This window comes from Paenibacillus sp. J22R3, assembly GCF_056269305.1.
Genome location: NZ_JBWDNS010000004.1, coordinates 57,672 through 519,044 on the forward strand (window position 1 = coordinate 57,672; position 461,373 = coordinate 519,044).

The following is a 461,373-nucleotide window of genomic DNA, read 5'->3' on the forward strand; positions in this document are numbered from 1 at the left end:
TGGACGATTTTATGGAAAGTATATGTACCGCTGTCGATGCCGGCAATCGCCACGCTGATCTTGTTCTCCATGGTGGGGCACTGGAACTCATGGTTTGACGGTCTCATCTTGATGAATTCACCGGACAAATATCCACTGCAAAGCTATTTGCAAACCGTCGTCATTAATCGCGATCTCAGCCTCGTCTCGATGGTGGATGCGGAGGCGCTGGCGGACATCTCGGATCGCACGTTGAAAGGCGCGCAGATTTTCCTGGCTGCCTTGCCGATCATTTGCGTGTATCCGTTTCTGCAGCGATTCTTCATTAAAGGCGTTATCGTAGGCAGCGTGAAAGAGTAGAAGAGTTGAAGGTGAGAGGAGCTCCGGAGCGTATGGCAGGTTTAGCGAAAGGTGAATTTGAGCATCTGCGCACCCCGTATAAACGGGAAGTGCCGGTGCTTCAAGGTTCAGGCGAGGCAGGCACCTATAATGCGATGTCGGTGGATTGTCCGTTTGTTTTCTACCACAACGACAAGTTTTATATGATGCATATCGGCTTTGATGGATTAGGGTATCGGACGGCGCTTGCTGTGAGCGACAACTTAGTGGAGTGGAATCACGAAGGCGTGATTCTGGACCGGGGGGAAGATGCCTCGCGCTGGGATTATGTAGGTGCGGCGTACTCTTGGGTACTGCTGGAGAATAATGATTTATACGAGCTGCCTCGCTTGAAGCAGGTCGACGGCAAGTACTGGATGATCTATCATGCCTATCCCGAGTTTGGTTATGAGGCCGGGGGAGCGAAGATGGGGCTGGCCTGGTGCGAGAGCGAGAGCCTGCTGGAGTGGCACCGTCTCGAAGAGCCGATCTTCTCGTATGAGAACGGCGGCAGCTGGGAGCGGGCAGGATTGTATAAGTGCTGCTTCGTCGAATTCGAGGGACGGTATTGGATGTTCTACAATGCCAAGGATCAACCGAATTGGCCATGGACGGAGGAGACGGGGTTGGCAGTGTCAGATGATCTGCTGCACTGGACGAGACTCGCCGGTGGAGAACCTGTTATGGGTGCGAAGCCGGGTTCGTTCTACAGCCAATACGTGAGCGACCCCCATATCCGGTTCGACAGCCGGACGGGCAATTGGCTGAACTTTGGTTTCGGGTTCGACGGCAAGCATGCGCAAGGGCTGCTTGCGGCATCGAAGGATTTAACGGACTGGGCCATCGTGAATGAGCCGTGGATTCCGCATGGCGAGCCGGGTGAGGTGGATGAGACTCATGCGCATAAGTCCTCGGTGATCTATTGGAATCATCGCTTCTATCACTTCTACTGCGCATGCCGCCCCGCTAAGCCCGGGGACGCGTCCATTGTAGCGGAGGGTGAAGGCGAATTCCGATGCATCATGCTTCGGACGAGTCTGCCCATAGCGTAAACTAGAAGCGCAGCCCGCTCAGGGCTGCGCTTTCAGCTGCCTGGAAAACCGCGAAAGCCTAGAAAGTCTGGAAAGTCTGGAAAGTCTGGAAAGTCTGGAAAGTCTGGAAAACCGCGAAAGCCTCGAGTCCTTCCCTGTTTGTAGAGTACCCCACGTTTCATTACGCAGGATTTCTTCATTTTCGGTTTATCTGAGAAGGGCAATATTTGTAACGGTTGTCAGCGTGGCTATTTCATGAAATGAACGACTTTTATTAATCTAACGGTTGTGAGGATCGTTATTCACTGCATAATGGTTGATTTCTATTGGAAAATGTCCAAATAAGCTCGCTTACAACCGTAATAAAATAATAGCGGGCATTTGAGGTCAAATAACCACTGTCACAACCGTTACAGGTTGGAAGATGAGTAAGCGCAGTCCGCCAAGGGCTGCGCTTTATTTGAGCTTGACCGGCCCGACCCCAAACAAGTAGAAAACGGTAGAGCGAAAGTAGCGAACGGCTGATGGCAGCGGCGCGCGGCTTCGCTATAATACACTTGCAGCCCAATTTAGCGAAAAGGTAGTGATGATTAATGACAAAGAAGAGATTAAGGCCCAAGCGAGCGTTCTTATCGCTCATAATTGTAAGCGTTCTCTTGTCTACGCTGTTCTCCGGCATGCAGGTTTTTGCGTATGACACCGGGGCCACTGTCACGGCGTCTTACACGTTCTTCATGGACGCGACGAGCGAGGTGAACGACGGAATCGTGTCTTACGATGATACGCCGAGCAACCGTTGGACAGCGTACGAATCACCGAACGCCGCGGACTGGGTACAGACGGACTTCGGTTCGGCCGTAACGAGAAGCAGCGCCGAGGTCTATTTGTATGACGACGGAGGCGGCGTGAAGGTACCGGGTTCCTACAAGGTACAATACTTAAACGGCAGCACGTGGACGGACGCTGCCAGCCAAGTGAAATCCCCGGCTTCTCCGACCGCCAACCAAGTCAACACGGTAACCTTCACGTCCGTGTCGGCAAGTAAATTCAGAATCGTCTTCACGCACCAATCGGGCTCCAAGTCCGGTGTAACCGAAATCGCTTATGGCACGGGTTCTTCCACGCCTCCGACTGATCCACCAACTAACCCGCCATCATCGCTGCTGGCCGGAACATCCACGGCCTCCTATACGTTCCACATGGATGAGGTGGACGATGTCGATGACGGAACGATCTCGTATGTAAATTCACCGCATAATCGCTGGACCAGCTACCAGTCACCGAACGCAACCGACTGGGTGCAGAAGGATTTGAGCGCAAGCAGCGCCGTATCCCAAGCTGAAATTTATATTTATGATGACGGAGGCGGCGTGAAAGCTCCGGCTTCCTATAACGTGCAATACTGGAACGGGACAGCATGGACGAATGCGGCAAGCCAATCCAAGTCGCCGGCTGCACCGACAGGCGGTCAGGTGAATACGGTCACCTTCACAGCGGTTACGACCTCCAAGATGAGAATTGTCTTCACGCCGCAATCAGGTTCGGCATCCGGTGCGACGGAAATCAAGTATTTCGGCACCGGAGGTGGAACGACGCCTCCAACGGACCCGCCAACCAACCCGGGGACTTATCCGAATTACCAAGTGAGCGTCGTTTCGCCTTCCTACGGCGCTTCGATTAACGGCACAATTACGATTAAATTCTACGCTCCGGGCATGCAGAACGTATGGGCCAGGTCCTGGCACCAGCCGGACACCGCGCATCCGAACGCGAACGGCTACGATGCCTGGTTCCAGCGGGTAACACCTGATGCGAACGGTTATGGCGAAGTAACATTCCCGGCCGCTGACTTCCCGCATGGACCGATCTCGGTCATCTTGAGCGCATGGGATTCGCCTGAAGGCAATCCGAACTATGCGCACTCGGACAACTGTTATGTCCAGCTGTATAACGAAGGCGGTGTCACATGGAAACAAGGCATACCGTCCGCGCCTTCCCAAGCTTCAGGCATGAGCGTGCTTTTCCAAGACGATTTCACGAGTACATTGTCGGCATCCCGCACAGGCGCCGGAGCCACCTATGCAACCTCTAAACCGGACGCGCCGAACGGCACCGAATTCGGTGAAGCGATATTCGCCGATTACGGCAGTGCGAATGATCCGTTTGCGATCCTCGGAAGCAACTACTTGCGCATTCGAGCTAAGAAAGCGCCGGCCGGTACGGTTGATCCGATGGGCTGGAACCGCACCTACACCGGCGGCTTGCTGTCTTCCGTACGTACCAACGGTACGGGCGTCGCTGCAACTTACGGTTACTTTGAGGCTCGCATTCTGATGCCGGCAGGCAAAGGGACATGGCCGGCGTTCTGGCTCATGTCGCAGAACAGCATTTCGCAAAGCGTGCCATCGACGGCGGAGATCGATACGGTCGAAGCCTACGGACAAGATCCGAACGGCGCTTGCCAGGCGAAGCACTGGTGGGCCGGTAATCCGGAAATGCACGACACGCATTGTTCTTCCTCTAATTTCGCGTTCGGTGACAACGCGTCGACCTGGCATATATACGGAACCAAGATTACGCCGACCGACACGATCTACTACATCGACAACGTAGAGGTATGGCGCCATACGACGTTCGACCAAGCCAAAACGCCGATGTACTTCATGCTCAACCTGGCGCTCGGCGGCGGTTGGCCGATCGATCTCGCCAGATATAACAATCAAGTCGACATGTTTGTCGATTATGTCAGGGTGTTTCAATAAGTTCCAATAACTAAGAAAGCCGTCGGTGATCGATCACCGGCGGCTTTCTTCTATGATGCGGATGCGCTCTCCCGATATTCATGAGGCGTCGCGTTCATTTCTCTCTTAAAGAACCTGCCGAAGGATGTCGCAGAATCGAATCCGACCTTCAAAGCGATATCCTGTATCTTCAGATTCGAGAACTTGAGCAGATCGCAGGACTTGGTCAGCCGAAGCTCGGCGATATATTCGGAAATCCCTTGACCGGTTTGCTGCTTGAACAGGCGAGACAAGTAGGTCGGATTCAAGTAGACGGTTTCCGCAAGCCGGACGAGCGACAGGTCTTCGTTCAAGTGGCTGTCGATAAAGGATTTCAGCTTGGCAATCAGCAGATGAGCACCGGCCTCACTCTCTTGATTGCGAATGTCGAGCAAGCGTCGGATGATGTCCCGCAAATAATCGAGCGCCTCTTCCCAAGAGGAGTGGGCATCCAGCGAAACGAGCTTGGTCAGCCAATCGGATGGAAACTCTTCCGTCCGTGGCTGGTGATTAATGGCGGATAACAGCATATAGGCGATGCCGTTGTACATTTCGTACAGAAAAGGATGATTGCCTGTCAGCTTGCGGGAGAGCGCGGCGAGCTCATCGAAATCGGCGAGCAGCCGATTCTCAAGCGCCATCTCGGAGGATAAGAGCTGCTTTAACCGACTTTGGGCTTTGATGATCGTCTCGTTGGTTTGCGGGCTTCCCGAGGAGAAGTTGCGATTGACGCCATCCGTCAGTAACATCTCGGTACGCTGGCCGAAGCCGTAGAACAAGATTTGCTTAAGCTCGGCGTATTTCAAGTGAATGTCGTCCCAGAGGACGGTCTCCGAGCTGGCTACGAACGAGACAGGAAGCTTCAAATATTGTTTGCAGGCGGCTTGTATGGTTTCCAGCTGGCCATGCACGAACCGAATCCATCGCGGACTGAGCGTCTCCCACTGACTGCTTGAAACAGGCTGGATAAACGTCACCATCGCGGACGAATCCAGCATGACGCTGAAAGCCCGGCAGCCTGCCCAGAACTCGCCGGCAATATTTTGCAGCGCGTAATACATGAGCGTTTTATCCGAATCGGAATGAGACGAGGCAAAACGATCGACGCGCGAGATTAGAAGAAGCGGCGATACGGATGCGTCCATCGCCATCTTCAGCTCATCCATTCGCTCTTGCTTGGCAGGCGCTAAGCCGTGAATCAGCTGGCTCACGTAATCTCGCTGCAAGGGGGTAAGCGACTGCTGCAGCTTATGTTTGGCTTGGTCAATCCATTGGTTCATGGAGCTTGCACGCGACAGCTCGTCAATCGCCTTCTGAATGGCAGCTATGATCGCTTCATCGCCGTCCATCTTGAGCACATAATCGACGCCTCCGTTGCGGAAAGCGGTCTGGATATAAGAAAAGTCGTCGTAACCGGAGAGGAAGACGATTCTGCAGTCCGGCCACTGCTCCACAATCCTGGCTTGCAGCTCAAGGCCGTTCATCCCGGGCATGCGGATATCGAGCAAAGCGATATCGATCTTCATCATACCGAGCAGCCGCAATGCTTCTTCGGCCGAATGTACGCCATAGACGTCGAGCTCGAACGGTGCCTCTTCTCCCAATAGCTGCTGAAGCCCTCTTACGATAATCGGTTCGTTATCCACGATCAACAATCGGTACATCTCCTTATGCCGCCTCCTTAAATGGAATGATGATGGTCATTCGCAAGCCTCCGAGCGCACCCCGAGCCGCGAGCAGTTCGGCATTCTCGCCGAAATTCAGCCGAATGCGCAGCTGAACGTTACGCAAACCTTCGCTCTCGGACTTATATTCCGCGTCGGTCAATAGAGCAACAATATGCGCCAGTTCTTCTTCGTCCAGCGCCCCGTTATCCTCCACCGCGATTTCGGCATGGTCCCCGCAATCCTCGAAAGCGACAATAACGAGCCCTTCTTTCACTTGATCCTCTAATCCATGCTGGTAGGCGTTCTCGACAAGCGGCTGAAGCAGCAGCTTGGGCACGGCCAGCGAGCTGACGCGTTCCGGGACTTCGCCGAATTCGACGCGGACATGATCGTCGAACCGAATGCCTTGAATAGCCGCATAGGATCGGCAGAACTTGATCTCTTGTTCGAGCGGCACGAAGTCGGCGTTCTTGGTAACGTATTTGAAGTATTCGCCCAGATGCTTGGAGAAGGCGACGACTTTGTCATTCTCTTGAAGTTTCGCCAGCCGGTGCAGGTTAAAGAAGCTATTGTACAAGAAGTGCGGATTGATCTGCGACTGCAGCTGCTTGAGCTCGGCAACCTTGATTTGGTATTGATGGACGTACGCTTCGTTGATCAGATCCTGGAGCCTGGACACGGTGCGGTTGTATTGCAAATACAAGTAATTGAATTCGTCTCTTGAACGGTAATTCAGCTGGGCGGAGAGATCGCCTTTCTCCAGTCCTTTGAATGCGCTGACAAGCCTCTTCAGCGGCGTATGGATAAGCTGGTAGAGCCGATAGGAAAACAGCAGGATAAGAATCGGAGCGGCAATCGAGATGGCCCATAGCCATATCGCGTATTGTTTAAGCGGACCGATGAAGCTGCTTTCTTCCACGAAAATCGCGAGCGTAAGCCCCAGCTTCGATGACTTCTCGAAGAACCCGTAATACGTGGAGTCTCCATCCTCGATGATTTCGTAGCCGCTCTTCTGCCCGGCTTGTAGTTGTGCGTGAATAAGGGCTTGCAGCTTCTTGCGGTCGGAAGGCACGTTGCCGCTCGTCTCGCTCCAGGATAAACCCTCATCCATAAGCATAGCGCCGCCATTGCCGTCGATGAGGAAACCGGACAGCGAATCCTTGATGGCAAGGCTCGATATTTCGAGCGCAATGGTGAACCCGCGGCCGATGGCTTGGCTGTTCGGGTAGGGCAGACTCATCCATAGCCGGTTCTGGTAGAGAAGGAAGGGCGATTCGAACGTATCGGCCATTTGATTCAAAGCGGCTGCTTCCTCGTGGTTCAATTCATTGAAGGATAATGCTGATATTTTACGATCGAGCACGGGGAAGTTGACGAAGGCGTCCTCTACGTAAGGGCTCATATTCTTTAAAATCTGCAGTTTCTTCTGGACATTCCTGACCGCATTCGTATACTGCTCGCTGGTCATGATGATCGATGAGTAGGCGAGGTTAAAGATGTCATCGTCGAGCGTATATTGCTGCTCCAATGTGACAAGAGGTCCGAAATCATCCTCAAGCGCGTTGATATAATAATTAACCTTGGCTTGCATCGAGCTGGTTATTTCGTTACGTACGAGACGCTCGCTGCGGATATTCATGAGAAGGCTGATGGTAACGAGCGGAATGATGATGACCAGAAAGGTCAGAACGAGCTTGGGGTAGAGGGTAAGCCGGCGCAGAAAGCTCATTCGGAACCTTCTCCTTTGGTGGATTTTCTCTTAAGTATAGCGTGTAAACGCTATCTTACAACGAACATTCCGAAAGAAGTTGAGGATGGTAGAGCGAAAGTAGAGAACGGATGATGACTTGGGACTTCGGCTCCAATCCGGCCGTCAGGATTCCTTTATTTTGCCGTATGTTTCGTAAGATATTGGGATTGTACCGCTATTCGCGCTGCATTAAATTGATAGATGTATCCAAATAAAAGGTTGGAAGGAGTTCATTATGAAAACGCTAACAACTTGTTTAGCACTCTTCATGCTTGTATGCAGTTTGTCCTTCGGCACGTCTACGCGCTCCAATGCAGACGCCACAGCAAGCTCCGCGAACGAAGTGGTTTACAGCTACGAAGCGGAAGCAGCGGGGAACACGATGACGGGGAATGCATCCATTGCCGACTGCAGCGTCTGCTCAGGCAGCAAGAAGGTGGGGGGCTTGTACCAAGGAAGCAGCATGCGGTTTACCAATATTGAGGTGCCGGAGGCCGGCTCGTATAACGTTGTATTCTCCTACATCTCCGGAGATCCGAGAAGCGCGGACATTAGCGCAAATGGCGGCACCTCCCGTCATATCGACTTCGACAAGACGGCAGACTGGAATACGTTAGGCACGTTAACCATTCCGATGACGCTTGTGCAAGGCAGCAACTACATCGACATTTCGGATGGCAGCGGGTACTCGCCTGATTTTGATAAAATCGAGGTTTATCCGATCGCACAAGGCTATGAGGCGGAAGCTTCCGGCAACACCTTGACGGGGAATGCGCAAGTATCGAATTGCGGTGCTTGCTCCGGCGGGCAAAAGGTAGGAAATCTCTATCAAGGTGCATCCTTGCAATTTAATGCTGTTAATGTCCCGGCGGCGGGCAGCTACAACGTTACCGTATTTTATATTTCCGGAGATCCGCGTGCTGCCGATGTGAGCACGAACGGCGGTCCGGCGCAAAATATTCTCTTCCAGAGCACGAAGGATTGGAATACCGTAGGCTCACAGACCATCAGCGTCAATCTGGCGGCCGGAAGCAACACCATTCTGTTCTCGGATGGAGGCGGGTATTCACCGGATATGGACAAAATCGTCGTAACGCCTGTAGAAGGCGGGCAAGTGCAGCCTTGTGAGCAGGTAACCACAGAAGCAGCGGCGCTTGGCGAACAGGTAGCCAAGAAGAAGTTCGGGTCGATCAAACTCTCTGAATATGCAGACGCGGTTGTCATCCAAAATGGCGACTATGCCGTTACTTACCGCACGGATAGCGGGATGGCGGATTATGCTTGGAAGGATAAGACGATCGCCAAAGGGGTATACAGCAAATTCGCAGAAAAGGCGAGCAGCTGCTACGACAGCCACAGCTTCTCCATGGCGGATGTGACCCCCGTGAAAGACGGCTTCGGCAAAGGCATAAAGGTGAAATTCGTCAACAGCCAAGAAGGCAGTCCGACTTTGAACCAATGGTACAGCTTCTATGAGGATAAGCCTTATTTCTTCACCAGAACAGAAGCGGTATCCGCTGCAGAATTGCAAACGAACTATATGGCTCCGCTCGTAACGAATTCAACCGGCGGCATCGATATCGGCAGCTATACGGACGGGCGGGTATTATCCGTTCCTTATGACAACGATATGTGGATTCGTCATCAAGCTGTGCCGATCAATTCAGCAGATACAAGTTATGAAGTGTCCGCGATCTATGATAATGCCAGCAGGAGCGGTCTTATTGTAGGTTCGGTAACTCACGATACTTGGAAAACGGGAATTCGCTTCACCGGCGAAAACAATCGCTTGAATCAGTTGGAAGTATTCGGCGGCGTGTCGACCGCGAAAACGCATGATTCGGTTGCTCACGGTAGCATTAAGGGAACCGTACTGTCATCGCCTACGGCATTCGTCGGCTTCTATGGCGATTATCGGAAAGGCATGGAAGAGTACGGTAAGGCAAACGCAGTGATTGCTCCGCCGCTTGCATTCGGCAAAAAAGTTCCCGAAGGCGTGCCTGTCGGCTGGAACAGCTGGGGTGCTTTTGGCAGCAATCTGACCTATCAGGATGTGCTGGATACGTCCGATTACGTGAAGCAGCATCTGCAGAAGGAAGGCTTCAATAATAAGAAGGTTACCTATATCAATTTGGATTCGTACTGGGATAATCTAACGGAAGCGCAGTTAGCGGACGTTGTGGCCAAGGTCCGCAAGAACGGGCAGAAAGCCGGCATCTACTGGGGACCGTTCGTCTATTGGGGCGACAATATGGAGCAGCAGGTGGAGGGATCCAGTTATAAATACGGAGATATCATCCTGCGTGATGAATCAGGCAACCCGCTGCCTAAATTGGACGGCGCTTATGCGGTAGATCCGTCTCACCCGGGGGCTAAGGAGCGGATCGCGTATTTCCTTAACCGCTTTAAGAATCTGGGCTTCGAATATATCAAGCTGGATTTCCTCACCCATGGTGCCTTGGAAGGCAACCACTACGATCCTGCGGTCCAAACCGGAACGCAAGCCTATAACCAAGGTATGGCTTATGTAGATAGCCTCATCGCGGATAAAATGTTTATCAGCGCCTCCATTGCGCCGCTGTTCCCAAGCCAATACGCGCATAGCAGACGGATCGCTACCGACACGTTCGGCAGCATCTCCGATACGGAGTTCCAACTGAACGCATTGACGTATGGCTGGTGGCAGAACGGAACGATCTATCATTACACGGATCCCGATCATATGGCATTGTCCAGAGCGGGGTCGTTAATCGAGGCTAGAAGCAGAGTCAACTCCGCTGTTATTTCGGGTACGGTGTTTATGGATTCGGATAACGTTCACGATGCAAAAGCGCAGGAATACATGACGGCCCTGCTGACGAATAAGGCCGTGCTGGAAGTCGCTCAAATCGGAAAAGCATTCCGCCCGATCGAGGGGAATACCGGTGCTAAAGCTGCGGATGCCTTCGTGCTGAAAGATAAAGGCGATTATTACATCGCGCTCTTTAACTACGGCAGCACGCCTGTCGAGAGAACCGTAGATTTAGCAAGGGCCGGTTTGGACAGCGGTGCGGCTTATAAGCTGAAGGATCTCTGGACGGGCGCAGCTACCGGCGACGTTCAAGGCTCCCTGCAAGTGACGCTTGAGCCGATGGAATCGAAGCTATTCCGATTGACGCCTAAGAACTAAACGGAATTGGTGAACGATAGCGGATATGCCGCTCTCACGATCGTTGAAGCTCCAAATTTGCTCTATTCTCGCACGGGAGGGTCTTGGGTTTGATGATGCTGAGAGTCGGGTTTCGCGACTCTCAGTTTCTTTTTGCGGCGTTTTTGCCGCTGAGAGTCGCTTTTTGCGGCTCTCAGCCCTCGGCGGGATCAGAGTCATGGTTTTCTTAATGCCTTTTTATAAAGCTCCTCTTAACGGAATCAGAATTTGAACTGCAGTGCCGATGCCCAGCCGGCTATAGATATGGACGCCATAGCTGTCTCCGAACGTCAGCTTAATGCGGCGGTCCACGTTGCGTATGCCGTAGCCGGAAGCTCCGTCACCTTCCTCATCACCGAGTATCCGTTGGAGCTTCTCCGGCCGCATGCCCATGCCGTCGTCGATGACATGGAGCACGAGCGTGTCCTCATGGATGCAAGCTTTTATGATCACGTTGATGCCGGCCTCGTCGTCCCATATCCCGTGATTGATGGCATTCTCGATAAAAGGCTGCAGCATCAGCTTGATCACCGGATAAGGCAGTGCGGCTTCTTCAATGTCATAGTGCACATGAAGGAGTCCTTCGAAGCGCAGCTGCTGGATGGCAATGTAGGACTTCGTCAGCCGCAGCTCCTCAGCGAAGCCGACAATGGTTTTTCCTTTGTTCAGCGAGATCCGATAGAACTTCGCCAGATGGGTAACCATGTCCTGAATGCGATTGTCATCGCTGCGCATCGCAAGCGAGGAGATGGAGGCCAGCGTGTTGTAGAGGAAATGCGGATTAATTTGCGCCTGCAGCATGCTCATTTCCGCTTCTTTCTTCGCAATCTCCTTCTTGTACACCTCATTTATCAGTTCCTTCATGCGCCTGGCCATCTTCGTCATGGCGAAGGATAACAGCCCGACCTCATCATGCCATGTCGATACGGCTTGGACATCAAAGTCTTCCGACTCAATTCGGCGTGTGAGCTGCAGCAGCTTCTCGATTCGAATCGTGAACCACCTGGCCGTTATGTAAATGAGGATAATGGATAGGATTAAGCTGGCGATGGCAATCGTAAACAACCGAGAGAACGCAATCTTCACATTCATTAGCAGGCTGTTATAGGACACGATAGAGACGGTTTTCCAGCCGTTATCAATGGAGTTATAAACGACAAAAACACGCTCGCCCTTATACATCCCAATAAAGCTGCCTGCCTTGCTGTTCCCCCAATCGCCCCGCACAAACTCCTTTAGATTGTGGTTAATCTTGCTTTTGTCCTTGCCGGAAATGATGGCTCCATCCTCAGAAACGATGAATAGCTCTTTGTTATTGTTTTCTTTTGCCATCAGGGCGTAAATGTCGACTTCAGGAATATCCATGGTCAGGATTCCGTAGGGATAGTTCAGGCTGTTGTTGTCCAGCAGACGAGCGAGCACGATGCGGGACGGTTTGCGCTCCTCGATGCCTTGTGTCACTTGATCGCTGGACGGATTGGTGGCCGGCATAACGGTGAACGTAACGCTGCCGTAAGACTTACTCGCCAAGCTGAACCAGGGGTAACGCATGAGGTCATTATCGGCGCGTTTAATAAACACCTGATCGGTGGGCAAAGTCAGATTGGTCGTGTAGACGGTCACACTGCTCAGATCCGTGTTGGTGACGAGCAGATTTCGAAACGAGCTGTTGATATATTCATAAGCATCGACGTATTGGTTATTGTTGGAATAATCCATGGTCAGGAAGTCGCGAAGACGGCTGTCCAGATACAAGGAGGAGGAGACTTTGGAATAGGAATCGAGCTTCATCTTCAGGTTGGAGCCAATCTGATCGGTCGTGGAGAGCATGTTGGAATACATCTGTCTGGTCAATTCGCTCTTCATCGTTTCGTAGGAATAGATGGCAAAGAAAATCAGGGGAATAACGGATACGAGCCCGAAGACGACGAACAGCTTGTTGCGCAAGTGCATGTTGAGAAAAGGTCTTATCAGCAGGCGATGAATGAGGCCGGGCACGAGCGTCCCTCCGAATCAGTAAATTTGTTTGCGATAGTGGTTGGGAGTCATGCCCGTTGTCTTATGAAAAATAGAACAGAAATAAGAGACGTTCTCATAGCCGACCAAGCCGGCGATTTCATGGATTTTGAGCGACTTATCGGCGAGCAGCGCGGTTGCTCGTTCCATTCGTGTCCCCGTAATCACCTCAAGAATGGTGCGTCCGGTCTTCTCTTTATAGATGGTGCGGATATAATTCGGCGATAAGTAGACTTCCTTCGCGATATCCTCGACAGTTAGCGGCTTGTGATAGGAACGTTCAATAATATCTTGAATATGCCGGGCGATATGCTGATGGCGGTCTTTGTCCTTCTCCGACAGGGCCATGATTAAGCTGTGGCAGACATGCAGGACATGCTCCCCGATCTCGTCCAGCGTTTGGCAATGGCTCATAATCTCCCATTCGCTGCTGAACGGGCCGACCTGAAGCTCATTAATCGCGCCGCTGAAATGCTGCTCCACAGCCGTGATGAGACGAACAGCCGCGGAACGGGCAAGATGAGGGTGTACATGTTTCTCTCGCAGCTTATGGATGAACAGGGCAACCTCCTGCTCCGTTTCCTCCGAGCGCTGATGCACGATGGTCCGGCAAAGTGCGGCTCGGTGCTCTTCGACCTCGACCTCTTCCGTAGACGGCATTTGGACGTCTTCCGCAGCTAACAATGCCCCGTTGCCGAAATAGAAAGCCTGCTCCGCAGCGCTGCGCGCCTCCTTGAAGAGGTGATAGGCATCCTCCAAACGATCGCTTGTTCGGGATAGTCCGATTGTCAGCGACACGGGGAAATCCGCCTCGATCAGCTTCTGTAATTGCTGCCAGTTCTCCCGTTCCCCGTCAAACAGAGAGTCCGGGAACACCCCGGCGAATGTGCGATACTCCCAATCGATCAGCTCACCAATATAACCGAGCGCCATTAAACGGTTATGCACCGCTTCGCCAATACTACGCTCAAGCGGGTCCGGCATGCTCGAATCCACGGCAGCCCCGTCGTTGCGGCTCGGGCGGTCAATCACCAAGTAAGCGACTTTGAAGGGACCGCGCAATGGAGGCGTGGCAATGGAGTCCAGCTGCAGCAGCCTTTGCACCAATTCGGCGCGCCGATCCGGCGTTTCCTCCATGAGGAGCATGCGCAGCAGCTTCTCTTTGGCCATCTCTTCCGAGCGCTCCGTTAGTTTGGCTTCCTCGCATTTCTGTTTGACCTTCTCCATGAGATGCCGCAGCTCTTCCATGTCGATGGGCTTGAGCAGATAGCCGGATGCCTCGACGGCGAGTGCGGCTTTAATATATTGAAACTCATCGTGACCGCTGAGAAATACGATCTTGACCCGCTTGCGAACCTGCTTCGCGCGTTTTACAAACTCGAGTCCATCCATGATGGGCATGCGAACATCGGTCAGAATGATATCGGGATTAAGCTGCTGGGTTAACTCCAGTGCTTCTCGGCCGTTGCGGGCGGTCCCAATAACCCGTATCCCCATCGCTTCCCAAGGCACATAACTAGTAAGCGTTTCCAATTCTATCTTCTCATCATCTACGAGCAGTATCGAATGCATAGGTGAGCCACGTCCTTCCTATGTAAGAGCGGGGTGATCATTACTTGTTTTATTGTAGTCGGCCTACGGTATTTCAACAATGGCACAATATGAAATCCGGTGTTTTGGCGTATGAATTGGCGGATGTTTGCATGGAATGGCTGCGGAAAGCTCCCCTATAATGAGGATATTCCAGACGATAAGGCAGGGGGAGAGCGTAATTGAAAGCGCATATCGAACAACCGTTGCAGCGTGCGCCGCTGCTCGGAAAGACTAACGGAAAGTGGAAGCGTTTCCGTCAGCAGAAGTATTTATGGCTTATGATCATGCCCGCGTTTATTTGTACGCTGCTGTTTTCATATACCCCGATGTTCGGACTCTATATGGCGTTCATTAATTACCAGCCAGGCGGATCTTTCTTCGGATCTTTCTTTCACAGCGAGTTTGTCGGACTGCGGTGGTTCCAATACTTCTTCGACAACGGCGACTTCTGGCTGATTATGCGCAACACGCTGGCCCAAAGCTCATTAAGCTTGCTGTTCGGATTCCCGGCACCGATCATTCTTGCCATCGCGATCAATGAAATCAACAGCGGGGCGTTCAAACGGATCGTGCAGACGATTTCGTACTTACCGCACTTCATCTCCTGGGTTATTGCAGCGAACATCATTGTCACGCTGTTGTCGTCGCAGGGGCTTGTGAATAAAGTGCTGATGCTGCTGCACCTCACCGATAAACCGGTCGGATTCTTCCAGAACGGGCATTATTTCTGGTGGATCATCGCTTCCTCTAATATGTGGAAAGACATGGGCTTCAACGCCATCATGTACCTTGCGGCCATTGCTTCCATTAATCCCGAGCTGTTCGAGGCGGCCAAGGTGGACGGCGCATCCCGTATGAAGCAGATGCTGTACGTGACGTTGCCCGCGCTTCGCCCGACAATCGTCATCCTGCTCATTCTGGCGGTTGGCGGCATTCTGAATGCCGGGTTCGACCAGCAGTACTTGCTGCAGAACAACCTGGTCTTGAAGTATTCCGATGTTATCGACACTTATACGTATAGGTACGGTTTGCAAAATGGGATGTTCTCCTATGGCGCGGCAGTAGGATTATTCAAGTCGGTGGTCGCTTTTATATTAGTGCTGCTGGTGAATAGGCTGGCGAAGAAAGTCAATGATCAATCGCTGTTCTAACATAGGGGTTTAGGGAGGAAAAGAGAGCATGAAAAGCAGGGAAATGGGAGACATGCTTTACTCCGGCGCGGTATACGCCTTTCTACTGGCAGTCGTATTCGCAACGTTCTACCCGTTCTGGAATGTGCTGGTTCTATCGGTCAACAGTGCGTCGGATACCATCAAGGGAGGCATCTACTTCTGGCCGAGGGAGCTTTCATTTACGAGCTATAAAGAGATTTTAACCGATGGTCAAATCATTCACGCCGTGTGGGTAACGGTAGCACGAACGTTGATCGGGACGCCGCTTACGATTCTGGTCATCAGCTTGCTGTCCTATCCGCTGAGCAATCGTGATTTGGTGCTTAGAAGGCCGATAACGTTGTATTTCATCTTCACGATGTATTTCGGCGGCGGATTGATTCCGTACTATATGGTGCTCAAGAATGTACACTTGATCGACTCGTTCTGGGTGTTTATCTTCCCGGGGCTGATGAATGTGTTCTATATGATTCTTGTGCGGACGTATATCGAACAGCTTCCGCAGGAGCTGACGGAGTCGGCTAAGATTGACGGCGCTAACGATTTGCAAGTGTTCATCCGTATCATTCTTCCTTTGACGACGCCGGTGCTGGCGACGATCGCCCTGTTTACGGCTATCGGTCATTGGAACGCTTGGTTCGATTCGTATGTGTTCACCTATAAGCCCAGCTTGAAAACCCTTCAAGCAGTGCTAGTTAAGATACTTAATCAGTACCAGACAGGCAGCATGGTGTCCGAAGCCCAGCAGCTGGCAGATTCCTCGAAGAGGCTGGCGGTATCGTCGGATACGATCCGTATGGCAGCGACTATGGTCGCAACACTTCCGATTGTGCTGGTTTATCCGTTCCTGCAGCGATATTTCGTTAAGGGCATGACGCTTGGCGCAGTCAAAAGCTGATTTCTCTCAAGTTATGAAAGGAGTGTGAGTGGAAGGCGGCTATTATGACGCACGGGCAGTAAATTATCGTTTTACCACGGAATGTCTATGGAAACGCTCATGAATCAACTATCATGTATTTGGGGGGAGCAACACGCTATGAACAAGAAACGTATATTGACAGTCATGCTCACAATCATGGTCTTTACGACGCTGCTTATCGGCTGCAGCAGTAAAGATAACAACACCGCAACGAACGAGTCCAATGATACCGCGGCTACTGCTGATTCTACTAATTCCACGGATGCGAACAATGCGGCGGCGGAAACGAACAGTAAACCTTCGGAGCCGATTACGCTTACCTTCTTCGATAAAAATACGGGCGATGCCTTCACGAACCCTGTAGCGCAAGAGGTTACCAAACGCACAGGCGTCTCTGTCGAAATTCAACAGCCGAGCGGCAATCCGTCGGAGAAGCTGAATCTGATGCTTGCCAGCGGCGACTTGCCGGATATTATCCTCATGGACCGCGGCAGCGATATCGTGAACAAATATATTGCAGCAGGCGCCATCATTCCATTGGATGATCTGATCGAGAACTTCGGAGCTGACGTCAAATCCCAATACGGCGAAGTCTTGCAAAAGACGCGTTATACGGACGGCAAAAACTACTATTTGTCCAATTGGTATGGCATGGATAACAGCCCGGTATTCGGCATTCAGATGCGCAAGGATCTATTGAAGGAGCTCGCGCCGGACAAAGCGGAAGGCGGCCAGCCGTTCACGACGGATGAATTCGAGCAGCTGCTGAAGGATTTTAAAGCGAAATATCCGAACATTGACGGCAAAGCTTCGATACCGCTTACTTTGAATGCGGAGAATATGGGCGCAGTCCTTGGCACTTTCAAAGGCATGTGGGGGATGAAAGCCTACTACGAAGACGGGGGAAGCCTCAAGTTTGACGTCAAGGACCCGAAATACCGTGAAATGATTCTCTACATGAACAAATTGTACCGCGAAGAGCTGATCGATCCGGAATGGGCGGTCAATAAATCGCAAACCTGGGAACAGAAGCTATCTAACGGTTATGTCTTCGCAACGGCTTCGGCCTATTGGGATCCGGGTAACGCGAACAACGCTTTGCTGAAATCCGGCGGCGCGGATAAACAGCTATTCTCCTATAAAGTAATTGCACCGGGCGTTGATCCGGGAGCGACAACGTTCGGTCCGCGGAGTCCGCTCGGCTGGGATGCGATTGCCATCTCCAAGAACAACAAGCATCCGGAAGAAACGATGAAATTCATCAACTTCCTTGCCAGTGAAGAAGGGCAGTATCTCCTCATGTGGGGGATTGAAGGCCAAACTTGGGATATGAAGGACGGCAAACATACGCCGAAGCCGGAAGTTCTTCAAGGCTTGAAGGAGGACTGGGCTGCTGAACAGAAGAAGACCGGTCTTCAGAAATGGACGTGGTTCGTCAAGAACGGACTGGGCAGCGACGGCACGCCTTATCACATCGGTGACAACAATCGCGGCGAAATCGACCTGATGGCGTTCAAGAATCTATCCGATACGGTATGGGATACTTCTCCATACGATAACCTCGGACCAGGGGGCGGTACTCCGGAATCGCTCAGCTACCAGAAGGTTCAGGATATCATGAAGCAATCGATCACGAAGATCATCATTGCGAAGAGCGAGCAAGAGGCAAACACCGGATTCGACAGCATGCTTGCGGAGATGAAGTCAGCCGGCGACGAGAATGTGGAAGCGATTATTACGGATAACTACAACAAGCGCCAAGAGCTTTGGAAGTAAACCGATTCGTGCGGGGGCTGAGTAGCCCCCCGCTCAGGCTAGCTGAGAGTACGATAATCGTACTCTCAGTGATCCAAATTAAAATGCTGTTAAGAATTCGAAGGGCTGCCGTTTTCGGCGGCCTTTTGGCGTGCGCGGAACCGACGGACTTTCATCAGATTGCCGCAAGCTCTCTCATCGCAGAACCGTTTGGACCGGTTTCGAGTTTCGTCATAGTAAACCGCTCGGCAATCCGGATTATCGCAAATGCGCAAGCGGAAGGGTTCGCAATCTGTGAGTAGGTGGCCGAAGGAAGCGGCAACCTCCGCTTCGATGCGGGGCCAGCCTTTGTGCAACGGAGTACTCTCCAAACGAAATTGGGAGTTCGATTCCGTGATGTGCAGAATCATGGGGCCGCTCGATAATGCACGGTTCAGCCCTTCGAGATTCACGGGGTCCACGGCTTCGCGCGCCGTCAGCTTCTGGACGATACGGAGGATATGCCCTCGTAATTTCTTCAACTCATTTACTTCTTTGGCAGTCGGTGCTCCCGGATAAGGAAGGTTGTGAATCGTCAGCCATTGCTCTAACCATTCCGGCTTATCGAGCAGTTCCTCGGTATGATCGCTGCCTCTCCAGTCACGATAGTCGCTCCTCAGAAAGTCCTCCCATAATTGAAACATTCGCGTATACCCCCTCTTCATGTGAATTTTTCTTTATTGTAACACTCAAGTTTGCACTTAGCTAGTTACTAAATGTTCATCACCTATATTTGGATCCGATATTCATAGTTATTCTAAACCATGTAAAGTATAAATAACGGCTATGTTACGAATAGGCATTGTTATGGAGTAATAGGTGTGATATAAAGTGAGTTCCGGAGGTGTATCATGCAGAAGGCGATCGTCGTTTATTATTTTACCGATAAAAAGAATAACTTAAGCGAGTTGAATCAACTTCTTCAAGAAGGATGGAAGGTTGTATCTCAGAGTGCAATGTCAGGCGGGACAATGCCGACTGTTTATTCACTTGTTATAGTGGAGAGAAATTAGAACGAGAGTGAGTGATTCAACATGTACCCCATGCGCAATCAGAACCGCAGCTGTACGGATACAGACCAAATTCAGGCTTTTCTCCAGCAGGCTCAGACTGGATATCTTGGCTTATCCTCAGGCGATATTCCCTATGTCATTCCGCTCAATTATGTTTGGTTAAACAACGCCATTTATTTTCACGGGGCAGAAGAAGGCAGGAAGATCGATTATATCACACAGAACCCGCGAGCCTGTTTCACTGTCAGCGAGAGTTATGGGACGATCACGAACCCGGTACCGGCCGATACAGATACGGCCTATATGAGTGTCATTATCGAAGGAGCGCTGCTTCCGGTTCCGGATGTGAACGAGGCGATGGAGGCGATGCAGCTAATGCTGGATAAATATGTGCCCGGTTATTACGATCGACCGCTTGGGCGGGTTCATCTGGAACGGTATGTATCCAGCTTAGGCAGTAAAACCGCGATCTATAAGCTGCCTGCAGACTCGTTGTCGGCCAAAGAACAAGCAGCACCTTTGGAGCGTATGTTCTATGAAGGTAAAACCGTTCATCATGACCGGGCATAAGGAAGCGGGGGGTTAACGGTTGTCAGCGTGGCTATTTTATGAAAAGAAGCCCTTTTCAAATTTTAACGGTTGTGAGCGTCGTTATTCATGGTATAATGGCTGATTTCTATCGGAAAATGACATCATAAGCTCGCTGGCAACCGTTAGAAAATAAAGCGGGGCTTTATCGGCCAAATAGCCCCTGTCACAACCGTTACAGGTTGGAAGATGGCTCGGTCGGCTCTTGATGGGTGTCGCGAGCGTTTGCGGGGCAGATAGAAATATCTGCCCCGTTTGAGTTACTTCGAGAGGGGGAGCTTGACCTCGAATGAGGTTCTCCCCTCGTCGCTGGCTGCGGAGATCGTACCCTGATGAAGCTCGACGATGTTTTTGGCGATGGCAAGGCCAAGTCCCGAGCCGCCCGTATTCCGCGAGCGGGATTGTTCGCTGCGATAGAAACGTTGGAACAGCAGCGGAATGATGGAAGCCGGCAAAGTCTCGCCATAGTTTGCGATTTCGACGACAGCTTGTCCGTTGCCGCTCCAAGTCGTGATCTCGATACGCCGGCCGCTCTTGCCGTATTGGATGGCATTGACGATTAAATTCTCGAATACCCGAACAAGCTTGTCCCCGTCCGCATGGATGACAAGGGGATGGTCGGGAAGCATCAATTGGCACTCCATCCCCGCCTGTTCGAATTGCAAACGAAATTGACCTGCCAATTGTCCCATCAGCTCAACGAGATTGATCGGTGACGGTCGAAGCTTCATCCCGCCGCTTGTCCGCGTAAATTCGAACAGATCATCGATCATCGACTTCAGGTGCATCGATTTATGATGTGCGATTTGGACGTATTGCCGCAGCTCCACTTCATCCTGATAACGATCATCATTAATCAGACCTAAATACCCGACGATGGACGTCAGCGGCGTGCGTAGATCGTGGGAAACGTTCGTGACCAGCTCGGCCTTCGTTCGCTCGGCGCGCCGTTCTTCCTCGATGGACAGCTTCAGCTGTGCCGTCATTCGATTGATATTGTCGGCCAATGCGCCGAGCTCGTCCTCTCTGCGAATCGGAAGGCGGAAATCGAAATTCCCGCCGGCGATCCGTTCGATGCCTTGCGAGATTTCCATCAGATAGTGAATGGTGGAGCGGCTGAAGACGAAGAAATAGATAATCGTAAACAATAGGCCGGCTAAAGTAAATGAGATCGGAATGCCGAGCTGAGATCTCACCAAGTCCACGAGATTGGCGATGAAAGGGATATTGGTTTGGTAGGCGGCGATGGCGATCAAGCTTAGAAAAACGACCGTCAGGCTGGACGCAAGCGCGCTTAAGGCGAACAAATACAACATTTTGAAACGAAGGCTCTCCCACGGACTACGGTTATGGATCAATTTTGTACCCCACTCCCCAGACGGTCTGGATGAGCTTAAAGCCGCCCAGCTCGCTCTCCAATTTATCGCGAAGCTTGCTTATATGAACCATAACCGTGTTGTTGGACTCCATGAACTTGTCCTTCCACACCGCTTCGAATATCGCCTCCGCACTGAACACCTGCCTGGGATGACTCGCCAGCAAATACAAGATATCGAACTCCGTCGACGTCAAACTCACATTCCGATCCTCCACGGTCACGGCATGCAGCTTCTTGCTGATTTTCACCGATTGGATGAGAATTTCATCTTGCTCCTGTATCGGTTGTGTTTGCGTATTCAAATGCATGGACCTGCGCAGCAGCGACTTTACTCTGGCCAGCAGCTCAAGGGCGTTGAATGGCTTGACCATATAATCGTCAGCCCCCGTAGTCAGCCCCATGATCTTGTCCATATCCTCAGCTTTGGCACTCAGCATCAGTATCGGAATATTATCGTACTCCGCTCGAACCGTACGAACGACCTCCAGCCCATCCATCTCCGGCATCATGACATCGAGGACGAGCAATTGGACCGATTCCTTGGCGATCAAGTCGAGTGCTTCGCGACCGTTGCTTGCCGTCAGCACCTGGTAGCCTTCGTTAGTCAGGAAGATTTTGATCAGCTTGGCGATTTCCGGGTCATCGTCTGCGATCAGAATTTGAATCGATTTCATAGAAGAATCTCTCCGTTTAAATGAAGTTAACTACCGTGTTTGTACCATTAGCTTATCAGATATCGTTTCCGCAACCTACCGCATGAATCCACAAATAAGAAAAACTTAAGGTTTCTTTTAAGGCGTTTTATGAACCTCTCCGGCTCGGGACGTTATCGTAGAGTGGCAAGACCATTTAACGATAACGAGGAGGTTCGTGCGAGATGGAACGACTACAACAAGCCGAACAACATATAGACGGTTATACGAAAATCAATGCCGTACGAGCCGCTAATGATGAGATCCACCAGGGGCATCTGGTCTTAATTAACCGTGAGCACCCAATCCGGGAGGAAGTTTCTACAGACCGTTTGCTGCCGCTGCGTTCGTTCCCGGCCATCCATACGCTTAGCGAGGATATGCTGCTGGATCGGACCTGCTTGCACCATTTGGCTGATTTGATTGAGGCTTGTGAAGGGATAAACGATATTATCGCGGTCAGCGGATATCGGACCCGAATGGAACAGGAGCAGATTTATCAATCCTCGCTAGTCGAGAATGGCGCGGAATACACGGCCTGTTATGTGGCATGGCCCAATCAGAGCGAGCATCAGACGGGACTGGCTATCGACGTCGGCAAGCGGAACAAGGACGACAAAGACGTGGATTTCATTGCACCGTCTTTCCCGGACAGCGACGTTTATTTGACCTTCAAGCAGCTTGCTGCCCGGTATGGGTTTATCCAACGCTATAAGGAAGGCAAGGAAACCATTACGCATATTTCTTGCGAGCCGTGGCATTTCCGTTATGTCGGTTATCCCCACGCTGCCATCATGGATCGCAACGATTGGTGCCTGGAGGAATACATCGATCAGCTCCGAAGCTACCCCTATGATGAGGGCCATCTTGTATTCGAGGATGAGCGTACTTACATTGAGATTTATTATGTACCGGAGGAAAGAGAGGGGCCGACGACGAGCATTCCCCTCATACCTTGCGAGCGTTACACGGTTTCGGGAAATAACAGCGATGGATTTATTGTGACGGCATTCCGGGATAAAGGAAGCCAAGCTTATGTCTAAACCAAATTTCGGCGGACTCGATTGGCTAAAATTTATCGTCGCTCTAATGGTCGTGGCTAATCATACAGGTCCGTTTCTCTCCTACAGCGCCACGGCTGATTTTGTTCTAAGCAATTTGCTTACGCGCATCGCTGTTCCGGTCTTTTTCATGACAGCCGGATATTTATTTTATCGCAAACTAACCGGGGATCCGGCGAAGGACCGTAAAACGCTGTACGGTTATATGCGAAGAACCGGGAAGTTATATCTGATCGCGATCGTGCTGTACATTCCGCTGAATGCGTATAAGGGTTATTTTTCGGATTCCTTCACCGTTTATTCGCTGATCAAGGACATTGTGTTTGATGGCACGTTCTATCACCTGTGGTATTTGCCGGCCTTAATGCTGGGTTTGTTGATTACTTACGTGATCTATCGGATGAAGTCCATGAACGCTATGCTGGCTGTCGCGGGCGGCTTGTACATCGTGGGACTGCTGGGGGATAGCTATTATGGAATCCTGCCAAGCGGCAGTGGAATCACTCAAGTGTACGCGGGCATGTTCACCGTGTTCGATTACACGCGTAACGGGTTCTTCTATGCCCCGATCTTCTTGGCGCTCGGCGCTTGGGCTGCCAAGCATCCGGCTCCGGCCAGATCGCCGATGGCCAATGCGACCTTGTTTGCCTGTTCGCTCGCCATGATGGTTCTCGAAGGCTCGATACTGCGCGCATATGATATTCCGAGGCATGACAGCATGTATATATTTGCGCTGCCCGCGACGTATTTCTTGTTCCATTGGGCGATGCAGTGGAAGGTACAGTCGAGCAAAACATTCCGAGAGTGGCGAGTATGGGTCTACATTCTGCATCCTATTGCGATCGTGCTCGTTCGCGGCGGGGCCGAGGCAGCGCATCTGGAACGGCTGTTTATTTCGAACAGTTTGCTCCATTTTGCCGCTGTGTGCCTGGTGTCGGTCGGGATGTCCGCCGCTGCGGTATGGGCAGTGGAGTACCGGCGGAAACGGAAGCACAGGCCAAGACGCTTTGTGCTGGAGCAATCCTAATGGGCTTGACTACAAATAAGAAATATTTAAGGAATCCTTTATGGCATGTTATAAACCTCCCTGGCCCGGGGCGTTATCTTAGAGATAGAGCAACGGACAAGAAACTTAGGAGGCATTACACATGAAAACAAAGCTGTACCTACTATACGGCGGTAAATCCGTCGAGCATGACGTGTCATTGAAAACGGCAGTTACCGTACTTCTTTCCATAGATGAAAGCCGCTTTGAGGTGTATCCGATTTACATTACGCGCGATGGCTTATGGTGCTCGCCCGGACATCTTTCCAAGGAAGGTTTAACGGTCGAGCAGTTGATCGCGCGGCCCTCGTCTACAGACACAGCCCGTTCAATCGGCGAAATATTGACGGGCGTGCTGGCACTTCCCGGACCTAAAGTCGTCATGCCGCTTCTGCATGGCCCGAACGGGGAGGACGGCACGGTGCAAGGTTTGATGGAGCTGCTGAACATTCCCTACGTGGGGAACGGCGTACTGTCGGCTGCCCTTACGCTGGACAAGGCGATGTCGAAGCAAGTATTGGCCCAAGCCGACATTCACCAAACCGAATATGTCGTATGCCGCTTCGAGGAGTGGAGAAGTGATGAGAAGGCGATCCTCTCCGGCGTCGAGGAGAGCATTGGTTATCCCTGCTATGTGAAGCCGGCTTCTCTCGGATCAAGTATCGGCATCAGCAGATGCTTAAACCGTCAAGAGCTGCTGGCCGGCATTCGGGAGGCGTTCTCTTATGATAAGAAGCTCGTGTTCGAACGCGAGGTGGCCGGCAGAGAAATTCAAGTGGCGGTCATCGGCAATGAAAGGCCGCTTGCATCGCTGCCAGGGGAATTCATTCATGACCATAGGTTCTTCGATTACGAATCCAAGTACTTCGATAAGCAGCTCCGAATGTCCATTCCCGCTGAGCTGCCGAACGGCTTGACCGAGCGAATCCGCGAGCTGGCGATCCGAGCCTATCAAGCTCACGGCTGCGAGGGTCTTGCTCGTGTCGACTTCTTCCTGGACAGAGAAGGCGATTTGTTCCTGAACGAGATTAATGCTTTGCCCGGATTCACGAATTTCAGCATGTATCCGGTGATGTGGGAACGTACCGACGGAACGACGTATGCGCAGCTGGTCGAGAAATTGATCGACCACGCGATTGACCGTCATGAGAACAAACAAACGATTCGATATTCGAAATAAGCGAGGTGGAAGGGATGCTAAGAGACACATGGGCTGAAATTAGTTTGAGCCGCATTCGCGAGAATATGCAGACCATTCGCCGTACCTTACATCCCTCCGTCAAGCTGATGGCCGTCGTGAAGGCGAACGGCTACGGACATGGCGACCTTGAGTCAGCCGCGGCGGCGGAATCGGCAGGGGTGGATTATCTGGCCGTCGCATACCTTGAGGAAGCCCTTCATTTGCGTGCCAGCGGCATTAAATTGCCGCTGCTCATATTGACTCCTATTAAACCTGAGTTGGTGCAAATGGCGCTCGAGCATGATTTAACGTTAACCGTAACCAGTGCCAAATGGTTTGCGGAGCTGCGGAAGCTGATCCCGTACGCCGCTTCGGCAAAGCTTCGTATTCATGTGAAAATGGACACGGGCCTTGGGCGGATCGGAATTCGAACGCAACAAGAATGGGACGAGCTCGTTCCGTGGCTGCGCGCGGAAGATGTCGAGATGGACGGCTTCTATACGCATTTTGCAACGGCAGGGCAAGCGGACACCGACTTTCTGGAGCAGCAAGTCGCGCGCTTTATAGAGATGAAGGAATGGGGCCGCTCGTCAGGCTTGGCGATCCGGCATTATCATTGTGCTGGCAGCGCCGCGGCATTGCGGTTTCCGCAGCTGGCGATGGATATGGTGCGGATCGGGGCGGCCATGTACGGCTTCTATCCGGAGAAGCTTGTGCGCTCCGTGAAGCTGGAGCCGGCACTAAGCCTGCATAGCCGCCTGATTCAAGTGAAGCAGCTGGCCAAAGGCGAATATCTCGGCTACGACAATTCGTACCAAGCCGAGGAAGACGAATGGATCGGAACGGTGCCGATCGGATATGCGGATGGCTGGAATCAGCGGATGCAAGGTTCGGATGTGCTCGTTGAAGGCCGGCGTGCCAAGATCGTCGGCAAGATCTGCATGGACCAGCTGATGATCAAGCTTCCGCGGCCTTGCCCGGAAGGTACACTGGTGACGTTGATCGGACGGCAAGGAGCGGAGCGCATTACCATCGCAGAGCTGGCGGAACCGCTTGGCTGCGCGCAGCAGGAGATATCCACGTCACTGTCTTCGCGCGTCACAAGAACGTATACCGAATACGAAGAAACGCGGACATTAGTGGACAACATGACGCTCGGACTATGGAATGAGCACATGGTCATCGGTCATGCTGAACATCAAATATGTAACCTATAAAAATATTATAGATAGTTACTTGCATTCACTCTCGGCACATGATATAGTACTCCACGTAACCAATTAAGTTTAATTAAGTGGTTACATCGTGGTGTGGTAATCGTGTAAACCGAGTGTGAATGTTTTGCTATGAAGATTCGCTCTAACGCTTGACGACAATTTAATGCAGTTGATATTTCGTTCCCTCAAGAACTTTACTCTCCTGAGATTCAGGCCTGCGAAGCTGGGCTGCGCGTAGTTATCACAAGCAAATTTACATCAAGTCACTGCGCTAGTTTGCTCGGCCACCCACAAACTCAAATCAAAAGGAGATTATCAAATGACTATTCCACAAAGCATTCGTCCGTTTCACGTGAACATTCCGGAAGCGGAACTAACTGAATTGCGCAATCGCATCAACGCAACAAGATGGCCGGAGAAAGAAACGGTCTCCGATCAATCGCAAGGCACGCAGCTTGAAACGATGCAAGAGCTTGCTCGTTATTGGGCAAACGAATACGACTGGCGCAAAATCGAGGCGAAAATCAACGCCGTTCCTCATTTCCTTACGGAAATCGACGGTCTGGATATTCACTTCATCCACGTTCGCTCGAAGCATGAGAACGCAATGCCGATTCTCATTGCGCATGGATGGCCGGGCTCGATCATCGAGCAGATGAAGCTGATCGAACCGCTGATCAATCCTACGGAGCATGGCGCAAGCGCATCGGATGCTTTCCATGTCGTGATTCCATCGATGCCCGGATACGGGTTCTCAGGTAAGCCGGCAGCAACCGGCTGGGATCCGGAACGCATCGCGCGCGCTTATGGTGAATTGATGACGCGTCTTGGCTACGAGAAATATGTTGCACAGGGAGGCGACTGGGGTGCAATTGTTGTTGATGCTATGGGCGTTCAAGAGCCTAAGGGCTTGCTCGGCATTCACACCAATATGGCTAAGGTAATTCCGGCTGATGTTGATGCGGCGATCTGGTCCGGCAACCCGCTGCCGGAAGGTCTGTCCGATGAAGAGAAGAAAGCATGCGAGCAAGTTCGCGAGAATAAGTTCTATTATGCCTTCATCATGGTAACGCGTCCGCAGACACTGACCGGTCTGGTGGATTCGCCTATCGGTTTGGCAGCGTTCATGCTGGATCACGACTGGAAGAGCCTTGCCCTCATCACAAGAACGTTTGCCGGTATCCAAGAAGGGTTAACGCGCGACGATGTTCTCGACAACATCACGCTCTTCTGGCTGACGAACTCCGCGATTTCCGCGGCTCGTATTTACTGGGAGAACAAGACGTCCTTCTTCGCCGTACAAGGCGTCAAACTTCCGGTTGCCGTTAGCGTCTTTCCGGACGAGCTATTCGAAGCGCCGAAGAGCTGGACAGAGAAGGCTTACCCGAATCTGATTCATTACAACAGACTTCCTAAGGGCGGGCACTTCGCTGCTTGGGAGCAGCCGGAATACATGACGGAAGAAATCCGCGCAGGACTGCGGTCGTTGCGATAAACGAAGCTATATATGGAAGTAAAGGAGCTTGCCGCAAGGCAGCTCCTTTTTATTTTAACCCTGTATAAATAGGACATCACGTTATGGTTAAGACTAATTTTCAAGGTTCGGTTAAGACAAGGAGTGCGGGATAGGGAGTTACAGACGATGCTAAAAGTAACAAACCGCTTGTGGATGAAATCTGTTTCGTTAAGATGGCTCTTCGGGCTAAAGCTCGTTTACGATCTCGTCCTGACCGGGATGTTTTATTTCGAGAACTCCATTACGGTCGTTTGGAAGCTAAGCTTCATCGTATTTTCTGTACTGGTTTTTTTATTCGTCAATTTCTTCTATTCCAGTTTGAAAAAGCATTGGCTATTATACCTTTTGGTCATCGATTTCTTGGTGTCTGCTTCATACGGCTATATCTACATCGGGGGCAAAATCCCCAACCATCTGTTTAATGGCATTACGGCACTAGCCATATTCATGTTCGTGAAGAATACGCGGCTGCTCATCGCATCCGGCGTGCTGCTGCTGTTTCTCTACTTGGCTGCAATGTGCACCATTGATTGGACGTTGTATCAGCATCTGAATGTATCGGGTTATTTCATATCCTCTTCGTTTATTGTGTTTGCGTGTATTGTGAGCTTTATGATTCATTTCTATAAAAGAGCAAGCGCAGATACGATGCAGCTGTATGATCAACTGAAGCAGTCCCACGAGCAGTTGAAGGAATATGCCCTCCAAACCGAGGAATGGGCGGCCGCCAGGGAGAGAGTAAGAATTACTCGGGAAATCCATGATACGGTCGGCCATAAGCTGACGGCATTGCTGGTTCAAATTCAAGTGGCTCATAAGCTCAGCAAGCTTGATGCCGTACGCAGTGAGCAAGCCTACCTGGAATGCGAGGGGTTAATCCGATCTGCTTTACAAGAGGTACGTCTATCCGTAAGGGTGATCAGAGATGAGTCTCATAGCTTGACTTCCTTCAATGAAAAGCTAACCAGCTTAGCGGAAGAGTTTACTAAATTCGCCAAGGTTCACACGGTCCTGGAGGTTAAGGGGACGCCGGTTGCGCCACTTCCGGGAAATCTTCAGTTAACCGTTTATCGCATCATTCAAGAATCCCTTACCAACGCTCAGAAGCATGGCCACGCGACGAATGCCGTCATTGTGTTAACCTATGCCGAAACCGGATTTTCATTGACGATACGTAATAACGGAGAGCGGCCTGTTGAACTCAAGCCGGGGTTTGGGTTAATGAACCTGCAAGAACGAGTGATGGAATGGAATGGAGAAGTCCATTTTAGGATGGATCCGGGCACGGACTTTGCTGTAGAAGTAACGTTTCCTTATTCCAAAACAGAAACGGAGCAACGAAGTTGAAAATCCTCATTGTCGACGACCAGCGCCTGATGAGAGAGGGGCTTGCGACCATCATTGGTCTGGAGCCGGGAATGGAAGTGATCGGGACAGCCGAGGATGGCAGGGATGCTTTTGCCCAAGTGGTGGAAAAGCAGCCCGACGTTGTGTTGATGGATATTCGTATGCCGGGCATGGATGGCGTGGAAGGATCGGAACTGATTCTCAAGCACTTTCCGGAGACGAAGGTGTTGATTCTGACGACGTTCGATGACGCGGAACTCATTTTGCAGGTTCTGGAGAAAGGCGTTCATGGTTACTTATTGAAGGACATGCCGTCGGAGGCAATCATCTGTGCGATCCAATCGGTATATAACGGCGGAACGGTGCTTCAACACGATATCACGGCTATGCTGCTCAAGGAATTAAAGAAAGTGTCGGATATGAGCCCTGATCCGGCGCATCCGCTAAGTAAATCGGAGCCTCATGAGCTGAGTCAGTTGACCGAGAGAGAGAAAGAGGTGATCGCATTATTGGGGAAAGGTATGAATAACCGAGAAATTGCCGGGTTGCTGCATCTTTCGGAAGGTACCGTGAAGAATCATGTATCCAATATAATCGCGAAGCTGGGACTGCGCGATCGGACACAGGCAGCGATCTATGCAGTACGTCATCTTTTATAAGGAAGGGGCATGACTTTTGGCAGGTAAGCATGAAATTGTTCATGCGCCGCTCCTATGGGAGGGCTCTTGTCAGTTGCATTTCATGACTTTTCACAGCATTGCTTAATCCCCTTTCTTGATATAATACCTGGATGTTAGCAGAGAGGAAGGGACGTAATGAAAAAAGGTTGGTTTGAACTCGGCAAGGACAAGTGTGAAAAAGGTTATCTCCACGATGGCTCGGGCAGCTCGAAGACGTGGAAAATCCATATTTATTCGTATGAAGACGAAGACGATTCAACACCGGATGCCACTTTGATCTTGAATAAGACCGAAGGAAACGGCAATGGATATTTCTTAGTTGAGCTTTCCGTTACATATATAGGCCGAGCCACCATGTTTGATGAGGTCGTTGCGTTGGTCAATAAGCTGGATGCGCTCAGCAGCGATAACGATTCCCTTAGTTTGACGGAACATTTGATGGTTTGTCATGAGTTCTTTGATTGCGGGCGAAGAATGGAGCAATCCCATAATTGGAGTATTAGTATGCAGTCCCACTAAGCGGGGGCTGCATTTCTCGTTATCCAACATTAACCATACTATTTAATATGGATAGTTACTTGCTTTTCGTGTGTGCCCATGATATATTGTAACCAGCAAAACTAATATAGATAGTTACTTTATGAGGAGGATGTTGAATATGTACAGAAAAATTATCACTTGGACTCTTCTCGTTGCTCTTGTCGGCGGATCTATTTATGAAATAAATTGCTTCTTGAACTATTAAGATCCAGGCAGAGGTGAACGAACATTGTCATTCCAAAAGAGCATGTTGATTGTATTGGCGATGACCCTGGTATTGTTTATTGGTTATTCCGTCTATATGTCCCATCACAATAAAGAACTGGCGAAGGAGCAAGAGCTGTTAACGACGTATATTAAAAACTCGAATACGCCTTACGAAATCGCTGTTTTTGCCGGTGGATGCTTCTGGCCGATGGAAGAGGTTTTCGAGAAGGTGAATGGCGTCTTGCGTGTCGAGTCGGGATACACAGGAGGACATACGAAGAATCCCACCTATAATGAAGTGGGCTCTCAAACTACAGGTCATCTCGAGTCGGTAGAGGTACTCTATAATCCGCATCAACTGACTTATGAAGACCTTCTGCAGGTTTATTGGCGCAGCATTGACCCTACGGATGCGGAAGGCCAATTCGCCGATCGCGGCAGTGAATATCGAACCGTTGTGTTTTACAGCAGCAAGGAGCAGAAGGAACTGGCTGAAGCATCACGAGATGAATTAGCGGCATCCAAGAGGTTCAAGCAGCCGATTGTTACGAAGATAGCAGCTGCATCTACCTTTTACAAAGCTGAAACCGAACATCAGGATTATTACAAGAAAAATCCACTCCAGCATGGGCTGACCGAGCTTGCTTCCGGCCGCGACGCTTTCCTGAATAGCGCTTGGGGCAAGGATCGGGAAGTGAAATTGCATGCCAAGATCGGATTCAATCAAGCGTTCGATAAAGAGCAGAAGCTGAAAACGTTGACTAAGCATCAATTTAACGTCACTCAGAGGGATTTCGAGGATCCGCCATTCGAGAACGAGTATTGGGCCAATGAAGCGGAAGGGATTTACGTCGATATCGTTTCGGGCGAGCCTTTATTCAGCTCTCAGGACCAATTTGATGCCGGTACGGGCTGGCCTAGTTTTACTAAGCCGTTAGAGTCGAACAATATTGTCCTGAAACCGGATCCCGGGTTATTCTCGACTTCGACCCAAGTTAGAAGCCGGTACGCGGATTCCTTTCTGGGGCATATATTCGATGACGGGCCCAAACCAACGGGACTGCGATACTGCATAAACTCATCGTCGATGATCTTTATTCCGGCAGCTGAGCTTGATAAAAGCGGGTATGGCGATTATGCCGCACTCTTTGGAGAGGAGAAGCTGCCCAGTGAGACCTGAATTCGCTCTTCGCCAATTGAACAAACACATCAAGAAATTCATTCGTGTACTTCATCAATGTCCGCCGGAGAAACGAACCGTGATACCGGCAGGCTACAGCAACAATATCCACTGGCATTTGGGCCATGTTCTGGTCATCACGCATTTTGATGTTCTTGTTCTTTCGGGGGCGTCGGGCTTCTTCTCCTTGCCTGACCGCTATCAAGCTTTATTCGCCTATGGCACGAAGCCCGCGGATTGGCAGGGACAACCGCCAGAGTGGGACGAATTGATCGCCAAGCTCAAAGAATTGAACAAGCATATTCACGAGACATTGAAGGACAAACTGGACGAACCAGTGAGGGAGAACGTCCTGCACGCCGAGAATATCGGCGAGCTCCTCTACTTGTCCGCGATGCATATGCACTATCACCAAGGTGTTGTGTACGGCATGCTGAATTCGTTGAATGTTGATAAATAACGTACGGGGAGATGGCGAAATGAAAACGAACGCTAAGCAAGGCGAAGCTGTGAATTTTAATAAAGAAGAGAAGTTAAAGCAGCTAACCAAACAACAATATGACGTAACGCAGCGCGGTATAGACGAGAGACCGTTTGCTAACGAATACTGGAACAACGAAGAAGATGGCATTTACGTAGATGTCGTTTCCGGCGAGCCTTTGTTCAGCTCCAAGGACAAATATGATGCGTGTACAGGCTGGCCCAGCTTCTCCAAGCCGTTGGAGTCCGATAATGTCGTGCTGAAACGCAAAGGTTTCTTCTCCGGAACGGAGGTTAGAAGCCGGAATGCGGATTCCTTCTTGGGCGACGTGTTTAACGATGGGCCCGCGTCGACCGGAATGCGGTTCTGCATGAACTCCGCAGCCATGGAATTTATTCCGAAAGCCGATCTGGAGAAAAGAGGCTACGGCGCGTATGCTGCGCTGTTTAGTGAAGAATCCTAATTGTGATGCAGCCCCTAGCCCCTATTCTATAGAGGCTGCTTATAGATAAAAGGCGACCGAAGTTCCTGACAAGGAATGAGGTCGCCTTATTGTCTTTCAACTAACATCCCCGCGGGGGCGAAGAGCGGGCCTCTAGGTTATCGTGCGAGTCGCAAAGCGGCGAGCACCTGATAACCATCCCATCTCTTCCGCGCGCCAAATGTAAAGCGTGTCCCGAACGGGACGAAAGCGAGCACAAGCACGCACCTGATCACACGCGCCTCTGAAGCGGACTACGTTTTCATGGTCCCGCGAGGGACACCAGGTCGATAAAATCCGCCTAAAGTTAAGCGTGTCCCGAATGGGACGAAAGCGATCCTACGCGCCAAACAAACTCGCGAGCGCTTCTCTGTAGCACCTACGTTAGTCAAATTCCGGGTGTCCAGAGGGACGGGTCCCTCGGGGTCCCCCTTTTAGGGGATTTAGGGGGTCATTTAAGTATTGACATCACCCAAAAAATAAGATATCTTTAATTCAAGATAATTAAATCAAAGACATCTGAGGGAGGTGAACGCTAATGTCATTCCAACTCGATGACGACCAAGCGGTCTCGCTTAAAACTTTCGTCGTGCTTTCCAAAGCCTACAGAACGGTGATGGATAAAGCCGTTAAAGATATGAAGCAATACGAGCTGTCATCTTCCGAATTTACGATACTTGAGGTGCTCTACACAAAGGGAAGAATTCCGCTCCAGCAGATTGGGGAGAAGATTCTGGTTACAAGTGGAAGCATCACGTACAACATCGATAAATTGGAGAAGAAAGGGCTACTTAAGCGAGTTCCATGTGAAGACGATCGCAGAGTCATCTTTGCGGAAATCACGCAAGCCGGGAACGACTTGTTTGATGACATTTTTCCCAAGCATGCTGCTTCCATCCACATGATGTCACAAAGTTTATCCCATGAAGAAAAGCTGACCCTTATTGAGCTTCTGAAGAAATTAGGGAAAGGCGTAGATAGTTAGAAGCTCTGTGCACCACTTTTTTTTTGCCTAATATCTTTAATTAAAGATTATTAAAACCAAAACATAATGGAGGTTGAACTTTAACATGTTAGCATTAGGATTGTTAATTATTCGCGTAGTAATTGGTTTGTTGTTTATCGGACATGGCGCACAGAAGTTGTTTGGTTGGTTTGGCGGTTACGGTCCGAAGGGAACGGGCGGTTGGATGGAATCGATAGGCATGAAACCCGGCGTTCTGATGGCTGTGGCAGCAGGGCTGATGGAATTAGTCGGCGGGGCACTCTTCGCAGCAGGGTTGTTCACACCGCTGGCAGCCGCGCTTATCGCATTAACCATGCTTGGCGCAATTGTAAAAGTACACGGGAAGAATGGTCTATGGGTAACGGCGAACGGTTATGAATACCCGCTTGTCGCACTCGCAGTTGTAGTCGGTGTTGCTTTTGCAGGAGCAGGTTCGTATTCGCTGGACGCCCTGTTGTTCAACTAATGCGCAGGTCAAATATCTTTAATCAAAGACTATTAAAATAAAACTATATGGAGGTATTAAGAAATGTTAGCATTAGGATTATTGATTATTCGCGTAGTAATTGGTTTGTTGTTTATCGGGCATGGTGCACAGAAGTTGTTTGGTTGGTTTGGCGGTTACGGTCCGAAGGGAACTGGCGGTTGGATGGAATCCATCGGGATGAAACCCGGCGTTCTCATGGCTGTCGCAGCAGGGCTGATGGAATTAGTTGGCGGTGCGCTCTTCGCAGCCGGATTGTTCACTCCGCTGGCAGCCGCGCTTATTGCACTTACCATGCTTGGCGCAATCGTTAAAGTCCATGGGAAGAACGGGCTCTGGGTAACGGCTAACGGATATGAATACCCGCTTATGGTTCTTGCGGTGGTGATCGGCGTAGCTTTCGCCGGAGCAGGTTCATATTCGCTGGATGCACTTTTTAACTAATCGCATACACCTCATTATTTTCGAGAAATTGGCGGTATACTAACTGCAATAGCTACGGATTGTGCACGTCATTACAAATTAATCCAATGGGAGTGATTGTTCATGTCATTACAAACTGCCGGTATTCACCATATTACAGCCTTTGCAAGAGATCCGCAGGCGAACGTCGATTTCTACGCAGGTATTCTTGGCCTTCGACTTGTGAAACAGACGATTAACTTTGATGCTCCGGATGTGTACCATCTGTACTTCGGCGACAAAGCCGGAACTCCGGGCACAATCATCACCTTCTTCCCATGGCCGAATTCCCGTAAAGGCAAAGTTGGCGGCGGGCAAGTGGGGATTACCACCTATGTAGTTCCTGTAGGAGCGTTAAGCTTCTGGGAAGATCGTCTGAAAAGCTTCGGTATAACGACGACAACCGTTACGCGATTCAACGAGAACTATCTGCAATTCTCGGATAACGAAGGGCTGCAGCTTGAGATCGTGGAGCGTGAAGCGGGAGCAAACAACGAATGGTCCTTTGGCGGCGTTACTACGGATAAAGCGATCAAAGGTTTTGGCGGAGCCGTACTGTTTAGTACGAAATCAGCGCAAACGATACATGCTCTTGAGCATATTATGGGCATGACCAAAATCGGCGAGGATCAAGGGTATGCACGCTTCCAAGCCTCTGCAGATCTCGGCAACCTAATCGACGTACCTGTAGCGGATATGGAGTGGGGCGCAAGCGGCGCAGGTACAGTGCACCATATTGCATGGAGAGCGAAGGATTTCGAAGAGCATGCGCAGTGGCAAACGGAAGTGCTCAATTCCGGCTATCAGCCGACTCAGATTATCGACCGTCAGTACTTTAACGCGATTTACTTCCGGGAAGCCGGCGGCATACTGTTCGAGATCGCTACGGATCCACCGGGCTTCGCGAATGATGAGTCAGCGGATGCGCTGGGCGAGAAGCTGCAGCTGCCATCTTGGTTCGAACCGAAACGCGAGCAAATTCAAGCCAATCTGCATCCGATCAAGGTTCGTGAGTTGGAGGCGAATAAATAATGAAGCATATTTTTGAACAAGGAACATCAGAGGGTGCACCGACCTTAGTGCTGCTGCACGGAACAGGCGGAACGGAGAGAGACCTGATTTCACTGGGGCAGAGAATTTCTCCGGGTTCATCCTTGCTAAGTATTCGCGGCAATATTCTGGAGAACGGCATGCCACGCTTCTTCCGGCGATTGGCCGAAGGCATCTTCGATGAAGAGGATCTTGTTTTCCGAACGAAAGAGCTTTACGACTTCCTGGATGAAGCCGCAGCTAAATATGGCATTGACCGCAGCAGCTTCGTAGCAGTCGGATACTCGAATGGCGCTAACATCGCCGGAAGCCTTCTGTTCCATTATTCGGATGCTTTCAAAGGCGCGATCCTGCATCATCCGATGGTTCCGCTGCGTGGACTGGAGCTGCCTGACTTGTCAGGCACTCCGATCTTCATCGGTGCCGGAACGAATGACCCGATCTGCTCGGCAAGGGAAACAGAGGAATTGCAGCAGCTGCTCGGAGGAGCAGGAGCCGATGTTGCCGTCCATTGGGAGAACTACGGTCACCAGTTGACCGCCTCCGAAGTTAATGCGGCTACGAAATGGTTTCAAGTACATTTTCCGGCATGAGGAACGATATGATCTCCATAGATCCGGCAGCTCAAGGTGATCGAGATAATTATAAGCTCCTGATCGGCAGTGTCGTTCCGCGTCCCATCGCGTTTGTGACCACGCTATCGGAGCAAGGGGTATTGAACGGCGCACCATTCAGCTATTTCTCCATCGTTTCCAGCAATCCACCGCTGTTATCCATAGCTGTTCAGCGTAAGAACGGCGTAATGAAAGATACAGCACGAAATGCTGTTGCAACGGGAGAGCTTTTGATTCATATCGTGGATGAGACCAATGTGGCTGCCATTAATGAAACTGCAGCGAATTTGCCTCCGGATGAAAGTGAGATTTCATTAGCAGGGCTCACGGCGATTGAGAGTGAAACGGTTAAAGTACCGGGGATTGCAGAGTCCCAAATCAGAATGGAATGTGTGCTGGAACAGGCTTTGGAGCTAGGTGGAACGGGCGGAACACCTGGATGTGACCTGTTGATTGCGCGAGTGGTTCGTTTTCAGATCTCGGAGGAGATTCTGGAGAACGGAAGAATTGATGCGCAGAAGCTGGCACCTGTGAGCCGGATGGCAGGCAACTTCTACTCGTCGCTCGGCAGCCTGTTTGAGATTGAACGTCCGCAATAAAGGAGTGAGCCATCATACTGAATATCCTTAATCGAATTAATGAGCTGTCCAGGAAGCAAAAAGTTTCCGGCTTAACGGAAGCCGAGAAAGCAGAACAAGCCGATCTGCGCCAAGAATATCTTCGCATCTTTCGCGGCTCTGTAGGCAGTCTGCTGTTGCATTCCACGATCATCGATCCGGACGGCAATGATGTTACGCCGGAGAAATTAAAGCAAGAACAGGCAAGAAGAGCAGCGCACTAATTTATAATAAGGGGAGCAGCGAATCGCTGCTTCCCTTATTTATTTGGAATGCTTGTGTATGATTGTTGTGACTATTCTGTATGTTTATTATATGTTATAGGAAGAAACTCATGGAGGTGGAGGAATGGAAGCTCTGCAACGTAGCTAGGTATGAGCGGGGCTATCGAACGTACAAGCAGCTTTATGAGCGTAATCGGGACTTATTTCTTCCACCTATAGAATCGGAATAGAACGGAGTGTATCATTCATGAGCCAGCCCGTAGAGATACCATGCGATTTGTTTCTAAACAGCCGTGAGAGCGTCCAATTCAATTGGGGTCATGTTCAGCGTTTGTCGTTGCAAGTTGCGATCGCGCAAGTGCCTGACGAAGAAGACTACGTGTCCATTGTTCAGCAGGATCAAGATCAAGATCATCATGAGCAGGGGCATAAGGAAATTATTCGCGTTTATTCCGGAACTTCGGCTGCCGTACAGCAGTCTTCAATTATCGTGGAATTTCGTACAGACGCACGTCCGAATCCGTTAACCTTATCTGTTCCGTGGGATGCAGTCGGTCGCGAGGGACATTCATTATTCCTCAGCTATAACGGTCACTCGGTTCGCTTCTATGTCGATGGCGTTCTGGTGGACGAAGATTGGCCAATGGGTACACTGCCGCTCGCGAATGTGGAGATCAGGACCGGTCAGGCCAGCGATAAACTCTATGTATGGAAGAATGCAATCACCCCTGAGAAACCTGCGGCGCAGCTCGAGGATCAATATCTTGGCGTGGAGCCAACGTCGATCCAGTATTGGAGGCCGCGTGGATACAATACCGGAGTCGGGGATTGCATGCCGTTCTTTGATGGTGAACGATTCCGTTTGTTTTACTTGTACGACCGTAGAGGTCATGCGAGCAAATGGAGTCTTGGCGCGCATCAATGGGCTCAGATAAGTACGCGTGATTTCAAAACCTGGGAGCATCATCCCATGGCCGTGGCCATTACAGCGGACTGGGAAGGTTCGATCTGCACGGGTTCGGTCATCGTGAAGGATGATAGGTATTATGCTTATTATGCCGTTAGGGCTACGGATGGTTCCCCGGCCAAGTTAACGTATGCAATCAGCACCGATGGATCGAAGTTCCACAAAACAGAGCAGTACATAGGACTGTCCAATAAGTATTCGTTGGCATCTGTCCGGGATCCGCATGTGTTTCAGGATGAGGATGGCGTGTACCATATGCTGATTACAACGAGTCTGCTCGCGCCTTCTCGCAATCAGGGCTGCTTAGCCCATCTGACGTCAGAGGATCTCGTGAGCTGGACGGAGCAGGAACCGTTTATCGTGCCGGGGTATCATGATGAGCCGGAATGCTCGGATTATTTTCAGTGGAATGGCTGGTATTATCTGATTTACAGTAATGACGGCGTTGCGCGGTATCGTTATTCCCGAGAGCCGATGGGGCCGTGGCTGCGTCCGGCGATGGATGTATTCGATTGCGTGCAATGGCGCGTGCCGAAGACAGCCGCCTATCATGATGGGAGACGAGTTGTGGCGGGATTCCTGTCCACACCGGATAGGTACGCAGGAGAACTCGTTATTCGTGAGCTTGTGCAGCATGCTGATGGTACATTAGGGTTCAAGCCCATGCCGGAACTAGCGACGGAGCCGGTTGCTACGCATGAGATTGACCAGGTAGCATTAAACGATTTCAACGGATTTATCGATCGCGATATTGATCTCGATGGGTTCGAAGGGGATCTGATCTTTTCTTGTCAGGCTACCCCTGGAAACCGCAACTTATATTACGGCTTATCCATTGCCGGACCAAACGGATTCGAGGACGGTTATGATATTCGATTCGATCCTTCCCGCAGCAAAGTCGGCATTCACCGTGCCCATTGTTCCTCTTTGCTCGAGAATGAAGCTGCTTCGATCTATGGCGTCCAAGCCTTGCATGAAACCACCTCGATTGAGGTCGTGATCAAACAGAATTGGATCGACCTCTGTGTGAACGGCAATCGGACCCTAATTTCGAGATTTCAAAGACAGGCTCAAGCACCACTGAAACTGCGGTTATTCGTTCAATTCGGCAGCGCCACATTCGATGATATTCGGATTGGGGAACTCGCTTAGACCGTTGAACGTAAAGGAACAGGCGAAGTTTAAGAAATCCTTTAGATTTTCCCCCACTTCTTCTTAACAAGTTTTCTTTATCCTTAGATACATAGAGGGGTAAGGGGGCTTGGGAAATGAAGAAGTGGGTTTTTTGTTTTGTAATACTCGTATCGCTGTTGTTCGGCTACGGTGTCCGGGAGACCAAATTGAGCGCCGATAACGAAGTTCAACTGAATGAAAGCAAGCAAGCTCAAGAGGCATCGTCTCCAATGAGTGAGCTTCATATAGACGTAGATCAAATTTATAAAGGCGACTTATTGCTTGTGAATAAGGATCATCCGGTGCATCCGGAAAGTGAGGAGACCGGGGCGGTTAATTTGTCTCAGCATCTGGAGCTGGTGAATGGATTCCGTTTATTGGATAATGAGATTGAGCTGTCGCCAAGTTTGGCACGTAAATTTGCGGATATGGTCAAGGCTGCAAAGAACGATGGCGTGAGCCATTTTATGATCAACAGCGGTTATCGGAATCATGAGGAGCAGAATCTGCTTTATAATCAGAAGGGTGCTGATTACGCCCTGCCGGCAGGCTACAGTGAACATAATTTGGGGCTATCGCTGGATATCGGTTCGACCCAAGCGGAGATGAGTCAAGCGCTTGAGGGCAAGTGGCTGAAGAAGAATGCATGGCGATATGGGTTTATCCTGCGGTATCCTGAAGACAAAACGGAGATCACGGGCATTGAGTTCGAGCCGTGGCACTTCCGTTATGTTGGTTTGCCGCACAGTGCTGTGATGGAGAAGAAGAACTTTGTCTTGGAAGAGTACTTGGACTACTTGAAGGACAAGAAGCGAATTACGATTAAGATTGATAATGAAATCTATGAGATCTCTTATTATCCGATCACCGGGGATACCACCATTCCCGTACCGGCGAATGGCAAGTATGAGCTGTCAGGCAACAATAAGGACGGGGTCATTGTGACCACACAAATCAAGTAATGGAAGTATGAAACTTACGAGCATGCCTCATGCTAATGGAATCCAGGGAGGAACGAATGAAGTCGATCACAATTCTGATAGCAGATGATGAGGCGGAAATTGCCGATCTAATCGAGCTGCATTTACACAAAGAGGGTTACAACTGCATAAAAGTGACGGACGGGCATGAGGCGATCGCTGCGATCCAGAAGCATCCCATTGACTTGGCGATTATGGATATTATGATGCCGAAGCTGGATGGCTACGAAGCAACAAGGCAAATTCGCGCTCATTATAACCTGCCGATCATCTTCTTAAGCGCCAAAACGACCGATCTCGATAAGATTACCGGACTCGTCAGCGGGGCGGATGATTATGTCACCAAACCGTTCAACCCCATGGAGCTTGTGGCTCGCGTGAACGCGCAGCTGAGACGATCCATGCTGCTGAATCAGCCTGCAGCAGCGAATCCACTGGCAGTGGAAGCAGGTGGTTTGCTGATCAATCCAGAGCAACGCAAAGTTGTTCTTTATGGGGAAACGATCGAGATTACGCCAAAAGAGTTCGATATCCTGTACCTGCTGGCCAGTCATCCGAAGAAGGTGTTCAGCGCCGAGCAACTTTTTCTCCAGGTGTGGGGTGAAGCTTATTTTGAAGGAAACAATACGGTCATGGTTCATATTCGTACCCTCCGGAAGAAGCTTGGTGAAGATGTTCGCAAGAACAAGCTGATCAAGACGGTATGGGGAGTGGGGTATTCCTTCCATGGCTGAGATGGTCCGCAGCTTCCGATTTAAGATGCTTCAGTACTTTGGACTGAGCATGGTTTTGTCAGGCGGCATTACTTATCTGCTCTATAAAGTGCTGCAGCTTTATTATTCGACTACCAAGCGGGAAAGTCCGCTCTTTAGGGTACGGACTTTTATCGGCGAAATCGGCGATATCAACTTTTTCATGATCGTTTTTATCCCGCTCTCCATTTTGTTTTTCTACCTCTTCACCAGCCGTTATGCGTCTTATTTTCGTGAAATATCCAGCGGAATCAATCAGCTTGCCAAGGGAGACTTCAACAATCGTGTACAGCTCTCATCCAATGACGAATTCGAGGATATCGCGCGGGATATTAATCTAGCCAGTGAGAAGTTGCAGCAAGCGCTGGAGAGAGGCGATTTTGCAGAGAACAGCAAGGAGCAGTTGGTCTTAAACTTGGCGCATGATTTGCGCACGCCGCTGACTTCGGTGCTTGGTTATCTGGATTTCATTCTTCGGGGCGATCAGCTGACAGCGGAGCAAATCAACCACTATACGAGCATCGCGTACACGAAGTCGCAGCGACTTGAGAAGCTGATTGACGAGCTGTTCGAAATCACGCGAGTGAATTATGGCAAGCTGCAGGTGGAGAAGAAGCCGCTTGATCTGAGCGAGCTGCTCATTCAGCTGAACGAGGAGCTCTATCCGGCGTTGGAGAAAAACAATCTAACTACGCGCCTGAATGTGGCTCCGCATTTGACTGTCATGGGGGACGGCGAGCTGCTGGCGCGCGTGTTTGAGAATCTGCTGACCAATGCCATTCGCTATGGCAGAGAGGGACGTTTTATCGATCTCAACGGCCACATGGAAGCGGAGGAAGCCATCATTCAGGTGGTTAACTACGGCACCAGCATTCCTCCGGAGGAGCTGCCGTACATCTTCGATATGTTCTATACCGGCGATAAAGCGCGTACCCATCGCAGCGAAGGAAGCACAGGCCTTGGCTTGTCCATCGCGAAGAACATCGTGACGCAGCATCAAGGGACCATCACGGCACAGAGCGATGTCATTCGCACGCTGTTCGAGGTTCGTTTGCCGCGAAATATGGGAGCCGACGCGGGCGGGGAAGCTGAGTCTGTGTAGGAGGCGGTGGTTGCTGGGCCTTGGGAAAATCGCTTGATGAGCTCATTTCTACCCGAGAACCGACTCGATAAGCGGTATATTCGCTATCGGTGCCTCCAACTAGCTGGTTTTGATACTTTAAGCGGCATATCCGCATAACGGCTTCGGGAGAGACAATTACCCGGAATCCGTAAGCTGAGAGTTCGATTTGCGAACCCTCAGCCTTCATCGCGAGGGAGCTTGCTCCTGCAGAATTACGAAGGCGAAGGTTAATAGCATAGACACGCTCGCTCGCTTATGGGTGGGCTTTTTTTTATTTCGGAGAAGGACCATAAATTGACAACGCTTACATATAAATATGGTACAATCTAGTTGCTTGCCGCTCATTGATGAAATGGGTTTCATTGCTGTAGCGGGCTAGTTTATTGCTCTATTCCTGCTTATCGATTTGATTTGATCGTAAAGGGGGTGAGGCGAAGCGAAGGGACGGACGGAGAGCGGTCCACCTGAGTTACGTGATCAGTTACCTGATGAACATTCGAATGATGAGAGGAGCAATGGCGTAATGTTGAAACGAATTGGTTTGTCCATTTTCAGCTGGGTGGTGATGGTGACGATGATGGGATCGGGCTTGGGAGGCATGCATGTTCCCAAGGTAAGTGCAGCTGCTTATACAGCTGTCGTTAATCCAAGTGTTCAATATCAGACATGGGAAGGCTGGGGCACGACGCTCGCTTGGTGGGCGCACCGTGTCGGAGGTGCATCGGATTCGGTACGCAACGACTATGCGGATCGGCTGTTCAACACGAGCGGGCTGAATTTGAACATCGTGCGCTACAATATCGGTGGAGGTGAGAATCCCGCCTATCCGAACCATATGGACTTGCGGGCGCGGATACCCGGCTTTAAGGCTTCGGCTACCGCTAGCTACGATTGGACGCAAGATGCCAATCAACGCTGGGTATTGAACGCCGCTAAGTCACGAATCAGCCCGAGCGAGTTCATTGCTGAGGCGTTCGCCAATTCACCTCCGTGGTGGATGACGAAGAGCGGCAGTGTTACCGGGAATAACAACGCCGACGAGAACCTGAAGGTGGATATGTATGATGATTTCGCGGACTATCTGACGACGGTTACGCAGCATTTTCAGACCAGCTGGGGCATTAATTTCCGCACACTCTCTGCCTTTAACGAGCCAAGCTCCAATTATTGGACGTTCGGCAATCGCCAAGAGGGCAACCGCATGTACCCCGCTAATCAGCAGATCATGATCGGTGAGCTGTACAACTCGCTGACTGCCAAAGGATTAACGACGGGCATCAGCGCGCCGGAAGAAACGAGTATCGACCTTGCGAGGGATACGATTAACAGTTACTCGGCGGCGACTAAGGCGAAGCTTGTGCAGTACAATTCGCATACGTACGGGGGCAGTGACCGTGTAGGCTTGAACACCGCAGCCGGCGGCAAACGGATCTGGAACTCCGAGCACGGTGACGGGGAAGCGAATGGAATCACGATGTCTCGGAATATTTTGTGGGATATCAAGTATATGAAAAATTCAGCATGGGTCTATTGGCAAGCGGTAGAGACACCGGGCGGCTGGGGGATGATCGAAACCGATCTGAATAATGCCAGCGCGAACCTTGGCACCTTCACCGTGAAGAAGAAGTACTATTCTATGGCTCAGTGGAGCAAGTACATCCGCCCAGGCTACAAAATTCTCGATATCGCCGATGGGGATTCCATCGCAGCGTATGACAGTACGGGAAGCAAGCTCGTCATCGTTACGGTCAACGACTCCTCTGCTTCCAACACGGTGACGTATGACCTGTCGCAGTTTACGAACGTGACGGGTTCGGTGACAGGGACTCGGACCAGCGGCACGGAGAATTTGGCTGCGGTTTCCGGTCTTACGCTCTCGAACAAGAAATTTACGGCGACGGTTCCGGCCGGTTCTGTCAGTACCTTCGTCATCACCGGCGTTTCCGGTGTCACTACGCCGACAATCGATACGTCAGCCTACTACAAGCTGGTGAACCGCAACAGCAGCAAGTTGATGGATGTTAGCCAAGCATCGCAAGCGGACGGAGCAGATGTTATCCAGTGGACAGACAACGGCGGCACGAACCAAATGTGGCAATTCGTTTCCGTCGGCAGCGGTTACTACAAGCTGGTAAATCGCAATAGCGGTAAGGCGCTCGATGTGTCGGGGCAATCGACTGCGGATGGCGGCAATATCATCCAGAATACAAGCGGCACCGGTCTTAGTCAGCAATGGCAGCCGGTGCTCGTCGGAAGCTATTACAAGCTGATCAACCGAAATAGCGGCAAACTCGCGGATGTCAGCGGCGCATCAACCGCGGATGGCGGCGACGTCATCCAGTACTTCGACAACGGCGGAACGAATCAGCAGTGGCAGCTCGTGAAAGTGAATTGATAGCGGAATGCCTTAGTATGGCTTCATCGTAACCATGCAGCCAGCAGCCGGACCTGATAAGGGTCCGGCTCAGCTAGGTGAGAAGCTAGTGTTTAGTATCTTATCGTTCTTCTACTAGATTCGGCCCACGTTTAATGCGCCTCCTACAAATAGAGCAAAAGCGAGCAACTCACACTCCGCATCTCGCGCTTCTGCAACTCATACTCCGCAACTCGCAATCCACATCTCACACTCCTGCATTTCACACTCAGCATCTCGTCTACCACATCCATAATTACGCATCTAGCCAACCGCTTCTGACACCCCTCATCTGATTCGCGAACATCTAACGAACCGTGGAGGCCTTATTTGGCCGAAAACCGGAGCTTCAAGAATCTAACGAACTGTACAGGCCTTATTCTGGGAAAATCGGCTTCCAATTGCCTCGATACCATCAAATAGAACCTGTACGGTTCGTTAGAATTTTTTGGGAGCTATTTTCGGACAAATAAGCCCCGTACGGTTCGTTAAAATATTTCGCACTTCCCAAAATAGCAAAAACAGGCTGAGCATCTCAAAGCTCATGCTCAGTCAGTCACAGCTTGCGGAGAAACTCACGAATGTTCGTAAGACAGCAGCCTCGAGCTGCAAGGGGAGTCCCCTAACCAACACATGATGGTTGGATGGTTGTGACAGCCGGCCCCCAATTAAGCCGGAAGGGTTACTTTTTGGCTGCAGTGATGTTGCTGATTGCCTACCAATCAGAGCGGTAGTCTACCTTGAGAGAGATAGAGTCTCAGACTAGCGAATGATCATCTAAGCGGAGTATGATGGGAATATTGTGTGGAACGATCATAGGTTTTCAATAGGGGGAAGAATGCGTGTATATCGGTGTTGACGGCTCCAAAAATCAATGGGTAGCAGCTCTATTGGATGGTACAGAGGAAGAGACGACAATCCGCTATGTTCAGGTAGAACGTTTGGAAGAGCTCTGGGCCGAATTCGGCACGACCTGCCGGAAGCTGCTGATCGATATGCCGCTCGGGCTTAGCAGCAGCGGCAAACGTCGGTGTGATGAATTAGTTATGGATATATTGGGTCCTGCCAATAAGAAGAGATGCTTCCATGCGCCAAGTTACAATGCGTTAGAGGAGTGGCGGCGCCTTACACGTGCAGAATCGGATGGCGAACCAGCACGATCGCCAAGAGAGAGGTACAACGCGATTAATGGCATTAATGTTACAGATACGCAAATTAATCTGACCCCTCCCGGCTATGCATTGGTCCCCAGAATTGCGAATGTACGTGACTTCGTATTAAGCATCGCGGACCGTCCCGTGGTTTCGGAAGCACATCCTGAAGTTTGTTTCCTGGCTTTATCGAATCGTGGAAGCTTCTCGAGCAAGCATCATCTCCCAGGCTTATTCGAACGGCTCGCGGTTATTCAGGCCCATATCCCGAATTATATCAACGATGTCGCTAGTGGCGGAGACCCGGTCTGGAACAATGTTTCAGCTAAAATGGACGATGTCCTGGATGCGACAGTCCTTGCGCTGACCGCTCGATTGATGATGGAGAACCCGGCAAGTACAAGGCGTATCACGAACGAGCCGCCACTAAACGATCTGTCGGGCATTCCGATTGAAATCGTTTATGCGCAGCAGTAACAACAATCATAATTCCAATAGAACAGAGGTAAAGATCTTCAATTGACGCCTATTTGGCTGTAAAGTACGATATGCGCAAAGCACAATAGAGACATTGTGCTAATCCACTCACAAAGGGGGAAGATTGGTTACCTGTCGTGCAACGCAACGCAACGCAAGAAAGCTTCTATCCACCACGGGTCGACATGATTAAAACTCGATTGGGAGGTTCTATCATGAAAAGAAGCAGCAGGATCTCGGTTGTACTGATTATCGCCATGCTGGCTATGTTGATCTCGACGTTAGCCATGCCATCAAGTGTTAGCGCTTACAGTACGCCGAATACAAGAGGCGGAATAATGGGGCAATGGTATTTTGGGACGCAAGCAGAACTCAATACGGCCGCAGATAATGTCGTAGCCGCAGGCTTGAAGTGGGTGCGGTTGGATTTGAAATGGGACATTGTGCAAGCAGGCGGAGCTACCTCCTATGACTGGAGCTGGCCTGACAAAATGGTCAACACAGCGCTTAGCAGAGGGCTGAAGGTAATGCTCGTAGCCGGCTACACGCCGAGCTGGGCGAATGGCGGAAATTCGGATACCCGCTACTATCCGAATGCGGCGAACATCAACGCGTGGAAGAACTTCCTCGATCTTGCCGTAAGACGCTACTTGCCGCTTGGCGTAACGACTTATGAGTTATGGAATGAGCCGAATTACTCGGTGCAATCCAGTCCTTCTTTATTCGTCAGCAATATTCTCATTCCGGGATCGACTGCCATCCGTGCAGCTTCTACGGACTTGCAAGTACCGGTTACGATCGTTAACGGCGCACCGGCAAACCTCATCAATACATCGGGAATCGTGGATCCGTATGATTGGGTGACTGGGATTTATGCGAACGGAGGAAAGAACTATTTTGATGCGCTCGCGATTCATCCTTATTGCTGGCCTGCGGCTCCGACAACGCCGAGCGTATGGAACGCCCTTCTGCGGGCGAATGAAATTCATACGATTATGGCCAACAACGGAGACGGAAGCAAGCAAATATGGGCAACGGAATTCGGATACCCCACATCCGGTCCGAATACGGTAACGGAGCAGCAGCAAAGCGACTATATCGTGTCTGCCTTCCAAGTGTGGACGCAGTCTGCGTGGGCAGCTTGGACGGGGCCGATGTTTCTGTATACGTACAAAGATGGCAGCACCAATCTGAATGATCCGGAATCCAACTTCGGATTGCTGCGCAACAATAATACGTTTAAGCCTGTCATGAGCCAGCTTCTCTCGATTATGACGAACTCGCCTCCGCCACCTGCTCCGGCCACCTCAGGTTATGGCGGTACGACGCCGCCGCCTACGGGAGGAACGACGGTCTACGAAGCGGAGAACGGAACCTATGCCGGCGGCGGGCAGCAGCAGAATGCAACTAATGCGTCTAATGGCAAGGTTGTCGGTAATTTGAACAGTGTAGGCGCGTCTTCCCAAGTCAACAGTGTAAATGGCGGCGCAGGAGGGAATGCGACTCTAGTTGTCCGCTTCTCCAACGCGAATACGAATGCGAGAACGTTAAGCTTGTACGTGAACAATGTGAAAATCCAGCAAACCAGCTTCGCGCCAACGGGCAGCTGGAACACGTTCTCCAATACGGGCTCCATAACGATACCGTTGAATGCGGGTACATCGAATACAATTAAGATTCAGCGAGACTCCGCCGATAATCCGGCAGCGGATATCGACAGCTACACAGTTACAACGACGTCTTCCTCTTCGGGCCTCTTAATTAGCGGCTTTGAGAATACGGCGCAATGGGCAGGAGAGGCTACGCGAACAGCAGATACTACGAAGAAAACCGAAGGCGCTCAATCCATCAAGTTCCATTACACGGTGCCTTCGAGCGGCTGGGCTAACGGCTACTACACCATTAGCAGTCCTTATGTAGATATTGCTAACGCTACCAGCTTGAAGATCGATGTGTATCCGACAACCCAATCACCATCGGGGCAAACCGAACCCATTGTGTTGAAGCTCCAGGATCAAACAGGCGGCGTCATCTATGAGAACCGGCTGCCTAATTTGACGGCCAACCAGTGGAACACCGTGACCATCAGCTTGACCGGAATCGCCCAGGCCAATCGCCATCAAATCAACAATGTGAATTTATATGTGTGGTCCGGCTTTACCGCTCAACTTAACGGCAGAACGACGCTGGATTACTACTTCGATAATTTGAGAGTGCAGTAAGCAGGCAGGGTACAAAGTGTCACGAGTGGTGAGGGGCAATCTTCTTAATGTTCTGTCCTTTCGTGAGCAATGAGCGCATGCATTGTTGCATTCCAACTTTAACGGTTGTGACAGTGGTTAAACGGTATAAATTTAACCTTTTTATTTTCTAACGGTTGCGAGCGAACTTATTTGAACGTTTTTCACTAGAAATCGATCATTTTGCTACAGATAACGTCTGTCACAACCGTTAGCGTTTCCAAAGGGCTCATTTTCATGAAATAGCCACGCTGACAACCGTTAAAGTTTTATTCAAGTTGTATCGACAAAAAAGTGGCTGTCGAGACGTTCTCGACAGCCTGAGAAGGTACAGTCCCTCAATAACGCTGAGGGACTGTACCTTTTATTCGATGCCCATTCTTTTCGCTTCGGCATTAACTTCATTAATCATCCGATTCAGCCCTTTGGCCTTGTAGCCGTCGATGATGGATTTCCATATCACCTCTACGGGCAGCTTGCTGATCATGACGCGAATCATATCATCGTTGTCGAAGATGGTGAACGTATCCTTCGCCCTCGTGGATAGGTTCGTCAGCCGCGGCTCGTATGCCTGCTTGCTCGTCATGCGCAAGGAGTAATCAATCAGTTCCTGCTGCGCATCGTAGGCTTCGGGCGAAATGCCGGAGAAATTGGGATCCAGCCCGAACATGCCATCCCAGTTGACCAAATTCGCGAAGGCTGTGAACGATGGATATTTTAATAGAATGTTGGTATTCGGATCGCTCTTCTGTATGGCATCTCCACTCTTGGTGTAATCGACATCGATCAGGCCGTAATGCCGCATCTCCAGAAATTCCGGAGAGTTCATGTAGTCGAACAGCTGCAGGATGCGGTCCATCTTAGCCTCGCTCACCTTCGACGAGATGTAGCTCTCGGACCAGAAGGTTTTGAACACCGCACCGTATCTGTTGCCGTCCGTGCTCGGAAGAGGCTTGAGGAACCGGACACTATCGTAGAAGTCCTCATCCTTCGGGTGCAGCTTCTGCCAGCGATTCTTGTTTATATTGGAGTCCACGGAGCGGAACATCCCGGATGTGATGAGTGCCGCCACCTTGCCTTCGGCAAACTTATCAAAGCCCATATTGCCCCTGGTAATCGGCAGATCCGGATCAATCAATCCGTCCGTATAGAAATCTCGAAGCAGCTGCAAGGACTCGACAGCGTGTTTCGAGAATACGGCTGGAATAAAGCGCCCATCCTCCTTGATCCATTTAAAATCACTGCCGCTGCCGTCGCTTGTTGCAGCAGGCGAGCTGTACAGCCAGAACAATCCGCCCAGCAGCAGCTTGGAGACGGAGGTGAGACCTGTAATACGCTTGTTCTCCGGATCTTTATCCACAATCGCTCTTAGCATGGCCCGGAACTCATCCCATGTCTCAGGTTCTTTGGTAATGCCTGCTTGCTGAGCCAGATCCCAACGATAGGCAACCAATCGGTCCAGAACGTTATAGTCGGTGCTGTCGTAGGTTTTGCGCGGGATAAAGTACAGCTTGCCGTTGTCCTTCAGATCTTGAAATTCAGGCGTTGCCAAATACTTGGCCAAATACGGATAGGCGGATAAATCGCGGGGCAGCGGCTTAATGACGCCTTGATCTCTCCAATTGCGGTAGTACTGGGAATTCACGGCATCCACTGCGAAGATATCAGGCAACTGGCCCGTGGAAGCCCACATCTGAAACTGCTGCACGTAATTTGCGGTAGTAATGGCAATCGGTTTTATCGTGATGTTGAGCTTCTTCTCTAAGCGTTGGATAAGCGGGTCCTCTGCAAGCGAGTTATCCGTCAGCTCCCAGATCGCAACGGAAATATCCATATGCTCAGGCGGAGCAGAGGAAGCGGGCTGCGCCGGCAGTCTCTGCTGGCTGGTGTCGCGGCAGCCTACAGCAGTGGCAACCAGCAATACGATTGCCAGCAGAAGGGACAGCCGTCTTGTCACAATGTTCATCTTCATGACTCGCTGCCCCCGTTGCTCAGCATTCGATATTGCTTCGGAGTTTGCTGGGTGTTCTTCTTGAAGATGCGCGTGAAATAGAAGTAATCTCGGAACCCGATCGTTTCCGCAACCTCGCCAATCGGCAGATTCGTCGTACGCAGCAGGTTCTTCGCTTCTTTTAATCGCACATTCGTTAAGTACTCCGTAAACGTCACTTTGATCTCACGCTTGAACAGCTGGCTTAAGTAGTTCGGATGCAGGTAGAAGATGCGCGAGATGCTCTGGATGGAGATATGATTGCGATAGTTTTCATTCATATATTTAATGATTTCCTTCAAGTTCGCGTGTTCGGTTTCGCCCTTCACAGGGCGGGATGCGCTTACAACAGATTCAGAGGCCCACTCAAGCTCGTCGTTTAGGCTCTCCTTCAAGCTTTCGATCATCTGATCGAAGCTCGGATAGAGATGATGCAGCTGCTCCTTACTGAAGATGTAATCGTCCTCGGACGAATGAGAAGCAGAATGAAAATAAACGATATTATAGATTCGGAGCGTATGGTAGATCGTGAGGCATAGCTTATTCGAAGGCAGACACATCTCATCCAGCAAGTCGTTGGCAAGGGTGAATTCACGCTTCGCTACCGCTCGCTCAAGCCTTCGGATCAGAAGCGCTGCTGTATCCTCCTTCGACTGCTGTTCCTCCCAATACAGATCCCGGCGATTATGAATAAAGAAATCCCAGGCACGCACCGTGCATTGTTCGATTCGCTGCATCATGCCCTCTAGATTCCGGTCTGACTGCTGGATGCCTATGCCAAGAATGCCGCCCTGCAAAGGCAATTGGATCGCTGCTAATAACGCATCCCGATCAGCCGCCTGCACCCAATAGACACTGCGGGAATTACCAAGATTAAGGCCGACATAATTCGTCTCCGCAAGGAACGTTAACCGGCCTTTGCCGCCGACGGTAACGAGAAGATAAATGGCATCTGAAGTGACGCCGGCATCCGTTAAGATTTCATGAAAAGAGGATTGTGCCCTTGCCGTAGCCGGATCATCGAGCAATTCCAGCAGCTTGCCTTCGCGCTTGTGTTTGATCTCATCCAGATTACCGGCTGCCGTTTGAAGCAAGGTATGGATTTCATGATCGTCGAAGGGTTTGAGGCAGTAGCCCAGCACGCCGTAATTCAAGGACTTCTGAACATAGGCAAATTCAGCGTAGCCGCTAATGACGATAATTTGAATATCCTTGTCCAGTTCTTTAATCTGCTTAATTAACTCAAGGCCCGATAACCCCGGCATGCGGATATCGGTAAACACGACATGCGGCTCGAGCTCTTGAATCAATTGAAGCGCTTTGGTGGCATTATTCGCTTTGCCCGCAACAGAGAAGCCGGACTTCTTCCAATCCACGCCTGCCGCCAAACTCTTCAGAACAAGATTCTCATCGTCCACGAGAAGTACTTTATACACGGATATCCCCTCCCTGTTGTACGTAGTGACTTGGCATCGTAAGGGTTATGCATGTTCCATGACCGGCTTCACTTTCGAAGGTGAGCCCATATTGAAAGCCATAAGCTAAACGAAGTCTATTATTCACGTTAAGCAAACCTATGCTGTCGCTGTCCGATGAATCCTGACCGTCACGGCTCAATGAGGAAGGTTTCTCCAACAATTTGCTTTGAATACGGTGCAAGGTTTCCTCATCGACGCCCATTCCATCGTCGGTGATGCGGAGCACGAGCGTCCTGCCATTCTCGACTTCACCGACGATCGTGAGGTTTCCTTTGGAGGTTTTCGGTTCAAGTCCGTGGAAAATCGCATTCTCCACGAGCGGCTGCAGAATCATTTTGAGCACCGATACTTGCAGGGCTTCGTCCGTGAAATGATAGGTAACGTCGAAACGATCCTCGAAACGAATCAATTGCAGATATACGTAAGACTTGACCGCATTCAGCTCCTGATCGAGCGTGACGTAACCGGAGCCTTTGATGCTGTAATGAAACAACTTGCCGAGTGCCTTAGTCATTTCGACGATTTGAGGAGCCTCTGCTTCCAGCGCAACACCTTTAATCGATTCTAACGTGTTATACAGAAAATGCGGATTGATCTGGCTGCGCAGATAAGCCGTGGCGGCTTTCTCCTTCTCGATCTCCGCCTCCAGCAGATGGGTGTTTGTCTCGACGAGGCGATGCGTAAGATTGTCGATCTCACTTAACATCCCGTTCAAATTCTCGGCGACCACGTTCATTTCCACATTGCCTTCCAGGTGAATGGTTGTTTTCAGATCTTTGATGCTGCCGGATTTGATGCCGTTAATGAATCGCACGAGCCGCTGAATGGGCTGCACGATATTATTCGTAATCACCGCGAAAGGCACGGCCATGAGTAGAATCGATAGGATAACGATGAGAATGCTGCGGTTACGCACGGAGTCGAGCTCCGCTAACAGCGCTTCTTGCGGAACGAAGCTGAGCACGGAAGCATTGATCTGGTCGAGCCGCTGGATCTGGATGGCACCCTTGACGCCACCGATAGAATCGGTCAGCTTCTGCTCACTATTATGCTGGCTGCTTAACGTACTAATTGTTCTGGTGATATCGGGCGAATTCGTCTCCGGATAGACACTGCCGAAGTGGTCGATGAGATAGAATCCGACGCCGGGCTCCGCCTTGCTCCTGTCGACATCGAAGAACATCGCCTCCACGTCGATAATGACGGCTATGTAGCCGATTCTGTTGCCATCCGTGCCGTTGCCGAGGTCGCTGGAATAGATATTCTGAGCGAACAGCATGCTGTTCTTTGAAGCGGAGCTGTAGTCATAGGCCTCCAAGCCGCTGACATACACGGTCTTGCTGGATTCGATTGCTTGGTTGGAGCGCTGCACGAAATCGATGCTGCCGTTAAGACTGTAGCGCATCCCGCTGGTACCGATTAAGACGATATCCCGGAAGCCTGTTCGGCCTGCCTTTAATGAGATGATCTTGCGGTCCAGTTCATTACTCATCTCGTACAGTAAGCTGGGGTCGTTCTGCGTCATGAATTTCTGCACGAAGGGATCGAACCCTAGGCTGAGAATAATCTGACTGATTTCATCGGTCTTCTGCGAGAGATTAAGCTTGAATTTACGAATGGTATCTTCGGTATATTGATTGTTGTTCTTAATTACAATTTGAGAGGTTTGGGTGTACAAGGAGTAAATAATCATCAGCATGATGATCACAATGAGTGCAACAGCTAACTGAAGCTGCGTCTTGATGCGCAATCTCGTTAAAATTCCCATGATAGCACCTGTCCGTATCGAGAGTGAAATGGAGTTTATGTAAATGAGTATACCATCATCGATTTCGAAAGAGTCGGTTTCAAGCAAAGCTCTTAGATTAATCCATATTCTTATAATTGGTTTACATACTTTTTGCTCTTCAAGTTGCCTATAGGAGGGGGACGGTGTCTCCTCTCTGTTTGTTTGCGTTCCAAAGCAGGCTTAGTTTAATCCAGTTTTATCTAATCCGCGGTCATACTTACTTCGGAATAATGCGCCTATAATCACATTTGTAAGCCATTACATGCCGGGGGGAATTCACTTTGATCAGAAAGAAACCATTAGCCGCATTAACGTTAACGACGATGCTGGCGCTGTCCGTATTGTCGGGCTGCGGGAAATCAAACAACGATAACGCGACAACGAATGCTTCTGTGAATGAGAAGGAATCTACGAACACCGCTGCAACTGCAAATACGAGCACGAATGCGAATGCTGCCAATGCGACTACAGACGAAAGCACCGCAGCAGGCCTGGAGGGGAAAGTCGTCTTCTGGTCGATGTGGAGCAATGCGGAGCCGCAGGCGAAAGTCATTGATGAGGCTGTCAAAGAATTTGAGGCTGCAAACCCGAATGTGGATGTCGAAGTGAAGTATAACGGTCGTGACATTAATAAACTGATCAAGCCGGCTCTCGAAAGCGGAGAGCAAATTGATATCTTCGAGCAAGACCCGGGCTCGGCGCTCGGCAATCTGAAGGATCATGTATTGAAGCTTGACGAGCTCTTAGAGCAGCCGTCGATCGGTATCGATGGCAAGTCCGTGAAGGATTCCCTGCTTCCATCGCTGATGGACTGGGTCAAATCACTGGCTGCGCCGGCAGGTCTTGAAGAAGGCTACTATGCCATTCCTCAGCAGCCTTACGCGGTTCTGTTCTTCTACAATAAAGCCCTGTTTGCGCAAGCAGGCATCACTGCGGTTCCTACTTCATGGGAAGAGTTCCTGGCGGATTGCGAGCTGCTCAAGAAAGCAGGCGTAGAGCCGTTAACATTCGATGATGCTTACCGCGATCTCTTCATCGGCGGTTACCTCGGAAGCGCGATGGGCAGCGATTGGACCGACAGTCTGGTCAAAGACAAAACAGGCGAGATGTGGAAAGATCCGATCGTCCTCCAGTTTGCGAAAGACATGCAAATCCTGAATGACAAAGGATACTTCTCCAAGAAAATCGCAGGTAATAAGTATCCGGCAGGACAGCAAGATCTGGCACTGGGCAAAGTGGCCATGTACTTGAACGGCACTTGGCTGCCGAATGAAGTAGCGGCAACAGCAGGTCCTGACTTCCAATGGGGCTCCTTCCAATTCCCTGTCGTGGCGAACGGCAATGACAAGGGCGGCCAACAAGGACTTTCCTTCGGCGCACAAGGCTTGTTGATGAATAAGAACAGCAAGAACGTTCCTGCTGCATTCGAGCTAGTGAAGTACCTTGTCGGCAAGAAAGCGCAAGAGGGCATGTCGGCGCAAGCACTTGCGATTCCGGCTACGATTGACTCGACATGGCCTGCTCCGCTTGCGGAAGCTGCAGTTGCTTTCGGCAACGCGAAGGTTAACATGCCTTGGGGCTTCGGTATCGACAACGGCGGCGATTTCTCGAGCGGCACGGTTCTCCCGACATTCATGGAGCTGGCAACAGGCAAGATCAAGCCGGAAGCGTACGTGAGCAAAATGGCAGACCAAGCGAAAAAGTTCTATGAAGGCAAGTAAGGCTAAGTAACGCTATTGCAATCGGAACGCGGCGTTCGTGGGAGCGCCGCGTTTTACGAATTTGAGGGCTGACATGTTGCGGGGGTGCTGTCATGAGAATGAAAAAATCGATTATCGCGCTGTTCTTAGCGCCGGCCGTCATTATATATTTGGCTATTTTTCTCTATCCGACTTTGCGTACATTCGCTATGAGCTTCTATAATATCCCGACTCTCTCCAGCCGTATTGCGGAGTGGAAGTTTGTTGGCCTCCTGAATTACAAGGATGTAACGAGCAGCACTTATTTTATCGGGTCCGTCAAAAATGTTCTTGGCATATGGGCGCTTGGTGGCGTGCTGATCTTCACCTTTGCATTCCTCTATGCGGCCATCCTTACATCCGGGGTAAAAGGGAAAAACTTCTGGCGGTCGCTTATTTTCCTGCCGAATACGGTCTCCGCGGTGGTCATGTCCGTCGTATGGCTGCAGTATATCTACAATTCGAGTTTCGGATTGCTAACCTCCGTATTTAATCGCCTGGGCTTAACGGCGCTTGCCAATATACAGTGGACGGATAACGAGCATATTTACTATGCCATGATTATGGCGTTCAGTTTTGGTTCGATCGGTTATTTCATGCTTATCCTGAATGCCGGTATCAACCGCATTCCCGGCGATTTCTACGAAGTGGCTACGTTAGAGGGGGCGAGTCCGTGGACGAAGTTCTTCAAAATCACCTTGCCGCTGCTGCGGGATGTGTTTCGTACGACGCTGGTCTTATGGACCATCACGGCGTTCAATTTCTTCGTGTGGTCGGCGACGTTCGGGCTCGATGATCCGCATACCGTTACACCGGGGTATTACATGTACCAGAAGGTGTTCGGCATGGCCAAAGGTAACTCCGTGCTGACCGATGGCGGGGCATTCAACGTCGGATCAGGAGCTAGTGTAGGCATCTTGATTACGTTAGCGACTCTGGTTGCATCTGCACTCATCAGCCGACTTTTCCCGAGGGACCGTTTGGAATATTAAGAGGAGGAGGAATCTTCATGCGTAGCGTAGCAATGCGAAAGAAAATGAATCTATTACCGGCTTACATTCCGCTCTATGGCTGGCTGATCTTCTCCGTCATTCTGTTCGGTTGGGTCATCCTGGCATCGCTGAGTTCAACGAGAGATATTTTCACGAATTCCTTACTGAAAAGCGGCATCCATTTCTCTAACTATACGGACTTGTTCAAGCAGCAGGACATTGGGCGATATTTTGCGAATAGTGTTATTTATACGGTTACGGCCTGCATCGGCATCGTCGTCGTTGCGGCTCCGGCTGCGTACATGCTGGGCCGAGCTCATTTCAAGGGACGCGGGCTGCTGAACATGATGTTCATGTCCGCGCTTGCGATTCCGAGTATTCTCATCTCGATTCCGCTGTTCTCGATCTTCGTGGAATTGAAGCTGACCGGCTCGATCATTACGCTGATTCTCGTTTATATTTGCACGAACGTACCGTTTGCCGTGTTTTTTCTCACCAGCTTCTTCTCCTCGGTTCCCAAAGAGCTTGAGGAATCTGCCGCAATGGATGGCTGTGGTCCGATTCGAGCGTTCATCCAAATCATTCTGCCGGTGGCACAGCCGGGCATCATTACGCTATCGATCTTCAACTTTCTAGGGGTGTGGAACGAATACTTCTTCGCGCTGATCTTCTCCAATGATGCCAATTCGCGCACACTCGCGTTATCGCTGCAATCCATCGTGTACGGGTATGCCAATACGGGCAATTACGGCGGTATCTTCGCGGCCTGTATGGTCGTGTTTCTGCCTAGCTTTATCGTGTATTTGTTCGTATCCAAGCGAATTATCTCGGGTTTGACTGTAGGTGCTGTAAAAGGATAAAAGCTGGGGAGATGATGGACCGCCATGTTGGTGACGACCGCAAGTCTGACGATTGAGGGAGCACGGCCGGAAGGGGAGAACCCCCTGCCGATGTTCAGAAATAAGAACGCGCATCGCGAAGTAACGGATAATGGCAGTCTGACGCCGGAACATAAGCTATATATGGGGGACAATACCGGCGAGCGGTATTTGCCGTATCGGATGCAGGATCGGTATTCGAGGAAGCGCGATACGATTGAACTGAAGACGATTGTGCTGGAAAATGACATGCTGAAAGCTGTGTTTCTGCCGGAATACGGCGGGAGGCTGTATTCGCTGCAAGAGAAGGCAACGGGGCGGGAGATCCTGTACCGGAATCCGGTGTTCCAGCCGGCTAATTTAGCCATTCTGAACGCGTGGTTCTCGGGCGGGATCGAGTGGAATATCGGTCATGTAGGACATACGTTCACGACCAGTTCGCCGATGCACGCTGCCAAGCTCACCGATGATGCAGGAAACGAGTTTCTTCGCATCTACGAGTATGAGCGATGCAAGAATCTGTTCTGGCATATCGATTTTCATCTGCCGCGGGGTGCCAGGCAGTTAGGGGTCTATGTCCGTATCGTGAATGATCAAGCGGCGGCCGTGCCTATGTATTGGTGGACGAATATCGCGGTAGAAGAGACCGAGCGATCACGGGTGTTCTCGGGGACAGGCGATGTTATCTATATCGACCCTGCGCAGAAGGGCTATGGCGCTGACTGCATGCCGATTCTTCCATCTGTTCCGGGTGTGGACGTGTCCTATCCGATGGGATTCCCGTATGCGAGCGAGTATTTCTTCCAGACGCCTGCAGTCGAGAAGTCACCGTGGGAAGCTGTCGCCTATGAGGATGGCCGCATGTTCTTCGAGCGATCGACTTCAAGGCTTCGGTATCGGAAAATGTTCTGCTGGGGCAATCACGCAGGAGGCAGACGGTGGTGCGACTTCTTGGCGAAACCGGGCGAAGGCAACTACATCGAGGTGCAGGGCGGGTTCGCGCCAACGCAGCTGCATGACATCGAGATGCCTGCGCATTCCGTCTGGGATTTTACGCAAATGATTGGCATGCTGAGCGGTATCGATACGGAAGCGGCTTATCGGGAGAATTGGGATCAGGCACGTGAATATATAGAAGAGCAAGTCAGTCAGGAGCTCAGCGAGGAAGAGGTGTATGCCGCGCATGCGAAATATCAGGCGCTGGCGGGCAAAACGCCGGAATTGTCGCTGCATACGGGCTCAGGCTGGGGCGCGTTAGAGCGATTGCGGAGGGAGAGCGAGGGCGGTGTTGGCGTCCCGCAAGGCTTCCTCTTCGCGGATGAGACGCTCGGGGCGGAGCAGGAGCCTTGGCTTGTCCTACTGCGGGAAGATTATCTTCCGGAGCAGGATGTTGAAGAGGTTCCGCCGTCTTGGATGATTCAAGACGCATGGATGGACAGGCTGAAGCGCAGCCTGGAGCACGCTGATCATCGCACGTGGACGGCGCTCTTGCATGACGGAGTCATGCGTTATGAGAAAGGGCTGGACGCGGAGGCGATTGAAGCTTGGGAAGCATCGCTTCGTATGAAGCCTTCGGCATGGGTATACCGGAATTTAGCCGTGGTGATGAAGCAGCGTGGCGAGACGGATCGTGCGCTGGCTTATTATGAGCAGGCGTATGGTGTTTCCGGTCATTTCCCGGACCGGGCATTCGTGGAAGAGTACCTTAATCTCGTGATTCAGAACAAGGATTACGAGGGGGCGTGGCGCGTATACAAATCGCTGCCGCCGGCATTCGCGAGCAGCGACCGCATTCAGATTATTGTAGGCGCTGTCGCGCTGGAGCTTGGGCATGATGCATTTATGGAGAAGCTGTTCGCCACCGAATTTGCCGTCATCCGCGAGGGCGAAACCTTGATCATCGAGCTGTGGTTTAAGTACAACGCCAAGAAGCTCGCTGCACAAAGGAACGTCGAGCTGACACCGGAGCTGATTGAAGAAGCGATGCAGCTTTGTCCGCCGCCGACCCATATTGATTTCCGGATGATCGGTTAAGGCTGGTGGGGGAGCAAGTGAGAAATGTTGCCGGAAAGGCAACATTTTATCCCCTCCTGGGGGCAAATACCGTGAAATGCTGCGTAAACTGCAACATTTCAGCGTGAATTTGATCCTAGGCCGCTGCGGAGACGAAAATGCTGCCTAACGGGCAACATTTTCGTCAACACAGGACCTTATCCTCGGAAATGCTGCACATTCTGCAACATTTGTGCAAACAAGGTGGGGCTAGGAACTGTAACGGTTGTGACAGCGGCTAAATGGCCCGTGCCAGCGAGCTTATTCGGCCATTTTCCGATAAAAATCAACCATTATGCAGCATATAACGATGCTCACAACCGTTACAATTTATAAAGGTGTTAATTTCATGAAATAAGCGCGCTGACAACCGTTAGAGATTCAGTAGGTGTTCTCACGTTCTCACACAAAACAAAAAGCAAATAGAAACCCGGCGTTATGGCTAACGTTGGGTTTTTCTAATCCGAGAACCCCGCGGCATGCACGCATTGGGGTTCTTTTCGCTATCTGCGCGTAATCTTATAAACCGCCTTAATAAACCCGCCAAACACCTCGTGGCTGTAGGTGAACCCGCGACTGAGGTAGAAGTTCAGCGCTGCATCATTACCATTGGATATATAGATGAAGATGATGTCCACATTCGGGGAGCTTTCCAGCCAGGCGATCGACATGTCGAACAGCCTGGAGCCAAGCTTCATCTCTCGGTAGCCGTCACGGATATACAAATTGTTCAAGCAGCCGACCTTAGTGGGCAGATCATCCCAATCCGGATAGAAGCCCTTGCCTCCGCGAGGAGCCCAGTCGGGGTAAGCATTCCTGCTGCTTTCGTCGAGCTGACCAATGGTCGAGAATACATAGCCAATCGGTTCACCGTCATCCTTCGCGACGATAACCTGACTTTCCGGCGCACGGTCATAGCTTCGCTTCATGCGGGTATCGAAATTCATCGCATCAAAAACTTCCGGCAGCATCGTTGCTTGGGTCTGCTGAAACGCCATCAGTTCATCGCAAAGCGCCCGGCATGGCTCAATATTGCCATCTTCTATCACTTCAATCGTTATGTTGCCCATCATTTCACCTCATTAATAACTTGACGGTTGTAGCCCAAATCCCTAGCCTTAGAGTATCACAGAACAGGTAATAGAACGCAATCGGCACCATTTCTTTAGAATACAAAGTAAAATCTATACTTCTTTACGTTTACGAAAACAACATGTCTTAGTAAAATGGATTAACTTTGAAAATACTACAGGAACAGAAACTTTCTGGTGACACGACTTGTAAGCGATTACAGTGATAGATAAACCAAAATCGGAGGCATTCCTATGAGAAAAGCGATTCTGGTTGACGATGAAATGTTTGCGCGCAAAGGGCTTGTAGGACTTATCCCTTGGGAGAAATGTGGCTTTCAGATCGTTGGCGAGGCTGAAGATGGGGAAGAAGCGCTCGCATTAATTGAGCGGCTGATGCCGGATCTCGTCATTACCGACATTCGTATGCCGGTGCTGGATGGGCTTGAGCTTATTCAGACGGTTCAGGAGCGAATCAGCAAGGAGATCAAATTTATTATTATCAGCGGATATGGCGATTTCAAATATGCACAACAAGCTGTTCGTTACGGCGTTCATGACTATTTGCTCAAGCCAATTGACGAGAACGAGCTTATGGAAACCTTAGGGCGGATTAATGAGATGCTTAATGAGCGACCGACGTGGCAAGAAGGCGGCAAGCTGCTTTTTCAAATTTCGCTGTTTGAACAGCTTCTCTCGGGAAAATCAGATGAGAAGCTGCTTACGGATGCATCGCAATTCTTGGGGCTGCCAATCGATAAACCGCTGCGATACATTGCGCTTGAGCTCAATAACGTCCCTTCCCGCTTGAGTGAGGATGAGAAGATCGAACAGATTGGCGAGTTAAAGGAAGCCGTCATCAAAGTAGTGAAGCGGCATGCGCCGGATCAAGAACCATTCATCTACATTCCGAGTCCCTATGGGCTTGGATTTCTGATTCCATCATCGGATCCAAAGCCGGATGGGGTAAAGCGGCTTGCAGATGATCTGATCAGGGGGACGGCAGGAAGAGGCGAAGGCGTCACCAGTGTGTATGTTGGCGAGAGGACTGCCGGACTGGATCAGGTGAAAGCTTCTTATATGTCCGCGATGGAAACGATGAAATATAAATTCGCGCAGGCGCCTAAAGCGGCGATCCTCTATGACGACATCAAAGGCACGGCTTTGCAGTACAAGGAGATTGAGCAGACGCAATACACCGAGCTGATGGAGCGCTTGGAAGAGCATGACAGCGAGGCCATTACGAAGCTTGTGGATGCGATGTTTGCAGCCTTTCGCGAGCAAGGCTTCGCCTTGGAATCGATGCGCGCTTCGATCTCCAGATGCGTGCACGGCGCAACTCGGATTATCCAGACGATGCAAGGCGACGTGAATAAACTGGTGGCCTTCAATCCCATTATGCATTGGGATAACGAGCCTCGAACCCTAGAGAGTGTTAAGGGGCTGCTGATGGAATTCCTAACGGAATGTACGGCTTATATGGCGTCGCTGCGCAGCAAGATCGGGAAAGGCGAGATTGGCAAAATCAAAAGCTACATCGAGAGCCACTATGCCAGCAATATCAGCCTGAAGAGCATTGCCAAGCTCTTCTATATGAATCCGGTTTACTTAGGTCAACTATTCAAGAAGTCATATGGCATGTACTTCAATGAGTTTCTGCTGCAGATTCGGATTCAAGAAGCGAAGAGTCAGCTTCGTCAGACGGATAAGAAAATTTACGAGATCGCGGCTAATGTCGGATTCGGGAATGCGGATTATTTCGTCTGCCAATTCGAGAAAGTGGAAGGGAAAACCCCGACCGAATACAAAAATGCGATGATCGCAAAAACATAGAAGGCGCAGGAGGATTCACGTTCATGAGAATAAGCAGCGCCTTCCACAACATCAGGCTTCGAAGCAAGATGCTGATGATCTATTTTCTATCCGTGTTAATTCCGGTCGTGCTCACGAACGTCATCTTCTACAACATTACGACGAATAACGTGAAGAATCAGAAGATGAAGGATTTGTCGCTGGCCATTGAGCAGATGCGCAACGAGTTCATGTATCAGATCGATGCCGTAGTGGGCATCTCGTCCGTCCTTTATAACGATTCCATCATGAATGACTACTTGGATCAACGCTATGTCTATTCATCGGATTACGTCATGAACTACCACTCTTATATTACGGACATGCTGGAGAAATACGCACCTGTATACAGAGCGATTCAGAACATTACCATCTACACGAATAACGATACGATTATTTATGGCGGCTATGTTTCGCCAATCTCACAAATTAGTCCTGATGCAGAGTGGTATAAGCGGTTGGTAAGCTCAGGTACGGCCAATCCGATCCTCGTTCGCAATAACTTGTCGATCACTGATCCCGGGATCAGCATTGTCAGACGAATGAGCAGCTCTGCGGGGCAGAATAATTTTGATAAAATCATCAAGATTGACCTGGATCCCGGTCTTATCAAGCAAGTATTAAGCAATGTAACGCTGGAGGGCAGCGTGTATCTGCTCGAAGGGGATAACGTTCAGTATTCGTCAGGCAAGAAGTACAGCGGAGAGGACTCGGAGAATGATGGCATTATTTTCGATGAAGGCTTTGCGAACAAGGAATATCTAATGAATTGGCATGTTGTGGGGAAATTCCAGGAGCGTGAGGTCTTAGTAGAGGTTCGGAAGTCACGGGAATTCGTTATTTATATGGCGCTCCCGAACATACTTGTTCCTACGCTCATTATCGTCTGGTTTACGCGCTCGCTCAATCAGCGGCTATTTCGCATCTTGAGGCAGATGAAGCGGGTGAAGAACCACAGCTTCGAGCTGATCGACAACGAAGAGACGAATGACGAAATCGGCCAGCTGACAACGGAATTCAACCGGATGACGATGCAGATCAAGAGTCTGATTCATGATGTTTATATGGCCGACATTCAGAAGAAGGAGCTGGAGCTTAGCCGCAATCAGTCGCAGCTGCATGCGCTCCAAAGCCAGATCAATCCGCATTTCCTGTTTAACTCGCTGGAGACGATTCGGATGCGGAGCTTGATGAAGTCCGAGGAAGAGACGGCCAAAATCATTCATCATATGGCGAAGATCTTCCGTAAATCTCTGTCCTGGGGCAGAGATATGGTAACGGTTAAGGACGAGCTCGATTTGGTCGAGAGTTTCCTGCAGATTCAGAAATACCGATTCGGGGACAAGCTGGATTACAGCATTGAGGTAGATCCGGACGCAGCCACAGAGAAAATTCCGAAGATGACGCTGCAGCCTCTTGTCGAGAACTCGAGCATCCACGGTATCGAGCCCTTGAAGAACGCCGGTTTCATCACGATCAGCGTGCGCAAATCTCCGGAGGGACTTCTCTGCGTGGTCAGTGATAACGGGGTGGGGATGACGGAAGAGAAACGAAAAGAGCTGCTGCAAAACCTGTATTCGACCGAGGAAGAGAGCGGGGAAAGCATCGGCATTCGCAATGTGTATTTGCGGCTGAAGATGTTTTATGGCGACCAGGCGACCTTCGACTTGGAGAGCAGCAAAGGGGCGGGGACGTCGATTCGGATCGAAATACGATCTCTTTAATTTACTAAGCGCGATATATAGTTTACCTGGTAAACAAAGATTGATCTGCTTTGTATACTGAAGATGTTCAATTGAAGCGCTTACAAATTATAGAGCAGGAAGGGGACTTTTCTTTGAAAACGAGAAAGAAATGGCAACTAGGCATCATGTCGCTCACGCTGATGATGAGTATTGTCGGCTGTTCCAGCGGCAATAACAATGCAAATGAAAACGCTCCAAAGGAAACAGGCAATGCTGCTACGACTAACACAGACACAACTACGAACACAACTGAGGCAGCTGAGCCGGAGAAAGCGGAGCCGGTAACCTTCACTTATTTCAATGCTACGGCAAACAAAGACACAGATACGAATATGACGGAAATCGGTAAAATCCTGGAGGATCAAACGGGCGTCAACTTCAAGATGGAGCATCTTGTAGGCGACTTGAATACGAAGATCGGAACGATGATCGCAAGCAACGAATATCCGGATATCCTGGCTCCTGATTCAGGCATCGATAAAGTGTTGGAAGCAGGCGCATTCATTCCGCTTAACGATCTTATCGATCAATACGGTCCAAACATTAAACGCGTTTACGGCCCTTACATGAACCTGATGAAAGCGGAAGACGGCAACGTTTACTTCCTGCCATTCAGTGCCATCGTAGGCGAATATAAACCAAACCCAACGATTGACCAAGGCGCATTCTGGGTGCAAAACCGCGTTTTGAAGGATGCCGGCTATCCGAAAATCAAAACATTCGACGAGTATTTTAACCTGATTAAAGATTATGCAGGCAAACATAAAGACGACAAATTGACGGGCTTCATGTCCCTGACGCACGACTGGCGCTTCTTTGCAACAACGAACCCGCCGAACCATCTTGCGGGCTTCCCGAATGACGGCGAAGTTCAAGTCGATATGACTTCGATGGATTCCAAAATCTACGCAGCTAACGATGATACCAAACGTTGGTTGAAGAAGTTGAATGAGTTTAATGCTGAAGGTTTGTTCGACAAGTCCTCCTTCGTAGACAACTACGATCAATACTTGGCGAAGCTGACTTCCGGTAAAGTACTTGGCTTCTTTGATTACGGCTGGCAGGTGAACCAAGCGCTGCAAACGTTGAAAACCGAGACGGTGAAAAACGGCGGTAACGACGATCTGGAGTATTTCCCGCTGCCAATCGTATTCGATGCAGGCGTGAAAGACCAATACATCGATCCGGCTTCCTTTGTTAACAACCGCGGAGTGGGAATCACGACAAGCGCGAAAGACCCAGTTCGTATTATTAAATTCTTCAATAACCTGCTTACGGACGAGAACCAGAAGATGGTACAGTGGGGCATTCAAGGCAAGAACTATGAAGTGGACGACAAAGGCAGATTGTACAGAACACAAGAAGAAATAGACAAGCTTAAAGATAACGACTACAAACGTCAAGTCGGTATCGGCTACTTCGAGTACTACTGGCCAATGTACGGTCAAGGCTCCACCTTCCCGGATGGCAATGCTGTAAACCCAGGCAGACAACCGGAAGTTGCACAAGCATCCTTTACGCCTGCTGAGAAAGATCGTCTTGCGAAATACGGCGTTCAAACGTACGCAGAAATGTTCGCCGCTCCGGATGAGCGTCCTTGGTACCCAGCATGGAGTATCGCACTTGAGCAAGGTTCGGATGCACAAATCTACACGGCTAAGAAACCAGACGTACAACGTAAATATTTTGCGAAAATCGTCCTTGCATCGCCGGATAAATTCGACGGTCTGTGGAACGAGTATGTAGGCGAAATTAACAAGCTTCCTGTAGGTGAGTACGAGAAAACGATGACTGAAAAAGTCAAAGAAAAAGTGGCAAAGATTAAAGGCTAATCAAGTGTAAGGGGGAAGGCCGGAGCTCGCATGCAGTACGGGGCCGGCCTTTCCTAATTTAGACGTATAGAACCGGGTAGGTATGGAGAGGAGTGATCGCAATGATAGAAACCAAGCAGCAGGAGATGACTGCCGATCGGATCCTTCTCGGTCAGAAATCCGGGATCGGATTATTTCTGCAGAAGCTTGTGAAGCAGCGGGCGCTGGTCCTGATGTCCGTTCCGTTCCTTATTTGGCTTGTGATCTTTAAATATATTCCGCTATGGGGCTGGTCGATCGCGTTTCAGAATTATAAGCCGGCGAAAGCCTTCAGCGATCAGAAATGGGTAGGTTTGAAGCAGTTTAAGTTTATGTTCTCCGATGACCGGTTCCTGGTGGTGCTTCGCAATACGCTTGCTATGAGCTTAATCAATTTCGTTCTCGGATTTGTAACAGCCATTATACTAGCCATTCTATTAAACGAATTAAGAAAAGTAGCGTTCAAACGGGTCGTACAAACGATCAGCTACTTACCGCATTTTATATCTTGGGTTGTCGCAGCTACGATTATTCAGACCATTCTCTCTGCTGATGGAGGGGTCCTCAATGAAATTTTGATGGGTCTTGGGTTCATCAAGGAACCGATTCTATGGCTTGGAGAAGGCAAGTATTTCTGGGGTATTCTAGGCGTTTCGGAAGTATGGAAGAACGTAGGCTGGAACACGATTATTTATTTAGCCGCTATGACCTCAATCGATCCTGCGCAGTATGAAGCTGCCGAGATTGATGGCGCTGGACGCTTCCAGCGTATCTTCCATGTTACGCTTCCCGGAATCAAACCTGTTATTATCATTCTTATTATTCTTAACCTTGGACAAATTCTAGAGACTGGCTTCGAGCCGCAATACTTGCTTGGCAATGGACCGAACCTCGATTATTCCGAGAATCTTGAAATCTTCATCCTGAAGTATGGTATGAACCTGGGCAACTATTCATTGTCCGTCGCAGCAGGGATATTCAAGACGGTTATCAGTGTCGTGCTATTGTTCTCGGCGAATTACCTTTCAAAACGGCTAGGCCAAGAACGATTGTTTTAAGGAGGAGAACAGCATGGCTAAATCGCAAGGAACTATGGCCCATCATTCGTCGACAGGAGATCGGCTGTTCGATATCGCCAATTACACGTTCATGGTGATCCTCATGATCGTGACACTATATCCATTCATCAACATGCTGGCTGTTTCGCTCAACGATGCCGGAGACTCCATTAAGGGCGGCGTCTACTTATGGCCCAGAGTATTAACCTGGGAAAATTATGATTATGTGTTCAAGCAGGGAGAGATTTTGCACGCGACTATGGTTTCTGCTTCGCGGACAATTCTCGGGACGCTCATCTCTACCTTCTGTTCGGCGATGGTAGCTTATACGATCAGCCGTCCGGAATTTGTATTACGCAAATTCGTTACGCTGGCCTTCGTGCTGACGATGTATTTTAACGGTGGATTGATTCCGAACTTCTTGCTGATTCGCGAGCTTGGCCTTATGGGCAACTACTGGGTCTACATCATTCCGGGTATTGTCGGCGTATTTAACATCATCGTGATTCGTTCCTTTATTGAGACGCTGCCGGAAGGTATCCTGGAATCGGCAAGAATTGACGGGGCAGGCGAGTTTACGACGTTCCTCAAGATCGTCATGCCTTTGTCGATGCCGGTGCTTGCGACAACATCCTTGTTCACAGCAGTGTACCACTGGAATTCCTGGTTTGATGTGTTCCTGTACAACTCGTCGCATATTAACCTGAGTACGCTGCAATACGAATTGATGAAGATGCTCCAAAACTCGAATGCTTCGATCAGCTCTTCCGGCGGCAATATGGATGGCTCGGGCGGAACGGCAGCAAACTTCGTCACGCCGACATCCATTCGAGCTACGATGACGATTGTCGCGAGCTTGCCGATTGTAATGGTTTATCCATTCCTGCAGAAGTACTTTGTTAAAGGGATGACGCTGGGAGGCGTAAAAGGCTAATGGCGGCACATCACAATCTACTGCTTGCTTATGGTTATGACGCGAAGGATATCGAGGCAAAGGTTGAGCAAACGTGGGAGCTGCTGTTCGGCGATCATGAAGCGACGAGAATGTATTACCCGTCCGGTGACGATATGGGTTATATGCTCGATACCGGGAACCTCGATGTTCGGACGGAAGGCATGTCCTACGGCATGATGATGGCTGTACAGCTGGATAAGAAGGATGTATTCGATCGGCTTTGGAGATGGAGCTATCAATACATGTATATGACTTCCGGCGAGAACAAAGGTTATTTCGCCTGGTCCTGCAACACGGATGGAACGAAGCGCTCGAACGGACCGGCGCCGGATGGCGAGGAATACTTCGCGCTTGCTTTATTGTTCGCCTCCCATCGGTGGGGCGACGGCGCAGCGCCTCTGGATTACGGCGTAAAGGCGCGTGCATTGCTGCATGATTGCATACACAACGGAGAAGACGGCATCGGCTATCCGATGTGGAACCCGGACAATAAATTAATCAAATTCGTGCCTAACTGCGAATACTCCGATCCGTCGTATCATCTGCCGCATTTCTATGAGCTGTTTGCTCTTTGGGCTAATGAAGCGGATCGCCCATTCTGGAGAGAAGCGGCGGAAGCCAGCAGGGCGTTTCTGTTGCTGGCTTGCCATCCGGAAACCGGCTTAGCACCGGAATATGCCCATTATGACGGAACGCCTAACGATGATCGCGGGTATGGGCATTTCTTCAGTGATTCCTACCGGGTCGCAGCCAATATCGGACTAGAGGCGCTGTGGTTTGGCGCAAGCAAATGGATGACTCGGGAGGCAGAGCTTATTCAAGCCTTCTTCGCGGATAAGCATCCCGATGACTACCGGCGGTATACGATTGCCGGTGAGCCGTTCGAGGAGAAATCGCTTCATCCGGTTGGGCTGATTGCTACGAATGCAGCTGCATCGTTAGCGGCACCGAACGGCCTACATGCGAGAGAGAGTGTAGCGCTGTTCTGGAAGACGCCTGTTCGCGAGGGTGACAGGCGTTATTATGATAATTGCCTCTACTTATTCGCCTTGCTGGCGTTAAGCGGGAATTACCGAATATGGTCGGCAGAAGCAGCAGAATAAATGGATATGTAGTAGGTAGGGTCTCCTGTTACAGGAGGCTCTTTTCATTTCAGCGAATGAGAGGCAGGTTGTCGCAGCCATGAATAGAAGAAGAATAGAGAGCGGCTATGCATGTTGGCTTGATTATCAGCTTATCCGGAATGAAGCATTACGCAGTGAATATAAGAAGCGCTGCTCGCAGCTTGTGGTGATCGGTGATTCACCGCTGCTGCAAGCGGCGCGCAGAGAGTTGAAGCTTGCACTGGGCGTGATGCTTGGGGAAACGCCTGTTGAGGTCGAGGATGATGCCGTTGCTGAGGAGCTGAGCCTGCCGGTAATTGTGGTCGGTACAATCGGCAGCTGCGAGCTGCTGAACCCGCTTGCAAGTATCTATAATTTCAATGAACTAGGCGAGGAAGGTTATGTCATTCATGCTTCCGGTTCGGATGAGAATCGGATCTATCTGTCAGCTGATGCGGATAAAGGCTTGCTGTATGCGGTGTTCCATTTGATGCGGCTGTTGCAAACCGGGGAGAGTATCGAGAGGCTTGCCATTTGCGAGCTGCCGAGCAATGGTCTGCGTATGATCAACCATTGGGACAATATGGACGGATCGATTGAGCGCGGCTATGCCGGGAGAAGTATTTTCTTCCATGAGGGTCGATTTATCGGGGATCAGGAGCGTGTGCAGGACTATGCTCGGCTGCTGGCATCCGGTGGCATTAATGCCCTAACGATTAATAACGTTAATGTGCACAGCCAGGAATCGAAGCTCATTACCGACGAGTTTCTGCCGGATGTGGCGAAGACGGCGGCTATTTTCCGCGAGTATGGTATTCGTCTGTATTTGAGCGTGAATTATGCGAGTCCGATGGAGCTTGGCGGACTGAACACGGCGGATCCGCTTGCGCCGGAGGTAGCGGAATGGTGGCATGGCGCTGCGAAGAATATTTACCGCTACATCCCGGATTTCGGCGGATTTCTGGTCAAGGCTGATTCCGAATTCAGACCGGGGCCGTTTACGTACGGACGGAATCATGCGGACGGCGCGAATATGCTGGCAGATGCGCTGGCGCCTTTTGGCGGCGAAGTGATTTGGCGTTGTTTTGTGTACAACTGCCTGCAGAATTGGCGAGATCGCAGCACGGATCGTGCTCGTGCTGCCTATGACCATTTCATGCCTTTGGATGGAACATTCCGTGACAATGTCATGCTTCAGATTAAGAACGGACCGATGGATTTTCAAGTACGAGAGCCGGTTTCACCGTTGTTCGGCGGGTTGCAGGACACGAACCAACTGCTTGAGCTGCAGATTACGCAGGAGTACACCGGTCAGCAGCGGCATGTATGTTTCTTGGTGCCGCAGTGGAAGGAAGTAATGGACTTTGATACGCATGCCCGTGGGGAAGGTTCTACGGTTGCGGAAGTAGCTGGCGGGCGGCTGTTTGGGAGAGCGCGCGGCGGCGTTGCGGCAGTCGCAAATATCGGGGATGATGCGAGCTGGACCGGACATATTTTGGCACAGGCGAATTGGTACGGCTATGCACGGTTGGCATGGAATCCGAAGTTAAGCGCAGAGCAGATTGCACGGGAATGGATTGCGATGACCTTCGGATTGAATTCAGAGGTGGAGCGTGTCTTGTTAGGCATGCTGCTAAGCTCTTACGGCATTTACGAGGACTATACGGCCCCGCTTGGCGTGGGCTGGATGGTCAATCCGAATCATCATTATGGCCCTAACGTTGACGGCTATGAATATTCCAAGTGGGGCACGTATCACTATGCGGATTGCCATGGCATGGGCGTTGATCGTACCGTGCGCAGCGGCACTGGTTACGCGGGACAGTATCATTCTCCGGTGGCGGAGCGGTACGAATCAGTGGCGTTATGCCCGGATGAGCTTCTGTTGTTCTTCCATCATGTTCCGTATTCGCACCGGCTTAAGAGCGGCAAGACGGTGATCCAGCATATTTACGACACGCATTTCGAAGGTGCAGCGCGTGCGGCTCAGCTGGTAGAGCAGTGGAATTTGCTAGCCTCGCTGGTTGGAAGCGAACGGCACGAGCAGGTACTTGATCGACTCACTCACCAAGCGGAGCATGCGGAAGAATGGCGCGATTGTATTAATACGTATTTTTATCGCAAGTCGGGGATTGCCGATGAACGTGGGAGGTTGATTTACTAGCTGTGATGCGAAAAGCTAATGCTGCAGGGATCAGGGATGTGCCTTCGGCCGCTGTTGATTGTGTGTTCTCTAGGATTAGAATTGGAGGTAACAACACACTATCAAAGGCGGCACGTAAACTCTACGGCACAATCCCTTTCACCCTTCCGCGGCTTTATAAATAAAGCCTAGAAATAAACCTTGGAGGAGAAGGGTGAGGAAGAAATGAAAATGGTGTTCCGCTGGTATGGGACCGGCAATGATACGGTTACGTTGAAGCAGATCAAGCAAATTCCAGGTGTGGAAGGTATTGTCTGGGCACTGCATGATGTGCCTGCAGGTGAAGAGTGGCCGATGGACAAAATCCTCGCCTATAAGGAACAAGCCGATGCTTATGGCCTGCATCTGGAGGTAGTTGAAAGTGTAAATGTCCACGAGGATATTAAGCTAGGGCTGCCAACTAGGGACCACTACATTAACAATTATAAGGTGACAATCGAGAAGCTGGCAGCGGTTGGCGTCAAAACGATCTGCTACAACTTTATGCCGGTATTCGATTGGGTGCGGACGGAGTTGTTCAAGGAGCTGGAGGATGGCTCGACGGCGCTTTTCTATGAGAAGGCTAAGGTCGATAGTATGGATCCCGGCGAGCTTGTGAGTCGTATCGCTAATGAGGTGGATTTTACAATGCCGGGCTGGGAGCCGGAACGATTAAAGCTGCTTGCGCCGTTATTTGAGCAATACAAGCAGGTGTCGGCAGAAGATCTGTGGAGCAATCTGCAGTATTTTCTGGAGCAGATTATCCCAACCGCGGAGCGTCATGGCATCCAAATGGCCATTCATCCCGATGATCCGCCTTGGCCGATCTTTGGCTTGCCGCGCATCATTAATAGCCGAGAAAGCATCCGCAGGTTACTGCAGCTTGTCGACAGCCCTTGCAATGGCGTGACGCTGTGCAGCGGATCGCTTGGCGCTAATCCGGCCAACGATATTGTGGCAATGGTGCATGAGTTTAAGGGCCGTATCCCATTCGCGCATATTCGGAATGTGCGCGTCTATGACAATGGGGATTTCATTGAAACCTCGCACAGGACCTCTGATGGAACGGTAGATATTGCAGGCATCGTGCGAGCCTATTTCGAGACAGGATTTACAGGTTATGCCCGTCCGGATCATGGCAGGCATATCTGGGACGAAAAATGTCGTCCGGGTTATGGGCTGTATGATCGGGCCTTAGGCATTATGTATTTGTGGGGCGTTTGGGATTCCATGCGTGCAGGCGAGGTGACGAAATGATAGGCATGAGTATACCGAAGCACGAGCATTTGCAGGGGAAGGTAGCTGTAGTGACCGGCGGTAGCGGCGTCCTGTGTTCCGCGATGGCGAAGGAGTTAGCGCGGCAGGGAATGAAGGTGGCTATCCTCAACCGTACGGAAGAATCGGGCCTGAAAGTGGTGGAAGAGATTCGCCGTGAAGGTAATGAAGCGATAGCTGTTGTCTGCGACGTGCTCGATGCTGCAAGTGTGGACGCGGCGGCTGTTGTCGTTAAGGAACAGTTGGGCTCGTGCCACCTGCTCATTAATGGAGCAGGCGGCAACCATCCGGAGGGTAGCACGACGAATGAGATTTTTAAAGCAGATGATGTAGGAGTCGAGGGCATTCGTACCTTTTTCGATTTAACGGAGAAGGGCTTCGGGTATGTGTTTGATTTGAATTTTAAAGGCACGCTGCTGCCTACGCAGGCTTTTGCGAAACAAATGCTTCAAGTCGAAGGAGCATCGATTATCAATATTTCGTCGATGAGCGCACCAAGCCCGATGACCAAAGTGCCTGCTTACAGCGCGGCAAAGGCAGCGATCGATAACTTCACGCAGTGGCTCGCGGTTCATATGGCAGAAGCGGGCATTCGGGTCAATGCGATTGCGCCGGGTTTCTTCCTGACGGAACAGAATCGGAAGCTGTTAACCCATGAGGATGGTTCGCTGACCGAACGTTCTCATAAGATCATCACTCATACGCCAATGCGTAGATTCGGAAAGCCGGAGGACCTGCTTGGTGCACTTGTTTGGCTGGCGGACGATACCGTATCCGGATTCGTCACCGGGGTCACGGTCCCGGTGGATGGCGGATTTATGGCGTATTCAGGCGTATAGGAGGAGGCGGCTGGGATGACGCTCATTGTTCAGGATGTGCTTGATGTTTTGGAGGCGACGGGAGTCGGTGAAGCTATTGGTTGTGGTGCGGATCAACTGCTCTTCGGTGATGCCGGGCAGGCTGTCAGTGGAATCGTCGTCACCTTTATCGCATCGCAGCAGGTGTTGGAGCAGGCGGTTTCGTTAGGTGCGAACTTGGTGATTTCGCATGAAGGGATCTTTTACAGTCATCATCATGACGGAGATAAGGTCGCGTCTATGGAGGGCACGGTGTACGCTGCTAAGAAACAGTTGATTGCCGAGCACGGCCTTGCTGTCTACCGCTTGCATGACGGATTACATCGGCAGCAACCCGATGGCATTATGGAAGGATTGCTTCAAGAGCTGGGCTGGGAGGCGTTCGTCGCGGAGCATCTCCCTGCTGCCTCGATTGTTGAGCTTCCTCCGCATACCGGCCTCGAAATTGCGGCACATGTGAAGAAGCGGCTCGGGATAGAGTCGCTCCGTGCCGTAGGTGATCTGTCTGATTCGTGTAGACGCGTCGGCTTGCTCGCTGGTTACAGGGGAGGCGGAGAGCTGGCGATTCCGCTCTATGAGCAGTACCAGCTGGATCTGATCCTGTACGGCGAAGGACCCGAGTGGGAAACGCCGGAGTACGTGAGGGACGCCGTTCACATGGGAGCGGCGAAGTCTCTCCTCGTTCTCGGCCATCTGGAGAGCGAGCAACCCGGTATGCGGCTGCTGGCAGATCGGCTCGGTAAATTGTTTGCGGCCGTACCGATTCACTATGTGAATGTGGATCGAGTGTTTGATGTGGTTTAGATGTGGGGCTGTCTCAAAAGTGCGCAGGTGACTTTTGGGGCGGCTTTGTTTTTGTTGTGTTTGGTAGGTTAGCAAGGAAAAGAGTTGCTCCCTACCTGAGCAATGCGTTGTTCAAACGGTGGGCTTGGCGGAAGTATCGCGAATTTGGTGAAAGAGTGGCACCTATGACAACACAATGGTGGAAAGGAGGGGTACCGGCTACCGCACATGTGCGGTAAAAGCTGGTACTTAGCTAAAGAGAGGTACCGTCTACCGCACATGTGCGCCAAAAGCTGGTTTTCAGTGTAGGAAAGTTTCATCTAACCCTCCCATTTGGAAAAAAATGCAACACAGACGCTTGGAAGTTTGTTACTGTGTGAATAGGACACATCAAGGACTGATTGGGAGGGAAATGAATTGAAATTGCATTATCCGGGACCTGCACGAGTTTGGACGGAAGCGCTGCCAATTGGGAATGGCCGTTTGGGAGCTATGATTTATGGCAGTGTGGAACACGAACAGCTGCAGCTTAATGAAGACACGCTTTGGTCGGGGCCGAACCCGAGCTGGAACAATCCGGAGGCGCTTGCTGCCCTGCCGGAGGTTCGCCAATTACTGGCGCAAGAGAAGTATGTAGAAGCAGATCAGCTGTGTAAACGAATGATGGGGGCATACACGCAAGCGTATTTGCCGCTTGGCCATCTGCACCTTCTGTTCGAGCACGGTAATAATACGAGCGATTATCGCCGGGAGCTCCGCATCGATGAAGCGATTTCGGCGGTGAGCTATCGGATTGGTAATGTGTCGTATACGCGTGAATATTTTGCCTCACATCCGGATCAAGTGATCGTGATGAAGCTGACAGCCAGCCAGCCAGGCAAGATCTCCTTCCATGCCAAGCTGAGCAGTCCGCTTCGTCACCGTATGGAACAAGACGGAGCGTCCGATCTCATTCTGAGCGGCATCGCTCCCGAGCATGTTGCGCCGAGCTATCAATCTTCCGATAACCCGATTCGGTATGGCGATGAGTCGACGTCACAAGCCATCCGGTTTAACGGAAGGCTTGCAGCATCCGCGGAAGGCGGTACGGTGGAGGCAAGCACCGATGGACTTCGTGTAAGCGGCGCAACCTCGGTTGTCTTAGTCTTCGATGCGGCGACGGACTACGCGAAAGACGAGCAGCCTGCGCTACTCACCTCGCAGCGCGTTCATGCGGCACTGAGCCGTTCCTATGAGGAGCTTCGCGCTCGGCATATCTCGGACTACCAAGCATTGTTCAATCGTGTAGAACTGGATCTGGGCCCAGCATCGGAGTCGGACGAGCTGCTTCCGACGGATAAGCGGATTAAGCAAAACGGGGCAAATGACCCCGGACTAGTAAAGCTGCTATTCGACTACGGTCGTTACCTCATGATTGCTTCATCACGGCCGGGAACGCAAGCGACGAATCTGCAGGGCATATGGAATCAGGAAACAAGACCACCATGGAGCAGCAATTATACGATTAATATTAATACGCAGATGAACTATTGGCCGGCAGAAACCTGTGCGCTCGCGGAGTGCCACGAGCCTATGATCGATTTAATCGAGAAGATATCGAAGAGCGGCCGGGAAACGGCACAAATTCATTACGGTGCTCGCGGCTGGACGGCTCATCATAACACGGATATTTGGGGACACACTGCGCCGGTTGGTGATTTTGGAGAAGGTGACGCGGCATGGGCATTGTGGCCAATGGGCGGACCTTGGATGGCCCAGCATTTGTGGGAGCATTACGCGTTCAGCAGAGATAAAGCCTACCTGAGAGACAAGGCGTATCCAATCCTGAAAGAATCGGCTATGTTCTGCCTGGATTGGCTCATTGACGACGGTCAAGGAAGACTTATTACGTCACCATCCACATCGCCGGAGCATAAATTTGTGACACAAGACGGGCTATCCGGTGTTAGCGTGGCTTCCACGATGGATCTATCGATTATATGGGACTTGTTTACGAACTGCATCGAAGCATCCGAGGAGCTGGAGATCGATGCGGAGTGGAGAGTGGAGCTGGAAACAGCCCAGGAGCGCTTATTCCCCTTGCAGATTGGCAAGTATGGCCAGCTTCAGGAATGGTATAAGGACTTCGAGGATGAAGATCAATTCCATCGTCATGTCTCGCATTTATTCGGCGTCTACCCCGGCCGTCAACTGACCGAAGCAGGCACACCGGAGCTGTTTGCAGCAGCCCGCCGCTCACTGGAGCGTCGCGGAGATGAAGGAACCGGTTGGAGCTTGGGGTGGAAAACAGGACTATGGGCACGTTTTGGAGATGGCAACCGAGCGCTCAATTTAGTGAACAACCTGCTACAACTTGTCGATGAGTATGCCCAAGAAAACTATCACCGGGGCGGCGTATACGCCAACTTATTCGACGCGCATCCGCCATTCCAGATCGATGGCAATTTTGCCGCAACGGCAGGCATTGCGGAATTGCTGCTGCAATCCCATCAGGATTATGTATGGCTGCTTCCGTCGCTGCCGGATGCATGGCGAAACGGGTCTGTTAAGGGCTTGCGGGCTCGCGGGGGATTCGAAGTCGGCATGATCTGGAAGGAAGGCAAAATGCATTCGGCCAGTGTGAAATCGCTTGTCGGTGGCAGCTGCACCCTGCGTTCTGAGTCGCCAATTACGATCACGGATGCAGAAGGAAACCTTGTCGCTGCCGAACAGGTAGACGGAGGTTTGTATCGATTCACAACTCATATAGACGGAAGCTACTCCATTACCGGGTAAGTTTCGAAGCCGCCGCGGGAGGAGGAAATGCCTCTTCGCCGGCGGCTTTTTTTAGCTGCGTCGCTGCCGATAGACCGCAGGCGTCATGCCGACAATCTGCTTAAACACCCGGTGAAAATAAGGCATACTCTCGAAGCCGCATGCTTCAGCGATGACTGCGATGGTATCATCCTTGCCTTGCAGCAGCTCCTTGGCTCTCACAATTCGTTTAACCGTAATAAACCCGGTGACGTTCATCCCTGTGCTCTGCTTAAATACACGGCTGAAATGCGCAGGGCTGACGGAGGCCATCTGACTTAGCTTGCTGAGGCTGACAGCATCCGTAAAATGCCGGTCGATATACAGTAAACTATCCTTCATCCAGCTTGGACCGATAAAGGCGGAGCTGGCTCTATGCTTCCTCTCGCCATCTATCTCCCGATTAACCGCCAGCAGCAGCTGCTCTAAACACAGAACAATAGCATGGCGATAGCCTGCTTGCGCTGTCCGCAGCTCAGCTTCAACCCCATCCAGTGCTCGCTCAACATGTTGTTGAAGCGCCGGAGTACATTCCATTTTGAAACTATGATGGGTACGGCTTTGCTCGAAACACGCCATATATGAAAATGATTCGCCCAGCGATATCCGGTCCATCAGAATGGGATGAAAGAACATAGCAGTGGACGTAACGGGATCCTCTTTGTCCGGGAATGCACGGTGAATGGTGTTGCCCGGAATGATGAAGAGATCACCTTGATTCATGTCATAAATCGTTCGGTCGATGAAGAAAGCACCCTTACCGCTGTACACGTAGACAAGCTCAAACCAATCATGCAAATGATCAGGCAGTTCGCGCTGCAGCGTCTTCCGATCCTTGAACGTGAAGGCGAAAGGGAATGAAGGCTGGGCATCGAACTGTTTGCGTATAGGCTTCATGTGCGAGCGCTCCTTTGTTGTCCGTATCTTTTCTAAGGATATATCAAATGAGGGTATAAATCTGCAATAATATGCACTTTTATGATCTCATCAGGGTGTTACATTTAGGTTAAGACCAAACAAGCAAAGGGGTTTGAATCGATGGGAACAAAGTTGGGGAGCGAGACTTTACCTGCTAAGCAGCGGCAAGCATACGAGGTTATGGAGCAAAGCCCGGTCACGGTGCTGCAAATTGGCGAAGGTAACTTTCTGCGCGGCTTCTTCGATTGGATGATTCATAGGTGCCAAGAGCAAGGCTTATTCCATGGAAGTGTGGCGCTGACGCAGCCAAGGCCGGGAGGTCGAGCGAAAATCAATACCCTGCAAAGCCAAGACGGTCTCTATACCTTAGTGACGCGGGGGCTGGAGAATGGGGAGCGAGTGGAGAATAAGGAGATTGTATCCGTATTCTCTACGGTATTCGACCCTTACAGCGACTGGCAGCAGCTCATCTCACTGGCGGAGAGTCCTGCCTTACGTTTTGTCGTATCCAACACTACGGAAGCCGGACTCGTCTACAATCCGGAGCCGCTTGTGGAAGGCGAACCGATTCAGTCATTTCCGGGCAAAATCGCATGGCTGCTCTATCGCAGATATTTGGCGCTAGGCGGCAACGGAGCCGAGGACAATGGACTTATATTCCTGCCATGTGAGCTGCTTGAACGCAATGGCGATGAGCTGAAGCGCTGCGTGCTGCAATATTGCGAGGATTGGTCGCTGCCGGAGCCGTTCCGGGAATGGGTATCGACGCATAATCGCTTCCTCAATTCACTAGTGGATCGCATTGTAACGGGCTATCCAGCAGGTGAGCAAGCGGATGAATGGTTCTCGGAATGGGGATATGAAGATGCGATGCTGACTACTGCAGAGCCGTATCACTTCTGGGCGATCGAAGCGGAATCGAAGCTTGACGAAGAACTGCCGCTGCGGCAGGCAGGGCTGAATGTACGTTGGGTTGATGATTTGCGTCCGTATCAGCTAAGGAAGGTACGCATTCTTAATGGCGCTCATACGCTCATGACCCCGCTTGCCTTGCTGCATGGCGAGCAATATGTCAGAGATGTCATGGAGAATCCGCAATTCGGAGTCTTCGTAAGGGAAGCCGTTGCCGCTGAAATCGTGCCGACGGTTGCCATGCCGGAAGAGGAATTAATGGCTTATGCGGAGGCCGTGTATGAACGGTTTCTGAATCCATTCATTAACCATCGTCTCGCGGATATTGCCATGAACAGCCTTAGCAAGTTCAGAACGCGGCTGCTGCCTACGCTGCTTTATTATACGGATCGCGGAGAGTCGCTTCCGCCGCGAATCGTGAAGTCGTTAGCCGCACTGCTGCGATATTACCAAGTCGTTCGAGAAGGTGAAGGTTTCACAGGTCGCACGCTTAATGGCGCTCCATATACGGTCAGGGACGATGCGGCATCATTGGAGCTTCTAGCCGGGAGCTGGTCTAGTAAACGCCCGCTTGAAGAGATTGTCGCTCTTCTGCTCAGCCACAAGGAGATTTGGGGCAGCGATTTATCTGCCATCAAAGGGCTGGCGGATGGAGTTACGGTATTCATTCGAGAGATGGAAGCGAGTCACGCAGCAAATAACGCGAAGTTAGGCAGGGGGCAGTTATGAAGGGAATCATCTGTGCGGAAGTAGACCGTTTCGAATGGACGGAGAGTTTGCCTGAGCCGGTACTGGAAGCGGGACATGCCATTGTCAGCATCAAACGAATCGGCATCTGTGGGACGGATCTCCACGCCTTCAAAGGCAATCAACCTTTCTTCTCTTACCCGCGTATTCTCGGGCATGAGCTTGCGGGCATTATTGAAGAGGTTGGCTATAATGAGCAGGGACTTACGGTCGGTGATCAAGTCAGCATTATCCCGTATTTGCATTGTGGCAGTTGCATCGCCTGTCGCAGCGGCAAAACGAATTGCTGCACGGATATGTCGGTGCTCGGCGTGCATCGCGATGGCGGCATGCGAGAGCGGATCTCGGTTCCGGTCGCTTGTTTGATCCCGGCGAATGAACTCACGCTGGACCAGACTGCTGTGCTGGAGCCGATTGCGATCGGGGCGCATGCTGTGCGCAGGTCAGGTCTTGCTGCGGGCGAGACGGCGCTGGTCATCGGGGGCGGACCGATCGGCCTCGGCGTGATGGCTATTGCCAAGCACATTGGGGCGAAGGTCATCGCGATGGATATCAACGATGATCGGCTTAGCTTCTGCGAGCAAGGGGCTGGGGCCGACGCGCTTGTAAACGCGCTGCAGGAGGAGCCGGTTCAGCGAATCATGGATGCTTGCGGCGGCGAGCTGCCCGCCGTCGTCTTCGATGCAACAGGCAATGCCAGATCGATGGGCGACTCGTTCCGTTATGTGGCCCACGGCGGCAGACTTGTCTTTGTCGGGCTGGTCAAAGCAGATATCACCTTCAGCGATCCCGAGTTTCACAAACGCGAGCTTACGCTGATGGCAAGCCGCAATGCAACGAGAGAAGACTTCGACAATGTCTTGGACGCGTTGTCCGCAGGTGCCGTTGATGTCAACCGCTACATCACGCACCGTGCACCGCTGGCCGAGATGATCGAGCAATTCCAAGGCTGGCTGAAGCCGGAATCGAAAGTGATCAAAGCGATGGTGGAGCTTTAGGTTATACAAAGCATGAACATGGGTTTTCCTTATATGACCTCCCCTAAATCAATTAGAAAAGGGGAGGTCATCTTGCATAATCACTCTATTTGCGGAGGCGATTGTTCTATGAAGAGAAAAGGGGCTAACGGTTCACGGGTTTTCCGTAAATTACTGATTTCTTATCTTATTGTGCTGATTCTCCCGCTAATTGCTGCCTACGCCTCTTATCGCACCTCAATTGATGTGGCCAAATTCGATTCCATCGAGAATAGCAGAGTAACCTTGAATATGAGCAAAGAGATACTAGAGCGGCGGTTGGCAGAGGTTGCCGGCTTTACGAAGCAATTAGCGGTGAATGCCGAATTAAATCAGCTCATCGTCGACCCGAAGCCGTATGATCCCAACAATGTGTATGGACTGGGACGCATGCAGCGCAGCTTAGTCAATTACAGCAGCACCAACGATTATTTGTCTAACTTCTTCATCTATCTGCGCAATTATAATGCCATTCTGACACCGAATTCCGTCTTCTTCCGGCCCGAGCACTATTATGAACTGAACCAGTTCGACGACATGAGCTTCGATGAATGGGAGAAGTCGTTCCTTATGCAGCCCCATTTTAATGAAATTGTGCCTCTACACACCTATGTCCGCAATGACGGAAACACAGCGCTGCGCAAAACTTCGGCCATTACCTTCCTCCAAACGCTTCCGATCAACAGCTTCAAAGAATCGATGGCTACCGTTGCCATTATTATTGATGAGACGAAGCTAGGGGAAACGCTCGATCATATTGTGCAGCAGTATGGCGGTTGGGCGGTCATTACGGACAATAAAGGGAAAACCATTATCGCCAAAGGAATTGATGAGGCCGACTACAAGAAGGTTTCGGTTATCCCATCCGGAGTGGAGGCGGATACCAGCCGATTCGATAATGGCAGGCTGCTTATTTCCATCCGATCGAATACGAATGGCTGGCTCTATACGGCAGGTATTCCGGAGCAAGCGTTAATGGGCAAAGCGAATACCATTAAGAAAGTAACGGGAATTTACACGTTGGCCGCCTCCATTATTGCCCTCGTCAGCGGACTGTTGCTCGCTTATCGTAACAGTGCTCCGATTCATCGGCTGCTGAGTACGTTTCGTGATCAGAATGGCCATTTCAGCGGCAGCTCCAAGAACGAATATGATTTCCTCGCAGGTAACATCTCCAATCTCATCAATGATAATCAAACCCTCAAGGCGGATTTGCATAACCAGCTGCCTTTGCTTCGCGATGCGTTCATTAAGCGGCTGCTAAACGGAGAATTCAGCTCCGTGCGAGAAATCGAAGCGATTTCGCTGCAAACCGGCATCAAAATTGAAAGTGATCAAGGGTATGTCGGACTACTGCGAATCAACGGCTATGGCGGGATGGAAAATGCAGATATCGTTCAAGAGCTAAGCGTGGCACGTTTAATTCTGAAGCAGTCTCTTCTGGAAGCCAGTCCGGAATTGCTTGTGACCGATATGGGCTTCGATAAGATTGCGATCATCTTCCCGCGAATGAACTATGATTTCGAACAGTTGCTGCTTCTCATGGATACGGTTTATACCCAATATCGCCTTTCGATTAAGGTCGGCCTTGGCTCTCTCTATTACAGCATGCTGCATGAGATGAGCCGATCCTTCAATGAAGCCCAGCAAGCGCTGGAGTTTGCTATCTATACCGGTGCGGAAGATATCACCCACTACAAGGACACGATCCGTGAGACGGAAATGTACGATTACTCCATCGAGGCCGAGCAGCGTTTGATGAATACGGTAAAAGCCGGTGATTCCGAGAAGGGGCTTGCTGTGCTGACCCAGCTGTTCACGAGCAATTTTGAGAAACGGGATCTCTCGTATGAGATGATGCAGCAGTTCACCATGGAGCTAAAGAGCACGTTACTGAAGCTGGTGGAGCAGAAAGTGGTGCAGGATGAGGTTGCAGCCGAAGAAATTAGGCATCGGATCATGCATGTCCAGGCAACAGGTGGAGCCAAACAGCTCAAAGGGCAATTAGAAGCCTTAATTACGGATATGTGCCACGATGTCGTTCGGAAAAAGTCGGTCATGGATCAAGAGACAATCGATGAGGTTATTCAATACATTAACAATCGGTACCCGGAATCGAATTTAACCTTGTATCAGGTTGCCGAAGCCATCGGTCGACCGGAGAAATATATCTCGCAGCTGTTCAGGGAATACACCGGCGAGAACCTATCGGACTACGTGGAGCTTATACGGATTGGCAAAGCGACCGAACTGCTTAATGAGCGGACAATGACGATCGATGAGATCGCCGTACATGTCGGTTACAACAGTACACATTCGTTTCGAAGAGCGTTCAAGCGGGTGAGAGGAATCTCGCCAAGTGCGTACAGACAAACCGCCGAAGCCCCGATATGACTGGGTTTCGGCGTGAAAACGCAAGTGTACGGTGCATGAAAGAAGTGAACCTTTACGTCGTTCGCCGCTAAGGGATATGATCAATCCCATAAAGTAAGCGGTTACAATTTAGCTTGAGAGGAAAGCGAGAGGAGAGGACAATTTGAGCATCGCGGCTCGAAGTTTTAGAAGACACTGGCAATTGTATCTGCTCGTGATTCCGCCGGTCGTTTATTTTATTCTATTTAAATATTTACCCATGGCGAACGCAGTGCTGGCTTTCAAGAACTATAACGTGATGAAAGGCATCTGGGGAAGTCCGTGGGTCGGTACCAAATACTTTGACCTGTTCTTCGGTAACCCGGCCTTCAAGACGCTGATCAAGAACACGCTCTACATATCGTTCTATCAGCTTGCTGTAGGATTTCCGATTCCGATCCTGCTCGCGCTTGCTCTGAACGAAGTGAAGAGCATGAGGTTCAAAAAGATCGTTCAGATGGTCACGTATGCGCCTTACTTTATCTCAACGGTGGTCATGGTATCGATGGTGATGCTGTTTCTGGCCCCGCGTCTTGGCATTATTAACATGCTTGCCAACCGTATGGGATTCGAATCCATCAATTACTTAGGTGTTCCGCAGCTGTTTCGCTCGGTGTTTGTCTTCTCTGATGTGTGGCAGTCCATGGGCTATGCGGCGGTCATCTTCCTAGCTGCCTTAGCGGGGGTAGATCCCTCCCTCTATGAAGCGGCGAAGGTGGATGGTGCATCTAGGCTGCAGAAGATCATCCATGTCGATATTCCCGGCATCATGCCCACGATGGTCATTATCTTAATCTTAAATGTTGGCAGCATTATGGCCCTGGGCTTCGAGAAAATGTATCTGCTGCAAAATCCGCTTAATCTCTCCGCCTCCGAGATCATCTCAACGTATGTTTACAAAATCGGTCTGCTCAACGCCAATTACAGCTTCGCCACAGCTGTCGGGTTGTTCAACTCTGTCGTGAATATGATTCTTCTGGTCTTCGTTAACACGATCGCAAGACGAATCTCCAGCACCAGCCTGTGGTAAACAACTGACACGGAAGGAGGGACATGGGTGATTACCGAGAGCCAGAACGCATCTCGCCGCATCGCAGCCGTATCCCGCAGCAATAAAATTATGGAATCCCTGGGTGACCGCATATTCCTGTCTCTGACCTACCTATTCCTGCTTGTTATTCTGATTGTGGTGCTCTATCCGCTGTTGTTCATTATAAGCTCTTCCTTCAGCAGCCCTGCCGCCGTATCTTCAGGGGAAGTGTGGTTATGGCCGGTTCACCCGACGCTTGACGGCTATATCACTGTATTAAAGAACAGCCAAGTCATAAGCGGATATGGGAACTCGATCTTCTATACCTTCTTTGGAACGCTGATCAGCGTGTCGTTAACGATTATGATTGCGTATCCATTGTCGAAGAAGACGTTCTTTGGCCGCAGCGGACTCATGATTTTCATTACATTCACGATGCTGTTCTCCGGCGGACTGATTCCTAGTTATCTGGTCGTCAAAGCACTCGGACTTATCGATACACGCTGGGCGCTGCTCATTCCTAATGCGATCTGGGTATGGCAGGTCATTATAACTCGGACGTTCTTTCAGTCCTCCATTCCCGAGGAGCTCTCGGAAGCGGCAGAGATTGATGGCTGCAGCGATATCCGATTTATTCGCAGCATTGTCATTCCACTCTCGAAGCCGATTATCGCCGTTCTTGCGCTCATGTATGCGGTTGGGCAATGGAACGCCTACTTCGATGCGCTGATTTATTTGAAGACGCAGGCACTCTATCCACTGCAGCTTGTTCTTCGCAGTATTCTGATTCTTAACAACGGTACAGGCAATGTAGACGCCGGTGAAATGGTGCTTCGTCAGCAGATGACCAACCTGATGAAATACTCGCTTATCGTGGTGGCAAGCTTGCCGGTGCTGGTGATTTATCCGTTTGTTCAGCGTTATTTTGTCCAGGGTATACTGATTGGCTCAGTCAAAGGTTAAGTACGGTACGTGTATTTCAATTAGGGGGGATGACGATGTAACGAGGCAGGCTTATCACATGTATAGGGGCATGGCAAAGAGATGAAGAAGAAAGGGAGAGGTTATTCATGAGAAAGAAGAAATCATGGTCGCTCTTAGTTGCTTGTGTCGTTATTCTTAGCTTGGTTGTGACTGCTTGCTCATCTTCCAATAACGGGAACGGAAATGGAAATGGAAATGGGAGTGGGAATACCTCAGATTCGGGAAGCGGGAATACCAATACAGAAGCAAATCAAGACACCACTACTGCCGGCCCGCCCGTGAAGATTAACGTATTTGCTCAACAAGGCACGGACATGGATCTTAAAACCAACAAGTTTACGAAGGAAATCGAAAGTAAATTCAATATCTCGTTCAACTGGACGACGGTACCGTTCGATGGGGCGGCGGAGAAGAGACAAATCTCGCTTGCATCCGGCGATTATCCGGACTTATACTTGCTCATTCCTTGGGTAGACCGGTTCTCGCAATCCGATCTGCTCAAGTTTGGCCAGCAAGGTGTTATTCTTCCTTTGAATGATCTCATCGATAAATATGCACCGAACATTAAGAATACACTCGACAACAATGCCTATTACAAAGCGATGAATACAGCGCCGGATGGCAACATATATGGATTAACCGGATTAAATGAATGCTACCACTGCTCATTCCCGAACAAAATGTGGCTCAATACCAAGTGGCTTGATAAGCTAGGACTGACGATGCCCAAAACAACGGACGACTTCAAGAAAGTGCTGGAAGCGTTCAAAACGAAGGACCCGAACGGTAACGGTAAAGCGGATGAGCTTCCGCTTAGCGGCTCGATTGAGGCTTATGGGGTGCACATTATCCCTTACTTTATGAATGGTTTTATTTACGACGATGACCGGACTTATCTGCAAATGAATGACGGTAAAGTTGAGACAGTAGCGAATAAGCCGGAGTGGAAAGAAGGGCTTGCTTTCCTCAAGTCGATGTATGGAGAAGGTCTTATCGATCCGGGCGCGTTTACGCAAAATGCGGAAGCCTTCAAGAAAATCGGCGATAATGCGGATGTGCAAATTTTAGGTGCCGGAGCGGGGATGCATCCTTGGATCTTCGTGGAATCCGCGCCTACTGCGCCTTATGTGAAGGACTACAATCCGGTGCCGCCGCTCCAAGGTCCTCATGCCAACTATGCGACGTACAACTATCCAATTGATCCGGGCGGAACCTTCGTCCTGACGAGCAAAGCAAGCGAAGAAGTACAAGTTGCGGCTGTCAAAATGCTGGATTATCTCTATACGCAAGAAGGAGCGCTACACGGCATCTTCGGCGAAGAAGGGAAAAGCTGGCGTCAACCGAAAGAGGGCGATGTTGCGCTGAACTCGGACGTGCAGCCGCTTTATGCGACAATTCCACTTGCAAAAGGGGAAGCACCGCGTAATGATCTATGGGGAGCAATGGCGCAGTACAACCAATTCAAAGCTTTCCGCGACTCCGAGGTGCAAGGTGTCGATATTTATGGCGAGAATGGCTACGAACGCCGCCTGTTCGAAGCAACGAAATTATATGACGGCAAGCAGCCGACGAATACTTTCCCGCACTGGGCGCTATGGGTGGATCCGGCCAGCGCTGACGAAGCCGGCATGATCCAAACGAACATTAAGAACTACATCGATCAAAATGCGCTGCAGTTTGTGACAGGTGCTAAGAGTCTCGATAAGGATTGGGACGATTATGTAAAAGGGTTGGATGACCTGAACCTGAAGCGTTACCTGGAGCTGATGCAAGCGTCTTACGATTCATCTACGATTGATAAGTAGTAGACGCGCCTACGTTTGGCGCATGGTGAAGCCGTCTCAAAAGTGCGCGGAAACGCGCCTTTTGAGGCGGTTTTTTTGACGATGATTACAATCGAAGTCTCTCGAAAGAAGATTTCTCCAAAACGGTTATTATGGAGATCGGGCAGGAGCGATTTTTTATAAGTGGCAATGAAGCCAGCGGCGATAAACCATTTGTTGGGCAGGGCCGTACGATGGTGCCGCTGCGCACAGTCGCTCAAGCTTTTGGTGCTAGCGTAGATTGTGAGAAACGGACACAATAAATATTAAGAACATCCTCTGCATAGGTATGTAACAGAGGAGCGTGAATCAGGTGGACAAGAAGGTTAAACGCTATTTCCAATTGAAGCAGAAGCAGAAAGAAATCGAGCAGGAGCTGACCGAGCTGCGCGGAGAGATTTTGGTACACTGCGAGGATCAGGGTGTTTCGGAGCTGGAGACGGGGAAATACCGGGTGAAAGTCGTTCATCAGGAGCGCAAGGAATACGACGACATCAAGCTGTATGAATCGCTCGGTGATCCAGAAGTATGGCGGTTGCTGTCTAGGCCGGATTCTTCTAAGATAGCGGGCTTAATCAAATTAAACGTACTAAACGAAGAGAAGCTGAAGGATACGTATGCGGTGAAGAACGTCTCGCTGCTTCAAGTGGATAAGAAGTGAGCCTCGCCATCACCTATCAGGATAAGAGCCGGAGCCTCCAAGAACCACTTTAACTAGTGGAGCTGGAGGTTTTTTAACGCACCGCCAATGATTCGATTTCTCCCCCAATGTGGTAAATTAATAGGATATCTACAAACCAACCGATAGATTGGAGCAAGCAAAATGAATGTCACGACGTATTGGCTGCAAAACGTGCGGCTTGAGACGGGGTTCCAGCGTGAGAATGGAATTGTCTCCGGAACAGAGACGGCTATTGGCCATGTGCTGGTTGTGGATGGCCGAATCGAATCGATCTTGTTCGAGGCGATTCCTGCAGAGGATCAGCGTCCGAAGCGAGATGCGAAAGGAATGCTGCTGCTTCCTGCATTCAGAGATGCGCACATCCATCTGGATAAAACCTATTTCGGCGGACCTTGGCAGGCGGTGAAGCCGGCTCGGAGTATTTTTGACCGGATCGAAGAGGAGAAAATCTTACTGCCGAAGCTGCTTCCGGTTGCGGTAGATCGGGCGAAGCAAATCATTGAGCTGCTGCTCGGATTCGGGTCGACAAATATGAGAGGTCACGTCAACATCGAGCCGACCAGCGAGCTTAGAGGACTGGAAGTTGCTCAGCGAGCACTTGCCGCCTACGAAGGCAAACTGGGCTACGAGCTGGTCGCATTCCCGCAGCACGGTTTGCTGCGTTCGAATTCGCGCGGCTTGGTGAAGCAGGCGATTGAGCAGGGAGCCACACATGTCGGCGGACTCGACCCTACCTCTGTGGATGGCGACATGGAACAATCGCTGCATGCGATGATGGATCTTGCCGTTGAAACCGGTGCCGGCGTGGACATGCACCTTCATGAGCAAGGGGCAGCAGGTTATGAGACGATGCACCGACTTGCGGAGATGACGATTGATGCAGGCTGGCAGGGGCGGGTTACAGTCAGCCATGCGTTTGGTTTTGCGAGCGGGACACCGGCGCAAGCCGAGCAGCTGGCGGAACGTTTTGCGGAAGCGGGGATTTCGGTGGCATCCACGGTGCCGATTGGGGGATTGGTCATGCCGATTCCGATGCTGCATCGCAAAGGAGTGAAGGTGGATCTGGGAACGGACAGCCTTACGGATCACTGGTCACCTTTCGGCAATGGCGATAATTTGGAGAAAGCGGGCCGTCTGGCTGAGGTGTACCATATGTCGGACGAGTATTCGCTGACCCGTGCGCTTGGATTTATTACCGGCGGCGTGCTGCCGCTCAATGAACAAGGACAGCGCGTATGGCCGGCTGTTGGCGACGATGCTTCGGCCGTACTCGTTCAGGCGAGTTGTTCCGCGGAAGCAGTGGCCAGAAGAGCGCCGCGAATCGCTTCGCTGTATCGTGGCAACGTGGTTTCGGGAACACTGTAAGTAGAGCGCTAACCGAACGCCTATTTACTGTCAAAGGATTTTCTGTTATCATCTTTCCAATAATTAAACGCGATGACGAGAAGAGTAGGGAAACATCGTTCTTATACAGAGAGCTCCGGCAGCTGAGAAGGAGCAAGGGACATTTTCGCGAAACAAGCCTCTGAGCAGCATGTCGGAACCGCCGTAAGCGGGGATGGCAGGACGGGAGCTCCCGTTACAGAGCTAGAGTATAACCACCTGCATGGATACAGGCAGGCGGCGTACTTGAAGAGGTTAATATGGCGACATATTAATGAAGCTGGGGTGGCACCGCGATCGATAAACTTCGTCCCCAAGACTAAATGTCTTGGGGGTGGAGTTTTTTTAGTTTTTGCAAATCGGAGTGTCAGTGTCACGTCATGACTTCATTAGGAGGCGTCAACCTTGGAAAACGAGAAGGAACATCATAACGAGAATTTTCTATATAAGCTGATTAGCGGAGAATTGGAGCGGGAGCCTTTCGGAAGAGCCATGTGCACGAGGTTCCCGCCAGAGCCTAATGGCTATCTTCACATAGGGAGCGCCTATGCGATTCATACGAACTATACGATGGCGCAAAGGTTCGGCGGCAGCTTCAATCTGCGCTTCGACGACACGAATCCGCTGAAGGAGGATATCGAGTACGTGAATGCAATTGTAGAGGATATCCGCTGGCTAGGTTACGATCCGGGCGAGCACATCTATTACGGCTCCGATTACTCGGAACAAATTTATCAAGCTGCGGTCACCTTAATTGAGCGGGGGAGAGCGTATGTATGTGAGCTAACCCCGGACGAGACGAGGGAGTATCGCGGAACGTTAACGGAGCCTGGGAAGAACAGTCCGTATCGGGGGCGGTCTATCGAGGAGAATTTGGCCCTCTTTGCAAACATGCGCAATGGCGACTATCCGGCCTCATCCATGGTGCTTCGTGCCAAAATCGACATGGCATCACCTAACCTCAATTTGCGCGACCCCGTCATCTACCGAATTATCCATGCAGAGCACTACCGGACGGGGAACGAGTGGTGCATTTATCCGATGTATGATTTTGCTCATCCGATTCAAGATGCCATCGAGGGAATCACCTACTCTCTGTGCTCGATCGAATTCAAGGACCACCGGCCGTTGTATGAGTGGGTTTTGGAGGGACTGGGAATCCAAGAGCCTCCGCGGCAAAGGGAATTCGGGCGGCTTAGCCTAACAGGCGTTGTGACGAGCAAAAGATTCCTGAGGCAGCTTGTTACCGGCGGCTACGTAGACGGCTGGGATGACCCAAGGCTGCCTACGCTGCGCGGCCTTAGAAGAAGGGGCTTTACGCCGGAGAGCATTCGCCGTTTTATCGAGGAGATTGGCAGTATTCGCACGACTAGCACGGTAGATATTTCCTTGCTGGACCATTGTCTCAGACAGGAACTGAAGGAGAAGACGGTGAGTGTGATGGCGGTTTTGCAGCCGCTTAAGGTAGTCATTACGAATTATCCTGAAGGTGAAACAGAGCTGTTGACTTTGGAGAATAATAGCGAGAATGAAGCTATGGGGCGGCGTGAGGTTCTGTTCTCGCGGACGATCTATATCGAGCGAGATGATTTCGTGGAGGTGCCGCCGAAAGGGTATCACCGACTGAGCCCGGGAAGTGAAGTGCGGCTGAAAGGCGCGTACTTCATCCGCTGCGAGGAAGTGGTCGTAGATCCGGCGAGCGGCGAAGTTACAGAGCTTCGCTGCACGTATGATCCGCTTACGAAGAGCGGATCGGGTTTCACCGGACGCAAGGTGAAGGGGACGATTCACTGGGTTTCGGCAGCGCATGCGGTGAAGGCGGATGTTCATTTGTACGACAAGCTGCTGCTTGACGAGAGTGCGCCAACACGCGAGGATGGCAGTTGGGCCGATGCGATTAATCCGGCTTCGCTCGTACTCGTCAAGGACGCGCTGATCGAACCGTCGGTGCAAGATGCCGGTTCGGAGGAGAAGTTCCAATTTTTCCGCCATGGGTTCTTCTGCGTGGATCGGAAACATAGCGGCGGCCTTGAGGGGGCGCTTGTGTTTAATCGGATCGTGCCGCTGAAGGATACTTGGAATAAGAGGTAAGTGAAGAGATGCTCCTCCGTCATGGTGATGGTCATGGCAGGAGGAACATCTCTTTTATTGAGATCTATCGAAGAACTGTAAATGGGACATCTGAAGGCAGTTTTGCGCTAACGAATCCTGAGGGTCTTATTCCTACAGTAATAGCCATTTTTCAAATCTAACAAATCGTTGGGGCCTTGTAGTGAGGAAATCGAGCTAGAAAGGCTCTTTCCTATCCCTACAATCCGCGAACCAACCCGCCGTCGACCATTAACGCTTGGCCGGTCATGTAGCTGTTCGCTGGCGATGCGAGGAACGCGACGTAGCGGGCGAATTCAGCCGGATCGCCATAACGGCCTACGCCGACCTCATCCTCGTTCCGTGTACGCTGCTCCTCATACGTAACGCCGGCAGCCAACGCGCGCGACTCGTCCAGCGAACGGACACGGTCCGTTGCGAACCTGCCGGGCGCCGCCGCGTTAATGAGAATATTCCGCGGCGCGAGCTCGTCCGCAAGCGTCTTGATCAGCCCTTGCACGCCGAGGCGCAGCGAGTTGCTGAGCACGAGGCCGGGGATCGGCTGCTTGATCGACGTGGAGGATACGTACACGATCCGTCCGCCTTCAGCCGGGAAATGCGGCAGCGTATGCCGAACCAATCGGACCACGCTCATCACGTTCTGCTGGAAGGCGGACTCCCACTGCTCGTCCGTAATGCTGGCGAACGTTCCGGCCGGTGGGCCGCCTGCATTGCATACGAGCCCATCGATGCTGCCGAACCGCTCCACAGCTGCGGCCACAAGCGCTTCAATATCTGCGGGCGAGGAAACATCGGCTCGCACCGCAAGCACTTCCCCTCCGGTAGTCGAGCGGATATCAGCCGCAGCTGCCTCAATGGTTTCTGCGTTTCTGCCGCAGATGACCACGTTCGCTCCCTCCTCAGAGAGCCGAAGCGCGGATGCTTTTCCAAGTCCCTTGCTGGATGCCGTCACGATTACAGTACGATTGCGAAATCCTAAATCCATCTAACCATTCCTCCATTCTACTCGTTCACTTTAGTAACTAGCATGCAATATTTCCTTCTGCTTGTCGAGTGTGTCTGGTAATGTCCCGATTCACGGAGATACCTATCTTATGATTAAAGGGATTAAATATTCATGAGCTAAGCGATCGCGTAGAGCAGGAGAACGCCTTCAAATTGCAGAAGTATAGGGATACACAAAACATTTACATCGTAGAGGCACCGCACAAGGAGTTGAACGGGATATGAACCCTTATGAGTTTCATTTGCAAATCGGTCGGATGCTGGATGATATCGCAGACGGTGTCTTTATTATGAAAGCAGAGGACATGGAACTGACCTACTATTACGTGAATAAAGCGGCTACCCGTATGACGGGGATTACGATGGCAGATGTAGGGCAGACATTCTTCGAACGCAATAAGCCTGCAATGGCTGAATATTTATATAAGAAATACGTTAGAGTCGTGACGGAGCGGACGGATATTCGCTATGAGGATGGCGTCGTGATGCCGAATGGGACGATGAGCGGGGAATCGATGCTGTCGCCAATTTTCGGTGAGAGCGGCGAGGTCGAATATGTGATCTGCTTGACGCGCGATATTACCGAACGCAAGAATTACGAGAACCTGCTCTTCCACTATGCTTACCACGATGACCGAACGAAACTGTACAACCGCAGATATCTCATGGAAAAAATGGTGAGTGCCGAAGCGCTCTTTCTGCTCGACCTCGACTATTTTAAAAATATTAACGATACATTCGGCCACGATGCAGGAGATGCGGTGCTTGTGGAGGTTGCAACTCGTTTAAGTATCGTATTTAAGACGGACTATACGCTGGTTCGACTTGGCGGTGATGAATTTATCGTAGCTGCCGGGGTACCTGTAGAGCAGCCGGAGACGATGGCTTTTCTGATTATGGAGTTGTTTCGCGCACCTTTCCGAATTTACGACCAGCAAATTAAGCTGAACTGCAGCATCGGAATTGCGCTGAAGCAGGAGCAGGAAGACATTCAGACACTGCTCAAACAGGCGGACATTGCGCTCTATAAGGCCAAAGGAGCCGGTCGCAAAAGCTTCCACGTGTACGAGGCAACCTCCCGGTACGATCATGTCGAGAATTTCATCCATGAGCTTGCGTTGTCGAGCGCGCTTGAGCTGAAGGAATTCGAGCTGCATTATCAGCTGATTTACAGCCCGCAGCAAGGATGCGTGGTCGGCGCTGAGGCGCTGCTTCGCTGGAACCGGGCCCTTGTAGGGATGGTGCAGCCCGCAGAGTTTATTCCCATTACGGAACAAACCGGCCTCATTGTACCGATCGGCTATTGGGTGATCCGCCAGGCATGCAAGGATTGGCATCAGCTGGTGGAGGGTTACGGGGAAGAGATTCGCGTTTCCGTGAACATTTCGAGGGTGCAGCTTAGTGAGCCGGATTTTGTAGATCGGATCATTGAAATCGTCGAGCAGGAGAATGTCCCTCCGCAAGCGATCGAGCTTGAGCTGACGGAGAGTACGGTAATCAGCGATTCCGAGGGCATAAGACAGACGCTCGGTCGGCTGCGGTCCGTCGGTTTCAGCATCGCGCTGGATGACTTCGGCACCGGATACTCCTCGCTGAGTATGCTGACACTGCTGCCCATCGATACGTTGAAGATTGATCGCTCTTTTATCCAAGAGATGAATGAGTCTGTTCTGTCCGCCATGCTTGTTATGGCCGGTGCTTTGCGTTTGAAGGTAATTGCGGAAGGTGTAGAGGACGCGGGTCAGTATGAGATGCTGAAGGCGATGAGCTGCTGGGGCATTCAAGGGTATTACATCAACAAACCGGTTGCACTGGTCGCGCTGCAGCAGGTTCCGGTTTAATGGGCTGATTCCGGCAGCGAAATAGAGTGGCTGAACGAGGGGAGACCTTGTTCAGCTGCTTTTTGTTTGCTCTAAGTTCACGCTAACGAACCTTAGCAAGAGAGGTACCAGGAGCCGCGCATTAGCCGAAAACCGGCTTTTGGCGCATATGTGCGGTACCGGTTACCTCTCTTCGACGAAAATACACCTCGCCATAAAAAAAGCTGCCTCGAAACGCGCATGGCGCACGCTCGAGATAGCTTATGATTTGAGTCACGGCTTCAATAGCCTCAGGAGGCTTCTCAGTTTGTTAGCTCACAGCTTCGCTCGCACGTTGAAGCAACGCTGCAACGCGATGATTGCCTTGCTCGGTTGCTATCGAGGATGCTGTTTTTCCGTCCCCGGTTAAGGCATGAATGTCGGCCCCATGTGCAAGAAGCAAGGAAATGATCTCTTCGTTATCGTCATGAAAAGCTGCCGTATGGAGCGCGGTATGCCCATTGCTGTCCAGAATAGTAGCTTGAGCTTGATTGGAGAGCAGCAGCGAAATCACGTCCACGTTACGTTCCCCCGCGATAGCAGCATGCAGAGCCGTATTCGATGGAATGTAGGATACTTTGGAATGCGAGATGGCATTTACCGATGCCCCATGATCGAGCAGCGCTTGCACCGCATCTTTGTTTCCGAAATGCGCTGCGAATCCAAGAGGCGTTAAACCATCGTCATTCTCGGTGTTGGCGAGCTCCGGATGAGCTGTCAGTGTGGCAAGAAGCTGAGAAACTTCACCCAAACGAGCGGCTTGAAAAATATCCTCAATAAGTAATTTGTTTTCCATGATCAATCCTCCGTTTACGCGAATACATACCTAACCTCGATTATACTTTTTCTGGAAGCGAACCCTATATTCCTGCCCTGTTCCAGCTCAATAAAAAAACATTATTTTATTGTATACATTATGTATTTATTACGTAGACAATGATTTTTGCCTCATGGTATAGTGCAGAGGAAAGCATGACATGGACTCGAAAAGAGGGGAACTATGAGACAAGTTACGGTAGCGGATAACAAGGAGATCCTCCTTAACCGAGGACAGCCTTTCTTCTATTTGGCAGATACAGTGTGGGGGGTATTCTCGGCCGCGAAGCTGGAGGAGTGGGAGGTCTATCTCGAATACCGCCGCTTGCAGGGATTTAATGCCTTGCAGATCAGCGTGCTGCCGCTCGTGCATGAGACGGTCGCTGATGAATTGCCTTTTCGAGTTGGCGCAGATGGCAAATGGGACTTTATGAGCTGCAATGAGGCTTACTTCGATAAAGCGGAGAAGATGCTGCAGATGGCCTGCGAACGCGACTTCCTTCCCGTGCTTGTCGTGCTGTGGCACAACTATGTTCCCGGCACAGGCGTGAATAACATGCATCCGGAGTATACGATTCCGTGGGAGGCTGTTCAGCCCTACACAGAGTACATAGCGAAGCGGTTCGCGCGCTACAATCCCCTTTATTACATCAGCGGCGACACGCAGTTTGAGAACGAGCAAGTGACCTCCTATTACGAGAAAGCACTGCAAACCTTGAAGCGCTGCGCTCCCGAGGCCGTAACGGCGATGCACATGGGATCGCATCAGCACGACATTCCGGATCGGATTGTGCAATCAGAGGACTTGGACCTGTATATCTATCAATCCGGCCACTTGACGGAGACGCAGTCCGATTGTTACGAGCTCCCGGAGCAATTCATGGAGAAGACCATTCGTAGACCTATTCTGAATTCAGAGCCCTGCTATGAGGGGCATGGATATGGCAATCGATATGGCCGGTATGGTGCTTTTGATATTCGTCGCGCCTTCTGGTGGAGTGTTCTTGGCGGGGCCAAAGCAGGCTTTACCTATGGCGCGCACGGTATCTGGTCCTGGCATAGGAAAGGGACACCTTTTCATAATGAGCATTTTGCCAAAACACCGTTCGACTGGCGAGTGGCGCTGCGATTCTCAGGTGCGTGGGATATCGGCTATGCCAAAGAATTGTTCGAGCAGCATGCCATGTTCGAGCTTGTTCCGCGTAACGATTTGCTCGTCACCTCTTATCCGGAAATCCGCGTTGCCGGCAGCAGAGATTTAAGCATAGTGGTGATTTATGTTCCTTACAGCATTGATGTGGAGCTGTCATTAGATTTGACTGCGGAAGGCTACGCGGTGAAAATGATTGATTTGGATAGGCGGAATGTCCTGCAGTCAGCGGTTTCAACCACATCCGCCGCGGATGGTGTGAGCAACAGCAGGATTCCGATGTCAGATACGAATACGGACGTACTCATTATTGCGATCAAGGAGGCGACAACCAAGTGAAGGTGCTCATCATTGGCGGAACGGGAACGATCAGCACGGCGATTACGGAACAGCTGCTAAGGCGCGGGGATACGGAAGTTTGGCATTTCAATCGGGGCCGGGGGGAAGCACCTGCAGGTGTTCAGACGATTATTGGGAATAGGCGGGATTTTGCAGCGTTTGGAGAGCAGATGGCGGAAGCAGGGCGGTTCGACTGCGTTATTGACATGATTGGGTTTCAAGCGGATGAGGCGGAGAGCGCGATCCGTGCTTTCAAGGGTAAAGTCGGTCAGTATATCTATTGCAGCACGGTTGATGTGTATACGAAGCAGGCGGAGCGTTACCCGATTACGGAAGACGGCGAACGTGAGGCGCTGCCTTCTTTCCCGTATGCTTTCAATAAGGTGCTGAGTGAGAATTTGTTGATTGACGCTCATGATCCCGGCACGTTTCCCGTTACGATATTGAGGCCGGCTCAAACGTACGGCGGCAGCGGGACGGCCGTCCCCTCCATCGCGGATGGCAACTACAATATGAAACGGCTGCGCGAAGGGCGTCCGATCATTATTCATGGCGACGGCACTTCACTGTGGGTCGCTTGTCATCGGGATGATGTGGCGAGAGCTTTCGTGCAAGCTGTGGGCAACGAGGCAACTCTCGGCAAGGCGTACAATGTAACAGGTGAGGAATGGATGACGTACGACCGTTATTGGAGAACGGTTGCTGATGCGCTAGGTGCGCCTGAGCCGCGATTTGTTCATATCCCGACTGATCTTCTTGGCTTGGTGCTGCCGAAGAAGGCAGAGTGGTGCGTGGAGAACTTCCGGTACAATAACCTGTTCGACAATAGTGCGGCACGGCATGATCTGGATTTTCGCTATACCGTGAAGTGGGAGCAGGGGATTCGAGGCGTTATTGATGAGCTGGATAAGACGGGTGCAATCGAGGCAGCGGGCGAACGGCCTTGGTACGATGCGCTGGTAGAGGCGTGGTCATCGGCGGAAAAGCTGATGGCGGAGCGGATGGAAGGCTTGGACGGATAACGGATGTGATAGCGTGGGTGTATGAAGGCGCGGGGAATTGAGGGCGTGAAGGCTCAGAGGTGTGAAGGCCAGGTAGCTCCGCGGTCGTGCCGCAAAAAATCGGCGCAGGGAGGTCCCCTAACGCCGCCACTTCCTATTCGTTGTCGTCCTCATCCGCGTAATACGTACACTTAAACCGCTCCGTACCCGGGTATTTCTCGCCGAGGCTCTCCACCGTGAATCGGCTGCTCCTGTAGAAGTCGACAGCTTCTTCATCTGTCTCAGCCAGAAGCACAGTGGGCTTCTCCAGCTCCAGCAGCTCCAGTATAATTCCTCTGCCGTAGCCTTTATACCGCTCCGATGGATCAACGGCGATATGGTCGATTACGATCGTATCGCTTCCCGCGCTGTGATACCCGATCAACCCGATAATATCATTCTCCGATACATAGCCGAGCAACTTAGCCGACGCATCGTCATTATAGTGCTGAACCGCTCTTTCCAAATGCTCCGGGTCCGGAAATACTGACCAGCCGAGCAGCTCCTGAATCGCTTCCTCATCCAGTTTTGCTTTAATATCAATCAACATATGAGAATACTCCCTTTGCGTGGATTACTTTGTGACCAAGATTATACCACAACCGCAGGTGACATCGCTCCTCCTCTGATTCGGCGGTGAGAGTTCCATATTAGAACTCTCGCATCCACGCACAGGGCCTGATAGGTTAGTGTGGATGCTGAGAGTCGAATTTTCCGACTCTCACTGGTACATGCGGAGGCAGGATGGTTAGTTGCGGTGGCGACGTTGCAATCACTTGCCGCTGCACAAAACAAGCCCATCTCCAAAGCTGCGCATCGCTTCGCGCTTGGCGAGATGGGCTCCCGTTACTTAATAGAGGCAATCTTTAATGCCTCTAAACGAATCCCTGCCGAGGCGCCGCCATAGATTGTAACGGTGCGGACTTCGCCGGGCAGCAGGTCGAAGTAATGATCGCTTAGCCGCACATCATCCGCCAAGTCAAAATGCACCGCATGCGCATAGGTGCGCGACTTCACCGTAACATGAAGGTCATTGCCTTCCGCACGGGAAGAGACGATGCAAATTTCCGCCTCGGGTAGACCAAGAGCGCGAATGTCCCCAGGCCGAAGCGTAGCCGGTTGAACTCTCTGCGAGGAGTCGCCAACGGGAATAACAGCCGCAAACATTCCGGCAGCGCCGGCAGACCTGCCAATCTCGCCAACTCCAGCACTCCCAGCAGTCCCGGCAGTCCCATCACCAGTCCCATCCCCAACCCCAGCCGCAGCCCCGGCAGATAAAGCCCCGCCGGAGAAACGATGCAACACACCGCGATAGCGCGCCGGGATGACCACGTCAATCTGCTCCGTCCGACGTATCTGGCCATCGAAGGAGAGGAAGCCACATTCAAGCATCTCCGTCAGCGGCTCGTCGGTTTCGTTCACTGCTGTTACTTCCACGATGCCGGAGGGCCCCTCCCGCAATATTAGCTTCTCCGGGGCAAAAGCACGCCGAACGCCATAGTAGCTCAACTTCCGCCTCAGATAATAGTCCACGATCGTCCAGCCGACCTCGCCCCAGCAGTCATTGTACATCCAGAATAATGCACCGGAACAGAATGGTTTGCTGCGTATGGACTCCAGCGAATATTGGTACATCAGGCTTTGGCATAACCCGGCATAGAGTAAATATTCATCCAGCGACAGATCATCGCGTTCGGTATAATGCTTGCGAATACCGGCGTGGACGGTGTCTTTCTCGAATGTATTCGTATGCAGTCCCCAGATGCGGCTGCTCGTATCAATAGGCATTCCGTCGAAGTAAGCACTTATCGTAGATAAACGGCACGGCCCGATATAGCCATACTCTGAAACGAATTTCGCTTGCACTTCGTCATAAATCTCGGGTGTAATCCGCCGCTCCATATCCGGGTTCATCGTACCGTCATGCCAATGGTGGCGGTCTCCCATAGCGTTGCCGTTCGGATGCTCGCCGCCATAGGGAGAGCTGTTCCAATAAGGAATATGCGGGCAGTTGCTGCGAATCAGCGCCGGCGCAATCTCATTATAGATAACGGCTCCACCATAAAAATCAGGGTGCCGAGTACCGTTCCACCATTCATCGAAGCCCCAGTGGTTCTCATTGTTGCCGCACCAGAGCGCAAGGGAAGCGTGATTGCGCAGCCGCCGGGTCTGGTAATCGATTTCCTTCGTTACCTCTTGCTTATACCAATCGAGATGGTCCGGATACTTCCCGCAGGAGAACATGAAGTCTTGCCAGACGAGAATACCGTACGCATCGCAACGCTCATAGAAAATATCCCGCTCATAGAGTCCGCCTCCCCAGATGCGAAGCATGTTGAAGTTAGCTTCCCGCGCCTCAGCAATCAGCGTGTCATACTTCTCATCGCTCACTCTGGCAATGATAGAATCGGCCGGAATCCAGTTGCCTCCCTTGCAGAAGACAGGCACGCCATTCACTTCAAGGGTAAACTGCCGCTCCGGTTCGTCTTCGTTCGACCAGGAGGATGGGGTCATCAGCTCCGTGTTAATCCGAAGCGTTCGGATGCCGAGCTTAAAATCCGGATAAACAAACCGCTCATCACCATCGCTTACGAGTGAAGCTTGAACGACATAGAGCGGCTGGCCTCCCATGCCGTTCGGCCACCACAGCTCGGCATCATGCACATCAACTTCATAAGTAAGGAAGTTAATACCCGAACGAAGACAGACCTGCTCGCTCACCTCAGCACTAATACTGCCGTTCGGGTGCAGCAGCCGCAAGGAAAGCATCGCTTCCCGCGTCTTAAAGGGATGAAGCTGTTCCGCCTCTATTTCAAAGCGAAGCCTCGCACTTGCCCCTACCACCGCACTTGCCCCCACCGCCGAACTTTCCCCCGCCCCCAGACTCGTCCCCACTCTCGCCTCCGATGCAGCCAGTGTCACCGCGCAGACGCTGCGAATGCTGACGATGCTATCCGCTTCGAGCCAAGCGCTGCCGGTGATGCCCGTCGTGGCAACGCGCGGCCCCCAGTCCCAGCCATAGACGAATTGCGGCTTACGTACGTTGGCGCGCCTGTCGTCGCCGCGTTTGCCAATGGCCTCGTTCTCCATTTCCGCGAGTGTCCCGGCAGTCATGACCATATCTTGAGCAGATACATGCTCAAGTCCCGATGTGACACGCACGAGCAGCGAGTTCTCGCCAACGTGCAGCAGAGAGTGTACAGCTGCTCGAAACGGGTAGAAGGCGCTGCGATGATGGCCGAGATGGATGCCATTTATCCAAATATCCGCCTCCGAATCCAGCGATTCCAGATGCAGCATAATGCGCTGTCGAGCAAGTGTCCTCTCGTCAAGGGAGAAATGCTTCATAAACCACCACGACTTGCTCTCCGTCCATTCCGCAGCAAAGCAATAATCGGCGAGCAGCGGGTCTTTCACGAGGCCTTGCTCGATGAGCGGCATATGAATATCGCAGGGCAGCGAACCAACAGGCATCCAATCCTGCTGCTTGCCCAATATTCGGTAAGCTTCACCGGGACCACACGATAAATCCTCAAACGTTAATTGCCAATCTTCATGTAAAGGAATTCGCAGCAAAGGCGGTTCATCTCCCTTTATACAATCATATTTGTAAAAACTTCAATCTATTGCTAGCGTACCATTCGATAAATCAAAGAATCTTCATTCTCATTGATTCAAAATTGCGTTCTGTTGATATAATGAACATGACATGACAAGGGAGGTATGACCATGCTGCGTTTGACCGCCAGTGGCTTAATCGATGCGGAGCTTGAAACAGAGTTCTATTATCACCGTAAGCTGCAGTACTGGACGACCGTGCATGATCACGAAGACTTCTACGAATGTTTCCTGATTACGGAGGGAAGCGTCTACCACCTTGTTAATGACGTGAAACAGCTTATGACAGAAGGTATGTTTACTTTCATCCGTCCAACCGATATTCATAGTTATGAGCGATATGGCGATGAAGAAGTAGAACTGCTTAATATTAATTTTCGCAGCTCGATGGTAGAGGAGGCATTTGCCTATCTGGGTGAAGGTTTCAGCAGAGAACGGCTGACCGAGCCGCTGTTGCCGGCCCAATGTACGCTTTCGCCGGAACAAGCTGCATGGTTGATCGGGCAATACGAACGAATCCACGCCGTGAGCGCGGATAACAAATCCGCCATTCGCTCTATGGCACGAGGTTTGCTGATCGAGCTGCTGGTGCAGCATTTTTCGCCTCCGCCCGCAGATGTCCATCCCGGTGCACCGAAGTGGTTAAAGGATCTGCTTAGCCAGGTCGGCACAAGAGCACACTTGGTGGAAGGAACAGGCGCGCTTTATCGGTTGGCTCCTTATTCACAAGAGCATGTTTGCAGGGAAATGAGAAAGTATCTAGGTCTTACCCCAACGGCGTGGATGAATGAACAAAGGCTTCAGCACGCTGCTGTATGGTTGAAACAGGAGGAAGCGTCAATACTCGACATCGGGCTGGATTGCGGCTACAGTAGTCTAAGTTATTTCTACAAAATGTTTGCAGCCAGATTCGCCATGACGCCCGCAAAGTACAGGAAGCTTAATCGCAAGACGGCAATTCCGGTTCGTGGCGCGTCCAACCAGCTTTTTCAAACGAAATCATAACAGCGCTTACACGTGGATTACGCGCATAAACCTTCCTAAATCTCTAACTGAATTGGAATCTACTAGGATGAATATAGGGATAGTATGAATTAAAATTGATTTTACATAGAATAGAAGGTCTATCGATACTATAATGGGTTATACAGCAAACATAAACTTGGGGGAAGCAGATGAAAACTACAGCGGTGAGTTTATTTCTGTGTGCATCAATCGTGTTAAGCTTGACAGCTTGCGATCGGAATGGTGCAGGTGAGGGCAATCAGTTTAGTGCTACTTATCATGAGGGCGACTCGAATGAAGAGAACAACTCAAATACATATGCAGATAGCAATGATGATGGGCCATTTACGAAGTATGAGAAGCCGATTACGATTACACTCGGGAGGCAAGGCATTGCCGGCAATAATTTGCCTAATGGAGATACGTTGGAAGACAACGAGTTTCTCAGCTACGTCGAAGACCGCCTCAATGTGAAGGTCAATTATGAGTTCTCCATTGAAGATGTGGATGATTATAATCAGAAGGTCAGTTTGGCGATCGCCAATAATAACATGCCGGATATGATGGTCGTCAATGAGCAGCAATTCAAGGAGATGGCAGGAGCAGACATGCTTGCCGATCTGACCTCAATTTACGAGACATATAGCTCACCGCTTATTAAAGACTACTATAAGTCGTTCTCGGGCGACCGTGTGCTGAACACAGGTCGTGTCAATGGCAAGCTGTACGGGATGCCGAATACGAACATAGATGGTACTTACCAGCTGCTGTGGGTTCGTAAGGATTGGCTGGGTAAATTGAAGCTTGCGCTTCCTTCTTCCTTGGAGGATATTCAAACGATTGCCCAAGCCTTCAAGGAGCAGGATCCCGATCAGAACGGCAAGCCCGATACGGTAGGCCTGCTTGGGGACAAACAGATCGTCGGGGATGCGGAGTTCTTCACTTTCGACCCGGTGTTTAACCAGTATCATTCGTATCCGAAGAGCTGGTTTAAGGATGCCGACGGCAATGTTGTGTATGGGTCAACAACTCCTGAGACGAAAGAAGCGCTCATGAAGCTGAGGGATATGTACAAGGCAGGTCTCATTGATAAAGAGTTTCTTACGCGCAAATGGCAGGACAATGCCGCGCTTGTATCCGGTGGTCGAGCGGGGATTCTGTTTGCGCCATGGTTTGCCGGCTGGATGCTGGCGGACAGCGTGAAGACCGATCCGAAAGCGGAGTGGGTACCGCTTGCTGCACCGCTTGATGGGGACGGCAAACGGAATGTAGTGCCTTCGGCACCATCGGGCACTTTCCTTGTGGTGAAGAAGAATGCGAAGCATCCGGAGGCGGCATTGAAAATGCTGAGCGTCCAATACGAAGGCATCCGTCTGATTGATCCCAAGTCGCATGAGCTATACAAGGATGAGATCGTCAGCTGGCTCAACTATCCACTGAATGTACAGCTGGACTTTCAAGATTCGTTAGCCCGCGATATTCCGATCTACGACAAGGTAGTGAAGGATAACGATCTGCAGGATATGCCGGCGAGGTTGATTAAACGTGTAAATTCAATCTTGAAGAACAAGAAGGAACCGAAGCAAGACATCACGGCTTTCGCGGATTCGCTCGCCTACTACACAGGCGGGGCTGTTACGGGGACCAAAGAAATAACGAAGGTGAATCCGATTTTCTATGGTACGACGGAAACGATGGTGAAGAAAGGGACAAGCCTTGATAATTTGGAAAATGAAACGTTCCTGCGCATCATAACCGGTGCGGCGCCAATCGAGGATTTCGATAAGTTCGTGACGACATGGAAGCTTTCCGGAGGCGACGAGGTCACGAAAGAAGTGGAAGAATCACTGGAATAGCCATTGAGGTAGAAGGTATCCATGCTTGCTTACGTACTTGTAAGCGTGGATACCTTTTTGCAAATAACTAAAACTTTCCATTTACTGGAAACTATTAAATCGCCATACTAGAAAACAGGGCAGCTGCACAGCATGTCCAATCACCCACATCATAGGAGGTTATAGGATGAAGAAGTTTTCTACTCTATTACCGAAAGCATGCTCCAAGATCGTGATTGTACAGTTGATTATGGCAATCGTACTCATGATGGCTCCGCCCGGAGCTGTTAAAGCCAGTTCCGGTTCTACGTATTGGACGCTTGCACAGGAAACGCATAATTTCACGGCAGGCAATTTGTTGACGACATCCAATAGCTACCGAACCGAAATCGGGGACAATGCAACGACGCAGTGGTACAACGTAAGTCAAATCTATGCGGATGCTGCGATGCTTAAGCAAGGTGATTCACGGTACTTATCCTACATGAACAATACATACAGCTTTATGGGCTATATGTGGGATGTGACAAGCCCGATTGGCGGCTACTTCGCGCTGAGCAATCTGGACGGCACGGGTGCAGGCGGAGATAAATATGTCGATGACGCTTCCCTTGCCGGTGCAGCTTATTTGGACGCTTACGAGGTGACGACGGGGGTAACGCAGCAGAACTATCTCAACTCGGCTAAGGCTGTGGCGAATTGGCTCATGTACAGCGGACTCTGGGATTCCACCGCAGGCGGCGGGTTCTGGTGGACGACGAACAAGACGACCCCTTACATGCAGATCAAGGGCTCGGAGGTCAACGGGCTCGCGTGTCAGCTGTTCCTCCGTCTCTATATAATTACAGGGCAGACCTATTACAAGTCATGGGCAGATTCCATCAAGCTGTGGCTCGACACCTACATGTTCGACACCACTGCCGGCTTGTACAATTGGCAATATGAGCTCACGAACAATAGCGTGACCCCGGTTAAATTTACGTATGACAATGCCATTATGATCGAGGTAAATCTGCTCTATAGATCCATTACCGGGAACAATGCGTATTTGACGAGTGCGCAGAATATTGCCACCAAGATGAAGAATCAGCTCTGGAACACGCAGAATAGTACAGGTGCCTTCATCATCAACACTGCCGATCCCGTATTTAACCCATGCTACAGCGGCTGGGCTTCGCAATCCTTTATTAAGCTGTACCAAGCAGACGGCAACGTCAACTGGCTCAATACCGCGCAGCAAAATATCGACACCTTGAATGCCAAGCTGAGGGATACGACCAATTACGGCTACCATTACAGCTGGGATCCGGCAACGAACAATATCAAGGACAGCTCTTATCACACGGTCAGTCAGGCATGGATGCAGAGAATACAAATCATGTTGTCGCAATACCGTTAATGAGCTGGCGAATATAGATACACGAAGCCCCCTTGAGAACATTCTCAAGGGGGCTTCGCATGGGGTTTAAAAAATAGGAAGAGGTTCTGAACCAGGTTCAGGAATTCGAATTGATTTATATGTGAAGGGTATGCAGCTCCAGCACCTGTGCCAGAGGCGTATAGGCATAACCAAGATCGTCGGCTACGGCTTTGTACGTTACTTTGCCATTAATAATATTCGTGCCGCTTTGCAAAGCAGGGCTGCCTTGAATCGCTTGATAGGCACCTTTGCGAGCGATTTGCAGGGCATACGGTATGGTTGCATTGGTCAAACCAATGGTGGATGTCTGCGGAACAGCGCCAGGCATGTTGGCTACGGCATAATGAATGACGCCATGCTTCACATAGGTTGGATTGTCATGCGTTGTAATATGATCAATCGTCTCTACGCTTCCGCCTTGGTCAATGGCCACATCAACGATGACGGCGCCTTTTTTCATCGTTTTCACCATATCTTCGGAAACGAGGACAGGCGCTTTCGCTCCCGGAATCAGTACGGCGCAGATAAGCAAATCCGCTTCGGCAACGCTCCGCGCGATGTTATAGCGGCTGGATACAAGCGTTTGTACTTGATTGCCAAACAGGTCATCGAGCTGCCGCAGGCGGTTCGCATTCAGATCGAGAATCGTCACTTCCGCGCCTAAGCCGATGGCGATCTTCGCTGCATTCGTACCGACAACGCCGCCTCCGATTACGGTGACTTTGCCTCTGGCTACTCCCGGAATACCGGAGAGTAGAATGCCGCGTCCGCCTTTGGAGCGCTCAAGCAGTTGGCTTCCGATCTGTGCGGCCATCCGGCCGGCTACTTCGCTCATTGGCGTCAAGAGCGGAAGAGCTCCGCCTTCTTTGACCGTTTCATAAGCGATAGCGGTTACCTTCGACTGTACAAGTGCTTCAGCCAAGCTTGGCTCTGCGGAGAGATGCAGGTAAGTGAAGAGAATAAGATCTTCTCTGAAGTAAGGGTATTCGCTTGGCAGCGGCTCTTTCACCTTTATAACCATATCTGCTTGCTGCCAAACAGCGGCGGCATCCGTCAGGATAACAGCTCCCGATTGCTGGTACTCAGCATCCGAAAAGCCGCTTTCGTAACCGGCATTCGTTTCCACATAGACGGTATGTCCGTCTTGCACGAATTCCTTCACACCGGATGGTGTTACCCCTACGCGGCATTCATTATTTTTAATTTCCTTCGGCACGCCAATGATCATGATTGATCTCTCCCCATTCTTGAATGCGAACCTCTGAAATCTCACGTTGTTTGTTGTTCTTAGTTGCATTATAAAATGGATCGGAAGCATAAACATCATACAAAACATAAAGTGAATTGACAGATGAATAGACATTTATGTATATTGAGCCTACTAGTTATAGACAAAATGTCTAATATAAAGGTGATAAAATGGACACGATGACGTTTGGCATCAAACAGCTGCTCGAGAGGCCGATTTTTCGCGCTGCGCGGCTGGTTGCAGGACGGGAAGGGATTCATCATCCCGTCGGCTGGGTGCATGTACTTGAAATTACGAATGTGGCTCCGTATGTGAGTCCGAATGATTTGATTCTGACGACGGGTCTGTGGCTGAAGCAGAACGAGCAGGAACGGTTTGCCTATATGAAACAGCTGATCGACCAACAAGCAGCCGGACTGTGCATTGAGATGGGCACTACCGTTGATAACATTCCGAAGGAAATTGTGGAGCTGGCGGACCTGCATCATTTTCCGCTCATTGTGTTCGAGCAGCCGGTGCGGTTTGTGGAGATTACGCAGGACATTCATGCTCTGATTATTAACCGGCAGCATCAGTTTCTGAAGGAGCTGGAGGTCTACTCGCGAAAGCTGCAGCGTCTAACCCTGGAGAGTACGGGAATCGCGCAGATCTTGAAAGCCTTCCATGAGCAATCGTCTAGGCAGGTGCTGTATTTCTCGTCGCTCGATCACAGCATTTTCTACCCTGCATTAACGACTAAAGCATCGGGGCCGATTTCGAGCTTCCTGCAGCGGCAAATGGATACCAAGGCGCTCTCTGCCAAAGACGTCTCCATTCTGTCGATGAATGCACAGCAATTGCTCGTCGTGGAGCCTGTTATTTGCTTTGGTCAGACCTTCTCCTATGTCGGTGTGCTCCTGCACAATCGCGCCGAGATTACTGAGTCGTTGACGCTGCTGCTGGATTACACCACGAAGGCCGTTGCCGCGATTACGCTGCGCACCGAGTTTCTGGAAGAGAAGATGTCCCGCGACCATAATGAATTCATCCTGGATATTATGAACAACCGCATCGAGAACGAGGACCAGGCGCAATCCCGAATGGGGCTTCGTCAGTTGAGCAAAGGCGAGTATTTGTTCGCCAGCGGCATTATCGAAATTCAGCATACGGCTGACATTGAACCGATTACCATTGAGGCAGATAAGCAGGATATGCTCATCTTGGTTCGACAGCTGCTGAAGAAGCACGGGCTGTACAATCTGGTGATGATCCAGAATAATCGCATCTATATGCTCTGCGCCAAAGACGCGCTGCATAAGGAATCGCATGTCAATTTCCAAGCGACGCTCATGCGCCTTGCGGAGGAATTACGAGCCTCTGCACATGAACCGACCAAATCCTTGAAGCTCCATGCCGGCTTCGGCAAGCTGCGCACGCAAATCGTGGAATCATCCAGAAGCTTCGAAGAAGCGCAGCAGGTTATTGATGTGGCTCGAAATGTAGCGACGCAAGAGGGCTGCATGTTCTATGACCGTCTTGGTGTGTACCAGCTGCTGAAGGCCGTTCCGAAGTTATCCTTCCTCGCTTCTTATGTGGATGACCATCTTGGCGAGCTTATCGCCTATGATAGGGAGCATCATCTGCAGCTTATCGAGACACTGGATGTTTATTTGGCTTGCATGGGCTCGAAGCAAGAGACGGCGGCGAAGCTTCACATCCACCGACAGACGCTCTATAATCGGTTAGAAAAGCTCAGCTTGCTGCTGGGAGAAGACTTCCTGGAAGCCGATAAACGGCGCTGTCTGGAGATGGCGCTTGTTGCCTATAAGCTGAAGTAAGGGGATGCGGGGAATGAAATCATCTAGGTTGTACTATGGCTGGGTAGTGGTCGGCATTGTGTTTCTGACGCTGCTCGTTTCGGCGGCGATTAATTCCGTACCCAGCGTTCTCATGCTGCCGCTCGAGAAAGAATTCGGCTGGGATCGCAGTGCGGTATCCGGCGCGATCTCCATTCGTATTCTGCTGTATGGTTTAATGGGGCCGTTCGCAGCGGCTTTCATGGCAAGATATGGGGTACGCAAAATTATGGTGATCTCCATGCTGCTGCTTATCGTCAGCTTATCGCTTACCCCGATCATGACGTCGATTTGGCAAATGACTTTGCTGTGGGGCATCATGGTCGGGATCGGCACCGGATCTCTGGCCAATGTGCTGGGGGTTACGATTGCGGGTCGTTGGTTCGTCACTCACAAAGGGCTTGTAATCGGCATGCTCACGGCGAGTGCCGCCACCGGTCAACTGCTCTTCCTGCCGCTGCTGGCTAAGCTGACGGAGGATATCGGTTGGCGGACTGCTGTATATACGGTTGTAGGTGTGCTGGCGGTACTGACACCGATCGTGGGAATCTGGATGCGCAACCATCCTTACGATGTTGGCGTATCCGCGCTCGGTACAACCGAAGTAGTGAAGCCTGTACCGTTTACCGGTAATCTGTTCTTCACCCCGATTCAAACCTTGCTCGGCGCTGCGCGGAACGGGACCTTCTGGCTGCTCGCCGGAACGTTCTTCTTCTGCGGCTTCTCCACAAACGGACTCATCGGGGCGCATCTGATTCCGGCTTGCGGCGATTATGGCATTCCGCTTGTAACTGCTGCGGGCCTGCTGTCGCTGATGGGGCTGTTCGATCTGGTCGGCACGACGTTGTCGGGCTGGCTGTCCGATCGTTTCGACAGCCGCTGGCTCCTATTCTGGTATTATGGCCTGCGCGGACTGTCGCTTATCTTCTTGCCCTATGCGCTCGGCATGGGCTATATGCAGCTGACCGTATTCGCAGTCTTCTACGGACTCGACTGGATCGCGACTGTTCCGCCGACCGCGAAGCTGGCTTCCGATACCTTCGGCAAAGAGAAGGCCGGCATGATCTTCGGCTGGGTTGTCGTGGCGCATCAAGCGGGCGCATCACTTGCGGCCTATGAAGCGGGACTGCTGCGCGTTTGGCTCGGCAGCTATACAGTGCCTTTCGTGATGTCCGGCTTTCTCTGTTTGCTGGCGTCGCTCATGGCGCTGCGTATTCGTCGTAACAGAGCTGCTTCGATTCAAGCAGCATCCTAACCTAAACGGATAAATCAAAGAAGCCTTCTTCCCGGCAGGGGAAGAAGGCTTCTTTGATTTATGTTGTCGATAATCCACCGGTCAGATCATTCCGATTCGCAGGTGATTCTACAGCGTTGCAGAGCCGCACTACTTCCTTCAGATGTGCGCCGGAAACAGGCGCGCTGGGTGAATCACTATTAACCGGTTGCTTAACAAAGTATAACCGATGCTGAATTTCATCGAAGAACTCCACTTGATCCATCTGAACGACGTAACATCGATCGACTTTCTTAAAACCTTCGCCTACTAAGAAGCGCTCATGCTCTTCAAACGTGGAAATTTGACTGTAAATACCTTCTCTTGTTTGATAATAGACCTCGCCGCGGTAGCTGCGCATGAGAAGAACGTCCTCAAGATCAATAGAAACGATATCGAACTCTTTTTTATTGTATCTTTTTACGACTGGAATCTTCATCGTGCACACCCTTTTTCTTCATTCATTTGGACACATATCTTCATATTACCATGTCTCAAAGAAATGGATATGACATTTTCTTGGAATTACCGATAGTTGGACAGTAAAAAAGAGACGCGGCTCGCAGGATGCGCGAAGCCGTGTCTCTCGTTAATGAATAGGTGCTGCTATTGGTGCATGTTTGTGTAAAGCTGCCAAGTAACGCCGAATTTATCCGTGACAACCGCATAGCCTGGGCTGAAATGCGTTTCAATTAGCGGCACGCTGACTTGACCGCCCTGTTCGAGCGAGGCAAATACTTGCTTGGATGTATCTACATCGTCCGTGCACAGGCAGATTGTAACTTGGTTGCCGAGCTGATGAGGCGTACCCGGGAATGCATCGGAGAACATAAGGTCTGTCTGGCCGACCTTTATTGTTGCATGGCCGATTAGATTCTTAGCTTCTTCCGGGAGCGGCATCTCCGGGTTCTGCGGCATCTCTCCAAAGGTTTGCATCATGACTACTTCTGCATGTAGAGCTTCTTGATAAAATGTAATCGCTTCCGTTGCATTGCCGTTCATAACCAGATAAGGGACCAACATTGTAATCATCTTATAATCGCTCCTTTGTAATTGAGGTGGCCGTATCAGTATGGCCAGTAACGTCATCATACAATACCGAACATATGTTTGCAATGTTGGTTTTTTTGGTAAGGGAAAAGGGATTCGATTATCTGGAAATTCATTATAAAATACCAATTAGTGGTTAGAATTATGATAAAATAAAGTACATGCTGCTCTGGCATAAATCAGCGGATAAGGAAGAATGAGATGACACCTAGACGCACAATTCATAAGAGTTGGTTGATCATGGTCTTGCTTATAAGTACATTATTCTGCTGTTCCGCATTCACATTTGCAGATGGACAAAGCTTGGCAGTACCGAGTAGTCACGGCTCAGTCCAGATGTTGGACAAGAACTGGTCGTTCTATTGGAACCGTTTACTAACACCGGATGAAATCCGCCATGCGAGAGCGGATCGGATGGTGAACCTTCCGTCCATGTGGGAGGATTATACAATTAATAATCAGAGGCTTGGCTCAGTCGGATACGCTACTTATGCCAAGACCATTCGCATAGAAGAACAGACGGGTAGCTGGGCGCTGGAGATTCCGCCTATCTACAGCGCATATCGAGTATGGATTAATGGCGAGGTTTATGAAGGTGTTGGTGTTCCGGAACGTCTGCACAAGCTTCTGCAGCCGGTAAAGCGGTGAAGCTCATCTACTTTCATAAATCGGCAGCGGACATTCAGATCGTGCTGCAGGTCTCTAATTATGATAATGCTCAAGGCGGTATCTCGCAGCCACTCCGAGTTGGTGAAGCTTCGGCGGTTACGGGAAAGGATCAATTAAAGCTGGCTATTGAGCTATTTGTGGCCGGTGCTTTGTTTATTATGGCTATGTACCACTTCGGCTTATATGTTCGGAGGTTGAAGGAGCGATCGACGCTTTATTTTGGCCTCGTCTGTCTGTTTGTAGCGGTTCGGAGTCTGTTCGGCGGACGGATTGTGATTGCCAGGCTGATGCCCTCCATGAGCTGGGAAACCATGCTTACCATGGAGTATTGCTTAATCTATCTGACCATGCTTGCCTTCGCATTGTTTATCAGCCGCTTGTATTCAGCAGAATTCATCAAGCTTGCGATCCCGATCATTGCTTGCGGCTGCACCTTATTCTTCATCTTGACTGTAACTAATTCCGCCTTTTACTTTACATCGCTGCTGCCCTATATTCAGGTGTTTCTGCTCGTGTATGTCCTTTATTTAAATGTAGTGTTCCTCTTGGCGATGGTTCGAGGGAGGGAAGGCGCGCGCATCGTATTCATCTGTCAGCTTATCATGGTTGCGGCTATTGTTGTAGATATCTTCGCGCAGTATGACTGGCTGCCGAATTACAATTTAACTCCGCTTGGCATCTTTTGTTTTGTATTTGCGCAATCGTTCATTCTATCCGTACGGTTCTCCACAGCGTTTGCATCCAGCGAGAAGCTGCTGAGCAATTTCAGAATGCTCAACTTCACCTTGGAGCAGAAAGTCCGTGAGCGAACGCTTGAGCTTGAAGAGGCGAACCGCGAGCTGGAGAAGCTGATATGGCTTGATGCCATGACAGGTATTGCGAATCGGCGCAAGTTCGATGATGTCGCGAAGAAGCTGTGGTCGAGTGCAGAAGGGACTCCTGTTAGTATGATGCTGATAGATCTCGACCACTTCAAAGGATACAATGACGCCTACGGGCACTTGGCCGGTGATGCATGTTTGAAGCAGGTTGCAATTGCGCTTCAAGAGCAAGCGAGACTTATGGGCGGAATGGCGGCAAGGTTTGGCGGCGAGGAGTTTGCCGTTATCGTGCAAGCGGATAGGGAAGCTGCAATCTATATGGCGCTTGAGCTGAGAGAGATAGTTCGGAAGCTGCAAATTCCCCATGCCGCATCAAAGACGGCTTCCTATGTGACAGTCAGCTGCGGCTGCGCAACAGGTAATACGGAGCAGTATGGATCTCTGCAGGCACTGATTCAGCAGGCAGACAATGCGCTTTATGCAGCGAAGAAGCTGGGGCGGGATTGTGTGCAGTTTGCGGCGGCGGAGTAAGTTTGGCTAATGAGAGATGACTTCTGAGGTAGATTTACTCGGTCATCTTTTTTTTGCATTGGCTGCGGCTTGGTGACAGACTTCATGTCACCAATAGGGTGATATAATGAGGTTGAAATGAGGGATGACAGTGAGGCGAATGGACCGACTGATGGCGATCCTCATCGCGCTGCAGCAAGAGCCGGCAACTGCCAAACGATTGGCGGACAAATTCGAGGTGACGAAACGAACGATTCTGCGGGACATGCAGTCGCTCGCCGAGATGGGGGTTCCCTTGTATGCGGTATCGGGTCCATCAGGAGGCTTTCGGTTGATGGAGAGCTTCCGGCTGCCGCCGCTGCAGCTGGATTCCAGCGAAGCCTTATCCGTCCTCTTCGCACTTCGCAGTTTGACGCGCATGGCGGATACACCGTTTCAGCAGGCGAGATGGACGGTGATGGATAAGCTGAAGGCCATTATGCCGGAGCAGACTTTGGCGCATATCGAGTCCATGCTTCATTATGTGGAGGTCGAAGTACCGCAGCGCAGCGTCAAATCCCCGTATTTGTCCGATTTATTGGCATACACCGCCGAATCGAGATGGCTTCGCGTGCGGTATCGTTCGGAGAAGCATACCCGCTCGTTAGAAGTGCTGCCTCGTAAAATGTATGCTGCGCACGGGTATTGGTATTGCGAGGCGTATTCGATTTCCCATAACGAGCAGCGGACATTTCGGGTGGATCGCTTCGAAGCGATGGAGCTCATGGAGGTGCCTGGCGAAGAGGTGGAGCAATTGGCTCGGGAAGCCGAGAGTCCGGTCGGCAGCGATGAGGGTACTACCCGCATTATTGCGGAGTTAACGTACCGGGGAGCGCTATTGGCCGAGCAAGACTTCCATATTGGCGACAACGTGAAACAAGTCGCGGATGAGCGTTGGGAGCTGGATTTTATGTGCCCGGCTTCGGAGTGGCAATGGGCGGTCAAGTTGTTCTATTCGCTTGGCATGGATGCTGAAGTGAAGGAGCCCCGGCATTTGCGGGAGGAGCTGCTTCGGATGGCAAGGCAAGTATGCGACAGATACAGCCAAGGAATAACAGTGGAGTAGGGATACCTATTATTGAGGAGGTTGTTCAGGATGGGAAATCATGAAATTCTCGAACGGGCACAATCATTTCTATACAAAAACGGCAGATTGATTGATCGGAGACGGTTCGAATATTTCTTCGAGAATGGTACGAAAGAGGCGGTCTTCAGCGCACTGCGCGCTTACCGGAATAAGGACGGCGGTTTCGGACATGCGCTGGAGGCGGATATTCGCTGCCCAAACAGTCAGCCTGTGCCGACAGAGGTCGCGCTGGCGATGATGGATGAGATGGACGACGGGTATGATTCGGATATGCTTGACGGTATTATCCGCTATGTGCAGAGCATTACGTTACCGGATGGCGGGGTTCCGTTCGTCTTTCGCAGTGCCGCGGCTTACCCGCATGCGCCTTGGTGGAATGCAGAGCGGGATGATATCGCTTCGATTAATCCAACCAGCCTGCTTATAGGCACGTTATATAAGCAGCAAGTACGGACGGATATTTGGAAGGAAGAATGGTTCCAGCGAAATACAGCTTATATCTGGCGTACGCTCGAGCAGGAGCAACCGCATGGTTTTCATGATGGCATTCAGTGGATTACGTTTCTTCAGCATACACCTGAACAAGAGAAAGCGGCTCCGTACCTAGCTTGGATAGAGGATTGGCTGCAGCAGCCCGGGATTATCGAACGAGATCCGGAGGCCGATGGTTATGTGCAGAAGGTGCTGGATTGGGCTCCGCAGCGCGGCAGTTATGCAGGCAAAGTGATTTCGGATGGTGAGCTCGATCGTCATCTTCATGCTTTGATTAAGCAGCAGCGAGAGGATGGGGGCTGGGGCATCAGCTGGGAGCCGGTAGGTCCGGGAGCGGAAGCCGAATGGCGTGGTTTCGTTACGGTGGAACGCTTAAAGACGTTAAAATCTTATGGCATGTTGTAAATCGCAAGCAGACATCCGAGTGGGAAGAGATAGCCTCCTGCTCGGATTTTCCTGTATGTATCTATGGTTTCATTATGGAAACAAGGGCACTTTCATGTGCCTACTTCTTGATAATCACCCTTTGTCGTATGATAAACCTATATAACTGACAAGGGGAGAATACAGATAATGAATATTGCATTATGGGTCGCTCAAATTCTATTAGGGCTTATGTTCTTGATGGCAGGGATCATGAAGACATTCCAATACGAGAAGGTTAGAGCGACCATGCCATGGGCAAAAGATTCTTCTCGGGGGCTAGTTCTTCTCGTCGGCTTATCCGAGCTGCTTGCGGCAATCGGGTTTATCGTGCCAACTGCAACGGACATTCTGCCATGGTTGGCCGGCGTTGCTGCTATTGGTATAGCGGTAATCATGGTACTGGCAATTGGGGTTCATGCCAGAAGAGGCGAGAACCAAGCGATTGTCATGAACGTCGTTCTACTGGCAATTGCTGTGTTTATTGCAATTGGAAGATTGGGTTCATAGGAGTATGGAAAGGCCGCTAATCTCCGGAGAAGGAGACTGGCGGCCTTTTGTTCGCTCATCTATTCGAGCAGTTCAGCTTGGTATTGCGCGAACAAGGCTTGCATCGCTTCCGGATCTCGCTGCTCCATCGCGTGAATCGCATCAATTAACGATTGAATGCGCTTGTTCATGATAATCAGATAACGTGCAGGCTCCGGCGCCGGATTCCAGAAAGTATGCTTCACGCCGCGAGGGGCAATGACGGCACTGCCGCCGGCTGCCTCCACAACGGAGTCGCCGATCTGAATAGCCAGCTTGCCTTCAAGCACATACCACGCTTCATCATCTTCATGATGAACATGCAGCGGCGCAATGCGCATCGGTTCGGTGTCCGGCAGACAGCCTTCAGCGGTCCATTCGGCAATCACCAGATCAGCGCCGATGGCGGAGAGGGTTTGTCCTAACATAGGTAAAGCGGTGATAGGGGCGTTCTTTAATTCGGACATGATGGGCGGCCTCCTCCAGCATAAATTAGTCGTGCCAAAAGGTTATTCACATAGTTATCCCCAGTGTCAACAGCCTTCAACAGCAATACGTGTATAAGTATTGGGGACGTATAAACATATCCACAATTGAAGTTATCCACATCGGGATACAATATCGTAACCGTTTCCTTCTAATAAAGACGCTGTGCATACCCTTCTTCCAATCGTCGTGCAATGACCTCCGCATCCGAGCCGGGAAGCTTCGCATGGTCCGCGATCATTCGCGGAGCAGATGGCAGTGACTCCTTATCCGCCCACGAATCGGGGTTCCATAAACCCGCTCGAATAAAAGCTTTGGCGCAATGGATGAAACATTCTTCAACGTCTACAGCAATGCCAAGCAGCGGTTTACGGCCGTTATAGGCCATCTGCTCCAGAAGCTCATCGTCCCTTACGAGGAATGCTCGTCCATTAATTCGAAGCGTTTCCCCAAGTCCCGGAATCATGAAGAGCAAACCAATCTGTGGATTGGATAAAATATTCCGCAGCGAGTCCATGCGTTTATTCCCCGGTCGCTCCGGAATCACTAAGCGCCGCTCATTCTGGATCAGCACGAATCCCGGATAATCGCCGCGCGGCGAAACGTCGCAAGAGCCGTTGCTGTCCGCAGTCGAGATGACCATGAATGGAGAGCGGCTTATGAAATCGGTGCAATGATGATCCAGATGAGTAATCGTCTTACGACTCACGAGTTCGCTAGGGAATCCTATAAGCGCGCGCAGCTCCTCCTCGGTTTCAATTACGTCGTTATAAGCTTCATTGGCTTTCATAATTAGGTTCACACCCCTAGTAGTTGAACGGTATAATGAGTTAACATATATGCCGGACCAGAATGAATAGGCAACACCTCGAAGGAGTTGAGCCCGTTTGCACATTGCCATAGATTTGGATAATACCGTTCTGGACGCGACGGCAGCGCATGTAACCTATTATAATATGGCATCCGGAAAGGCGCTAACCGCCGCGGATATTCAAGATTTCTATATCTATCGCTCCTATGGTTGGAACCGGGAAGAACGAGATATCGCTTATGCGAAGCACGGCCACGATATTCATTGGCATTCGGCACCATATCCGAACGCAGCCGATATGCTGCAGCAACTCTCACTTGAGCATGAGCTGTCTATTATAACGGCAAGGCCAATGCTGTTCCGGGATGTTACAATAGATTGGTTGAACCGTCATAAGTTCACTTACAACAATATCTCATTCGCCGAAAATAAACTTGAAGCCTGCATAGCGGCTAATGTGGATATATTGATTGATGATGCGCCTCATTATGCGGAGGAGTTTGCTCGCATGCGTAAACCGATTATTTTGTATGATCAGCCTTATAATCGAGCGGTTACGAGTGAGTTTGTCCTGCGTGCCGCCGATTGGGCGGAAGTGAACCGGCATATTCAGCGTTTAGCCACGGGCTCAGGTAAATAGACAACTAGAATTGGAGAGAGAATACGAACATGCTTGCTGCAATGATTCATGGGTTTATATTGGCATTGGGATTGATTTTGCCGCTTGGGGTTCAGAACGTGTTTGTGTTTAATCAAGGTGCGGTTCAGAGTCGATTCCGCAAGGCGCTGCCTGTCGTAATAACGGCGTCGATCTGCGATACATTGTTGATCTTGCTGGCTGTACTCGGCGTATCGGTGCTTGTCCTGCAGTTTGTTTGGCTGAAGACCATCCTGTTCGCGGTGGGAATCCTGTTCCTTCTCTATATGGGATGGCTGACTTGGAGGAGCAAGCCGGCAAATCGGGACTCATCATCCGCCGAGGCTCTCGGAGCGAAGAAGCAAATCGCTTTTGCAGCGTCGGTATCGCTCCTCAATCCGCATGCGATTCTGGATACAATCGGCGTCATTGGGACAGGCTCCCTGCAGTATAGCGGTGCCGAGAAAGTGCTCTTCACGGTGGCCTGCGTAGTCGTTTCGTGGCTCTGGTTTACCAGTCTGGCCGCGGCCGGCCGACTAACGGGCAGCCTGGACAAATCAGGGCGAATCATGATTGCGCTGAACAAAGTTTCCGCTGTTGTCATGTGGGGGACGGCTGTTTATTTGTTTGTTACTTTGGTGAGTAAGTAAAGAGTGAGAGAAGAGGAAAGAACCGTCAGGGCAAAGGGCCTTGGCGGTTCTTCTTGTTCTGACTTTGAAAGGTAGTTAGGCGCGTAAATGTTGCAGCAAATGCAACATCCTACCCATCACACAGGTCAAAACCAGCCCTAATGTTGCATGAATTGCAACATTTTAATGAAATTAGGCAGCTAAGAAGCCATAGGAGGTGAAAATGTTGTATGACATGCAACATCTCCCCGATGATCCACTTTTGCGAAGGAAATGTTGCACAAAAGGCAGCATTTGAACAAACGGGGCCCCCACATTCGGTTAGGAGTTGCATAAAAGGGAACCACAAACGGATACGCCATACTTGCGAGGTGATCCAGCATTAGCTGCAGCTGCAGCTAAAGCTACAGCTGAGCCCGGCTATTCAATAGAGCCGCTTCTTCCTCCTCAATGCGTTTGGGATCAATGCGTTCGAATAACAGCGATAAGCTCTGAATCTGCTGATTAGCCGGAACGGTAATAAGGTTCCAAGCAGGCTGCCCGAGGGAGAGGAAGGTTCGGATACGCTCACAGGAGAAGGGGATGAACGGCTGCAGCAGATTGGCTAAATTCGCTATGATCCCTACGCAGGTATGAAGTGTAAAGCCGCAATCCTCCCGATTCTCCTTGATCTGTACCCATGGCTTCTGCTCATCGAAATATTTGTTGGCCTGCCGGATTTGAGCGAAGATCAGCTCCAGCGCTTCTTTCAAGCGGCCTTCTTCAATTAGAGCCCCGGACTCCAGGTACAGCTCCGTAAGAATCTGCTTCCACTCTTCGCTAAGCTCGCCTGCGGGAACGCGTCCATCGAATGATTTGGCGATAAAAGCGAGCGTGCGGTTCACGAAATTACCGAATGCGCCGAGCAGCTCCCCATTATGACTGTGGATAAACTCCCGCCAAGAGAAATCCGCATCCCGTCTCTCAGGGCCATTGGCGATGAGAAAATAACGGATGGAGTCCGGCTGATACCGGCTCATGATGTCAGGCACCCAGACCGCCCAATTGCGGCTGGTCGAGAACTTCTTCCCTTCCAGCGTCATGTATTCGCAGGAAATAATCCGATCCGGCACATGCAGTCCGCCTCCACCCAGAAGTACGGCAGGCCAAATTAACGTATGGAAGGGGATATTGTCTTTGCCATGCACATAATAAGCCGTTATAGTCGCTCCTCCATCCTTCCAGAAGGACTCCCAGCTTCCGCCGGTCTCAGCAGCCCACTGCTTACTGGCTGAGAGATAACCGCTGACCGCTTCGATCCAGACATAGATTTTCTTATCCTTGAAGCCTTCAATCGGTACATCGACCCCCCAGTCTAGATCTCTCGTTGCCGCTCGATCAAGAAGGACTTCTTCTAAGTAACGCCTAGTCAGTTGAACGGCGTTCTCTCGCCATCCATGCGACTTGTCAGCATAGGCCGCCAACTCATCTTGGAAACGGGAGAGCGCGAGATAGTAGTGCTCCGTAGGTCGTACGGTAGGGGGATTGCCGCAAATTTTGCATGACTTATCCAATAGATCCGCTGGGTCGAGTATGGTGGAGCAAGCATCGCATTGATCACCTCTGGCGCGGCTCCCGCACACGGGACATATGCCTTCTACGTAGCGGTCCGGCAGAAACCGTCTATCCGTCTCGCAGTAGGTCTGCTGAATCGTTTTCTTATATAAATGGCCATTCTCGAGCAGCTTTAGGAAGATCTCCTGCACGACCTGATGATGGAAGGGCTGATCCGTCCGCGTATAGAGGTCATAGGTGAAGCCAAGCTGTGCGAAGCAATCGGCAAATTCCTGATGATAGCGGTCCGCAATATCACTCGGCTTGACGCCTTCTTGAATCGCTTGAACCGCGACAGGAGTGCCGTGACAATCGCTTCCTGATACGTACAAAACTTGCTCGCCCTTGGAACGGTAATAGCGTGCCAGAACATCTCCGGGTAATAAGCTCGCCAATCGCCCCAAATGCAAGGAACCATTCGCATACGGCCAAGCGCCGCCAATAAATACAGGTGCCATCCACATTCCCTCCTTTTATAGAAAACAGAAAACAGAAAAAGCCCTCGTCCCGAAGGGACGAGAGCTGTGCTCACGTGGTACCACCCAATTGTATGAACGCCTCGCAGCATTCACCTCTTCGGGTACGTCGCGGTTTGCGAGTATACCCTAGCACGGTAACGGGTGCAGGATCCGGCGCAGCCTACGCCCATTGAGGGTTCGGTGCTCAGCTCAGAGACCATATTCTCGCGGTTATTCTTTACCCCTTCGCACCGGCCGGGGCTCTCTGTTAAAGACATCAACGCGATACTCTTTCTCTTCACAGCTTTTATTTGAATATTCAGCTTATTCGAGATTATAGTACACAATATTTTCCAAGTCAAGAACTCTTATGAGGGTACAATATGCCGCTCCGAATCGAATTGTGCGAATTAGCTCTTGCGCCTATTTTCCATATAATGCTAGCATTTAGGATAGTAGACTTCCAAACAAAGCGGAGGGATCATAGCATGCTGCAGCAGCACAAGGATATGATTCAAGTGAATAAAGAAGGCTGGAATAAAGTAGCGAATCAGTTTTTTGAAGGCTCATTCGAACGTCTATCCTATGGTGCCTACGCCCCCACGGAGGAAGAATTAAACTTGCTGGGGACGATAGCAGACTGCGCGATCGTCGAAGTAGGTTGTGGAAGCGGGCATACGTTGGAATACCTGGCCAACCGGGGAGCGCGCGAGCTCTGGGGCGTTGATTTGTCGGGTGCCCAGATTGAGACGGCAAAGCAGGTTGTCTCTAAATTGGACAAGCCGGTCGTCCTCATTGAAGCGCCTATGGAAGAGATGTCGGAGCTGCCGGAGAACTATTTTGACAAAGCGGTATCGATCTATGCACTCGGCTGGACCGTGGATTTGCCGCGGACGTTAAGTCATATTCACAGAAGCTTGAAGCCGGGCGGCATCTTCGTGTTTAGCTGGGAGCATCCCGTACATAGTGTGGTGGAATACAGCGATGAAGTGTTGAAATTCAGACGCTCCTATGTGTCAGAGAGCTTCGAACGGCATGAGGCTTGGCGAGGTACACCGATTGTGATGCACAATCGGAAGGTGAGTACGTTCATCAACGCCTTGATCCGCGCCGGATTCGTCATCGATGCTGTTATTGAAGAGTCTGAGGTGGATGAAGGAGACACGGTCAATTCGGCAAAATGGTACTCCGGAACAAAGGCACGCATCATCCCATCAACGCTCATTATTAAATGTCATAAATCCCGGGTCGAAGGAGAACCGAGCTAATGGATATTTTTATACTAGGCGCGTCAGGGATATCGTTCCTTCTTGTTGCGCTGCTAACTCCGCTGCTCATCTGGGGATTGCGCACGCTGAAGCTAACGCAGCCGATACGTGCAGAATTGCCGCCGGATCATCAAGCGAAACGCGGTACGCCGCTGATGTCGGGATTAATCCTGTTAATTGGCATTATGGTATCGGTCTACGTGCATCCCCAGCCGATGGTGCTGTTTATTGGCACAACGTTTGTTTTATTCGGCATCGTGGGGTTCCTGGATGATTTTCGCAAGGCTGCATTTCAAGATCCACAAGGCATTTCCGGCAAAATGAAGCTGGTCCTTCAGTTCACCTTTGCCTGTATGCTGCTGCTTGTATTGCTTCAGCAATTCGAGTTAAGCACAGATATTATAATATTTCGGGGATTCTCGCTGGACTTACCGCCGTGGCTATATCTGGTGATCATGCTGCTGTTCATTGTGGGCTCGGCTAATGCCATTAACTTTACCGATGGGTTGGACGGGCTGTTGATTAACGTTGCGATCCCGACCTTTTTCTTCTTCTTCGTTATCTCCGAGAGAGTCGAAGTGCAGACGTTCTCTCTGGTCATGATCGGTTGTCTGTTGGGACTGTTTATCTATAATATTTACCCTGCAAAAGCATTTATGGGCGATACGGGCTCACTTGCGATAGGCGGTTCACTCACCTTCCTAGCAGTCATCGAGAAGGTAGAGATTCTGATTCCGATTCTGTTCATTATCTATCTGGCCGAGCAGCTGTCTGTGATTCTGCAGGTGTGGTATTACAAGAAGACGAAGCTGCGAATCTTCCGCATGGCTCCGATTCATTATCATTTTAGCTTGAAATATGGGTGGAGCGAGAACAAAATCGTCATGATCTTCGGGTTTGTGTCGTGGCTGGCAGCGTTTGTTTCGTGGTTGCTGTGGAAATATGTGATGTGAGGATGCGAGTGGCTGCCGAGGGGCAGCCTTTCGTATTGTCACGTGGCGCGGATAGCTGGGATGGGAAGCAAGTATAATGCGTTTGCGGTTGAATGTTGCACAATGTGCAACATAATGGAGTAAAACTAGTCCAATTCTTGAAGATGTTGCACAATATGCAACATTCCCAACAAGAGAGGGCCTCTGGGAGCTCATCTGCTGAGAAATGTTGCATTCCATGCAACAATTGCAGCATTTCGTGCTTGGATCGTCTGATTTGTTGCATATTGTGCGGGCTCTTCCCGCCCGGAGCAAGCATGCAGCCAGCCGGGAAGAGCCCGCACAGAGCCGGCACGAAGAAGGACTGTCCCAAAAGTCGCGGCTGCGTACTTCTGAGTCAGTCCTTCTTGGCGTCATCTATTCCACGTAGCGGATAAACGACAGCAGCAGATCCTGCCGGTGGTCGCCGAAGTCGGCGCCGAAGAGGTTAAGGCCGCGGCAGTTGACCGCGTCCTCGGATACTTCCAGCCTGACGCGGATCGGCTTGTTGTATTGGAGACCAAGTGACGCAAGCGTCGTGCCTTGCGCCGTCACTTCGCCGTTCACTTGGCTGCCGGATGCGGTAACGCGCCACTCGGTCAGCTTGCCGTATTCGGTGCCGCTCTTCCATTTGTCCGGGGTCAGCTTGCCTTTGCGGTCGCCGAGATCGCCGGGGCTTGTCCATGTGCCGACAAGCTGATCGTTAATGAGCAGGGAAATATCGGAAGCCCAATCCATCTGGAAACCCGCTGTTTCAGAACACAGCTCCGCGCTGAACCACAGCTCATTAATCGCAACGCCGGGCGGCATCGGATTGGCAAAATAATACTCCACATAACCAGCCCCGGCGAACCAGATCAAGGAAGCCTCTACGCGTTCAGGCAAGTAGAAGGCACGAGGATCATCAACGGAGCCCAGCTGCGTGCAATCGCGAGTGACGATACCGCATGTAGGTTGAACGGAGCAGTGCGCGTACATGCCGATCGGCATGCGAAGTTCCTCCGTGCGAAGCAATCCTTCGCCGAGCTTGACGGGCAAATCCAATTGAATGGAGCGGCAGGTGACGGAGCAGATTTTCTCCCTGCTCGCACCGAGCGTGGAAGTAATGAGCTCGACGTTCTCCAGGATCTGCACGTTTACGGAAATGGTCGGCTGCGCGACGCCGAGCGCTTCGGCGAGTTGGCTGACGCTCATTGATTTCTCGCCCAGCGCTTCCAGGATGCGGACGCGAACGTCACCGGACAACGCTTTGGCCACATCGATCAGGCGGGTGGAGGGATATCGAATGGTATCTTGTTTGAGTTCACTCATGAGCAGTTTCAACCCTTCATCGTTCAGTTCTTTCTTTATCACCAGTGTACTCTATAATTGGTGTATTGTAAAAACATAATACGTATTGATTAAATCATATACGAATGCTAAAATGATGGCAATTCCAAATCCATCATCTGAAAGGTTGTGCTTCCCTAATGGCTGCTCAAGCTTTGAAATCTGCACAAACAGAAATGCCGCGTCCCGAGTACCCGCGTCCGGATTGGCAGCGTCAAGATTGGCTGAATCTGAACGGCGTATGGGATTTCCGCCTAGATACTGAAGAGAATGTAAGCGATTACGCGTCCCTGCAGCCTACAGCTCAATTTGATTCCGAAATTACGGTACCTTTCTCATGGTCCAGTCCGTTGTCGGGTATTGGCCGTAATGATACCGGTACAGGCTGGTATAAGAAGACTGTAGCGTGGGCGCCGGCAGAGAGCGAATCGCTCGTATTCGTGCGTTTCGGCGCCGTTGATTATCGCTCCGATGTATGGGTGAACGGCGTTCATGTCGGCTCTCATGCCGGCGGCTATGGCAGCTTCGAGTTCGAAGTCAGCACGGTGTGGAGAAACGATGCGGAGAACACGATCGTCGTACGCGCAGAAGACTTCGACCGCAGCTCGCAAGCACGGGGCAAGCAGGGATATGGCGAAATACGCGGAATCTGGCAGCCGGTATGGCTGGAAGCAAGACCGAAGGCATATATCCAATCGGCTAAGTTCATTACCAAAATAGACGGCACCGTTGAAGTGAATGCTGCGATTACTGCGCAGGAAGCCGGAGAAGCGACTCTGCTATTCAGCTTTGCTGATCAGTCGGTGCAGCATACAGCAGTTGTTCAGCTCGAGGCAGGCAGCAATGCGATCACTGTTTCCTTCACAGTAAGCGACCCACAGCTGTGGAGCCCGGAATCACCGTATCTGTATGAAGGTGAACTTACCCTCAGCAGCGGCACAAGCACCGATACCGTTTCCACGTACTTCGGTATTCGTGAATTCGGAACGGCATTGTTCGGTGACCGCTCCTACCGCTGGATTACGCTGAACGGCAAGCCGGTTTACTTGAACGGCACACTGGATCAGTCGTTCCACAAAACCGGTTATTTTACCTATCCAAGCGACGAAGAGATGCACGATGAAATTTACTTGCTGAAACGCCTTGGCCTAAATATGGTCCGTATTCATATCAAACCGGAAGAGCCGCGCAAGCTGTACTGGGCGGATAAGCTCGGTATGCTGGTTATGGAAGATATGCCATGCTTCTGGGGCAACCCTGATGAGACGGCGCGCGCTTCTTATGAGAGTGAAGCCAAGGAAATTATCGACCGTGACTACAACCATCCATCCATCTTCTGCTGGGTCATGTTCAACGAAACTTGGGGACTGAAGACCAACCCGCAAGGGGGCGGGTTAACGGGGGAGCCGGGCCAGCCGAGCTCGTATTTGCCGCAAACGCAGGAGTGGGTACGCGAAATCTACCACTGGGCCAAGCAGACCGATCCATCCCGGATCATCGAAGATAACTCCCCATGCAACTATGACCATGTCGAGTCGGATTTGAATTCATGGCATTTCTATATCAACGGCTATGAACAGGTGCGCGAGCATGTAACCGAGATCGTGGAGAAAACCTTTCCGGGCTCAGATTTCAACTATATCGGCGGCAACCTGCAAGGCGATGCTCCGCTCATCAACAGTGAGTGCGGGAATGTTTGGGGCTTTACCAGCGGCGCAGGCGACAGCGACCTTGCTTGGCATTATCGGTATATGCTCAACGAGTTCCGCCGCCATGACAAGATGTGCGGATTCGTATTCACGGAATTCCGCGATGTGACGAATGAGTTTAACGGCTACTACCGCCTGGATGGAACGGACAAATATTTCGGCTACGAGGAGTTTGTACCGGGTATGTCGATTGCCGATCTGCATACGGCAGACTTTATCGTCATTGACGCACCGCCATGTCAGACACTTCAAGCAGGCACGCAGGTTGCTGTTCCGCTGCTGCGCTCCAGCTATTCGGATCACTATCACGGACAACAGCTGCAGCTGAGCTATGAGCTGTGGTATGACAATCTCGGTATCCGCACAGTTGCTGATCAAGGTACAGTCGAGCTTAACTGGGATGGCTTCGGCGTAACAGCAATTGACGCGCCGCTTACCGTTACGATGCCGAAACAGGATGCAGTTGCCGTGTTGGCGGTATCCCTGAAAGACGCCTCCGGTAAAGTTGTAACGCGCAACTTCATTACGTTCGATGTGCGCAGCGGAAGCGAAGATGGCGTTTACGATGCAGAAGGCCGTTTCGTCAATGTACCGGTTACGTCATTCGTTGAGCAAAGCTTTACCTATCAGTGGAACGCAATTCAAGGCTTCAAAACAAACGGCGGCGGAGAAGGCCATTTCGTTTATGACATTAATCTGCCAAGCCAAGCCGAGCAGAACGTGATCCACCATATGGATATCCGTTTCGAAGCAAGCGCGAAACGACTGCTTGCCCGCAATGTGGAAGGGGCCACGGATCGCGCGCATACCATTAGCTTCATGCATGGAGCTAACGCAGACGTGGAGCGCAACAGCAACACGTACTACATGACAGATGAAGAGCGTCATGAATCCCGCATTCATGTTCTCATTGACGGAGAGCGTATCGGTTCGTTCCTGCTTCCGGATAACCCTGCGGATAGCCGGGGCGTTCTGTCCTGGCAGTATCAAGAGGTGCATAACAAGCTGGACGAAGCCGGATCCTTCGGTTACCTGTGCAACGTAACCGTGCCAAGCCGAATTACAGCGAAGCTTGATCGCAGCCGCAGCTTCAAGCTGACGTTCGAGGCCGAGCAAGGCGGTCTTGCCCTCTACGGACGAAATGCCGGTCGTTATCCTTTTGATGTCCTGCTACAATTGAGATAGTAGACGATTCACGACATTAAATGTGAAGAAAGCAATATGAACCAGACGAACAAGTCGTCCCACAACGGGACGGCTTGTTTTGTTAGGGAAAGCAACAATATTCCTACGTTCACCCAACAGGGTTCGCCCCTCTCTTTATTGAACACTTTACTAGATCCATATATATTTAGGGGGAACTTGGCATCCAGACCATCAGGCGCTCGCAAAAGTGAAGTCTGAAGCGGTGGCATAGCAGTCGGAGATCAGACACAGCCACGCATTAACTTGGAGGAGAGATCGTATGATGAAGGCGATCATCGTGGACGACGAATATTTTGTGCGCAAAGGGTTCAGGCATATCATTCCTTGGGAAGAGCTCGGGATCGAGATCATCGGCGAAGCGGCTAATGGCGAAATTGCCTTAGAGCTCATGAAACAATGCCATGTGGATTTGGTGCTCACGGATTTAACGATGCCGGTGATGAACGGGTTCGAGCTGATCAAGCAGGTTCGCGAACATTATCTCGGTACTTGGATTGCCGTCTTAACCTGTCATCAGGATTTTCATCATATTCAAGAGGCTGTGCGGCTTGGTGCAATCGACTATGTGGTCAAAACAGAGCTGGAGAACGATACCTTAAACAAATCCATAGCGCGTATCATCGAACGCATTCGATTGGAGGAGAAACGCAAGCTGGAGCTGCAAGAGCAGCACCAGGAGGAGGAAGAGCCGTGGGCGTTGTTCTTGACGCCTGTAATGAATGAGGTAAATTGGGAGCTGCCCTTGGAGTTAATGATGCCTAGCCGCAGGAGCCGGGCAATTACGATACAGAAGAAGGGGATTTACGTAAGGCGGGAAGACCTTCTGCAGAAATATACGAATATCGCAATGGTGTATGCCGCGATGGACTGGACGCAGTGGATTCCGGTCATGATCCGCGGCGTGCGGAATTTGCCCGAGAAGGTCATGGTGCAGCTGCTGACCCGGTATCGGGATGAGAAGCTGTTCTTCGATTTCCAGTCGCAGAAGACAGGCTACGAAATCGATTGGATCGAGCTGGAGACTAGGCCCGTCGCCACCGATGATGCCGTTATGCAGGTGCTGAAGCAGCAGTGGCGCTCCTATTACTGGGTGTACCATGACGGAGCTTTTCACGATTTGATGGACAAGGTGCGGGAACGCAAACCGGCGGTTTCCGTTTGGATCGAGCATCTGAGGAACACGGTCCTGCTCTGGCGGCATTTCGAATCGATCTCGGAGTCGACGGACTGGGCGGCTGCTTCCGAAGAGCTGCTGTTCTGGGAGCAATGGGCAGACTGGCTGGGGCTTGTCCGCTTACGGCTGCGCCATCATGAGCTATCCGAGGATGTATGCATCGGCATTCTGAGGGCGATGCAGATGATTTCAATCGATTTGCAAAGCAGCATGAACCAGACTGAGGTGGCGAAACGGATCAATTTGAACCGCAGCTATCTGAGCCGCTGCTTTAAGCAATATGTCGGCAAGCAGTTTCAAGATGTGCTGAACGACCTGCGCGTCGAGAAAGCTACCGAGCTGCTGGCTACGACGAATGAGCCCGTCTATCAAATTGCCGAGAAGACGGGCTTTCAGGACGAGAAATATTTTAGCAAATTTTATAAACAGCAGACCGGCAGGCTGCCCAAGCATGTACGCAAAGAATAAGTTTCGTACAGGGTGCAGACGAGTTTCGCACACGCTTCACGATGGACGTTCGCTACAATAGGATGATCAGCTCAATAGGAGAGTGAAACTATGCAGCAATCCACGATTCAGTGTCAGGCTCCGGCAGCGCAAATTGCAGCTTCCGAGCGTTATAAAGTACGTATCAACGGACAGTCGGTATTCGTTTACAGCAGTCAAGGTGCAGGTTATGCGATGCTGTCCGCTGAAGGCAAGGTCACGGTAGAAATCGAAGACAGCCAAGCGGCTGAGCAAGTTGTCGTTCGTCCGCTCCGCCATGCGATTCAGCCGGTTCAAGACGGCGGCGTGCTTCGTTTCGAGGCAGAGGCGCCGCTAAAACTGTCTGTAGAGTTCGATGATAACATCCGAGAGCCGCTGTTTATTTGGATCAACCCGCTTGAACGCGAGGCACGTCCGGACCCGGCCGATCCATTAGTGCGTTATTTCAAAGGCGGAGAAGTCCATCAAGCCGGGGAAATCGTATTGTCGGACGGAGAGACGGTCTATATAGAGGAAGGTGCCGTCGTTCATGGACGAATTAAGGCTGAGAACGCATCGAACATTGCGATTCGCGGCAGAGGGATCTTGGACGGTTCGTTATGGAGAGAGGCCGAAGAGGGAAGCAAACGGCATCTGATGATGCTTCTTGCAGGCTGCAAGCAAGTGGCCATTGAGGGGATTTCGATTATTGATGGTCCAACCTGGCATGTGGTGCCGGCAGGCAGCACGCAAGTAGCGATCACCAATATTAATATCCTGACGTACGCGGGAACCGGTGACGGAATTGATATCGTTGGCTGCGAGGATGTGACGGTGGATCATGTGTTTGTCCGCTCTAAGGACGATTGCATCGCCATTAAAGCGGTCGATTATTTCCATAAGGCAGGCCTGCATGATGTGAGAAATGTACGTGTTACGCGATCGGTCTTCTGGAACGCGGAATGGGGCAATGCGCTCGAAATCGGTTATGAGACGCGCTGCGCTTCCATCTCCGAGGTTGAATTTAGCGATTGCGACATCATTCGCTGTGAATTCGAAGGCTACGAGTCCGGAGGAACCTTTACGATTCATAACGGTGACCGTGCGGATGTGCATAACGTGCTGTACAAGAATATCCGTGTAGAGGATTCACGCGAGAAGCTCATTGATATTAAAGTGCAGTTCTCTCAATACTCGAAGGACGCTGAGCGCGGTCATGTCCGCGACATTCGTTTCGAGGATGTTGCGATTGTAGGCGGCTTGCTTCCGGTATCCATTATTCGCGGCTATGATGCCGGACATATGATTGAGCAGGTTACAATTCGTAACCTGACCTATCAAGGAGAACCGCTTCGCGGCGCGAATGAAGCGAAGATGGTCGTGGAGCTCAGCAAGAAGATTGAATTCGTTTCGTAACTCTTATCGTTGATTAGGACCGTCTACCTATGCGTAGCGGTCCTTTTTGATTGGAAGGTAGATTTGCGTACGATTTCCAGCGAAGGAGGAGACAGATTTCACTGTTCTACCTACTATTTTCCATATTGGGACCTTCCGCGCCAAAATTATAATTAGAATTGCGGTCCCAGCATGTCATTCGAAAAATGAAGGGAAATGGTGAACATGGTCAGCATTAAGAAGTGGGTCTCGATAATAGCAGCCGTAATGATGGTTTTCTCGTTGGCTAGCCAAGTCGTGCCCGTTCTCGCAAACGCTTCCAATGAGCAATTTGCCAGTGATTTTAGCAGTGCCGAAGGTTGGACACTGGATCCTACGCTTTCGATCGCCAATGGTAAGCTGCATTCGGAGTCATGGAGTGCCTATCTGCAATCGGCGATTACCGATCAGAGCTTTACTGGTACCTACTCGATGCAAGTCGACGTCGAGGCCCCTTTGTCGAGCGGACATTGGAATGCCACGCGGCTGCTCTGGGGGTATCAAGATGCAAGCAACTATTACGAATTGCTCCTGGGTAATGCAAGCGTAGCGAACAATGCGACCAACGTTTCTTTGAAGAAAATCGTGAACAATGCAGAAACCAGCTTAGCGCCGGATATTGTGTTTGGAATAGGCGGCAAAACAACCACGTTGCAAGTTGTCCAAGAGGATGACGGACATATCTCCGTGAGCGCTCTTCAAGCGAATACGGTCACCAAGCTGTATGACCGGATCGAAGATCACACGTATAATGCAGGCAAAATTGCAATCGGTGTCCGAAGCAGCCCGATTGATTTCGATAACTTCCGTGTCGTTGCGGGTGTAGAACAATTGACGGCGCCGGAGCAGCCGGAAGTTCCGGTCGTAGAGACGCCGACTATGGCAGAGGGCAACTTCGAAGTGCAAGGGAGTGAAATTAAGGATCCGACTGGAAACGAGTTTATCGCCAAAGGCGTTAACGTGAACGGACCGCGCTGGCCTTGGTCTCGCCCGACATTGCCAGACGTCAGTACGATTGTAGACACATGGAAATTCAATACGGTTCGAGTGAACATGTTCCCGCGCATGGAGCATTGGAACATTACCAATAACATGGACTTGGACGGCATCGTGAATGCGTTCACCTCGAGACATGTCGTAACGATGCTCGAAAATCATGATTTTACAGGCTCATATCCGGGTGAAACCGGTGTTACGGAATCAGATGGCAGTTATTCCATGTCGGTAGACGAGCTCAAAGCGTATTGGGTCGATCTGGCTACGAAGTACAAAGACAACCCCTACGTATGGTTCAACATCATGAACGAGCCGGGCCAAGCCGGTAAAGGGTATTCAACAAGCGAATCCATTGCGCGCTGGAAAGAAGTACATGAAGAAATTATTGCCGCGATTCGAGCGATCGGAGCGGAGAATATCATCGTACTGGATGGTCATTTCTACGGCCAAGAAGGTGGATTCAGAAACGGAACGGCTGACAGCGCGATATTGTCTACGGGCGAGCAGCTGGCAGCAACATACGATAATCTGGTGTTCTCGCTCCACATGTATGGCGAATGGTTTAATGGCCAGCAGCGGCTCGCGAACTATCTGGATGAAGCTGCAAGCAAAGGCCTGGCACTCATCATTGGGGAATATGGCGGAGGCGACAGCCAAACTACGAACGTAACGGCCGCGATGTTCAACGAAGCCGTTCAGCGTAATGTCGGTCGGCTTGTATGGGCATGGGAAGGCGAAGACCAATTCGATCTTACGGCCGGTACGACCAAAGGCGGCGGCTGGGAAGTCGATAAGCTGGACGGTTCGCGTCCGACAAATCTCAGCTGGTTAGGCGCACAGGTGTGGGATGACAATCATAATTCGTTGACGCTGCCGGTAACACTAAATCTACCTGTTATGGTTAATGGTAACTTCGAAGACGGCTTGACCGGCTGGCTGAACTGGTCGCGTGCCGAGCTTGCAGCAGGCGTTGGCATCGACAGCTCGAAAGCGTTCAAAGTGCCTGCCGGTGGAGCGGGTGGCGGCGGTCAATATGTTACGGTTAAGCCAAATACAACGTATACGCTGACGGTGTGGGGTAAAGTGAGCGGAGCAATTGAGGCGGATAGTGCGGATGCCGGCTTCCAGTACAAACCGACGGAGCAATCCCCGGATTCCGATCAAATCAAATTCATCTTGTCGTTTGATTCGACAGCTTGGACGAAGAAAGAAGTGACGTTCACGACGGGGCCAAGCGTTGCGGGAGCTAACGTATTCGTGTGGAAATCAGCCGCAGGCGTGGATCTGCTGGTCGACAACGTGTCTCTTGCCGAACAGCCGCCAATCATTGTGAATGGCGATTTCGAGAAGGATTTGGACGCTTGGATGAACTGGGGACGTCTTGAAGCAGCGGCAGGTGCAGGAGTTGGCGGCTCGAAGGCACTGAAAGTGACAGCCGGAGGCGCCGGAGGCGGCGGACAGTTCGTAACGGTGAAACCGAACACGAACTATAAGCTGACGATTTGGGGCAAGGTGAGCGGAGCAACCGAAGCGGATGGCGCCGCGGCAGGTTTCCAATACAAGCCGACGGATCAGTCACCGGATTCTGACCAAATCAAGCATGTGCTGTCGTTCGACTCGACCGAATGGACGAAGAAAGAGGTCGTGTTTAAGACGGGAGCAAGCGTAGCGGCTTCGAACGTGTTTATTTGGAAAAACACAGCGGGCGTCGATTTGCTGATCGACAACGTTCAATTGGTGGAAACAGCGGAAGACCCGGGAGATGTGACGCCTGAACCGCAAGGCTTGACGCTGGATGCCGCTGTATTCAAGAATGAGGCGGGCGCAGTAGTAACAAGCGTGCCTGCAGAAGGCATGCTGCTCGCCGAAGTGACGGCAACGAATCATGGTGCGGCTCAGCCCGTGACCCTCGTTGTGGCGCTGTATAACAAGAAGGGTGTCATGAAGGCGATGTCCTCCGTATCGAGAACGTTGAAGGACGGCGAGACAACTACGTTCACCAGCGGCTTCGATCTGCCGAAACGCGCAGAGAAGTTTACGGTCAAGGTGATGATTTGGAATAACCTTCAGGACAAGGTGCAATTGGCGGAACCAATCGTCATGCTGCCAGTGACGAAGGATGACAAGAAAGAAGAGAAGAAGCAAGAGAAAGAAGACAAGAAGCAAGAGAAGGAAGACAAGAAAGACGAGAAGAATGATAAGGACGAGAAGAAGGACGATAAAAAGGGAAAATAATAAGCGAAGTGTCCCGGATTCCGCATGAGGGAGCGAGGCTGTCCCGGGAGTGGCATTATGCCACTCCCGGGACAGCTATTTTGATTGGGGGAATGGTTGGGATTATGCTGCAAGGCGTGGAAGGTGGCTTTCTCTGCACCATGGCGTTCTGACGGGGCATAAGAAGGTTTACACCGTCAAAGCGGAAGACCATACGACGAAATTAACGCTCGAATTGCCAGCTGGCATATACACGGCTGAGTGGGTGGAGCCGAAGTCCGGTGAGGTTATAGGCAAACATAGGCTTCAATCTATCGGTGACAGCTTAACCGTTGAAGCTCCGCTGTATGTCGTCGACATCGCACTTCGGATCATGCGCATTCACCAGTCCGATTAGCACAAATGTAACGGTTGTCAGAGAGCTTATTTCGTGGGAAAATCGCGTATTAAACCGTTAACGGTTGTGACAGAGGCTATATGCATGAAAATGGTGGATTCCGACTGGAAAATGGCCAAATAAGCTCACTGGCAACCGTTAGAGCAGAAAAGTGGGCCAATTATGCAAAATAAGCGCTGTCACAACCGTTACGGTTTTGAACGTGGCGGTCGGGGATCCGCAGCCACTGCTGTGGGTGTGGATCTTTCGCATGCCCGCATAATTAAGCATATTAATCACAAAAACGTTAACATGGTTACATTACAACATAGATGCAGAACAGGCGGGAATCTAGCATAGGAGGTAAGGAATGGGACGGCATGTTCACCTTTGGAGATGAGCATTAAGCAGGCAATAACTGTACGCACATACAAAAAGGCGGCGCCGGGGAATCTCCCTAGCGCCGCCTTTTCGGTTAAAGAAGTGTCATCAAGGGTGGGCGGCAACCCAATCGACGATGGCGCGATATTTTGGCGCGCTTGCGTTGGACTGGCCCGTGAACGCTTTGGCTCCCCACGCGCCGCCGGAAGACCAAGAACCGGCATGTGCATAATGGTTATAGAGCACGAAATACGGAGCAAACTTATTCAGCATGTACGTGTATTCGGTGTAGATGTTCTGGTTGCCGCTCCATTGATCGGCATTGGTCAGCACATGCTGTCCGCCTTCGTAGCAGCCGAGCTTCACGTTATATTTCTGCGCGATGGCGACTGCAGTGAGTACGCGATCTGTAAAGGTAGCATCAATATCGGCGTGGAACTGACTTTGAATGCTGGCACTTGCACCGTCCAAGCCGCTGCCGACATAAGGGGCGATGGCGATCATATCGGCTTTCTGATTCGTTGGATTCCAAGTGGTACTATTCACGACATTCGCATATCCTTGATCAAAGATGTCATAGTTGCCGCTGAAGGAAGCAACGCGCACGACGCGTGCAGCCATTTCGGAGCCGTAAACAGTCGCGAATTGGTTCCAGATCTGAACCGATCTGTAGAGGCTGAATGCGCCGCCTTGGTACCATTGATTGGAACCGGGCAATCCCTGTGCTACGCCTTGATCGAGCGTATATTGGAATTGTGCGAAGCCGCCGTTCCATGTCTCATTGGAGTATTCGACGTACACCTTCAGCGACGGATTGAGCTTCGACTTGATCAACGTTGCAAGCTGGTTGGCATAGTTGTTATCTGCCATATGCGGCAGGGTGACCCACATATCCTTGTTGGTTCGGTTACTGAGATCGATCATCCATTCGTAGGCAAGGCCAGCTCTGATCGGATCCGTTGGCCCGATGTAGCCGATGTCGCTGTTGACGGAATCATTCGGCAAGCGGCGCTGCGACCACGTTTGAACCTTGGAGTTATTGGTGCCGCCCCAATCCATGAAACGAAGCGTCGAATAAGGTGCGAGCTCGCTTATAAACGTCGGGTTCCACACATCATCGCCGTTTGCGTAGGCAGTGGCCCAGTTTACGGTCGTTTTGAACGGCGTTTCTCCGCTCCACGTGCCCATGAACCAGAAGTTCGTTCCGATCTTCATCGTTCCCGTACCGCCGCCCGGAGGGTTTGTGCCGCCTCCGCCGGTGCCGGTCGTAATAATCAGCTCCGGTTTCGTGCTGCTCTCCCGTGACTGGTACACTTCCCAGCCGCCAATGTTGGAGCTGAAGCCGAAGGTCACCGAGGAGCTGGCTGCGCTCAGCTTGCTCTGCACGGCCGCTGTAACGTCGAGTTCCACGTATCCGTTGGCCGTAACCGACTTGGTAGCGATTTGCGTGCCTAATGTTGGCTTCGCACCGCCTTCACTCCAGCTCTCGGTCGAGGCACCGCTTACGATCAGCGTATGGTTAGTGGCATGGCTGTTATGGTAAATACGAACCTTCGCGCTTGAAATGGTAGAAGAGATGCCGCTAAGCGAGAACTTGGTGAAGAGGTTGTTCCACTGGCTGACATTCAAGGTCGCATTCGTACCGGCAGCGACATCGCTCTGCGTATCCGTGTCAGCGACAGGATTAAGCGTAGAAGTTGAGCTCGTCGTATTCGGCGTAATGACGAGCACCGGTTTGTTGCTGCTTTCCCGCGATTGATAGACTTCCCACGAGCCGATATTCGTGCTGAAGCCGAAGGTGACAGAGGAGCTTGCGGTGCTTAATTTGCTCTGCACGGCTGCAGTTACATCAAGCTCGACGTACCCGACAGCGGACACGGCTTTCGTATTAATTTGGGAGCCTAATGCTGGTTTGGCAGAGCCTTCGCTCCAGCTTTCGGTCGAGGCACCGTTTACGATCAGGTTATGATTCGTGGTGTGGGTGGAATGATAGATTCTGACTTTCGCGCTGGCGATGGAACTTGGCACGCCTGACAGGCTGAATTTGGTGAACAAGTTATTCCATTGACTGATGTTCAATGTCGCATTCGTGCCGGCAGCAACATCGCTTTGCGTGTCTGTATCCGCTACCGGGTTTAACGTAATATCTGTCGCGGCCATTACCGTGGATTCGTCACGATACGCTGTGAATGACCAAATCAGGGCAATTGCCAGTACAATCGAAAGCCATTTCCGCATTACATATGCCTCCTTGAATAGTGGTGTAAGACTGCTTGGTTTCCCATGGATTTAAGCGCTTTCAACCTCCTTCAGTAAGAGGTTACCAAAGTGGATTTTTATGGTAAAGGCAAAGTTGTGTACTGGTGAGGGGGGAATTGTGTGCAGCATCGAAGCAGCAGTCGGGCTAATACCAGGTACTAGAACAAGATGGTACTTATGGGAGTCGAAGGTCCGCAGTATGATTAAGCCATAACAAATAACCGTTCAGGTTATACAGGAGGGCTATAAGCCATGATGGAAACGACGACAACGAATCGCAAAAACTTTTACCGTCGCCGCAATACACCGACGTACACATTTATGGCATGGGCAGCATTCGTGCTGGCATGCGGCTTCGAATTTGTGGGTATTTATACGCTGGAGCAGCCGCTGTCGGTCCAAGGCTATTATGCGGTAACCGGCGTTCTGCTCATCATTACCTCCTTCCTGCTGCAGAAGGTTGCGCGGGACAATGACGAAGATAATTTTCTCAAAGAGTTTAATCCGAGCTACCGCAGAAGAAACACATCGGCCTTCACCTTCCTCTCCTGGGCCGGCTTCGTGCTCGCGATTCTTGCTGAATATATCGGTCTCTACACCTTGGAAGAGCCCTTCTATGTAAAAGGCTACTACGCCATCGGCGGTGCATTCCTCATCGTGGCTTGTCTCGTCTTGCAGAAAACAATCCGCGATAACGAAGAGGATCAGCTGCATCTTAAAGAGACAGCGGAAGATCATACAGCTAATTTGTAGGCAACAGTCTAAGAAGACTTCCTTCACGAAATGTGAGGGAAGTCTTTTTATTAATAGCCGCATAATTCCGCATAAATCGAGGTGTAGGTTGGTGTTAAATAGCGATTCGTGAATGGTGGTAGGAGATCGTGTAAGTGAGGTGCATGAATTCCTATTTAATACAATCGCTCAGTATGTATTTTCGCATTTGTTACAGTTTACGGGACATCGGCGGCATGGCAGGATGGAGTTTGAGAGGAGGGGGCGCTGAACTTCGGAAGAGGCGGTATGTGAAGCAGGATTGGGCTAAGCAGACAAACGAGATTAAATTCATGAAATGAGGGATTGTTGAGGATGAGAAGTAAGAATGGCAAGAAGAATGGAACGTTGAAGGTGCGGGTCATGACGATTCTTTCTGCGTTATCGCTTATGCTTCCGATTATTCCGGCTACGTCAGCTTTTGCGGCGACACTAAATGTAACCGCTTACGGGGCAAACGGAAGCGACACGGCTGATGACTTGGCGGCTATTCAGAATGCTGTCAATGCTGCAGCAAGCGGCGATACGGTGCTGCTTCCAGCCGGTACCTATTATCTGTCTGCGAACGTTAACGGTAAATCCGGCGTCAAGATTGCGGGTGCCGGACGTGATGTAACGACGGTGAGAATGACATCCGGCTCAGCGTCCACGATGTTCTTCTACCTTCATAACGTGACGAACGCGGAAGTGGCCGATATGACGCTGGACGGCAACAGCAGCACGGTGTTGTTGTCCGCCGTTACATCCGAGTCAGGCGACAGCAACAAAATGCGCAACCTGCGAGTCAAGGATTTGGCCGCATCGGCCGGCTTCGGCCCTTTCGCACTCTATGCGATCGGATCCACTAATCTTGTAGTCTCCAATAACATCGTGACCAATACGGGCGTAAATTCGGATTGGGGTGGGGGCGTTCGTGCGGGCTGGGGCTCGAGCCATGCGCTGATCGAGAATAATACGATCTCCAATACCGGTCGCGGAGGGATTTTCGTCAATGATGACAGCCCTTATGCGACGGTGCGCGGCAATACGATTACAGGAACGGGCAAGAAGATGGAAGGGCTCGGCATCGAGCTGCATACCAACGTGGACTATTCCATCATCGAGAACAACAATGTCGACCATTGGATCAGCGCCGTGCGTTCCAAATATATTGCGGTTCGCAATAACATCGTGAAAGCAAATGACGGCTCGGTGGGCAACATGGGCCTTGAGGTCATGGTTGATCATGGCGTGACATCCGGCAACCTCGTGGATGGTGGTCAGCAAGTAGGGATGCAGCAGTCGCCTGGAACAGGCTATCAGCTGTGGAACTACAACACCGTTCAGAACATCGTCATGTGGGGCATGCAGCTTCAAGGCGCAGGCACCGGATTCACGGAGCAATATCAGTACTTCTACAAAAATACGTGGAAAACCGGTCCAACCGGCAATCCTGCCGCGGCCTATCCGGGCTATGACGGCAACGCGGTTCGGATTCATGGCGATACGAAGAATATCGTATTCGACAGCAACCAAATCCTCAGTAACGGCCGCAAAGCCATTGAGATTACGACAGCCAGCGGAACAGATCGTATCAGCTTCATTAACAATACGATTACCGGCAATGGCGGTCCGTCCATTGACCAATATCCTTCCTCTGCAGCGGATCTGGAGTGGAGCAATAATACGGTAAGCGGCAATGGGACGAATACGCAGCTCACGAGCAGAGGCTTCAGCGATGCGAAGCCGGTGGCGAACTTCACGGCTCCGCTGACCGTACAGCTGGGACAGCCGATTACGTTTACGAATACATCCACGGACAATGGAACGATCGTTGAGAATCTGTGGGATTTGGGCGAAGGAATCCCGGTTACGACGGCAAGCCCGACTTATACGTATCAGAATGCCGGCACCTACAAAGTTATACTTGGCGTGTGGGATAACGGGGGAAGAGCAAGCGTGAAAGAACAGACGGTTACGGTCTTTACCGGACCGCCGGATACGACGGCTCCTACCGCTCCGGGCAGCTTGTCCGCACCTACGAAATCGAATGTAACGGTAGATCTATCGTGGACGGCATCCACGGATAATGTGGGTGTCATCGGCTACGACGTGTACAGAAGCAGTACATTGATCGGCTCTACAACGGGTGCAAGTGCAACGACGTTCAATGTTACGGGTTTAACGCCAAGCACCGCGTACAGCTTCACGGTCAAGGCGAAAGATGCTTCAGGCAACGTTTCCGCAGCAAGTAATACGCTGAATGTAACGACGGATGCCGGCGATACGCAAGCACCAACGGCGCCATCGAGCCTCGCTTCGCCAACGAAGAACGATACGAGTGTCAGCTTGTCGTGGTCGGCATCTTCGGACAATGTCGGCGTAACGGGTTACAACATTTATAACGGTTCGACATTGGCGGGTACGACTACCGGGGTGAGCGCGACTTCTTTCACGGTAACGGGCCTTGCATCAAACACTTCGTTTACGTTTACAGTCAAAGCGAAGGACGCATCGAACAATATCTCGGCGGCCAGCAACGCGCTAACGGTGACAACGGATCCTGCGGCAAACTGGGTGAATTGTGCCGGCGAGAACAATCCATGTAACTTCACAGGCACGAAGCAAGTTCGCTATGGGGTACCGGGCAGCTACGCATACGGAACGTTTACGAACACGGTCATGTGTTCCAACAACGGCTTCGGAACGGATCCGGCGGTGGGGCAATACAAGACATGTGACGTTAATCAAGCCGGCGGCACAGGCGGCGATACGCAAGCGCCAACGGCGCCGACAGGTTTGAGTTCGCCGTCGAAGACGTCGACAAGTGTTAGTTTGTCCTGGACGGCATCGACCGACAATGTAGGTGTCACAGGTTACAATATCTATAACGGAAGCACGTTAGCTGGTTCTACTACAGGTGCGACAACCTTTACCGTGAGCGGCCTCACTGCAAGTACGGCCTATACCTTCACGGTTAAGGCCAAAGATGCAGCAAACAACTTGTCGGCAGCGAGCAGCGGGCTGAATGTAACGACGAATGCGGCCTCGGATACGACGGCACCGTCGGCACCGACTGGTCTGAGTTCGCCATCCAAGACCTCGACAAGCGTTAGTTTGTCATGGACGGCATCGACCGACAATGTCGCCGTCACAGGCTACGACGTGTACAACGGAAGCACGCTGGCAGGCTCCACAACAGGTGCGACAACCTTCACCGTGAGCGGCCTCACTGCAAGTACGGCCTACACGTTTACCGTTAAGGCCAAAGATGCAGCAGGCAACGTATCGGCTGCGAGCAGCGGGCTGAATGTAACGACGAACGCATCTTCGGACACGACGGCACCAACGGCGCCGACTGGTTTGACTTCGCCATCCAAGACGGATACGAGCGTCAATCTGTCCTGGACGGCTTCGACGGACAACGTCGGCGTCACCGGCTATAACATCTATAACGGAGCTGCTCTTGCAGGTTCGACGACAGGTGCAACGACGTTCACGGTAACCGGCCTGACCGGCAGCACTGCGTACAGCTTCACGGTCAAAGCGAAGGATGCGGCGAATAATTTATCCGCTGCCAGCTCCACGCTGAACGTGACGACGAACGCGCCGTCATCAGGAACGAACGGCTTGCTGGGCCAATATTATTCCGGCGAGTTTGGTACGCTGGCGCTGAGCAGAACGGATGCCACCATCGACTTCGATTGGGGCGGCGGACGGCCGACAGACGATGTGCCGGGTGAATGGTTCACCGCGAGATGGACCGGTAAAGTTCAACCGCAATACTCGGAGACCTATACCTTCTACACCCACACGGATGATGGCGTGCGTCTGTGGGTGAACGGCGTACAAATCATTAACAACTGGGTCGCCATGAACGGGGAACTCAGCGCAACCGTTACGCTGACCGCCGGTGTGAAATACGACATCAAGATGGAGTATATCGAGAACGGCGGCAATGCGCATGCTCAGCTCTCTTGGTCGAGTGCTTCGCAAGCGAAGCAAATCATTCCTACGGGCCGCTTGTTTACAAGCTAGCCGGCACTGGAACTGCAGTTTTGCTAGTGAAAAAGGGCGTTCCTTCAGCTTTTGTTGAGGGAACGTCTATTTTTGTGCAGAAATTGGGAACGGTAAGGATGTAACCTTTTATCCACGGCTGCCGTCAATAGACACATACCTCATACGATAGCTCGTCCAATCTCACACCAAGGAGACTATACCAAATGAAAAAAATTACGATACTCATGTTGACCATTGTCATCGCAATTGTGCTGGGCGCTTGTGGAAACAGCAAGGACCAGAACGAGGGGCAGAATCAAGGGCAAAACCAGGGGCAAAACCAAGATCAGAATCAGAATCAGGAGCAGGAGCAGGTCGTCGGTTCGAAGCTGTCTGCGAAAGAGATGATTACCGAAATGACGAAACAAGCGGGGCAGCCGATGTTTATGGAGCTCGACAAGCTGACGTTAAAGCGGTTTTATCAGATAGATGCAGCACTCTTGGAGGATTTCAATGTGCGCATGCCGATGGCGAACCTGTCCGCGAATGAAGTCGCGATCTTCAAAGTGAAGGATGCCAAGGATATTCCTACCGTGGAAGCGGGAATTAAGAAACGGGCTGAGGAAGTGCAGAAGGAGTTCGAATCCAAGAATGCCGATCAATATGAGAATGCCAAGAACTACAAGCTGCTGACGAAAGGCAACTACGTGTTGTTTATCATCTCCAGCAAACAAGCCGACATGACGAAGGTTTACGAGAGCTTCTTCGAGAAGAATGGCGGCGTCTAAAATAAATCCGTCTATACGCAGCGGCGACTGGATTCCTCGCCAAGCATGCGTTACACTAGCGATATCGAATGGAAATGGCCTGACTTTGCCTGCCTAGGGCAAGTCGGGCCTAATCTGTGTCTACATACAGGAGGATTACGATGCCAGAACTAAATAGAGTATATACCGGAGATTGCAAGGTACTTCGATTCTTTGAAGAGCTGTCTACGATTCCAAGGGGATCGGGGAACGAGAAAGCGGTCAGCGATTTCATGAAGCAGTTTGCGGAAGCGCGCAACTGCACCGTGTTTCAGGATGAACGTCACAGCCTGATCATTAAGAAGCCAGCCTCGCCAGGGTATGAGCAGGCACCGGCAGTCATTTTCCAAGGCCACTTGGACATGGTTTGCGAGAAAAACAAATCGACCGAGCATGACTTCACCAAGGATCCGATTCGCTTCAAGCTGGACGGCGATATGATCTATGCGCAGGATACCACGCTCGGGGCGGATAACGGCATCGGGGTATCGTTTGCGATGGCGTTAATCGACTCAACGGATCTGGCGCATCCCGCGCTGGAAATTCTGCTGACGACGGAGGAAGAAACGAGCATGGCGGGCGCGGAGCATATCGACGCTTCGAAGCTGAGCGGGAAGATGCTCATCAACTTCGACTCTGACCGGGAAGGCGTGCTGTTCGTGAGCAGCGCCGGAGGCGCATCGGCGTTCCATACAGTGCCGATTGCTTGGCAGGATGGAGGCAGTGCCGGAAACAAGTCGTACACCATTGCCGTACAAGGGCTGAAGGGCGGTCACTCCGGTGACGATATCATTCACGAGCGCGGCAACGCGAACAAGCTGCTTGGTCGCGTGTTGGATGATTTGCGCCGGCATACGGCATTCGACTTGGCTGGCATTAGCGGCGGGATGAAGGTGAATGCCATACCTCGTGAGGCGGAAGCGGTTGTGGGCTTAAGCGAAGACGGGCTGCGCGTTACGGAAGAGCGGATTGCAGAGTGGAATCGTATTCTGCAGGACGAATATGAAGTATCGGACCCGGGCGTGAAGGTGACGATGGACGCAGGGAGCGGCGGCGGAGCGGCTGTCCGTTGGTTCTCGGAAGAGACGAAGCTGACGGTTATCCGTCTGCTCGCGTTGATCCCAAGCGGCGTGCTGAGCATGAACAAGGCGATTGAGAACCTCGTTCGGACGTCGACGAACATCGGTACATTGTCGACGCGCGAGAATGAGGTCGTCTTCGAGAGCCTCGTTCGCAGCTCGCATCGTTCCCAGCTGGATGCGGTGCTGCAGCAGATGGAAACGCTCGGCGAGGCAGTCGGCGTGACGTACCGGCACGATCATTATTTCCCGGGCTGGCCGTATCGCTCGGATTCGAAGGTGCGTGAGGTGTTCCAAACGGTCTACGAGCGCAAATACAGCAAGCCGCTGGAAGTGAAGGCGATCCACGCCGGCCTGGAATGCGGCATCTTTATCGAGAAAATGCCGTATCTCGATGCGGTGTCCTACGGACCGAACATGTATAACTTCCATACGCCGGAGGAGCATGTGTCGATCTCGTCCGTGGAACGGACTTGGGATTTCCTGCAGGATATTATGCGTGAATTGAAATAGTTGTTAAGGCGCGGGGAGAGCGTTCCCTTGCGCTTTTTTTTGTCCCAAGGTCGATCCGCCTCGGAATGTTGCGGCGGCTTGTCAAATGTTGCAGGATATGCAGCATTTTGCTGGAATTAGGTTTCAAAACTAATAAATGTTGACGGAAATGCAACATCTTGCAGTGCAGGTGGCTTGTACGAAGCTCATTGGGCTAATATGTTGCATATTGCGCATCATTTGCTCCTAATACCACTTAGATATGCTCCAAATGTTGCCTATTAGGCAGGATTTTCTTGCCACAATGTTAGATAGTATGAGATATTCGCTAGTAGAATAGGGGGCTGCACGAATGGAAGGTTTGGCCTTGGCTCAGAAGGAGCCGATCATGAAGAGCGAGCATTGCCCTGCATGCCAGGCGGAAATTCCGGCTTTTCCGGATTTTATGTCTTGGTGCGAGTGTGGGTGGAATCTGCTACCTTATCAAGGAGATACCGCACCGACCAGGTTTCGCACAACCTACGAGCGACTTGGCAGAAATGTGGGGAAGCGGATTTTAAAGGACATGGAGCAGTTGGAGCAGCTGCAGCCCAAACAGAGCTCTTCTCGCATTGCACTGATTCTGGTTGCTACATTAATTCACGGCCTGTCGTTTAGCTACTTTCTTCTATGCTTATATTTGTTGTGGGTAAGTTTTCACCATTACTTTACATTCATTCTTACGGTTCCCATGTTAATACTGCTGTGGTTACAGCGCCCTCGCATCCCGAAACTAAGCAAATTTGAGAAAGAGGACATCGTGCCGAGAGAACAGTTTCCCACGTTGTATTCGCTGGTCGATAACGTTGCTGATTATCTAAAGTTACCTCGAGTGGGCGGTATTATTTTGGATGAACAATTCAATGCTTCCTATAGGCAAGCAGGCTGGAAGCTGCGAAGCTATGTCACACTCGGACTTCCCTTCTTTAGCATCTTAAATCCGGTTGAGAAAACAGCACTTATCGGACATGAACTGGGGCATGGGGTAAATGGTGATTTTAACAGATACTTGTATATCAGAACGGCCTATGACACGCTGGTGCGGTGGTATCACTTCCTAAATCCGATGGGAGATTATACGTACCAATTTTCCTTTGTCGAAATCATCACCCAAATCACAAACCTGCTCATGAAGCTGGTTTCTTATATCCCCAGAGCACTTATTGAAGTCTTTATTCATGTCATTTACTATGAAGATCAGAAGGCGGAATATAGAGCGGATTACCTCGGGGCGAAGGTAGGCGGAACCGAAGGAGCGGTAGGGTTGGAGCGTATTCAATTCTGCCGAACAACCTTTGAGCTGTCGCTGCAACGCTTTGCGAGCAGAGGCCATAAAGGGAATTATTTTAATGAGTTAAAAGGGGCTGTCCGCAGCATTCCACAACGAGAATTTGAACGGATTAGGCGAGTGGGCATGCTGGAGGGCTCCACCTTGAATAGTACGCATCCTCCGACTGCCTACCGGATGGCGGCGCTTTTGCAGCATACGCAGTTGGCTCCGGAGGCACTTCAGTTAACGGCAGAGCAGTGTAATCAACTTGATCGCGAGCTGAGCAAGGTAGAGGCGAAGCTGCAAGAGCGGCTTATTAGGGAATATAATAATCGGATATATTAAAAACGAAAAGCCTATCCAGTACCACGGTCGAACATAGTCCGTGGACAGCCGGATAGGCTTTCTTTATATGCAGTAGCAAGCTTACTTCGCCAGCTCCCCAAATCGGGAATAGACCGCGAGTGCCGGGTCAATCGGGACATCTGCGCGTTGTACATTGGCCGGGATGTTGATCGTTGGCGTCGGACGCGGCAGTCGGCCTTCGAACTGAGGCAGATATTGCTGCTGCGCAATCATCATCTCGGTCACCATCTCGCGGATTTGCTTCAGCGTGAGGACAGAGGAGGTGAGGGGATCGAGCGCAACGGCTTGCACGACTGTTTCCGGGTCGCCGGTCTTCGCGGCAAGCACGGTCAGGCGCTGCACGTTGATGTTGGTCATGTTCAGCGCGGCGCATTGTGGAGGCAGATCACCATTGACCGTGCGATGCAGGCCGTTGCGGTCTGCGAAAACAAGGCCTTCGGCGCAGCAATCTTCCGGTAGGTTGGAGATCATGCCGTTATTGCGCAGATTGCCGCTGAACTTGAAGGTGTTCCCTGTTTCAAGTGCTTCGATGATATAAGCGCAGTATTCCACGCTGCGCGGCGGGAGGTCCACCGGCTCATCGGCAAGGACATCTTTCTCGCGGTATTTGTCCGCAACATACGTGCACCATGTGTAGTAGGCGCCGCTTTCACCGCCGAAGGACGGCTCGTCGCAGTAGAGATCAAGCGCCTCTTGGCTGGAGCGGAACCATGGCACGTACTCGGAGAGATGGCCGGTCGATTCGGTCATGAAATAACCGAAGTGACGGAATACCTCGCCGCGCACCTTCTCATTGACGTAGAATTCCGGCTCCTCGAATTTCTCACGCAGACGAGGGTACAGATCTTCTCCTTTGTGCGACAGCTTCGTAAACCAGCCCATATGATTGATACCTGCAGACACGTAGTCGATTTCCTGCTTTGGCACACCGACATAGCCGGAGATCAGATCCAGCGTAGTCTGCACGCCGTGGCAAAGCCCGACATAGTTAATCTTCGTCTCGCCAAGCGCCCAGCAAATCATCGCCATCGGATTGACGTAGTTCAGCAGCGTCGCATTCGGACACAGCTCTTCCATGTCACGGGCGACGTCGAGAATGATCGGAATGCTGCGCAGCGCGCGGAACACGCCGCCCGGTCCGAGCGTATCGCCGATGCACTGGTCAACGCCGTAGGAGAGCGGAATCTTGTAATCCTTCTCGAACAGATCGACGCCGCCGACCTGGAAGGAAGTAATGACGTAGTCGGCACCGCGCAAGGCTTCCCGGCGATCCGTCGTAATCGTAACCTTGGACTTCAACCCATTATGGGCAATCACCTTATCGGCAAAAGCCTTCACCTGCGTCGTCTTGCTCGTAGACGGTGCCATCAGCACAAACTCCGTCTCTTCAAGCACCTTCGTCGCCATAATGTCCAGCATCAGCGTCTTGCAGAACACAATACTGCCTGCACCAATGATCGCGATTCTTCTCATGGTCTCAGCTCCTCATTTTTTATCGGATTCAACCTGCAAACCTGCAAACCAAACACCACGCAAATTCTAACGAACCCTACAGGTCTTATTTCGGCAATAATAGCTGCGAAAATAATCTAACGAACCGTAGGGGTCTTATTTAGTCAAATTTCGAGCAAAAAACAAACTTTTGGAGGAGATTGCACCTGTACGGTTCGTTAGAAATTTTCAGGTGCCCATTTGGCCCAAATAAGGCCTGTGGAGTTCATTAGAATTTCCCAAAGGGGAAATGGGAGCTCTGTGCCGCCGCGCGCTCCGCATCACCGCGCGCCTAGCGCCCCCCTCAATCTCCGCCCTACAAATTCGCGGGCTGCTGCCCGTATGTGCGCGTCATAAAATCAATATAGGAGCGGGCGAGGATGAGATCCTCGAGCGCTTCCTTGGAGGTACATGGCGCAGGGCGATCGCCGCGTACGGCAGCGAGGAAGTTCAGCGCCTGATTGCGCATGGCCGAGACGTTCGGCATGATCGGCTGCACGATTTCCGGCGAGCCGAGTTGCGGATTGTCCTTGTAAATGGTCACTTTGCCGGCCTGCTGACGAACGAGCGGGGCAGGCAGATCAACGCGGACGAAGCCTTGCTCGAACGTCGCGATTACTTGCTCATGCCATTCGATCGACGTTTGGTAGGCAGCCATCTCAAGAGAGACGGTTACACCGCTCTCGCTCTCGCCGACCAGCAGCACGCCGGCGCGATCGCCGAAGGTCAGCTTATAGTTCTCGCCCAGGAAGAAGCGGATCGCATTGACTTGGTGAATGTAGTAATTCACGAATGCATCGAGATCACGCGTCTGCTGATCCGTATAATCCGCCGGACCTTGCTCCAGCACGAGCGATGGGTACGGCTCGCCGGCACTCAGCGGCATGTCGGCCCCGGCAATCCAGTCGCCCGGCGGCATCGCAACGCGAATGCTGCGCAGCTTGCCGTAGTCGCCGCTTGCGCGCCAAGCATCGACTTCCTTCTTGGCGCGTTCCATCGCCGGATCGGACCGCTTATGGTAGCCCACCATATGAAGCGTACCGGTTTCTTCGCTGATCCGCACCAGCTCCCGGCCGGCTTCCACCGTTAAACAAAGCGGCTTCTCGGTGAAGACAGGAATGCCGGCTCTTAGTATATCGGGAATAAGAGCAGGGTGATGCCGATACTGCTGCGGCGCCACGATTGCGTCCACTTTGGCCTGAGCGAGCAGCTCTTGATGACTCGCATATACTTCCGGAATCCCATAACGATCTGCTACTAATTTGGCGGATTGGGGCCGTACTTCAGCGAGCGCGACAACCTCGCACTGATCTCGCAATACCGCGTAGTTGCTGAGATGTGCCATCTGTCCCATGCCGCCGCCGCCGACGAATCCGATTCGTAATTTGCTCATTTGACTATCCCTCTCTTTTACCGTGATTTTCGAATAGATATAAGCCGTCCTTGCCCGGAGCGACGATGTCGGGATACCCGTTGCCGGTCAGATCCTGCACCCAGAAGTAGATGCCGGCGCCCGATGCCTCGCCTGCAGGGCCAAAGTCGATGACATGCTTCTTAAACTTTCCGCCTGTCAGCTTGTAATAGTAGATGCCGATCGGGTCATGCGCCCCCGGATCGCCGTCATTATGAGCACGATACCGCTTGCCCGAGATGAGTTCCAGCTCGCCGTCGAGGTCCAGATCAACGAGCCACAGGTCATGGAACTGGGAGCCCGACATATCGATTTCATGCTTCGTCCATGTTCGTGAACCATCCGCAGCCCGGCCTTGCTCATACCAATGCAACCCGTAATCGTGCGCTTGGCCGACGATCAGATCGATTAGTCCGTCGCCATTTACATCATGGCCGAGAACCGGCACGCTTGCGCTGCCGAGCGAGAACTCAGGATGGAAAGTCCATAGTCCGGCAAAAGGATCCTCCGGCTGCTCCAGCCAGCCGCCGGACAGCACAATATCCATGCGTCCGTCACCGTTAATATCGACAAATCCCATTCCATGGCCGCTTGCGCCTTCACTGATATCAACCTTCAGAAACTGTCCGGTTCCATGGCCTTCTGCATCGCGAACCAACTTGTAGAACGCCTGCGGCATCCCCGGCGTATTCGGGAAGATCTCCGGCACTCCGCAGCCGTCAATATCGTAATAACGAATCGTCTCAATGCTGCCGCATTTGTCGATATCGAATGTTTCCCAGTCTGTGCCGGTTTCGCCCGGATTGCGGCGCCAGCGAAGCGTCTCGCCCCACCATGCGCCGGTTATGATATCAAGACGCCCGTCGCCGTCGACATCCATCGGATAATCGGAGAAATCATCGTGATACTCCGAAATTTCCAGCACATCGCAAATAAAATGCTTCTTCGCATAGTCCGGTCCCTCGTACCAATAGGCACCGCTGACGATATCGGGAATGCCATCTCCGTTCACGTCAAACACAGCGCAAGCCTCGTATTTCTCTTCGGACAGCTGTCTCTTCTTGAATTGAAGCAAAGCACGCACGCTCCTTAGCAAACTATTTAATGTTGTACGACATCGGCTTTCTGGATTATGCTAAAAATAAATATGCAAACGCTATCTATATTAAGGTTATGTCATTCGGGCCAGAGAGACAATAAGTGAACTTGGGCGAAAAGATATTCATTCTTGCGTGAGGTAAGGAGGAGTCCACAATGGGGGATTCGACAATATTTCGTAGACCGCCGCTGTTCCTGGCAGGCGGCTCATTTGACTTAAGCGGCGATCCGGATCGATTCCTGCTGGAGCTGCACAAGCATGATGCCAACAGCGAAATCTTGCTGATCGAAGAAGGCGAAGGGGAGTTTGAGATTGACGGGAAGAGCTACACAGCCGGCGCGGGAACGATGCTAGTCTACCATCGGGGCGTGTGGCATAAGGAGCAGTCGACGAAGCATCCTTTTCGCGCTATCTATATTGGGTTTAGAGAGCTGCAGGTGGAGGAGCTTCCTGCTGATTTCTTCCTCTCGCCTACCGCGGCACCTATCATACATCTGCAAGATCAACTGCCGGCCATCCGCAATTTGATGCGCGATTGTATCTTAGAGTTTCGCAAGGGAGAGCCGGAATCGCAGACGATTGCGAATCATTATCTGGGTATTCTTTTCGCTAAATTAGCAAGGATCGCTCATTATAGCGATGCGGCAGACCGGGCACGGGTACCCTCGAAGGAAGCGGTTTGGAAAGCGAAGCGGATCATGGAGGAAAACTACAGCGCCCCGGTCACGCTGGAATCACTTGCCGAGGAAACCTATATGAACAAATACCATCTGGCGCACCTATTCAAAAACGAGATGGGCGTCAGTCCGATCCAGTTTCTGATCTATTGCCGGATGGAAGCAGCCAAGCGGTATTTGCGCACGACAAACTTACAGGTCAAAGAAATTGCCGAGATCGTCGGCTATCAGAGCGAGCCGTCCTTCTATAATGTGTTTATGAAAGTGAACGGCGTCACGCCGCGAAAGTATCGGGAGAAGGGGTAGGGGTATTGTGTTCCTTGCCCTTTTATTGAAATAATGGAGCTAGAAGTGCACCCGGGGATAAGGACGTGAATGCGTTGTTCAGATTATTCATCGTGGATGACAACAAATACGAACGGAACACCATCAAAGAATTGATCGATTGGACGTCGCTTGGCATAGAAGTAGTAGGACTTTTCGCGAACGGATTGGAAGCGCTTTCTCGTATGGATGACCTCAGACCTCATATCGTGATCACAGATATCGCAATGCCTCTAATGAACGGAATAGAACTGTCCGTCCGAATCAGGCAATCGCATCCGAACGTCAAAATCATCTTCGTCAGCTCCCACACCGATTTCGAGTTTGCCAAATCAGCCGTCGAGCTTGGAATCTACGGTTACGTACTTAAGCCAATTATGCCTGATGAACTGGAGCAGGCGATTCACAAGCTTCTGGCTGAGTTTACGGAGCAGCATCGCGAGCAAATCGAGAAAGAACGCATGCTGAAACAGCTGGAAGGGATGCTTCCGCTTGTGCAGGAACAATTTCTGAAGGAAGTGCTTCTGGGTAACTTCCGCAATAAAGAAGAAATCCTGGACAAGATTGAATTCCTCGCGCTCCCGATCGTCGATCATGCGAATATGAGCGTCATCTCCATGAATTTCCTACCCTCAGATAGTAAGCGGGAACACCGAAGCGCCAGAGATGCCTACTTTCTCTCCTACTCCATGAAGAACCTAATCTCCAAAGCCGGCAACGCCTCCAGATCGATGTATCCGGTCCAAATTTCGGCGGACGAGTATGCCGTTATTGTTTTCGATCTTGAAACCGACAGGCGAGACGTCATAGACGCGGCCGTTCAGATTCATACAGCGATCAACGGAGAGCTGGGCATCAATACGACGATGGGAATAAGCAAGAGCTCCCGTGAGCTGACAGAGCTTGAGCGCTTGTATCAGCAATCGCAGCAAGCGGTCAATACGCGGTTTTACAGTGGCAGCAATCCGATCATTCGTTTCGAGGAAATCGACGATCGTTCGGACATTCCTATGGAGGACATGCCGAGCTTGGTGGAAGTCTACCAGGATATGAAAGCACTCATGACGTTTGGAAACAGCCAAGACGTCGAGGAATTTATCGATAAGTACTTGAACGCCGCGAACGTGAGGCAAGGCGAGAATTACGTGAAAGGCTTCGCGCTGCTCTGTTCCCATCTGTCCGGTATCCTGTTCATGGAAGCGAACCAATCGATGAAGGATATTTTCGGCGACAACATGGCAGTGTGGGATAAATTGAACCGGATGAGCACCAAAGAAGAGGTCGTGCAGTGGATCAGACAATCATTCGAGGTCATTAAGGAGCGGGTAACCGATCGGAACAGCTCCAAGAATGTGAAGATCATCGCCGCCATCAAACAGATGATCCATGATCATTACCGCGAGCAAATCTCCATCGAGGAAATATCGAAATCCGTCTATTTGAGCGGGCGTCACGCCAATGGATTGTTCAAGAAGGAAACCGGACAGACCATCTTCGATTATCTGGTCCAATTCCGAACGGATAAGGCGAAGCAGCTGCTTAAGGAAGAGGGCAGCAAAGTGGCCGCAGTAGCGGAAGCTGTCGGTTATGTGAGTACATCCTACTTCATTCTGGCGTTTAAGAAAAACGTAGGCATGACACCGGCCGAATTCAAAAGCAAAGCCGCGCTTTAATGCTCATGTCCGTGAGATCGGGGGCGAAACCATGTTCAAACTGAATCGGTTGAGGTACCGGCACAAAGTCGCGGCGATTATATTCGTCTTTGCATTGCTGCCGATGCTCGTGCTGGGTTCTTTCCTGACGAGCCGGATCTACAGCAGCAAGGTAAAGGATATTTTGGCCGAGAAAAGCTCCCAGCTTGAAAGCAGCGTTAACAGTGTGAATGCACTGCTGGACTCCAACATCAATAAAGTCGAATTTATCAACAGCAACTACTTCATCGTCAATTATTTAGAGACGAATATTGATCATAACCTTGTTCGCATCATGGATTTTAGCGAGTATCTGCAGAGTGTGATGAAGGCGGCCAAAACGGAGAATATCCAGTCGGAGCTGGTTATTTATGCGCTGAAAGACACGAATTACGACGGGGAATACATGCGGAGCATCGTGAATTTGGAGAATGAACAAGTCAATGCCACAACAACGCTCAAGGACAAAATCTTAAACGCTAACGATGGCGATCTCTTGTGGGAGATTAAAAAAGCGAAGCTAAACGTCCACTCTACCATTGAAGCCGATTACATCTATGCCTATAAGAAGTTGATTTCACTCAACAAGCCGCTCGCCATTATTGAAATGCGCATCCAGCTGAATCAGCTTATCGGATTCTTCTCCTATGACATCCCGAAAGGGAGTTATATTAATTTCGAAGGGACCGGGTCGTATGGCGATTATCGGCTGAAGGCTGATGCCGGCATCAATCCGGGGTCCTCATTCTATGTGCTAAGCCTGCCATTACACACGCCGGTTGGCCATATTTCCTGGTATATTCCGAAGAGCCTCGTTTTCCAAGAGTTGAAGTGGTACTGGGTCTCCGTCGGCGTCATATTTCTCATCATCATCGCGATTCTCATCTTTACAGTCGAGGTCGTCTCTCATTACTTGACTAAGAGGCTCGAAACGCTGCTTCGCAAAATGAACAAAAACGTGGAAAGCCTCATAAGCGACGACGATACGGTACTGACCTATACCACCAACGATGAGTTTGAGCGAATGGGCAATTCTTACTTTGAACTGATCCAGAGAGTCAAAGAATATTATAAACGCATCACGGATTACGAGCTTGAGCGGAAGATGCTGGAGACGCAACTGCTCCAGGAGCGTTTTAATCCTCATTTCCTCTACAACACGCTATCCACGATTCGGTCGATTAGCGGGGACAAGCAGGTGAAGGACGTCATCAACTCGATGGTCAAATATTACCGGATCGCCTTGAATAAAGGCAGCAGTATCGTGACGATTGTGCAGGAGCTGGAGATGATTGAACAGTATCTGCGGCTTCAGAAGTTCGCATTCGGTACTGAATTCCACTATGACATCGAATATGATGAGGGAATTGGTTACCGTCCTGTTCTCAAGCATCTGCTGCAGCCCGTCGTGGAGAATGCCGTACTTCATGGGTTAATTGGACGGGAGACGGGCGGCATCATTCGAATATTGGCTAAGCAAGAGGGCGACACTGTCGTATTCGCCATATCTGATAACGGAGCAGGTATGGAGCCTGCCCAGATCGAGCAGCTGCTCGAAGGCGAAGCTAACGAGTTGTACGGAGGTTATGGCATGAAGAACGTGAGGAAGCGGCTGGAGATTTTCTATCCGAAGCAGCACAAGCTGCAAATCCGCAGCGAGCCGGGCAATGGAACAACTGTAATCATTCAAATTCCTGTTCCTGTCGGCATCGACGAGGAAGTCCCGCTAGACATTGCCCGTTAAACCTGTGCGTCATGCGCAGGTTTTTTTTTCATCACATTCTCCTGATTCTTATATCACATCTCCATATATTAGCTTTAATTAAGCGCTTTCAATCGGTATGCTAAATCCAAGTCAACCAATCGCATGTAGGAGGGTGAGTTCAAGTGAAGGCGGTTACAACCAGGGAAGGAAACATCGCTGCACCACCTGTTATGACGTCTAAGAAACCAAACTGGAAGCGAAAAATGAAGAAGAGCTATTTTGCTTACTTATTAATGCTTCCTTCCGTTGTTCTGACATTCATCTTCAGTTACCTGCCAATGCCCGGTATCCTGGTTGCTTTTCAGGATCACAATATTTTCGCCGGATTGTGGAATAGTCCTTGGGTCGGATTGAAGCACATTAAAGAGGTGTTTCACGTCCCGATGCTAAGGCAGGCGATACTCAACACGTTAATCCTCAGCCTGCTCACGATTCTCGTCAGTTTCCCGGCTCCGATCATTCTCGCGCTCCTGATGAACGAGCTGCGCAACGGGCTCTTCAAACGAACGGTGCAAACGCTGAGTTACCTGCCGCACTTTCTGTCTTGGATCGCGGTCGTCGGCTTGACGTATTCGCTTCTTGATATCGATGGACCGATTAACGATTTGAAAATGATGCTCATCGGCGACGGTGGTGAGCGATCAATGTTCTTGTCTCATCAGGTGTTATTCGTTCCGATGCTGCTTCTGCTCAGCGTGTGGAAAGAAGTTGGCTGGGGGACGATCGTTTTTCTGGCCGCCATTACCTCCATCGATCCGAGCTTGTACGAGGCAGCCAAGATCGACGGAGCCAACCGGTTTCAACAGCATCGTTACATTACGTTACCGGGCCTCAAAACGACGGCGATCATCATGCTGATTTTCACGCTGGGATCGTTGTTCGGAAGCAACTTCGAGCTTGTGTACGGGATGCAAAATGCCTTCATTGACTTCCCCGTCATCTCTACAGTCGTCTATTCATCGGGGATCCAGCAAGGCAACTATTCGACGGCCGCTGCGGTTGGCTTTATTGAAGGCGTAGTTGCATTCTCCCTTATTATCGCCACCAACAAGATCGCCAAGAAGGTGTCCCAGATCTCGATTTTCTAAAGGAGCAGGCTCTTATGAATCATGAAACCACGTCATACAAAATATTCAAGGTCGCGAATATCGTTTTTCTATCGGTTCTCGTATTCGCGATGGTGTTCCCCTACTTGAACGTCCTGGCATTGGCATTCAATGATCCCATGGATTCTCAATTCGGCGGTATTACGATATTCCCGCGCGTGTTCACGTTAGATAACTTCAAGCTCCTGTTCGAGAATGACGAGGTTATCCATGCGCTTGGGGTTTCACTTGCGAGGGTAGCGGCGGGCACGGCAATCGCGGTTATCGTTCAATACGCCTGTGCTTACGCTTTTACGTTAAAAGATGTCTTCGGCAGAGGTGTCCTTCTCGTCTTCTTGATTATTCCAATGTACTTCAACGGCGGCTTGATTCCGACTTACCTGATCTACTCGGAGCTTCACGTGTCCAATACATTCTGGGTGTATATCCTTCCGGTAGGCTTCAGCCTATACAACATGGTCATCATCCGATCTTATCTGTACACCATTCCCGACAGCTTAGGAGAGTCAGCCCGGATCGACGGAGCGAACGATTGGACGATTATGACACGCGTCTATATGCCGCTGTCGATGCCGATCATTGCCGTCATGACGCTGTGGACAGCGGTCTACCACTGGAATGACTGGACTACGACACTCTATTACGTCACCGATCGCAAGCTGTTCACGATGCAATATATCCTCATGCAAATCTTGAAAGAAGGAGAACGTGTGGCCAAGCTGCTGGAAGAAGCCATCATCAAGGGGATCAACATCAATTCTACCGGTCAAGCACATACGACGCCGCAAGCGATAAGGGCGGCCAATATTATTATCACCACGATTCCGATCGTCATCATATATCCGTTTCTTCAGCGGTTTTTCGTAAAAGGAGTCACGCTCGGGGCCGTTAAAGAGTAGAACGAACCTTACTAACTTCCGGAGGTGGGGCAGGAACGTCAAGGACGTTGGCGACAGGAAATCCGATTCTAGTTAAGGGGTACAGCGAAGGAAAGGAGGATCTCAGAAAACGCTTTGTAGGCGAGTTGCGGGCTGATTCTCAACTTTCATGCAGGATGCCAAACCGATACCGATAAAATCAGGAGGCTAAACGATGAAGAATAGAACGAGAAAAACGCTTTCCGTGCTTCTCTCGGTGATCATGGTCGTCACCATAATCGCAGGATGCTCCAATAATGGCAATAACAATAATACGAACACCAAAAATGAACCGGCTGCCGCGAATACCAGCACCGATACAAACACGAGTACGGAGACATCGACTGAAACCGACACGACGAACACACCTGCAGAGCCAGCCGCATACTACGATATGCTCGACACTGTATCTGACAGCTCTGAGCTGCCGGACTGGACGGGCAAACAATTGAATTTGAAAGTTTGGTATACGCATGGTCCCGGTGACGCCAAACGTCCGGTCGCAGACAAAGACGTCGTTTCTCCGGAAATCAAACGTGTAACCGGCGTTTCCTTCGATAAAGACGGCTCGTTCGATAACGGCGGCCAAGATGCGAAAGTCAAAATGGGCTTGCTTAACGCTTCCAATGACTGGCCGGATATTGCCTTTGTCGACGGCGACATGGCGACTTTCCAAGACTTGATCAAAGCGGGTAAAGTGTATGATTTGACCGACGCGATCGCTAAGTACGCGCCGCACGTAGCGAAGCGGATGCCGTTTGATACCTTCCCTCTGATTGAAGAACAAATTACGAGCAAACATTTGGATGGCAATAAAATCTGGGGATTCCCGACGATGGTGGGTAATCCGGACGGGTCCATTAAGCAGCTCAATGCCGACTTTGTTCCTCCGAGTCCGCTAAACGGAGCGGGAGGCAACAGCTTTGTCTGGGTGCGTGATGACCTTCTGAAGATGCTTTATCCAAATGCCAAAACGCAGGATGAATTAGACGCGCTGTACCTCAAAAACGGCAAGTTCAGTCATGACGATATTTTCGATGTGCCAATTAAGTCGACCGATGATTTGGTCAAATTTATGTACGATATGCAGAAGCTGATCAAAGACAAGAACATCAAGGAAAACGGCAAAACGGTTCAAGTCAGTTACGCCTTCGGCGGCGGAGACAACTGGGCTTTGATGACTCAATTCTTCAGTTACCTATACCGCATGCCTGCAGGCAATACCTACTTTACTTACTACGACAAAGCAACGAATAGCATTCAGTACGAATTCCAACAAGACTGGTTCAAAGCCGGTATTGCGCAATTCAACAAACTTGTCCGTGACAAAGTCATGGATCCGAACTCGCTCCTCGAGAATAACGCTACCCATCTAGAGAAGCTGAACAATGGGCAATATGCAATGCCGTATCCGTACGAATCGCCGGATGCTGCTGTATTGAAGGCTGCGGGCAAACCGTACCGTTACAGAAAATTGTGGATTGATCAACCCATTGACCTCTCCAAAACGTTCATTCCGAGCGGGCAAAACGGTATCAACTTCTCGATCATGATCTTCAAAGACAAAGTGTCCGAAGAGGATTTGCCGCAAGTCATTCGATTCTTGGACTACATGATTTCCGAAACGGGCGAGAAAATGTACGAGTGGGGTCCTAAGAGCGCAGGCTTGTTCGAAGAGAAGGACGGCAAACGCGTCTTCACGAACAAAGATTTAGAGAACGCCATGGTGTACACCGATCAAACGAGCGGCGCTCAGATGTCCTATAATTTATTTAATACGCGCATTGCCTCGACGGATGGCTACGGTTTCGCATGGCCATATTATCCTAGCTACATGTGGGGAGCGGGTCCTTTGGCTCCGTACAACAGCTATGACAGAGTTCCAAACGCCGGTGACGCGCTCGGTTTCTTCGACCCGGGTAATCTTGAAGGGCAAGCACAATCGAATTTTGAGACGAAGATCAACAAAGACTATGAAATTTGGAGCTTCTTCGGCAGCGTTCCTGAAGCGGATGCCTTCTGGAAAAACCGCGACGCCTTCGAGAAAGCATTGACGAAGACGATGGCGGCCAAGGACGACGCGCAATTCGAGTCGATGTGGAAGGATTTCCAAGCGCTTGCCGTTCAACAAGGCGCGGATCAGAAATCACTGGATGCCATGACCAAATACTTCAACGAGCAGAACAAAGATCTCTTGGATACGATTAAGTAATAGGTTGGCGTAGAAGGTGGGAGACCGGCGGGAGAGCGCCGGTCTTTTGCTTTTTATGGGAGGAGAAGGAACCTTTGACCGGCGTTACTCGTCTGGTGGTTAAGAAGACGGACCCGTAGGAGGACGTTATATGAAAGCGATGATCGTGATCATGCTAATGTTTGTGTTTACAGCTTGCGGAAGCTCTGGGGGTAAGAAAGCCGAGAAAGCTGCCATCGACCCCGCTCTACAGAAGAAGATGTCCGCACCGCGTCTGCAGTATAAGGACGATCAGTTTGAAATGAAGCTGAATATTGCCAAAACAACTTTCGCCAAAGATGAGCCGATCGTTTATTCAGCCAGTTTGACCTATATCGGTGAAGGTGATTCCATCACCATTTGGGGCGGCCATACCTATATTGGATTTACGATTACGGATGGGAAGAAGTTCAACATGGAAGGCGCCAACACGAGTGAATTAGTAGGAACTAAGCTTGCGAAAGGCAAGACGACCGATTATCCATTCTTCAAAAGCGGCGGTTATAGTGCGGATGATCCCGATGCCGACTACTGGCACACGTTCTATGCGGAGAAGGAGCTGCGGCTTCCGCCCGGCACTTACTATATCTCGGCGGTATGTGTTTTCTCGCTTACCGAGGAAGTCGTGGACAGCCATTACAATGGCGAGGTTTATACGACGATAACAGTGGAGTAGATTGAAGATTTAGTGGAAGTTATGACAAAATCGCGGAAAGGAAAATAAATACATCTGCAGGCTGCAATGATACATTTAACATGTAAGCACTACAGGTTACGGGGGTATCGGAATGGCCATTCATCGTGCAACACGCGGAAGTTTATCCAACTTGCAGCTGGAGCAGTACAATCGGGACGGTTATCTAATTTTGGAGGATCTACTCAGCGATGAGGATATGGCAGCGCCACGGCAGGCTATGTCTGATAAGGTATCCATTATTGCCGATGATTTGGTTGCGAATGGGCTGATCACGGACAAATTGGAGGACGAACCGTTTCAATATCGGCTCGCGAAGCTATTTGCCGGACTAACGGATAAGGACTTTCTCAAATTCGGACGCGGGTGGAGAGATCGGCTTGAGGGATACTACCATCTCTTGAGCAATCCCAAGATCATCGATGCCGTAGAGTCGCTGATCGGCGATGAAATCTTCGCAAGCCCAGTCTATAATGTGCGACCTAAAGTGCCACGCGTGGCGGCCGGTGCGGTGCCTTGGCATCAAGATAAATCCTACTGGCCGGATTCCAATGCGAATCCCGTCATCACCGTATGGATTTCATTCGTAGATGCCACGCTCGAGAACGGTTGTCTCCATATTAAGCCGCGCACCCAGAACGCGAAGCTGCTGGAATGGCACTCGGAAACGTACAGCGGCACAGGCTATACCGCGCTGCACGAGAACCAGCTTGGTTCTCGCAAAACGATCTCGCTGCCGGTTAAGGCTGGCACCGCCATTTTGTTCAACGATCGGCTGCTCCATATGTCGACGCCGAACAATTCCGATCATGTCCGCTGGAGCGTGGACCTGCGCTATCAGCCGACGGATCAAGACCCGATGCCGCAGCACGGCGCAGGGTTCCTGGCCAGAAGCAGCAAGTTCCCGGAGCGCGTTGCGACACTGGAAGACTGGATGGCCGAGCGGCCGGAGCATGAAGGCTAGACTAGACTCGAAATTCGCTTAAATACTTGAAAGGCAAGCCAGATGTGGCTTGCCTTTTTTTGGTTGAGTTACGGGGTTTAGTAGAAAGGTGGTGGAAGAGAAGTACTGGTTAGTTTTGAATACAAAAAAGGAAAATGCTGCCGGTTTGCGAAATAGGTAACAAGTAGAAAGCAGGTGTAACATGAACCGTTTTGCTGAGGCTAGGGAACAGGAAACGAAGTATCATGAAGAATTCTATAAGGAAACGGAGCTGTTTGCGCCCGGAACCTGGCTCGCGAAGCCGGTCCAAACCGTCATGAATTTGCTGCAGGAGCTCAGTCTAGCCGGTCCGAGAGCACTCCATGTTCTTGATCTGGGCTGCGGAGTTGGGCGAAACAGTATCCCGATTGCTCAGGCCGTCCAACCGACGGGCGGATCGGTCGATTGCGTCGATTTGCTCCCCATAGCAATTGAGAAACTAGAGGAATATGCGGCTCAATATGAGGTATATGATCATGCTATTCGAACAGTGGTAGCGGATGTGGAGCACTATGAGATTGCACAGCATGCTTACGACTATATCGTCGCTTGCTCTTGCCTGGAGCATGTTTCGAATCTCGACGCCTTTCAAACTGTCGTGCAGCGGATGATCCGTGGAACGAGAGATCAGGGGTTCAACTGTATCCTCATTAACACGGAAGTAGTGGAACACGATATCGAGCTAGGCGTGCAGCACCCCGGAGTAATAGAGCTGCCGATGAAGACGGAAGAAACGATCCATCTCTTGAAAGAGCTCTACCGGGATTGGGATATACGCAACGTGAGCGTTATCCCCCAGAACATCGCCGAGAGAAAGAATGGACGCGAAATCGAGTTTAGAAGTAATTGGCTGACTTTTGCCGCGCAGCAGCTTAAGCCCCGACAACATCCGGAGGAAGATTCCCGATGAACATAAGAGGTATCATTCTAGAAGGGTACTCCAATGCTGGCAAAACCTCACTGCTGCAGGCGATCAAGAAACTTCAGGCGCAGGATGAATCGGCTGAGAATAGTGTCATTGTCCTCGGCGAGCATTATTCGCAGGTGCTGAATTACGTCCAAGGATCTTACGAGAGTCTGTCGCAAGAGGCACATCTTCAGCTATTACGTAGCAGAGTCGACATGTTAAAGCAGTTAAATGATTGGGCGGTCTACCTGGGGCCGCATGCTCGGAAGTCGAGAGGGCTATTTTATGTGCTGGAGCGGTTTCACTTGAATCATCGGGTTGCATTTGCAGAGGAAGAGTGCACCGAGATTAATAGACTTGAAGAGGATTTGGCGGCGCTCGGCGCGAAGTGCGTGTTGCTCACGATTTCTCCGGAGGTGACGGAAGAACGGATCAAGAGCCGAGTTCCTTCACAATGGGTCGATAAGTCCGAGGCTGAAGTCAGACAAGCTTGCCAAGAGCTGCTGGAAACGCAGGAACAGTGCCGCATCCATGCGCAGCGCTCCAAAGTGCCTACAATGGAATTGAACACGGATAAGAAGAATTGGGATGAGCTTGCTAGACTCATTGTGGGTCAAATCTAATACGAAGACTTTCAACCCTGTTTAAGGAAGGTGCATAATGGAAAATAAAACCTACATGAAACTCGGCGCGATCTTTATGATCACAGGTGCCGCTATCTATACCCTTGAACGCTGCGTGAAGATGATTGCGTACGCAGTGGCGACCTCTAACAGCGCAAATATGGATTTGTATGCGAATCATCTCGGGGGCTTCGCTATGTTTTTCGGCAATTTCTTCGTTTGGTTCTTCTTGTTTATCGGGTTTGTGCTGCTGGCGTTCGGATTTCCTTCAAGAAAATAAGAGGAGGTGTTTGTACGTCATGAGCAGACCTCAATTGGTGCTGGACGTTGGAGGCGTATTGCTTACGAATTTCACGCCGGAATTCTGGGAAGAGGTGGCGGATCGTGCAACTGTCTCCTTCGACACACTGCGAACCGCATTCAAACGAGACATTCGTGAAGACTTATGGACAGGGCGGGTCGATGAGAATGCCTTCTGGCAATGGCTGTATCAGCAAGATGCGGGGCTCGATGTGGAGCTTGCACGAGCAGGAATGGCCAACCATCTGAAGCAGCTTCCTGCCTTCCATCGCATTCCGGCGTGGAGTGAATACGCAGATATTCATCTACTGAGTAACCATCGTCATGAGTGGATTACCCCGTTGCTTGAGCCCATTCACAGCCATATAGCGAGTGTGACCATATCGAGTGAGGCCGGATGCTGCAAGCCGGATCTCTCTATTTATCGGATGGTGAGCTCTCGCATACAGCAAGCGGCGACCAATATCTTGTTCGTTGACGATGCGGAGCGAAACTTAAAGGCTGCAAGGGAGCTGGAGTGGGAGACACTATTGGCGGATCGAGATGGCATTTGGGTGGAGCAGGTTGAAGCGAGATTGCGAGCTGTCGTTTAATAGGTTCAGTATGAAGCTGAGAGACGAATTTCGTGCTCTCGGCTTTTTTATTGGCAGCTTTTCCTAATAGATTCTCCCAGATTATCCAGAGATGCTGCCTGTAAAGCAACATTCTATAGGGGACAGACACCTTACCTCTTGAATATCCTATCGTTTATAGCATAATAGAGGCAAACCCCACTAGCAGCTTACTAACCGAATAGGAGACTCCTCTATGAAATGGCTGACCTCGCATCTGCTAGATCCCATTCGCTCCAGGTTGTTTTACAAGATGCTCATCATCTATTCGCTGCTCACCTTAATTCCGTTAATTATTGTCAGCTCCACCTTCTACATTCGCTCCAGTCATCTCATCGAGAAGAAAGCTACCGAAGAAGCGCAGCAAGGACTGTCCGGCTCCGCCGAGAAGTTTGACGAAGTGCTTTATGCCGTTAAGAGCCAAATGCTGCCCATCAGCGAAAATGTACTCCTCCAAGCCATGTTCCGTAACGTCAAGAAAGGCCAAGTCAACGCGAGTTTAAACGCATCCGTCTCGGAGCTGCTGCAATCCGAGCTGGCTACAGCGAAGCTTAAGATCGGCGATTTTGTCGGCGACTTGTATGTGCTTGGCATCAACAATAAGGTGCTGTACAGCACCGATGCGAAGAAGCGGCTGCTCTACGCGGAAGCGTTCTGGGAAATGCCGTTCGAATTTGACCGAATGCCGGAATGGGCATTCTTTAATGACGATAAACGCATGGCCTGCGTGGTCAAAATCTTCGATGAAGGCCAGCGCCCCTCAGCCGATTCCGAGATCGGCCGTCTGATCATTACGCTCGATGCCGCCAAGGTGCGTTCGCTGTTCGTGGATTACGCCCCCGGAACCTTTTATATTACGAATGCAGATAATCAGATCATGACCGCCTCCCTGCAAAATCAAATCGGACATTTGCTCGACAGCCGCAAGCTGCAGAGCGAGCTGGTTATTCAGCAGAAGTCGCGTTACTCCGAATTTCAATATGTCCTGCTTGCGAACCCCGGAACCGGCGGGCTTGTGCAGAAGCAGGCTCTGTTCTCCATTGGCGTAACAGTTGCGGCATGGCTCGCGATTACGATTGTGACCTATGTCATCCTGCGTAGAATTACAATCCCCATCCAGCGTTTAACGCGGTTAATGCGCGCGGCGGAGCGGGAGGAATATCAGCTCATCAGCGGCATCACCACGACGGACGAAATCGCGATGCTCTGTAATGGCTTTAACAGCTTGGTGCAGCGGACAAGCCATCTGATTGAGACCAACTATAAGAATGAGCTACTGGTTCGCGAAGCTGAACTGAAGGCCATTCGCATGTACATTAATCCTCATTTCCTCTACAACACGATGGAATACATCAGCATCATGTCCCACTCACAGGAGAAAGCCAAGCATATCCCGCAGATGGTACAGCATTTATCCGGTATTTTCCGATTCTCGATTACGCCCGGCAATCAGTTTGTCGAGCTGGGTACCGAGATGGAGTTTGTGCGCAAATATCTCGAAATCCACCGTTACCGCTATGGAGAACGCCTGTCTTACACGATCGACCTGCCTGATATGTATCGCAAAATCGCCGTCCCTAAGCTTCTTCTCCAGCCACTGGTAGAGAATGCCGTCGTTCACGGTATCGACCGGCTGCCCGAAGGAGGCTCGATTTCCATTACCGTGAAGGAAGAGCAATATGAGCTGGTCATCGAGATTGAGAACAGCTCGCTTGGTAGCGTAGTACTGCTGGAGACCGCCGCCGGCAGCAGTGATTCCTTGCTGAAACATCCGAAGGGGCTTGGGACCGGCCTGGATAATGTGAATGCCAGGCTGCGGCTTCATTACGGGAACACCTACGGAATCACCTTGCTCCACCTTGAAGGAACAACAATGGCGAGGGTGCTAATGCCCATACAGATTTTGCAGGATAACGAGGAGGGCTGAGCACATGCGGATTATGATCGTGGATGATGAACGCGAGATTCGCGAATTTCTGGCGGGGATGGAAGGCTGGTCCTCGATTGGCTGCGAGGTGGCTTGGACGGCGGCTAATGGGGAAGAAGCGCTTGGCATGCTGAGCGCGTGCACGACGCTTCCGGATGTCATTATTACGGATATTCGGATGCCTGTTATGGACGGCATTACGTTTGCGGAGCATGTGCGCAGGAGGTATGCCGACATGCCGATTATTTTTCTCACAGCCTATCATGAGTTCGACTATGCGAGGCAAGCGGTAAAGCTGGGCGTATCGGATTTCATGACGAAACCCTTCCTGCCGGAGGAACTGATCCGCACGGTCGGATCGCTGCGTGAGCATGAGCCGATGCTGGCCGGCTGGCGTGAGCATGATCAGTTCTTTGAGCTGCTGGCAGACGAGCAGCAATCAGCGGCATATAAGCAGCAGTGGCTGCAACTAAGCGGTCTGCAGGATGGCGAGTTCATTCTGCTGTATGCCGAGCTTGATGCGCCGCGCGACTCGGATAACGAGCATTTCCCGTTTGCGGCGGCACATCTGCGCGGGCAAATTGAGACAGCCGCCGGGGGCATCGGCCTGCAGGGCTGGACTGCTTCATCCGCGAGCGGGATTTACCTGTTCGTGCCGCTAAGGCAGCAATCCGGCTTGAGCGCCGGCCGCGAGCCGTTAATGGCCTTCGCCAAGGAGATCACATCGATAAGCGGATCTCGCGCGATGTCATTGTCGGTTGGCATCAGCCAGACCTTCGTCACCTTCTGCCGGCTCCCGGAGGCGCTGCGCCAAGTGAAGAAATGCATGGAATACCGCATGCTGCTCGGCAAAAACTCCGTCATTGCTTACGATGCGATGGAGTCATTCCTGACGGAGAAAGAGAAGGAAACCGACGCATCGCTCAGTCGGATTGCGGATGCACTGCGCAGCAACGATCCCGAGGGAATCCGTGCACTCTTGAAGGACTCTTACCGCAGCATGCTCTCTGTCGGCGCAAGCAAGAAGGACATGCAGCATTATGCGCTTCATCTGATAGAGAAAGCAGAAGCGGCGCTGGCGGATCTCGGCATTCGTCCTTCCCACGGCATGTCTGTCGACATCCGCGAGAAGCTGATTAAAGCCGTGCTGCTGACTGACATTATGAAGGAGCTGGAGCGTCAGCTCATTGCCTATCAAGTCTTCATGCAGCAGGAGCTGCAGGATTCCCCGCTGAAGGTGATCTCGGATGTGAAGCAAATTATTCGTGAACGGTTCGCGGAGGAGCTGACGCTGCAGGCAGTGGCCAATAAGCTGAATGTCAATTATTCTTACCTGAGCCGGCTGATCAAGAAGGAGACCGGACACAATTTTACCGATATGCTGTGGGATTACCGGATCGAGGCGGCCAAGACGAAGCTGCTGCGCGAGGATCTCAAAACCTATGAGGTTGCCTATGCGGTAGGTTTTAAGGATACGGCCCATTTTAGCTTCATGTTCAAGAAGAAAGTCGGTCTCTCTCCGAGTGCCTATCGCGCGCATGTTAGGGGCGGACAAGGTCTCGTGGAGGAATAAGAAAGCAAATCCAGCATAGAAACGGTAAAATGCAGCTATCCTCTGGGCATCATGAAAGCGCTACACTTAACTTGTGAGATCACAGTAGACGAAAAGAGGGTGTTGGTGCAATGAAGCTCAAAGGACTATCAGCGCTGGCGGGTGTACTGCTTCTGACAACGGTCATGTCAGCTTGCGGAAATTCAAACAACAACGAGGGCAATAAGGCGAACAACAGCAGTACAACGACGGATACGAGTACAAATACAGCTGCCACCAATGATACCAGCACGAACGAAGCGGCTGCCGACGATGCAGCTGCACCGGCTGCCAATGACAAGGAGTTCACGATCCGCGTTGGCGCCTGGTTCCTCGATGATCGCCCGCATATGGTGGCTTTTAAGCAAGCTGTTGAAGAGGGCTACGCGAAGCTGTATCCGAAAGCGAAGATTCAATGGGATGTCGTGCTCGGCGCTACTTACTTCGACAAGCTGAAAGCACAATTCGCATCGGGCTCCGCGCCGGATGTCGTGTTCTACCAAGGGGTAGATTTTGCAAAATCCGGCAACCTGCTTGACCTCTCCGCAGAGCCATGGGTTCCGCGTCTGAACGACGGCGGTCAGAAGGATTTCCAAACCCACGCAGACGGCAAAACATTCGGCGTACCAATGGGTCTATCCATCGGCGGCGGCGTTTGGTATAACAAGAAGATTTTCTCCGACCTTAGCATCAATCCTCCAAAATCAACGCAAGAGCTGTTCGACGCAGCCGAGAAAATCAAAGGCGCCGGCAAAACGCCGATCACGCTCGGCTTCAAGGATCAATGGACGGCACAGCTCTTCTTCACGAACTGGATGAGCTCTTACCAGCTGGCCGATCCTACGCTTGGCAAGAAAATTTACGACGGCGAAGTGAAGCTCAACGAAGATCCGCTCATTCAGAAGGTCTACACCAACTTTGAAACGATGAAATCCAAAGGCTACTTCAACAAAAACGCGATTAGCATCGACTGGCCGCAATCTGGGCAAATGTTCGCTTCAGGCGAAGCGGCCATGATCGTTCAAGGTCCGTGGATGCCTGGCGCCAATGCGGATAACATCTCCAAAGGCGGCTTCGAACCGTTCGATATCGGCTATTTCCCGCTTGCTAACGATGAAGGTAAAGTGGCAATGGGCCTCGGCAGCAACGAAGCGCTCGGTATTAATGCGAAGACCGAGCTGATGCAGGAATCCAAAGACTTGATCAACCTCATGACGACGCAAGACATTATCAGCCCGTTCATGAAAGGTGACGGCGCACTGACTTCCTTCACTGATGTAACGGTGAAATACGATGACCCGGCTATGGATGCCGTTCAAGAAGCGGTTGCCAACAGCACGGTTGTGACATCCAACATTACTAGCTACATTCCGGCAAGCGCGACAACAAACATGCTTGATTTGCTCACGAAGGTCGTATCCGGTATCAAATTCAACCCGGATGATCTGAAAGCCGCGCAAAGCAGCTTCGAGAAAGACAAAGCGACGGTATCACCGCCGGCAGAATAAGCAGTAAGTACTCCTAAGTAGGCATTAGCATCCACAGTATGATGAACACGTTCAGCCGCAAGGCTGAACGTGTTTTACAAAGTCCAACCTGAGTAGGTGAAGTCAAATGAGTTTGAATCGCAAGCAATACTGGATCGCCTGTTTGTTCCTCGTGCCGGCGCTTGCTATCTTCGGCATGTTCTTCTACTATCCGTTCCTGCAGAGCATCTACTATTCCTTTACCGAGTGGAACGGGATTAAGGCGCCGCGTTATATCGGACTCGACAACTACAAGTATTTGTTTCAGGATGTGCAAATGCTTGATGGCATGAAGAATACGCTCAAAATGGTGCTGTTTGGCCTCGTCGTACAGAACCCGCTGGCCCTTCTGCTGGCACTATTGCTCAATCGAAAATTTCGGACGCGCGGCTTTCTGCGTACCTCTTTCTATTTGCCGGTCATCATCAGTCTCGTCGTAACCTCGGTTGTATGGGGCGAGCTGCTGAAGTATGACGGCTTTATCAACGGCATTCTGCAGCCTATCATCGGCGAGGTTAATGTGCAGGATTGGCTGGGCACGGTGTACACGTCGTTCCCGACGATTATTTTGCTGACGCAGTGGCAGGCAATTGGGTATTGTGCTTTGATTTATCTCGCTGGACTTCAGGCGATTCCGACCGATATTTACGAGGCTGCGGATATCGAAGGCGCGAAGGGGTTTGCCCTGTTTCGCATGGTGACCTTGCCGATGCTGATGCCGTCCGTGACGATCGTGCTGTTTTTGACCATTGTAGGTGCGCTTCGACTGTTCGATCTGCCTTTCTTGCTGACGAATGGCGGGCCGGGTTCGTCCTCGTACACGCTGTTTCTCGCCGTCTATAATGCGGCCTTCAAGAACCAGACCTATGGGTATGCGACAGCTGCGGGTATCGTGCTGGCGGTCTTCATTATCATCGTGACCATTATTCAGCTCAGCATCACGCGGCGCAGGGAGGTTGAGCTATAGCATGGGACTGAATCGGAGACCCTCGATTGTGCTTGAGGTGCTGCTGTTTGCAGCGGCACTATGCTTCTTGTTCCCGGTTTTCTTCCTGGTGGAGATGAGCTTCAAGGAGCCGCGTTATTTCTTCAAACCTTACGAGCTGCCGCACAGCTTCTATCTGGACTATTACAAATCGGCTTTCACCGATATGGCGTTCTTCCGCGGGTTGTCCAATACGTTGCTGATTACAGCAGGAGCGCTTGGGCTCACCATTCTGGTAGCCTCGATGGCGGGTTATGTGCTCTCGCGCAGGCAGGAGAAGCTGTTTCGCTTCGCCTATATATTCTTCCTTTCCGGCATGGTTATTCCGGCGGTAGGCTCGCTCATTCCGCTCTTTACGATGGCGGTCGATATTCATCTGATGAATACGCGGACACTGCTCGTGCTGATCTATACGGCGGGATTCATCCCGTTCGCGTCGTTTCTGTATGCAGCGTTCACGAAGTCGATTCCGCGGGAGCTGGAGGAGTCGGCGAGTCTGGACGGCTGCGGACCGTTGCGGCTGTACTGGCGGATTATTTTCCCGCTGCTGCTGCCGGCAACCGGTACGTTTATCGTGACGAATGTGTACGGGGTATGGAATGATTTTCTGACCCCGCTCATCTTCCTTAACCAGCCGGAGAAAATGACTCTCATGCCGCAAATCGTCCAATTCATGTTCAACAAACAATCCGTCAACTACGGCCCCGTGTTCGCCGTCAGCGTGCTGGCCGTGCTGCCGCTCGTCGTGCTGTTCGCGTTTACGCAGAAGTACATGCTCCGCGGCTTAACCGCGGGAGCGGTGAAGGGGTAGGGGCGGCTCTGCGGTGGATGCAGCTGCGCTAACCGCGTGAAAGAGTAGCTCAGGGAGCCACACATGGGTGGAAAAGTAGCAGATTCGGCGAAAAAGTGGTTCTAGGGGCGACACATCGAAGGGAAAGTAGCAGATTCGGTGAAAGTGGTTCTAGGAGTAACACATCGGAGGAAAAGTCGCAGAAAAGAGATCAAGAGAGAGGTACCAGTTACCGCTCATTGGTGGGAAAGCGACGAAAAGAGATCAAGAGCGAGAGAGGTACCAGTTACCTCTCACTGGTGGGAAAGCGACGAAAAGAGATCAAGAGAGGTACCGGTTACCGCTCATTGGCAAGCAATGAGCAAGAAGCATACCAGGAGGTCTACATTAGCGAGAATGAGCTCAATTCGGAATAAGAAGCGTACCAGGAGGTCTACATTAGCGAGAGCGTCTAGTATATTCGCAGGAGGCGATGATTAGTTATGGCAGAGCATAACCAAGCGTACGAAGTAGCGGTGTACTATTTTCCACAGTGGCATCCGGATCCGAAGAATGAGGCGGCCAAGGGCGAAGGTTGGACGGAGTGGCCGTCGCTTCGGGTGGCGAAGCCGGTTTTCGAGGGGCATGAGCAGCCGAAGGTGCCGCTCTGGGGCGAGCTTGACGAGTCCGACCCTGCCGTGTCGGAGAAGCAGATTGATGCAGCCGCGGATCATGGCATCACTTCGTTTATCTATGACTGGTACTGGGATATGGGCGGCGGCGAAGGGCCGTTCCTGCATCGTGCGCTGGAGGATGGATTCCTGCAGGCGCCTAATCGCGACCGGCTGCGTTTTGGCATCATGTGGGCGAATCACAATGAGGTAACGCGTGAGCGATTCGATGCGATGACGGATTATTTAATTATCCGATATTTTAACGAGCCTAATTTTCTGAAGATCGAAGGTAAACTCTATTTCTCCATCTACGAGTGCCATACCCTGATCAAAGGGCTCGGCGGCATCGCGGAAACAAGAGATGCCCTGCAGTCCTTCCGGGAGAAGACGCGTGAAGCCGGCTGCGGCGAGCTCCATCTCAATCTGGTGGAGTGGGGGCTGAACGAGCTCAATCGCGAAATCATCGGACCCGACACGAATGAGCTGATTCGAACGCTAAACATTGATAGTGTTACTTCCTACGTTTGGATTCACCATGTGGAGCCGGCCTCGTTCCCGGGTTCTCCCTACGCAGATTGTGCGGCAGAAGCAGTCGCCAAATGGCCGGAGTTCCGCGATGCATTCGAGGTTCCATACTACCCCAATTCGACGATGGGCTGGGATCCCTCGCCGCGCTGCAGACAAGATATTCCGCTCGTGCGCGGGGAATATCCGTATACGCCGATCCTGACCGGCAATACCCCCGATGCCTTCGAGGCGAATCTGCAAGAGGTGAAAGACTATCTCGATCAGTCCAACCTTGCCACGCGCATGTTCACCATCTATGCATGGAACGAGTGGACGGAGGGCGGCTACCTGGAGCCGGATACGATTCATGGCATGAAATACTTAGAAGCGATTCACAACGTGTTTGGCACATAACGCTTACAAACCTCTGATGGTTTCCATCGGAGGTTTTATCATTTGAGCTTCATAATTTGACCGCCAAGTAAAAACGTGTTATTTTAGTTCAAAGACTATTAATCAAAAAAAGTTGATCTATTGGCCTGTCCCTTATTCCAACAAGAAGGTGATTCCATTGAAGAAAGAGTTACCTGTAAATCAGTTCATTTTACCGTCCATTTCGTTTAGCGACTACGAGCGGAAATTTAAAGCGCTGGCCGATCAGAAGCGGCTGCAAATCTTATTCGAACTCTGTCAGCGCGGCAATACATGTGTGTGTGATTTGACCGAAATCGTTGATATGCCGCAATCCAAGCTTTCTTATCACCTTAAGATCTTGTTGGATGCTAACTTAATTACAAAAGAAACAAAAGGCACATGGAGCTATTACGAGCTTAATCCGACTGAAATCGGAGCCCTTCTTTCCGAGCAGCTGTGCTGCATTTTCAGACCCAAAGATCAGAATTCAGACTGTTGTTAAATTTTTTACGGACAATTAATCAAAAATAATTGATTTAACGAAGTTCGGAGGAAATCATGCTTGTCATTGCAACCCTTATCTTTCTTATCACGCTTACCTTTGTCATCTGGCAGCCTAGGGGACTAAACATAGGTTGGTCAGCAAGCGGCGGTGCGATTCTTGCGCTGATTTGCGGCGTGGTCGATTGGGCCGACGTCATTAACGTCACGAGCATCGTGTGGAATGCCACGCTTGCTTTTGTCGCGATCATCTTGATTTCACTTATTCTCGACGAGCTTGGCTTCTTTGAGTGGGCAGCGCTTCATATGGCGCGTCTGGCTAAAGGCAATGGCAAGCTAATGTTTGTCTACGTCGTTCTCCTTGGTGCAGCCGTAGCGGCATTCTTTGCTAATGACGGCGCCGCGCTCATTCTGACGCCGATTGTTCTTGCCATGGTGCGAGCGCTCAACTTCGATCAGAAGATGATCTTGCCGTTCATCATGGCGAGTGGATTTATCGCGGATACGACCTCGCTTCCGCTTGTGGTGAGTAACCTTGTTAATATTGTATCTGCCGATTATTTTGGCATCGGCTTCGTAGAGTACGCCGGCCGAATGATCATTCCGAATTTGTTCGCACTGCTGGCGAGCTTGGCGGTATTAATTCTGTTCTTCCGCAAGAGCATCCCCGGCAGCTACGATGTAAAGCAGCTCAGAAAACCAGCCGATGCGATCAAAGACAGAAATCTATTTAAACTTTCGTGGGTTATCTTAGCAGGGTTACTGATTGCATACTTCGTAAGTCCGTTCATCCACGTTCCGGTTTCGGTCATTGCGGGAGTCGTCGCTGTTTTGTTTATGTTTGCCGCACGCCGCAGCCCAGTCATCCCTACATGGCAGCTTGTCAAAGGTGCTCCGTGGACGGTCGTGATTTTCTCCATTGGGATGTATGTTGTCGTCTACGGACTTCGCAACGTTGGATTAATTGATGAGCTCGGCAGTGTCATTCAAGCGATCGCGGCAAAAGGATTATATATCTCCACAATCGGCATGGGTTTCCTTGCAGCGATATTGTCGTCCATGATGAACAACATGCCGACCGTGATGATTAACGCGCTTGCCATAGATGGAACCGCCACGCAAGGCGTAATCCGCGAGTCTCTGGTGTATGCCAACGTCATCGGCAGTGATCTGGGTCCGAAGATTACGCCGATCGGATCACTCGCGACCTTGTTGTGGCTGCACGTGCTATCTCGCAAAGGTATTAAGATCACATGGGGCAACTATTTTAAAACAGGTATCGTGCTTACGGTTCCAACGCTCTTCATCACGCTGACAGGATTGTATCTCTGGCTACGTTTACTAACAGGATAAGGGAGACTATAAACGATGAATAACAAACCGCTCGTATATTTCTTGTGTACAGGGAACTCATGCAGAAGCCAAATAGCACACGGCTATTTAGAGGCGCTTGGCGGCGATAAATACGAGGTGAAAAGCGCAGGCCTTGAGGCGCATGGCTTGAACCCGCGTGCCGTTCAAATCATGAAGGAAGCGGGAATCGATATTTCGCATCATACTTCGGATGTCATTGATCCCGACATCTTAGCAGCTGCGGATTACATCATTACCCTTTGCGGTCACGCTAACGATAACTGCCCGGTTGTGCACAATGATAAAGCTGAAAGATGGCATTGGGGTTTCGAAGATCCGGCGAAAGCGACAGGTACGGACGAGGAAGTCATAGAGAAATTCAGAGAAGTACGCGGTTCGATAAGAGAGCGAATGGAGCAATTTGTGAGAGATGGCAAGTAGTCGATATGAAATCGGAGTTCCATTCGTCCCCACGGTGGAGTATACTCTTTTTTAACATTTGTGATGGGGGGGCAGGGCCATGTCTACGCAAAATAAATCCGATCGAGGCGAGCTCAAGCGAATTCTCCGCGAACTGGGGCAGGAGGATCTCGTGGAAGTGTTGTCCGAGCGTATGTCCGGCTCGGACCTGAGCACGCTGCTGCTGGAAGTGTTCAGGCAGCGCACCGCCAAGCGGCAACCGAGCGAGCTGCTGCGAAGCTACAAGGAGAACCGCTTCGTGAAGCCGGCGGTCGTCGATCCGCTTGCGCTGAAGCAGCTGGAGCTCGATCTGCTGCGGATTGCGCAGCAGCATGCTTACGCGCCGGTACAGCTGTCGCCCGTTGCGCCGCTAGGATCCTGTTCCATCGTGGCGCCGGCCGATCAGAACAAAATCATCTCCTCCCTCAGAGGCACTGAGGTCGTCGCGGATGTGACCAACCTGCTCGCGCTCCATATCGCGGACGGCCTCAAGTCCGGGGACCTGAGCAACGCACAGGAGATGCTGCGTTATTGCACGACCCATCGCCATGTTCGGGCACAGAAATTCCCGAATGTCCCGGGGTTTCTGCCGCATTTTGGCCTCTATGCCATGGTAACGTCGGGGAAGGACAACGGCTCATACTCCTTCGAGAAACAGGCTGTCTGGGAGCATATTGCCGTTTACCGCGAGATGTTCCGAGCACAATTCGGAGGAGCGGAGATCGAAATTATCATGAACGCTCGCCCGGGCTATACGGATCCGGAAGGGCTGAACAGCCGCCTCATTCAACATATCCGAGAGCAAGCGCCGGAGCTGACAGTCACTGTTAATAGGGAGCCATCGGACAATGCCTACTACAAAGGGCTTCAATTTACGATTAAAACAACGATAGACGATAAAGTGCATTACATTGGCGACGGCGGTTTCGTCGATTGGACGCAGCAGCTAATGGGCAGCAAGAAAGAACGCATGCTAATCAGCGCCATCGGACTCGACCGACTGCTGCTTCCATAAACAACGCAAAAAGACCCTGAGCACATAGTGCCTCAGGGTCTTTCAATTCCATTATGCTTTAGCGGCAAGCGGTGCAAAAGCGCCGCGGTACGCTGCAATGATTTCATCTTCCCAAGTCTCGTTGTCGGAGTTCGGAATGCGATTCTCTTGCTTCATCACTTCGAACACTTGGCGCATCCCTTCTTCAAGGGAAACGGTCGGAATAAACTCAGGCACATCGCGCATCAGCTTCTCGCAGCTGTAGTAATCGTTGTGCATGAAAATCTCTTCGCAAATGCCGAAACGGCCGGCATCGAAGGATTTGAGTGTTTGCAGCGGTACGCCTACCAGCTCAACTTCCTTGCCAAGGACCTTCATAGCAAGCTTATGCTGCTGCTCCCAAGTCGTAAAGCCGCGCGGTACCACGTTATATGTTTGGCCCAGACAGTGCTTCTTGCCGAGTACGCCTGCGAATGCTTTGGCAGCATCGTCGACATGCAGGAAGGAGTGAGGTGCTTTGCCGTCGCCGCAAATGAGAATCGGTTTGCCTTTGAGAATACGATCAATCCAAGAGAAGTCCCATGCCACTTGGCGAAGAACGCCGCTTTGCGGACCATAAGTAGTCGACGGCTTCAGAATCGTAACCGGGAAACCTTCGCGGTGGTACGCTTCCATCAGCGCCGTATCGGCATCCACTTTACCTTGGCCGTAGCCGCTGATCGGACGCAGCTGGTGATCCTCGGTAACAGGCATCCACTCATACTCCACGCCATACGTACATACCGTCGAGCATTGAACAAATTGCTGTACGCCGCGGAAGGCACGAATGCTGCTCTCCGCGTCTTCACGATTAAAGCTGATCATATCGATTGCGGCATCGAACTTCTCCTGCTGCATCGTTTGCTCGAATTTCTCGCGCTCTTGACGATCTCCGTTGATGACGCGCACGCCGGCAGGCAGGTCGACGCTGCTTTGGCCGCGGTTATAACAAGTTACTTCGTGGCCTTGCGCGACCAGAAGACGAACAATGCTTGTACTGATATTGCCGGTACCGCCTAGGATAACAACTCTCATGTGGAAACATCCTCACTCTCTCGTCTTTAATCCTGTGAAGCAAAACCTCCAGCTAATAGTACCACAGGAGGCTGCTCGAATGGCAATCCTAATCTGGCCAAAGATTACTGAAATGACAGCGCTACCGTCCCCGAACAGCGGCGACCGCAAGCTCGCGAAGCGACTGCCAGGCTGCTGCGCGCTGAGCCAGAGCGGCCATAACTCCGTCGATGTCCGCGATCAAAGCTTGCAGCTCCTCGCCGGAGGCGGCCTCATCCGCCAAGCCGCTCGGCAATGGCAGCGCGGATAGAAGAAGCCGCGCTTCTTCGCGAGCCGCTGCTATTGCTGCAGCCGTGCCGCCTGCAGCCGTGCCGCCTGCAGCCGTGCCGTCCGCTGCCGTGCCGCCCGCTGCCGTGGCAGCTTCGGCCGCCGCGGCAGCGAACAAATCGCCGCCGCCGAGCACAGCTGCCGTCGGCATCGCCCCGCTCGCGGCTAGCGTCACCGCCGCAGCGGCCAGCGCTTCCGCTTCGGCCGCAGCCTCCGCCGCGCGCCGTGCTCGCTCGGCTTTCGCCTCGGCGGCGAGCTCGGCCTTCTCCGCCGCAAGCTCAGCTGCGCGTTCGCGCTCCGCCTTGTTCTGCTGCACAGTGGACCACGTCTGCAGCAGCTCATGTCCGTTCTTGTAGAGCAGCTTGTCCTTCGTGCCGGACGAAATTTCTTTGTCCTTGAACAGTTTAGCGATCTTCTTCACATCGCTGACAGGCAGCGCGTCACGGGCGATAATGAGTGCAAGCGGATCGCGATGCTCAATCGGAAGATCCTTGATCGGCAGCAACTGGTCTTCGGTCAGCTTGCCCTCCCGAATTTCCGTGCCGCTGACAATCAGCTTCCGCACGGAGTTGCCGAACTTCAGCAGCTCGCATTTGTTCTTGATATAGCTCTCGGGTTTGCCGAGTTTGCCGGCGAGGTACTTGATCGAGCTGTTGAATTTGGACTCGTTCATCAGCTTATGGAACGCTTCGGCTTCCTCGATCGGCGAGAAGCCCTCCCGCGTCAAATTCTCCGCGATTTGCTCCAAATAAATTTCCATTTCATCGGTCACATTCGAAACGATGCAGGGGATGGTTTCCTTGCCGAGCATCTTGCTGGCTTTGTAGCGTCTGTTGCCATAGATGATTTTGTAACGTCCGCCTGGGGTGGTACGCACTTTAATCGGGGAGAGCAGGCCGATCTCCTCGATGCTCTTCATTAGCTCCTGAAGCGCTTCTTCATCGAACTGATAGCGCGGCTGGTCGGTATCCTCATCGATTAGATGAGTCGCAATTTGAATGATATCCATATGATTTCTCCTATCTTCACAGTAAGAGTCCCCCGTATTATATACCAGGAACCATTCTGTGAAAAAGAGTTCACGCGGATTCGTGAGAAATCCAGTTGGGAATTCCGCGAATCGCTTAGCATGAAACGGAAATCGTTTGTCTATGTTCATGGCTATGATGAAAACAACTTCTTAGCCTGTTTTTTGCGTCCATAGTGCTGCTTTACACCATTTCCCTAAATTGGTTAATGATCTGGGATGTGATACGATGTAGACATTCTTTGTTTATTGTTGAATGGAGCTAAGAGGAGGTTATTCAAGTTGTCTTATTTATCGATTAGCACGTGGAGTTTGCATCGGCTGCTGGGGCCGCTTCGGTTTACGACGTGGAATGCGAAGGCCGGGCAGCATGAGCAAAGTGTTCAGGAACAGCCGCAAGCGTTGACCCTGCTGGAGCTCCCAGCCGAACTGGCGAGAAGAGGGTACCAAGCAGCAGAAGTATGTCACTTTCATATTCCATCAACAGACCCTGATTATTTAGCACAGCTGCGGGAAGCATTCAGCGCTGCAGCATTGTCCTTCGATACGCTGCTGCTTGATTATGGCGACCTCACCTCCGAAGACGAAGAGAAGCGTGCAGCAGACATTCGTTTCATGCGGGAGTGGATTGATATCGCATCGCTGGCAGGCGCGAAGCAGATTCGCATCATTGCCGGAGAAGCGCAGCCGGATCAGGAAGAAGCGATCCGCAAGTCAGCTGATGGCCTTATCGAGCTTGGTCGTTATGCCTCTGAGAAAGGTGTGCGTGTTGTAACCGAGAACTTTAAGGCGCTCACTTCAACGGGCACATCGAGCGTGAAATTATTAGAGAGCATCGGCGACGCGGCTGATTTCATTACAGACTTCGGCAATTTCGCGTTTCCAACCAAATATGCAGAGTTTGCTATGACCTTGCATCGCAGCGTATCCGTTCATGCCAAAGCGCAGTATGACGGCGACGGATACCCTGATCGAGAAGAATTTCTCAAATGCTTAGAAACCGTGCGTGCGGCTGAGTTTAACGGCGCAATCGTACTTATTTATGATGGTCCCGGCGACATGTGGGCAGGGCTTGATCGGATTAAAGAGATTGTAGCGGAATATTTATAGAGAAGAGGTGATTGAAATGTCCTTTGTCATTGATGCCGCAACCCGAATCGGAAAGGTCCATTTGCGAGTTAGCCATTTGGAGCGTTCGCTTGCGTTCTACCGTGAAGTTGTAGGGCTGCAGGTTCTCTCTCAAGGAGAAGGCACAGCGGAGCTGAGTGCACAGGACAGCTCTGCACCTCTGCTGCATCTGCGAGAAATCCCGAATGCCGTGCCGCGTCCGCGCCGATCAGGAGCGGGTCTGTATCACTATGCTTTGCTGGTGCCGGACCGTAAGTCACTCGGCCTTGCGCTGCGCAACCTCGTTGCAAGCGGCATCCACATTGGGCAGGCTGATCACTTCGTGAGCGAAGCGTTATATATTGCAGATCCCGACAACAACGGGATCGAAATCTACCGAGACCGCCCTCGCGAAGAGTGGGAACGCGATGAGAAGGGGCAGTATGTGATGGGCCTCGATCCGATCGACTGGGAGGGCTTGTTGGCGGAAGCCGGCGATGCACCGTGGAGCGGACTGCCTGCAGGCACGACAGTGGGACACATTCATCTTCATGTCTCTGAACTGCCGACTACGGAACATTTCTACCATGATGTGCTCGGCTTCGCGCTTGTCGCTCAAATGGCGGATTCTGCGCTCTTCATCTCAGCAGGCGGTTATCACCACCACATCGGACTCAATGTGTGGGCAGGCATCGGCGCAGCGTTAACACCGGAGAACGCGCCGGGACTCGATTATTATGAAATCATACTTCCAAACGAATCCGCGCAAATGGCGCTCTTCGCACGTTTGCAGGCTGCAAGTGTACCTCTGCAAACCGACCGCGGAACGGTCATCGTACGCGACCCGTCCGGCATCGAGATTCGGCTTATCGTCCGATCGCAAGCGCCGCGCTAATAGAATGGTTATGACGCAAAGCCTCTATTATCCATCGACCTGGAAGAGGCTTTTTTGCTGAGTAAAATGTGTGATAATTGCAAAATTCGGATGGACGCTACTATCATTGATTTGCTTGATTTATCTAGACGTACACCGCTTCATTATGTACACAATTTTGTGTGGAGATATGCAATTACTGGTAAGAGGGAGGAGCTGCTTCATGGCAAGTCAGCGAGGGTTGCTGGTAACGTATATTCGCAACAATTGGTATATCTACGCATCCGGCATTTCGTTTTCCATTGCGGCGAATATATTTCAGGCTTATTTTCCGAAAGTGCTCGGCAGTTTCACGGATCAACTCCAGCAAGGTGGGCTTACCAAAGACGCAGTCTGGGATTCCAGCATGATCTTACTCTTAATTGGCGTTGCCTATGGCGTACTTGGCGGTATCGGACAGTTTCATATTATGTATGTGGGCCGCAAATTTGAATGGTATACGCGCAGGCGATTGTTTAGCCATTTCACCACGCTTGGCGAGCAGTACTATTCGAAGAACGGCGTCGGCAAACTGCTCAGTTATGTCATGAATGATGTAACGACTGTACGGGAGTCAATTGCGATGGGCGTCAATCAGACGGCGAACGCTGTGATGCTCATTATATCCGTTATCGTCATGATGATTCTGAGCGATATTCCGATTTATCTGATTCTGGTTTGTATTTCGCCGTTGCTGCTCATCCCATGGGTAGTCGTGCGAGTCGGACCTAACATTCGTAAGCGCTCTCTTGCTGTCCAGGAGTCGCTTGGCGCGATGACGGAATCTGCGGAAGAACAGTTCGGCGGCATTCGCGTGACGAAGAAATTTGCGGTAGAAGACATTATGAACGAGAAATTCGGCAAATCCGTTGACCGGATCAGGGATAATCAGCTGAAGCTGGTGCGCATCTCGTCTTATTTTCAAGCACTCATTCCTTTTCTCGGGGCACTATCCCTCATCATTACACTGGCTTATGGCGGGTATTTGGCACTTGGCGGCACGATTACGCTCGGTAACTTCGTTGCCCTTACGCTCTATGTTCGCATGATGGTCAACCCGCTGCAGGCGATCGGGAATGTGATCAATACGATTCAACGTTCTCGCGCGTCTGTCGAGCGATTGAATGATCTGCTGAACAAGCAGCCGGAAATTAAAGAAGAGCCTTCTGCGGTGGAGGTCGATTGGGAGCGCGAGACGCTGTCGATCAACGACTTGTCCTTCACGTATCCGGATTCGCCGGAAGAGGCGCTTAAGCATATTTCGCTTCAGGTAGCACCGGGTAAGACGATTGGCATCGTAGGGAAGACAGGTTCGGGCAAAACAACCCTCACCAAGCTGCTCCTTCGCGTTTACGATCCTCCACTCGGGGCAGTAACAGTCGGCGATAAGGATCTGCGCAGCTTGAAGCTTGAGAATTTGCGCGGTGGAATTGCTTATGTTCCGCAGGATGGGTTCCTGTTCAGCTCGACGATTCGGGATAATATTTCGTTCTACAAACGCGGTGCAGACCTTGCCCTAGTGGAGAAAGCAGCGCGGCATGCCAAGATTCACGAGAGCATCATGTCGTTTCCCGATGGCTTCGAGACGAAGCTGGGCGAGCGGGGCGTTACCCTCTCCGGCGGTCAGCGTCAGCGGACTGCGCTTGCACGCGGCATGATGATGGATGCGCCGATTCTCATTCTGGATGACAGCGTCAGCGCCGTCGATGCCGTTACGGAGACCGCTATTATTGATACGATTCGTAAGAAACGTCAGAACAAAACAACGATCATTATCGCTCACCGGATCAGCGCGCTCAAACATGCCGATGAAATCATCGTGCTGGACGAGGGCCGGATTGTGCAGCGGGGAACGCATGGATCACTGCTTGCGCAGGGCGGCATCTATGCCATGCTCCATGCCATTCAGGAGGAGGGAAGCGGCGTTGGCTAAAATCATCAACAACGGACAGGTGGACGCGAGATTAGATAGTCCGGTTGCTCCCAGCAAAGAGAGTAATAAGGAAGCTTACAAGGGGCTTATCGCATATGCGAAGCCGTATCGATTGACCTTTCTGGCCGTGTTTGGCTGTATTATCGTTGCGATCGCCGCAGATTTGCTGCAGCCCTATCTGGTTAAGATTGCGATCGATGATCATTTGATGAAGGGCGATCGCAGCCCGAATACGCTTTTTCTCATTGCAGGCCTTTATCTTCTACTTTCAGTCGCAGGATTTGTATTTACGTTCTTGCAAAATAATCTGCTTCAGAAGGCCGCCCAAGGTATCGTTGCTGCGATTCGCAAGAAGCTGTTCCGCCATATCTCGAAGCAGTCGATGTCGTACTTCGACCGTGTGCCAAGCGGCAGTCTCATCACGCATGTGTCGAGCGATACGGAGTCGCTCAATCAGTTCTTCTCGCAAGTGCTGCTAAGCGTGCTGCGTGACGGCCTGACACTGGTGTTCATTATCGCGTTAATGTTTCAGCTTGATGTGAGGATGACGCTCTACTGCCTTATTTTGCTGCCGATCATTGCACTGAATGCTTTCGCATTCCGTTCCTATATGCACACGACCTACCAGATGGCGAGAACCAATTTGTCGAGAATGGTTGCTTTTGTTGCAGAGAATTTGGCCGGCATGCGCATCATTCAAGTGTTCCATCAAGAGAGAGAACAGCAGAAGCAGTTCGATGAGAAGAATCGCCTCTACTTCCGCTCCAATTTGCGGGAAATTCGGACGAACGTGCTGTTTAACCGCTCTTTTGAAATTATGGGCAACTTGTCCGTTGCATTCGTCACGTGGCTTGGCGGCAATGCGGTGCTGGGCGAAAGTCTTCCGTTTGGCGTACTCTTCGCGTTTATTACGTACATTCGTCAATTCTTCCAGCCAATCAATAATATCTCGCAGCAGTGGAATACCCTTCAATCCGCAACGGTATCGTTGAACCGGATTTGGGGAATATTCGGTACGGTGCCGGAAGTGCGGGATGCCGAGAATGTACGAAGCTTGGATGCTGCGGCTGTGAAAGGGAAGATTGATTTTGACGGCGTGAAATTCGGCTACAAGGATGGCTTGCCGGTTATTCATCATCTGGATCTGCATGTGAAGCCGGGCGAAATGATCGGAATCGTCGGGACAACCGGCGCAGGCAAAAGCTCACTCATCAGTCTGCTCTGCCGATTCTACGATGTGCAGGAAGGCCGCGTCACGATTGATGGCACCGATGTTCGCGATCTGCCGCAGGAGACGCTTCATCGGTTGATCGGCTTGGTGCAGCAGGAGCCCTACCTCTACTCCGGCAGCATCATCGATAACGTCCGATTGTTTGACGAGACGATTACGAGGGAGCAAGTCATGGAGGCGTGCAGACTGGTAGGCGTGGATACGCTCATCGGACGGATGAAGGACGGCTACGATACACGCTTGTCTGAGCGGGGGAGCGGGCTGTCTGCCGGCGAGCGTCAGTTGATTTCATTCGCGAGAATCATCGTGTTCAAGCCGAAGATCCTTATTCTCGATGAAGCGACAGCTAACTTGGATTCGCATTCCGAACAGCTCATTCAAGAGGCGCTGACGGTCGTCTCCCAAGGGCGGACGACGCTGGTTATCGCGCATCGGTTGTCCACCATTATGGGAGCGGACCGGATCCTCGTCATGAAACAAGGCGAGATCGTTGAGGAAGGCAACCATAGGGAGCTGCTCGCGCGCGGCGGATATTATGAGGAGCTGTACCGGCATTCGCAAGGGCGGAAAGCACAGCAGCTTGCCGCGGGAGCGGCTGGAGCAGCGACTGCAACAGCTGTTGGTGTGAAGAAGAGTTGCGGAGTGGGGTAGCGGGGATAGCGGGGATAGAGCGGGTGAACGGGGCATAAATGGGGATAACTATGGAAGTTATCCCCGGAAATTTGGTCAAATGTGGATGGTTTGTGAGTAAATCTGTGGATAGAGTGGTGAAACTCGCCTCGGTGCCGGGATTGTTAGTCCAAAGCGGACTATCCGCTCTCGGTTGCTCTCGAAGTAACTTGCTCTCGTTCGCTCGAAGCTACCTGTTTTCGTTCGCTCGAAGTAACTTGCTCTTGTTCGCTTGAAGCTGCCTGCTTTCGTTCGCTCGAAGTAACTTGCTCTCGGTCGCTCGAAGCTACCTGCTTTCGTTCGCTCGAAGTAACTTGCTCTCGGTCGCTCGAAGCTACCTGCTTTCGTTCGCTCGAAGTGACCCGCTCTCGGTCTCTCAAACTGACCTACTCTTGGTCGCACGAAGTAATCTGCTCTCGGTCGATCAACTAATCTACACTAGGTCTCTCGAGTCAAAAATAGTGACTATTAGACAACATTTTTCTAATCTGGCTCACTAGACCAGCAAAATGTTGCGCTGTATGCAACATTCAAGATAAATCCGGGCCTTTTATCGTGATAATCAATGATAATGTTGCCTTTGCCGCAACATTATCGAAGCAGAGGGCAGATTTTCGGCGCAAATGTTGCCGGATGCGCAACATTTGCACTGTAGAGCAGATGCATCGGCCATGCAGCTGCTCTCGCGAGCGGCAAGAAGCGTACCGGGACATCTACATGGGAGCAAATTCAGCGAAATGAGCGGAAGAAGCGTACCACGAGGTCTACATGGGAGCAAATTCGGCGAAATGAGCGGATGAAGCGTACCAGGAGGTCTACAAGGAGCAATTTCAGCGAAATGAGCGGAAGAAGCGTACCAGGAGGTCTACATGGGAGCAAACGCGGCGAAATGAGTGGAAGAAGCGTACCAGGAGGTCTACATGAGAGCGAACGTCAATAGACAATTTGAAATGATCTGTGAGATAATCGACTACTAGATGATACTCAGTCTGACGTAAGGAGCTTGAGGAATGGAATACCTAGTATTGCTTGCAGAAATAATGCTGGTCAATCTCGTACTTAGCGGCGACAATGCTGTTGTTATCGCGCTCGCGAGCCGTAATTTGCCTTTGCAGCACCGGAAGAAAGCGGTTTGGTGGGGAGCGATGGCTGCTGTAGGGCTGCGGATTATTTTGACTGCGGTTGCCGTATATTTGCTCAAAATCCCGTTCATCCAAGTGGCCGGCGCATTGCTGCTGTTCTGGGTAGCGATACAGCTGCTTAAGGATGATGGTGACGGCAAGGACATCGAAGGTGCGCAATCGCTCGTGAAAGCGATCCGGATCATCGTGATGGCCGACTTTATTATGAGCTTGGACAATGTACTGGCGATTGCGGCCATTGCCAACAATAATATTTGGCTGATGTCGCTCGGGGTCGCGCTAAGCATCCCAATTATCGTATGGGGCAGTCAGTTGATCATGTCGCTGTTGCACAAATTCCCGATTTTTATTTATCTCGGTGCCGGCATTCTAGGTTACACGGCCGGTGAAATGCTGGAAGAGAGCGAAACCGTGAAATCGGGGCTGCACAAAGTTTCCGAGTATGCGGACAATATCTTCCCGTTCATCTGCGGACTGCTTGTCATCGCTATTGGTTACCTCTTACAGAAACGTGGGCGTTCCGAAGTACAGGGAGCTTAACATCCATCTTTGAATGTGAACAAAAGGCGAGCCGCAAGGGATTCAGAATCCCAAGCAGCCCGCCTTTTCTATTTACCCCCGTGATTTTCTCTTCAACAATGCAACCCCGTTCGCTTCAAGCTGAACAGACGAGCCAACCGCAGCTCCGCTCTCAAGCTCCTCGTAAGCACATTCATCCAGTGCAACGCTTTGCGCGGCACCGCTGAAATTCATCAAGAAGATATAATCATGCTCCCCATCTGAGCGCAGCTGCGCAGTCACGCCATCCGGCAGCTCCGTGTCCATCGTGCGGTTAACGCCTGCCTCTTTCACAATACGAGCGTAGAAGTCACGCAGAAAATCTCCCTTAAGCCGCGTCGCCATATGATAGGCGCGACCTGTACCAAGTCGATTCACGGTCAGCGCCGGCTGCCCCGCATAGAAGTCACTCTCATATACGCCGAGCACCTCCGCGCCTTCCGCATGGATGATCTCACAAATTTCGTGCGACTCATAGGTTCCGCTGAGCCCAAGGCGATTGCCCTCTGATAAAACCAATCCGTTGCGATCATGGTCATACAAGCCTTCGATTTCCTCCGCCCAGATCCCAAGCGTCTTACGCAGCGGCCCCGGGAAACCACCGAGATGGCAGAGATCGGTTGCGCCGACAATGCCTGACCAGTACGTGGTTACGAGCGTGCCGCCGTTCTCCACAAACTTCTCCAGCCGGCGTCCTGTCTCTTCGGTGCATAGGTACAGCATCGGAGCGACGATTAGGTTGTAGCAGGACCAGTCCTCCTCGGAACCGACCACATCAACGGGAACACCGAGATCCCAGAAGGCTTTATGATGCGCAATGACCGTTTCCTCATAACGCAGCCCGATGTTCCGCGGTCCTTGCGAGTCTTTGATCGCCCAGCGATTATCCCAATCGAAGAGTAGTGCTGATTGCGAAGGCGTCGAACTGCCCAGCACCTCTGTTAAACCGGATAATGTCTTTCCAAGCGAAGCAACATCCCGGAACACGCGTGTATGCTCCGTTCCGTCATGATCGACGACAGCGCCGTGAAACTTCTCGCTGGAGCCGCGGCTTTTGCGCCACTGGAAGTACTGTACCGAATCGGAGCCATGCGCCACCGCTTGCAGGGAAGAAAGGCGGTGCATGCCCGGACGCTTCAGCTTGCTGACAGGCTGCCAGTTCGTTAAGCTCGGTGTGCTTTCCATAAGCAGAAAAGGTTTCCGCTTCAAGGAACGGTACAAATCGTGGTAAAAGGCAAAGAAAGCAGCCTGCCCGATATCGTCGGCGGCAGAATGCCAGGTCGGATAAGCATCCCACGAAATGACATCGATTTCTTGGGCAAGCTTGCGGTAATCCAGCCCTTCGATCATATGCATATTGGTTGTAATCGGAAGCTGTGGGTTGAACGGTCGAACCGAAGCAACCTCATGTCTGCAGAAGTCCGCCGTTTGATCGCTGACAAAACGACGCCAATCCAAATTATGGGCATGCACCAGAAATTCACCGTGGAAAGCCGGAGACTCAATTTGCTCCCAATTCGTATAGGTATGTGCCCAGAAAGTCGTCCACCATGCTGTGTTGAGCGCATCAAGTGAACCGTACTTCGCTTTCAGCCACTCGCGAAATGCATCCTGACAATAATCGCAATGACATTCGCCGTTATATTCATTTGAGATATGCCAACCTAGGACGGCAGGGTGATTGCCATACCGCTCGGCCAGCTTCGCATTCATAATGGCGGTTTTCTCGCGGTAAACAGGCGATGTAAAGCAGTGATTATGGCGCATGCCGAACAGGTTACGTACACGGTTGGCTTCTACGCGAAGCACTTCGGGATATTGCTGTGCCATCCATGCCGGACGCGCACCGCTTGGTGTAGCGAGCCAAGCGAAGATCCCATTGGCTGCGAATGTATCCAGCAAGCGGTCCATCCATTCGAAGGTGAACACGCCTTCCTCCGGCTCCAGTGCAGCCCATGCGAAGATCCCTACTGCCATCGTATTGCAGCCTGCGAGCTTCATCAGTCGAATATCTTCGGCAAGGACCTCCGGATATTGCTGCCACTGATCCGGATTGTAGTCGGCGCCGTGCATGAAAGCTGGGAGCTTGTCGCTGATCGGGGGAAACTTTTGGAGCTTTATCGTCATGGTTTGAAATCCTCCTCATTATTATCGTACAATTCTCGCATTGCGATTTATGATTTGCAGTCTATATGAACTCCATAATAGAATATTATTGCAGGATTCGCATCGAACGAAACGAATAATAAATCGGATAATTTGAACATAAAAGGAGAAGAGAGAATGCTCCCGTTTGTACTGGCAGAATTGCCCCAACGTCATAAACCTCTGCCGCTATCTATTTATTGCATAGGCAGCCATGAGCAGAAGCATTTGATAAGACCCGAGGGGTTTCCCGCGCATCAGCTGTTTCTGACTCGGCAAGGGACAGGCCAATTCGTCATCAATGGCAGCGAGAATATTGTGCTCAAGCCCGGAAGCGCATTGCTGCTGAAGGAGCATGTGAGCCATGAATATTATCCTCACGATATGGACGATGGACAGTGGGAGCTTGGTTTTGTTGCGTTTCGAGGTGCAGCGGCAGAAACGATGCTGGATATGATCATGCGATCATCCGAAGCGGCAGCAGTGACAGCGACAGCGATGGCTGAGCAGAATATACACTATCTTTTCGAACCGACTAACTTCGATGAACTATGGGAGAAGCTCGAACTGCTGTGGCATATGATCAGCGTGAGTGGTGAAGACGGCTATTGGGAGGCCTCGCTGGGCGCCTATGATTTGCTATTGACTGTTATTAGGGGCTCAAGCGGGACGGAGCTGAAGCAATCCGTTACCCCGGGAGGCGACGGCAATGCCGCGCTGAAAGCAGGTGTTCAGCTAATGCATGACCATTATAATGAGCGATTGCTCCTTACGAATGTAGCCCGAGCGTCCGGCTACTCGGTGCAGCATTTTCATCGGTTGTTCGTCGGCAGCTACGGGATGACACCGAATCAGTATATAAATCGCATCCGAATGAAGCGGGCGGTGCAGCTGTTGGAGGAGCTTGGGCATGCGAGCGGCAGTGTCGAGAAGGTAGCCATGCAGCTTGGAATGGAGACGAGTTATTTTATCCGATTGTTCAAGAAAACGTACGGAACGACCCCCAAACAATGGAAAACCAATTAATTTGTTTAAAAAATTGACGAAATTGTGTACTCGCCGTTAAAATAAGGATTAACACTTTGGCACTTTTCCGAGTCAAAGCATATGTGCGTTAACGGGGTACTAGACAAACATTGATGAAAAGGGGTAATAATTGTGAAGAAAAAGATGATTGCTTCTCTCCTAATCTCAGCGGCTGCACTTGTGGCGGTAACTGGCTGCGGGGCCAAAAATGACAACACGTCAGGTTCCGGCAACAACGCGGACTCCAAAACGTATTCAATCGCGATCTCGCAGTATGTCGAGCATCCGTCGCTTGACGCAACACGCGAAGGTTTCCTGGCTGCACTTAAGGATGCCGGTATTACAGAAGGCGACAACCTGAAGGTTGATATGAATAACGCGCAAGCGGATGCCAGCAATAATCTATCTATCGCACAGAAGATTGCTTCCAAGGATTATGATCTCATTCTAGGTATCGCAACACCGTCGGCACTTGCTGTTGTGCAAGAAGAGAAAGAAAATCCGGTCTTGTTCGCGGCTGTAACAGACCCGCTGGCAGCAAAGATCGTCAGCAACCTGGATAAGCCGGGCGGTAACGTTTCAGGTGCATCGGATACGAATCCTGCAGCGATTACGCAGCTAATGGAATTTATCGCAAGCAAATTTACAAACGTGAAGACAGTGGGTATGGTCATCAACGAAGGCGAGCCGAATGCGGTTATTATGGCAGACCTGGCGGAGAAAGCACTTGGCGAGCACAACATCAAACTGCTTAAAGCGCCTGTAACGGCAACTTCCGAAGTAAGCCAAGCGGCTGAATCGCTGGTTGGTCGTGCGGATGCCCTTTACATCGCACTCGATAACACGGTTGTAAGCAGCGTTGACTCTATCATTAAAGTAGCTAACGATAACAAAATCCCGTTCTTCTCGAGCGATCGCGATACCGTTGAGAAGGGTGCTTTTGCAACGGTAGGCTTCAAATATTATGACCACGGCTACCAAGTCGGTCAAATGGCTGTTGAAATCCTGAAGGACGGCAAGAAACCGGCTGACATGAAAGTGACTGTGCCGGAGAAGCTGGATCTTATTCTTAACCTGAAAGCCGCTGAAGCGCAAGGCATCACGGTTACAGACGAGATGAAGAGCGAAGTGAAAGATCAAGACAACAACATTATTAAGTAGGGCAAATCGGAGTGGGCGGTTCCTGTCGCTCGCTCCTTTTTTATTTTATTAAGGAGGCTATTACGATGCTAGGATCAATGATCGGAGCGGTAGAGCTGGGTCTGCTGTATGCATTAATGGCGATCGGCGTCTACATCACGTTCCGCATACTCGATTTTCCCGATTTGACTGTTGACGGCAGTTACACGACAGGCGGCGCTGTTGCGGCGATCATGATTACGCATGGCTATGAGCCGTGGATTTCAACCATCTGTGCATTTATCTGCGGGTTGGCTGCGGGTGCGATTACAGGCCTGCTTCATACAAAAGGCAAAATCAACGGACTTCTCGCCGGTATTCTCATGATGATCGCGCTCTACTCCATTAATCTGCGGATTATGGGTAAGCCGAATATTTCGCTTGTGAATACAGACACGTTGTTCTCCGCTATTTCGGATAATAGCTGGGTGTACATCCCGGTTCTTGCCGTTCTTGTGCTGCTCGTTAAGTTGCTGCTGGATGGGTTTCTTCACACGGATGTGGGGCTTGCGCTTCGTGCGACCGGCGATAATGCCCGCATGATTCGCAGCCTGGGTGCCAACACGGATACGACCAAAATCATCGGCGTGAGTCTATCGAACGGACTCGTTGCGTTATCCGGTGCGTTAATCGCGCAGGAGTCGGGTTTTGCGGACATGTCCATGGGCGTCGGCACGATCGTTCTGGGACTTGCTTCGGTTATCATCGGGGAAGCGATCTTCGGCTTCCGCACTGTGTTTCAAGCGACATTGGCGGCCGTTCTCGGCTCCATCGTGTACCGGATTATCTACGCGCTTGCGCTGCGCGTCGAATTCTTCGATGCATCTGATTTGAAAATGATTACGGCGCTAATTGTAGTCGCTGCCCTGGTCATCCCGACCGTTCGACGCTCGATGAAGCAGAAGGCTTTGGCCCGTAAACGAACCCAGGAGCTGCTCGTTGCGGCCGGCAGTAAGGGAGGTCGAGCTTAACATGCTGGAAATTGCGCAAGTATCTAAGCTATTTAATCCCGGAACGCCGGATGAGAAAATCGCGCTGATGAACATTCAGCTGAAGCTGAATCCCGGCGACTTCGTTACCGTTATCGGCAGCAACGGTGCGGGTAAATCAACGCTGATGAATATCATCTCCGGCGTCATGAAGCCGGATATCGGCGAGGTTCGCATTGATGGCAAAGTGATCCACCATCTGCCGGAACATGAACGCAGCCGCTGGATCGGGCGCGTCTTCCAAGACCCGATGGCAGGTACCGCTCCTACGATGTCGATCGAGGAGAACCTGTCGATGGCCTATATGCGCGGCAAGAAGCGGGGCCTCAGCTGGGGAGCGAGCAAGGCGAAGCGCAAGCTGTTCCACGAGCAGCTGCAGCGCTTAGGCATTCGGCTCGAGGAACGGATGAGCGCGAAGGTCGGCCTGCTGTCCGGCGGCGAGCGCCAGGCGCTGAGCCTGCTGATGGCGACGTTCACGAAGCCGCAAATTTTGCTGCTGGATGAACATACGGCAGCGCTTGACCCGGCTCGCGCGGAGCTCATCACGGTGCTGACCGAAGAGATCGTCCGCGAGATGAAGCTGACGACGCTCATGGTCACGCACAATATGGAGCAGGCGATTCGCCTCGGCAATCGCTTGATCATGATGGATAAAGGTCGCATCATTCTGGACATTCCGGAATCACGCAAACGCGACCTGACCGTTCCGCAGCTGCTCGGCGAATTCGAGCAGATTAGCGGCCGTCAGCTGGCGGACGATCGAATCGTCCTAGGATAGAGAGAAAGTCGAGAACAGGCTGCGCGGAGCGGCAGGTTCTCGACTTTTTTGTTGTTGTGCAGTACGCGAGGAGCGTGGTGAGCAGCGGCCAAACGGGAGCCGACGTTCTCCACCGCCACTCCCCGGCCAACCCAGCCTCCCGTGCATGATCTCCACCACCGAAAGAAGCCTGTTCGTTCTTCATGCTCACTAACCGACCAACCCAGCCGCCCGCGCATGATCGCGCCAAGCGCCACCGTCGCCCGCGCCAGCTACTCCCCAAGCTGCTTCGTCAGCCATTCCTTCACCGTGTCGAATACGTCATCGCGGTCGAGCTCGTTGTGGAGCTCGTGCTTGAGGCTGGGCCACTCGATGAAGGTGCATGGCGCACCGGCCAAGTCGGCGAACTGCCGGCTAGCTTTAATAGAGGTTACTTTGTCGCTCCCACCATGCATGAGCAGCAGCGGCAATCGCCACTCGGCAGCATGTTTTAATGCCCACACCCCCGCGGTTTGCACGCTGAGGAAGAAGCGAGCGGTGATGGAGCCATGGCCAAGCGGATCCTCCTGGTACCGTTTGATCATAATCGGATCAGAAGTCAAATGATCGCCGTTCATAGGTCTATTATTGGAATAGGACGGGAATAATCGATTCACCACCCGCGCGACCATAACTTGGAGCGGGGGCGGGTTGAAGGCGAGCATCAGCCATGGCCCCGTGACGATAACCCCGTTAACCTCCGGTTTCCGCCGGAGTACGTAGTTCAGCGTAACGTTGCCGCCCATGCTATGCCCGTACAGGAAAACCGGCGTATCCGGAAAGCTCTCTTGTGCCGCAATCAGCATCGAATCGACGCCGTCCAGCAGCGCATCATACGTTGGTGTGTGCCCGCGTTTGCCCTCGTTCTTCCCATGTCCTACCTGATCGAAGCCGAAGACCGCATACCCGGCTGCCGTAAACATTTCAGCAACATGCCGGTAACGACCGATATGCTCACCCATTCCGTGGATAAGACATACAACGGCTCGAATGAGCTGCCGATTCTCGGGCCTCCATTCACAAGCATGGCGAACGGTGCCATCCTCGCATTGCAGCTGAAAACTACGCTCAATCATCATTCTGCCTCCCGTAGGCGTTCATTCCGCCAGATGCGATTTTTCCGAATTGTTCTCTACATTGCTAATTCAAACTTTACCATAGTAGAACAGGGAAAATAAATGTGAACGCGAATCCCCTAAATTTTAGACTGGCAAGAAAGCAGGAGTTACGGCATTATAGAGAGAAGTTCAACGGTAGCAAGTTTATTCTAATAAACCCAATGGTGTTGTATCAGGAAAGGTGGACGTATGCGTAAAACGAAAGTAGGTATTATTGGCTGTGGCGCAATCAGCAGCATTTATCTGGAGAACTGCACAGGCAGCTTCAGCGGTGTACTTGAAGTTGTAGCCATCGCGGATCTGTTCGTAGAGTCAGCGCAGAAGCGAGCGGAAGAGTTCAACATTCCCAAGGCGTGCTCGGTTGTAGAACTGCTGGCAATGCCCGAGGTCGAAATCGTCATTAACTTAACATCCCCGACTGTTCATACGGAAGTAAACTTGCAAATCCTGCATGCCGGCAAGCATGTATACGCAGAGAAACCATTCGCGCTAACACGTGAAGATGCAGACCGTGTCCTTGACCTAGCTCGTGAAAAAGGTCTTCGTGTCGGCATCGCGCCGGATACATTCCTTGGTGCAGGCCTTCAAACCGCTCGCAAGCTGATCGAAGATGGCTGGATCGGTACGCCTTATGCGGCAAGCGGCTTGATTATTATGGGTAACGCTTACGATGCCATGCATCCACAGTTCCAAAACTTCCTGCAAACCGGCTGGGATCCGCTTTTTGATATGGCACCTTACTACTTGACGGCTTTCGTTAATTTGCTGGGTCCGGTTCGTAAAGTGTCCGGTTCCGTAGGTAACGTGAATCGTGAATTTACGGTGACGAATCCGAAATCGCCTCGTTTTGGCGAAACGGTGCCTGTTACAGCGCCTATGCATGTTTCGGCCTTGCTGGAGTTTGATAACGGGGTATCCGCAACGCTGCAAGTCGGCAAAGAGAGCTTCGGCTACACGCCGCGCCTGGAGATTTACGGTACGGAAGGCAATCTGGTAGTAAACGATCCGAACATGTTTGATGGGGCGATTACGCTGCAGCAAGCAAACGGTACAGTGAAAGAGTTCCCGTATTCCCACGGTTTCTCGAAGAACAGCCGCGGCATCGGCGTAGCCGACATGGCGTATGCGATTCAATCCGGCAGAGCACATCGTGCAAGCGGAGAGCTGTCCCGTCACGTGCTCGATATTACAATTGGCATACTCGACAGCGCTGAGAGCGGCAAACATATTGCGGTCACAGCACCATGCGAAGTTCCGGCTCCACTGCCACTTGGCTTGAAATACAATCAACTAGACGCATAGCACATTTGAAATAAGATGGGGGTCTTCATATCATGAGTGACAAAATTCGAGTTGGACTGATCGGTTACGGTTTTGCCGGCCGTATTTTTCATGCGCCTTTTGTAGATGCTGTTGAAGGATTGGAGCTGGCTGCCGTTGTTGAGCGCAGAACCGCCCATTCGAAGGAGAAATACCCTGGCGTGAAAGTCGTCAACGATGTCCGTTATTTGTACGAGGATCCAAGCATCGACCTCATTATCGTAACGACGCCAAGCACGGATCATTACGCATTCGTCAAAGAAGCGCTGCTCGCCGGCAAGCATGTGGTTGTAGAGAAGCCGTTCACGCCGACTTCCGCAGAAGCGGACGAGCTTATTGCCCTGGCCAAAGAGCAGGGCAAAGTACTGAGCGTCTATCATAACCGCAGATATGACGGCGATTACTTGACCATTCAGGAACTGCTTCGTCAAGGGATGATCGGCGAAGTGAGGGACTGCACGTTCTCGTGGGACGGCTTCGACCCCGTCATGAATTCCACGAACTGGCGTGAAGGAGCGCTGCCGGGTACAGGTGTTTTCTACGATCTAGGCGTTCATTTCTTCGACCAGGCGCTGACGCTCTTCGGCATACCGGATGCAATCAACGGCGATGTGCGTGTGCAGCGAGAAGGAGCAGAGGCTCATGATTTCTTTGATGTGACGCTGTTCTATGGTAATCAGCAGAAGGTGCGAGTGAAGTCCTCGAAGTTTGTACGTGAAGCCAGCCCGCGTTATGTACTGCATGGCACGGAAGGCTCTTTCGTCAAATACGGAACCGACCCGCAGGAGGCTGCCCTGATTGGCGGCGCGATGCCGAACGATCGTGGATTCGGTATTGAACCGAGAGAAAATTGGGGAAAGCTCAATTCTTCGATCGGCAGCATGCATTTTGAAGGCGTTGTTGAAACGTTTCACTCGTCTTACAAGGGATATTATGACAATATTTACAAACATATCATCGGACAAGCAGAACTGAATGTGAAGCCGGAAGAAGCGAGAAATGCGATCCGTTTGATCGAGCTGGCGCTTCAAAGCAGTGAGGAAGGCAGAACGCTGCCGGTTAAGCTGTAGGCTGAATCGCTCGTCTGCAAAATAGGAGGAACGAAGCTATGTTTCCATTCCAAGCGTCATTGAACGCGTCGACATTATTTCCTTTTAAGCTGAATGTGCTGGAGCAGATTAAGGTTGCTGCCGAAGCAGGTTATGAAGGTATTGAGCTGTGGGTTTCGGACATTGAAGCTTTTCTCGCAAGCGGCGGTACTGCTGAGCAAATCAGAGCGTGCCTGAGCGAGAATAACGTTGTATTCGCTAACGCGATTGCGTTCTTTAAATGGGCGGATGCGGATGCAGCTGTTCGCGCAGAGGGTTTTGCCCAAGCGGGGCGGGAACTGCGCATGCTGGCTGAGCTTGGCTGCCGCGCTGCGGCTGCGCCACCTTTTGGCGATGTGGCGAGCGTTTCGCTCAGCGACATGGGACAGTATTATGCGGAACTGACGGCGCTTGGCCGCGAGATCGGCATTGATGTTTATTTGGAGTTCTGGGGCAAGGCGAGCAAGCTTTCGACCGTTAACGAAGCGAAGGAAGTCGTTCTGGCTTCCGGGATCGAGCAAGCACAGGTACTGTTGGACCCGTTCCATATGTACACTGGCGGCAGTAGTGTTGAGGATTTGAAGCAGCTGCAAGGCCGTCAGATCGGCATCGTTCATGCCAATGACTATCCGGCTGCTCCTTCAAGAGAAGTCATTACGGATGCTGAGCGGGTATTTCCCGGCGAAGGCGTTGCTCCACTGAAAGAGATTGCCGAAGTGTTGTACGCTTCCGGCTACCGTGGTTTTCTATCGGTGGAATTGTTCATCGAAGACTTCGGCACCCTTACGGCTCTGGAAGTTGCGAGCAAAGGGATTACGACATTGAAGCAAGCTTTTCAGGTGGAAGGTTAAAACTTGAGTTACGTTAAGGGCTGGGCATTCGGATCAAATCCGGTGCGCAGCCCTTTTCCAATATCTTCTTTACAGCTAGCCGCTTGCAGGCCTATAATCGACTCGGGTAGCGCCAATTTAGGTTCTAAGGGGATGCTGTAATGAAACTGTCCGTATGTTTGGATGCTTTGTATCACGGGAAGGATTTTTTCGCCAGCCTAGAGGAAGTTCGCGCCATTGGGTATGACACGGTCGAGTTCTGGTCGTGGTGGGATAAGGATGTGGAACGTCTTGCACAACTTGCAAGCGATTACAACATGACGATTGCGTCCATGTGTGTGAAATCGGCGAACTTGGTTGATGAGTCATTGCGTGAGGCTTATCTGGATGGACTGCGAGAGTCCATTGCCGCTGCCAAGCAGCTGAACTGCCCCACATTGATATTAACGGTAGGGCAGGAATTAGCCGATGTATCGCGCGAAGTACAGCAGCAATCCATCATTGACGGGCTTCGTGCGAGCGCGCCGCTGGTAGAGGAAGCTGGCATCACCATTGTACTGGAACCGCTAAACACACTTGTTGATCATAAAGGCTATTATTTATCTTCATCGGAACAAGCTTTTGATATTATCCGTCAGGTTGGAAGTCCGAACGTGAAGCTGGTCTTCGACATCTATCATCAGCAAATTATGGAGGGCAATCTGCTTGCGAACATCCTTCCGAATTTGGAGCTGATTGGCCACTTCCATGCAGCGGGCAATCCGGGTCGTCATGAGCTGAGCTCGGGGGAGCTGCATTACGGACGGATTTTTGACGCAATTGATGCGGCTGGTTACGAAGGCTATATGGGGCTGGAATATTTCCCGATTGCCGCGCCGGAGGTTGGGCTCAAGGAACTGCTTGCTGAAGTGAAGGTTTAGAAAAGGTAGTAGGAGCAGTAGTGGTTGCAGGAGTAGAGCAGTAGCAAGAACAGTAGCAGGAACAGCAACAGTAGCAGGAATAGTAGCAAGAACAGTAGCGAGAACAGGCGCAGGCAGGCGGTAACAACAACAGCAACAACAACAACAACAGCAACAACAGCAACAACAACAGCAGTTCTGCAGCTTAGGATAGAGTGTTGTGCATGAAAGACAATGGGAGGAGCATGAATGATGAAGTTGACGGATGAGCAGCTTGCGTTCTTTGACACCTATGGCTTTATTAAGTTTGCCGGACTCTTGAAGGCGGAGAACAGTTGGATTACGGAGGAATTCGAAGCGGTTTTTCCAATGCTTGAGGAGAAACATGACGGCTCTAAGCGTACGATGATCGTGCCGTTCGCCGACCAGCGCGAGCGGTTGTGCTCGCTGATCGATGACCCGCGAATTGCCGGAATCGCGAAATCGCTGCTAGGTGAGGATTTCAATTACATGGGCAGTGACGGGAACTATTACACCGGCGACACGCCTTGGCACCGGGATGGAGAGAACCGTGCGCGTCGGCATATTAAGATGGCGCTGTACCTCGATGAGCTGGATGGTTCAAGCGGTGCGCTTCGTGTGATGCCGGGCACGCATCGGTTGGATGATCAGTACGGTCAGGATGCGGCAAAAGTTTGCCGGTCCATTGGCCAGCTTGGCATTCATGGCGCAGACCTGCCCGCACAAATACTCGATGTCGTGCCAGGCGATGTGCTGGTGTTCGACCACAATCTGTTTCACGCTTCCTTCGGAGGAAGTTCACAGCGCAGAATGTTCACCTTGAACTTGTGCCAGCGCTTCAAGGATGAAGAAATCGACGAGCTGCGCAGCTACATCCTGATGCATGCGCATTTCCGCCGCGACCACTATTATGGTCAAGCGATGCTAAGCAGCGCCACAGAAGAGCGCCGCGTCCACTTGGAGCAAGTCGACTCCCTCTGCGGCGACTACGCCAAACGGACCGAGCATCTCCCGCGCCTGCCGATGCGGATCGGAATGCCCTAATATGCTAAGCCCCACTGGGGAACGGTTTTCCGTTCTTTGGTAGGGCTTTTTATTGTTGTTGGTGAGGGAGAGCCGAGCTCTCGGCGAAAGACGTGAATGAGGGAGTCTACATGGGAGCAAATTCGGCGGAATGGACGAAAGAAGCGTACCAGGGAGTCTACATGGGAGCAAATTCGGCGGAATGGACGAAAGAAGCGTACCAGGGAGTCTACATGGGAGCGAATTCGGCGGAATGGGCGAAAGAAGCGTACCAGGGAGTCTACATGGGAGCAAATTCGGCGAAATGGGCGAAAGAAGGGTACCAGGGAGTCTACATGGGAGCGAATTCGGCGGAATGGGCGAAAGCAGCGTACCAGGGAGTCTACATGGGAGCGAATTCGGCGGAATTGGCTAAAGAAGCGTACCAGGGGATCTACATGGGAGCGGATTCAGCGGAATGAGCAGAAGCTGTGGTTCATTAAAGGTGGGCTTGATCATTATCCATCTAAACTATTAAAGAATTTTGGGGTAAGGCGGGGGAAAAGGATTAGGTTTTTGTTAGTTCTGTTAGAGCATGAGGAAGAAATTAAAAAAACGAGACCATAGCGGCCTCGTTTGATGAGATTAATCATTATTTGGTAAAGCAAAGCAGATTGTCGTCGCTGTGAAGATGGTTTAATATCGCTTGCTGGATCAGCTCCAGATCCTTGGTTCGAAACGCATTGAGCAAATCCTGATGATCCTTCTCCATGTGGTCCAAGTCGTAGAACGGCAGGTTTTTGGAGAAATGCAGGCGAATCTGGTTGACGATGCTTTGCCACGTGAGCATGACCGTGCGTTCAGCAGCCATCTCCAGAATGGATTGGTGAAACAGAATATCGAGGTCGACAAGGCGGCTCTTCGCCCCGCTCGTTACAGCTTCTCTCATCTCATCAATAATGCCCTGCTGCTTGCTGAAGAAGTGGTCATCCAGCTTGTCTAGATAGCGCTTCACAACGAACCATTCGATATGGAAACGGATCGGCATGAGAATGTTCTGCACTTCATCGGCATCCAGATCCGCGACGACGGTTTCTTTATAGGGAACGGAAAGCAGCAGACCTTCGCGTTCGAGCTGGCGGATCGCCTCACGAATGGGGCCGCGGCTGACTCCCATTTGCTCCGCAATTTCCATCTCTTTAATGCGCGCGCCGGGCTGCAGATGTCCGTGTAGGATCGCTTCTCGTAAATCATGCGTCACTTTCTCGCGAAGTGACGTATTGGCTTGCTGCTTGAATGTGAATTCAGCCATATCAGAATTGCTCCCTTATAAGAGTAAGACTCACAGAATGGTCCTAGGTAATCAGATAAATCTTAGTATACGTTGTAAATGTAGAAAATGCACTTTGTTTGTATTTTGTTAACAATCTACAATATACAATTAAGGCAAATATTGTTGACAATAATTCGAGCCCAGAACTACAATAAGCTTAATTAAATGTAAGCGCTATACTTATTTGAGGTCATATATCGCAGTCAGGATGCGCTATTTGAAGAATGGCAGTTCTGAATACGATGAACATTTTACGGCATGAAGATACTACACGAGCAAAGGGGAACCGGCTATGAGAATTACGGAAGTGGAATCGATTTATCTGCGTATTCCGGATTTGGATGCTGAGCGGTGTGATGGCACGCAGGATACGCTTATGATCCGCATTCATACGGATGAAGGGATTACAGGTTATGGTGAGGTTGACTCTGTTCCGCTCGTGGCGAAGGCAGCTATCGATGCACCGCCTTCCCATTCGATTGCTACGGGACTTCGCTCGCTTCTGATTGGCGAGAATCCGCTTGAAATCGACCGTCTGTGGGACAAAATGTACCGGGGCACGATCTACTTTGGCCGCGGCGGTCCGGTGATGCATGCGATGAGCGGCATCGATATGGCGCTGTGGGATATTGCCGGTAAGAAAGCAGGCCGTCCGGTGTCCGAGATGCTCGGCGGCACATACCGTTCCAAGCTCAAAGCCTATGCAAGCTCGCTTATGCCGGGCACGATTGAAGAAGCGGTTCGCCTGGCAGGGCAGTTCGCATCGGAAGGTTACAAGGCGATGAAGTTCGGCTGGGGGCCGATCGGCCGCGATCCGAAATTCGATGAGCAGCAAATTCGCGCGATTCGCGAAACCGTTGGCGAAGACATCGATGTGATGATCGACGGCGGTCTGGCCTGGGATCTGAAAGGCGCACTCCGCATGGCGGAAGTGTATGAGAAATACGGTGTCTTCTGGCTCGAGGAGCCGCTTCATCCGGAGGATCTGATCGGCTATCAGGAGCTGTCGAGACGGACGACGCTTCGCATAGCAGGCGGAGAGCAGGAGAGCGGCGTGACCGCGTTCCGCCGGTTGATTGAGGATGGCGGACATGATATTGTCCAGCCGGATTTGGGCCGCTGCGGCGGACTGACCGAAGGGAAGCGCATCGCGTACATGGCGCATGAGCGTCATAAGCTTGTTGTCCCGCATGCGTTCAAGACCGGGATTCTGGTTGCGGCGAGCACGCATTTTGCTGCGGCAATCCCGAACGGATTCATGATCGAGCATACCGCTTCCACGTCGCCGCTTGCACGCGAATTGGTTTCGGAGGCGATTGAGTTTAAAGACGGCTACGTGCACGTACCGGATCGTCCGGGCCTTGGCGTTACGGTTGATGAAGCAGTTGTGGAACGATATCGCGTCAAATAGGAGGATTTATCTCACATGGCGAAAGCGGGCAGGTTTGACGGCAAGGTGGCGCTGATTACAGGCGGGGCAACAGGAGTCGGCTATGCAACGGCATGCCGCTTGGCCTCGGAAGGCGCAACGGTTGTTATTACGGGCCGCCGTGCGGATGTCGGAGCAGAGGCTGCTGCTGCGCTAATTGAGCAAGGCTATCGCGCTCAGTTCATTGCTTGCGACGTGTCGGACGAAGCAGCGGTTGCCGCAATGTTCGCGCAAGTGGAGAGCGTCTACGGGCAGCTGGATATTCTCGTGAACAATGCGGCGATGTTCGAGCCGATGCGATTCCTCGGTGCGGAGATGAAGAACTGGCGCAAGGTGTTCGATATAATCGTCGACGGTACCTTCCACTGCACGCAAGCCGCTGCGCGAATGATGACGGCCAAGGGTACTCGCGGTTCGATTATTAATGTGTCCTCGATTAACGGCAGCCGCGCGCTGGATGAATCATCGAGCTACAATGCGGCGAAAGGCGCGATGGACCAATTGACGCGCAATACGGCGCTGGAGCTGATCGACGTCGGTATCCGTGTTAACTCCGTCGCGCTCGGTTTTATCGAGACGCCGATGTCGGTGGTGGATGGCGTGAAGGAGCATGAGACGGAGTGGTTTCGAGATATATACGTCGCCCGCGGCAAAATCGCCCAAAGGCGTCAAGGCCAGCCGGAGGAAGTGGCCGGCGTCATTGCTTTCCTGGCATCGGAGGATGCCTCTTATATGTGCGGTGCAGTCATTCCGGTTGATGGTGGATTGTCGATTACCTTTTGATAAACGAGAGAGGTGCGGGAGAAAGGGCTCCTTGCACCTCTTCATCCTGAGAGGAGATTAGATTCTATGCAAGCACTTATCTATGAAGGTCCGAAGGAAATGAATGTAAGGGAAGTCGATGCGCCGGTTGCAGGGGAAGATGAAGTTGTTATTCAGGTGGCATACAGCGGGATTTGCGGTTCGGAGCTAAGCGGTTTTCTAGGCAAAAACTCGCTCCGCAAGCCTCCGATGATCTTCGGCCACGAGTTCTCCGGTATCATTGCGTCCATGGGTAGCCGGGTTGAAGCGTCCGGCGCTTGGTCGCTTGGGCAGCGCGTCACGGCGAATCCGCTTGTGACCTGCGGTCATTGCGACAAATGCGCGAGCGGCAGGCAGCAGCTATGCGTCTCGCGAAAGCTGCTTTCCGCGGCGCTGCCCGGCAGCAACGCGGAATATGTGAAGATTCCGGCAGCCTTCGTCTATGCGGTGCCGGATGGGATGACGCTGCAGACGGCAGCGTTGGCGGAGCCGACTGCGTGCGCAGTGCGTGTAGCCGAGCTCGCCGCTGCGAAGCCGACGGACAAGGTGCTCATTCTCGGCATGGGGCCGATTGGATTGCTGGCTCTGCAAGCCGTGCTGCAGTATGGTGTCAGTGATGTCATTGCCGTGGACATGAATGAGGATCGCCTAGCGATTGCGCGTCGTCTTGGCGCGAAGCATGTCATCTGTCCGGCAGGCGTGGATACGCTGGAGGAAGTGAAACGGCTAACCGGCGGCAGCGGCGTGAACATTGCCATTGATGCCGTTGGCGCAGGCTTGACGCGCAAGCAGTGCGTGCTGGCCTGTGGGACCGGCGGTCGTGTTGTTTTTACAGGGCTGCATGAGGAAGAGTCGGCCTTGCCGATTAATATTGCGATCCGCAGCGAGATTACGATGACGGGCTCTTTTGCCTATTCGGCTATGAATTTCCGGACTGCGCTTCAGTGGCTGGAAGAAGGCCGCATCGGACTTGATGAGGGCGTTGTAGAGGCGCCGCTTAGCGAAGGCGCGAAGTGGTTCGAGACGTTGCTCGGGTCACCGGGCAACGTGTCCAAAGTATTGCTGATTCCGGGAGGTGCATCGTAATGCCGCGATTTGAAGAATGGCATTCCCCGATTGCGGGCATCAGCCGCAAGATTTTCCGTCCCGGCCAATCGATTATGAGCATGATGCTTACGCTCGACTCGGGCTCCATTGGGCCGGCTCACTCACACCCGCATGAGCAGCTTACGTTTGTCATCAGCGGCCAAATCGCCATGACGATGAACGGCGAAACGACAATTGTCAGCGCAGGTGAGCAAATTCACGTGCCCGGCGATGCGGTGCATGAGGTGAAAGCGCTGGAGGATACGGTTATGATCGAGAACTTTACGCCGCTGCGCGAGGATTTGCTGGCCACGATTACGGAGTAGGGTGGCGCGAGGCAAGAGCTGAGGCAGGATGAAGAGATCGGATGGCGAGAACGGAATTCGAGATCGTATGACGAGAACAGAATTCGAGATCGTAGTGGAGATCCTCGCAGTAATCTGTGAGGCGAAGGGTGGTCGTTCTTGTGACAGTTACGGTGGATACCAATTGGACGTACAACGACATTCGAACGGTGCTTCTGGAGAATGAGCAGCTTCGTGTCATTATCATGCCGGACCTAGGCGCGAAAATATGGCAGATCACGTTCAAGCCGCGCGGTAAGGATCTGCTGTGGCATCATCCTCGCATGAAACCGCGGAAGCTTGCGCTGCATTCCGTCTATGACGATCATTTCTTCGGTGGCTGGGATGAGCTGTATCCGAATGATATCGCGGAGACGATCGATGGCGAGCCGTTCCCGGATCACGGGGAGATCTGGACGCTGCCGTGGCAGTATGCGCTGGAGCGGGTACACCCTGAAGAAGTCACGCTTCACATGTGGGTGGAAACGCCCATCAGCGCAACGCGACTGAGCAAGCGGGTTACGCTGCGCGCCGGTGAATCGAAGCTGCGTTTCGCGCACACGATTACCAATCTCGGCCGCAAACCGCAGCCGTATTTGTGGAAGCTGCATGCGGCAATGGCAGCCGATGAGCATTCGCGGATCGATTTGCCTGCCCGCAACATGGAGATGGAGGGCTTCGGCTCGCCGCGTACCGGCAAAACCTCGTACAGCTACCAGTGGCCCTATTCTCAGGATGACGCGGGTGAAGTACATGATATGCACTGGGGACTGCCGCATTCGTCAGGCGTCAGCGAATTCCAATATGCCACAGATATGCAGGCTGGATGGTGCGCTTTGACGCATACGCGAGAAGGCATCGGGTTTGGCCTGAGCTATGATAACCGTGTGCTGCCGACTTGCTGGCTGTTCGCTTCCTATGGCGGTTGGCGAGAGCTGCAAACCGTTGTACTGGAGCCATGTTCCGGCTATCCGGTCGGGCTGCAGGACGGACTGGATCGCGGAACGCACCAAGCCCTGCAGCCCGGGGAGACGGTGTCTTGTACCGTCATCGCTACGGTGTTTGAAGGATTGACAGCGGTGGATCACATTGATGCTGACGGTGAAGTGACGGGCACGGCAAGGTGAGCAACTGTTGAAGGAACAAATACCCGAGCGTCGTTCTGTGACGATGCTCGGGTATTTCTGTTGAAGTAGCCCGCCAGAGGCGGTGGAAGGCTGAGAGTAGGATTGTCGACTTCTCAGCGGCAGGCCCACGCGAGAAAGGAGCAAATTTGGAGCGATGAAGACACTATAAGCGGAATAGTCGCTTAAAGCGCAGAACCACATGAGAAGGGAGCGAATGCAGAGCGTTCGTGATAGTGCTGGCGAAACAGCCGCTGGAATGACATGTAACTTTTGCCTATGAGCGTCGTCTATAGAGATGAGTCGCAAACGAGAGTCGAGAGGAGCATGTCGCAAATGAAGTCATGGAAACATACCACGCTTGCGGTGGTAGCGGCCGGAATGTTATTGTCCGGTACCGCTGAAGCTAAAGCCTCTGCACAAACGAACCCGGATCCGAATAAGAGCTACGATGGCCAAACCATGCCGGCTGTGTCGAATAAGGTACCTTTTGCTAAGCCGATTTGGACGATAGAACTGGACAAACCTACGATAGAGAACAGCTACCAAGCCCCGATTGTGATCGAGAACAGCGCATTTTTCACCATCAAAGGTGGCGTGCTGCAAGCGCGAGCGATACAAACCGGCAAGCTGCTCTGGTCCTACGGCACCAAGCTGCAGGCAGGAGCCGTTCAACTACTAAACGGCAGCCTATACGTAAGCGGACAGGACGGCGCTGTCTATCAAGTGGCTGCCCAGACGGGTACAGCCAAGCGAATATATCAGGCGAACAAGAAGTCTACATTCAGCCAATTTAAGGTGGATGGGAATACGCTTTATTTTGCCTCCTCGCTGGGGCTCGTCTCGGTCAATCTCGCAACGGGTCATGAGAAATGGCGCAACACGGACGTGAACAGCATTCCTGAGAAAGTCGGCGGCAAGCTGCTCGTGCTGGCGATGGAATCCGGCGCGATCACGGTGACGACAACGTATGCCATCGACGAAGCTACCGGTAAAACCATGTGGCGGCTGGCCGGCAGCCACTCGCATGTGCTGAAGGTTGACGGAGAGAAGCTGTATTTTGAAAATGATTGGCCGAAGAGCGATACCACCAAATTTCTCGTCGATCTGGATGTCGTCGATCTGCAGACGGGCAGCGTCATCGAAACCAAATCTTTTGTCCCCGTCAAGCAAGGGGAAGACCCGATGTATCAGTACGCATCCAAGCTTGTGATAGAAGGTAACGATGTCTATGTATCCACCAAGGATCGTCAGCTCTACCACTATAACTTGAATGCCGATCCATCGGTTGTGAAACCGGAGATCATCCAAGATGACGGCACATGGATCGCTGGACCCTACAACGGCAAGCTGATTTATAAGAATGGAGACAACATCGGTCTGCACGCACGCAAAATAGTCGATCATACGCCGGTTTTCTATCAGGGGCTGGACAATCCGGTTAGCCGAGTAGATCTAATCGATTCGGGTCTGTACGTCGGGCAGACCGATGGAGAGGTGTATGCGCTGAATGTCGCGACAGGCAAAGCCCTTTCGCGCTTTCAAACTTCCGCTCGGAGCTATGGTCCATTCCAAGTGGCGGGAGATAAGCTGCTTGTGCAGGCAGAGGGTAAGCTCTATGCTTTTACGCTTCCGGCGGAATTGCGCAAGCCGATCAGCGGTAATGGACTGGCAACCGGTGCTTATGCGAAAACGGATGCCCGCCTCTCCATCGACGGCCAGCTCAAGAAATTCGAGCCGAGTATGATGACGACCGGTAATCGGATGCTTGTTCCGCTTCGTTTTCTCGTGAGCGAAATCGGGGCCAAAACCAGCTACAATACACAAACCAAACAAACCACCGTCACGCGCGGCGACCGCTCGATTATTTTGGCGGAGGGAACTCCTTTCGCAACCTTGGGAAGCGGGCAGACCCCGTTGTCTTTTGCGCCTGTTGTGCTCAGCGGCAGCCTATACATCCCAGTCAGCGATATCGGCAAGCTGCTCGGAGTCGAGGTGAAGTGGAACGGGGGAACGAGAACGGTTGAAGTAAACACGAAGGGTTAGCGATGCAATTATGCTGGAGATGATGATATGAAGAAAATGATATTTTCGCTCCTGCTGCTTGTTTGCCTGTCTGGGTGCAAGAACGAAGAGACTTCCATTTCGCTGGCTGATGTCAAAGAAATCGCTGGCCATTATGGGATCCCCCTCGTGCCGATGCAGGACGGTAATCCGGGGGCTGTATTTTCCAGGAAGTACAATGGCGTCACTCCGAGCCGTTTCGTGGTGGATGCGAAGCAGTCGATTAGTATCTATATTTACCCCTCCAAGGGGGAGGCTGTTAAGGGGATAAAGGATTTCGAAGATAAGACGGCGATTGCCGATGTGACTCCGCATACCCGCTATCAGATCAACAATGTCGTGCTCTATGACATCACGGATTTCAAGTCGAACAGGGATCGTATAGCGAAGGTGGTTCAGGGTTTACGTGGTTATGCTGCTGTGCCCGATCAACTGTTGGAACTGACGGAAGCGAGCAAAGCGAAGTATCGTGAAATCGCTTGGGCAACGGTTGAAGAGGGGCAGCGCAAGCATGTGACGGGACGCAGCACAGATGCCGTAGTGACAACGATCATTTTGAACAATCAGTGGATTGTGCCGAATAAGGATCGTACGAAGCTCCACTTCCATAGGCTTGTTACCGTGACGTTCAATACCGATCAAGACGGGCTGCTCGGTCCTATTGTTGTGGTTATTAATCCTGCTAATGATGAGGTGGAAGGTTATTACCCAAGGTTGTAATTGTCGCTTATAAACTCTTCTTAACGACCTGTAAAAATGACAAAAACCGCTGGCGTTCGGAGATGGAGCGTTCAAACGGTGAATGCTACGATAGCTTCAGGTTCAGGTTCGACTGGTGAAAGTTGAGGAGAGAGGGATGACAATCATGACGGCACAACGTTTGGACTTCATTGCTCCGAAGGAAGTTGCTTTTGTAGAGGTTGAGAATAGTCAGCTGGGAGCGAAGGAAGTCAGACTTACGACGCTGTACTCCGGCATTAGCGCCGGAACGCAATTGACGGCCTATCGCGGTATTAATCCTTTTGTGAAGAAACAGTTCAATCAAGAGCAGCGGATCTTCACGGAACGAGTCGAGGAAGAATCATCCTTGTATCCGGTGCGGGGATGCTGGGGATATGAAGAAGTCGGCGTCGTATCGGAAATCGGCTCGGCCGTTAGCGGCATTAAAGAAGGCGATGTCGTCTATGGCACATGGGGACATAAGAGTTCGCATGTTGTGAGTGAGGACTTCGCGCGCGATCATCTGCTGCCGCAAGGACTTGATCCATTGGCAGGCATTTATTCGCAAATGGGTGCAATTGCGCTGAATGCGATTCTGGACGCGGATATTCACGTCGGGGAAACGGTGGTCGTGTTCGGACAAGGCGTGCCCGGACAGCTTGTTGCTCAGCTGGCAAGGCTGAACGGAGCGGAAGTGATCGCGATCGATCTCGACGATTATCGGCTGGGGTTCTCCGAGCAATTCGGAGCCGCGCATACGATTAATTCGCGGAATTGCAGTGACGTTGCCAGCCGAGTTAAGGAGCTGACAGGCAGCAGAGGAGCAGATATCGCGATTGAAATTTCCGGCGCTTCCGGTGCGCTGCATGAAGCGATTCGCTCGGTCGTCTACAACGGCCGAGTGGTGACTGCCGGCTTCTATCAAGGCGGAGCGAAGGATCTCTACCTCGGAGAGGAGTTCCATCATAACCGCGTGCAGCTCATTGGCTCGCAGATCAGCGGCATCAACCTGCAGCTGACGAATCGCTGGGATCGGCTGCGGATGGAACGGACGATTATGGAGCTGGCATTATCCGGCCGCTTGAAGCTGGCGGAGCTTGTCACCCACCAAGTTCCGTTCGAACAAGCAGCAGATGCTTACCGAATGCTCGATGCCAACACGGAGAAGTCCTTGCAGGTGGTACTGAAGTTTTAAGGTTGTACTGAGAGAACTCCGGCGAGGTTGCCGGAGTTTTTGTTTAGGTGGGTGCTGGAGGGGGAGCTCTTGGTACCGATTCAAAACCAAACCCCCGGAAAAAACTCCCGTGGTTTTGAATCACCAGTGGACGGAAATCCCCCCGCAGCAGACAGTTTTCCCTCACGAGGTTAAGCCAGCTGTTTGTATAATAGAAGGACAACAGCCCATGCCTCATCCGGTGGGGCAGTGAGGAGTCTGACTATGAAGAACAATCATCCGTGGCTTCCGCTTATTGAGAAAGCATCGCTTCATATGCTGGAGCATGATTTGCACAGACGAACCGAGCTGCGGCAAGTGAACCGCAAGCTCCCTTTCTATATTGCTTCGTACATTAAAGAAGGCTCATGCAGGCTTCATATTGCGGGCCGCGATTATTTTGCCGGCCCCGGGGATGTCGTGCTGATTCCCCCATACGAGCTGCATGATCATGTGAAAGACACGAACGAGGAAACGGAATTTCTCTGGTGGCATTTTACGCTCCAGGTTGCGGGCTGCATCGATGCTTTGCAGGCTTTCCGTTTTCCGGTTATTTTTCGATTGCCGAAGCCGGAGCAGTTTGAATCCGTGTTCCACGAATACAGCCGAATCGCGGACGGGATGAGCTCGCTGTCAGGCAGTCTAATGAAGAAGGCCAAAGCGCTCGAGCTTGTCGCCATCCTAATCGACGCGGCCATTCATCATCCGGAAGTGCTGCTGAAAGCGGAGCATTCCGATCCGTTCATGAGCATGATGACGGAGCTGCTCGACAATCCGGAGCGCCGTATCGATCTTGCGGAGCTTGGCAAGCGTTACTATATGCATCCCACCTACATCGCGGAACGCTTCAAGAAGCTGTTCGGCATAACGCCGACAAGGCTTCAGCTGCAGCTCCGACTTCGCAGAGCGAAGCAGCTCCTGGAAACCGAGAGCCGTCCGATCACAGAAATCGCGAGGCTGACCGGTTATGAGGACATTGACGACTTCTCGCGCTTTTTCAAGAGCAAAACAGGCCTCTCCCCGCTCAAATACCGGACAAGCCGACTAGCGGGAGGGGCAGGCAGCCAATTCAACTAATTCATTGGAGGAATTATTAATATGCTTAAATCAATTCGAGTCGGTATTGCAGGCCTTGGCATGATGGGACAGAAGCACGCGATAAATTTGCTCAACATCCCCGGTGTTGAAGTGACCGCGGTTTGCGGAACAACGCTTGAGAAAGCGGAAGCTTTCGGGGAAGCACACACAGGTGGTGTGGCTAACGCGTATGCGGATTTCAACACCATGCTGGAGAAGGAACAGCTCGATGCTGTATATATCTGCCTCCCGCCTTATGCGCATCAGGGTCAAGTGGAAGCGGCGGCGAGCAAAGGCATCGCCGTATTCCTTGAGAAGCCCATTGCGCTTAATACTGAAATTGCCGAGCGAATGACTGCGGCTGTCGAGGGAGCAGGCGTCGTGTCACAGGTTGGCTACCACAACCGCTTCGGCGCTGCAGTTAAAGAACTGAAACGATTGATCGAAGACGGTACAGCCGGCATCCCAACGCTTTTCGATGGCCGTTACGATTGCAACTCACTGCACTCGTCTTGGTGGAGTGATCGTAATCTCTCGGGTGGACAGGTTTTCGAGCAGGTGATTCATACGTATGATTTGGCCATGTATTTCTTGGGTACGCCCGATAAAATCAGCGGTTTTACCGCGAATTTAAACCATCGCGAAGCTGAAGGTTATACGGTTGAGGATACGAGCGCTGCCGTTATTCGATTCCGCTCCGGAGCAATGGCATCCATAACGGCTTCCAATTGTGCCGTGCCGGGAGAATGGAACTGCAGCTTTACGGTCATTTGCAGCAACTTGACCGCTTATTTCACAAGCGCGAACGATGCGGAGTTTGTGTTTACCGGCGAATCAGAAATCTCGCGCCAAACCTTCGCTTCCGAGCTCGACGTTTATGAGGAGGAGACGGTTGCTTTCATAGCAGCGCTGCGCGGCGAAGGACCAGAGGTTTGTCCGATCCGAGAAGGGCTGCGAAGCTTACGACTCGTTGAGAATGTCATGCAGTCGGCCGATGATGACGGCAGACAAATCGCATACGTCGAATAAGAACGAATAATTAAGGGAAAAAGGTGTGTGTACACTCATGCAGGCAAAAGCGATTTGGTACGATGAGTCCGGACAAGGACGCAATCTCTATGCAAGGTTCAGACTGACACTGGATTTGAAAAGCAAACCGGAGAACGCGATTCTTCATTTATTCGCCGATACGACTTACCAGCTGTACATTAATGGTAAGTATGTCCGTTTGGGTTCGCTGCGATTCGATCCTCAGCATCCGGTGTACGATTCCCATGACTTAAGCAGCTTGCTTCATGAAGGTCGCAATGTGATTGCGGTCCAGGTCAATTATGTGGGGCACAAAACATTCATCACGATGCTGTCGCAAGCCGGTCTCACAGCTTGGGGTGAAGTTACCGTTGCAGGCGGCGAACGAATTGATCTTGCTACAGGAAGCGCAGCATGGCGAGCGTCCTCGGCTCCGGCTTATCGGTACGCGGCTAAATCGAGCCTGTTCTTGAAGGCCGGCGATCTCTACGATCAGCGTCTGGAGGAAGCAGGCGAGTGGAGCGGGATCGAATTCGACGACAGCAGCTGGCTGAGCGGCGTAGAGCTTGCGAATCAACAAGCTTGGGGAGAGCCCGAGGCACGGGGAATCCCGTATATGTCCGGAGAGCCGGTTCCGGTAGAACGCGTGCTGCATCTGATGCCGCTTGAGCCGCAGGAATTGCTCTGTTCGTTCAGCGTGCCGATGCCGCATGTGAATGAAATTCATGAGCCGGAGTTGACCAGCCGATTTATGGCGGTGAGGACGTGGATTTATTCGCCGGAGGACGTCTTCATTACGATGGGACTGTTCTATCAGAACAGCTGGATCAATGGGGAGGCGATTGCCAAAGGACTGTATGCCGATGACAAAAGCATGCGTCTGAATCACCGCGTAAGTCTGCGCAAAGGATGGAATGCTTATTTTGCCAAATGCGATTCGCTTCAAGATATGTATCACCATTACCTCGCGCTGCCCGAAGGCTTCGGGCTAGTCGTATCAGCGGATCGCGATCCGGAAGGTACGGTGCAGTTCCACCGTTCGCCGGTTGTCTCGCACGACCTGTACGCGTCTGCGTTGAGCGTCCGCGAGCTGCCTTTTGCGGCCAATGATGAGCTCACGGATGTTGGTGGCTGGATTGAAGTCACGGTACATGAGCATGGCGAAAGTCCGACGATGTCCACTGGATGGGACATTTACGGCAATGCTTTCGAATCGATCGAAGTCGACCAGTTGACCGATCGTGTCTTCTCCTTGGCTGACTACCCGAACGGCTTCTCTCTGCTGCTCGACTTAGGTCTGACTCGTCTTGTTCTTCCACGTGTTGTGCTTGAAGGCGCAGGAGGTGCGACGATAGACTTGACCTATGGCGAGCACTTGAACGCGGACGGTAAGCATCTGCGTCATTATCATTGGTATGGGCTTGGGGACAGGGCTTATGGGGATAAACGCTGCGCGCAATTGGATTGGCGGTTAACGCAGCCGCGGGGCTTCCGCTATGTGCAATTGACGGTGCGGAGTCCGAAGCAAGATGTGCTGCTGCGAGGTTTGGAGCTTGCTTCTGCCAGCTATCCGGTAGATACCAAAGGGACTTTCCGCTGCTCCGACCCGCTGCTTGAGCAGATCTGGGAGATGGGTGTTCGGACAGAAGCGGTTAATATGGAGGATGCTTATACAGACTGCGTGACGCGTGAGCGTGGGCAGTACATCCGCGATACGATTATCCAGTACCACAACAATTTAGCTGTTTTCGGTGATCATGCGCTTATGCGGCGCAGCCTTCAGCTTATGGGACAATCGCCCGATGCTACGGGCAAATTCAGAGCGGTTTACCCGAATACGGGCGACTATACGATTTCGGATTTTGCACTTAATGCACTGGAAGGTTTCTGGGCGTACTATGAGCAAACCGGCGATGGGGAGCTAGTAGAGACGTACTGGGCTGCCATTCAGCATAACTTGGCGTGGTTCCATGAGCTGGCCGATGAGCGTGAAGATCTGCTGCTCGATTCGGAGTGGGATGTGAAGCGCGGCATTAATGCGCATTACGGCGGCTTCCATGGCGACCTTGCTATTGTGAAAGGATACATGGAAATCACCGGTATTCACTGCGTGTTCAGCTGTACGTATTTGATCGCGCTGCGCGCCGCGGCGAAACTGGCCGGAGCTATTGGTCGCCAGGCGGAAGTAGGAGAACTGGAGCGCAGAATTGCGGTTGTAGAGCGAGCAATCCGCGATACATTCTGGGACGAGGAACGCGGCTGCTTCAGCGATAACGAGCAGAAGCTGTCTCATTCGGCGCATGCAAGCTTGTTCGCTGCACGGGCCGGCGTGCTGACGGCTGAGCAGCTGGAGCCGGTGCGAGCGCATGTACGCCGCGATCTCAAATCGCTGTTCGTGAACGGATATGGACCGGAGGATGGCGTGTATGTATCGCCGAGCTTCTCTTTTTATATTTTCGAAGGGCTGTATTTGATTGGTCTGACGGATACGGCGGAACGGATGATGCGTCAAGGTTGGGGCTGGTTCCTGCAGAAGGGGCTGAAGCAGACGCCGGAGTATTACGATCTGGGCCAAAGTCTATGCCACGCATGGTCGGCATGCCCAACTTACTTCATGTCCACGCATGTGCTGGGTGTTCATCTGCCGACGATCGAGAAGCCGAATGAGGTTGTCATTCATGTGCAGACTTCAGAGGTAACGGCAGCAGAAGGCGCTGTACCTCACGCGCTCGGACTGATAGAAGTAAAGTGGCATACCGACGAGCATGGAGCGCGCGTCTTCGACTATGTTCGTGTTCCGGAAGGTTTGCGAGCTACGATTGTGGAGTAGCGCGTTGAATATGTGATTGAGCGTATCTAACCGCATCTCAATTCATCTCATTTCACCTCAGCCGGGGACGGCTGGGGTGTTTTTGCGTACGAATCAGCTCGAACAAAAATGAAATGCTGCTCAAACTGCAACATTTGCCCAGCAAATCACACTCGGAAGCGGAGAATGTTGCTTGAAATGCAGCATTTTGCCGTCAAAGTGGCTCTTGGTGCCCAATATGAGTGGAATGTTGCATATTCAGCAGCATTTTGCCAGAAGTCTCGCACGCAAGCCGAAAATGTTGCATGAAACGCAGCATTTTGGCCGTCCACCGCCCTGCGGTTCGTTAGATTTTAAGGTGGGGAATCAGCCCCAATTGACCCCTACGGTTTGTTAGATTTTTAACGCCCCGCCGGTTCGTTAGCACATCTACCGTTACTCGCCGCCGATCTCCACTAAAATTTCTCCCCCTGTTTCAAGCGAAATGTCTCATACACATTTTGTCGTTTCAGGGTATGATAATAAGTTGGGAAGCAATTTTCCCATCAACGGGCTACACAGAGGCGAGAGAGGGATGATGGCTTACGAAGACGGACTTCTTACGACTTAGAAACGTAACGTTCAAGAACAGAATTATTATCATCTTCCTAATTAGCAGCTTGACCCCTTTTATTTGCTTGGGGTTTATTTCCTTCTACACGATAGATTCCATTATCAGCAATAAGGTAGAGAGTGCGCTTCAAAGCAATTTGAAGCAGGACTTGATGACGCTGGAGAATGCGATCAACAACTTAAACCATGTCTCTCAGCAGCTGGCATACGGCGGGGGCACGAACAGGCTTATTGAACAGCTCGCTGTCGAGAAAGAGCCATACGAACGGCTGAAGCTGATGAATGATATTAAGACGGAGCTGAATGTCATCTCCTTCTCCAATCCGAATGTCGGGTTAATGATGTTTTACGATCCCAAGAAGGACACGCATGATTTTGAAAATTTCAGAGTTCGCGGAACCTTCGCGCCGAAGCAGCTCCCGGTATTAGCCGAATTCCCGGAGATTACCTACTACGGGCCTTACAAAAGCTACAATGGCTCTATTAATCAATATGTGTTCAGTATCATGAGAAAAGTCAATTTGCTGGATCAGAACCTTTACTTATACATAGAGACAGGCCGGAGTGCCATCGAGTCGTTATTCGCCCCTCAGAATCGCAAAGAAAGCTCGCGCCGCCTGCTCATTCTCGATGATCAGCGCCGGATTGCATTCAGCGAGGTGCAGAACGCTTTTCCGGAGAATACGGTGTTTCCGGCGACGAATTCGGAGAAAATATCGGGATATCACGGTGATTATTTCTGGAATCGGGAGATCAGCAATCAAGGCTGGAGCATCGTCTCGGTTACACCGAGGAGTGAGCTGACGCAGGAGCGGAACCGGTGGTTGGTTCAGATTACAGGTATTTTCCTAGCCTTCTTTGTGGGTGCGGTCTTCTTCTCCTGGCTGCTCTGGAAGATGGTCTACCGACCGCTGGATAAGTTTAATATGGAGATTAAGTCCTTGATCCACTCCAATGTGAAGGAGCATACGGAGGTCACGCATATCCCGGAATTCGATTATTTGCTCTATCAGACGCGAAGCATGAAGGGGAAGATATGGGCCTTATATGAAGAAATCGAAGTGAAGGAGAAGCGGAGGGCGGATTTGGAGGTAGAGAAGCTGCTGTACCAGATCAATCCTCATTTTCTCATGAATACGCTGGATACCGTGCACTGGCTGGCCTTAATGAACGGACAGCATGAAATCGACAAGCTGGTGCTTTCCTTAAATAAATTGCTCTATTATAATCTTGGCAAAATGGGCGAGGTTTCCACGATCGGCGATGAGATTGACGCGCTGAAGGAATATTTGCAGCTGCAGCAAATTCGGTACGACTTCCAATTCGACGTCGATCTGGACGTGGACGAGAAGGCGCTGACGATTCCTTGCCCTCGGTTTCTCATGCAGCCATTAGTCGAGAATGCGCTCTATCATGGCGTAAGCGACGACGGTTATATCTATGTAGGCGTGGAATGGAATGAGCAAGCGCTGCAAATTACGATTCAAGATAATGGAGCGGGCATGCCGCAGGAAACGATCGATCGGCTGCTTGATGATGAGGCCAAAGACAGCCATAAGGTCGGCATGGGCATCGGCATGAGATATGTGAAGCGAATTCTGCAAGCCACTTACGGCGAGACGGCAGTGCTGGAAATCAGAAGCGAGATTGGGAAAGGGACGATTGTATCGCTTCGCCTCCCCATCTTAAGGAGTGGAATATAACGGATGATTCGCGTGTTGATCGTAGATGATGACAAGCTGGTACGCAAAGGTCTTGCTTCGGCCATGCCCTGGAAGGAGTTCGGGATGGAGGTCATAGGCGAGGCGAATAACGGTGAGAATGCGCTCAAAGTCATGGAAGAGAGCAAGGTCGATCTTCTGATTACGGACTTGTCTATGCCTGTCATGTCCGGCATCGAGCTGATGAGAATCGTTCGGCAGCAATATCCGCAAGTTCAGATTGTGGTGCTGACGCTTCATCAGGATTTCGAATATGTGCAGGAGGCCTTAAGGCTCGGAGCCATTGATTATATCGCGAAGGTGCAGCTGGAGAGAGAGCAGTTCGAGGAAGTATTGGGCAGAATCAAATCACTTATGGAGCAAAAGGAAGTCTCAAAGGCGGCAGCTGTACCGGATGAGGAAGCGGAACAAGCCGATGAATGGTTCGTGCTGTACTCGCTGCATCCGATGAACGATGATTCCAAGTCGGCGGCGGCGACTTATATCCTTCCTGATCAGGCGGTGGAAGCGGAGGCCGGCATCTGGTATTGGACCGGTAATCCGCCGGTGTCCTATCCGCCCGATCCCAATGCTGCACTGGTATGCTTTCAGAACTTAGCAGGCATCGACAAGAAGACGGTGCTGCAGCTCATTCGAGGGTATAGGAAGAGCGATTTGTTCTATGATTTTGACCCCACCGAATCTGTTCAGTTCGTGAACGCTGCCGAACTGTTGCATCGGGAGAAAGCGGACAGAAGCTTCGGTGTCGATCAGATTAAAGGAAAATGGTTATCTGCGGACTGGATCTATGAAGCAAGCGTATTTGAGTCGATGATTCAAGAGCTGAAGGGCTGCAAGATGCCGCCAATTCGGCTGGCCCGCATCTTCTTCTCGCTGTCTGACGAGTGGAACAGGCTGTATCAGCAGATTCTGTCTGAACCGATCTTGATCGAGGATTTCTTCTCCAGCTGGTTCCGGTTCGAGGAGTGGCTCACGGAAGTACGAGAACGGATTAGTGCCGCTAATACGAAGCCGCTGTTCTCCAAGGAGATCCAGAACAGCATCGTGAAAGCGATGAATTTGGCGCAGATGAACATCAGCGAGCCGATTGCGGCCGCTGATATTGCCGGGCAAGTTAACATGAGCAGCAGTTATTTCAGCCAATGCTTCAAGCAATACGTCGGTCAGACTTATTCGGACTATGTGCGTGATATCCGAATGGAGCGGGCTAAGGAGTATTTGCGCAACACGACCAAGACAATTCAGTGGGTCGCGGAGCAAATCGGCTATAACGACGAGAAATATTTCAGCCGGTTATTCCGGGAGCAGGTGGGGGTTCTGCCAAGCGAGTTCAGGCAGCTCTCGGAAGGCCGCACCAAATAGGGTAGAATGCGTACGAAAGATGGGTAGACATTTTTCGTACGCATTCTTTATTTTGCGAAGAATCGTCTACCTACTCGGGAATAGACCTCTAACTCAGGGAATGAAAGACCCATGCTATAGTGAATTTGTCAGAAACAAACAAATGAAATGTCCATGAGGGGGAGCAATATGAGAAAGGGTATCTTATCGACCATGGCTGTTCTGCTTGTAACGGCAAGTCTGGCCGCTTGCGGCAGCAACAACGATGGCAGCAACAATGATGCGCAGAGCAATAACAAGGCGCAGAACAACAAAGAAACGACAAACGCCAGCAACAACACACAAGCCAGCAATAATGCAGCCGCCAACACGGCAACCGACGAAGTGATCGATCCGTTCGCGAAATTCGCGGAGCCTACCGAGGTATCCATTGGCAGAGCCATTGACCCGAATTATAAGTTCGACGGCACGGATACAGCAGAAGACAATGTGTACACGCGCTGGCTGAAAGATAAATTCAACATCGTAACCAAGCATGCATGGGAAGCGGCTCAAGGCCCTGACTATCAGCAGAAGGTGAGTCTGGCGATCTCGAGTAATGACTTGCCGGATGCGATGGTCGTCAACGAAACGCAGCTGAGACAAATGGTTAAAGCCGGTCAGCTGGCAGATTTGAACGAAGTCTATGACAAATACGCAAGTCCGGAATTGAAGGCGGTTTACGATTCCAACCCGGGTCTGCTCGATGGCGTTACTTTTGACGGTAAGCTGTATGCCCTTCCGGAAACGACGCTTCCTTCCGCACCGCTGACTTGGATTCGCAAAGATTGGCTCGACAAGCTGGGACTGCAGCCGCCAAAATCATTGCAGGATCTGGAGACTATCGCCAAAGCGTTCATCGATAACAAGATGGGCGGAGACAAGACAGTTGGGATCGTAGGTACGCAGCAAGGCGGCACGCTTTACTCCACATTCCTGAATTCCACGGATCACTGGTATAACTTCTCTTCCTTATTCTTCGCTAACGATGCTTATCCGGGCATTTGGGTGAAAGACAAGGACGGCAATGCGGTATATGGTTCCACTACACCGGAGACGAAGCAAGCACTTGCCATGATGAAAGACTGGTACGCGAAGGGAATTCTGGACAAGGAATTAGGCGTTCGCAAGAGCACAGCCGAAGTTGTTGCAGCCGGACAAACGGGTATTTTCTTCGGACCATGGTGGTCTGCGTATAACAACATTCCGGACAACATTAAGAACGATCCGAAAGCAAACTGGAGACCGTATGCGGCGCCGCTTGATGCTGCAGGCAAATTCAACTCCAACCAGGCTACAGGAAGCAGCTATATCGTAATAAGCAAGAACGCAAAACACCCGGAAGCCATCGTGAAGATGACTTCGATTCACAAATGGGGCAAGGACGAGGAATTCAACAAGCTGACAGCAGGCAAGCAAATGACATCGCAAGAGGTACCTTTGTTCCTGATTCTTGGTGCCGGTGACCAGCTTGAGTATGCGGTAAACTCCCTGCGCAAACATTTGAAGGGTGAAATGAAGCTGGAAGATTTCGATCAAGTCAACTACGGCTGGGCTTATGAAATGGCGAAGCATGTGGATGCCATCAAGAAAGAACCATTCGACAGCTATGACATCGGCACATTCGACCAAGCAGCGGATCCTGGATTCTTCACTCATATCTATGCCCATCTGAACGGCGGTTCTACTTTCGTTGATGCGGATATCAACTGGGTACGAAGCATTGCTACGGCTCAAACGAAAACAATGGAATCGAGATGGACGAACCTCAAGAAAATGGAAGACGAAACCTTCCTCAAAATCATCATGGGCAGCGAAGAATTGGATGCCTTCGATACGTTCGTGACCAAATGGAAGGATCAAGGCGGCGACAAAATTACTGAAGAGGTTAACGAACTTAAATAGTTCGGAAGAAACGGCTGGCGCCGATCTGAATGGCGCAGTAAGTCTCTTTCAGAAAAAGGTCAAGACGGGTACTCGCTACTCGTCTTGACTTCCTAATAAGGGGAAATCAAGGATGCAGACCAACAAAGGATTCGCGAAACATTATTATCTCATGCTACTGCCCGGACTGGTTTGGTTGTTCTTCTATAATCTGTTTCCTATGTACGGCATCATGACGGCTTTCAAAGATTTCAATCCGGGTATGGGCATCTTAAAGTCTCCCTGGATCGGTTTAGAGAATTTTCAATATATGTTCGAGCTTGATGACAGCAAGATTATTTTCCGGAATACGATCTTCATTGCACTAGCCAAAATGGTAGGAAATCTCGTTGTTCCGCTGGCATTTGCGCTGATGCTGAATGAAGTAAAGAATAGAGTGTTTACCCGTGCGGTGCAAACGGTTGTGTATTTGCCGCATTTTCTGTCCTGGGTTATTGTTGCGGGCATGATGCTGGATATTTTCTCCTATTCGGGTCCCGTGAATCAGGTTTTAGCCAGCTTTGGGCTGGAAAAGGGGTTGTTTTTCGCAGATGCGCAGATTTTCCCGGTTCTCATTGTCGGAAGTGATGTGTGGAAGGAATTCGGCTTCAATGCCATTATTTTCTTCGCGGCGTTAACATCCATTAACCCCGAGATGTACGAGGCTGCTGCAATTGACGGAGCGTCCCAGTGGAAACGATTGACACGCATCACCCTTCCGAGCATTATACCGGTTGCTGTGCTTCTCGCAACGCTGAGCATGGGAAACATTCTAAATGCAGGCTTCGATCAAATCTTTAACTTATATAATCCAACGGTCTATTCATCCGGCGACATTATCGATACTTGGGTGTACCGGGCAGGACTCATTGATATGCAGTATGGCTTAGCAACGGCGGTGGGGCTATTGAAATCGGTTGTCGGATTCGTCTTAATTGCGGCTTCATACAGCTTGGCTTACCGGTTTGCCAACTACCGAATTTTCTAAGGTAAAGGATGAAAGCATGATGATTACCGAACGTTCAGCGGTTTCCAGACTTTTCAACGGATTGAATATCATACTCCTCTTGGCGATTATGCTCTTGTGCTTGTTGCCGGTCTGGTATACCTTATCCATTTCATTAAGCGATAAAGCTGCGGCGTCGGCTGGGCAAGTGTTCTTGTGGCCGAAAGGCTTCACGTTTGGTTCTTATGAGACGATCATGCAGGACGACCAATTTTTCAAATCGTTCTTTATTTCCGTGCAGCGCGTCCTCTACGGATCTGCCATCTCCTTCTTCGTTGTTCTCTTAATGGCCTATCCGCTTTCGAAGAACGGGAAGGAATTTAAATCCAGAAACGTGATCATGTGGCTTCTGGTCTTCGCGATGCTCTTCAACGGCGGCTTGGTGCCGTGGTATCTGACGATGAAATCGCTCGGCATGATCAACAGCATCTGGGGGTTGGTGCTTGGCGGGGGATTGCCGGTATTTAACGTCATTCTCGTCATGAACTACTTCCGGAACATGCCGAAGGAAGTGGAAGAATCCGCTTTAATGGACGGAGCGGGACCGTGGCGAATCCTGTTCAGCATCTTCTTGCCGCTCGCTATGCCGGTGCTTGCAACGGTGCTCGTTTTTACGATCGTGTACCATTGGAACGAGTTCTTCCAAGCGCTCGTGCTGATGAATAAATCGGTTCACTATCCGCTGCAATCCTACATCCGGCAGGTCGCGGTTGTAATCGATCCGACCAAGATGGATGAGGAATCGGTCAAACGAATGTCGGAGTTATCGAACCAGACGCTCAATGCGGCCAAAATCTTCATTTCCATGTTGCCGCTGCTCGTCATTTACCCGTTCTTGCAAAAGTATTTCGTCAAAGGGATCACCCTTGGCTCCGTAAAAGGTTAATCAATGAACGGATGGTGAGTCATAGTCATGAAGCGCTTTGTTGCTCTGCCTCTGGCGGTCTGTCTTCTTAGCTTGGTTTGCCTGGTTTCCGCCTGCAGCAGCTCGAATCGCGAAGCGGATAAACCGGTGGTGAAAGCTGTGGCTGATCAGAAGCAGGATAAGGACGAGAAACAAGAGCAGAAGAATCAAGGAACGGCGGTTCCCGACTGGTCAGAGAAGGCCGTGATGTACGAGGTTAACGTCAGACAGTACACGAAGGAAGGCACGTTCAAGGCATTCGAAGCCCATTTGCCGCGGCTCAAGGAGCTTGGCGTCGATATCTTATGGTTCATGCCCATTCACCCGATCTCCAAGAAGAACCGTAACGGAACGTTGGGATCCTATTATGCGGTCGATGATTATAAAGCGGTTAATCCCGAGTTCGGGACGGAGGCGGATTTCCGGGCACTGGTGAACAAGGCCCATGAAATGGGCTTCAAGGTCATGCTGGATTGGGTGGCTAATCATACGGGCTGGGACAATCCATGGACGGCGAATCCGGGCTGGTATTCGACGGATGAGAATGGCCATATCGTGCAGCCTGCTGGCACGAATTGGACGGATGTAGCGGATCTGAATTATGACAATGCGGATATGCAGACGGCCATGATCGATGCTCTGAAGTATTGGGTTGCCGAGTTCGATATCGACGGCTACCGCTGCGATTATGCCGGAGGCGTGCCAACGGCCTTCTGGGAGAAAGCGAAGGTGGAGCTGGAGCAGATCAAGCCGGTCTACATGCTGGCGGAGGATGATCAGCAGATTGGTCTGTTGAAGCATGCGTTCAATTCCAATTACGGCTGGCAGCTGTACAGCATGATGAACCGGATTGCCAAGGGACTTGGCAATGCGGAGCAAGTGAAGAAGTACGGGGAGCGGCTGGCGAAGACCTATCCGAGCGGTACCTATCCGCTGAACTTCACATCCAATCATGACGAGAATTCCTGGACGGGAACGGAATATGAACGGCTGAAGGATGCGGTGAAACCGATGGCGGCCCTCAGCTTCACCATGCCGGGCATGCCGTTGATCTACTCGGGACAGGAAGCCGGATTGAACAAGCGGCTCCAGTTCTTCGAGAAGGATGAAATTGCGTGGAACGATCTATCTATGTCGACGTTATACACGGAGCTTATTCGACTCAAGCATGACAATCCGGCGCTGTGGAACGGCACAGCAGGAGGAGCCTATAACAACTTAGCGGTTGGTGACAACGGTGATATTCTTGCTTTCGAGAGAACGAAAGACGCCAATACGGTCATCGTCGTTATGAATTTATCGGACGAAAGCGTGAAGAGCACGATCCAGGCGGGTGGAGTCGCTGGGAGTTATAAAGTGTTTCCTTCCGGGACAGCGGTGGATGTCCAATCAGAGCAGCCAGTCGAGTTAGCGCCATGGGAGTACCTGATCTACACGCGTTGAATGAATCGGAGTCCGGGGCTGCTCGGGCTCCGAGCTTTAGGAAGTTATGAATGCGGTTACATTTCGGATAAGGAGGTGGGGCCAGCAAGGTGAGAATGACGGCTAAGGTACTGCATTACATAGTTAGATGTGTTCCGCGGCTTGGATTGAAAACAATGAGGAGGCTTGTTAATGCGTAGTCGAAGCAAAATCTCTGTATATTTAATGGTTATGGCCCTTATCTTTTCCCAATTGGTTATCTTCCCGCATACGGCGAAAGCGGCCGGTGGACCTGACTTGGTGGTAACGGGCATCACATGGACGCCGGCCAACCCTGCCATTGGCAGCGAGGTGACTTTCAGCGCTACGATTAAGAATCAAGGTGCTGATCCGAGTCCGGCAGGCGTTGTGCATGGCGTGTTATTCGCCATTGACGGTACGTCCGTAAGCTGGAGCGACAATTATACCTCGTCCATCGCGGCGGGGGCATCCGTAACCGTAACGGCTACAGGAGGTCCGAGCGCTAAAGCCTCATGGACTGCTACATCCGGAACCCATACTGTAAGCGCGTATGTGGATGATGTGAACCGAATTACGGAATCGAATGAAAGCAACAATACATGGAGTCAAAGCATAACTTTATCCGGTTCGGGAACGCCTGACTTGGTCGTAACCGATGTTACTTGGTCGCCGGCTTCTCCTCAGACTGGAAACGAAGTGACATTCAGTGCTGTCATTAAGAACCAAGGAACAGCAGCAACATCAGCGGGTACGATTCACGGCGTATTGTTTACCGTAGATGGGACATCCGTGAACTGGAGCGATAATTATACCTCTTCCTTAGCAGTAGGTGCGTCCGTTACGGTAACGGCCACGGGAGGTCCAAGCAGCAAGGCTTCGTGGACTGCGGCATCCGGTACTCATACCGTGAGAGCTTTTATTGATGACGTGAACCGAATTGCGGAATCCAATGAGTCGAACAATACGTTTGACAAAATCATTACAACCGGAGCTGGCGCAGGGACAGCGGACCTCGTCGTAACGGATGTTTCCTGGTCACCGGCTTCCCCTCTGACAGGCAATGAAGTGACGTTCAGCGCGGTTATTAAGAACCAAGGAACCGCTGCTACGCCTGCAGGTACGATTCACGGCGTCGTTTTCTCCATTAACGGTACATCCGTAAACTGGAGTGACAACTACACTTCCTCGATACCGGCGGGCAGCTCCGTCACGGTAACGGCTACAGGAGGACCGAATACCAAAGCTACTTGGACGGCAGTGGCCGGCACGCAGACTGTTAGAGCTTTTGTGGATGATATCAACCGAATAACGGAATCAAATGATAACAATAACACCCTCGATGAAAGCATCCTAGTGAGCGTACCTAGCAAGCCTGACCTCGTCGTAACGGATGTTACGTGGTCGCCGGCCGCTCCTGCTGCAGGGAATGCCGTAACATTCAGCGCAGTCGTGAAGAATCAGGGGACAGCTGCTACAGCTGCCGGAACGGCGAGCAATGTGTCTTTCTTTGTAAACGGTACCAAAGTGAGCTCGGTCATTAACTACACTACATCCATTGCAGCAGGCGCTTCCGTAACCCTCACGCAAAACTCCGGATCATGGGCAGCCGTAAACGGCATTCATACCGTAAACGCTGTCGTTGACGAGACGTCGCTGATCAGCGAGCTGGATGAGAACAACAACAGCTACAGCAAGAGTCTCACAATCGGCGTCGTTCAGAACTATGGCGCAACCGTGCCTTACGACAGCTATGAAGCGGAGAACTTAACGATCGTCGGCGGATCCGTGACAGGTCCAAGCACAACATGGACGACGGCAGAATCGGAAGCATCGGGCAGAAAAGCAGTACGCCTGGCTCAAGGGCAATCCGTTGAACTAACGCTGAGTAATCCTGCACAAGGCATTGTAGTGCGATACTCGATGCCGGATAGTGCAACGGGTTCGGATATTTCTCAAAATATCAGCCTCTATGCGGGCACTGCCCATGCTGCGGATATTTCGTTAACAAACCGATACGCCCACCAGTATGGACAATATGGCTCTGACGGCGCTGAAATGCAGTGGTCGAATACGCCGGGCATCAACCACCATCGCTATTTTGACGAAAGTCGCGTGCTTCTGGGTCAGCAATATGCAGCAGGTACGAAGATCAAGCTGCAGTGGGATGCGAATGATTCCAATCCTTCCGGAAACACCTATGTACTGATTGATTTCATTGAAACAGAAGCAGTTCCAGCGGCACTTACAAAGCCTTCGGATTATGTGTCGATTACGAATTATGGGGCAACGGCCAATGACGGCGTAGACGATACGGCAGCTATGACCTCGGCGATTGCGGCTGTGAACGGAACTTCCATTAAAGGCGTATGGATCCCTGAGGGTACCTTCGACTTCAAAACAGGAACAAGAGGCACGACCAAAATCAAACTGCCAAGCGGCGTGTCCGTTAAGGGTGCAGGTATGTGGCGCTCGACGCTGCAAGGCGCGTATGCGGGGATTCTTCTGCAAGGTGGGAATGTAACGCTCGCTGACTTCATGATCAAGGCGGAGGAAACCTATCGCTCGAACGCTACTGGTATTGCCGGTATTGAAGGAAATGCACTCAACTCTACGATTATGAATATCTGGATGGAGCACACGAAGGTCGGTCTTTGGTTGAACGAAGGCACGGCAAATGCGTTGGTTTCCAAACTAAGGGTACGGGACACTTGGGCGGATGGAATCAACATCAACGGAGGCACGATCAATACGATTGTGGAACAAAGCAACTTCCGTAACAATGGCGACGACGGTATGGCCATGTGGTCCAAATCGCTTAATGGCGGCACGGGAACCGTTGAAAGCAGCACATTCCGCTATAACACGGTGCAGATCCCGAACCTTGCGAACGGCATCGGCATCTATGGCGGCAAGAACAACACGGTAAGCAATAATCTCATCCTCGATACGATTGATAACGGCTCAGGCATCCAGTTTGGTACGAATCATAGTCCAACAGCGTTCACTGGCACGCTTACGATTACGAATAACAAGCTTGTTCGCAGCGGCTCCTATCATCATGATTATGGCTACCAAATCGGAGCAATCTGGGGGTACTGGGTCAATAATAATGGTCTTGCTTCTGGATTGACCGTCAATGTAAGCAGCAATGTGATCGACAGCAGCACGTATTCAGGTGTATTCATCGAGGAACCAAGCGGGGGCGCAGTCGTGAATTACACGTCCAATACGATCAACAATTCGGGCACTTATGGAGTTTATGTAAGAGGCTCCGCGAATGGATCGGCAGCGTTCAACACGAATACGGTTAATGTCGCTCCATCCGGTAAGTTCAAGAATGATTCGGCGAGCTTTACAGCAACGGGCTCGGGGAACAATTGGTAGGCTTCTTGGCAGATTAGAGTGATGGAACAGGCCGGCGCCTTTAGGGTGTCGGCTTGTTTTATTTTGTTGAGGGAGAAGAGGTTAATGGATAGCAAGGAAAGTCAATAGGATGCAATAGTATCGCTCATGCGGCGATTGTACAATTAGTAGGAAATGTAAGCTTTAGGAGAAAACTTAATCAGAGAGGAAAGATGACATGAAGAAGCGAATAGGCGCCTTTGCAATGGCGATGATGATGCTTGCACCTATGAATACATTCGCGGCCGATGCTGTGGCTGCCTCATCGGAGGGTGTAGTTTACGGTAACAATCTTGTTCCTAACGGCGATTTTGAAAGCGGTGCCATTGATTGGCCGAACTGGGTCAATATTAATATCGGCAAGGAAGCTCCACACGGGAAAGAGCAGGCGTTGAAGATCCCAGCCGGCTTTGGCATCACTGGGCTCGATTTCGGTGCGCTTGAACCGAACCGGACGTATCGTTTCGGTGCCTGGTACAAGTTCGTGAATGGGGATGCTGGCGGTAATTTGAAGCTGACGCTTGGCAAGAGCTTCTCGAAGCAGCTTGATTTTACGGAGAATGACGGGGAGTATCACTATATTGAAACGATCTTTACCGCACCGGCTGAGCTGATGCCAACCTCGAATTCGAATCTAACGCTCGTGAAGTGGTCGGGCGCGGATTTCTATCTCGATGATGTGGTGCTGGAGAAGGTTTCGAGCGCGGAGGATGTGAAGAAAGAGGCCATTGCGCCTTCCTTCCTGCATGCGACGGACAATTCGGAAACCGCGGTTGATCTGGTGTGGGAGAAGCCTCAAGGGAATCCGGCCGTGAAGTATACCGTTTATCAGGATGATAAGGCAGTCGGCGATACGGCGAATACATCGTTTACGGTGAAGGGGCTAGAGGCTGGCGGCGTCTATAACTTTAAGGTTGTTGCGGCAAAGGAGAGCCTGACTTCTTTTGCAACGAATACGCTTAATGTGCATACGGTAACTCCCCTACCTGCGCTGACGAAAGAGCTGTATCCGGGCCAAATCGGTGTCGGTCTGGAAGGGCTCGGCGGGCGTGGATATGAGTTCGCGGATGCGGCCAAAACGCTGCGGCAATGGGTGAAAGCGGACGGCAGCGAAGGCGTGAAGGTGGATGCGAATGGCTGGCCGAAGGAGGATGCGGCGACCGTATTCTTCGACCATCGTCCGGTTGCGGCGTGGTTGAATGATATTGATGACCCAACGAAGCAATTCCCGGATATCAGCGGCGTGTACAAGCTGTCTTTCAAAGGACAAGCGGTGCTGGGCAATGTGGATGCTTCGAGTCCGTTTGCTGTCGAGAATCAGAAGTATGACAAGAAGACGAACACGACGACGGCAGATATCGTACTGGCCAAAGGCAGCGGCCTGCTGTTTATGAGCTTCACGAAGACAAGCGGCGGCGTGAGTGATTTGAAGTTAATGCGTCCGGGTTATTCTGCCGACGCTACGTTCACGAAGGAGTTTCTGCAGGCGCTTCAGCCGTTCGGCACGCTTCGTTTCATGGATTGGCTGAGCACCAACAATAACAATCCGGCTTATCCGGCGGTTACGGAGTGGAGCGATCGCAAGCTGACGACAGACGCGACGCAGCTGCTTCAAGATGGGACGCATGGTGTGGCATGGGAGTACGTGATTGCGCTAGCTAACCAAACTGGGAAGGACATTTGGATCAACATCCCGGTTGCGGCAAGCGATGACTATGTGAAATCGCTGGCGACGCTGCTCAAAGCGAAGCTGAACCCGGGCATCAAAATCTATTTGGAGTACTCCAATGAAGTGTGGAACGATCTGTTCACGCAGCAGGCTTACAACAAAGCCGCGGCTATCGCTGAAGGGGCGAAAGAGGGATCGGTGCTGAGTCAGTATACGATGCAATCGTATTTTGACGACCCGAATGATGGCGATTATACGCCGCAGAAGCGTTCATGGACGCGCCACCGGATTGCGCAGCGCTTGATTGAGATCGGGCAGCAATTCCAGACCGTCTTCGGCGAAGACTCGCTGAACACGCGGGTTAGACCGGTACTTAGCTGGTTTGCGATTATTCCGGATCAGTATGAGGATATGCTGAACTGGGTCAGCAAAGTTTACGGCGATCCGAAGAACTATTTCTACGCGATTGCCAGCGCCCCGTACTTTAACTCAAGCGCGGCAAGCGACGCGGCATCGACAACCGAGGTACTGACGGCGATGCAGGAAGACAGCAAACGGTTCAGCAGTCCGGATGGAACGAAGCAGGAACTGATTAGCTTGGCGGACCAGTATGGCCTCAAATCGTACACGTATGAAGGCGGCCCGGACTCGGGAGGCGGAAGTACGATTAATGTGGAGAATCGTATCGCTGCACATCGTTCGGAGCGCATGGGCGATCTCGTGAGGTATGATGTCGGCAACAACTTCTTGGATAAGAACGGCGACATGTTCATGTACTTCACGTTGACGAGCGGCTATAACCGTTACGGTATGTGGGGCGCGTCCGAGGATATCCTCGACAATCTGGACACGCCTAAATATGAGGCGCTGACTTCGCTGCTTGGCACTGATGTACAGCCGTTCAGCGACGTGGCGAAATCTCACTTTGCTTATGAGTCTGTGAAATCGCTGTTTGCTGCTCATATCGTGACAGGTGAGAATGAAAGCTTCCTTCCGAAGCGCGTGCTGACGGGCGGCGAGCTGGAAACGATGCTGAATCGCTTAGGGACGTATGTGCAGTCGCGTTCGGTCGCAGCGCTTGCCGATTATACGGCTGCGAATTTGGACGACGGCACTGTAACTCGCGAGCAGCTGGCCGTGCTGCTGGTGCAGGCTTATGAGGCAGGCACGGGTAGGAAGGTGAAGCATCCTGAAGCGGTGGTGCTGAAGGATGCGAAGCAAGTGAAGGTTGACGCGCTGCCTTCGGTTGAGGCGGCAGTCGCAACCGGCCTCATGTCGGCAGACGGCGGCAAGTTCAAGCCGCAGGCGAAAGTTACCCGCGCGGAAGCGGCAGTCGCGCTTGCGAGATTGCTCGAATACGTGCGTTAAGGCGAGGTAGTCTGAGGGAACGGAATGGGATGACGGAACGGACAAGTTAACCGGTAACGGTTGGCTTGTCCGTTTTTCTTTGGTGAGCGGATATATCGCCTACAGGGAAGAAAACAAATGTAAATGGAATGCAACGGATGTCAATATTGACGCATAGTACCGCGGCGGGGCAGTTGCTACAATCAAGTTAAAGCTACACGTTAGTGTGAAGTTCAGGGATGGAAGGGATGAGAGGCTACAATGGTTTTGGCTAATGACAGCAGTTCGGATTGGTCGAACGGGAGAGGGGCACGCCGTCCGTTAACATGGGGGTATGCGCTCGTGTGGTATCACGGATTTAGTCGGCAGGGAGACGACTCGGTGCTGGGGAAGCTCGATTTCTTGAAGCGGCATGGGCTTGTCACGACCGGCATAGACTTGAGTGAAATGGCAAATATGGACGAGGCACGCCGCGATTACATAGGGGAAGAGCTGGTGAAACACGGGCTTCAGCTGACGCCGCACATCGGTTTTAACTACTTAAACGCCGGCAGAGAAGAGCGAGAACGGGAGACGGAGCGCATCGCGGAGCAGCTCCGACTCTACTTGCCACTTATGAGAGGTCAAATCGCAACGACAGGGATGCGAGCCGGGCATCGGTTTGACCGTGTAATGCCGCTCGAGGACAAGCTGGCTCGTATATCGGAAGCGATGGCGCCACTCGCGGTTATTTGCTCGGAGCTGGGTGCACCGCTAAGCGTGGAAAATCATGGCGACTACTACATCGCCGACTTGGTGCAGCTGTGCCAAGCGACCAAACAGCTCTACATTTACTTGGATACCGGCAACACCTACTTAATCGGGGAACGTCCGCTTCCTGCTTTTGAACTGGCAGCACCTTACACAATCGGCACGCATTTCAAGGATCATATCGTAAGACCGCGTCCGGACGTTTATCCGCTTCAATTCGAAGTGAAAGGCGCAGCGCTTGGCGACGGCGACGTTCCCCTGCGCGAGTGCTACGAGCTGCTTATGAAGCACGCACCGCTAAAAGATAAGCTGGTCATGGAAGTCGAGATGATTAGCCCAATGGATATGGATCCCCAGCTGTGTCTGGAGCGCTCCCTTCGATTCATTCAATCGCTTGAACCTATTGCCAAAGGAGAGATTATGCCATGAGTGAAGCTAAGTTACGCGCAGTCGTTATCGGCTGCCGAATGGGGTTAAACCATGCGAAAGCTGTCGCCTCGCTGTCCGAGTTTGAGCTTGCCGGCTTATGCGATCTGAGTGCGGACACGGCTCGTGATGCCGCTGCCCAAACAGGCGGCTCCGCAGCCATTTATACCGATTTCACACTTATGCTGCAAGAATTACAGCCGGATGTTGTCATCATCGCAACACCAACAGGCTCTCACGCCCGTCTGACTATCATGGCCGCGGAAGCGGGTGTGAAAGCCGTTTACTGCGAGAAACCGATGGCCGTTAATATGGGGGATGCCCGCAAAATGATGGAAGTGTGTAATGCTAACGATACTCTGCTCATTATCGGCCACCAAAGACGTATGTCCGCGCCGTTCATGACTATGCGCAGATTAATTCAAGAAGGTGCAATCGGTAAGCCGCGCCTTCTGCGTGCAACTTGCGCGGGTGATTTCTTAAGCGATGGCACGCATAGCGTAGATATCCTGCTCAGTCTCACAGGCGACGAGAAAGTGAAATGGGTGCTTGCCGCCATGTTCAGACAAGAAGTAGAGCCGGGTTTGCCGGATCAGTACGATTATGCCATCTTTACTGGCCGACGGTACGGACATGCGGTAGAAAGCGGCATGATGGTGACGCTCGAATTCGAAAGCGGCATCCGCGCGGAATTTCTAACAGGCGATGCGAGACTGCCGGGCAGCGACTACCAAGACATTGAGGCTATCGGCGATCAAGGTCGCCTGTGGCGTGCCGGGGATAGCGCAAGCCCGCAGGTGCAAATTCAAGATGCACAGGCCGGAGGTTTCCGCGCTGCCGAACTGGACGCGCCGGATGACTTCAACGATGGACTCCCAGGCGTGTTCCGTCAGTTGGCCATCTCCATGCAAACCGGCGCTCCTCATCCGCTCGCAGCATCGACTGCGCTTAATGTAATGGAGGTCGTGATGGCCGCATACGAATCGGCAAGACTTGGACGCAGAATCGAGCTGCCGCTGAACCAGGACCGATTCCCGCTAGATATTATGCTGGAAAGTACGGTGACGGCGCCATGAGCATCATTGCATGCTCCACCTCCGTTCGCTGCGGTTCCGGCTTTGAAGAAGCACTGGCATCCATTTCTTCAGCAGGCTTCCAATACGTGGACATTCTCACCATCGACGGCTGGGTTCATGTCCATACGAGCGAACTTATAACCGAACACAGCCTGGCCCAGCAAATTAACCGCACTAAGCAGCTGCTAGCTCAATATAACCTGCAGCCTGTGGCTGCCAACAGCGGCGTATCCCCGCAGCTTCATGACCGTTCGCCCGAAGCCATAACACGCAGAAAGGCGGAAACGGCCGGCCTAATGCAGTGGATGAAGGCGCTGGGCATCAACATCGCAGCGATCCAGCCGCGGCAGCCCGATCGTTCCCGTCCTTGGGAAGTGGTGCTTAGCGATTGCATCGCATCGCTCCGAGAGCAGCTGCAAATTGCAAATGCAGAAGGCATCCAGATGGCGCTGGAGTTCCACGTAAACAGTCCATTCGAGACGATGGAGCAGTGCTTGCGTTTGATGGAGTTGATGCCAGAGCTGCCGATCGTTTATGATCCGACCCATTTTGTCATGCAGGGGGTACCGCTCGAAGAGACGTTTGTATTCCTTAATCGGGCAGCTCATGTCCATCTGCGGGATGCGGCTAAGGATCAGATGCAGGTTCGTTTTGGCGCTGGTGATGTCGATTTCGAGCGGATCCTAAGTGAGCTGAAGCAGCGCGGTTATCAAGGCGGATTCTCCATCGAATACTTACAGACGGATCAATTTGACGTGATGGAAGATGCCGTTCAGCTTTATGCTCGCATTAAAGAAGCTTTTCCGGCGGTAACGATGTAGCAATAGCAAGGGCAAACCCATGGACGATGTTCATGGGTTTTTCGATGTAGAGGAAATTACATAATGCTACCGAATGTATGGGGATAGAATGGGAATAGCTGGATGGAGGCGAGATTATAATGGCAGAGGCCCGAACAGACCGGTACAACTCAGACGTTATTCATTCGTTGAAGGAGCATCGGACAAGGTCGCCGAATATTTTCTCGAGTTTGCAACGGAGGGCTTCAACCAGATCACGCTGCATCATTTGCTGACGCATCGCTCGGGTTTGCAGGCGGACGATATCTTCAGCAACAATTAACGAATCCTTATGCCGCTTGGGATGACGATGACTGCATTCAAGCTTCCGCCAGAGCATGAACCGCTTGTTTCGCTAGTATTTCCTCGGGAAGCAGACTGGCTGGATTCGCCGCTTTTTCGCAGTGGGACTATACCTATGGCTTGCGGCGGGTTATTATCTACTTTGGACGATATATTGAAGATGGGCGAGATGCTCCTGAACAATGGCGTATTTGACGGAAAACATATCCTGAGCGAGCAGCTCGTTCGGCAAATGACAGCGGAAGGACTCGGCCTGTTCTTGGACGGCGAGCGCATCGGCACGATGTCGGCGCGAGTCGCTGCACCCGACCATGACCATTATCGGCTCCGGGGTCCAGTAGTATACAGCAATATCGTAAGTCTGATCGAAGAAAGCGAAGTGTCAGTCACATGGTAAAAATCGGCGTCGATGCCGGCGGCACATTAATTAAACTGGCTTATACGCATAAACAAGGCGAGTCTATCTCGTTTAGGACATTTTCGGCATTGCAGCCAGAGCAAGTTGTGGAGTGGATTCAAGCTTTCGAAGACGAGGTGCAGATCAGCATCACAGGCGGAAAAGCAAGCCTGCTGCAGTCCATGCTTGGCTTGCCTTCGATTGGCATGGTTGAGTTTGAAGCCACCTGCAGTGGTGTTCGTTATTTGCTCCGGCAATCAGGTGTAACCGAGGAGGCGCACATCCTGACCAATGTTGGGACAGGCACGTCGATTCACTATTTTGACCATAGCGCCCAGAAGCGGCTTGGCGGAACCGGTGTCGGCGGCGGAACCCTGATGGGGCTGTCGCAAGTGTTAACCGGGATTACGGATTATCACGAGCTCATACAGCTTGCAGCAGCGGGCGATCGTGACCGAATCGACTTGAAGGTCAAACATATTTATCAGGGTGCGGAGCCTCCAATTCCAGGGGATTTAACGGCTAGTAATTTCGGGAGAGTATTCGCATTAGCAGCTACAGATACGTTGATTAAGGAAGAGCTGCTAGCTTCCGTAGTGGGGTTAGTCGGGGAGACAGTGGCGACAGCCAGCGTACTGGCGGCTGCGCAATATGATATCGCGTCTATTATTTTCGTAGGTTCATCGTTTATTCAGAACGACCTTCTTAAAGAGGTCGTCGAAGGGTACACGAGGCTGCGCGGTGCCACGCCGCTATTCATCGAGAATGGCGAGTTTAGTGGAGCCATTGGTGCGCTTCTGCAACTAAGTGTTTCGAGCCGGTAGCAGGCGGCGCTGTGATTTTCCGACTCTCAGCCCTCGGCGGAGGCAGTTTGGGCTAATACATGAAGCTGAGAGACGGAATATCGAACTCTCAGCTTCTTTATTGAGCGTTTTCGCCGCTGAGAGTCGGATTTTCCGACGCTCATCCCTCGGCGCGAGCAGGTTAGGGGTAGTAACTGAAGCTGAGAGAGGGAATATCGAACTCTCAGCTTCTTTATTGTGCAGTTTCACCGCTGAGAGTCGGATTTTCCGACTCTCAGCCCTCGGCGCAGGCAGGTTAAGGTGGGTTGGCGCCAACTAATTTCAGCGGCGGAGCAGCCGATTCGGGTTAGGTAATTCCACAACAGGAAAAAAAAGTGCTTACAAAAAAGCCGATTTCTCTGATAAACTGAAATACAACTTCACCTACAAGCGCCATTCACTATAGAAAACGAGGTCATTCATAATGTTGTCGATGTTGCGAGATTCCATTAAAGGCCGCATGATTGTCATCCTGCTGCTTAGCTCCGTTGTGCCCCTAGCATTGATCGGGGGAATGTCGTACTTTTCGTTTCATTCCTTTATGGAAAACAAGCTGAAGAACGGCATCAACGAGAATGTGAAGAAGGAGCTTGTCAGCCTCGATAATATTTTGAAAAACATGAATTTCGCCTCTCAGCAGCTCGCATTGGATAAAACGATAACCTCGCGCATCCAAGAATATCTGACGACCGACGATCAGATTCGCAAAACGGACATTCTGCTGCTCGTGCAGGATCGGATGTCGCTTATTAATTATACAAGCCCTTACGCCGGAGCTCTGGCTTTAGTAGATGCCAAGGACAACCATGCGTTTATTCAGAGCTATCCGATTATGGACAAGATCACGATGTTTGACAATCCGCTGCTGCTGGAAGCGAACGGAGTGTCGTACTTCGCGCCGCATCGCTCGACAGACAAGTATAACACCGACAATACGCAGGTTTTCTCCCTTGTCCGCAAAGTGAATGATTTCGATACGAACTCCTCGTTCTATGTCTATACGGAAAGTAACTTTAATACCTTGAAGCGTTTGTTCGACGATGTCCAATATGGCGAGCCGGTTAAGCATCTGCTGCTCGATGCGAAGAATCGGATCGTGTTTAGCGAAGACCGCACCAAGTTCCCGTTGTTTGCCAAATTTAGCATGAAAGATAAAGCTTCCGATGATCTGCGTTTCATCGCTGCCAGCGAGCAAGGCTGGAAGATTGCCGTTATTATGAAGGGCGATGCCTTTCAGAAGGAAATTGATTCGTGGCTTGGCAAATTCGCGACCGTCGGCTTGTTCACGCTGCTCCTCAGCTTGCTGCTTGCCTATATCTGTTGGCGGACTGTGTATCGACCGCTTCATGTATTCCGCAGAGAGATAGAATGGGTGGGCGACAATCCGTCGTATCGTCCGCAGAAATGGCTGAGGCTTCGCGAATTTGACGAGGTGTTAGGCAGATTCTACGCGATGAAAGAGCGTGTATTCGATTTGCTCAAGGAAATCGAGCGCCGGGAGAAGGCTAGGAGCAATGTGGAGGTCGAGAAGCTGCGACATCAGATCAACCCGCATTTTATCCATAATACGCTCAATACCGTACAAGTCATTGCCAAGATGAATAAGCAAAATGAAATTGTAAAGCTGATCACTCATTTCACCCGTATTCTGCACTACAACTTGGGCAAGGAAGGGACGCATGTGCGCGTACAGGAGGAAGTCGCTAATATCAACGACTATATGGCGCTGCAGAGCATCCGTTACAGCCATCAATTTGAAGTGCAAATGGATGTGAATCCCTCGACGCTGGATGTTCAGATCCCGCGGTTTGTCCTGCAGCCGCTTGTCGAGAATGCGATTTATCATGGTTTCCGCAATCAGGACGGCACCATTAGCGTTCGCATCGAGCCTCATCAGGGGGGCGGGATCACGATGTGCGTATCCGATAACGGAGAAGGCATGTCGGAGGAACGGCTGCAATCGCTGCTTGAAGAGAAGCATCCGGACTCACGCTCTGTCGGCATGGGTATCGGTCTAAGTTTCGTGCACCGATTAATTCAAGCCTACTATGGAGAGAGCTCCGGACTGCGAATTGAAAGCAAGCTGGGCGAAGGTACGGCGATTACGATCGAAATATTGACGGGGAAAGGAGGCGAGCAGCCATGATCCGAGCCATACTGGTCGATGACGAGCATATCGTACGCAAAGGATTAATTCATATTCTTCCATGGCAGAAGCATGGGATGGAGGTTGCCGCCGACTTTGAAGGCGGGGAGAAGGCGCTTGCTTGGATGGAGCAGGAGCAGGTCGATTTGCTCGTCACCGATTTGTCGATGCCGGGGATGTCGGGCTTTGAGCTGATGCGAATCGTGAAGGAGCGGTTTCCGCATACGGAAACGGCGATTCTCACCTGCCATCAGGATTTTCAATATGTACAGGATGCGCTGCGGCTGGGCGCGATTGATTATATCGTGAAGACCGAGCTTGACGATGAGAAGCTCGACCGGTTGTTCGGTCGCATTGCCGAGCGGCTGCTTGCGGACCGGGAAGAGAGGTCCTCCCGCACGCAGCCGCCGGCACCGGCTTCGGCGCAGTCGTCGGTTACGCTGCTGCTCGCGCTCAAGACCGACTGCAAAGTACAGGAGCTGTACGCGCAGCCCGGCTTGAATGACAAACCGCTTGTCGCGCTGCAAGGCAATGCCTGGTTTACGGAGGAGCTTGCTTTTCAACCGGAAGGGGAGGCGCAGGCGGGATTGTCCAATCGCTGGGCGGTATTTTGCCTGCATCAGGTTGGCGTTAAGGATCGAAGCCGGCTCAAGTCGGTGCTGGATACTTACATCAAACGTCACTCCTTCTACGTGATGGAGACGACCCAGTCGGCCGCAGCCGTGCATGATTCCATGCAGGATGTGCTGCTTTGGGAAACGAAGCCGGTTCGTGAGGATTGGATGAAAGGCTGGCGGAACTTCGATTGGCTGTTTCAGGATGAGGCGTTCCAAACCTTCCTCGAGCAAATTGCCGAGCAAAGGCCGGATCCGAACAAGCTGTGCGGCATCATTCACCAGACGGTCTGGGCGTGGAGAAGCATGCTGAGATGGACGGAACGGGATGAGCTGCTGCAGGAGCTTGGCGGTCTGCAAACCTGGACGCAGTGGCAGAGCTTCCTGCAGCGTCTTCGCCGTTCGCTTCGAGCCATTCTGGAACAGAGCGGCATAGATAAGGATATTACTACACGAATGATTCAATCCATTGAATGGTCCTTGCTGCGATTGGATGAAGGAATTACGCAGGAGGAAGCTGCTGCGGAGGTACACCTCAGCCGCGGATATTTCAGCGACTGCTTCAAGCGGACGACCGGCGCTACGTATAACGATTTCATGCGAATGCTTCGGATGGATCAGGCTAAGCGGCTGCTGCTTCACAGCAGTCAAGCCATTCAGGAGATCGCGGCCAAATGCGGGTTCGCCGACGAATCGTATTTCCGCAAGCTGTTCCGTCAGGAGACAGGCCGATCACCGCGTGCTTATCGCGAAGAGGAAGCGGCGTTTGATGCGTTTATGCACTGGCCGCCGGTGGGCAAGTAAGCGGGTGAAGTGAAAAATGTCTGCCGACCAGCGAAAATTGTACGATGAAAGACGCATGTTCTGACAAAGTTCAGTCAGGAGATGCGTTTTTTCCATCTAATCCCCAAACGAAAACGCGTTATGATTGGAATCGAATCAACACCATATTCGTTGTCATAGAGAGGGGCTTTTGACAGAATGGTCAAAAAGTGGGCAAGCTTGAGTTTGCTTGGGCTTATGGTTTTTGCAAGCGCATGCAGCAATAATGGCGGTAACAACAACAACACTACAACCGGCAATACAGAAACGAACAAAACGAATACGACGACGGAAACAACAACAGAAACAACAGAACCGGCAGCTGAACCAGAGGTTGCGGCTGATCCATTCGGCAAGTATCCGGAGTTAATTGAGTTTACAACGATCAGACCGACAATGAACAATCCAAAGTTCCCTGAGGGCGAATCGTATGAAGAGAACGTATTCAACAAGTTCATGGAAGAGAAGCTGAATGTGAAGCCTAAATTCGTATGGATGGCGCCGCAAGATGGTGACGCTTACAAGAAGAAGCTTGATCTCTCCATCGGCGGAAACGACATCCCGGATGTGTTCCAAATCGTCGGCAAAAACATCACTGAAGTACAATCTACTGTGAAACGTCTCGTTGAGGCAGACATGATCGAGGATCTGTCGACCGTGTATGAGCAATACGCTTCCCCGGCAATCAAAGAAGCCTACGCTTCTGCAGACAACCGCGGGCTTGACCTGTACAAAGTCGATGGCAAGCTCTACGGCATTCCGAGCCAAGGCGGTTTGGAGAACTTCAACTTTGTCTGGGTTCGCGACGACTGGCGCAAGAAGCTGAACCTGGCTGAGCCGAAGACGATTGAAGACATTGAAGCACTCGCTAAAGCGTTCAAAGAAAAAGATCCGGCAGGTAACGGCACAACGGTACCGCTGGCGATGCAGATGCAAACAGAAACAGACGGATTGTTCGGTCCCGGCTATATTTTCGACCAATTCGAAGCGTTCCCTCGCCTGTTCTATAAGGATGCATCGGACTCTGTCGTGTACGGCGGTATCCAACCGCAAATTAAAGACAGCTTGAAGCTGATCGCGAACTTCTACAAAGAAGGTCTGATCGAGAAAGACTTCGCGCTTAAAGATACAGGTCAACTGCAAGAGGTTCTGGCAAGCGGACGCGCAGGCATCGTCGGCCAAGCATGGTGGGGCGTATGGTACCCGCTGTTCATGACACTGCAGAACGTTCCTGATGCAGATTGGAAGCCATATGCAATCCCTGCCAAAACAAACGGCAAGCTGAACATGGGCGCTATGAACACATCCGGTTCCGTCATGGTCGTGAAGAAAGGCTTCAAATACCCAGAGCTGCCAATGAAATGGCTGAATGTCGTCAACGAAAACGACGATACAGAATGGTGGATCAAAACATCGCAAGAAAAGTATAAAGACGCCAACGAAAAAGCAACGGTATGGGGCGGCATGACGATCATTCCTACGGACGATATCCTTAAACAAGCGAAAGACATCGTAGCTGCCGTAAACGGCGAGAAGGATCCGGCATCACTTCCGTTCAAGAACAACGATGCGTTCCAGAACATCAAGAAGTTCATTGACGAGCTGCAAACGCAGCCGGCAAGCAAAAATGTCCTGCAATGGCAAAACACGCGCAGCTGGTATGATGCAATGGGTTCCGCAGCCAAATTAGAATCCAACATCGTCTACTCCGCATTCGACGGTCAAACACCGACGATGGAGAAGAAGCTGACGGCGCTAAACGAGCTGCAAATGAAGGCCTACCACCGCATCATTATGGGTAAAGCCGATGCAGATGCGGAGTTCGATCAATTCGTAGCGGATTGGAAAGCACAAGGCGGAGACGATATCTTGAAAGAAATCAACGAGGCAATAAGCAAATAAGTCGTAGTTTAATTCCGGAAGGACGCGAGGCAGTGTCTTGCGTCCTTCTATTCATTACGAATGATATCTGAAGCGGAGGTAATGCGAGTGCGCCGCAAATGGTCTGAGCAAATCCATTTTAATCTGATGCTGCTCCCCGGCATGTTACTTGTCTTATTATTTACAATTTGGCCAATGGGCGGTATTGTGCTGGCGTTCAAACATTTTATTCCGACTAAAGGAATTTGGGGTTCGCCATGGACAGGCTGGGAGAATTACTCCTTTGTCTTTGATACGCCTGTAGCATTACGCGTTTTCAAGAATACGGTTATCATCGCACTGATGAAAATTGCTTTCGGATTCTTTATTCCAATCGTATTTGCACTCATGCTCAACGAACTGCGCATCCATTGGTTTAAGCGTGCGGTTCAAACCATCGTTTATTTACCGCACTTCCTGTCATGGGTTCTGCTTGCAGGTATTCTAAGAGATTTCTTCGCCGTAGACGGCATTGTTAACCAGCTGCTTGGCAAGTTTGGCATTAACGAGATTATGTTCTTGGGTGACAACTTCTGGTTCCGTACCATCATTGTCGGCTCCGATATATGGAAAGAGTTCGGCTTTGGTACCATTATCTATTTGGCAGCATTGACAGGTATTAATCCTTCGCTTTACGAGGCGGCCGACATCGACGGCGCAACCCGGATGCAGAAGCTGAAATACGTCACACTGCCTGGCATCGCAACTACGATCGTTCTGGTCGGCACGCTCAGTTTGCAAAACGTACTGAATGCCGGCTTTGATCAAATATTCAATCTGTACAACACGCTCGTTTACGATTCCTCGGACATCATCGACACGTACGTGTTTAGGGCCGGTATCGAAGAAGGGCACTATGAGGTCGGAACAGCCATTGGTTTGTTGAAATCAGGTGTCAGCTTCATACTGATCATCATCTCATACGGTCTGGCAAGTCGATTAGCCAACTATCGCATTTTCTAGCAAAAGGAGGAATTCCGCATGGTCCGCAGTCAAACGATGGGCACAAAAGTGGCAGAAGCTGTTCTGATTCTCATTCTTGCGCTCGTTTCGTTCTCATCTTTGTTCCCGATCATTCATAACTTGGCGATTTCCTTCAGCTCACCAGCGAAAGCGATGGCCGGCTTTGTCACTGTCTTTCCGAAGGGCGTCACCTTTGAATCGTATAAGAAGCTGTTTGAAGACAGCGTCTTCTTCCAATCGTTCTGGATTTCGGTCAAACGGGTCGGTGTCACGTGCTTGATCAGCTTCTTCATTTCCTTGCTGATGGCTTACCCGCTGTCCCGCTCGAAGAGAGAGTTCAGGCTCCGCGACGTGTATATGTGGCTGCTGATCTTCTCGATGATGTTTAATGGCGGATTGATTCCGTTCTATCTCGTTATTCGCCAAATGGGACTGATGAACTCGTTCTGGGTGCTCGTGCTCCCGATGTTGGTAAACGTATTTAACGTCATTCTGATCGTCAACTATTTCCGCAGTATTCCAAAAGAGCTCGATGAGTCGGCTTCGATGGACGGCGCCGGTCCTTGGTTCAAGGTGTTCCGCATCTACATGCCGCTATCGATGCCCGTGCTTGCGACAACGACGCTGTTCCTCATCGTAACCGTGTGGAATGAATTTATGCTCGGTCTCATCTTCATCAACCATGAGGACAGTATCCCTCTCCAGACTTATATGCAGCAGATTGTGGTGCGGATCGATCCGACGTTGATCAAATCAATCGATGACGTAAAGCGCCTCGCATCTGTATCCGACAAGACATTGGGAGCGGCCAAAATCTTCGCTTCCATGCTGCCGATCATGCTCGTCTATCCGTTCCTGCAGCGGTTCTTCATCTCCGGTATTATGCTGGGTTCCGTTAAGGAATAAGCGAGGTACCGGCTGGCAAAGGAGGTTTGCAGCTAGCTATGCGACAAACAAACTCGATTAGCTTCGGGGATTTATTGAAACAGGGAGAATGCCTTCGGGCCTCCCTGGAGGGCGGCGAGCGGAGCGCCTATTTCAAGCAGTTCGATTCGCTGTTCGCCGCGATTCCGGAAACGGAGAAAGAGGTCTGGCTGGAAGCGTATATGATTCTGGCCGCTCAGTTTCTGGCGTTCATGCATAAGAACGGCATCTCCTTCGCGGAGCTTGAGCCGCTGGACGCGGATGCGCTTCTGCGCTGGGATGCCCACAGCTCGGCGAGGCAGGCTGCCGATTACTTGCGAGCTTTTGCAGACGCGTTGCTTCAATGTCCCGGCTACCGGGATGAGGACGGCTGGCTGGAAAGCCTGCACGCTTACATTGAGAAGCATCTCGATGAGGATCTGTCGTTAACGCGGCTCGCCGAGACGGTGTATTTCAATCCGAGCTATCTATGCCGATTGTATAAGCAGACGACCGGGCGCGCATTGTTCGATTACGTCGCCGAGGCGAAGCTGACGAGAGCCAAACGATACTTGAAAGAATCGCCGCGTCTCAAGGTTCACGAAATCGCGCGCAAAGTAGGGTTCGGCTCGCCTGCGCATTTCACGCGCGTCTTCAAGAAGCATTCGCTGCTTACGCCTGCACAGTATCGTGAGGCGTATGCGCGGTAGAATAGGATGGTGTATAGGCCGCCGTAGCAGGGGAATCTGCTGCGGCGGTTTTTCTCGCGCAACTCTAGCAAATGAATAAATAATGCTATATTGACAACTATGAATCTAAGGGATATTTTGTATATCTATGGAAGATTTAGGAGTGACTCTAGCACTGACTTTGGAGGAGGACGAACGTGGGCTTACAGAAATTCGGCGAGCAAACGACTACGCTGTTTCGGGAAGCATTGAACCAGTTCATCGAGAAGGTCAAGAAGGATGATCAAGTGATTGCAGCTGTGCTGCTTGGCAGCTTATCGTACGACCAAGTATGGGAGAAATCGGACATTGATTTGAAGCTGATCGTGCATGATCAGAAGCTGGGTACGGGCTATATGTGTTTCGTGGAGAATGATGTTCCGATTAACGCCAGCATTCAGACTCGCAATGAATTTAAGCGGTGGATCGAACGATCCGTGGGCGGCTCTATCCAGCAGTCGATGCTATATCGCAGTACGCTGCTATTCACGAAGGATGCTTCCATCACGGACTATTTTGAGCAAATTCGGATCGTTGGCGAGCGTGACAGGCAACTTCAGCTGCAGCAGCTTGGGGGGTATTCGCTCGGACTTCTGGCTAAGGCGGAGAAGTGGCTGTATGTGAAGCAAGACGCGGTTTACAGTGCCTTCTGGATTATTAAGATGGTCGATGTGTTGTCGCAGATCGAGGTGCTGCTCAATGAGGATGTGCCCATGCGGGAGTCGGTCAAACAGGCGCTCACCTATAACCCGGACTTCTTCCGTGTCATCTATTCGGAGATGGTCTTCGGGACCGTTTCGGAAGCTGGTGTTCAATCGGCTATTAATCAGATTAACGAGTATCTGAATGCCGGGGCAGAGAAACTCTTTCAGCCGATGCTGGCTTATTTGAAGGAAGAAGCGGATGTTCGCACCGTCACGGATATCGTCTTGAAGTTTAAGCCGGTCATCGATACCGATACGGGTTCCGCAACAACGATATGTGATTGGCTCGCAGATCGAGGGCTTCTGATGAAGATGGAATCGGAGACGAAGGCCACGCCGAAGAGCCGGATTATGCTGCTTGAACCAGCTTACTTGTACGAGAGCGACGAGTTTCCAGAGTGGGAGAGGGGCTAGCGCGGATGAAGAAGTATATCGAGGTACGGGGTGCCAGGCAGAATAATCTGAAGAATATTGACGTCGATATTCCGCGGGACAAGCTCACGGTCATTACGGGGGTCAGCGGTTCGGGCAAATCTTCACTGGCCTTCGATGTCATCTATGGGGAAGGACAGCGCCGATTCCTAGAGTCGCTCTCCACCTTCGCCAAGAGTCGAATGAATCAATTGAAGAAGCCGGATGTCGATTTTGTATTCGGCTTGTCCCCGGTAATTGCCATCGAGCAGAAGAAAGGGATCGTCAATCCGAGATCCACTGTCGGCACCATGACGGATATCTATGATTTCATGCGGCTGCTCTTTGCTTCGGTTGGCGAAGCCTGCTGTCCATTCTGCGAGCATCCTGTACCGATTCGGTCGGCAGAGCAGATGATCGATCATATTAAGCAGCTGCCAAGAGGGACGGAGCTTGAGGTGCTGGCCCCGGTATACAAAATCTTCGGCGAGAACTACGAAACGACGCTGGATGAGATTCGCTCGAAAGGGTTCCGGACGGTTCGCGTAGAAGGTGCCCGGCATAGCCTCGGTGATCCGATTGAGCTTGAAGAGGAAGCGGAGTACAGAATCGAGGTCGTCGTCGACAAAGTCATCGTTCAACCGGATGCTTTCAAGGCGCTTGCCAAAACAATCGAGAACAGCTTGAAGCTGGTGGGTGAAGGGTTCATTCGCTTTGAGGTCGTTCATGTGCCGGAAGGCGCGGCGGCTGATGAAGATAAGTTCTATCGCGGTTTCGCTTGCCCGGAGCATCATCTGACGATGGGGGAGCTGCAGTCGAGTTATTTCTCCTTCAATGATCCCGCCAGTGCTTGCCGGACCTGCGGCGGACTCGGCACATTCATGCGCGCCGAGGCGAAGTTTCTGGTGAAGTATCCGGAGAAGAGCATCAATAAAGGAGCCATTGATCAGAAGCTCCTCGGCACAAGCACCGGAACCTGGCATTGGTCCATCCTTCGCAGTGCGGCGATACACTACGGGTTCAGTCTGGATACACCTTATAGGGAGTTGTCTGAAGCGGCTAAGAACATCGTGATGTATGGATCCAAGGGGGAGAAGTTTCCTTTCATTCCGGGCGAAGAAGCGACCAAGTCGCAAGAGCGCAGCGCTGGCAAAATGATGACTTTCGGCGGGTTGGTTCATACGATAAATTGGTGGTACAAGCTTTACTTGAAGCGCAAAACGCAGTCCGTCGGCGATGATGAGTTCTATAAACGCGTAATGGTCGAGCATACCTGCCCGGATTGTGACGGACGGAAGCTGCGGCCGCAGCGGTTCTCCGTGAAGGTAGGCGAGGCTGATCTTCATCAGCTCTGCAATAGCTCTTTGCTTGAGTTGAGCGTTTTCTTAAAGCACATCACGTTCGCGCCACGGCATGCGGTTGTGGGTAAGCAGATTGTTGCAGAGATCGAATCTAGGATTGATCTGCTGCTTGATATTGGCCTTGATTATCTCAGTCTTGGTCGCCGCTCCGACACGATATCGGGCGGTGAAGCGCAGCGCATCCGGCTCTCTACGCAGATCAGCTCGGGGCTGATGGGGATGCTGTACGTGCTGGACGAGCCGAGCATCGGGCTGCATGCCAGAGATAGCATTCGCATCATCGACACGCTCAAGAAACTCCGCGATATCGGCAATACAATTATCGTAGTCGAACATGATCTGGATACGATCATTAGCGCCGACCATATTATTGAGGTCGGACCGGAGCCGGGACTGCACGGCGGCCGCATTACCGCTGAGGGCACAGCGGAGCAGCTGCGGTCTAATCCCAATTCCATTACGGGCTCCTTCTTAGCAGGGGTGCGGAGAATCGAGGTACCGGCAGTGCGTCGTCAGTCGGACGGACGGATGCTGTCCCTTCGAGGTGCAAGAGCGAACAATCTGCGCAACGTAGATATCGATCTGCCGCTAGGTGTGTTGGTCTGTATCACAGGTGTCTCGGGTTCAGGCAAAAGCACGTTGATTAATGAGGTCATCTGCAAGCAGCTTTATGCAACCTTCCAGGATGCGCGCATTGTTCCCGGCGAGCACGACGAGTTGACCGGACATGAGCACTTAACGGGCATTATCAATATCGACCAGTCTCCGATCGGGCGCAGCTCGCGCTCAAACCCTGCGACGTACGTCGGGTTCTTCGATAAGATTCGCGAGCTCTATGCAGCTGCTGCCAGTGCAGCGGGGAAGTCGCTCGCGAAGAACGATTTCAGCTTCAACCAGAAGAATGGCGGACGCTGCGAGAACTGCCAAGGTGAAGGCGTTGTCACGACGGCGCTCCAGTTCATGCCGGATGTAGAAGCGGTCTGTCCTGTTTGCAAGGGAGCACGTTTCAACGAGGAAGTGCTCGATGTTCGTATTCGGGAGAAGAATATCGCGCAGGTGCTGGAGATGAGCATTGAGGAAGCTGTTCAATTCTTTGACGATCAGTCTTACATTCAGCATAAATTGAAGGTGCTGCATCAGCTGGGACTTGGCTATCTGCGTCTTGGTCAATCGTCGACCACACTGTCCGGCGGGGAAGCGCAGCGGATTAAGCTGGCGACGGAGCTAAGTAAGATTATTCGCGGCTCGCATAATCTGTACGTGCTTGATGAGCCGACAACCGGCCTGCATCTGAGAGATATTCAGAAGCTTATCGATTGTCTCCATCAGTTGGTAGAAGCGGGGCATTCTGTCGTAGTGATCGAGCATCATATGGATTTGATCAAAGTGGCTGATCATGTCATCGACATGGGGCCGGAGGGCGGCAAGAAAGGCGGCATGGTCGTCGCATCCGGCACACCTGAGGAAGTAGCGCGTACGGAAGATTCGCTGACCGGTAAGTTTCTGCGGGGGATGTTGGCGGTGGAGTCACAGGCGCTGGCTTGAGTGGATGGGAGTGGCGCAGACTCATAGGTCCGCGCCACCTCTATGATGAGAAACCCAACGTTTATGATAACGTCGGGTTTCTTTCATTTTCGGGTTGTCTGAGAGCTGTTTTGCACAGTCGCGTCCATGAGCTGCTGTTACGTTCGTACTTCCGTAATCGCTTTGCCTTGCCTGTTCACGCTCTAACGGTTGTCAGCGTGGCTATTTCATGTAAATAAGCCCTTTTATAAATCTAACGGTTGTGCCAGACGTTATTTGCTGCAAATGGGGCGATTCCTAATGGGAAATGCCCCAATAAGCACGCTGGCAACCGTTAGAAAATAAAGAAGGGCTTTTAAGGCCAAATAACCACTCTCACAACCGTTACAGGTTGGAAGATGGCTCGTAAGCAGTGCCGGAAACGAAACTACCAACTTTTCGGCAGCCTGGGGGCTCTCAGTGTCGAGCAAGCATGAAAATGGGCTGTCCTCAAGTAGATTGATCTACTTATGGGACAGCCCTTATTCACTTTGGAAACAGCTAGAACTGTTTCTCGGCCGCCAGACGATAGGCTGCTTTGGAGCGCAGACCAACCAGTTTATCCATGGGCTGGCCGTCCTTGAAGACAATAACCGTCGGCGTGCCCATAACACCAGCTGAAGCTGCGGCGTCAGGCAGCTTATCGCAGTCGACGTACGCGATGCGAAGCTGATGCCCCAGCTCAACGCTTAGTTCTTCCAGAACGGGCAGCAGCGTATGGCATGGCGGACAGTGAGGCGCACCGTAGTCTACCAGCACGACCCCCTCCTTAACGAGATGCCGGAGATGCTCCTGACTTTCAACTTGTTCGATTCCCACTAGATTCACTCCTTGCTTAGATTCTCGGCGATTGCTTCCGATTGAACGGCTGCGATCCGATCTACTAAATTCGTTCGGATTTGATTCAGCTGCATAATCTGTGCTTCAATATCTGCCAGCTTCCGCTCATAAACCGGCATGATTTCACTGCAAAAGGCTTCCTTGTTCCGCAAGACACAAGTAAGAAACCCGGCAATTTGCTCCGTCGTCAGGCCCAAGTTCAGATAGAGCTTGATAGTCTCCACCGTGTGAACGGTTAAAGGCGAATATTCGCGATAGCCGTTGGCTTGACGCAAGGGGGCGATTAAGCCTTGCTGTTCATAGTAACGGAGCGAACGGATGCTCACGCCTGTTTCTTTGGCTAATTGACCGATCTTCATGGGCAGCCTCTCTTCGCAATACCTGGTTTCCAGCTCATTATAAAGTCTGACATTAATGTCAGAGTCAAGTCCGAATTTATGTAAGCCCAACTTTACAGATAACGCAGGAGCTGATGGAGTTCGTCTATATGTGCGACCGGAACGATGCCTCTTCGTTCCATCTCCGGTTGATTGCCCTGATAGGCAATGAATCGCACGCCTGCTTCCATGGCGGCCTTGCCGTCAATCCAGGCATCGCCTACGGACAGCCAATTCTCCTTAGTGAGATGAGGGTAATGCCCGAGAATATGATGGATGCCCGCCGGTGAAGGTTTCATTGATACTGCCTGTTCTCTGCCAATAACATGCTCAAAATACATCTCAATTCCCGTTGATCGCAACGCTTGAATGGCTGCAGCATACGAATTATTAGTAAGAATCGTGAGGTGGAAGTCTCCTTGCAGCTGATGTAGAAGGTCTACGACACCCGGTTCAAGCCCTGCATCCTTCATCCCTGCTTGCTCGATCTCGGCCACAATGCTCCAAACCGCCTGCTCTGCTTCTCCTGTGAACTTCGCCGATAGCCGGGCATGTTCAATAAGGGTGGAGACCGTATATTCATGCAGCGGGAAATCCGCCCCGATAATGCCCTCTCTGACTAACAACGTGTGAACCTCGTTCTTCATCTGCTTGAAATCGATACGCGAACGGAGAATGGTGTTATCCATATCCAGAATCAGACCTTGTCGCTTTAATGGAACCATGGGAGCAGCCCCTTCTCTGGGTTTGTGTTAACGAATTCTAACATGCTTAATGGCAAGAAAAAAAGCCCCCTCTATGAACGAAGCATAGAGAAAGGCCAATCTCCTAACCAAAGCTCACTCTTACACCGAGCCGGTCTTGGTACTCGATTCTTGCCTGCAACTAAAGCGCAGCCCAAAGAAATGCTGCCGATCGTCGATAAGCCGGCCATTCAATACATCGTCGAAGAAGCGGTTCAAGCCGGTATCGAAAGTATCATTATCGTGACGGGGCGCGGCAAGAAGTCGATCGAGGATCATTTTGACAAATCCATTGAGCTGGAGCAGCTGCTGGAAGAGAAGGGCAACGAGGAGATACTGCGCGAAGTCCGGTCGATCAGCAACATGGCGAGCATTCATTTTATCGGCAAAAGGAACCGCTTGGACTTGGACATGCCATCCTATGCGCGAAGCAGTTCATCGGGGAAGAGCCGTTCGCGGTACTGCTTGGCGACGACATTATGGTTTCCGAGCCTCCGGCACTGTCGCAGCTTATTGAAGTGTATCAGCAGACAGGGAAGCAAGTCATTGGGGTACGTTCAGTGAAACCATCTATATTTTCAGTGTTGGAGACGATTGATCGAGGAGCCGGCGGCGAATACCAGCTGACCGATGCGCTGCATGCCATGTGCAAGAAGGCAATTATCGAGATGGGGCTGCAGCGCAAGGAGCTGCGTGCAGTTCTGCTGCCCTATTTGCAAGAGCTGCTAGCTTGGGAGAAAGCGGAGACTTCGAGTGAATCGCTCTATTCTGGCAGATCGTCTTAGTTTTATCCCATATCCTCCAAGATGATCGGACGTTTCGGGTGTAAATTGAAGATATATCCGATTCATAAAGGGGACTTGAGCGCATGTTGAATTCGAAGATCCAATTACCTGAAGAAAAAGTGCAATTTTATCGTGAAAATGGTTTCGTTCAGATCGATAATATTTTATCGCCTGAGGAGCTGGCTGAGTTTCAAGCATATATGGATGAGACGATGAACAGCCAAGGTGCGCGCGGGCTGCAAACGGATCAGGCCGGCGGCGCGTATTACAAGGTGCTGAACCAGCGCGTCAATACTTGGAGGGATCACGGGGGGATGGCACGCTTCGTGCTTGGCGAGCGTTTCGCGGATATGGGCAAGCAGTTGACGGGGTTCGAGGGCATCCGCCTCTTTCACGATCATGCTTTGCTGAAGATGCCCGGCGATTCCAAAGTAACGCCTTGGCATCAAGACCGTCCCTATTGGCCGGTTAAGGATACAGAGCCGATGGTCGCATTCTCGATCTGGATTGCGCTCGACGATGTTGACGAGAATAATGGCTGCATGATGTTCGTGCCGAAGTCGCAGAAAATCCGCAATTTGAAAGGCGTTGACCTTGTGACGCCGGAGGATATTTTCGAGCAGGAAGGCGCAAGTGAGCTTGATCGCAACACGGCCGTCATCTGCCGTATGAAGGCGGGAAGCTGCACGTTCCACGATGGGATGACGTTCCATTTTGCTCATGCGAATAATTCGGATAAGCCGCGCCGCGCGATGGCGATTGTCTTCTTCAAGGATGGCACGACCTACAGCGGAGCAGGTCATGTGTGCACAGACGGCCTTGGCTTTGAAGTCGGCGACAAGATTCAAGGCGGCTTAATGCCGAAGCTTGCGTAAGCTGCATTTATCCAACTACTGGTTAATTATTGCAACGCAATTGTAATGTAACTGAAATGCCAAATTCATCTGGTTTTAATCTTCAGCGCCTATAATAAGACTCAACCCCCTATTATATATATTCTTTTAAGACCCGCGGCCCGTTGCTGCGGGTCTCCTTTTTTGTGCTTTGTCTACTTCAACGGCAATCGGTTAATACTGCGCAGTAAGAAGATTAATAGACTTTACAAACGATTTTTGCGGGTGGTATGCTGAAAGCACTCAGTTTATGCTAAGAAACATAAGACATATTATAAATGGGGAACACTCGATGCTCGAACTCTCTATCAACGAACCGGATCAATTAGTAAAGGTCGCACATGCGCTGTCATCGCATACCAGGCTGAAGATTATCAAGCTGCTCCTGAATCATAACAACATGAATATAAATGAGATCGGCGAGAAATTGGGCATTCCGGTGTCCACGGCCGGCGTGAACGTGAAGGTGCTGGAAGAGGCGGGGCTTATTCTGACCGAGATTTTGCCTGCAAGCCGCGGCGCTATGAAAGTATGCAAGCGGAATTTCGACGATGTCAGAATGATCCTGAATCCGATCAAAGGGTACATCAAGAAGGAGCAAATTTTCGAAATCGAAATGCCGATCGGCCATTACGTCGATGTGGAAGTGCATCCGACTTGCGGCATCGCCAACACGGAGACCATGGTCATTCCGGAGGACGATCCTGCCAGCTTCTTTCATCCGGATTGCCGAACAGCGCAGATCGTCTGGCTAAGGCAGGGCTGGATCGAATACCGTTTCCCTCGTTCGCTGCCGCGGAACATCGATATGAAAGCAATCGAATTTTCGCTGGAGCTTTGTTCGGAGGCCCCTAATTTCAATAACGACTGGCCATCGGACATTACGGTTTGGATTAATGACATCGAAGTGGGAACGTGGACATCTCCCGGGGATTTCGGCGATAAGCGAGGCAAGAATAATCCGGAATGGTGGCATGACAGCAGCACGCAATACGGGCTGTTAAAGACGTTTCGGGTCGACAAGGATAAGAGCACGGTCGATAATCACAAGGTTTCCGATGTGACGCTGCAAGATCTGCACATCGATGCTCAGCCGAATATTCGGTTTAAGGTCGGCGTGAAACCGGATGCCGTTCATAAAGGCGGGGTGAATTTGTTCGGCCGCGGATTCGGAAACTATGATCAGGACATTATTATGAAGGTGCATTATGAGCCTACTATAGAATGATTCAAACAAAACAACATAGTTGTTTATAACGGCGCTTTTGCGCTTGTTTTTTTGTTATTAATAACAATAATTTTGTTAGAAAGCGTTGACATTAGCGCTGAAGCGAACATATAATTTGTTTTATATTGTGATGGATGTTTTAGTTGGTTAAGCAATTCGCCATCGGATCGGGGGAATGGCATCGTTTCATGCAAATTTGAAATGAGATCATGCAAATTTATTATAATGGCTACTCTAAAATTCTAATTGAAACATAAAAGTTGTTTATAACTCGATAAGGAGTACAAATAGATGACGAATCCAACTAAAACCTTTCAGAATCCCATTATGAAGAGCGGAGCGGATCCTTGGATGTATCGGCATTCCGACGGCTTCTACTATTACATGGTGACCCGTGGCAACCGCTTGGAACTGCATCGGTCACGATCCATGAGCGGGATTGCCCAATCGCCTCCGACCACGATATGGCTTCCTCCTACAGAAGGTCCGGGCAGCAGGGAATTATGGGCACCGGAAATTCATTTCATTAATGAGAAGTGGTATGTCTACTTTACGGCGAGCGATGGCAGCGGAGATAACGGACGTAACGTTTATGTTCTGGAGAATGAAAGCGCGAACCCACTGGATGGAGCTTGGACGGAGAAGGGAGCGATCAATGCGGCGCTGCCCGGACTGGACGGAACGATATTAGAACATGACGGCAAGCTGTACTTTATGTATGCCGGTTACGGTCATTTCCCCGAATACGGCTCGGCGATTTACGCGGCTCGGATGGCAAACCCATGGACGTTGACAGGGCCGGAAGTGCTGCTTACGAAACCGGAATTCGAATGGGAGAAGCAAGGCGGAATGGCGATCAATGAAGGACCGTGTTTCCTTGTCCGATACGGCAAGTTGTTCCTCATTTACTCGGCCAGCACGACTTGGTCGGATGATTATTCATTAGGCATGCTTGCAGCGGATGAAAGTAGCGATCTCTTAGACCCGGATTCGTGGACCAAAAGCGACCGACCGGTATTCGTGAAATGTACGGAAAACGGTGTATATGCTCCGGGTCATAACAGCTTTACGCAATCGCCGGACGGCCTTGAGGATTGGATCGTCTATCATGCGATTCCTCAGTCAGAGGGCGGCGCCGGCATGAGGCAGCCTCGGATGCAGAAGTTCAGCTTTACAGCAGCAGGATACCCAGACTTCGGTAAACCGCTGGCCTCGGGCATCGACTATCCTGTTCCGTCTGGAGAGTGCTCGGAGGAAATGGACCATTTACAAACAAACCAACCGGGAGGAAATGTACAACATGATTAAAGGAACTGACATCAGACCTGAATATCCAAGACCGAGTCAGAAGCGCGAGCAATGGCTGAGCTTGAACGGAGAATGGGACTTCGCTTTCGACGACGAGAGAAAGGGCGAAAGCGACAAATGGTATACGAACGCAGCGCCATTTTATCTGAAGATTCAAGTGCCGTTCGCTTACCAAAGCGCGCTTAGCGGTATCGGCGATTCTTCCTTTCACGACGTGGTCTGGTACCGCAAAATGATTCACGTGCCAAGCGAATGGAGCGGACAGCGGATTATCCTTCATTTCGGCGCGGTCGATTATAAGGCAAAGGTTTGGGTGAACGAGCAGCTGGCTGTTACCCACGAAGGCGGCCATACGCCATTCCGGCAGGATATTACCGACCTGTTGAAGGACGGCGGGAACGTTATCACGGTAAGAGCGGAAGATGACAGCTTGGATTTGACGCAGCCAAGGGGCAAGCAGTATTGGGAAGAGCAATCGGCCAGCATTTTCTATACGCGTACGACGGGGATTTGGCAAAGTGTGTGGCTGGAGCCTGTGCATGCCGTACATATCGATAAATTGAAGTTTAAGCCGGATATCGACCGGAACGAAATCGAGATTCGCACCTTTGTGTCGGATGCAGCAGCGCGGCAAGAGGTTTGGGTGGAAGCGGCCGTCAGCTTCGAAGGCGAGACGGTAGCGGAAGAAAGATTCAAAGTGAACGGCAGAGAAGAGTCGAGAACGATTCGCCTTCATGATTTTAACGATCATGGACTGGGACGCTGGTGGTCGCCGGAGAAACCGAACCTGTACGATGTCCGTTTCCGCCTTAGTGTAGACGGCAATGTCGTGGATGAATGCGACAGCTACTTCGGCATGCGTAAAGTATCCATTGAGAACGGCAAATTCAACTTGAACAACCGTCCGTACTTCATGCGTTTGGTGCTCGATCAAGGCTACTTCCCGGATGGTATCCTGACCCCGCCTTCGGAAGAGGCGATCTTGAAGGATATCAAACTGACCCAAGCGATGGGGTTCAATGGCGTGCGCAAGCATCAGAAAACGGAAGATCCCCTGTTCCTCTATCATTGCGACCGCAATGGCCTCCTCGTATGGGGAGAATGCGCGAACGCTTATCAATATTCGGAAACCTACGTCGGTCGTTTTACCCGCGAGTGGCACGAGATTGTGGAGCGAGACTACAACCATCCTTGCATTGTGGCTTGGGTTCCGATTAACGAGAGCTGGGGCGTGCCGAACATTCAAATCGATGTCAGGCAGCAGCAGCATGCACTTGCGATGTATCATTTGGTCAAATCCTTGGATGATACAAGGCCCGTTATCGGCAACGACGGCTGGGAGATGCTTGAGACGGACTTCGTAGCGATTCATGATTACGAGTGGCGCGAAGAAGTGCTGGCCGAGAGATATGTTTCTTCAAACAGCGCAATCGAAGCGATGCCGGCCAATCGCAGAATCTTCGTAGGCGATGCATCGTATAAGGGGCAGCCCATTATGGTCACGGAATTCGGAGGCATTTCGTTCCGCAAAAGCGACTGGGAAGGCTGGGGTTATTCCGGCGCAACTGACGATGAGGATTTCCTTAAGCGGTTGAACGCCGTGTTTCGCCCGCTGCTCTTGTCTCCGGTCGTACAAGCGGTTTGTTATACGCAATTAACGGACGTAGAGCAAGAAATCAACGGACTGCTCACGTACGATCGCGTTCCTAAAGTTCCGCTTGAGGCGATTCGTCGAATCGTGACCGGACAGAGCGCAGGAGAATCGAGATGACGACGAAAATGTATATTCCGAGCTACCCGAGACCTCAATTCGTGCGCGAGCAGTGGGTGGATTTGAACGGGGAATGGCGCTTCGGCTTCGACGACGAGAATCGAGGCGAGGCGGAAGGCTGGCCGCGCAGCTTCGGCGGTGACCGAACCATCGTCGTTCCGTTCTCCTACGAGACTCAAGCGAGCGGCATCGGCGACGAAGCTCACCATCCGAACGTCTGGTACAACCGTTCGTTCGATGTGCCGGCAAGTGGGGAAGGCAAGCGAATATTGCTTCATTTTCAGGCGGTCGATTATACAGCGAAAGTATGGATAAACGGCGAATACGTCGGCCATCACGACGGAGGGTATACGGCATTCTCGTTTGACATTACACGGTACGTCAAGATAGGCGGCGTGAACGAGCTGACCGTGAAGGCTGAGGACAGCATGGACGCGACGCAGCCGCGGGGCAAGCAAAGATGGGTTGCCGACAACTTCGAATGCTTCTATGTGCAGACAACCGGCATCTGGCAATCCGTATGGCTGGAATTCGTCTCGCCGGTGCATGTCGACTCTGTCAAAATAACGCCTGACATTGATGCCCGTTCCGTACGATTCGAGTATCAGGTTAAAGGCGGGGCGTGTGCAGGCGAAGGCTATCGTATCGAGACGCTTGTTACGCTGAAAGGCCGGCAGGTTAAGCAGGTAAGTCTCACGATCGACCGTCCGTGGCTGCAGCTCGACGTTGATCTTGTACACGAAATGAACGGTCCTTGGAAACATTCCCACTGGGCGCCGGAGCATCCGAATTTATATGATGTGGAGTTCGTGCTTTATCAAGGTGACAAAGTGGTCGATCATGTGTACGCCTACTTCGGCATGCGCAAGATTTCGATCGAGAAAGGCAAAGTGCTGCTCAATAACGTACCGATCTACCAGCGGCTCGTACTCGACCAAGGCTACTGGCCGGAAAGCCATCTGACGCCTCCGTCGGAAGCGGCACTCATCAAGGATATCGACAAATTGCTGGAGATGGGCTATAACGGCGTTCGCAAGCATATGAAGGTGGAGGACGCGCGATTCCTATACTGGTGCGACGTGAAAGGCGTGCTCGTCTGGTCGGAAATGGCGGCGACGTTCGAGTTTAACGACAATGCCATCCAGAAGTTTACGACAGAGTGGATGGAGGTCGTTCGGCAGCAGTACAACCATCCGAGCATCATTACTTGGGTTCCTTTTAATGAGTCGTGGGGGGTAATGAACATCCTGCACGACCGGCGGCAGCAGAAGCTGACGGAAGCGATCTACCACCTCACCAAGGCATTCGATCCGAATCGTCCGGTCATTACGAATGACGGATGGGAGCATACCATATCCGATATCTTGACCTTGCACGACTATGTGGAGACCAAAGAAGAGTTTCTGCAGCGTTACGCGAGCAAGGATGAAATCGTTCATAATGAAAAATCGTTCAATCAATGGAAGTACGCATTCGCGAACGGCTACTCGTACACCGGGCAGCCGATTATCGTCAGCGAGTTCGGCGGTATCGCTTTGCGCTCCGATAAAGGCTGGGGCTACGGCAACCAGGTGGAGTCGAAGGAAGCTTACTTGGACCGCTTCCGCGGCATACATGAAGCAATCAAGGCTACCGACTATATCGTGGGGTACTGCTATACCCAAATTACGGACGTTCAGCAGGAAGTGAATGGTTTGCTGACCGAGAATCGGGAGTCGAAGGTACCGCTGGAGAAGTTACGTGAAATCAATTTGGCTTAGGAGCGATGATCATGACCATGGACCGATATAGACCGAGCTATCATTTTACGCCGCCGCATAATTGGATGAATGATCCTAACGGGCCTTTTCAATTAGGCGGAGAATATCATTTGTTCTACCAGCATAATCCTTCGGCTTCGCAGTGGGGCACGATTCACTGGGGACATGCCAAGAGCACGGACTTAGTGAACTGGACGCATTTGCCGGTTGCGCTGGCTCCATCGAACGAGCTTGGTGAATCCCATTGTTACTCGGGCTGTTCGGTCGTTAACGGCGACGAGGTGAAATTGTTCTATACGAGCATCGGCGAGGGCGAACGGAATGCGACAAGCGGTGCGCAGCAATGGACAGCCGGCGCCGGAGCGGGAGATTTGCTCACTTGGCGTAAGCCTGGGGACGCCAACCCCGCGTTGACCTCCGAATTACATGGGGAAACGCACATCACGGAGTGGAGAGATCCTTACGTGTGGAAACAGCAGGACGGCTGGCGGATGCTGCTTGGAGGCATAGAGGGCGAGAAAGGCTGCGGCATGATCTACAGCTCCGACGATTTGGAGAATTGGAGCTACAAGGGGATCTTCTATAAAGGCGAGGAATGGATATGGGAATGTCCGCATCTGTTCCGTTTCGACGATGATAAGGCTGTCTTGTTCTACTCCCCGAGCGGGCCGGTTCGCTATGTTTCCGGGACGATTCGCGAAGATAGGCTGACGGATGTTAGGAAGCACGGCACGGTCGACGGCGGAGGCTGGGAAGGGTACTATGCTTCCACCGGGTTTGTGGATGAGAACGGCCGCCGCATTATGCTGGGCTGGGCTCCGGAAGGAAGAGGAGACAACTTCCCGGTAAGCTTGGATTGGGCTGGGACGCTGGCGCTGCCGCGAGTCATCGAGCTGAAGCCGAACGGCGCGCTCGCGATGGCTCCTGTTCCGGAGCTGGAGAAGCTGAGAGGCGATAGCCGGAGCTTCGCCAAGCTGAACATCGGACAAACGCCAAAGGATATGGGCTTTCGTTCGACGGCTTTCGAAATTGTGGTGGATGTGGATAGACGGACATTGGAAGACGGGGATTTGGTTGTCACTTTGTTTGCCTCTTCATGCGGCCGCGAGCGGACGGATGTACGCCTCGATTTGGCAGCGAATACGGTTGTCATCGACCGCTTGCAATCGAGCTTATTCCCGAACGTAAATAAGTCGTCGATTGAGGCTAAGCTGCCTGCGGCGGATGGTGCTGAGACGCTGAGGCTGCGTATTTTCGCGGATCAATCGATCGTCGAAGTATTCGCGGATGATGAAACCTGCCTGACGGCAAGGGTTTACCCTTCCTTGGAGGACAGTAACGGCATCGAGCTGCGTTCGAGCGGCGGCTTGGCTGTCTGTGATGTGAAGGTCTGGGAGATGAAGGCGGCGGAACTCCAATGACGACAAGTAGTGCAGTGAAGGTTACGAAGCGATATCTGAACATTGCGATTCACAACGATGCTCCGCTCAGCGTCATCACATTGATTCAGGGCGGAGTCGTAACGAAGCGATTGGAATTGAAACTTGCTACGCATAAGGTTCAATCGTGGTTCACATGGGATGCGAACGCGTATAAAGGCTGTGACTTGGAAGTGAAATCCGGAAACGACGAAGTGCTCCGCGTGGAGCACTTCGTTTTTCAAAGCGAGCAGTCGGCGGAAGAACGGCACTTATATGGAGAGAAGATTCGTCCCCAGTTCCATTACACAGCTAGGAAGGGCTGGATCGGGGAACCGGTCGACTTCTACCTTGAACAAGGCCAGTGGCACGTACGGTATGAACATAAATTATATGAAAATAGCGAAGTTGCGTTATCGGGGTATGCGGTGAGTAAGGATCTTATCCACTGGCATGAAGCGGAAGTGGACTATGATACGCTGATGGCAGCTAACGACGAGGAAAGACAAACGCTGCCGACTCGTTTAGTGGAATTGCCAGTCAATGGTGATGTAACACAAATGAAATGGCTGTATCTTCATGAGGACAACATGTATTCGGTCGGCACTATGGTGGAAGAGCGTTTCGTGGCTGAGAGCGAGCCCGCAGCCTTGCGGTATGGAAACCACTCCAATGGGCTGGTATATCAGGCTGAGGATGGCCGTTGTATCTTAGTTGGTTTCAGCCGGGGATTGCAGTATCCGGAGATGCCGTTTCATCAACAGATGCTTATTCCTGCCGAGTTGAAATTACTGCAGACCGAGCAAGGAGTAATGGTTCAAGCTGAGCCGGTTGCAGAGCTGCAGAACCTGCGGGTCTGGCAGAGAACGTGGTCGGACATCGCGTTGCAGGAGGGGTCAAGCTTCTCAGAGAGCTTGCATTTTCGCATAGCTCCGGCGGATTGGCCGGATGTTCGCATTTTGCCGCCTGAGAATAAGCCCGACGATATTACCGCCGATGCACTGGATGTTGACTTGGAAGTCGACTTGGATACGGATGCTGTGCTGGAGATTAGGCTATACGGGATCCGGATTTTATTAGATACTGGGAAGAAAACGATTGCATGTCAGGGCATCGTTGCTCCTTTAGCGCAAACAGCAGGAAAGATGAAGCTGCGACTGCTGCTGGATCGAGCATCGTTGGACATATTCGCATGCGATGGCGCAGTAGGGATGACGGTTGCCGCGGAACCAAACTATTCGGAGCGAAGGATTCAGTTGTCGTGCCCTAGCGGCGAAAGTGCAACGGTGAATGCGTTGGCGGTGTATGGACTTCGGAGCATTTGGCCGAGTCCGGATGAAAGGCGGCTCATTCAAGAGGCGGTTAAGGACAACACGGTTGTCTATCAATCGGATAGCTATACGGTATATAGCAATCGAGTAGAGGACTCGGTCTATGGAGAGCCGCCTGCCTACGTGCCCGACCGCAATACAATCGTATCGCCTACCCGCGCTATCGAAGAATTCGTTTGGCGCAAGAATTGGGCGAACGATATGAACCGTGTCATTGATCGCGGCAATGTCTGGCATCCGAAACCGGAGATTTCAAGGCTACCCATAATCTTAACGAGGTACGCAACGATCGATGCCGCTTACCGCCTCGCAGCCGATATTTTCTACCGATGCGGCTCCGCCGAGTTTGCCCGCAAGGGCGAGGAAGGCATGTGGACCGCAGGACAATTCCAAGGTCCGGGAGATGGCTTCGGTGTGTGGGTGCGTGATACCGCGCACATCGCGATGCGCTCGGGGAGCATCCTTGATCCTGAAGGTGCCAGAGAATCGCTGCTCTTTACGACGAAGGGCGGATTAGACAACGGCGTAGACGGTATGGCAATGCCTATCGTCGGAATATGGGATTATTATTTGGCAACGGGCGATCTGACGCTCATTAAAGAATCCTGGCAAGGCCTGAAGGAGCGGATTACCAAGCTTGATGGATTGTTTGATTCAGAGCGCGGGTTAATTCCTGCCGATCAAGCGACCTCCAATGATGCTTTTCCGGAGCCGGAATGTGCCGGATTCAGCCTTGCGACGGAGATCTATTTCATGGAGGCTTTCCGCGCAATGTCACGAATGGGAGCCCATGTGGGAGAGCCGGAGAGCACGCTTCAAGCATGGGCTGACAGAGGTGAGCTTCTCCTTCGCAATATTCAAAGCCAATATTGGAACGAGGAAGCGGGCTTCTACACGAGCGGCCCTGTCGGCAGTGAGAGCTATGAGCAGGGGTATTGGGAGTCTGCCGGACAAGAAATCGCGATGTGGCCGAGATACGGCGTAGCCAGCGAGGAGCAAAGGCGATCCATGCTGAGCCGGCTTCCTGAAGTGGCGATGAATGAATTCGGCGTCAACGTATTCCCGTATCGCCCGGAAACGAACCATTTCTGCAATGCGGCTTGGGTAGTCTGGACGAGCGGCATGGCGGCTGCGGCGGGACGAGAAGGCAGATTGGATCTGCTTACGACTTTTATCGCGCAGCAGGTGCGCAATAGTGTAATGAATAAGACCTTCTATGAAGTGATCGATTATCAAACGGGCAAGGCTTGGCGTTGGCCGGGTCAGCTCTGGCATGCAGCCGGCTTTATCTCTTATTTCCTCCTTGGCGTCTTGGGCTTGGAGTATGACGAGCAAGGCGCTACCTTCACGCCGGCCGTGCCTGAGATGCTGCGCGATCTGAAGGTGGAGAATCTTCGCTATCGCAAGGCCGTGTTCGATATTGTCGTGCATGGCTGGGGAACGAATTTCGCGATGCATTGCGATGGACAAGCAATCAAGCAAATTCCAGCCGATCTAACAGGCAAACATTATCTTGAATTTTGGGCGACTACCTAATCGCAGCTCACTCGCTGTTAAGGAGGACGGAATGGAATGAAGACTATCATGAACAATTTACTGCTGCTATTTTCCGTTCGCCGTACGATTCAAGCCCAAATTTTCGTTTCGTTCCTGGTTCTATCCATGCTTACCTTATCCGGCGTCACCTGGATCTGGTATGCAAGTACGGCAGAGACGATCAAACGCAACGCGATTCAGGATGCTCGAAGCAACATCGTCCAGTCGCATAACAATCTTGAGATTGTCCTCAAAGATTTCGTCAGCATCATTACGCTGGTGTCAATCGATCGTACCAATGTGGTGGAGGTGCTTAATCGGAAGAAAGGGCTGAGCCCTTATATCGATTTCCTGCTGCAGAAGAAACTAGAGGATTTCGTCGGAAGCTTGTACTCGTACAAACCTTATATTTCAGCCGTTACGATCGTTGGATTCAACGGAGAGCAGTATTATTCGGGAAGCCCGTATCGTTACATTTCATATACGGATAAGCCTTGGTTCCGCGAAATCATGAAGGCGAATGGAAAACCAGTTTTCCTGAAAATCGATCGCGACGACTATACGCCAAGCGGCACGACGCTCAAGCCCATGCTGGTCATTGGCCGGGCAATCAAATCCAACGACAAGACGATTGGTGTCGCTCTCTTATATGCCCCTTACGATATCATTCGCAAGGTGTACGATAACGGACCGTTATCGACGACTAGATTTATCGTCATGGATAAGCACAATCAGACCTTATTCGAATCGCGTGCCGGGGACAAGCCTCCCGAATTTCAGGACGTCCTAGAGAAGGACGGACAATTGTACGTCAAACAAAACTCCACATTCTCGGGCTGGACCACGATCGGCGCTGTTTCGGTCGATTCCCTCATTCACGATACGGTCACGCTTCGCAACCGCATGTTCGGGGTCATTGGGCTGACACTGGTTGCCGTGCTGGTCGTGTCCATCGTTATTTCGCGGCGCATCACTAATAATTTGCGTCGTCTGCGCGATCGGATGTTCAAGATCGACGAGGGGAATCTCAACTACGTGACCCCGCTGCAATCGAAGGATGAGGTCGGCCATTTGAGCCAAGCCTTCAGCCAGCAGATGGGTCAAATCCACAGTCTGCTGGAGGAAGTCAAGCGGCGGGAGCAGCAGAAGCGGAAGGCCGAGATGAAGGCGCTGCAAGCGCAGATCGATCCGCATTTTCTCTACAACACGCTCAATACCATCCAGTTCTTGGCGCAGCTGCAGCAAGTTCCGAACATTAAGGAAGTGACGACTTCTCTGATCGAACTGCTTCGGGACATTACGAAGAACGACAGCGAGTTTACGACGTTGCAGGATGAAATCACCAACTTGCAAAGGTATGTAAACATTCAGAGTTACCGGTTGGTCCATCCGGTTAACGTTCATTATGAAGTCGAAGATGCAGCGCAGCATTGCCTCATTCCAAGGATGCTGATCCAGCCGCTGTTAGAAAATGCGCTCATACATGGGGTAGAGCCTGCCAATCGCAAAGGTATCGTCAGCATTAAGATACAAGCTGACGAGAATCGGCTCACCATCGTTGTAACGGATAATGGGGCAGGCATAGCTGAGGATAAATTGGCTCGTTTGGACAGTTTATTGCAGGAGCCGCTCGATTCCGCTCATGACAACGCGAACGAAGCTTCGAAGAACCGATTCTCCGGCTTAGGCGTGATCAACGTCGCCCAGAGAATCCGGCTGCTCTTCGGAAACGAATACAGTCTGAAGCTGTATAGTCAGCAGGGACTCTTCACGACGGTGGAAATGACTTTACCTATATTGCTGGACAATAGGGAGGATGCCTCATGATACAGGTTCTGCTGGTTGAAGACGAATTGATTGCTCGTACACACATCCGTTCAATGGCTGTTTGGGAAGGGCACGGTTACCGGTTATGCGGTGAAGCGACGAATGGGGAGGCCGCGATCCGAATGATCGGCGAGCTCGAGCCGGATGTGATTCTATCCGATGTAGCGATGCCGTTAATGGATGGTGTCGCTCTATCTAATTATTTGGTAGAGCAGAATCTAGGCATTCCGATCATTATGCTCAGCAGCTACGACAGTTACGATTACGTGCGTATGACGCTCAACAACGGTGCAGTTGACTATCTGCTGAAGCATAGACTGGACGAAGCTTCCTTGCTGAGTGTGCTGGAGAAAGCCAAACATGAAAGGCTTCATGAACAGAAAACCGTCGGCGCCGAGAACCTCAAGTCTTCCGGAATGATTGATCTGCAGGCCAAGCAACAGATTGTCAAAGATTTGGCATTGGGGCACATGAGCGATATGCAGGAATCCGAGGCCAATGCGCGTATGAACGAAGCGGGCTTCAGCACGAGAAACTTGGTAGTGGGCGCGATATCGATTGTCCATTATCATATGATGGATTGGCGGCAGCAGGATAAGGATCGCAATTTGTTCATTCGATCGGTGCTTGAATTATGCCAAAGCCAGTCGGAAGGAATCGTCACGCATATCGGCGAAGATCAATTCGCTTTGCTGTTCAGCTTCGAGCGGATACGAAGCGAATCGCAGATTGCTTCTCTCCTCCAAGAAGAGAAAGAGAAGCTGAGGGGAATGTTCTCCAAGTTCATGAATGTCCAAATGAAGATTGAATTCAGTCGGTGCGGCCTGCGGTTATCCGATATAGCGGACGGTTATCGACAGGCCAAAGGCAAGCTGCAGTCCATGAATGATGCCGTGCTCGGGCAGGATCATCACTCGCCCGCAGCCGGTCTCAGCATCAAGATGGAGAAGCTGCTTCTTGGCGCGTTCGATCAGAAGGACGAGTTCGATATGGTCGCGTTAATTGAACGGATCTTCACAGAGCTTGCGCAACAAGGCGCTTCCCATGAATCGGTTCGGTTAACGCTTGTCGAGATGGTGCAGCTTGCGACCAAAGTGGGACAGAAGCATGGCATAGCTTCTCAGACACTCGACCGGCTGACCGTGCCGATGCAGACAGGCTTGCGGGATACCGCCGGACCATTAGGATTGAAGGACCAAATCATCCAGATGTACAGCGAGCTCGTCGAGACGCTCCGTACCCAGGAGCAGTCTGCTTTCAGCGGTTACGTAGGGAAGGCAGTGCGCTTCATCGACTCGCGATTCCGGGACAACATCTCGCTGCAGCTTACCGCGGAACACGTCGGCATCAACACCTCCTATCTGAGTCATTTGTTTAAGAAGGAAACCGGCATGTCTTTCGTGGAGTTCTTGAACCGCAAGCGGATTTCCCGCGCGCAGCAGCTTCTTGAGGAAGGCGTTTCGGTCAAAGCGATCTACGAGCAGGTTGGGTTTAATACGTACAATTATTTCTTCAAAGTGTTCAAAGATATGACCGGCACGACTCCGCTTGATTACGAGAAGAGGTCTTCTGAGCAGAGCGGATAGGAGCCCGGGAAGATCGCTGTAAGCCCTTTCAAAGATATTGGAGTTTGATTCAAAAATATTGAAATTTTCAGCGGTGTTATGGGTGATACAATCGATTTGTAAGGGTTTTCAACACTTCAAATTGCACTCATAAACGGGGAGGTACACAGATGAAAAAGACAAAGGTTACCGCTACACTACTCTCGATGACAATGGTCGGCGCCATGCTTGCCGGCTGCGGCAGCAACAATGAAGGCGCTGCTTCTAACGCGAACGAAAGTGCTGACAGCACGAACAATGAAAGCAGCACGAACACTTCGAGCGCGCCTACAGAAAAAACAAAAATATCATTTTGGAAATGGATTCCGACGGAAGGTCAGATGCCGGAACTGGAAGCAGCATTCGAGAAAGAAAACCCGGACATCGACTTGGAAGTTACGCATGTCGGCGAATCCGGCGCTTATTTCCAGAAGCTCTCCGCAGGCCTCGCAGGCGGAGAAGGTCCGGACGTCATTGCCATGCAAGTCGGCGCCAACGCCAATCAATATAAAGAGTTTCTTGAACCGCTGGCACCTTATGCAGAGCAGGAGTGGGGCGGCGATTGGAAAAGCAATTTCCTAGATGTCGCACTGGAGCAGGCGGCTTACTCCGGCGATGATTTCCGCGTATTGCCGGGCGGTATGACGGCAACTCCGGTCATCATGTATAACGCAACGATGTTCCAGAAGCACGGATTGCAAGTTCCGAAGACGCTGGATGAGTTGAATAACGTGATCAAGGTGCTCAAAGAGAAAGAGCCGGGTAACATCGCCGGTGTCGGTATCGGCGCTAAAGACGGTTGGACGGACCGCGACGTTTTCATGGGAATCGTGAATGAAATCGCACCGGGTAAAGTCTATGAAGCGCAAGAAGGCAAGCTTGCTTGGACGGATCCGGGCATCGTAGAGGCGCTCAAAGTGTGGGGCGACCTGTTCAAGAACGGTGTGTTCTCCGAAGGATCGATGGGGCAGTCCCCGTATCCGAACGTAAACGATAACTTCACCAAAGGTAAGCTCGGTTTGTTCTCCATCGGTACATGGCACTTGAGCGGTTTGACGAAGGTTGCTCATGACCAAATGGTGAAAGACGGCGTCATTACCGAAGATACACACTGGGGTATGTTCCCGTTCCCTCCACTTGCGGGCGGCGAACAGAACATGGTAGCTACAGTTGACATCGCTTGGGGTATGAACGCAGAATCCAAGCACAAAGACGCTGTATGGAAGTTTATTAAGTTCATGTCTGCGGGAGAAGGTCAGAAGCTGTGGACAAACACGCTGCAAGTGCTTCCTTCCCAGAAAGGCGTAGAAGTAACAGCCGAAATGGCGGGCGATACGGAGAAGGAGTCACTGAAAACCGTTTCCGAGTTCATGTCCAGTCACATCAGCGGAGCACGTGAATTGAAATATCCTGAGCTTCAGAATGGCCTCTTCGATGCCCTGCAAGCGGTCGCGCTTGGCGGCAAGACACCGGAGAAAGCGGCTGAAGACTTAGAAGCGATATCCAAAACCGTACAACGCTAATAAGCGATTGATGGAAAAAGAGGAGGATGCCTCCTCTTTTTTCATCCATAGTTCAAGAGTGGGCAGTAGGAGGTAGGAGGAGGTCACCATGATTTCAAAGAGAAAATACGATTATGACGCGTATCTGTATTTGATTCCGGCCGTACTGTTCATCGGCGTATTTATCTATTACGGCGCGTACTTCAACATCTATCACAGCTTCTTTAAATGGAACGGCATATCGAAGAATATGACGTTTATCGGCTTCGACAACTATGTCACGCTGATGAAAGACCCTAAATTTCTCAAAGCGGTGACCAATACGCTTACCTACATGGTCGTCACGGTAATTGTGCAAGCGATCATCGGTTTGTTCGTATCCGTTGTCAATGATTCGTTATTTTTCGGCAAGCGATTATTTAAATCGTTATTCTTCCTGCCGAACATTATGAGCCTCGTCGTTGTGGCGCTTATCTTCACCGAGCTATACAGCTTCAATACCGGTGCGGTTAATGAAGCGCTTAGAGCCATTGGATTGGACAACCTTGTTCGGGATTGGACCGGCGATCCTAAATTAGCTTTGTACGCCGTTATGTTCACGAACATTTTCACTTATATGGGCTTCAGTATGATTATCTATTTCACGGCTATTACCCAATTCAATCAGGAAGTCATCGAATCGGCGAAGATTGACGGCGCCGGATTCCTGCAATTGTTCACGCGTATGATCTTTCCGATGTTGAAGAGCACGCATTCCTTGCTGATCATTCTTGGCATTATCGGATCGCTCAAGACGTTCGACCTCGTCTGGCTGATTACCGGTGGAGGGCCGGCTCGCTCCAGTGAGGTGGTGTCGTCTTACCTGTACCGCAGCTACGTTCTCGAATATAAGGGCGGCTACAGCGCGGCGATCTCGAACCTGATCATGATCATAGCCCTTATACTGACTTGGGTTCAAAGCCAAATTCAGAAGAGATGGGATGTTTAAGAGGGGAGCTCTACGATGATATTCGATAGAAAAGATCTATTTGGCCGTACGGTTGTGCAAGTTGTCATTGTCATTATGGGCATTCTCTGGCTCTACCCGCTCGTTCGAATGGTGTTGAAATCATTTGAGGGCGGCTTCGTTAACAACTATTCGGCGGTGTTCCTGGATGCAGGTGTGTATCGCTACTTCTGGAACAGCATTGTCGTGGCGGCAATGGATATCGCGCTTACGATTACCTGCGTGACGCTTGCGGCGTATGCGTTCTCGCGTCTGCGGTTTCCGCTGCGGACTCCTTTGTTTCTCATCCTTATCGTCGGGATGATGATTCCCGGCGCAGGGTTTATCATCCCTTGGTTTCTGACGATCAAGCAACTGGGGCTGGTGGATAACCCGCTCAGTCTTGTCGGACCGCATGTCGCTGGTGGCATTCCGTTTGGCCTCATGCTGATTCGCACCTTCTTCGATGGCATTCCGAAGGAAATCAACGAAGCGGCGACGATCGACGGAGCCAGCAAGCATACGATATTCCGGAGCATTTATTTGCCACTGGGCATGCCGGCCATCGCGACCGTTACGATCTACACGTTCCTCGGATCGTGGAACGATTACTTGCTTCCATTGATCTTCCTGCAGGACCCGGCTTCGATGACAGTGACGCTGCTCCCGCAGAAATTCGTCGTATTCGCAGGCTCAAACTATGGCAAAATCTCTGCTGCGCTCATGGCGATCAGTATCCCGATTTTCCTCGTTTATTTCTTCTGCCAGCGGTTCCTGGAGAAGGGTCTTACTGCCGGCAGCGTGAAGTAATTTTAAGCAACCCGATTGGATAAAAGAAGGCCATACCCTTGAACCCATGAGTATGGCCTTTAAGTATGCGCGGGCGAACTCGTTCAGTCCGGACAATGCATCTGGATGCCGTCGGATTGGAATGGCGAGCTCTCCGTTAAGCTGTTCAGCGACACCGTCTCTTCGTTGTCCGGTTGATTGAGCGGATAAATCCGCGCTGTGTTGTTGTCGGTGTCGACATGTTGAATATAGATCGGAACTCCGTTGCACGTAACCTCGACCATGGTGGAGGATTCGGCGATTTCTTGTGCGCGCTGCGCGTTCATACGGTGCGGCCCCCTTGGCTGTAAATGTCTGTTACATTGTTCGCGAAGGGCAGGCGGACTATTCAGCTTTTGGCATCTTTGGCAAAATAATGCGTGACATACTCCCTAAACGAGTGCGCCGCCTGCGATTGATAACGCTTCTCCAGCCAAGCAAGCTGGATGGTCCGGCGGCAGTTGGGATCATTGATTGGCAGCAGAACGAGCGGTGAAGCTTCTTCTTTCTTGCAGGCGGATAGGAGCGCGATCCCAAGGCCGGCACCGACGAAGCTCCGCAGCGCTGAGGGTTCGTCCACTTCGCATACGATGTTAGGCTTCATGCCGCGTGAGCTGAAGAACTGATCCATCATGCCGCGCAGACGAGTACCCTCTTTCATGCCTATGAAGGGCTCGTCTGCGATCTCGCTGAGGTTGATCAACGTATGGCTCGCAAGTCGGTGATGAGGAGGGACCGCGATGAAGATCTCTTCACGCAGCAGCGGAACATTGCCGATGCCCGGCTTGTCGATGGGGGGTGTCGTGTAGCAGAAATCGATCTCCCCGGCCTCGATCAACGGAGCTGCCTCCTCCGCCGACACCTGAGAGATACGCAAATTAATCTCCGGATGTTCCTCCATATAGGCGCGAATCATCTCAGAGAAACGAGCCAAGGTCGTTGTCGCGATATGAAGATGTCCCCGCTCCGTACCGTTCATATCATGGATTTCACGCCTTCCTTCCTCCAGGGCATGCAGGGCAATATCGACTTTGGCCAGAAAAGCTTGCCCGTAGCTGTTCAGCCGAATTTGCCGGCCTTGACGGTGGAAGAGCGGGACACCGAGGTCCTCCTCTAACCGGGCAATGCTTTGACTAAGCGCAGGCTGCGCGATGTGCAGCTCTTGCGCGGCTCTCGTCATATGTTGGAGTCTGGCGACTTTTTGAAAATAGTGCAGCTGCAGCAGTTCCATGCTTATTTTGCTCCAATCACTCATAATGTTGATGTTATGAAGACATAATTTAATATGTATTATACATTATTAACGTCAGTGGATAAACTGAGGAAAGAAGCACAGCGTATAGAGTTGAAATTGTTGCGATATAGCGTGTTTGTGAGAGGGGTTTTGAAGAATGAGTAATGGATTTAGCGATCAAACGATAAAGGCGATACGCGTTCACCAATATGGCGGTTCTGAAGAACTGCAGCTCGAAGAAATTCCACGTCCGCAGCCGAGTGAGGGAGAAGTGCTTGTGCGTGTCCATGCCGCAGGCGTGCTGCCGATTGAATGGAAAGTTAGAGAAGGGATGTTTAAGAAGTTCAAGCCCTTTACTTTTCCTTATATACCGGGATCTTCACTCGCGGGAATTGTGGAGGAAGTGGGTCCGGGAGTGACCGCGTTTATGAAAGGACAGGCTGTTTTCGGAAGAACCACGTTTGGGTCCTATATGGAATATGCCCTTGCGTCAGCGGATTTCCTGGTGCCGAAACCAGTTGAACTTACCTTCGATGAGGCTGCTACAATCTCCGGTGGTGCTACGACCGCCTGGTCAGCGCTGTTTGAGGTCGGTGGACTTGAAGCGGGAGAGCGGGTGCTGATTCACGGTGCGGCCGGTGGTGTCGGTTTGTTCGCGGTGCAGTTAGCCAAATGGAGAGGCGCCGAAGTGATCGCCACCTGTGGAACGGACAATGTCGACTATGCAGCCTCGCTCGGCGCAGACGTTGTCGTGGATTACAAGCAGGCGCGTTTCGAGGATGCGGCGGCTGATGTAGATTTGGTGCTGGATACGGTCGGCGGCGAGACGCAGAACCGGTCTTTCGAGGTGCTCAAGCCGGGCGGCCGGCTGATCTCGCTGGTGAGTCAGCCATCGGCTGAGCGCGCGCAGGAACGCGGCGTTAAAGCGATGTTCTCGAACAAGCTGCCCGCGGCGGATGCGCTGAGTAAGATTGCGGCGCTGATGGCTGACGGCCTCGTGAAGACGCATGTCGGCGCGCACTTTCCGCTAGCGGAGGCTGCCAAGGCGCAAGACCTAAGCCAGTCCGGCCATGGCCGGGGGCGAATTGTTCTGCATCTCGCGGATTAAGCCGCTGCAAAGCCTCTCATACAGACACAATGACCGCCTCTTCGGGGCGGTCATTGTGCGTTTCTTCGCAAGTATAAACCGACCAACCTCGGCCCTTTCCGACCCCTTCGCTGTGGTCTTGGAATTCTAACGAATCGTACAGGCACTCAGAAATGGCGCTGCCCCGAGGCAGCGCTAATAGGTATCGGCGCTGAGAGTTCCGTTTCCGCACTATCTGCATCCATCGCGGGGGAACGGGAGCAGTTTGTTTGCTGAGTGGGGACGGGAGCGACGCGCTCTGTTACATATAGATATAAACCTTCTTGTTCACCGCATCCCACGAAACTTTGGCGCCGAGCAGTTCGGCTGTAGAACGAATGCCGATGTACGTTCTGTCGTCGAACAGTTTATAGTTCGTGACCGGCTGCCCATTCACATAAGGGGTTGAAGTGGCAGAGTCCCAGTAGACCGGAACGCCCAGCGATTCGCCGAGCTGGCGCAAGGGCACGTAGGTGCTGCCATCGACAATCCGGCCATAAGCGGCTAATCTATCGTTCACGACGATTTTGATCGTATCTTCCGGACTTTGCGGCTGAGGCTGGCCCGGATTGGCATATTGGTTGTAGAATGCCTGCTCCATCGCATTCATGTCCACGACATTGCCGCCGATACCATCGACACTCCCGTTATCGGAATATTGGAATACGGCCCACTCGCTCCATGTCGGGTTACCCATCGGTTGATCTACGCCGTAGTGAGCGACCCACAGCGGCCATTGACCGAGCGGTTGAGTTAGATTGGTTTTGGCGAAGCTTGCCCCTGTGTAGAGCATCGTCGGATGCCCCGTAAGCCGTTCGACTTCGGTCAGCCAATCGACGCACCATTGTGTCAGCTTGGATACGGACACTTGACCCGCATCTCCCTCCACATCGAGCACATGAGGAAAGTCTGATTTGAACCCTTTGATTGTATTGGCAAAATGAGCCGCCTCCGACTTCGCGTCATTCGATTCCGGATGCACGTAGTGGTAGAATCCGGTCTTGATGCCGGCTGCAGCAGCAGCGTTTGCATTCGTCGCGAATTTATCATCCTTGAACGAGGTACCCTCTGACGCCTTTATGAAAGCCGCGAGCACGCCGGCCGCTCGCACCTTTTTCCAATCGATAACGCCTTGATGGTGCGAGACATCAATGGCTTTAATATTGCTTGGGCTCTTTGCTTGCATCACTTCAGCTCCATTCTAGTAGATGTCGTCGTACTAGCTTATGAGAATTAGAGGCTGAATGCACCCGTACAGCCGCCTAAATATGGAAAAACATCCCCAGCTCGCCTCAGCCTAAGGATGTCCTATGATTTCAATATCGCTGCTATCCCCGCAGGAACAACGCCCCGATCGCAAGCGCTCCAATGATGCCCCATACCGCATTCAGGTTCAAGTAATACACCATGATGAAGAATGCAACCGCGAGCAGGAAGGGGATGAAGGTGATCACACCCGGTGTCGTCTTCATGGCATACTTGGCAAAATCATACGCCAGCATCGCCATCATCACGAAGATGACAGGCTGGATGCCGCGAATCATGCCTTTGATGATGGTGTTATTTTGCAGCTTCGACATGACGCCCACGAGCACGATCATCAGCAAAGCCGTTGGCATTACTACGGCAGTGAGGGCAACCGCAGCGCCTGCCCAACCGGCTACTTTGAAGCCAATATAGGCTGCAAGCTTCGTCGCGATCGGACCCGGCAGCGAGTTGCCGAAAGCAAGCGCATGACCGAAATCCTCTGTCGTCATCCACTTCATACGGCTCACAACCTCATTCTCGTACAGCGGGATAATGGACGGTCCGCCTCCATAGCCCAGCATTGTCGCTCTGCCGAACGAAATAAACAATCTCCACAGCTCACTCCACATGGCTGATCCGTCCTTTCTTCTCATAGCTGAATGCTGCATGTCCGATCTTTGGATCGTACACGCAAGCCAATCAGCATCGTTGGACTAATTATAAACATCATGCGTGCTGGGATACAATGTTATATTGCGCTGTACGGATATTCGAGCAAATTGGTAAGATGGAGGGGACAACGTTACGGACAATAAGGAATAAGGAGGTCCAACCCCCACTATGCCCTATCCCATCGAAAATAAATTCGTGATCGCCGTTGCTTCCAGCGCCTTATTCGACCTCGAAGAATCGGATCGTGTCTTCCGCGAACGCGGAGAGGACGAGTATCGCAAGTTCCAACGCGAGAACGAGAATCATATCTTGGCGACAGGCGTCGCCTTCCCGCTGATCTCAAGATTGCTTCGCATCCATGCTTCGGGCGAGGAACAACTCGTGGAAGTGGTGCTGCTCTCGCGCAATGATCCCGATACGGGACTTCGCGTGTTCAAGTCGATTGAACATTACAAGTTGCCGATCAGCCGAGCCGTCTTCGTAGCAGGCAGCAATCCGTTCCTGTACTTGGACGCCTTCAATGCGTCGCTCTTCCTCTCCGGAAACCCGGAGGACGTGAAGGAAGCCGTCGAGCACGGCTACCCTGCAGGCTGCATCTATCCGACCGATTACGTGGATGATGATGAAGACGAGGAGCTGCGCATCGCCTTTGACTTTGACGGCATCATCGCCGACGACTCGGCGGAGACCATATTTCAACGGGGCGGCGCACTGCATTCGTTTCACGATCATGAGCGGAGCAAGGCAGGAGAGCCGCTGCCGGGCGGACCGCTGTTCCGTTTCTTCGGCGAAATTGCCAAGCTGCAGAAGCGAGAAAGCGAGAAGAAGCTGCTTGATCCGGCCTATAAGCCGAAGATCCGTGTCGCCATTGCGACCGCTCGCAATGCACCTGCGCATGAACGGGTCATCACGACGCTGCGGGAGCAGGATATTCGCGTCGATGAGGCCTTTTTTCTGGGCGGCATCGATAAAGGTCGGGTGCTTGGCATCTTTAAGCCTCATATCTTCTTTGACGATCAGGTGGGTCATATCGAAGGCGTCGCGCGCAGCGTACCTTCTGTGCATGTGCCCTTTGGCATCACGAATACAATGAAACGATAAGGAGTTCATCATACAATGCGCAATATGGAGGAAGTTCTCGGCAAACTGGTGGCGTGGACACAGAAAAACAGCATGATTCGGGCCGTTATCATGACGAGCTCGCGTGCAAACCCAAATGCCCCGGTCGATTTGCTGTCGGACTATGATATCGAGCTTATGGTGACGGACATGACTCCGTTTCGCGGGAGTGATGCGTGGATTACGCAGTTCGGCGGAATTATGACGGAGTACCGGGAAGATCATGAACGCTCGATTACGCGGCTGGTTCTGTTCGAGGATGGCGTACGGATCGATTTTCAAGTATACCTTGTCGCTCACTTAGAGGAATTGATGAGAATGCCTCTGCTGCCGGAGGAGCTCGATATCGGGTACCGTGTGCTGCTGGACAAAGACGGCGTGACAGCGAGCTTGAAACAGCCGCAACATACCGGTTATATCACCGATAAGCCCTCTCGCGAAGACTATCATTCGCGGGTGACAGCCTTTTGGTGGGATATCACGTACGTGGCGAAGAGCTTATGGCGAGACGAGTTATTTTACGCCAAATACATGCTGGACAGTGTTATTCGAGTCGAAATGTTCATGCCGATGATCGAATGGCATATCGGGGTTAACCGGGATTGGATTGTGAATCCGGGCAAGAATGGACGTTGGTTCAAGCGTTACTTGGACGAGCAGACGTGGTATGAGCTGGAACAAACCTATGCTGGCGCAAGCGCTGAAGACAATTGGCGGGCACTCTTCGCGATGACGGATTTGTTCCGTAAGCTGGCAGTCGAGCTCGGCGAGAAGCTGGGCTACGATTACCCTCATGCACGTGACCGCAGGGTCATCGCGTATATGGAGAAGATACAGCAGCTTGAGCCGGATGCGCAGCAGTTCTAAGCCAACAGAGGCGGCAAACTAAGCTTAGCCCCACAGACCAAGCACAATTACGCCGCAAGTGATGAACACGGAGGACCAAATCCGCTGCTTGCCCTGCTTCTCGTGGAGAATCAGAATGCCCATCAAGGTGCCGAATACGGTGCCGATTTCGCGCATCGGCGCCAGTAGCGAGACAGGGCCAAGCGACAACGCGGATAAGAAAATCAGATAGCCGCCGGGCGCGATAATCCCGCATAGCAGCATGATTTTGCCATTATGACGGAGTTCTCGTTTGATGCCTTTAGAACGGATAACGGCTGGCGTCAAAGCGAGCAGATTGCCTACTGTTGTCAGCGTGTTCAGCACGATTGCGGGCACATAATCGAGCGCGAGTTTGTCCACGATGATATAGCTGGCTATGCAGAGCCCGACTGTCAGAGCGAGCAGCGGTGCACGCAGCGAGGTTCGATCACCTCCGCCAAATTTAATGTTGCTGAGCGCAACAATCCCGATCACGATGCATGCAACGCCAAGATAACCAGCCAAGGTTAGCTGTTCACCGAGTAGCGTGACGCCGATTAGAGGAACGAGCAATGGGCTGGTGCCCCGCATGATCGGATACACCTGGGACAAGTCACCCACGGAGTACGCCGCCGCCAGCAAGATGGTATAAAGACCATGAAGGGCAGCGGCGGCAGCAATGATCCACCATCCGCTGCTGCTGAGGTGTGAGCCATCCCACAGTGCGATTGCCCAAGGCAGCATTAGCGCAAGACCAACGAGCTGACACAACCAGAGGAATACGTTTTTGTCGAGGCTGCGTTTGGTGAATAAGTTCCATACGGAGTGCAGAAATCCTGAACCAAGTACGAGTAAGAAAGCCGTGCTTAGCATGGTGTGATCATCCTTTTTCCGGAAGTACGTATGTGGGACAATTCGCCTTCCTAGGTTTAATTCCTGCCCCCTCTGTCACTTAACATGATATAGTGGAACACATAGTCAATCGATTGGAGTGAAGGTGACCATGGATCAGTTTCTATTCACGCAGCTCAAATTTGTGCGAAATCAGACCTTAAAGCTAGTGGAAGGCGTTACGGAGGAGCAGGCAGATCTGGTGCCGGACGGGTTCCGCAATACGATTCGTTGGCAGCTGGGGCATATCTACGTCGTGCAGGAACGCTTTGCTTTTCAATACCTGAAGCTTCCGCTTCATCGCCCTGAAGGCTTCAAGGAATGGTTTGAATTCGGCACTTCACCGCTTCAGTGGCCGGCAGAGGCAATACCCCCTACACTGGATGAATTGAAGCAGCTCCTCGGCAGCCAGGTGGAACGCATTCAAGAAACGATTGCGCATCGCTTGGAGGAGAAGGTTCCGCAGCCGTATAAGACTTCTACAGGGATAACACTATCATCGCCGCAAGAGTTTCTCAGCTTGAATCTCTATCACGAAGGCATGCATATGAGCATGATCAAAGTATATAAAACACTGCTGGCTCGGACTTAAGAGCGTGTGGAAAATGACCGAACGGGATGCAGGTCCTGGACGGTCATTTTTGTGCTTCATGTGCTGGCTGCAATTGGTTATACTAACCAGTAGAAGATTATTCGTTATATCTATTTATTTACATAAGGAGGCAGCGCCACGATGAATGTACAACCTGCCAGCGAAGCCATCATTTCATTCCAAGGCGTAACCAAACAGTACGAGGGCGATCCCGCCGTGCTGAAGGACGTCAGCTTCGAGATCGAGCGCGGGAAATTTTATACGCTGCTCGGTCCCTCGGGCTGCGGCAAAACGACGATTCTGCGACTGATCGCCGGATTCACGGAGCCTACGAAAGGCAATATTTATTTTAACGGGAACGTCATTAATCATATCCCTGCGAACAAACGCCAAGTGAACACCGTATTTCAGGATTACGCGCTGTTTCCGCATCTGAATGTGTTCGAGAACATTGCATTTGGCCTGCGCATTAAGAAAATGAAACAATCCGAAATCAAGGAGAAGGTGCTTGAAGCACTCCGTTTCGTCAATCTGGCCGGCTACGAGAACCGTGAAATAACGGAGATGTCGGGCGGTCAGCGTCAGCGGGTAGCCATTGCACGAGCCATTGTGAATCGGCCTGAAATCATCTTGCTGGACGAGCCGCTCTCTGCGCTTGATCTTAAGCTGCGTACCGAGATGCAAGTCGAGCTGCGCGAGCTGCAGCGACGCCTTGGCATTACGTTCATATTCGTGACCCATGATCAAGAGGAAGCGCTCGCGATGTCAGATGAGATCTTCGTGCTTAGTGAAGGGGTCATCCAGCAAAGCGGTACGCCAATGGACATCTACGATGAGCCGATCAACCGCTTCGTTGCTGATTTTATCGGGGAATCGAACATTGTGGCAGGCAGGATGAAGCAGGATTTTCAAGTTGAGTTTGCGGGGAAATCCTTCGAATGCGTCGATCAGGGGCTGCAGCCGAATGAACCGGTAGACATCGTCATCCGACCGGAGGACTTAGAGATTACACGTCCGGAGGACGGCAAGCTGCAGGTTAAAGTAGAGGCGCAGCTGTTCCGCGGGGTTCATTTTGAAATTCAGTGCATCGATGCTGCCGGCAATAAGTGGCTCGTTCACTCCACGCGCAAAGCACAAGTTGGAGAGGCGATCGGATTGACCTTCGACCCGGAAGCCATTCATGTCATGCGCTTCAATGAGACCGAGGAAGAGTTCGATAGAAGGCTGGAAGCCTACTCATGAGGAACGAAGCGCACGCCCAATTAAACGCTCCTATCCAAGCGCAGTCGCGCTCTCGTAATTTGTATCTCGTACCTTACATGCTGTGGATGCTGCTGTTCGTAGTTGCGCCGATCGTGCTCATTGTCTACGACTCGCTCTTTGATGTTGAAGGCAATTTCACCTTCTCCAACTATGCTCATTTCTTCACGCCGGTCTATATGAAGATGACGTTCAGCTCGTTCTGGTACGCCTTCTTAATTACGTTCTTCTCTTTGCTGATTGGTTATCCGGCTGCTTATCTGCTTACCCGGACCAAACATAAACAGCTGTGGCTGCTGCTGATCATCTTGCCAAGCTGGATTAATCTACTGCTTAAGACGTACGCGTTTATTGGGCTGTTCGGTACATATGGGGCCGTCAATTCCATTCTTGAGTTGATTGGCATCGGGAATCAGCAAATTTTGTTTACGGATTTCAGCTTTATATTCGTATCGGTTTATATCTTCATTCCGTTCATGATTCTGCCTGTATTCAATGCGCTTGAGGAGTTGAACCCCTCGCTCGTGGATGCATCTCGAGATCTGGGCGCATCGACGTGGACGACCTTCCGCCGGGTCATCTTCCCGCTTACATTAAGCGGTGTGAAATCCGGCTGCCAGGCTGTGTTTATTCCAGCGCTGTCGCTCTTTATGATTACGCGGCTTATTGCGGGCAACCGGGTCATTACGCTCGGAACGGCTATTGAACAGCATTTTCTCGTAACGCAGGATTGGGGCATGGGTGCCACCATTGCTGTATTTCTCATCCTTGCGATGGCGGTCATTATGATCTTAACCGGCAATCGCAATAGAAGCAGGAGGTAGGACAAACGATGAACCGTAAACTAAAGCTGTCGAATGTCTATCTCTGGCTCATCTTCATCATCTTATATGCGCCGATCATCTACTTGTCCTATTACTCGTTTAACAGCGGGGGGACGATGCACGGGTTTGATGGCTTTACGCTGGAATGGTATAAGGAAGTGTTTGCCGATACCCGCCTGCTGATCATCTTGCTCAATACGCTTGTCATTGCGCTGCTTAGCGCCGTTATTTCAACGATTCTCGGCGTGATTGGCGCCATTGCCATACATCGGCTGCGCAAGCGGCAAAATCAGAATGCGCTGTTATCGCTCAACAATGTGCTCATCGTCAGTCCTGACGTTATTATCGGGGCATCCTTCTTGATCCTGTTTACAATACTCGGAATTCAGCTCGGATTTGCCTCTGTGCTGATTTCCCATATCGCGTTCAGCGTACCGATCGTCGTTATCATGGTGCTGCCGAAGCTGGAGGAAATGAGCTCTTCGCTGCTCGACGCCGCTCGGGACCTTGGCGCAACGGAATGGGATGTGCTGTCCAAGGTTATATTGCCGTTCATCAAGTCCGGTATATTCGCAGGGTTCTTCATGGCCTTAACGTACTCGCTCGACGATTTCGCCGTTACGTTCTTCGTCACGGGCAATGGTTTTACGACATTATCAGTCGAGATCTATTCAAGGGCGCGACAAGGTGTCTCGTTGTCTATTAATGCGCTGTCGACGCTCATCTTTGTCTTCACGATGCTGCTTGTCGTCGGCTACTACTTCATCAATCGCCGCGGACAAGTTTCGGGACGTGGCGACCGCCGCACGGATTGGGGGCTTCCTAACAAATGAAATCGCTCGTTCGGATGCTGCTCGTCGTGCTTGTGCTTGCTTTCGCCTTAATGTATGGCGCTTCGGCGCTCAATTCGTCGCAGGGCTACTCCGGCGACAATACGCTTACGATCTACAACTGGGGCGATTACATCGACCCGGATTTGGTGGCTGCTTTTGAAGAGGAGACCGGCATTAAAGTCATTTACCAAACCTTCGATTCCAACGAAGCGATGATGACCAAGATCGAACAAGGCGGCACGACCTTCGACATCAGCGTCCCCTCCGAATATGCCATCAGCAAGATGAAAGAGGAAGAGCTGCTGCTTCCGATCGACAAGTCGAAGCTGCCGAATTTGAAGTATATCAACCCGCGGTTCATGAATCTCTCTTTTGATCCGGACAACGCCTACTCGATCCCGTATTTCTGGGGAACGGTAGGGATCGTGTATAACACGGAGCTGCTGAAGGGGCTGGAATTCAAGAGCTGGGATGACCTCTGGGACCCTAGCTTGCGCAATCAAATTCTGCTCGTGGACGGGGCGCGTGAAGTCATTGGCTTCGGGCTGAACAGTCTGCACTATTCGCTTAACGATACGAATGAGGGCCATCTCCAGGAAGCGAAAGCGAAGCTGGAGGAACTGACGCCGAATGTGAAGGCCATCGTAGGTGACGAAATCAAGCTGCTGCTGGCCAATGAAGAAGCGGCGGTTGGTGTCGTGTGGTCGGGCGATGCTTCGGAAATCATCGGTGAGAACGAGAAGCTGACTTATGTCGTGCCGGAGGAAGGCTCCAACCTATGGTTCGATAACATGGTCATTCCGAAGACGGCGAGGAATATCGAGGGTGCTCATCAGTTTATTAACTTTATGCTGGACCCCGAGCATGCCGCGCAGAATGCGGAGTATGTCGGCTATTCGACGCCAAACGAGAAGGCGATGGAATTCCTGCCGGAGGAGATTTCCTCGGATGAGCGGTTCTACCCGAAACCGGAGCTGACTGCGAAGCTGGAGGTCTATAAGAATCTGGGGAAGAGGATGCTCTCCCATTACAATGAGCTGTTCCTGGAGTTTAAGATGCACCGGAAATAACGGTAAAAATCAGCAGAAGTCCCGCTTCTTCTAACGGCTCGTCCACATATTCTATTGTGTACGAGCTGTAAGAAGGAGGAGTCACCTATGAGTGTGCAGGTGCTTGACATGAAAGTAAGTGTGCCCAGATACGGACAAGGCCCCGGCGTGCCGATTCCCGTTGGACTTATCTCGACCGCGCCGACTGACAACAAGTATGATATTGCGCCCGGTTTTTTTCAAGCGGATGTCGGTATATACGCGGATCCGCTGCCGCCGAATAATAGAATCGTATTGAATGCTGTTATTGGCGTAATCGGGACATCCGCTAACGGCCAGATTATCGTGAAGCTGTTCAAATCGCTTGATCCCGTCGAAATCGGCGTGGAAATCGCGGATACACGGATCGGTTTTGAAACAAATGCGGAGGCTTATTATACGATCGAGCTTCAAATCGCAGATTTCAATACGACCAGCCAGTTCAACGTGTACAATCTTACCGCGGAGCTGGAGCCGATCGAGAAAGCCGGCGCGTCTGTTATCGGACCGGTCTCTCTTACAGGCGTTGCGTATGGGCCGGTGCTTTAAAACATGATAGAGGTCCGTTCGCTGCCGCGAGCGGGCTTTCTTGCGAAGGAGGAGATGCAGCATGATTTATTTGGAGTCAGCGAGATTGCGACTGCGCGACTGGGTAAAGGCGGATCTAGCGCCTTTCGCCGGGCTGAATGCGGACGAAGAGGTGATGAGGTATTTTCCAAAAACCTTGTCAGCGGATGAAACGAAGGCGTTCTACAACACCATAGTGTCTGAGTTTAAGGAAAGTGGATTTGGGTTATACGCAGTGGAAGTTAAGGAAAACAACGAGTTTATCGGATTTATTGGCTTTCATCATGCGACATTTGAGTCGGATTTCACACCGTGCATTGAAATTGGTTGGCGGCTTAAGAAGGAGGCTTGGGGTAAGGGGTATGCGACCGAGGGAGCGAAGGCTTGCTTGGAATACGGATTTAACCAATTGGGTTTCCGTGACGTGTACAGCTTTACAGCCGATATTAATACACCTTCGAGTCATGTCATGCGGAAAATCGGCATGCAGTTTGTTACTACTTTTGACCACCCGAAAGTTGATCCAAGCAGCCCTGTACATAAGCATGTTCTCTATCACATCCATGCAGGTTCTGTTAATGAAATAGGATGACGATTTGGCCGCCTAAGCTCATCTAGGCGGTCTTTTCTAAAGTTTAGGTTGACAGATTTATCCACGTAATGATACTATCTTCTCCCTGTCGCTTTTCAAAAATTTTCAATTTCTGGAGGTATCGGTACGTGATAACCGTAGACGGAATCAGTAAGACATTCCTGGTCGCCAAACGGCAATCAGGTGTTGGTCATGCGCTCAAATCGTTGTTCCATCGGGAATACACGGCCATTGAAGCGTTGCAAAATATTTCGTTCCATATTCCTCCGGGCGAAATCGTCGGCTATATCGGACCGAACGGTGCCGGCAAATCGACTACGATCAAGATCATGAGCGGCATTCTCGTACCTGACCGAGGCTCCTGCGTGATTAAGGGTTTCACCCCGTGGGAGGATCGGGTCAAGTATGTGAAGAACATCGGCGTCGTATTCGGACAGCGCTCCCAGCTGTGGTGGGATGTCCCCGTCATCGAGTCGTTTGATCTGCTGCGCGACATCTACAACGTCCCGCAAGCGCAGTACCGGGAGACACTCTCGCTGCTCACTGAAACGCTAGACCTGGGAAGCATTATGTATACACCGGTACGGCAGCTCAGCTTGGGGCAGCGAATGCGCTGCGAAATAGCCGCCTCGCTGCTGCACAGTCCGAGCATCCTGTTCTTGGATGAACCGACCATCGGGCTCGATGCCGTCTCCAAGATCGCGGTGCGTCAATTTATTAAGACGATCAACAAAGAGAAAGGCGTTACCGTCATTCTGACCACGCACGACATGAACGATATCGAAGCGCTGGCCAGTCGGATCCTGCTGATTGGAAAAGGGACGCTGCTCTACGATGGCAATGTGCAGGGACTTCGCAGCCGATTCGGCACGAAACGAACGATAACGGCCGATTATCAGGAGAACAGCCGCCCGGTTGCAATTCCCGGCGTATCGCTTCTATCGTGGACACCTGAGAGGGCCATCCTTAGCGTAGATACGGAGCAGGTGATGATCTCGGAAGCCATCGCGCAGCTGTCCGCACAGGTCGAACTGCTGGATGTGGCTATCGAGACACAGCCGATTGAAGACATCATTGTGCAGATGTATAAGGAGTATCAGCTATGATGAGGGCGTACATGTCCGTATTCAAGCTGCGAATCAGCACCGGGCTGCAATATCGCGCGGCAGCGCTGGCCGGCATCGGCACGCAATTTTTCTTCGGGTTTATGTTCATTATGATTTTTGAAGCATTCTATGCGCATTCCACTGGTCAAGAACCTCCAATGACACTGTCCCAAGTGATCACCTACACCTGGCTGAGGCAAGCTTTTCTCGCTCTGGTGATGTTATGGCTGCGAGACAACGAGCTGTTCTCGCTCATCAAGAGCGGCAACATTGCTTATGAAATGTGCAGGCCTACTAGTATCTACAACTTCTGGTATGCCAAGCTGCTTGCACAACGCTTGTCGAGTGCGCTGTTAAGATGTTCTCCTATTCTGTTAGTCACGGTCTTCTTGCCTAGGCCTTATCGGCTTGAGCTTCCTCCTGATTGGCTTACCTTCTTTATCTTCCTTGCGGTTTTGGTTGTTAGCATGCTGATGGTCGTGGCCATTTCGATGCTCATTTACATATCGGTGTTTGTCACGATGTCACCGGGCGGTTCACTGTTGATTTTTAGTGTGTTTGGGGATTTTCTGGCGGGGATGCTTGTGCCTGTTCCGCTTATGCCGGGGTGGATGCAAGAGATCATCTATTTGCTGCCGTTCCACTATACGGTAGATTTTCCGTTCCGTGTATTTACGGGTGATATCGCGAAGTTAGATGCTTTGAAGGGTCTGGCGGCACAAACGGCATGGTTGATCGCGTTAGTCGCATTCGGCAAATTCACCATGAACCGCTCGCTTCGGCGCGTCGTTGTGCAGGGAGGGTGAGGAGGCGCCATGAGCTTATATTTGAAATATATGAAAATCATTCTTAAATCGGAGATGCAGTACCGGGTATCCTTCCTGCTGCTGACGCTGGGGCAATGTCTAACCCCGTTTACAACGTTTGCCGGGGTGTACTTTATGTTCGAACAGTTCGGCCAGCTCAAAGGGTGGAGTTTCTACGAGGTCGTGCTTTGTTTTGCCGTGACACAGATGGCCTTCTCGTTTACGGAATGTTTCGGCCGAGGGTTCGATACGTTCTCAAGCCTTGTCGTGAGTGGAGACTTCGACCGATTACTCGTTCGTCCCCGGGGCACGGTCATTCAAGTATTCGGCTCCAAATTCGAATTCGCCCGGATCGGTCGACTGCTGCTGAGCGCTGCCATATTAGTTTGGTCCGCAGGGAATCTTGACGTTGACTGGACGCTGCTTAAGGTGACTACGCTGGTGTTGATGGTGATAAGCGGAATCGTGATCTTTACGGGCATCTTTATCCTTGCTGCCTCCGTTAGCTTCTGGACGGTGCAGGGGCTGGAGATCGCCAATATCTTCACGGACGGCGGACGCGAAATGACGCAGTACCCGCTGAACATCTATCACAAGTGGGTGAAGCGGCTGTTCACCTTCGTCATCCCATTCGGCTGCGTGAACTATCTGCCGCTGCTGTACATTCTAGGCAGGGAGGGCGGAAACCATACGTTCTACGCGATGGTACCGCTGGCGGGGTTCTTATTCCTCGTGCCTTGCCTGCTCGTATGGCGAGTTGGCGTAAGGCATTACCGGTCGACGGGGTCGTAGGTAAGGGAGAACGCACAAGGTAACAGATATCGCACACATAAGTCGGATTAAACGCAAAATAAGCTCATGAACGGGTAACTGCTACTGTTACCGCTCATGGGCTTATTTTAAAAGTGAATAGGTGCAAGACGGCGCAAGAGAGGTACCCAGTACCACACATGAGCCGAATTTAGCGGAAGGTAGCGCAAGAGAGTAACGAGTTACACTTCCAAATAAACTGCATCCCCAAGCTGCACCTGTCCGGTTTGCTTTACGGATGCATAGACGCCGAAATTGAGCTTCAATTGCTCATTCACGGTTCGCAGCAGCGAGGCATCGCGTTCAAGCGTTTCGGGGTCAATCGTAATTAAAGAGCAGCGATCGCAGAATACATCCACCTGCAGCCGCGCGCTTCCGACCGACAGCTGCTTACTCAGCCATTCGTACTCATCCGGCGCATCGTCATCCAAGGTCACGAGCAGATTCGCACGGAAGCGGAGCGGGTCGAGCGGCTTCCCCCACATCGCTTCGAGCTTGCGAAGCGAAGCATTCGTAATGATGAGGATGCTGGCCGCATCCACGGCAAGCAGATCCGGCGACTGCGGCGTATGGGCGAGCAAGCTCAGCTTCTGCTTCGAATACGGTTGAATCTCCTGCAGCAGGGCAGCATCCCATTGCAGGGAACGGCCATCCGGTGCCGTAATGCGCAATCCGGCAAAATGATCCGCTGCCTCCGCGCCGTCCTCCAATGCAGCCATATAGTGCAGCATGTCAGGTGCGGTTCTGGCCGTGAAATATCGATCCCAACCTTCCTTCGTCTCATCGATGAAGGCATGCGAACGATCCCCGTACAAGCCGTAGTTCTCAATACGGCTGCTTTGGAGTGCTTCTCCCCCTAAGGATTTAACGGGAAAGCGATTAATTGCGGTAATGGTTCCAATACGAGTTTGCGTCACAGAAGGAGCCTCTTTTCATCAAGCGTTAGTTAGGTATGCCATATGTATTCCCAATTGTCTTCATTATAGACGGGGACGATCAATCTGTCACAAAACCTGCAACGCTGCGGGCAAAACAAAAAGCTGTCCCAGCAGTCAAAGGCAGACATGCGGGACAGCGACGAACTTCATTATTTGAGTGGCGCATCAATTAAAGTAGCAAAATTAAACCGATGGACGTGGCCATCAGCCAAGGTCGTTTTACCCATGACAAAATGAACATGTTTGCCGTTCCCGACGGGAATTGCAGGGCCTGTCGTGATCTTCTTTAGCTTGTGGAAATGACCGAAGAAATCGGTTCTGGTCAGGTCAATCTCATGAACATGACTGTCTCCGGATTTGATCGCTTGGCCGGATACGCCCGCGAATCGATGGTTGTGGCGATCGTCGCCTTCCTCGGCTAATTTGGTGCTGCCCTCGAATTCATGGTCATGCCGTTGTACACGTCTACAGGTCGTTGCCCTCTTAAACGTTCGTTTCCTCTGCATGTGTTCCGCCTCCCTTGATAAGGTGACTTCTCCATATGCTATTAATTTAGGCGAGAGGAGGTGTTGGGCAACTAGCTGTTATACAGCCGGCATCGCAAAGGTTACCCAAACGGAGGGAAGACAGGGAAATCAGGAGCAACGTTAAACGTAACATTGTATTCTTCTTCTATTCCTAACGTTGTCAGCGTACCGGTCATAACGTCAAAGTCTGCGAAAATATTAGCAAATGTGAAAAGCTGACCGGCAGCGAGCTCAACGGTGCGAAGCACGTAGACCACCAGCACGGAAGGACCATCTGCCGAATTCAGCGCGTACGATACTTCAAGCTGCAAAATAACAGGATCCGTGCCATAGTTGAATACGCGAACGTCAAAGGTTTGAAAGGTCCTATCCTCATTTTCAACAATAAACGGAATGATAGCCATGTTCATCACCTACTTACTTGTTTAATAGAATAGTATATGAGCGTAGACTGCGAAAAGTTCGGACAAGGGTTCGAATGATAGGCGGGAGAGGGGAAGAAGATGCGGCACAATTTCATCATCGGGCAATATGGAGGCTTTCACGAAGCGAAATATCGGAGAGATTTCAGAGAAGGATTCTACGGAATCGAGGCATGCTTATTTCAAAATGAATCCGATATCGAGAGACTCCACCAACAGTCCAAACAAGACCACTTTCGGATTGGTGTTCATTTCCCGCTGCGGGCAGGCAGTTCACACGTACGGGACGCACTGTTCCTTGCAAAAGATGAAGCAGTAAGGCAGCAAGCCTTAGCGCGTGTTCAACAAGAGCTCGATTACCTGGCAACCGCGATTCAGCCGAGCTATGTGTTATTCCATTATCCCAAGCCCGTTATCCTGGATGATCGGGTGGACTGGGGGCGTTGGCATTTCGAGGATCGTAGTGAATATGTTTTCGAATCCGAGTACGCCTTCGAGCTGTTTCAGGAGAGAAGCGAGACTCTATTCGAGTGGTTGACTCGTAAGGGGCAGGAGTATGATTTCGTTCCGGTCTTGGAGCTTGATGCGTTGAACAGGTATGTGACGGAGACAGAATTGTTGGAACAGTTGCTTGCGAAGTACAGCTCCATCAAGCTTTGTCTGGATACAGCGAGGCTGTACATACAGGAGAGAATGGACCCTTTCTTCGATGCCAGAGCAGTCATTGAGCGGTATGCCCGCTATGCGGAGATCATCCATTTGTCCACATTGCGAATAACGGAGGGCGGTGAGCGCAAGCAAACACGCTACCCGGTCTTGCCTCATCTGGATCCAAGCGAGGACTGGGCACCGATCGAGGACTATATGCGAATCATCGGCAAGCACAATCCGAATGTGAAAATCATGTTCGAGCATCGATCGGAACAGGTGAGCGATGAGGAACTGTCAGCTTGTTACAGCTGGGTAGAGGAGCTGCTGCGAGCCTCCGTCTAATCGGATATAAAAATAGATTGAAATGCGGAGCGTCTTATTGTTTAATGGAAATGAGTGAATTGTTATTTTATTACTTGATTAATATATATATTAATCACACCAGTGACCACAATTACAATCCAAATCCATATCAAGGAGATGTCTATCCGCATGACGAATCGCACTGTTATCAACGCAGACCGCAGCAAGGGCAGCATTAACCGCAATATTTACGGCCATTTCTCCGAGCATCTGGGCCGCTGTATTTATGAAGGGATTTGGGTTGGCGAGGATTCGGAAATTCCCAATACGCAAGGGATTCGCAATGATGTCTTGGAAGCGCTTCGCAAATTAAACCTGCCTGTGCTGCGCTGGCCGGGCGGTTGTTTTGCCGATGAATACCACTGGAGAGACGGAATCGGCCCGCGGGAGACGCGTAAACGGATGATCAACACGCACTGGGGCGGCGTCGTGGAGAACAACCATTTCGGCACGCATGAGTTTCTGCTCCTCTGCGAGCTGCTTGGCTGCGAGCCTTATATCAATGGCAATGTAGGCAGCGGAACGGTCCAAGAGATGCAGGAATGGGTCGAATATATGACTTTCGATGGGGAATCGCCAATGGCGAATGAGCGGCAAGCTAATGGACGCGAGGAGCCTTGGAAGGTCAGCTATTTTGGCGTCGGCAACGAGAACTGGGGCTGCGGCGGCAACATGCGGCCGGAATATTATGCGGATCTCTACAGACGTTATCAGACATATGTGCGCAACTACGGAGATAACAAAATCTTCCGCATCGCGTGCGGCGCCAGCGATTTCGATTACAATTGGACGGAAGTGCTGATGCGGGATGCGGCTCGTTTCATGGATGGCCTTACGCTACACTATTATACAATTCCACATAATTGGCAGCAGAAAGGTTCAGCCACCGATTTCGAAACATCGGAATGGTTCGAGACGCTGCGCAAAGCGCTTGTCATGGACGAGCTCGTTCAGAAGCACAGCACCATTATGGATAAATACGACCCGCAGAAACGAATCAGTCTCATCGTGGATGAGTGGGGCACTTGGTACGATGTGGAGCCGGGCACGAACCCGGGCTTCCTCTATCAGCAGAATACGATGCGCGACGCGCTTGTGGCCGCGGCCACGCTGCATATTTTCCACAATCACTGCGACCGGGTGCGGATGGCGAACATCGCTCAGACGGTCAATGTGCTGCAGGCCGTCATTCTGACGGAAGGCGCACAGATGACGGTTACGCCGACTTACCATGTCTTCGACATGTTCCAAGTCCACCATGATGCGGAAGCACTCGATATCCATCATGAAGCTGCTTCTTACACCTTTAACGGTGCTTCGATTCCGCAGACGAGTATATCGGCTTCGCGCAGCAAGGAAGGCATTATCCACGTCAGCCTATGTAATCTAAGCCATGATGAGCCGGCGGAAATTACTTTAGAGCTGAGAGGCCTGACTGAGCAAGCGATCGGCGCTCTGTCGCTCAGCGGAACCGTGCTGCAGGGCAGTGCGTTAAACGCAAATAACACCGTGGAGCAGCCGGGTGAGGTAACGCCTACGGAGCTGACGTCTATCGAGCAGCATGAGGACGGCACGATTCGCGTAACCCTGCCTCCTGCATCGGTAGCGGTGCTTCGTGCAGGCTAATGCGTATGGAGACTGAATCGCAGAGACAAGAAGGCTGCAAAGGATGCAGTGCATCCGTGCATGTGGAAGAAGCGCAGCTGCAGCGAATTCTAAGCAAACTGGCGCTGCATCCCGGCGACTGTGTCTCGGATACGCAGTACGAAGACAGACTCTCCAGTTGCGAAGGGTGCTCATCGCTTCAATATGGCACAACCTGCGCACACTGCGGCTGTTTCGTGAAGGTTCGCGCGAAGCTTGCGGTCAAAGGATGTCCGCATCCAAGCGGCTCGAGATGGTAATGAAATAAGAAGACCCGAGTCGGTTCGAACAGAGCCGGTTCGGGTCTTCTTATTTACCTTAGCCCCTAAGGGGGAATTCGGATTGCCTTTATCGGGAGACTATCTTATGCTAAAATCTACTGCCTGCAAATAGGAACGAAACATAAATCATATCAAAGGAGAGGTGGAACGGTCATGGAACTCACTTCAGTATCGGTAAAAGGGGTTAGCCCCTGGAATGAGGACGCTATAATTCACAATGATGAGCTCCGTCTGTTTGGGGTTATTGATGGAGCAACTTCATTAGTGTCCTACCAAGGGCCGGGCGGAGAAAGCGGCGGCTACTTAGCTGCGCAGCTGGTAGCTCGGACATGCAATGAAGCTACGGCTGCAGACGCTGCTTCGGATATGTTGATGAGTCTGCTCTCCCGCGCAAACACGGCACTGCGAGCAGCTATGGTAGAAGCGGGAATATCGCCGGAGCAGAAGGAAGCCGTGTGGAATGCATGTGCGGCATTGGTACGCGTTCAGCCGAAATGGATTGATTTTGCTCAATTAGGCGATTGTATGCTGGCTGTTTATTACACAGACGGAACGATACGTATCGTGACGAATGATCAATTGGCGCATGTGGATGATCGGACCAAAGCGGTTTGGGCACAAGGCGTCGCAGCGGGACTAACGACTCGTGAGGCCCTGTGGGAGTACAGCAAGCCGGTTATTATACAAGGTCGTGAAGTCGCCAACACGATTGAAGGCTACGGCGTTATTAACGGTGATCCGACGTTCAGTGATTATGCGGAATTCGGCCGTATCAGCCGCACGAATGTGAAATCGCTGCTGCTCTTTACCGACGGGCTCTATATTCCGAAGCCGCCGGGAGAGCCGGACAAGGACAGCACCATTGAGATTGCTTCGCTTGTCCGAGAGATGGGGCTGCCTCGTTATATCGAGTGGCTGACGGAGCTCGAAGAGTCCGATCCGGATTGTACTCGTTTCCCGCGCGTGAAGAAATCCGATGATAAAACCGCGCTCTGGATCGAATTGTAGCGGCTTCGACTCCGGCTTCTACTTCGACTAGAAGCCGTGCTCGGCGGCATAGCGGCCCCAGTGCGGCCGGCTGCCATCCGCATCTGCGAAGCCGTACTCCTCGGACAAGTCCCACGAGGTCAAAGCCTGGCCGCTGCGCTCAAGCACATTCGGATCGGATGCGAGTGCAGCGGCAGCTTGGCCGACGAGCGCGGGCGTTTCCGATTGCAGAAAATGGGGGTCCTGCGCAGCAGCGTCCCGCCAATTGCTCTCCTGCACGCCGAAGTGATCCAGCATCGCCTCTGAACGAAGGAAGCCCGGCGTTAAGGCGACCGCCGCTATGTTATGCGGGCGGAGGTCTGCTGCCATCGCTTGCGCCAGATGGATGACGGAAACTTTAGCTAAACTATAGTAGAGATTGCCGCGGTAACGATAATCGTAGCCGTCGGTAATTTCAATGAACAGCCCTCCGGAGCCATGAGCAATCATTAGCGGCGCGGCATAATAGCTGGCCATCATGTGGGTATGGACACCGCGCTGCTGAATGAGCAGGCCGTTGTGCAGGGAATGCTCCCAGAACTTCTCATGCCATACCGTTAAGGGATCGCCGCCCCATATATCATTCACTTGAATGTCGAGTCGGCCTTGCTGCTCCTCGGCTACACGGGCATATAAAGCACGGACATCGTCCTCTACGGTGTAATCGCAGCGGACGGGAATGCCTTTGCCGCCGACAGCGGTGACAAGCTCTGCCGTTTCTTCAATGGTTTCGCTGCGGCCCATATCGGACAAGCTTCCTCGAACGCTGCGGCCGGTGACATAAACAGTCGCGCCTGCACGACCGAGCGCAATTGCGATGCCGCGTCCTGCGCCTCGTGTCGCACCTGCGACAACGGCTATTTTTCCATCAAGTGGTCTCATTCGGTTATCTTCTCCTTTAATAGGTTGTATTGTTGTTGCGTCTTTCTATTCAGTCTACCCCGTCTTGACTGACAAAGACGGTCAGTTTCATATCGTAAATGTGGAGGTTAATTTCGTTATGTGGTTAATTTTGTTTATTCTCGCGATTGCAGGGTTTCAGGGGCTGTCGATGCTTGTATCCCGGGACAAGCTGAAGCAGTTCGATGAAACGATTATTGCCGCGGTGCAAGGGCAGGAGAACGATGCACTGACCTCCATTGCCAAAGTATTCAACAAAATCGGTTCAACCTCAACGATGATACCGATCGTTCTCATCGTTGCAGTGCTCTTATTCCTTGTATTCAAACATCGGAAGGAGCTTGTATTGCTCCTCGGCGGCATGCTGGGCTCCACGCTGCTAAACGAGCTGTTGAAGCCTATTTATAAGCGTGATCGTCCGGATATTCACCGTCTCGTTGAACAGCACGGGTTCAGTTATCCGAGCGGCAATGCGATGGCAGCGTTCACGTTATATGTTCTCATTACTTATTTACTGTGGCGTCACATCCGCCTGCGAAGCTGGCGCATCGCACTATTATGCTTAAGTGCAGCAATGATCATGATTATGGGGGTATCCCGCATTTATCTCGGCGTTCATTATCCGTCAGATATTCTGGCGGGCTTCTGGCTAAGCGCATGCTGGGTTGCATTATGCATCCGATTGTTCCGGAGCTGGACACGTACGAATAAGTAGTCTGCCAGGCACTACAGTTAACATTTGGAGCGTTGTCAGTTGATAGACTCTCGTATACTATAATTAGGTATGTCATCCAATAAGAGAGAATGAAAGTGAGGTTTCATATGAAACGTTTGTTAAGCGTGGTACTTGCAATTATCGTAGTATTCGCAGCTTTGGCGGGGACGGCTTCCGCGGCAAGTGGCGGTACCGACATTAAAGTTAAACTAAATGGCGAATGGGTCATTTTCCCTACACCACCTGTGCTTCAGAATGGCAAAACCTATGTGGAATTCCGTACATTGTTTACACAACTGGGCTATTCCATCGATTACAATGCTTCCACGAAGCTGATTAAAGCAAAGTCGGCTGTGCGCAGCATTGAGATGAAACCGAGCGGCAAGACGGCTTTGGTTGATGGTAAGAATGTTCCCGTTAACGGTGAAATGAAGCTGCTGAACGGCCGTACAATGGTAGGCGTTCGCTTCATCGCAACACTGTCGGATAAAACGGTCAATTGGGACGGCGTGAAGAAAATCGTTACGATCGCGGATAAAGGACCTACGGCACAGCAGCAGGCAGAAGTGTTCGGCGTGCTGGACAAGCTGACTGCGGCAGAGGATGCACAGGACGCGGCAGCTTATATGGCGGTCTTCCATTCTGAATCCCCGGTACGAGATTTAATCCGTGATTCGGTACAGGAAACGTTCGCGAAAGTACACACCAAGACGACATTCAGCGAGAAAACAATCGATTCCTATTCGTCGGTTGAAGCGGTTGTGTACACGGTAGAGCAATCGGTGAAAGTAGGCGGAGACGGCTTCTTTGCGGATGTGGAGAACGAAATGCTGTACACGCTTCACAAAGAGAACGGCAAATGGGCGATCTACGATGCCGAGCAGCTTTCCCATCAATTGCTGGATCTCGATGGCATATGGAATGAAGCTATTGCAGCTCCTGAAGCAGATAAGACAGCGATTTCGGCACTGATTGCTGCTAACGCCGCTGCTGTAAATGCAAAGGATCTGAACGCATACAAGGCTACACTTGTTGCCGGAGCGGAAGGCTTCGATGAAGATGTGAATTCCATGGATGAATTGTTCAAGGACACCGAAACCAGCTTGAAAATGAATCTGGAGAAGAACGCCATCGTGGAACTAAACGGTGACAAGGCGCTCCTTCTGACGCTGCACACATTTGAAGTGACGATTGGCGGCGAGATGATGCCAGTCAAATCGATCAACTTATACAACCTGAAGAAGGTAGACAATAAGTGGCTGCTCATGCCGGGCAGCAACGAGCTGTATAACGATATGGACGAATCGGAAGAGTAGACGAAGAAAGGAGCTAGGCACTTGAATGTGCTTAGCTCCTTTTTGCTGCAGTAACCATGAGGAAAATTCCGCTTAATAAGTGAAGGATCCAACCGACGAAAGGAATCCAAGCTAATAGAGAGGTTACGATACCAAGCACCGAACCATAAATCGGTTCTCGGTCTTTCTTCGAGAGGATCAGGGTTACGAGGTGAATAATCAACATGAACCCTAAAGCAGAATAGGAGGTTCCGATGACTACAAGTGCCCCCAATATTGGAATGGCTAGAAATATTTCTAAAGAACCCGATATCCACTTCATGACTTTCGAACCTGACATCTGCGCTGCCCCCCCGGTCTAATATACCTATATTTAGATGCTTTGGATATTATATCAAACGCCTTCATCATTGGATAGCATTACCTGGTACTTAGCTCCAGAGGCAGAAAGGCGTAATCACCATGCCGCACCGGTTCACAACTGCGAACCGAAATCGGAGACTTGAAAATCGGTCCGTCCAGCACAGTCGTATGAAACTCGCCGCCTTCTCCGCAAGGGTCGATACCGCGATCAAGGAGCTCTTGAACAAATGCATGGTCCAGCATGCGTCCAAGATCTGATTCTCGCATGCCGAGCGATAAGTTGACGGTCACAACGACCGATAGAAAACCGAGATTGATGAAGGTTTCTACGGTTTCGAGATGATCCATTTGCCACAGCGGCATGCCAAGCTTCAAGCCTGCCTTCTTCGATACCTCATCCTGCCAGCAGCCATAATCCGTCAGTTCCAAGTCGCCTGTTACGAGCACTTCGGCTCCGCGCTCTCTCGCTTGTACCAATTGGCCGATAAAAGCTTGCTCATAATCAGCCCAGCTCGCAGCGGCTGTATAGAGCGGCAGTCCGATCGCATCCGCTTGAGCGCGAATAAGCTCAGGTGGCATGCCGTGGGATCTGGAACGTTTTCCTTCCTCTTCCAGCATAACGATGAGGCCGATCGCTTCTCCAACCTGCATGGCTTTATATAGAGCGAGTGCACTATCCTTGCCGCCGCTGAAGGAGGCGATAAATCGACGTCCGACGATTGTTCCATTCTTCCAATCCATCGTTTCTTCCATGATGATCATTCCCCGTTATGAATTGTAGTGATGTGGTACAAATTATATAGGATAATAACTTACATAGATATATTCGACGGGAGTAGATAGAGGTATGAAAGTGGTCATTGCACCTGATTCTTTCAAAGGCTCCGCATCGGCAAAGGAGCTGTGCAGCGCTATTGCCAGAGGCATTCGGTCCGTCATTCCGGAGGCAGAGCTGCATGAACTGCCGCTTGCCGATGGCGGAGAAGGCATCTTGGACAACCTTGTGCACGCTACCGGCGGCACACGGATAGAAGTAGCAGCGACCGACCCGCTTGGTCGCGCCATGACTGCCGCTTACGGTGTACTGGGTGACGGCGAGACGGTAATGATTGAGATGGCTCAGGCTTCGGGGCTTCCGCTGCTAACTGCGGAAGAGCGACTGCCGCTCAAGACATCAAGCCGCGGCACCGGCGAGCTGATTAAGCATGCGCTGGATCAAGGCTATCGTAAATTCATTATCGGCCTTGGCGGCAGCGCGACCAATGACGGCGGTGCAGGCATGCTGCGAGCGCTGGGGCTGCAACTGCTGGATGCGCAAGGACAGCCCCTCGCCGAAGGCGGCGGAGCGCTGAGCCAGCTAGCTGAGCTGGACGCCGCTGGGCTAGATCCGCGTCTAGCGGAAACGCGGGTTACGATCGCGAGCGACGTAACCAACACGCTATGCGGTCCGCAAGGCGCATCGGCCATCTTCGGTCCGCAGAAGGGGGCAACGCCGGGGATGGTGACCGTCCTCGATGAAGGGCTGCGCCTATTCGCCGAGCAGATCCGCGCCACGCGCGGGATTGACGTGCTGACCCTGCCCGGCGGCGGCGCGGCCGGTGGAATGGGGGCTGGCATTGCCGGATTCATGAATGCGGTGGTCCGCCCCGGCATTGAAGTGGTTATGGAAGCAAGCGGATTCGCTGCAGCCGCGAAGGATGCCGACTATATCATCACCGGTGAAGGCAAACTGGACGAGCAGACGTTAGCGGGAAAGGTAGCGGCAGGGGTGTGCAGGGCTGCAGGGCCCCTAGGCGTTCCGGTTATTATTTTGTGCGGGATGCGGGTGTTGTCGATTCATGAGCTAAGCAAGCTCGGGAAGGTGAGCGCATTCTCCATCGTCCCGGGACCATGCAGCTTAGAAGAGGCGATGGCGCATACTGCGGAGTGGGCGGAGGCCAGTGCTGCCCAGCTGTTTGCCCTACTCAAAAATTCAATTTAAAATCCTCTTCTTTTTCACATCATGTTCACAATGGCCTGTTAGACTGTGGTCAGGATCAGTGAAACAGGACAAAAGCAGGGGGGAGACCAGTTAGCATGAAGCCGTGGACCGAGTTCGAAGAAGCCATCAAGCCGCATCTCCGGCATGTGCGGACCTATTGTTATTATTTGACCGCATCCAAATGGGAATCGGAGGATCTGCTGCAGGAGGCGCTGCTTCGGGCATTCAAGCATTATCGGGATACCGGCATTCTTCGTCACCCTAGGTCGCTGCTGTACAAAATCGCCCGCAACGTGCATATTGACGCACATCGCAAACGACGCGGCATAACCGTTCCGATCGATGAGGCCCTTCAATTGCCGTATTACGATAACAACTACGCCGCTATTCGCGGGACGCTGGAGTGGGTAACCGAGCATCTGTCCGCTCGCGAGATGGAGATGCTTCTGCTGGCAGAGGTGTTCGATTATTCCTACCAGGATATTGCCGATGAGCTGCAATGTACGGTCCCTGCTGTCAAAATGGTGCTGCACCGCTCCAAATCAACACTCCGTAAGCGAGGAGCTCAGCAAGAGCCGGCGGCTGCTCCACGCAGTCGAGCCGGGAAGCGCAGAAGCGCACCCGCGCTTCCATATCTGGTAGACCGATGGACAACGGCATTGATGACCGGCGAATTATAAAGGATCAGATCAGATTTAAAAATGGGCCTCTTGGTAGAGAAGGGAGGCTCTTTTTGGCGTTTGGAGTAGTACTTTAGATTCATTCTTGCAGTCTGTAAAACAATACCATAGGACAATGGCTATATCAGCATGGTACAGTAGAGTAAACAGTAAACATTTACCTTGGAAAAAAGGGACAAGTACGACTTTTGTTGGAGGCGCTATGCGAAACTATTTGGGGAAAACCTTGAAAAAAGAAGTCGTTAATGCATTTGGCGTAACCGTGTTGCCTGCTAATATCGTGCTGGAAGAAGAGCACTTAGTCCTACTAGAAAAGCACAAAATTGAAGATATTTCCATTATTTTCGATATTGTGGAACCAGAGAAAACAGTAAAGTCGAATACCCCTCATTCCGCTGTGAGTCAGGTTACGATCCGAGCTAAGGAAATGTATGACACCATTCGGGAAACAGGCAAGGTTCCGATGGATGAGCTGCAGAACAACATTATTCCCGCTGTTAAGAGCGTGGCCAGCCATCCGAATATATTCGAGCTTTTCGAGGCGGTCAAGGCGCAGGGTGATTATACGTATCAGCACAACATCGGTGTTGGCGTGCTGGCGACGATGATCGGCAAATGGCTGAATTTTAAAGAAGACGAATTGACAGCGCTTACCCTTGCAGCAACGCTGCATGATGTAGGTAAAGTGAAAATTCCGCCGGAGATCATAAATAAACCAGGCAAGCTGACAGAGGCAGAATTCGAAGTCGTGAAGAAACATACCATTTACGGTTATGAAATATTGAAGAAAACCGAAGGCATCAGCTACCGTGCTGCGTTAGTCGCCCTCCAGCATCATGAACGCGAGGACGGCAAAGGCTACCCACTAGGCTTGACCTCGGATAAAATCGATAGCTTCAGCAAAATCGTAGCGGTGGCGGATATCTTCCATGCCATGTCCTCCGATCGGCCCTACCATAAGGCACTGCCTTTCTATGAGGTGGTTCGTCAGCTGCGCGAGGGTTATTTTGGGCAGCTTGACCCGCATATCGTGTCGGTATTCCTTGAGAATATCACGACCAAAATGATCGGCCAGAAAGTCGTCCTCACCGATGACCGAGTTGGCGAGATCGTCTTTATTAATCCGCATGACGAGGAAGCGCCGCTCGTACGCGTCGGCGAAGAATTCGTGGATTTGTCCGCGGATCGTCAGCTGCAAATTAAACAGATTATCGGATTATAGGTTCGGCAAATAGCAAGAGCAGGGTTCACGTCGTGATGTGAATGCCTGCTCTTTTTCTGTGCGGTGCGTGCGCGTGCTTTCGTTCGTTTGCGATTAGGTCCACTTGGCAGCCCATAACTTCATTTCATGCAAAATTTGATGCAGGTCGACGCCTTTAGGCGTCAGCGAATATTCTACCGTGACCGGGACGGTCGGGAATACATGGCGCTCAAGCACACCTTGTCCCTCTAAGTGACGAAGCGTACTCGTCAGCGCTCGTGGACTGACGGAAGGGATCAACCGCTGCAGCTCACCGAACCGACGCTTCTCGCAGAATAGCTCGCGAAGGACAAGAAAGGCCCATTTGCCGCCGATCACATCCAGCGTTTTCTCGATATTGCAGTCGATGACGGCGGGGACTTTGGGGATATAATTATTTGCAGACATTGTATAATCCTCCGTTATGAATTAGTTACATAAAGTATAGTATATATATTAATTATAATATAATGACAATTATTTCACTACTTTAAAATCTATAATGATATGAGTAGAATAGGGGTTACGTTAGTTTGACAGCGTATGCAGGGAACTGCAATTATCTCTGGGAGGTTGGAAAAATGGAGTTTAGAAGACTTGGCGGCAGCGGACTAAAGGTGAGTGAAGTCAGCTTGGGCAGCTGGCTTACATATGGCGGTTATGTGGAACGTGAGAATGCGGTAAAAGCAATCGAGAAGGCGTACGAGCTTGGCGTGAACTTCTTCGATACGGCGAACGTATATGAGCGTGGCGCTGCGGAAGTATTGCTCGGCGAAACGATCAAGCAGTTCCCGCGCGAATCCTATGTGCTCGCGACTAAAGCGTTCTGGCCAATGGGTGACGGTCCGAACGACCGCGGCTTGTCCCGCAAGCATGTGATCGAGCAGGCCAATGCCAGCTTGAAGCGTCTGAATACCGAGTATGTAGATATTTTCTACTGCCACCGTTATGACCAAGAGACGCCGCTGCAAGAAACGCTGCGCGCAATCGATGATTTGATCCGCTCCGGCAAGGTGCTGTACGCAGGTGTCAGCGAATGGACGGCTTCCCAGATGGCGGATGCGCTGGGTACAGCTGACCGTTACTTGCTAGACCGTATCGTTGTGAGCCAGCCGATCTACAACATGTTCGAGCGTTATATCGAGAAAGAAGTTATTCCTTACGGGGAGAAGAACGGCATTGGACAAGTGGTGTTCTCGCCGCTTGCACAAGGGCTGCTGACGGGCAAATACACATCCGCTGCAGATCTGCCGGAGGGCAGCCGCGCCTCGAAGCTCGATTGGATGCGCAAAGGCATCACCGACGAGAAGCTTGCTAAAGTACGCGCCTTGTCCGAAATCGCAGGCGAGCTGGAGATTACGACCGGCCAATTGGCCCTCGCATGGATTCTGCGCCAACCGAACGTAGCCAGCGCCCTAGTCGGCGCCAGCCGTCCGGAGCAGGTCGTCGAGAACGTAGCCGCATCCGGCATCAAGCTGTCGGAAGACGTGCTTGCACGGATCGAGACGATTCTGGGTTAGTTTAGTTTGGAGGCCGGACCGGCGTTGCTGGTCCGGCTTTTGTTTTCGTTGCCGCTCTCCTCGGTAAAATGATGCCTCATTGCTCCGATATCGCAAAGTAACCTTCTTACATGATCTCCGACGTCTATGTGGCGGTGAGAGTCGTGAAATCCGACTCTCACCGACGAAACCGGCGCTAAAAGTAGCTGAGAGTTTCAAAATCGAACTCTCAGTTACTTTTACAGCAGGTTGCGGCGCTTGCATAGTGCGAGATATCAGCTACTCTTAGCGATGAGAATGGTGTGCAGTCGGATGTGGATGTCGCAGCCGGTTGGTCTGACTCATCAGCGTTTCCCGCTGCCGATAAACTGCAGGATTGAGCGAAGCGACTGCGGGGCGACCGTGTCCAGCAGGTCGCCTTCTTTGCGGAGCCGGTCCTCGATGTTCAGCAGGTTGAAGTCGGTAATCGCGACGTTACGGCGTACTTCGTCCCAGTGGAGCGGCGTGGACACGCTGGCGGCTCGGCGGGCGCGCGGGGAGTAGGGGGCGATGATGGTTTTGCCTTGATAGTGCTGCAAATAGTCGATGTAGATCAGGTCACCGCGGTTCTTTTTCAGCCGTTCAATGGTGAATAGGCGAGGGTGCTTGTCGGAGAGAAAAGCACCGACGAATTCACCGATCTTGCGCAGCTCATCGAAGGTGAGATCCTGCACGATCGGAACGATGACCTGCACGCCTGTAGCTCCCGATGTCTTGGGTACAGAGGAGATGCCAAGCGATCGCAGCAGATCCCCAACGAGCAGAGCAGCTTCCATAATACGCGGCTCCTCTTCAAGAGTAGGATCCAGATCAAGCACCCATTCCGACGGATGCTCCGGATTACTCACGCGGTCGAAGGAAGCATGATACTCAAGACAAGCCAAATTTCCGAGCCATAGCAGCACCGGCAGCGAGGTCAGCTTCACATAGTTAATGCCCTCCCGGGTCACGGTCTCGACAAAAGCCGGTGTAGGGGAAGGGCTGTTTTTCTGATAAAAAGATTTCCCATTCACCCCATCCGGGAACCGAATGGTCGTCAGCAGCCGATCCTGGCAATGCTTCAACAGCCATGGCGACAACGCAGCAAGCCGCTGCAGAAAGATCGCCTTCGTAATGCCCATCTCCGGGAATAACAGCTTCTCAGGATTGCTGACCGTCAGCTCCTGCCCGTCAACAACAACGGTTCCTTTCACCGAGCGGCTCATGACAGCGGCTCCTTCGGCAGAAACGTGACCAGCTTCGGATGGCGGAGCTGGCCCGCTGAAGTTAGCTCAAGGCCGGAAACCCGGCACTTGAAAGGCAGCGACAGCCACTGGATCTCTTCACGGCGCAGATCCTCGGGCACTGCCGGGAACGGGCAAGCGACTACCGCCAAATGGGAATGCTGCGGCTTGAAGGTCGACGCCAGCACTCTGCGCAGCGCATCATTCAGCCCGAGCGACACGCTGCCCAGATAGTAGCCTTCATGCTCCATCACCAGACTCGCGACGATGCCGCCTCGCCATTTGAGTCCGACAATTTCGACATCAAGGACAAGGACGATCTTCTTCTTCAACCAGTCGCGATGCTTCTTGCCTTCCCGATAAGGGCTGTCCAGCCGCTTGCTGACAATCCCCTCCCATTTGTTCGTCTGCACCCAATCCCAGAGCGCAGCGCCGTCTTGAAACAGATCTGTTACGAACATACGCGGATCGTCAGATGGACATAACTCGGTAAGCCGTTGATGCCGCTCCTCATAGGGGAGATGGCGCAAATCGCCGGAAGCATCTGCAAGGATATCGAACAACACCAAGACGAGCCCGCCCCGCGAAACCGTCCCGCCACCACCGCCAGTCTCATGACCTGAATCGCCCCCCATAGACTCCGACTGCGACTGTGGTTGACGTAAGAGCCCGCGCGATCGTTCCCTCTTTAGCACATGCTGGAAATTCGGCCGCACGCCATCCCACCAGACGATTTCGCCATCCAGCAGGCATCGGCCAAGAGCCGCTGCTTTTGACTCCAGCAGCGACGTGATTTCAGGATAGATACTGTTCTTCAAATAAAGCTTGCGCGAAAATATCTCCACATGCCCATGCCCGTTCAAGCGAGCGAGGATGCGCACCCCGTCCCATTTCAGCTGATAGCCCCATTCGCTGCCGATTGGGAGCTCATCATCGGAGAGGGGGGCCATCGGCTCAACCGGTAACGGCAACGGCTGCTCATAGTGAACCTCCTGATGCAAGCTCACATCAGGAAGCGATTCCTCGGACCACGGCTGTTCCATCGCCTAGGACACCGTGTCCTTTTTCGTTTTGCGCGCACGAGGCGCTTTTACTTTGGCCACGACCTCGCTGGCTCCCTCGCCGGCACTTGCAGTACTTGCAGCCGAAGCAGCCCCACCTGCCGCCGCACCCGCAACTCCACCGGCTCCGGCGGCATTCGTGTCCAAGCCTCCGGGCGCATTCGGCGGCAGCTTAACCGCCTCCAAGCTGGCTTGCAGTGCAGCCATCAGATCAAGCACATTCGTGCGCTGCTGCTCAGGCGCAACGCGAACGTCCTCGCCGGCGATTTTGTGCTGGATGAGATCCATTAAACGCTCCCGATAGTCGTCGGTATATTTGGCAGGCTCGAATGGGGTAGAGAGCTGCTCGATCAGCATGCGCGCCATCATGAGCTCCTTCTCATTCACATTGACGGTTTCTGGCAGCCCCGGCACCTGATCGACGGAGCGAATTTCATCCGGATAGAATATCGTTTCCATCGCTAAGCAATCATCAATGATACGAATGGCTGCAAGCGAGCTTTTGGAACGAATCGAAACTTTGGCAATCCCAATCCGACCGGACTGCCGCATCGCTTCCATCAGCAGGTTATAGGCGTTGCCCCCGGCTTGATCCGGGGAGAGATAGTACGTTTTCTGAAAATAGATCGGGTCGATCTCCTCAAGCGCGACGAAATCCAGGATGGTGATCGTCTTGGTCGCATCACTGGATAACGACTCCAGCTCATCCTTCTCAAACAGGACATAGCGGCCTTTCTCATATTCATAGCCTTTGACGATGGCATCCCAATCGACCTCAACGTCGCATGTCGGGCATCTGCGAATATAGGAGATGTTGCTGCCGCAGTCAAGGTGAATCATTTTCAGAGAGATATCTTTATCCTCCGTAGCTGAAAACATTTTGACAGGCACATGCACGAGACCGAAGCTGATGGCCCCTTTCCATACCGTATGCATCTCATTTCCCCCTCACATTAAAATGGATTAAAGTCCGATACAATCATTGTTCCCCGAATGCATGAAACTAAGCTTGTTCGGGCATATTTTCGTGTAGCAAGAGCCAACATCATCATCTAAAGGAGGCGAATGGAATGGTAGAAGCGGGCAATTCCCCTACTGGGAACAGCGACGATAAGAAACATGAAGGCCGCGATGATTATTTTATGGACATTGACCGGATGGTGAATGAAGGATTAGGCGGCGGGCAAGTGACCTTGAACAACGGGTTAATTGCAGAGTCCACCACAGATACAATGGATCCTGGAAATGAATTGAGGGAATAAGCCGTGGATACGAAACGCGCAATGCAGATTTACAGCTCGAAGGATACATTTGCCGTTCATCTGGGCGATAAGCCGGTATGGATCGAAAATGTAGACGAAGAGAATGGCATGGCAACCGTTCAAGTGGGTTCAGACCCGCTTAATACGCAAACCGTTTCGGTCGACCGCTTGAAAGAAGAGGGCGACGAATAGGAAGCGGTACTAGAGCAGGGCCCTCGGACACCGACTAAACGTTGGATACCGAGGGTCTTATCATTTTTCCAAATAAATTGATTATTGTAAAAACATTCGGAATTTGACGATTTCAAGACATAACGAAATAGAAATGGCGAAAAGATGTGCTTATTCTTGGAAATCGAGCTAAATTGGGGTATAATGAATCAATAAGCTTGATTTTTAAGTTTTCATCACTAGAGGGGGGAAAGTATGGCGAAACAGCATTATAAGCTTACCAAGCTGGAGTTGCTGCTACGGATTGTATTACTTACCGTCGGTGCAGGGCTCGTTTCCGTAGCTCTTGAGATTTTTCTTGTACCAAACAACATTATTGATGGCGGAATAGTCGGTATATCCATCATTGTGGCTCATCTGACAGACTTGCCGCTCGGTCTATTTCTATTCCTGTTCAACTTGCCGTTTCTAGTCATAGGTTACAAGCAGATCGGTAAAACCTTTGCGATATCAACGCTCTACGGCGTTGTGGTCATGTCGATCGGTACGACCTTGCTTCACCCGGTCCAGGCTTTGACGTACAGTCCGTTTCTGGCACCGGTATTCGGCGGCGTTATTCTCGGCATTGGGGTCGGTTTAGTTATCCGATCAGGAGGATCGCTCGATGGTACGGAGATTATTGCGATTTTGTTTACGAAGAAAACACCGTTTTCCGTAGGCGAAATTGTCATGTTTTTCAATCTATTTATCTTGGCGAGTGCAGGTTTCGTGTTCTCGTGGGATAGCGCAATGTTCTCTCTCATCGCCTACTACATTGCCTTTAAAGTCATTGATGTGACCTTGGAGGGGATTGATCAATCGAAGTCGGTCTGGATTATTAGTAAAGAATCGAAGGAAATCGGCGATGCCATCATGAGCCGACTCGGCCGCGGCGTTACGTATTTACATGGTGAAGGAGCATTCTCCGGCGGAACGAAACGCGTGATCTTCTGCGTCATCACTCGTCTGGAAGAAGCGAAGATGAAGTCGATTGTCATGGAACTCGATCCGACAGCGTTCCTTGCGGTCGGTAACATCCATGACGTGAAGGGCGGCCGCTTCAAGAAGCGAGCCATCCACTAACCAGGCAATCAAGCAGTCTGCTCGCAGACATTCATACAGGCAAGGCTGTGCATCCAAGCATGGCCTTGCCTGCTTTTGTTGCGGGTCTTCCTGCTGACCGATATAATAGGGACAACTAACTTTGAAAATAAGGCTGCGGCCGGCAACGGGAGGCGGAGAAACTGGACGAGTTTGAGCGCATTCGCAATTGGACAGCTGACCGCCAACAGCCGTCCGTGCTCGAGAAGCAAGGCGTGGTGCTTGGCATCGGGGACGACACGGCGATTGTGGGGTTGCCGCCGGGTGAGAATGGCGGCAGCCTGGAGTGGCTGCTGGCGGTCGACACGATGGTGGAGACCGTCCATTTCAACGACGCGACGATGGGCGAGGCCGACATCGGCTGGAAGGCGCTGGCCGCGAACGTCAGCGATATCGCGGCGATGGGCGGCGTGCCTCGGCATGCGCTCGTGTCTGTGAGCGTGCCGCCGGCATGGGGGCCGGCACGTATGCGCCGGCTCTATGATGGGCTTTACGCGTGCGCCGAGCATTACGGCGTAGCGGTGGTTGGCGGCGATACGACGAGTTCGCCGCTGCACTTGGTTGTATCCGTTACGGTCGTGGGCACCGCCCCGGCCGGCAAGGCGATTCGCCGGGCCGGCGCGCAGCCCGGCGACGCCGTGTTCGTGACCGGAGCGGCGGGGATGGCCGCGGCCGGTCTGCATGCTCTGCTCGCCGCCGCGGCTGCGCGCGCGGGAGCTGCGGCACAGCCGCAGGGCGGCGGCGCGGGCTCGCCGCCGGTGGCGGCCGCGCCAGGCACGGCGGCGCTGGTGCAGGCGCACCGCCGGCCGGCGCCTTCGGTGCGCGCGGCGCTGCTGCTTGCCGCGCGCGGAACCGTGACGTCGCTGAATGACGTCAGCGACGGACTGGCCAGCGAAGCCTGGGAAATCGCCGAGGCTTCGGGCGTAACACTCGTGCTCCGCGACTCGGACTTGCCGCGCAGCGGCAGCATGACCGCTTACGCACACAGCTGCGGCGTGAATCCTTTGGAGTGGATTCTCTACGGCGGCGAAGACTACGTGCTGCTCGGCACGATCGCTGCCGCAGATGCGCGGGAAGCCAAAGCCGAACTGGCCGAAGCCGGCCTGCCGATGTTTATTATCGGCGAGGTAGAATCCGGCGGCGCAGGCGTGGAGCTGATCCGCGACCTGGATGCTAGCCGCGGCACCGGACGATATGAGGTGCTGCGGGAAGCGGTTGCTAAGCGCGGGTATAATCATTTTGGAAATTAGGAGCGGCCGAAACATGAACGAAAGCTACGAAATGATATGGACGGCAGAGAGCGAAGCGGACACGGTTCGTTTGGCGGAGAAGCTTGCGGAGCTGGCAGTTCCGGGGACGGTACTTGCGCTCGACGGTGACCTCGGGGCCGGCAAAACACGGTTCTCGAAAGCTTTTGCAGCAGGAATCGGTGTACCGGGTATTGTGAACAGTCCTACGTTTACCATTATTAAAGAATATCAAGGGGCGCAATTGCCGCTTTATCATATGGATGTGTACCGGCTCTCCGAGCAAGAAGCGGACGAGCTTGGTTTGGACGATTACTTCTTCGGTGAAGGCGTAACGATTGTCGAGTGGGCAAGCCTCATTGAAGCGCTGCTTCCGCCCGATCGGCTTCAGATGTACATCGCGCATTTGGGCGGCGAAGCGCGCCGCATTACGATTACAGGCATTGGCGCACCGTATGCGGCTTGGTGTCAACAATTACAGGCAATTGATCATAGATAGGAGCACGGAACAGATGAGTGAAAATACTACGCCGGGCAGCCGGGAAGGACAGCTGGTGCTTGCGCTGGATACATCAACCGCTTCACTTGCTGCTGCACTCGTGCGCGGAGATGAGGTGCTGCGCGACATTCAGTCGCTTGCCGAACGCAATCATTCCGTCCACACGGTGTCGGTCGTCAAGGATCTGCTTAGTGAATGCGGTATTGCACCGGAGGAGCTGGCAGGCATCGCAATCGGTCGCGGACCAGGCTCGTATACAGGGATGAGAATCGCAGTATCCGTCGGCAAAACACTAGCATGGGTATGGCAGAAACCGCTCGTTGGCGTGTCGAGCCTCGAAGCCCTCGCTTATGGAGCATGGCAGACGGGAACGGCTGACAAAGTTACCGCCAATGCATCTGCAGCGGCACGCCCGGTTTGGGTTGTGCCGATCATGGATGCGCGGCGCGGACAAGTATATACGGGGACGTTCGAGGCTTCTGATTCGGAATCTGGCAACGTTGTAGGGTCTTCGTCCTTCCCGGCAGCTTGGAAACGTCTGGCCAAAGACGGCATCCGTCTCATGCACGATTGGGTAGACCGGCTCGCTGCAAACGTTAAGGAACTGGACGCCGCTTCGAGACCCTCTGCGATTTGGATTGTCGGTGAATTACAGCTTCATGAGGCGGAAGCCGACCGATTGCGGGGCATTTGCCCCGAGGTGGAAGTCGCGGCATTCACTTATATTTTGGAGGGACGATCCGTTGCTGCGCTGGGACTTGCGCGTCTGGCAGCCGGGGAATCCGATGATGTGCATACGTTTATTCCGAACTACACGCAGTTGACGGAAGCGGAAGTGAAATTGCAGGAACGGACGGCTTCGCAGCAGCAAAGCGCGGTGGAAGGAGCGGGTAAACGTGACGGTCATTGATGTCAACCGGCTTGTTTTTCGGTTAATGACGATGAGCGATGTGAAGACGATCGTTGCTATTGAGCAAGAGAGCTTCACTTCGCCGTGGACGGAAGAAGCGTTCGTAAACGAGCTGACTAATAATCATTTTGCCCGCTATATGGTAATGGATTACGAGGGTGAAGTCATTGGCTATGGCGGTATGTGGACCATTATGGATGAGGCGCATGTGACCAATGTGGCCGTGCGGGAGCAGTATCGCGGACGTGGACTCGGCGAGATGCTGATGGTGGAGCTGCAGCGTGCGGCAGTCATGTTCGGTGCTAAGCGGATGACGCTTGAAGTGCGTGTATCCAACGAAGTGGCGCAGCGGCTGTACAGGAAACTTGGCTTTGAACCGTCCGGAGTCCGGCCCGGTTATTATTCAGACAATAAAGAGGATGCGCTCATCATGTGGGCCGAACTGCATGCCTCGGGTGAAGTGGAGAGCATGTATGACGACTACAAATGAACTGATTCTCGCCGTAGAAACGAGCTGTGATGAAACAGCCGTTGCCCTTATTCGCGGCGGCAAAGAAATTGTAACGAGTATTATTTCGAGCCAGATCGAGACCCATCAGCGGTTCGGCGGCGTTGTGCCTGAAATTGCATCCCGTAAGCATGTGGAATCGATTACGCTCATTATGGAGCAGGCGATGAAAGAGGGCGGAGCGGAGTTCCGCGACCTGTCCGCGATTGCGGTTACGCAAGGTCCGGGACTTGTCGGCGCACTGCTGGTCGGAATTGTAGCAGCTAAGAGTTTAGCGATGGCGCTTGACCTCCCTCTCATCGGCACCCATCACATTGCCGGACATATCTATGCCAACCAGCTGGTACATGAGATTGAATATCCTTGCCTTGCGCTTGTAGCGTCTGGCGGACATACGGAGCTTGTCGTGCTGGAGAGCGAAGGCGTGTTCCGAATCATCGGCAGGACTCGCGACGATGCTGTCGGCGAAGCGTATGACAAAGTCGCGCGCACGCTGAATTTTCCTTACCCCGGCGGGCCCTACATCGATAGACTCGCACAGCAGTCAGAAGAAGAGTTCCAGCTGCCACGGGCATGGCTGGAGCCGGATTCGTATGATTTCAGCTTCAGCGGATTGAAATCTGCCGTCCTTGCGGCCATTAATTCGGCCAAAATGAAAGGCGAAACGCCGCGCGAGGCTGCTCTTGCCCGCGGATTTCAAGCATCCGTCATCGACGTGCTCGTGACGAAAGCGCTTCGTGCCGTTCACGAAGTCGGCGCGAAGCAACTGCTGCTCTGCGGCGGTGTTGCCGCTAACGGCGGCTTGCGCGCTGCTTTGACGGCGCGCTGCGGGGAAGCGGGCATTCCGCTGCTTATCCCGCCGCTCAAGCTTTGCACGGACAATGCGGCGATGATCGGCGCAGCAGCGCACTTGAAGTGGAAGCGCGGCGAGTTTACGCCGCTCGACATGAAGGCGGAGCCGGGCTTGTCGCTCGAAGAATGGTCGGTTCGGAGCTAGTCGCTAACCGGTGCTGTTCGTTGTTGCGGTTGCTGCATGTACGTACACGTATGTAGTCGTATGGGGGAGCTGGTTGTCGTGAAATCAAAGTCCTATTTTGTTGGCTCGATGGTCATTGTATTCTTTGTCTTTATCTTTATCTGCGCGATGGTTGGCGGAGGGGACGAATTCTTCGGCGGCGAGCGGCTGATCCATGCTTTTGAGTGGGTGACCCGGTATATCGTACCTTGGGGAATCCTCTTGCTATTGTACAAAATCTACAAGAAGAAATAATCATACGAGGCTGTCTCAAAAACGTGCATAATACGGCGTTGAGACAGCTTTTTCGTGCACTATTGCCGAATCATGAGGGGAACCAAATACCTCTCTTGGGCCTTAACCACTACTGGCAGATCATGAACGGTACCTAGTACCTCACATTGGCCCAAAACTCCTGTTGCCCAACCATGAACGGTACCTATTACCTTGAAATCCAAGCCGAGAGTACCGAATTCGAACGCTCAGCATCCCAACTAACCCGCATTCTATCTATCCGTGCAAATGTTGCATGAAAGGCAGCATTTTACCTCTCTGATGGGCTATATTCGACCTAATGTTGCCGAAAGAGCAGCATTCTCTATGGATTCGAAGGCCAAACGAGGATAGGAGGAGAAAGTGTTGCAAAACGAGCAACAATTCCCCTCGCAAAGCTCAATTTACACAGAATTGTTGCACCAATGGCAACATTCTACCGGGTATGCATGGGCAGACTCATCTATTAGGGGATGAACGATAAGGCTGAAGTGTCATGATCATTTTTTATAAATCGAATTGACAGACGATTCCGACAGGCATATAATAAGCAACAACACTTCAAACATCTGACAAACGCGACGAACAGGAGCAGTAAAGCGTATAGCCGGGATTAGAGAGCTGCGGGTTGGTGCAACGCAGTCGAAGGCCGCTTGAACCTCGCCTGGGAGCGGATTTACGGAAATGAGCTTCGCTGTCGGCCGAAGGCCAAGGCTTACGGTATGCTCACGTACGTCTTTACGGGTTACCTCCGTGATCGGGTGCATGGCTTCGACTTCTAGAATCGTCGTCATGCTTAAGCGGGCGTTCATTGCTTCCTTACAGGAAGGAACGTCAACAAGGGTGGTACCGCGCCGGACCTAACAGTCTGTCGTCTCTTGAATAAGAGACGTCAGGCTTTTTTTGTTTTCCGAGAAGCGGTTTTGAAGAGAAATGCAGTCACTCGAAACATCTGGAATACAGACGCACATACTTGATCGACCCATAAATCAAACGCGAAGAACAGGAGCAGTAGGAACAATCCGGGAAAGCAGAGAGCTGCGGGGTGGTGCGACGCAGCCGAAGGATATCCGAAACTCGCCTGGGAGCGGAACGAGGGAATAGCGCGATACACTCGCGTATCCTACCTCAGTTACGGTTAACCACCGTCATCAGGTGCAGCAGCTTTCCGGCGTTCATGCCGGTGGCGAACCATGCTGCATAAGCGGGTCCGGCCTCGATAAGGCCGGGCAACTAGAGTGGTACCGCGGCATGCTCACGAAGCCTGTCGTCTCTTGATTCATCAGGAGACGGCGGGCTTTTTCTGTTCTCTCGAATCCAACAACCAAACCTTTAGGAGGCTAACCTTTATGACCATTAACAATCAAACCCAAACCCAATCCGGTAACAAAATCATCCGTATCTTCGACACCACCCTTCGTGACGGCGAGCAGTCACCGGGCGCAACGCTGCGTCCCGAGCAGAAAATCGTACTTGCCCGCCAGCTGGCGAAGCTTGGCGTCGACATTATCGAGCCGGGCTTCCCGATCTCGAGCCCGGGCGAATTCGCGGCGGTACAGCAAATTTCTCGTGAGCTGCAAGGGGTTGAAATCGTCGGCTTTGCCCGTGCAATCAAAGGCGATATCGATGCAGCAGTCCGCTCTACAATGGACGCAGCAAGGCGCCGGTTGCACATTTTTATATCCTCCTCGGATATCCATCTGGATTTCCAATTGAAGAAATCCCGCGAGCAGGTGCTTACTATCGCCCGCGAAATGGTTGCATACGGCAAGCAATTCGTCGATGAAATCGAATTTTCCGCAATGGATGCAAGCCGTTCGGGACGTGAATTCGTCATCGAGATGGTTGAGGCTGTCATCGCTGAAGGCGCGACCGTCATCAATCTGCCGGATACGCTTGGTTATGCCCTTCCGGAAGAGTACGGCGAGTTGTTCCGCAGCGTGAGAGCTGGGGCAAGAGGCGGGGATAAAGTGCAGTATAGCGCGCATTGCCATAATGATCTTGGTCTAGCGGTAGCCAACAGCTTAGCGGCGATTAACGCAGGGGCGACGCAGGTCGAAGTGACGGTGAACGGAATCGGCGAGCGTGCCGGAAACTGTTCGCTGGAGGAGCTTGTGATGGCGATCGAGACACGTAAATCGGCGATCGGAGCGGAAACGGGCATCGTCCAAAGCGAGATTTACGAAACGTCGCGGATGGTGAGCCGGGCGATGAACTTCCCGATTGCTTACAACAAGCCAATCGTGGGGCGGAACGCTTTTCAGCACGAGTCAGGCATCCATCAAGATGGATTGCTTAAGAACCGGAACACGTACGAAATTATGGACCCGGAAGCAATGGGCATTCCGCGCAGCATGATCGTGCTTGGCAAACATTCCGGCCGTCATGCGATCAAGCATCGTCTGGCTGACTACGGTATTGAACTGAACGACGAGCAGCTGCTGGATGTGTATAACCGTTTCATTGAGAAAGCAGATGAGATGAAAATCGTGCCTGACGATGTTCTGGTCCGGCTAGCAAGCGAATCGACAGACACGCAGCATGATCCCTATACGCTTGTTGATTTGCAGGTGCTTGCGGGGACGCAGCGTTCTCGCATCGCTTCGGTTACCATTCGTGAACGCGATTCGCAGGAAGAGCGCACGCTGACAGGAACGGGTAAAGGGCCGCTGGAAGCTGTCATTCACTGCCTGCAGCAGGCGATTCCGGTAACTGCGGAGTTCGAGGATCTGGAGCTGCATTCGATATCAACAGGCGAGGATGCACGCGGGGAAGCAATCGTCGCAATTGTGCATAACAATCGGCGGTATACGGGGACGGCTGTGCATAACGATATTATTTTGGCGGCGGCTGAGGCTTATGTGAGTGCTTGCAATCAACTGCTGATGAGTGCGCAGGATGATGCGGTGGAAGAGGAACTCATTCAGAAGAAAAGCAGCTGATTCGACGGAATTCACTTCTCAGGGTCTTAGCTGCAAGGTTTAAGGTTCGTTCGTGAGGGAGGCGGCAACAGGTGTCTATGAATGATCAAGACTGTTTTATTTGCCGAAAGCATCGTGGTGACATCCAGTCGGTTGGGAGCACGATTTATGAGGATGGGCATGTGCATGTGGGTCATATGGGGTTTCGGGGCGAAGAGCAATCCGCTTACTTAGGCTATGTCATGGTGGAAATGAAACGTCATACGCCGGGACTTGGTGATCTGTCCGTGCAGGAAGCTGCTGCAGTGGGGGTTATTGTGAACGAGGTGAGCCGAGCGCTAAAGGATGTTCTGCGTGCAGAGCATATTTACAGCTTTGTGCAAGGGGATGGCGTACCGCATTTCCATATGCACCTCATCCCGAGGTATGCAGGAACGCCGGATCCCTATCGAAATCCGATGAACCTCATAAACTGGCCGGACGCTCCACGTGGCGGAGAAGCGGAAGTCGAGAAGATTTGCTCCAAGCTGCGCGGGTATTTGCGAGCAATCTGAAGGATTCGACGAGAGGGGTGTGGAATCACGATGGGGCAACTGGCAGATCAGGGGAACAAGGAACGTGTGGTGGCGTATTATACCGGCTTTGGCGAGCGAGAATGGAGCCGGCTTGACCGGGAACCGCTGGAGTTCACGGTTAACATGCATTATTTGAAACAGTATCTGCCGCCAGCCGGCCAGGTGCTGGATAATGGGGCTGGCCCTGGCAAATATGCGATGGCACTTGCTGCAGAAGGCTATGAGTTGACGCTGACGGACCTTACGCCTGCACTTGTTGAGCTTGCTGAGGCAAAAGCCGACGAGCTTGAGCTAACCGAGCGTTTCACCGGCGGCTTCCATGTCTGCAATGCTTGCGAGCTCACTTTGCTAGCTAATAACAGCTACGATGCCGCGCTCCTCATGGGCCCGCTGTACCATTTGCAGCATGCAGCGGATCGCGCCAAGGCTGTTCGTGAGCTTCACCGAGTGACGAAGCCGGGAGGCGTCGTATTCGTAGCTTTTCGCAGCCGAGTCAATCAAGTGATGAATGCGCTGCTTGATCCGGAGCATTGGAAGCCGCTTCATCGCTTGGATGCTATCGAGGCGTTTCAAGAGAAGGGAATCTTCGATCATGCCGATGAAGGACGCTACACGGGAGCCTACTTCCATGAGCTCGAGGCTATTCGACCGTTTATGGAATCAAATGGCTTCCAGACGCTGGAGTTGATCGGATCCACGAACATGGGGGCAGTCCTCGGAGCGGACCAATGGCGCTATTGGTCGGAGCAGGGGGAGGAAACGTATCAGCAGCTTATTCAACTGCTCATCCGGATGGCGAGGGATTCGTCGGTAATGGGGATGTCCTCGCATTTACTCTACATCGGAAGAAGAGTATAGTTGGCGGATGTTAAATAAAGAGGCATTATCAAAAGGATGCAGGACGACTTTTGAGATGCCTCTTTTTTGCTGTGCCGTTTAACGAGGGAAAGTAGAAATTGTTGCACAAACTGCAACAATTTCTCCGTATCAGCCTCCTAATTCCACAAATGTTGCACGATATGCAACATTCGCTTAGAAGACGAGCTTATAAGGCATTAATAGAGGTAAAATGTTGCACAAAGCGCAACAATTTCACCATTTTAACCGCCAAGCTCCTGAAATGTTGCATGATATGCAACAATCAAGGGAGCAGGAGGAAACCGCGCACCCGCGCCGCGCACCGCGCAAAGGTCTCTCCGGTTCATTAGCGCGAAATTCAGTCGGAAGACTGTCCCAACATAGCTCTTAAACAACTTATCCCCAACATTACCCACAATAGCAGCAAGGAATGTGTATAAACTTCGCAAACCCGCAGAAATCGGGCGTTTACAATGTGAACAAAATCGGGATAAGTTTTTCACAGTCCACCTGTGGATAATGTTAATAATGTGGGTAAAATGCCACCGTCTGTAACCACATCTGACGAATTGTTAAAGAAACGTTAAATTTATTATTGTTTTACGTCGTTAATAGTGCCAGAATTGCCGCACAATTCATCCCGCGCTGTGGATATGTCTGTGGACAAGGGGGATAGATTGCGAAGTTGTCCCATTCGTGCCGAAATCGTAGAATATTTCCTACTACTGTTACTGCCGATGTCATATGCCGTGGAAAGCTGCCGTCATCTCATCTCGATTGGCAGCTGAAATGAAACAATCCGGACAGCAGATGTGCTGTCCGGATTTCGGTTTGGTTCGTTTCTATTATTTTATCTGCTTAAACGACAGGTTAAGCCAACAACTCTTCCCAAGACTCGTAAACGGTTTGCAGCTGTGCCTTAAGTCCATCCAAATCCGTTTGGATACTCTGCACACGCACATAATCGTTGTAGATTTCAGGGTCTACAAGCTGCTCCTCGAGTGCCGTAATTTCACCTTCAAGACGAGCAATTTCGTTCTCTAATTGCTCTTGTTTACGCTGACGATTTCGTTCGTCACGCTTCGCTTGTTTGTCGGCTTCATAGGAGGAAACAGGGGCCGGATCCGGCGCTGCTGTAGGCTTTCCCTGTTTTCCTTGCGGAAATGACAGCGTTTCCATCTGCAGTTCATCGTTTTCACGTTTTTTCTGGATCATTTCGTCATAATTTCCCAGGAAATGCTGTGTTCCCTGCGGCTCCAGTTCGACAATCCGCTCCGCCATTTTATTGAGGAAGTACCGGTCATGGGAGATGAACAGCAACGTGCCATCGTAATCCATAAGCGCGGACTCCAGCACCTCTTTGCTATAGAGGTCCAAATGGTTGGTAGGCTCATCGAGAATGAGCATATTGGCGCGAGCCAGCATCAGCTTCGACAAAGAGACGCGTGCACGTTCTCCGCCGCTTAGCGAACTGATCCGTTTCTTCACATCGTCACCGCTGAAGAGGAAGTTGCCAAGCACGGTACGAATACGAGCTTCTTCTATAGAAGGATAAGTGCCCCACAGCTCTTCAAGCACCGTATTCGCGTGGTTCAGCCCGGTGTGTTCTTGATCGTAATAACCGATCTTGATGTTGGTGCCCCAGCGAATCGTTCCGTGTTCATACGGCTGCTGGCCGACAAGCGATTTAAGCAATGTCGATTTGCCGATCCCGTTCGGTCCGATAAGAGCAACATTCTCGCCGCGTTCCAGACGGAATGATACATTTTGGAACAATGGGTCGGATTTCTCTTGGAATTTAATCGACAAATCACGGACATCCAGTACGTCATTGCCGCTTTGGCGTTCAATTTCAAAGGAGAAATGCGCTTTCTTCAAGTCGCCTAGCGGCTTGTCGAGTCGATCCATTTTGTCCAGCGCCTTGCGTCTGCTCTGGGCACGCTTCGTGGTGGAGGCGCGCACGATGTTGCGCTGCACAAAATCCTCCAGCTTGGCGATTTCATCCTGCTGCTTGTCGAATTGCTTCATTTGCGCTTCGTACTCTGCCGCTTTGATTTCAATATAACGGGAGTAATTGCCGGTGTAGCGCTTAGCCGTGTGACGCTCAATTTCGACGATCGTCTGCACAACCGCATCGAGGAAATACCGGTCATGGGAGACGACCAGAATGCCGCCATCGTAGCCGCGCAAGTAATCCTCCAGCCAAGTGAGCGTTTCAATGTCCAGATAGTTCGTAGGCTCATCGAGCATCAGCAGGTCTGGGGACTGCAGCAAAATACGCGCAAGTGCCAGTCGTGTCTTCTGCCCGCCGCTTAATGTCGAGATAATCGTATCGGGAGGGAATTGTCCAAAACCCATCCCGTGCAAAATGCCGCGGATCTTCGTTTCAACCTCAAAGCCGCCTTTCTCGCGGAACCAATCGGATAGCATGGAATACCGATTAAGAAGGGCCTCATATTGCTTGGCGTCTTCGTGCATCTTCGGGTCGGCAATTTGCTGTTCCAATGCGCGAAGCTCTTGCTCCGCTTCTATTAGATGAGCAAATACAGCATGCATTTCTGCATCGATCGTTTGATCCGACTGCAGGCCGCTGGATTGCGCGAGATAGCCGATCGTTGTTTCTTTGGATTTATAGATGGTGCCGGAATCGGCAGACATCTCGCCGGCGATAATACGAAGCAGCGTCGATTTGCCTGCGCCGTTGACACCGACAAGCCCAACCCGCTCGCGAGGCTGCACTTGGAAGGTGATGGACGAGAGCACACTGCTTACTCCGTAGCTTTTGGATATATCGGATACTTGAAGAAGCATGATAGGTGAAACCTCCAAATAAGTTGAATTCCTATACATTTAAGTGTACATGAAAAAGCCGCATAACGCGACAAGGTTCACGCCTTTAAACACGGATATGGGTTGCCTTCGTCTTATTGGCGAAATCTGGGCAACAGTGGTAAACTAAGTACAACTATGACTGAAACTTACGCCATTGCGGCCAATAAGAGGCAAAGCGGTGACCATGAATGAGTCAATCGGAGAAGAAAACAGCCCGGCTGTCCGCGATTAAGAAGCGTGACAGCTACCCTGAGCAGCTGCGCTTGGCATGGTCCGACACGGCCTGCCAGCGCGTGGTAGAGTGGCTGCAAGCAAGACCGGGCAAGACGGTCCGAAGCGTAATGGTGTATATTCCTTTTCGCTCGGAGCTTGATCCTACCCTGCTCATTGAGTGGTGCTGGCGCAAAGGAATCGACGTTGTCGCACCGCGTTGCATTCAAGCAACCCGGGGCATGGAGTTATACCGGCTGCGGGCTTGGGATGAACTTATGCCGGGCGCTTATGGCATTAAGGAACCAGATCCTCAGGCTGCGCAGCGCTGCGAACCGGATTTTATCCCGGACATTGTATTTGTACCGGGACTTGCTTTTGATAAGTGGGGCGGCCGATTAGGTTATGGAGGCGGTTATTATGACCGGTTTCATGAGTTAATGAGAGGGCTGGCCGCCGCATCAGGCAGAGCGATGCCCGAATGGATCGGGTTAGGGTATGAGGCGCAGTGGATGAAGGATGAAATTCGTATCCCTATGGATGAGCACGATGCCTATGTAGATGCAGTCATTACTGAACATGGGCTAACAAGGAGGCGCTAGGCGCGTGGATTTGACTCATTTCAACGAACAAGGGCGCGCACGGATGGTGGATGTGTCCGATAAGGAGATCACTTCCCGCATTGCTGTCGCACGTACGACAGTTACGATGGCGCCGGATACATTATCTCGCATTAAAGCGGGCACAATCGGCAAGGGGGATGTGCTGGCCGTTGCGCAGGTGGCTGGCATTATGGCGGCGAAGAATACATCGAACTGGATTCCGATGTGTCATCCGCTTCCGCTGACTGGCGTTAACCTGGCTTTTGCAGATAATGGCAAGGATGAGCTATACATAGAAGGAATGGTCAAGACCACCGGCAAAACCGGTGTTGAAATGGAAGCACTAACGGCTGTTTCAGCGGCTGCGCTGACCGTGTACGATATGTGCAAGGCGCTGCAGAAGGATATGGTGATCGGGCCAACCATGCTGACGGAGAAGAGCGGCGGCAAGAACGGCGATTATAAGCGATAACGCGTGAAACGTTGCCCGAGTACAGCGCGCGCAGCGTCGTACTTCAACGGGTATCGTTAATGGCGTTTAGATTTCATGATGTACATCATGCTGTACCTGGCATATCTTTTTCATAAATGTGAACGGGGGAGAAGCTCATGCGGTGGAAAGTGGCGTTGTTGACAGCCAGCGACAAAGGATCGCGCGGCGAGCGGGAAGATACCAGTGCACAGGTAATCCGGGAACTGGTGGAAGAGGAGCTTAGCGGCGAAATTGTCGATTACCGAATTGTACCTGACGAACAGGATGAAATAATGGCTGCTCTAATTGAAATGACGGATTACTTTCAAGCGGATCTCGTTATTACGACAGGCGGAACCGGACTTGCTCCACGTGATCTGACACCGGAAGCCACGATGAAGGTCATCGACCGTTTCGTGCCAGGACTGGCGGAAGCCATGCGAATGGGAGCTATGCAGCGTACACGACGAGCAATGCTCTCGCGCGGTGTATGTGGCATTCGCGGCCGCTCACTCATTATCAATTTGCCCGGCAGTCCCAAAGGCGTGCATGAGAATCTGATGGCCATAATGGACCAGCTGCCTCACGCGCTCAATATTCTCTCGGGGCGAATGGGGGAGCACAACGAATGACGAGGCCGAAGAACGGAACGATTCTGAAGGAAGTGCCGGTTCAAGAAGCGATCGGCTTGCGGCTTGCGCATGATTTGACTCAGATTATTCCCGGGCAATTTAAAGGCAGATTGTTCAAAAAAGGACATATCATTGAACAAAATGACATTTCGAAGCTCCTTGATATAGGCAAGGAGCATATTTATATTATGGAGCTTGGCGAAGGTGAACTCCATGAAGACGATGCGGCGAAGCGAATGGCATTAGCCCTTCAGGGCGAAGGGCTGCAGCTATCTGAGCCCCATGAGGGTAAAGTAGCGGTGAAGTCTGCGCTGGATGTGCCGGCTATTGCTGAGATTGATCCGTCGATCGTTCACGCGATCAATGATTTAGGCGAAATCGCCCTGGCTACACTGCGCACACATGCAGTCGTCAAGCCCGGCGGTCAACTGGCTGCGACACGTGTCATTCCGCTCGTTGTGCCGGAGTCGAAAGTTCAGGCGGTAGAGGAGCTGATCAGCAGCTACCGCGCGCAGCATGAAGGACAATCACCGCTGCGTCTTAAGCCGCTCCGCAAGTTTAGAATTGGGCTCCTAACGACAGGCGGCGAGGTGTTCTCCGGCCGTATAGAAGATAAATTCGGGCCGGCAGTACGGCGCATCGTGGAGGAGCTGGGTTCCGAAGTGATGGAGCAGCGGTTCGCACCGGACGAGCGCCATATAATTGTCAAGGAAATACACTACTTGCTGCAGCAGTCCTATGATATGATAGTGGTAACCGGCGGGATGTCAGTGGACCCCGACGACCGTACGCCTGCTGCTATTGCAGAGTCCGGTGCAGAGATTGTCAGCTACGGAACACCGATGCTTCCGGGATCGATGCTGCTTATGGGCTACTTGAACGGCGTTCCTATTATGGGACTCCCAGGCTGCGTCATGCATGATCCCTATACTTCGTTTAACGTGTTATTGCCGCGTATCTTGGCAGGCGATATCATCACCAGAGAGGACATTGTCTCCATGGGCTATGGTGGCTTGAACAGCTGCTAATCCTATGAAGTGAGAGGTGTACCCGGACGAAGCCTATTATTCCTTTCTGCTTGTAAGAGCGGAATTCCGTGTATGTACAACTCGTAATTTAAAGGAGGCTGCCAATCATGTTTAGTGGAATTGGTGTGACAGGATTTTTACTTATTGCCCTTGTCGCTTTATTGTTGTTCGGACCGAATAAGTTGCCTGAGCTCGGACGCGCTTTCGGCCGTACGCTGAAGGAATTTAAAGCCGGTGCGAAGGATATCATGGAAGATGATGATGATCGCAACCGCAAGCCAGTGAGTCGGGTTGAAGTTAACCGCGATGAGCACAAAGACGAGAAGCGGCTCCCAGAGTAAGTGGGGCCCGCTTTTTTTATGACCGTCAGGTAGGGCGGTACAAGCTGATTTCAGGCGTGAGAAGAGGTGAGCATAGCGGTGGTAGTTGAGAAAGATGAAACGGCCGAGAAGGAAGCGGCTCGCGGCGATCATTTAATGACCTTGTTCGACCATATCGGCGAGCTAAGGAAGAGAATTATTATCATCCTAGTCATCCTTGTCATTGGGATGATTATTGGACTCTTCTTGGCCAATCCGGTTTACAAATTTCTGCTGGATCAAGAACCGGTTAAGGGCATGAAATTTTATGCGTTCTCACTGTGGGACGGTATTGGCATGTATATGAAGTTTGCCCTTGTCATTGCCCTCATCTTCGCCTTGCCGGCAACTGCTTATCAGTTGTGGTCTTTCGTAAGACCTGCGCTTGGTCGCAAGGAACAACGGGCGGCGCTTATGTTTGTTCCGTTCGTACTGATTATGTTCTTGATCGGATTAGCGTTTTCTTATTATGTAGTGTTCCCGATGGCGTTTAATTTTACGACCGATGTGGCGAAGCATTTGAACCTTGAAGAGAACTACGGGATCATTCAGTACTTTACGTTTCTGTTTAACATCGTTATTCCGATTTCGCTGCTCTTCGAGCTGCCGATCGTCATCATGTTTCTGACGCAGCTGCGCATTGTGAATCCGAAACGACTTAAGAAAATGAGACGGCTGGCGTATTTCTTACTAATTATTGTCGGAATCGTCGTAACGCCGCCGGATTTCATATCCGATTCTTTAGTGGCTGTTCCGCTCATCTTGCTCTACGAAGTCAGCGTGATGCTTTCGAGCGTTGTCTATCGCAAACAATTGAAGGCTGCGCAAGCATGGGAAGAAGAATACGGAGACAAATAGGAAAGTCGGCGAAAGCCGGCTTTTTTGGTATGTCATGCATGGAGGATGGCTGCATTCCCCCAGGAATGGAATGTAAAAATCATATAAATTGAGTGCGAGAGACTTGAAATCTGTAATTAAAATCGGTATGATTAGAAATGTTATTAGCACTTGATGATTGCGAGTGCTAACGGGACAAACAATTTGCAGTATTAATATCAAAAGGAGGCTATTTTTCATGATCAGACCTTTGGGTGAGCGCGTATTGATCGAACCAATCGCGAAAGAAGAAACGACTGCTAGCGGCATTTTGTTGCCGGAAACAGCTAAAGAAAAGCCGCAAGAAGGCAAAGTAATCGCTGTGGGCAGCGGAGCGGTTAAGGACGGCGTACGTATTGCGCTTGAAGTTAAGGAAGGCGACCGCGTATTGTTCTCCAAATATGCAGGTACCGAAGTGAAATACGAAGGTAAAGAGCTTTTGATTATGAAAGAAAGCGACATTCACGCGATCCTGGGTTAAGCCGCCTTCGGGGGCTTGGACTCCACATACATGCAACGCTTTTTACTTAAACTAATAAGATTAACTAGGAGGTTTATCTACGATGGCAAAGGAAATTAAATTCGGCGAAGACGCTCGTCGCGCAATGCTGCGCGGTGTGGATGCACTTGCAAATGCCGTTAAAGTTACACTTGGTCCTAAAGGCCGCAACGTGGTGCTTGAGAAGAAATTCGGCAGCCCATTGATCACGAACGATGGTGTTTCCATTGCAAAAGAAATCGAGCTTGAAGATGCATTCGAGAACATGGGTGCTCAGCTCGTTAAAGAAGTTGCTACAAAAACAAACGATGTTGCCGGTGACGGTACAACTACAGCTACTGTTCTTGCACAAGCGATGATTCGCGAAGGCTTGAAGAACGTAACTGCAGGCGCTAACCCAATGGTTATCCGCAAAGGTATCGAGAAAGCAGTACGCGCTGCGGTTGAAGAGCTTAAAGCGATTGCTAAACCAATCGAAAGCCAACAATCGATCGCGCAAGTTGCTTCGATCTCTTCCGCTGACGATGAAGTCGGTCAATTGATTGCAGAAGCTATGCAAAAAGTCGGCAACGACGGCGTTATCACGGTTGAAGAATCCAAAGGCTTCGTTACTGAGCTTGAAGTGGTTGAAGGTATGCAGTTTGACCGTGGTTACCTCTCCCCTTACATGATCACAGATACAGATAAAATGGAAGCTGTCCTGGACAACCCATTCATTCTGATCACAGATAAGAAAATTTCCAACATTCAAGAGATCCTTCCGGTTCTTGAGAAAGTTGTACAATCCGGCAAGCAATTGCTGATCATCGCTGAAGACGTTGAAGGCGAAGCATTGGCAACATTGCTCGTTAACCGTCTGCGCGGCACATTCACTTGCGTAGCTGTTAAAGCTCCTGGTTTCGGCGACCGTCGTAAAGCTATGCTTGGCGATATCGCTGCTCTTACAGGCGGCCAAGTGATCACAGAAGAGCTGGGCCTTGAGCTGAAAGCTACTACTGTTGACCAACTGGGTACAGCTCGTCAAATCCGCGTTACCAAAGAAAACACGATCCTTGTTGATGGTGCTGGCGACAAGAAAGACATCGATGTTCGCATCGGCCAAATCCGTGCGCAGCTGGAAGAAACAACTTCCGACTTCGACCGTGAGAAGCTGCAAGAGCGTCTTGCTAAACTTGCTGGCGGCGTAGCTGTCATCAAAGTTGGCGCAGCGACTGAAACCGAATTGAAAGAGCGCAAACTGCGCATCGAAGATGCTTTGAACTCCACTCGCGCAGCAGTGGAAGAAGGTATCGTTTCCGGTGGCGGTACTGCACTCGTGAACGTATACGCAGCAGTTGCAGCGGTTAATGCTGTAGGCGACGAGAAAACAGGCGTAAACATCGTGCTTCGCGCGTTGGAAGAGCCAGTTCGCACAATCGCAGCTAACGCGGGTCAAGAAGGCTCCGTTATCGTTGAGCGTCTGAAAAAAGAAGCAATCGGCATCGGCTACAACGCAGCTACTGGCGAGTGGGTTAACATGTTCGATGCAGGTATCGTTGACCCTGCTAAAGTAACACGTTCCGCTCTTCAAAACGCAGCATCCGTTGCAGCGATGTTCTTGACAACTGAGGCTGTAGTAGCTGACAAACCAGAAGCAAGCAAACCAGGCATGCCTGATATGGGCGGCATGGGTGGCATGGGCGGTATGGGCGGCATGATGTAAGGCTTTCGAGCCATGCATTATAGAAAATAACGCGAGTTATTTTCGCTCCATCTCAAACCTGTTGAGAACAGGTCATGTGAAAAACTAATTTCTAAAGAATAGACTACTTCCTAATTCCAAGGAGGTAGTCTTTTTTATGTTGTTAAAATTTGCTTACCAAGATTTTTTGGATGACCGAAGCTTTAAGAATACGACTCAGAAGAACATTAGAAACTATAAGATCATGCTTGGTGAGTTTGTGGAGTATTGTATTAGTCATGAGGTTGTGAGGGTAGAAGATATTACTTATAATCATGTGCGACAACATCTTATGGAATGCCAAGAGCGCGGGAATAAGGCAGGTTCTATTAATACCAAGCTAATGCGAATTAGAGCATTCATGAACTACATGGTGGAGTGTGAAGTGATTGGGAAGAGTCCTGCACAGCGAGTGAAGATGCAAAAAGAAGACGTGAAGATTAATGTTTTCACTGATGAGCAGATTCGGCAGATGTTGAACTTTTACAGACACATTAAGCAAAGAGAGAAGAGTTACGTTGTTTATCGGGATTATATGATGATAGTCACTATACTTGGGACTGGAATACGGCGTGGTGAAATAATCAATCTAAAGTGGTCTGATATTGATTTTATTAATCAAACAATTAGCACGTTTGGGAAAACGCGAAGAAAAGATACGCTCACGATTACAGAGAAATTATCAAAGGAATTTTCAGCATACAGAAGTTTTTGTAAACAACACTGGGGAGAAGTAAGCGATTTTGTGTTCGTGAAAAGAGATAATACCCAAATGACTGAAAACGCACTGATGCTGATTTTCAGGTATCTTGGACAAAAGATGAATTTTAAGGATGTGAGGGTATCTGCTCATACCTTTCGTCATACATTCTGTCATCGACTTGCTATGTCGGGAATGAGTGCTTTTGCAATTCAAAAGCTAATGCGAAATGAAAACATTACTGTTACGATGCGTTATATATTTTCCCGAGGCTCTTTTTATTCTCTCTGAAGTGTCTAATAGGTGCCGAACAGGTGCCACAAGCATTAAAGTAACTACTAATTATTTTAAAAGATATTGCTGTCAGAAGTCGCGAAAGGCGTAATTTTACTGACTTTCTTATATTATCTTTAACGATGTTACAGACATTAACCTCATGGGCGGCATGATGTAAGATTGGTGAAAATACCTTGATTTATAAGGGTTTTCGAGTGTGGTGGAAGTCAGTTCCCCACATTTTCCCCACCTAGGGTAAAATTAGAGGCTTCGCAGAGTTGAGCAAACTTGTGTGAGGCTTCTTTTTTCATGGTCTTGGTTACATGCATATAAACGCTCTTGGTGGTATCATCGTCCTTATGACCGAGCTGCTCCATAATCTCTTGAAGACCGACGCCTGCTTCTGCAAGGAGGGATGTGTGAGTGTGATGTGAATAAGCGCGTCAAAAATCGCACCGATCATAGCTGTACTGCCGGCTGAATGATGCGCTTTATTTGTCTCATATTCCTCCGGACGACCAAACATGCGGTAGATTCCTGTTACCTAGTCTGCAGCCTCATCTATCCTAAACCTCTACAGATATGGTAAATTTATAAATACACATCGAGCTCACTACTAGCCATCGTTTCCTGACCGTATTCGAACTAATACGACGGAAAGGTATGACCCCCATGCGGCTTTTGAAAATCTATCAATCGAAGAAGTATCTGCTCCGTATTCTGCTATCTATATCTGTATTAACGGTTATTTTCCTTATTGGTTCCTCTGCCACGCTGTTTTATACCTCCAGAAATTCTGTCGTCGAGATGCAAAAAGAGTACAATGAAGCAACATTGGCACAAATCAACTACAATATTAACTCCATGGAAGAAATCGCCAAAAATATGGTGTCCGCCCTGTTTTGGGACGTTCAGCTCAAGCCTCTGATGTCCAACCAAGAAGTTTTTATTTTAGATTTGACCCATAAACTCCGTAGAATGGAAACAATCGTTAACTCTACTTCCTTCCTAGATTCCATTATCATTTATAACGGCTACAGCGACCAGATCTTCGCAGGAGGGAATTCAGCACTCAAAAGCCAAAGCAGCGAATCTACGCAGCATATGCTCGAATTCCTCCATAACAGCGATGCTGTACAGAAAATGAAGTTCATTCCCATGAAGCTGAAGGAGAAGAGCACGGGAATCGATGTATTCTCTTATGTCATGTACGACTCGCTCGGTAAGTACAAGCCGGATGAAGGCGCACTTGTGTTGAATATTAAGCCGGAATGGCTATTTAACAATATCAAGCTGATCAATGGACTGGGGCTGAAGAAGGAAGGCTCCATCATGCTGGTGAACAGCGAAGGCCAAATATTATATACGAATGAGAGCTCCGATCTGAACAGGGCTGGCTTCCAAGATTTGTTCTCCGGTTCCGTCCGCGAAAACAAATCAAATGGGTACATGATTCAGCGAGTGGGCGACCAAAAACAAATCATCTCCTACTCCAAGTTGGTCATACCCAATTGGTATATCGTAAGCGCGCAGCCTTACGACGCCGTCATTCATAGCATCGATCAAATCCGCCAAACAACCATTGGCTTAACGGTCGTATTCTTAATTCTGTCAATTATTGCCGCCGTCTTTGTATCTCGAAGGCTGTACAAGCCAATTGACAGGCTCATGAGCCAAATCCAAAGTAATCCGTTTGGGATCGGGGATCAAGCGGCCAAAGACGAGCTCGCTTACTTATCCGAAGTATATTCCAACGTCGTAGATAATCTGCATGATATGAGAAAGATGCATCGAGATAACCGGGACATTATCGATTCTTATCATATTCGTCAATTACTTACGAGCAGCATGGTGCTCAGTGACGAACAATTCATCGGCATCATCCGATCCAACCAAATGAACATTCTGGAGAACGGTTCTTATATCGTGATCGTCATCGCGATAGATAACTTCCGGAAAATTAGTCAACTGCTTCAGCCCAGCCAAATGAAGCTGTTTCATTTTGCGATCTTGAACATTGCAGAAGAGCTCATTGGTAGCCGCTATCACTGCGTCGGAGCCGAATTGAGATCTGATCATCTGGCGTTCTTGGTCAGTGCGAAGCATGATCTCGGCGATACAATCGGGCTGCTGAAGGAAAAGGTGGTGCTGGTTCAAGAAACCGTGCAGCGCTACTACAAAATAACAATCAGCGCTGCCATAAGCGAGAGCATCATTCATTTCTCGGATATCTCCAAGCAGTACCATCAAGCCCAGCAGATCATTATGTATAAGCTCATTTACGGAAGAAACACACTGCTTACCCTCGATTCAGTTGAGGAAAACATGCGCAATAGGAGTGAACCTCTGCTTCCGGAGCTGGAAAAAAGACTCGTCGAAGGAATCAAATCGGACGATGCCGTGCTTCTTGAAGATACGCTGGACAAGCTTATACGCCATATTGCCGCATGCAACTATGATCAAATTATGACGGGCATTACCCAGATACCGGTGATTATTAGGCAAACCCTGAAGGAAATCAATCAAAACCGCGTACAGCCCATTGACATCGATATCAATAAAGTTAGCTTAAGTATGCTGGAGATGGATACGCTTGAAGATATTCATAGGCAGCTATGGCAGACGCTGCATGACATTACGCAGCAGAAACGCAGCGGATTGGTGGATCGCAACGATATCCTGGTTGAGACGATCAAGGAGATTGTCAAACAAAACTACGGCGACATTAACCTCAGCCTCCAATCCATTGCCGGTATGATGAAATTGTCCGCGGACTACGTAGGCCGATTATTCCGCAAGAACGAGCTCATTTCCGTTGCCGACTATATTGGCGAGGTCCGGCTAGGTGTCGCCAGAGAACTGCTTGAACATAAAAATCACAGTGTACACGAAATTATGGATCAAGCCGGATTCGCCAATCAAAGTTACTTCTTCAAGCTGTTTAAGAAGAAGATCGGTTGTACACCCGGCGAGTATCGGTTGAAAAAATCGATTGGGCGATAGCTTTATCTTTAAAGGCCAACCGCTGCGGTTGGCCTTTAAGCGTGTTATTCACGAATTGTAGGAGTAAAACACAAAAAATGCAGTTCAAAACGCCAATAATACCTTGATTGTGCACTAGATGCGAGAGGGTCAAAACAGCCATAATGAGGGCAACAACCAAGAACCAATTACGCAGGAAAGGGGTAAAGCAATTTGGATAACGGATTGTGGAAACGGATCGCAAACGAATGGCGCCACTTCAAAAAAAATCATGAATTGTTTACGCTTGGCATCCCCGGAGTCGTGTACATTCTCATTTTTGCTTATTTACCCATGATCGGTATTATTATGGCATTCAAAAATTTCCATTACGACAAAGGGATGTTCGGCAGCGAATGGATTGGCTTTAAGAACTTCGAGTTTTTTTTCGTATCTGAATATGCCATTCGCATTACGCGTAATACGGTGCTGTATGAGATCGGCTACATCTTCTTTACGACCGTGTTCGCGCTTCTCTTCGCTGTATTATTGAACGAAATATCCCGAAAAGCGGTGAAAATCTACCAAACCGCGTTGTTCCTCCCCCACTTCTTATCTTGGGTCGTTGTGTACTATATCGTGTTCACTTTACTCGATATCAACAACGGCATACTGAACAAGCTGCTGGAAATGGTGGGCTTGCAAGCACATGATTGGTATATGGAAGCCGGCCCTTGGCCGTACATATTGAACATCGTTGCGCTTTGGAAACGGATCGGTTTCAGCGCGCTGGTCTATTACGCCGGCATTATTGCCATCAATCCCGAATATTACGAAGCAGCCAAAATCGATGGGGCCACAAGGTTTCAAATCGCCCGCAAAGTCACCATCCCGATGATCATGCCATTAATTATGATTTTGCTCATCCTGGCGATCGGCGGGCTTATCTCCGGAGACTTCGGCTTGCATTATTTTGTGCCAAACGGCGGCTTGGCCGGCATGACCTACCCGACGACCGACATCATTGATACTTACGTATACCGGGCGCTGACCAAAATCGGAGATGTCGGCATGGCTACAGCAGTCGGCTTGTTCCAGTCCGTAGTTGGACTGATCCTCGTTCTAAGCGCTAATTTATGGGTCAAAAAAATAAATCCGGAAAATTCATTGTGGTAGGTGGATCATGATTAGGACAGGGCCTAAAGTATCCTACGTCGAAATTGGGATCAATCTCTTGTTTGTTCTCGTCACGCTGTCGATGGTTGTACCGTTTCTGCTCGTTATCGCCATCTCGTTAACGAGTGAAGAGTCGATTGTTACCCAGGGTTATCATTTGATTCCTCACCAATTCAGTACAGACGCTTACCATTATATCTTTAGATCGCCTATGATCTTGATCCAGGCTTACTGGGTCACCATTATGACAACGGTTATCGGTACGTTGGCTAGTCTAGCTCTCACATCCATGACGGCTTACGTCGTGTCCCGGAAAGATTATCGTTACGTGAAGCCGATGACGTTCTACATCTTCTTCACCATGCTGTTCAGCGGAGGGCTTGTTCCTTCCTATATCTTAATGACACAATACCTGCATCTTAAGGATACGATGTGGGCGCTTATTCTCCCAGGGATGCTGTCCCCCTTCTACATCCTTATTATGAAAGGCTTCATTGGCGAGATCCCCAAGGAGCTTATCGAGTCTTCGAAGGTGGATGGAGCCAGCGAATGGCGGATTTATTTCCAGATGATCTTGCCGCTTTCCAAGCCCGCACTCGCTACACTCGGCCTGTTCATCTCGTTTAACTACTGGAATTCCTGGTTTCCGGCGATGCTCTACATTAACAGCGAGAAGCTCGTTCCGATTCAGCTGCTGCTTACGCGAATGATGAGTACCATCAATTTCTTGACCACTAGCTCGCAGTTTATGAGTGGTCTACATATCGATACAAGCAAGTTTCCCAACTTATCCGCAAGGATGGCAATGACGGTGCTGGCAGCGGGTCCGATGATGTTCATCTTCCCGTTTTTTCAGAAATATTTTGTCAAAGGCTTAACGGTGGGTTCCTTGAAAGGCTAACGGCAGTAATCGATTCGTCGTAAGTTGACTCCACGAGAGGGGGTACAAGAATCACAGTTGGTTTGAAGGTGCTGGGGCAGGGTCAATTCAAAGTGCGAAACAATTACTTAGGAGGGTAAGCTAAATATGAAAAAGACAGCCTTTCTGAAATTGCTATTGGCAAGTATGTTAATCGTTTTACTTGTAAGCGCTTGCGGCGGGAATAATAAGAACAACGAATCTAACACGTCAACGAATGAGCCGGCAACAACCACGAACACAGAGTCCACTACTTCAGAGACAGGGGCTACTAACGAACCGGCAGAGCCTGAGAAGGAAGAACTGCCGCCTGTAGAACTGACCTATTATATTCCTCAACCTGAATTGCAGCCGGATCTTACTTCGGTTGAAGCTGCTGTAAATGAGTACATCAAGCCGAAAATCAATGCGACCGTTAAACTACTGCCGATTACTTTCGGTGACTATGATCAGAAAATGAACACAATCGTCTCTGCAGGTGAAACGTTCGATATGATGTGGACGTCAAACTGGGCATTCAACTATGAGAACAACTCCCTCAAAGGTGCGTTCAAGGACCTAGAGTCGCTGGTTACCACTTACGCACCTGATTTCATCAACAGCCTGCCGAAAGCGGCAATTGAAGGGGCAAGAAACTCGCAAGGCAAATTATACGCCATTCCTAACTATCAAATTATTGCACAAGGCGGCGGCTTCGTTATTCAGAAGGAAATGGTCGACAAGTACGGCTTGGATATTAGCACGATCAAGACGTATAAAGACTTGGAGCCATTCCTGGAGAAGGTCAAAGCCGGTGAACCGGACAAAATTGCCTTTGGTTCCAGATCTAACTCATTTGTTCCTTATATGCATGGCTTTGACGGACTTGCCGGAATTGAGTACAGAACCGGCGATCCTAACTACAAGCTCGAATATGTACTGGAAGCACCGGAATATTTAGCTTTTCATCAATTGCTGCATGATTGGTTTAAGAAAGGTTATGTCAATAAAGACGTAGCCACAGCTACGTTCGCTGATTATCAGAAGGCAGGAAAAATCGTCTCTTTCTACGAGTGGACGCTCAAGCCGGGCGGAGAAATCGAGATGAAACAAAACCTGGGCGGCAAAGATGTCGTCTTCATCCCACTCTACGAACCACGTTTCTCCGGCGTTCAGCCGACTATGACGGCAATCAGCAATACTTCAAAAAACCCGGAGAGAGCGATGATGTTCCTCAATCTGGCGAATACGGATCCGGCGTTGTTTAATCTCCTAGCCTTCGGTGTTGAAGGCAAACATTATGATAAACTCGATGCCACTCATATCAAGGTGAAGACAGACGGCGGCTATGCTCCGAACGTAGCATGGGCAATGGGTAACGTTACAATCGGTTACTTGCTGGAAGGCCAATCGGACGATACATGGCCGAAAACAATCGAGCTTAACAACTCAGCTATGGTACCGGAAATTTGGGGCTTCCAATTCAACCAAGAGCCGGTCAAGACGGAGTTGGCCAACATGGATGCTGTTTACAAAGAATACGAAGCCGCAGTCACTACAGGCGCAGTTGATCCAAATGAATACATGCCTAAGCTGCTTGACGCCATGAAGAAGGCCGGCTCCGCGAAAGTAATCGAAGAGAAGCAGAAACAACTGGACGAATGGTTGAAAGCGAAAGGCAAGAAGTAAGCGGAGGGCTGACACCCTAGTAAGAGAAAAAGCCTGGGATAGGATGATCTCAGGCTTTTTCCTATTATTGTGAACATCATAATGGATCGTGTTTAGAGACAACCGACACCATCCCATACTTCTCTTTGACTCGATCTAATTTCTCAAGCAGAGGCTACGATAGCACAAATAAGGCTGCCTAGCCCTGAACAGCGCCGGGCAGAACGCCGCGAAGATATGGCGACCCAGTACAAGATCATCGGGATAGCAGGAGGGGCCATGTCCCCACATAGCTGGATGCCACGTTGAAATCGATATTCCAATGAAGAGGTCAATGCTCACAGAATGCTCACGCAATATCGTAATATGTCATCGCAGATTGGCAACGATGTTACAGTTCTGTACTTTAAAAACCTTGTCACTGCGCCATTTCTTCACAGCTAGTAATTCATCGTTAACGATGTTAAACTACTACGGTTATGATGCTGATTGTCGTGACCCACCTCCTCTAGGTTGCCCGGCGAGGATGCTTTGTTTACTCGAAATACGGGCCTGAATCCGTATGTCTGAATCATTCAATGTGTGGGTTAATTTCCCCACCTGTTTCCCCACGCACTCAACTTTCTCCACAGGAATTAGAGGACGAATGAGAAAGAAACCTTGATATATAGGGAGTTTTCAGAACTGCTAGGAAGCAAAAAACCGCCCAGAAGCATGGGCGGCATGATGTAATAAATCAGAAAAACCTTGATCTATCAGGGGTTGAAGGTGCGAGGTTATCCTTTGGGTTACTAAAGGGTAACCTCGGCAGAAAACTAGAGGCTTCTCATGAGTTCACTGAACTTGTGGGGGGCTTCTTTTTTCTTTGGTTTGGTGACATGCAGATACACGTTCTTGGTTGTATCGTCGTCCTTATGGCCAAGCGCGCCATGATTGTTTCTAAGCTTACTCCTGCTTTTGCCAGTAACGAAGTGTGTGTATGACGTAGAGAATGGGGAGTTAGTTTAGGATTGAGCGCAGCTATTCGCAGCAGCCTAGCCATACGATTCTGAATTTGTTTGAGGTACTCCGAGTATGTATCCTGCGTTCTCTTCATCGGAATTAGCGAATACAAAATCATGATCTAGGCCAACGTTTAAGAAGATGGCATAGTCGCCGTCCAAGCCAGTTTCCTTGGCATTTCACCCATCGACATTACTAAATCGAGGTTTACGCGATCGACATCCATTGTAAAGCAAACGGACAAAGCCAAGTACGCCGTAAATAAGCACATTTTTATTATATTGAAACCCAAGAAGAACACCGACCTAGACAAACTCCATAATATGAACAAAATGGAAACCTAGGTGGCTAAATGGATGTATAAATCTAACAGAAAAAATTGTAAAGTAGATCGTCTGAAAAAGAGAGACAAATGTAAAAAAGACGTCGTTAAGAAAAAGAAGAAAATTGTGAAGTGCCCTCCTCCTAAAATAATCATAAATGCTCCAATGGGAGCAGCGGGTGTCAAAGGTGCAACAGGAGCGATAGGCTCAACAGGAGTAACAGGTGCAACGGGAGCAACAGGTGGCAGAGGTGCAACAGGATATAGAGGTTTAATAGGACCAACAGGTTCAACAGGAGCTAGAGGTGCGAATGGATTTACAGGGCCATCTGGTGCTACCGGTGCTACTGGTGCCCCTGGTATACCAGGGGCGACTGGTTCTTCAGGTGGACCTGTAGGACCTACAGGAACCATGGGTCCAACAGGGCCTACGGGATCCACTGGGTTAGCTGGAGTAAATGGATTAGCTGGTGCAACAGGAGCAACCGGCGACACTGGAGCATTAGGGGCCACCGGAGCTACCGGCGCAACAGGAGCAACCGGCGACACTGGAGCATTAGGGGCCACCGGAGCTACCGGCGCAACAGGAGCCACCGGAGCTACAGGAGCAACCGGCGACACTGGAGCATTAGGGGCCACCGGAGCTACCGGCGCAACAGGAGCCACCGGAGCTACAGGAGCAACAGGAGCAACCGGAGCAACCGGAGCAACCGGCCCTACAGGAGCAACCGGAGAAACAGGAGTAACCGGAGCAACCGGAGCAACTGGAGCAACTGGAGCAACTGGAGCAACTGGAGCAACAGGAGTAACCGGCCCTACAGGAGCAACAGGAGCAACAGGAGTGACCGGAGCAACAGGAGCAACAGGAGCAACAGGAGTAACCGGCCCTACAGGAGCAACCGGAGCAACAGGAGCAACCGGAGCAACCGGAGCAACCGGAGCAACCGGCCCTACAGGAGCAACCGGAGCAACTGGAGCTACAGGAGCAACCGGAGCAACAGGAGTAACCGGAGCAACCGGCGCAACTGGAGCAACCGGAGCAACCGGCGCAACTGGAGCAACCGGAGAAACAGGAGTAACCGGAGCAACCGGAGAAACAGGAGTGACCGGAGCAACTGGAGCAACCGGAGCAACAGGAGCAACCGGGGCAATAGGAGCAACTGGAGCAACTGGAGCAACTGGAGCAACAGGAGCAACAGGAGCAACCGGCCCTACAGGAGCAACCGGAGCAACTGGAGCTACAGGAGCAACCGGAGAAACAGGAGCAACCGGAGCAACCGGAGCAACAGGAGCAACCGGAGCAACAGGAGCAACCGGAGCAACAGGAGTAACCGGAGCAACCGGCGCAACTGGAGCAACCGGAGAAACAGGAGTAACCGGAGCAACCGGAGCAACAGGAGTGACCGGAGCAACTGGAGCATCCGGAGCAACCGGAGCAACCGGGGCAATAGGAGCAACTGGAGCAACTGGAGCAACAGGAGCAACAGGAGCAACCGGAGCAACAGGAGCAACCGGAGAAACAGGAGCAACAGGAGCAACCGGAGCAACAGGAGCAACCGGAGCAACAGGAGAAACTGGCGCAACTGGAGCAACTGGAGCAACAGGAGCAACAGGAGCAACAGGAGCAACAGGAGCAACGGGAGCAACCGGAGCAACAGGAGTAACCGGAGCAACAGGAGAAACTGGAGCAACAGGAGCAACAGGAGCAACAGGAGCAACGGGAGCAACCGGAGCAACAGGAGTAACCGGCCCTACAGGAGCAACCGGAGCAACAGGAGCAACCGGAGCAACAGGAGTAACCGGAGCAACAGGAGAAACTGGCGCAACTGGAGCAACAGGAGCAACAGGAGCAACAGGAGCAACAGGAGCAACAGGAGTAACCGGCCCAACAGGAGCAACAGGAGCAACAGGAGCAACAGGAGTAACCGGCGCAACTGGAGCAACCGGAGCAACGGGCGATACCGGAGTCTTGAACTTTGCAGATTTTTTTGCGTTAATGCCTTCTGACAATGCAGCGACAGTTGCTCCTGGTACAGACGTAAGCTTTCCGCAAAACGGTCCTTCTAGTGGGACTGCTATTGCCCGAACAAGTCCCAGTACATTTAACTTATCTGCAACTGGCACTTATCAGGTGTTGTTTCAAGTAAGTGTGGACGAAGCGGGTCAATTGGATTTGACACTAAATAACGTAGAGCTACCCTATACGGTGGTCGGGCGAGCAACAGGTACTTCACAAATAATAGGAATGGCTCTTGTACAAACGATAGCTGCCAACTCAATACTCACTGTAAGAAATCCTGCTGGTAATGCTACGGCACTAACCATAACTCCTGTCGCAGGAGGAACAAGGCCTGTTTCAGCACATCTTGTTATCACGCAACTCGGCTAGAAAATCAAAAAACATGCCAAAAAGGCGAAGTCCGGAGCATTTACTCGTGGACTTCGTCTTTTAGCCGTCATGCTCGACGAGGTTGCAGCACCCGCCGCTGATCGCCGTGCTCTCTCAGCTTACGCCTCTGCCGCGAGCTCCGCGTGCGGAATTCCGTGCCGCTGACTATCAGCTTCCGCACGGAATTTTAACGTAGCTCTTCGGCTTGCCTAGTTTGCCGGAGAGCCTCATCGATCAGATGAGTCGCAATTTAAATAATAATTTCAGAGTAAGAGTCACACGTATACCAGGAACTATTCTGTGAAAATTATCACTCAGAGCGAGCGAGGTAATAGGCATATTCCATCGGTCTGCTGTAGATGATGTCTTTGTCTTTAAACCAACGAAGGTCGTTGAACATGCTTTTCTGGGGTTTCCCGTTAAGTTCGATGATCCATAGCTTTCCTGCGTCATCTAAAGCAAAATCAACGCTCAATTCGCCCAATGAACCCATATGAGTTTCTGCTGTTTGTGCAGCTGCTGCACTTATTTCATGAAGAGATTGGAGCATCTCATTTGTCTTTTCTGGACTAAATAAGAGGTGGAAAATTTCCGCGGCGTCATAAATGAACTCGCAAACACTCGTGTTGAAATAATCCTGATAAGCTACTCTGCAAGCGCTGGTGGAAACCGTCCATTCACCCCGAATGTCTTTTTGAACAAGGACTCGAATATCGCAATAACGATTATTCAGATGACGTATGCTAACTCCCTGCTGAACCATATAGTTCCCTGATCCGAGAAGCTCATCTAACTTTTCCGCAATGCTCTCATTCGCTCTGCATATATATTTTGGAGCTAGGGCGTTCAGGGAGATATGTGTATCCCCTGTAGTCGTTTGCTCGATACGATAGACGGATTTCCCTTTAAAACCGTACGTAGGCTTAATATATACGGTTTTATATTTCTCTATTACCGATGATACGCTCACATCATTGTATAAATAAGTGTCTGGTATATAGGCGCTTAGAGATGACTGTTTCAATAGGTTATGGAGATCCCATTTGTTAAAGAAGTTGATAGTGTTGAAACATTTGTTCCTGCCAATCACGTTCTCCAAGCGTTGAATGGTGATTGTTTTCTTGTTAAAACTGCGATTATAGACGACATCAGGAAAAACAAACAGTCCTTGTTTCCATAAGCCCTTATTTAAGCTGAGTCCATGGATACGTTCTTCCTCCCAATCAATATCCGCCGGGGTAAAGGCAAAAAGCTTCATCTTCAATTTGTCATACCGCTGATAGAGTTTCAAAATACTTTTTCTATTGTTTCTCTCGGTTACTAAAATCCCTACTAACGGTTGACTCTCCAATCTATCCACTCTCCCAGTCTTCGATCGCTAGTACTATTAAATGCTGGAGTGGTAGTTTTGATAGGGACAAAGACATAATAGGTTGGAAAAATATACAATAATTACCACCCATTTTTAAATATGTAGGCAACTACTCCCATCCATTTGCCGGATGATGAATATGATGAAACAGCTTTACTTTACTAAATAAGGAGACGAGACTATATGGGGAAACATAACTGTCCTCCGGGACCTCCGGGACCGGAAGGACCGAGAGGGCCACAAGGACCTCCAGGGCCTCCGGCGGAAGGGGCGCAATTGCTTCAAGGACTTGCCGGAGCAATAGGAGCAGCAGGACCCGCAGGACTTGCGGGAGCGCTTGGACCAGCTGGATTAGCAGGACTGGCAGGAGCAATTGGGGAGGCTGGACCTGCAGGTCTGGCAGGTCTGGCTGGGGCACTTGGAGCAGCAGGGCTTGCCGGAGCAACTGGACCAGCGGGACCAGCAGGACCAGCAGGACCAGCAGGAGCAGCGGGAGCGGCAGGACCAGCGGGTCCTGCAGGAGCAGTAGGTGCAGCAGGACCGGCAGGACCAACAGGATCCACAGGGGCTGCGGGAGCTGGAGGATTGATTCCGTTTTCGACGGGGATCATCATTAGCGGTGCTACAGTGGTATCGGCAGCTCCGATTTTAATGGGCTTTGGCAATCACACGGTTGAAGTTATTGACGGTTCCGGAGAATCAACCAGTCCACCCGAAGCAGGTGGATTTGCTTTCCCAATTCCATTCGCGGGTACTGTTCAAAATTTACAAATCAGTGCAGATCTATTGGTTGCTTCTGTGGTTTCCATAAATACGCTCGGCCTTCAATATGATTTTACAGTATTCCTCGCACCGTCAGTTCCTAATAGCGGGATTGATCACAGTGCTTCACCTTACGTGACAACACCGTTAACCAGTTCAGTTCGATTCGGATTTCCGAATAATATCATTACAGCGGGCACTTTCCGTGCCGCAACGAATATCAATTTGGGACCATTAGTAGTTGCTGCAGGTGATCGTATTGGGATTCGTATAAGGACGCTACAATCGACAGATCCCTCAGCAGCAGATATCACGCAACTCTCATTTAGCGCCACTCTGTCGTATACGCCTTCTTAAGTAAGAATGTTAGAGTCACAGGCTATGCTGGAAATTTCATCGTAGCCTGTTTTGCATGCAGCAATGCATCGGTCATTGAAGTAGCTGCAAGGGTGAGTACGCCATAAAATTGAAATGGGTGATGGATTGGGTAACATAGGCAGAAAACTAGAGGCTTCTCATGAGTTCACCGAACTTGTGGGATGCCTCTTTTTTCATTGGTTTGGTGACGTGCAGATACACGTTCTTGGTTGCATCGTCGTTCTTATGGCCGAGATGAGTACTCTCCATACGAGTTGTGTGCGCAGAAGAATTTTCCAGTTAGAATTGGGCATTCTATTTATGTTATAGTGATTAGATTGTCTAGGAGGATGATAAATATGAATCAAAGTAATGAGTTGCCGCCCAAAACATGCTCGATAGAGCGATTGGTAACGGTTAAGCCGGACGTAGAGAAAGTGATAGCAGGCATTAAAACAGCAACTCGGCGTAATGGGCGGTATGCCGATGTCGGAGAAATCATGGAGCTTCAAGGGCACCGTTTCGTAGTTGAAAAGGTGTATTCGCAATCGCTTGGTGAGCTCACCGATGAGCACGCCAAGCAAGAAGGGTACGAGAATGTAGAAGCCTACAAGCAATCGATCTTATCCTATCACCCCGGTATGCCATGGCTGCCGCATATGCGTGTATGGGTGCATGAATTTAGTCAGGTACAGGAGTAAATAGAAGGTGGGTTTCTGGTACTCTTTGCTGCTCTATATACATATCCTTAGCGCGATTATGTCGATTGGACCCTTTTTTATTTTCATTCCCGTGATGAAGAAGCTCCGGACGGCAGAAGCCTTAGAGCAGAATGCCTATCTGAATACGTTCCGATCCGCTATACGTTTGGCGAAGCACGCAGGCCATGTGTTGGTTGGTTCCGGAATCTTGCTTGTTCTTGTGGGCTCGTGGTCTTGGTCGACATCCTGGATCGTCTTGACGATCCTGCTCTTGATTGGGTCCTTACTCTTCCTGGCTCGCGCATTCTCTCCGAAAATACGGAAATTCAATGAACCGGGCCAAGACAAAGCAATCATCATTCGATTGCTTGCTCGGTCGCTATGGATCTACCTTGTGCTCCTGCTTTGTATGTTGGCATTTATGGTAGTGAAGCCTACCTTCTGGTAATGATAAGCGCCGCCCCTTGACTGCTTCCGATTATTAGGAGGCAGTCTTTTTCGCCGTACTTTCTTTTCCCTTGTTACCTGCCACCAAATGTGAGTTAATAGAAGTGCCAAGCTGACTATTCTCGTGAAGGGAGGCCGAATGCAAGGATCCTTAATAGGTAGAAAAATGGAAGTAATGACTCTAGGGAGGGACCGAGAGCATGAACGGAATTCACCTGAAGGAAAAGTCGGCAATAGTAGAGCATTCGTCTTATTCCATTACGGCCGATCTTGAGAGCGGAACCGTATCGATTATCGGCAACGAGAAGTGGGAGCTTCGAGACTCCTACGCTTATATAGAAATGTTCGGTGAAAGAATTTATACAACCGATTATGAAAGCCATGCGTTTGCGGAAGATCGCTCTGGGGCCATTGAGGATGATTTTGGAAGCGGTATCATGCTGGTTATCGAGCATCGCTCAGCCGGACTGCCCATATTGCGCCAGATCTTCCGCTCCTATGATCACTTGCCTTACTTGTTTGCGGAACTGGAAGCAGAGTCTGCTGGGGAAATTAGGAGCAACCGTATGGCTCCCCTTGCGGTCAGCCAATATCGGACAGGCGAGCTTAAGATTGCGGGCGCAACGGATCTGAAAATGCTCTACGTTCCTTACGACAACGATAGATGGACCCGTTATGGCTCTCATTATGTGCATGCGGCAAGGGAAAGCTATGAGGTTACGGCACTCTACGAATCCGGTGATCGCAGAGGCGTGGTTGCAGGTTCGGTTACACATGAGCTGTGGAAAACCGGCATTACAATCAAGGGCACACTCGGCGGTATAGACGCTTTCGAGATTTACGGAGGTGTGTCGAGCGAGGAAACGCGGGATTCCCTGCCGCATGGTGAAGTGGTAGGCAGCAGCATCCGTTCGCCGCACATATTCCTAGGGTATTTTGAAGATTATCGGGACGGTATGGAGAGCTTCGGAGAAGCGAACCACAAGGTGTCTCCTGCCATGCCGTGGGATGGCGAAATTCCGCTCGGATGGAACAGCTTCGCTGCGATTGGAGGGGACCTCACGACAGATGTATACTTGAATGCCTCCGATTTCTTAAAGGAAATGACAGATAAGCACGAAGTCCATCAGAACGGTGTCGTTTACTTGAATCTAGATGCCTTATGGAGCCGTTGGCCGGAGGAAGAGCTTTTGGCTACAGTGAAGCATGTGAATGCTAACGGACAAAAAGCCGGCATCTATTGGGCGCCGTTTGCTTTCTGGGAGTTTTTCGAAGATCGCAATGCAGTCGTTCCAGGAACGAACGGCCAATATATAATAGATGACCTGTTGTTGCGGGACGACGATGGGAATACGCTGCCACTTCTGGACCGAGCCTTACCGATCGACCCGACGCATCCGGGAACGCTCATGCGGATTAAGTATTACATGGACAAGTTCAAAGCATGGGGCTACGAGTACTTGAAGCTGGACTTCCTAAGCCATGCTGCGATGGAGGGCAATCACTTCCGCAGCGATATTACGACGGGAACTGCCGCTTATTACATGGCGATGTGCTACTTGCGTGATTGCCTGGAGCCGCAAGGGGACGAGAAGCGAATTTTCATTAACTTGTCGATTGCTCCGCTGTTCCCGTACAATTTTGCACATAGCCGGAGAATCTCCTGCGATGCGTTCGGCCTGAATAAGGACAACGAATATTTATTGAATTCCATTACGCATGGATGGTGGATGAACCATCGCATCTATGCATACAATGATCCGGATCATACGGTCATGTACAAAAGCTTTCAGCAAGGCATATCGAGTCTGAACGAGGCGAGGAGCCGGTTAAACGCCACCGTTATCGGGGGGTCCGTACTTCTGCTTAGCGATGATTTCCGCAGAGACGAAGCAAGGACTCGAGTAGAAGGTTTGCTCGCCAACCAAGAAATCGTGAGGTTAGCAGGCAGACAGCTCACTTTCCGTCCGGCCGAAGAAGTCCACGGCGAGCGAAGCGCTCATATCTTCACGGCATCGAGTCCGGGTGAGAATGCCGTTTACGTAGCTTTATTCAATACAAGCGAGACCGATACGGTTCGCAAACGGGTTTCCTATAAGCAACTACAGATTGATGCGGGGCTTGTTGAAGGAATCGATAACTTATGGACGGAGACGTCTCTCTTGTCCTGGGACGAAGAGGCTGTCGTGTGCGAGCTCTCGCCGATGGACTCCACGCTGCTCCGTGTGCGGATGAAAGTTTAGACATCGCGAGAACGAGAATAACTAGACTACTTCCTTCAGGAGGTAGTCTTTTTGATGAATATCGAGTACAATTCCCATGACTAGTATGGAAATTATCTATCCCGAAAGGGCGTGAATTGCACCGTGTTGGAAACGGAAGCTACACTACGGCAGCCTTCTTTTACGAAATTCTGGGTTTCGCGCACGTTATCCTCGACTTCCTTCCAGATGCTCTCGGTTGCGATTGGCTGGCAGATGTATGCATTGACGCATGATGCTTACAGCCTTGGGCTCGTGGGATTGGCACAGTTTCTGCCGATGATGCTGCTGACGTTAGTTGTCGGGCAGGTTGCGGATCGCTACGACCGGAGGAAAATCGTTTTCTTATGCCAAATCATCGAAAGTGGAATTGCTGCGCTGCTGCTCGTTGGGAACCTAGCCGGATGGCTTGGGCGAAATGAGATCCTGGTAGCTGCAGCGATTCTTGGTTCTTGCCGAGCATTCGAGGGTCCTTCGTCTTCATCGCTGCTGCCGATGCTGGTGCCGAAGGAACTCATGCAGAAAGCGATCGCCTGGACAACCTCTACCGGACAAACCTCTCAGATCATCGGACCGACCCTGGGCGGTGTTCTTATTGCGGTGGGACCGGTATTCGTCTATGTCACAGCGGCAGTGGCACTATTAGTTGCCGGGATTCTTACATTCCTCATCCGCATGGAGATCATAGTCAGGAAGCCTGAGCCGGTGACGGCCAGCTCCATCTTCTCCGGCTTAGTGTTCGTCAGACGCAACCCGGTTATCTTGGGAACGATATCGCTTGACCTGTTCGCCGTTCTTCTTGGCGGCGCGACAGCGCTGCTGCCTATTTTCGCGGAGGATATTTTGCATACGGGTCCACTGGGATTAGGTATCATGCGGACGGCTCCTGCCGTTGGCGCGCTGTTGATGTCCATTACGCTAGTCTATTACCCCTTGAGGAAAGCGCTCGGTCCGATTCTGTTCGGAGCACTCGGTGTTTTTGGATTAGCTACCATGCTCTTCGCGGTATCGACGAATATCATGATTTCGCTGGTTGCCTTGCTGCTTATCGGGGGTTCAGATGTCATCAGCGTGGTCATTCGTTCTTCTCTTGTGCAGCTGCAAACGCCGGATGAGATGAGGGGCCGCGTGAATGCGGTAAACTCGCTCTTCATCGGAACCTCTAATCAGTTGGGAGAGTTTGAGTCGGGCACGCTTGCCGGCATGGTTGGCCCGGTCCAAGCCGCATTCATCGGGGGCATTGGCACGATTGTGGTAGCAGGCCTGTGGATGGTTCTGTTTCCGTCGCTTAGACGGCTACGATCTTTAACTAATGAATAAGAGGCTTCCTATGAGTTCATTGAACTTGTAGGAGGTTTTTTATTGTTTGCATTCTATTTATGACGAATTTTGTCGAAATATATTCAAACATTGGGCGGCTAACGCTATTAAGATAGCAGCTAAGCAGCAATGGATGAAGGGTTATCCGAGCGGAAGCTTCAAGCCGGAGGCTCGCGTTACTCGTGCTGAATTTTTTCAAGCTCTCTACAATATCTACAAGTGGGAAGCGAAAGACGGCACAACATTCTCGGATGTAGATGGACATTGGGCGGAGCAAGCGATTGCTGCAGCAGCGCAGCAGGGCATTTTGTCCGGTTATCCGGATGGAACCTTCCAACCGGATCAACCGATTACCCGTGCGGAAGCGGTATCCATCTTCAATAAACTGCTCAGCCGCGAACCGTGGATGATTGAAATTCCAGCGAAGTGGACAGACGTTACAGCTGATTATTGGGCCTATGACGATGTAATGGAAGCGTCCATTTCGCATGTTTATGCGGCTTATGAAGATGGTTGGGAAGACTGGCTGTTGAAATAGGATTAGCTTGAAATAACGTACAAGAAGAGCAGTCGATTCGATCTGAATCGGCTGTTTTTTTCAACCTTGCATTAATCCGCGGCAGCGGGTAGGATGATAGAAGCCAACATCAGGAAGAGGGTAGAAACAAAATGAGTTATAACCATTCGGAAGACGAAATTATCGACTCTATTGAGCGACTGCGGGAGCTGGTAGGCGTTCCGCATGAAGCTGTTGTTAAGAAAACCATCGACCATATCGATGATCATGTCCGTAATTATTTGGCCCAATGTCCGCTGTTTTTTCTCGCGACGTCTAACGCCGAAGGCCAATGCGATGTATCACCGCGCGGCGATCAGCCAGGGTTTGTGAAGGTATTGGATGATCATACATTAGCTTTTCCTGAGCGAATGGGGAACCGACGGGTTGATTCGATGATGAACCTGCTGGAAAATCCTCGGCTTGGCATGATTTGCATTTTGCCTGGGATGAATGAGGTGCTTCGCATTAACGGAACGGCGCGCATGGTCTATAACGAGACCTTGCAGCAGAGCATGGCTCTGAATGGCAGACCTCCGCAATTCGCAGTGAAGGTAACTGTTGAAGAGTGTTTCGTTCATTGCCCGCGGGCGCTGAATACGTCGAGCTTATGGAAAACGGAAACATGGCTTGAACGTGAGCAGTTCCCTAATATACAACGGATGTTCGAGGATCATATTACGAAGAACGGCTATGTGATTGAAAAAGAATCCGAGTAGCAGCTAGAAATACAGAGATACAGCCGTCTGGTTTGCACTCTATTCATTGCGGCGACAATAGAGTATAGGGGGAGGAAGCCACCTATGCTCTTTTCTGCTTTGAAGCCCATGATTGTGAGTATCGGGAAAGAAGCCTTCGACAATGAAGGTTATATTTTCGAGCCCAAATATGACGGTTGGCGCATGCTCATTCATAAGCAAAACGAACGAATTGAAGCCTATACACGCTACGGAAACCTTGTGACAGCCAAGTTTCCCGAATTGAAGGAAGCGGCGTCCGCAATCAAGGCGGACTCGGCTATTTTGGATTGCGAAGGGATTTGTATGCGCGGGGGACGGCCCGTGTTTGATGATTTCGCGTATCGTGGGAGGCTAAGCCATTCTGCAAGAATCGCACAAGCGACGCTTACGCATCCGGCAACTTTCGTGGTGTTTGATCTCTTATATACGGATCGAGCACATGTGCATGAACCATTGCTGCAGAGGAAGGAACGCTTAGCCGATGTCGTGTCCGATTCACAGGTTCTCACGAAAACCATGTTTGTCGACGGGAGGGGCAAGGCCCTGTTCGCGATGACGAAAGAGAAGAACATGGAAGGCATCGTCGCGAAACGGAAGGATTCCAGCTACCAACTGAATAAGACATCGCCGGATTGGTTGAAAATCAAACATTTCAAGTCCATTGACACGGTAATTCTCGGTTATCGGACAGAACCGTTTGCGCTTGTCCTCGGACTTCACTTCAAGACGATTAGGAATAAGCCTGTAGGAACCGTTGAATTTGGCATCAAGCCGGAAGAAAAGCAGGTATTCCTGGCGATCGCGCAGCAGCTCCATACCGCGGCAAATCAACAAACGCAGTGGATCGAGCCGCGCTTGTGCTGCCGAATCGATTATCTGGAGCGAACGGATATGCATCAGCTGAGAACTACGATTTTTAGAGGGTTCCTGGCTGATAAACAGCCGGAGGAATGTGTTTGGGATTATGATTGATAAGGGAATGCGTATGTGATAAAAGAAGCCAACCACAGAACAATCGTGGCTGGCTTCTCTTTGTTAATGCATATTCTATGTAACAACGGTCGGTGCTTTTCTATGCACTGTGCAGCCTCTCGTTTCCAATGATAGTTACATTTACCTATATTTTTTAATGTGGCAGAATATATGGGTCGTAACTACTAGAAACATATATACGCTGCAATTAGCGATCAGGGAGGATATTTATGATTTATATTTTGTTGCTTCTAGTATTAATCCTGGCCATCATTAATAAATCTCCAACTATTAAAGGTATTATTGGAGAGAAATCCGTCATACGTAAATTGAATAAGTTAGACAAGACGAAGTATGAAGTTATTCATGATTTAACTATTCCCTCAACATCAGGGAGAACCACGCAAATCGATCATGTGGTTGTTTCTATTTATGGTATTTTCGTTATTGAAACGAAAAACTATCGAGGCTGGATTGTTGGAGACGAGCGATCTGAATACTGGACACAGGTCATTTATAAACGTAAGGAAAAATTGTACAATCCTTTGCGGCAAAATTACGGACATATTCAAGCGATCGCTTCGTTGTTTCCTGATGGAGATAATCTACCGCTAATAGGAATCGTTAGCTTTAGCGGAAGAGCTGATTTAAAAGTAAAGACTTCGCAAGAAGTTGTTTATGCTTCCAAGCTCGTTCGAACGATAGAGAAGCATAATGATGTCGTTTTGGATATGCAGCAAATAGAACATATTGTAGCGGTTTTGAAGGCAAGTCAGTTGAATGGTAAGCAAGTAAAGAAAGAGCACGTGAAAGCCATTAAAGAGGTAGCGGCTACAAAACAAAGAATGGTCACAAACAATTTATGTCCCAAATGTGGTAGTGAGCTTGTCGAGCGCACAGGAAAGTACGGAAAGTTTAAAGGCTGCAGTGCCTACCCCAGATGCAGGTATATCCTCAAGGGATAGCGAAGCATGTAATAACGCTAAAGATTAGTCCAGGAAGGGATGTCTTACTGTGGAAAATAATCGTAACTGGGCAGGGAACTTCAAGTACAACGCCTCGGAGGTTCATGTTCCTGAAACTGTAGAACAAGTACAAGCGTTAGTTGCTCGCAGCAATCGAATTAAGGTGCTTGGTACACGCCATTCGTTTAATTCAATCGCCGATACGAACGGATGTCATCTCTCGCTGCAGAAGCTGAACCGAGTGGTCGAATTAGATCGCACGAACAATAGAGTAACGGTGGAAGCGGGAATTCGGTATGGAGAGCTGTGTCACTATCTTCATAGTAACGGTTATGCTCTGCATAACCTGGCATCGCTGCCACATATTTCGGTTGGAGGCGCGGTAGCTACAGCAACGCATGGTTCTGGGGATTTGAATGGTAATCTCGCAACAGCGGTTTATTCCTTAGAGATAGTGAAAGCGGACGGGGAGACGATAGTGCTCGCTCGCGATCGAGCGGATGGAGTTTTCGCCGGGGCGGTCGTTGGGCTTGGGGGATTAGGCGTAGTTACGACAATCACACTAGACGTGGTTCCAGCCTTTGATATGAGTCAGGTTATATACGAAACTTTGCCGCTGGTGCAGCTCGAGAACCACTTTGACGCGATCTTCTCCAGTGCCTACAGCGTGAGTTTGTTTACAGATTGGAAGTCATCGTCGTTTAATCAATTGTGGATGAAGAAGAAACAATCAGATGCTGCCGCGGCGATGATAGCGGAACCTGAGTTTTACGATGCGACGCTAGCGGAATCGCATCTGCACCCAGTGCCTGGCGCCTCTCCAGTGAATTGCAGCGAACAGATGGGAATCGCAGGACCGTGGTATGAACGGCTGCCGCATTTCCGCATGGACTTCACTCCGAGTGCGGGAGAGGAGCTGCAAAGTGAGTATTTTGTTCCGCGTAAGGATGCTTATCTTGCTTTGTGTGCGATTAACCGCCTGCGTGAACAGATATCGCCGTTCCTTCATGTTTCTGAGATTCGCACAATTGCCGCAGATAATCTGTGGCTCAGCCCTTGTTTCAAGCAGGAGATGGTGGCCATCCATTTTACATGGAAGGATAATTGGGAGGCCGTTCAACAATTGTTACCGATTATAGAAGAGCAGCTTGAACCATTCCATGCTCGTCCTCACTGGGGGAAGCTATTCACCATGTCGCCAGCCGAGCTGCAATCCCACTACGAGAAGTTACCTGACTTTCAGCAGCTGCTTCGCATCTATGATCCGGAAGGTAAATTCGGCAATGCATTTATAAACCAATATATATTAGGGACGTAATTTTAGTTGTTCCCTAGCATATGAACATGAAGCTGCCGGCTAAGTCGGCGGCTTTTTTTCATGTTTATAAAAGGACGAACTATAGAAATTAACTATGAGTGACGCAGAGCTCAACAGGTGCAGGGTGTTCTACGGTGCTGTGCTGCCGTGCGGAATATTCTAACGAATCGTACAGGGCTTATTTGCCCGAAAATAGCTCCAAAAAAGTTCTAACGAACCGTGGAGGTCTTATTTGACGGTTTTAGGGAATTTTTGGGCCGATTTTTCTAAATAAGACCTCTACAATTCGTTAGAACTTCGGGGGCTCAAATTGGGCCAAATAAAGCCCCTGCGGTTCGTTAGATTTTCGGGAACCCGCAATTCGGCCAAATAAGGCCCTACAGTTCGATAGATTTTCGGGACCCGGTACGAGAGGGGGAGAGGTATGGCAATGTTCAGCTCGGCACGAGGGAGGTGGCATGCAAACGTTCAGCGCGGCGATCGTTGAGTCGTACAGGTTTTAACCGCCATGCCATCTTTGTCATTCATCCTAGATATTATTTGTTATATATATTATAGTAAATATTAAGAAGTTTACATCATGTGATCACCCATCAACCAACCATTCGTCCCAATAGGAGGAGATCCATTGAAAGGCAGATTTATATTTACTCTATTCGGTTCCGTAATTGTCGTAGCTGCTGCAGCCGTCACCACTTATTTTGCTTGGCCTAGTAAAGGGGAGGGGGTCCATTGGCCGAAGGGGCAAGCGTTGCCTTCGTTCGAGGAGCCGGCGTCAACACTCGATCTAATGTACACCACAGATAACTTCTATTACCAGGCGGAAGATGCCTCGTTAGCGCATAAAACCGGCAAAGCAGACGGAGATGGCTGGCTAGCCACAGCCGGCAGTGATGCGCCGAATGTTCCGATGCTGGACATTGTGAATCAAACGAACATGCCGGCCGGGGAGAACAAGGCGATTGTAAACATGCAGGTGGACAGCTTTGCGAATGAAAATGGGGTTGTAGCTAAACTGGAGGTGCTCGATCAAGAAGCGGGTACGAGTCTTGCTTCGCTTGATATATCGAACTGGGATTTCAAGCTGCCGAATGCGTCGCAGAGCTTCGAGCTCCCTTTTACCGTCTCGGAAGATGGGCAAGCTCTTGAATTTCGGGTGCAGTGGACCGGCAAATCCACTGTAAAGGTGTTCGACATCGGCATTTCCTGGGCACTTCGCAAGGATGAGAACCTCGTGTTCACTTCCTTGAAAGGTGTAGTCAATAAAACCAAACCTCGCTTGTACGCTTTCACCGATAATGTGAATGGCAGCACAGGTACGTCATGGCTGACCTCGCTCGGTCTTGCCTACAAAGAAGAGAAGGATAACTGGAAGCTGCTCGATAAATATCGCTCGGAAGTAAGCGGTATTGTCGTGTATGACGACAGCCAGCCGGATACCATCAATCTGGCAACGACGATTGCCGGCTTGAAGGACGGAATTGTGGCACCTCCGGCACTGGTGGAGAAGCTGACGGGAGCTCCCTACAACCTGCCCATACTGGAGGATTTGCGCGGTGATTTCACATCAAAGCTGGATGTATATGAATATATGCTGGAGCACTATTGGCCCAAAGTTACGCACCGCGTTATTATCGGCCTCGACCCAACGCTTAAATCCTATCTCAGAGATTACGCAATGAATCTCACAGCCGCTGTCGTCTGGCTTAATCCGAAAGAGCCGAAGGAAAGCGAGCTGCTCGATAAATTTCTGAAGGATATGCCTTACGGAAGCGGGCTCTATATGGGCTGGTGGCCGGATGAAGGTGAAGGAGTGAAGAAGACCTCCGACTTCGGATTAGCTACCGTCGCGAGCGACTACTCCTCTAATCTAAGCGTGTTTAGCGGAACCTCGCGCGAGATTACGGTACCTGAACTGCCGAAGAAGCCGCCGCTGGAAAATAAAATCTACGTGTCGTTCATTCTGAGCGATGGCGACAATCTGCAGTATATGGAGCATTCTTTCAAGAAATTCTGGGATACCCCTGACCGAGGCGAGGTGCCGCTGGGCTGGACAGTTTCGCCGCTAATGGTGGATACGATGCCTGGTATCCTCAATTACTTGTACCAAACGGCAACGCCTAACGATGCGTTAATTTCCGGTCCTTCGGGGATGGGCTATACGTACCCGAACTTCTGGAAGGACGGAGAGGGGCTCGACAGCTTCGTCACCCGCACGAATGATTATATGTCGCGAGCAGGACTTAGGGTGTTGACCATTTGGAACTACGTGAAAGGGGAGATCACGCCGGAGGCTGCCAATCGTTTCGCAGAGCATGCACCTTCGCTGCTTGGTTTTACCTCCCAGTTTGGTACCGGCAAGATCGAAGTGTACAAGAATGAGCTTCCGGGACAAGAGCTGAACGTCTCTTATGGCAGCGCGGAAAGCGACCTAACCAATGGAATTGAAGCAGCCGTTAAGAAATGGGATGGCAAATCTCCTGTTTTCGTAGCCATACAAGCTAATCCGTGGCAGGTATCGTATCAGAATTTCGTGAACGCAAGGGATCAATACTTGTCCAATAAAGATGTTGTGTTTGTACGTCCGGACACGTATTTCCAGCTGGTTCGTGAAAGTAAAGGTTTGCCAATTGAACCCAATTTATCGACTAAATAAGTCATTGACAACATATAATATATCAAAGTATTGTATTTATTATATTAAATAAGTTATTAACTTGGGTTGGGAGTTATCCATGATGCAGAAAGAGCGACAGCCGCTATATCTCCAAGTACAGGAGCATTTTAAGAAGCTGATCGGTTCCGGGGCGCTGACGATTGACGAGAAGATTCCTTCCGAGAAGGAATTGATGGTCGATTTCAATGTGAGTCGGATCACAATTGCCAATGCATTAACCCAGCTTGCCAAGGAAGGGTGGATTTATCGGATTCCGGGCAGGGGCAGCTTTGTAAGCAAGGATATGCCTTTCGTTCCCGAGGTACCTCCTTCCCCAACTGAGAATCTGCCGGCAATAACGGAGATTGTGCGCGAGAAACGGGGGATCGCCGAACGTGAGCGTCCGCTCGGTAAGCGGATGATCGGGTTTATTATCCCGTCGCTGGATGATTATTTTGCCCTTCGTTTGATTGAGGGGATGAACAAGATTATGAGGCATAGCGATTATTACTTGGCCGTCATCTTAACGAATCATTCCAATGCATTCGAGAAAGAAGCGATTGTTCAGCTGCTGGAGAAGGATGTAGCCGGTCTGATCATCTTCCCGATTGATGCCGAAACGTATAATGAGGAGATCCTGTCGCTCAAAATGAGTCAGTTTCCGTTCGTGCTCATTGATCGGTATTTGCCGGGGGTAGAAACGCATTTCGTCTGCTCGGACAGCAGGCTGGGAGCGCAATTAGCGGTCTCCCATCTATGGGAGCTTGGCCATCGGAACATTGCGATCTGCTCGGACTCGCCGCTTCCGACAGTGACGGTTGAGGAGCGGATTGCCGGTTATGTTGAAGCGCTCAAGCAAAGAGGAGCGATGATTGATCCGGCGCTCATTCTGACGGAGCTTGTCATCGATTATGATCAGAAGGACGATGCTCATGCATTGGCTCGCTGTCTCAAGAATGGTCAAGCAACCGCTTATATTACGTTGAATGCGAAGCTCGCTCTCTACATTTCCGGGTTGGCCCGCAGTATGAAGCTGAATGTCCCCGGACAATTGTCGATCTTATCATTCGACGATCCGTCTTCGGAAGTGGACAGCCAGGAATGGTATACGCATATCGCGCAATCGGAAGAAGAAATCGGCAGCAGGGCGGCTGGTATTCTGACTGATTTGCTGGACCGTCCAAACGATGATGAAGGGTATCACAAAATCGTTCTCGAACCTAAGCTGGTCGTCGGTCAATCGACCGGACCTGTCGTTCAGTACGCGAAGGGCCGGAAATAGTAGGTTTCATATGCAACCTAGGCAGGCCGCTTTCTCCACGCAGGAGGAAGCGGCTTTTTCGCATGACTATTATCATCTAGCGTCTCTGCTCGAGCGGTATGATTTTAACAAATTTTATGTAACTTCTGCTTGTAATGTATATTGATATTATAGAATATATACGATATATTTAATTTACATTGTAAGCACTTACAGCACAGGAGAAAGGGAATTATTCGGAAGCGAAGGAGGATACGGGTTATATCGAGTATAGAATTACGCGCATGGCCGGCATTCATTTGGATTCCAAATTATGAACGTATTGGAGGATGAAAATGAGAGTAAAGAAATGGATTGGTTTAGGACTGGCAGCCGTCATCATTGCCTCAGCATCTCCGCTTCCGCTTCTCCCGACTTCACCTGCAGCAGCAGCCGGGCTTACTTGGCCATCGGGTCAAGTGCTTCCTTCCTTCTCGGCCCCTGCATCCACGCTTGATCTGATCGATGTGAGAACGGATGATGTCGAATACAAGTATGAAGGGGAAGGTGCGGCGGTCGGACATGCGACAGGTCACTTGGATGGCGATGGCTGGCTGGCACAGACCTCGATCGATGCGCCTAATCTCAACATGATTACCGGACCTAATGTGACCACGATTCCTACCGGAAGCTACAGTGCCTTCTATGATTTGAAAATCGATAATAATACGGCGAACGATGATGTCATGGTAACGGTTGATGTCAGAGACAGCACGAGCGGCGTTGTATTAGCGAGCAGAAGTATTACACGGAAAGAATGGAGACAGGCGTCTGTCTACGAGCGGTTTGAAGTTCCTTTCACCAATGCGACTGCCGGGCATGCGCTCGAATTCAGGGTGTTCTGGCACGGTGGCGCTTATATGAAAGTCAATAGCGTAGGCGCGAGGCCTTTGATCAAGGAAGAAGAAGCGGTGCTCTTCACGACGCTCAAAGGGCTCGTCAACAAAACCCAGCCCCGGATTTATACATTCGATAATGCGGTTAACAACGAGGAAGGCAAGTACAACTGGCCGAATTCCTTGGGACTCGGTTATGCCGATGTGGCAGACAAGTACACGCTTATTACCAAATACAGAAGCGAGATTAGCGGGATTGTCGTATATGATGCCGCGCTTCCGGATACCGTGAATCTGGCGACTACAATCGCATCGCTTAGTGGCGGCATTGTCGCGTCGCCAGGCATGGTTGCGAAGCTTACTGCAGCACCTTACAATTTGCCGATTCTTAATGATTTGCGCGGCGATTTCACGACCAAGCTGCAAGTCTATCAATACTTGTATACGAATTATTGGTCACTGGTCACGCATAAGCTCATTGTCGGATTGAACCCGGGTATCAAAGGTTTTCTTCGTGATTATGCCACTGCGGTAGGTGCGGCTACGATATGGCTGAACCCGGCAATTACAGCTGAGAATACATTGCTTCGCCAATTCCTGGCTGACATGCCCTATGGCAGCGGGATCTATATGGGCTGGTGGCCGGATGAGGGCTTAGGCATTCAGACCGTTTCCGAATATGGCGTGTCCACGATTGCGAGTGATTTTGCATCCAATTTGACGGTGTTCGGTGGTACATCCAGAACAGTCAACGTGAAGGGCACTCCCAATAAGCCGCCGCTGGAGAACAAAATCTATATTTCGCTCATCTTGAGCGATGGCGACAACATTCAATATTTGGAGCATCGCTTCAAAACGTTCTGGGATCATCCGAATAGAGGGACGGTGCCGCTCGGCTGGACCGTATCTCCGGCCATGCTGGATGCCATGCCGGGCGTACTGAACTATCTGTACAACACGGCCACGCCGAATGATGAATTGATTTCCGGACCGACGGGTATCGGTTATACGTACCCGAATTACTGGGGGAATCAGACCTATCTGAACAACTATGTGGCGTTGACCAACGATTATATGAACCGTGCGGGCCTGCGAGTGCTTACGGTTTGGAATCAAATCAATGGCGCAACGAATGCAAACGTAGGGAACAGCTTTGCTCAATATGCACCTTCACTATATGGTTTGACAGCTCAGAACGCAGGTGGAGCCATCACCGTGTATGACAATACGCTACCTAGCCAAGGGCTCAACGCAACGTATTGTTACTCGGAGGCGTCGATCATTTCCGAAATCAACGGAGCCATCTCAGGCTGGAACGGAACGTCGCCTCGCTTCGTTACCATTCAGTCGAATCCATGGGAAGGCATCACGTATCAGAGCTTTATCAATGCCGTCAACAACTTCAGCAGCAACAGCAACATCGTATTCGTTAGACCGGACACGTACTTCCAGCTCATGCGGGAAAATAATCAGCTGCCGATTGACCCGGCTGCCGTCGTGAAGAAGTATGAAGCGGAAACCGCGTTCTCGCATACGGTTGGCCGTGCGAGCGGTAGTGACTGGAGCGCGAACACAACCCAAGATGGTTCCGGCTTCATGATGTGGGGGCCGTATGACAATACGCTTCCGGTCGGTCAACTAACGGCTTCGTTCAAGATGAAGATCGATTCCATTACGGGCGTAAACGACAATGTCGTTACATTGGATGTTCGGGACAACTCGACCGGACAGACGCTCGCCGCCCTCGACGTGTACCGGAATCAATTCAAGGCGAACAATGCGTATCAGGATTTCAGCCTGAGCTTCACTAATCCAACCGGAAGTGCGCTGGAATTCAGGGTGAATTACAAGGATAAAGCCGCTATCAACGTCGACAAGGTTGCAGTAACAACCAGACTTGGCAAATATGAAGCGGAAGGCACTGTAGTAGGTCATGGACTCGGACGCGTAAGCGGCGACGGCTGGCAGGCGAGTCCGACGCTGGACAACGGAGGGCATATGGTTTACGGACCGTATGATACCCAAGTACCGATCGGCAATCGTCAAATAACATTCCGCCTCAAGGTAGACAACAACACGCTGGACAACTTGAATGTCGCCAAAATCGATGTCTGGGACGCACAAGCGGGTGCTGTTGTGGCACAGGCGGACATTACGAGGCAGCAGTTTACGGCGGCTAACACGTATCAGGATTTCAACCTGACGTTTAATCAGGCGCTTAACCGTAAACTGGAGTATAGAGTGTACTTCTACGACGTAGCCACGATAACGGCCGATCGAATTACGATTAATTAGGTCTGCGCTGCTGTAGAGAGAAGAGAGAGAAACCCGCGGTTATGAAACCGTCGGGTTTCTCTTAGGTTTCGGGGATGATTTGAGAGCGAAATCCGTGGAGCTTGTTAGCATCCGCAAAGTTTCGCTCTATCATTTCTTTGCGTTTACGGTAAAGTCGCTTGCGGGAATTACTCTGCCGGTTAGCCTCGCTTGTTCCTTGCTATCTTCCCGGTTGTGGCGGGTAACTACCTTACTCTTATTTTGAGTTCCGACAGCCGCTTTATTGTCTATACATCATGAACAAAAGTCTAACGGTTGCCAGCGTGGCTATTTCATGCAAATAAGCCTTTTTGAAATTGTAACGGTTGTGACAGAAGCTATTTGCACCAGATTGGTCGATTCCTAGCGGAAAACGATCAAATAAGCTCGCTGGCAACCGTTAGAAAATAAAAAAGGTGAATTTATGCCGAATAGCCACTGTCACAACCGTTAGAGTTGGAAGCGACAAAGCATGCGCTCAAGCGATCATCTCGAAGGTGCGCAACTCGACACACGGAGAAACCCACGGTAATGAACCTGTCGGGTTTCTCTTTTTGTTTCGCTAGGAGTGTTCACATTATTTAACATGATCATTATATTGTTTGAAACATCAGTTTTCGAGACAAAATATCTAATAAATTGCATAAATGTTTGGTTATGGGTGGTACGTATTTTTTATTAGGCGCGCCATGTCAGGTTACTTTATAATCCAGATTGTTTATGATATATTTGATATAAAGGTACGTGCGGTGAAATAAATAGATAATGGGGGATTGGCTCATGAGTCAGGATAGAGAGCCTCTATATATTCAGATTCAAAATTATTTTAAGGACCTGATTATAACCAGGAAGCTGGTAGAGGATGATAAAATTCCGACAGAGAAGGACCTTATGGATCAGTTCGAGGTCAGTCGGATTACGGTTGTTAATGCATTGGCGGAGCTGGCGAAGGACGGCTGGATCTATCGCATACCGGGTAGAGGAAGCTTCATCAAAGGCATTCCGGAGACGCATATTGCGACAAGTACAATGATTGAAACGCCTGTGCCGAATCGTGCGACATACCGGGCTAAGATTGGTTTGGTGTTTCCGTTCATCGGCGATTACTTCGCGATCCGGCTGCTTCATGGAATTACGGAAATGCTGGAAGCGAGCAAGTATTCCGTGGTGGTCATGTTCACCTACAACTCCAAGGAAATGGAGAAGGAAGTCATCCGTGAGCTGAAGAATAGCGTGGACGGATTGATTATTTTCCCGGTGGATGCCGAAGTCTACAACGAAGAAATTATCGCGCTGAAGATGCAAAATTATCCGTTCGTGCTAATTGATCGTCATCTGCCTGGCGTCGAAACGAATGTCGTATCTTCTGATAGTGTCCAAGCTTCCATATTGGCGGTTGATCATCTATGGAGTCTGGGTCACCGGAATATAGCGATCTGTTCGGACTCTCCGCTTATGACCGTATCGGTGGAGGAGCGGATTCAAGGCTACAATGAAGCGCTGAAACAGAAAGGCGCGCTCATTAACCCGGCGCTGATTCTGACTGATTTCCATGTTAATGCTTCGCAAGGGAGTGTAAATACACTATTTACTACGTCAAGCGAGAACCAAACCATATTGAACCAGGATCACCCGCTGTATCGTTTTATCAAGAACCGGATGGCGACGGCCTACATTGCGCTGAACTGTGCGCTCGGCGTCCACATCTTAACGATTGCCAAGCAAGTCGGACTGCGCGTACCGGAGGATATCTCCATTGTTACCTTTGATAACCCGAGTCCGCTGCTGGACGAATTCAGCCTGCTGACGCACATCGACCAATCCGAGCAAGAAATCGGCAGAGAAGCTGCTCGCTTGTTGCTGCAAGTGATTGACAATAAAGGCAAACAGCCGAGCTACAAGAAGATTGACCTACAACCAAGCCTTGTCATTCGCAAAACAACAGGTCAGTTAAACTAACAGGCACCCTGCACAAAAGAAGGACCGACAACGCTGTGGATGTAACATTCACAGCGCTGTCGGTTTTTTTTATAAATTTCAATTGACTATAATGATATAATTAATATAATTTATATTATAGAGGTTAATATATGGAATGTTACGTGTGAGACGAGGGGGACAGGGGTGGTAACCATAAAGTCATCTCGACGCAAGTATGACGCATGCATGGCAAGAGCTGCTGCACAACGGCCGGATATTTACATATCGGATACTGACGATGACGTATGGCTGAAGGATTTAGAAGAGAATTGAAACAAATCTAAGATGTAAGTGATAAAGATGACAGCTGGACGTTTAAGGAATAGGGAACAAAGTTCGCTTTCCGCTGATGATTATTCCCATAAAGAGAGATTCGCCTGAAGAGTTATTCCAGCGAGTAAGCTGTGATTTGAAACAAGAAGTACAATAATTCGACATAGGAGGCGTGTGAATATGGAGAAAAGCAGTTTAACTGTAAGCAGTCAAGCTTCGCTGCAAAACAGTGCAAATGTGAGCAGTCAGTCAACGCTAAAGAAATTCACCAAGAAACACCGAGATGCGATTATTGCCACGGTTATTTTAGGTCCAATGATATTATGGTGGCTTGTCCTCTCCGGTTTCCCGATTCTATTCGGCTTCTTGCTTGGATTCTTCGAATGGATCGGCATTGCCGGCAGTCCGAAGTTCGTTGGAATAGATAACTACATTCGATTCTTTCAAGATCCGTTGTATTATGAAGCGCTCTGGAGATCCATATGGATGGGCGGCTTGGTAACGGTAGTTACCTTAGCGGCAGGTTTCGGAGCTGCGATGCTGATGAACATGCCCTTGTTCGGTAAAGGGGTATATCGTTCCGTCTGGTACATTCCGGCGGTTACTTCGGCAGTTGCAACAACCCAAATTTTCAACATCCTTCTGGATACGAATAACGGTGTCATTAATAACTTTCTGAAATCGATTGGCAAAGAACCGATTGTATGGCAATACTCCGTGTTCTGGGGTGTGTTCTGGATCGTCGTGTACTCGGTCTGGAAAGGCGTAGGCGGTGCGGCGCTCATCTGGCTTGCCGGCCTTCAATCCGTTGACCCGACGTTGTATGAAGCAGCGGAAATCGACGGCGCCGGCCGTTGGGGGAAATTGGTCAATGTCACACTGCCTGGTCTGAAACCGATTGCAACCTATATCGTTATTACCAGCTTGATCGGTGCGATTCAAATTTACGAGCAGGTCTTGTTTATGACAAACGGCGGTCCGTACGGACAGACAGAAGTGCTCGTGTTCCGTATTTATCGTGATGCATTCTGGGATTTCAACATGGGAATGGCGGGAGCCTCGTCGCTTGTAATGGCGGTTGTTGTATTCGCGGTAACGGTGCTCTATTACCGCTGGTCAACGAATTCGGACAGAAGCAATACAATCCCGTTGAAAAGGAGGAAATAAACCATGGCAGCAACAGCAGGATTTCGTAAACAAGTCGCGGTTCAATTAAAGCCAACTCATTTATTCGCGCATATCGTTTTGTTCGGTGTCGGCCTTGTATTGTTATATCCTTTAGTATTTATGGTATTGGCGGGCTTCTTCAGCAGAGCTGAATTCACATCATCCGTATTAGGGCTGCTCCCGATTCCGAAGGAGCCGACGCTGCGAAATTATTTGGTCCTGTTCTATGGTTCTACGGAAGCGGGGGTACAGAAATATTTTATTAACTCCTCCATTCGAACGGTTTACAACACATTCTGGGCATTATTGACCTCCTTCCTGGCGGGGTATGTATTCGCTCGGTTGAAGTTTAAGGGGAAAGATCAGTTGTTCCTGTTCTTGCTCGGTACACAAATGATTCCGGGTACGATTGCATTGATCCCTACTTATTTGGAGTATGCAAGATTTCCGTTTGCCGGAGGCAATCATATCTTTAATGGCGGTACGGGCATTCTGGATACTTGGTGGGTGTACCTCATCGGCGGGCCGAGCATCAATATTATGGGCGCGTTCCTAGTCAAACAGTCGATTGAGAAGGTTCCGTTTGAATTGGATGAAGCGGCAAAAGTGGATGGTGCGAGTACGCTCCGGATCATATTTCAGCTATTGTTACCGCTCCAGCTGCCGATTATGGCATATATAGCAATTACGACAGCGCTTGGTACGTGGAATGACTTTGCAACACCGTTCTTCTATACATCAACAGACTCCCTGCAGACGCTTCCTGCCGCGATTACGAGATTGTCGTCAGCTGCAGCCGGCCCAGCCGGAATACCGAACTGGCCGCTCATTATTACGCTTGGGCTTGGCGCAACCATTCCTGCCCTATTGATGTTCTTTTTCTTCCAGAAGTACATTGTGCAAGGGTTGGCCAACACGGGGATTAAAGGCTAAAATAAATCTAAATAACATATTGAATATATTATATTAGTATGTTATATTTCAGATGTAGCAAATAGTCATCCACAAATGGAGGGGTTCATGTGAAATTAAAAAAGACCACAGCCTTAATGGGAACAGCGCTATTAATGGTTGCTCTGACGGCGTGCGGCGGGAATAACACCAATACCGCAGCAGAGAATGAGAAACCAAGCAACACAGCGACAACAGATGCAACGAATGAGGCGGACAATACAACAACGGAGAATACGCCCGCTGCTGCAGAACCTGTTACACTTACTGTATTGAATGAAGGCGCTGTCGGCATTGGCGTGGGCTTAGTGGATGAATTGTTAGTTACGAAAGAGAAAGAACTGAAAGACGGCGGTACAGATACAAGCTATACGCCGGGCAATCAATTCGAAGGCGGAGCATTCGGTCTTTATTATCAAAAATTCATCAGCACGCAATTGAAAGAGAAAAATATTAGCGTCAAAACCGAAGACTGGGGCTGGGGCGAGCCGCTGATCCAGAAAGAAACAGCAGGCTTCCTGGCGAAGAACATTCCGGACATCATCGTAGGCGAAACGCAAATGCCTGGTTTTGCTCAACAAGGATTGCTTGAAGCATTCCCGGATGATATGGCAGCAGAGATTCGTGAGAAGCTTGCTCCTGCAGCGTGGAAACCGATGGAAATCGACGGTAAAATTTATGGTTTGGCATCACAGCCGGGCGTAAGCAGCTTGTTCTGGAACAAGAAACTGGTGAAAGAAGCCGGCTTGGATCCTGAGAAAGCAATTACGACATGGGCTGAGCTTGTAGACAACGCGAAGAAAGTAACGGATGCAGGTAAAGGCAAATTCTACGGCGGCGGCGTATATGGCGCTCCTAACTTTGGCGGATACCTTCGCTACGGCGCTCTGGTTGCAATCAATGGCGGAACATTTGCCGATGCTAACGGACAACCGACCTTCAATTCCGATGCTAACGTTGAAGTTGTCGAGCTGCTAAGAGCACTGAATGCTAACCACCCTAAAGGTCTGATGTTGAATAACAACGAAGGTACATACTTCGATGCTTGGAATAAAGGTCAACTGGCCTACTTGATCGATGGCCCATGGCGTGCGCAAGAATGTAAGAATGTTGGCCTAGAGTGCGGTATGGCGCCGATTCCATTGTCGCCAAACGGCAAACCGGGTAACGTAACGATCGGAGCTGCATTCCACTCCGTTCCTGTAGATGCTAAGAATAAAGAAGCGGCATTTGATTACATCAGAGCGATGTATGGCAAAGATGTTCAACAGCTTATTGCGGATTCCAACACGCGCTCGCCAATTCTGAAAGAAATCGCAGAGTCGGATGACTACAAAACGAAGCATCCGGAAATGTACCTGCACTATCAAGCGATGATCGGCAATGTTCAAGGTCTTCCAACCTTCTCCAAAGACAACTCGAAGGCTTGGCAAATCTTTGGTGATGCAGCAGTGAAATCGCTTATGACAGACGGCGACATCAAAGCCATTCTGGATGACGCTCAGAAGAGAGCGGAACTGGTAACCAAATAAATAGAAACAAAGACGCAGAGGACTGTTTTTGTCAGTCCTCTTTCTTAATAAAACAAACGTTCAGGGAATGGGGAGGGACCGTAATGCCCTACGAGACTAAGAAAATAATACTGGAAAAGGCAAAAGGGCTCTTGCCGAGAATTCGAAATGCCATCTATGAGCCAATAGCAGCTTTGACAGTTTCAGCGTGGGTGACAAAGGAGCCTGTCCCTTATGCAGAGCGTACGTCCGGAAACTACATGGATGTGAAGCCGGGTGATAAATGGGGAAATTTATGGGATTGTGCATGGTTCCGTTTCGAGGGCAGTGTGCCGGAGAGCGCTGCGGGGAAGAAAGTCGTGCTGCTCATTGATGTAAATGGTGAGCTGTGCTTGGTTGATAACGAAGGATCACCTTATCAAGGACTCACCAACATTAACTCCGAATTTGATTTCAGCCTTGGATTGCCGGGGAAGCGTGTGGTAGATATCAGTGAATCTGCTGCCGGAGAAGCCATTCAACTCTGGGCAGATGCTGGGTGCAATGATTTATTCGGGAAATATCGAAGCGGTACGCTCAAAGAAGCGGATATCGCGATATGCAACGACGAAACCCGTCGTCTCTATTATGACTATGAGGTGCTGCTGGAACTGGCGGAGCAACTGCCTGATGCCGGCGCAAGGAAAGAACGAGTTATTCAGAGCCTATACGAGGCTGCGCTTGTGCTTGAAGTCATTAATGAAGAAACCGTTGCTCGCGCTAGGGAGATTCTAGCTACGCAACTTGCCAAGCGCGGAGGAGATCCGACCGTGACGGTTAGCGCGATTGGGCATGCACATATGGATTTGGCATGGTTATGGCCGATTCGGGAGACGATTCGCAAGGGAGCACGGACGTTCTCGACCGTACTTCGCAACATGGAGAAGTATCCTGATTATGTGTTCGGCGCAAGTCAGCCGCAGCTGTATCAATGGATGAAAGAGTACTATCCGACCCTCTACGACCAGATCAAAGCGAGAGTGAAGGAAGGACGCTGGGAAGTACAAGGCGCCATGTGGGTGGAGCCGGATACGAATATTTCCGGCGGCGAAGCGCTGGTTAGGCAGATCTTGTATGGGAAGAAGTTTTTCCAGGAAGAGTTTGGCGAGGAGATGAAGGTGCTGTGGCTTCCGGATGTATTCGGCTACAACGGGAGTCTTCCGCAAATTCTGAAGAAGTCCGGCGTTGACTATATGATGACGCAGAAGCTGTCATGGAGCGTATACAATACGCATCCGCATCATAGCTTTCATTGGGAAGGTATTGATGGCAGCAAAGTGCTTGCCCATCTGCCGCCTGAGGATACGTATAATAGTCCCGGAGCACCGAGATCGCTTGCGAAGATCGAGAGCAACTATCTAGACCGCAACGTTTCCGAGCATGCTTTGATGTTGTTTGGCATAGGTGATGGCGGAGGCGGACCGGGCGAAGAACATCTGGAACGTTTGGCGCGTGAGCATAATCTGCTCGGATTGCCGCCGGTTGTTCAGGAATCTTCTCTATCCTTCTTCGAGAAGCTGGCAGAGGAAGGGCCGCGCTTCCAAACGTACCGCGGTGAGCTGTATTTGGAGAAGCATCAAGGGACGTTGACGTCGCAAGCGAGAAACAAATGGTATAACCGCAAAATGGAGAAGTCGCTGCGAGAGCTGGAATTTGCTGCATCGCTGGCACTTGTGCTCGGCGGGCAGGCGTATCCTACAGAAGAGCTTGATACCATATGGAAAGAAGTTTTGTTATATCAATTCCATGATATCCTGCCAGGTTCTTCGATTACGCGTGTGTTCGATGAATCACTGGCTCGTTATGAAATCCTTCATACCCGAGTGGCAGAGATGATTGAGCAGACTTATGCGAATGTTGCGGGATTGTCCGGCATTGCCGGCGGGCAGGCGATCGTTGTCAATTCGCTGCCATGGGATCGCGAAGAGGTAGTGGAACGGAATGGCGTTCAATACGATGTCAAAGTGCCGTCAATGGGCTTTATTGCGCTCTCGGAAGAGCTGCGCAGTAACCGGAACGACCAGCGGCAGGCTTCTTATGAGCTGCATGCAGATGAAGCTTCACTTGAAAACCGTAATCTGCGCGTTACGTTTGCTTCGGATGGAAGCATTCTATCGATCTATGACAAAGTCGCGGGCAGAGAATCTATTGAAGTCGGCAAGAAAGCGAATGTGCTGACCATCTATCATGACAAAGGCGATGCATGGGATTTCCCGCGCGATTACCGAGATACAGTAGCAGGTACGATGCAGCTGGAAAGCTCTTCTGCTTCCATTCAAGGCTCAAATGCAGTGCTTGTGCAAACCTATCGCTATGGCGAGTCTTTCTTGGAGCAACGTATCGTATTGGCTGAGGATGGAACGACCATTCAGTTCGAAACGAAAGTGGATTGGCAGGAGTCGGAGAAAATGCTTCGGACTTCCTTCCCTGTCACCGTAATGTCGGACCAAGTCAATTGCGAGATTCAGTTCGGCTATCTGAAACGGCCGACAACGCGTAATACAATGGTAGAGTTCGTTAGAGATGAAATTTGCGCACATCAATATATAGATTTATCACAGCCTGATTATGGTGTCGCGCTGCTTAGCGACAGCAAGTACGGCTTTAGTGCGGAGAGAAATGTACTGGACATGAATTTGCTGCGCAGCCCCGGCTATCCGGACCCTGCCTGCGACCGTGCTGAGCACAAGTTCGTGTATGCGATCTATCCGCATCAGGGCGACTTCGTTCAGGCGAAGGTGTACCGTAAAGGTTATGAGCTAAACACGCCGCTTACGGTTGTGCAGTCGGCGGGTGCCGCACCTGCAGCAGGGCGTTCCGAGCTGCGTTCTCTCATTCAAATCGATAATCCGAATGTGATGATCGAGGCTGTCAAGAAAGCGGAGGATGGCGAGCATCTTATCATCCGGTTGTACGAAGCTTCAGGTACGCGGGCGCTGGTAAATGTGAACTTCGGCCTGACCTGCCAGACAGTCGAGGAGACTGATCTGCTGGAGAATCCGATAGCTGCTTTGCAGGGAATGTCGAGCTCGGCGGAGCTGACCTTCCAGCCTTTTGAGATTAAGACGCTCCGCATCAAGTTGAAAGCATAGCCGGAAAACCGGAAAGGGAAGGGCTGACCTTCCCTTTTCTCTGTACATTAATAAGGAGGCATGCAGCCGTGTCCTTGAATTCAAGAGATCGTTTGAACGAATTAACCGGTTTTCAGGAGGGTGGGCCGTACCATCCGTCGTATGATTTGCAGACTGATTTTGTCATGGTGTATGGGATTCGCGGGGACTTGAAGGAACGCATTCGTACGTGGAAGGAAAAGGGGTATGTGGTGCATCTGATGACCGGCGTATCTTGGGGCGGTTATCAGCATTACTTGAATGGCGAAGTGGATGGCAGAACGCACTGGGATGAAGCGCAGAAGAATCGCAGAAACGAGCATATTATTCACGGGACTTCCGTGGATATCCCCTATATGGTGCCGACGATAGCTTATGCGGATTTCCTAACCGAGCAAATTCGCGTCGCTGTTGATGCAGGCGTGGAAGCGATCCATTTGGAAGAGCCGGAGTTCTGGGTGGAAGGCGGCTATTCCGACGCTTTCAAACGAGAGTGGGAAATTTATTACCGGGAGCCGTGGCAGCCACCGCATGCGACGGTTGATGCGCAATATCGGGCTTCGAAGCTGAAGGTGCATCTCTATGCCCGTACGCTGGACCGGATTTGCAACACGCTGAAGGAATATGCGAAGGTCAAGTATGACCGGAATATTCGGTTCTATGTGCCGACACATAGTTTGATTAACTATACGCAGTGGCGTATTGTCAGCCCGGAGTCGAAGCTGCTCGAGCTACCTGGTATTGACGGTTATATTGCGCAGGTGTGGACGGGGACGGCTCAGACGCCGAATGTCTATGAGGGAGTTCGTAAAGAACGCACTTTCGAGACGGCTTTTCTGGAATACGGCATTATGCAGGAGCTTGTTCGCGGCACGGACCGCCGGATGTGGTTCTTGCATGATCCGATTGCCGATGATCCGAAGCATACGTGGGAGGATTACCGCCAGAATTATATTCGGACCTTGGTTGCCTCGCTTCTGCATCCGCATGTAAGCCGGTATGAGGTATGCCCTTGGCCTAGACGGATCTATCATGGCACCTATCCGAAACAAGGTGAAGGGGGGCGCGTAAACATCCCGGCTACCTATGCGACAGAGCTGCAGGTTGTACTGAATACGCTCGCAGACATGGATCAACCGGATACGGAATGGTTGACCTCGAACCTGCAAATCGGCGTGCTGCTGGCGGATTCCGCTATGTTCCAGCGCAATCATCCCGATTGGAGCGAAGAGGCGACCGGATTCAAATATGACGGTACGGAAGTGGCATCGGCGCTTGGCAGCGAGTTTATGGAACTGCTTGATTGGTCGCCATTCTATGGGCTGACCTTGCCTTTATTGAAACACGGTGCGGCCGTACGGCCTGTTCAGCTGGATAACGCCGGAAGATTCGCGGGTTATCTGGATGACTACAAAGCGCTGGTTCTAAGCTATGAGTATATGAAGCCGGAATCGGCCGGTCTTCATAATGTATTGGCAGAATGGGTGAAGGATGGGGGAGCGCTCGTCTATGTAGGCGATGGCAGCGACGACTTCCATACCGTTCGTGAATGGTGGAATCAGGGGGCAAAGAAATACGCCTCTCCGATGGAGCATCTCTTTACATGTCTGGGCTTGGAAGCCTCCTTACAGCCAGGTGTTTATTCCGTTGGCCAAGGAAGTCTGGCTTATTTGAATGTTCATCCTGCCGAGTGCGCGCTTCATGCCGACGCAGCCGAGCAGCTGCGGTTGACGGTCAGGGGAGCGCTTGCGGCAGCGGGTGGCGCTCAGGGACAGGATGCTGCTGGCTCGCAGTGGGAAACGATGAACCGCATGGCGTTGCGCCGTGGTCCTTATGTTATAGCAGCCGTGCTGGAAGAGTCGGTCGATACGCAGTCGTTCGTGCTGAACGGGGCATATGTGGATTTGCTGAACGCTGACCTTCCCGTGCTTCATGAGGTAACGGTAGAGCCGGGGGAACAAGCGCTGCTCTATGATCTGAGCAGAGTAGGGGAAGGCGTGCAGCTTATTGCTGCGGCATCCAGAATCGATGGAATCGAGGAGCGGGACGGCGGGTTTGCGTTCGTCGCTCGAGGACCGGAAGGCATTCAGGCTTCTGCGCGCTTCCGCTGCCCGCGTGAGCCGAAGCGGGTTGTTCTAGGTGCCGCGGATGGTTCCAAGTCGCAGAGGGCTTACGTTTGGGATGAGGGGAGTATGACGTTGCTGCTCCGTTATGCGAACAGCCCTGATGGTGTTCAGGTGGAAGTGTTGTGGTAGTTGATTAGGAATGGAACAGACCGAAGGCCGCAGTCGCGGTCTTCGGTCTGTCGAGAACCCGCGTTGATAGAACGTGGGTTTTTCAGCTTCCGGCAGGGGCATGTCCTGTGCCTCTGCGATGAACGAATGCTACTGTCGCTTCTAACTCTAACGGTTGTGACAGTGGCTATTTAGCCTGAATTTACCCTATTTATTTTCTAACGGTTGCCAGCGAGCTTATCTGAACGTTTTCCACTAGGAATCGACCAATATGCTGCGAATAACGTCTGTCACAACCGTTAGCGTTTCAAAAAGGCATATATTCACGAAATAGCCACGCTGACAACCGTTACAGTTTTATTCATGTTGTATAGACTAACATTGGCTGTCGAGACTTTCTTGGGCAGCCTGAAGACCGCGATCGCGGTCTTTTTTTGTTATTAGTTTCTCAGTTTGTATGTCGTTTATGGATTCGAGGTGGTCCCAGATGTAGGGCTAGCTGTTTATTTTTATGGGAAATTTTGTCGAAACGATTGTGTTATCATAAAAGATATATTAAATATATACATGAGGTTAAAGTTTCGGTTGGCTACGAGCAGCGGCTGTTGAGGAGGTGCGGGTGTAAGCGACTGGGACTGATTTACGAAGCCCGACGAACGATTCTGTAGAAGCGTTACAATCCCATAACTGAGAGGTGTAAGTAAATATGATCCGTAAGCTAACCGCAATCAGTCTTGCATTAGTATCCACGATAACATTCTCGTCAGGCACGTTCGCCGAGTCTCCTCAGGAGAATGCTCCACAGCCGCAGAATGCAAACCAATCTACGCAGTCCATCTCTTGGCCGAAGGAGCAAATGCTTCCAAGCTTCAAACAGGCGAAGCAGCTTGATGTTGCTGATATTTACGATGCTCCAGGGGACATAAAGCTGTTGTTCAGTACCTTGCAGGGTATTGTGAATCGTCAGGAGCCGCGGATCTACCTGCTTGAGAACAAAGAAGAAGGTAAATTCAAGTGGCTTAACGATCTGAATGTAAACTACCGCGTCTACGACAGCTACTGGGATATTCTGAAGCGCTATAAAGGCGAAGTCAAAGGCATCATCGTTTACGATCCGGCCGTCCCGGATTCGATTAACGTTGCGACAACGTTGGCAGGGCTAAGAGGCGGCGTTGCAGTAAGCCCGGAGCTTGCGGCACAGCTGAAAGCTGCTCCTTATAACCTAAGCGTAATTGAGGATCTGCAGGGGAAATTCAAAGACCGGTTGGATGCCTACACGTGGCAGTATGAGAATCTATGGAAAGAAACGACACACCGGATGATAGTCGGCCTCAGCCCTGACGTAACGGCGAAGGCGCCTGTCGAACAGCCGGACCGCTTCGAAACGGTTGCACAGGAGCCGACGGAAGAGCGGGATGCTGCGAATCGGAAAGTATATGACCTCGACTTGAGCAAATATCTGAGCAAGCCGGATGTGTATGTGAAGTTCGGCGATGCTTTCCCGGCTGACGGATGGGGGGCAGCGGTGCATGAAGTTACCGTGAAGGCGGATGGCCAAGTCATCGCACATTTCCTTCCGGGTAAGCCTGAGGAAGAGCCGTTCCTCTATGATCCGCAGAGCTCGCAGGTTTCGGATGGCAGCGGCGGTCATCGTTTTGCGGATAACGGTCGTTACTTCACGTACAAATTCACACCGCCGGCCGGTACGAAAGAGCTGGTTGTGTCCGCAGAAATGTGGAATCAATACAAAGTAAGTGCAAGCAATGAGAAGCCGTTCACGTCACTGACGAAGGAGCCGTATGGTTATCTGCGCGACTACGCGGTTGCCAATAAAGCGATGGTGTTCTGGCTCGATTCCAACGTTCCGGCGCAGAAGGAGCTCTTTGAGAAAATCCTCTCTGATGTGAAACCGGGCACGCCTTACTTAGGTTGGTTCAACAATGATGTGGAAGGCGAGTTCAACGGCGTTGAAGTCACGTCCAACCATGGCGTTTATGTTCTGGCCGCAGACTGGTTTAGCAATCTAACGGTGTTCTCCGGTTCCAAGCCGAAGGATGTGAAGTCCAAAGCGCCTGCACCGGTGAAGCTAGAGAACAAAATCTATGTCACCTATACGTTCAGTGAAGGGGACAACCTTCAGTATAACCAGCACCGGATGCGTATTCTGTGGGATGATCCAAAGCGCGGTCAAGTGCCGATTAACTGGACATCCAGCCCGCTGTTATATGATGCGGCTCCGGTCATGCTGAACTACTTCCGGAGTTCGCAAACAGCGAATGATCAAATTATCGCCGGACCTTCCGGCGCCGGATACTTCTACCCGGACGCTTGGCCGGACAGCTCGTTCGCCGATTTCTTGAAGAACAGCAAGAAGTATCTGAAACAGACGGGAATGGACATTCCTTATATCCTTAACCGTGTAGACGGACAGAACATCCCGCTTAGTGATGCGAAGAGTACGGCATACCTTAAGGAGTACAATCCATCAGGAGTATTCTTGAGCTGGGGCGATACTTCCGAAGTGCAAATCAGCAATGGATTGCCGGTTTCGACAATCCGAGGCATTAGCGCTGTGAGCGAAGGCAAGAACATTCTCGCCGATGCCAAAGCGAAATGGGACGGCAAATCGCCGCTCTTCATCTCTATCGGTCTTCTGGCTTGGAGCTTGACACCTACAGACGTTGTTGCGATTACCGATTCGCTCGGACCTGAATATGACGTCGTCCTGGCGGACCAGTATTTCTCGCTGATTCGTCAAGCGAACAAACTGCCTAGCAAGCCGTAACGCAAGCACGCGCAAGAGGCTTCCCTTCGCACGTTCAACCGAACGTGAGGGGAAGCCTCTTTCGTTACCATGTTTTACTAGTTTATGTCAACAATAATCTAACAATTTGAATCGATATGTCAAATCTTGCAATTCGATTTATACTAATACTATAAGAACAACTGCCAAAGGGGTAAGTAGAAGTCCATGGACGAAGTTCAGCGTATGATCGAAGAATTGAAGAAGGAAATACCGGAATTGCGAGATGTGCCGACGGAGGAACTGATTGCGTTTATTCAGAATGCGGTCATCAAGTCGTTTCTTCAAAAACAAGCTGAATGATCTTCTCCAGCTTCGCTCTGGTACGCTCTCTTGTCAGATCAATATTATAGCGCTGCACGAGGTCCTTGATGATGATTTCCTCTTGCGTAGATGCCATCGGCGTATAGGTGAACTCTTTGCCTGTCGTTAGCCAATCCACACTAACTTCGAAGAATGCTGCGATATGTGATGTCATATCATGGCCGGGCTCACGTTTATTCGTCTCGTACATCCCTAATGTGCTTTTCCCAATCGACAGCATCTTCGAAAACTCCTCCTGCGACAACTCCTTGCGATGCCTTAAGTAAGAAAGTCGTTCTCCGAACGTACGCATCCGTTCACCCCCATAACGTCATCCAATTATTTGCTATTATAGCTTACAACCTATGGTCGAGGAAAATCAGACTCGAAATGTGTCTATCGTTATTTACAATCACGTAATGTGAACATATACTGATAGTTATGAAAGTCGCGATATGTGATTGTTATGGGAGGTAGAATGCAATAGGTGGTCAATCAGAGCAATAAGAGCAACGAGAGAACGGACTCCATTTATGTCTACTGTGTCAAAATGGAACCGGTCAACAACCAGGTTATTTGCCGAAATTTGAATCTGGCCACAGAAGTGTTGTACATGGGGGTAACGCCGCAGTTAAGGGGGAAGTCCAGCTATAAGGCTGGCATTCCGATGTTTGTAACGATGGATGGCGTCTACTTGCAATTAGTCAATGTGGAACACTATAAGCAGGTGCTGACACCACTTGGCTATGATTTGTTTCATCCATCCTGTCTGGTCAATGTCCCTCTTGTGGACCGAATTGAGGTAGGTTTGTACGGCAACGATGCCTATTTCAAGGGGGATGCGGGAATAAGTGTCCCGATTTCGAAGGCGAAGATTAAGAAATACTCGCATCTGCTGGTTAAGGTGAACTAACGGTTTCTATAGCGTTACACACAACGCAGGCTTCTCTCCCACGTTCCCTTGAACTTGGAGGTGAGAAGCCTGCGTTGTTATTTACTGCTGTCTCGACGATGAACTCTCGCCAATGACGACTTCGGCCGCTAAGCGCACCGTCTCGAACGCGCGGTTAGGCTTGCTCATGCGGGTAAGCAGCTGCTCCGTCGCCCGCTGGCCGAGCTGGTGCTCGTCGAGCGCGACGGTCGTAAGGGTGAAGCCGAGAAACTCAGCTTCACTAATCTGGTCGAATCCGGTAACAGCGATATCGCGGGGGACGGCATTGCCGATTTCATAGAGATACTTGATGACATGAAGGGCGATCTTATCATTCGCACAAACGAAGGCGGTTGGCAGCTTCGTCAATTCCCTCAAGGAACGTGCAATCCCTTCATAGTTCTGATAACTCTCCGGGTTCTGCGATGTAATGCAGAGGGATGGCTGGATCTGCAAATTCGCATCGAAATGAGCGCGCTGGAAGCCGAACCAACGCTCCATGAAGCTGCGGCATGAGTGAATTTCGCCGATAAACCCGATTTCAGTATGACCGTGATTCATTAGATGCCGCGTGATCTGGTAGATGCTGTCTTCATTCTCCATAAAGACGACATCTGCATGCAAGCCGGACAGCGGTATATCGGGATGGATATTAATGAACACCTTCGGATGCGGGAGTGCCATCAGTTTCTCTGTATAAGGTTGGTCGAAGCTGCCTGCTACGATAAAACCGGCAATATCACTTGCAAGCAGGGCCGGCAGCTCAAGCGCTTCAATATCTTCATTCTTAATAAAGCTGAGCTTCATCTCATATCCGTTATGGCTGATCATCTGCTCCACGCCGCTTAAGACATTCATCCAGAAGCCTGTTCCGTGATTAATCTGGCTCTTGGTGATATAGGCAATGCTCCGGGCTTTGCCGATGGATTCAGCAGCAGTACCGCTAGTTGCGGAGGGCTTCAATTTCTTATAGCCCATTGCAATGGCGTGGTCCACCACTTTCTTTCGCGTTTCTACGGTAATGCTGGGATGGCCGTTAAGCGCCTTGGAAACCGTGTTTCGGGAAAGGCCGAGTGCTAGGGAAATATCGCTGGTCGTCATTTTTCTGTTCACGGCAACCCATCCTTCGATGTTGAAATCTCTCTTTTCATTGTAAGTTAGCCGTGATTTTAGTCAATAAACAAAACATCATTTTTGTAACTAAACAAAATGATGAACGAACAAAGCCTAAACAATAGGTAAATTCGAAAATTGCATATTTACAGTAATAAAATGAAGCGACTATAATCAGAATCACTAAACAGTTAAGGATTCAAGTTAAAATTGTAAACTTAAATGTTACAAAATTTACAGTATTGTAAAGTTCGAGTTCCAAAGCAGAATCCAAAACTGTGTTTCTTATTTTCACAAAAATGTAAGCGCTTCACGATGCCGAGAGGGGGAGTTCTAGCGAGAATGTCAATGCTAGGCTTTAGGAAATCTACTAAAACTAAATTAGTTGGGGTGAATGAAGAATGATAAAGCTTCGTAAACAGATCGCCTTATTCCTCATCATGTCTATGTTGGCAGCTTTGCTAGTCGTACCTGCAAGTGTAAACGCTGCAGCGGATCCAGCACAATTCAATTTCGAGACGAATACACAAGGATTTACAGGAACGTCCGGGGCGACGCTCGCTGTCACTACGGAGAAGGCCTACCAAGGCAATCAATCCATGAAGATGACACTTAATGTTACAGGCTCCGCAGGGCCGTTCGCTAAATTAAGCTCACCTGCCGGACTAACTGCAGGAAGCACTTATGAATTCCATATTTGGGTACCGAGCGGTGCAAGCATCGCAGGCGTCCAGCCTTATATGATGGACAGCACCTGGTCTTGGACAGGCAACTACGTGCCGTATACCAATTTGACGAAGGATGCATGGAATACGCTGACACTGACAATCCCAGCCGGTGCCAAGACGCCTTTCAACGAGTTTGGCGTTCAAGTGCAATCGAGCGGCGACTTTGCTGGCAGCGTCTATATCGACAGCATCGGCATTCTTGGCGGTACGCCTGTTGAGGTTCCGAATCCTGCAGGCTTAAGCGATCTTCGCGTCAACGGCACGACGGTAGCCGGTTTCACAAGCAAAGATCTCTCGTATATTGCACATGTTCCGAACGGAACGACTTCAGCAGCTGTAACGGCTACAACTACTGCAGCTGATGCAGCTGCGACGATTACCGGAGGCAGCAATCTTGCCGTCGGTGAGAATGCAGTTACGGTAGAGGTAACGGCGAAGGATCTAACCAAGCAGACGTATACGATTAGATTGATTCGCGATCTTCCTTCAAGCCAAGGCAATCACATTACAATCCAAGGCACAGCGTTCAATGCCGGTCATGAGCGCATTTGGTTCAACGGAGCCAATACGCCTTGGGATAACTGGAATGATTTTGGCGGCGATTTCGATTACGACTTCTGGGATACCCACTTTGCGCTCCTGCATGCTAATGGCGTGAATGCATCCCGCGTTTGGATTACTTCCAACGGAGAAGTCGGCATCAACATCGATGCTAACGGGCATGTATCCGGTGCGACAGCGGCACATTGGAATGATCTGGACAGCTTGTTCTACTTGGCTCAGAAGCATGGCGTGTATATCATGGCAACGCTGCTTTCTTTTGACCATATGAAGAACTCCCATCCGAGCTATGACAGCTGGAGAAAGATGTTAATGAGCGAGGCTAACATCGATTCCTATGTCAGTAACTACGTTATTCCGTTCACGAATCGGTACAAGGACAATCCTTATCTGTGGTCGATCGACTTTATGAACGAGCCGGATTGGGTGTTCGAGGAAAGTAAACTTCCTTGGGAGAACCTCCAGTCCCTCTTCGCCAAAATGAGTGTAGGCATTCATGCGAACAGCAACGTGCTTACAACAGTAGGCGTAGCGATGATCAAATACAACAGCGACACTTGTACGGAAGGCTGCCAAGGCAATAAAGTCGGCGATGGTGTGTTGATGGCTAAAGTCGGCGGCAATCCGCAGGCGAAGCTTGATTTCTGGTCACCGCATTACTACGACTGGATGGGTCAATATTGGGGCAACCCGATGTACATGACACCGGAGCAGTTCGGATTGTCAGCGGATCGTCCGGCGGTTATCGGCGAGACAGCAGCACTAGGCACGTCAGGTCATACATTGACGCAGGATTATGTCAGTGCATACACGAATGGCTGGCAAGGCATGATGCCTTGGACCTCCAACGGCGTAGACGGTCTTGGTGATCTTACGCGAGTCGGTCCGGCGGCAAGCAGCTTCTACAACCAACATCCTGACTTGGTGTTCCCATCCGGCATTTCCAAGAATGCGAACCTGAGTGACCTGAAAGTCGACGGTGTCACGGTAGCAGGCTTCTCGGCGGATACGCTCTCCTATTCCTTGCAGGTGCCGAACGAAACGACTTCGATCGCGGTGACAACGACAGCTGATCCGTATGCAACGGTTGCGGTGAATGGCGGTACGTCACTTGCGGTTGGAAACAACACGGCGACGGTAACGGTAACAGCTGAGAATGGCAGCAGCAAGGTATACACGCTGACAATCACTCGGGCTAAATCCAGCAACACCGCGCTAAGCGAATTGAAAATTAACGGGCAATCGCTGATTGCTTTAGTACCCGGCAAGCTTACGTATTCCGTAACCGTGCCGAACAGTACGATTGTGGTGTATGTGAGTGCTAAAGCGGAAAGTGAAACAGCCAAGGTTTCCGTGGATCCTGCTTTATCGCTCGTCATCGGGAGTAATCAAGTAAACGTGCAAGTAACAGCGGAAGATGGCACGAAGCAAACCTATACCATTACGATTACGCGCGCTAAATCAAGCAATGCAAATCTAAGCTTGCTATTAATTGACGGGAAACCGGTTCCGGGCTTCTCTCCTGACAAGCTCGCTTATAAGGTAAACGTATCTAAGAACACGAAGTCGGTTCAAGTTACAGCGCTTTCGGTATTCCCTACAGCCAAAGTAGCGATTACCGGCGGCAGCAGCTTGGTGAAAGGCAACAACACCGTGACGGTGAAAGTAACGGCACCGGACGGTACAACGCAGCAAATTTACACGATAATCATTGTCCGCGGTTAATCCAAAACCGTCTAAGTTTGATTCTTCCGGGAGGTATCGAGCAGTCAGCATAGAGCCGGTTTGAAGACGGAGGCCTTTCGCGAGAGGGGGAATGTCTGATGTAACTGCCAGCATGGCCATACTAGCGGCTTAGCTAACGCAAGAGATGACTACCCTATTCTGATGAACATGGGAGTGATTGAAATGACGTTAACGACTCGTCGGACTTTATCCTTACTTATGGTGATGTGTATGCTCGCAACCTTGCTGACGCTCGTACCGAAGAAGGCGAGCGCTGCGTTCGGGGACCGTATTACGGTATCCGGAACGCAGTTTATGGCCGGCGGAAAGCGGATTTGGATGAATGCCGCGAATACGCCATGGAATTCCTGGAATGATTTTGGCGGCAGCTTCAACGCCACCTGGTGGGGCAATCATTTCAAGTCGCTGCACGATAATGGTGTCAACGCGACGCGGATTTGGATTACTTGCAATGGCGAAGTCGGCATTAATATCGCAACGGACGGTACGGTATCCGGCGCTACGACGGCACACTGGAACAATCTCGATACGCTGTTCCAATTGGCGCAGCAGAACGGCATCTATATTATGGCGACGCTCATCTCGTTCGACCACTTTAAGAACAGCCACACCAACTACATGAAATGGCGGAACATGATCAATAGCAGCAGCAAAACAGATACGTTCGTGAATAACTACATTATCCCGTTCGTCAACCGTTACAAGAACAATCCGTATCTGTGGTCGATCGATCTGGTCAACGAGCCGGACTGGATCTATGAGGATGCGGCGGCAGGACAGCTGCCTTGGAACGTGCTTCAGCGTTACTTTGCCAAAGCCGCGGTGGCGATTCACAACAACAGCCAAATTCTCGTGACGGTCGGCATGGCGATGATCAAGTATAACAGCGATACTGTATCCGGCGCACAAGGCAACAAGATCAGCAATTCGGCGCTGCAGGCCCAAGTGAACAACACGAAGGCGAAGGTCGACTTCTACTCGGTGCACTACTATGACTGGATGGGGCAGTATTGGGGCAATCCGTTCTACACGTCGCCTGCATCCTTCGGCCTCGAAACAAGCAAGCCGGCCATGCTCGGAGAAACGCCGGGCGTAGGAACTTCCGGGCATACGCTGACGCAGGATTATGAGAACGGCTACTTGAACGGTTGGCAGGGAGTGCAGGCTTGGACCTCGAACGGGGTTGATTCGGCCGGCAACTTTAGCACGCTAACGCCTGCGACGAATGCGTTCCGCAACAATCATACCGCATTGGTATTCCCGTTTTAAGCGCAATTCAGCGGCATCCATCAAAGGCTGGCCCTTGGTCCGAATGGACCAAGGCCAGCCTTGCTTCATAGAGGAAGCGTGAAGTTTGTCAGAATATGGATTATTATGGCGGATTGACGGTTCCCTTTTGCATTCCTTACAATAATAACAATCAATGGAAACTACTCATCAGGAGCGGGGGAACCACAATTTGCTGCCGAAATCATCGTACTCTTTGAAGAACAGAGCCTACTTTTTCCTAATCCTTAGTTCTATCATTCCCTTATCTCTAATCGGCTACATCTCCTATGTATCTATGATTTCCCTGCTAAACACGAATATTGATGATGGCATTCACAGCAATATGAAACAGTTCCAAATTAGCGTTGACCATGTATTCTCGAATTTAGAAGATTCAGCGCTGCAGCTTGCGATGTATAACGGGCGAGTGGCCGATGATATTGAGACCTTTATTGATACCAAGGATATTATGACCAAATATGAGAAGAAGAAAGCGGTCATTGAAAGCATTTCGCTCATAAATGCCGCTAAGCCGGATATTGGGCTGATTTTCTTCTATCACGCCAATAAGAATCAAGTCATGTTCGAGAATCAAAGTGTCGATGATGGGTTTAGTCTGGAGCTGCTGCCGCAGCTGGCAGATGGCCTTAACGCAAACTTCTACGGACCGCATATGACAGTGAAGCGTGCGAAGGACATGATGGTTTTCTCGATTGCGCGAAAGGTCAACCTCATTGAGGGAGCCGATTTATACGTATATATCGAGACCAGCATCAAACTGTTTGAAGATCTGTTGAAATCGCAGCGTTACAAGCTGGATGTATCGTCGATCCTGCTCAATGACAAAGGCCAAGTGATGTACAGTCAGCGTCCGGAGGATTTCGCAATTGGCGAGCGGATCGATGTGAAGCAGCTAAGCAGTACGGGCAAATCGGATTCCATCAAGAAAGGCTACTATGTCTTCTCGCAGAAGGGCGAGCTGGGGTGGTATATTCTCTCCGCCGTCGAGACGAAGGCTTATAGCGCAGATGTGAAGAAGTGGATCGGCAAATTCGCGCTGTTCGCCGTACTGTCGATTGTCATCAGTATATTGCTCGGGCTCTCCATATGGAGAATTGTCTCGCGGCCGCTGCGGACAATTAATAGAGAGATTATGTTGCTGGCGCATAACAAATTTAATTCCAAAGTAAAGATGACCGGAATTGTCGAGTTTGATAGTTTGCTAGTGCAGTTTAACGATATGAAAATCAAAATTTCGGACTTGTTCAAGGAGCTGGAGGAGAAGGAGCGCAAGAAACGAGTGATTGAGGTGGAGAAAATCCTTCATCAGATTAATCCTCATTTCTTGCATAATACGCTGAATACCGTCCAGTGGCTGGCAAGAATGAATGGGCAGGACGAGATCGACCGTCTGGTCGCCCTATTCACGAGAGTGCTTCACTATAACCTGGGCAAGGAAGGCGGCATCGTCTCCTTGAACGAGGAAGTGGAGGCGCTTCAGAACTATGTGGATTTGCAGCGAATTCGGTACGCCTATCATTTTGACGTGCAAATTGTCGTCGATCCTACGCTTGGTGATGTAAGTATTCCGCGGTTTATCATGCAGCCGATTGTGGAGAATGCCATCTATCACGGTCTCAAAGATGAGAGCGGGTCTATCAAGATTGCCGTGTATGAGCAGGACAAGCAGTTGATTATTACCGTTGAGGACAGCGGTGAAGGGATGACCGACGCGGACATTGCAAGAATGCTGGAGCCGCAATCCGAGGAGCACAAGAAGGTCGGTATGGGAATCGGACTAAGCTATGTCAAATACATGCTTGAAGTGAATTATGGGCAAGAGGCTGAAATGGACATCAAAGGCGAGAAGGGTGTAGGGACTGTATTTAAGCTCCGTCTACCTATCAATCGCATAGCGCATAAGGAGGAATCGCAATGATCAATACCTTAATCGTAGACGATGAAATTTATGTGAGAAAAGGGCTTATTTCTGTGCTGCCGTGGGAGAAATTCAGCTTTAAGATCGTTGGCGACGTCAGCAGCGGGGACAAAGCGCTTGAATTTCTGAAGGACAACAGTGTCGATGTTATGTTTATGGATCTTACAATGCCGGGTATGTCAGGGTTTGAGCTTATGAAAGAGACGCGCAACAGCTTCCCTGATTTGAAGGTGGTCGTGCTGACCTGCCATCAAGATTTTGAGTTCATTCAAGAAACGATGCGCCTTGGCGCTATTGATTATATTGTGAAAACACAGCTGGAGAAGGAGAAGCTCGAGGACGTGTTGGAGCGGATCGAAAGCCGGATTCAGCGTGATAACAAAGATCGGAGCGGGAGCGATTATCCGCCGATCTTCAAGAACGAACATGGGAAACGTTATTCAGAGGAAGTGGTCTCCTGCATCAACAATGCCGTCAAATTCATGAACGAGCATTTATTCCATGGCATTAACCAAGAAGAGGTCGCTAAGGCCGTGAATATGAGCAGAGGGTATTTCAGCCTGTGTTTCAAGGATATCGTGGGAACCCCGTTCAGTGACTACTTGAAAAACTTGAAGATCCAATCTGCCGAATCGCTGCTGCGCAAAACGAGCAAGCCGGTCTACTTGATCGCCGACCAGCTCGGCTTCCAGGATGAGAAGTATTTCAGCAAGCTGTTCCGCGAGCATTGCGGCATGACGCCTACCGAGTTTCGGGAACGGAATCGGTAGTTCCGAACTTGCAATTTAAGCGCTTTCAACAACAAGGGAAAATTTTGCTGTAATGGTACGAAATTTGTATTGTAAACGTGTACAACAGATAACCGAATTCCCAGTTGCTGATGATGATTGTCTATCTCGTCCTTCCGCAATTCAGGCTTACTATAGAGATACGCAATACAACAAATTCACAGAGGTCAAGGGGGATTCACGTGAACAACAAAGTAAAGGCAGCAGCATCGATTTCACTGATCGCGGCATTGATGTTGACAAGCGCAGCATGCGGTAATTCAAACAACGCAAACGAGAACGGCAGCACTGCAGCAACCAACAATGCGGCAGCAACGAATGAAACAAGCACCAATAACGCCGCGGCAGCAGAGAACACTGCGCCTGCTGAGAAGCCTGATCCGTTTGGCAAGATGGACGAATTGGTTGAATTCACGACAGGGATTTCAATTTCCGCAGAAGCGAAACCGCCTGCCGGAGAGAGCTTTGAGAATAACGATGTACAGAAATGGTTCGAACAGAACTTGAATGTAAAGCCGAAGATGGCATGGTCGACAAGTGACCAGAACTTTGCTTTCGAGCAGAAGGTCAGCTTGCTGATTGCAGCTAATAACATCCCTGACGTGCTGTCGATCAGCGTGGACCCGAATGGTCTGAGCATCTTGAAGAAGCTGATTAAAGCAGACATGATCGAGGATTTGTCTAAAGTATACGAAGATTATGCATCGCCATTCCTGAAAGAAAGCATTGCACTAGGTGGACCTGATGCGCTGAATTCGGTGTCCTCTGATGGTAAGCTCTATGCGATTCCATCGATCGCAGACGTTGAAACGGCAATTCCGGTGATTTGGACACGTAAGGACTGGCTGGATCAAGTTGGTCTTCCTGAACCGAAAACACTTGATGATGTAGAAACAGCGCTTAAAGCATTCAAAGACAAGTTCGGTGCCGGCGTGCTTCCAGCTCAGCAAAATATCTATGGCGCAGACACAAACTCCTTCGACTTCGTATTCGGAGCTTACAATTCCTATCCGGGTCAATGGGTGAAAACAGCAGACGGCAGCGTTGGTTACGGTTCCGTTCAGCCTGAAATGAAAGGCGCGCTGGAAAGACTGGCTAAATGGTATAAAGAAGGCATGATTGCGCCGGATTTCATCATGAACGACAGCAACAAATCGGTTGAAATGATTGCTAAAGGCAAAGCAGGTGTCTTCCAAGGCGCTTGGTGGTCCACATGGTATCCGCTTCCTGACTCCATTAAGAACGATAATAAAGCGAACTGGCAGGCGACTGTACTGCAAGGTGTAGACGGCGTTGCTCACGCTAAAGGTTACGGCGCGGTTAGATCATTTGTAGTGGTGAAGAAAGGCTTCAGCCATCCGGAAGCCATTATGAAAATGTTGAACTATGCACAAGAAGCAAGCACGAAACATCTGGATTGGTACAACAAGCTTACCATTGACGAAGGCGCTAAATATTTGAATGCGAAAATGCCTTTGCTGCCGGTTGGCGTAAGCGCGAAGGATCCGCATGAAATTACGGTTCGTTACAAAGCGATTCAAGATGTCCTAAACGGCACAACGCCTATGGACAAAGCAGATCCGGAGTCCAAAGCACAAGCAACAGCGATTCAGAACTATGAGAAAGCAACAGACAAGTTTGCGGATATGGGATTGTGGAGCCTTGCTAACCAATTCGCGGTCGGCGCAGCAGGTCTGGTGAAGAATCCGGTTCAACAAACACTTCCTGCATTTATCGGTTCGACTGATTTGATGCAGAAGAAGAAAGCTTCCATGGATGACCTGGAGAAGAAGACTTTCCTTGAAATCATTACAGGCAAGAAGTCCATTGAAGAGTTCGATAGCTTCGTTAAGCTGTGGAACGACATGGGTGGTAAAGATATTACGGCTGAAGTGAATGATATCGTAGGTAAATAATTCAGAATATGACTCTTTAACAAGTGCTGAGCTGCCCCCAGCCTCAGCACTTGTTTCATCCGAATTGAGGTGGAATGATGTTGAAGACGAACAGAGTGCGTAGCAAGGAAGCCATCCACTATCACTTCATGTTGTTTCCGAGTATTGTCCTATTGGCTATTTTCAGCATTTATCCAACGCTTGGATCCATTATGGCTTTCAAATATTTTGATCCGATTGCTGGCATATGGGGATCGCCTTGGGCGGGGCTGGACCATTTCAAAATGCTGTTTCAAATACCGGAGTTTAAGCAAATCACCATTAATACCATCACGATCTCTATTATCAAAATCATCCTCAATATTTCTTGCGCGCTTGCTTTCGCTTTGCTGCTGCACGAAATTAAGAAAAAATGGTTCAAGAGATCGGTACAGACGATCGTGTATCTGCCGTTCTTCCTATCGTGGGTTATTATGGCTGGGATATTTAAAGACTTCTTCTCGATTGACGGCCTGATTAACGGCTTGGTTCACAAAATCTCCGGCGGCGAGCCGACCATGTTCTTCAATAACAACACTTGGTTTATGGTCATCATTTATTTAACGGATGTGTGGAAGGGCTTCGGCTTCAATGCCATCGTCTTCTTGGCGGCACTCACGGCCATTAATCCGAATTTATATGAGGCTGCTGATGTAGACGGCGCTTCTAGATGGGCGAAGCTCGTGAATATTACGCTGCCGAGCATCAAAGGTACGGTTGTACTGATTCTGATCCTAAGTCTTCAAGGTATTCTTAGCGGAGGCTTTGACCAAATCTTCAACTTGTACAATCCGTTAGTCTACCAAGTTGCGGATATCTATGACACGTATATTTACCGCATGGGTTTCCAGAGCAATCAATATGAATTTGCTACTGCAGTAGGGCTGTTCCGATCGGCAGTTGCCTTTATATTTATTCTACTCTCACAATGGCTGGCAGAAAAATACGGCGAATATAAGGTGTTCTAGACGATTGGGGTGAAACAGATGGGAATTAGGTTAACGAAAAGCGATATTATCACCAACACGATCATATACGGTATTCTGACCTTGTTGGCCGTCATTACACTTGTTCCGCTGCTCAACATATTGGCCATTTCACTCAGCGACAGTGCCAAAGCAACAGCAGGTCTGGTAACGATTTATCCGCTCGGCCTGAGCTGGAAAACATACACGACGATCTTCCAAGATCACGCTATTCTGACTGCGGCCGGCGTATCGTTCAAACGGGTTATCCTTGCTCTGATCATTAATATGGTGCTGGTTGTCCTAGCTGCTTATCCGCTGTCCAGGAGCAAGAGAGTATTTCGCTCCAGAGGCGTGTACATGTGGATTATTATCGCAACGATGCTGTTTGGACCAAGCGTAGTTCCGATGTTCTTCACCGTGAAGGATATGCACATGCTTGGGACAATCTGGGCGCTTGTCATTCCGGGTGCTGTCGGTCAGTTCAATATTATCCTCATGCTGAACTATTTCAGAAATATCCCTGCCGAGCTTGAAGAATCCGCGAGTATAGACGGCGCAGGGCCGTGGCGCAGATTGCTCCAAATCTATATTCCGCTTTCCATGCCGATTATGGCGACCATTGCACTCTTCGTCGTTGTCGGTAACTGGAACGCTTACTATGATGGCTTGATCTATTCCATGACAACGGACGATTTCCCTCTGCAAACCTATATCCAGCAGCTCGTTGTCAAATTCGATACGACGGTACGCGATGTAGAGCAGATCAAGAGCATGGCTTCGGTATCCAACCGCAGCTTGACCGCTGCGAAGCTGGTCATCACCATGATTCCAATTCTGGTTGTGTATCCGTTCATGCAGAAGTACTTCATCAGCGGTATTATGCTGGGCTCGGTGAAAGAGTAGTCAGTAAGGAAAAGAGAGGCCTCGAAGCGTGTTCGCTGAACCGGTTCGGGGTCTTTTTTATTTCTATAGACAATAGGGTGAAAGTAGTGGCATTAATAGGTAGAGGAACAATTATATCCCTAATTAGACGGAGGTAGCTGCAGTATGCTGTATGAGTTGAAGAACATAGAGAGCCGAGCCTTTACGTCGGAAAATAAAACAGGGGCAGTCGGCGCCGGCGGGCAAACGCAGAATGGCCGGAAGGGTTCACCGTGTATTGAAGGTTTCCGGAGGGGCCAGACGATCGAGCTGGTTAATTGCGACGGACCGGGCATAATCCGTCATATATGGATTACGCTGCCGCCGGGTAATATCGATCATATGCGTAATGTCATTATCCGCATGTATTGGGATGGTCAGACGCATCCGAGCGTGGAAGCGCCAATCGGCGATTTCTTCGGCGTTGCGCATGGTCGGCAGAAGTCGATGTTATCCGACTGTGTCACGATGCAGAGCGGGAAAGGCTTGAACTGCTGGATTCCGATGCCCTTCAAGAAGAAGGCGATCGTCACGATCGAGAATGATTCCAGCTCCGATGTATCCCTCTTGTTCTATCAATTCGATGTGACGCGCGGCGATGAACTGGACGAGTCTACCGGATATTTTCATGCCCAATTCAGACGAAGTAACCCATGCCCGATGCACGAGGATTTCGTCATCGCGGATAACATTAAGGGGCGAGGCGTTTACCTAGGAACGACACTTGGCGTGCGCAGCATCTACCGGGATTGCTGGTGGGGAGAAGGCGAAGTGAAGTTCTATATCGATGGCGATTTGGATTACCCGACCATCTGCGGAACAGGCGCTGAGGATTACATGGGTTCAGCATGGGGACTTGATGAGGTATTGACGCCGTATCAAGGTGCTCCGTTGGTCGATCATGACAACGGCCTTTATTCCATCTATCGGTTCCATGTCCGAGATCCGATCTATTTCCATGATAGCTTGAAGGTAACGGTGCAGCAAATCGGCTATGGCTCCGGTGCCAAAGCTCAGGCTTATTTAGGAGATGATTATACGAGGTATCGGGCGGCAGGTAATGGACCTGATGCGGACGATTGTTATTTTGAGCTAAGTGATGATTATTGTGCGGTTGCTTACTGGTATCAGTCACTGCCTTCGCAGCCGTTTGCCGGCTTTCCCAGCAGGGAAGATCGAATGAAGGATTTGCTAACCGGCTCGGCGGACGGTCCGAAGCGCAGTGACGTGTAAGGAAAAGGCATTAAATCAAGGCGTTATCTGACAAGCACCATCTAAAGCGATGGGCTTGTGAGATAACGCCTTTTTAATGAATCGAAACAGCAAAATGTCACGGAAACGGAGCAAATGAACCTCTATAATCATCCCCATATTCGACTTAACATAAGGTTATGGATAAACATTAAGGGGAGGTTGAATCGATGCATTTGCATGAATTGACGATGGAGCAGTATCTTTCCTGGGAGCGAGACGGCTACATAGCGATTGAGGATTTTCTAAGCGAGGATGAGCTTCTTGCTTACAACACGGCGATGGATGCAACACTCGCGGCTTGGAAGGCTAAAGGGAATGCCATGCCGCCTAATATCGATAAGGTGAGCAGCGTTATTGAGCATGGGGAGATTTATCTTGCGTTGATGGAGCATCCACGGATGATGTGCATTATGCGGGATGTCATTGGCGATGCCTTCACAATGATTGACAATGAACTGTTTATCAAGCATCCCGGACAAGTGACGCATGCGAATTGGCATAGGGATACAGCAACGACGATGCTAATTGGAGGGAAGCGGGTGCCGTTTATGGTGAAGGTGTTCTATTTTACGGCTGACGTGCCATACGATGGAGGCTGCCTCTCCTTCCTGCCGGGAAGCCGGCATATGCATGATGATGTGCTGCCATCTGACGAAGCGGGCGGACAAATGCCCGGTCATGTACGGATGAACGTGAAAGCAGGAACGGCTGTCTTGTTCGATGGGGCCACCTATCACGCCGCAATGGATAATACCTCAAATCAGCAGCGGAGATCGCTGATTTACAATTATGGTCCGCTGTTTCTCAAGCAATGGCCGGGTTATGAACCAAGCGCTGCGCTGCTAGGTAATAAAGAGAACACGCCGCTGCGAAATATGCTGCTAGGCGCCTGCCCGTGGCCGCGTGATCCGCGTGTATTCCAATAAAGAGGTGATGAAATGGAGAATCTCTTGCTTCGGCTGCTTACATGTCGAGAGAGACCGATTCGTGTGGGCATTGCCGGTGCCGGCAGATTCAGCACCGGACTGGCCATTCAAGCTGCGCGAATGAAGGGGATGCAGATTGCGGTTGTCTATGATGTGAATCCGTCCTACGCAGTAGAAATGTATATGGCAGCCGGATTCGCCAGAGACGAGATCAAGACTGCGGATTCTAAGGCTGCTATTCAAGCAGGGATTGAGGCTGGTAAACCCGTCATTGCGATGAATCCATTCGATATGCTGAGCTGCGATCTCGAAGTCATCGTGGATTCGACGGGCTTGCCCGTATTCGGGGCACAGTTCGCCTACGAGGCACTTCGCCATAAGAAGCATGTAGTGATGGTCAATATTGAAGCAGATGTTGGCGTTGGCGCTGCGCTTCGCAGCGTTGCCGAACAGGAAGGCGTCATATATACGCTTGCCGACGGCGATCAACCAAGTTTAGCCAAGGGGCTGTACGATTGGGCGCGGACCTTAGGGTTTGACGTGCCGGTGCTCGGCAAATGGATGACCGTTCATTCACAGGAGGAAGTCGACCGCAGATTAAACGATCGAGAAGCGATGCACGACACCGATATTGCGTACTGGGACGGTTCCAAATACCAAATCGAGATGGCGTGCATGGCTAATATGACTGGTTACGTACCGGATGTTCCAGGCATGCACAAGCCCCGAGTGCCGCTCTCGCAAATTCCCGAGGTGTTTCGTTTACGGGAGGAGGGAGGGATTCTTCACCGTCATGGAGTCGTCGATGTCGTTGATTTTCGCGAAATTGGCGATGTCAGCCATGATCATCTGAACGGCGGTGTCTTTATCGTCATTGGCAGTACTGATCCTTTCGTACAACGTCAGCTGCGGGATAAGGGGATACCGATGTCAACGGATGGATCTCAAGGGGTTATCTATCGCGCGCATCACTTCGTAGGGATGGAAACGCCGATATCGATTGCAAAGGCCGTTCTGCTCGGTGAAGCTACAGGAAGTCCGCAGCTTAAAGCGACAAGCGATGTCGTGGCTGTCGCCAAACGAACGATTAAGGCAGGGGAAGCACTCGATGGAATGGGCGGAGAAACGGTCCGTGCTCATCTGGTAGCGGCGGTAGGCACCTCTTCAGAGGACGGACTGCCTTATGCACTCGCTCAGAACGTGATTGCCAGAGTAAACATCCCCAAAGGGACGATTATTACTTATGGCATGCTGCGGGAACGCGGCTCTGATTTTATTTGGCAGCTAAGAGAAACGCAAGATGGACTGCGCACATTCTAGCAAAGACAAGAACAATCCTAACGCCTAAGCGGCGAAGCGGATTGTTTTTTGTTTACACATTATCGTGCGACTGTCATTGAAATGTGCAAGTTTTCATTGCTCACTCTCATAGGAAAGGGATCTATTCTTTTCTATACTAAATGTAACAAATCAGGAGGGGGTAACAAGTTGGAGGCGCAGCAATCCATCATTGCGGCGACGGCACAAACAAAGCGAGCAGCAAAGCCGAAGCTGATCGAGACGCTAAGAAACCAATGGGATTTGCAACTTATGATCATCCCTTCCATCGTTTTCATCTTTGTATTTAGTTACATTCCGATGTACGGTGTGCTGATGGCGTTTCAGGACTACAACATGTTTGAAGGTTTCTGGGCAAGTCCTTGGGTAGGGTTTAAGCACTTCAAGATGTTTGTTGAGGCGCCTGAATTTTGGCAAATCATGCGCAACACGATTGCGATCAGCCTGCTTAAACTGTTCTTCGGATTTCCGGCCCCGATCTTTCTGGCACTGATTCTCAATGAGGTCAGAAGTATGGTGTTTAAGCGGATTGTCCAAACGGTAAGTTACCTGCCTCACTTCCTCTCTTGGGTTATTGTGGCCGGCTTTGCGATGTCTATGCTTTCCACGGATAACGGCAGTATTAACATCCTTCTGCAGGAGCTGCATTTGATTGAGGAACCGATTAACTTCTTGTCCATGCCGGAATACTTCTGGACAATCGTGGTTACTACGGGCATCTGGAAGGATATCGGCTTTGCGACGATTGTTTACCTTGCGGCGATTGCCGGTGTTGACCCGCATCTGTACGAATCGGCCTCCATAGACGGGGCAAGCCGCTTTAGGATGATGATTCTCATCACGCTTCCTTGTATTATGCCGGTTGTGATCATCTTTCTGATCCTGGCGGTAGGAGGAATATTGAATGCGGGCTTCGATGATCTGCTGCTGCTTGGCAACAATCCGATTCTAAGAGATGTATCCGATGTCATCGATACCTATGTGTATCGCATTGGTATCTTGAGCAATCGGTACTCTTACGCGACAGCAGCTGGACTGTTCAAAGCCGTTATCAGTGTGGGGCTGCTCGTTCTGGCTAACCGCGTGGCGCGACGTCTTGGCTCAAGTTTGTGGTGAACCGCGGGAGCTCAGCAGCTTGGAATAGGAAGGAAAGGGGCGACCAGTCATGCATTTAAGCGGCGGAGACCGCGTTATGCAACTGTTTATTTATAGCTTTCTCGTCATTCTTGCATTCGTTACGTTGTATCCGTTCTGGAACAGTTTGGTCATCTCACTCAATTCCGGGACCGATACGACACTAGGCGGCATCACTTTCTGGCCGCGTGACTTTACGCTGGTAAATTACCGAATCGTTTTTAAGGATGAACGTCTGCTGCAAGCATTCTCCGTATCGGTCTTACGTACGGTCATCGGTACGGCCATGGCGATCTTCTGCACGGCAATCTTCGCTTATGCCATGTCTCGCAGGGGAGTAGCCGGCAAGAAGTTTTACATGGTCTTCTGTATTATCACGATGTATTTCAGCGGGGGATTAATTCCATTCTTTCTGCTTTGCCGTTCTCTGGGCATGATGAACTCCTTCTGGGTCATGATTATTCCAGGCTTGATAAGCGTATGGAACATGATTATATTTCGGACCTTTTTTATGGAGCTGCCGGACGGACTTGAGGAATCGGCCAAAATCGACGGTGCAAATCATTTTAGTATCTTCTTCCGCATCTTCCTTCCGTTGTCCGGTCCTGTCGTTGCCACATTATCGCTATTTACGGCTGTTGGCCATTGGAATGACTGGTTTACGGCGACGATCTTCATTAATAATCCGAATCTGATTCCGATTCAAACGCTGCTCAATCAGATTTTGAATTCCAACATCGTTTCAGAGCAGCTGGCTCAAGCTGCCGGGGGCAATGCTTCTGCGCTGGACGCCATGGATCGGTTGAAGACGGTCACGACCAAATCGCTGTCGTCGGCAACGATGATGGTGGCGACACTGCCGATTATTATGGTTTATCCATTCGTACAGAAGTATTTTGTCAAAGGTGTATTGGTTGGCTCACTAAAGGGCTGATCGAATCGTAGGATTGGTGATAAGCTTGGGAAGAGCTTGCACATACATGATTTACATTAATCGTTATCAGGGGGAATCCACTTGAAGGCCAGAAGAATGCTCTCGGTAATTCTTGTAAGCATGCTCGGTTCGGCTCTACTGCTTTCTGCATGCAGCAGCGGCAATAACAGCTCGAATAATGGGAAGTCGGCCAATGGCAATGCGACGAGTAAGGAAGGTAATGGCGACGATGTGAAAGCTGTAAAGGAGGAGCCACTGACCTTTACTTATTTCGGCAATTATGACTGGTGGGGACTTGGCACATGGGGTGACAATACCGTCTCGAAATGGATAACGGACAACAAGGGTGTTACGGTTAAGGAAGTAGCTACAGGAGGCGCATCGCAAGCCAAGCTTAATACGATGATCGCGTCCAACGAGCTGCCTGATCTCATCTTGATGGATCGCGGACCTGGCGTGGAACGACTTCGTGCCGCGGGAGCTCTCGTGCCGATAGATGAGTATTTAGACAAATATCCGAACTTCAAGCAATATGTCGGGGATGCGACGCTCAATCTGCTCCGGTCATCTGACGGCAAGCTCTATCAGCTGCCAAACTACTATACGTCTACGCCGAACGGGAACTCGGGCTGGCTGATCGAGAAGAAGATTTATAAAGAGCTTGGATCTCCGGCACTGGAAACCTTCGATGATTTACATGCTTACCTGAAACTTGTCAAAGAGAAATATCCGAATGTCATTCCGCTGGAAATCGATACATCAGGCTGGGGACATCGCATGATCTACACCGGTTTTAAAGAGAATAACCCGCCGATGCTGGTCGACCACTCTGTGTATACCGAAGGCGATGCGTTAAAACCGATTTGGGGCGATCCGGCTTATGCCGAAGCGTTGAAGTACACGAGCTTGCTTTTCAGAGAGAAGCTTATTTCGCAAGATGCGCTTACCCAAACCGGAGATCAGCTTTCGGAGAAATTGGTCAACGGACGCGTTGCCGTCATCGCAGCTGGCGATGCAGCGAACCTCGGGCGTTCACCGGACGAAGAATTGAAGAAGAAAGATCCGGAAGACGGCTATATGGCCATCTGGCCGATTCATAAAGCCGGTCTCGATAAAAACAAAATTACGCCAAACAACTGGAATTCTCTCGGCTGGAACGTGAACGTCATTACGAAGAATGCGAAAGATCCGGAGGCGATTTTCAGATTCCTGGATTGGATGACAAGTCCGGAAGGACAGCAGGTCGTATGGTTCGGTCCGCAAGGCGTACTGTGGGATTCGGTTGACGGGGATGGGATTCCGATTCCGAATGACAAGTGGACAACTATGCCTCCGGAGGAGAAAGATAAGATCGGTTTGCAATCGTATAATTTCGTCGGCAACACTACCTTCATTGATGGCGCTAAAGTGAAAATCGAAATGACGCTGCCTGAAGATAAACGGAACTGGTCGACGGTTCAGCAAACCAATGTGTTCTGGAAAACATCGATGAACGCGACCCAATTCGTCAATCTGGATCCTTTGCCGGATACAGCAGAGGGAATTGCGGCGCAAAGCGTAGGCGAAATTGCGAAGGAAGCATTGGCTAAAGCTATCTTTGCAAAGAATGACGCGGAGGTCGATGAAGTGTTGGCGCAGGCAGAGAAAGACGCACTTAAAGTGGGTTTCGACAGTGTGTTGAAATATAAAGAGAATGCTTGGCACAACAACCAGACCATCGTTGGACAATAATTGTATCTTGCCGGGTACTAGAAGGAGAGTATACTTGAAACTAGGTATACTCTCTTTTTTTACCAAAATGAGAGATGGAGGGGAGAATGGCTGTGTATACTGTGTTGCTTGCCGATGATGAACGACTCGATCTGGAAGGACTCCGAAGGCTTGTCCCATGGGAACGAATGAACATGCAAGTCATTGGAGCTGTGAACAGCGGCTTCGCGGCCCTTGATTTTCTTAACCGGCAGAAGGTCGATATCTTGGTCACGGATGTGCGTATGCCGCGTATGACGGGACTTGAACTTGCACGCTCGGCGCTTGATTTGCAGCCGGCGTTAAAGGTTGTTTTCGTGAGCGGCTTTGAAGATTTTCAGTATGCCAAAACTGCATTGGAAATGGGCGCCAGCAACTATGTGCTAAAGCCGGTAGATGACGAGGAATTCAATCAGGTCATGAACACAGTAAGCATGCAGTTGAACGAGGAGCGAGAGAAGCAGTCGTGGATTGAAACTTACACGCAGTCAATTCCCTATTTGCGCAATGCGTTTATCCGTCAATGGCTGGAAGGCACTGAAACAGGAATAGGAGAACGGAAAGAGCTGTTCATGAAACTGGAACGGCTTGGTCTGAGTAGTTTTAATGCCTCCTATGCCGCAGCAATAATAGAAGTCGACGATGTTTCCTGGAAGCTGGTTACCGGTCAGAATGAGCAGCACCACCGGGATGGGATAGATGAGCTGCAACAATTTGTTACCAACGCATGCGTGGAAGAAGCAATCGGATACCCGTGCAAGGTAGAAACGCATCGAATAGGTCTGGTAGTAGGCGGGGATGATTATGGAACGAAATTGAGGCGGCTGATTCAGAGAGTGAAACAGCAGTTTCAGGCTTCGATTACAATTGGAATTGGAAGCGTTGTCATTTGTCCCGAAGAAGTTCCATCCTCCTATTTGCAAGCACGTAAAGCTTTGCATGCCAAGCTGTTTAGCGGGAAAGGAAAGATCATCACATACGAGGAGCTGGAAGACCAGCCGATTGCAAGCAGCAGTAATTTGGATCAAATTCTGTCCGAACTATTCAAAGCAGCCGCCGACTACGACTTAGTGAAGGTCGACGACTGTTTGCTGGATTTGTTTGCGTTCGCTTCTAAGCTTGAGCAGAAGAGTACCGTGTACAATTTCCTGCTGCATTTGATCTCAAAGCTGGAGCACTATTTGCTTGGCATCAATGAAGATCTCTATCAAATGATCGGACTGGACTATCGTAGTTTGGACATCCTGCATCGTTACGAGACAATCGACGACATCGTGTCATGGTTTCGGCGTAAATTGTTCGAAGTGTCGGAGAAGCTGCATGTGAAGGGACAGAAGAAGAACAGAAAATTGATCGAAGAGGTTCGGATGTATATCGAGCAGCGGTTGGGTACTGATCTGACTCTGAAGGAGGTAGCGGACCACTTTTCCTTCTCCCCGAATCACCTGGGCTTGTTGTTCAAAGAAGAGATAGGAGAAACGTTCAGCAATTATTTAATTGGGGCTAGAATGACCGCAGCTAGGAACCATCTGCAGGATCCTAAGCTAAAAATATACGAGGTCGCGCATAGGGCAGGCTATCAGAACATTGCCTACTTCAGCAGGCAGTTTAAGGAATGGTCGGGCATGACCCCGGGAGATTTCCGCAAGCAATGCTGACGTCGTTTCGATAGAAGGAGGACCACATGGGATGGGGAATAAGCTGTCGTTCCGGTTCAAGCTTATGGTATCCTACATTATTCTGATTATGACGCCTGTTATTATCATTGGCACGTTCTCCTATCATTCTTCCGTAGAATCGGCCAAGAGGCAATCCCGTCAGAATATTCAAGGAACGCTGCTTCAAATGAAAGATAACGTCATGTATCGAATCAAGGATGTCGGACGCGTGTCGGACCAGCTTTATATGGATCAACAGCTGCAGGGCAACTTGAGCATAGAAGAGGACGCTTGGAGCAGCTATGAGACATTGACTAAGCATCTGAAGCCAACCTTTCAGAACGCGATTGACTTATCAACGCTGCATATTAATATGCAGGTGTATATCAAGAACAGGGCGATACCGGAGTATTATTTTACGGCGGAAGATGAGGACCCGCTTGCGCTGGGTAAGCGATACAACCTCTATCAGCTTGATAGGCTGGAAAGCGAAGCATGGTATGAACCCTGGAAAATTTCGACGATCTACGGGGCCAATCAAGAGGTGAAGTGGCTGCAAGTCGCAGAGGATAAGCAGTACGGGAATATCTCGCTGCTTCGCAATTTAAACGATTATGCCAAGATCAATCAGATTGGCTTTATTCGCATTACCGCGAAGCTGAGCGAAATATTCGATTCCATCGATTATTTGAAAATCGGCGATTATGCGACATTGGTCGTTTACGATGGGGAGAATAGACCGCTCTTTTCCTCTGGTGACAAGGATACCGCACTGCTTGAGCAGGGTGCAGACAGCGGGAAATCGGATTATCTCCGAATAGACGAACCGCTGGACAGCGGGCTCAACTGGCGAATCGTCGCCTATATTCCGACGCAGCTGCTTGCTGCAAATGCAGATTCCGTACGTCAGATTACGATGCTGGTTTGCTTGATCAGCTTCCTCGTTTTAACGGCTGTGAGTGTTATGGTATCCCGAACTTTCTCCATCCGCATCACCAAAATCATTGCTTCCTTGAACGCCTTTCGAGGCGGTGATTTCCGCAAGCGGATCTCGTACAAAGGAAATGACGAATTCGCCCAAATAGCAGCGGCGTTCAATGACATGGGCAAGAACATAGATGAGTTAATCCGAGAGGTGTACATATCGAATTTAAAGAAGAAGGAAGCAGAGCTTACACTGCTGCAGGAGCAAATCAATCCGCACTTCCTGTACAATACGTTGTCCTCTATCAGCAGGCTTGCCCGGTTCGGTGAAATCGAGCGTCTGCATCAAATGGTCATGGGACTTGCCAAGTTCTATCGGTTGTCGCTTAACGAAGGCAAGACAATTATTTCCGTCGACCGGGAGATCCAGCAGATTCAAACGTATATCGATATTCAGAAAATCAAGTTTGCGGATGGCCTCGATGTGACCACCGAAATTGATCCTGATGTTCTGCCATACAGCACAGTGAAAATGATCTTGCAGCCATTCGTAGAAAACGCGCTGCAGCACGCCTGGAACGGCGACCATATCCATATCCATATTCACGCTTACAAAGACAATGATCGAATCGTATTCACGATTTCCGATGATGGCGTAGGGATGCCCAAGGAAATGATCGATTGTGTGCTTAATCGTGAAATCAAAGGCGGCTACGGTATACGAAATGTGGATGACAGGATAAAACTGCAATGCGGCAGCGCGTATGGCGTGCAAATTCAAAGCGTGTTAGGCGAGGGGACGTCCATACATATTGAAATTCCATGCTTCTATGATCAAGACGGAAACATGGCCGTGGTGAGGGCAGGCTGAGCGGCCGGAATCGGTTCAAAGTGCTAGATTTCGTTGTACAGTCACATTGTTTAGGGGGCGTTCTGAATCTATGATTGGGTTGACGGAAGACCATGGGGGTGAATGATGATCCAAGGATGAGCGTATGCGATGATTGGCAGCTTGAGTGTACACGGATGCGATGGGAGGATTGGTAGCGCTGGTTGACAAAAACATTCATTGGGGGAAAAATGATGATTCCTAGTGTTTCACGATGGTTGAAGAAGACGCTGCACGTATTCATGATTGCCGCACTTGCGCTTCCTGTTATGTATGCGGCCAGTTCCGATAAGGCTTTTGCCGCCTCCGCGCCTATCAATGCGAATGCATCGCAAGCGGCGAGAGACCTGCTCGCCTACTTATACAGTATTGAAGATACAAATATATTATCCGGTCAGCACAATTTTCTCGAGAGTCCGGATTATTGGACGGATCAGGTTTATGCCATAACGGGCAAATATCCTGCCGTTCACGGTTATGAGATGGGTGCCATTTCGGGTCAGACGGAAGCCCAATTGGACGATCAGCGACAAGCCGTCGTCGACAGTGCGATTGACTGGTACGAGAACGGCGGGATCGTAACGATGATGTATCACGCGAATAAGCCGGGAACGGGCTACTGCTGGGCGGAATGCGTGCAAGCAGGTACCAGTGAAACCGAGTTTAATCAAATCGTTACACCGGGAACCACGGCGTATAACCAGTTGATTGCCAACATCGATCTCGTCGCAAGCTACCTGGAACAGCTAAGGGATGCAGGTGTGCCGGTTCTGTGGAGGCCATTCCATGAAATGAACGGCGGCTGGTTCTGGTGGGGGCAACAACCCAATTATTATAAGCTGTGGGACATTATGTACGATCGTTTCACGAACTACCACGGCCTTAATAATTTGATTTGGGTGTGGAATGCCAATACGCCGAACACTCCATGGGGTGCTCCGTATTCAACCTACTTCCCTGGCATCGATAAAGTCGATGTGCTTGCCGTCGATGTGTATAACAACGATTATCAGCAGAGCTATCATGACGATCTGCAGACGCTATCGCAAGGAAAAATCATTTCGATCGGCGAGTGCGGCGAACATCCAAGTCCTTCTACGCTTGCCACGTCGCAAACGAAATACCGCTGGTTCATGACCTGGGGCGAATTCTTAACGAACGGCAATACAAATGCGCAAACCCAAGCGCTCTATAGCAATTCCCGCGTACTGACACTCGACGAGGTGAACATTGTATCCGGCTCCGGCGGTGTTGGCGGGGGTGGACCGGGTACGGTTGACGACTCTGTAACAGGTACAGGATTGAACCAGTTCGAATACGTCGGAACGTGGTCTGCAACCACTGGCAGCAGTGTGAAATACAACGGAGGAGATCATTATTCGCTGACGACAAACAGCTACTATCAGGTGGATTTCAATGGCACGGGCATTAAGCTTTACGGAACGAAAGACGCGCATCATGGCATTGCGGCAGTTTCCATTGATGGAGGAACAGAGGTCGACGCCGATTTCTATGCGGGGACCCGCGCTGACAACACGTTGATCTGGACTGGTCCGACACTGACGGCAGGCACTCATACGTTGAAGGTAAGGGTGAAGGGCACGAAGAATGCAAGCTCCACCGGTTATGTAGTGACTGCCGACCGTGTCGTCATCGATTCGGATACCCAAGCACCGACGGCACCGACAAGCTTAACGTCTCCATCGCAGACGCAAACATCTATTAATTTGTCCTGGAGTGCTTCAACCGACAACGTCGGCGTCACCGGCTATGATGTCTATCGAGGTTCGACCTTGGCGGGAACGACGACAAGCACATCATTTAGTGTAACAGGATTAACGGCCGGCACAGCGTACGCCTTCACCGTGAAGGCTAAGGATGGCGCAGGCAATGTCTCTGCAGCCAGCAGCACGTTGAATGTTAGCACGGCATCCGCGGGAAGCGAAGTTATCGTCAACGATGCGACAACAGGCACCGGGTTGAATCAATTCGAGTATGTCGGCACATGGAATACGTCGACAGGAGCGGGCACATATAATGGCGACGATCATTATTCGCTGACGACAAACAGCTACTATCAAGTCGATTTCAATGGCAAACAGATCAAGCTCTATGGCAGCAAAGATGCCCATCATGGGATCGCGGCCGTATCCATCGACGGAGGAACTGAAGTAGATGTCGATTTCTATGCAGCTTCAAGGACCGATAACACGCTGCTCTGGACCAGCTCGGTGCTGACTAGCGGGGCGCATACCTTGAAAGTGCGCGTGAAAGGGACGAAGAATGCCAGTTCATCCGGTTATGTCGTGACAGCGGATAGAGTCACTATTATTTCCGAGACGGTCGTGACGACGGATGATCGCGATTCGGCTATTACGTACAGCGGCAGCTGGACGCTTGATAACTGGACCGGGGATTACGCGGATACCGAGAAATACTCGAAAACAACAAATGATTATGCGCAGTTTACCTTTACGGGAAACAAAATCCAAGTTATTGGCTACAAGCAGCATAATTTGGGCAAGGTTGGCGTCTACATTGATGGCGCGCTCGATTCGACTGTGGATCTCTACACCTCGGGAACAGGTCCGCAGCAGACGGTGCTGTATGAGAAAGCAGGCTTAAGCAGCGGATCGCACACGATAAAGCTGGTTGTGACCGGTACGAAGAATAGTTCATCCTCTGACTATTATGTCGTACTCGATGCGTTCAAAGTATTTAATTAATGAGGTAGCGTAACGCGCTGGAATGCGCTGGAATGACAAGAGAGACGCCATGGAGATGAAATGGCGTCTCTTTGTGCTAGAAGCAAACCGGAGGGATGACTATGGTTACGACAAGCATGGCATCAACGTTCGCTGAAGGGATAATGCCTGCAAGCAGCGAGCTGTGTTTGATCAATCAGAATGTGGAATGGATCGCTTCGCCCGGCGAATTTACAAGATCCCGCTTATTATACGCGATGCTCTCCGGCATTTATTGTGCTAGGAGCAATTATAAACTCGTTCGCGACTTCTATCCGGCATGTGAAGTTATCCATGTGGTTTCAGGCAAAGGATGGTACTTAAAAGGCAAGGATTGGATCGAGATCCATGAAGGAGACAGCGTTATTCAAGATTTACGATACCCGCATGGCTATAAGGCGCATCCGGATGATCCATTCGTTATGAAATATGTTGTTTTTGATGGTATGCCGCTCGTCGAGCTGTGGAATTTGTATTTCACTGATCGGACCATTATTTTGATTTCTCCAGGCCCGAAACATTCGTTGCTGCCGTGTATGGATACCATTATCGCGCTTATGCAGGAGCCGGAGCCGGCATTGGAGCAAGATTATGAAATATCGAAGCTGCTTTATGAGCTGCTGCTTCAAGCACTCGCCTATAGAAGAGGCAAGGGAGGGGACGTCTCGGGGGAAGTGTATCCGGCTGCGCTTCAGCTTGCTAAGCAGTATATGGACGAATCTCTAGCCAGCATCCGGGACATCAGGGAGGTTGCGAACCGGAGCGGGCTGAGTTATTTTCACTTTAATCGCGCATTTAAGCGATATTTTCAATGTACACCTAGGGAATATCTGCTCTTAAATAGAATTAATCATGCTAAGCGATTACTGCTGCTGTCTCGACATTCGGTTACGGAGGTTGCTTATCGCTCGGGATTCGATAGTTACAGCACGTTTCTACAAAGCTTTCAGAAGGTTGAACGATGTTCTCCAACCGCCTATCGAAAAAATTGGCGGCAGGACTAATGATGAGGAGGCAACTTGGATGATGCACAGTTGGATCGATAATCATCTCCGTTTTAAATGGCATGGGAATGAGGGCTGGAACGAGCACGAACTTGAAGAGGCGCATGAAACGCGCAGGGCATGGAGCGGTGAATCCGAGAATGGCGGTCAAGTCAACGTAACCGTTCTGGATGAGCAGAGCACGACGTCCGAACATCGCTGCTGCCGCGTAGAAGTACAAGTAACCGCTGGGGCTGATGGTTTGCTTAGTGGATTTCAATTCGTGATGCCGGTCGAGGCTGGGCTTGAGCTTAGCTGGAAGACCCATCTTACGCCGCTTGAAGGGATGACGATCGGAGATATCGTTTTTCGTTCACCGGCCATTATTCTGGAGAATGAGTCCAAGATGTGCGCGCTGATCCCGGATCTTACACATTTGTCGGCCTCGAATCGGGTTATTCCTCATATTATGGATTATGATTTGTCCGCTCATGCGCTCTACTATGGAGTCTCGGATTATCGCGATACCGGTCATACGTACTATAAGCTGGAGCCTCGGCCGCGGGTTGTTCAGGCGCCGATTGCGCTTAGCTTCTATCTAGTGGAGTGGACGAAAATGGAAGCGGGCGTGTCGCGAGATTATAGACCGGTTGAACATTTCCTGTGGGAACGGTTTGCTTCCGCCGCAATGACTGCTGTGGAACCTGATAGCGGAATCAAGGAGCTGGAGCGCTACGCCAAGTATGCCTATGAATGGGCATTCGAACGGTGGGAATCGGTCAGCTGGCAGCAGTTTGAGCTGGATGGTCAGGAAGTCGGCGGCGTTGTTTTCATCGTCACGACAAGGCAGCAGCCGGGTTATGGGCAAGAAGAGGTTTGGCGCGAGAAGAAGAGCATCTGGAATCAAGCCTGGTTCTGCAGTCTTCGCAGTGCGTATGGCTACTGGATGTGGGGAAAGGCGTGGGGCAAACCGGACTGGATGCAGAAGGCGGAGAAGTCGCTGGCCTTCGCGCTTGCAGCGCCGCAGACGAACGGGTTGTTCCCGGCTTGTTATATGGCAGGACCGGATAATCGCTGGGAGGATGGACGCTGGATTATGTCTCATTCCCGTGTTCCTAAAGGACAGAATGATTATGCGCATTTGCTCGATTGCTCATGGACAAGCATATGGCTGCTGAAGTGGTACGGGGATATTAACAAGGATGAACGGATCATGGACTACGTGGATCGTTATGCAAAGACATTGCTTGAGCTGCAAGAAGAAGACGGCAGCTTCCCGGCCTGGGTTCATCCGCAGACCTTGGAAGGCTCGGAGTATCTGACGGTCAGTTCGGAAACGGCAGCGCATATTATGCTGCTATGCAGCTTGTACCGGCTGCGGCCGGAGCCGGAGTATCTTGAAGCTGCGGAACGAGCAGCGGCATTCCTTGAGAAGCACGTGATAGCGGAAGGACGCTGGGAGGATTTCGAGACCTACTGGTCATGTGCCGGGATGTGGGAGCAGAAGCAGCTGGGGGTTCGCGATGCAAGGAGCGGTTTGTACAGCCAATGTAATTTCGGCATGTACTGGACGGCTGAAGCGATGCGCGATCTATATTTGCTGACGGGCAAAGCGCATTATCTGGAACAAGGCCAAGTCGTGCTGGCTGAAGCATCGTTGTACCAGCAAATTTGGCAGCCGCCTTTCCACAGCGTTCCTACGGTTGGCGGCTTCGGCGTAATGAATTGCGATTCGGAATGGAACGACGCCAGACAAAGCTTGTTTGCCGGCATCTACATGGGCTACTACGAAACGACTGGCGATGAAGCCTATCGATATCGAGCCTATTGGGCGATGAAGGCGTCGTTCTATATGATGTACTGCCCGGAGAATGTGGATGTGAAGGCAAAGTACGAGCAGGTTCACCCCCATATGAAGGAAAGCGATTATGGCTTTCATATGGAGAATGTCAATCATTCCGATGGTATGGCGGTCGGTGAATTTACGATTTTCGATTGGGGCTGCGGAGCAGCGTCCACTTCACTGTATGAGCTAAGTAAGAAGCAATTGTAAGTGCGAATAGAATACCGACCTACAATTCCTGATTCGCAGGAGCGTTAATAATTTGCTCCACCGGAATGTTAAACGTTGTTGCTAGTAGAACGATAATGTCGAGTGGGGGTTTCCTTCTGTTCTTCTCGTAATGCGAGAGCGTAGATCTGGAAATCCCCAGCGTTCTGGCTAAGTCTTCTTGCTTCATTGCCCTGGATTCCCGTAGCTCTGCAATGGTATTACCAAGGTGTAACACCAACTTAATCCCTCCATTAGTTTAGCATCACGTATTCGTTACTTTGATGGTTCCATACACACTGCTTGCAGCGTTACCTATAATTTGAATCGACAGCTTGTCTTCCGGCGTGAGATCGGCAATCGGAGCGAAGCTGAGGATCCCTGCTTTGTAGGTTACATTTTGTAACTTGAAAAGCTTATCATTGCGTGTTGCCGTAATGATGAAATCACGAAGCGACAGCTCCCGATCCGCATCCATGTGAAGGGTCAGCTGAATCGTGCCGGCAGTCAGATCCGGTTTGACGCCCGTAAAATTGACGGCAATGGGACGCCAGCTGTAGACGGTATTTGAAATTACGATCGGTTTAGCAAATGTAATCGCGTAATTCACGGAAGGCTTTGCATTCGGGATTGTGATGATCCAGTGGAATCCATCATTCTCCGATGCCGGCTCTACGTTTACGGGTGCATCGTTTGCTTTGATAGATTTCCGAAGCTGTTCTGGATTTGTTTGCTGGGTAGATGTTAATTCGAACACACCGATATCCAGGAAGAAACCCAGTTCTCCATCCATATAATCGCTGCGCCACAGCAGACTGAGGTCGATGGTTTGGGCTCGATCAAGCTCTTTGCCAAGTTTGACGGGATAATTATGCCCTTTGACAGCTTTGTCGATTACCCCGTAGTAGGACTTGTTGGTCCCGCCGTATTGTTCGGTGTACCACTTAATTTTCTTGTTCGGAATAGCGAAATTCGCCTCAAGCTGCTTAAGAGTGATCGCTTTGTTCAAGGTGACTGTAAATTGACCTGTCTGGAGCTGCTCATCCAGAGTTAGGATCATGGGTTTAGCGGTCGTGTTATTCGATTGTGCATGGACAGCTGTTCCGGCAGATAGCGCAATAAACAGCGAAAGCAGGAGAACGAAACTTCGTTTGAGCATGAACGATGCCCCTTTCGATCCGGATAGTTGGAGTGAGGCAGTGTACAGCCCCTGCCATAGGCTCATTAATACAGCTGCCTCGTTTGAAGCTTATTTTTTGTCGTTATCCCAAATGGTAACGAAGGAGATGAAGAGACCTAACGTAGCGCCGCCGGTTGGTTCTTTCAAATAGACTTTGAAGGCTTCCGGATACTTCTCATAGGTGGAATCATCAACAATAGGCACCGTGAATGTTTTCTTTGTTTCGCCGTTACCGAATACGAGAACGCCTGAAACATGATAGAAGTCTTCACCGGCTGTAGCTGTAAAGCTGCAATTGCAGTAGTTCACCGTCACTACACCATCTGAACCGCCAATTCGCTCAACGGTGATCGTAACCGAACCTTTGCCTTCTTTTACATCGTGATTCAGTTCTGTCAGGGTTAGTCGCCCGGGCTTCTTCGGCTCGTCGCGAGGCTTCGCCGATGCTTGAAGCGGTGCTGCGAGCAGGAAGATCATGCAGAAAGCGAGAAACAGGAAAGATAGCTTTTTGAAGCTTGCTGTCGAACTTAGCATGAAATAACCTCCATAATTAGTTATTTTGATACAATTTGTAGCCAAATATATTGTATGATACTAATTGTAACGTGTCAATCGTATTTTACTAGCGCTAGGATGAAGGGAATGTATGCGGTTCGAAACGACGGAAGGTTAACGCAACAGCAGGAAAAAGGGTGCCAAAATCCCGAAGTGAATGACTGCGAGTAAACGTCCTCGAAGGAGGACGTTTTTACGTTTGTAGATCGTCGAGAAACCTGCGTGTTAGCCAGCTTCCAACCTGTAACGGTTGTGACAGTGGTTATTTGGCCTAAATTGCCCGTTTATTTTTTCTAACGGTTGCCAGCGGGCTTATTCGGACCTTTTCAGCTAGGAATCAACCATTTTGCCATCAATAGCGACGCTCACAACCGTTAGAAATTACGATGGTGTTCATTTCATGAAATAGCCACGCTGACAACCGTTAGCGAATCAATAGGCCGTGGGAGTTATGCGAAGATAGCTACTTCAGATGTTTGGGAGTCATAGACGGCAGCCGAAATTATCGGCTGCCGTTAGTTATTGAAGTAACGGGAGTTGTTTTTAGTAAAGGAATTGAATGAGCTTCTCACGAATATGGAGATGCAAGTAACTATAGTTACTTAGGCACTATTAAATCTGAGGACTTTCTGGGAGTGATAACGATGACTAGCGTAAGGGAGATTTTACTCGATCAGTTGGCAGCTTGTCATAACGATGAAAGTTGGTTTAAATCGTCTACAACGATTTTAGGTGATATATCGGTAGATGAAGCAATTCGGAAAACAAGTGGTCATTCAAGTTCCATCTGGGAGATCGTGAACCATCTCATTTTCTGGAATGAAATGTGGCTAAGACGATTTGTTAACGATGAAGTTATCGAGAAGTATAATATTGAAAATGATGAAACGTTCAAATTGGATCATACGAAGATGAATGAAACAGGTTGGAACGAGACCATAGAGCGATTAAATAATAGTTTTTCGGATTGGCGAGACACGATCAGGAATTGCGAGGAGTCCAAACTGGAAAGAAGAATTCCATCCTACTTCAATGCTCAGTGGTGGGGTGTTATTTCAAATTTGTGCATTCATAATGCGTACCATATCGGGCAACTGATGGTATTGAAAAAGCAGTCTTAAGGAGGATAATGAAGAATGGAGAAACAACAAATTAGCACAATAGACGACTATATTGCACAGTTTAACGGAGAGAGACAAGAGATCCTTACCAAGCTGAGACAACTCGTTCACGATTGCGCACCGAACGCGACCGAAAAGATCAGTTATCAAATGCCGACATTCGCGTTGAATGGAAACTTGGTGCATTTTGCAGCTTTCGAGAAACATATCGGATTCTATCCTACGCCTAGTGGAATCGAAAGGTTTAAAGAGGAACTTTCACCTTATAAAATGGCGAAGGGATCGGTTCAATTTCCTCTTAACAAGCCATTACCCTACGATTTAATCAAGAGAATTGTAGCGTTCCGCGTTATCGAGAACCAAGCGAAGTAATGGTTATCGGTGGTAATCTGATGTCCATTAATCCATGTTGAAGATTTCAAGGAGGGGCGCCATATGCTTGAGGAATATCTTAAAGAATGGTCTTACTTGGCGGTAATCATTCTGTCGGCGCTGCCCTGGATAGAATCGGCGGCGATTGTCGTGCTGGCTATTGCGCTTGGTTTAAACCCGATCTGGTCTACGATTCTTGCTTTTACGGGCAATTGGTTAACCGTGCTGCTGATGATCTTATTATTCCATAGGTGGCAGGAATGGAGGGCCAAAAAACAGATTGTCGACGAGACGCAACCGCAGGAGAGCAAAAAGAGCAAACGTGCTCATCATGTGTTCGTCAAATATGGACTGCCCGGACTTGCCATAATCGGTCCGCTGCTGATTGGAACGGAAGTCGCTGTCGTCTTCGCCATGATTTTCAAAGCCCCGCGTAAAAACGTTCTCGTCTGGATGACGACTAGCCTTGCATTCTGGACGGTTCTATTTGCGGCAGCTACGTATTATGGTTTTGAATTTATTTAACAAGCAAATGGATAATATAACGGCCTTGGTCTAATTGGACCAAGGCCGTTATTAATAGTGCGGAAGGTTATTTCAAAGCTCGAGCAGGTTTGAGCTTACCGACGTTTTCCTTCGCTTTCAACTCTGCGATTAACTTATCTCCCTCGACATCCAAGTTCGGAATCGAACGGTCTAACCATTTCGGCAGGCGCCATGCGGTATCGCCGAAGAGGGCCATGACAGCGGGCACAAGGGCCATACGGACGATAAAAGCATCGATGAGAATGCCGATGGCCAATGCGAAACCGATCTGTTTGATCATAATATCAGGAGCGAAAATAAACCCTGCGAAGACGGATACCATGATTACGGCTGCTGCGACAACCACGCGGCTTGCCTGATTGTATCCATGAATGACGCTCTCGACTCCATGATGCCCATGGACGTAAGACTCACGCATGGAAGTGACTAGAAAGACCTGATAATCCATCGCCAGCCCGTATAAGATACCGGTAACCATAATCGGCATAAAGCTAAGCAGCGGTCCGCCGGTGTCAAAGCCTAATAAGGAATGCAGCCATCCCCATTGGTATACGGCTGTGGTGATCCCGAAAGTGGCAAGTACACTCAGAAGGAATCCGACGGTCGCTTTGATTGGAACGATCACCGATCGGAAAACGAGCAGTAGGATAATCAGCGAAAGAATGACGATGATACCGACGTAAAGCGGAAACACCTCTGCGAGCTTAGACGACATATCGATGTTAATGGCGGTGAATCCGGTAACTCCCATTGTAACACCGTAAGATTGTGCAATCTTCGAATCAGGTGCACGCAAATCTTGCACCAGGTTTTTGGTAGCAGCCTTAGTCGGCCCTGTTTTCGGGATGAGGCTGATAATCGCCATATCACCGGATTTATTAATACCCATAGGGGTAACAAGCATAACATTCTCATGCTTCTGGAGCTCCTGAACAAGACTATTCAACGTTTCAGGCGTGACTTTGCCAGCGGCGTCTTGTGGTTCAGCGACCAGAAGAAGCGGTCCGTTAAACCCTTCCCCGAAGCCGTTTGTGATCGCGTCATAGCTTTGGCGTGAAGCGGTGTCTAGGTTCGCCGAGGCGCCGGAAGGGATGCCCATTTCCATTTTCGCCACCGGGATTGCTGCTGTACCAAGGACTACAATGACACCAATCACTATGAGCCACCGGAACTTTACAACTCCCTTAACCCAGTGATACGAGAATCCATGCTTGCTTGTTTTAGCTTGAGCAATTTGTTTCATACGCGCTTTCGGAGAGCAAATCCGTTCTCCGACCAATCCGAGCAGCGCCGGGAGCAGGGTCAGCGCAATAAGTACGTTCACGACTACCGCTGCTGCTGCGACAAGTGCCATGGCGGACAAGAATGCTATACCGATTACGAGCATCCCGCATAGCGCAATAATGACCGTTAAACCTGCGAATAATACTGCGCTTCCTGCAGTGCCGACCGCTCGGCTCACAGCTTCGCGAGAGCTTAGCCCTTGATCGAGCATCATACGGCGCTGGCGGTTCACGATGAACAAGGAGTAATCGATACCGACGGCAAGACCTACCATGAGCGCCAGGGCAGGGGTGATGTCGGTCATATGGATGAATTTCGAGAAGGCATAAGCGCCGCCGACGCTAATCCCAACTCCGAGAATGGCCGTTAACAGCGGCAAGCCTGCTGCAACAACCGAGCCGAGCGTCATGAACAGAACAACGGCGGCGACGACAAGACCGACAGCTTCCGTTGAACCGAGTGCGGGCTTCGTTTCCAGCGAATCGCTAGGTAACGCAGTGATGCCGGAACCATTCCCTTCTGCGGCAGTGATAGCCTGGATGACGGAATCAGGTACCGATTCGGGAAGCGACATCTGCTGGACGGTGAATTGGAATTGGAACAAGGCAACGCTGCCGTCTGATGAGAGCATCACACCGGGAACCGGTATGCCATCGTTCAATAGAGGGCCAAAAGGAGGCATTTCGACCGTCGCAGACTGCGAAGCGTTACTCTCTTGGCTAGTTTCACCGGCTAATGCATTTGCTTGATCATTACCCGCCGCCGATGCACCGGCTTCTGCAGCCAATTCAGCAGGATTAATCACATAATCCAGGTTATACACATCGTTAACGGCTTTGGTGATTAGGCTCAAACGGTTCGCAGTGTCCAGACGTTCGCCCTTAGGTGCCGTGAATACGACACTGGCTTGACCGCCTGAAGCCTCCGGGAGTTCCGCTGCCAATTGATCGAGTACATTTTGCGACTCTGTGCCTTCGATTTTCATATCGGAACTGATATGTATACCGTTTACGCCGAGCAAGGCAAGTACAATACCGAGAATCGCAATCCAACTGATGATGAAATACCAAGGTCTGTCGTAAGCAGATTTGCCCAATTTGTAAAGAAATGTAGACATAATGAAGTTGGTTCTCCTTTGTGAGTAGATAAAGTGGCAAGAAGTAAAAGCACTAGAAACCGTGCCGTAAGTAACCGAACATATTGTTTAAGTATTGATCGAATGTGGTAGCTCCCGGGACTTCCTCAGAAGTTTGGCCAGGCAGCAGAACGTTCAAGCTGCCATCGAGCAGAGGCATAAATGCCCCATAGACAGCACCGGCAAGAAGATGAGTGTATCCTTCCGGGTATCGACCATTGGCAAAATCGCTCAATATCTCTTGCGATGATTTTTGCAAATGGCGAAGAGCATTGAGGATGTACGGTTCAAGCGATGGGGATTGTTTCGATAGCGTTATGAGCTCCCGCAATTTCCACAGAAGTTCTGCAGTAAGCTGCATCTGCAATAAACGGTACAGCAGGTCTAGTGGGGAACTGTTATCGGGCATACCTGCTATCAAATGATCGGCTTCTTCTGAGCTTTGAAAGGTTATAGCGGCACTAGCCACAGCTTCTTCTTTGCAGGAGAAGTGGTTGGCAAACGTTCTTCTGGAATAATTGGCTCTTTGAACAATATCGTCGACGACGAAACCATCCATTCCTCGTTCAAGGGCAAGCTTGAACGCCGCTTCGGCAAGGGCAGTACCGGTTGCCTCCCGTTTAATATCACGCAAACTTTGTTTGTTCATTTGATCGCTTAAGCGCACACCTCTTCTATGGAGATTGTATGGTGACTAACATATCTATATTATTGCCCATTGGGAAATGATGCACAATGGGAAGCTATTACGGAATTGTGGCAAGTTGCCTGAATATGTTCATGTCTATGGTGCCAACTCCATTAAAAAAGCCGAGAGCGCGATAATCGCACTCTCAGCCTAAGCTTCTCTATAACTTTACTGTTTCTTCAGCTCACGGCGCTTCTTGATGGCCGAATAATTCATGTAGATACCGATAAGCAGCAGCACTACGCCAAGCACCCAATTGACGAACAAAATATCAATAATGCCGTAACCGATAAAGAAAATGCTCACAACCTGCAGTAATCGCGGACTCATTTTCATAGGTGCACCCCATCCATCATCAGTAAATTTCATTTGCCCAAGTATAGCGCACAAGATGCCGAAATACTAGCCGTAGAAGGAGATTGCGCGGCTATCGCGAATAGGGTTGTATTGCTAATTAGCACAAATGACAGGGAGGCTAACGACGACATGAAAGCGACGAAATTAAGACCATTTGTTCCATCTGGTGCGGACTATGAACTGGCACAGCGATTCTTCAAGGAACTTGGCTTCGAATGTATCCTTTCCGTGCAGGACATCAGCATCTTCCGACTATCCGAACAGGAGTTTATTCTTCAAAATCACCATAACCAGTCATTCCAGGACAATTACATGCTGGACCTGACTGTAGACGATCTGGATGCCTGGTGGACACATATCCAATCTATTATAGAGAGTGGCCATTTCCCGACGATGCGCGCGAATGAACCAAAGCTATTCCCATGGGGCCGCCGCGAACTTCATCTCATTGATCCGGCAGGCGTATGCTGGCATCTTGCGCAAGCAGATTAGTAGCCAACCATCGCAACTCAATAGCAACACGGGAGGAACATCACCATGGACATAAAACCAATCACACTTACCGGCAACAAAGTAGAGCTGGTTCCGATGACAGTCGAGCATGTCGAGGGTATCTATGAAGCAGGCCGATATCCTGAGATATGGACGCTTACTGCTGGAGCCATAGCTACACTGGACGATGCCAAGGCCGATGTCAATAAGGCACTAACACAATCGGCGGCGTTGCCATTTGTAATTTTCGATCGGGTAACAGGGCGTATCGTTGGCAGCACGAAGCTGTTCGATATCTCTATTGCGAATAGAGGGTTGGAGATCGGCTCGACGTGGCTGACCCCTTGTGTATGGCGCACAGCAATCAACACGGAATGCAAATATTTGCTGCTGAAGCATTGCTTCGAAACGCTGGGTACCATCCGCGTCCAGCTCAAGACAGATTCAAGGAATACGCGCTCCCAGCAGGCGATTGAACGCCTCGGAGCCGTGAAGGAAGGCGTGCTTCGCAACCACATGATCTATCCGAACGGCTATGTAAGAGACTCCGTCTATTACAGCATTCTTGATCGGGAGTGGCCGGTCATCAAGGAGCGGCTTCAGAGCCTGCTGAGTCCGCAGTAGCCAGCAGAACAACCAGCACAAAAACCAGAACAACAACCAGAACAACAACCAGCGTAACAATTAATTGGCGCAAAGTGATCCACCATCCCATAAAACAGTCCGGCGAGCATGATCTCATCATGCACCCGGGCTGTTTTTTGTTGTATTGGGAGCGCATCAACATGCGGATGTGGCATCCAGGAAATTCTAACGAATCGTACGGGTCTTATTTGCCCGAAAACAGTGGAAAAGTAGCTCAGAGAGCGACACAAAGGGAGGGTACCTGAAATTTTGCGACCGAAAGCAAAATTTGAGGCCTTATATTGCCAGTGCCCCGCGGCTTACAATAAGTCCAGAAGAATGAAAGCACTTACATCGAACACATCAATCCCTGGAGGTCTGCCAGCATGAGCGCCAATCTGAGCTATGAGCTGTCTACGAGGCAGCAGCCGGCAAGCCGGAAGGACAAGGCCAAGAAAGTGATCCGCAAGATGATCGGCCAGAAGTATTTGCAGGTGATGGCGCTGCTTGGCGTGGCCTGGATGGTTATTTTCAACTACATTCCCATGTACAGCGTCATAATCGCCTTTAAGGAATTTGACATCATCCATTCCGTACACGATGCACCTTGGGTTGGTTTCCAGCATTTCCGCGAGTTTCTCGAAGATGACGAGCTGCCCGGCGTCATCTGGAACACGGTTGGCATGAGCATGATCAAGCTCATCATCGGGTTCCCGCTGCCGATCATCTTCGCCCTCTTCCTCAACGAGCTGCGCTCGCTGAAGCTGAAGAAGTTCGTTCAGACCATCTCCTACCTGCCTCACTTTCTCTCATGGGTCATTCTGGGAGGGATCCTGACAACATGGCTTGCCGATGTCGGTATCATCAACAACATCCTTATCGCACTTGGCTTCATCGATGAACCGATTAGCTATTTGGCGGAGCCGAGCTACTTCTGGTCGATCGTCATCTCATCAGATATTTGGAAGGAACTCGGTTGGTCGGCCATCATCTATTTGGCGGCAATCGCAGGCGTTTCGCCGGAAATGTATGAAGCCGCTACGATCGACGGAGCGGGACGTTTTCAGAAAATGTGGTTCGTAACGCTGCCAAGCATCCAAGGTACGATAGCGATCTTGTTCATCCTAGCAGTCAGCGGCATTCTGAATTCGAATTTCGACCAAATTCTCGTGCTGCGCAATTCGCTCAATGAGAGCGCGAGCAACGTCATTGACGTGTACGTCTATCAAACCGGTCTCTTAAGCGGGCGTTATTCTTACTCGGCCGCAGTCGGATTGTTTAAATCGATTATCGCGCTGATTCTGTTGATTATGGCAAACCAAGTGTCGAAGAAGCTAAACGATACGTCGCTATTTTAATAAAAGATAAGGTGGTTGCGCCGACTGATGTTTACATCCCTACTCCGAAGAAAAACCGCCGGCGAGGCACTGTTCGATGCCGTGAATACGATCGGCATGCTGCTTATCTGCTTCGTGACGATCTATCCGATCTGGTACGTGCTCGTCAATGCCTTCAATGAAGGACAGGACGCGATGCGCGGCGGCATCTACTGGTGGCCTCGTCTGGTTAGTCTGGATAACTTCCAAGCCGTGTTCAACAACCCCGGCATTATGCTGGCCATGGGCGTAACGGTTGCGAAGACCGTTATCGGTGTTCCGGCACATGTGTTCTTCACCGCAATGGTTGCCTACGCCTTCTCCAGACGCGAGTTGGTCGGACGCAAAATCTACATGCTGCTGGGCACGATCACGATGTTTTTCAGCGGCGGTCTCATCCCGTTCTATCTGCTTATTCGCGACTTGCATATGCTCGATAATTTCTTGGTTTATATCATTCCGGCCATGTTCAACTTCTTTGATCTCATCATCTTCTTGGCTTTCTTCCGAGAAATTCCCGCTGGGCTTGAGGAAGCAGCGAGGATCGACGGAGCCAATGACTTCTCCATCTTCGTACGCGTCGTCCTTCCGGTATCGATGCCGGTTATCGCAACGATCGCTTTGTTCCACGGGGTGTATCAATGGAACGATTATTTTACGGGGATGATCTATATCAACAATATGGATTTGCAGCCGATTCAAACGTACCTGTACCGGGTTATCGCACAGTCGAGCTCCAACATTATGATGGCGGCGATGCCGGGCGGCATTACGAAGAGCGTGACCTCGCAGTCGATTAAGCTCGCCACGATGGTGGTCACAACGCTGCCAATTGTGCTGGTGTACCCGTTCCTGCAGAAATATTTTGTCAAGGGTATGATGATTGGCTCGATCAAAGGTTAGGTTATTCGTCCTAGCAGGCTGGATTCCAAGTCGGCAAAGACATTATAATAAGCGAAGCAAAGGGGTAGAACACATGGGAAAAGGTAAGGTTCAGCGCTTAATTGCTTTAACGACAGTGTTTGCGCTTGTCTTCACACTGGCGGCTTGCTCCGGCGGCAACAACAATAAGAAGAACGAAGCGGCAGCCGGCAACAACAAAGCCACGAATACTGCGGACAACACAGCGGCAGAGAACACGACAGCAGAGAACAAACCTGCCGTATCAGCCGACGAGCCAGGCTGGAAAGCCGACACGTCGCCAATCACGTTCGACTGGTATCTGAACTTCTCTTGGTTCCCGAATAAGTGGGGCGTAGACGCAACTTCCCAATACATCACGAAGAAAACCGGCGTAAACGTCAACTTCATCGTGCCGGCAGGCAACGAGAACGAGAAGCTGAATACGATGATCGCTTCCGGTTCGCTTCCGGATTTCATCACGCTTGGCTGGTATGAGGACGGCGTGAAGAAGATGATCGAGGGCGGTTTGGTAGAACCGCTGAACAAGCTGGCCGATCAGTATGACCCGTACTTCTTCAAGGTTGCTGACCCTGCGAAGACATCCTGGTACACCCAAGAAGACGGCAATGTATACGGGTATCCGAACGCATCGTCCTCTCCGAAGGATTTCGAGAAATATGCACGCGATTACACGTCGAACCAAACGTTCGTCGTACGCAAAGATATGTATGAAGCGCTTGGCAAACCAGACATGCGCACCAAGGAAGGCTTCCTGAACGCGCTCAAAGCAGCGAAGGAGAAATTCCCCGAAGTAAACGGACAGCCGCTTATCCCGCTTGGCTTGCATGAGTTTGGCGAGACCGGCAACAGCTCTCTGGAAGGCTACCTGCAGAACTTCCTTGCTGTTCCCTATGAGAAGGACGGCAAGTTATATGACCGTGTAACAGATCCGGAGTACGTAAGCTGGCTGAAGACATTCCGCAAAGCCAATGAAATGGACCTGCTGGCAAAAGACATCTTCATCGACAAACGTCCGCAAATGGAAGAGAAAATCGCGCAAGGCCGTTACTTCGCGATGCTGTACCAACGCAGTGATTTTGCCGCACAACAGAATGCTCTATTTGCCAAAGATCCGAATTCCGTCTACATCGCTATCGACGGTCCTGGCAATGATGCAGGCGACCAACCGACGCTTGCCGGCCCTGGCATCTCCGGCTGGACGGTAACGCTTATTTCCAAGAACGTGAAAGACAAAGCAAGAGCAATCCGTTTCCTTAGCTACCTTATAAGTGAAGAAGGCAACAAAGACTTGTTCATGGGCGAGCCGGGCGTTACGTATGACACCGCTGACGGCAAAGACGTGTTCAAGCCTGAAGTCCTTGAGCTGCTGAACAAAGACCGCTCTTCCTTCGATAAGAAGTATGGTGCATCGTATACCTTCTGGATGCTAATGGATACCAATATGAACTTGAAATGGGCGCCGCCGAGCGTGGAGCCGTCCAAACAAATGGAAGATTGGACCAAAGGCAAAACGCAAAGCTTCTCGCAATACGACCAAATCAATCCGACGGGCAACTCCGAGGAAGGGATTGCGAACACGAAGATCGCTCAAACATGGGGCAAAACGCTTCCGAAGCTGCTGCTTAGCAAGTCCGATGAAGACTTCGACAAAACGTTCGCGGAGTTCGTAGAGAAACGTAAAGATGCAGGCTTCGATAAGGTGCAGGCGTTCCAACAGAAGAAATATGAAGAGAACGTAGCGAAGCTGAAAGAATTTCTGAAATAGAAGACGACATACAATTCGCAACAATCGGGTAATCGAACAGCCGGCGTTGTAAGCCTCGGCCAAGAAGAGTGGTGAAGTCTGCCGCCCTTCTTGGCTGCGGGCTTTCGCCCGGCTGTTCATGCTCGTTTTCTGCGTTATACTGGTGACTAGGCATTCATCCCACTCTATGGACGTGATTTCATTTGCTTAAGAGACCGCGCATAATCAGCCGTGAAACGATTATTTATAAGCTGGAACAGCTGTCCTTGCAGAAGCGACTGTTTATTTCGTACATCCTCATCTTGCTGCTGCCGAGTCTCCTGATTTCGCTGTATATTTTTCAAGAGCTGAACGACAATTATATGAAAGACATTGTGAAGAAGTACGAGAACACGCTGGAGATCGAGCGGGTCAATATGAACAATAATATTGAAACGATGGAGCGGGCCGCGCAGCTGTCGATCTCGGACAAAGAGGTACTTTATTATCTAGAGCGGACCAGTGAACCCAACGCCACGGAGCTGATTGAGTTCGACACGACGGTGGTCTCGAATATATTGCGCCTTCAGTTCAACAATCCGAATATCGAGCATATCCGGCTGTTCTCGAATAATAAGCGAATTAACGAGCTGTGGCCTGTCATTATGCTGGAGCGGCGTATTCAAGGGGACCCTTGGTATGCGAAGGTGAACAGCTTAGACGGACAGGAGTTATGGTATTTTGACCGGATGGATCGGGAGCCGATCCGCTCACTTGTCCCCGATGCGAAGGAATACAGACCGAAGCTCTCGCTGCTGCGCGAGATCGAATATCCGGCAGGTCGCCATGTCGGCATTATGCAGGTCGATATGCTGCTGACGAATTTCTTTCAGGGCGTGTTTCATGGTACGGATACAAGCCAGTCGGAGATGTTCGTTATTGATGGGGAAGGCAAAATGTTCCGCAATGACGCCAGTCCTTTTCTGGCTAACACAGGTCTTGAAGAGACGGACATCCGCAGCGCGCTGAATCAGCATGTCACGCAAGGAACCGGACACTTCCTGTTTAACCACGACAAAACGCCGTTCCTAGGCAACTACATGTACATCGAGAAGCTGGACGCTTATGTAGTTAACGTCGTATCGCTGAAGAATGTATTCGCTGATATCAATAAAACGCGTAATAAGCTTATTATGGTCAACGTGATTTTGCTGGCGATTCTGTCTGTTTCGACTTACTTTCTGAATGCGCTTATATTGAAGAAATTGCATACGCTCGCTCATTTCATGAAACGGGTGCGCCAGGGTGATTTTAACTTTGATTTCACGATCCGCGGCGGTGGCGAGGTCGGAGAGCTTGCGCATCATTTTCGCAAAATGCTAAAGAAAATCAATTCGCTCATCGCCGAGGCCGTCACGAAACAGGCTGCATCCAAGGAAGCAGAGCTGCGGACGCTCAAGAACCAGATCGATGCTCATTTCCTCTACAACACGCTGGAGAACATTAAGATGCTTGCAGAAATCGAGAACCAGCCTGTCATCTCGGATGCGCTGACTTCGCTTGGCGGCATGATGCGCTACAACTTGAAGTGGACGAGCGAATATGTGCGGCTGAAGGATGAGCTTGGACATATTACGAACTATATTGCCATTATGAACGTTCGGTTTGATCATACGGTCAGCTTGCAGATCAACATTCCGCCGGATTACTTGGATCAGGAGCTGCTCAAGATGTCCCTGCAGCCGATCGTGGAGAATTCCGTCAAGCACGGCATGAAGTTTAAGCCTTCGGAGGCGCGCAATGTTGTCATCTCGATTAAAGCCGAGGTTGTCGATTCCAGCATCGTCATCTCAATTGAGGATAACGGGATTGGCATGACAGCGGAGATGGCAGAGGAGCTGAACCGGAAAATCAGCCAAGAAGAGGTAGGCGGCCTCACCGACAAACGGGATATTTATGCGCAGCAGGAGAAGCAAACGGAAGGCAGCGGGATCGGGTTGCGCAATGTGCATCAGCGTATCCAATTATTTTATGGTACAGAGTACGGCTTGTTCGTCGAGAGCAGGGAAGGTGCTTATACGCGCGTCATTATGCGCGTACCTTATTTCATATTAAGCGGAGGGGTGACCTGACATGCGTACACTGCTGATTGTGGACGATGAACGTAATATCAGGCTCGGGCTGAAGGCGATCATTGAACGAGGTTATCCAAGGCGGTATGAGATGTTATTCGCGGCAGATGGGGAAGAAGCTCTTGGGCTGATTCAAGGCGGTCAAATAGAGATCGTTATCACGGATATTCGGATGCCGGGGATGGATGGTCTGGCGCTGATTCGCGAACTGGCGCTGCTAGAGCAGAAGCCGGTCGTTATGATCCTCAGCGGACATGATGATTTCCATTATGCGAAGGAAGCGATGCTCTACGATGTACGGGAGTATCTGCTCAAACCGATTGTTCGGGATGAACTGTTCGCAGCGCTTGAGCGGGTGGAGCGAGAGCTGGAGCGGCAAGCGGCACTGTCCGAACGGCTGGGAGAGGTGCATCACTATCGTGACGAGCTGCTGGCGAGCCAGTTGAATTATATCTTCCTGCATCCGGATATGGCGGAGACCGAAATTGCTGAACGTTGTGCCAAAGCAGGCTGGGATGCGCTTGTTGAAGCTCGGGATTCGTCGGGGGTTGGGGCAGGAGCGGGTGAGGCGCGCGGTTACGTGATCGCACTGCTGAAGCTTCGAGGCGGATTGTCCTCCGGGAAAGCAGGTCAGCTGGAGGCGCTGCTGGCGACTCGGCCTAGCGGAGTTCGGTTTTATTTTAAAGATAAGGATGAGCGGTTAGTCGTTATTGGCGAGGAGGCCGTAGGGCCGGGGGGATTGCTCGCGTTCATGAAGGAGCATCATGTTTCGGCGCAAATCGGGGTAAGCGAGCCGTTGAATGGCGCAGGCGGAGTCAAACAAGCCTATGCCGAAGCGCTTGAGGCGCTGAGGTACGGCTTCTTGCAGGCGGTAACTGCCGAGCCGGTGCTGCTGCAATATGATCGGAAGAGATCTCGCCATCAGGAGAGCCACTTGCCGATCGAGGACATCCGGCGTCTGGCGAATATGCTCGGCACCGAACGGGATAAGGAAATGAAGCAGATTCTGACGGAGCTTCTTGATCCGAAGAAGCTGACCGGCTTCGATATCGCGTCGATCGAGGAAATCAGCAAGCAGCTGAATGAGCTTGTGTTTGACCGCGTATTCAATCAGTACGGCGAGGAATCGGTGGAAATTCTGCGGATCTACAAGAAGGTCGGCTGCATGTATAACTTCGAGACGATTCATGATTATTTTCACAGCGTGGAGGATTTGCTGCTGCGGTTGAACGATTATGTGAAAGGGCTGCGCCTTGTGCATGTCGAGCATAAGGAGATGAAGAAGGCGGTCAGCTACATACACGACAATTATCATCGGGACCTGAATATGGCGACGGTATCGAACCATGTCTCGCTGAACTACTCGTATTTCAGCCAGGCGTTCAAGGAGTTTACCGGCGAGAGTTTCGTCGTCTACTTGAAGCGGGTACGTATCCAGAAGGCGAAGTCGCTGCTGGAGGAAACGGAGCACAAAATCTACGAAATCAGCGAGCAGGTCGGCTTCGAGAATTCGAAGCAGTTCAATCGCGTCTTCCGCGAGATGGAAGGCATCTCGGCGATGGAATATCGAACGAAGCACGCGGTGCAGCATCGCGTGTGAGAGAGGGGCAGCCGGAAGTGGGCTGCCCTTTTTTTGCGGCGAGGCGGAGGGATCGCCGGAGCTGCATGGCAGCATGCGCCAAAGCTGTGGCAGATTTCGCCGGGGGACTGTGCAGCATGCGCCAAAGCTGTGGCAGATTTAGCCGGGGGGACTGTGCAGTATGCGCCAAAGCTGTGATGGCCAACACGCGCCTACACGATGCTGGTCACCCCCCCCAATACCACTTCGAGCCCAAATGTTGCACAATATGCAATATATCTACCATCTCAATCGTAAAACAGCGCAAATGTTGCACAAAAGGCAGCATTACCTTAGAATACGAGCCCTAAAAGGCCATAACGAGCCCAAATGATGCATAATGCGCAACAAATCCAACTAACCAGCCGTAAAACGCTAGTTTTGTTGCAGGAAATGCAACATTTTCGTAAATGATGCGGTGAGGAAGTGCCATATCAGCCTCTAATGTATGGCTCCACAGATGCACTCCATTCCGCTTCATTTTACCTGCGAAAAAAAGGAAATGGCAGATTAATAGTATGCTATAATCCGTTTAAAAGTGGTTGCTTTAAACGTGCAAGGAGTCCAATTCGAGCAGGAGGCTGTCATGGAAACCAATCAAGCCAAGAAGCATGAGGAGCAAATTGCCAGAGCCAATCAAGCAACGGAGGAAGGAAGCTCGCGGATTTCGGAGGAGCGCTTCCGACTTCGCTATCATTTGATGCCGAGAACCGGCTGGATGAACGATCCGAATGGACTTGTATACTTCAAGGGCAGCTACCATGCCTTCTATCAGTACTATCCGCACGAGCCGAAATGGGGACCGATGCACTGGGGGCATGCCAAGAGCGAGGACCTCGTCAACTGGACCCATCTTCCGGTCGCACTGGCACCCTCGGAACCCTATGATCAAGGCGAAAGCGGCGGCTATGGCTGTTTTTCTGGAAGCGCTGTCGTAGATGGCGATAAGCTTGCACTGTTGTACACTGGGCATGTTTCCGGCAATTTGCCGGTAGAGGTACAGTGCTTGGCTGTCAGCTCAGACGACGGCAACACGTTCACGAAAAGCGAAGCGAATCCGGTTATTCCGGGACCGCCGGAAGAGGGCTTGTTCGGCTTCCGCGATCCGAAGGTCTGGAAGCATGAAGATACATGGTACATGGTGATCGGAAGCGGTCAAGAAGGCCGAGGCAATGTGCGGCTGTATGCTTCTTCGGATTTGCGTGAGTGGCGCTATGTGAGTATCGCCGCTGACAGCGATGGCTCGCAGGGGGATATGTGGGAATGCCCGGATCTGTTCCCGCTTGGCGGAGGAGAGAATCATGTGCTGATTGTCTCTCCCATGAACATGGGAGCAACGAAGACGATGTACTTGTCCGGGACGTTCGACTACGAAGAGGGTAAGCTCACGACTACGCGTGCGGAACGACTCGATTACGGTTTCGACTTCTATGCGCCGCAGACGCTGGAAGACGATCAAGGCAGACGCATTCTGTTCGGATGGATGAATATGTGGGGAGCTACGATGCCTGAGCAGCAAGACGGATGGATGGGCGCGATGACGATTCCGCGTGAGCTGTTCTTGCAGCCGGACGGCAGCATTCGTATGCTTCCCGTGCAGGAACTGCAGAAGCTTCGGGGAGTGCGATACGAGATCGAATCGCAGGTAATCGAAGCAGATACGGAAGTCGCCCTGCCTGGTATCGCATCGGATGCGGTGGAAATCATCGTAGTGTTCGACGGCGATGCGGCCGAGTTTGGCCTCAAGCTGCGCTGCTCGGCGGACGGCAGCGAATATACCGAAATCGGGTATCGCGCCGCGGACCGCACGCTCTATGTGAACCGCGATCATGCGGGTCTGGGCGATGGCGGAATCAGTGAGGTTCAGCTTGCGCCGCAGGACGGCGGACAGCTGAAGCTCCATCTGTTCCTCGACCGTTCTTCGCTGGAGCTGTTTGCGAATGACGGCGAGAAAACGATGACGAACCGAATTTATCCGCAGCCGGATAGTTTGGGGGCTTGCCTGTTCAGTCGTGGGGGAAATGCAGTTCTTCGTTCATTAGAAAGCTATGAGCTGAAGTCGATTTACTAGATATACAATGCGAAAGGGTCTGCCAGGAAGGGGGCCACTGAAGAACTTAGATTTTCTGGCGATCTTAGCGATTCGGTTTTTTTGTGACATTGCTCTCTAGCTGGTGTAAGGAGTGCAACACATTCGCTACTTTCTAGTCTCAAATGACGTATGACGTGTACTTCGTACAATTCATACGTTTTTTTCTAGTGAATATAGCTGGTTATCCGAATTTCAAATGCATTTTATACACGTTAAGTACTTTTTTTCTCGAAAGGCTTCGGTTTGTCGTGTAGTTTGTACAACTCAAGGAGGAAGCCGATTAAAACTTCTATATAAACCCCTGGCTCTGGCAAGTAAATGGAAAGTCTATGCCTTTCAGCAGCAGAACTTTTTCAGTGGTCCCCCAGGCAGCAGGCTTTATCTTTTTTCTAGGTGATAAGATCAAACGAAGATTTAGTTTAAAAAATCGAATGAGGTCAACTGAATTAAAAATGAATAGGAGTACAACGATGTCTGAAAATTTAACTGTAAGAGGGTTACAGGAATATATCAGAGGCTTTGACCATCAACCAGATAAGAAAAATGATTATTTTCTTAAACTAGTTGAAGAAGTCGGGGAATTAGCGGATGTACTAAGGAAAAATAAAAGATTAGATCAAACAGGAAACATAAAAGGAACGGTTGAAGAGGAGTTATACGACATACTTTACTATGTTTCAGCGTTAGCTAATATTTATGAAGTTGACTTAGAAAAATGTTTCCATCTGAAAGAAGAAATAAATAGGGAGAAATATAAAAATAAAGAAATAAAACCCATCATCTAGCAATGAGCAAATCCGGTATGTAAAAAACGTAAATTCCATCGAGCAGTTAATGAATATTATTTACGACAGACCAATCCAACCTCGGATTGGTCTGTTTTCTATGGTCAAAAGGTGGAATCTATCAGGTTTTGACACGCTCGCGCTTCCCCCATAATGAAGTAGACAACCGTCAACCGAGGAGGGAAGCAGATGAAATTTGGCGCTTGTTATTATCCGGAGCATTGGCCGGAGGAACGCTGGGAGCTGGATGTGAAGCTCATGAAGGAAGCCGGGCTGAACGTGCTGCGCATCGGCGAATTTGCTTGGTCGAAGCTGGAGCGCTACGAAGGCAGCTACGATTTCTCATGGATGGATCGCATCATTAATCTATTGGCAGCCGAAGGAATCGAGGTCATCTTAGGGACACCAACCGCCGCACCGCCGAAGTGGCTCATGGACAAACACCCTGACATCTATATGCGGGACAACAAAGGCATAGCGCGAGGTTTCGGCAATCGAAGGCATTACTGCTACAACAATCCCAACTATATGGTAGCCTCGGATCGCATTGTAACCGCAGTCGCGCAGCAATACGGCGAGCATCCGAATGTCATCGCTTGGCAGACGGATAATGAATTCGGCTGCAACGATACGGTGTATTGCTATTGTGACTACTGCAAAGCAGCCTTTCAAGCTTGGCTGGGCCAGAAATATACAAGCATCGATCAGCTAAACGAAAGCTGGGGAACGGTATTCTGGAGTCAAACCTACAACGAGTGGGAGCAAATCGTGCTTCCGGCTTATACGGTCTTCCATCTGCATAACCCGGGGCTAGAGCTCGATTATCGCCGGTTTGCTTCCGATTCCGTCATCGCGTATCAGAAACGACAAATTGACCTGCTGAAGCAGCTTGCCCCGAGTCAGCCCGTCACCCATAACATGTGGTCGGAGATGAATGAGATCAACAGCTTCGAGCTGTCTAAGGATCTGGATTTCGCTTCGTGGGACATCTATCCCAATCTCTGTTTTACGGATCAACCGGACCCTCGCGAAAGCGCCATTCAGCTCGATATGGCCCGCGGTGTGAAGCAAGCTCCCTTCTGGGTGTTGGAGCATCAGAGCGGTGCACCGGGTGGCAACATCATGTTCCCAACGCCGCGCCCGGGGGAGCTACGCAGATGGACGTATCATTCGGTTGCCCACGGCGCCGATGCGATCGTGTATTTCCGCTGGCGGACCTGCTTGTTCGGCGCGGAGCAGTTCTGGCATGGCATCTTGCCCCATGACGGCATTCCGGGAAGGCGGTATGACGAAATCAAACATGTTGGTGAGGAGCTGAAACGAGTCATGCCGCTCATCGAAGGCAGCAGCGCAGGAGCAGAAGTCGCCATCATTCGTTCCTACGACAATGAATGGGTTATGGATATTCAACCTCAGGTGATGGGCCACCGATATATCCGCCATCTCAAAAGCTATTATCGTTATTTCTATGACCGTCATATTCCGGTTGATCTCCTGTCCGACGAGGCGGATTTCAGCCGTTATCGACTTGTCGTCCTGCCGCATTATATGCTGTCCAAGCCGGAAGCCAAGCAGCGAATCTATGATTATGCGGCGCAAGGCGGCACGGTTCTGCTGGATTTCCGTTCCGGCTCACGGCTGTGGGACAACCGGATGTCGGATCAAACGCTGCCCGGCATCTATCGGGAGCTCCTTGGCATCTCGATTACCGACTACGGCATCCTGCGAGAAGGTCAAACGCGCAGCGTCCAGCTATCCCAAGACACAAACAGCTACAACGCCAAGACCTGGTATGACGTCATCCAGCCCGAGATGGCGGAGCCGATCGCTTGGTTCGGCGAAGATTACTACACCGGATCGCCTGCAGCAACACGCAATCGGTATGGTCAAGGCACCGCCTATTACTTAGGCATGGAGCCGCAGCCTGCCCTAATGTATGCACTTATGGATCGCATATGCACCGATGCCGGAGTAACGCCAATAGAGGGCATACAGGTTCAAGGCAGCATCGAGCTCATGCGAAGGGTAAGCGACAGCGGCACCGAGTATATTTTCGCTATCAATCACGGTACAGACCATCAATCCATCACGCTCGCAGAGCCGCTGTACGAACTTACAACGGAGCAAACCATAGCGGTGGGCACGATCGAATTACCGGGCAATGGCGTGTTTCTCTTCCGCAAGGATCACCCGCTACTAGGGTGATAAGTTGCAGTTTATCAGGTTGTTGATGTTACCCGCCCCTTGCATAATAAAACAAGGATGAGAAATAGGGTTGAAAGGAGTACGGCAGTGTGAAATCAATCGCTCCAACCAGGCAAGACACAGTACCAAACAAACGCAGCTTCGGTAGAAAAGTCATTATGCAAAGACAGCTGATCTACATGTCTGTTCCGTTCGTCCTCCTGATTGTCCTGTTCTCCTACGTCCCGCTTTGGGGATGGGTAATGGCGTTTCAGCGGTACACGCTTGGCAAAGGGATTAAACACAGTCCCTTCGTCGGCTTCGATAATTTCGTCGCGCTCTTCCAAGATGAACAGTTCTACCATGTGCTGCGCAACACGCTTGCCATGGGGCTGCTGCAGCTGATCACCGGTTTCGTATGCGCCATTGCGCTGGCCCTGCTGCTGAACGAGGTCAGGTTCGTCTGGTTCAAGCGGGTGATCCAAACGATTACCTACATTCCTCATTTTGTCTCTTGGGTCGTCATTGCGAACATTACGCTCACGATGCTTTCTCCGGACGATGGGATGCTGAACCGCATTCTGATGAAGCTTGGCATCATCCAGGAACCGCTCTACTTCATGGGCGAGGAAAAATGGTTCTGGTTCATCCATACGACGGTCAGCTTGTGGAAGGAGCTGGGCTGGAGCACCATTATCTTCTTGGCGGTATTAGTTGGGCTGAATCCCGAGCAATATGAAGCGGCGGAAGTCGATGGCGCAAGCCGTTTTCAGAAAATGTGGTACATCTCCATTCCGGGCATCATGCCGACCGCGATTCTGCTGCTCATCTTAAATGTCGGCTGGATCATACAGGGCGGCTTCGAGTCGCAGTATTTACTGGGCAATCCAATCGTCGTCGATTATTCCGAGGTGCTCGATCTCTATGCGCTGCGCTACTCGACACAACTGGGAGACTTCTCGTTCGGGGTTGCAATCAGCATGTTTAAATCGGTTGTCAGCGTAGTAATGGTGCTGGGCGTTAACTACTTGGCCAAGAAAACGAATCAAAGCCGATTAATCTAGCAGCGCGTTTACACGTACACAATCACAATCCCGACAAGAAAAGGAGGGTGGTCAAGAATGGACCGCAATCGGGCGTGGGGCGCAATCGCGTTCAACACTTTTAACCTTACGCTGCTGCTTCTCATCGGCATGGCAACCTTGTTTCCCTTCTTGAACCTCATTGCGGTGTCGCTTAACGATCCGCTCGATTCCTTGAAGGGAGGAATAACGCTCCTGCCCAGAGAATGGACACTAATGAATTACAGAGCGATATTGAGCGATGACGCGCTTGCATGGTCGGCTGTTCGTTCCGTTATTCGTACCTTGCTTGGCACCGTGCTCGGCGTTACGGGCACTGTCATGATTGCCTATACGCTAAGCCGCAAACAATTCATCTTCCGCAAAGCGTTTAACGTCATCTTGGTCATTACGCTCTACGTGAACGGCGGCCTCATTCCGACGTATCTGCTGATCAAGAACCTGGGGTTAATGAATCATTTTGCCGTCTATATCATTCCCGGCTTAATCGGGGTGTTCAATGTCATCCTCATTCGCAGCTACTTCGATCAGCTTCCGGAAGGACTGGTAGAATCAGCGCAAATCGATGGAGCGACCGACTTTCAGACGCTGTTTCGAATTGTGGTACCCATCAGCTTGCCGGTAATTTCGACCATCACGTTATTCATCGCGGTTGGTCATTGGAATTCCTGGTTCGATAACAATCTCTATGCCAGCCGCAATCCGGATTTGAGCCTGCTGCAGTTTGAATTACAGAAGATTCTGCTGCAAAGCGTCAGCCAAGTTGCGAATGCGAATGAACATGTGGACGGTAAAGCGATTCAGTCGAACCCCGATACGATTCGGGCTGCCCTGACCATCGTAGTTACGATGCCGATTCTGCTGGTCTATCCATTCCTGCAAAGGTATTTTGTCAAAGGCGTTACATTGGCTGCAATTAAGGAATAACGAAGGCTTCGCACAATATCAAACGGAGCGATCGATCCGTTGATATATACAAAAACGAGGATTGAAAGGGAGTCTAACGATGAAGGGTAGAAGGCTAAAGCGAAGTTTGACATTCGGACTCATCATTACCGTACTGGCAGTGCTTATTACAGGCTGCGGTTCCTCCAATAATAACAATAACGATGGGGCAGCAAACACAAACGAACCGGCGAAGAGCACGAATACAGCAACAAACGAAGCCAATACAGGCAACAATACGACAGCAGAGGCAGAGCCGGCAGCGGACTTAAGTCCGATCGAGTTTACGATCAACACGGCAGATGACAAGCTGAAATGGGATACGCCAATTACGAAAGCGATTACAGACAAAACAGGCGTGTCGCTCAAGTATGACCTCTCCGTTGGCGATCAATTTCAGAAATGGGATCTATGGCTGGCGGCCGGAGACTATCCGGATGTCGTCGTGCTCGATGCCAACTATACACAGAAGTTTAAAGATGCCGGTGCCATTATCCCGCTTAACGATCTGATCGAGAAATACGGTCCGAACATTAAAGACAAGTATGGCAAATACTTCAACCTGCTCAAAGACAAAGACGGCAATATCTACTCCTTGTCCGGCGTCAACAAGAGCGAAGAAGCGGCAGCCAACTCGACGGCCAACTTTATCGTGCAATACGATGTGCTGAAGGAAGCCGGCTACCCGGAAATCAAAACCTTCGATCAGCTCTACGACGTCATCAAAGCGTATGCCGATAAACACCCGCAAATCGACGGGAAGGATACCATTGGCTTCGCCGCTTCCATGGCCAGCTGGACGATGAAGATTGAGTTCAACAACCCGGTCATCAATGCGCTTGGACTGCCTGACCATGACCGTTCCCGCATTGATGCAAGCGGCAATGTAACGTACAACCCGGTTTCCGATGAATCCAAGGCTTACATGAAGTTCCTAAACAAGCTGTATAATAATGGGCTATTTGACAAAGAAGCCTTCTCGCTCGACAACATTGCAACGAAAGCCGCACAAGGCCGCGTCCTTGCTGCTTATTCACCGGGCTGGTTCTTAGGAGACGCTGAAGCCTCCCTGCGTAATTCGGGTCATCCGGAACGCGCCTATGCTCATATTCCGATTTATTTCTCGGAAGGGACGGAAGATCACTCCAACACGTTGACACCTACGCAAGCGGGCAGCTACCAATGGACGATCAGCAAGAACGCGAAGAACCCGGAGCGCATGATTCAGATGATTGATTTCCTTTTCTCCGATGAAGGTCAAATCCTCACTCAGTGGGGAATTGAAGGCACTCACTTTGATGTGAAAGACGGCCACCGCGTACTGAAGCCGGAGCTTATCGCACAGCGTCTTGCCGATCCGGATACGGATTACAAGGAAGGCTTCCACGGCATCGGAACAGGCAACTTCTCGTGGTTTGGAGTGGGCAATGGCGCGAAGCTGGCTGATGGCGACTACTCCACACCGCTTACGAAGGATATGGTTATCGCCAACTACGATGACATGACGAAGGAAGTGCTGGCGAAGTACGGCAAGCAGGTATGGGCTGATTTCTTGCCGCCGGTCGAGTATGTACCGGGTTATATCTGGCAGCTCACGCCACCAGAGTCAACGAAGGTGGAAGAACAGAAGATCGATGATACATGGCGCAAATACTTGCCGAAGATCATCATGTCGAAGGATGACGCTGCGTTCGATTCCAATTGGAAGGATATGCAGGATGGCATCAACAAGAATGGTCTGGAGAAAGTAGAAGCGGCTTATACGCAGCTATGGGCGGATTTTAATGCCAAGTACAACAGCATATTAGGCCAGTAATCGTTTATTGTTAAGCTACTCCTTGTTCGCAGCACTTGCGGGCAAGGAGTATGTTTCGTGCAGCAGCGGGAGGAAATCAGCTTGGGTAAAGCGAATGAGTGAGAAACGAACAGCCACGAAAGGTGCGAGGTAGCCGCGACATGAAAATACGGACAAAGCTGATCGTAGCCAATTTACTCGTTGTTTTGCTTCTGCTGGGCTCCCTTACGTATGTGCTCATGAAACGCAGCAGCGATCTGGTCTACGAGCATATCATCGAGAATGCCGAACTCTCGCTGTCTCAAGTAAGCGCGAATTTCGATAATAAGCTGAGCTCCTATGAGGAGAATGCGAACACGTTATTCTTGAACTCTTCCCTGAATGAGAAACTCCAGAAGAAATATAAGGATCAGCAGGAAGCGTATGATACGTATTTTGACTATTACCAGCCGTTTATATCTGCCGTCCAAGCGACCAAGGCGATCTCTCATCTCAACTTATATACCGATAACCCCACCTTTCTATTCGCGAATGTGTTTCTGATCGATGAGGAGACGCGCCAAAGCGATTGGTATCGCAAGGTGTTTAATAACCGAATTGGCGGTTACTGGACCGGACCCTATACGCCGCTTCTTGAACATAAACCGGTGTTCAGCTTCCGTAAACGAATGAACAATTTCGAGCCGGATTCCCCGAATGTGGTCTCGATCGAAATCCAGCTTCGTGTGTTATCGGAGCTTATTAATGTAGAGAGCAAAAGTAAGCGTTTTATTTTTACGCTCGCAGACGGTACGGTGCTGATTGATAGTGCGCAGACCGGCGGGATTACGCAGATAAAGGAGCTGCCTTTTTATTCGAAAATCATGAAAGAAACAGAGGGAAGTTTCAGCTACGAGGATGAGCATAACAGCTATCAGATCATGTTCCAGACGCTTGAATCTCACAACTCGGTGAGAGGGATGAAGGTGCTGACTTTTATTCCGACCAATGAGCTGATGCCAAAGATCGAACAGCTTCGCTCGCTCTCGATTCTCTTGTTTCTGATCGCGATTGTTGTTTCTGCTCTCTTCATTTCCACGATATCGGTAGGGCTGACGCGCCGGTTGACGGAGCTGTCGTTTCGGATGAAGCGGGTGCATAAGGATAACTTTCAGAGTTTCGTCGAAGTTAGGGGCAAGGATGAGGTTGCGCAGCTGGGGCAAATGTTCAATCTGATGGTGCAGCGGGTCGGGCAGCTCATTCAAGAGGTGTATCAGTCGGAAATCGATCAGAAGGAGCAGGCACTGCGGACGAAGGAAGTGGAGCTGTACGCGCTGCAGACGCAGATCAATCCGCATTTTCTGTTCAATGTCCTGAATATGATCCGAGGCAAGCTGCTGATCGCCGGCGAGCGGGATACGGCCAAAGTCGTAGGGCTTCTGGCGAAGTCGTTCCGAATGATGCTGCGTAATGGCGGCCCTACGATTACGCTGAGTGAAGAAATGGAGTTTATCTCGATCTATCTGCAAATCCAGCAGCATCGGTTCGGCGATAAGTTCACCTTTGCCATCGCGATTCCACCGGAAGCACTGGATGTGAATTTGCCGAAGCTGTGCATTCAGCCGCTTGTCGAGAACGCGATTACGCATGGGGTGGAGCTGAGTCCGATGCAATCTTGCATTCAGATTAGAGGGGAACTGGTTGAAGGCACGCTTCAGATCACTGTGGAAGACGATGGTCTCGGCATGACACCGGAGCGTCTAACCGAGATACAAGCCGGCTTGCAGCAGGATTCACTGGAAGTCACCTCCCACATCGGCCTTCGTAACGTGAATCGGCGATTGAAGGTCAGGTATGGGGACAGCTATGGACTAACCGTGCAGAGCGAGCAAGACGTAGGAACGAAAGTGACGATATTCATTCCCATGCAGCAGGCGGATAATGGAGGCGGAACAGATGTATAGCGTACTGATCGTGGAAGACGAGCCGCTCGCAAGAGAATCGCTTAAATATGTAATCGATTGGGAGGATTACGGATTCCAAATCCGAGCGGAGGCGGAGGACGGCAGACGGGCGCTTGAGCTTATGCAGCGCAACCACTACTCGCTTGTCCTTACGGACATTCGCATGCCGACGATGAACGGGCTGGAGCTGATCGCCAAGCTGCGGGAATTCACGGATGTCCCGGTCATTATTCTCAGCGGGTACGAGGACTTTGAATATGCACGGCAAGCACTCAAGATGGGGGTTCACGACTACCTGTTGAAGCCTGTGGAGGAAGAAGAGTTAATTGCGATTTTGGAGCGGATGGGTCAGAGCATCTCGGAGAAGCGGTCGTTACAGCGACAGCATCATCTGGGTTTGACTGCCCTTCGCGATCAAGTGCTTCGGAAGCTTGCGCATGGTCCGCTCAGCCGAAGCGAATACGAGGAAGCCATTCGAATGATCGGCAGCGGGATGGGAGAAGGACCGCTTCGCACCCTGCTGGTGGAGATGGATTCCCTCTCTTCGCCAAGCCCGGCTCTGACCGAGCATGATGCGGAGTTGAAGCGATATGCGGTGCGTAATATCCTGGAGGAACTGTGCGGTGGTGGGGGGCTAGTGTTCGAGATGACCGAGGAACGGTACGGCATCGTTATGATCGAGCTGGAGGACGAATATGAAGGTGATGGATTGCTTGCATTCACCGGGAAGCTGCGAGACGCTGTTGCCGTGAATGCCAAAGAAACGATCAGTATCGGCGTCGGGAGCGTGGCCTCGAACGGGAGAGAGCTCGCGCCAGCCTTCGCCGCAGCAGAGGAAGCGCTCGACGGGAAGTTTCTGGTGGGCAGCGGTTCGATTCTGTTTGGCCGGCATGCGATGGCGCATACGGGCAGCGGCGTTGGCGGCGGCTTCCAAAGTACAGGCAAGCTGCAGTCTGGCGTGCTTGAGGCGATTTCCAATTTGCAAGATGAACAGCAGGTGGAGGAAGCCATTGAACGGTTATGGGAAGGTTTCAAGGCAGAGCAAGCGCCGGGAAGTGTCGTTCGTAAGAGCGTGCTGGAGCTGCTCGTCCAATTGCAGCAGTTGGTCAGAGAGCTCGGCGCCAGTGCCGACGGCCTCTTCGAATATGAGCTTGGCGACTACGAACGGGTCATGAAATGCAAGACAATGGAGGAGCTGCAGCTTCTCGCAAGTCGAAAGGCTATGGATGTGCGAGCGCGGGTATGCGGGATGAAACAGCTGCAGCCGAGCACGCTGGTTACAACGGTGAGGAAGCTTGTTCAGGAGCAGTATCACACCAACATTAGCTTACGGAGTATCGCTCAGCAGGTCTTCTTGAACCCCAATTACTTGGGCAAGATGTTCAAGGCCGGAACCGACGAGTCGTTCAACGATTATTTGCTTAAGGTGCGCATGGAGAAGGCGAAGGAGCTGCTCCGACAGTCGGATAAGAAGGTTTACGAGATTGCTGAGGCTGTCGGATATGGCGAGCTGGATTGGTTCTATAAGCGGTTTAAGAGTTATGCCGGGATGAGTGCGGGAGAGTATCGGATGAAATGATAGATTCGTATCTGGTTACATCCGCTCCCATGTTCGGTGGAGCGACGTTAGGGCCTATTGAATCTCTAACGGTTGTCAGTGTGGCTATTTCATACGAGGAACATCTTTTAAACGGCTAACGGTTGTGAGCATCGTTATTCGCTGCGTAAGGGTGGATTCTACCGGGAAAATGCCCTAATAAGCCCGCTGGCAACCGTTAGAAAATAAAAACGGGCTTTTTGGGCCATATAACCACTGTCACAACCGTTACAGGTTAGGAGATGGCTGTAACCAGGCAGGTAGGTTGCTCGACCTAGAGCGATGGAGGATGTCCTCCCATCGCTTTTTTGCTTATAACGGATTCATTTTGCGGTAGGCTAGCGGCGTCAATCCGGTCATTTTCTTGAAGATGCGGTCAAAATGTCCCGTGTTCTCGAACCCGGTCCGCTCCGCTACGACGATGACTTTAAGATCCGTCTCCTTGAGCAGGCGCTGCGCCTCGCGAATTCGCGTCAGATGAACGTATTCGATCAGGGTGAAGCCGGTGACCGTCTTGAAGCTTCGGCTGAGATAGTAGGGGCTCATGAAGAATTGTTTCGCGAGATCAGCTAGTGCGAGCTTGGTGTCATAGTGCTCGTTGATGTGCAGGGCGACCTCGGATATTTTCTGATGGAGAGCAGTCGGCTGCTCGGGTTTCGTGAATTCTGAGTCCGTCGGTGCGGGATGCCTTGCCGCGAACAGAAGCAGTTCGGTTAGCAGCAGTCGCAGATAGGATTCGAAGCCGGGCCGCTGCTCGGAGGCTTCGGTGATCATTTTGCCTAGCAGCTGGCGGACGAATAATTGCTCGTGCGGCGTAAGGTGCAGCAGCAGCGCGTTATGCCCGAATGGTTGCAGCAGCAGCGGGTCATAGAGGGGATGCTCCGTTCCGAGGAAGGCATCGCTGAAATTGATGACGATCCGTTCATGCTCCGGAGGTCCAAGCTCAGAGGAGTTGTGGACGACCTGTTTATTCACCAGCACGAAGTCGCCGGACGTAATCGAATAGGAGCGGTCCTCGATGAAATGCACGCGCTGCCCCGACACCAAATAATAGATTTCATAGGTAGGGTGAAAGTGGTTGTTTCGTCCAAACGGCTTCGTTCGATGCACATGCTGAATATAGAAATCGCCTTCCTCATCTCCATAGGAGAGCGGTTCGTCGACGGTGAGCTTCAATTGATGTCCTCCTTGCATCCTAGCGGATCATCTAAACAGGATATCTTTACTTTAGCGCAAGATAGGTGAATAAACCATCACTTTGAGCAAAATATGTCACGATATTCGGCAAATATTGCGTTATGCTGAGTAGAGATACGGACTTTAGAGGAAGGTGGTACATCCCACTATGCGTAATTTTATGGATGATGATTTTTTACTACATAACGAGACAGCAAAGCGGCTTTATCATGAATACGCGAAAGCAATGCCGATCCTGGATTATCACTGTCACCTGAGTCAGCAGGACATCTATGAGAATAAAAGCTATACCAACCTGACGGAAGTTTGGCTGTATGGCGATCATTATAAGTGGCGGGCGATGCGCGCAAACGGCATTGAAGAGAAATACATTACCGGCGGCGAAGGGGTCAGCGATTATGACCGTTTCCTCGCTTGGGCGCGGACTGTGCCGATGACGCTTGGCAATCCGCTCTATCATTGGTCGCATCTGGAGCTGCGCCGATTGTTTGGCATCGAAGAGCTGATCAATGAGAAGAACGCGCCGATCATTTGGGAGAAGGCGAATGCCAAGCTGCGCGGCGGCGGGTATGCCGTACGGGATTTCATCCGTGACGCAGGCGTGGAAGTGGTTTGTACGACGGATGATCCGATCGATTCGCTGGAGCATCATGCGCTGTTGGCACAGGAGCCTGATCTGGGCTTCCGCGTACTGCCATCGTTCCGTCCGGATAAGGTGCTGGAAATTAACCGTGCTCCGTTCGTCGGTTATATTACGAAGCTGGCCGAGGCTTCGGGGCGGAGCAGCATTGAGAGCTATGACGAGCTCCTGCTTGCGCTGAAGGAGCGGGTACAGTTCTTCCATTCCGTCGGCGGACGAGTGTCCGATCATGCGCTCGATTATGTGCCTTGGGCGGAGACGACGCGCGAGGAGGCGGCGGGGATTTTTGCGCGGGCACTTCAAGGCGGAGGTGTTTCGCTCGAGGAGGAGCAGAAGTACAAATCCTATACGCTGGTTTACTTAGGCGAGCTCTATGCGGAGCTTGGTTGGTCGATGCAGCTGCATATGAATGCACATCGTAACAATAATGCGCGAACCCTTCGCGAGCTTGGCGTGGATACGGGGTTTGATTCGATGAACGACAGTCCGGTAGCTGTACCGCTTGTCCGGTTGCTGAGCAAGCTGGATGAGCACGATAAACTGCCGCGTACGATCGTGTATTCTTTGAATCCTGCAGACAACAACGTGTTGGCATCGCTGATCGGCAGCTTCCAAGGCGGCGGTATTCCGGGAAAAATCCAGCTTGGCGCCGCTTGGTGGTTTAACGATACGAAGGACGGCATGCTGGAGCAGCTGAAATCGCTTGCGAATATGGGCTTGCTCAGCCGGTTTGTCGGCATGCTGACAGACTCTCGCAGCTTCCTCTCGTATACTAGGCACGAGTATTTCCGTCGGATATTCTGCAATTTGATTGGCGAGTGGGCGGAGAACGGGGAAGTTCCTGCGGATGCGGAACTGCTCGGCGGACTTGTGCAGGCGGTGTGCTACGAGAATGCAAGAGGGTATTTCCGGTTCTAGCTTTCAGTAAAGTGACAAGGTAGAAGACCATTCAGGAGGGATACCATGGAGGGCAAACTGACATCACCCGATGAGATCAACAGGCAGTTGTATCCGCACGGCGAAATTCATCAGACTGTTCACCGCGTTACCGATGTTGGGGAGGAGCTGGTTGAGTTCTATCGGCAGCAGGGGTACGCTGCGGTATTGGATGTGTTGTCAGGCGCTGATATCGGGCGTGCAACTGAAGCGATTATGGCGCATATTGCCGATGATCAGACAGCCGTGAAGGTGCAGTTTGTGAAGCCGAGGAGCGAGCTTCACAGCGATGAAGAGCGTGAGCTCGCCGTCCGCAAATTGTATGAGTTTGTGGAGGTCGATGATCGGTTGCGAGCAATCGCCTATCATCCGGATATATTGGCTGTCGTGGAGAAACTGCTCGGCGCGAAGCCGAAGCTGGTACAGGATATTGCACTGCTCAAGCCGCCGAAGGGCGGGGGCGAGAAGCCGTGGCATCAAGATATGGCCTACGGCAACCTGGCTTATGATCGGTCTGTGATCGGCGTTTGGATTGCGCTTGACGAAGCAGGACTCGATAACGGCTGCATGCAAATTATCCCCCGTTCGCATATGAACGGCGGCATTCCGCATTATGCGGAGCGGGATTGGCAGCTATGCGATACAGTTGTGCCTGTCGAGCGCAATGTCGCCGTGCCGCTTGCACCGGGCAGTGCGCTGTTCTTCCATGGGCTGCTCATGCACGGCACCGCATACAATTTCTCGCAGAAGCGCCGCCGTGCGCTGCAGTTTCATTATGCGCCGGATACCGCCGAGAAGATCAGCCCGAGAGAGTATAAGCGTATGTTTACGAGCGAGATGACAGGGGTGGATTGCTAGCCTTTGTATGAAAAGAAGGGATATCTCATCCAGGCCGTTCGTAATGACGGCAGGTGAGATATCCCTTCTTTATTTGCGAGCAGTGAACCGTGCCCATTTCTGTTTGATCTTGCTCTCATCGAGCTCGATGCCGATCATGACAAAATACGGCTCACCTTCGTAGCTGCTCGGCGACCATTCCAGCCTTTTGCCTGCCAGCTGGAACAGCATGAGGCTGCCATCCTTGCCGTAAGGCAAATAACCCTTGGCACGCAGGCAATTGTTGCCGCGCCCGCTGATAAAGGCTTCGAACTGACGCCGCGAAAGTCCGGCTGCATCTGCGCCGGGATAAATCGCTGCCGTTCGAATGCGCGAATACGAGCTCGGCGCTTGGGTTGCGGTGACGCCTGGCTGCGCGGACGCGGTTTGCTTGCCGCCGGTCGCCGGCGACTTGCCGAAACCGCCGCCTCCTCCGCTGGCCGGCAGCTTCTCCGGCAGCACGCGTCCGCCGGTTGCGAAAGCCGTCCGCGTGCCGGAGATGACAGGCTGCCTCCGCGCGGGTGAAGGGGAGATTCCCGCGAATACAAGCGCGGAATCGATCTCGCAGCGTGTTGCCGTGATGACTTCGGCAGCCTGGTTGCGATCGTGAATGAGCTGCTTCACTTTATCCGCGGTTCGATTGGATATGAGGTCGAATTTATTGGCGATGATAAAGTCCGCCGCCTCAATCTGCTTGCGCAGCGTACGAATCAGCTCGCGGTCAGAGGAGAAGATGCTGTTATAGTCGAGCGCATGCTCGGCATCCAGCACCGTTACGATTCGGTGCAGCTGCACCTTGCCGATAATAGTCGGCTCCGTAATCGCCTCTGCAATTTCCTCCGGGTTCGCCACACCGGTTAGCTCCATCACGATCACATCCGGCTGCATCAGCGCAAGCCGCTCCAAGCAAGAGGCTAGCTCGCTCTTCTTGCTGCAGCACAGGCAGCCTTCCGTAATCCGCTCCAGCATCTGAGTGGCAGATGCACTGCTCACCATCGTTCCATCGACGTCAACGGCTCCGATTTCATTCATCAATACAGATGCGCGTAAACCGGTAGCCTTGGCATGCTGCAGCAGCCTCAGAAGCAGTGTTGTTTTGCCGCTGCCCAGAAAGCCGCTTAATACGATTACCGGGATTGCTGATTGTTCCATGTTCGAGCGCTCACACTCCCTCCAAGGTCCACATTCAAAGAAGGATATGCGGCATTCGGCCAAAATAAAACCTCTTCGGGCAGAATCTCGGGCGTGCGCAGCAGTAAGGGCGACAGAGAGCAAACCTACCAGAGCAAGCTGTTAAATTCATCGAAATAACGGTATAATTTAGCCAACTTCGTTCGGAGACCAATCAGCACGCAAGCGATTGGTTCCCTGAACACTTAACGAGAGGACGAACACGAACTATGAATGCCATCCCAATCCATCTGCTGTCAGGCTTTCTGGGCAGCGGCAAAACAACCCTTCTAAACCATGTAGTAGATTACTATAAAGCGCAAGATGTGAAGGTCGCGATCATTATGAATGAGCTCGGCGACGTCAACTTAGATGGTCAATTCGTCGATCAGGATGTACCCATGGCCGAAATGCTAAGCGGCTGTATCTGCTGCACCATTCGCGGCGATCTGAGCATCGAGCTGAAAGAGCTGATCGAGGAGCATCAGCCTGATGTTGTGCTGATCGAATCCACAGGTGCTGCCAATCCGATGGAAATCATCGACGCCATTACAGAGGCGGCGCTATTCATGCGCCTCGATCTGCGCACGATCGCAACTGTCGTCGACGGTCCTGAGCTGCTCGTTCGCAGCCGCCGGGGCGGCAAAACCTTCAAGCTCATGCAGGATCAAATTCGCTGCGCGACGGATCTGATCGTCAACAAAGCCGACAAGCTCGCACCGGAGGAGCTCGTAGAGGTCCAGCAGCTGGTGCGCGAGCTGAATGCGTATGCTCCGCTGACGGTGACGGTTCGCTGCATCGTCGACCTGGGGATGTTCGATCAAGCAGCGGCAGCCAAAGCGAAACCGGAATTCAGCGCAGCACAACCGGCGCAGAACAGCAATCATGTGTGCGGCGCGAACTGCCAGCATGATCATGACCAAGCTGACGATCATGACCACAATCACGATTATAAACACGCTGACGAGCCTTATCATTCGCACGCGCATGTCATGACGCTGACGCATTATTTGTCCGGTCCCGTTGACAGTCATGCCTTTGAAGCCCTCATTAACAGGCTGCCGAAGGAAGTATATCGGGCCAAAGGCATCGTCACATTCAGCGATACGAACAGTCGGTTCCTCTTCCAATACGCCTATCGCGAGGTGGAGTTTATTCGGATCACGCCGCAGGGTACTGTGAATGACGTTGCGGTGTTCATCGGGGAGCATTTTGCCAAGGATGTCTTGGAGCGGGAATTGGCAGAGCTTACAGAGGCTAATCAAGATTAGAATAGTTGGAATAATTTAGGGTATGTCGGGGATACTATCGCAGAATGGGCAGTTTCACAGCCCGCGAAAGGGAGCTGATGTACATGACAACGAATCGTTTGCGTACGCGGCTGGCCATCCTCGGCACAGCTGCCGCGCTCATTCTAACAGCAGGCACGGTATACGCGAATAGTACTGAAATGGCGATACCATCCTCTGACCAGCTGCAGGCGCAGCATGAACAGAAGCAAGAGCACTGGAGACATGACGATCACGGCAAAGGCCGTGAACACCGCGAGGCCCGTAAGCTGGAGCATCTGCAGAAAGCGGCTGTTTACTTCGGGATCTCAACCGAAGGGAAAACCGCAGAGCAATTGCAAGAAGAGCTGAAAGCTGCCATTAAGAAGAGTCCTACGAAGTGGGAGAAATTCAAGGCAGAGAAGAAAGCGGAGCGATTGGCACGTCTGCAGGAGAAAGCGACACGTCTGGGTATCAAGACGGAAGGGAAAACAGCCGAGCAGCTTCGCGAGGAACTTCACGCTGCCTGCAAGGAGCACGGCATGAAGAAGGACCACAAGGACCAGAAGTCCAAGTCTTATTCGGCTTCATAGTGGCCACAAACAACAAGGGTAGTCTCGGAAAGTTGCAAAAGCGACTTTCGAGGCTGCCCTTTTTTCTATTGTGGCTGGTATTGCTGAGGTTTCGCTTCTATGTATGCTGCAAGTTCCAAAGTCGCACGCTCAGCAAACAAACTAACTCGGTTCCCCCCTCGATGGATGGTAAGAGTGCGACAAACGAACGCTCACCACAGAAACCGAGGATGTGTGGTTCTGGGTACTACTCTTTACTCGTTTCCAGCGACTTTCGGTTTAACAGAAACCACGCCGAAATGAAGCTGAGAGTTCCAAAGTCGCACGCTCAGCAAACAGACTAACCCGACTCCCTCCGCGATGATGGTGAGAGTGCGATTAACGAACTCTCACCACCGAAACCACGTCAAAATGAAGCTGAGAGTTCCAAAGTCGCACTCTCCGCTAACAGACTAGCCCGGTTTCCCCCACGTAATCAGCTCCCAGATACCTGAATACCACCAAATAAGCCCTGTACGATCCGTTAGAGCTTCCCGCGAAATATATGCGATTAACAAGATCTAATTTGTTTTCGCAGATAGGAGTTCTTAAGAGTGCTGCTGAGGAAATGTTGCAGAATATGCATCAAATCCGACGTTCCGATGGGTAGAATTCCATTTATGTTGCAGATTCTGCAACAATTTTCCCATTGCAGCAGCAAAACACCATTTATGTTGCATGAAATGCAACACTTTCGCTCAAGACGAGTTCCCTCAGGTGGTCAAGCCAGGTAGGCGATCAAGGAGGAGTTCACGCAGGCGGCCAGACAGAGCCAATTTACATGAAATGCAACATTTCCGCTCAGGACGAGCTCCCATAGGCGGCCAGACAGAGCCAATTTGCATGAAATGCAGCATTTTCGCTCAGAACGAGCTTCCGCAGGCGAGGCGAGGCGATGCCATGCCAGCAGCCAGCAACTTGTGCCCCCTCTGAGCCCCTGGCCCTCCCCAAAACAAAGGAGCTAAGCGCATCCCAGCCGCTTAGCTCCTTTCGATTATACGTTAACCGCAGCCGCAGCCGACGGTTGTGCCTGTATCTTGCGGAATACCTCGTAGCTTCTGCGAGCGCAATCCGAAATTGCAATCGGATGGAAGCCGGTCACTTCCGCGTACAGCTTGTCGTTAAGCGGTGTCGTCCAAGAAGCAGGCAGTGCGCCGGCCCCCAGCATCGCACCGAGGATGGAGCCGACAGTCGCGCCGTTGCAGTCCGTATCCCAGCCGCCGAGTACGGCTGTCGTAATGCCTTTCTCGAAATCGCCGCCGGAGTAAAGCAAGGCAGCCGCGCAGAGCGCCGCATTATTGTTCGTATGCACGGCATCGTAATGCTTGAACGCTTCCCAGATGCGGCTGACGAGCTCAACTTGATCCGTCGTCGAATTCGCAATCTCGATCGCGAATCGGACGTCCTCCGCGAGTCTGCTGCCCGCCGGGATAACGCTGAGCCCGATCTCTACGATGCGGCGAACGTCAGTCTCTACGAAAGCAGCGGCAATCATAGCCGAACAGAACATCGCGCCATAGATGCCGTTCTTCACATGGGAGAACGAGGAATCCTTCCAAGCGAGTTCCGCCGCCAGCTCAGGATTACCGGCAGCGCCATACGCGTAACCGTCAACGCGGATTTGCGCGCCGATCCATTCCCGGTACGGATTCAGGTAGGTTCGCACCCAATTCTTAGAGGCAAGCCGCTCTTCCGGGCTGGAATCGCCCATATGCGAGGTAACTTGGGCGAAGTTCAGATACGCCTGCGTTTCCGCCGTGCAGACTTGGGCGTAGCTGAGCTTGCGGTGCCACATTTTGCCGATATCCCACGAGTCGAAATCCGTTCCGCGTTCCTCCAGCATATGAAGGCCGAGCACGGTGTAGCGGATATCGTCATCCGTTTCCATGTAAGCGATATGCTCGCGTGTGCTCGCTTTGCACCACATGGCGATATGTAGATCCGGGTAGTCTTCAACACTGGCGGACTCGACAGGCGTATACCCTTGAATCGGCCAGGCATCCGCGCCTTCAAACCACAGCTTCACATTCGCCCAGCCGGGTCTGCCGCCGGAACCGTTCATGTACGGACCTGCTTCGAGCGGCTTGCCGAGCGCGCAGCCCGCGGAACGACCGAGCCATGCGCCGTTAAACTTATCGAGCCATTCACCGTCGGTCAGCGAAGGCGTAGCAACTGTCGGTCCTGCCGGGCTTTCGGCACGGATCGTTTCCAGATCGGAGGGCTCCGAATAAGGGAAATCCGCTCGAATCGGAAGTGCCATCAATTCGTTGTAGATGTCCATCAGCGCGGACTCGTTATTACTATTCGCCTTAACCGCCTCCAGCTTCTCCGCAAACCCGGTCACATCACAGCCTTCTTCACCACGCTGCTTTATCTCTTCTTGAATCAGTGAAAATAAGGGAGCCCAACCTGCCATATAGCATTCACCAGTCCTCTCTAACGTATATATCTATTGTATCGGACAATAGATGATGCATCTTCTCACGGTACAGGCGGGAAACTCTCATTTTTTGCGGAAGCTGCATCCGGTGCGAGCCCGAGGGTTTGGCGAAAATGAACCGGTGAGATGCCTGTCGACTCCTTGAATACACGGTAAAAGGTAGCTAAACTTTGGAAGCCGCATTCGAACCCGATATGAGCCACCTGCTTGTCGGTTCCGGCCAGCAGCCGCTTCGCTTCTTGGACCCGAAGCATGGCCACATAGTCGGCGAATCGGCGGCCTGTAGTCTCGTGAAACACACGGCTCGCTCGAGACACGCTGATGCCGAGCTCCTGCGCAATATCTTGGAGACTGATCGATTCGCGGTAGCGCTGTTCAACCAGCGAGGCCAGCGCCTTGGTCTGATTGACCGATTGCACCATCATTCGCTGCTGCGAGGCGGTAAGTCCGCTATGGTAATGCCGCAAGAGCAGGCCGCACAGCTGGATGAGGGCACTCTTGGCCAGCGCGATGTAGCCCGGCTTACCTTCACGCAGCTCCCGTTCAATCGTCGTCATCCATGGCGCGATGGCCGCAGCAAGTGGAGTATCGGCGGCAATGAGGTTGCTGAAATGCTCTGAATGGTAAGAGAAGGGAAGCAGCAAGCTCGGATCTTCTTTCATGAGCAAGTCGCTGTCGAAATTCAGAAACAGATAGTGACTGGGATGAAGGGGATCCGACTGCGCAATATGCAGCTCCTCATTATTAACGAGGAAGAAGTCGCCTTCCCGGACATGATATTGTTTATTCCCAAAATAAAACGTCCCCGTCCCCGACAAACATAATCCCATTTCTAAACTTGTATGCGCATGCAAAGGCTGTCGATAGGCTTTAGGTGTCCAATAGAAGGCGTTAATCGGAATTTCATGCTCATACGTAATCGTAAGCTTCATTGCCGGAATTTCCTCCTTATCACAAAGCGATGATTGCGGGATAGCCCAAAAGACTCTCCTAATAGGGACAAACCAATTGTGCAGAATCGGTTTTGACGATACTATTGGGATAGATAAGAGGTGAAACATGCATCATATGCGCTTCAAATGGAGTTATCTTGCAGCAATTGCCGTATCCCTGGCGCTATGGGCGGCCATCATTATAGGCGTAAAGCAGCTGCTGGACTAGAAAGATGTCAATCGCACGGGCGTTTCCCGGAGCGAAAGGCATCTTTTTTAGTTTCACGATCATAGAATTCAAGCATATCATCTTGCAACAATCGGTCAACCAAATTACACTGATAGGCGAGTAGTACTAGGACTTTAAGTAGGCAGCAATGAAAGATGAACCTAAGGAGACAGTGGGATGAAGGCATTAAGCGCAAAGGAAAAATGGTCTTATGGATTAGGCGGACTTGGGCAAAACCTGATTTATGGTCTCGTAACTACATTCCTCATGGTTTTCTACACGGATGAGTTCGGCATTGATGCTGCGATCGTCGGCACGTTGTTTCTGATTGCACGGATATGGGATGCTGTGCTTGACCCGGTAGTGGCCGTGTTTATCGACCGCGCCAATACGAGATGGGGCAAATTCAAACCGTTCGTCCTGCTCGGAGGCGTGATCGTCGCATTGCTAACCGTAATGTGCTTCTACGCCCCTGACTTTAGCATGCCAATGAAGATTGTCTACATCTATGTCACGTACATGCTTTGGAACACGGCGTATTCCCTATTCGACGTACCGTATTGGTCCATTGCACCAACGCTCACGAACGATCCGGCAGAACGCACCAAAATTATTGCCTTTCCCAAAATCCTCGGTGCAGTCGGCATCATCATTGCCAGCGGTGCAGTCAGTCCGCTTGTGAAGGCGCTTGGCGGTGACAATGATGCAAACGGTTACTTGTGGACGGCGATTATATTTGCACTCATCTGTGTCTTACTTATCATGCTGATGTTCCGAAACACACACGAGCGATTAGTTGGAACAAGAGCAGAGCATGAGTCGCTGAAAGCCAGCGTAAACGTGGTCATTCGCAATAAACCGCTGCTTATTGTGACGCTTGCGAGCTTCTTCGCTACAACGCCGCTCGTGCTGAAGAATACGATGGCGATTTATTTTATGAAATATAATGTTGGCGACGAAGACAAGCTTCCGCTGTTTCTGTTAAGCGCGATGCTTCTGATGCTCTTGGCAATGGGCATCACGCCGAAGATAGCAGCGAAGAGAGGGAAGAAAACGACCTTCATTATCGGCGGTATTATTGGAATCGCTGCGAATCTGGTGCTCTTCTTTATCCAACCGGAGAATACAGCCGTTCTGTTCACTGTCAATGCGATCAGTATGTTCGGACTCGGCTTTATTCTTGTCCTAATTACATCCATGCAGGCGGATACCATTGAATATGCAGAGTGGAAGACGGGGAAACGCTCCGAGAGCATTGTGACCTCCGTCGGAACATTCAATGCGAAGCTTTGCTCTGCAATCGCAGGTGCAATAGCGGGATACGGACTTTCGCTGTCCGGCTATGTGGCTGATCAAGACCAAACCGATACCGTGCTGACAGGTATTCATGTGATGATGTCCATCTTACCGGCAATCGGCTTGCTGCTTTGTGTTCTATGTATATCGTTCTATCAACTATCTGAACGTCGTTACGCAGAGATGATGGTAAGCCTGAACGCCAGGAAGAAGGGTTCATAGATTATGACATAAAACCCCAGTCAATGTAGACAGCTTGTCATATAATACAGCATGTCTACTTGAAAGGAGTTGATGTGATTATGGCTTATTCAACAGGCGTAGTTACCAACACCAGAGCTTCCGGAACTGCGGCGACCAATATCGTCGTGAACACGAGAAATCTGGACACCGATGATTCCGTATGGATTACTGTACAAATATTCGCTTCTGTCGATTCCAGTGACTTCTATACGGCGTATTACTCCATGTACGAAGTACTTGAAGATTCGTACGACGTACGGGAATTTTATATTGCAGGGAATGTCACGTATGAAGTGCAATTGTCGGTGACTGTAGAAGCAGGGGTTCCGAATGCGCTAATGTCTGTAACCGGACTCGACGAATATGGAAACTTGGTCGAAGACCAGCGTTACACGCAAGCTGATCTTGCTTTCATTACCAGCCTTAGCCCTGTAATGCTGTAACACACATTAAGATGGCTCGTTTGCAGAAAACTGCGAACGAGCCATTTTTAGATTCCCCTTATTCCATAAGAAGTGCGATTAATCGGCTGACGGCATCATCCTGCCCATGCTGCCGCATACGTTCTTTGATCGCATCCCGATTGCTGTACAGCGAGGCAAGCCGTGATAAGAACGTTTCATCCGTCAGCTCCTCCTCCTGCAGCACCTCGCAATAACCGGATTGCCGGAACGATTCGGCATTTAGAATCTGATCGCCGCGGCTCGCATCCTTCGAAAGCGGAATGAGCAGCATCGGCTTGCAGAGCGCGAGAAACTCGAAGATCGAATTGGAGCCGGCCCGCGAAACGACGAGTTCCGTACATGCGAGCGCATCAGCCAGCTCATCATGGATATATTCATATTGCCGATAGCCGGGGATGCGGTCGAAGCTTGCGTCCAGCTCCCCTTTGCCGCATATATGAATGATTTGGTACGTGCGCGTGAGCTCAGCGACATTGCGCCGGATGGTTTCGTTGATGCGCTGGGAGCCGAGGCTTCCGCCCATAATGAGAAGGACAGGCTTCCCAGGTGTGAACTTGCACCACTTGATGCCTTTCCACGCGCTTCCCTCGCGCAGCTCGCTGCGTATGATCGGCCCGACATGAACGGCTTTGTCGCCTTTAATATGCTGGGCGGTCTCCGCGAAGGTGATGCAGATCCGCTTAGCGAATGGCCCTGCAATCCGATTAGCAAGGCCGGGGGTCAAATCCGATTCATGGATGATGGCCGGCACCCGGTTCAACCAAGCGCCAATGACGACCGGAACGGAGACGAAGCCGCCTTTGGAGAAGAGCATGTCGGGCTTTAGTCCTCTAATGAGGCGGAATGCCTGGAAGACGCCTTTGACGACACGGAAAGGATCTTTCACATTTTCCAAATCGATGTAGCGGCGCAGCTTTCCTGTCGAGATGCCGTAATAATCGACGCCGGAGAGTCGGCTCACGAGCTGCTTCTCAATCCCGTTCTTCGAGCCGATATACGAGACCTTCCAGCCTCGATCGAGCAATGTGGGGATTAGTGCCGTATTGACGGTCACATGTCCCGCTGAGCCGCCGCCGGTAAACAGAATATGGCGCGGCTTCGTTTCCCGTGGAGGGGAAAGGGTTTGATTTGGCATGAGGGCACTCCTTGATAACATCATTATGACAAGCGTACCACAAGTTTCTATAAGTCGGGAGATAGCGAAGGACGTTACTGGACCATTTCCTATATCTTAGAACACTATGCGCGTATACAGCGCGAACATGACAAGGAAATCCATCACTATGTCTTGACTTTGAAAATGATATTCATTATCATGCAGTGTAGTGAAGAAATCTTTATCATCAGGGGGCAGTTACATTGTTTAAGACAAGTACGGTTAGAAAGTTTAGTTTGATCATGACGGGTTTGCTGGCATTGATGCTGGTTGTATCCGCGTGCGGCAACAAATCCGAGAATAACAGTGGCAACACCGCAACTGAGAACAGCGGCAACAACGCTGCTGAGAATACCGGCGACAACGCGGCAACTGAGCCTCCAACTGAGAAAGTAGTTAAGGACGGCATGGGCCATGATGTTACAATTCCTGCTGAGCCGAAGCGTATCCTCGCTTCTTATTTAGAAGATCCGGTAATAACGCTTGGTAAGACGCCTGTTGCTCAGTGGTCTGTTGCAAACGGCATTCAAGATTACCTGGCACCGCAATTGAAAGATGTACCTACAATTGGCTGGGATCTGCCGGTTGAGAATGTACTGAGCTTAACACCGGATCTCATCATCGTCGGTTCCGAGTCTGCTGTACAGAAGGGGCTTTATGAGCAATATGCGAAGATCGCTCCTACTTACGTACTTGGCGACAAAGTAAACAACGACTGGCGCGAAACTCTGAAGACAATCGGCGGCCTGCTCAATCAGAGCGACGATGCAGAGAAAGCAATTGCCGACTACGATCAGAAAGCAGCTGACACGAAAGCGAAGCTTGCCGGCGCGATCGATAAGCAGTCCGTAGCAGTTCTATGGCTCGTAGCGAAGAACTTCTATATCGTAGATGAAACGAAATCAAGCGGCGCGGTCCTGTACAAGGATCTTGGCGTAACGCCTCCGAACCTGGTTAACGAAATTCCGGAGAAGTCCAAAGCTTCTTGGAATCCGGTTGCGATGGAGAAGCTTGCGGAATTGACAGCCGATCACATCATTCTTGTGAACAGCGACAAAACCGATGCAGCTGAAACGTTGAAAAACCCAGTATGGAAGAACATCCCTGCTGTGAAGAACAACCATGTTTATGAAGTTCCGGCTTCAAGCGCATGGCTCTACTCCGGCAAAATCGCCGGCGAGCAAATGATGGACGATGCTGTTAAGCTGCTCGTGAAATAATAATTTAGAAGCGTGCAATCCTTTTCATTCCGATGAAGAGGAGCTGCACGCTTTTATTTTGCATCGGCAATATCGACACTGACAGCGGTTTCACCTTCTGTGCTATAATTGGAGTCGAAACGTTTCAATCCATATCGAGGCAGGATGACAGACTATGAATGTGTTGCGTAAGCTGCCGATCAGAGGGCAGATGTTCCTCATTGCAACTTTAACGATGGGCATGATTATCGCAATTCTGTTGTTTAACTACAGCCGAAGCGCGGCCTTTCTGACTAAGAACAACGAGGTCTATACAAACGATATGTTCAGCCAGATTGAACAAACGATTCTATCGAATTATGATGTAGTGAAATGGCTGACCTACAATGTCGCCTATAATAAATCGATCCAGGATTATTTGCTGGACGAGGATCCCTTGTCCAAGCTGCAGCGTTATCCGACGCTGAGGAATTTATTCATCAACTTATCTACGGTTAAGCCGGGGATCTTGGATTTCCTAATCATCGGTAAGAACGGCGAAACCTTCTCCCTGCAGGGCAGTACGCTGAGTCAGTTTAACGTCAAGATGCCGAAGAAGGCGGATTCGTATTTCTCTGCCATTCAAACCTGCAAAAACATAGGGCTCGAACGTTACTGCTTCGCTGTCGGTACGAACATTTTCTCCAGTGACATTCACAACAACTATACGAACGAGATCGGTCAGATCATCCTGCTTATCGACGCAGCTACACTTACCGGCGGCTATGACATCAAATCTCTCCAGCCCGGAACGAGCGTATACTTGCTGGATCGGAACAACACGATATTCATGAGCAATGCTCGTGATAAAATCGGACAACCGTTCCGCTTACCAAGCCACGAATCGGAAAGCGGCATTGTGCAGGTGGATGGCAAGCTGCAGCATATTCAAGTGAAGGAACTGCCCCAAATCGGCGGGAAATTCGTCCGTTTGATTCCGGATGATGTTTTCTTCAAGGATATCCGCAAGCTGCGCAAGCAGACGATGATTGCCTTAGGTGTCGGCATACTGCTGCTTATCATTCCGTTCGTGCTGATACTGAACAATATGATTTTGCCGCTGCGCAAACTCTATCATTATATGAGAATTCACCATAAGGACGATTTGAACAAAAGGCTGGATTTGCAAGGATCTACAGAAGCGGAAGTCATCGGCATCAGGTACAATCAGATGCTCTCGGACGTGCAGGATCTCACCGAGCAGCTGGTCGATTCGAACGAACGGCTGTTAAAGTCGGAAATTGAGAAGAAGCGCGCCGAGTTTGATTTTCTCAAGAGTCAGGTCAATCCGCATTTCCTCTACAATACGCTGGATACGATTCGCGGTCTTGCTTCCGAGCGCGGCGTGCCGGAGATTCGCGAGATGACCGGGGCTTTGTCTCGGATATTCCGATACAGTATCAAAGGTCAGGACACCGTATTGCTGTCCGATGAAATCCGCATTGCAGAAGCGTATATGAACATTCAGATGATTCGCTTCTCGAACCGTTTTACCTTTCAGTGCGATATCCCGGAGAGCTTAAAGTCTGCTGTTGTACCGAAAATGATCCTGCAGCCCTTAGTCGAGAATGCCGTCTATCACGGGCTGGAACCGAGATATGAACAAGGCAAACTGACCATTACCGCTCACTACGATCTCAACAGCGGGCATGATCTGATTGTGATCGTCAGCGATGACGGCATTGGCATTGACGAGAAACGATTAGCTAGATTGAGGTACCAGCTTCATTCGGACCGTCAGATGAAGCCCGATGCCGCGAAGTCTGACGGCGTTGGACTGATGAATGTCCATCATCGCCTGCAATTTCATTATGACCATGATTATGGACTGGATATATGGAGCAAAGAAAATAGAGGCACCGTCGTTACGATCCGGATTCCCGTTCAAATGGTAGGAGGAGCTGACCATGTATAGAGCTATGATTGTCGATGATGAGCAGTGGGTCGTGAAGAATCTGCTGGATACCATCGAGTGGTCCCGTTTTGGCTTTGAGATCGTCGCTACCGAAACGCAAAGTCCAAGAGCGCTTGAGATCATGAAAGAGATCAATCCCGATTTGGCCTTCGTCGATATTCGGATGCCGCAGATCAGCGGCTTGGAGCTCATTAAGAAATGCAACGAGCTGCAGCTGGATACGCTCTTCATTGTCGTCAGCGGCTTCGCGGAGTTCTCGTACGTACAGAAATGCATGAATTTAGGAGCAATTGGGTATTGTCTGAAGCCAATTGAGGAAGAGGAGATCATTCCACTGCTCAAGAAAGCCAAAGAGAGGCTGGATGAACGTTCGGCCAAAGATGTGCCTTCTATGCTGGAATGGATTGTGGAGGATAAGCAAGACGGCAGTGAGCGAGTGATGAAGCTGCTGACCAATGCCGGCTTCGTTGCTGCAAGCGGTTTACGTGTTGTTGTCGGTTTGGATGTTAACGACTTGAATCTGCTGCTTCGTCCGTATCGGCATATGAGGCTGAGCGCAAGCGGGGGGAAGAGCGTATATATCGTAACGGAAGAGGATCAGCCGGAATCGCTTTACGGGCATTTGACAAATAGCAGCGCCACATTCCGCGGCATCGGGATCAGCGGATTATTCCATCACGTTGCAGAGCTGAAGGGAGCCATCGAGGATGCGGAGATGGCAGCCTTCCAATACTTTATAACCGGCCAGCCAACCGTGCTCCAAGTCGGTGAGTCGAAGGGCTTCTCGGATTTCAAACAGCTGCCCGCTGCGCTTCAGAATCGGAATTTGACTGAATTGATGTCGCTATTCGAGCAATATGAGCAGTCGTTCCGTGCCGGCGCCTACCAGATCAAGCACGCCTTCTTCCTCCATAACACGGTATTAACGACCATTATACATTCGCAGAATAATGATTCAGAGAAGCTTGCCAGATACTTGCTGGTCGACTATGAACGATTAATCGAGCGATATCAGGATATCGCGGAATTAATCCAGGATTTGAAACGTATGTCAGGTGCTTACTTAGGCGGCATGTATCATCAAGGGCATTTCCGCAGCGAGTCATTCGTTGCCGTCATTGAGTACGTGAACAATCACTACCAGGAGAATCTATCGCTTCAGATGCTGGCTGATGAATTTTATATGAACCGGAATTATATCAGTCAGCTGTTTATCAAGCATGTCAGCCAATCGTTTACGGATTACTTGGCTGAGCTTCGCGTCCGTCATGCTTGTGAGCTGCTGAGGAACAGCAACCTGCCCATCCACCGTGTCGGGGAACGCGCGGGCTATCCGGATGCTTATTATTTCAGCAAAATATTCAAGAAGATCGTCGGCAAGACGCCAAGAGAATATCGAGTGAGTAAATAGGGACGGCATTCCGCCGTTCTTTTTTTATTGAACGAACGGAAATGGACAATTATTATTAGTTCTTGTCTATTTGTTAGATGTAAGCAGAATCCTAACGGAAAATGACCGATTCTGAATACAAAAGCTGCTATTCATTGTACATGGGAAGCGCTTTCATTTGCGGCTAATATAGTTCTATACCTTACAGAACAGCAGGTAAGACGACATACGTATATTGGAGATGGTTCATTTGAACGGTACAGTGCTATGGAAACGGATCTTGCAGTATAAAATGTTTTATTTGTTCTTAGTGCCCATTGTCGTTTACTACGCGATCTTCGCGTACATCCCCATGTACGGCGTCACGCTCTCCTTCAAGAAATTCATGTACAACAAAGGCATATTGGGCAGTCCATGGGTTGGGTTGGACAACTTCCGGTACATCTTCAAGTATTCCGATTTCTGGACGGCGTTTCAGAATACCATCGTCATCAGTATCGGCAGGCTCATCATCGAGTTTCCGATGGCGATTATCGTAGCCCTGCTGCTTAACGAGGTCGCAGGCTCCAAGCTGAAGAAGCTGTACCAAACCGTATTCACGTTTCCGCATTTCCTCTCCTGGGTCGTGCTTGGCGGTATTCTCGTGAATATCCTTGGCAACACAGGTGCGGTACATTTGGTGCTATCGCATATTGGCCTTGAGAATGTCAGTTTGCTATCCGATCCGGATACGTTCAGAGGGCTGCTGTACTCGACGAATATATGGAAGGAAGCAGGCTGGGGAGCCATTATCTATCTGGCCGCTATTGCCGGGATAAGTCCGGAGCTGTATGAGGCAGCTTATATGGATGGCGCTAACAGGTGGAAGCAGATGCTTCACATTACTTGGCCATCGATTAATGGGGTTGCTGCAATGATGCTGATTCTGGCTGTCAGCGGCATCATGAATGGCGGCTTCGATCAGATTTTCAACCTGTACAGTCCGGGCGTTTACGATGTGGCGGATATTCTCGATACGTTTATGTACCGATTATCGTTCTCCGGAAGAGTTAATCTTGGCTTCGGTATCATTACGGCAGTTGGATTGTTTAAGTCGGTTATCAGTTTGGCCCTCTTGCTGATTGCTAATTATTTCGTGAAACGTATGGGTCAGGAGGGGCTGATGTAATGGCAGAAACTACAGTTGTAAATCAGAACGTCGGCGGTCAAGAAGAGCATCGTTTGGCAAATAGGGGAAAGAGCAAAGCAGACATCCTACTGCATGCCCTATTTATCATCGCAGCAGTAGCGGCCATATTTCCGTTCTATACCGTATTAATCAGCTCATTCGGAACGCCGACCGGCTTGATCTGGCCGACGACTTTTACACTTGAGGGGTACGAGCAGATTATTAAGTACGGCGTCGGCAGAGCCTTCGCGGTCTCGATGTCTGTTACAATCCTAGGTACGTTAATCAGCTTGTTTCTAACGACGGTTGCCGCTTATGCGCTCAGCAAGAGAGGGATGCCGGGCTGGAAATATATTATGGGCTTCATTATCTTCACGATGTTCTTCGGAGGCGGCCTTATTCCGTACTACTTGACGATTAAAGGTGTTGGCTTACAGAACAGCTATTGGGTTATGATTCTCCCATCGGCGCTCAATACGTTCTATATTTGGATTATGCTCTCCTTCTTCCGGGATTTCCCGACGAGTCTGGAGGAGTCGGCCAAGATCGACGGGGCAGGCGATTTCGCGATCCTGATGCGCATCGTCATTCCGACCTCGATGCCGGTCATTGCTTCTATCTCGCTCTTCTACGCGGTGGATCGCTGGAACGATTGGTATACGCCGATGCTGTTCCTGACCGATGCGGATAAATATCCGATGCAGCTCATGCTGCGCAACATGTTGACTAGTATTTCTCAAATATTAAGCATGAATAACGGTGTATCGGTTATCGATCAATCGAAAGTGAAAATTCCACAGGATTCACTCAAAATGGCAGCAATTATGGTAACGAGCTTACCGATCATGGCCGTCTATCCCTTCCTGCAAAAGTATTTCACTAAGGGGGTGATGATCGGTTCGATCAAAGGTTAATTCCTTTGAAGCTGATTACCGGTACCGGGGCCTTGAAAGAAGATACATTACTTGAGGGGGATACAAGAGATATGAAGAACAAGAAAACTCTTACCGTAGGTCTTAGCACAGCGCTGCTTGCAACCACCTTGCTGGCAGGTTGCGGGTCGAATGCGGATACATCGAACAATTCAGGCAATTCAGCGGCAACGAACAATGCAGCGAACACGGGCAATGGGAATGCAGCCGAAGCCGATCTTTACAAAGAACATTTGGAAGTGTCCATTGCGTATTTTGACATCGCTTCCGCGATTAAAGATGGCCAACCGGACGATATGCTGAAGATGATTCAAGATAAATTCAATATCACAATCAAGCCGGTTAATGAATCGTGGAGCGATTACTCGGACAGAACGAAGCTGTGGGCCGCTTCCGGTCAACTGCCTGATGCCTTCTTCTCGGATGCGACAAGCGGTGACTTGTTCAATCAATGGGTCGATCAAGGGATCATAAAGCCGCTGCCGGATGATATGGGCAGATTTCCGAATCTGAAGAAATATATCGATCTTCCGGACGTTCAAGGCGCGAATGCAGCCGATGGCAAGAGCTACTTTGTGCCAAGGATGCTTGCTAACCGCAATGAGCTTCCGAACGACCGCGGCATTCTGATTCGTAAGGATTGGATGGAAGAGCTGGGGCTCAAAGATCCGACGACGTACGATGAGCTGAAGGTTGTATTGAAAACACTGGCTGATAAGAAAGGCGTAATCGGACTTACGACGAATAACATCGGCTGGACGCATGACAGCGTCTTCCACAACGTTGCTCCTGGCGGCGGCTGGTGGCAGAAGGTAGACGGCCAATGGATTCCGGGCTGGATGACGGATGGCTATGCTGAAGTTGTTGAACGAGAGAGAGACCTGTTCAAATCCGGTCTGATGGATAAGGATTTCGCGGTTCCGAACATGGATGCTGACGGCAAGTTTAATCAAGGCAAGGCAGCTGCAATCGTCACTACGGTGAAAACAATGACAGGTATGATTCCGGGCTGGACAGCAGCTAACCCGGGTTCGAAAATTATCGATCACGTGAAAATTTTGCCGAACATTCCGGCAGCGGACGGCAAAAACTACTTGTACGGCTATTTTGACTACTGGTCCGGCACGCTCTTTAACGGTGAAGTTAGTGACGAGAAGCAAGAACGCATTCTGGCCCTGCTGGATTGGCTTGCGTCCCCGGAAGGTCAGAAGACCGTGTTTTACGGACTTGAAGGCGTTGATTGGGAGCCAAACGGCGATAAAATCACCAATAAACATTCTGGTGAAGAAGGCTTTGATCTAGCGAAGAAGTACCCGTCTTCAACCGTGTTCAACGGTCTATCCATCTGGGGTGACGGCGTGCGTTACATTGAAGGGTATGGTCCGTCGGAGACGGAGCAAGTACAACAGTACTTGGATGGCGTTGAGGCAGAAGCGCTGAAAACCGGTGAGAAAGCTCCAGTAAACTGGGTTGTCAATTCGTTTGCTAGCTCGCTTAGCACAGGCGGCGGAGACATTGATGGTTTGGTAACCAAGCTTGTTATGGGCAATGACGATATCAAAGCAGCGCTTAAGAAATTTGCCGATGAGCAAATGGGTCTTGGCTTGCAGGATGCCATTGATCAAGTGAACGAGAAGTTCAAGGATGAGAACTAAATAGCAGTATCATTGGAGTGGGAGCCTGAATGCGGGTTTCCACTCCAACCTTTTGTTCTGGCAGCGATTCGAATAAATTGGAGGTAAGGTATACCTATGATAACGAACCACTTCGATGTATCGGATAACGGATGGAAGCTGGTATGGAATGAAGAGTTTGACGGGCCGGAGATTGATTTGTCGCGTTGGGATTATGATATTGACGGTCATGGCTGGGGGAATAACGAGCTCCAGTATTATACGAGAGAAGCACGAAATGCTTATATCGAGGATTCCAAGCTTATTATTAAAGCAATCAAAGAGGAATACGAGGGAAGTCCTTATACATCGGCGAAGCTGGTTACGCGAAACAAGGTGGATTGGACGTATGGACGTTTTGAAATTCGTGCGAGACTGCCCTATGGTCAAGGCATTTGGCCGGCTTTCTGGATGATGTCTACGGATTTACAGGTTCACGGCGACTGGCCGAGTGCCGGTGAAATCGACCTCATGGAGATGTGCGGACATGAGCCAAACAAAGTGCATGGCACGCTTCACATGGGCAATCCGCATTATTATAAGGGTGATTGCTACACGTTGGAATCCGGTATTTTCGCGGATGAGTTCCATACGTTTACGGTGGACTGGACGCCGACACAGATGAGGTGGTACATCGATGGTCAGATTTACTATAAGAGCAGCGAATGGTATACACGAGAGACGGAGTCTTCGGTAGTCGAGCCTTACCCGGCACCATTCAACAAACCTTTCTATATGATGCTGAACTTGGCCGTCGGCGGGAACTGGCCGGGCTATCCCGATGAGACAACGGTATTCCCTCAGACGCTGGAAGTGGACTATATTCGAATCTATCAACCGGAAGACGGCAATTATGGACCAGCAATCTAAGTAAGCCTTGCAGGAGGTATAACTCGAATGAAAGCTCAAATCTTCAGCATGAATGAATGGATCTACCCGGATAGCGTCGTGTCGGAGGACGGTAACACAGCGATTAAGCTGCATACAGCAAGAGGCAGCTACGCTGCTTGCCAGGTTCTGTTTAACGACGTTGCGCCAAATGCCGAGATTCACTGTGAGTTCGTACGTTCGACGGGCAGCGTGTTTTTGCGCCAGCCCGAGGTCTTTCAGTTAATGGATATTTTTGTGGAAAAGAATACGGGTCCGGTTAGCCATTGCGTGCATGAAGGCGAATCCGCGGAAGGATATACGACGCGTCAGGCGCCTTTTCGCGTGTACGAAGCTATGAATCCGTTAAAGGACGGTGTCGTAAGCCGCGCTGCTACGGAAGCGCTTTACCTTTGCTGGGAGATTCCGACGGATGCCGGAGCAGGTACTTACACAGGTGAGCTGGCCGTTAGAATAGGCGAAGAAACTTGCCTTATTCCGGTCGAAATTGAGGTGTATCAAGCGGTGGTGCCAGAAGAGGAGACGCTGGCGGTTACCAACTGGTTCAGCCTGCCGAATATGGCCAAACGCTACAACGTAGAACTGTGGTCGGAAGGGCATTGGGCGATGATTGAGAAATACGGCAGATTGATGCGCCGTGCTCGGCAAACGCATTTCTGGGTGCCGATGGATGCGGTTCAGGTGAGCCTTGTCGGTGAAGACGCCTACGCGTTTAATTTTGAACGGGCTGAGCGGCTTATTCGGCTTTACTTTAGCCTTGGCTTTACGTTTATTGAAGGCGGCCTGGTTGCCGGACGCAAGGATTTCTGGGGCTCGGAGTTCCATATTTGGAATACATGGAACGGCGGAGAAGCGCTTAAAGCGATATCGACGGAAGGTTATGCGTATCTGTCGCAATTTCTGCCTGCTTGGCGGACGTTCCTCGAGCAGAATGGCTGGCTGAGCAAGCTGGTGCAGCATGTAGCGGACGAACCGATCGGAACGAGCGTGGAGGAATATCGCATTCTATCGGGTATCGTTCGTAAATTTATGCCGGGCATTCCGCTGCTCGAAGCGGTAGAAACGTATGATTTGGCCGGTTCAGTCGACATTCTGGTACCGAAGAATATTTACTACTTGGAGCATCGCGAACAGTTCGAGAAGCTGAGATCACTTGGCGATAAGCTGTGGTTCTATACCTGCTGCTTCCCCGGGGGCTCTTCGATGAATCGCCTGTGGGACATGCCTTTGCTGCGGACGAGGTATTTGCATTGGGGCAATTATAAATATGATTTGGAAGGGTTCCTGCATTGGGGGCTTAATCATTGCGATGACGACAAGGATCCCTACGAGCAGACGGATCTATGCTTCCCGCCGGGGGATACGCATATCACATTCCCGGGGACGAATGGTCCGATCGGAAGCGTGCGTTTAGAGGCGATGCGTGCAGGTATTGAGGATTATGAGCTGCTGAGGCAGCTTGCGAAGAAGGATAAGGCGCTTGCAGATGAACTGACGCATAGCTGTTTAATCAGCTTCAATGAAGCCAATGAGGATCCGGAGCACTTCGAGCATGTGCACCGCAAACTGCTGCAGGCACTGTCGGAGGAGAGATAAGATGTCACAGACTTTTGAGACGAAATGCGTTCATTCCCTTGTGAAGGTGTTTGCCGACGAAGAGCTGCTGGAGTCCGCCTTTCAAGAAGGCTCAGCGCTGCTTGGCGAATATTATTCCTTCCAGGTTGCGTACCGCGCTGCTTACTTAATGAAGAACATTCGGGTATCTGCCGAATCACCGGATTTGGCGGATGCTATCTCAATTAGAAGCGTCGGCCTGGCACCCTCTGAGCTGACCAACTATAACGACCCTGACGATTATCTGCTGCGGACTACGCCGGGATTATACCCGGATCCGCTTAATCCGCTGGAGGACGGCACTGTACATGCGCTTCCGAAGCAGTGGCGCTCCGTTTGGGTGACCGTAAAGCTCGGAAACGCCGGCGATGTCACGCCTGGCGACCATTCCATCGCAATTCGATTCACGGACGAATCCGGCGTGGAGCTTGGTTTGGAGTCTTTCCGGCTTCAGGTTATTAACGCTGAACTTCCGGAGCAGCGTCTTCTCCATACGGAATGGTTCTATTTCGATTGTCTTGCCACCCAGTACAAAGTCGGCATCTTCTCGGAAGCACATTGGAGCATCATCGAGACTTATGTCGCACATTATGCTGAATATGGCATGAACTTGATCCTGACGCCGTTGTTCTCGCCGCCGCTTGAGCTGGATTTCGGCAAATATCGCCCGACTGTCCAGCTGATTGGCGTGAAACGCATCGGTCATGGGCAAGAGCGTGGTTATCAGTTTGATTTCTCGTTGCTGGAGAGATGGGTAGAGCTATGCCGTCGCAATGGGATCCAGCGGTTCGAGTTTTCCCACTTATTCACGCAATGGGGAGCGAAGCATGCGCCGAAGATCATGGCTGAGGTCGAGGGTGAGAATGTGCAAATTTTCGGTTGGGAATCCGATGCCGCCGGAGAGGAATACAACCAATTCCTGACGCAGTTCATTCCGGAACTGGTGCAGTTCATTCGCTTGCATGGTCTGGAGCAAAGCTGTTATTTCCACTTGTCCGATGAGCCGACGCTCCATGATCTGGAGTCGTATACGAAGGCAAGCACGCTTGTCCGCTCGTTGTTTGATGGCGAGTTTCCGATCATCGATGCCTTATCCGAATATGAGTTCTATGAGAAAGGGCTGCTGACGCATCCCGTTGTATCCACCGAGCATATTCACACTTACATTGCCGGAGAGGCGGACCCGCTCTGGGCCTATTATTGCTGCTGCGAGTACAAGCATAACGAATCGAACCGCTTCTTCAATATGCCATCGGCTCGCAACCGAATTATCGGCGTTCAGCTGTATAAGCACAATATTCAAGGGTTTCTGCACTGGGGCTACAATCACTGGTATTCCCAGCGTTCACGCCGAGCTATCGATCCGTTCACGGTGACGGACGCTGATCATGCTTTCCCTTCGGGGGATGCGTTCTTGGTTTATCCGGGCAAGGACGGTCCGATCACGTCCATTCGGCTTGAAGTGCTGCGCGAAGCATTCCAAGATATTCGAGCGCTTCAATTGCTGGAGAGCTGCATTGGCAAAGAAGCCGTGGTTGCATTGCTGGAAGAGGAAATGGCGGGGCCTCTTACGTTTAGAGATTATGAGAAAGGCAGCGCTTGGCTGCTGCGCATGCGTCAGCGCGTGAATCAGTGGATTCTTGCCTGCAAGCAAGGGGAGTTCTCATGCTGAAGCGTACCGAGTGGCGGGAGCCGATGCTCGTTCACGAGTCACAGCCTTGCGGTCCTGTTCCAACCATCTGCGATGAGGAAGGCATCTATCCGTATGTGAGCTTTAGTGAGACAGCGGAGCGGCCGGTGCTCCGCAAGCTGCGGATGATCGCGATCGAGAATGACTGGCTGAAGGTAACGGTCTGTCCCGATCTAGGCGGCAAGATCCATTCCATCCTCGATAAAGCAAGCAGCAAGGAGATTCTGTTCCATGCAGGCTCGGTGCGGCCGGTGCGCATCCTGCCGCGAATGGCATTTATCAGCGGCGGCATAGAAGTGAGCTTCCCGATTGCGCATACGCCTGTGCAGATCGAAGCGGTGCATGCTGCTGCCGAGCAAATCGGCGATCGGCTGTATGTCTGGTGCGGCGAGCGAGAAGCGCGCTACGGGATGCATTGGACGGTGGAGTATTCGCTAGGGGAGCGGGACCGGTTCCTGACCCAACGTACGACCTTCGTAAATCCGAATTCGCAGGCGCATGCATGGATGTCTTGGTCCAATGCCGCGCTGCCGGCTCGCGACGATTCACAGTTTCATTTCCCTGCAGGACATGTGCTTCGGCATGCGGATGTGCTTGAAGAGCTGGAGTGGAGCGGGGAGCGCGAGTATCGTTTAGCGGATTTCGATCGGATGCAGGGGTTCTTCTGGAAGACATCCGACTGCACGGCATTCGGGATGTACACGCCGAGTCTGGGAAGCGGGCTCTATCATGTTGCTGACCCGGCTGTTACGCCTGGGATGAAGCTTTGGTTGTACGGCACCGGCCGACACGAAGCTTGGGCGCATCAGACTGCGCAGCGACAAGAGAGCTATGTCGAGATTCAAGCGGGGCCGTTGCTGGAGCAGGCGGACAATACCAAGCTGCAGCCGGGTGCGAGGCATACGCATGTGGAATATTGGATTCCAAGTACGGCGCCGCTGGACATTCGAGCGATTACGCTTCCGACTCCACAGCTCGTGGAGCTTAGCCAAGTGCCGGTATTCGATTGGGTGAAGCGTGAGACGATGCTTCCTTGGCTTGCGTTGTTGTCCGCTTACGATGAGAGCGGGGGCTTAGGCGAGATGTGTTATGCACCGCCTGAACCGGAGAGCGGCTGTTGGCCTCCTTCCGGAATGGAGCAGCTGGGCGAGGCGCTGCACTGGGCAGCAATGCAAGAAGTGGAAGAAGTGAACCGATCGCTCTGGGTCTATTACCGCGCGGTATGGTTGGCTTCGCGCGAAGAGATGGACGGAGCAATTGAGCTGCTGCAAACGCTGCAACTGGACTGTGCCTACGCGTTGCTCGGAAGACTGCTGCGCGTCGTGAAGCAGGACTATGAAGCGTCAAGAGTCGCGTATGACTGCATGGAATCCGCGGCATGGAAGCTGCACCCGCAGCTGTTCATTGAGCGGGATATGACGCTCGAGGCCATCGGGCATTCCACGCTGGAGGAACGGGAGCGCTGGTTCAAGCAGGTGGATTCGTTGCAAGACGACGGGCTGGTGGAGCGCAAGGCGGCGATGTTAGCCGCTCGTGGGTCGCTGGCCGAAGCGAAGGCATTCTTAGAGAACCATCGGTTCGGCAGCATCCATCAGCGTTATGAACGAACGCTCCTATGGATGCGAATCCACGAAGCGCTAGGTACCCCCAATGTTGAGATCCCCGAGCATCTGGGTGAAGACGATTTGGCCATATACGGCGCATACCGTGTATCGGATGCGAATAAGGAATCCTAGCTGAATCAGCGATAAGGGAATTCGGCGGTTCTTCCTTGGAAACTCCCTCGCAGTAACCGTTGCTTATGCTTTGTAACGGTTGTCAGCGTACTTATTTTAGGTCAAAGACGACTTATAAAGCGCTAACGGTTGTGACAGAGATTATTTCCAGTATTAGCGTTGGTTTCGGCTCGGAAATTTCCATATAAGCTCTACGGCAACCGTTGGAGAATAAAAGTGGGCATTTTATGCAAAATAGCCACTGTCACAACCGTTACAAATACGAAACAAGTTTGTACAAATGATGAAGAAGGGGCTGGTCCCTCAAGGTATTTTGACCTTGAGAGACCAGCTCTTTTTGGATATAAGGATACGCTTAGTCGCATAAAGATAACAGACAACGCTAGCATTCGGAGGCGATCGGTATGAACGAAGGGATTAGTCGGTATGTGCCGGTACACCAGGTTCGGTTCGTTACAGCATCCGCATTGTTTGACGGGCATGACGCATCCATCACCATCATGCGACGAATATTGCAGGCGAGCGGCGCAGAGGTCATCCATCTGGGACATAATCGATCCGTACGCGAGATCATAAAAGCAGCTATTCAAGAGGATGTTCAGGGAATCGCGGTTTCCTCGTATCAGGGCGGACATGTGGCATTCTTTAAATATATGGTGGAGCTGCTCAGGGAATCGGGGGCCGGCCATATTCGCATATTCGGGGGAGGCGGGGGCGTAATTCTGCCGGCGGAAGCGGAAGAGCTTCATCGCTACGGAGTAACGCGCATCTTCTCTCCGGATGACGGAAGGCGTCTTGGTCTGCAAGGCATGATTAACGTCATGCTGGAGGCTTGCGACTATTCCACTGTGGCCGATTTCGTTGACGAGTGTGCGGCGCTTGGGGCTGGAAGTGACCGCATAACTGCGCGCTTTATGACATTGGCAGAGCAGCGGGTAGCAGCCGCTGCGACAGAAGCTTCGCGACTCGGAGAGCTGTTCGCGGACGTTTCATTGGCAGCCGGGGACGCGCCTGTTCTGGGCATTACCGGCACCGGCGGCGCGGGCAAAAGCTCCCTGACCGACGAGTTCGTGCATCGTTATCTGCAGCATGACTCTCTCAAGACGATAGCCGTATTGTCGGTTGATCCAACCAAACAGAAGACCGGCGGCGCGCTGCTTGGCGACCGCATTCGGATGAACGCGGTGTATTCGGACCGCGTGTTTATGCGGAGCTTCGCCACCCGCGGATCAAGATCGGAGCTGTCCGCAGCTATCGCGGACGCGATCGTAACAGCGAAAGCCGCAGGCTATGATCTGATCGTCGTGGAGACGAGCGGTATTGGCCAGGCGGATAACCAAATTACGGCGGTGGCGGATCTATCGGTCTATGTCATGACGAGTGAATTCGGCGCGCCGAGCCAGCTGGAGAAGATCGAAATGATCGATTACGGCGATCTGATCGTCATTAATAAGTTCGATCGCCGCGGCTCCGAGGACGCGCTGCGAGAGGTGAAGAAGCAGGTCCAGCGCAGCCGGCAGCAGTTTGACCGGAATTGGCAGGACATGCCGGTGTACGGCACGAATGCGAGTCAATTCAATGATGCGGGCATGAGCCGATTATTCGCGGCCATCATGCAGAAGCTGAGTGAGCGAAGCGGCGAAGCGGGGGCTGATGCGGGTTCGGTTGGTGTCGGCGCGGCAGGCAAGGTAGATGCAGCCAATGGGTTGGATGCCAATGGGGGGGCTGCGGCGTCCGACGTCACCGCAGCCGGCAAAGTCGGCGAGCCCGGCCAGCCATCGCGGAAGCAAACGATCATCCCGGATGAACGAAGCGGCTATTTGAGTGAAATTGTGCAAACCGTCCGCCGCTACAAGCAGCTAACCGAGGAGCAAGCCGCGGCCGCGCGAATGTGCTACCGCATCGAAGGAACGCTTGAGGCAGCAAGGTCAGAAGGCGACAAGTCTGCCCTGCCTTCGCTTGAGTGGCTCCGCGATACGTACTTAAGCAAGCTGAACGAAGCATCGCGAGCCATTCTGAAGCAGTGGCCCACACTGGCTGAGGCGTACCGTACCCAGACGCTTACCACGACCATTCGCGGCCAAACGATCACAAACGAGCTGTATACCAGAAGCTTGTCCGGTCTGGATATTCCGCGAGTTGTGCTTCCGTCCTATGAGGATTGGGGCCAGCTCATCCACTGGGCATACCAAGAGAACCGCCCCGGAGAGTTTCCGTACACGGCAGGCGTATTCCCGTTCAAGCGCGAGGGGGAAGACCCGAAGCGTCAGTTCGCCGGAGAAGGTACGCCGGAACGGACGAACCGCAGATTCCATTACCTCTCGAAAGGGGAGCAGGCCAAACGGCTCAGCACGGCATTCGATTCCGTAACCTTGTACGGGGAAGACCCGGCGTACAGACCCGATATCTACGGCAAAATCGGCGAGAGCGGCGTCAGTGTCTGCACACTCGACGATATGCGCAAGCTGTACGCCGGGTTCCAACTGTGTCATCCGGCTACATCCGTCTCGATGACGATTAACGGGCCGGCGCCTATGCTGCTGGCGATGTTTATGAATATCGCCATCGAGCAGCAACAGCTGGAAGCGGCTGCAAGCAAGCCCGGCGGCGCTCTCACCTCGGAGGAATCTGCGGACACCCGCAAGCAAACGCTCCGCACTGTTCGCGGCACAGTTCAAGCGGATATCCTCAAGGAAGACCAGGGGCAGAATACATGCCTCTTCTCCATGCCGTTCGCGCTTCGGATGATGGGGGATATCCAGCAGTATTTTATCGATCACGAGGTACGTAATTATTATTCCGTATCCATCTCCGGCTACCATATCGCGGAGGCGGGGGCGAACCCTATTACGCAGCTTGCGTTCACGCTGGCAAACGGATTTACGTATGTCGAGTACTACCTCAGCAGGGGGATGCCGATCAATGCGTTTGCTCCGAATCTGTCGTTCTTCTTCAGCAACGGCTTGGATGCCGAGTATGCGGTCATCGGAAGAGTAGCGCGGCGAATCTGGGCGGTAGTGCTGCGGGACCGATATGGTGCCGACGAGCGCAGTCAGAAGCTGAAGTATCATATCCAAACCTCAGGCCGCTCACTCCACGCGCAGGAGGTGGACTTTAACGATATCCGCACGTCGCTCCAAGCACTAATGGCGATTATGGACAATTGCAATTCGCTGCACACGAACTCGTATGACGAAGCGGTCACGACACCGTCCGAAGAAGCTGTCCGCCGGGCGATGGCGATTCAGCTCATCCTTAACAAGGAGCTCGGGCTAATGCGGTGCGAGAATTTGCTGCAAGGCTCGTATCTGATCGAGCAGCTGACGGATTTGGTAGAGGAAGCGGTGCTGCTGGAATTCGAGCGGCTGCATGTGCGAGGCGGCGTGCTTGGGGCGATGGAATCCCAGTATCAGCGGGGGAAGATCCAAGATGAATCGTACGTGTACGAGATGAAGAAGCATAGCGGCGAACTCCCCATCATCGGCGTGAATACATTTCTCAGTCCGCAGCCCAAGGAGCATGTAGCAGAGCTGCAGGTAGCGCGGGCGACCTCGGAAGAGAAGGAGCAGCAGATAACGGGTTTACGCGGCTTCCATGAGCAGCACAAACAGGCTGCGCCTGAAGCGCTGCAGCGGCTGAAGCAAATCGCAATTAGCGGCGGCAATCTGTTCGAGGAGCTGATGGAAACCGTCAAAGTGGCGAGTCTCGGACAAATTACACACGCGCTCTATGAGGTCGGAGGCCAGTACCGGCGCAACATATAGAACGTCCGTAAACACTAGAAAACCCGCGGCCTTCCTAGTGAAGGAGCGGGTTTTCCATCGTCTCGTCACCCTTGCATTTCTATTATTTGCATTGCTAGGACAAGAGAGGTGATGTACGATGAACTGAAAATAGGATGATGGCGAGGATGGCTCATGCGCGGTTCGATTAGACGGTTATGGTCTTTTTTTATGGTGCACAACAGTATGCAGAAGAAGCTGACGGCAGTGTTTCTCTTTCTCATTATCAGTCCCATCATTGCGATCAGCTACATCTCTTACCAGAACTATGTCAGCTCGATCAATGACAATACGACGAAATACATGAACGAAGCGATTTACAACTTCCAGAGCAAGCTCGAAGAGAACATTTCCAACATGATGATGATTACGAAGATCCCGCTGTTCTCCTCCGAGCTGCAGCAGTTTCTCGTCTCGCCGAGCCTCGATTTGTCGAAGCAGAAGAAGATCGATTTCTACATCGGCTTGATGAACAATATGAACAAGGATATGAGCTCCACCTATATTCTGGATCTCTACGGCAACGTCTTTTACAGAATGAAAACGGATTCAGTCCGCTCCGACCTCAAGGAACAATTCCCGAAATGGACGAAGCTGGCCGCTCAAAGCAAAGGCAATCCGGTCATTCTGAGTACGCAGGAAATATCGATTCCGGGTCATACCCCCTACTACGTATTCTCGGTTATTCGGGATATCCGCGACGTCAGCTCCTATAAGTCCATCGGCACGATCGTCGTCGATACGAAGCTGAGCATTATCGAAGATACGGTCAAGCAAATGGACTCCATCACCAAAGGCAGAACGCTCATTATCGACAACGCGCATCAGGTTATTTATGACAGTCTGAAGAAGTCCATCGGCAAGCCGCTCTCCGACCCGCAGCTGCTCGCAGACATTAAGGGCACGCAGGGCAGCGTGGAGACGACGATTGACGGCGAAAGCTACATTGCGACCTACAATGAGTCCCAGATAACCGGTTGGCGCACAATTGTCTACATTCCGGTCAAGCATCTGCACAAGGACGCTAAGATTACGCGCAACCTCACTACAGGCTTAACGATCATCATCATGATCGTCGCACTCATCGTCTCGATTGTGATTTCATTCCGACTTACGCATCCGCTCCGCAAGCTGTCGAATCTGATGGGAGCTGTTCAGCAAGGTAACCTCGATATCAGCTTCAAGGTCAAGAATAAGGACGAGATCGGCGTGCTTGGCATCCAGTTCAACCGCATGCTGAGGCGGATCAAAGATCTGATCGACGAGATTTACGTCATCCAGAGCCGCAAGAACGAAGCCGAGCTTGAAGCGCTGCAAAGCCAAATCAATCCGCACTTTATCTATAACACGCTGGAGACCATTCGCATGAAGGCGATCCTGAACGACGATAACGATGTGGCCGATATGACCTTCATTCTTGGCAAGCTCATGCAGTACAGCATTAACCGAGGCAAAGAAATGGTGACGGTGCAGGAGGAGCTCCAGCATCTGGGCAACTATCTCGATCTGCTCAAATATCGCTTCAAGAACCAATTCCAATGGGAGGCGGATTTGCCTCCTGAGGTGCTGAGCTATCACATGCTGAAGCTGACGTTCCAGCCGATTGTGGAGAATGCGATTCTGCATGGCGTGGAAGGGAAGAAAGCGAAGGTGCATATCCGCGTCTACGCGACGCTGGAGAGAGAGCTGCTGCATATTCACATCCAAGACGAGGGCAATGGCATCAATCCGCATACGCTCCAGCATTTGCAGCAGTATTTGAACGGGCAGACGGAGCAAACGGACATGAAATCCGGCATCGGCCTTAAGAATGTGAACGAGCGAATCAAGCTGCGCTACGGGAATGCCTATGGCGTTGCCATCGACAGCCGTGTCGGCGAAGGCACCATTGTCACGCTGTCACTGCCTTATCCGTCTTCCGCGCTTAGCATAGATCAGATTACTGGGGGAGTATAACGATGCTTAACATCGCCATCGTAGACGATGAAGAAATTATAAGACTCGGTCTTGAGAAAATGATTACGAGGTTCTCGAGCGATTACCGCATTGTCGGCAGCTACGAGGACGGAGCCGAAGCGCTGGCCGCGATCGGCGCACCGGATCTGCAGGTGGACCTCATCATTACGGATATTAAGATGCCTTACATGGACGGGCTGCGGTTCATCGAGCTTGTGAAGGAGAAGCTGCCCGGCATTCGGTGCCTGATTCTGAGCGGCTACAATGACTTTGAATATGCGCGCAAAGCCATTCAGTTCGGCGTGGATGATTATATGATTAAGCCGGTAGATATGCAGGAGCTGTCACAGCTGCTGCTAACGGTAGACCGGCGGCTGTCGGAGCGGCGCGAGAGCGAGGAGCAGCTGGCTGCAGCCGCGAAGCAGCAGAAGGGTCAAGAGCTGGAAGATCAGCTAAGAAAGCTGCTGCAAAGCGGCGGAGCCGCCGAGCAATTCGAGCCGGGCTTGGTCGAGCTGCAATCCGGCAGAGGCGCCGTGATGGTATTTCGCACCTCTAATAGGCTCGCTCATGAGAGCCTGCTTCACTACCTCGACGAGAGCAAAGGCATGTTCCATCATGTCGTCGTGATGGAGAACAACCTCATCGCGGTACTGCTTTTCGTTCAGGAGGACAGCAAGCAGCCTGAGCGGAGCTTGCGTGCTATCAGCCTTCGGATGATGGACTATATGCACAACCGCAGCGGCGGATTTATTGCCATCGGGGAAAGCGTGCTGCCGCAAGGCCAAGGCGGCACATGGCATGGTGCTTACGTAGAAGCGCTCGCCGCGAGCAGGCATCAATTCTACAAGGAACGCGAGACGTTCGCGATGAATTTGAAGGATCTGCCCGCGAAAGCAGAGCTATGGAAATTCAACATGCCGGCGCTCGATGAACAATTCAAGACGGCCTGCGAGATGCTAGATTCCCATACGATCAAGCAAGTCATCCCGTTATTCTTTGCTGAAGCGGAGCGGGGAAAAGCCGGCTATGACGAGATTATGCATATGGCCGGCCATCTCTTCTATACGCTCACGACCAAGATCGACGGCTTCTTGGATGCGCTCTATGAGCTGCAGGGGGCGACGTTTGATTTTCACCGGACGGTTGGCTCTCATTTTGCGATGCGAGATTTGAAGGAATGGTTAATTGCCATCGTCGATCAAGTGGTGAAAGCGCTGGAGCCGACCCGCAATGCAAGCAGCAAGCGCGTCATCGAGACGGTAAAGCTGTGGATTCAGGAGCATTACCGGGAGGAAATCGAGCTGACTGCACTCTCGGAGACGGTCTTCTTGAACGCGAGCTACCTCAGCTTCCTGTTTAAGCGGGAGACGAATCAGACCATTACGGAATATATCACTGCGGTGCGCATGGCTAAGGCCAAAGAGTATCTGAAGGACAGGCTCGACCTCAAGGCCTATCAGATCGGCGAGCTCGTAGGATATGCGGACGGCATCTACTTTAACAAGCTGTTTAAGAAAACGGTCGGCGTCACGCCGCAGAAATATAGGAATCAGACGAGCGGCAGCTAATCGTCGATACGGACCCAAAAAGAAGACAATAAATACAAAACGGCTGCATAGAAAGCGTTCTCAAATTCCTCCATAATTCAAAATGTAAACGATAACAAAACGCTCCAGTACGGATGAGGGGGAAGAAGGAAATGAAGAAGTGGGCATCACTGGTGTTGTCGACGGTAGTATTCGGGGCAGCGCTTGCAGGCTGTTCGTCAAACGGCAACAATGACGAGGTGAATAAAGAAGCAGCAGCGACAGAGAGCACAACCAATACAACAACGAACGAGGCTGCAACGAACGAAGCTGAACCGGCTGCGGAGAATGCGATTAAAGGCAAGATCGTATTCGCGACGAACCGTACGGATTTAGTAGAAACCGAGCTGAAGGAATACGCCAAACGGTTCAAAGAGAAGTACCCGGAAGCAACGGTGGAGTTCGAAGCGATCAAGGACTACGAGGAATCGATGAAGGTGCGTCTGGCATCCAATGAGCTGCCTGATGTCATTCTCGTTCCGAAGACGGTAACGAAAGCGAATTTGCCGGAATTCTTCGCTCCGCTGGATGATTTGGGACTGAACGACCGCATTTATTTTAAAGATAATTACACGCAGGATGGTTCTACTTACGGGATCGTTTCCGGCAGCTCGGCAATGGGCGTTACCTATAACAAGAAAGCCTTTGAGAAAGCAGGCATTACCGCTGTTCCAAAAACATTGGATGAGTTCTACGCTGCATGCGAGAAGCTCAAAGCAGCCGGTATCGTCGCACTCTCCACGAACTTCAAGGACAAATGGCCGCTCATGGGCTGGGATCAAGAAGCGTTCTTGTTCGCCAATGACCCGGGTCTGCACAATACGATGGCCGGTCAAGACGAGCCATTCCCTGTAGATGGCCCGCACTGGAAAGCGATGAACATCATTAAAACCATCGTAGATAAAGGCTATGTTGAGAAAGATCTGATGTCCACGAACTGGGAAGGCTCGAAGAAAGACGTTGCTTCCGGCACAACCGCGATGTACCTCCTTGGCAACTGGGTTATTAATCAAGTCATCGATAATGGCGCGAAGTCTGAGGATGTCGGTTTCTTCCCGCTTCCAATCGACAACAGCGGCGAAGCCAAAGCACTTCTGAGCCCGGACTACGCATACGCAGTCAGCAAGAACAGTGGCAATGTGGAAACAGCCAAAGCCTTCTTGAAATGGCTTGTCGAGGAATCCGGTTATGATGATTTCGGCGGATTCATTCCGGTATTGAAGGATAAAGAATCCAAGCTGCCACAGTTGGCAGAATTCATGTCCTTTAAGCCGCAAGTGGTTGAGATGGTAGCAGAGAGTGACGAGTATGTCAGCATCGGCAACAAAATGCAGTTCGATACAAGCGGCTTTGCACAAGATGTCATCATGGCGGACGATGTGTCCAAAGTATTCGCCGACTACAACAAGCGCTGGAAAGAAGCACGCGCCGCAGTAGCATCGAAATAACTTTTGGAGAGAGGGGCATGACGTGAACGGTTCATGTCATGCCCCGTTTCTATTGTATGTTGTTATTGAACCGGGAAGGGGCTTTGCATGTATTCCTCCATTTACAAGAAGCAGAAGATCATCGTGTTATTCACCTTTCTGCTGCTGCCTGTCACCCTATTGGTCCTCTTCTCCTTGTATCCGGGCGTGATGCTGCTCTATTTAAGCTTAACCTCTTGGGATGGCTATAGTGCGGCGAAGGGGTGGGTTGGCTTAGACAACTACAGGGAGATCTTCCGCAACAGTGAAATTTTCAGCGTGTTCTCCCACAACCTGTATTACTTCTTCGGCGGCATTATTCAAAATATCCTTGCCCTCTATTTCGCCGTCGTGCTCAATAAGAAGCTGCGCGGCCGCAATATCTACCGTGTGCTCATCTTCCTGCCTTACATCATGAACAGCGTGGCCATTGCGTATATGTTCTCCTACGTGTACGACTCTCAGGACGGCTCGCTGAACGGGCTGCTGACTGCGCTTGGACTCGACAGTCTCATTACAAGCTGGTTGGGCAACAAGCATACGGTCAATATCTCGCTTGCGTTCATCTCGATGTGGAAGTATCTCGGGTTTAATATGGTCATTTACTTGGGCGCATTGCAGTCGATTCCGGATGATCTGTACGAGGCAGCGCTGATCGACGGAGCGAATGAACGGCAGTCCTTCATCTACATCACATGGCCGAGTATTCTCAAGATTGTTGAGCTCTCCATGCTGCTTACCGTAACAGGTGCGCTTGAAGTGTTTGATTTGCCGTTTATTATGACCAAGGGCGGACCGGCGGGAGCCAGCGATACCTTTGTGACGAAGACGGTGGATACGGCTTTTCACTACAGCAACTACGGTCTTGCCTCGGCAATGGGCGTCGTGCTGCTGCTGATTGTCATTGTTGTCATTACGATTCAGCGTAAATTTATTCTTCGGGAAGAGAAGGGATGATGGAACACCATGTCGATCTTTAAACGCAACAATCCCTTTCTTGCCATGCACTATTTGCTGCTGACGTTGGCTGCTTTTCTCGTTCTCTTCCCCCCTTATGTCGTGATTCTGAACGCCTTCAAGGGAACGGAGGAATATAACACGTCGTCCGTATTCGAGATGCCGCGCAGCTTCTTTAACCTGGAAAACTTCGAAACGGTGATGAGAATCGGCCATATGGGCCGCGCCTTCTGGAATACGAGCATCATCCTTGTACTGGCGTTGATAGGAAATATCATCATTGGCACGATGGCAGCCTACGCGCTCGGTCGCTTCCAATTTAAGCTGAAGAAATATTTGCTCGGCGGCTACGTGCTCGCTACGCTAATTCCTTCGGTGACGACACAGGTCGCTACGTTCTCGATCGTCAAGGAGCTTGGACTGTTCAATTCGCATATGGCGCCGGTGCTGCTTTATCTGGGCACAGACGTGGTGCAGATTTATATCTTCCTGCAATTCATTCGCAGTATTCCGTTTGATCTCGACGAAAGTGCGATGATGGAAGGCGCGAGCTTGGTGCGGATTTTCCGCTCGGTTATCTTCCCGTTGCTCATTCCGGCAACGGCGACGGTCACGATTATTAAGACCATTTCCATCTATAACGATATGTACATCCCGTATCTGTACATGCCGGCGCAGAAGCTGGGCGTCGTTTCGACGTCGCTTATGAAGTTCGCCGGGGTGAACAGCGCTCAGTGGAATTTGATCAGCGCGGCTGTCGTGATTATCTTAATTCCTACTGTGATCATGTATTTGTTTCTGCAGCGTTATATTTTCTCTGGTATTGTAAGCGGTTCGGTCAAATAAGTTTGGCTTCTCCACACATTCCATGTTCGGGAGGTAACAATCTTGTTCAAACGTTATATACCTATCCTGATGACCCTGGCTCTCACGGTGTCATCTTTTTTATCGGTTTTTTCGGCTCCGCGGCCGGTTCAGGCGGAAGAGTTGCCTGCGGCTGCATCTGTTTTTGAGGATTTTATTACGCGTGATGGCGATACATTGAAGGACGGCGAGACGACGTTCCGGTTTATTTCGGCCAACGTGCCGACGCTCAGCATGATCGAAGACATTCATTGGCGGGTTCCGACTGCATGGGAGCAGGAGGATGCGTTCCGAGCACTTGTGCAAATGGGCGGGAATGTAACGCGGCCTTATGTACTGTCTGTGAAGAAAGCGGATGACACGACTGAGGAGCGGGCTGTTATGGGACCTGCCACGCCGGGCGGTCCGCTGCAGTTTAACGAAGAGGTGTTCAAGGCGCTGGATAAAATGCTGCAGCTCGCCAATCAGTACGGCGTGCGCATTATTCTTCCTTTCGTCGATCAGTATCAGTGGCAAGGCGGCATAAAGGAGTATGCGGCTTTCCGCGGCAAGAGCGAAGCGGCCTTCTGGAGCGATCCGCAGCTGGTTGCGGATTTCAAGTCGGTCATTGCTTATGTGCTGAACAGAGTGAACAGCTACACAGGTGTAGCTTACAAGGATGATCCCGCTATTCTGGGCTGGGAGACAGGTAACGAGCTGGTGCCTTCGACACAAGCATGGACCAGCGATATCGCGGCATATATCAAGAGCCTAGATGCCAAACACTTGGTTATCGACGGAAAATATGGCATTGACGATGCTTCGTTGAACGATCCTAATATCGACATCGTCTCCAATCACTATTACCCGGACCATTACTCCGATTATGGCGCGCAGGCCAATTTGGATATGGGCAAGGCACGCGGCAAGAAAGCATTCATCATTGGCGAGTTCGGCTTCAAGCCGACGACGCAGGTGGATGAGTTCTTAAGCATCGTGGAGGAAAGCGGTGCAAGCGGCGCCATGATCTGGAGCATGCGCATGCATAACCGCGACGGCGGTTTCTACCCGCACACGGAAAGTGTTAAGGATGGCGTCTTCTACGGCGCATACCGCTGGCCGGGCTTCCCTTCCGGCGATGGTTTCGACGAAACGAATTTGCTTCGGGCACTGAGCAAGCATGCCTATCATATTCGCGGCATTAACGAGATCCCTCCGCTGCCGATTCCGGATACGCCGCAGCTGCTGCCGATCGATGAGGTGTCCACGATCTCATGGCTCGGATCTGTCGGTGCCAGCTCGTATACCGTTGAACGTTCGGATGCGGATGCGGGTTCGGTGGATGGATCTTGGAGCGTTGTCGGGAATGGTGTTTCCGATGCGGTCGAGGGAGAGACACAGCTGTTCCATGATACGTCAGCCGTAAGCGGCACGTCGTATTACTACCGATTGAAAGCGAATAACGCGTCCGGCTCATCCGATTATTCGGCTGTGGTAGGACCGGTTGCCGCTAAGCATGTCATCAAGGACGTCATGCGTAATTTCTCGCATCTGTATGATTACTCGACCGACTTGGAATTCGAAGCGAAGAATCCCGTTCGATTCGGCGGCGACCCTTCACGGTTCAAGCAGCTGGAAACCTCGCAGGAGCAATATATTGTGTATGCGCTGCCGACATCTGCTTCAGGAGTAACGGGGCTGCAGGTTGAGGCGACTGCCTACATCGACCCTGAGAAGCTGGCTTCTGCGGCTTACAGTATCTTCACCTCCGCAGATGGCGAGTCTTATGAGGCGCTTGATGCTGCAGCGGTTGATAATGGCGGCCCGTGGCATCAAGTACAGTATTCGGGCAGCCTGCCCGCGGCGGCCAAGTTTGTGAAGCTCGTATTCCCAAGCGACTACAGCGCCTCTCAGCTTGGAGAAGTAGAAATTGAGTACAGCACGGACGGCAGCGCGCTGACCTTCCCGGATTCTATTCAACGTCCGGAGTTGGCTAACGGCGTGCTGATCGATGATATGAACAATTTTGTCAAAATGAATGACCGCAGCATCAACCTTAGCTTCAGCACCGACAACCCGGATGCGTATTTTGGCGGCGATAACAAACGACTTACCCGTAGCTCCGATACGGAAGAGTTCTTCCAGTACAAGACGAGCGGTGACATGAATTACTTTAAGCTGCTTACGTATGCAAGGCAGGATCCAAGTGCCTATCTCGTGGGGGATTTCAAATTCTTCACGTCTGCTGACGGCGTCAGCTTCACGGAGTACGGCACGGCCGTGAAAGCCAGCAAAGGCGGGGACGGCTGGTGGACGCGCACTGAGTATACGGCGTATAAGCTGCCTGCGGGAACGCGATATCTGAAGGTTCAATTCCCGTTAAGCCAAGCGGATCAGACCTGGAACCCGCAAGTGAGCAGAATTGCAATCGGCGTAGGCGACGAGCAGCTTGAAGCACCGCCTGAGCTGTCGAAGAGCCAGCTGATTGACGGCTTTGACGGCTACAGCGGCTCGAGTACTGCACTTCGCAGTGCCTATGCGGTGAACGAGTCCGGTTCGCCGATTACGCTAACGCTGGATGGATCGCATAAGAACGAGGGCGATTACGGCTTGAAGCTGGAGACCTCGATGAGCCAGGGCTGGGGCGGCCTCGAGATGGCGCTGAACAACGCCGACTGGTCCGGAAACAGCGGCATGCAATTCTGGGTTCAGCCCGGCGGAGTCGATATGGGCGTTACGCTGCAATTAACGGAGGGCCTTGATACGGCAGGCGAGGTGTGGAAGACGGACCTGCGGATCTCCGGTACAGACCCGGTTCTCGTGCAGGTCCCGTTCAGCAAGTTCTACATTCCGCAGTGGTGGAAGGATAGTCATGCATCGCAAGGAAACGGCGTGATTGATGCCGGAAAGGTTGCCTCCTTCGGGCTTTACGTAGACGGAGCGCCGGCGGAGTATGTGGTTTATTTTGACAGCATTAAATTGTACCGGCTTCCGACCATTGATACCTTCGAATCGTATGAAGGCGATGATTCTCGTCTTCAAGCAGCCTATGCGCCGAATTCCGGCGGGGATCCACTTACTCTGTCGCTCTCTTCGGATGTGAAGGCTGGCGGCGATTATGGACTGAAGCTGGTTTATGCCCTTACCGATGCGAAGGGGTATGCAGGCATCTCGAAGAATATGGACGGCATCGATTGGAGCGGTAACAATGGCATCGAGCTGTGGTATAAGCCGGACGGCCAGAACCGCGGGATTACCGTACAGTTTAAAGAAACAAGCGGCGAGTATTGGGAAGCGAAACTGCGCGTGTCCGGCGATGAGGCAAGACTCGTGCAAATTCCGTTCCATGCCTTTGCCAGACCCGGTTGGAATGCGCCTGTTAATGGCGTGATCGACTTGGGTTCCATTGCAGAATTCTCTCTTTATGTGGAGAAAGGCGGAAGTGGCGCGGGTGAAGGGACGCTGTATTTCGATTCCATTCAAGTGGCTAAAGTCGGTCATATGGATGGCTTTGAATATTACCAGGGCTCGGATAGTCTGACATCTGCCGCTTATGTGAGTAAAAGCGACGGCGATGAGATCGTTGTAAGTTTGGATACGGCGCATAAGTCTGAAGGGGAATACGGCCTTAAGCTGGCCTACACGCTGACAGATGAGAAAGGTTATGCCGGCGTGACCAAATTGCTTGGCGGCATGAATCTGACATCCGGCGGCAACGCCCTTTCCCTGTGGCTCCAATCGGATGGCTCGCAGAACGGTGTCACGCTGCAGTTGAAGGATGCAGATGGCGACTATTGGGAAGCGCAGCTTACGCCTGCCGGAACGGAAGGCGCCGTATATGAAGTGCCGTTAAGCGGCTTCGCACGTAATCCGTGGTCGAGCGGAGATGGATTGCTCTCCTTGTCGGCATTGACGGAATACTCGATCTTCGTCAATAAGGGTGCGGGCTCGGCAGGCAGTCATGTGCTCTATGTCGATGATCTGAAGCTTGGCAATGTGCCGATTATCGACAACTTTGACTATTATGGCGGAGGCGAGCTCATTGCGCAGAAAGCCTACACGAGCAATACGTGGGGTGGACCTGTTACACTGACGCCGGACAGCGAACATAAGGAAGCCGGCAAATACGGCCTTCGTTATACGTACACGCTGACGGA

General features: G+C 51.0%; 365 protein-coding genes, 8 pseudogenes and 2 other annotated features (2 of these 375 running past the window's edge). Of the genes and pseudogenes, 302 read left to right on the forward strand and 71 right to left on the reverse strand.

All coding sequences use genetic code 11. The features are described 5' to 3' along the window. The 3 genes from AC0YN4_RS19135 to AC0YN4_RS19145 form a co-directional block, all read left to right on the forward strand. A protein-coding gene (locus AC0YN4_RS19135) for a carbohydrate ABC transporter permease (RefSeq protein WP_475836507.1) crosses the window boundary here: on the forward strand, positions 1-339 show its end. The gene continues 543 nt to the left of window position 1, outside the view; 339 of the gene's 882 nt are visible here — the last part of the coding sequence; its start codon lies beyond the left edge, outside the window; its stop codon occupies positions 337-339. 32 nt (positions 340-371) lie between these two features. Next, the gene (locus AC0YN4_RS19140; RefSeq protein ID WP_475836508.1) at positions 372-1,409 is read left to right on the forward strand and encodes a glycoside hydrolase family protein; all 1,038 of its coding nucleotides are present in this window, start codon (positions 372-374) and stop codon (positions 1,407-1,409) included. 572 nt (positions 1,410-1,981) lie between these two features. Further along, positions 1,982-4,150 carry a galactose-binding domain-containing protein gene (locus AC0YN4_RS19145; RefSeq protein ID WP_475836509.1) on the forward strand — a complete coding sequence of 723 codons (2,169 nt, stop codon included), beginning with the start codon at positions 1,982-1,984 and terminating at the stop codon, positions 4,148-4,150. 50 nt (positions 4,151-4,200) lie between these two features. Here the strand turns inward: AC0YN4_RS19145 and AC0YN4_RS19150 are convergent, their stop codons facing one another. After that, positions 4,201-5,832: a helix-turn-helix domain-containing protein gene (locus tag AC0YN4_RS19150; RefSeq protein ID WP_475836510.1), complete on the reverse strand. Its 1,632-nt coding sequence runs from the start codon at positions 5,830-5,832 to the stop codon at positions 4,201-4,203. Positions 5,833-5,836: 4 nt separating this feature from the next. After that, positions 5,837-7,564 (reverse strand): sensor histidine kinase, encoded by a 1,728-nt coding sequence (locus AC0YN4_RS19155; protein ID WP_475836511.1) that lies wholly within the window; start codon positions 7,562-7,564, stop codon positions 5,837-5,839. A gap of 256 nt (positions 7,565-7,820) precedes the next feature. On the opposite strand from AC0YN4_RS19155, the gene AC0YN4_RS19160 reads away from it, so the two are divergent. Further along, complete coding sequence (locus AC0YN4_RS19160) at positions 7,821-10,754, forward strand: carbohydrate-binding protein (protein WP_475836512.1); 2,934 nt, start codon at positions 7,821-7,823, stop codon at positions 10,752-10,754. Between the two features lie 216 nt (positions 10,755-10,970). Here AC0YN4_RS19160 and AC0YN4_RS19165 read toward each other — a convergent pair whose 3' ends face one another. Both AC0YN4_RS19165 and AC0YN4_RS19170 read right to left on the reverse strand, forming a co-directional pair. Then, a complete protein-coding gene (locus AC0YN4_RS19165) occupies positions 10,971-12,725 on the reverse strand; it encodes a cache domain-containing sensor histidine kinase (protein WP_475836513.1) in 1,755 nt (584 codons plus the stop codon). A gap of 60 nt (positions 12,726-12,785) precedes the next feature. Beyond that, on the reverse strand, positions 12,786-14,360 hold the full coding sequence (locus tag AC0YN4_RS19170; protein WP_475783385.1) for a response regulator: 1,575 nt from the start codon (positions 14,358-14,360) through the stop codon (positions 12,786-12,788). Between the two features lie 299 nt (positions 14,361-14,659). On the opposite strand from AC0YN4_RS19170, the gene AC0YN4_RS19175 reads away from it, so the two are divergent. From AC0YN4_RS19175 to AC0YN4_RS19185, 3 genes are all read left to right on the forward strand, one after another. Further along, entirely contained in the window at positions 14,660-15,532 is an 873-nt protein-coding gene (locus AC0YN4_RS19175; RefSeq protein ID WP_475836702.1) for an ABC transporter permease, read from the forward strand. 28 nt (positions 15,533-15,560) lie between these two features. Further along, on the forward strand, positions 15,561-16,451 hold the full coding sequence (locus AC0YN4_RS19180) for a carbohydrate ABC transporter permease (RefSeq protein WP_475783386.1): 891 nt from the start codon (positions 15,561-15,563) through the stop codon (positions 16,449-16,451). A 138-nt stretch (positions 16,452-16,589) separates the two neighbouring features. Beyond that, complete coding sequence (locus AC0YN4_RS19185; RefSeq protein WP_475783387.1) at positions 16,590-18,248, forward strand: extracellular solute-binding protein; 1,659 nt, start codon at positions 16,590-16,592, stop codon at positions 18,246-18,248. A gap of 89 nt (positions 18,249-18,337) precedes the next feature. Here the strand turns inward: AC0YN4_RS19185 and AC0YN4_RS19190 are convergent, their stop codons facing one another. Beyond that, positions 18,338-18,910, reverse strand: a complete 573-nt coding sequence (locus AC0YN4_RS19190) for a CGNR zinc finger domain-containing protein (RefSeq protein WP_475783388.1) — start codon at positions 18,908-18,910, stop codon at positions 18,338-18,340. 207 nt (positions 18,911-19,117) lie between these two features. Here AC0YN4_RS19190 and AC0YN4_RS19195 point away from each other — a divergent pair, with 207 nt between their 5' ends. After that, entirely contained in the window at positions 19,118-19,279 is a 162-nt protein-coding gene (locus AC0YN4_RS19195) for a hypothetical protein (protein ID WP_475783389.1), read from the forward strand. Positions 19,280-19,300: 21 nt separating this feature from the next. After that, positions 19,301-19,849 (forward strand): pyridoxamine 5'-phosphate oxidase family protein, encoded by a 549-nt coding sequence (locus tag AC0YN4_RS19200; RefSeq protein ID WP_475783390.1) that lies wholly within the window; start codon positions 19,301-19,303, stop codon positions 19,847-19,849. Between the two features lie 278 nt (positions 19,850-20,127). On the opposite strand, the gene AC0YN4_RS19205 is transcribed toward AC0YN4_RS19200, so the two are convergent. Then, on the reverse strand, positions 20,128-21,225 hold the full coding sequence (locus tag AC0YN4_RS19205) for a sensor histidine kinase (RefSeq protein ID WP_475836514.1): 1,098 nt from the start codon (positions 21,223-21,225) through the stop codon (positions 20,128-20,130). After that, positions 21,215-21,919 carry a response regulator transcription factor gene (locus AC0YN4_RS19210; protein ID WP_475783392.1) on the reverse strand — a complete coding sequence of 235 codons (705 nt, stop codon included), beginning with the start codon at positions 21,917-21,919 and terminating at the stop codon, positions 21,215-21,217. The genes AC0YN4_RS19205 and AC0YN4_RS19210 overlap by 11 nt, the downstream gene beginning before the upstream one ends. Before the next feature lie 203 nt (positions 21,920-22,122). On the opposite strand from AC0YN4_RS19210, the gene AC0YN4_RS19215 reads away from it, so the two are divergent. From AC0YN4_RS19215 to AC0YN4_RS19335, 25 genes are all read left to right on the forward strand, one after another. Then, positions 22,123-22,980: a D-alanyl-D-alanine carboxypeptidase family protein gene (locus AC0YN4_RS19215; protein ID WP_475783393.1), complete on the forward strand. Its 858-nt coding sequence runs from the start codon at positions 22,123-22,125 to the stop codon at positions 22,978-22,980. Then, entirely contained in the window at positions 22,973-24,025 is a 1,053-nt protein-coding gene (locus AC0YN4_RS19220) for an acyltransferase family protein (RefSeq protein ID WP_475836515.1), read from the forward strand. The genes AC0YN4_RS19215 and AC0YN4_RS19220 overlap by 8 nt, the downstream gene beginning before the upstream one ends. Positions 24,026-24,146: 121 nt before the next feature. Beyond that, complete coding sequence (locus tag AC0YN4_RS19225; RefSeq protein WP_475783395.1) at positions 24,147-25,223, forward strand: D-alanine--D-alanine ligase family protein; 1,077 nt, start codon at positions 24,147-24,149, stop codon at positions 25,221-25,223. Positions 25,224-25,237: 14 nt separating this feature from the next. Then, positions 25,238-26,440: an alanine racemase gene (alr, locus tag AC0YN4_RS19230; RefSeq protein ID WP_475783396.1), complete on the forward strand. Its 1,203-nt coding sequence runs from the start codon at positions 25,238-25,240 to the stop codon at positions 26,438-26,440. A 319-nt stretch (positions 26,441-26,759) separates the two neighbouring features. After that, the gene (locus AC0YN4_RS19235) at positions 26,760-27,935 is read left to right on the forward strand and encodes an epoxide hydrolase family protein (RefSeq protein WP_475836516.1); all 1,176 of its coding nucleotides are present in this window, start codon (positions 26,760-26,762) and stop codon (positions 27,933-27,935) included. A gap of 147 nt (positions 27,936-28,082) precedes the next feature. Then, positions 28,083-29,303, forward strand: a complete 1,221-nt coding sequence (locus AC0YN4_RS19240) for a sensor histidine kinase (protein ID WP_475783398.1) — start codon at positions 28,083-28,085, stop codon at positions 29,301-29,303. Then, on the forward strand, positions 29,300-29,962 hold the full coding sequence (locus AC0YN4_RS19245) for a response regulator transcription factor (RefSeq protein WP_475836517.1): 663 nt from the start codon (positions 29,300-29,302) through the stop codon (positions 29,960-29,962). Before AC0YN4_RS19240 ends, AC0YN4_RS19245 begins: the two co-directional genes overlap by 4 nt. A 156-nt stretch (positions 29,963-30,118) precedes the next feature. Beyond that, positions 30,119-30,502, forward strand: coding sequence for a hypothetical protein (locus AC0YN4_RS19250; RefSeq protein WP_475783400.1), 384 nt, complete (start codon positions 30,119-30,121; stop codon positions 30,500-30,502). A gap of 268 nt (positions 30,503-30,770) precedes the next feature. Continuing rightward, positions 30,771-31,910, forward strand: a complete 1,140-nt coding sequence (gene msrA, locus AC0YN4_RS19255) for a peptide-methionine (S)-S-oxide reductase MsrA (RefSeq protein WP_475836518.1) — start codon at positions 30,771-30,773, stop codon at positions 31,908-31,910. Beyond that, complete coding sequence (locus AC0YN4_RS19260; RefSeq protein ID WP_475783402.1) at positions 31,900-32,370, forward strand: DinB family protein; 471 nt, start codon at positions 31,900-31,902, stop codon at positions 32,368-32,370. The genes msrA and AC0YN4_RS19260 overlap by 11 nt, the downstream gene beginning before the upstream one ends. 19 nt (positions 32,371-32,389) lie before the next feature. Further along, on the forward strand, positions 32,390-32,854 hold the full coding sequence (gene msrB, locus AC0YN4_RS19265) for a peptide-methionine (R)-S-oxide reductase MsrB (protein ID WP_475783403.1): 465 nt from the start codon (positions 32,390-32,392) through the stop codon (positions 32,852-32,854). Positions 32,855-33,410: 556 nt separating this feature from the next. After that, entirely contained in the window at positions 33,411-33,857 is a 447-nt protein-coding gene (locus AC0YN4_RS19270) for a MarR family winged helix-turn-helix transcriptional regulator (protein WP_475783404.1), read from the forward strand. 85 nt (positions 33,858-33,942) lie between these two features. Next, positions 33,943-34,344, forward strand: a complete 402-nt coding sequence (locus tag AC0YN4_RS19275) for a DoxX family protein (RefSeq protein ID WP_475783405.1) — start codon at positions 33,943-33,945, stop codon at positions 34,342-34,344. A gap of 63 nt (positions 34,345-34,407) precedes the next feature. Further along, positions 34,408-34,806 carry a DoxX family protein gene (locus AC0YN4_RS19280; RefSeq protein WP_475783406.1) on the forward strand — a complete coding sequence of 133 codons (399 nt, stop codon included), beginning with the start codon at positions 34,408-34,410 and terminating at the stop codon, positions 34,804-34,806. A 102-nt stretch (positions 34,807-34,908) separates the two neighbouring features. Next, a complete protein-coding gene (locus tag AC0YN4_RS19285) occupies positions 34,909-35,856 on the forward strand; it encodes a ring-cleaving dioxygenase (protein ID WP_475783407.1) in 948 nt (315 codons plus the stop codon). Beyond that, positions 35,856-36,467: an alpha/beta hydrolase gene (locus tag AC0YN4_RS19290; RefSeq protein ID WP_475783408.1), complete on the forward strand. Its 612-nt coding sequence runs from the start codon at positions 35,856-35,858 to the stop codon at positions 36,465-36,467. Before AC0YN4_RS19285 ends, AC0YN4_RS19290 begins: the two co-directional genes overlap by 1 nt. Positions 36,468-36,475: 8 nt before the next feature. Beyond that, positions 36,476-37,087 (forward strand): flavin reductase family protein, encoded by a 612-nt coding sequence (locus AC0YN4_RS19295; protein WP_475836703.1) that lies wholly within the window; start codon positions 36,476-36,478, stop codon positions 37,085-37,087. 14 nt (positions 37,088-37,101) lie between these two features. Continuing rightward, positions 37,102-37,329 (forward strand): DUF896 domain-containing protein, encoded by a 228-nt coding sequence (locus AC0YN4_RS19300; protein WP_475783634.1) that lies wholly within the window; start codon positions 37,102-37,104, stop codon positions 37,327-37,329. A 247-nt stretch (positions 37,330-37,576) separates the two neighbouring features. Continuing rightward, the gene (locus tag AC0YN4_RS19305) at positions 37,577-39,448 is read left to right on the forward strand and encodes a family 43 glycosylhydrolase (RefSeq protein ID WP_475836519.1); all 1,872 of its coding nucleotides are present in this window, start codon (positions 37,577-37,579) and stop codon (positions 39,446-39,448) included. Between the two features lie 116 nt (positions 39,449-39,564). Further along, the gene (locus AC0YN4_RS19310; protein WP_475836520.1) at positions 39,565-40,431 is read left to right on the forward strand and encodes a M15 family metallopeptidase; all 867 of its coding nucleotides are present in this window, start codon (positions 39,565-39,567) and stop codon (positions 40,429-40,431) included. A 56-nt stretch (positions 40,432-40,487) separates the two neighbouring features. Then, positions 40,488-41,183 (forward strand): response regulator transcription factor, encoded by a 696-nt coding sequence (locus AC0YN4_RS19315; RefSeq protein ID WP_475836521.1) that lies wholly within the window; start codon positions 40,488-40,490, stop codon positions 41,181-41,183. After that, entirely contained in the window at positions 41,176-42,303 is a 1,128-nt protein-coding gene (locus AC0YN4_RS19320) for a sensor histidine kinase (RefSeq protein ID WP_475836522.1), read from the forward strand. Before AC0YN4_RS19315 ends, AC0YN4_RS19320 begins: the two co-directional genes overlap by 8 nt. A 544-nt stretch (positions 42,304-42,847) precedes the next feature. Further along, a complete protein-coding gene (locus AC0YN4_RS19325; RefSeq protein ID WP_475836523.1) occupies positions 42,848-44,719 on the forward strand; it encodes an RICIN domain-containing protein in 1,872 nt (623 codons plus the stop codon). Positions 44,720-45,579: 860 nt separating this feature from the next. Continuing rightward, entirely contained in the window at positions 45,580-46,365 is a 786-nt protein-coding gene (locus AC0YN4_RS19330) for a DUF429 domain-containing protein (protein WP_475836524.1), read from the forward strand. Positions 46,366-46,580: 215 nt separating this feature from the next. After that, positions 46,581-48,587, forward strand: coding sequence for a hypothetical protein (locus AC0YN4_RS19335; protein ID WP_475783416.1), 2,007 nt, complete (start codon positions 46,581-46,583; stop codon positions 48,585-48,587). 382 nt (positions 48,588-48,969) lie between these two features. Here AC0YN4_RS19335 and AC0YN4_RS19340 read toward each other — a convergent pair whose 3' ends face one another. From AC0YN4_RS19340 to AC0YN4_RS19350, 3 genes are read right to left on the reverse strand one after another with little or no spacing between them, the layout of a single operon-like run. Then, positions 48,970-50,577, reverse strand: a complete 1,608-nt coding sequence (locus AC0YN4_RS19340) for an extracellular solute-binding protein (RefSeq protein ID WP_475836525.1) — start codon at positions 50,575-50,577, stop codon at positions 48,970-48,972. Continuing rightward, positions 50,574-52,031: a response regulator transcription factor gene (locus AC0YN4_RS19345; RefSeq protein ID WP_475836526.1), complete on the reverse strand. Its 1,458-nt coding sequence runs from the start codon at positions 52,029-52,031 to the stop codon at positions 50,574-50,576. Before AC0YN4_RS19345 ends, AC0YN4_RS19340 begins: the two co-directional genes overlap by 4 nt. Beyond that, positions 52,024-53,841, reverse strand: coding sequence for a sensor histidine kinase (locus AC0YN4_RS19350; protein ID WP_475783419.1), 1,818 nt, complete (start codon positions 53,839-53,841; stop codon positions 52,024-52,026). Before AC0YN4_RS19350 ends, AC0YN4_RS19345 begins: the two co-directional genes overlap by 8 nt. A 302-nt stretch (positions 53,842-54,143) precedes the next feature. On the opposite strand from AC0YN4_RS19350, the gene AC0YN4_RS19355 reads away from it, so the two are divergent. From AC0YN4_RS19355 to AC0YN4_RS19370, 4 genes are all read left to right on the forward strand, one after another. Then, positions 54,144-55,583 (forward strand): ABC transporter substrate-binding protein, encoded by a 1,440-nt coding sequence (locus tag AC0YN4_RS19355; protein WP_475836527.1) that lies wholly within the window; start codon positions 54,144-54,146, stop codon positions 55,581-55,583. A 92-nt stretch (positions 55,584-55,675) separates the two neighbouring features. Beyond that, positions 55,676-56,593, forward strand: a complete 918-nt coding sequence (locus tag AC0YN4_RS19360) for a carbohydrate ABC transporter permease (RefSeq protein ID WP_475836528.1) — start codon at positions 55,676-55,678, stop codon at positions 56,591-56,593. A 17-nt stretch (positions 56,594-56,610) separates the two neighbouring features. Further along, positions 56,611-57,453: a carbohydrate ABC transporter permease gene (locus AC0YN4_RS19365; protein WP_475783422.1), complete on the forward strand. Its 843-nt coding sequence runs from the start codon at positions 56,611-56,613 to the stop codon at positions 57,451-57,453. A gap of 24 nt (positions 57,454-57,477) precedes the next feature. Continuing rightward, positions 57,478-59,505 (forward strand): DUF5107 domain-containing protein, encoded by a 2,028-nt coding sequence (locus AC0YN4_RS19370; RefSeq protein ID WP_475836529.1) that lies wholly within the window; start codon positions 57,478-57,480, stop codon positions 59,503-59,505. A 521-nt stretch (positions 59,506-60,026) separates the two neighbouring features. Here the strand turns inward: AC0YN4_RS19370 and AC0YN4_RS19375 are convergent. Then, entirely contained in the window at positions 60,027-60,593 is a 567-nt protein-coding gene (locus tag AC0YN4_RS19375; protein ID WP_475836530.1) for an N-acetyltransferase family protein, read from the reverse strand. A 255-nt stretch (positions 60,594-60,848) separates the two neighbouring features. Between AC0YN4_RS19375 and AC0YN4_RS19380 the strand changes: the two genes are divergently transcribed. From AC0YN4_RS19380 to AC0YN4_RS19430, 11 genes are all read left to right on the forward strand, one after another. Continuing rightward, complete coding sequence (locus AC0YN4_RS19380; protein ID WP_475836531.1) at positions 60,849-62,426, forward strand: response regulator transcription factor; 1,578 nt, start codon at positions 60,849-60,851, stop codon at positions 62,424-62,426. Positions 62,427-62,449: 23 nt separating this feature from the next. Beyond that, positions 62,450-64,168: a sensor histidine kinase gene (locus AC0YN4_RS19385; protein WP_475836532.1), complete on the forward strand. Its 1,719-nt coding sequence runs from the start codon at positions 62,450-62,452 to the stop codon at positions 64,166-64,168. A 146-nt stretch (positions 64,169-64,314) separates the two neighbouring features. Further along, entirely contained in the window at positions 64,315-66,021 is a 1,707-nt protein-coding gene (locus AC0YN4_RS19390; RefSeq protein ID WP_475836704.1) for an ABC transporter substrate-binding protein, read from the forward strand. Between the two features lie 125 nt (positions 66,022-66,146). Further along, the gene (locus tag AC0YN4_RS19395; protein WP_256209088.1) at positions 66,147-67,097 is read left to right on the forward strand and encodes an ABC transporter permease; all 951 of its coding nucleotides are present in this window, start codon (positions 66,147-66,149) and stop codon (positions 67,095-67,097) included. A gap of 13 nt (positions 67,098-67,110) precedes the next feature. Beyond that, entirely contained in the window at positions 67,111-68,031 is a 921-nt protein-coding gene (locus tag AC0YN4_RS19400) for a carbohydrate ABC transporter permease (RefSeq protein ID WP_475836533.1), read from the forward strand. After that, positions 68,031-69,155, forward strand: coding sequence for a family 8 glycosyl hydrolase (locus AC0YN4_RS19405; protein ID WP_475836534.1), 1,125 nt, complete (start codon positions 68,031-68,033; stop codon positions 69,153-69,155). The genes AC0YN4_RS19400 and AC0YN4_RS19405 overlap by 1 nt, the downstream gene beginning before the upstream one ends. A gap of 79 nt (positions 69,156-69,234) precedes the next feature. Continuing rightward, positions 69,235-71,319 carry an alpha-glucuronidase family glycosyl hydrolase gene (locus tag AC0YN4_RS19410; protein WP_475836535.1) on the forward strand — a complete coding sequence of 695 codons (2,085 nt, stop codon included), beginning with the start codon at positions 69,235-69,237 and terminating at the stop codon, positions 71,317-71,319. Between the two features lie 204 nt (positions 71,320-71,523). Next, on the forward strand, positions 71,524-72,594 hold the full coding sequence (uxuA, locus tag AC0YN4_RS19415; protein ID WP_475836536.1) for a mannonate dehydratase: 1,071 nt from the start codon (positions 71,524-71,526) through the stop codon (positions 72,592-72,594). 5 nt (positions 72,595-72,599) lie between these two features. After that, the gene (locus AC0YN4_RS19420; protein WP_475783431.1) at positions 72,600-73,451 is read left to right on the forward strand and encodes an SDR family oxidoreductase; all 852 of its coding nucleotides are present in this window, start codon (positions 72,600-72,602) and stop codon (positions 73,449-73,451) included. A 15-nt stretch (positions 73,452-73,466) separates the two neighbouring features. Further along, positions 73,467-74,273 (forward strand): Nif3-like dinuclear metal center hexameric protein, encoded by an 807-nt coding sequence (locus AC0YN4_RS19425; protein ID WP_475836537.1) that lies wholly within the window; start codon positions 73,467-73,469, stop codon positions 74,271-74,273. Positions 74,274-74,669: 396 nt separating this feature from the next. Beyond that, positions 74,670-77,027 carry a glycoside hydrolase family 95 protein gene (locus AC0YN4_RS19430; RefSeq protein WP_475836538.1) on the forward strand — a complete coding sequence of 786 codons (2,358 nt, stop codon included), beginning with the start codon at positions 74,670-74,672 and terminating at the stop codon, positions 77,025-77,027. Between the two features lie 51 nt (positions 77,028-77,078). Here the strand turns inward: AC0YN4_RS19430 and AC0YN4_RS19435 are convergent, their stop codons facing one another. After that, entirely contained in the window at positions 77,079-77,942 is an 864-nt protein-coding gene (locus tag AC0YN4_RS19435; protein ID WP_475783434.1) for a helix-turn-helix domain-containing protein, read from the reverse strand. Between the two features lie 141 nt (positions 77,943-78,083). Here AC0YN4_RS19435 and AC0YN4_RS19440 point away from each other — a divergent pair, with 141 nt between their 5' ends. From AC0YN4_RS19440 to AC0YN4_RS19485, 10 genes and pseudogenes are all read left to right on the forward strand, one after another. Further along, complete coding sequence (locus AC0YN4_RS19440) at positions 78,084-79,604, forward strand: tagaturonate reductase (RefSeq protein WP_475783435.1); 1,521 nt, start codon at positions 78,084-78,086, stop codon at positions 79,602-79,604. Continuing rightward, a complete protein-coding gene (locus AC0YN4_RS19445; protein WP_475783436.1) occupies positions 79,601-80,620 on the forward strand; it encodes a zinc-binding alcohol dehydrogenase family protein in 1,020 nt (339 codons plus the stop codon). The genes AC0YN4_RS19440 and AC0YN4_RS19445 overlap by 4 nt, the downstream gene beginning before the upstream one ends. Positions 80,621-80,728: 108 nt before the next feature. Beyond that, entirely contained in the window at positions 80,729-83,032 is a 2,304-nt protein-coding gene (locus tag AC0YN4_RS19450) for a helix-turn-helix domain-containing protein (protein ID WP_475783437.1), read from the forward strand. 142 nt (positions 83,033-83,174) lie between these two features. Then, entirely contained in the window at positions 83,175-84,080 is a 906-nt protein-coding gene (locus AC0YN4_RS19455; protein WP_475783438.1) for an ABC transporter permease, read from the forward strand. Positions 84,081-84,170: 90 nt separating this feature from the next. After that, a complete protein-coding gene (locus AC0YN4_RS19460; protein ID WP_475783636.1) occupies positions 84,171-85,043 on the forward strand; it encodes a carbohydrate ABC transporter permease in 873 nt (290 codons plus the stop codon). Between the two features lie 107 nt (positions 85,044-85,150). Continuing rightward, entirely contained in the window at positions 85,151-86,869 is a 1,719-nt protein-coding gene (locus AC0YN4_RS19465; protein WP_475783439.1) for an ABC transporter substrate-binding protein, read from the forward strand. Positions 86,870-86,976: 107 nt separating this feature from the next. Next, positions 86,977-87,150 (forward strand): annotated as a pseudogene (locus AC0YN4_RS19470) (stalk domain-containing protein); the annotation flags it as partial. A 50-nt stretch (positions 87,151-87,200) separates the two neighbouring features. Beyond that, complete coding sequence (locus tag AC0YN4_RS19475) at positions 87,201-87,548, forward strand: hypothetical protein (protein ID WP_475783441.1); 348 nt, start codon at positions 87,201-87,203, stop codon at positions 87,546-87,548. Between the two features lie 162 nt (positions 87,549-87,710). After that, positions 87,711-88,934 (forward strand): amidohydrolase family protein, encoded by a 1,224-nt coding sequence (locus tag AC0YN4_RS19480; protein WP_475836539.1) that lies wholly within the window; start codon positions 87,711-87,713, stop codon positions 88,932-88,934. A 63-nt stretch (positions 88,935-88,997) separates the two neighbouring features. Beyond that, positions 88,998-89,270: a binding site (T-box leader), on the forward strand. An 87-nt stretch (positions 89,271-89,357) separates the two neighbouring features. Beyond that, positions 89,358-91,043 carry a glutamine--tRNA ligase/YqeY domain fusion protein gene (locus tag AC0YN4_RS19485; RefSeq protein ID WP_475836540.1) on the forward strand — a complete coding sequence of 562 codons (1,686 nt, stop codon included), beginning with the start codon at positions 89,358-89,360 and terminating at the stop codon, positions 91,041-91,043. 217 nt (positions 91,044-91,260) lie between these two features. Here the strand turns inward: AC0YN4_RS19485 and AC0YN4_RS19490 are convergent, their stop codons facing one another. After that, on the reverse strand, positions 91,261-92,046 hold the full coding sequence (locus AC0YN4_RS19490) for an SDR family oxidoreductase (protein ID WP_475836541.1): 786 nt from the start codon (positions 92,044-92,046) through the stop codon (positions 91,261-91,263). Positions 92,047-92,287: 241 nt separating this feature from the next. On the opposite strand from AC0YN4_RS19490, the gene AC0YN4_RS19495 reads away from it, so the two are divergent. Further along, positions 92,288-93,907, forward strand: coding sequence for a putative bifunctional diguanylate cyclase/phosphodiesterase (locus AC0YN4_RS19495; RefSeq protein ID WP_475836542.1), 1,620 nt, complete (start codon positions 92,288-92,290; stop codon positions 93,905-93,907). Positions 93,908-94,196: 289 nt separating this feature from the next. Here AC0YN4_RS19495 and AC0YN4_RS19500 read toward each other — a convergent pair whose 3' ends face one another. Continuing rightward, positions 94,197-94,721 (reverse strand): ankyrin repeat domain-containing protein, encoded by a 525-nt coding sequence (locus AC0YN4_RS19500; RefSeq protein ID WP_475836543.1) that lies wholly within the window; start codon positions 94,719-94,721, stop codon positions 94,197-94,199. Positions 94,722-94,925: 204 nt separating this feature from the next. Between AC0YN4_RS19500 and AC0YN4_RS19505 the strand changes: the two genes are divergently transcribed. Both AC0YN4_RS19505 and AC0YN4_RS19510 read left to right on the forward strand, forming a co-directional pair. Beyond that, positions 94,926-96,230: a glycoside hydrolase family 140 protein gene (locus AC0YN4_RS19505; RefSeq protein WP_475783447.1), complete on the forward strand. Its 1,305-nt coding sequence runs from the start codon at positions 94,926-94,928 to the stop codon at positions 96,228-96,230. After that, on the forward strand, positions 96,227-97,252 hold the full coding sequence (locus AC0YN4_RS19510; RefSeq protein ID WP_475783448.1) for an NAD-dependent epimerase/dehydratase family protein: 1,026 nt from the start codon (positions 96,227-96,229) through the stop codon (positions 97,250-97,252). The genes AC0YN4_RS19505 and AC0YN4_RS19510 overlap by 4 nt, the downstream gene beginning before the upstream one ends. 133 nt (positions 97,253-97,385) lie before the next feature. Here the strand turns inward: AC0YN4_RS19510 and AC0YN4_RS19515 are convergent, their stop codons facing one another. Next, entirely contained in the window at positions 97,386-97,820 is a 435-nt protein-coding gene (locus AC0YN4_RS19515; RefSeq protein ID WP_475836544.1) for a GNAT family N-acetyltransferase, read from the reverse strand. Positions 97,821-98,116: 296 nt separating this feature from the next. Next, on the reverse strand, positions 98,117-100,846 hold the full coding sequence (locus tag AC0YN4_RS19520; RefSeq protein WP_475836545.1) for a beta-mannosidase: 2,730 nt from the start codon (positions 100,844-100,846) through the stop codon (positions 98,117-98,119). Between the two features lie 153 nt (positions 100,847-100,999). Here AC0YN4_RS19520 and AC0YN4_RS19525 point away from each other — a divergent pair, with 153 nt between their 5' ends. The 3 genes from AC0YN4_RS19525 to AC0YN4_RS19535 all read left to right on the forward strand — a co-directional run bounded on the left by AC0YN4_RS19525 (position 101,000) and on the right by AC0YN4_RS19535 (position 105,127). Beyond that, positions 101,000-101,893 (forward strand): helix-turn-helix transcriptional regulator, encoded by an 894-nt coding sequence (locus AC0YN4_RS19525; protein ID WP_475836546.1) that lies wholly within the window; start codon positions 101,000-101,002, stop codon positions 101,891-101,893. 170 nt (positions 101,894-102,063) lie between these two features. Further along, the gene (locus AC0YN4_RS19530) at positions 102,064-103,749 is read left to right on the forward strand and encodes an extracellular solute-binding protein (protein WP_475783452.1); all 1,686 of its coding nucleotides are present in this window, start codon (positions 102,064-102,066) and stop codon (positions 103,747-103,749) included. Between the two features lie 166 nt (positions 103,750-103,915). Further along, positions 103,916-105,127: a glycoside hydrolase family 76 protein gene (locus AC0YN4_RS19535; protein ID WP_475836547.1), complete on the forward strand. Its 1,212-nt coding sequence runs from the start codon at positions 103,916-103,918 to the stop codon at positions 105,125-105,127. Between the two features lie 115 nt (positions 105,128-105,242). Here AC0YN4_RS19535 and ald read toward each other — a convergent pair whose 3' ends face one another. After that, positions 105,243-106,376 carry an alanine dehydrogenase gene (gene ald, locus AC0YN4_RS19540; protein WP_475836548.1) on the reverse strand — a complete coding sequence of 378 codons (1,134 nt, stop codon included), beginning with the start codon at positions 106,374-106,376 and terminating at the stop codon, positions 105,243-105,245. Between the two features lie 191 nt (positions 106,377-106,567). Between ald and AC0YN4_RS19545 the strand changes: the two genes are divergently transcribed. Beyond that, positions 106,568-108,214, forward strand: a complete 1,647-nt coding sequence (locus AC0YN4_RS19545) for a PucR family transcriptional regulator (protein WP_475783455.1) — start codon at positions 106,568-106,570, stop codon at positions 108,212-108,214. A 13-nt stretch (positions 108,215-108,227) separates the two neighbouring features. After that, positions 108,228-109,487: an MFS transporter gene (locus tag AC0YN4_RS19550; RefSeq protein WP_475783456.1), complete on the forward strand. Its 1,260-nt coding sequence runs from the start codon at positions 108,228-108,230 to the stop codon at positions 109,485-109,487. A 58-nt stretch (positions 109,488-109,545) separates the two neighbouring features. Here the strand turns inward: AC0YN4_RS19550 and AC0YN4_RS19555 are convergent, their stop codons facing one another. Beyond that, entirely contained in the window at positions 109,546-109,944 is a 399-nt protein-coding gene (locus AC0YN4_RS19555) for a LytTR family transcriptional regulator DNA-binding domain-containing protein (protein WP_475783457.1), read from the reverse strand. 167 nt (positions 109,945-110,111) lie between these two features. Further along, complete coding sequence (locus tag AC0YN4_RS19560) at positions 110,112-110,537, reverse strand: VOC family protein (protein WP_475783458.1); 426 nt, start codon at positions 110,535-110,537, stop codon at positions 110,112-110,114. Between the two features lie 321 nt (positions 110,538-110,858). On the opposite strand from AC0YN4_RS19560, the gene AC0YN4_RS19565 reads away from it, so the two are divergent. The 5 genes from AC0YN4_RS19565 (at position 110,859) to AC0YN4_RS19585 (ending at position 115,106) form a co-directional block, all read left to right on the forward strand. After that, positions 110,859-111,203 (forward strand): hypothetical protein, encoded by a 345-nt coding sequence (locus tag AC0YN4_RS19565; protein ID WP_475836549.1) that lies wholly within the window; start codon positions 110,859-110,861, stop codon positions 111,201-111,203. Next, positions 111,200-112,576, forward strand: a complete 1,377-nt coding sequence (locus AC0YN4_RS19570; RefSeq protein ID WP_475836550.1) for a diguanylate cyclase domain-containing protein — start codon at positions 111,200-111,202, stop codon at positions 112,574-112,576. The genes AC0YN4_RS19565 and AC0YN4_RS19570 overlap by 4 nt, the downstream gene beginning before the upstream one ends. A 124-nt stretch (positions 112,577-112,700) precedes the next feature. Then, positions 112,701-113,660: a helix-turn-helix transcriptional regulator gene (locus AC0YN4_RS19575; protein ID WP_475783460.1), complete on the forward strand. Its 960-nt coding sequence runs from the start codon at positions 112,701-112,703 to the stop codon at positions 113,658-113,660. A gap of 30 nt (positions 113,661-113,690) precedes the next feature. After that, a complete protein-coding gene (locus tag AC0YN4_RS19580; protein ID WP_475836551.1) occupies positions 113,691-114,578 on the forward strand; it encodes a hypothetical protein in 888 nt (295 codons plus the stop codon). 168 nt (positions 114,579-114,746) lie between these two features. Beyond that, on the forward strand, positions 114,747-115,106 hold the full coding sequence (locus AC0YN4_RS19585) for a DoxX family protein (RefSeq protein WP_475783462.1): 360 nt from the start codon (positions 114,747-114,749) through the stop codon (positions 115,104-115,106). 59 nt (positions 115,107-115,165) lie between these two features. Here the strand turns inward: AC0YN4_RS19585 and AC0YN4_RS19590 are convergent, their stop codons facing one another. Together AC0YN4_RS19590 and AC0YN4_RS19595 are read right to left on the reverse strand one after the other, a co-directional pair. Beyond that, complete coding sequence (locus tag AC0YN4_RS19590; protein WP_475836552.1) at positions 115,166-115,591, reverse strand: cupin domain-containing protein; 426 nt, start codon at positions 115,589-115,591, stop codon at positions 115,166-115,168. 170 nt (positions 115,592-115,761) lie between these two features. Further along, positions 115,762-116,400, reverse strand: coding sequence for a pyridoxamine 5'-phosphate oxidase family protein (locus AC0YN4_RS19595; RefSeq protein ID WP_475783464.1), 639 nt, complete (start codon positions 116,398-116,400; stop codon positions 115,762-115,764). Between the two features lie 97 nt (positions 116,401-116,497). Here AC0YN4_RS19595 and AC0YN4_RS19600 point away from each other — a divergent pair, with 97 nt between their 5' ends. Beyond that, positions 116,498-117,061, forward strand: coding sequence for a 5' nucleotidase, NT5C type (locus tag AC0YN4_RS19600; protein ID WP_475836553.1), 564 nt, complete (start codon positions 116,498-116,500; stop codon positions 117,059-117,061). 29 nt (positions 117,062-117,090) lie between these two features. Continuing rightward, entirely contained in the window at positions 117,091-117,708 is a 618-nt protein-coding gene (locus AC0YN4_RS19605; protein ID WP_475783466.1) for a LysE/ArgO family amino acid transporter, read from the forward strand. Positions 117,709-118,091: 383 nt separating this feature from the next. On the opposite strand, the gene metG is transcribed toward AC0YN4_RS19605, so the two are convergent. Continuing rightward, positions 118,092-119,738, reverse strand: a complete 1,647-nt coding sequence (gene metG / locus AC0YN4_RS19610) for a methionine--tRNA ligase (RefSeq protein WP_475836554.1) — start codon at positions 119,736-119,738, stop codon at positions 118,092-118,094. Between the two features lie 50 nt (positions 119,739-119,788). Continuing rightward, positions 119,789-120,049: a binding site (T-box leader), on the reverse strand. A gap of 177 nt (positions 120,050-120,226) precedes the next feature. Here metG and AC0YN4_RS19615 point away from each other — a divergent pair. Both AC0YN4_RS19615 and mraY read left to right on the forward strand, forming a co-directional pair. Then, positions 120,227-121,006, forward strand: a complete 780-nt coding sequence (locus AC0YN4_RS19615; protein WP_475836555.1) for a class I SAM-dependent methyltransferase — start codon at positions 120,227-120,229, stop codon at positions 121,004-121,006. Then, positions 121,006-121,959: a phospho-N-acetylmuramoyl-pentapeptide-transferase gene (gene mraY, locus AC0YN4_RS19620; protein WP_475836556.1), complete on the forward strand. Its 954-nt coding sequence runs from the start codon at positions 121,006-121,008 to the stop codon at positions 121,957-121,959. The genes AC0YN4_RS19615 and mraY overlap by 1 nt, the downstream gene beginning before the upstream one ends. 396 nt (positions 121,960-122,355) lie before the next feature. Here the strand turns inward: mraY and AC0YN4_RS19625 are convergent, their stop codons facing one another. Further along, positions 122,356-123,330, reverse strand: coding sequence for an ArsR/SmtB family transcription factor (locus AC0YN4_RS19625; RefSeq protein WP_475783470.1), 975 nt, complete (start codon positions 123,328-123,330; stop codon positions 122,356-122,358). Positions 123,331-123,446: 116 nt separating this feature from the next. Here AC0YN4_RS19625 and AC0YN4_RS19630 point away from each other — a divergent pair, with 116 nt between their 5' ends. The 5 genes from AC0YN4_RS19630 (at position 123,447) to AC0YN4_RS19650 (ending at position 132,901) form a co-directional block, all read left to right on the forward strand. Then, positions 123,447-126,200, forward strand: coding sequence for a glycoside hydrolase family 2 protein (locus AC0YN4_RS19630; protein WP_475783471.1), 2,754 nt, complete (start codon positions 123,447-123,449; stop codon positions 126,198-126,200). Between the two features lie 280 nt (positions 126,201-126,480). Then, on the forward strand, positions 126,481-127,863 hold the full coding sequence (locus AC0YN4_RS19635; protein ID WP_475783472.1) for a response regulator transcription factor: 1,383 nt from the start codon (positions 126,481-126,483) through the stop codon (positions 127,861-127,863). A gap of 90 nt (positions 127,864-127,953) precedes the next feature. After that, complete coding sequence (locus AC0YN4_RS19640; protein ID WP_475836557.1) at positions 127,954-129,276, forward strand: glycosyl hydrolase family 28 protein; 1,323 nt, start codon at positions 127,954-127,956, stop codon at positions 129,274-129,276. A 204-nt stretch (positions 129,277-129,480) separates the two neighbouring features. Beyond that, positions 129,481-132,525, forward strand: coding sequence for a cellulase family glycosylhydrolase (locus tag AC0YN4_RS19645; protein WP_475836558.1), 3,045 nt, complete (start codon positions 129,481-129,483; stop codon positions 132,523-132,525). 49 nt (positions 132,526-132,574) lie between these two features. Next, positions 132,575-132,901 carry a hypothetical protein gene (locus AC0YN4_RS19650; RefSeq protein WP_475836559.1) on the forward strand — a complete coding sequence of 109 codons (327 nt, stop codon included), beginning with the start codon at positions 132,575-132,577 and terminating at the stop codon, positions 132,899-132,901. 468 nt (positions 132,902-133,369) lie between these two features. On the opposite strand, the gene AC0YN4_RS19655 is transcribed toward AC0YN4_RS19650, so the two are convergent. Next, positions 133,370-135,499 (reverse strand): CBM96 family carbohydrate-binding protein, encoded by a 2,130-nt coding sequence (locus AC0YN4_RS19655; protein ID WP_475836560.1) that lies wholly within the window; start codon positions 135,497-135,499, stop codon positions 133,370-133,372. Positions 135,500-135,841: 342 nt separating this feature from the next. On the opposite strand from AC0YN4_RS19655, the pseudogene AC0YN4_RS19660 reads away from it, so the two are divergent. The 6 genes and pseudogenes from AC0YN4_RS19660 to AC0YN4_RS19685 all read left to right on the forward strand — a co-directional run. Continuing rightward, positions 135,842-135,979 (forward strand): annotated as a pseudogene (locus tag AC0YN4_RS19660) (YiaA/YiaB family inner membrane protein); the annotation flags it as partial. 54 nt (positions 135,980-136,033) lie between these two features. Next, positions 136,034-136,273: pseudogene (locus AC0YN4_RS19665) on the forward strand (YiaA/YiaB family inner membrane protein); the annotation flags it as partial. Between the two features lie 333 nt (positions 136,274-136,606). Next, on the forward strand, positions 136,607-140,308 hold the full coding sequence (locus tag AC0YN4_RS19670) for a fibronectin type III domain-containing protein (RefSeq protein ID WP_475836561.1): 3,702 nt from the start codon (positions 136,607-136,609) through the stop codon (positions 140,306-140,308). Positions 140,309-140,493: 185 nt separating this feature from the next. Continuing rightward, on the forward strand, positions 140,494-141,057 hold the full coding sequence (locus AC0YN4_RS19675; RefSeq protein ID WP_475836562.1) for a DUF4358 domain-containing protein: 564 nt from the start codon (positions 140,494-140,496) through the stop codon (positions 141,055-141,057). A 140-nt stretch (positions 141,058-141,197) separates the two neighbouring features. Then, entirely contained in the window at positions 141,198-142,667 is a 1,470-nt protein-coding gene (locus AC0YN4_RS19680; protein ID WP_475836563.1) for an aminoacyl-histidine dipeptidase, read from the forward strand. A gap of 331 nt (positions 142,668-142,998) precedes the next feature. Continuing rightward, positions 142,999-144,300 carry a M48 family metallopeptidase gene (locus AC0YN4_RS19685; RefSeq protein ID WP_475783480.1) on the forward strand — a complete coding sequence of 434 codons (1,302 nt, stop codon included), beginning with the start codon at positions 142,999-143,001 and terminating at the stop codon, positions 144,298-144,300. Positions 144,301-144,381: 81 nt separating this feature from the next. Here the strand turns inward: AC0YN4_RS19685 and melA are convergent, their stop codons facing one another. The 3 genes from melA to AC0YN4_RS19700 all read right to left on the reverse strand — a co-directional run bounded on the left by melA (position 144,382) and on the right by AC0YN4_RS19700 (position 148,298). Continuing rightward, a complete protein-coding gene (melA, locus tag AC0YN4_RS19690; protein ID WP_475783481.1) occupies positions 144,382-145,794 on the reverse strand; it encodes an alpha-galactosidase in 1,413 nt (470 codons plus the stop codon). Positions 145,795-146,128: 334 nt separating this feature from the next. Then, on the reverse strand, positions 146,129-147,205 hold the full coding sequence (locus tag AC0YN4_RS19695; RefSeq protein WP_475783482.1) for a Gfo/Idh/MocA family protein: 1,077 nt from the start codon (positions 147,203-147,205) through the stop codon (positions 146,129-146,131). 4 nt (positions 147,206-147,209) lie between these two features. Continuing rightward, on the reverse strand, positions 147,210-148,298 hold the full coding sequence (locus tag AC0YN4_RS19700; RefSeq protein WP_475836564.1) for an FG-GAP repeat domain-containing protein: 1,089 nt from the start codon (positions 148,296-148,298) through the stop codon (positions 147,210-147,212). 179 nt (positions 148,299-148,477) lie between these two features. Between AC0YN4_RS19700 and AC0YN4_RS19705 the strand changes: the two genes are divergently transcribed. The 22 genes from AC0YN4_RS19705 (at position 148,478) to AC0YN4_RS19810 (ending at position 172,870) form a co-directional block, all read left to right on the forward strand. Then, entirely contained in the window at positions 148,478-149,305 is an 828-nt protein-coding gene (locus AC0YN4_RS19705) for a helix-turn-helix transcriptional regulator (protein WP_475836565.1), read from the forward strand. A gap of 74 nt (positions 149,306-149,379) precedes the next feature. Beyond that, a complete protein-coding gene (locus AC0YN4_RS19710) occupies positions 149,380-150,996 on the forward strand; it encodes a response regulator transcription factor (protein ID WP_475836566.1) in 1,617 nt (538 codons plus the stop codon). A gap of 31 nt (positions 150,997-151,027) precedes the next feature. After that, complete coding sequence (locus AC0YN4_RS19715) at positions 151,028-152,758, forward strand: sensor histidine kinase (protein ID WP_475836567.1); 1,731 nt, start codon at positions 151,028-151,030, stop codon at positions 152,756-152,758. Between the two features lie 143 nt (positions 152,759-152,901). Next, positions 152,902-153,867, forward strand: a complete 966-nt coding sequence (locus AC0YN4_RS19720) for an ABC transporter permease (protein ID WP_475783487.1) — start codon at positions 152,902-152,904, stop codon at positions 153,865-153,867. Between the two features lie 14 nt (positions 153,868-153,881). Beyond that, positions 153,882-154,784 carry a carbohydrate ABC transporter permease gene (locus tag AC0YN4_RS19725; protein ID WP_475783488.1) on the forward strand — a complete coding sequence of 301 codons (903 nt, stop codon included), beginning with the start codon at positions 153,882-153,884 and terminating at the stop codon, positions 154,782-154,784. Between the two features lie 193 nt (positions 154,785-154,977). Then, positions 154,978-157,014 (forward strand): type 2 periplasmic-binding domain-containing protein, encoded by a 2,037-nt coding sequence (locus tag AC0YN4_RS19730; RefSeq protein ID WP_475783489.1) that lies wholly within the window; start codon positions 154,978-154,980, stop codon positions 157,012-157,014. A 130-nt stretch (positions 157,015-157,144) separates the two neighbouring features. Then, a complete protein-coding gene (locus tag AC0YN4_RS19735; protein WP_475783490.1) occupies positions 157,145-157,708 on the forward strand; it encodes a hypothetical protein in 564 nt (187 codons plus the stop codon). Between the two features lie 112 nt (positions 157,709-157,820). Next, entirely contained in the window at positions 157,821-158,690 is an 870-nt protein-coding gene (locus tag AC0YN4_RS19740) for a phytanoyl-CoA dioxygenase family protein (RefSeq protein ID WP_475783491.1), read from the forward strand. Positions 158,691-158,871: 181 nt separating this feature from the next. Beyond that, a complete protein-coding gene (locus AC0YN4_RS19745) occupies positions 158,872-159,618 on the forward strand; it encodes a class I SAM-dependent methyltransferase (RefSeq protein WP_475836568.1) in 747 nt (248 codons plus the stop codon). Then, on the forward strand, positions 159,615-160,238 hold the full coding sequence (locus tag AC0YN4_RS19750; RefSeq protein WP_475783493.1) for a hypothetical protein: 624 nt from the start codon (positions 159,615-159,617) through the stop codon (positions 160,236-160,238). The genes AC0YN4_RS19745 and AC0YN4_RS19750 overlap by 4 nt, the downstream gene beginning before the upstream one ends. Positions 160,239-160,275: 37 nt before the next feature. After that, positions 160,276-160,518, forward strand: a complete 243-nt coding sequence (locus AC0YN4_RS19755; RefSeq protein WP_475783494.1) for a hypothetical protein — start codon at positions 160,276-160,278, stop codon at positions 160,516-160,518. A gap of 19 nt (positions 160,519-160,537) precedes the next feature. Continuing rightward, positions 160,538-161,131 (forward strand): HAD-IA family hydrolase, encoded by a 594-nt coding sequence (locus AC0YN4_RS19760; protein ID WP_475783495.1) that lies wholly within the window; start codon positions 160,538-160,540, stop codon positions 161,129-161,131. Between the two features lie 214 nt (positions 161,132-161,345). Beyond that, entirely contained in the window at positions 161,346-163,076 is a 1,731-nt protein-coding gene (locus AC0YN4_RS19765) for a sensor histidine kinase (RefSeq protein WP_475783496.1), read from the forward strand. A gap of 4 nt (positions 163,077-163,080) precedes the next feature. Then, positions 163,081-164,649 carry a response regulator transcription factor gene (locus AC0YN4_RS19770; protein ID WP_475836569.1) on the forward strand — a complete coding sequence of 523 codons (1,569 nt, stop codon included), beginning with the start codon at positions 163,081-163,083 and terminating at the stop codon, positions 164,647-164,649. Between the two features lie 110 nt (positions 164,650-164,759). Continuing rightward, a complete protein-coding gene (locus AC0YN4_RS19775) occupies positions 164,760-166,175 on the forward strand; it encodes an ABC transporter substrate-binding protein (protein ID WP_475836570.1) in 1,416 nt (471 codons plus the stop codon). Between the two features lie 106 nt (positions 166,176-166,281). Continuing rightward, positions 166,282-167,160, forward strand: a complete 879-nt coding sequence (locus AC0YN4_RS19780) for a carbohydrate ABC transporter permease (RefSeq protein WP_475783499.1) — start codon at positions 166,282-166,284, stop codon at positions 167,158-167,160. Between the two features lies 1 nt (position 167,161). Continuing rightward, positions 167,162-167,989: a carbohydrate ABC transporter permease gene (locus AC0YN4_RS19785; protein WP_475783500.1), complete on the forward strand. Its 828-nt coding sequence runs from the start codon at positions 167,162-167,164 to the stop codon at positions 167,987-167,989. Positions 167,990-168,450: 461 nt separating this feature from the next. Next, on the forward strand, positions 168,451-169,542 hold the full coding sequence (locus AC0YN4_RS19790) for a glycoside hydrolase family 99-like domain-containing protein (protein WP_475783501.1): 1,092 nt from the start codon (positions 168,451-168,453) through the stop codon (positions 169,540-169,542). A gap of 187 nt (positions 169,543-169,729) precedes the next feature. After that, complete coding sequence (locus tag AC0YN4_RS19795; RefSeq protein WP_475783637.1) at positions 169,730-170,044, forward strand: ArsR/SmtB family transcription factor; 315 nt, start codon at positions 169,730-169,732, stop codon at positions 170,042-170,044. Between the two features lie 56 nt (positions 170,045-170,100). After that, positions 170,101-171,396 carry an arsenic transporter gene (locus AC0YN4_RS19800; RefSeq protein ID WP_475836571.1) on the forward strand — a complete coding sequence of 432 codons (1,296 nt, stop codon included), beginning with the start codon at positions 170,101-170,103 and terminating at the stop codon, positions 171,394-171,396. 15 nt (positions 171,397-171,411) lie between these two features. Further along, positions 171,412-171,837, forward strand: a complete 426-nt coding sequence (gene arsC / locus AC0YN4_RS19805) for an arsenate reductase (thioredoxin) (protein WP_475836572.1) — start codon at positions 171,412-171,414, stop codon at positions 171,835-171,837. 79 nt (positions 171,838-171,916) lie between these two features. Further along, positions 171,917-172,870 carry a hypothetical protein gene (locus AC0YN4_RS19810; RefSeq protein ID WP_475836573.1) on the forward strand — a complete coding sequence of 318 codons (954 nt, stop codon included), beginning with the start codon at positions 171,917-171,919 and terminating at the stop codon, positions 172,868-172,870. A gap of 51 nt (positions 172,871-172,921) precedes the next feature. On the opposite strand, the gene AC0YN4_RS19815 is transcribed toward AC0YN4_RS19810, so the two are convergent. Continuing rightward, complete coding sequence (locus AC0YN4_RS19815) at positions 172,922-173,923, reverse strand: NAD-dependent epimerase/dehydratase family protein (protein WP_475836574.1); 1,002 nt, start codon at positions 173,921-173,923, stop codon at positions 172,922-172,924. Between the two features lie 121 nt (positions 173,924-174,044). Beyond that, a complete protein-coding gene (locus AC0YN4_RS19820) occupies positions 174,045-175,238 on the reverse strand; it encodes a ParB/RepB/Spo0J family partition protein (protein ID WP_475836575.1) in 1,194 nt (397 codons plus the stop codon). 300 nt (positions 175,239-175,538) lie between these two features. Here AC0YN4_RS19820 and AC0YN4_RS19825 point away from each other — a divergent pair, with 300 nt between their 5' ends. The 4 genes from AC0YN4_RS19825 (at position 175,539) to AC0YN4_RS19840 (ending at position 181,091) form a co-directional block, all read left to right on the forward strand. Beyond that, positions 175,539-176,366 carry a sugar phosphate isomerase/epimerase family protein gene (locus tag AC0YN4_RS19825; protein ID WP_475836576.1) on the forward strand — a complete coding sequence of 276 codons (828 nt, stop codon included), beginning with the start codon at positions 175,539-175,541 and terminating at the stop codon, positions 176,364-176,366. A gap of 16 nt (positions 176,367-176,382) precedes the next feature. After that, positions 176,383-177,258 (forward strand): VOC family protein, encoded by an 876-nt coding sequence (locus tag AC0YN4_RS19830; RefSeq protein WP_475836577.1) that lies wholly within the window; start codon positions 176,383-176,385, stop codon positions 177,256-177,258. Between the two features lie 202 nt (positions 177,259-177,460). Continuing rightward, positions 177,461-179,209, forward strand: coding sequence for an ABC transporter ATP-binding protein (locus AC0YN4_RS19835; protein WP_475836578.1), 1,749 nt, complete (start codon positions 177,461-177,463; stop codon positions 179,207-179,209). Continuing rightward, complete coding sequence (locus tag AC0YN4_RS19840; RefSeq protein ID WP_475783510.1) at positions 179,202-181,091, forward strand: ABC transporter ATP-binding protein; 1,890 nt, start codon at positions 179,202-179,204, stop codon at positions 181,089-181,091. The genes AC0YN4_RS19835 and AC0YN4_RS19840 overlap by 8 nt, the downstream gene beginning before the upstream one ends. Positions 181,092-181,249: 158 nt before the next feature. Here AC0YN4_RS19840 and AC0YN4_RS19845 read toward each other — a convergent pair whose 3' ends face one another. Then, positions 181,250-181,489: a hypothetical protein gene (locus AC0YN4_RS19845; protein WP_475836579.1), complete on the reverse strand. Its 240-nt coding sequence runs from the start codon at positions 181,487-181,489 to the stop codon at positions 181,250-181,252. Between the two features lie 630 nt (positions 181,490-182,119). Between AC0YN4_RS19845 and AC0YN4_RS19850 the strand changes: the two genes are divergently transcribed. Further along, a complete protein-coding gene (locus AC0YN4_RS19850) occupies positions 182,120-182,791 on the forward strand; it encodes a TerC family protein (RefSeq protein WP_475783511.1) in 672 nt (223 codons plus the stop codon). Between the two features lie 72 nt (positions 182,792-182,863). Here AC0YN4_RS19850 and AC0YN4_RS19855 read toward each other — a convergent pair whose 3' ends face one another. After that, complete coding sequence (locus tag AC0YN4_RS19855; protein ID WP_475836580.1) at positions 182,864-184,936, reverse strand: beta-galactosidase; 2,073 nt, start codon at positions 184,934-184,936, stop codon at positions 182,864-182,866. A 156-nt stretch (positions 184,937-185,092) separates the two neighbouring features. On the opposite strand from AC0YN4_RS19855, the gene AC0YN4_RS19860 reads away from it, so the two are divergent. The 4 genes from AC0YN4_RS19860 (at position 185,093) to AC0YN4_RS19875 (ending at position 188,926) form a co-directional block, all read left to right on the forward strand. Next, positions 185,093-185,980 (forward strand): AraC family transcriptional regulator, encoded by an 888-nt coding sequence (locus AC0YN4_RS19860; protein ID WP_475836581.1) that lies wholly within the window; start codon positions 185,093-185,095, stop codon positions 185,978-185,980. A gap of 132 nt (positions 185,981-186,112) precedes the next feature. Continuing rightward, a complete protein-coding gene (locus AC0YN4_RS19865) occupies positions 186,113-187,141 on the forward strand; it encodes an ABC transporter substrate-binding protein (RefSeq protein ID WP_475783514.1) in 1,029 nt (342 codons plus the stop codon). Positions 187,142-187,206: 65 nt separating this feature from the next. Next, positions 187,207-188,130, forward strand: a complete 924-nt coding sequence (locus AC0YN4_RS19870) for an ABC transporter permease (protein ID WP_475783515.1) — start codon at positions 187,207-187,209, stop codon at positions 188,128-188,130. A 1-nt stretch (position 188,131) separates the two neighbouring features. Then, positions 188,132-188,926, forward strand: coding sequence for an ABC transporter ATP-binding protein (locus AC0YN4_RS19875; RefSeq protein ID WP_475783516.1), 795 nt, complete (start codon positions 188,132-188,134; stop codon positions 188,924-188,926). Positions 188,927-189,177: 251 nt separating this feature from the next. Here the strand turns inward: AC0YN4_RS19875 and AC0YN4_RS19880 are convergent, their stop codons facing one another. Next, the gene (locus tag AC0YN4_RS19880) at positions 189,178-190,020 is read right to left on the reverse strand and encodes a lysophospholipase (protein ID WP_475836582.1); all 843 of its coding nucleotides are present in this window, start codon (positions 190,018-190,020) and stop codon (positions 189,178-189,180) included. 231 nt (positions 190,021-190,251) lie between these two features. Between AC0YN4_RS19880 and AC0YN4_RS19885 the strand changes: the two genes are divergently transcribed. From AC0YN4_RS19885 to AC0YN4_RS19910, 6 genes are all read left to right on the forward strand, one after another. Further along, positions 190,252-191,364 (forward strand): Gfo/Idh/MocA family protein, encoded by a 1,113-nt coding sequence (locus AC0YN4_RS19885; RefSeq protein WP_475836583.1) that lies wholly within the window; start codon positions 190,252-190,254, stop codon positions 191,362-191,364. 32 nt (positions 191,365-191,396) lie between these two features. Continuing rightward, positions 191,397-192,452 carry an oxidoreductase gene (locus AC0YN4_RS19890; protein WP_475836584.1) on the forward strand — a complete coding sequence of 352 codons (1,056 nt, stop codon included), beginning with the start codon at positions 191,397-191,399 and terminating at the stop codon, positions 192,450-192,452. 38 nt (positions 192,453-192,490) lie between these two features. After that, complete coding sequence (locus AC0YN4_RS19895; protein ID WP_475783520.1) at positions 192,491-193,321, forward strand: sugar phosphate isomerase/epimerase family protein; 831 nt, start codon at positions 192,491-192,493, stop codon at positions 193,319-193,321. 140 nt (positions 193,322-193,461) lie between these two features. Then, the gene (locus AC0YN4_RS19900; RefSeq protein ID WP_475783521.1) at positions 193,462-194,220 is read left to right on the forward strand and encodes a hydroxypyruvate isomerase family protein; all 759 of its coding nucleotides are present in this window, start codon (positions 193,462-193,464) and stop codon (positions 194,218-194,220) included. 228 nt (positions 194,221-194,448) lie between these two features. Continuing rightward, complete coding sequence (locus AC0YN4_RS19905; protein WP_475783522.1) at positions 194,449-195,264, forward strand: phytanoyl-CoA dioxygenase family protein; 816 nt, start codon at positions 194,449-194,451, stop codon at positions 195,262-195,264. Positions 195,265-195,374: 110 nt separating this feature from the next. Continuing rightward, the gene (locus AC0YN4_RS19910; RefSeq protein ID WP_475836585.1) at positions 195,375-195,704 is read left to right on the forward strand and encodes a hypothetical protein; all 330 of its coding nucleotides are present in this window, start codon (positions 195,375-195,377) and stop codon (positions 195,702-195,704) included. Between the two features lie 170 nt (positions 195,705-195,874). On the opposite strand, the gene AC0YN4_RS19915 is transcribed toward AC0YN4_RS19910, so the two are convergent. Continuing rightward, a complete protein-coding gene (locus AC0YN4_RS19915; protein ID WP_475783524.1) occupies positions 195,875-196,534 on the reverse strand; it encodes a GntR family transcriptional regulator in 660 nt (219 codons plus the stop codon). A gap of 313 nt (positions 196,535-196,847) precedes the next feature. Here AC0YN4_RS19915 and AC0YN4_RS19920 point away from each other — a divergent pair, with 313 nt between their 5' ends. The 33 genes from AC0YN4_RS19920 to uvrA all read left to right on the forward strand — a co-directional run bounded on the left by AC0YN4_RS19920 (position 196,848) and on the right by uvrA (position 242,408). Next, complete coding sequence (locus AC0YN4_RS19920; RefSeq protein WP_475783525.1) at positions 196,848-197,966, forward strand: mandelate racemase/muconate lactonizing enzyme family protein; 1,119 nt, start codon at positions 196,848-196,850, stop codon at positions 197,964-197,966. Positions 197,967-197,981: 15 nt separating this feature from the next. Next, complete coding sequence (locus AC0YN4_RS19925; protein WP_475836586.1) at positions 197,982-198,767, forward strand: SDR family NAD(P)-dependent oxidoreductase; 786 nt, start codon at positions 197,982-197,984, stop codon at positions 198,765-198,767. Positions 198,768-198,833: 66 nt separating this feature from the next. Next, positions 198,834-199,871, forward strand: a complete 1,038-nt coding sequence (locus AC0YN4_RS19930) for a zinc-dependent alcohol dehydrogenase (RefSeq protein WP_475783527.1) — start codon at positions 198,834-198,836, stop codon at positions 199,869-199,871. Further along, entirely contained in the window at positions 199,871-200,197 is a 327-nt protein-coding gene (locus AC0YN4_RS19935; RefSeq protein ID WP_475783528.1) for a cupin domain-containing protein, read from the forward strand. The genes AC0YN4_RS19930 and AC0YN4_RS19935 overlap by 1 nt, the downstream gene beginning before the upstream one ends. Positions 200,198-200,337: 140 nt before the next feature. Further along, on the forward strand, positions 200,338-201,342 hold the full coding sequence (locus tag AC0YN4_RS19940; RefSeq protein WP_475783529.1) for a DUF4432 family protein: 1,005 nt from the start codon (positions 200,338-200,340) through the stop codon (positions 201,340-201,342). Between the two features lie 333 nt (positions 201,343-201,675). Continuing rightward, a complete protein-coding gene (locus tag AC0YN4_RS19945) occupies positions 201,676-203,385 on the forward strand; it encodes a stalk domain-containing protein (RefSeq protein ID WP_475783530.1) in 1,710 nt (569 codons plus the stop codon). A gap of 27 nt (positions 203,386-203,412) precedes the next feature. Then, entirely contained in the window at positions 203,413-204,123 is a 711-nt protein-coding gene (locus AC0YN4_RS19950; protein ID WP_475783531.1) for a hypothetical protein, read from the forward strand. 136 nt (positions 204,124-204,259) lie between these two features. Continuing rightward, positions 204,260-205,318 carry a zinc-dependent alcohol dehydrogenase gene (locus AC0YN4_RS19955; RefSeq protein WP_475783532.1) on the forward strand — a complete coding sequence of 353 codons (1,059 nt, stop codon included), beginning with the start codon at positions 204,260-204,262 and terminating at the stop codon, positions 205,316-205,318. Positions 205,319-205,561: 243 nt separating this feature from the next. Next, positions 205,562-206,413, forward strand: a complete 852-nt coding sequence (locus AC0YN4_RS19960; protein WP_475783533.1) for a helix-turn-helix transcriptional regulator — start codon at positions 205,562-205,564, stop codon at positions 206,411-206,413. Between the two features lie 21 nt (positions 206,414-206,434). Beyond that, positions 206,435-207,442: a Gfo/Idh/MocA family protein gene (locus AC0YN4_RS19965; RefSeq protein WP_475783534.1), complete on the forward strand. Its 1,008-nt coding sequence runs from the start codon at positions 206,435-206,437 to the stop codon at positions 207,440-207,442. Positions 207,443-207,479: 37 nt separating this feature from the next. After that, complete coding sequence (locus tag AC0YN4_RS19970) at positions 207,480-210,272, forward strand: alpha-L-rhamnosidase-related protein (protein ID WP_475783535.1); 2,793 nt, start codon at positions 207,480-207,482, stop codon at positions 210,270-210,272. 656 nt (positions 210,273-210,928) lie between these two features. Next, entirely contained in the window at positions 210,929-212,566 is a 1,638-nt protein-coding gene (locus AC0YN4_RS19975; RefSeq protein ID WP_475836587.1) for a sensor histidine kinase, read from the forward strand. A gap of 3 nt (positions 212,567-212,569) precedes the next feature. Next, positions 212,570-213,946 carry a response regulator transcription factor gene (locus tag AC0YN4_RS19980; protein ID WP_475783537.1) on the forward strand — a complete coding sequence of 459 codons (1,377 nt, stop codon included), beginning with the start codon at positions 212,570-212,572 and terminating at the stop codon, positions 213,944-213,946. A gap of 168 nt (positions 213,947-214,114) precedes the next feature. Then, positions 214,115-215,869 carry an extracellular solute-binding protein gene (locus AC0YN4_RS19985; protein ID WP_475783538.1) on the forward strand — a complete coding sequence of 585 codons (1,755 nt, stop codon included), beginning with the start codon at positions 214,115-214,117 and terminating at the stop codon, positions 215,867-215,869. Between the two features lie 112 nt (positions 215,870-215,981). Further along, positions 215,982-216,875: an ABC transporter permease gene (locus AC0YN4_RS19990; RefSeq protein WP_475783539.1), complete on the forward strand. Its 894-nt coding sequence runs from the start codon at positions 215,982-215,984 to the stop codon at positions 216,873-216,875. A gap of 19 nt (positions 216,876-216,894) precedes the next feature. Beyond that, on the forward strand, positions 216,895-217,779 hold the full coding sequence (locus tag AC0YN4_RS19995; RefSeq protein ID WP_475783638.1) for a carbohydrate ABC transporter permease: 885 nt from the start codon (positions 216,895-216,897) through the stop codon (positions 217,777-217,779). A gap of 27 nt (positions 217,780-217,806) precedes the next feature. Beyond that, entirely contained in the window at positions 217,807-219,240 is a 1,434-nt protein-coding gene (locus AC0YN4_RS20000) for an alpha-amylase family glycosyl hydrolase (protein WP_475783540.1), read from the forward strand. 171 nt (positions 219,241-219,411) lie between these two features. Continuing rightward, a complete protein-coding gene (locus AC0YN4_RS20005) occupies positions 219,412-222,624 on the forward strand; it encodes a CARDB domain-containing protein (RefSeq protein WP_475783541.1) in 3,213 nt (1,070 codons plus the stop codon). A gap of 196 nt (positions 222,625-222,820) precedes the next feature. Then, entirely contained in the window at positions 222,821-225,679 is a 2,859-nt protein-coding gene (locus AC0YN4_RS20010) for an S-layer homology domain-containing protein (protein WP_475836588.1), read from the forward strand. Between the two features lie 240 nt (positions 225,680-225,919). Then, complete coding sequence (locus AC0YN4_RS20015; protein WP_475836589.1) at positions 225,920-226,837, forward strand: sugar phosphate isomerase/epimerase family protein; 918 nt, start codon at positions 225,920-225,922, stop codon at positions 226,835-226,837. Then, a complete protein-coding gene (locus AC0YN4_RS20020; protein WP_475836590.1) occupies positions 226,834-227,910 on the forward strand; it encodes a Gfo/Idh/MocA family protein in 1,077 nt (358 codons plus the stop codon). Before AC0YN4_RS20015 ends, AC0YN4_RS20020 begins: the two co-directional genes overlap by 4 nt. Next, positions 227,907-228,731 (forward strand): sugar phosphate isomerase/epimerase family protein, encoded by an 825-nt coding sequence (locus AC0YN4_RS20025; RefSeq protein WP_475783545.1) that lies wholly within the window; start codon positions 227,907-227,909, stop codon positions 228,729-228,731. The genes AC0YN4_RS20020 and AC0YN4_RS20025 overlap by 4 nt, the downstream gene beginning before the upstream one ends. A 73-nt stretch (positions 228,732-228,804) precedes the next feature. Continuing rightward, positions 228,805-229,032 (forward strand): serine hydrolase, encoded by a 228-nt coding sequence (locus AC0YN4_RS20030; RefSeq protein ID WP_475836591.1) that lies wholly within the window; start codon positions 228,805-228,807, stop codon positions 229,030-229,032. 9 nt (positions 229,033-229,041) lie between these two features. Next, the gene (locus AC0YN4_RS20035; RefSeq protein ID WP_475836592.1) at positions 229,042-229,449 is read left to right on the forward strand and encodes a hypothetical protein; all 408 of its coding nucleotides are present in this window, start codon (positions 229,042-229,044) and stop codon (positions 229,447-229,449) included. Further along, on the forward strand, positions 229,443-230,273 hold the full coding sequence (gene coaW / locus AC0YN4_RS20040; protein ID WP_475783548.1) for a type II pantothenate kinase: 831 nt from the start codon (positions 229,443-229,445) through the stop codon (positions 230,271-230,273). The genes AC0YN4_RS20035 and coaW overlap by 7 nt, the downstream gene beginning before the upstream one ends. A 442-nt stretch (positions 230,274-230,715) precedes the next feature. Further along, entirely contained in the window at positions 230,716-232,437 is a 1,722-nt protein-coding gene (locus tag AC0YN4_RS20045; protein ID WP_475783549.1) for a sensor histidine kinase, read from the forward strand. Further along, positions 232,434-233,855: a response regulator transcription factor gene (locus AC0YN4_RS20050; protein ID WP_475783550.1), complete on the forward strand. Its 1,422-nt coding sequence runs from the start codon at positions 232,434-232,436 to the stop codon at positions 233,853-233,855. Before AC0YN4_RS20045 ends, AC0YN4_RS20050 begins: the two co-directional genes overlap by 4 nt. Positions 233,856-234,032: 177 nt before the next feature. Continuing rightward, positions 234,033-235,775: a type 2 periplasmic-binding domain-containing protein gene (locus AC0YN4_RS20055; protein WP_475783551.1), complete on the forward strand. Its 1,743-nt coding sequence runs from the start codon at positions 234,033-234,035 to the stop codon at positions 235,773-235,775. An 81-nt stretch (positions 235,776-235,856) separates the two neighbouring features. Then, positions 235,857-236,756, forward strand: coding sequence for an ABC transporter permease (locus AC0YN4_RS20060; protein ID WP_475783552.1), 900 nt, complete (start codon positions 235,857-235,859; stop codon positions 236,754-236,756). 18 nt (positions 236,757-236,774) lie between these two features. Next, a complete protein-coding gene (locus AC0YN4_RS20065; RefSeq protein ID WP_475783553.1) occupies positions 236,775-237,662 on the forward strand; it encodes a carbohydrate ABC transporter permease in 888 nt (295 codons plus the stop codon). Positions 237,663-237,700: 38 nt separating this feature from the next. Further along, positions 237,701-238,369, forward strand: coding sequence for a helix-turn-helix transcriptional regulator (locus AC0YN4_RS20070; RefSeq protein ID WP_475783554.1), 669 nt, complete (start codon positions 237,701-237,703; stop codon positions 238,367-238,369). A gap of 176 nt (positions 238,370-238,545) precedes the next feature. Continuing rightward, entirely contained in the window at positions 238,546-239,505 is a 960-nt protein-coding gene (locus AC0YN4_RS20075; RefSeq protein WP_475783555.1) for a hypothetical protein, read from the forward strand. Between the two features lie 5 nt (positions 239,506-239,510). After that, positions 239,511-242,408 carry an excinuclease ABC subunit UvrA gene (uvrA, locus tag AC0YN4_RS20080; RefSeq protein WP_475783556.1) on the forward strand — a complete coding sequence of 966 codons (2,898 nt, stop codon included), beginning with the start codon at positions 239,511-239,513 and terminating at the stop codon, positions 242,406-242,408. 519 nt (positions 242,409-242,927) lie between these two features. Here uvrA and AC0YN4_RS20085 read toward each other — a convergent pair. The 3 genes from AC0YN4_RS20085 to AC0YN4_RS20095 form a co-directional block, all read right to left on the reverse strand. After that, positions 242,928-243,245: a thioredoxin family protein gene (locus AC0YN4_RS20085; protein WP_475783557.1), complete on the reverse strand. Its 318-nt coding sequence runs from the start codon at positions 243,243-243,245 to the stop codon at positions 242,928-242,930. A 5-nt stretch (positions 243,246-243,250) separates the two neighbouring features. Further along, entirely contained in the window at positions 243,251-243,625 is a 375-nt protein-coding gene (locus AC0YN4_RS20090) for a MerR family transcriptional regulator (protein ID WP_475783558.1), read from the reverse strand. A 92-nt stretch (positions 243,626-243,717) separates the two neighbouring features. Further along, on the reverse strand, positions 243,718-244,368 hold the full coding sequence (locus AC0YN4_RS20095) for an HAD family hydrolase (protein ID WP_475783559.1): 651 nt from the start codon (positions 244,366-244,368) through the stop codon (positions 243,718-243,720). A gap of 180 nt (positions 244,369-244,548) precedes the next feature. On the opposite strand from AC0YN4_RS20095, the pseudogene AC0YN4_RS20100 reads away from it, so the two are divergent. The 13 genes and pseudogenes from AC0YN4_RS20100 to AC0YN4_RS20160 all read left to right on the forward strand — a co-directional run bounded on the left by AC0YN4_RS20100 (position 244,549) and on the right by AC0YN4_RS20160 (position 263,144). Continuing rightward, a pseudogene (locus AC0YN4_RS20100) lies at positions 244,549-245,171 on the forward strand (UTP--glucose-1-phosphate uridylyltransferase). Between the two features lie 83 nt (positions 245,172-245,254). After that, positions 245,255-246,046, forward strand: coding sequence for a phytanoyl-CoA dioxygenase family protein (locus AC0YN4_RS20105; protein WP_475783560.1), 792 nt, complete (start codon positions 245,255-245,257; stop codon positions 246,044-246,046). Positions 246,047-246,356: 310 nt separating this feature from the next. Next, complete coding sequence (locus AC0YN4_RS20110) at positions 246,357-247,292, forward strand: ArsR/SmtB family transcription factor (RefSeq protein ID WP_475783561.1); 936 nt, start codon at positions 246,357-246,359, stop codon at positions 247,290-247,292. Positions 247,293-247,583: 291 nt separating this feature from the next. Next, the gene (locus AC0YN4_RS20115) at positions 247,584-248,600 is read left to right on the forward strand and encodes a glycoside hydrolase family 43 protein (protein ID WP_475836593.1); all 1,017 of its coding nucleotides are present in this window, start codon (positions 247,584-247,586) and stop codon (positions 248,598-248,600) included. Continuing rightward, complete coding sequence (locus tag AC0YN4_RS20120) at positions 248,593-250,371, forward strand: glycoside hydrolase family 2 protein (protein WP_475836594.1); 1,779 nt, start codon at positions 248,593-248,595, stop codon at positions 250,369-250,371. The genes AC0YN4_RS20115 and AC0YN4_RS20120 overlap by 8 nt, the downstream gene beginning before the upstream one ends. Further along, positions 250,368-252,131: a glycoside hydrolase family 2 protein gene (locus AC0YN4_RS20125; protein WP_475836595.1), complete on the forward strand. Its 1,764-nt coding sequence runs from the start codon at positions 250,368-250,370 to the stop codon at positions 252,129-252,131. Before AC0YN4_RS20120 ends, AC0YN4_RS20125 begins: the two co-directional genes overlap by 4 nt. Positions 252,132-252,142: 11 nt before the next feature. After that, entirely contained in the window at positions 252,143-253,552 is a 1,410-nt protein-coding gene (locus AC0YN4_RS20130; RefSeq protein WP_475836596.1) for a glycoside hydrolase family 32 protein, read from the forward strand. Beyond that, positions 253,549-256,416, forward strand: coding sequence for a hypothetical protein (locus AC0YN4_RS20135; RefSeq protein WP_475836597.1), 2,868 nt, complete (start codon positions 253,549-253,551; stop codon positions 256,414-256,416). Before AC0YN4_RS20130 ends, AC0YN4_RS20135 begins: the two co-directional genes overlap by 4 nt. A 36-nt stretch (positions 256,417-256,452) precedes the next feature. Then, a complete protein-coding gene (locus AC0YN4_RS20140; protein WP_475836598.1) occupies positions 256,453-258,243 on the forward strand; it encodes a sensor histidine kinase in 1,791 nt (596 codons plus the stop codon). Further along, a complete protein-coding gene (locus AC0YN4_RS20145; RefSeq protein ID WP_475836599.1) occupies positions 258,240-259,829 on the forward strand; it encodes a response regulator transcription factor in 1,590 nt (529 codons plus the stop codon). Before AC0YN4_RS20140 ends, AC0YN4_RS20145 begins: the two co-directional genes overlap by 4 nt. Positions 259,830-259,978: 149 nt before the next feature. Then, positions 259,979-261,370 (forward strand): ABC transporter substrate-binding protein, encoded by a 1,392-nt coding sequence (locus tag AC0YN4_RS20150; protein WP_475783569.1) that lies wholly within the window; start codon positions 259,979-259,981, stop codon positions 261,368-261,370. A gap of 88 nt (positions 261,371-261,458) precedes the next feature. Beyond that, positions 261,459-262,337, forward strand: coding sequence for a carbohydrate ABC transporter permease (locus tag AC0YN4_RS20155; RefSeq protein WP_090984288.1), 879 nt, complete (start codon positions 261,459-261,461; stop codon positions 262,335-262,337). 15 nt (positions 262,338-262,352) lie between these two features. Further along, the gene (locus AC0YN4_RS20160; protein WP_090984287.1) at positions 262,353-263,144 is read left to right on the forward strand and encodes a carbohydrate ABC transporter permease; all 792 of its coding nucleotides are present in this window, start codon (positions 262,353-262,355) and stop codon (positions 263,142-263,144) included. Positions 263,145-263,227: 83 nt separating this feature from the next. Here the strand turns inward: AC0YN4_RS20160 and AC0YN4_RS20165 are convergent, their stop codons facing one another. Further along, positions 263,228-263,449, reverse strand: a complete 222-nt coding sequence (locus AC0YN4_RS20165; RefSeq protein WP_475783570.1) for an H-type small acid-soluble spore protein — start codon at positions 263,447-263,449, stop codon at positions 263,228-263,230. A gap of 62 nt (positions 263,450-263,511) precedes the next feature. Further along, positions 263,512-264,393 (reverse strand): LysR family transcriptional regulator, encoded by an 882-nt coding sequence (locus AC0YN4_RS20170; RefSeq protein WP_475783571.1) that lies wholly within the window; start codon positions 264,391-264,393, stop codon positions 263,512-263,514. Positions 264,394-264,553: 160 nt separating this feature from the next. Between AC0YN4_RS20170 and AC0YN4_RS20175 the strand changes: the two genes are divergently transcribed. Further along, a complete protein-coding gene (locus AC0YN4_RS20175) occupies positions 264,554-265,504 on the forward strand; it encodes an NADP-dependent oxidoreductase (protein ID WP_475836600.1) in 951 nt (316 codons plus the stop codon). Between the two features lie 280 nt (positions 265,505-265,784). Here AC0YN4_RS20175 and AC0YN4_RS20180 read toward each other — a convergent pair whose 3' ends face one another. Together AC0YN4_RS20180 and AC0YN4_RS20185 are read right to left on the reverse strand one after the other, a co-directional pair. Then, positions 265,785-266,708: a GH25 family lysozyme gene (locus AC0YN4_RS20180; RefSeq protein ID WP_475836601.1), complete on the reverse strand. Its 924-nt coding sequence runs from the start codon at positions 266,706-266,708 to the stop codon at positions 265,785-265,787. A 142-nt stretch (positions 266,709-266,850) separates the two neighbouring features. Then, a complete protein-coding gene (locus tag AC0YN4_RS20185) occupies positions 266,851-267,423 on the reverse strand; it encodes a chromate transporter (protein WP_475783574.1) in 573 nt (190 codons plus the stop codon). A 187-nt stretch (positions 267,424-267,610) separates the two neighbouring features. Between AC0YN4_RS20185 and AC0YN4_RS20190 the strand changes: the two genes are divergently transcribed. Both AC0YN4_RS20190 and AC0YN4_RS20195 read left to right on the forward strand, forming a co-directional pair. Next, positions 267,611-268,543 (forward strand): 5'-nucleotidase, encoded by a 933-nt coding sequence (locus tag AC0YN4_RS20190; RefSeq protein WP_475783575.1) that lies wholly within the window; start codon positions 267,611-267,613, stop codon positions 268,541-268,543. Positions 268,544-268,558: 15 nt separating this feature from the next. Beyond that, complete coding sequence (locus AC0YN4_RS20195; protein ID WP_475836602.1) at positions 268,559-269,428, forward strand: aminoglycoside 6-adenylyltransferase; 870 nt, start codon at positions 268,559-268,561, stop codon at positions 269,426-269,428. Between the two features lie 24 nt (positions 269,429-269,452). On the opposite strand, the gene AC0YN4_RS20200 is transcribed toward AC0YN4_RS20195, so the two are convergent. Further along, positions 269,453-270,301: an EamA family transporter gene (locus AC0YN4_RS20200; RefSeq protein ID WP_475783577.1), complete on the reverse strand. Its 849-nt coding sequence runs from the start codon at positions 270,299-270,301 to the stop codon at positions 269,453-269,455. A gap of 118 nt (positions 270,302-270,419) precedes the next feature. Here AC0YN4_RS20200 and AC0YN4_RS20205 point away from each other — a divergent pair, with 118 nt between their 5' ends. The 10 genes from AC0YN4_RS20205 (at position 270,420) to AC0YN4_RS20250 (ending at position 278,779) form a co-directional block, all read left to right on the forward strand. Beyond that, positions 270,420-270,911, forward strand: coding sequence for a DinB family protein (locus AC0YN4_RS20205; protein ID WP_475836603.1), 492 nt, complete (start codon positions 270,420-270,422; stop codon positions 270,909-270,911). 141 nt (positions 270,912-271,052) lie between these two features. Then, positions 271,053-272,153 carry an ABC transporter ATP-binding protein gene (locus AC0YN4_RS20210; RefSeq protein WP_475783579.1) on the forward strand — a complete coding sequence of 367 codons (1,101 nt, stop codon included), beginning with the start codon at positions 271,053-271,055 and terminating at the stop codon, positions 272,151-272,153. Continuing rightward, positions 272,150-272,995, forward strand: a complete 846-nt coding sequence (locus AC0YN4_RS20215) for an ABC transporter permease (protein ID WP_475783580.1) — start codon at positions 272,150-272,152, stop codon at positions 272,993-272,995. Before AC0YN4_RS20210 ends, AC0YN4_RS20215 begins: the two co-directional genes overlap by 4 nt. A gap of 8 nt (positions 272,996-273,003) precedes the next feature. Continuing rightward, positions 273,004-273,828 carry an ABC transporter permease gene (locus AC0YN4_RS20220; RefSeq protein WP_475783581.1) on the forward strand — a complete coding sequence of 275 codons (825 nt, stop codon included), beginning with the start codon at positions 273,004-273,006 and terminating at the stop codon, positions 273,826-273,828. Next, complete coding sequence (locus AC0YN4_RS20225; protein ID WP_475836604.1) at positions 273,825-274,898, forward strand: ABC transporter substrate-binding protein; 1,074 nt, start codon at positions 273,825-273,827, stop codon at positions 274,896-274,898. The genes AC0YN4_RS20220 and AC0YN4_RS20225 overlap by 4 nt, the downstream gene beginning before the upstream one ends. Before the next feature lie 87 nt (positions 274,899-274,985). Beyond that, complete coding sequence (locus AC0YN4_RS20230) at positions 274,986-275,465, forward strand: hypothetical protein (protein ID WP_475783583.1); 480 nt, start codon at positions 274,986-274,988, stop codon at positions 275,463-275,465. Positions 275,466-275,526: 61 nt separating this feature from the next. After that, positions 275,527-276,075: a GNAT family N-acetyltransferase gene (locus tag AC0YN4_RS20235; protein WP_475836605.1), complete on the forward strand. Its 549-nt coding sequence runs from the start codon at positions 275,527-275,529 to the stop codon at positions 276,073-276,075. A 128-nt stretch (positions 276,076-276,203) separates the two neighbouring features. Beyond that, positions 276,204-277,181: an ABC transporter ATP-binding protein gene (locus AC0YN4_RS20240; protein WP_475836606.1), complete on the forward strand. Its 978-nt coding sequence runs from the start codon at positions 276,204-276,206 to the stop codon at positions 277,179-277,181. Then, positions 277,178-277,987: an ABC transporter permease gene (locus tag AC0YN4_RS20245; RefSeq protein ID WP_475836607.1), complete on the forward strand. Its 810-nt coding sequence runs from the start codon at positions 277,178-277,180 to the stop codon at positions 277,985-277,987. The genes AC0YN4_RS20240 and AC0YN4_RS20245 overlap by 4 nt, the downstream gene beginning before the upstream one ends. Positions 277,988-277,996: 9 nt before the next feature. After that, complete coding sequence (locus AC0YN4_RS20250) at positions 277,997-278,779, forward strand: ABC transporter permease (RefSeq protein WP_475783587.1); 783 nt, start codon at positions 277,997-277,999, stop codon at positions 278,777-278,779. Positions 278,780-278,979: 200 nt separating this feature from the next. Here AC0YN4_RS20250 and AC0YN4_RS20255 read toward each other — a convergent pair whose 3' ends face one another. The 3 genes from AC0YN4_RS20255 to AC0YN4_RS20265 all read right to left on the reverse strand — a co-directional run bounded on the left by AC0YN4_RS20255 (position 278,980) and on the right by AC0YN4_RS20265 (position 280,666). Beyond that, entirely contained in the window at positions 278,980-279,714 is a 735-nt protein-coding gene (locus tag AC0YN4_RS20255; RefSeq protein ID WP_475783588.1) for an MOSC domain-containing protein, read from the reverse strand. A gap of 170 nt (positions 279,715-279,884) precedes the next feature. After that, positions 279,885-280,241, reverse strand: coding sequence for a YmaF family protein (locus AC0YN4_RS20260; RefSeq protein WP_475783589.1), 357 nt, complete (start codon positions 280,239-280,241; stop codon positions 279,885-279,887). Positions 280,242-280,342: 101 nt separating this feature from the next. Then, on the reverse strand, positions 280,343-280,666 hold the full coding sequence (locus tag AC0YN4_RS20265; protein WP_475783590.1) for a hypothetical protein: 324 nt from the start codon (positions 280,664-280,666) through the stop codon (positions 280,343-280,345). A 99-nt stretch (positions 280,667-280,765) separates the two neighbouring features. On the opposite strand from AC0YN4_RS20265, the gene AC0YN4_RS20270 reads away from it, so the two are divergent. From AC0YN4_RS20270 to AC0YN4_RS20285, 4 genes are all read left to right on the forward strand, one after another. After that, positions 280,766-281,677, forward strand: a complete 912-nt coding sequence (locus tag AC0YN4_RS20270; protein ID WP_475836608.1) for a TIM barrel protein — start codon at positions 280,766-280,768, stop codon at positions 281,675-281,677. A 150-nt stretch (positions 281,678-281,827) separates the two neighbouring features. Continuing rightward, positions 281,828-283,324, forward strand: a complete 1,497-nt coding sequence (locus AC0YN4_RS20275; protein ID WP_475836609.1) for an alpha-N-arabinofuranosidase — start codon at positions 281,828-281,830, stop codon at positions 283,322-283,324. A 5-nt stretch (positions 283,325-283,329) separates the two neighbouring features. Further along, positions 283,330-283,602 (forward strand): DUF6171 family protein, encoded by a 273-nt coding sequence (locus AC0YN4_RS20280; protein ID WP_475836610.1) that lies wholly within the window; start codon positions 283,330-283,332, stop codon positions 283,600-283,602. Positions 283,603-283,776: 174 nt separating this feature from the next. Then, positions 283,777-284,631 carry a protein phosphatase 2C domain-containing protein gene (locus AC0YN4_RS20285; protein ID WP_475783594.1) on the forward strand — a complete coding sequence of 285 codons (855 nt, stop codon included), beginning with the start codon at positions 283,777-283,779 and terminating at the stop codon, positions 284,629-284,631. Positions 284,632-284,658: 27 nt separating this feature from the next. Here AC0YN4_RS20285 and AC0YN4_RS20290 read toward each other — a convergent pair whose 3' ends face one another. Further along, positions 284,659-285,531, reverse strand: a complete 873-nt coding sequence (locus AC0YN4_RS20290) for an SDR family oxidoreductase (protein WP_475783595.1) — start codon at positions 285,529-285,531, stop codon at positions 284,659-284,661. Positions 285,532-285,649: 118 nt separating this feature from the next. On the opposite strand from AC0YN4_RS20290, the gene AC0YN4_RS20295 reads away from it, so the two are divergent. After that, positions 285,650-286,264 (forward strand): phosphatase PAP2 family protein, encoded by a 615-nt coding sequence (locus tag AC0YN4_RS20295; protein ID WP_475783596.1) that lies wholly within the window; start codon positions 285,650-285,652, stop codon positions 286,262-286,264. A gap of 107 nt (positions 286,265-286,371) precedes the next feature. After that, a complete protein-coding gene (locus AC0YN4_RS20300) occupies positions 286,372-287,580 on the forward strand; it encodes a copper amine oxidase N-terminal domain-containing protein (protein ID WP_475836611.1) in 1,209 nt (402 codons plus the stop codon). Positions 287,581-287,611: 31 nt separating this feature from the next. Here the strand turns inward: AC0YN4_RS20300 and AC0YN4_RS20305 are convergent, their stop codons facing one another. Together AC0YN4_RS20305 and AC0YN4_RS20310 are read right to left on the reverse strand one after the other, a co-directional pair. After that, a complete protein-coding gene (locus AC0YN4_RS20305; protein ID WP_475783598.1) occupies positions 287,612-287,899 on the reverse strand; it encodes a hypothetical protein in 288 nt (95 codons plus the stop codon). 80 nt (positions 287,900-287,979) lie between these two features. Continuing rightward, complete coding sequence (locus AC0YN4_RS20310) at positions 287,980-288,675, reverse strand: Dph6-related ATP pyrophosphatase (protein ID WP_475783599.1); 696 nt, start codon at positions 288,673-288,675, stop codon at positions 287,980-287,982. Positions 288,676-288,769: 94 nt separating this feature from the next. Between AC0YN4_RS20310 and AC0YN4_RS20315 the strand changes: the two genes are divergently transcribed. From AC0YN4_RS20315 to AC0YN4_RS20325, 3 genes are all read left to right on the forward strand, one after another. Then, positions 288,770-289,903 carry a glycerate kinase gene (locus AC0YN4_RS20315; RefSeq protein WP_475783600.1) on the forward strand — a complete coding sequence of 378 codons (1,134 nt, stop codon included), beginning with the start codon at positions 288,770-288,772 and terminating at the stop codon, positions 289,901-289,903. Between the two features lie 95 nt (positions 289,904-289,998). Then, entirely contained in the window at positions 289,999-290,583 is a 585-nt protein-coding gene (locus tag AC0YN4_RS20320) for an RNA polymerase sigma factor (protein WP_475783601.1), read from the forward strand. A gap of 202 nt (positions 290,584-290,785) precedes the next feature. Next, complete coding sequence (locus AC0YN4_RS20325) at positions 290,786-291,805, forward strand: HD-GYP domain-containing protein (protein WP_475783602.1); 1,020 nt, start codon at positions 290,786-290,788, stop codon at positions 291,803-291,805. Positions 291,806-291,898: 93 nt separating this feature from the next. Here AC0YN4_RS20325 and AC0YN4_RS20330 read toward each other — a convergent pair whose 3' ends face one another. Beyond that, complete coding sequence (locus AC0YN4_RS20330; protein ID WP_090984234.1) at positions 291,899-292,231, reverse strand: winged helix-turn-helix transcriptional regulator; 333 nt, start codon at positions 292,229-292,231, stop codon at positions 291,899-291,901. A gap of 173 nt (positions 292,232-292,404) precedes the next feature. On the opposite strand from AC0YN4_RS20330, the gene AC0YN4_RS20335 reads away from it, so the two are divergent. Continuing rightward, the gene (locus AC0YN4_RS20335) at positions 292,405-293,343 is read left to right on the forward strand and encodes an aldo/keto reductase family protein (protein WP_475783603.1); all 939 of its coding nucleotides are present in this window, start codon (positions 292,405-292,407) and stop codon (positions 293,341-293,343) included. A gap of 323 nt (positions 293,344-293,666) precedes the next feature. Here AC0YN4_RS20335 and ligD read toward each other — a convergent pair whose 3' ends face one another. The 3 genes from ligD to ku are packed head-to-tail and all read right to left on the reverse strand — an operon-like array spanning position 293,667 to position 296,581. After that, entirely contained in the window at positions 293,667-294,566 is a 900-nt protein-coding gene (ligD, locus tag AC0YN4_RS20340; RefSeq protein ID WP_475836612.1) for a non-homologous end-joining DNA ligase, read from the reverse strand. Continuing rightward, complete coding sequence (locus AC0YN4_RS20345) at positions 294,563-295,627, reverse strand: ATP-dependent DNA ligase (RefSeq protein WP_475783605.1); 1,065 nt, start codon at positions 295,625-295,627, stop codon at positions 294,563-294,565. Before AC0YN4_RS20345 ends, ligD begins: the two co-directional genes overlap by 4 nt. 3 nt (positions 295,628-295,630) lie before the next feature. Beyond that, the gene (gene ku / locus AC0YN4_RS20350) at positions 295,631-296,581 is read right to left on the reverse strand and encodes a non-homologous end joining protein Ku (RefSeq protein WP_475836613.1); all 951 of its coding nucleotides are present in this window, start codon (positions 296,579-296,581) and stop codon (positions 295,631-295,633) included. Between the two features lie 134 nt (positions 296,582-296,715). Here ku and AC0YN4_RS20355 point away from each other — a divergent pair, with 134 nt between their 5' ends. The 9 genes from AC0YN4_RS20355 to AC0YN4_RS20395 all read left to right on the forward strand — a co-directional run bounded on the left by AC0YN4_RS20355 (position 296,716) and on the right by AC0YN4_RS20395 (position 302,652). Next, the gene (locus tag AC0YN4_RS20355) at positions 296,716-296,907 is read left to right on the forward strand and encodes a hypothetical protein (RefSeq protein WP_090984224.1); all 192 of its coding nucleotides are present in this window, start codon (positions 296,716-296,718) and stop codon (positions 296,905-296,907) included. Positions 296,908-296,910: 3 nt separating this feature from the next. Then, positions 296,911-297,099 (forward strand): H-type small acid-soluble spore protein, encoded by a 189-nt coding sequence (locus tag AC0YN4_RS20360; protein WP_475783607.1) that lies wholly within the window; start codon positions 296,911-296,913, stop codon positions 297,097-297,099. Between the two features lie 234 nt (positions 297,100-297,333). Continuing rightward, positions 297,334-298,200, forward strand: coding sequence for a YitT family protein (locus tag AC0YN4_RS20365; RefSeq protein ID WP_475783608.1), 867 nt, complete (start codon positions 297,334-297,336; stop codon positions 298,198-298,200). Positions 298,201-298,415: 215 nt separating this feature from the next. After that, the gene (gene thiL, locus AC0YN4_RS20370) at positions 298,416-299,468 is read left to right on the forward strand and encodes a thiamine-phosphate kinase (RefSeq protein ID WP_475836614.1); all 1,053 of its coding nucleotides are present in this window, start codon (positions 298,416-298,418) and stop codon (positions 299,466-299,468) included. Between the two features lie 13 nt (positions 299,469-299,481). Next, positions 299,482-299,964, forward strand: coding sequence for a tRNA (adenosine(37)-N6)-threonylcarbamoyltransferase complex ATPase subunit type 1 TsaE (tsaE, locus tag AC0YN4_RS20375; RefSeq protein ID WP_475783610.1), 483 nt, complete (start codon positions 299,482-299,484; stop codon positions 299,962-299,964). A 13-nt stretch (positions 299,965-299,977) separates the two neighbouring features. After that, positions 299,978-300,874, forward strand: a complete 897-nt coding sequence (tsaB, locus tag AC0YN4_RS20380) for a tRNA (adenosine(37)-N6)-threonylcarbamoyltransferase complex dimerization subunit type 1 TsaB (protein WP_475783611.1) — start codon at positions 299,978-299,980, stop codon at positions 300,872-300,874. Then, the gene (gene rimI / locus AC0YN4_RS20385) at positions 300,861-301,364 is read left to right on the forward strand and encodes a ribosomal protein S18-alanine N-acetyltransferase (protein ID WP_475783612.1); all 504 of its coding nucleotides are present in this window, start codon (positions 300,861-300,863) and stop codon (positions 301,362-301,364) included. Before tsaB ends, rimI begins: the two co-directional genes overlap by 14 nt. After that, positions 301,348-302,379 (forward strand): tRNA (adenosine(37)-N6)-threonylcarbamoyltransferase complex transferase subunit TsaD, encoded by a 1,032-nt coding sequence (gene tsaD, locus AC0YN4_RS20390; RefSeq protein WP_475836615.1) that lies wholly within the window; start codon positions 301,348-301,350, stop codon positions 302,377-302,379. Before rimI ends, tsaD begins: the two co-directional genes overlap by 17 nt. 78 nt (positions 302,380-302,457) lie before the next feature. Continuing rightward, a complete protein-coding gene (locus AC0YN4_RS20395; protein WP_475836616.1) occupies positions 302,458-302,652 on the forward strand; it encodes a hypothetical protein in 195 nt (64 codons plus the stop codon). Between the two features lie 518 nt (positions 302,653-303,170). On the opposite strand, the gene AC0YN4_RS20400 is transcribed toward AC0YN4_RS20395, so the two are convergent. After that, on the reverse strand, positions 303,171-303,464 hold the full coding sequence (locus tag AC0YN4_RS20400) for a hypothetical protein (RefSeq protein WP_475836617.1): 294 nt from the start codon (positions 303,462-303,464) through the stop codon (positions 303,171-303,173). Positions 303,465-304,019: 555 nt separating this feature from the next. Between AC0YN4_RS20400 and AC0YN4_RS20405 the strand changes: the two genes are divergently transcribed. From AC0YN4_RS20405 to AC0YN4_RS20415, 3 genes are all read left to right on the forward strand, one after another. Continuing rightward, entirely contained in the window at positions 304,020-305,612 is a 1,593-nt protein-coding gene (locus AC0YN4_RS20405) for a 2-isopropylmalate synthase (protein ID WP_475836618.1), read from the forward strand. Positions 305,613-305,689: 77 nt separating this feature from the next. Next, positions 305,690-306,145 carry an HIT family protein gene (locus tag AC0YN4_RS20410; protein ID WP_475836705.1) on the forward strand — a complete coding sequence of 152 codons (456 nt, stop codon included), beginning with the start codon at positions 305,690-305,692 and terminating at the stop codon, positions 306,143-306,145. 30 nt (positions 306,146-306,175) lie between these two features. Continuing rightward, positions 306,176-307,024 carry a class I SAM-dependent methyltransferase gene (locus AC0YN4_RS20415; protein WP_475836619.1) on the forward strand — a complete coding sequence of 283 codons (849 nt, stop codon included), beginning with the start codon at positions 306,176-306,178 and terminating at the stop codon, positions 307,022-307,024. An 870-nt stretch (positions 307,025-307,894) separates the two neighbouring features. Here AC0YN4_RS20415 and AC0YN4_RS20420 read toward each other — a convergent pair. Continuing rightward, positions 307,895-309,835: an ABC-F family ATP-binding cassette domain-containing protein gene (locus AC0YN4_RS20420; RefSeq protein ID WP_475836620.1), complete on the reverse strand. Its 1,941-nt coding sequence runs from the start codon at positions 309,833-309,835 to the stop codon at positions 307,895-307,897. Positions 309,836-310,044: 209 nt separating this feature from the next. Here AC0YN4_RS20420 and AC0YN4_RS20425 point away from each other — a divergent pair, with 209 nt between their 5' ends. The 9 genes from AC0YN4_RS20425 (at position 310,045) to AC0YN4_RS20465 (ending at position 317,245) form a co-directional block, all read left to right on the forward strand. Then, positions 310,045-310,668, forward strand: a complete 624-nt coding sequence (locus AC0YN4_RS20425) for a 5-formyltetrahydrofolate cyclo-ligase (protein ID WP_475836621.1) — start codon at positions 310,045-310,047, stop codon at positions 310,666-310,668. 4 nt (positions 310,669-310,672) lie between these two features. Beyond that, positions 310,673-311,140: a cyclic pyranopterin monophosphate synthase MoaC gene (moaC, locus tag AC0YN4_RS20430; RefSeq protein WP_475783620.1), complete on the forward strand. Its 468-nt coding sequence runs from the start codon at positions 310,673-310,675 to the stop codon at positions 311,138-311,140. A gap of 137 nt (positions 311,141-311,277) precedes the next feature. Then, a complete protein-coding gene (locus tag AC0YN4_RS20435; protein ID WP_090983463.1) occupies positions 311,278-311,772 on the forward strand; it encodes a MogA/MoaB family molybdenum cofactor biosynthesis protein in 495 nt (164 codons plus the stop codon). Then, a complete protein-coding gene (locus tag AC0YN4_RS20440) occupies positions 311,769-312,800 on the forward strand; it encodes a molybdopterin-binding protein (RefSeq protein ID WP_475836622.1) in 1,032 nt (343 codons plus the stop codon). The genes AC0YN4_RS20435 and AC0YN4_RS20440 overlap by 4 nt, the downstream gene beginning before the upstream one ends. Before the next feature lie 107 nt (positions 312,801-312,907). After that, positions 312,908-313,141, forward strand: coding sequence for a twin-arginine translocase TatA/TatE family subunit (locus AC0YN4_RS20445; protein ID WP_475783622.1), 234 nt, complete (start codon positions 312,908-312,910; stop codon positions 313,139-313,141). A 135-nt stretch (positions 313,142-313,276) separates the two neighbouring features. Beyond that, positions 313,277-314,017: a twin-arginine translocase subunit TatC gene (gene tatC, locus AC0YN4_RS20450; protein WP_475836706.1), complete on the forward strand. Its 741-nt coding sequence runs from the start codon at positions 313,277-313,279 to the stop codon at positions 314,015-314,017. 217 nt (positions 314,018-314,234) lie between these two features. After that, positions 314,235-314,516, forward strand: coding sequence for a co-chaperone GroES (gene groES, locus AC0YN4_RS20455; RefSeq protein ID WP_090983460.1), 282 nt, complete (start codon positions 314,235-314,237; stop codon positions 314,514-314,516). 82 nt (positions 314,517-314,598) lie between these two features. Next, positions 314,599-316,236, forward strand: coding sequence for a chaperonin GroEL (gene groL, locus AC0YN4_RS20460; RefSeq protein ID WP_475783623.1), 1,638 nt, complete (start codon positions 314,599-314,601; stop codon positions 316,234-316,236). Positions 316,237-316,372: 136 nt separating this feature from the next. Beyond that, entirely contained in the window at positions 316,373-317,245 is an 873-nt protein-coding gene (locus tag AC0YN4_RS20465) for a tyrosine-type recombinase/integrase (protein ID WP_475836623.1), read from the forward strand. Positions 317,246-317,457: 212 nt separating this feature from the next. Here AC0YN4_RS20465 and AC0YN4_RS20470 read toward each other — a convergent pair. Continuing rightward, a pseudogene (locus AC0YN4_RS20470) lies at positions 317,458-317,658 on the reverse strand (tyrosine-type recombinase/integrase); the annotation flags it as partial. A gap of 253 nt (positions 317,659-317,911) precedes the next feature. On the opposite strand from AC0YN4_RS20470, the gene AC0YN4_RS20475 reads away from it, so the two are divergent. The 4 genes from AC0YN4_RS20475 (at position 317,912) to AC0YN4_RS20490 (ending at position 323,954) form a co-directional block, all read left to right on the forward strand. Further along, on the forward strand, positions 317,912-320,233 hold the full coding sequence (locus tag AC0YN4_RS20475; RefSeq protein WP_475836624.1) for a helix-turn-helix domain-containing protein: 2,322 nt from the start codon (positions 317,912-317,914) through the stop codon (positions 320,231-320,233). 192 nt (positions 320,234-320,425) lie between these two features. Then, positions 320,426-321,367: an ABC transporter permease gene (locus tag AC0YN4_RS20480; RefSeq protein ID WP_475783626.1), complete on the forward strand. Its 942-nt coding sequence runs from the start codon at positions 320,426-320,428 to the stop codon at positions 321,365-321,367. 7 nt (positions 321,368-321,374) lie between these two features. Further along, on the forward strand, positions 321,375-322,268 hold the full coding sequence (locus tag AC0YN4_RS20485) for a carbohydrate ABC transporter permease (protein ID WP_475783627.1): 894 nt from the start codon (positions 321,375-321,377) through the stop codon (positions 322,266-322,268). Positions 322,269-322,394: 126 nt separating this feature from the next. Continuing rightward, on the forward strand, positions 322,395-323,954 hold the full coding sequence (locus tag AC0YN4_RS20490) for an ABC transporter substrate-binding protein (protein ID WP_475783628.1): 1,560 nt from the start codon (positions 322,395-322,397) through the stop codon (positions 323,952-323,954). A gap of 794 nt (positions 323,955-324,748) precedes the next feature. On the opposite strand, the pseudogene AC0YN4_RS20495 reads toward AC0YN4_RS20490, so the two are convergent. After that, positions 324,749-325,057: pseudogene (locus AC0YN4_RS20495) on the reverse strand (tyrosine-type recombinase/integrase); the annotation flags it as partial. 612 nt (positions 325,058-325,669) lie between these two features. Here AC0YN4_RS20495 and AC0YN4_RS20500 point away from each other — a divergent pair. Then, positions 325,670-327,646, forward strand: coding sequence for a collagen-like protein (locus tag AC0YN4_RS20500; protein WP_475836707.1), 1,977 nt, complete (start codon positions 325,670-325,672; stop codon positions 327,644-327,646). 310 nt (positions 327,647-327,956) lie between these two features. On the opposite strand, the gene AC0YN4_RS20505 is transcribed toward AC0YN4_RS20500, so the two are convergent. Continuing rightward, a complete protein-coding gene (locus AC0YN4_RS20505) occupies positions 327,957-328,997 on the reverse strand; it encodes a YheC/YheD family endospore coat-associated protein (protein ID WP_475784042.1) in 1,041 nt (346 codons plus the stop codon). Positions 328,998-329,201: 204 nt separating this feature from the next. On the opposite strand from AC0YN4_RS20505, the gene AC0YN4_RS20510 reads away from it, so the two are divergent. Then, entirely contained in the window at positions 329,202-330,137 is a 936-nt protein-coding gene (locus AC0YN4_RS20510; protein ID WP_475784043.1) for a hypothetical protein, read from the forward strand. A 147-nt stretch (positions 330,138-330,284) separates the two neighbouring features. Here the strand turns inward: AC0YN4_RS20510 and AC0YN4_RS20515 are convergent. Beyond that, a pseudogene (locus AC0YN4_RS20515) lies at positions 330,285-330,392 on the reverse strand (tyrosine-type recombinase/integrase); the annotation flags it as partial. A gap of 95 nt (positions 330,393-330,487) precedes the next feature. On the opposite strand from AC0YN4_RS20515, the gene AC0YN4_RS20520 reads away from it, so the two are divergent. The 12 genes from AC0YN4_RS20520 to AC0YN4_RS20575 all read left to right on the forward strand — a co-directional run bounded on the left by AC0YN4_RS20520 (position 330,488) and on the right by AC0YN4_RS20575 (position 346,504). Then, the gene (locus AC0YN4_RS20520) at positions 330,488-330,838 is read left to right on the forward strand and encodes an ASCH domain-containing protein (RefSeq protein WP_475784044.1); all 351 of its coding nucleotides are present in this window, start codon (positions 330,488-330,490) and stop codon (positions 330,836-330,838) included. Between the two features lie 58 nt (positions 330,839-330,896). After that, the gene (locus AC0YN4_RS20525; protein ID WP_475784185.1) at positions 330,897-331,286 is read left to right on the forward strand and encodes a hypothetical protein; all 390 of its coding nucleotides are present in this window, start codon (positions 330,897-330,899) and stop codon (positions 331,284-331,286) included. A 199-nt stretch (positions 331,287-331,485) separates the two neighbouring features. Further along, a complete protein-coding gene (locus AC0YN4_RS20530; protein WP_475836625.1) occupies positions 331,486-333,528 on the forward strand; it encodes an alpha-amylase family protein in 2,043 nt (680 codons plus the stop codon). A gap of 111 nt (positions 333,529-333,639) precedes the next feature. Beyond that, positions 333,640-334,866 carry an MFS transporter gene (locus AC0YN4_RS20535; protein ID WP_475836626.1) on the forward strand — a complete coding sequence of 409 codons (1,227 nt, stop codon included), beginning with the start codon at positions 333,640-333,642 and terminating at the stop codon, positions 334,864-334,866. 46 nt (positions 334,867-334,912) lie between these two features. Further along, positions 334,913-335,404 (forward strand): S-layer homology domain-containing protein, encoded by a 492-nt coding sequence (locus tag AC0YN4_RS20540; protein WP_475836627.1) that lies wholly within the window; start codon positions 334,913-334,915, stop codon positions 335,402-335,404. Between the two features lie 131 nt (positions 335,405-335,535). After that, positions 335,536-336,141, forward strand: a complete 606-nt coding sequence (locus tag AC0YN4_RS20545) for an MSMEG_1061 family FMN-dependent PPOX-type flavoprotein (RefSeq protein ID WP_475784048.1) — start codon at positions 335,536-335,538, stop codon at positions 336,139-336,141. 84 nt (positions 336,142-336,225) lie between these two features. Next, positions 336,226-337,134: an ATP-dependent DNA ligase gene (locus AC0YN4_RS20550; protein ID WP_475784049.1), complete on the forward strand. Its 909-nt coding sequence runs from the start codon at positions 336,226-336,228 to the stop codon at positions 337,132-337,134. Positions 337,135-337,364: 230 nt separating this feature from the next. Beyond that, positions 337,365-338,099, forward strand: a complete 735-nt coding sequence (locus AC0YN4_RS20555; protein WP_475784050.1) for an NERD domain-containing protein — start codon at positions 337,365-337,367, stop codon at positions 338,097-338,099. A gap of 49 nt (positions 338,100-338,148) precedes the next feature. After that, positions 338,149-339,417 carry an FAD-binding protein gene (locus tag AC0YN4_RS20560; RefSeq protein ID WP_475836628.1) on the forward strand — a complete coding sequence of 423 codons (1,269 nt, stop codon included), beginning with the start codon at positions 338,149-338,151 and terminating at the stop codon, positions 339,415-339,417. 628 nt (positions 339,418-340,045) lie between these two features. After that, positions 340,046-342,073 (forward strand): GxGYxYP domain-containing protein, encoded by a 2,028-nt coding sequence (locus AC0YN4_RS20565; protein ID WP_475784052.1) that lies wholly within the window; start codon positions 340,046-340,048, stop codon positions 342,071-342,073. A 79-nt stretch (positions 342,074-342,152) separates the two neighbouring features. Next, on the forward strand, positions 342,153-343,355 hold the full coding sequence (locus AC0YN4_RS20570) for a GntR family transcriptional regulator (RefSeq protein WP_475784053.1): 1,203 nt from the start codon (positions 342,153-342,155) through the stop codon (positions 343,353-343,355). 314 nt (positions 343,356-343,669) lie between these two features. Then, the gene (locus AC0YN4_RS20575; protein ID WP_475836629.1) at positions 343,670-346,504 is read left to right on the forward strand and encodes a GxGYxYP domain-containing protein; all 2,835 of its coding nucleotides are present in this window, start codon (positions 343,670-343,672) and stop codon (positions 346,502-346,504) included. An 85-nt stretch (positions 346,505-346,589) separates the two neighbouring features. Here the strand turns inward: AC0YN4_RS20575 and AC0YN4_RS20580 are convergent. Further along, positions 346,590-346,750: pseudogene (locus AC0YN4_RS20580) on the reverse strand (transposase); the annotation flags it as partial. A 552-nt stretch (positions 346,751-347,302) separates the two neighbouring features. Between AC0YN4_RS20580 and AC0YN4_RS20585 the strand changes: the two are divergent. From AC0YN4_RS20585 to AC0YN4_RS20625, 9 genes are all read left to right on the forward strand, one after another. Further along, positions 347,303-348,481, forward strand: coding sequence for a GntR family transcriptional regulator (locus tag AC0YN4_RS20585; protein WP_475784055.1), 1,179 nt, complete (start codon positions 347,303-347,305; stop codon positions 348,479-348,481). 165 nt (positions 348,482-348,646) lie between these two features. Beyond that, complete coding sequence (locus AC0YN4_RS20590) at positions 348,647-348,775, forward strand: hypothetical protein (protein WP_475784056.1); 129 nt, start codon at positions 348,647-348,649, stop codon at positions 348,773-348,775. Between the two features lie 180 nt (positions 348,776-348,955). Further along, positions 348,956-349,942, forward strand: a complete 987-nt coding sequence (locus AC0YN4_RS20595; protein ID WP_475784057.1) for a carbohydrate ABC transporter permease — start codon at positions 348,956-348,958, stop codon at positions 349,940-349,942. 3 nt (positions 349,943-349,945) lie between these two features. After that, positions 349,946-350,875 carry a carbohydrate ABC transporter permease gene (locus tag AC0YN4_RS20600; RefSeq protein WP_090983414.1) on the forward strand — a complete coding sequence of 310 codons (930 nt, stop codon included), beginning with the start codon at positions 349,946-349,948 and terminating at the stop codon, positions 350,873-350,875. 89 nt (positions 350,876-350,964) lie between these two features. After that, positions 350,965-352,425: an extracellular solute-binding protein gene (locus AC0YN4_RS20605; protein WP_475836630.1), complete on the forward strand. Its 1,461-nt coding sequence runs from the start codon at positions 350,965-350,967 to the stop codon at positions 352,423-352,425. Between the two features lie 83 nt (positions 352,426-352,508). After that, the gene (locus tag AC0YN4_RS20610) at positions 352,509-355,535 is read left to right on the forward strand and encodes an alpha-mannosidase (RefSeq protein ID WP_475784059.1); all 3,027 of its coding nucleotides are present in this window, start codon (positions 352,509-352,511) and stop codon (positions 355,533-355,535) included. A gap of 68 nt (positions 355,536-355,603) precedes the next feature. Further along, entirely contained in the window at positions 355,604-357,808 is a 2,205-nt protein-coding gene (locus tag AC0YN4_RS20615; protein ID WP_475836631.1) for a hypothetical protein, read from the forward strand. Between the two features lie 685 nt (positions 357,809-358,493). After that, positions 358,494-360,572 carry a GxGYxYP domain-containing protein gene (locus AC0YN4_RS20620; protein ID WP_475836632.1) on the forward strand — a complete coding sequence of 693 codons (2,079 nt, stop codon included), beginning with the start codon at positions 358,494-358,496 and terminating at the stop codon, positions 360,570-360,572. Positions 360,573-360,758: 186 nt separating this feature from the next. Beyond that, the gene (locus AC0YN4_RS20625) at positions 360,759-360,893 is read left to right on the forward strand and encodes a hypothetical protein (RefSeq protein WP_475784062.1); all 135 of its coding nucleotides are present in this window, start codon (positions 360,759-360,761) and stop codon (positions 360,891-360,893) included. Here the strand turns inward: AC0YN4_RS20625 and AC0YN4_RS20630 are convergent. Next, the gene (locus AC0YN4_RS20630) at positions 360,862-361,206 is read right to left on the reverse strand and encodes a helix-turn-helix domain-containing protein (protein WP_475836633.1); all 345 of its coding nucleotides are present in this window, start codon (positions 361,204-361,206) and stop codon (positions 360,862-360,864) included. The two genes, AC0YN4_RS20625 and AC0YN4_RS20630, sit on opposite strands and share 32 nt — an antisense overlap. A gap of 174 nt (positions 361,207-361,380) precedes the next feature. On the opposite strand from AC0YN4_RS20630, the gene AC0YN4_RS20635 reads away from it, so the two are divergent. Beyond that, entirely contained in the window at positions 361,381-361,806 is a 426-nt protein-coding gene (locus tag AC0YN4_RS20635) for a hypothetical protein (protein WP_475836634.1), read from the forward strand. Between the two features lie 81 nt (positions 361,807-361,887). On the opposite strand, the gene AC0YN4_RS20640 is transcribed toward AC0YN4_RS20635, so the two are convergent. After that, positions 361,888-362,937 (reverse strand): LacI family DNA-binding transcriptional regulator, encoded by a 1,050-nt coding sequence (locus AC0YN4_RS20640; RefSeq protein ID WP_475836635.1) that lies wholly within the window; start codon positions 362,935-362,937, stop codon positions 361,888-361,890. Between the two features lie 401 nt (positions 362,938-363,338). On the opposite strand from AC0YN4_RS20640, the gene AC0YN4_RS20645 reads away from it, so the two are divergent. From AC0YN4_RS20645 to AC0YN4_RS20730, 18 genes are all read left to right on the forward strand, one after another. Further along, positions 363,339-365,951, forward strand: a complete 2,613-nt coding sequence (locus AC0YN4_RS20645; protein ID WP_475836636.1) for a cadherin-like beta sandwich domain-containing protein — start codon at positions 363,339-363,341, stop codon at positions 365,949-365,951. Positions 365,952-366,134: 183 nt separating this feature from the next. Next, positions 366,135-367,241: a glycoside hydrolase family protein gene (locus AC0YN4_RS20650; RefSeq protein WP_475836637.1), complete on the forward strand. Its 1,107-nt coding sequence runs from the start codon at positions 366,135-366,137 to the stop codon at positions 367,239-367,241. Positions 367,242-367,584: 343 nt separating this feature from the next. After that, the gene (locus tag AC0YN4_RS20655; RefSeq protein ID WP_475836638.1) at positions 367,585-369,180 is read left to right on the forward strand and encodes a sensor histidine kinase; all 1,596 of its coding nucleotides are present in this window, start codon (positions 367,585-367,587) and stop codon (positions 369,178-369,180) included. Beyond that, positions 369,177-369,950 (forward strand): response regulator transcription factor, encoded by a 774-nt coding sequence (locus AC0YN4_RS20660; RefSeq protein ID WP_475784069.1) that lies wholly within the window; start codon positions 369,177-369,179, stop codon positions 369,948-369,950. Before AC0YN4_RS20655 ends, AC0YN4_RS20660 begins: the two co-directional genes overlap by 4 nt. Before the next feature lie 200 nt (positions 369,951-370,150). Beyond that, positions 370,151-371,884 carry a type 2 periplasmic-binding domain-containing protein gene (locus AC0YN4_RS20665; RefSeq protein WP_475784070.1) on the forward strand — a complete coding sequence of 578 codons (1,734 nt, stop codon included), beginning with the start codon at positions 370,151-370,153 and terminating at the stop codon, positions 371,882-371,884. 80 nt (positions 371,885-371,964) lie between these two features. Next, complete coding sequence (locus AC0YN4_RS20670; protein WP_475784071.1) at positions 371,965-372,870, forward strand: ABC transporter permease; 906 nt, start codon at positions 371,965-371,967, stop codon at positions 372,868-372,870. Between the two features lie 18 nt (positions 372,871-372,888). Continuing rightward, positions 372,889-373,773 (forward strand): carbohydrate ABC transporter permease, encoded by an 885-nt coding sequence (locus AC0YN4_RS20675; RefSeq protein WP_475784072.1) that lies wholly within the window; start codon positions 372,889-372,891, stop codon positions 373,771-373,773. Positions 373,774-373,917: 144 nt separating this feature from the next. Next, on the forward strand, positions 373,918-375,024 hold the full coding sequence (locus AC0YN4_RS20680; RefSeq protein ID WP_475836639.1) for a glycoside hydrolase family 172 protein: 1,107 nt from the start codon (positions 373,918-373,920) through the stop codon (positions 375,022-375,024). A 188-nt stretch (positions 375,025-375,212) separates the two neighbouring features. Further along, on the forward strand, positions 375,213-375,971 hold the full coding sequence (locus AC0YN4_RS20685) for a phytanoyl-CoA dioxygenase family protein (RefSeq protein ID WP_475836640.1): 759 nt from the start codon (positions 375,213-375,215) through the stop codon (positions 375,969-375,971). 12 nt (positions 375,972-375,983) lie between these two features. Continuing rightward, entirely contained in the window at positions 375,984-377,291 is a 1,308-nt protein-coding gene (locus AC0YN4_RS20690; RefSeq protein ID WP_475784075.1) for an NAD(P)H-dependent oxidoreductase, read from the forward strand. A 270-nt stretch (positions 377,292-377,561) separates the two neighbouring features. After that, entirely contained in the window at positions 377,562-378,425 is an 864-nt protein-coding gene (locus AC0YN4_RS20695; RefSeq protein WP_475784186.1) for an ABC transporter permease, read from the forward strand. A gap of 49 nt (positions 378,426-378,474) precedes the next feature. Beyond that, entirely contained in the window at positions 378,475-379,377 is a 903-nt protein-coding gene (locus tag AC0YN4_RS20700; RefSeq protein ID WP_475784076.1) for a carbohydrate ABC transporter permease, read from the forward strand. A gap of 81 nt (positions 379,378-379,458) precedes the next feature. Next, on the forward strand, positions 379,459-381,108 hold the full coding sequence (locus AC0YN4_RS20705; RefSeq protein ID WP_475836641.1) for an extracellular solute-binding protein: 1,650 nt from the start codon (positions 379,459-379,461) through the stop codon (positions 381,106-381,108). Positions 381,109-381,194: 86 nt separating this feature from the next. Continuing rightward, complete coding sequence (locus AC0YN4_RS20710; RefSeq protein ID WP_475836642.1) at positions 381,195-382,784, forward strand: response regulator; 1,590 nt, start codon at positions 381,195-381,197, stop codon at positions 382,782-382,784. Between the two features lie 31 nt (positions 382,785-382,815). Further along, positions 382,816-384,579 (forward strand): sensor histidine kinase, encoded by a 1,764-nt coding sequence (locus tag AC0YN4_RS20715; RefSeq protein ID WP_475836643.1) that lies wholly within the window; start codon positions 382,816-382,818, stop codon positions 384,577-384,579. 182 nt (positions 384,580-384,761) lie between these two features. Next, entirely contained in the window at positions 384,762-387,323 is a 2,562-nt protein-coding gene (locus AC0YN4_RS20720; RefSeq protein ID WP_475836644.1) for a glycosyl hydrolase, read from the forward strand. A 101-nt stretch (positions 387,324-387,424) separates the two neighbouring features. Next, complete coding sequence (locus AC0YN4_RS20725; protein WP_475784081.1) at positions 387,425-388,345, forward strand: helix-turn-helix domain-containing protein; 921 nt, start codon at positions 387,425-387,427, stop codon at positions 388,343-388,345. 19 nt (positions 388,346-388,364) lie between these two features. Further along, complete coding sequence (locus AC0YN4_RS20730) at positions 388,365-390,377, forward strand: hypothetical protein (protein ID WP_475836645.1); 2,013 nt, start codon at positions 388,365-388,367, stop codon at positions 390,375-390,377. A gap of 19 nt (positions 390,378-390,396) precedes the next feature. On the opposite strand, the gene AC0YN4_RS20735 is transcribed toward AC0YN4_RS20730, so the two are convergent. The 3 genes from AC0YN4_RS20735 to AC0YN4_RS20745 all read right to left on the reverse strand — a co-directional run bounded on the left by AC0YN4_RS20735 (position 390,397) and on the right by AC0YN4_RS20745 (position 392,088). Then, a complete protein-coding gene (locus tag AC0YN4_RS20735; protein ID WP_475784083.1) occupies positions 390,397-390,564 on the reverse strand; it encodes a helix-turn-helix transcriptional regulator in 168 nt (55 codons plus the stop codon). 75 nt (positions 390,565-390,639) lie between these two features. Further along, positions 390,640-391,533 carry a hypothetical protein gene (locus tag AC0YN4_RS20740; protein ID WP_475836646.1) on the reverse strand — a complete coding sequence of 298 codons (894 nt, stop codon included), beginning with the start codon at positions 391,531-391,533 and terminating at the stop codon, positions 390,640-390,642. A 90-nt stretch (positions 391,534-391,623) separates the two neighbouring features. Continuing rightward, the gene (locus tag AC0YN4_RS20745; RefSeq protein WP_475784085.1) at positions 391,624-392,088 is read right to left on the reverse strand and encodes a Calx-beta domain-containing protein; all 465 of its coding nucleotides are present in this window, start codon (positions 392,086-392,088) and stop codon (positions 391,624-391,626) included. A 665-nt stretch (positions 392,089-392,753) separates the two neighbouring features. On the opposite strand from AC0YN4_RS20745, the gene AC0YN4_RS20750 reads away from it, so the two are divergent. From AC0YN4_RS20750 to AC0YN4_RS20760, 3 genes are all read left to right on the forward strand, one after another. Further along, positions 392,754-393,230, forward strand: a complete 477-nt coding sequence (locus tag AC0YN4_RS20750) for a DinB family protein (protein ID WP_475836647.1) — start codon at positions 392,754-392,756, stop codon at positions 393,228-393,230. A gap of 15 nt (positions 393,231-393,245) precedes the next feature. Continuing rightward, positions 393,246-393,602, forward strand: a complete 357-nt coding sequence (locus AC0YN4_RS20755) for an iron chaperone (protein WP_475784087.1) — start codon at positions 393,246-393,248, stop codon at positions 393,600-393,602. A gap of 63 nt (positions 393,603-393,665) precedes the next feature. Beyond that, on the forward strand, positions 393,666-394,127 hold the full coding sequence (locus AC0YN4_RS20760; RefSeq protein ID WP_475784088.1) for a small multi-drug export protein: 462 nt from the start codon (positions 393,666-393,668) through the stop codon (positions 394,125-394,127). A gap of 67 nt (positions 394,128-394,194) precedes the next feature. Here the strand turns inward: AC0YN4_RS20760 and AC0YN4_RS20765 are convergent, their stop codons facing one another. The 3 genes from AC0YN4_RS20765 to AC0YN4_RS20775 all read right to left on the reverse strand — a co-directional run bounded on the left by AC0YN4_RS20765 (position 394,195) and on the right by AC0YN4_RS20775 (position 397,585). Beyond that, positions 394,195-396,549, reverse strand: a complete 2,355-nt coding sequence (locus AC0YN4_RS20765) for an MMPL family transporter (RefSeq protein ID WP_475836648.1) — start codon at positions 396,547-396,549, stop codon at positions 394,195-394,197. Positions 396,550-396,601: 52 nt separating this feature from the next. After that, entirely contained in the window at positions 396,602-397,216 is a 615-nt protein-coding gene (locus AC0YN4_RS20770; protein WP_475784090.1) for a TetR/AcrR family transcriptional regulator, read from the reverse strand. 207 nt (positions 397,217-397,423) lie between these two features. Next, a complete protein-coding gene (locus tag AC0YN4_RS20775) occupies positions 397,424-397,585 on the reverse strand; it encodes a hypothetical protein (protein ID WP_475836649.1) in 162 nt (53 codons plus the stop codon). A gap of 156 nt (positions 397,586-397,741) precedes the next feature. Between AC0YN4_RS20775 and AC0YN4_RS20780 the strand changes: the two genes are divergently transcribed. The 16 genes from AC0YN4_RS20780 (at position 397,742) to AC0YN4_RS20855 (ending at position 418,906) form a co-directional block, all read left to right on the forward strand. Next, positions 397,742-398,104 carry a VOC family protein gene (locus AC0YN4_RS20780; protein ID WP_475784092.1) on the forward strand — a complete coding sequence of 121 codons (363 nt, stop codon included), beginning with the start codon at positions 397,742-397,744 and terminating at the stop codon, positions 398,102-398,104. A 45-nt stretch (positions 398,105-398,149) separates the two neighbouring features. Continuing rightward, positions 398,150-398,728 carry a GNAT family N-acetyltransferase gene (locus tag AC0YN4_RS20785; protein ID WP_475784093.1) on the forward strand — a complete coding sequence of 193 codons (579 nt, stop codon included), beginning with the start codon at positions 398,150-398,152 and terminating at the stop codon, positions 398,726-398,728. A 386-nt stretch (positions 398,729-399,114) separates the two neighbouring features. Then, on the forward strand, positions 399,115-400,086 hold the full coding sequence (locus tag AC0YN4_RS20790; protein ID WP_475836650.1) for an ABC transporter permease: 972 nt from the start codon (positions 399,115-399,117) through the stop codon (positions 400,084-400,086). 27 nt (positions 400,087-400,113) lie between these two features. Further along, on the forward strand, positions 400,114-401,007 hold the full coding sequence (locus AC0YN4_RS20795; RefSeq protein WP_090983350.1) for a carbohydrate ABC transporter permease: 894 nt from the start codon (positions 400,114-400,116) through the stop codon (positions 401,005-401,007). A gap of 73 nt (positions 401,008-401,080) precedes the next feature. Continuing rightward, positions 401,081-402,793: a type 2 periplasmic-binding domain-containing protein gene (locus AC0YN4_RS20800; protein WP_475784095.1), complete on the forward strand. Its 1,713-nt coding sequence runs from the start codon at positions 401,081-401,083 to the stop codon at positions 402,791-402,793. 182 nt (positions 402,794-402,975) lie between these two features. Further along, the gene (locus tag AC0YN4_RS20805; RefSeq protein ID WP_475784096.1) at positions 402,976-404,883 is read left to right on the forward strand and encodes a cache domain-containing sensor histidine kinase; all 1,908 of its coding nucleotides are present in this window, start codon (positions 402,976-402,978) and stop codon (positions 404,881-404,883) included. Position 404,884: 1 nt separating this feature from the next. Continuing rightward, positions 404,885-406,483, forward strand: coding sequence for a response regulator (locus AC0YN4_RS20810; protein WP_475836651.1), 1,599 nt, complete (start codon positions 404,885-404,887; stop codon positions 406,481-406,483). A gap of 33 nt (positions 406,484-406,516) precedes the next feature. Beyond that, entirely contained in the window at positions 406,517-406,660 is a 144-nt protein-coding gene (locus AC0YN4_RS20815) for a hypothetical protein (protein ID WP_475836652.1), read from the forward strand. 427 nt (positions 406,661-407,087) lie between these two features. Continuing rightward, positions 407,088-408,572 carry a glycoside hydrolase family 32 protein gene (locus AC0YN4_RS20820; protein ID WP_475836653.1) on the forward strand — a complete coding sequence of 495 codons (1,485 nt, stop codon included), beginning with the start codon at positions 407,088-407,090 and terminating at the stop codon, positions 408,570-408,572. 491 nt (positions 408,573-409,063) lie between these two features. Then, on the forward strand, positions 409,064-409,378 hold the full coding sequence (locus AC0YN4_RS20825) for a MazG nucleotide pyrophosphohydrolase domain-containing protein (protein WP_475784099.1): 315 nt from the start codon (positions 409,064-409,066) through the stop codon (positions 409,376-409,378). Positions 409,379-409,567: 189 nt separating this feature from the next. Next, positions 409,568-411,583: a beta-galactosidase gene (locus AC0YN4_RS20830; RefSeq protein WP_475836654.1), complete on the forward strand. Its 2,016-nt coding sequence runs from the start codon at positions 409,568-409,570 to the stop codon at positions 411,581-411,583. 89 nt (positions 411,584-411,672) lie between these two features. Beyond that, on the forward strand, positions 411,673-412,626 hold the full coding sequence (locus AC0YN4_RS20835; protein WP_475784101.1) for an ABC transporter permease: 954 nt from the start codon (positions 411,673-411,675) through the stop codon (positions 412,624-412,626). Positions 412,627-412,683: 57 nt separating this feature from the next. Then, entirely contained in the window at positions 412,684-413,571 is an 888-nt protein-coding gene (locus AC0YN4_RS20840; RefSeq protein WP_475784102.1) for a carbohydrate ABC transporter permease, read from the forward strand. Positions 413,572-413,650: 79 nt separating this feature from the next. Continuing rightward, positions 413,651-415,405 carry an extracellular solute-binding protein gene (locus AC0YN4_RS20845; protein WP_475836655.1) on the forward strand — a complete coding sequence of 585 codons (1,755 nt, stop codon included), beginning with the start codon at positions 413,651-413,653 and terminating at the stop codon, positions 415,403-415,405. Between the two features lie 140 nt (positions 415,406-415,545). After that, positions 415,546-417,327 carry a sensor histidine kinase gene (locus AC0YN4_RS20850; protein WP_475784104.1) on the forward strand — a complete coding sequence of 594 codons (1,782 nt, stop codon included), beginning with the start codon at positions 415,546-415,548 and terminating at the stop codon, positions 417,325-417,327. Beyond that, complete coding sequence (locus tag AC0YN4_RS20855) at positions 417,320-418,906, forward strand: response regulator transcription factor (protein ID WP_475836656.1); 1,587 nt, start codon at positions 417,320-417,322, stop codon at positions 418,904-418,906. Before AC0YN4_RS20850 ends, AC0YN4_RS20855 begins: the two co-directional genes overlap by 8 nt. 330 nt (positions 418,907-419,236) lie before the next feature. On the opposite strand, the gene AC0YN4_RS20860 is transcribed toward AC0YN4_RS20855, so the two are convergent. Further along, entirely contained in the window at positions 419,237-420,100 is an 864-nt protein-coding gene (locus AC0YN4_RS20860) for a helix-turn-helix domain-containing protein (RefSeq protein WP_475784106.1), read from the reverse strand. 169 nt (positions 420,101-420,269) lie between these two features. Between AC0YN4_RS20860 and uxaC the strand changes: the two genes are divergently transcribed. Together uxaC and AC0YN4_RS20870 are read left to right on the forward strand one after the other, a co-directional pair. After that, the gene (uxaC, locus tag AC0YN4_RS20865; protein ID WP_475836657.1) at positions 420,270-421,679 is read left to right on the forward strand and encodes a glucuronate isomerase; all 1,410 of its coding nucleotides are present in this window, start codon (positions 420,270-420,272) and stop codon (positions 421,677-421,679) included. A gap of 45 nt (positions 421,680-421,724) precedes the next feature. Next, complete coding sequence (locus AC0YN4_RS20870) at positions 421,725-422,555, forward strand: phytanoyl-CoA dioxygenase family protein (protein WP_475836658.1); 831 nt, start codon at positions 421,725-421,727, stop codon at positions 422,553-422,555. A gap of 69 nt (positions 422,556-422,624) precedes the next feature. Here the strand turns inward: AC0YN4_RS20870 and AC0YN4_RS20875 are convergent, their stop codons facing one another. Next, on the reverse strand, positions 422,625-423,725 hold the full coding sequence (locus AC0YN4_RS20875; protein WP_475836659.1) for a CobW family GTP-binding protein: 1,101 nt from the start codon (positions 423,723-423,725) through the stop codon (positions 422,625-422,627). Between the two features lie 248 nt (positions 423,726-423,973). On the opposite strand from AC0YN4_RS20875, the gene AC0YN4_RS20880 reads away from it, so the two are divergent. Together AC0YN4_RS20880 and AC0YN4_RS20885 are read left to right on the forward strand one after the other, a co-directional pair. Then, the gene (locus tag AC0YN4_RS20880; protein WP_475836660.1) at positions 423,974-425,014 is read left to right on the forward strand and encodes a CobW family GTP-binding protein; all 1,041 of its coding nucleotides are present in this window, start codon (positions 423,974-423,976) and stop codon (positions 425,012-425,014) included. Between the two features lie 83 nt (positions 425,015-425,097). Next, complete coding sequence (locus AC0YN4_RS20885; protein ID WP_475836661.1) at positions 425,098-425,604, forward strand: hypothetical protein; 507 nt, start codon at positions 425,098-425,100, stop codon at positions 425,602-425,604. A gap of 1,012 nt (positions 425,605-426,616) precedes the next feature. Here AC0YN4_RS20885 and AC0YN4_RS20890 read toward each other — a convergent pair. Beyond that, entirely contained in the window at positions 426,617-428,038 is a 1,422-nt protein-coding gene (locus AC0YN4_RS20890; RefSeq protein ID WP_475836662.1) for an ADP-ribosylglycohydrolase family protein, read from the reverse strand. A gap of 65 nt (positions 428,039-428,103) precedes the next feature. After that, positions 428,104-428,994, reverse strand: a complete 891-nt coding sequence (locus tag AC0YN4_RS20895; RefSeq protein ID WP_475784113.1) for a helix-turn-helix transcriptional regulator — start codon at positions 428,992-428,994, stop codon at positions 428,104-428,106. Positions 428,995-429,400: 406 nt separating this feature from the next. Between AC0YN4_RS20895 and AC0YN4_RS20900 the strand changes: the two genes are divergently transcribed. Together AC0YN4_RS20900 and AC0YN4_RS20905 are read left to right on the forward strand one after the other, a co-directional pair. After that, entirely contained in the window at positions 429,401-430,741 is a 1,341-nt protein-coding gene (locus AC0YN4_RS20900; RefSeq protein WP_475836663.1) for an MFS transporter, read from the forward strand. A gap of 80 nt (positions 430,742-430,821) precedes the next feature. Beyond that, positions 430,822-431,205 carry a hypothetical protein gene (locus AC0YN4_RS20905; protein WP_475784115.1) on the forward strand — a complete coding sequence of 128 codons (384 nt, stop codon included), beginning with the start codon at positions 430,822-430,824 and terminating at the stop codon, positions 431,203-431,205. Positions 431,206-431,263: 58 nt separating this feature from the next. On the opposite strand, the gene AC0YN4_RS20910 is transcribed toward AC0YN4_RS20905, so the two are convergent. Beyond that, on the reverse strand, positions 431,264-432,361 hold the full coding sequence (locus AC0YN4_RS20910) for an undecaprenyldiphospho-muramoylpentapeptide beta-N-acetylglucosaminyltransferase (protein ID WP_475836664.1): 1,098 nt from the start codon (positions 432,359-432,361) through the stop codon (positions 431,264-431,266). 224 nt (positions 432,362-432,585) lie between these two features. Here AC0YN4_RS20910 and AC0YN4_RS20915 point away from each other — a divergent pair, with 224 nt between their 5' ends. The 17 genes from AC0YN4_RS20915 to AC0YN4_RS20995 all read left to right on the forward strand — a co-directional run. Continuing rightward, positions 432,586-433,602 carry an iron-hydroxamate ABC transporter substrate-binding protein gene (locus AC0YN4_RS20915; RefSeq protein ID WP_475784117.1) on the forward strand — a complete coding sequence of 339 codons (1,017 nt, stop codon included), beginning with the start codon at positions 432,586-432,588 and terminating at the stop codon, positions 433,600-433,602. 154 nt (positions 433,603-433,756) lie between these two features. Continuing rightward, positions 433,757-435,535 carry a sensor histidine kinase gene (locus tag AC0YN4_RS20920; protein ID WP_475784118.1) on the forward strand — a complete coding sequence of 593 codons (1,779 nt, stop codon included), beginning with the start codon at positions 433,757-433,759 and terminating at the stop codon, positions 435,533-435,535. After that, the gene (locus AC0YN4_RS20925; protein WP_475836665.1) at positions 435,528-436,946 is read left to right on the forward strand and encodes a response regulator; all 1,419 of its coding nucleotides are present in this window, start codon (positions 435,528-435,530) and stop codon (positions 436,944-436,946) included. Before AC0YN4_RS20920 ends, AC0YN4_RS20925 begins: the two co-directional genes overlap by 8 nt. Positions 436,947-437,175: 229 nt before the next feature. After that, a complete protein-coding gene (locus AC0YN4_RS20930) occupies positions 437,176-438,093 on the forward strand; it encodes an ABC transporter permease (RefSeq protein ID WP_256208761.1) in 918 nt (305 codons plus the stop codon). Then, positions 438,093-439,007, forward strand: coding sequence for a carbohydrate ABC transporter permease (locus AC0YN4_RS20935; RefSeq protein WP_475784120.1), 915 nt, complete (start codon positions 438,093-438,095; stop codon positions 439,005-439,007). Before AC0YN4_RS20930 ends, AC0YN4_RS20935 begins: the two co-directional genes overlap by 1 nt. A 71-nt stretch (positions 439,008-439,078) precedes the next feature. Next, complete coding sequence (locus AC0YN4_RS20940) at positions 439,079-440,680, forward strand: extracellular solute-binding protein (protein WP_475784121.1); 1,602 nt, start codon at positions 439,079-439,081, stop codon at positions 440,678-440,680. A 96-nt stretch (positions 440,681-440,776) separates the two neighbouring features. After that, complete coding sequence (locus AC0YN4_RS20945) at positions 440,777-441,568, forward strand: glycoside hydrolase family 16 protein (RefSeq protein WP_475836666.1); 792 nt, start codon at positions 440,777-440,779, stop codon at positions 441,566-441,568. Positions 441,569-441,595: 27 nt separating this feature from the next. Beyond that, positions 441,596-443,182, forward strand: coding sequence for a DUF4091 domain-containing protein (locus tag AC0YN4_RS20950; RefSeq protein ID WP_475836667.1), 1,587 nt, complete (start codon positions 441,596-441,598; stop codon positions 443,180-443,182). Between the two features lies 1 nt (position 443,183). After that, positions 443,184-444,872, forward strand: a complete 1,689-nt coding sequence (locus AC0YN4_RS20955; protein WP_475836668.1) for a DUF4091 domain-containing protein — start codon at positions 443,184-443,186, stop codon at positions 444,870-444,872. Next, entirely contained in the window at positions 444,866-446,626 is a 1,761-nt protein-coding gene (locus AC0YN4_RS20960; protein ID WP_475836669.1) for a DUF5107 domain-containing protein, read from the forward strand. The genes AC0YN4_RS20955 and AC0YN4_RS20960 overlap by 7 nt, the downstream gene beginning before the upstream one ends. A gap of 404 nt (positions 446,627-447,030) precedes the next feature. Next, positions 447,031-450,390 (forward strand): methylmalonyl-CoA mutase family protein, encoded by a 3,360-nt coding sequence (locus tag AC0YN4_RS20965; RefSeq protein ID WP_475836670.1) that lies wholly within the window; start codon positions 447,031-447,033, stop codon positions 450,388-450,390. A gap of 204 nt (positions 450,391-450,594) precedes the next feature. Next, complete coding sequence (locus AC0YN4_RS20970; protein WP_475784127.1) at positions 450,595-452,364, forward strand: cache domain-containing sensor histidine kinase; 1,770 nt, start codon at positions 450,595-450,597, stop codon at positions 452,362-452,364. Between the two features lie 2 nt (positions 452,365-452,366). Then, positions 452,367-453,932, forward strand: coding sequence for a response regulator (locus AC0YN4_RS20975; protein ID WP_475784128.1), 1,566 nt, complete (start codon positions 452,367-452,369; stop codon positions 453,930-453,932). Positions 453,933-454,063: 131 nt separating this feature from the next. After that, the gene (locus AC0YN4_RS20980) at positions 454,064-455,398 is read left to right on the forward strand and encodes an ABC transporter substrate-binding protein (protein ID WP_475836671.1); all 1,335 of its coding nucleotides are present in this window, start codon (positions 454,064-454,066) and stop codon (positions 455,396-455,398) included. Between the two features lie 87 nt (positions 455,399-455,485). Next, a complete protein-coding gene (locus AC0YN4_RS20985; protein ID WP_090983285.1) occupies positions 455,486-456,373 on the forward strand; it encodes a carbohydrate ABC transporter permease in 888 nt (295 codons plus the stop codon). Between the two features lie 9 nt (positions 456,374-456,382). Beyond that, positions 456,383-457,219, forward strand: coding sequence for a carbohydrate ABC transporter permease (locus AC0YN4_RS20990; protein ID WP_475784130.1), 837 nt, complete (start codon positions 456,383-456,385; stop codon positions 457,217-457,219). 42 nt (positions 457,220-457,261) lie between these two features. Further along, positions 457,262-461,373, forward strand: partial view of a carbohydrate binding domain-containing protein gene (locus AC0YN4_RS20995; RefSeq protein WP_475836672.1) — the 5' portion only. The gene runs 1,552 nt beyond the window's last position; 4,112 of the gene's 5,664 nt are visible here — the first part of the coding sequence; its start codon is at positions 457,262-457,264; the stop codon falls past the right edge of the window.

Excerpts from the sequence above, each read along its gene's own strand:
- AC0YN4_RS19145 (WP_475836509.1), top strand. The coding sequence starts at position 1,982 with ATGACAAAGAAGAGATTAAGGCCCAAGCGAGCGTTCTTATCGCTCATA.
- AC0YN4_RS19215 (WP_475783393.1), top strand. The coding sequence starts at position 22,123 with ATGGAACGACTACAACAAGCCGAACAACATATAGACGGTTATACGAAA.
- AC0YN4_RS19290 (WP_475783408.1), top strand. The coding sequence starts at position 35,856 with ATGAAGCATATTTTTGAACAAGGAACATCAGAGGGTGCACCGACCTTA.
- AC0YN4_RS20955 (WP_475836668.1), top strand. The coding sequence starts at position 443,184 with ATGTCACAGACTTTTGAGACGAAATGCGTTCATTCCCTTGTGAAGGTG.
- AC0YN4_RS20975 (WP_475784128.1), top strand. The coding sequence starts at position 452,367 with ATGCTTAACATCGCCATCGTAGACGATGAAGAAATTATAAGACTCGGT.
- AC0YN4_RS20785 (WP_475784093.1), top strand. The coding sequence starts at position 398,150 with ATGGACATAAAACCAATCACACTTACCGGCAACAAAGTAGAGCTGGTT.
- AC0YN4_RS19980 (WP_475783537.1), top strand. The coding sequence starts at position 212,570 with ATGATTCGCGTGTTGATCGTAGATGATGACAAGCTGGTACGCAAAGGT.
- AC0YN4_RS20845 (WP_475836655.1), top strand. The coding sequence starts at position 413,651 with ATGAAGGGTAGAAGGCTAAAGCGAAGTTTGACATTCGGACTCATCATT.
- AC0YN4_RS20625 (WP_475784062.1), top strand. The coding sequence starts at position 360,759 with ATGGACGAAGTTCAGCGTATGATCGAAGAATTGAAGAAGGAAATACCG.
- AC0YN4_RS20875 (WP_475836659.1), bottom strand. The coding sequence starts at position 423,725 with ATGGAACAATCAGCAATCCCGGTAATCGTATTAAGCGGCTTTCTGGGC.
- AC0YN4_RS19895 (WP_475783520.1), top strand. The coding sequence starts at position 192,491 with ATGTTTCCATTCCAAGCGTCATTGAACGCGTCGACATTATTTCCTTTT.
- AC0YN4_RS19150 (WP_475836510.1), bottom strand. The coding sequence starts at position 5,832 with ATGTACCGATTGTTGATCGTGGATAACGAACCGATTATCGTAAGAGGG.
- AC0YN4_RS20800 (WP_475784095.1), top strand. The coding sequence starts at position 401,081 with ATGGGAAAAGGTAAGGTTCAGCGCTTAATTGCTTTAACGACAGTGTTT.
- AC0YN4_RS19850 (WP_475783511.1), top strand. The coding sequence starts at position 182,120 with ATGGAATACCTAGTATTGCTTGCAGAAATAATGCTGGTCAATCTCGTA.
- AC0YN4_RS19705 (WP_475836565.1), top strand. The coding sequence starts at position 148,478 with ATGGGGGATTCGACAATATTTCGTAGACCGCCGCTGTTCCTGGCAGGC.
- AC0YN4_RS19800 (WP_475836571.1), top strand. The coding sequence starts at position 170,101 with ATGCTTGTCATTGCAACCCTTATCTTTCTTATCACGCTTACCTTTGTC.
- mraY (WP_475836556.1), top strand. The coding sequence starts at position 121,006 with ATGGATATTTTTATACTAGGCGCGTCAGGGATATCGTTCCTTCTTGTT.
- AC0YN4_RS20840 (WP_475784102.1), top strand. The coding sequence starts at position 412,684 with ATGGACCGCAATCGGGCGTGGGGCGCAATCGCGTTCAACACTTTTAAC.
- AC0YN4_RS19210 (WP_475783392.1), bottom strand. The coding sequence starts at position 21,919 with ATGAAATCGATTCAAATTCTGATCGCAGACGATGACCCGGAAATCGCC.
- AC0YN4_RS19885 (WP_475836583.1), top strand. The coding sequence starts at position 190,252 with ATGCGTAAAACGAAAGTAGGTATTATTGGCTGTGGCGCAATCAGCAGC.
- AC0YN4_RS20415 (WP_475836619.1), top strand. The coding sequence starts at position 306,176 with ATGGGGCAACTGGCAGATCAGGGGAACAAGGAACGTGTGGTGGCGTAT.
- AC0YN4_RS20880 (WP_475836660.1), top strand. The coding sequence starts at position 423,974 with ATGAATGCCATCCCAATCCATCTGCTGTCAGGCTTTCTGGGCAGCGGC.
- AC0YN4_RS19550 (WP_475783456.1), top strand. The coding sequence starts at position 108,228 with ATGAAATCATCTAGGTTGTACTATGGCTGGGTAGTGGTCGGCATTGTG.
- arsC (WP_475836572.1), top strand. The coding sequence starts at position 171,412 with ATGAATAACAAACCGCTCGTATATTTCTTGTGTACAGGGAACTCATGC.
- AC0YN4_RS19835 (WP_475836578.1), top strand. The coding sequence starts at position 177,461 with ATGGCAAGTCAGCGAGGGTTGCTGGTAACGTATATTCGCAACAATTGG.
- AC0YN4_RS20655 (WP_475836638.1), top strand. The coding sequence starts at position 367,585 with ATGAAACAGTTCCAAATTAGCGTTGACCATGTATTCTCGAATTTAGAA.
- AC0YN4_RS19535 (WP_475836547.1), top strand. The coding sequence starts at position 103,916 with ATGAAGAAGTTTTCTACTCTATTACCGAAAGCATGCTCCAAGATCGTG.
- AC0YN4_RS19370 (WP_475836529.1), top strand. The coding sequence starts at position 57,478 with ATGTTGGTGACGACCGCAAGTCTGACGATTGAGGGAGCACGGCCGGAA.
- AC0YN4_RS19250 (WP_475783400.1), top strand. The coding sequence starts at position 30,119 with ATGAAAAAAGGTTGGTTTGAACTCGGCAAGGACAAGTGTGAAAAAGGT.
- AC0YN4_RS20000 (WP_475783540.1), top strand. The coding sequence starts at position 217,807 with ATGAAGCGCTTTGTTGCTCTGCCTCTGGCGGTCTGTCTTCTTAGCTTG.
- tsaD (WP_475836615.1), top strand. The coding sequence starts at position 301,348 with ATGACGACTACAAATGAACTGATTCTCGCCGTAGAAACGAGCTGTGAT.
- AC0YN4_RS20225 (WP_475836604.1), top strand. The coding sequence starts at position 273,825 with ATGAAATCGCTCGTTCGGATGCTGCTCGTCGTGCTTGTGCTTGCTTTC.
- AC0YN4_RS19695 (WP_475783482.1), bottom strand. The coding sequence starts at position 147,205 with ATGAGCAAATTACGAATCGGATTCGTCGGCGGCGGCGGCATGGGACAG.
- ald (WP_475836548.1), bottom strand. The coding sequence starts at position 106,376 with ATGATCATTGGCGTGCCGAAGGAAATTAAAAATAATGAATGCCGCGTA.
- AC0YN4_RS20950 (WP_475836667.1), top strand. The coding sequence starts at position 441,596 with ATGAAAGCTCAAATCTTCAGCATGAATGAATGGATCTACCCGGATAGC.
- AC0YN4_RS19785 (WP_475783500.1), top strand. The coding sequence starts at position 167,162 with ATGGGACTGAATCGGAGACCCTCGATTGTGCTTGAGGTGCTGCTGTTT.
- AC0YN4_RS20745 (WP_475784085.1), bottom strand. The coding sequence starts at position 392,088 with ATGCTAAGTTCGACAGCAAGCTTCAAAAAGCTATCTTTCCTGTTTCTC.
- AC0YN4_RS19585 (WP_475783462.1), top strand. The coding sequence starts at position 114,747 with ATGAATATTGCATTATGGGTCGCTCAAATTCTATTAGGGCTTATGTTC.
- AC0YN4_RS19630 (WP_475783471.1), top strand. The coding sequence starts at position 123,447 with ATGGCTGCTCAAGCTTTGAAATCTGCACAAACAGAAATGCCGCGTCCC.
- AC0YN4_RS19200 (WP_475783390.1), top strand. The coding sequence starts at position 19,301 with ATGTACCCCATGCGCAATCAGAACCGCAGCTGTACGGATACAGACCAA.
- AC0YN4_RS20315 (WP_475783600.1), top strand. The coding sequence starts at position 288,770 with ATGAAAGTGGTCATTGCACCTGATTCTTTCAAAGGCTCCGCATCGGCA.
- AC0YN4_RS20335 (WP_475783603.1), top strand. The coding sequence starts at position 292,405 with ATGGAGTTTAGAAGACTTGGCGGCAGCGGACTAAAGGTGAGTGAAGTC.
- AC0YN4_RS20330 (WP_090984234.1), bottom strand. The coding sequence starts at position 292,231 with ATGTCTGCAAATAATTATATCCCCAAAGTCCCCGCCGTCATCGACTGC.
- AC0YN4_RS20885 (WP_475836661.1), top strand. The coding sequence starts at position 425,098 with ATGACAACGAATCGTTTGCGTACGCGGCTGGCCATCCTCGGCACAGCT.
- AC0YN4_RS20630 (WP_475836633.1), bottom strand. The coding sequence starts at position 361,206 with ATGCGTACGTTCGGAGAACGACTTTCTTACTTAAGGCATCGCAAGGAG.
- AC0YN4_RS19560 (WP_475783458.1), bottom strand. The coding sequence starts at position 110,537 with ATGATTACAATGTTGGTCCCTTATCTGGTTATGAACGGCAATGCAACG.
- AC0YN4_RS19315 (WP_475836521.1), top strand. The coding sequence starts at position 40,488 with ATGAAGTCGATCACAATTCTGATAGCAGATGATGAGGCGGAAATTGCC.
- AC0YN4_RS20310 (WP_475783599.1), bottom strand. The coding sequence starts at position 288,675 with ATGGAAGAAACGATGGATTGGAAGAATGGAACAATCGTCGGACGTCGA.
- AC0YN4_RS20765 (WP_475836648.1), bottom strand. The coding sequence starts at position 396,549 with ATGTCTACATTTCTTTACAAATTGGGCAAATCTGCTTACGACAGACCT.
- AC0YN4_RS20850 (WP_475784104.1), top strand. The coding sequence starts at position 415,546 with ATGAAAATACGGACAAAGCTGATCGTAGCCAATTTACTCGTTGTTTTG.
- AC0YN4_RS19680 (WP_475836563.1), top strand. The coding sequence starts at position 141,198 with ATGCCAGAACTAAATAGAGTATATACCGGAGATTGCAAGGTACTTCGA.
- AC0YN4_RS19790 (WP_475783501.1), top strand. The coding sequence starts at position 168,451 with ATGGCAGAGCATAACCAAGCGTACGAAGTAGCGGTGTACTATTTTCCA.
- AC0YN4_RS20775 (WP_475836649.1), bottom strand. The coding sequence starts at position 397,585 with ATGAGTCCGCGATTACTGCAGGTTGTGAGCATTTTCTTTATCGGTTAC.
- AC0YN4_RS20925 (WP_475836665.1), top strand. The coding sequence starts at position 435,528 with ATGTATAGAGCTATGATTGTCGATGATGAGCAGTGGGTCGTGAAGAAT.
- AC0YN4_RS20760 (WP_475784088.1), top strand. The coding sequence starts at position 393,666 with ATGCTTGAGGAATATCTTAAAGAATGGTCTTACTTGGCGGTAATCATT.
- AC0YN4_RS19605 (WP_475783466.1), top strand. The coding sequence starts at position 117,091 with ATGCTTGCTGCAATGATTCATGGGTTTATATTGGCATTGGGATTGATT.
- AC0YN4_RS20965 (WP_475836670.1), top strand. The coding sequence starts at position 447,031 with ATGAACGAAGGGATTAGTCGGTATGTGCCGGTACACCAGGTTCGGTTC.
- AC0YN4_RS20030 (WP_475836591.1), top strand. The coding sequence starts at position 228,805 with ATGTATGGGGATAGAATGGGAATAGCTGGATGGAGGCGAGATTATAAT.
- AC0YN4_RS20220 (WP_475783581.1), top strand. The coding sequence starts at position 273,004 with ATGAACCGTAAACTAAAGCTGTCGAATGTCTATCTCTGGCTCATCTTC.
- AC0YN4_RS20900 (WP_475836663.1), top strand. The coding sequence starts at position 429,401 with ATGAAGGCATTAAGCGCAAAGGAAAAATGGTCTTATGGATTAGGCGGA.
- AC0YN4_RS19435 (WP_475783434.1), bottom strand. The coding sequence starts at position 77,942 with ATGAAGCCTATACGCAAACAGTTCGATGCCCAGCCTTCATTCCCTTTC.
- AC0YN4_RS20070 (WP_475783554.1), top strand. The coding sequence starts at position 237,701 with ATGCGACAAACAAACTCGATTAGCTTCGGGGATTTATTGAAACAGGGA.
- AC0YN4_RS19405 (WP_475836534.1), top strand. The coding sequence starts at position 68,031 with ATGGCGGCACATCACAATCTACTGCTTGCTTATGGTTATGACGCGAAG.
- AC0YN4_RS20485 (WP_475783627.1), top strand. The coding sequence starts at position 321,375 with ATGATTAGGACAGGGCCTAAAGTATCCTACGTCGAAATTGGGATCAAT.
- AC0YN4_RS20810 (WP_475836651.1), top strand. The coding sequence starts at position 404,885 with ATGCGTACACTGCTGATTGTGGACGATGAACGTAATATCAGGCTCGGG.
- AC0YN4_RS20405 (WP_475836618.1), top strand. The coding sequence starts at position 304,020 with ATGACCATTAACAATCAAACCCAAACCCAATCCGGTAACAAAATCATC.
- AC0YN4_RS20265 (WP_475783590.1), bottom strand. The coding sequence starts at position 280,666 with ATGGCTATCATTCCGTTTATTGTTGAAAATGAGGATAGGACCTTTCAA.
- AC0YN4_RS20870 (WP_475836658.1), top strand. The coding sequence starts at position 421,725 with ATGGAGGGCAAACTGACATCACCCGATGAGATCAACAGGCAGTTGTAT.
- AC0YN4_RS20250 (WP_475783587.1), top strand. The coding sequence starts at position 277,997 with ATGAGCTTATATTTGAAATATATGAAAATCATTCTTAAATCGGAGATG.
- AC0YN4_RS19955 (WP_475783532.1), top strand. The coding sequence starts at position 204,260 with ATGACAATCATGACGGCACAACGTTTGGACTTCATTGCTCCGAAGGAA.
- AC0YN4_RS20440 (WP_475836622.1), top strand. The coding sequence starts at position 311,769 with ATGACGAGGCCGAAGAACGGAACGATTCTGAAGGAAGTGCCGGTTCAA.
- AC0YN4_RS19640 (WP_475836557.1), top strand. The coding sequence starts at position 127,954 with ATGCAGCAATCCACGATTCAGTGTCAGGCTCCGGCAGCGCAAATTGCA.
- AC0YN4_RS20045 (WP_475783549.1), top strand. The coding sequence starts at position 230,716 with ATGTTGTCGATGTTGCGAGATTCCATTAAAGGCCGCATGATTGTCATC.
- AC0YN4_RS20175 (WP_475836600.1), top strand. The coding sequence starts at position 264,554 with ATGAGTAATGGATTTAGCGATCAAACGATAAAGGCGATACGCGTTCAC.
- AC0YN4_RS19810 (WP_475836573.1), top strand. The coding sequence starts at position 171,917 with ATGTCTACGCAAAATAAATCCGATCGAGGCGAGCTCAAGCGAATTCTC.
- AC0YN4_RS19380 (WP_475836531.1), top strand. The coding sequence starts at position 60,849 with ATGAGAAAAGCGATTCTGGTTGACGATGAAATGTTTGCGCGCAAAGGG.
- AC0YN4_RS19350 (WP_475783419.1), bottom strand. The coding sequence starts at position 53,841 with ATGGGAATTTTAACGAGATTGCGCATCAAGACGCAGCTTCAGTTAGCT.
- AC0YN4_RS20740 (WP_475836646.1), bottom strand. The coding sequence starts at position 391,533 with ATGCTCAAACGAAGTTTCGTTCTCCTGCTTTCGCTGTTTATTGCGCTA.
- AC0YN4_RS19920 (WP_475783525.1), top strand. The coding sequence starts at position 196,848 with ATGAGAATTACGGAAGTGGAATCGATTTATCTGCGTATTCCGGATTTG.
- AC0YN4_RS20555 (WP_475784050.1), top strand. The coding sequence starts at position 337,365 with ATGATTTATATTTTGTTGCTTCTAGTATTAATCCTGGCCATCATTAAT.
- AC0YN4_RS20285 (WP_475783594.1), top strand. The coding sequence starts at position 283,777 with ATGGAACTCACTTCAGTATCGGTAAAAGGGGTTAGCCCCTGGAATGAG.
- AC0YN4_RS19715 (WP_475836567.1), top strand. The coding sequence starts at position 151,028 with ATGTTCAAACTGAATCGGTTGAGGTACCGGCACAAAGTCGCGGCGATT.
- uvrA (WP_475783556.1), top strand. The coding sequence starts at position 239,511 with ATGAAGAAGTATATCGAGGTACGGGGTGCCAGGCAGAATAATCTGAAG.
- AC0YN4_RS19450 (WP_475783437.1), top strand. The coding sequence starts at position 80,729 with ATGAAGAGAAAAGGGGCTAACGGTTCACGGGTTTTCCGTAAATTACTG.
- AC0YN4_RS20035 (WP_475836592.1), top strand. The coding sequence starts at position 229,042 with ATGCCGCTTGGGATGACGATGACTGCATTCAAGCTTCCGCCAGAGCAT.
- ku (WP_475836613.1), bottom strand. The coding sequence starts at position 296,581 with ATGCATACGGTATGGAAAGGGGCCATCAGCTTCGGTCTCGTGCATGTG.
- AC0YN4_RS20230 (WP_475783583.1), top strand. The coding sequence starts at position 274,986 with ATGAGTGTGCAGGTGCTTGACATGAAAGTAAGTGTGCCCAGATACGGA.
- AC0YN4_RS20055 (WP_475783551.1), top strand. The coding sequence starts at position 234,033 with ATGGTCAAAAAGTGGGCAAGCTTGAGTTTGCTTGGGCTTATGGTTTTT.
- AC0YN4_RS19225 (WP_475783395.1), top strand. The coding sequence starts at position 24,147 with ATGAAAACAAAGCTGTACCTACTATACGGCGGTAAATCCGTCGAGCAT.
- AC0YN4_RS19395 (WP_256209088.1), top strand. The coding sequence starts at position 66,147 with ATGACTGCCGATCGGATCCTTCTCGGTCAGAAATCCGGGATCGGATTA.
- AC0YN4_RS19275 (WP_475783405.1), top strand. The coding sequence starts at position 33,943 with ATGTTAGCATTAGGATTGTTAATTATTCGCGTAGTAATTGGTTTGTTG.
- AC0YN4_RS20115 (WP_475836593.1), top strand. The coding sequence starts at position 247,584 with ATGACGAATCCAACTAAAACCTTTCAGAATCCCATTATGAAGAGCGGA.
- tsaE (WP_475783610.1), top strand. The coding sequence starts at position 299,482 with ATGAACGAAAGCTACGAAATGATATGGACGGCAGAGAGCGAAGCGGAC.
- AC0YN4_RS19445 (WP_475783436.1), top strand. The coding sequence starts at position 79,601 with ATGAAGGGAATCATCTGTGCGGAAGTAGACCGTTTCGAATGGACGGAG.
- AC0YN4_RS20155 (WP_090984288.1), top strand. The coding sequence starts at position 261,459 with ATGATTTCAAAGAGAAAATACGATTATGACGCGTATCTGTATTTGATT.
- AC0YN4_RS19855 (WP_475836580.1), bottom strand. The coding sequence starts at position 184,936 with ATGACGATAAAGCTCCAAAAGTTTCCCCCGATCAGCGACAAGCTCCCA.
- AC0YN4_RS19365 (WP_475783422.1), top strand. The coding sequence starts at position 56,611 with ATGCGTAGCGTAGCAATGCGAAAGAAAATGAATCTATTACCGGCTTAC.
- AC0YN4_RS19220 (WP_475836515.1), top strand. The coding sequence starts at position 22,973 with ATGTCTAAACCAAATTTCGGCGGACTCGATTGGCTAAAATTTATCGTC.
- AC0YN4_RS20715 (WP_475836643.1), top strand. The coding sequence starts at position 382,816 with ATGGGGAATAAGCTGTCGTTCCGGTTCAAGCTTATGGTATCCTACATT.
- AC0YN4_RS20275 (WP_475836609.1), top strand. The coding sequence starts at position 281,828 with ATGACGAATCGCACTGTTATCAACGCAGACCGCAGCAAGGGCAGCATT.
- AC0YN4_RS19905 (WP_475783522.1), top strand. The coding sequence starts at position 194,449 with ATGATGAAGTTGACGGATGAGCAGCTTGCGTTCTTTGACACCTATGGC.
- AC0YN4_RS20970 (WP_475784127.1), top strand. The coding sequence starts at position 450,595 with ATGCAGAAGAAGCTGACGGCAGTGTTTCTCTTTCTCATTATCAGTCCC.
- AC0YN4_RS20680 (WP_475836639.1), top strand. The coding sequence starts at position 373,918 with ATGCTGTATGAGTTGAAGAACATAGAGAGCCGAGCCTTTACGTCGGAA.
- AC0YN4_RS19745 (WP_475836568.1), top strand. The coding sequence starts at position 158,872 with ATGAACCGTTTTGCTGAGGCTAGGGAACAGGAAACGAAGTATCATGAA.
- groL (WP_475783623.1), top strand. The coding sequence starts at position 314,599 with ATGGCAAAGGAAATTAAATTCGGCGAAGACGCTCGTCGCGCAATGCTG.
- AC0YN4_RS20095 (WP_475783559.1), bottom strand. The coding sequence starts at position 244,368 with ATGGTTCCATTAAAGCGACAAGGTCTGATTCTGGATATGGATAACACC.
- AC0YN4_RS20945 (WP_475836666.1), top strand. The coding sequence starts at position 440,777 with ATGATAACGAACCACTTCGATGTATCGGATAACGGATGGAAGCTGGTA.
- coaW (WP_475783548.1), top strand. The coding sequence starts at position 229,443 with ATGGTAAAAATCGGCGTCGATGCCGGCGGCACATTAATTAAACTGGCT.
- AC0YN4_RS19985 (WP_475783538.1), top strand. The coding sequence starts at position 214,115 with ATGAGAAAGGGTATCTTATCGACCATGGCTGTTCTGCTTGTAACGGCA.
- AC0YN4_RS19160 (WP_475836512.1), top strand. The coding sequence starts at position 7,821 with ATGAAAACGCTAACAACTTGTTTAGCACTCTTCATGCTTGTATGCAGT.
- AC0YN4_RS19675 (WP_475836562.1), top strand. The coding sequence starts at position 140,494 with ATGAAAAAAATTACGATACTCATGTTGACCATTGTCATCGCAATTGTG.
- AC0YN4_RS20820 (WP_475836653.1), top strand. The coding sequence starts at position 407,088 with ATGGAAACCAATCAAGCCAAGAAGCATGAGGAGCAAATTGCCAGAGCC.
- AC0YN4_RS20150 (WP_475783569.1), top strand. The coding sequence starts at position 259,979 with ATGAAAAAGACAAAGGTTACCGCTACACTACTCTCGATGACAATGGTC.
- AC0YN4_RS19755 (WP_475783494.1), top strand. The coding sequence starts at position 160,276 with ATGGAAAATAAAACCTACATGAAACTCGGCGCGATCTTTATGATCACA.
- AC0YN4_RS20110 (WP_475783561.1), top strand. The coding sequence starts at position 246,357 with ATGCTCGAACTCTCTATCAACGAACCGGATCAATTAGTAAAGGTCGCA.
- AC0YN4_RS19140 (WP_475836508.1), top strand. The coding sequence starts at position 372 with ATGGCAGGTTTAGCGAAAGGTGAATTTGAGCATCTGCGCACCCCGTAT.
- AC0YN4_RS20770 (WP_475784090.1), bottom strand. The coding sequence starts at position 397,216 with ATGAACAAACAAAGTTTGCGTGATATTAAACGGGAGGCAACCGGTACT.
- AC0YN4_RS19170 (WP_475783385.1), bottom strand. The coding sequence starts at position 14,360 with ATGCATTCGATACTGCTCGTAGATGATGAGAAGATAGAATTGGAAACG.
- uxaC (WP_475836657.1), top strand. The coding sequence starts at position 420,270 with ATGCGTAATTTTATGGATGATGATTTTTTACTACATAACGAGACAGCA.
- AC0YN4_RS20145 (WP_475836599.1), top strand. The coding sequence starts at position 258,240 with ATGATACAGGTTCTGCTGGTTGAAGACGAATTGATTGCTCGTACACAC.
- AC0YN4_RS19385 (WP_475836532.1), top strand. The coding sequence starts at position 62,450 with ATGAGAATAAGCAGCGCCTTCCACAACATCAGGCTTCGAAGCAAGATG.
- AC0YN4_RS19555 (WP_475783457.1), bottom strand. The coding sequence starts at position 109,944 with ATGAAGATTCCAGTCGTAAAAAGATACAATAAAAAAGAGTTCGATATC.
- AC0YN4_RS19575 (WP_475783460.1), top strand. The coding sequence starts at position 112,701 with ATGACAGTGAGGCGAATGGACCGACTGATGGCGATCCTCATCGCGCTG.
- AC0YN4_RS20940 (WP_475784121.1), top strand. The coding sequence starts at position 439,079 with ATGAAGAACAAGAAAACTCTTACCGTAGGTCTTAGCACAGCGCTGCTT.
- AC0YN4_RS20345 (WP_475783605.1), bottom strand. The coding sequence starts at position 295,627 with ATGGAACAGCCGTGGTCCGAGGAATCGCTTCCTGATGTGAGCTTGCAT.
- AC0YN4_RS20610 (WP_475784059.1), top strand. The coding sequence starts at position 352,509 with ATGCCCTACGAGACTAAGAAAATAATACTGGAAAAGGCAAAAGGGCTC.
- AC0YN4_RS20730 (WP_475836645.1), top strand. The coding sequence starts at position 388,365 with ATGATGCACAGTTGGATCGATAATCATCTCCGTTTTAAATGGCATGGG.
- AC0YN4_RS20425 (WP_475836621.1), top strand. The coding sequence starts at position 310,045 with ATGAGTCAATCGGAGAAGAAAACAGCCCGGCTGTCCGCGATTAAGAAG.
- AC0YN4_RS20570 (WP_475784053.1), top strand. The coding sequence starts at position 342,153 with ATGATGCAGAAAGAGCGACAGCCGCTATATCTCCAAGTACAGGAGCAT.
- AC0YN4_RS19480 (WP_475836539.1), top strand. The coding sequence starts at position 87,711 with ATGAATGTCACGACGTATTGGCTGCAAAACGTGCGGCTTGAGACGGGG.
- AC0YN4_RS19440 (WP_475783435.1), top strand. The coding sequence starts at position 78,084 with ATGGGAACAAAGTTGGGGAGCGAGACTTTACCTGCTAAGCAGCGGCAA.
- AC0YN4_RS19425 (WP_475836537.1), top strand. The coding sequence starts at position 73,467 with ATGACGCTCATTGTTCAGGATGTGCTTGATGTTTTGGAGGCGACGGGA.
- AC0YN4_RS20140 (WP_475836598.1), top strand. The coding sequence starts at position 256,453 with ATGAAGACTATCATGAACAATTTACTGCTGCTATTTTCCGTTCGCCGT.
- AC0YN4_RS20170 (WP_475783571.1), bottom strand. The coding sequence starts at position 264,393 with ATGGAACTGCTGCAGCTGCACTATTTTCAAAAAGTCGCCAGACTCCAA.
- AC0YN4_RS19820 (WP_475836575.1), bottom strand. The coding sequence starts at position 175,238 with ATGGATATCATTCAAATTGCGACTCATCTAATCGATGAGGATACCGAC.
- AC0YN4_RS19505 (WP_475783447.1), top strand. The coding sequence starts at position 94,926 with ATGAGACAAGTTACGGTAGCGGATAACAAGGAGATCCTCCTTAACCGA.
- AC0YN4_RS20435 (WP_090983463.1), top strand. The coding sequence starts at position 311,278 with ATGCGGTGGAAAGTGGCGTTGTTGACAGCCAGCGACAAAGGATCGCGC.
- AC0YN4_RS20695 (WP_475784186.1), top strand. The coding sequence starts at position 377,562 with ATGATCATCCCTTCCATCGTTTTCATCTTTGTATTTAGTTACATTCCG.
- msrA (WP_475836518.1), top strand. The coding sequence starts at position 30,771 with ATGTTGATTGTATTGGCGATGACCCTGGTATTGTTTATTGGTTATTCC.
- AC0YN4_RS19325 (WP_475836523.1), top strand. The coding sequence starts at position 42,848 with ATGTTGAAACGAATTGGTTTGTCCATTTTCAGCTGGGTGGTGATGGTG.
- AC0YN4_RS20910 (WP_475836664.1), bottom strand. The coding sequence starts at position 432,361 with ATGCCAAATCAAACCCTTTCCCCTCCACGGGAAACGAAGCCGCGCCAT.
- AC0YN4_RS19775 (WP_475836570.1), top strand. The coding sequence starts at position 164,760 with ATGAAGCTCAAAGGACTATCAGCGCTGGCGGGTGTACTGCTTCTGACA.
- AC0YN4_RS19420 (WP_475783431.1), top strand. The coding sequence starts at position 72,600 with ATGAGTATACCGAAGCACGAGCATTTGCAGGGGAAGGTAGCTGTAGTG.
- AC0YN4_RS19725 (WP_475783488.1), top strand. The coding sequence starts at position 153,882 with ATGAATCATGAAACCACGTCATACAAAATATTCAAGGTCGCGAATATC.
- AC0YN4_RS20650 (WP_475836637.1), top strand. The coding sequence starts at position 366,135 with ATGACGTTAACGACTCGTCGGACTTTATCCTTACTTATGGTGATGTGT.
- AC0YN4_RS20195 (WP_475836602.1), top strand. The coding sequence starts at position 268,559 with ATGCGCAATATGGAGGAAGTTCTCGGCAAACTGGTGGCGTGGACACAG.
- AC0YN4_RS20065 (WP_475783553.1), top strand. The coding sequence starts at position 236,775 with ATGGTCCGCAGTCAAACGATGGGCACAAAAGTGGCAGAAGCTGTTCTG.
- AC0YN4_RS20210 (WP_475783579.1), top strand. The coding sequence starts at position 271,053 with ATGAATGTACAACCTGCCAGCGAAGCCATCATTTCATTCCAAGGCGTA.
- AC0YN4_RS20545 (WP_475784048.1), top strand. The coding sequence starts at position 335,536 with ATGAGTTATAACCATTCGGAAGACGAAATTATCGACTCTATTGAGCGA.
- AC0YN4_RS19240 (WP_475783398.1), top strand. The coding sequence starts at position 28,083 with ATGCTAAAAGTAACAAACCGCTTGTGGATGAAATCTGTTTCGTTAAGA.
- AC0YN4_RS20400 (WP_475836617.1), bottom strand. The coding sequence starts at position 303,464 with ATGACGACGATTCTAGAAGTCGAAGCCATGCACCCGATCACGGAGGTA.
- AC0YN4_RS20020 (WP_475836590.1), top strand. The coding sequence starts at position 226,834 with ATGAGTGAAGCTAAGTTACGCGCAGTCGTTATCGGCTGCCGAATGGGG.
- AC0YN4_RS19285 (WP_475783407.1), top strand. The coding sequence starts at position 34,909 with ATGTCATTACAAACTGCCGGTATTCACCATATTACAGCCTTTGCAAGA.
- AC0YN4_RS19965 (WP_475783534.1), top strand. The coding sequence starts at position 206,435 with ATGCTTAAATCAATTCGAGTCGGTATTGCAGGCCTTGGCATGATGGGA.
- AC0YN4_RS19740 (WP_475783491.1), top strand. The coding sequence starts at position 157,821 with ATGGCCATTCATCGTGCAACACGCGGAAGTTTATCCAACTTGCAGCTG.
- AC0YN4_RS19460 (WP_475783636.1), top strand. The coding sequence starts at position 84,171 with ATGGAATCCCTGGGTGACCGCATATTCCTGTCTCTGACCTACCTATTC.
- AC0YN4_RS20595 (WP_475784057.1), top strand. The coding sequence starts at position 348,956 with ATGGAGAAAAGCAGTTTAACTGTAAGCAGTCAAGCTTCGCTGCAAAAC.
- AC0YN4_RS20660 (WP_475784069.1), top strand. The coding sequence starts at position 369,177 with ATGATCAATACCTTAATCGTAGACGATGAAATTTATGTGAGAAAAGGG.
- AC0YN4_RS20420 (WP_475836620.1), bottom strand. The coding sequence starts at position 309,835 with ATGCTTCTTCAAGTATCCGATATATCCAAAAGCTACGGAGTAAGCAGT.
- AC0YN4_RS20520 (WP_475784044.1), top strand. The coding sequence starts at position 330,488 with ATGATAAATATGAATCAAAGTAATGAGTTGCCGCCCAAAACATGCTCG.
- AC0YN4_RS20060 (WP_475783552.1), top strand. The coding sequence starts at position 235,857 with ATGCGAGTGCGCCGCAAATGGTCTGAGCAAATCCATTTTAATCTGATG.
- AC0YN4_RS20215 (WP_475783580.1), top strand. The coding sequence starts at position 272,150 with ATGAGGAACGAAGCGCACGCCCAATTAAACGCTCCTATCCAAGCGCAG.
- AC0YN4_RS20825 (WP_475784099.1), top strand. The coding sequence starts at position 409,064 with ATGTCTGAAAATTTAACTGTAAGAGGGTTACAGGAATATATCAGAGGC.
- AC0YN4_RS19195 (WP_475783389.1), top strand. The coding sequence starts at position 19,118 with ATGCAGAAGGCGATCGTCGTTTATTATTTTACCGATAAAAAGAATAAC.
- AC0YN4_RS19875 (WP_475783516.1), top strand. The coding sequence starts at position 188,132 with ATGCTGGAAATTGCGCAAGTATCTAAGCTATTTAATCCCGGAACGCCG.
- AC0YN4_RS19880 (WP_475836582.1), bottom strand. The coding sequence starts at position 190,020 with ATGATTGAGCGTAGTTTTCAGCTGCAATGCGAGGATGGCACCGTTCGC.
- AC0YN4_RS19670 (WP_475836561.1), top strand. The coding sequence starts at position 136,607 with ATGAGAAGTAAGAATGGCAAGAAGAATGGAACGTTGAAGGTGCGGGTC.
- AC0YN4_RS20990 (WP_475784130.1), top strand. The coding sequence starts at position 456,383 with ATGTCGATCTTTAAACGCAACAATCCCTTTCTTGCCATGCACTATTTG.
- AC0YN4_RS20260 (WP_475783589.1), bottom strand. The coding sequence starts at position 280,241 with ATGCAGAGGAAACGAACGTTTAAGAGGGCAACGACCTGTAGACGTGTA.
- AC0YN4_RS19760 (WP_475783495.1), top strand. The coding sequence starts at position 160,538 with ATGAGCAGACCTCAATTGGTGCTGGACGTTGGAGGCGTATTGCTTACG.
- tsaB (WP_475783611.1), top strand. The coding sequence starts at position 299,978 with ATGAGTGAAAATACTACGCCGGGCAGCCGGGAAGGACAGCTGGTGCTT.
- AC0YN4_RS20855 (WP_475836656.1), top strand. The coding sequence starts at position 417,320 with ATGTATAGCGTACTGATCGTGGAAGACGAGCCGCTCGCAAGAGAATCG.
- AC0YN4_RS19935 (WP_475783528.1), top strand. The coding sequence starts at position 199,871 with ATGCCGCGATTTGAAGAATGGCATTCCCCGATTGCGGGCATCAGCCGC.
- uxuA (WP_475836536.1), top strand. The coding sequence starts at position 71,524 with ATGAAAATGGTGTTCCGCTGGTATGGGACCGGCAATGATACGGTTACG.
- AC0YN4_RS20690 (WP_475784075.1), top strand. The coding sequence starts at position 375,984 with ATGGAGAATCTCTTGCTTCGGCTGCTTACATGTCGAGAGAGACCGATT.
- melA (WP_475783481.1), bottom strand. The coding sequence starts at position 145,794 with ATGAGAAGAATCGCGATCATTGGTGCAGGCAGTATTGTGTTCTGCAAG.
- AC0YN4_RS19870 (WP_475783515.1), top strand. The coding sequence starts at position 187,207 with ATGCTAGGATCAATGATCGGAGCGGTAGAGCTGGGTCTGCTGTATGCA.
- AC0YN4_RS20130 (WP_475836596.1), top strand. The coding sequence starts at position 252,143 with ATGACCATGGACCGATATAGACCGAGCTATCATTTTACGCCGCCGCAT.
- AC0YN4_RS19995 (WP_475783638.1), top strand. The coding sequence starts at position 216,895 with ATGATTACCGAACGTTCAGCGGTTTCCAGACTTTTCAACGGATTGAAT.
- AC0YN4_RS20700 (WP_475784076.1), top strand. The coding sequence starts at position 378,475 with ATGCATTTAAGCGGCGGAGACCGCGTTATGCAACTGTTTATTTATAGC.
- AC0YN4_RS20305 (WP_475783598.1), bottom strand. The coding sequence starts at position 287,899 with ATGTCAGGTTCGAAAGTCATGAAGTGGATATCGGGTTCTTTAGAAATA.
- msrB (WP_475783403.1), top strand. The coding sequence starts at position 32,390 with ATGAAAACGAACGCTAAGCAAGGCGAAGCTGTGAATTTTAATAAAGAA.
- AC0YN4_RS19860 (WP_475836581.1), top strand. The coding sequence starts at position 185,093 with ATGCTCCCGTTTGTACTGGCAGAATTGCCCCAACGTCATAAACCTCTG.
- AC0YN4_RS20585 (WP_475784055.1), top strand. The coding sequence starts at position 347,303 with ATGAGTCAGGATAGAGAGCCTCTATATATTCAGATTCAAAATTATTTT.
- AC0YN4_RS20890 (WP_475836662.1), bottom strand. The coding sequence starts at position 428,038 with ATGGCAGGTTGGGCTCCCTTATTTTCACTGATTCAAGAAGAGATAAAG.
- AC0YN4_RS20325 (WP_475783602.1), top strand. The coding sequence starts at position 290,786 with ATGCGAAACTATTTGGGGAAAACCTTGAAAAAAGAAGTCGTTAATGCA.
- AC0YN4_RS20790 (WP_475836650.1), top strand. The coding sequence starts at position 399,115 with ATGAGCGCCAATCTGAGCTATGAGCTGTCTACGAGGCAGCAGCCGGCA.
- AC0YN4_RS20895 (WP_475784113.1), bottom strand. The coding sequence starts at position 428,994 with ATGAAGCTTACGATTACGTATGAGCATGAAATTCCGATTAACGCCTTC.
- AC0YN4_RS20750 (WP_475836647.1), top strand. The coding sequence starts at position 392,754 with ATGACTAGCGTAAGGGAGATTTTACTCGATCAGTTGGCAGCTTGTCAT.
- AC0YN4_RS19280 (WP_475783406.1), top strand. The coding sequence starts at position 34,408 with ATGTTAGCATTAGGATTATTGATTATTCGCGTAGTAATTGGTTTGTTG.
- AC0YN4_RS19580 (WP_475836551.1), top strand. The coding sequence starts at position 113,691 with ATGGGAAATCATGAAATTCTCGAACGGGCACAATCATTTCTATACAAA.
- AC0YN4_RS19525 (WP_475836546.1), top strand. The coding sequence starts at position 101,000 with ATGCTGCGTTTGACCGCCAGTGGCTTAATCGATGCGGAGCTTGAAACA.
- AC0YN4_RS20530 (WP_475836625.1), top strand. The coding sequence starts at position 331,486 with ATGAACGGAATTCACCTGAAGGAAAAGTCGGCAATAGTAGAGCATTCG.
- AC0YN4_RS19310 (WP_475836520.1), top strand. The coding sequence starts at position 39,565 with ATGAAGAAGTGGGTTTTTTGTTTTGTAATACTCGTATCGCTGTTGTTC.
- AC0YN4_RS20135 (WP_475836597.1), top strand. The coding sequence starts at position 253,549 with ATGACGACAAGTAGTGCAGTGAAGGTTACGAAGCGATATCTGAACATT.
- AC0YN4_RS20985 (WP_090983285.1), top strand. The coding sequence starts at position 455,486 with ATGTATTCCTCCATTTACAAGAAGCAGAAGATCATCGTGTTATTCACC.
- AC0YN4_RS20465 (WP_475836623.1), top strand. The coding sequence starts at position 316,373 with ATGTTGTTAAAATTTGCTTACCAAGATTTTTTGGATGACCGAAGCTTT.
- AC0YN4_RS20795 (WP_090983350.1), top strand. The coding sequence starts at position 400,114 with ATGTTTACATCCCTACTCCGAAGAAAAACCGCCGGCGAGGCACTGTTC.
- AC0YN4_RS20180 (WP_475836601.1), bottom strand. The coding sequence starts at position 266,708 with ATGCAAGCAAAGAGCCCAAGCAATATTAAAGCCATTGATGTCTCGCAC.
- AC0YN4_RS19960 (WP_475783533.1), top strand. The coding sequence starts at position 205,562 with ATGAAGAACAATCATCCGTGGCTTCCGCTTATTGAGAAAGCATCGCTT.
- AC0YN4_RS19545 (WP_475783455.1), top strand. The coding sequence starts at position 106,568 with ATGGACACGATGACGTTTGGCATCAAACAGCTGCTCGAGAGGCCGATT.
- AC0YN4_RS19735 (WP_475783490.1), top strand. The coding sequence starts at position 157,145 with ATGAAAGCGATGATCGTGATCATGCTAATGTTTGTGTTTACAGCTTGC.
- AC0YN4_RS19190 (WP_475783388.1), bottom strand. The coding sequence starts at position 18,910 with ATGTTTCAATTATGGGAGGACTTTCTGAGGAGCGACTATCGTGACTGG.
- AC0YN4_RS20355 (WP_090984224.1), top strand. The coding sequence starts at position 296,716 with ATGGTAGAAGCGGGCAATTCCCCTACTGGGAACAGCGACGATAAGAAA.
- AC0YN4_RS19915 (WP_475783524.1), bottom strand. The coding sequence starts at position 196,534 with ATGGCTGAATTCACATTCAAGCAGCAAGCCAATACGTCACTTCGCGAG.
- AC0YN4_RS19635 (WP_475783472.1), top strand. The coding sequence starts at position 126,481 with ATGATGAAGGCGATCATCGTGGACGACGAATATTTTGTGCGCAAAGGG.
- AC0YN4_RS20620 (WP_475836632.1), top strand. The coding sequence starts at position 358,494 with ATGATCCGTAAGCTAACCGCAATCAGTCTTGCATTAGTATCCACGATA.
- ligD (WP_475836612.1), bottom strand. The coding sequence starts at position 294,566 with ATGAGCCGCTCGGTGAAAGGAACCGTTGTTGTTGACGGGCAGGAGCTG.
- AC0YN4_RS19730 (WP_475783489.1), top strand. The coding sequence starts at position 154,978 with ATGAAGAATAGAACGAGAAAAACGCTTTCCGTGCTTCTCTCGGTGATC.
- AC0YN4_RS19595 (WP_475783464.1), bottom strand. The coding sequence starts at position 116,400 with ATGAAAGCCAATGAAGCTTATAACGACGTAATTGAAACCGAGGAGGAG.
- alr (WP_475783396.1), top strand. The coding sequence starts at position 25,238 with ATGCTAAGAGACACATGGGCTGAAATTAGTTTGAGCCGCATTCGCGAG.
- AC0YN4_RS20710 (WP_475836642.1), top strand. The coding sequence starts at position 381,195 with ATGGCTGTGTATACTGTGTTGCTTGCCGATGATGAACGACTCGATCTG.
- AC0YN4_RS19360 (WP_475836528.1), top strand. The coding sequence starts at position 55,676 with ATGAGAATGAAAAAATCGATTATCGCGCTGTTCTTAGCGCCGGCCGTC.
- AC0YN4_RS19175 (WP_475836702.1), top strand. The coding sequence starts at position 14,660 with ATGATCATGCCCGCGTTTATTTGTACGCTGCTGTTTTCATATACCCCG.
- AC0YN4_RS20050 (WP_475783550.1), top strand. The coding sequence starts at position 232,434 with ATGATCCGAGCCATACTGGTCGATGACGAGCATATCGTACGCAAAGGA.
- AC0YN4_RS20120 (WP_475836594.1), top strand. The coding sequence starts at position 248,593 with ATGATTAAAGGAACTGACATCAGACCTGAATATCCAAGACCGAGTCAG.
- AC0YN4_RS19295 (WP_475836703.1), top strand. The coding sequence starts at position 36,476 with ATGATCTCCATAGATCCGGCAGCTCAAGGTGATCGAGATAATTATAAG.
- AC0YN4_RS19815 (WP_475836574.1), bottom strand. The coding sequence starts at position 173,923 with ATGAGAGTTGTTATCCTAGGCGGTACCGGCAATATCAGTACAAGCATT.
- AC0YN4_RS20960 (WP_475836669.1), top strand. The coding sequence starts at position 444,866 with ATGCTGAAGCGTACCGAGTGGCGGGAGCCGATGCTCGTTCACGAGTCA.
- AC0YN4_RS20550 (WP_475784049.1), top strand. The coding sequence starts at position 336,226 with ATGCTCTTTTCTGCTTTGAAGCCCATGATTGTGAGTATCGGGAAAGAA.
- AC0YN4_RS20245 (WP_475836607.1), top strand. The coding sequence starts at position 277,178 with ATGATGAGGGCGTACATGTCCGTATTCAAGCTGCGAATCAGCACCGGG.
- AC0YN4_RS19950 (WP_475783531.1), top strand. The coding sequence starts at position 203,413 with ATGAAGAAAATGATATTTTCGCTCCTGCTGCTTGTTTGCCTGTCTGGG.
- AC0YN4_RS20645 (WP_475836636.1), top strand. The coding sequence starts at position 363,339 with ATGATAAAGCTTCGTAAACAGATCGCCTTATTCCTCATCATGTCTATG.
- AC0YN4_RS20725 (WP_475784081.1), top strand. The coding sequence starts at position 387,425 with ATGGTTACGACAAGCATGGCATCAACGTTCGCTGAAGGGATAATGCCT.
- AC0YN4_RS19465 (WP_475783439.1), top strand. The coding sequence starts at position 85,151 with ATGAGAAAGAAGAAATCATGGTCGCTCTTAGTTGCTTGTGTCGTTATT.
- AC0YN4_RS19490 (WP_475836541.1), bottom strand. The coding sequence starts at position 92,046 with ATGGATTTAGGATTTCGCAATCGTACTGTAATCGTGACGGCATCCAGC.
- AC0YN4_RS19400 (WP_475836533.1), top strand. The coding sequence starts at position 67,111 with ATGGCTAAATCGCAAGGAACTATGGCCCATCATTCGTCGACAGGAGAT.
- AC0YN4_RS20735 (WP_475784083.1), bottom strand. The coding sequence starts at position 390,564 with ATGAAGCAAGAAGACTTAGCCAGAACGCTGGGGATTTCCAGATCTACG.
- AC0YN4_RS19780 (WP_475783499.1), top strand. The coding sequence starts at position 166,282 with ATGAGTTTGAATCGCAAGCAATACTGGATCGCCTGTTTGTTCCTCGTG.
- AC0YN4_RS19645 (WP_475836558.1), top strand. The coding sequence starts at position 129,481 with ATGGTCAGCATTAAGAAGTGGGTCTCGATAATAGCAGCCGTAATGATG.
- AC0YN4_RS20290 (WP_475783595.1), bottom strand. The coding sequence starts at position 285,531 with ATGAGACCACTTGATGGAAAAATAGCCGTTGTCGCAGGTGCGACACGA.
- AC0YN4_RS19155 (WP_475836511.1), bottom strand. The coding sequence starts at position 7,564 with ATGAGCTTTCTGCGCCGGCTTACCCTCTACCCCAAGCTCGTTCTGACC.
- AC0YN4_RS19515 (WP_475836544.1), bottom strand. The coding sequence starts at position 97,820 with ATGTTGATTGATATTAAAGCAAAACTGGATGAGGAAGCGATTCAGGAG.
- AC0YN4_RS20445 (WP_475783622.1), top strand. The coding sequence starts at position 312,908 with ATGTTTAGTGGAATTGGTGTGACAGGATTTTTACTTATTGCCCTTGTC.
- AC0YN4_RS19270 (WP_475783404.1), top strand. The coding sequence starts at position 33,411 with ATGTCATTCCAACTCGATGACGACCAAGCGGTCTCGCTTAAAACTTTC.
- AC0YN4_RS20295 (WP_475783596.1), top strand. The coding sequence starts at position 285,650 with ATGTGGTTAATTTTGTTTATTCTCGCGATTGCAGGGTTTCAGGGGCTG.
- AC0YN4_RS20235 (WP_475836605.1), top strand. The coding sequence starts at position 275,527 with ATGATTTATTTGGAGTCAGCGAGATTGCGACTGCGCGACTGGGTAAAG.
- AC0YN4_RS19390 (WP_475836704.1), top strand. The coding sequence starts at position 64,315 with ATGTCGCTCACGCTGATGATGAGTATTGTCGGCTGTTCCAGCGGCAAT.
- AC0YN4_RS20575 (WP_475836629.1), top strand. The coding sequence starts at position 343,670 with ATGAGAGTAAAGAAATGGATTGGTTTAGGACTGGCAGCCGTCATCATT.
- AC0YN4_RS20300 (WP_475836611.1), top strand. The coding sequence starts at position 286,372 with ATGAAACGTTTGTTAAGCGTGGTACTTGCAATTATCGTAGTATTCGCA.
- AC0YN4_RS19335 (WP_475783416.1), top strand. The coding sequence starts at position 46,581 with ATGAAAAGAAGCAGCAGGATCTCGGTTGTACTGATTATCGCCATGCTG.
- AC0YN4_RS19320 (WP_475836522.1), top strand. The coding sequence starts at position 41,176 with ATGGCTGAGATGGTCCGCAGCTTCCGATTTAAGATGCTTCAGTACTTT.
- AC0YN4_RS20525 (WP_475784185.1), top strand. The coding sequence starts at position 330,897 with ATGTCGATTGGACCCTTTTTTATTTTCATTCCCGTGATGAAGAAGCTC.
- AC0YN4_RS19340 (WP_475836525.1), bottom strand. The coding sequence starts at position 50,577 with ATGAAGATGAACATTGTGACAAGACGGCTGTCCCTTCTGCTGGCAATC.
- AC0YN4_RS19765 (WP_475783496.1), top strand. The coding sequence starts at position 161,346 with ATGAAATGGCTGACCTCGCATCTGCTAGATCCCATTCGCTCCAGGTTG.
- AC0YN4_RS20015 (WP_475836589.1), top strand. The coding sequence starts at position 225,920 with ATGGTTTTGGCTAATGACAGCAGTTCGGATTGGTCGAACGGGAGAGGG.
- AC0YN4_RS20190 (WP_475783575.1), top strand. The coding sequence starts at position 267,611 with ATGCCCTATCCCATCGAAAATAAATTCGTGATCGCCGTTGCTTCCAGC.
- AC0YN4_RS20365 (WP_475783608.1), top strand. The coding sequence starts at position 297,334 with ATGGCGAAACAGCATTATAAGCTTACCAAGCTGGAGTTGCTGCTACGG.
- AC0YN4_RS20980 (WP_475836671.1), top strand. The coding sequence starts at position 454,064 with ATGAAGAAGTGGGCATCACTGGTGTTGTCGACGGTAGTATTCGGGGCA.
- AC0YN4_RS19180 (WP_475783386.1), top strand. The coding sequence starts at position 15,561 with ATGAAAAGCAGGGAAATGGGAGACATGCTTTACTCCGGCGCGGTATAC.
- AC0YN4_RS19990 (WP_475783539.1), top strand. The coding sequence starts at position 215,982 with ATGCAGACCAACAAAGGATTCGCGAAACATTATTATCTCATGCTACTG.
- AC0YN4_RS19655 (WP_475836560.1), bottom strand. The coding sequence starts at position 135,499 with ATGCGGAAATGGCTTTCGATTGTACTGGCAATTGCCCTGATTTGGTCA.
- AC0YN4_RS20675 (WP_475784072.1), top strand. The coding sequence starts at position 372,889 with ATGGGAATTAGGTTAACGAAAAGCGATATTATCACCAACACGATCATA.
- AC0YN4_RS20010 (WP_475836588.1), top strand. The coding sequence starts at position 222,821 with ATGAAGAAGCGAATAGGCGCCTTTGCAATGGCGATGATGATGCTTGCA.
- tatC (WP_475836706.1), top strand. The coding sequence starts at position 313,277 with ATGACCTTGTTCGACCATATCGGCGAGCTAAGGAAGAGAATTATTATC.
- AC0YN4_RS19900 (WP_475783521.1), top strand. The coding sequence starts at position 193,462 with ATGAAACTGTCCGTATGTTTGGATGCTTTGTATCACGGGAAGGATTTT.
- AC0YN4_RS19235 (WP_475836516.1), top strand. The coding sequence starts at position 26,760 with ATGACTATTCCACAAAGCATTCGTCCGTTTCACGTGAACATTCCGGAA.
- AC0YN4_RS19500 (WP_475836543.1), bottom strand. The coding sequence starts at position 94,721 with ATGGAAAACAAATTACTTATTGAGGATATTTTTCAAGCCGCTCGTTTG.
- AC0YN4_RS19925 (WP_475836586.1), top strand. The coding sequence starts at position 197,982 with ATGGCGAAAGCGGGCAGGTTTGACGGCAAGGTGGCGCTGATTACAGGC.
- AC0YN4_RS19165 (WP_475836513.1), bottom strand. The coding sequence starts at position 12,725 with ATGCACTTGCGCAACAAGCTGTTCGTCGTCTTCGGGCTCGTATCCGTT.
- AC0YN4_RS19185 (WP_475783387.1), top strand. The coding sequence starts at position 16,590 with ATGAACAAGAAACGTATATTGACAGTCATGCTCACAATCATGGTCTTT.
- AC0YN4_RS20005 (WP_475783541.1), top strand. The coding sequence starts at position 219,412 with ATGCGTAGTCGAAGCAAAATCTCTGTATATTTAATGGTTATGGCCCTT.
- AC0YN4_RS19495 (WP_475836542.1), top strand. The coding sequence starts at position 92,288 with ATGAACCCTTATGAGTTTCATTTGCAAATCGGTCGGATGCTGGATGAT.
- AC0YN4_RS19305 (WP_475836519.1), top strand. The coding sequence starts at position 37,577 with ATGAGCCAGCCCGTAGAGATACCATGCGATTTGTTTCTAAACAGCCGT.
- AC0YN4_RS20200 (WP_475783577.1), bottom strand. The coding sequence starts at position 270,301 with ATGCTAAGCACGGCTTTCTTACTCGTACTTGGTTCAGGATTTCTGCAC.
- AC0YN4_RS20935 (WP_475784120.1), top strand. The coding sequence starts at position 438,093 with ATGGCAGAAACTACAGTTGTAAATCAGAACGTCGGCGGTCAAGAAGAG.
- AC0YN4_RS19830 (WP_475836577.1), top strand. The coding sequence starts at position 176,383 with ATGTCCTTTGTCATTGATGCCGCAACCCGAATCGGAAAGGTCCATTTG.
- AC0YN4_RS20830 (WP_475836654.1), top strand. The coding sequence starts at position 409,568 with ATGAAATTTGGCGCTTGTTATTATCCGGAGCATTGGCCGGAGGAACGC.
- AC0YN4_RS20160 (WP_090984287.1), top strand. The coding sequence starts at position 262,353 with ATGATATTCGATAGAAAAGATCTATTTGGCCGTACGGTTGTGCAAGTT.
- AC0YN4_RS19770 (WP_475836569.1), top strand. The coding sequence starts at position 163,081 with ATGCGGATTATGATCGTGGATGATGAACGCGAGATTCGCGAATTTCTG.
- AC0YN4_RS20780 (WP_475784092.1), top strand. The coding sequence starts at position 397,742 with ATGAAAGCGACGAAATTAAGACCATTTGTTCCATCTGGTGCGGACTAT.
- AC0YN4_RS19410 (WP_475836535.1), top strand. The coding sequence starts at position 69,235 with ATGAATAGAAGAAGAATAGAGAGCGGCTATGCATGTTGGCTTGATTAT.
- metG (WP_475836554.1), bottom strand. The coding sequence starts at position 119,738 with ATGGCACCTGTATTTATTGGCGGCGCTTGGCCGTATGCGAATGGTTCC.
- groES (WP_090983460.1), top strand. The coding sequence starts at position 314,235 with ATGATCAGACCTTTGGGTGAGCGCGTATTGATCGAACCAATCGCGAAA.
- AC0YN4_RS20025 (WP_475783545.1), top strand. The coding sequence starts at position 227,907 with ATGAGCATCATTGCATGCTCCACCTCCGTTCGCTGCGGTTCCGGCTTT.
- AC0YN4_RS19945 (WP_475783530.1), top strand. The coding sequence starts at position 201,676 with ATGAAGTCATGGAAACATACCACGCTTGCGGTGGTAGCGGCCGGAATG.
- AC0YN4_RS19970 (WP_475783535.1), top strand. The coding sequence starts at position 207,480 with ATGCAGGCAAAAGCGATTTGGTACGATGAGTCCGGACAAGGACGCAAT.
- AC0YN4_RS20920 (WP_475784118.1), top strand. The coding sequence starts at position 433,757 with ATGAATGTGTTGCGTAAGCTGCCGATCAGAGGGCAGATGTTCCTCATT.
- AC0YN4_RS20105 (WP_475783560.1), top strand. The coding sequence starts at position 245,255 with ATGTTGAATTCGAAGATCCAATTACCTGAAGAAAAAGTGCAATTTTAT.
- AC0YN4_RS20510 (WP_475784043.1), top strand. The coding sequence starts at position 329,202 with ATGGGGAAACATAACTGTCCTCCGGGACCTCCGGGACCGGAAGGACCG.
- AC0YN4_RS20125 (WP_475836595.1), top strand. The coding sequence starts at position 250,368 with ATGACGACGAAAATGTATATTCCGAGCTACCCGAGACCTCAATTCGTG.
- AC0YN4_RS19890 (WP_475836584.1), top strand. The coding sequence starts at position 191,397 with ATGAGTGACAAAATTCGAGTTGGACTGATCGGTTACGGTTTTGCCGGC.
- AC0YN4_RS20185 (WP_475783574.1), bottom strand. The coding sequence starts at position 267,423 with ATGAGAAGAAAGGACGGATCAGCCATGTGGAGTGAGCTGTGGAGATTG.
- AC0YN4_RS19615 (WP_475836555.1), top strand. The coding sequence starts at position 120,227 with ATGCTGCAGCAGCACAAGGATATGATTCAAGTGAATAAAGAAGGCTGG.
- AC0YN4_RS20685 (WP_475836640.1), top strand. The coding sequence starts at position 375,213 with ATGCATTTGCATGAATTGACGATGGAGCAGTATCTTTCCTGGGAGCGA.
- AC0YN4_RS20500 (WP_475836707.1), top strand. The coding sequence starts at position 325,670 with ATGGGTCCAACAGGGCCTACGGGATCCACTGGGTTAGCTGGAGTAAAT.
- AC0YN4_RS20410 (WP_475836705.1), top strand. The coding sequence starts at position 305,690 with ATGAATGATCAAGACTGTTTTATTTGCCGAAAGCATCGTGGTGACATC.
- AC0YN4_RS20090 (WP_475783558.1), bottom strand. The coding sequence starts at position 243,625 with ATGAAGATCGGTCAATTAGCCAAAGAAACAGGCGTGAGCATCCGTTCG.
- AC0YN4_RS20905 (WP_475784115.1), top strand. The coding sequence starts at position 430,822 with ATGGCTTATTCAACAGGCGTAGTTACCAACACCAGAGCTTCCGGAACT.
- AC0YN4_RS19590 (WP_475836552.1), bottom strand. The coding sequence starts at position 115,591 with ATGTCCGAATTAAAGAACGCCCCTATCACCGCTTTACCTATGTTAGGA.
- AC0YN4_RS20755 (WP_475784087.1), top strand. The coding sequence starts at position 393,246 with ATGGAGAAACAACAAATTAGCACAATAGACGACTATATTGCACAGTTT.
- AC0YN4_RS19375 (WP_475836530.1), bottom strand. The coding sequence starts at position 60,593 with ATGGGCAACATAACGATTGAAGTGATAGAAGATGGCAATATTGAGCCA.
- AC0YN4_RS20320 (WP_475783601.1), top strand. The coding sequence starts at position 289,999 with ATGAAGCCGTGGACCGAGTTCGAAGAAGCCATCAAGCCGCATCTCCGG.
- AC0YN4_RS19930 (WP_475783527.1), top strand. The coding sequence starts at position 198,834 with ATGCAAGCACTTATCTATGAAGGTCCGAAGGAAATGAATGTAAGGGAA.
- AC0YN4_RS20280 (WP_475836610.1), top strand. The coding sequence starts at position 283,330 with ATGGAGACTGAATCGCAGAGACAAGAAGGCTGCAAAGGATGCAGTGCA.
- AC0YN4_RS19910 (WP_475836585.1), top strand. The coding sequence starts at position 195,375 with ATGGGAGCAAATTCGGCGGAATGGACGAAAGAAGCGTACCAGGGAGTC.
- AC0YN4_RS20270 (WP_475836608.1), top strand. The coding sequence starts at position 280,766 with ATGCGGCACAATTTCATCATCGGGCAATATGGAGGCTTTCACGAAGCG.
- AC0YN4_RS20490 (WP_475783628.1), top strand. The coding sequence starts at position 322,395 with ATGAAAAAGACAGCCTTTCTGAAATTGCTATTGGCAAGTATGTTAATC.
- AC0YN4_RS19530 (WP_475783452.1), top strand. The coding sequence starts at position 102,064 with ATGAAAACTACAGCGGTGAGTTTATTTCTGTGTGCATCAATCGTGTTA.
- AC0YN4_RS19685 (WP_475783480.1), top strand. The coding sequence starts at position 142,999 with ATGGAAGGTTTGGCCTTGGCTCAGAAGGAGCCGATCATGAAGAGCGAG.
- AC0YN4_RS20600 (WP_090983414.1), top strand. The coding sequence starts at position 349,946 with ATGGCAGCAACAGCAGGATTTCGTAAACAAGTCGCGGTTCAATTAAAG.
- AC0YN4_RS19750 (WP_475783493.1), top strand. The coding sequence starts at position 159,615 with ATGAACATAAGAGGTATCATTCTAGAAGGGTACTCCAATGCTGGCAAA.
- AC0YN4_RS20165 (WP_475783570.1), bottom strand. The coding sequence starts at position 263,449 with ATGAACGCGCAGCGCGCACAAGAAATCGCCGAATCCTCCACCATGGTC.